The organism is Sphingopyxis lindanitolerans, assembly GCF_002993885.1.
Lineage (GTDB): Bacteria > Pseudomonadota > Alphaproteobacteria > Sphingomonadales > Sphingomonadaceae > Sphingopyxis > Sphingopyxis lindanitolerans.
This window is the reverse complement of the sequence record NZ_CM009578.1, coordinates 1,104,135-1,547,882: the sequence shown is the minus strand read 5'-3', so window position 1 is coordinate 1,547,882 and position 443,748 is coordinate 1,104,135. Positions and strand designations below refer to the sequence as shown.

438 protein-coding genes and 2 tRNA genes (2 of these 440 running past the window's edge) are annotated in these 443,748 nt (G+C 66.8%); 255 read left to right on the top strand and 185 right to left on the bottom strand.

The window, feature by feature from the left end:
* The 11 genes from CVO77_RS07470 to gp17 all read left to right on the top strand — a co-directional run.
* On the top strand, nucleotides 1–316 hold the 3' portion of the coding sequence (locus CVO77_RS07470) for a hypothetical protein (RefSeq protein WP_105998578.1). The gene continues 248 nt to the left of window position 1, outside the view; only the last 316 of its 564 coding nucleotides appear in the window; its start codon lies beyond the left edge, outside the window; its stop codon occupies nucleotides 314–316.
* A complete protein-coding gene (locus CVO77_RS07465; protein ID WP_105998577.1) occupies nucleotides 307–1,674 on the top strand; it encodes a DNA-packaging protein in 1,368 nt (455 codons plus the stop codon). The genes CVO77_RS07470 and CVO77_RS07465 overlap by 10 nt, the downstream gene beginning before the upstream one ends.
* A gap of 109 nt (nucleotides 1,675–1,783) precedes the next feature.
* Nucleotides 1,784–2,890: a phage portal protein gene (locus CVO77_RS07460; RefSeq protein ID WP_105998576.1), complete on the top strand. Its 1,107-nt coding sequence runs from the start codon at nucleotides 1,784–1,786 to the stop codon at nucleotides 2,888–2,890.
* A gap of 171 nt (nucleotides 2,891–3,061) precedes the next feature.
* Complete coding sequence (locus CVO77_RS07455) at nucleotides 3,062–3,388, top strand: DUF6127 family protein (protein WP_105998575.1); 327 nt, start codon at nucleotides 3,062–3,064, stop codon at nucleotides 3,386–3,388.
* Entirely contained in the window at nucleotides 3,385–3,831 is a 447-nt protein-coding gene (locus tag CVO77_RS07450) for an HK97 family phage prohead protease (RefSeq protein WP_105998574.1), read from the top strand. Before CVO77_RS07455 ends, CVO77_RS07450 begins: the two co-directional genes overlap by 4 nt.
* A 5-nt stretch (nucleotides 3,832–3,836) precedes the next feature.
* The gene (locus tag CVO77_RS07445) at nucleotides 3,837–4,976 is read left to right on the top strand and encodes a phage major capsid protein (protein WP_105998573.1); all 1,140 of its coding nucleotides are present in this window, start codon (nucleotides 3,837–3,839) and stop codon (nucleotides 4,974–4,976) included.
* A gap of 207 nt (nucleotides 4,977–5,183) precedes the next feature.
* Nucleotides 5,184–6,551, top strand: coding sequence for a tail fiber domain-containing protein (locus CVO77_RS07440; RefSeq protein WP_105998572.1), 1,368 nt, complete (start codon nucleotides 5,184–5,186; stop codon nucleotides 6,549–6,551).
* Entirely contained in the window at nucleotides 6,548–6,703 is a 156-nt protein-coding gene (locus tag CVO77_RS21250) for a hypothetical protein (RefSeq protein ID WP_158258020.1), read from the top strand. The genes CVO77_RS07440 and CVO77_RS21250 overlap by 4 nt, the downstream gene beginning before the upstream one ends.
* 17 nt (nucleotides 6,704–6,720) lie before the next feature.
* Complete coding sequence (locus tag CVO77_RS07435) at nucleotides 6,721–7,002, top strand: phage fiber-tail adaptor protein (protein WP_192878886.1); 282 nt, start codon at nucleotides 6,721–6,723, stop codon at nucleotides 7,000–7,002.
* A complete protein-coding gene (locus CVO77_RS07430; protein WP_158258019.1) occupies nucleotides 7,002–7,547 on the top strand; it encodes a head-tail connector protein in 546 nt (181 codons plus the stop codon). Before CVO77_RS07435 ends, CVO77_RS07430 begins: the two co-directional genes overlap by 1 nt.
* On the top strand, nucleotides 7,544–7,939 hold the full coding sequence (gene gp17 / locus CVO77_RS07425) for a tail completion protein gp17 (protein ID WP_105998570.1): 396 nt from the start codon (nucleotides 7,544–7,546) through the stop codon (nucleotides 7,937–7,939). The genes CVO77_RS07430 and gp17 overlap by 4 nt, the downstream gene beginning before the upstream one ends.
* A gap of 263 nt (nucleotides 7,940–8,202) precedes the next feature.
* On the opposite strand, the gene CVO77_RS07420 is transcribed toward gp17, so the two are convergent.
* Nucleotides 8,203–8,541: a hypothetical protein gene (locus CVO77_RS07420; RefSeq protein WP_105998569.1), complete on the bottom strand. Its 339-nt coding sequence runs from the start codon at nucleotides 8,539–8,541 to the stop codon at nucleotides 8,203–8,205.
* 46 nt (nucleotides 8,542–8,587) lie between these two features.
* Here CVO77_RS07420 and CVO77_RS07415 point away from each other — a divergent pair, with 46 nt between their 5' ends.
* The 11 genes from CVO77_RS07415 to CVO77_RS07365 all read left to right on the top strand — a co-directional run bounded on the left by CVO77_RS07415 (nucleotide 8,588) and on the right by CVO77_RS07365 (nucleotide 18,787).
* Nucleotides 8,588–8,995, top strand: coding sequence for a phage major tail protein, TP901-1 family (locus CVO77_RS07415; protein ID WP_105998568.1), 408 nt, complete (start codon nucleotides 8,588–8,590; stop codon nucleotides 8,993–8,995).
* Nucleotides 8,996–9,009: 14 nt separating this feature from the next.
* Nucleotides 9,010–9,318, top strand: a complete 309-nt coding sequence (locus CVO77_RS07410) for a gene transfer agent family protein (protein ID WP_105998567.1) — start codon at nucleotides 9,010–9,012, stop codon at nucleotides 9,316–9,318.
* On the top strand, nucleotides 9,315–9,515 hold the full coding sequence (locus CVO77_RS07405) for a phage tail assembly chaperone (RefSeq protein WP_420822534.1): 201 nt from the start codon (nucleotides 9,315–9,317) through the stop codon (nucleotides 9,513–9,515). The genes CVO77_RS07410 and CVO77_RS07405 overlap by 4 nt, the downstream gene beginning before the upstream one ends.
* Nucleotides 9,508–10,083, top strand: coding sequence for a tail tape measure protein (locus tag CVO77_RS07400; RefSeq protein ID WP_105998566.1), 576 nt, complete (start codon nucleotides 9,508–9,510; stop codon nucleotides 10,081–10,083). The genes CVO77_RS07405 and CVO77_RS07400 overlap by 8 nt, the downstream gene beginning before the upstream one ends.
* The gene (locus CVO77_RS07395) at nucleotides 10,083–12,404 is read left to right on the top strand and encodes a DUF2460 domain-containing protein (RefSeq protein ID WP_105998565.1); all 2,322 of its coding nucleotides are present in this window, start codon (nucleotides 10,083–10,085) and stop codon (nucleotides 12,402–12,404) included. Before CVO77_RS07400 ends, CVO77_RS07395 begins: the two co-directional genes overlap by 1 nt.
* Nucleotides 12,398–13,234: a DUF2163 domain-containing protein gene (locus CVO77_RS07390; protein WP_242446134.1), complete on the top strand. Its 837-nt coding sequence runs from the start codon at nucleotides 12,398–12,400 to the stop codon at nucleotides 13,232–13,234. The genes CVO77_RS07395 and CVO77_RS07390 overlap by 7 nt, the downstream gene beginning before the upstream one ends.
* A 115-nt stretch (nucleotides 13,235–13,349) precedes the next feature.
* A complete protein-coding gene (locus CVO77_RS07385; RefSeq protein WP_242446133.1) occupies nucleotides 13,350–13,724 on the top strand; it encodes an NlpC/P60 family protein in 375 nt (124 codons plus the stop codon).
* A gap of 64 nt (nucleotides 13,725–13,788) precedes the next feature.
* Nucleotides 13,789–15,966: a GTA baseplate fiber-binding domain-containing protein gene (locus CVO77_RS07380; RefSeq protein WP_106000713.1), complete on the top strand. Its 2,178-nt coding sequence runs from the start codon at nucleotides 13,789–13,791 to the stop codon at nucleotides 15,964–15,966.
* Nucleotides 15,967–15,974: 8 nt separating this feature from the next.
* Complete coding sequence (locus tag CVO77_RS07375; protein ID WP_105998564.1) at nucleotides 15,975–16,427, top strand: DUF2793 domain-containing protein; 453 nt, start codon at nucleotides 15,975–15,977, stop codon at nucleotides 16,425–16,427.
* Nucleotides 16,428–16,557: 130 nt separating this feature from the next.
* Nucleotides 16,558–17,670 (top strand): OmpA family protein, encoded by a 1,113-nt coding sequence (locus CVO77_RS07370; RefSeq protein ID WP_192878885.1) that lies wholly within the window; start codon nucleotides 16,558–16,560, stop codon nucleotides 17,668–17,670.
* A gap of 685 nt (nucleotides 17,671–18,355) precedes the next feature.
* A complete protein-coding gene (locus CVO77_RS07365; RefSeq protein ID WP_105998563.1) occupies nucleotides 18,356–18,787 on the top strand; it encodes an ExbD/TolR family protein in 432 nt (143 codons plus the stop codon).
* Nucleotides 18,788–19,343: 556 nt separating this feature from the next.
* Here CVO77_RS07365 and CVO77_RS07360 read toward each other — a convergent pair.
* Nucleotides 19,344–19,886: a DUF1993 domain-containing protein gene (locus CVO77_RS07360; protein WP_105998562.1), complete on the bottom strand. Its 543-nt coding sequence runs from the start codon at nucleotides 19,884–19,886 to the stop codon at nucleotides 19,344–19,346.
* A 26-nt stretch (nucleotides 19,887–19,912) separates the two neighbouring features.
* Nucleotides 19,913–21,697, bottom strand: coding sequence for an ABC transporter transmembrane domain-containing protein (locus CVO77_RS07355; RefSeq protein WP_105998561.1), 1,785 nt, complete (start codon nucleotides 21,695–21,697; stop codon nucleotides 19,913–19,915).
* A gap of 177 nt (nucleotides 21,698–21,874) precedes the next feature.
* On the opposite strand from CVO77_RS07355, the gene CVO77_RS07350 reads away from it, so the two are divergent.
* On the top strand, nucleotides 21,875–23,095 hold the full coding sequence (locus tag CVO77_RS07350) for a polyhydroxyalkanoate depolymerase (protein ID WP_105998560.1): 1,221 nt from the start codon (nucleotides 21,875–21,877) through the stop codon (nucleotides 23,093–23,095).
* Nucleotides 23,096–23,285: 190 nt separating this feature from the next.
* On the opposite strand, the gene CVO77_RS07345 is transcribed toward CVO77_RS07350, so the two are convergent.
* The 6 genes from CVO77_RS07345 to CVO77_RS07320 all read right to left on the bottom strand — a co-directional run bounded on the left by CVO77_RS07345 (nucleotide 23,286) and on the right by CVO77_RS07320 (nucleotide 28,213).
* Nucleotides 23,286–23,717, bottom strand: coding sequence for a PilZ domain-containing protein (locus tag CVO77_RS07345; protein WP_106000711.1), 432 nt, complete (start codon nucleotides 23,715–23,717; stop codon nucleotides 23,286–23,288).
* 103 nt (nucleotides 23,718–23,820) lie between these two features.
* Nucleotides 23,821–25,140, bottom strand: a complete 1,320-nt coding sequence (locus CVO77_RS07340) for a M28 family peptidase (RefSeq protein ID WP_105998559.1) — start codon at nucleotides 25,138–25,140, stop codon at nucleotides 23,821–23,823.
* Between the two features lie 69 nt (nucleotides 25,141–25,209).
* Complete coding sequence (locus CVO77_RS07335; protein ID WP_105998558.1) at nucleotides 25,210–25,764, bottom strand: hypothetical protein; 555 nt, start codon at nucleotides 25,762–25,764, stop codon at nucleotides 25,210–25,212.
* 208 nt (nucleotides 25,765–25,972) lie between these two features.
* On the bottom strand, nucleotides 25,973–26,527 hold the full coding sequence (locus CVO77_RS07330; protein WP_105998557.1) for a hypothetical protein: 555 nt from the start codon (nucleotides 26,525–26,527) through the stop codon (nucleotides 25,973–25,975).
* 183 nt (nucleotides 26,528–26,710) lie between these two features.
* Nucleotides 26,711–27,556, bottom strand: coding sequence for a glycine zipper 2TM domain-containing protein (locus CVO77_RS07325; RefSeq protein ID WP_105998556.1), 846 nt, complete (start codon nucleotides 27,554–27,556; stop codon nucleotides 26,711–26,713).
* A gap of 168 nt (nucleotides 27,557–27,724) precedes the next feature.
* Entirely contained in the window at nucleotides 27,725–28,213 is a 489-nt protein-coding gene (locus CVO77_RS07320) for a GAF domain-containing protein (RefSeq protein WP_105998555.1), read from the bottom strand.
* Nucleotides 28,214–28,372: 159 nt separating this feature from the next.
* Between CVO77_RS07320 and CVO77_RS21245 the strand changes: the two genes are divergently transcribed.
* Nucleotides 28,373–28,672: a DUF4282 domain-containing protein gene (locus tag CVO77_RS21245; RefSeq protein ID WP_158258018.1), complete on the top strand. Its 300-nt coding sequence runs from the start codon at nucleotides 28,373–28,375 to the stop codon at nucleotides 28,670–28,672.
* Nucleotides 28,673–28,831: 159 nt separating this feature from the next.
* Here CVO77_RS21245 and CVO77_RS07310 read toward each other — a convergent pair whose 3' ends face one another.
* The 8 genes from CVO77_RS07310 to CVO77_RS07275 all read right to left on the bottom strand — a co-directional run bounded on the left by CVO77_RS07310 (nucleotide 28,832) and on the right by CVO77_RS07275 (nucleotide 37,033).
* Nucleotides 28,832–30,994 carry a prolyl oligopeptidase family serine peptidase gene (locus tag CVO77_RS07310; RefSeq protein WP_192878884.1) on the bottom strand — a complete coding sequence of 721 codons (2,163 nt, stop codon included), beginning with the start codon at nucleotides 30,992–30,994 and terminating at the stop codon, nucleotides 28,832–28,834.
* Nucleotides 30,995–31,751: 757 nt separating this feature from the next.
* On the bottom strand, nucleotides 31,752–32,171 hold the full coding sequence (gene rplQ, locus CVO77_RS07305; protein ID WP_105998553.1) for a 50S ribosomal protein L17: 420 nt from the start codon (nucleotides 32,169–32,171) through the stop codon (nucleotides 31,752–31,754).
* 140 nt (nucleotides 32,172–32,311) lie between these two features.
* Complete coding sequence (locus CVO77_RS07300) at nucleotides 32,312–33,370, bottom strand: DNA-directed RNA polymerase subunit alpha (protein WP_105998552.1); 1,059 nt, start codon at nucleotides 33,368–33,370, stop codon at nucleotides 32,312–32,314.
* A gap of 100 nt (nucleotides 33,371–33,470) precedes the next feature.
* Nucleotides 33,471–33,860 (bottom strand): 30S ribosomal protein S11, encoded by a 390-nt coding sequence (gene rpsK / locus CVO77_RS07295; protein WP_003040416.1) that lies wholly within the window; start codon nucleotides 33,858–33,860, stop codon nucleotides 33,471–33,473.
* Between the two features lie 77 nt (nucleotides 33,861–33,937).
* Nucleotides 33,938–34,306 carry a 30S ribosomal protein S13 gene (gene rpsM / locus CVO77_RS07290; RefSeq protein ID WP_105998551.1) on the bottom strand — a complete coding sequence of 123 codons (369 nt, stop codon included), beginning with the start codon at nucleotides 34,304–34,306 and terminating at the stop codon, nucleotides 33,938–33,940.
* Between the two features lie 201 nt (nucleotides 34,307–34,507).
* Complete coding sequence (locus CVO77_RS07285; protein ID WP_105998550.1) at nucleotides 34,508–35,299, bottom strand: inositol monophosphatase family protein; 792 nt, start codon at nucleotides 35,297–35,299, stop codon at nucleotides 34,508–34,510.
* 17 nt (nucleotides 35,300–35,316) lie between these two features.
* The gene (locus CVO77_RS07280) at nucleotides 35,317–36,660 is read right to left on the bottom strand and encodes a TldD/PmbA family protein (RefSeq protein ID WP_105998549.1); all 1,344 of its coding nucleotides are present in this window, start codon (nucleotides 36,658–36,660) and stop codon (nucleotides 35,317–35,319) included.
* Between the two features lie 52 nt (nucleotides 36,661–36,712).
* On the bottom strand, nucleotides 36,713–37,033 hold the full coding sequence (locus tag CVO77_RS07275; RefSeq protein WP_242446132.1) for a hypothetical protein: 321 nt from the start codon (nucleotides 37,031–37,033) through the stop codon (nucleotides 36,713–36,715).
* Nucleotides 37,034–37,413: 380 nt separating this feature from the next.
* Between CVO77_RS07275 and CVO77_RS07270 the strand changes: the two genes are divergently transcribed.
* A complete protein-coding gene (locus tag CVO77_RS07270) occupies nucleotides 37,414–38,676 on the top strand; it encodes a SulP family inorganic anion transporter (protein ID WP_105998547.1) in 1,263 nt (420 codons plus the stop codon).
* Nucleotides 38,677–38,996: 320 nt separating this feature from the next.
* On the opposite strand, the gene CVO77_RS07265 is transcribed toward CVO77_RS07270, so the two are convergent.
* The 11 genes from CVO77_RS07265 to CVO77_RS07215 all read right to left on the bottom strand — a co-directional run bounded on the left by CVO77_RS07265 (nucleotide 38,997) and on the right by CVO77_RS07215 (nucleotide 46,829).
* The gene (locus CVO77_RS07265; RefSeq protein ID WP_105998546.1) at nucleotides 38,997–39,614 is read right to left on the bottom strand and encodes a hypothetical protein; all 618 of its coding nucleotides are present in this window, start codon (nucleotides 39,612–39,614) and stop codon (nucleotides 38,997–38,999) included.
* A 116-nt stretch (nucleotides 39,615–39,730) separates the two neighbouring features.
* The gene (locus CVO77_RS07260) at nucleotides 39,731–40,246 is read right to left on the bottom strand and encodes a demethoxyubiquinone hydroxylase family protein (RefSeq protein ID WP_105998545.1); all 516 of its coding nucleotides are present in this window, start codon (nucleotides 40,244–40,246) and stop codon (nucleotides 39,731–39,733) included.
* Nucleotides 40,243–40,725: a disulfide bond formation protein B gene (locus CVO77_RS07255; protein WP_192878883.1), complete on the bottom strand. Its 483-nt coding sequence runs from the start codon at nucleotides 40,723–40,725 to the stop codon at nucleotides 40,243–40,245. The genes CVO77_RS07260 and CVO77_RS07255 overlap by 4 nt, the downstream gene beginning before the upstream one ends.
* A 21-nt stretch (nucleotides 40,726–40,746) precedes the next feature.
* Entirely contained in the window at nucleotides 40,747–42,135 is a 1,389-nt protein-coding gene (locus CVO77_RS07250) for a S41 family peptidase (RefSeq protein WP_106000709.1), read from the bottom strand.
* Between the two features lie 111 nt (nucleotides 42,136–42,246).
* Nucleotides 42,247–43,461, bottom strand: a complete 1,215-nt coding sequence (locus tag CVO77_RS07245) for a murein hydrolase activator EnvC family protein (RefSeq protein ID WP_105998543.1) — start codon at nucleotides 43,459–43,461, stop codon at nucleotides 42,247–42,249.
* On the bottom strand, nucleotides 43,458–43,886 hold the full coding sequence (locus tag CVO77_RS07240) for a 23S rRNA (pseudouridine(1915)-N(3))-methyltransferase RlmH (protein ID WP_105998542.1): 429 nt from the start codon (nucleotides 43,884–43,886) through the stop codon (nucleotides 43,458–43,460). The genes CVO77_RS07245 and CVO77_RS07240 overlap by 4 nt, the downstream gene beginning before the upstream one ends.
* Nucleotides 43,887–43,918: 32 nt before the next feature.
* Nucleotides 43,919–44,329, bottom strand: a complete 411-nt coding sequence (gene rsfS, locus CVO77_RS07235; protein WP_192878882.1) for a ribosome silencing factor — start codon at nucleotides 44,327–44,329, stop codon at nucleotides 43,919–43,921.
* Entirely contained in the window at nucleotides 44,326–44,979 is a 654-nt protein-coding gene (locus CVO77_RS07230; RefSeq protein WP_105998541.1) for a nicotinate-nucleotide adenylyltransferase, read from the bottom strand. Before CVO77_RS07230 ends, rsfS begins: the two co-directional genes overlap by 4 nt.
* The gene (locus CVO77_RS21900; protein WP_105998540.1) at nucleotides 44,976–45,263 is read right to left on the bottom strand and encodes a type II toxin-antitoxin system RelE/ParE family toxin; all 288 of its coding nucleotides are present in this window, start codon (nucleotides 45,261–45,263) and stop codon (nucleotides 44,976–44,978) included. Before CVO77_RS21900 ends, CVO77_RS07230 begins: the two co-directional genes overlap by 4 nt.
* Nucleotides 45,251–45,514, bottom strand: a complete 264-nt coding sequence (locus tag CVO77_RS07220; protein WP_105998539.1) for a CopG family ribbon-helix-helix protein — start codon at nucleotides 45,512–45,514, stop codon at nucleotides 45,251–45,253. The genes CVO77_RS21900 and CVO77_RS07220 overlap by 13 nt, the downstream gene beginning before the upstream one ends.
* 31 nt (nucleotides 45,515–45,545) lie before the next feature.
* The gene (locus tag CVO77_RS07215; RefSeq protein ID WP_105998538.1) at nucleotides 45,546–46,829 is read right to left on the bottom strand and encodes a glutamate-5-semialdehyde dehydrogenase; all 1,284 of its coding nucleotides are present in this window, start codon (nucleotides 46,827–46,829) and stop codon (nucleotides 45,546–45,548) included.
* Nucleotides 46,830–46,907: 78 nt separating this feature from the next.
* On the opposite strand from CVO77_RS07215, the gene CVO77_RS07210 reads away from it, so the two are divergent.
* Nucleotides 46,908–48,041, top strand: coding sequence for a DUF3667 domain-containing protein (locus tag CVO77_RS07210; RefSeq protein WP_105998537.1), 1,134 nt, complete (start codon nucleotides 46,908–46,910; stop codon nucleotides 48,039–48,041).
* A 50-nt stretch (nucleotides 48,042–48,091) separates the two neighbouring features.
* Nucleotides 48,092–49,720: an alkaline phosphatase D family protein gene (locus tag CVO77_RS07205; RefSeq protein ID WP_192878881.1), complete on the top strand. Its 1,629-nt coding sequence runs from the start codon at nucleotides 48,092–48,094 to the stop codon at nucleotides 49,718–49,720.
* A gap of 18 nt (nucleotides 49,721–49,738) precedes the next feature.
* Here the strand turns inward: CVO77_RS07205 and CVO77_RS07200 are convergent, their stop codons facing one another.
* A complete protein-coding gene (locus tag CVO77_RS07200) occupies nucleotides 49,739–50,662 on the bottom strand; it encodes a crotonase/enoyl-CoA hydratase family protein (RefSeq protein ID WP_105998536.1) in 924 nt (307 codons plus the stop codon).
* A 200-nt stretch (nucleotides 50,663–50,862) separates the two neighbouring features.
* Here CVO77_RS07200 and purC point away from each other — a divergent pair, with 200 nt between their 5' ends.
* The 9 genes from purC to CVO77_RS07155 all read left to right on the top strand — a co-directional run bounded on the left by purC (nucleotide 50,863) and on the right by CVO77_RS07155 (nucleotide 60,934).
* A complete protein-coding gene (purC, locus tag CVO77_RS07195; RefSeq protein WP_105998535.1) occupies nucleotides 50,863–51,642 on the top strand; it encodes a phosphoribosylaminoimidazolesuccinocarboxamide synthase in 780 nt (259 codons plus the stop codon).
* Between the two features lie 88 nt (nucleotides 51,643–51,730).
* Nucleotides 51,731–52,372, top strand: a complete 642-nt coding sequence (locus CVO77_RS07190) for a methyltransferase family protein (protein WP_106000706.1) — start codon at nucleotides 51,731–51,733, stop codon at nucleotides 52,370–52,372.
* A gap of 14 nt (nucleotides 52,373–52,386) precedes the next feature.
* Nucleotides 52,387–53,211 carry a sterol desaturase family protein gene (locus tag CVO77_RS07185; RefSeq protein WP_146130833.1) on the top strand — a complete coding sequence of 275 codons (825 nt, stop codon included), beginning with the start codon at nucleotides 52,387–52,389 and terminating at the stop codon, nucleotides 53,209–53,211.
* 34 nt (nucleotides 53,212–53,245) lie between these two features.
* Entirely contained in the window at nucleotides 53,246–54,391 is a 1,146-nt protein-coding gene (locus tag CVO77_RS07180; RefSeq protein WP_105998533.1) for a GGDEF domain-containing protein, read from the top strand.
* A 42-nt stretch (nucleotides 54,392–54,433) separates the two neighbouring features.
* On the top strand, nucleotides 54,434–57,328 hold the full coding sequence (locus tag CVO77_RS07175; protein WP_105998532.1) for a M16 family metallopeptidase: 2,895 nt from the start codon (nucleotides 54,434–54,436) through the stop codon (nucleotides 57,326–57,328).
* Between the two features lie 173 nt (nucleotides 57,329–57,501).
* Nucleotides 57,502–58,698, top strand: coding sequence for a mechanosensitive ion channel family protein (locus CVO77_RS07170; RefSeq protein WP_242446131.1), 1,197 nt, complete (start codon nucleotides 57,502–57,504; stop codon nucleotides 58,696–58,698).
* 94 nt (nucleotides 58,699–58,792) lie between these two features.
* The gene (locus tag CVO77_RS07165) at nucleotides 58,793–59,242 is read left to right on the top strand and encodes a MaoC family dehydratase (protein ID WP_105998531.1); all 450 of its coding nucleotides are present in this window, start codon (nucleotides 58,793–58,795) and stop codon (nucleotides 59,240–59,242) included.
* A 160-nt stretch (nucleotides 59,243–59,402) separates the two neighbouring features.
* Nucleotides 59,403–60,584 carry an acetyl-CoA C-acyltransferase gene (locus CVO77_RS07160; RefSeq protein WP_105998530.1) on the top strand — a complete coding sequence of 394 codons (1,182 nt, stop codon included), beginning with the start codon at nucleotides 59,403–59,405 and terminating at the stop codon, nucleotides 60,582–60,584.
* Between the two features lie 59 nt (nucleotides 60,585–60,643).
* Nucleotides 60,644–60,934, top strand: a complete 291-nt coding sequence (locus tag CVO77_RS07155; RefSeq protein WP_105998529.1) for a putative quinol monooxygenase — start codon at nucleotides 60,644–60,646, stop codon at nucleotides 60,932–60,934.
* 138 nt (nucleotides 60,935–61,072) lie between these two features.
* Here the strand turns inward: CVO77_RS07155 and soxR are convergent, their stop codons facing one another.
* The gene (gene soxR, locus CVO77_RS07150; RefSeq protein ID WP_105998528.1) at nucleotides 61,073–61,573 is read right to left on the bottom strand and encodes a redox-sensitive transcriptional activator SoxR; all 501 of its coding nucleotides are present in this window, start codon (nucleotides 61,571–61,573) and stop codon (nucleotides 61,073–61,075) included.
* A 177-nt stretch (nucleotides 61,574–61,750) separates the two neighbouring features.
* Here soxR and CVO77_RS07145 point away from each other — a divergent pair, with 177 nt between their 5' ends.
* Entirely contained in the window at nucleotides 61,751–62,125 is a 375-nt protein-coding gene (locus CVO77_RS07145) for a VOC family protein (protein WP_105998527.1), read from the top strand.
* Here the strand turns inward: CVO77_RS07145 and CVO77_RS07140 are convergent.
* From CVO77_RS07140 to CVO77_RS21400, 3 genes are all read right to left on the bottom strand, one after another.
* Nucleotides 62,116–63,126, bottom strand: coding sequence for a dipeptide epimerase (locus CVO77_RS07140; RefSeq protein ID WP_105998526.1), 1,011 nt, complete (start codon nucleotides 63,124–63,126; stop codon nucleotides 62,116–62,118). The two genes, CVO77_RS07145 and CVO77_RS07140, sit on opposite strands and share 10 nt — an antisense overlap.
* Nucleotides 63,127–63,223: 97 nt before the next feature.
* Nucleotides 63,224–64,657, bottom strand: a complete 1,434-nt coding sequence (locus tag CVO77_RS07135; protein WP_105998525.1) for a putative O-glycosylation ligase, exosortase A system-associated — start codon at nucleotides 64,655–64,657, stop codon at nucleotides 63,224–63,226.
* Nucleotides 64,650–64,817 (bottom strand): hypothetical protein, encoded by a 168-nt coding sequence (locus tag CVO77_RS21400; protein WP_192878880.1) that lies wholly within the window; start codon nucleotides 64,815–64,817, stop codon nucleotides 64,650–64,652. Before CVO77_RS21400 ends, CVO77_RS07135 begins: the two co-directional genes overlap by 8 nt.
* Nucleotides 64,818–64,884: 67 nt before the next feature.
* Between CVO77_RS21400 and CVO77_RS07130 the strand changes: the two genes are divergently transcribed.
* Together CVO77_RS07130 and CVO77_RS07125 are read left to right on the top strand one after the other, a co-directional pair.
* Nucleotides 64,885–66,093, top strand: a complete 1,209-nt coding sequence (locus tag CVO77_RS07130; RefSeq protein WP_105998524.1) for a TIGR04063 family PEP-CTERM/XrtA system glycosyltransferase — start codon at nucleotides 64,885–64,887, stop codon at nucleotides 66,091–66,093.
* A 17-nt stretch (nucleotides 66,094–66,110) separates the two neighbouring features.
* Nucleotides 66,111–66,929 (top strand): hypothetical protein, encoded by an 819-nt coding sequence (locus CVO77_RS07125; RefSeq protein ID WP_105998523.1) that lies wholly within the window; start codon nucleotides 66,111–66,113, stop codon nucleotides 66,927–66,929.
* 2 nt (nucleotides 66,930–66,931) lie between these two features.
* Here CVO77_RS07125 and CVO77_RS07120 read toward each other — a convergent pair whose 3' ends face one another.
* Nucleotides 66,932–67,240, bottom strand: a complete 309-nt coding sequence (locus CVO77_RS07120) for a hypothetical protein (RefSeq protein ID WP_242446130.1) — start codon at nucleotides 67,238–67,240, stop codon at nucleotides 66,932–66,934.
* Complete coding sequence (locus CVO77_RS07115) at nucleotides 67,237–67,479, bottom strand: hypothetical protein (RefSeq protein WP_105998522.1); 243 nt, start codon at nucleotides 67,477–67,479, stop codon at nucleotides 67,237–67,239. The genes CVO77_RS07120 and CVO77_RS07115 overlap by 4 nt, the downstream gene beginning before the upstream one ends.
* A 125-nt stretch (nucleotides 67,480–67,604) precedes the next feature.
* Between CVO77_RS07115 and CVO77_RS07110 the strand changes: the two genes are divergently transcribed.
* Nucleotides 67,605–68,273, top strand: coding sequence for a LexA family transcriptional regulator (locus tag CVO77_RS07110; protein ID WP_242446129.1), 669 nt, complete (start codon nucleotides 67,605–67,607; stop codon nucleotides 68,271–68,273).
* Nucleotides 68,274–68,425: 152 nt separating this feature from the next.
* On the opposite strand, the gene CVO77_RS07105 is transcribed toward CVO77_RS07110, so the two are convergent.
* The gene (locus tag CVO77_RS07105; RefSeq protein ID WP_105998520.1) at nucleotides 68,426–68,731 is read right to left on the bottom strand and encodes a hypothetical protein; all 306 of its coding nucleotides are present in this window, start codon (nucleotides 68,729–68,731) and stop codon (nucleotides 68,426–68,428) included.
* A gap of 210 nt (nucleotides 68,732–68,941) precedes the next feature.
* Between CVO77_RS07105 and aqpZ the strand changes: the two genes are divergently transcribed.
* Nucleotides 68,942–69,664: an aquaporin Z gene (gene aqpZ / locus CVO77_RS07100; protein WP_105998519.1), complete on the top strand. Its 723-nt coding sequence runs from the start codon at nucleotides 68,942–68,944 to the stop codon at nucleotides 69,662–69,664.
* A 33-nt stretch (nucleotides 69,665–69,697) separates the two neighbouring features.
* Here aqpZ and galU read toward each other — a convergent pair whose 3' ends face one another.
* The 6 genes from galU to CVO77_RS07070 all read right to left on the bottom strand — a co-directional run bounded on the left by galU (nucleotide 69,698) and on the right by CVO77_RS07070 (nucleotide 74,613).
* A complete protein-coding gene (gene galU, locus CVO77_RS07095; protein ID WP_105998518.1) occupies nucleotides 69,698–70,561 on the bottom strand; it encodes a UTP--glucose-1-phosphate uridylyltransferase GalU in 864 nt (287 codons plus the stop codon).
* A gap of 49 nt (nucleotides 70,562–70,610) precedes the next feature.
* Nucleotides 70,611–71,114, bottom strand: a complete 504-nt coding sequence (gene yfiB / locus CVO77_RS07090; RefSeq protein WP_105998517.1) for an outer membrane lipoprotein YfiB — start codon at nucleotides 71,112–71,114, stop codon at nucleotides 70,611–70,613.
* A 14-nt stretch (nucleotides 71,115–71,128) separates the two neighbouring features.
* Nucleotides 71,129–72,358 carry a diguanylate cyclase DgcN/YfiN gene (gene dgcN / locus CVO77_RS07085; protein WP_105998516.1) on the bottom strand — a complete coding sequence of 410 codons (1,230 nt, stop codon included), beginning with the start codon at nucleotides 72,356–72,358 and terminating at the stop codon, nucleotides 71,129–71,131.
* A complete protein-coding gene (yfiR, locus tag CVO77_RS07080; RefSeq protein WP_242446128.1) occupies nucleotides 72,355–72,930 on the bottom strand; it encodes a regulatory sequestration protein YfiR in 576 nt (191 codons plus the stop codon). Before yfiR ends, dgcN begins: the two co-directional genes overlap by 4 nt.
* A gap of 103 nt (nucleotides 72,931–73,033) precedes the next feature.
* Nucleotides 73,034–73,570, bottom strand: coding sequence for a peptide-methionine (S)-S-oxide reductase MsrA (gene msrA, locus CVO77_RS07075; RefSeq protein WP_105998515.1), 537 nt, complete (start codon nucleotides 73,568–73,570; stop codon nucleotides 73,034–73,036).
* A gap of 53 nt (nucleotides 73,571–73,623) precedes the next feature.
* Nucleotides 73,624–74,613 carry a M48 family metallopeptidase gene (locus tag CVO77_RS07070; protein ID WP_105998514.1) on the bottom strand — a complete coding sequence of 330 codons (990 nt, stop codon included), beginning with the start codon at nucleotides 74,611–74,613 and terminating at the stop codon, nucleotides 73,624–73,626.
* 106 nt (nucleotides 74,614–74,719) lie between these two features.
* On the opposite strand from CVO77_RS07070, the gene CVO77_RS07065 reads away from it, so the two are divergent.
* From CVO77_RS07065 to rpsI, 4 genes are all read left to right on the top strand, one after another.
* Nucleotides 74,720–75,742 (top strand): COX15/CtaA family protein, encoded by a 1,023-nt coding sequence (locus CVO77_RS07065; RefSeq protein ID WP_105998513.1) that lies wholly within the window; start codon nucleotides 74,720–74,722, stop codon nucleotides 75,740–75,742.
* Nucleotides 75,739–76,521, top strand: a complete 783-nt coding sequence (locus tag CVO77_RS07060; RefSeq protein ID WP_105998512.1) for a hypothetical protein — start codon at nucleotides 75,739–75,741, stop codon at nucleotides 76,519–76,521. The genes CVO77_RS07065 and CVO77_RS07060 overlap by 4 nt, the downstream gene beginning before the upstream one ends.
* Before the next feature lie 178 nt (nucleotides 76,522–76,699).
* Nucleotides 76,700–77,179, top strand: a complete 480-nt coding sequence (rplM, locus tag CVO77_RS07055) for a 50S ribosomal protein L13 (RefSeq protein ID WP_106000702.1) — start codon at nucleotides 76,700–76,702, stop codon at nucleotides 77,177–77,179.
* Nucleotides 77,179–77,679 carry a 30S ribosomal protein S9 gene (rpsI, locus tag CVO77_RS07050; protein ID WP_105998511.1) on the top strand — a complete coding sequence of 167 codons (501 nt, stop codon included), beginning with the start codon at nucleotides 77,179–77,181 and terminating at the stop codon, nucleotides 77,677–77,679. The genes rplM and rpsI overlap by 1 nt, the downstream gene beginning before the upstream one ends.
* 273 nt (nucleotides 77,680–77,952) lie before the next feature.
* Here rpsI and CVO77_RS07045 read toward each other — a convergent pair whose 3' ends face one another.
* Both CVO77_RS07045 and CVO77_RS07040 read right to left on the bottom strand, forming a co-directional pair.
* Entirely contained in the window at nucleotides 77,953–79,008 is a 1,056-nt protein-coding gene (locus CVO77_RS07045; RefSeq protein WP_105998510.1) for a phosphotransferase family protein, read from the bottom strand.
* Nucleotides 79,005–80,108 carry an Rv3169 family protein gene (locus CVO77_RS07040; protein WP_105998509.1) on the bottom strand — a complete coding sequence of 368 codons (1,104 nt, stop codon included), beginning with the start codon at nucleotides 80,106–80,108 and terminating at the stop codon, nucleotides 79,005–79,007. The genes CVO77_RS07045 and CVO77_RS07040 overlap by 4 nt, the downstream gene beginning before the upstream one ends.
* A gap of 150 nt (nucleotides 80,109–80,258) precedes the next feature.
* Between CVO77_RS07040 and CVO77_RS07035 the strand changes: the two genes are divergently transcribed.
* Complete coding sequence (locus tag CVO77_RS07035; protein WP_105998508.1) at nucleotides 80,259–81,185, top strand: alpha/beta hydrolase; 927 nt, start codon at nucleotides 80,259–80,261, stop codon at nucleotides 81,183–81,185.
* Nucleotides 81,182–81,952: a nucleotidyltransferase family protein gene (locus tag CVO77_RS07030; RefSeq protein ID WP_105998507.1), complete on the top strand. Its 771-nt coding sequence runs from the start codon at nucleotides 81,182–81,184 to the stop codon at nucleotides 81,950–81,952. The genes CVO77_RS07035 and CVO77_RS07030 overlap by 4 nt, the downstream gene beginning before the upstream one ends.
* Before the next feature lie 95 nt (nucleotides 81,953–82,047).
* Here CVO77_RS07030 and CVO77_RS07025 read toward each other — a convergent pair whose 3' ends face one another.
* From CVO77_RS07025 to CVO77_RS07015, 3 genes are all read right to left on the bottom strand, one after another.
* On the bottom strand, nucleotides 82,048–82,737 hold the full coding sequence (locus CVO77_RS07025) for a nucleoside/nucleotide kinase family protein (RefSeq protein ID WP_105998506.1): 690 nt from the start codon (nucleotides 82,735–82,737) through the stop codon (nucleotides 82,048–82,050).
* A gap of 4 nt (nucleotides 82,738–82,741) precedes the next feature.
* The gene (locus CVO77_RS07020) at nucleotides 82,742–83,482 is read right to left on the bottom strand and encodes a methyltransferase family protein (protein ID WP_158258017.1); all 741 of its coding nucleotides are present in this window, start codon (nucleotides 83,480–83,482) and stop codon (nucleotides 82,742–82,744) included.
* An 83-nt stretch (nucleotides 83,483–83,565) separates the two neighbouring features.
* Nucleotides 83,566–85,095 (bottom strand): lipopolysaccharide biosynthesis protein, encoded by a 1,530-nt coding sequence (locus tag CVO77_RS07015; protein ID WP_105998504.1) that lies wholly within the window; start codon nucleotides 85,093–85,095, stop codon nucleotides 83,566–83,568.
* 165 nt (nucleotides 85,096–85,260) lie between these two features.
* Here CVO77_RS07015 and CVO77_RS07010 point away from each other — a divergent pair, with 165 nt between their 5' ends.
* From CVO77_RS07010 to CVO77_RS06955, 12 genes are all read left to right on the top strand, one after another.
* On the top strand, nucleotides 85,261–86,043 hold the full coding sequence (locus CVO77_RS07010) for a succinate dehydrogenase iron-sulfur subunit (protein ID WP_105998503.1): 783 nt from the start codon (nucleotides 85,261–85,263) through the stop codon (nucleotides 86,041–86,043).
* A 121-nt stretch (nucleotides 86,044–86,164) separates the two neighbouring features.
* Nucleotides 86,165–86,656: a PaaI family thioesterase gene (locus tag CVO77_RS07005; protein ID WP_105998502.1), complete on the top strand. Its 492-nt coding sequence runs from the start codon at nucleotides 86,165–86,167 to the stop codon at nucleotides 86,654–86,656.
* Nucleotides 86,653–87,777: a cell division protein ZapE gene (gene zapE / locus CVO77_RS07000; protein WP_105998501.1), complete on the top strand. Its 1,125-nt coding sequence runs from the start codon at nucleotides 86,653–86,655 to the stop codon at nucleotides 87,775–87,777. Before CVO77_RS07005 ends, zapE begins: the two co-directional genes overlap by 4 nt.
* Before the next feature lie 234 nt (nucleotides 87,778–88,011).
* Nucleotides 88,012–88,974 carry a malate dehydrogenase gene (gene mdh, locus CVO77_RS06995; RefSeq protein WP_105998500.1) on the top strand — a complete coding sequence of 321 codons (963 nt, stop codon included), beginning with the start codon at nucleotides 88,012–88,014 and terminating at the stop codon, nucleotides 88,972–88,974.
* A 126-nt stretch (nucleotides 88,975–89,100) separates the two neighbouring features.
* Nucleotides 89,101–89,991 carry a succinate--CoA ligase subunit alpha gene (gene sucD / locus CVO77_RS06990; protein ID WP_105998499.1) on the top strand — a complete coding sequence of 297 codons (891 nt, stop codon included), beginning with the start codon at nucleotides 89,101–89,103 and terminating at the stop codon, nucleotides 89,989–89,991.
* Between the two features lie 67 nt (nucleotides 89,992–90,058).
* Nucleotides 90,059–90,349, top strand: coding sequence for a GIY-YIG nuclease family protein (locus tag CVO77_RS06985; RefSeq protein WP_242446127.1), 291 nt, complete (start codon nucleotides 90,059–90,061; stop codon nucleotides 90,347–90,349).
* A gap of 103 nt (nucleotides 90,350–90,452) precedes the next feature.
* The gene (locus tag CVO77_RS06980) at nucleotides 90,453–93,275 is read left to right on the top strand and encodes a 2-oxoglutarate dehydrogenase E1 component (RefSeq protein WP_105998498.1); all 2,823 of its coding nucleotides are present in this window, start codon (nucleotides 90,453–90,455) and stop codon (nucleotides 93,273–93,275) included.
* 95 nt (nucleotides 93,276–93,370) lie between these two features.
* Nucleotides 93,371–94,609 (top strand): 2-oxoglutarate dehydrogenase complex dihydrolipoyllysine-residue succinyltransferase, encoded by a 1,239-nt coding sequence (gene odhB, locus CVO77_RS06975; RefSeq protein WP_105998497.1) that lies wholly within the window; start codon nucleotides 93,371–93,373, stop codon nucleotides 94,607–94,609.
* 100 nt (nucleotides 94,610–94,709) lie between these two features.
* On the top strand, nucleotides 94,710–95,003 hold the full coding sequence (locus CVO77_RS06970; RefSeq protein ID WP_105998496.1) for a GIY-YIG nuclease family protein: 294 nt from the start codon (nucleotides 94,710–94,712) through the stop codon (nucleotides 95,001–95,003).
* Between the two features lie 44 nt (nucleotides 95,004–95,047).
* Nucleotides 95,048–96,445, top strand: a complete 1,398-nt coding sequence (gene lpdA, locus CVO77_RS06965) for a dihydrolipoyl dehydrogenase (protein WP_105998495.1) — start codon at nucleotides 95,048–95,050, stop codon at nucleotides 96,443–96,445.
* A 7-nt stretch (nucleotides 96,446–96,452) separates the two neighbouring features.
* Complete coding sequence (locus CVO77_RS06960; protein WP_105998494.1) at nucleotides 96,453–97,085, top strand: trimeric intracellular cation channel family protein; 633 nt, start codon at nucleotides 96,453–96,455, stop codon at nucleotides 97,083–97,085.
* 84 nt (nucleotides 97,086–97,169) lie between these two features.
* Nucleotides 97,170–98,072, top strand: coding sequence for an alpha/beta fold hydrolase (locus tag CVO77_RS06955; protein ID WP_105998493.1), 903 nt, complete (start codon nucleotides 97,170–97,172; stop codon nucleotides 98,070–98,072).
* A gap of 100 nt (nucleotides 98,073–98,172) precedes the next feature.
* Here CVO77_RS06955 and sppA read toward each other — a convergent pair whose 3' ends face one another.
* From sppA to CVO77_RS06930, 5 genes are all read right to left on the bottom strand, one after another.
* Nucleotides 98,173–100,152 carry a signal peptide peptidase SppA gene (sppA, locus tag CVO77_RS06950; RefSeq protein WP_105998492.1) on the bottom strand — a complete coding sequence of 660 codons (1,980 nt, stop codon included), beginning with the start codon at nucleotides 100,150–100,152 and terminating at the stop codon, nucleotides 98,173–98,175.
* A gap of 218 nt (nucleotides 100,153–100,370) precedes the next feature.
* Nucleotides 100,371–101,267, bottom strand: coding sequence for an NAD-dependent epimerase/dehydratase family protein (locus CVO77_RS06945; RefSeq protein WP_106000700.1), 897 nt, complete (start codon nucleotides 101,265–101,267; stop codon nucleotides 100,371–100,373).
* 17 nt (nucleotides 101,268–101,284) lie between these two features.
* Nucleotides 101,285–102,391, bottom strand: a complete 1,107-nt coding sequence (gene proB, locus CVO77_RS06940) for a glutamate 5-kinase (RefSeq protein ID WP_105998491.1) — start codon at nucleotides 102,389–102,391, stop codon at nucleotides 101,285–101,287.
* 221 nt (nucleotides 102,392–102,612) lie between these two features.
* Nucleotides 102,613–103,656 carry a GTPase ObgE gene (obgE, locus tag CVO77_RS06935; protein WP_105998490.1) on the bottom strand — a complete coding sequence of 348 codons (1,044 nt, stop codon included), beginning with the start codon at nucleotides 103,654–103,656 and terminating at the stop codon, nucleotides 102,613–102,615.
* 189 nt (nucleotides 103,657–103,845) lie between these two features.
* The gene (locus CVO77_RS06930) at nucleotides 103,846–104,433 is read right to left on the bottom strand and encodes a TetR/AcrR family transcriptional regulator (RefSeq protein WP_106000699.1); all 588 of its coding nucleotides are present in this window, start codon (nucleotides 104,431–104,433) and stop codon (nucleotides 103,846–103,848) included.
* A 77-nt stretch (nucleotides 104,434–104,510) separates the two neighbouring features.
* On the opposite strand from CVO77_RS06930, the gene CVO77_RS06925 reads away from it, so the two are divergent.
* From CVO77_RS06925 to CVO77_RS06915, 3 genes are all read left to right on the top strand, one after another.
* The gene (locus CVO77_RS06925) at nucleotides 104,511–105,395 is read left to right on the top strand and encodes a metal-dependent hydrolase (RefSeq protein ID WP_105998489.1); all 885 of its coding nucleotides are present in this window, start codon (nucleotides 104,511–104,513) and stop codon (nucleotides 105,393–105,395) included.
* A gap of 92 nt (nucleotides 105,396–105,487) precedes the next feature.
* Nucleotides 105,488–106,048, top strand: coding sequence for a hypothetical protein (locus CVO77_RS06920; protein WP_105998488.1), 561 nt, complete (start codon nucleotides 105,488–105,490; stop codon nucleotides 106,046–106,048).
* A gap of 31 nt (nucleotides 106,049–106,079) precedes the next feature.
* Nucleotides 106,080–106,610, top strand: coding sequence for a GNAT family N-acetyltransferase (locus CVO77_RS06915; RefSeq protein WP_105998487.1), 531 nt, complete (start codon nucleotides 106,080–106,082; stop codon nucleotides 106,608–106,610).
* A 107-nt stretch (nucleotides 106,611–106,717) separates the two neighbouring features.
* Here the strand turns inward: CVO77_RS06915 and CVO77_RS06910 are convergent, their stop codons facing one another.
* Both CVO77_RS06910 and CVO77_RS06905 read right to left on the bottom strand, forming a co-directional pair.
* Nucleotides 106,718–107,173 carry an NfeD family protein gene (locus CVO77_RS06910; RefSeq protein WP_105998486.1) on the bottom strand — a complete coding sequence of 152 codons (456 nt, stop codon included), beginning with the start codon at nucleotides 107,171–107,173 and terminating at the stop codon, nucleotides 106,718–106,720.
* A gap of 1 nt (nucleotide 107,174) precedes the next feature.
* Complete coding sequence (locus CVO77_RS06905; protein ID WP_105998485.1) at nucleotides 107,175–108,086, bottom strand: SPFH domain-containing protein; 912 nt, start codon at nucleotides 108,084–108,086, stop codon at nucleotides 107,175–107,177.
* Nucleotides 108,087–108,168: 82 nt separating this feature from the next.
* On the opposite strand from CVO77_RS06905, the gene CVO77_RS06900 reads away from it, so the two are divergent.
* Nucleotides 108,169–108,975, top strand: coding sequence for an HpcH/HpaI aldolase/citrate lyase family protein (locus CVO77_RS06900; RefSeq protein WP_105998484.1), 807 nt, complete (start codon nucleotides 108,169–108,171; stop codon nucleotides 108,973–108,975).
* Nucleotides 108,976–109,177: 202 nt separating this feature from the next.
* Entirely contained in the window at nucleotides 109,178–110,680 is a 1,503-nt protein-coding gene (locus CVO77_RS06895; protein WP_242446126.1) for a M28 family peptidase, read from the top strand.
* 121 nt (nucleotides 110,681–110,801) lie between these two features.
* On the opposite strand, the gene CVO77_RS06890 is transcribed toward CVO77_RS06895, so the two are convergent.
* Nucleotides 110,802–112,175, bottom strand: coding sequence for a class II 3-deoxy-7-phosphoheptulonate synthase (locus tag CVO77_RS06890; protein ID WP_105998482.1), 1,374 nt, complete (start codon nucleotides 112,173–112,175; stop codon nucleotides 110,802–110,804).
* 544 nt (nucleotides 112,176–112,719) lie between these two features.
* Here CVO77_RS06890 and CVO77_RS06880 point away from each other — a divergent pair.
* From CVO77_RS06880 to CVO77_RS06865, 4 genes are read left to right on the top strand one after another with little or no spacing between them, the layout of a single operon-like run.
* Entirely contained in the window at nucleotides 112,720–113,397 is a 678-nt protein-coding gene (locus CVO77_RS06880; RefSeq protein ID WP_105998481.1) for a cyclic nucleotide-binding domain-containing protein, read from the top strand.
* 46 nt (nucleotides 113,398–113,443) lie between these two features.
* Nucleotides 113,444–113,794, top strand: a complete 351-nt coding sequence (locus tag CVO77_RS06875) for an ArsC family reductase (protein WP_105998480.1) — start codon at nucleotides 113,444–113,446, stop codon at nucleotides 113,792–113,794.
* Complete coding sequence (locus CVO77_RS06870) at nucleotides 113,791–114,864, top strand: glycerophosphodiester phosphodiesterase (protein WP_105998479.1); 1,074 nt, start codon at nucleotides 113,791–113,793, stop codon at nucleotides 114,862–114,864. Before CVO77_RS06875 ends, CVO77_RS06870 begins: the two co-directional genes overlap by 4 nt.
* The gene (locus tag CVO77_RS06865; RefSeq protein ID WP_105998478.1) at nucleotides 114,861–115,793 is read left to right on the top strand and encodes an aldo/keto reductase; all 933 of its coding nucleotides are present in this window, start codon (nucleotides 114,861–114,863) and stop codon (nucleotides 115,791–115,793) included. Before CVO77_RS06870 ends, CVO77_RS06865 begins: the two co-directional genes overlap by 4 nt.
* A 480-nt stretch (nucleotides 115,794–116,273) precedes the next feature.
* Here the strand turns inward: CVO77_RS06865 and CVO77_RS06860 are convergent, their stop codons facing one another.
* Nucleotides 116,274–116,504 carry a helix-turn-helix transcriptional regulator gene (locus CVO77_RS06860; RefSeq protein WP_105998477.1) on the bottom strand — a complete coding sequence of 77 codons (231 nt, stop codon included), beginning with the start codon at nucleotides 116,502–116,504 and terminating at the stop codon, nucleotides 116,274–116,276.
* Nucleotides 116,497–116,922, bottom strand: a complete 426-nt coding sequence (locus CVO77_RS06855; protein ID WP_105998476.1) for a hypothetical protein — start codon at nucleotides 116,920–116,922, stop codon at nucleotides 116,497–116,499. Before CVO77_RS06855 ends, CVO77_RS06860 begins: the two co-directional genes overlap by 8 nt.
* Before the next feature lie 140 nt (nucleotides 116,923–117,062).
* Here CVO77_RS06855 and panB point away from each other — a divergent pair, with 140 nt between their 5' ends.
* From panB to CVO77_RS06825, 6 genes are all read left to right on the top strand, one after another.
* Nucleotides 117,063–117,926, top strand: a complete 864-nt coding sequence (panB, locus tag CVO77_RS06850) for a 3-methyl-2-oxobutanoate hydroxymethyltransferase (RefSeq protein ID WP_105998475.1) — start codon at nucleotides 117,063–117,065, stop codon at nucleotides 117,924–117,926.
* Nucleotides 117,927–118,037: 111 nt separating this feature from the next.
* The gene (locus CVO77_RS06845; protein WP_192878879.1) at nucleotides 118,038–118,865 is read left to right on the top strand and encodes a tetratricopeptide repeat protein; all 828 of its coding nucleotides are present in this window, start codon (nucleotides 118,038–118,040) and stop codon (nucleotides 118,863–118,865) included.
* A 1-nt stretch (nucleotide 118,866) separates the two neighbouring features.
* Nucleotides 118,867–120,201 (top strand): outer membrane protein assembly factor BamB family protein, encoded by a 1,335-nt coding sequence (locus CVO77_RS06840; RefSeq protein ID WP_105998474.1) that lies wholly within the window; start codon nucleotides 118,867–118,869, stop codon nucleotides 120,199–120,201.
* A 47-nt stretch (nucleotides 120,202–120,248) separates the two neighbouring features.
* Complete coding sequence (gene der / locus CVO77_RS06835) at nucleotides 120,249–121,625, top strand: ribosome biogenesis GTPase Der (protein ID WP_105998473.1); 1,377 nt, start codon at nucleotides 120,249–120,251, stop codon at nucleotides 121,623–121,625.
* Entirely contained in the window at nucleotides 121,615–121,854 is a 240-nt protein-coding gene (locus CVO77_RS06830) for a sulfurtransferase TusA family protein (RefSeq protein ID WP_105998472.1), read from the top strand. Before der ends, CVO77_RS06830 begins: the two co-directional genes overlap by 11 nt.
* Before the next feature lie 115 nt (nucleotides 121,855–121,969).
* On the top strand, nucleotides 121,970–122,374 hold the full coding sequence (locus tag CVO77_RS06825) for an Hpt domain-containing protein (protein WP_192878878.1): 405 nt from the start codon (nucleotides 121,970–121,972) through the stop codon (nucleotides 122,372–122,374).
* A 113-nt stretch (nucleotides 122,375–122,487) separates the two neighbouring features.
* Here the strand turns inward: CVO77_RS06825 and CVO77_RS06820 are convergent, their stop codons facing one another.
* On the bottom strand, nucleotides 122,488–123,744 hold the full coding sequence (locus tag CVO77_RS06820) for a DUF418 domain-containing protein (RefSeq protein WP_105998471.1): 1,257 nt from the start codon (nucleotides 123,742–123,744) through the stop codon (nucleotides 122,488–122,490).
* Nucleotides 123,745–124,017: 273 nt separating this feature from the next.
* Here CVO77_RS06820 and CVO77_RS06815 point away from each other — a divergent pair, with 273 nt between their 5' ends.
* Nucleotides 124,018–124,794, top strand: a complete 777-nt coding sequence (locus tag CVO77_RS06815) for a Coq4 family protein (RefSeq protein WP_105998470.1) — start codon at nucleotides 124,018–124,020, stop codon at nucleotides 124,792–124,794.
* Between the two features lie 66 nt (nucleotides 124,795–124,860).
* Here CVO77_RS06815 and CVO77_RS06810 read toward each other — a convergent pair whose 3' ends face one another.
* The 5 genes from CVO77_RS06810 to CVO77_RS06790 form a co-directional block, all read right to left on the bottom strand.
* A complete protein-coding gene (locus CVO77_RS06810) occupies nucleotides 124,861–125,211 on the bottom strand; it encodes an endonuclease domain-containing protein (protein ID WP_338061535.1) in 351 nt (116 codons plus the stop codon).
* A gap of 107 nt (nucleotides 125,212–125,318) precedes the next feature.
* Complete coding sequence (locus CVO77_RS06805; protein WP_105998468.1) at nucleotides 125,319–126,053, bottom strand: DUF72 domain-containing protein; 735 nt, start codon at nucleotides 126,051–126,053, stop codon at nucleotides 125,319–125,321.
* Between the two features lie 7 nt (nucleotides 126,054–126,060).
* A complete protein-coding gene (locus CVO77_RS06800) occupies nucleotides 126,061–126,618 on the bottom strand; it encodes a nucleoside 2-deoxyribosyltransferase domain-containing protein (RefSeq protein ID WP_105998467.1) in 558 nt (185 codons plus the stop codon).
* A complete protein-coding gene (purL, locus tag CVO77_RS06795) occupies nucleotides 126,615–128,870 on the bottom strand; it encodes a phosphoribosylformylglycinamidine synthase subunit PurL (protein WP_105998466.1) in 2,256 nt (751 codons plus the stop codon). Before purL ends, CVO77_RS06800 begins: the two co-directional genes overlap by 4 nt.
* A gap of 141 nt (nucleotides 128,871–129,011) precedes the next feature.
* Entirely contained in the window at nucleotides 129,012–129,677 is a 666-nt protein-coding gene (locus CVO77_RS06790) for a hypothetical protein (protein ID WP_105998465.1), read from the bottom strand.
* 82 nt (nucleotides 129,678–129,759) lie between these two features.
* Here CVO77_RS06790 and CVO77_RS06785 point away from each other — a divergent pair, with 82 nt between their 5' ends.
* The 5 genes from CVO77_RS06785 (at nucleotide 129,760) to queA (ending at nucleotide 133,424) form a co-directional block, all read left to right on the top strand.
* A complete protein-coding gene (locus tag CVO77_RS06785; RefSeq protein WP_192878877.1) occupies nucleotides 129,760–130,023 on the top strand; it encodes an exodeoxyribonuclease VII small subunit in 264 nt (87 codons plus the stop codon).
* 26 nt (nucleotides 130,024–130,049) lie between these two features.
* The gene (locus CVO77_RS06780) at nucleotides 130,050–130,949 is read left to right on the top strand and encodes a polyprenyl synthetase family protein (RefSeq protein WP_106000695.1); all 900 of its coding nucleotides are present in this window, start codon (nucleotides 130,050–130,052) and stop codon (nucleotides 130,947–130,949) included.
* Nucleotides 130,949–131,455: a pantetheine-phosphate adenylyltransferase gene (coaD, locus tag CVO77_RS06775; protein WP_105998464.1), complete on the top strand. Its 507-nt coding sequence runs from the start codon at nucleotides 130,949–130,951 to the stop codon at nucleotides 131,453–131,455. Before CVO77_RS06780 ends, coaD begins: the two co-directional genes overlap by 1 nt.
* A 96-nt stretch (nucleotides 131,456–131,551) precedes the next feature.
* Nucleotides 131,552–132,358 (top strand): peptidylprolyl isomerase, encoded by an 807-nt coding sequence (locus CVO77_RS06770; protein WP_146130832.1) that lies wholly within the window; start codon nucleotides 131,552–131,554, stop codon nucleotides 132,356–132,358.
* A gap of 25 nt (nucleotides 132,359–132,383) precedes the next feature.
* A complete protein-coding gene (gene queA / locus CVO77_RS06765) occupies nucleotides 132,384–133,424 on the top strand; it encodes a tRNA preQ1(34) S-adenosylmethionine ribosyltransferase-isomerase QueA (protein WP_105998463.1) in 1,041 nt (346 codons plus the stop codon).
* Here the strand turns inward: queA and CVO77_RS06760 are convergent.
* Both CVO77_RS06760 and CVO77_RS06755 read right to left on the bottom strand, forming a co-directional pair.
* Nucleotides 133,421–134,071 carry an HAD-IA family hydrolase gene (locus tag CVO77_RS06760; protein WP_105998462.1) on the bottom strand — a complete coding sequence of 217 codons (651 nt, stop codon included), beginning with the start codon at nucleotides 134,069–134,071 and terminating at the stop codon, nucleotides 133,421–133,423. The genes queA and CVO77_RS06760 overlap by 4 nt on opposite strands.
* Nucleotides 134,072–134,115: 44 nt before the next feature.
* Entirely contained in the window at nucleotides 134,116–135,234 is a 1,119-nt protein-coding gene (locus tag CVO77_RS06755; RefSeq protein WP_105998461.1) for a DUF2855 family protein, read from the bottom strand.
* A gap of 54 nt (nucleotides 135,235–135,288) precedes the next feature.
* Between CVO77_RS06755 and CVO77_RS06750 the strand changes: the two genes are divergently transcribed.
* The gene (locus CVO77_RS06750; protein WP_105998460.1) at nucleotides 135,289–135,678 is read left to right on the top strand and encodes a DUF488 domain-containing protein; all 390 of its coding nucleotides are present in this window, start codon (nucleotides 135,289–135,291) and stop codon (nucleotides 135,676–135,678) included.
* A gap of 23 nt (nucleotides 135,679–135,701) precedes the next feature.
* On the opposite strand, the gene CVO77_RS06745 is transcribed toward CVO77_RS06750, so the two are convergent.
* From CVO77_RS06745 to pdxR, 3 genes are all read right to left on the bottom strand, one after another.
* Nucleotides 135,702–136,910, bottom strand: a complete 1,209-nt coding sequence (locus tag CVO77_RS06745; RefSeq protein ID WP_105998459.1) for a carbohydrate porin — start codon at nucleotides 136,908–136,910, stop codon at nucleotides 135,702–135,704.
* Nucleotides 136,910–138,136 carry a putative porin gene (locus CVO77_RS06740; protein WP_105998458.1) on the bottom strand — a complete coding sequence of 409 codons (1,227 nt, stop codon included), beginning with the start codon at nucleotides 138,134–138,136 and terminating at the stop codon, nucleotides 136,910–136,912. Before CVO77_RS06740 ends, CVO77_RS06745 begins: the two co-directional genes overlap by 1 nt.
* Before the next feature lie 70 nt (nucleotides 138,137–138,206).
* A complete protein-coding gene (pdxR, locus tag CVO77_RS06735) occupies nucleotides 138,207–139,673 on the bottom strand; it encodes a MocR-like pyridoxine biosynthesis transcription factor PdxR (RefSeq protein WP_105998457.1) in 1,467 nt (488 codons plus the stop codon).
* 205 nt (nucleotides 139,674–139,878) lie between these two features.
* Here pdxR and CVO77_RS06730 point away from each other — a divergent pair, with 205 nt between their 5' ends.
* Genes CVO77_RS06730 through CVO77_RS06720 form a run of 3 tightly spaced genes read left to right on the top strand, consistent with a single transcriptional unit; the run spans nucleotide 139,879 to nucleotide 143,179 of the window.
* The gene (locus CVO77_RS06730; RefSeq protein ID WP_105998456.1) at nucleotides 139,879–140,478 is read left to right on the top strand and encodes an FMN-binding negative transcriptional regulator; all 600 of its coding nucleotides are present in this window, start codon (nucleotides 139,879–139,881) and stop codon (nucleotides 140,476–140,478) included.
* A 35-nt stretch (nucleotides 140,479–140,513) separates the two neighbouring features.
* On the top strand, nucleotides 140,514–141,956 hold the full coding sequence (locus CVO77_RS06725) for an amidohydrolase (RefSeq protein WP_105998455.1): 1,443 nt from the start codon (nucleotides 140,514–140,516) through the stop codon (nucleotides 141,954–141,956).
* On the top strand, nucleotides 141,953–143,179 hold the full coding sequence (locus CVO77_RS06720) for an amidohydrolase family protein (RefSeq protein WP_105998454.1): 1,227 nt from the start codon (nucleotides 141,953–141,955) through the stop codon (nucleotides 143,177–143,179). The genes CVO77_RS06725 and CVO77_RS06720 overlap by 4 nt, the downstream gene beginning before the upstream one ends.
* Here CVO77_RS06720 and CVO77_RS06715 read toward each other — a convergent pair.
* Entirely contained in the window at nucleotides 143,149–144,417 is a 1,269-nt protein-coding gene (locus tag CVO77_RS06715; protein ID WP_105998453.1) for a peptide MFS transporter, read from the bottom strand. The two genes, CVO77_RS06720 and CVO77_RS06715, sit on opposite strands and share 31 nt — an antisense overlap.
* A gap of 120 nt (nucleotides 144,418–144,537) precedes the next feature.
* Between CVO77_RS06715 and CVO77_RS06710 the strand changes: the two genes are divergently transcribed.
* Complete coding sequence (locus CVO77_RS06710; RefSeq protein WP_158258016.1) at nucleotides 144,538–146,658, top strand: DUF2817 domain-containing protein; 2,121 nt, start codon at nucleotides 144,538–144,540, stop codon at nucleotides 146,656–146,658.
* Between the two features lie 4 nt (nucleotides 146,659–146,662).
* On the opposite strand, the gene CVO77_RS06705 is transcribed toward CVO77_RS06710, so the two are convergent.
* The 3 genes from CVO77_RS06705 to CVO77_RS21795 are packed head-to-tail and all read right to left on the bottom strand — an operon-like array spanning nucleotide 146,663 to nucleotide 151,384.
* Entirely contained in the window at nucleotides 146,663–148,354 is a 1,692-nt protein-coding gene (locus CVO77_RS06705; RefSeq protein WP_105998451.1) for an N-acyl-D-amino-acid deacylase family protein, read from the bottom strand.
* Entirely contained in the window at nucleotides 148,347–149,102 is a 756-nt protein-coding gene (locus CVO77_RS06700; RefSeq protein ID WP_105998450.1) for a helix-turn-helix domain-containing protein, read from the bottom strand. Before CVO77_RS06700 ends, CVO77_RS06705 begins: the two co-directional genes overlap by 8 nt.
* A gap of 35 nt (nucleotides 149,103–149,137) precedes the next feature.
* Complete coding sequence (locus CVO77_RS21795; protein WP_158258015.1) at nucleotides 149,138–151,384, bottom strand: TonB-dependent receptor; 2,247 nt, start codon at nucleotides 151,382–151,384, stop codon at nucleotides 149,138–149,140.
* A gap of 272 nt (nucleotides 151,385–151,656) precedes the next feature.
* Between CVO77_RS21795 and CVO77_RS06690 the strand changes: the two genes are divergently transcribed.
* From CVO77_RS06690 to CVO77_RS06680, 3 genes are read left to right on the top strand one after another with little or no spacing between them, the layout of a single operon-like run.
* Entirely contained in the window at nucleotides 151,657–153,186 is a 1,530-nt protein-coding gene (locus CVO77_RS06690) for an amino acid permease (RefSeq protein WP_105998448.1), read from the top strand.
* Nucleotides 153,183–154,199 (top strand): N-acetyl-D-Glu racemase DgcA, encoded by a 1,017-nt coding sequence (gene dgcA, locus CVO77_RS06685; protein ID WP_105998447.1) that lies wholly within the window; start codon nucleotides 153,183–153,185, stop codon nucleotides 154,197–154,199. The genes CVO77_RS06690 and dgcA overlap by 4 nt, the downstream gene beginning before the upstream one ends.
* A complete protein-coding gene (locus CVO77_RS06680; protein ID WP_105998446.1) occupies nucleotides 154,196–155,197 on the top strand; it encodes an N-acetyltransferase DgcN family protein in 1,002 nt (333 codons plus the stop codon). The genes dgcA and CVO77_RS06680 overlap by 4 nt, the downstream gene beginning before the upstream one ends.
* Here the strand turns inward: CVO77_RS06680 and CVO77_RS06675 are convergent.
* Nucleotides 155,184–156,578 carry a serine hydrolase domain-containing protein gene (locus CVO77_RS06675; RefSeq protein ID WP_105998445.1) on the bottom strand — a complete coding sequence of 465 codons (1,395 nt, stop codon included), beginning with the start codon at nucleotides 156,576–156,578 and terminating at the stop codon, nucleotides 155,184–155,186. The two genes, CVO77_RS06680 and CVO77_RS06675, sit on opposite strands and share 14 nt — an antisense overlap.
* On the bottom strand, nucleotides 156,575–158,920 hold the full coding sequence (locus CVO77_RS06670) for a penicillin acylase family protein (protein WP_105998444.1): 2,346 nt from the start codon (nucleotides 158,918–158,920) through the stop codon (nucleotides 156,575–156,577). Before CVO77_RS06670 ends, CVO77_RS06675 begins: the two co-directional genes overlap by 4 nt.
* A gap of 139 nt (nucleotides 158,921–159,059) precedes the next feature.
* Between CVO77_RS06670 and CVO77_RS06665 the strand changes: the two genes are divergently transcribed.
* From CVO77_RS06665 to CVO77_RS06655, 3 genes are read left to right on the top strand one after another with little or no spacing between them, the layout of a single operon-like run.
* The gene (locus CVO77_RS06665; RefSeq protein WP_105998443.1) at nucleotides 159,060–159,881 is read left to right on the top strand and encodes an acetoacetate decarboxylase family protein; all 822 of its coding nucleotides are present in this window, start codon (nucleotides 159,060–159,062) and stop codon (nucleotides 159,879–159,881) included.
* A complete protein-coding gene (locus tag CVO77_RS06660) occupies nucleotides 159,878–161,368 on the top strand; it encodes an aldehyde dehydrogenase family protein (RefSeq protein ID WP_158258014.1) in 1,491 nt (496 codons plus the stop codon). The genes CVO77_RS06665 and CVO77_RS06660 overlap by 4 nt, the downstream gene beginning before the upstream one ends.
* Complete coding sequence (locus CVO77_RS06655; RefSeq protein WP_105998441.1) at nucleotides 161,365–161,847, top strand: GNAT family N-acetyltransferase; 483 nt, start codon at nucleotides 161,365–161,367, stop codon at nucleotides 161,845–161,847. The genes CVO77_RS06660 and CVO77_RS06655 overlap by 4 nt, the downstream gene beginning before the upstream one ends.
* Before the next feature lie 3 nt (nucleotides 161,848–161,850).
* On the opposite strand, the gene CVO77_RS06650 is transcribed toward CVO77_RS06655, so the two are convergent.
* The 6 genes from CVO77_RS06650 to CVO77_RS06625 all read right to left on the bottom strand — a co-directional run bounded on the left by CVO77_RS06650 (nucleotide 161,851) and on the right by CVO77_RS06625 (nucleotide 168,184).
* Nucleotides 161,851–163,164 carry a type I glutamate--ammonia ligase gene (locus CVO77_RS06650; RefSeq protein ID WP_105998440.1) on the bottom strand — a complete coding sequence of 438 codons (1,314 nt, stop codon included), beginning with the start codon at nucleotides 163,162–163,164 and terminating at the stop codon, nucleotides 161,851–161,853.
* On the bottom strand, nucleotides 163,161–163,811 hold the full coding sequence (locus tag CVO77_RS06645) for a cysteine hydrolase family protein (protein ID WP_105998439.1): 651 nt from the start codon (nucleotides 163,809–163,811) through the stop codon (nucleotides 163,161–163,163). Before CVO77_RS06645 ends, CVO77_RS06650 begins: the two co-directional genes overlap by 4 nt.
* A complete protein-coding gene (locus CVO77_RS06640) occupies nucleotides 163,808–164,701 on the bottom strand; it encodes a MurR/RpiR family transcriptional regulator (protein ID WP_197709669.1) in 894 nt (297 codons plus the stop codon). Before CVO77_RS06640 ends, CVO77_RS06645 begins: the two co-directional genes overlap by 4 nt.
* A 138-nt stretch (nucleotides 164,702–164,839) precedes the next feature.
* Complete coding sequence (locus CVO77_RS06635) at nucleotides 164,840–165,643, bottom strand: N-formylglutamate amidohydrolase (RefSeq protein WP_197709668.1); 804 nt, start codon at nucleotides 165,641–165,643, stop codon at nucleotides 164,840–164,842.
* A gap of 76 nt (nucleotides 165,644–165,719) precedes the next feature.
* Nucleotides 165,720–167,054: an amino acid permease gene (locus CVO77_RS06630; RefSeq protein WP_105998438.1), complete on the bottom strand. Its 1,335-nt coding sequence runs from the start codon at nucleotides 167,052–167,054 to the stop codon at nucleotides 165,720–165,722.
* Nucleotides 167,051–168,184, bottom strand: a complete 1,134-nt coding sequence (locus CVO77_RS06625) for a PepSY-associated TM helix domain-containing protein (protein ID WP_105998437.1) — start codon at nucleotides 168,182–168,184, stop codon at nucleotides 167,051–167,053. Before CVO77_RS06625 ends, CVO77_RS06630 begins: the two co-directional genes overlap by 4 nt.
* A gap of 155 nt (nucleotides 168,185–168,339) precedes the next feature.
* Here CVO77_RS06625 and CVO77_RS06620 point away from each other — a divergent pair, with 155 nt between their 5' ends.
* Together CVO77_RS06620 and CVO77_RS06615 are read left to right on the top strand one after the other, a co-directional pair.
* Nucleotides 168,340–169,308: an alpha/beta hydrolase gene (locus CVO77_RS06620; protein ID WP_105998436.1), complete on the top strand. Its 969-nt coding sequence runs from the start codon at nucleotides 168,340–168,342 to the stop codon at nucleotides 169,306–169,308.
* Between the two features lie 95 nt (nucleotides 169,309–169,403).
* Complete coding sequence (locus tag CVO77_RS06615; RefSeq protein ID WP_105998435.1) at nucleotides 169,404–171,332, top strand: CocE/NonD family hydrolase; 1,929 nt, start codon at nucleotides 169,404–169,406, stop codon at nucleotides 171,330–171,332.
* Between the two features lie 6 nt (nucleotides 171,333–171,338).
* Here the strand turns inward: CVO77_RS06615 and CVO77_RS06610 are convergent, their stop codons facing one another.
* Together CVO77_RS06610 and CVO77_RS06605 are read right to left on the bottom strand one after the other, a co-directional pair.
* Nucleotides 171,339–172,025: a VIT1/CCC1 transporter family protein gene (locus CVO77_RS06610; RefSeq protein WP_105998434.1), complete on the bottom strand. Its 687-nt coding sequence runs from the start codon at nucleotides 172,023–172,025 to the stop codon at nucleotides 171,339–171,341.
* 19 nt (nucleotides 172,026–172,044) lie between these two features.
* Nucleotides 172,045–172,965: an SMP-30/gluconolactonase/LRE family protein gene (locus CVO77_RS06605; protein WP_105998433.1), complete on the bottom strand. Its 921-nt coding sequence runs from the start codon at nucleotides 172,963–172,965 to the stop codon at nucleotides 172,045–172,047.
* Between the two features lie 196 nt (nucleotides 172,966–173,161).
* Here CVO77_RS06605 and CVO77_RS06600 point away from each other — a divergent pair, with 196 nt between their 5' ends.
* Both CVO77_RS06600 and CVO77_RS06595 read left to right on the top strand, forming a co-directional pair.
* The gene (locus CVO77_RS06600) at nucleotides 173,162–173,761 is read left to right on the top strand and encodes a TIGR02466 family protein (RefSeq protein WP_105998432.1); all 600 of its coding nucleotides are present in this window, start codon (nucleotides 173,162–173,164) and stop codon (nucleotides 173,759–173,761) included.
* A 155-nt stretch (nucleotides 173,762–173,916) separates the two neighbouring features.
* Nucleotides 173,917–175,350, top strand: a complete 1,434-nt coding sequence (locus CVO77_RS06595; RefSeq protein WP_105998431.1) for an NAD-dependent succinate-semialdehyde dehydrogenase — start codon at nucleotides 173,917–173,919, stop codon at nucleotides 175,348–175,350.
* 115 nt (nucleotides 175,351–175,465) lie between these two features.
* On the opposite strand, the gene CVO77_RS06590 is transcribed toward CVO77_RS06595, so the two are convergent.
* Together CVO77_RS06590 and CVO77_RS06585 are read right to left on the bottom strand one after the other, a co-directional pair.
* Complete coding sequence (locus CVO77_RS06590; protein ID WP_105998430.1) at nucleotides 175,466–176,272, bottom strand: SDR family oxidoreductase; 807 nt, start codon at nucleotides 176,270–176,272, stop codon at nucleotides 175,466–175,468.
* Complete coding sequence (locus tag CVO77_RS06585; RefSeq protein WP_105998429.1) at nucleotides 176,269–176,652, bottom strand: dihydroneopterin aldolase; 384 nt, start codon at nucleotides 176,650–176,652, stop codon at nucleotides 176,269–176,271. Before CVO77_RS06585 ends, CVO77_RS06590 begins: the two co-directional genes overlap by 4 nt.
* Before the next feature lie 108 nt (nucleotides 176,653–176,760).
* On the opposite strand from CVO77_RS06585, the gene CVO77_RS06580 reads away from it, so the two are divergent.
* The 4 genes from CVO77_RS06580 to CVO77_RS06565 all read left to right on the top strand — a co-directional run bounded on the left by CVO77_RS06580 (nucleotide 176,761) and on the right by CVO77_RS06565 (nucleotide 179,700).
* On the top strand, nucleotides 176,761–177,246 hold the full coding sequence (locus tag CVO77_RS06580; RefSeq protein ID WP_242446125.1) for a GNAT family N-acetyltransferase: 486 nt from the start codon (nucleotides 176,761–176,763) through the stop codon (nucleotides 177,244–177,246).
* A gap of 75 nt (nucleotides 177,247–177,321) precedes the next feature.
* Nucleotides 177,322–177,906: a DUF1285 domain-containing protein gene (locus tag CVO77_RS06575; protein WP_105998427.1), complete on the top strand. Its 585-nt coding sequence runs from the start codon at nucleotides 177,322–177,324 to the stop codon at nucleotides 177,904–177,906.
* Nucleotides 177,906–178,493, top strand: coding sequence for a CoA pyrophosphatase (locus tag CVO77_RS06570; RefSeq protein ID WP_105998426.1), 588 nt, complete (start codon nucleotides 177,906–177,908; stop codon nucleotides 178,491–178,493). Before CVO77_RS06575 ends, CVO77_RS06570 begins: the two co-directional genes overlap by 1 nt.
* A 1-nt stretch (nucleotide 178,494) precedes the next feature.
* The gene (locus CVO77_RS06565; RefSeq protein ID WP_105998425.1) at nucleotides 178,495–179,700 is read left to right on the top strand and encodes a CCA tRNA nucleotidyltransferase; all 1,206 of its coding nucleotides are present in this window, start codon (nucleotides 178,495–178,497) and stop codon (nucleotides 179,698–179,700) included.
* Here CVO77_RS06565 and CVO77_RS06560 read toward each other — a convergent pair.
* Nucleotides 179,673–181,352, bottom strand: a complete 1,680-nt coding sequence (locus tag CVO77_RS06560) for a putative bifunctional diguanylate cyclase/phosphodiesterase (protein WP_242446124.1) — start codon at nucleotides 181,350–181,352, stop codon at nucleotides 179,673–179,675. The genes CVO77_RS06565 and CVO77_RS06560 overlap by 28 nt on opposite strands.
* A gap of 89 nt (nucleotides 181,353–181,441) precedes the next feature.
* Nucleotides 181,442–183,754: a DNA topoisomerase IV subunit A gene (gene parC, locus CVO77_RS06555; RefSeq protein WP_105998423.1), complete on the bottom strand. Its 2,313-nt coding sequence runs from the start codon at nucleotides 183,752–183,754 to the stop codon at nucleotides 181,442–181,444.
* Nucleotides 183,755–184,030: 276 nt separating this feature from the next.
* Here parC and CVO77_RS06545 point away from each other — a divergent pair, with 276 nt between their 5' ends.
* The 4 genes from CVO77_RS06545 (at nucleotide 184,031) to CVO77_RS06530 (ending at nucleotide 186,854) form a co-directional block, all read left to right on the top strand.
* Complete coding sequence (locus CVO77_RS06545; protein WP_105998421.1) at nucleotides 184,031–184,849, top strand: ferredoxin--NADP reductase; 819 nt, start codon at nucleotides 184,031–184,033, stop codon at nucleotides 184,847–184,849.
* 141 nt (nucleotides 184,850–184,990) lie between these two features.
* The gene (locus CVO77_RS06540; RefSeq protein WP_105998420.1) at nucleotides 184,991–185,617 is read left to right on the top strand and encodes a lysophospholipid acyltransferase family protein; all 627 of its coding nucleotides are present in this window, start codon (nucleotides 184,991–184,993) and stop codon (nucleotides 185,615–185,617) included.
* A complete protein-coding gene (locus CVO77_RS06535) occupies nucleotides 185,614–186,474 on the top strand; it encodes a DUF1295 domain-containing protein (protein ID WP_105998419.1) in 861 nt (286 codons plus the stop codon). The genes CVO77_RS06540 and CVO77_RS06535 overlap by 4 nt, the downstream gene beginning before the upstream one ends.
* Nucleotides 186,450–186,854, top strand: coding sequence for a ribose-phosphate pyrophosphokinase (locus CVO77_RS06530; protein ID WP_105998418.1), 405 nt, complete (start codon nucleotides 186,450–186,452; stop codon nucleotides 186,852–186,854). The genes CVO77_RS06535 and CVO77_RS06530 overlap by 25 nt, the downstream gene beginning before the upstream one ends.
* Nucleotides 186,855–186,879: 25 nt before the next feature.
* Here CVO77_RS06530 and CVO77_RS06525 read toward each other — a convergent pair whose 3' ends face one another.
* Nucleotides 186,880–187,950: an alpha/beta hydrolase family protein gene (locus CVO77_RS06525; RefSeq protein WP_105998417.1), complete on the bottom strand. Its 1,071-nt coding sequence runs from the start codon at nucleotides 187,948–187,950 to the stop codon at nucleotides 186,880–186,882.
* 81 nt (nucleotides 187,951–188,031) lie between these two features.
* Entirely contained in the window at nucleotides 188,032–188,961 is a 930-nt protein-coding gene (locus tag CVO77_RS06520; RefSeq protein WP_106000691.1) for an isopenicillin N synthase family dioxygenase, read from the bottom strand.
* Between the two features lie 124 nt (nucleotides 188,962–189,085).
* Here CVO77_RS06520 and CVO77_RS06515 point away from each other — a divergent pair, with 124 nt between their 5' ends.
* Nucleotides 189,086–189,511 carry an EVE domain-containing protein gene (locus CVO77_RS06515; RefSeq protein WP_105998416.1) on the top strand — a complete coding sequence of 142 codons (426 nt, stop codon included), beginning with the start codon at nucleotides 189,086–189,088 and terminating at the stop codon, nucleotides 189,509–189,511.
* A 115-nt stretch (nucleotides 189,512–189,626) separates the two neighbouring features.
* Here CVO77_RS06515 and CVO77_RS06510 read toward each other — a convergent pair whose 3' ends face one another.
* The 4 genes from CVO77_RS06510 to CVO77_RS06495 all read right to left on the bottom strand — a co-directional run bounded on the left by CVO77_RS06510 (nucleotide 189,627) and on the right by CVO77_RS06495 (nucleotide 191,705).
* The gene (locus CVO77_RS06510) at nucleotides 189,627–189,941 is read right to left on the bottom strand and encodes a PilZ domain-containing protein (protein ID WP_158258013.1); all 315 of its coding nucleotides are present in this window, start codon (nucleotides 189,939–189,941) and stop codon (nucleotides 189,627–189,629) included.
* Between the two features lie 83 nt (nucleotides 189,942–190,024).
* Nucleotides 190,025–190,615: an SOS response-associated peptidase family protein gene (locus CVO77_RS06505; protein WP_105998414.1), complete on the bottom strand. Its 591-nt coding sequence runs from the start codon at nucleotides 190,613–190,615 to the stop codon at nucleotides 190,025–190,027.
* A gap of 15 nt (nucleotides 190,616–190,630) precedes the next feature.
* Nucleotides 190,631–191,029 (bottom strand): alternative ribosome rescue aminoacyl-tRNA hydrolase ArfB, encoded by a 399-nt coding sequence (gene arfB / locus CVO77_RS06500; protein ID WP_105998413.1) that lies wholly within the window; start codon nucleotides 191,027–191,029, stop codon nucleotides 190,631–190,633.
* Nucleotides 191,022–191,705: an RluA family pseudouridine synthase gene (locus CVO77_RS06495; protein WP_105998412.1), complete on the bottom strand. Its 684-nt coding sequence runs from the start codon at nucleotides 191,703–191,705 to the stop codon at nucleotides 191,022–191,024. The genes arfB and CVO77_RS06495 overlap by 8 nt, the downstream gene beginning before the upstream one ends.
* Before the next feature lie 153 nt (nucleotides 191,706–191,858).
* Between CVO77_RS06495 and CVO77_RS06490 the strand changes: the two genes are divergently transcribed.
* Nucleotides 191,859–194,054 carry a putative bifunctional diguanylate cyclase/phosphodiesterase gene (locus tag CVO77_RS06490; protein ID WP_242446123.1) on the top strand — a complete coding sequence of 732 codons (2,196 nt, stop codon included), beginning with the start codon at nucleotides 191,859–191,861 and terminating at the stop codon, nucleotides 194,052–194,054.
* Nucleotides 194,055–194,110: 56 nt separating this feature from the next.
* The gene (gene tgt / locus CVO77_RS06485; protein ID WP_105998410.1) at nucleotides 194,111–195,235 is read left to right on the top strand and encodes a tRNA guanosine(34) transglycosylase Tgt; all 1,125 of its coding nucleotides are present in this window, start codon (nucleotides 194,111–194,113) and stop codon (nucleotides 195,233–195,235) included.
* Here the strand turns inward: tgt and CVO77_RS21240 are convergent, their stop codons facing one another.
* Nucleotides 195,236–195,406 carry a NepR family anti-sigma factor gene (locus CVO77_RS21240; protein WP_158258012.1) on the bottom strand — a complete coding sequence of 57 codons (171 nt, stop codon included), beginning with the start codon at nucleotides 195,404–195,406 and terminating at the stop codon, nucleotides 195,236–195,238.
* Nucleotides 195,407–195,605: 199 nt separating this feature from the next.
* Between CVO77_RS21240 and CVO77_RS06480 the strand changes: the two genes are divergently transcribed.
* From CVO77_RS06480 to CVO77_RS06440, 9 genes are all read left to right on the top strand, one after another.
* Nucleotides 195,606–196,400, top strand: a complete 795-nt coding sequence (locus tag CVO77_RS06480) for a response regulator (protein WP_105998409.1) — start codon at nucleotides 195,606–195,608, stop codon at nucleotides 196,398–196,400.
* Between the two features lie 141 nt (nucleotides 196,401–196,541).
* Nucleotides 196,542–199,232, top strand: a complete 2,691-nt coding sequence (locus CVO77_RS06475) for a bifunctional [glutamine synthetase] adenylyltransferase/[glutamine synthetase]-adenylyl-L-tyrosine phosphorylase (protein WP_105998408.1) — start codon at nucleotides 196,542–196,544, stop codon at nucleotides 199,230–199,232.
* Nucleotides 199,233–199,246: 14 nt separating this feature from the next.
* A complete protein-coding gene (locus tag CVO77_RS06470; protein ID WP_105998407.1) occupies nucleotides 199,247–199,711 on the top strand; it encodes a peroxiredoxin in 465 nt (154 codons plus the stop codon).
* Nucleotides 199,711–200,502: a ferritin-like domain-containing protein gene (locus CVO77_RS06465; RefSeq protein WP_106000690.1), complete on the top strand. Its 792-nt coding sequence runs from the start codon at nucleotides 199,711–199,713 to the stop codon at nucleotides 200,500–200,502. Before CVO77_RS06470 ends, CVO77_RS06465 begins: the two co-directional genes overlap by 1 nt.
* A gap of 114 nt (nucleotides 200,503–200,616) precedes the next feature.
* Nucleotides 200,617–201,324 (top strand): M23 family metallopeptidase, encoded by a 708-nt coding sequence (locus CVO77_RS06460; protein ID WP_242446122.1) that lies wholly within the window; start codon nucleotides 200,617–200,619, stop codon nucleotides 201,322–201,324.
* A 90-nt stretch (nucleotides 201,325–201,414) separates the two neighbouring features.
* Entirely contained in the window at nucleotides 201,415–201,756 is a 342-nt protein-coding gene (gene erpA, locus CVO77_RS06455; RefSeq protein ID WP_105998406.1) for an iron-sulfur cluster insertion protein ErpA, read from the top strand.
* Nucleotides 201,757–201,795: 39 nt separating this feature from the next.
* Nucleotides 201,796–202,569 (top strand): exodeoxyribonuclease III, encoded by a 774-nt coding sequence (xth, locus tag CVO77_RS06450; protein ID WP_105998405.1) that lies wholly within the window; start codon nucleotides 201,796–201,798, stop codon nucleotides 202,567–202,569.
* Nucleotides 202,566–203,558 carry a cyclic nucleotide-binding domain-containing protein gene (locus CVO77_RS06445; protein ID WP_158258011.1) on the top strand — a complete coding sequence of 331 codons (993 nt, stop codon included), beginning with the start codon at nucleotides 202,566–202,568 and terminating at the stop codon, nucleotides 203,556–203,558. Before xth ends, CVO77_RS06445 begins: the two co-directional genes overlap by 4 nt.
* A 23-nt stretch (nucleotides 203,559–203,581) precedes the next feature.
* Entirely contained in the window at nucleotides 203,582–204,445 is an 864-nt protein-coding gene (locus CVO77_RS06440) for a class I SAM-dependent methyltransferase (RefSeq protein ID WP_105998403.1), read from the top strand.
* Between the two features lie 7 nt (nucleotides 204,446–204,452).
* On the opposite strand, the gene CVO77_RS06435 is transcribed toward CVO77_RS06440, so the two are convergent.
* On the bottom strand, nucleotides 204,453–205,367 hold the full coding sequence (locus tag CVO77_RS06435; RefSeq protein ID WP_158258010.1) for a class II glutamine amidotransferase: 915 nt from the start codon (nucleotides 205,365–205,367) through the stop codon (nucleotides 204,453–204,455).
* A 79-nt stretch (nucleotides 205,368–205,446) separates the two neighbouring features.
* Nucleotides 205,447–206,613 carry an N-acetyltransferase gene (locus CVO77_RS06430; protein ID WP_105998401.1) on the bottom strand — a complete coding sequence of 389 codons (1,167 nt, stop codon included), beginning with the start codon at nucleotides 206,611–206,613 and terminating at the stop codon, nucleotides 205,447–205,449.
* A 148-nt stretch (nucleotides 206,614–206,761) separates the two neighbouring features.
* Here CVO77_RS06430 and CVO77_RS06425 point away from each other — a divergent pair, with 148 nt between their 5' ends.
* Both CVO77_RS06425 and CVO77_RS06420 read left to right on the top strand, forming a co-directional pair.
* Nucleotides 206,762–207,829 carry a fatty acid desaturase family protein gene (locus CVO77_RS06425; protein ID WP_242446121.1) on the top strand — a complete coding sequence of 356 codons (1,068 nt, stop codon included), beginning with the start codon at nucleotides 206,762–206,764 and terminating at the stop codon, nucleotides 207,827–207,829.
* Nucleotides 207,830–208,040: 211 nt separating this feature from the next.
* Nucleotides 208,041–208,559, top strand: a complete 519-nt coding sequence (locus CVO77_RS06420; protein ID WP_105998399.1) for a GNAT family N-acetyltransferase — start codon at nucleotides 208,041–208,043, stop codon at nucleotides 208,557–208,559.
* Nucleotides 208,560–208,569: 10 nt separating this feature from the next.
* On the opposite strand, the gene CVO77_RS06415 is transcribed toward CVO77_RS06420, so the two are convergent.
* The 4 genes from CVO77_RS06415 to CVO77_RS21235 all read right to left on the bottom strand — a co-directional run bounded on the left by CVO77_RS06415 (nucleotide 208,570) and on the right by CVO77_RS21235 (nucleotide 211,456).
* Entirely contained in the window at nucleotides 208,570–209,319 is a 750-nt protein-coding gene (locus CVO77_RS06415) for an esterase/lipase family protein (protein ID WP_105998398.1), read from the bottom strand.
* A gap of 7 nt (nucleotides 209,320–209,326) precedes the next feature.
* Nucleotides 209,327–210,499 carry a PQQ-dependent sugar dehydrogenase gene (locus CVO77_RS06410; protein WP_192878876.1) on the bottom strand — a complete coding sequence of 391 codons (1,173 nt, stop codon included), beginning with the start codon at nucleotides 210,497–210,499 and terminating at the stop codon, nucleotides 209,327–209,329.
* A 67-nt stretch (nucleotides 210,500–210,566) separates the two neighbouring features.
* A complete protein-coding gene (locus tag CVO77_RS06405; protein WP_105998397.1) occupies nucleotides 210,567–211,202 on the bottom strand; it encodes a sigma-70 family RNA polymerase sigma factor in 636 nt (211 codons plus the stop codon).
* Complete coding sequence (locus CVO77_RS21235; RefSeq protein WP_105998396.1) at nucleotides 211,202–211,456, bottom strand: NepR family anti-sigma factor; 255 nt, start codon at nucleotides 211,454–211,456, stop codon at nucleotides 211,202–211,204. The genes CVO77_RS06405 and CVO77_RS21235 overlap by 1 nt, the downstream gene beginning before the upstream one ends.
* A gap of 261 nt (nucleotides 211,457–211,717) precedes the next feature.
* Between CVO77_RS21235 and CVO77_RS06395 the strand changes: the two genes are divergently transcribed.
* On the top strand, nucleotides 211,718–212,272 hold the full coding sequence (locus tag CVO77_RS06395; RefSeq protein WP_105998395.1) for a sigma-70 family RNA polymerase sigma factor: 555 nt from the start codon (nucleotides 211,718–211,720) through the stop codon (nucleotides 212,270–212,272).
* Between the two features lie 14 nt (nucleotides 212,273–212,286).
* Here CVO77_RS06395 and CVO77_RS06390 read toward each other — a convergent pair whose 3' ends face one another.
* A complete protein-coding gene (locus tag CVO77_RS06390; RefSeq protein WP_105998394.1) occupies nucleotides 212,287–213,081 on the bottom strand; it encodes a response regulator in 795 nt (264 codons plus the stop codon).
* A 268-nt stretch (nucleotides 213,082–213,349) separates the two neighbouring features.
* Here CVO77_RS06390 and CVO77_RS06385 point away from each other — a divergent pair, with 268 nt between their 5' ends.
* From CVO77_RS06385 to fghA, 10 genes are all read left to right on the top strand, one after another.
* A complete protein-coding gene (locus CVO77_RS06385) occupies nucleotides 213,350–214,825 on the top strand; it encodes a GAF domain-containing protein (protein ID WP_242446120.1) in 1,476 nt (491 codons plus the stop codon).
* A gap of 49 nt (nucleotides 214,826–214,874) precedes the next feature.
* Nucleotides 214,875–215,891, top strand: coding sequence for a ligase-associated DNA damage response exonuclease (locus CVO77_RS06380; RefSeq protein ID WP_105998392.1), 1,017 nt, complete (start codon nucleotides 214,875–214,877; stop codon nucleotides 215,889–215,891).
* Nucleotides 215,888–217,549: a cisplatin damage response ATP-dependent DNA ligase gene (locus CVO77_RS06375; RefSeq protein ID WP_105998391.1), complete on the top strand. Its 1,662-nt coding sequence runs from the start codon at nucleotides 215,888–215,890 to the stop codon at nucleotides 217,547–217,549. Before CVO77_RS06380 ends, CVO77_RS06375 begins: the two co-directional genes overlap by 4 nt.
* A gap of 99 nt (nucleotides 217,550–217,648) precedes the next feature.
* Nucleotides 217,649–218,263: a superoxide dismutase gene (locus CVO77_RS06370; protein ID WP_105998390.1), complete on the top strand. Its 615-nt coding sequence runs from the start codon at nucleotides 217,649–217,651 to the stop codon at nucleotides 218,261–218,263.
* 118 nt (nucleotides 218,264–218,381) lie between these two features.
* Nucleotides 218,382–219,761, top strand: a complete 1,380-nt coding sequence (locus CVO77_RS06365; RefSeq protein ID WP_105998389.1) for an L-serine ammonia-lyase — start codon at nucleotides 218,382–218,384, stop codon at nucleotides 219,759–219,761.
* Between the two features lie 469 nt (nucleotides 219,762–220,230).
* Nucleotides 220,231–221,343, top strand: coding sequence for an S-(hydroxymethyl)glutathione dehydrogenase/class III alcohol dehydrogenase (locus tag CVO77_RS06360; protein ID WP_105998388.1), 1,113 nt, complete (start codon nucleotides 220,231–220,233; stop codon nucleotides 221,341–221,343).
* Between the two features lie 155 nt (nucleotides 221,344–221,498).
* The gene (purU, locus tag CVO77_RS06355) at nucleotides 221,499–222,359 is read left to right on the top strand and encodes a formyltetrahydrofolate deformylase (protein WP_105998387.1); all 861 of its coding nucleotides are present in this window, start codon (nucleotides 221,499–221,501) and stop codon (nucleotides 222,357–222,359) included.
* 49 nt (nucleotides 222,360–222,408) lie between these two features.
* The gene (locus CVO77_RS06350; RefSeq protein WP_105998386.1) at nucleotides 222,409–222,786 is read left to right on the top strand and encodes a VOC family protein; all 378 of its coding nucleotides are present in this window, start codon (nucleotides 222,409–222,411) and stop codon (nucleotides 222,784–222,786) included.
* 8 nt (nucleotides 222,787–222,794) lie between these two features.
* Nucleotides 222,795–223,298, top strand: a complete 504-nt coding sequence (locus CVO77_RS06345) for a prolyl-tRNA synthetase associated domain-containing protein (RefSeq protein WP_105998385.1) — start codon at nucleotides 222,795–222,797, stop codon at nucleotides 223,296–223,298.
* Nucleotides 223,295–224,158, top strand: coding sequence for an S-formylglutathione hydrolase (fghA, locus tag CVO77_RS06340; RefSeq protein WP_105998384.1), 864 nt, complete (start codon nucleotides 223,295–223,297; stop codon nucleotides 224,156–224,158). Before CVO77_RS06345 ends, fghA begins: the two co-directional genes overlap by 4 nt.
* A gap of 111 nt (nucleotides 224,159–224,269) precedes the next feature.
* On the opposite strand, the gene CVO77_RS06335 is transcribed toward fghA, so the two are convergent.
* From CVO77_RS06335 to CVO77_RS06315, 5 genes are all read right to left on the bottom strand, one after another.
* Nucleotides 224,270–225,271: a quinone oxidoreductase family protein gene (locus CVO77_RS06335; protein ID WP_105998383.1), complete on the bottom strand. Its 1,002-nt coding sequence runs from the start codon at nucleotides 225,269–225,271 to the stop codon at nucleotides 224,270–224,272.
* Nucleotides 225,272–225,369: 98 nt separating this feature from the next.
* Nucleotides 225,370–227,202: a DEAD/DEAH box helicase gene (locus tag CVO77_RS06330; RefSeq protein WP_105998382.1), complete on the bottom strand. Its 1,833-nt coding sequence runs from the start codon at nucleotides 227,200–227,202 to the stop codon at nucleotides 225,370–225,372.
* Nucleotides 227,203–227,267: 65 nt separating this feature from the next.
* A complete protein-coding gene (locus tag CVO77_RS06325) occupies nucleotides 227,268–228,440 on the bottom strand; it encodes a BaiN/RdsA family NAD(P)/FAD-dependent oxidoreductase (protein WP_105998381.1) in 1,173 nt (390 codons plus the stop codon).
* Nucleotides 228,441–228,447: 7 nt separating this feature from the next.
* Nucleotides 228,448–228,627, bottom strand: a complete 180-nt coding sequence (locus CVO77_RS06320; RefSeq protein WP_105998380.1) for a hypothetical protein — start codon at nucleotides 228,625–228,627, stop codon at nucleotides 228,448–228,450.
* Nucleotides 228,624–229,100: a GreA/GreB family elongation factor gene (locus tag CVO77_RS06315; protein ID WP_106000687.1), complete on the bottom strand. Its 477-nt coding sequence runs from the start codon at nucleotides 229,098–229,100 to the stop codon at nucleotides 228,624–228,626. The genes CVO77_RS06320 and CVO77_RS06315 overlap by 4 nt, the downstream gene beginning before the upstream one ends.
* 144 nt (nucleotides 229,101–229,244) lie before the next feature.
* Between CVO77_RS06315 and CVO77_RS06310 the strand changes: the two genes are divergently transcribed.
* Both CVO77_RS06310 and CVO77_RS06305 read left to right on the top strand, forming a co-directional pair.
* On the top strand, nucleotides 229,245–230,012 hold the full coding sequence (locus CVO77_RS06310) for a head GIN domain-containing protein (protein ID WP_105998379.1): 768 nt from the start codon (nucleotides 229,245–229,247) through the stop codon (nucleotides 230,010–230,012).
* Between the two features lie 191 nt (nucleotides 230,013–230,203).
* Nucleotides 230,204–230,914, top strand: a complete 711-nt coding sequence (locus CVO77_RS06305; protein WP_106000686.1) for a head GIN domain-containing protein — start codon at nucleotides 230,204–230,206, stop codon at nucleotides 230,912–230,914.
* Nucleotides 230,915–231,154: 240 nt separating this feature from the next.
* On the opposite strand, the gene CVO77_RS06300 is transcribed toward CVO77_RS06305, so the two are convergent.
* Nucleotides 231,155–231,958 carry an SDR family oxidoreductase gene (locus tag CVO77_RS06300; RefSeq protein ID WP_105998378.1) on the bottom strand — a complete coding sequence of 268 codons (804 nt, stop codon included), beginning with the start codon at nucleotides 231,956–231,958 and terminating at the stop codon, nucleotides 231,155–231,157.
* A 111-nt stretch (nucleotides 231,959–232,069) separates the two neighbouring features.
* Between CVO77_RS06300 and CVO77_RS06295 the strand changes: the two genes are divergently transcribed.
* From CVO77_RS06295 to CVO77_RS06260, 8 genes are all read left to right on the top strand, one after another.
* Nucleotides 232,070–232,582 (top strand): hypothetical protein, encoded by a 513-nt coding sequence (locus CVO77_RS06295; RefSeq protein WP_105998377.1) that lies wholly within the window; start codon nucleotides 232,070–232,072, stop codon nucleotides 232,580–232,582.
* A 275-nt stretch (nucleotides 232,583–232,857) separates the two neighbouring features.
* Nucleotides 232,858–233,121, top strand: coding sequence for a hypothetical protein (locus tag CVO77_RS06290; RefSeq protein ID WP_105998376.1), 264 nt, complete (start codon nucleotides 232,858–232,860; stop codon nucleotides 233,119–233,121).
* Nucleotides 233,122–233,238: 117 nt separating this feature from the next.
* A complete protein-coding gene (secA, locus tag CVO77_RS06285; RefSeq protein WP_105998375.1) occupies nucleotides 233,239–235,974 on the top strand; it encodes a preprotein translocase subunit SecA in 2,736 nt (911 codons plus the stop codon).
* 115 nt (nucleotides 235,975–236,089) lie between these two features.
* Entirely contained in the window at nucleotides 236,090–236,824 is a 735-nt protein-coding gene (locus CVO77_RS06280; RefSeq protein WP_105998374.1) for a sulfite exporter TauE/SafE family protein, read from the top strand.
* Between the two features lie 422 nt (nucleotides 236,825–237,246).
* Nucleotides 237,247–238,701, top strand: a complete 1,455-nt coding sequence (locus CVO77_RS06275) for a circularly permuted type 2 ATP-grasp protein (RefSeq protein WP_420822533.1) — start codon at nucleotides 237,247–237,249, stop codon at nucleotides 238,699–238,701.
* A gap of 199 nt (nucleotides 238,702–238,900) precedes the next feature.
* Nucleotides 238,901–239,845, top strand: coding sequence for an alpha-E domain-containing protein (locus tag CVO77_RS06270; RefSeq protein ID WP_105998373.1), 945 nt, complete (start codon nucleotides 238,901–238,903; stop codon nucleotides 239,843–239,845).
* Between the two features lie 152 nt (nucleotides 239,846–239,997).
* Nucleotides 239,998–240,801, top strand: coding sequence for a transglutaminase family protein (locus CVO77_RS06265; RefSeq protein WP_105998372.1), 804 nt, complete (start codon nucleotides 239,998–240,000; stop codon nucleotides 240,799–240,801).
* Nucleotides 240,802–240,848: 47 nt separating this feature from the next.
* Entirely contained in the window at nucleotides 240,849–241,580 is a 732-nt protein-coding gene (locus CVO77_RS06260; RefSeq protein ID WP_105998371.1) for a proteasome-type protease, read from the top strand.
* A gap of 33 nt (nucleotides 241,581–241,613) precedes the next feature.
* Here the strand turns inward: CVO77_RS06260 and acs are convergent, their stop codons facing one another.
* On the bottom strand, nucleotides 241,614–243,575 hold the full coding sequence (acs, locus tag CVO77_RS06255) for an acetate--CoA ligase (protein WP_105998370.1): 1,962 nt from the start codon (nucleotides 243,573–243,575) through the stop codon (nucleotides 241,614–241,616).
* A 97-nt stretch (nucleotides 243,576–243,672) separates the two neighbouring features.
* Here acs and amaB point away from each other — a divergent pair, with 97 nt between their 5' ends.
* Complete coding sequence (gene amaB / locus CVO77_RS06250) at nucleotides 243,673–245,172, top strand: L-piperidine-6-carboxylate dehydrogenase (RefSeq protein WP_105998369.1); 1,500 nt, start codon at nucleotides 243,673–243,675, stop codon at nucleotides 245,170–245,172.
* Nucleotides 245,173–245,281: 109 nt separating this feature from the next.
* Here the strand turns inward: amaB and CVO77_RS06245 are convergent, their stop codons facing one another.
* The 3 genes from CVO77_RS06245 to fsa form a co-directional block, all read right to left on the bottom strand.
* Nucleotides 245,282–246,784, bottom strand: a complete 1,503-nt coding sequence (locus tag CVO77_RS06245) for an acetyl-CoA acetyltransferase (protein WP_420822532.1) — start codon at nucleotides 246,782–246,784, stop codon at nucleotides 245,282–245,284.
* The gene (locus tag CVO77_RS06240) at nucleotides 246,785–247,588 is read right to left on the bottom strand and encodes an enoyl-CoA hydratase-related protein (RefSeq protein WP_105998368.1); all 804 of its coding nucleotides are present in this window, start codon (nucleotides 247,586–247,588) and stop codon (nucleotides 246,785–246,787) included.
* A 228-nt stretch (nucleotides 247,589–247,816) separates the two neighbouring features.
* A complete protein-coding gene (gene fsa, locus CVO77_RS06235) occupies nucleotides 247,817–248,467 on the bottom strand; it encodes a fructose-6-phosphate aldolase (protein WP_105998367.1) in 651 nt (216 codons plus the stop codon).
* Nucleotides 248,468–248,676: 209 nt separating this feature from the next.
* Here fsa and radA point away from each other — a divergent pair, with 209 nt between their 5' ends.
* The 4 genes from radA to CVO77_RS06215 all read left to right on the top strand — a co-directional run bounded on the left by radA (nucleotide 248,677) and on the right by CVO77_RS06215 (nucleotide 253,016).
* Nucleotides 248,677–250,047 (top strand): DNA repair protein RadA, encoded by a 1,371-nt coding sequence (gene radA / locus CVO77_RS06230; protein WP_105998366.1) that lies wholly within the window; start codon nucleotides 248,677–248,679, stop codon nucleotides 250,045–250,047.
* Between the two features lie 109 nt (nucleotides 250,048–250,156).
* The gene (locus CVO77_RS06225; protein WP_192878875.1) at nucleotides 250,157–250,717 is read left to right on the top strand and encodes a CvpA family protein; all 561 of its coding nucleotides are present in this window, start codon (nucleotides 250,157–250,159) and stop codon (nucleotides 250,715–250,717) included.
* Nucleotides 250,714–251,142: an iron-sulfur cluster assembly scaffold protein gene (locus CVO77_RS06220; RefSeq protein ID WP_105998365.1), complete on the top strand. Its 429-nt coding sequence runs from the start codon at nucleotides 250,714–250,716 to the stop codon at nucleotides 251,140–251,142. Before CVO77_RS06225 ends, CVO77_RS06220 begins: the two co-directional genes overlap by 4 nt.
* Entirely contained in the window at nucleotides 251,139–253,016 is a 1,878-nt protein-coding gene (locus CVO77_RS06215; protein WP_105998364.1) for a cation:proton antiporter domain-containing protein, read from the top strand. Before CVO77_RS06220 ends, CVO77_RS06215 begins: the two co-directional genes overlap by 4 nt.
* Nucleotides 253,017–253,065: 49 nt before the next feature.
* Here CVO77_RS06215 and aroB read toward each other — a convergent pair whose 3' ends face one another.
* Together aroB and CVO77_RS06205 are read right to left on the bottom strand one after the other, a co-directional pair.
* Nucleotides 253,066–254,172, bottom strand: a complete 1,107-nt coding sequence (gene aroB, locus CVO77_RS06210) for a 3-dehydroquinate synthase (protein WP_105998363.1) — start codon at nucleotides 254,170–254,172, stop codon at nucleotides 253,066–253,068.
* The gene (locus CVO77_RS06205; protein ID WP_106000682.1) at nucleotides 254,160–254,750 is read right to left on the bottom strand and encodes a shikimate kinase; all 591 of its coding nucleotides are present in this window, start codon (nucleotides 254,748–254,750) and stop codon (nucleotides 254,160–254,162) included. Before CVO77_RS06205 ends, aroB begins: the two co-directional genes overlap by 13 nt.
* On the opposite strand from CVO77_RS06205, the gene CVO77_RS20980 reads away from it, so the two are divergent.
* The 5 genes from CVO77_RS20980 (at nucleotide 254,749) to CVO77_RS06185 (ending at nucleotide 260,696) form a co-directional block, all read left to right on the top strand.
* Nucleotides 254,749–255,024, top strand: coding sequence for a hypothetical protein (locus tag CVO77_RS20980; protein WP_146130831.1), 276 nt, complete (start codon nucleotides 254,749–254,751; stop codon nucleotides 255,022–255,024). The two genes, CVO77_RS06205 and CVO77_RS20980, sit on opposite strands and share 2 nt — an antisense overlap.
* Nucleotides 255,024–256,847, top strand: coding sequence for a hypothetical protein (locus tag CVO77_RS06200; RefSeq protein ID WP_105998362.1), 1,824 nt, complete (start codon nucleotides 255,024–255,026; stop codon nucleotides 256,845–256,847). Before CVO77_RS20980 ends, CVO77_RS06200 begins: the two co-directional genes overlap by 1 nt.
* 167 nt (nucleotides 256,848–257,014) lie before the next feature.
* Entirely contained in the window at nucleotides 257,015–257,899 is an 885-nt protein-coding gene (locus CVO77_RS06195; protein WP_105998361.1) for a tyrosine recombinase, read from the top strand.
* 140 nt (nucleotides 257,900–258,039) lie between these two features.
* On the top strand, nucleotides 258,040–258,987 hold the full coding sequence (locus CVO77_RS06190; protein WP_105998360.1) for an acetyl-CoA carboxylase carboxyltransferase subunit alpha: 948 nt from the start codon (nucleotides 258,040–258,042) through the stop codon (nucleotides 258,985–258,987).
* 215 nt (nucleotides 258,988–259,202) lie between these two features.
* The gene (locus tag CVO77_RS06185) at nucleotides 259,203–260,696 is read left to right on the top strand and encodes a M48 family metalloprotease (protein ID WP_192878874.1); all 1,494 of its coding nucleotides are present in this window, start codon (nucleotides 259,203–259,205) and stop codon (nucleotides 260,694–260,696) included.
* Between the two features lie 90 nt (nucleotides 260,697–260,786).
* Here CVO77_RS06185 and CVO77_RS06180 read toward each other — a convergent pair whose 3' ends face one another.
* Entirely contained in the window at nucleotides 260,787–260,966 is a 180-nt protein-coding gene (locus CVO77_RS06180) for a Flp family type IVb pilin (protein WP_105998358.1), read from the bottom strand.
* Nucleotides 260,967–261,112: 146 nt separating this feature from the next.
* A complete protein-coding gene (locus CVO77_RS06175; protein ID WP_105998357.1) occupies nucleotides 261,113–261,283 on the bottom strand; it encodes a Flp family type IVb pilin in 171 nt (56 codons plus the stop codon).
* A 66-nt stretch (nucleotides 261,284–261,349) separates the two neighbouring features.
* Between CVO77_RS06175 and CVO77_RS06170 the strand changes: the two genes are divergently transcribed.
* Complete coding sequence (locus CVO77_RS06170; protein WP_242446119.1) at nucleotides 261,350–261,778, top strand: (deoxy)nucleoside triphosphate pyrophosphohydrolase; 429 nt, start codon at nucleotides 261,350–261,352, stop codon at nucleotides 261,776–261,778.
* 31 nt (nucleotides 261,779–261,809) lie between these two features.
* On the opposite strand, the gene CVO77_RS06165 is transcribed toward CVO77_RS06170, so the two are convergent.
* A complete protein-coding gene (locus tag CVO77_RS06165) occupies nucleotides 261,810–262,658 on the bottom strand; it encodes a methyltransferase domain-containing protein (RefSeq protein WP_158258009.1) in 849 nt (282 codons plus the stop codon).
* Between the two features lie 55 nt (nucleotides 262,659–262,713).
* Between CVO77_RS06165 and CVO77_RS06160 the strand changes: the two genes are divergently transcribed.
* The 6 genes from CVO77_RS06160 to CVO77_RS06135 all read left to right on the top strand — a co-directional run bounded on the left by CVO77_RS06160 (nucleotide 262,714) and on the right by CVO77_RS06135 (nucleotide 267,280).
* Entirely contained in the window at nucleotides 262,714–263,601 is an 888-nt protein-coding gene (locus CVO77_RS06160; RefSeq protein WP_146130830.1) for a double zinc ribbon domain-containing protein, read from the top strand.
* Between the two features lie 4 nt (nucleotides 263,602–263,605).
* Nucleotides 263,606–263,866, top strand: coding sequence for a glutaredoxin 3 (gene grxC, locus CVO77_RS06155; RefSeq protein WP_105998355.1), 261 nt, complete (start codon nucleotides 263,606–263,608; stop codon nucleotides 263,864–263,866).
* Nucleotide 263,867: 1 nt separating this feature from the next.
* Nucleotides 263,868–264,335 carry a DUF1178 family protein gene (locus CVO77_RS06150; protein ID WP_105998354.1) on the top strand — a complete coding sequence of 156 codons (468 nt, stop codon included), beginning with the start codon at nucleotides 263,868–263,870 and terminating at the stop codon, nucleotides 264,333–264,335.
* 45 nt (nucleotides 264,336–264,380) lie between these two features.
* Nucleotides 264,381–264,457 (top strand) — tRNA-Arg (locus CVO77_RS06145).
* 184 nt (nucleotides 264,458–264,641) lie between these two features.
* Nucleotides 264,642–265,973, top strand: coding sequence for a phosphotransferase family protein (locus tag CVO77_RS06140; protein WP_105998353.1), 1,332 nt, complete (start codon nucleotides 264,642–264,644; stop codon nucleotides 265,971–265,973).
* 17 nt (nucleotides 265,974–265,990) lie between these two features.
* Nucleotides 265,991–267,280: an acyl-CoA dehydrogenase family protein gene (locus CVO77_RS06135; protein WP_105998352.1), complete on the top strand. Its 1,290-nt coding sequence runs from the start codon at nucleotides 265,991–265,993 to the stop codon at nucleotides 267,278–267,280.
* 106 nt (nucleotides 267,281–267,386) lie between these two features.
* Here the strand turns inward: CVO77_RS06135 and CVO77_RS06130 are convergent, their stop codons facing one another.
* Together CVO77_RS06130 and CVO77_RS06125 are read right to left on the bottom strand one after the other, a co-directional pair.
* A complete protein-coding gene (locus tag CVO77_RS06130) occupies nucleotides 267,387–267,692 on the bottom strand; it encodes an alkylphosphonate utilization protein (RefSeq protein ID WP_105998351.1) in 306 nt (101 codons plus the stop codon).
* A gap of 8 nt (nucleotides 267,693–267,700) precedes the next feature.
* Nucleotides 267,701–268,450 carry a class I SAM-dependent methyltransferase gene (locus CVO77_RS06125; RefSeq protein ID WP_106000679.1) on the bottom strand — a complete coding sequence of 250 codons (750 nt, stop codon included), beginning with the start codon at nucleotides 268,448–268,450 and terminating at the stop codon, nucleotides 267,701–267,703.
* 125 nt (nucleotides 268,451–268,575) lie between these two features.
* On the opposite strand from CVO77_RS06125, the gene CVO77_RS06120 reads away from it, so the two are divergent.
* A complete protein-coding gene (locus CVO77_RS06120) occupies nucleotides 268,576–270,315 on the top strand; it encodes an N-acyl-D-amino-acid deacylase family protein (RefSeq protein ID WP_105998350.1) in 1,740 nt (579 codons plus the stop codon).
* Between the two features lie 19 nt (nucleotides 270,316–270,334).
* On the opposite strand, the gene CVO77_RS06115 is transcribed toward CVO77_RS06120, so the two are convergent.
* From CVO77_RS06115 to nhaA, 4 genes are all read right to left on the bottom strand, one after another.
* Entirely contained in the window at nucleotides 270,335–271,462 is a 1,128-nt protein-coding gene (locus CVO77_RS06115; protein WP_105998349.1) for an aminotransferase class V-fold PLP-dependent enzyme, read from the bottom strand.
* The gene (locus tag CVO77_RS06110; RefSeq protein WP_105998348.1) at nucleotides 271,459–272,226 is read right to left on the bottom strand and encodes a tryptophan 2,3-dioxygenase family protein; all 768 of its coding nucleotides are present in this window, start codon (nucleotides 272,224–272,226) and stop codon (nucleotides 271,459–271,461) included. Before CVO77_RS06110 ends, CVO77_RS06115 begins: the two co-directional genes overlap by 4 nt.
* Before the next feature lie 142 nt (nucleotides 272,227–272,368).
* Nucleotides 272,369–273,709, bottom strand: a complete 1,341-nt coding sequence (locus CVO77_RS06105) for a hypothetical protein (RefSeq protein WP_242446118.1) — start codon at nucleotides 273,707–273,709, stop codon at nucleotides 272,369–272,371.
* On the bottom strand, nucleotides 273,706–274,980 hold the full coding sequence (nhaA, locus tag CVO77_RS06100; RefSeq protein ID WP_105998347.1) for a Na+/H+ antiporter NhaA: 1,275 nt from the start codon (nucleotides 274,978–274,980) through the stop codon (nucleotides 273,706–273,708). The genes CVO77_RS06105 and nhaA overlap by 4 nt, the downstream gene beginning before the upstream one ends.
* Before the next feature lie 145 nt (nucleotides 274,981–275,125).
* Between nhaA and CVO77_RS06095 the strand changes: the two genes are divergently transcribed.
* From CVO77_RS06095 to CVO77_RS06075, 5 genes are all read left to right on the top strand, one after another.
* Nucleotides 275,126–276,544 carry a glycosyl transferase family protein gene (locus tag CVO77_RS06095; protein WP_105998346.1) on the top strand — a complete coding sequence of 473 codons (1,419 nt, stop codon included), beginning with the start codon at nucleotides 275,126–275,128 and terminating at the stop codon, nucleotides 276,542–276,544.
* Entirely contained in the window at nucleotides 276,541–277,668 is a 1,128-nt protein-coding gene (locus tag CVO77_RS06090; RefSeq protein ID WP_105998345.1) for a hypothetical protein, read from the top strand. The genes CVO77_RS06095 and CVO77_RS06090 overlap by 4 nt, the downstream gene beginning before the upstream one ends.
* A gap of 252 nt (nucleotides 277,669–277,920) precedes the next feature.
* Nucleotides 277,921–278,829, top strand: a complete 909-nt coding sequence (locus CVO77_RS06085) for a sulfite exporter TauE/SafE family protein (protein WP_105998344.1) — start codon at nucleotides 277,921–277,923, stop codon at nucleotides 278,827–278,829.
* Nucleotides 278,826–279,596 carry a TIGR02186 family protein gene (locus tag CVO77_RS06080; protein WP_105998343.1) on the top strand — a complete coding sequence of 257 codons (771 nt, stop codon included), beginning with the start codon at nucleotides 278,826–278,828 and terminating at the stop codon, nucleotides 279,594–279,596. The genes CVO77_RS06085 and CVO77_RS06080 overlap by 4 nt, the downstream gene beginning before the upstream one ends.
* Before the next feature lie 87 nt (nucleotides 279,597–279,683).
* Complete coding sequence (locus CVO77_RS06075; RefSeq protein ID WP_105998342.1) at nucleotides 279,684–281,396, top strand: ATP-binding protein; 1,713 nt, start codon at nucleotides 279,684–279,686, stop codon at nucleotides 281,394–281,396.
* A gap of 111 nt (nucleotides 281,397–281,507) precedes the next feature.
* Here the strand turns inward: CVO77_RS06075 and CVO77_RS06070 are convergent, their stop codons facing one another.
* The 4 genes from CVO77_RS06070 to CVO77_RS06055 all read right to left on the bottom strand — a co-directional run bounded on the left by CVO77_RS06070 (nucleotide 281,508) and on the right by CVO77_RS06055 (nucleotide 284,918).
* The gene (locus tag CVO77_RS06070; protein ID WP_105998341.1) at nucleotides 281,508–281,894 is read right to left on the bottom strand and encodes a VOC family protein; all 387 of its coding nucleotides are present in this window, start codon (nucleotides 281,892–281,894) and stop codon (nucleotides 281,508–281,510) included.
* A gap of 32 nt (nucleotides 281,895–281,926) precedes the next feature.
* Nucleotides 281,927–283,057 carry a cell wall hydrolase gene (locus CVO77_RS06065; protein ID WP_242446117.1) on the bottom strand — a complete coding sequence of 377 codons (1,131 nt, stop codon included), beginning with the start codon at nucleotides 283,055–283,057 and terminating at the stop codon, nucleotides 281,927–281,929.
* Nucleotides 283,058–283,176: 119 nt separating this feature from the next.
* On the bottom strand, nucleotides 283,177–284,085 hold the full coding sequence (gene dmeF, locus CVO77_RS06060) for a CDF family Co(II)/Ni(II) efflux transporter DmeF (RefSeq protein WP_105998340.1): 909 nt from the start codon (nucleotides 284,083–284,085) through the stop codon (nucleotides 283,177–283,179).
* A gap of 38 nt (nucleotides 284,086–284,123) precedes the next feature.
* Nucleotides 284,124–284,918 carry an ABC transporter ATP-binding protein gene (locus CVO77_RS06055; protein WP_105998339.1) on the bottom strand — a complete coding sequence of 265 codons (795 nt, stop codon included), beginning with the start codon at nucleotides 284,916–284,918 and terminating at the stop codon, nucleotides 284,124–284,126.
* A gap of 1,127 nt (nucleotides 284,919–286,045) precedes the next feature.
* On the opposite strand from CVO77_RS06055, the gene rimP reads away from it, so the two are divergent.
* From rimP to rbfA, 6 genes are read left to right on the top strand one after another with little or no spacing between them, the layout of a single operon-like run.
* Nucleotides 286,046–286,591, top strand: a complete 546-nt coding sequence (gene rimP / locus CVO77_RS06050; RefSeq protein WP_105998338.1) for a ribosome maturation protein RimP — start codon at nucleotides 286,046–286,048, stop codon at nucleotides 286,589–286,591.
* The gene (nusA, locus tag CVO77_RS06045; protein WP_105998337.1) at nucleotides 286,591–288,255 is read left to right on the top strand and encodes a transcription termination factor NusA; all 1,665 of its coding nucleotides are present in this window, start codon (nucleotides 286,591–286,593) and stop codon (nucleotides 288,253–288,255) included. The genes rimP and nusA overlap by 1 nt, the downstream gene beginning before the upstream one ends.
* The gene (locus CVO77_RS06040; RefSeq protein ID WP_105998336.1) at nucleotides 288,236–289,006 is read left to right on the top strand and encodes a DUF448 domain-containing protein; all 771 of its coding nucleotides are present in this window, start codon (nucleotides 288,236–288,238) and stop codon (nucleotides 289,004–289,006) included. The genes nusA and CVO77_RS06040 overlap by 20 nt, the downstream gene beginning before the upstream one ends.
* A gap of 17 nt (nucleotides 289,007–289,023) precedes the next feature.
* The gene (infB, locus tag CVO77_RS06035) at nucleotides 289,024–291,573 is read left to right on the top strand and encodes a translation initiation factor IF-2 (protein WP_105998335.1); all 2,550 of its coding nucleotides are present in this window, start codon (nucleotides 289,024–289,026) and stop codon (nucleotides 291,571–291,573) included.
* A gap of 36 nt (nucleotides 291,574–291,609) precedes the next feature.
* On the top strand, nucleotides 291,610–292,161 hold the full coding sequence (locus CVO77_RS06030) for a DUF1697 domain-containing protein (protein ID WP_105998334.1): 552 nt from the start codon (nucleotides 291,610–291,612) through the stop codon (nucleotides 292,159–292,161).
* A 3-nt stretch (nucleotides 292,162–292,164) separates the two neighbouring features.
* The gene (gene rbfA, locus CVO77_RS06025) at nucleotides 292,165–292,563 is read left to right on the top strand and encodes a 30S ribosome-binding factor RbfA (protein ID WP_105998333.1); all 399 of its coding nucleotides are present in this window, start codon (nucleotides 292,165–292,167) and stop codon (nucleotides 292,561–292,563) included.
* A gap of 96 nt (nucleotides 292,564–292,659) precedes the next feature.
* Here rbfA and CVO77_RS06020 read toward each other — a convergent pair whose 3' ends face one another.
* From CVO77_RS06020 to CVO77_RS06005, 4 genes are all read right to left on the bottom strand, one after another.
* Nucleotides 292,660–294,084 (bottom strand): WS/DGAT/MGAT family O-acyltransferase, encoded by a 1,425-nt coding sequence (locus CVO77_RS06020; RefSeq protein ID WP_105998332.1) that lies wholly within the window; start codon nucleotides 294,082–294,084, stop codon nucleotides 292,660–292,662.
* Nucleotides 294,085–294,159: 75 nt separating this feature from the next.
* On the bottom strand, nucleotides 294,160–294,459 hold the full coding sequence (locus tag CVO77_RS06015; RefSeq protein WP_158258008.1) for a TehB-like domain-containing protein: 300 nt from the start codon (nucleotides 294,457–294,459) through the stop codon (nucleotides 294,160–294,162).
* A gap of 2 nt (nucleotides 294,460–294,461) precedes the next feature.
* Nucleotides 294,462–294,887 carry a hypothetical protein gene (locus CVO77_RS06010; RefSeq protein WP_105998330.1) on the bottom strand — a complete coding sequence of 142 codons (426 nt, stop codon included), beginning with the start codon at nucleotides 294,885–294,887 and terminating at the stop codon, nucleotides 294,462–294,464.
* Nucleotides 294,880–295,359, bottom strand: a complete 480-nt coding sequence (locus CVO77_RS06005) for a group III truncated hemoglobin (RefSeq protein ID WP_105998329.1) — start codon at nucleotides 295,357–295,359, stop codon at nucleotides 294,880–294,882. Before CVO77_RS06005 ends, CVO77_RS06010 begins: the two co-directional genes overlap by 8 nt.
* A 79-nt stretch (nucleotides 295,360–295,438) precedes the next feature.
* Here CVO77_RS06005 and CVO77_RS06000 point away from each other — a divergent pair, with 79 nt between their 5' ends.
* The 7 genes from CVO77_RS06000 to pnp all read left to right on the top strand — a co-directional run bounded on the left by CVO77_RS06000 (nucleotide 295,439) and on the right by pnp (nucleotide 301,368).
* On the top strand, nucleotides 295,439–295,870 hold the full coding sequence (locus CVO77_RS06000) for an RrF2 family transcriptional regulator (RefSeq protein ID WP_105998328.1): 432 nt from the start codon (nucleotides 295,439–295,441) through the stop codon (nucleotides 295,868–295,870).
* Between the two features lie 54 nt (nucleotides 295,871–295,924).
* On the top strand, nucleotides 295,925–296,539 hold the full coding sequence (locus CVO77_RS05995) for a thymidine kinase (RefSeq protein ID WP_105998327.1): 615 nt from the start codon (nucleotides 295,925–295,927) through the stop codon (nucleotides 296,537–296,539).
* Nucleotides 296,532–297,068: a GNAT family N-acetyltransferase gene (locus tag CVO77_RS05990; protein ID WP_105998326.1), complete on the top strand. Its 537-nt coding sequence runs from the start codon at nucleotides 296,532–296,534 to the stop codon at nucleotides 297,066–297,068. The genes CVO77_RS05995 and CVO77_RS05990 overlap by 8 nt, the downstream gene beginning before the upstream one ends.
* 72 nt (nucleotides 297,069–297,140) lie before the next feature.
* Nucleotides 297,141–297,563: a DUF6491 family protein gene (locus CVO77_RS05985; protein ID WP_242446116.1), complete on the top strand. Its 423-nt coding sequence runs from the start codon at nucleotides 297,141–297,143 to the stop codon at nucleotides 297,561–297,563.
* Nucleotides 297,564–297,594: 31 nt separating this feature from the next.
* Nucleotides 297,595–298,554 carry a tRNA pseudouridine(55) synthase TruB gene (gene truB / locus CVO77_RS05980; RefSeq protein WP_105998325.1) on the top strand — a complete coding sequence of 320 codons (960 nt, stop codon included), beginning with the start codon at nucleotides 297,595–297,597 and terminating at the stop codon, nucleotides 298,552–298,554.
* Nucleotides 298,555–298,580: 26 nt separating this feature from the next.
* The gene (rpsO, locus tag CVO77_RS05975; RefSeq protein ID WP_105998324.1) at nucleotides 298,581–298,850 is read left to right on the top strand and encodes a 30S ribosomal protein S15; all 270 of its coding nucleotides are present in this window, start codon (nucleotides 298,581–298,583) and stop codon (nucleotides 298,848–298,850) included.
* Between the two features lie 193 nt (nucleotides 298,851–299,043).
* On the top strand, nucleotides 299,044–301,368 hold the full coding sequence (gene pnp, locus CVO77_RS05970) for a polyribonucleotide nucleotidyltransferase (protein WP_105998323.1): 2,325 nt from the start codon (nucleotides 299,044–299,046) through the stop codon (nucleotides 301,366–301,368).
* 422 nt (nucleotides 301,369–301,790) lie between these two features.
* Here pnp and CVO77_RS05965 read toward each other — a convergent pair whose 3' ends face one another.
* On the bottom strand, nucleotides 301,791–302,231 hold the full coding sequence (locus CVO77_RS05965; RefSeq protein WP_146130829.1) for a hypothetical protein: 441 nt from the start codon (nucleotides 302,229–302,231) through the stop codon (nucleotides 301,791–301,793).
* 188 nt (nucleotides 302,232–302,419) lie between these two features.
* Between CVO77_RS05965 and CVO77_RS05960 the strand changes: the two genes are divergently transcribed.
* From CVO77_RS05960 to phhA, 11 genes are all read left to right on the top strand, one after another.
* Nucleotides 302,420–303,115 (top strand): peptidylprolyl isomerase, encoded by a 696-nt coding sequence (locus tag CVO77_RS05960; RefSeq protein WP_106000676.1) that lies wholly within the window; start codon nucleotides 302,420–302,422, stop codon nucleotides 303,113–303,115.
* Nucleotides 303,116–303,200: 85 nt separating this feature from the next.
* Nucleotides 303,201–303,995 (top strand): outer membrane protein assembly factor BamD, encoded by a 795-nt coding sequence (locus tag CVO77_RS05955; protein WP_105998321.1) that lies wholly within the window; start codon nucleotides 303,201–303,203, stop codon nucleotides 303,993–303,995.
* Between the two features lie 137 nt (nucleotides 303,996–304,132).
* Nucleotides 304,133–305,800: a DNA repair protein RecN gene (gene recN / locus CVO77_RS05950; RefSeq protein WP_105998320.1), complete on the top strand. Its 1,668-nt coding sequence runs from the start codon at nucleotides 304,133–304,135 to the stop codon at nucleotides 305,798–305,800.
* 136 nt (nucleotides 305,801–305,936) lie between these two features.
* Complete coding sequence (locus tag CVO77_RS05945) at nucleotides 305,937–306,623, top strand: GNAT family N-acetyltransferase (RefSeq protein WP_242446115.1); 687 nt, start codon at nucleotides 305,937–305,939, stop codon at nucleotides 306,621–306,623.
* Nucleotides 306,624–306,662: 39 nt separating this feature from the next.
* Nucleotides 306,663–308,858 (top strand): NAD-dependent DNA ligase LigA, encoded by a 2,196-nt coding sequence (ligA, locus tag CVO77_RS05940; protein ID WP_105998319.1) that lies wholly within the window; start codon nucleotides 306,663–306,665, stop codon nucleotides 308,856–308,858.
* 85 nt (nucleotides 308,859–308,943) lie between these two features.
* Nucleotides 308,944–310,113 carry a sterol desaturase family protein gene (locus CVO77_RS05935; RefSeq protein ID WP_105998318.1) on the top strand — a complete coding sequence of 390 codons (1,170 nt, stop codon included), beginning with the start codon at nucleotides 308,944–308,946 and terminating at the stop codon, nucleotides 310,111–310,113.
* Between the two features lie 73 nt (nucleotides 310,114–310,186).
* Nucleotides 310,187–310,576 (top strand): DUF2946 family protein, encoded by a 390-nt coding sequence (locus tag CVO77_RS05930; protein WP_146130828.1) that lies wholly within the window; start codon nucleotides 310,187–310,189, stop codon nucleotides 310,574–310,576.
* A 71-nt stretch (nucleotides 310,577–310,647) separates the two neighbouring features.
* The gene (locus CVO77_RS05925) at nucleotides 310,648–312,657 is read left to right on the top strand and encodes a TonB-dependent receptor family protein (RefSeq protein WP_105998316.1); all 2,010 of its coding nucleotides are present in this window, start codon (nucleotides 310,648–310,650) and stop codon (nucleotides 312,655–312,657) included.
* Between the two features lie 110 nt (nucleotides 312,658–312,767).
* Nucleotides 312,768–312,908, top strand: coding sequence for a cyclic nucleotide-binding domain-containing protein (locus CVO77_RS21230; protein ID WP_158258007.1), 141 nt, complete (start codon nucleotides 312,768–312,770; stop codon nucleotides 312,906–312,908).
* Between the two features lie 6 nt (nucleotides 312,909–312,914).
* Nucleotides 312,915–313,382, top strand: coding sequence for a Crp/Fnr family transcriptional regulator (locus CVO77_RS05920; protein WP_105998315.1), 468 nt, complete (start codon nucleotides 312,915–312,917; stop codon nucleotides 313,380–313,382).
* A gap of 214 nt (nucleotides 313,383–313,596) precedes the next feature.
* Nucleotides 313,597–314,466, top strand: coding sequence for a phenylalanine 4-monooxygenase (gene phhA, locus CVO77_RS05915; protein WP_105998314.1), 870 nt, complete (start codon nucleotides 313,597–313,599; stop codon nucleotides 314,464–314,466).
* Nucleotides 314,467–314,501: 35 nt separating this feature from the next.
* Here the strand turns inward: phhA and CVO77_RS05910 are convergent, their stop codons facing one another.
* Both CVO77_RS05910 and CVO77_RS05905 read right to left on the bottom strand, forming a co-directional pair.
* Entirely contained in the window at nucleotides 314,502–315,473 is a 972-nt protein-coding gene (locus CVO77_RS05910) for a 50S ribosomal protein L11 methyltransferase (protein ID WP_105998313.1), read from the bottom strand.
* 167 nt (nucleotides 315,474–315,640) lie between these two features.
* Entirely contained in the window at nucleotides 315,641–316,993 is a 1,353-nt protein-coding gene (locus CVO77_RS05905) for a methyl-accepting chemotaxis protein (protein WP_105998312.1), read from the bottom strand.
* Nucleotides 316,994–317,416: 423 nt separating this feature from the next.
* Here CVO77_RS05905 and ald point away from each other — a divergent pair, with 423 nt between their 5' ends.
* Nucleotides 317,417–318,532 (top strand): alanine dehydrogenase, encoded by a 1,116-nt coding sequence (gene ald / locus CVO77_RS05900; protein ID WP_105998311.1) that lies wholly within the window; start codon nucleotides 317,417–317,419, stop codon nucleotides 318,530–318,532.
* Between the two features lie 18 nt (nucleotides 318,533–318,550).
* On the top strand, nucleotides 318,551–318,784 hold the full coding sequence (locus CVO77_RS05895) for a hypothetical protein (RefSeq protein WP_105998310.1): 234 nt from the start codon (nucleotides 318,551–318,553) through the stop codon (nucleotides 318,782–318,784).
* A 453-nt stretch (nucleotides 318,785–319,237) separates the two neighbouring features.
* Here CVO77_RS05895 and map read toward each other — a convergent pair whose 3' ends face one another.
* Nucleotides 319,238–320,044 (bottom strand): type I methionyl aminopeptidase, encoded by an 807-nt coding sequence (gene map, locus CVO77_RS05890; protein WP_105998309.1) that lies wholly within the window; start codon nucleotides 320,042–320,044, stop codon nucleotides 319,238–319,240.
* Nucleotide 320,045: 1 nt separating this feature from the next.
* Nucleotides 320,046–320,252: a ParD-like family protein gene (locus tag CVO77_RS05885; RefSeq protein WP_105998308.1), complete on the bottom strand. Its 207-nt coding sequence runs from the start codon at nucleotides 320,250–320,252 to the stop codon at nucleotides 320,046–320,048.
* A 196-nt stretch (nucleotides 320,253–320,448) separates the two neighbouring features.
* On the opposite strand from CVO77_RS05885, the gene sdhC reads away from it, so the two are divergent.
* Genes sdhC through CVO77_RS05865 form a run of 4 tightly spaced genes read left to right on the top strand, consistent with a single transcriptional unit; the run spans nucleotide 320,449 to nucleotide 323,731 of the window.
* A complete protein-coding gene (gene sdhC, locus CVO77_RS05880) occupies nucleotides 320,449–320,898 on the top strand; it encodes a succinate dehydrogenase, cytochrome b556 subunit (protein WP_105998307.1) in 450 nt (149 codons plus the stop codon).
* On the top strand, nucleotides 320,891–321,298 hold the full coding sequence (gene sdhD, locus CVO77_RS05875) for a succinate dehydrogenase, hydrophobic membrane anchor protein (protein ID WP_105998306.1): 408 nt from the start codon (nucleotides 320,891–320,893) through the stop codon (nucleotides 321,296–321,298). The genes sdhC and sdhD overlap by 8 nt, the downstream gene beginning before the upstream one ends.
* A gap of 1 nt (nucleotide 321,299) precedes the next feature.
* A complete protein-coding gene (gene sdhA, locus CVO77_RS05870) occupies nucleotides 321,300–323,102 on the top strand; it encodes a succinate dehydrogenase flavoprotein subunit (protein WP_105998305.1) in 1,803 nt (600 codons plus the stop codon).
* Nucleotides 323,099–323,731 (top strand): hypothetical protein, encoded by a 633-nt coding sequence (locus tag CVO77_RS05865; protein ID WP_105998304.1) that lies wholly within the window; start codon nucleotides 323,099–323,101, stop codon nucleotides 323,729–323,731. Before sdhA ends, CVO77_RS05865 begins: the two co-directional genes overlap by 4 nt.
* A gap of 2 nt (nucleotides 323,732–323,733) precedes the next feature.
* Here the strand turns inward: CVO77_RS05865 and CVO77_RS05860 are convergent, their stop codons facing one another.
* The 5 genes from CVO77_RS05860 to leuC all read right to left on the bottom strand — a co-directional run bounded on the left by CVO77_RS05860 (nucleotide 323,734) and on the right by leuC (nucleotide 327,427).
* Nucleotides 323,734–324,030, bottom strand: a complete 297-nt coding sequence (locus tag CVO77_RS05860) for a hypothetical protein (protein WP_105998303.1) — start codon at nucleotides 324,028–324,030, stop codon at nucleotides 323,734–323,736.
* Between the two features lie 86 nt (nucleotides 324,031–324,116).
* The gene (locus tag CVO77_RS05855; protein WP_420822531.1) at nucleotides 324,117–324,326 is read right to left on the bottom strand and encodes a DUF167 domain-containing protein; all 210 of its coding nucleotides are present in this window, start codon (nucleotides 324,324–324,326) and stop codon (nucleotides 324,117–324,119) included.
* Between the two features lie 65 nt (nucleotides 324,327–324,391).
* The gene (locus CVO77_RS05850; RefSeq protein ID WP_106000673.1) at nucleotides 324,392–325,387 is read right to left on the bottom strand and encodes an NADPH:quinone oxidoreductase family protein; all 996 of its coding nucleotides are present in this window, start codon (nucleotides 325,385–325,387) and stop codon (nucleotides 324,392–324,394) included.
* Between the two features lie 19 nt (nucleotides 325,388–325,406).
* Nucleotides 325,407–326,000 (bottom strand): 3-isopropylmalate dehydratase small subunit, encoded by a 594-nt coding sequence (leuD, locus tag CVO77_RS05845; RefSeq protein ID WP_105998302.1) that lies wholly within the window; start codon nucleotides 325,998–326,000, stop codon nucleotides 325,407–325,409.
* Nucleotides 325,997–327,427, bottom strand: a complete 1,431-nt coding sequence (gene leuC, locus CVO77_RS05840; protein ID WP_105998301.1) for a 3-isopropylmalate dehydratase large subunit — start codon at nucleotides 327,425–327,427, stop codon at nucleotides 325,997–325,999. The genes leuD and leuC overlap by 4 nt, the downstream gene beginning before the upstream one ends.
* Before the next feature lie 185 nt (nucleotides 327,428–327,612).
* Between leuC and CVO77_RS05835 the strand changes: the two genes are divergently transcribed.
* Nucleotides 327,613–328,131 (top strand): sterol desaturase family protein, encoded by a 519-nt coding sequence (locus CVO77_RS05835; protein WP_105998300.1) that lies wholly within the window; start codon nucleotides 327,613–327,615, stop codon nucleotides 328,129–328,131.
* Between the two features lie 40 nt (nucleotides 328,132–328,171).
* On the opposite strand, the gene CVO77_RS05830 is transcribed toward CVO77_RS05835, so the two are convergent.
* Nucleotides 328,172–329,839, bottom strand: a complete 1,668-nt coding sequence (locus CVO77_RS05830) for a long-chain-fatty-acid--CoA ligase (RefSeq protein ID WP_105998299.1) — start codon at nucleotides 329,837–329,839, stop codon at nucleotides 328,172–328,174.
* A gap of 142 nt (nucleotides 329,840–329,981) precedes the next feature.
* Between CVO77_RS05830 and CVO77_RS05825 the strand changes: the two genes are divergently transcribed.
* From CVO77_RS05825 to CVO77_RS05785, 9 genes are all read left to right on the top strand, one after another.
* Nucleotides 329,982–330,524, top strand: a complete 543-nt coding sequence (locus CVO77_RS05825) for a hypothetical protein (RefSeq protein WP_242446114.1) — start codon at nucleotides 329,982–329,984, stop codon at nucleotides 330,522–330,524.
* 37 nt (nucleotides 330,525–330,561) lie between these two features.
* On the top strand, nucleotides 330,562–332,433 hold the full coding sequence (gene pabB, locus CVO77_RS05820) for an aminodeoxychorismate synthase component I (RefSeq protein ID WP_192878873.1): 1,872 nt from the start codon (nucleotides 330,562–330,564) through the stop codon (nucleotides 332,431–332,433).
* Between the two features lie 115 nt (nucleotides 332,434–332,548).
* Nucleotides 332,549–333,760 (top strand): pyridoxal phosphate-dependent aminotransferase, encoded by a 1,212-nt coding sequence (locus CVO77_RS05815; protein ID WP_105998298.1) that lies wholly within the window; start codon nucleotides 332,549–332,551, stop codon nucleotides 333,758–333,760.
* Nucleotides 333,761–334,075: 315 nt separating this feature from the next.
* A complete protein-coding gene (msrA, locus tag CVO77_RS05810; protein ID WP_106000670.1) occupies nucleotides 334,076–334,741 on the top strand; it encodes a peptide-methionine (S)-S-oxide reductase MsrA in 666 nt (221 codons plus the stop codon).
* Between the two features lie 139 nt (nucleotides 334,742–334,880).
* Entirely contained in the window at nucleotides 334,881–336,020 is a 1,140-nt protein-coding gene (gene bla, locus CVO77_RS05805) for a class A beta-lactamase (RefSeq protein WP_105998297.1), read from the top strand.
* 2 nt (nucleotides 336,021–336,022) lie between these two features.
* Nucleotides 336,023–336,337 (top strand): hypothetical protein, encoded by a 315-nt coding sequence (locus tag CVO77_RS05800; protein ID WP_105998296.1) that lies wholly within the window; start codon nucleotides 336,023–336,025, stop codon nucleotides 336,335–336,337.
* A 148-nt stretch (nucleotides 336,338–336,485) separates the two neighbouring features.
* On the top strand, nucleotides 336,486–337,691 hold the full coding sequence (gene sucC / locus CVO77_RS05795) for an ADP-forming succinate--CoA ligase subunit beta (RefSeq protein WP_105998295.1): 1,206 nt from the start codon (nucleotides 336,486–336,488) through the stop codon (nucleotides 337,689–337,691).
* A 106-nt stretch (nucleotides 337,692–337,797) separates the two neighbouring features.
* A complete protein-coding gene (locus CVO77_RS05790; protein ID WP_105998294.1) occupies nucleotides 337,798–338,547 on the top strand; it encodes an electron transfer flavoprotein subunit beta/FixA family protein in 750 nt (249 codons plus the stop codon).
* Nucleotides 338,544–339,473: an electron transfer flavoprotein subunit alpha/FixB family protein gene (locus CVO77_RS05785; RefSeq protein WP_105998293.1), complete on the top strand. Its 930-nt coding sequence runs from the start codon at nucleotides 338,544–338,546 to the stop codon at nucleotides 339,471–339,473. The genes CVO77_RS05790 and CVO77_RS05785 overlap by 4 nt, the downstream gene beginning before the upstream one ends.
* A gap of 253 nt (nucleotides 339,474–339,726) precedes the next feature.
* Here CVO77_RS05785 and CVO77_RS05780 read toward each other — a convergent pair whose 3' ends face one another.
* The 12 genes from CVO77_RS05780 to CVO77_RS05725 form a co-directional block, all read right to left on the bottom strand.
* A complete protein-coding gene (locus CVO77_RS05780; RefSeq protein WP_105998292.1) occupies nucleotides 339,727–342,276 on the bottom strand; it encodes a TonB-dependent receptor in 2,550 nt (849 codons plus the stop codon).
* Nucleotides 342,277–342,578: 302 nt separating this feature from the next.
* Nucleotides 342,579–343,655 carry an aromatic ring-hydroxylating dioxygenase subunit alpha gene (locus CVO77_RS05775; protein ID WP_105998291.1) on the bottom strand — a complete coding sequence of 359 codons (1,077 nt, stop codon included), beginning with the start codon at nucleotides 343,653–343,655 and terminating at the stop codon, nucleotides 342,579–342,581.
* Between the two features lie 135 nt (nucleotides 343,656–343,790).
* Nucleotides 343,791–344,279 (bottom strand): Lrp/AsnC family transcriptional regulator, encoded by a 489-nt coding sequence (locus CVO77_RS05770; RefSeq protein WP_105998290.1) that lies wholly within the window; start codon nucleotides 344,277–344,279, stop codon nucleotides 343,791–343,793.
* Entirely contained in the window at nucleotides 344,279–344,755 is a 477-nt protein-coding gene (locus CVO77_RS05765; protein WP_105998289.1) for an Lrp/AsnC family transcriptional regulator, read from the bottom strand. Before CVO77_RS05765 ends, CVO77_RS05770 begins: the two co-directional genes overlap by 1 nt.
* 90 nt (nucleotides 344,756–344,845) lie before the next feature.
* Nucleotides 344,846–346,135 (bottom strand): spinster family MFS transporter, encoded by a 1,290-nt coding sequence (locus tag CVO77_RS05760; RefSeq protein ID WP_146130827.1) that lies wholly within the window; start codon nucleotides 346,133–346,135, stop codon nucleotides 344,846–344,848.
* Between the two features lie 48 nt (nucleotides 346,136–346,183).
* On the bottom strand, nucleotides 346,184–346,945 hold the full coding sequence (locus tag CVO77_RS05755; protein ID WP_242446113.1) for an SDR family NAD(P)-dependent oxidoreductase: 762 nt from the start codon (nucleotides 346,943–346,945) through the stop codon (nucleotides 346,184–346,186).
* 55 nt (nucleotides 346,946–347,000) lie between these two features.
* The gene (locus CVO77_RS05750; RefSeq protein WP_192878872.1) at nucleotides 347,001–348,563 is read right to left on the bottom strand and encodes an amidase; all 1,563 of its coding nucleotides are present in this window, start codon (nucleotides 348,561–348,563) and stop codon (nucleotides 347,001–347,003) included.
* A 29-nt stretch (nucleotides 348,564–348,592) separates the two neighbouring features.
* Nucleotides 348,593–349,693, bottom strand: a complete 1,101-nt coding sequence (locus tag CVO77_RS05745; RefSeq protein WP_242446112.1) for a Rieske 2Fe-2S domain-containing protein — start codon at nucleotides 349,691–349,693, stop codon at nucleotides 348,593–348,595.
* 3 nt (nucleotides 349,694–349,696) lie between these two features.
* On the bottom strand, nucleotides 349,697–350,569 hold the full coding sequence (locus CVO77_RS05740) for an amidohydrolase family protein (protein WP_105998287.1): 873 nt from the start codon (nucleotides 350,567–350,569) through the stop codon (nucleotides 349,697–349,699).
* A complete protein-coding gene (locus tag CVO77_RS05735) occupies nucleotides 350,569–352,209 on the bottom strand; it encodes a class I adenylate-forming enzyme family protein (RefSeq protein WP_105998286.1) in 1,641 nt (546 codons plus the stop codon). Before CVO77_RS05735 ends, CVO77_RS05740 begins: the two co-directional genes overlap by 1 nt.
* A gap of 132 nt (nucleotides 352,210–352,341) precedes the next feature.
* Nucleotides 352,342–353,214, bottom strand: coding sequence for an SDR family NAD(P)-dependent oxidoreductase (locus tag CVO77_RS05730; protein ID WP_106000666.1), 873 nt, complete (start codon nucleotides 353,212–353,214; stop codon nucleotides 352,342–352,344).
* Between the two features lie 25 nt (nucleotides 353,215–353,239).
* Nucleotides 353,240–353,995 carry an SDR family NAD(P)-dependent oxidoreductase gene (locus tag CVO77_RS05725; protein ID WP_105998285.1) on the bottom strand — a complete coding sequence of 252 codons (756 nt, stop codon included), beginning with the start codon at nucleotides 353,993–353,995 and terminating at the stop codon, nucleotides 353,240–353,242.
* Nucleotides 353,996–354,104: 109 nt separating this feature from the next.
* Here CVO77_RS05725 and CVO77_RS05720 point away from each other — a divergent pair, with 109 nt between their 5' ends.
* From CVO77_RS05720 to CVO77_RS05710, 3 genes are read left to right on the top strand one after another with little or no spacing between them, the layout of a single operon-like run.
* Entirely contained in the window at nucleotides 354,105–355,340 is a 1,236-nt protein-coding gene (locus CVO77_RS05720; RefSeq protein WP_105998284.1) for an NADH:flavin oxidoreductase, read from the top strand.
* The gene (locus CVO77_RS05715) at nucleotides 355,337–356,131 is read left to right on the top strand and encodes an SDR family NAD(P)-dependent oxidoreductase (protein ID WP_242446111.1); all 795 of its coding nucleotides are present in this window, start codon (nucleotides 355,337–355,339) and stop codon (nucleotides 356,129–356,131) included. Before CVO77_RS05720 ends, CVO77_RS05715 begins: the two co-directional genes overlap by 4 nt.
* A gap of 5 nt (nucleotides 356,132–356,136) precedes the next feature.
* Nucleotides 356,137–357,864 (top strand): FAD-binding protein, encoded by a 1,728-nt coding sequence (locus CVO77_RS05710; protein WP_242446110.1) that lies wholly within the window; start codon nucleotides 356,137–356,139, stop codon nucleotides 357,862–357,864.
* 57 nt (nucleotides 357,865–357,921) lie between these two features.
* Here CVO77_RS05710 and CVO77_RS05705 read toward each other — a convergent pair whose 3' ends face one another.
* On the bottom strand, nucleotides 357,922–358,578 hold the full coding sequence (locus CVO77_RS05705) for a nuclear transport factor 2 family protein (RefSeq protein WP_105998283.1): 657 nt from the start codon (nucleotides 358,576–358,578) through the stop codon (nucleotides 357,922–357,924).
* 158 nt (nucleotides 358,579–358,736) lie between these two features.
* On the opposite strand from CVO77_RS05705, the gene CVO77_RS05700 reads away from it, so the two are divergent.
* Nucleotides 358,737–359,195, top strand: coding sequence for a nuclear transport factor 2 family protein (locus tag CVO77_RS05700; RefSeq protein ID WP_105998282.1), 459 nt, complete (start codon nucleotides 358,737–358,739; stop codon nucleotides 359,193–359,195).
* 6 nt (nucleotides 359,196–359,201) lie between these two features.
* Here CVO77_RS05700 and CVO77_RS05695 read toward each other — a convergent pair whose 3' ends face one another.
* The 3 genes from CVO77_RS05695 to CVO77_RS05685 form a co-directional block, all read right to left on the bottom strand.
* Complete coding sequence (locus CVO77_RS05695) at nucleotides 359,202–360,887, bottom strand: N-acyl-D-amino-acid deacylase family protein (RefSeq protein WP_105998281.1); 1,686 nt, start codon at nucleotides 360,885–360,887, stop codon at nucleotides 359,202–359,204.
* A gap of 132 nt (nucleotides 360,888–361,019) precedes the next feature.
* A complete protein-coding gene (locus CVO77_RS05690) occupies nucleotides 361,020–361,262 on the bottom strand; it encodes a hypothetical protein (RefSeq protein WP_105998280.1) in 243 nt (80 codons plus the stop codon).
* Nucleotides 361,262–362,314, bottom strand: coding sequence for a Leu/Phe/Val dehydrogenase (locus tag CVO77_RS05685; RefSeq protein WP_105998279.1), 1,053 nt, complete (start codon nucleotides 362,312–362,314; stop codon nucleotides 361,262–361,264). Before CVO77_RS05685 ends, CVO77_RS05690 begins: the two co-directional genes overlap by 1 nt.
* A 123-nt stretch (nucleotides 362,315–362,437) precedes the next feature.
* On the opposite strand from CVO77_RS05685, the gene CVO77_RS05680 reads away from it, so the two are divergent.
* Nucleotides 362,438–362,899 carry an Lrp/AsnC family transcriptional regulator gene (locus CVO77_RS05680; protein ID WP_105998278.1) on the top strand — a complete coding sequence of 154 codons (462 nt, stop codon included), beginning with the start codon at nucleotides 362,438–362,440 and terminating at the stop codon, nucleotides 362,897–362,899.
* Between the two features lie 21 nt (nucleotides 362,900–362,920).
* On the opposite strand, the gene CVO77_RS05675 is transcribed toward CVO77_RS05680, so the two are convergent.
* The 5 genes from CVO77_RS05675 to CVO77_RS05655 are packed head-to-tail and all read right to left on the bottom strand — an operon-like array spanning nucleotide 362,921 to nucleotide 367,529.
* A complete protein-coding gene (locus CVO77_RS05675) occupies nucleotides 362,921–363,586 on the bottom strand; it encodes a spermidine synthase (protein ID WP_105998277.1) in 666 nt (221 codons plus the stop codon).
* 7 nt (nucleotides 363,587–363,593) lie between these two features.
* Entirely contained in the window at nucleotides 363,594–364,844 is a 1,251-nt protein-coding gene (locus CVO77_RS05670) for an N-succinylarginine dihydrolase (protein ID WP_105998276.1), read from the bottom strand.
* A gap of 1 nt (nucleotide 364,845) precedes the next feature.
* Nucleotides 364,846–365,859 carry an arginine N-succinyltransferase gene (locus CVO77_RS05665; protein ID WP_105998275.1) on the bottom strand — a complete coding sequence of 338 codons (1,014 nt, stop codon included), beginning with the start codon at nucleotides 365,857–365,859 and terminating at the stop codon, nucleotides 364,846–364,848.
* On the bottom strand, nucleotides 365,856–367,064 hold the full coding sequence (locus CVO77_RS05660; protein WP_105998274.1) for a hydrolase: 1,209 nt from the start codon (nucleotides 367,062–367,064) through the stop codon (nucleotides 365,856–365,858). Before CVO77_RS05660 ends, CVO77_RS05665 begins: the two co-directional genes overlap by 4 nt.
* A gap of 51 nt (nucleotides 367,065–367,115) precedes the next feature.
* Entirely contained in the window at nucleotides 367,116–367,529 is a 414-nt protein-coding gene (locus CVO77_RS05655) for a MarR family transcriptional regulator (protein WP_105998273.1), read from the bottom strand.
* 296 nt (nucleotides 367,530–367,825) lie between these two features.
* Between CVO77_RS05655 and CVO77_RS05650 the strand changes: the two genes are divergently transcribed.
* The 5 genes from CVO77_RS05650 to trhO all read left to right on the top strand — a co-directional run bounded on the left by CVO77_RS05650 (nucleotide 367,826) and on the right by trhO (nucleotide 375,740).
* Entirely contained in the window at nucleotides 367,826–369,568 is a 1,743-nt protein-coding gene (locus CVO77_RS05650; protein ID WP_105998272.1) for a chloride channel protein, read from the top strand.
* A gap of 147 nt (nucleotides 369,569–369,715) precedes the next feature.
* Entirely contained in the window at nucleotides 369,716–371,824 is a 2,109-nt protein-coding gene (locus CVO77_RS05645; RefSeq protein ID WP_105998271.1) for a malate synthase G, read from the top strand.
* Nucleotides 371,825–371,959: 135 nt separating this feature from the next.
* The gene (locus CVO77_RS05640) at nucleotides 371,960–372,583 is read left to right on the top strand and encodes a DJ-1/PfpI family protein (RefSeq protein ID WP_105998270.1); all 624 of its coding nucleotides are present in this window, start codon (nucleotides 371,960–371,962) and stop codon (nucleotides 372,581–372,583) included.
* Between the two features lie 94 nt (nucleotides 372,584–372,677).
* Nucleotides 372,678–374,690, top strand: coding sequence for a GMC family oxidoreductase N-terminal domain-containing protein (locus CVO77_RS05635; protein ID WP_105998269.1), 2,013 nt, complete (start codon nucleotides 372,678–372,680; stop codon nucleotides 374,688–374,690).
* A gap of 261 nt (nucleotides 374,691–374,951) precedes the next feature.
* Entirely contained in the window at nucleotides 374,952–375,740 is a 789-nt protein-coding gene (trhO, locus tag CVO77_RS05630) for an oxygen-dependent tRNA uridine(34) hydroxylase TrhO (RefSeq protein ID WP_105998268.1), read from the top strand.
* 64 nt (nucleotides 375,741–375,804) lie between these two features.
* On the opposite strand, the gene CVO77_RS05625 is transcribed toward trhO, so the two are convergent.
* Nucleotides 375,805–377,100 (bottom strand): caspase family protein, encoded by a 1,296-nt coding sequence (locus CVO77_RS05625; protein WP_105998267.1) that lies wholly within the window; start codon nucleotides 377,098–377,100, stop codon nucleotides 375,805–375,807.
* 15 nt (nucleotides 377,101–377,115) lie between these two features.
* Nucleotides 377,116–377,742, bottom strand: a complete 627-nt coding sequence (locus CVO77_RS05620; protein ID WP_105998266.1) for a class I SAM-dependent methyltransferase — start codon at nucleotides 377,740–377,742, stop codon at nucleotides 377,116–377,118.
* A 171-nt stretch (nucleotides 377,743–377,913) separates the two neighbouring features.
* Here CVO77_RS05620 and CVO77_RS05615 point away from each other — a divergent pair, with 171 nt between their 5' ends.
* Together CVO77_RS05615 and trxB are read left to right on the top strand one after the other, a co-directional pair.
* A complete protein-coding gene (locus tag CVO77_RS05615) occupies nucleotides 377,914–378,849 on the top strand; it encodes a hypothetical protein (protein WP_105998265.1) in 936 nt (311 codons plus the stop codon).
* A gap of 110 nt (nucleotides 378,850–378,959) precedes the next feature.
* Nucleotides 378,960–379,925, top strand: coding sequence for a thioredoxin-disulfide reductase (trxB, locus tag CVO77_RS05610; protein WP_105998264.1), 966 nt, complete (start codon nucleotides 378,960–378,962; stop codon nucleotides 379,923–379,925).
* Nucleotides 379,926–380,132: 207 nt separating this feature from the next.
* On the opposite strand, the gene CVO77_RS05605 is transcribed toward trxB, so the two are convergent.
* From CVO77_RS05605 to CVO77_RS05590, 4 genes are all read right to left on the bottom strand, one after another.
* Nucleotides 380,133–380,921, bottom strand: a complete 789-nt coding sequence (locus CVO77_RS05605; RefSeq protein ID WP_105998263.1) for a hydrolase 1, exosortase A system-associated — start codon at nucleotides 380,919–380,921, stop codon at nucleotides 380,133–380,135.
* Nucleotides 380,906–381,586 (bottom strand): alpha/beta hydrolase family protein, encoded by a 681-nt coding sequence (locus CVO77_RS05600; protein ID WP_105998262.1) that lies wholly within the window; start codon nucleotides 381,584–381,586, stop codon nucleotides 380,906–380,908. The genes CVO77_RS05605 and CVO77_RS05600 overlap by 16 nt, the downstream gene beginning before the upstream one ends.
* Nucleotides 381,587–381,707: 121 nt before the next feature.
* On the bottom strand, nucleotides 381,708–381,968 hold the full coding sequence (locus CVO77_RS05595) for an acyl carrier protein (RefSeq protein ID WP_105998261.1): 261 nt from the start codon (nucleotides 381,966–381,968) through the stop codon (nucleotides 381,708–381,710).
* The gene (locus CVO77_RS05590; protein ID WP_105998260.1) at nucleotides 381,965–382,981 is read right to left on the bottom strand and encodes a GNAT family N-acetyltransferase; all 1,017 of its coding nucleotides are present in this window, start codon (nucleotides 382,979–382,981) and stop codon (nucleotides 381,965–381,967) included. The genes CVO77_RS05595 and CVO77_RS05590 overlap by 4 nt, the downstream gene beginning before the upstream one ends.
* Before the next feature lie 35 nt (nucleotides 382,982–383,016).
* On the opposite strand from CVO77_RS05590, the gene CVO77_RS05585 reads away from it, so the two are divergent.
* The 19 genes from CVO77_RS05585 to CVO77_RS05495 all read left to right on the top strand — a co-directional run bounded on the left by CVO77_RS05585 (nucleotide 383,017) and on the right by CVO77_RS05495 (nucleotide 403,523).
* Complete coding sequence (locus CVO77_RS05585) at nucleotides 383,017–384,540, top strand: acyl-CoA ligase (AMP-forming), exosortase A system-associated (RefSeq protein ID WP_105998259.1); 1,524 nt, start codon at nucleotides 383,017–383,019, stop codon at nucleotides 384,538–384,540.
* The gene (locus CVO77_RS05580; RefSeq protein WP_105998258.1) at nucleotides 384,537–385,766 is read left to right on the top strand and encodes a pyridoxal-dependent decarboxylase, exosortase A system-associated; all 1,230 of its coding nucleotides are present in this window, start codon (nucleotides 384,537–384,539) and stop codon (nucleotides 385,764–385,766) included. The genes CVO77_RS05585 and CVO77_RS05580 overlap by 4 nt, the downstream gene beginning before the upstream one ends.
* 186 nt (nucleotides 385,767–385,952) lie before the next feature.
* Nucleotides 385,953–386,606, top strand: coding sequence for an XrtA/PEP-CTERM system exopolysaccharide export protein (locus CVO77_RS05575; protein ID WP_420822542.1), 654 nt, complete (start codon nucleotides 385,953–385,955; stop codon nucleotides 386,604–386,606).
* Nucleotides 386,607–386,658: 52 nt separating this feature from the next.
* The gene (locus tag CVO77_RS05570; RefSeq protein WP_105998257.1) at nucleotides 386,659–388,197 is read left to right on the top strand and encodes an XrtA system polysaccharide chain length determinant; all 1,539 of its coding nucleotides are present in this window, start codon (nucleotides 386,659–386,661) and stop codon (nucleotides 388,195–388,197) included.
* Between the two features lie 14 nt (nucleotides 388,198–388,211).
* On the top strand, nucleotides 388,212–389,228 hold the full coding sequence (locus CVO77_RS05565) for an AAA family ATPase (protein WP_105998256.1): 1,017 nt from the start codon (nucleotides 388,212–388,214) through the stop codon (nucleotides 389,226–389,228).
* Complete coding sequence (locus CVO77_RS05560; RefSeq protein ID WP_105998255.1) at nucleotides 389,225–390,949, top strand: hypothetical protein; 1,725 nt, start codon at nucleotides 389,225–389,227, stop codon at nucleotides 390,947–390,949. The genes CVO77_RS05565 and CVO77_RS05560 overlap by 4 nt, the downstream gene beginning before the upstream one ends.
* A gap of 13 nt (nucleotides 390,950–390,962) precedes the next feature.
* Nucleotides 390,963–392,144 (top strand): XrtA/PEP-CTERM system-associated ATPase, encoded by a 1,182-nt coding sequence (locus tag CVO77_RS05555; protein ID WP_105998254.1) that lies wholly within the window; start codon nucleotides 390,963–390,965, stop codon nucleotides 392,142–392,144.
* Between the two features lie 172 nt (nucleotides 392,145–392,316).
* On the top strand, nucleotides 392,317–393,177 hold the full coding sequence (locus tag CVO77_RS05550; protein WP_105998253.1) for an XrtA system polysaccharide deacetylase: 861 nt from the start codon (nucleotides 392,317–392,319) through the stop codon (nucleotides 393,175–393,177).
* A gap of 20 nt (nucleotides 393,178–393,197) precedes the next feature.
* Nucleotides 393,198–394,241, top strand: coding sequence for a FemAB family XrtA/PEP-CTERM system-associated protein (locus CVO77_RS05545; protein WP_106000662.1), 1,044 nt, complete (start codon nucleotides 393,198–393,200; stop codon nucleotides 394,239–394,241).
* Complete coding sequence (locus CVO77_RS05540) at nucleotides 394,241–395,446, top strand: TIGR03087 family PEP-CTERM/XrtA system glycosyltransferase (RefSeq protein WP_106000661.1); 1,206 nt, start codon at nucleotides 394,241–394,243, stop codon at nucleotides 395,444–395,446. Before CVO77_RS05545 ends, CVO77_RS05540 begins: the two co-directional genes overlap by 1 nt.
* Entirely contained in the window at nucleotides 395,443–396,921 is a 1,479-nt protein-coding gene (gene xrtA / locus CVO77_RS05535) for an exosortase A (RefSeq protein WP_105998252.1), read from the top strand. The genes CVO77_RS05540 and xrtA overlap by 4 nt, the downstream gene beginning before the upstream one ends.
* A gap of 13 nt (nucleotides 396,922–396,934) precedes the next feature.
* Nucleotides 396,935–398,830, top strand: coding sequence for an XrtA/PEP-CTERM system amidotransferase (locus CVO77_RS05530; protein ID WP_105998251.1), 1,896 nt, complete (start codon nucleotides 396,935–396,937; stop codon nucleotides 398,828–398,830).
* Between the two features lie 305 nt (nucleotides 398,831–399,135).
* Nucleotides 399,136–400,308, top strand: coding sequence for a GNAT family N-acetyltransferase (locus tag CVO77_RS05525; RefSeq protein ID WP_105998250.1), 1,173 nt, complete (start codon nucleotides 399,136–399,138; stop codon nucleotides 400,306–400,308).
* 8 nt (nucleotides 400,309–400,316) lie between these two features.
* Nucleotides 400,317–401,183 (top strand): cupin-like domain-containing protein, encoded by an 867-nt coding sequence (locus tag CVO77_RS05520; RefSeq protein ID WP_105998249.1) that lies wholly within the window; start codon nucleotides 400,317–400,319, stop codon nucleotides 401,181–401,183.
* A gap of 195 nt (nucleotides 401,184–401,378) precedes the next feature.
* Nucleotides 401,379–401,597, top strand: a complete 219-nt coding sequence (gene infA / locus CVO77_RS05515; protein ID WP_010162480.1) for a translation initiation factor IF-1 — start codon at nucleotides 401,379–401,381, stop codon at nucleotides 401,595–401,597.
* The gene (locus CVO77_RS05510; protein WP_105998248.1) at nucleotides 401,594–402,196 is read left to right on the top strand and encodes a Maf family protein; all 603 of its coding nucleotides are present in this window, start codon (nucleotides 401,594–401,596) and stop codon (nucleotides 402,194–402,196) included. Before infA ends, CVO77_RS05510 begins: the two co-directional genes overlap by 4 nt.
* The gene (locus tag CVO77_RS05505) at nucleotides 402,189–403,166 is read left to right on the top strand and encodes a ribonuclease E/G (RefSeq protein WP_105998247.1); all 978 of its coding nucleotides are present in this window, start codon (nucleotides 402,189–402,191) and stop codon (nucleotides 403,164–403,166) included. Before CVO77_RS05510 ends, CVO77_RS05505 begins: the two co-directional genes overlap by 8 nt.
* Nucleotides 403,156–403,350, top strand: a complete 195-nt coding sequence (locus CVO77_RS05500) for a DNA gyrase inhibitor YacG (RefSeq protein WP_105998246.1) — start codon at nucleotides 403,156–403,158, stop codon at nucleotides 403,348–403,350. The genes CVO77_RS05505 and CVO77_RS05500 overlap by 11 nt, the downstream gene beginning before the upstream one ends.
* 97 nt (nucleotides 403,351–403,447) lie before the next feature.
* Nucleotides 403,448–403,523 (top strand) — tRNA-Phe (locus tag CVO77_RS05495).
* Nucleotides 403,524–403,605: 82 nt separating this feature from the next.
* Here CVO77_RS05495 and CVO77_RS05490 read toward each other — a convergent pair.
* The gene (locus tag CVO77_RS05490) at nucleotides 403,606–404,100 is read right to left on the bottom strand and encodes an MAPEG family protein (protein ID WP_105998245.1); all 495 of its coding nucleotides are present in this window, start codon (nucleotides 404,098–404,100) and stop codon (nucleotides 403,606–403,608) included.
* A gap of 455 nt (nucleotides 404,101–404,555) precedes the next feature.
* Between CVO77_RS05490 and rpmF the strand changes: the two genes are divergently transcribed.
* The 5 genes from rpmF to CVO77_RS05465 all read left to right on the top strand — a co-directional run bounded on the left by rpmF (nucleotide 404,556) and on the right by CVO77_RS05465 (nucleotide 407,620).
* Nucleotides 404,556–404,732: a 50S ribosomal protein L32 gene (rpmF, locus tag CVO77_RS05485; RefSeq protein WP_053553947.1), complete on the top strand. Its 177-nt coding sequence runs from the start codon at nucleotides 404,556–404,558 to the stop codon at nucleotides 404,730–404,732.
* A 21-nt stretch (nucleotides 404,733–404,753) separates the two neighbouring features.
* Nucleotides 404,754–405,791 (top strand): phosphate acyltransferase PlsX, encoded by a 1,038-nt coding sequence (plsX, locus tag CVO77_RS05480; RefSeq protein WP_105998244.1) that lies wholly within the window; start codon nucleotides 404,754–404,756, stop codon nucleotides 405,789–405,791.
* Complete coding sequence (locus CVO77_RS05475) at nucleotides 405,788–406,753, top strand: beta-ketoacyl-ACP synthase III (RefSeq protein WP_105998243.1); 966 nt, start codon at nucleotides 405,788–405,790, stop codon at nucleotides 406,751–406,753. The genes plsX and CVO77_RS05475 overlap by 4 nt, the downstream gene beginning before the upstream one ends.
* Before the next feature lie 181 nt (nucleotides 406,754–406,934).
* A complete protein-coding gene (locus tag CVO77_RS05470) occupies nucleotides 406,935–407,228 on the top strand; it encodes an integration host factor subunit alpha (RefSeq protein ID WP_105998242.1) in 294 nt (97 codons plus the stop codon).
* A 14-nt stretch (nucleotides 407,229–407,242) separates the two neighbouring features.
* On the top strand, nucleotides 407,243–407,620 hold the full coding sequence (locus tag CVO77_RS05465) for a MerR family transcriptional regulator (RefSeq protein ID WP_105998241.1): 378 nt from the start codon (nucleotides 407,243–407,245) through the stop codon (nucleotides 407,618–407,620).
* A 134-nt stretch (nucleotides 407,621–407,754) separates the two neighbouring features.
* Here the strand turns inward: CVO77_RS05465 and CVO77_RS05460 are convergent, their stop codons facing one another.
* From CVO77_RS05460 to CVO77_RS05450, 3 genes are all read right to left on the bottom strand, one after another.
* Complete coding sequence (locus CVO77_RS05460) at nucleotides 407,755–408,306, bottom strand: SixA phosphatase family protein (RefSeq protein ID WP_105998240.1); 552 nt, start codon at nucleotides 408,304–408,306, stop codon at nucleotides 407,755–407,757.
* A 48-nt stretch (nucleotides 408,307–408,354) separates the two neighbouring features.
* Nucleotides 408,355–411,111, bottom strand: coding sequence for an ATP-dependent DNA helicase (locus CVO77_RS05455; protein WP_105998239.1), 2,757 nt, complete (start codon nucleotides 411,109–411,111; stop codon nucleotides 408,355–408,357).
* A 162-nt stretch (nucleotides 411,112–411,273) separates the two neighbouring features.
* Nucleotides 411,274–411,642: a PilZ domain-containing protein gene (locus tag CVO77_RS05450; protein WP_105998238.1), complete on the bottom strand. Its 369-nt coding sequence runs from the start codon at nucleotides 411,640–411,642 to the stop codon at nucleotides 411,274–411,276.
* 189 nt (nucleotides 411,643–411,831) lie between these two features.
* On the opposite strand from CVO77_RS05450, the gene CVO77_RS05445 reads away from it, so the two are divergent.
* Both CVO77_RS05445 and CVO77_RS05435 read left to right on the top strand, forming a co-directional pair.
* The gene (locus CVO77_RS05445) at nucleotides 411,832–413,433 is read left to right on the top strand and encodes a lysine--tRNA ligase (RefSeq protein WP_105998237.1); all 1,602 of its coding nucleotides are present in this window, start codon (nucleotides 411,832–411,834) and stop codon (nucleotides 413,431–413,433) included.
* A 110-nt stretch (nucleotides 413,434–413,543) separates the two neighbouring features.
* Nucleotides 413,544–414,023: an asparaginase domain-containing protein gene (locus CVO77_RS05435; RefSeq protein WP_105998236.1), complete on the top strand. Its 480-nt coding sequence runs from the start codon at nucleotides 413,544–413,546 to the stop codon at nucleotides 414,021–414,023.
* A 3-nt stretch (nucleotides 414,024–414,026) separates the two neighbouring features.
* On the opposite strand, the gene CVO77_RS05430 is transcribed toward CVO77_RS05435, so the two are convergent.
* A complete protein-coding gene (locus CVO77_RS05430; RefSeq protein WP_105998235.1) occupies nucleotides 414,027–415,058 on the bottom strand; it encodes a fatty acid desaturase family protein in 1,032 nt (343 codons plus the stop codon).
* 255 nt (nucleotides 415,059–415,313) lie between these two features.
* On the opposite strand from CVO77_RS05430, the gene CVO77_RS05425 reads away from it, so the two are divergent.
* Entirely contained in the window at nucleotides 415,314–417,956 is a 2,643-nt protein-coding gene (locus tag CVO77_RS05425) for an EAL domain-containing protein (RefSeq protein WP_105998234.1), read from the top strand.
* A gap of 9 nt (nucleotides 417,957–417,965) precedes the next feature.
* Here the strand turns inward: CVO77_RS05425 and CVO77_RS05420 are convergent, their stop codons facing one another.
* From CVO77_RS05420 to CVO77_RS05405, 4 genes are all read right to left on the bottom strand, one after another.
* On the bottom strand, nucleotides 417,966–419,237 hold the full coding sequence (locus tag CVO77_RS05420; protein WP_105998233.1) for a metal-dependent hydrolase family protein: 1,272 nt from the start codon (nucleotides 419,235–419,237) through the stop codon (nucleotides 417,966–417,968).
* Between the two features lie 117 nt (nucleotides 419,238–419,354).
* Nucleotides 419,355–420,254 carry an RcnB family protein gene (locus tag CVO77_RS05415; RefSeq protein ID WP_158258006.1) on the bottom strand — a complete coding sequence of 300 codons (900 nt, stop codon included), beginning with the start codon at nucleotides 420,252–420,254 and terminating at the stop codon, nucleotides 419,355–419,357.
* A 266-nt stretch (nucleotides 420,255–420,520) separates the two neighbouring features.
* Nucleotides 420,521–421,066, bottom strand: a complete 546-nt coding sequence (locus CVO77_RS05410) for a (2Fe-2S)-binding protein (RefSeq protein WP_105998231.1) — start codon at nucleotides 421,064–421,066, stop codon at nucleotides 420,521–420,523.
* Nucleotides 421,067–421,093: 27 nt separating this feature from the next.
* Complete coding sequence (locus CVO77_RS05405; RefSeq protein ID WP_088471523.1) at nucleotides 421,094–421,861, bottom strand: class II aldolase/adducin family protein; 768 nt, start codon at nucleotides 421,859–421,861, stop codon at nucleotides 421,094–421,096.
* 310 nt (nucleotides 421,862–422,171) lie between these two features.
* Between CVO77_RS05405 and rpsU the strand changes: the two genes are divergently transcribed.
* Together rpsU and CVO77_RS05395 are read left to right on the top strand one after the other, a co-directional pair.
* Complete coding sequence (rpsU, locus tag CVO77_RS05400; RefSeq protein ID WP_003047635.1) at nucleotides 422,172–422,378, top strand: 30S ribosomal protein S21; 207 nt, start codon at nucleotides 422,172–422,174, stop codon at nucleotides 422,376–422,378.
* Nucleotides 422,379–422,665: 287 nt separating this feature from the next.
* Entirely contained in the window at nucleotides 422,666–423,178 is a 513-nt protein-coding gene (locus CVO77_RS05395) for an FKBP-type peptidyl-prolyl cis-trans isomerase (RefSeq protein ID WP_105998230.1), read from the top strand.
* A gap of 33 nt (nucleotides 423,179–423,211) precedes the next feature.
* Here the strand turns inward: CVO77_RS05395 and CVO77_RS05390 are convergent, their stop codons facing one another.
* From CVO77_RS05390 to pyrE, 5 genes are all read right to left on the bottom strand, one after another.
* Complete coding sequence (locus CVO77_RS05390; RefSeq protein ID WP_105998229.1) at nucleotides 423,212–424,327, bottom strand: AI-2E family transporter; 1,116 nt, start codon at nucleotides 424,325–424,327, stop codon at nucleotides 423,212–423,214.
* Nucleotides 424,328–424,338: 11 nt separating this feature from the next.
* Nucleotides 424,339–425,181, bottom strand: a complete 843-nt coding sequence (lepB, locus tag CVO77_RS05385; RefSeq protein ID WP_105998228.1) for a signal peptidase I — start codon at nucleotides 425,179–425,181, stop codon at nucleotides 424,339–424,341.
* Nucleotides 425,181–425,585: a holo-ACP synthase gene (gene acpS / locus CVO77_RS05380; RefSeq protein WP_106000660.1), complete on the bottom strand. Its 405-nt coding sequence runs from the start codon at nucleotides 425,583–425,585 to the stop codon at nucleotides 425,181–425,183. The genes lepB and acpS overlap by 1 nt, the downstream gene beginning before the upstream one ends.
* 160 nt (nucleotides 425,586–425,745) lie before the next feature.
* Nucleotides 425,746–426,489 carry a pyridoxine 5'-phosphate synthase gene (locus tag CVO77_RS05375; protein ID WP_105998227.1) on the bottom strand — a complete coding sequence of 248 codons (744 nt, stop codon included), beginning with the start codon at nucleotides 426,487–426,489 and terminating at the stop codon, nucleotides 425,746–425,748.
* Nucleotides 426,486–427,070: an orotate phosphoribosyltransferase gene (pyrE, locus tag CVO77_RS05370; protein WP_105998226.1), complete on the bottom strand. Its 585-nt coding sequence runs from the start codon at nucleotides 427,068–427,070 to the stop codon at nucleotides 426,486–426,488. The genes CVO77_RS05375 and pyrE overlap by 4 nt, the downstream gene beginning before the upstream one ends.
* 233 nt (nucleotides 427,071–427,303) lie before the next feature.
* Between pyrE and coxB the strand changes: the two genes are divergently transcribed.
* The 10 genes from coxB (at nucleotide 427,304) to CVO77_RS05325 (ending at nucleotide 436,097) form a co-directional block, all read left to right on the top strand.
* A complete protein-coding gene (gene coxB / locus CVO77_RS05365; RefSeq protein WP_105998225.1) occupies nucleotides 427,304–428,428 on the top strand; it encodes a cytochrome c oxidase subunit II in 1,125 nt (374 codons plus the stop codon).
* A gap of 16 nt (nucleotides 428,429–428,444) precedes the next feature.
* Complete coding sequence (gene ctaD / locus CVO77_RS05360) at nucleotides 428,445–430,112, top strand: cytochrome c oxidase subunit I (RefSeq protein ID WP_105998224.1); 1,668 nt, start codon at nucleotides 428,445–428,447, stop codon at nucleotides 430,110–430,112.
* Nucleotides 430,113–430,186: 74 nt separating this feature from the next.
* Entirely contained in the window at nucleotides 430,187–431,098 is a 912-nt protein-coding gene (locus CVO77_RS05355; protein WP_105998223.1) for a heme o synthase, read from the top strand.
* Nucleotides 431,095–431,250, top strand: coding sequence for a hypothetical protein (locus tag CVO77_RS21395; RefSeq protein WP_192878871.1), 156 nt, complete (start codon nucleotides 431,095–431,097; stop codon nucleotides 431,248–431,250). The genes CVO77_RS05355 and CVO77_RS21395 overlap by 4 nt, the downstream gene beginning before the upstream one ends.
* Nucleotides 431,247–431,804: a cytochrome c oxidase assembly protein gene (locus CVO77_RS05350; protein WP_105998222.1), complete on the top strand. Its 558-nt coding sequence runs from the start codon at nucleotides 431,247–431,249 to the stop codon at nucleotides 431,802–431,804. Before CVO77_RS21395 ends, CVO77_RS05350 begins: the two co-directional genes overlap by 4 nt.
* An 83-nt stretch (nucleotides 431,805–431,887) precedes the next feature.
* Nucleotides 431,888–432,763, top strand: a complete 876-nt coding sequence (locus CVO77_RS05345) for a cytochrome c oxidase subunit 3 (RefSeq protein WP_105998221.1) — start codon at nucleotides 431,888–431,890, stop codon at nucleotides 432,761–432,763.
* 1 nt (nucleotide 432,764) lies between these two features.
* The gene (locus tag CVO77_RS05340; RefSeq protein WP_242446109.1) at nucleotides 432,765–433,160 is read left to right on the top strand and encodes a DUF983 domain-containing protein; all 396 of its coding nucleotides are present in this window, start codon (nucleotides 432,765–432,767) and stop codon (nucleotides 433,158–433,160) included.
* Nucleotides 433,144–433,785: an SURF1 family protein gene (locus CVO77_RS05335; RefSeq protein WP_242446108.1), complete on the top strand. Its 642-nt coding sequence runs from the start codon at nucleotides 433,144–433,146 to the stop codon at nucleotides 433,783–433,785. Before CVO77_RS05340 ends, CVO77_RS05335 begins: the two co-directional genes overlap by 17 nt.
* Nucleotides 433,786–433,813: 28 nt before the next feature.
* Complete coding sequence (gene thrC / locus CVO77_RS05330; protein WP_105998219.1) at nucleotides 433,814–435,211, top strand: threonine synthase; 1,398 nt, start codon at nucleotides 433,814–433,816, stop codon at nucleotides 435,209–435,211.
* Nucleotides 435,204–436,097 (top strand): class I SAM-dependent methyltransferase, encoded by an 894-nt coding sequence (locus CVO77_RS05325; protein WP_105998218.1) that lies wholly within the window; start codon nucleotides 435,204–435,206, stop codon nucleotides 436,095–436,097. Before thrC ends, CVO77_RS05325 begins: the two co-directional genes overlap by 8 nt.
* Nucleotides 436,098–436,156: 59 nt before the next feature.
* Here the strand turns inward: CVO77_RS05325 and CVO77_RS05320 are convergent, their stop codons facing one another.
* A complete protein-coding gene (locus CVO77_RS05320) occupies nucleotides 436,157–437,284 on the bottom strand; it encodes a GGDEF domain-containing protein (RefSeq protein ID WP_105998217.1) in 1,128 nt (375 codons plus the stop codon).
* A 54-nt stretch (nucleotides 437,285–437,338) separates the two neighbouring features.
* The gene (locus CVO77_RS05315) at nucleotides 437,339–438,580 is read right to left on the bottom strand and encodes an MFS transporter (RefSeq protein ID WP_105998216.1); all 1,242 of its coding nucleotides are present in this window, start codon (nucleotides 438,578–438,580) and stop codon (nucleotides 437,339–437,341) included.
* A 226-nt stretch (nucleotides 438,581–438,806) separates the two neighbouring features.
* Here CVO77_RS05315 and guaB point away from each other — a divergent pair, with 226 nt between their 5' ends.
* The 3 genes from guaB to CVO77_RS05300 all read left to right on the top strand — a co-directional run bounded on the left by guaB (nucleotide 438,807) and on the right by CVO77_RS05300 (nucleotide 442,194).
* Complete coding sequence (guaB, locus tag CVO77_RS05310; protein WP_105998215.1) at nucleotides 438,807–440,264, top strand: IMP dehydrogenase; 1,458 nt, start codon at nucleotides 438,807–438,809, stop codon at nucleotides 440,262–440,264.
* A 182-nt stretch (nucleotides 440,265–440,446) separates the two neighbouring features.
* Nucleotides 440,447–441,637 (top strand): RsmB/NOP family class I SAM-dependent RNA methyltransferase, encoded by a 1,191-nt coding sequence (locus tag CVO77_RS05305; RefSeq protein ID WP_105998214.1) that lies wholly within the window; start codon nucleotides 440,447–440,449, stop codon nucleotides 441,635–441,637.
* A 32-nt stretch (nucleotides 441,638–441,669) separates the two neighbouring features.
* Complete coding sequence (locus CVO77_RS05300) at nucleotides 441,670–442,194, top strand: tetratricopeptide repeat protein (protein WP_106000658.1); 525 nt, start codon at nucleotides 441,670–441,672, stop codon at nucleotides 442,192–442,194.
* Nucleotides 442,195–442,306: 112 nt separating this feature from the next.
* On the opposite strand, the gene rsmA is transcribed toward CVO77_RS05300, so the two are convergent.
* Both rsmA and pdxA read right to left on the bottom strand, forming a co-directional pair.
* Nucleotides 442,307–443,167, bottom strand: a complete 861-nt coding sequence (rsmA, locus tag CVO77_RS05295; RefSeq protein ID WP_242446107.1) for a 16S rRNA (adenine(1518)-N(6)/adenine(1519)-N(6))-dimethyltransferase RsmA — start codon at nucleotides 443,165–443,167, stop codon at nucleotides 442,307–442,309.
* Nucleotides 443,164–443,748, bottom strand: the 3' portion of a protein-coding gene (gene pdxA / locus CVO77_RS05290) for a 4-hydroxythreonine-4-phosphate dehydrogenase PdxA (RefSeq protein ID WP_105998213.1). The gene runs 435 nt beyond the window's last position; the window shows 585 of its 1,020 coding nt (coding positions 436–1,020); its start codon lies beyond the right edge, outside the window; the stop codon is at nucleotides 443,164–443,166. The genes rsmA and pdxA overlap by 4 nt, the downstream gene beginning before the upstream one ends.

Genomic DNA, 443,748 nt, shown 5'->3' with positions numbered 1-443,748 from the left:
GCTGGAAACCGCACTGGTGCGCCGCGCCCTGGAGACGGTGGGCGAGTTTCCGGTCGAGGCGCTCGACGAGCGCAGCGAGCCGGTCGAGAAGATGACGGTCGATCAGGCGATCCGCATCCTGACCTTTCATCGCGAGAGCATCCGGCAGGGACAGGCGCGCACGCGCAAGCCGCAGGCGCGGCATGTCGCGACGCAGGAGGAAACCGACGCGGCGTTGATCAAGCGCATTCGTATCGTCGAGCGGCAGCGCGCCGCCCCCGCGCCATCGCCCGAGGGCGATGCAGGCGCGGATGCGCGCGAACCCCGATGCGCATAAGCGATGCCGAGCTGGCCGCCACCGACCCGGAGACGCGAAGGTGGCGGTCGGACGGCGTGCTGGCGTGGCTGCGCCGCCTGACCCCCAAAGCGCTGCGGCGCGTGCTGCGCGAACTGACCGACGGGCAGAAAGCCGAGCTGGTGACGCGCTGGTATGGCTTTGAAAATGACGGCCAGCGCGAGCCGGCGGGCGACTGGCGCATCTGGCTGATCCAGGCGGGGCGCGGGTTCGGCAAGACGCGCGCGGGCGCCGAATGGGTGAGCCAGATCGCCCGCGACCGGCCCGGCGCGCGAATCGCGCTGGTCGCGGCGACGCAGGCCGATGGGGTGCGGGTGATGATCGAGGGACCGAGCGGGCTGGTCGCGGTGGCGCGCGCGAACGAGGAACCGCGCTGGGTCGCGGGACGGCGCGAATTCCTGTTCGACAGCGGGGCGGTGGCAACGCTTTATTCCGCCGAGGCGGGCGAGGAATTGCGCGGGCCCGAACATCATGCCGCCTGGTGCGACGAACTCGCCAAATGGCGGCGCGGGACGGTGGCGTGGGATAATCTGATGCTGGGGATGCGACTGGGCGAGACCCCGCGCGTGCTGGTGACGACGACGCCGCGCGTCAATGCGGCGATGCGGCGGGTCAAGGCGGCGCCGGGGCTGGTGGAAACGACGGGGCGGACCCGCGACAACCCGCATCTGCCGGGCAATTTCGTCGTCGCGATGCTCGAAAGCTATGGCGGGACGCGGCTGGGGCGGCAGGAACTTGACGGCGAGATGCTCGAGGATGTCGAGGGCGCGCTGTGGACGCGCGGGCTGGTCGAGCGGTGCCGGGTCGCGGCCGATGGCATCGGCAAGCCGGTGCGCGTGGTGATCGGGGTCGATCCGCCCGCGACCAGCACCGGCGATGCGTGCGGGATCGTCGTCGCCGCCCTGCTGCGCGACCGGCGGATCGCCGTCGTCGAGGATGCGAGCGTCGCGAATCCGCCGCCGGGCGTCTGGGCGCAGGCGGTGGCGGGCGCGGCGGCGCGCTGGGGCGCCGAGCGGGTGGTGGCCGAGAGCAATATGGGCGGCGAGATGGTGCTGGCGGTGCTGCGCCAGGCCGAGGTCACGCTGCCGGTGGTGCCGGTCCATGCGAGCGTCGGCAAGGCGCGCCGGGCCGAGCCGATCGCGCTCGCCTATGAGCGCGGGCAGGTGGTGCATGCGGGGGCCTTCGCCGAACTGGAGGACGAGCTTTGCGGGTTGCAGGTCGGCGGCGGCTATGCCGGGCCGGGCCGCTCGCCCGACCGGGCCGATGCGTGCGTGTGGGCGCTGGCGGCGTTGCTCGATGGGCTGCGGAGCGGGGCGGGGCCGGGGGTGCGGCGGGTTTAGACGCCGGGCATGGTCCTTCTCCCCTCCCGCTTGCGGGAGGGGAGCCGGTTTACGGCTTCACCATTTGCTCATCGGTCCATCTTCCTAATCGCGATTGCAGGAGAACATCATGAACTGGTTTGGCCGCAAGGCTGCGCAGGGTGCTGCGCGACCGGCTTTGTCGCGTGTGTATGGGACGTGGTCGGCGCCCGCGCCGCTGTCGTGGGAAGCGCAGGTGCGCGCGGGCTATCTGGGCAATGCGATCGTCCAGCGCGCGGTGCGGCTGGTCGCCGAGGCGGCGGGGTCGGCGCCGGTGGTGGCGAGCGATCCGGCGCTGGCGTCGCTCGTCGCGGCGACGTCGGGCGGGCAGGGGCTGGTCGAGACGCTGGCGTCGCAATTGCTGCTCCACGGCAATGGCTATGTGCAGATCCTGACCGACGCGGGCGGCGCGCCGGCGGAATTGTTCGCGCTGCGGCCCGAGCGGGTGACGGTCGAGGCCGACAGCCGGGGGTGGCCGGTCGCCTATCGCTACAAGGTGGGCGGCGGCGCGGCGGTGCTGGCCGCCGAGGATGGCGCGGGGCGCGTCGCGGTGGTGCATGTGAAGGCGCTGCATCCATTGGACGATCATTATGGCGCGGGGTGCCTGGGCGCGGCTTCGGGCGCGATCGCGGCGCATAATGCGGCGGCAAAATGGAATGCGGCGTTGCTGGGCAATGCCGCGCGGCCGTCGGGGGCGCTGGTCCACGATCCGGGCGACAAGGGGATGCCGCTGTCGGCCGAGCAGGTCGACCGGCTGCGCGAGGAACTGGCGGAGAGTTTTGCGGGCGGGGCGAATGCGGGGCGGCCGTTGCTGCTGGAGGGCGGGCTGAAATGGCAGGCGCTCTCGCTGTCGCCCGCCGAGATGGATTTTCTGGCGCTGAAGGATTCGAGCGCGCGCGAGATTGCGATGGCGTTCGGGGTGCCGCCGATGCTGCTCGGGCTGCCGGGGGATGCGACCTATGCCAATTATCGCGAGGCCAATCGCGCGCTGTGGCGGCTGACGGTGCTGCCTTTGTGCGCGAAGATATTGGGGGCGATTTCGCAGGGGCTGGCGGGGTGGTTCGCGGGGGCCACGCTGCGCGTCGACCTGGATCGGGTGCCGGCGCTGGTCGAGGACCGGATGGCGCTGTGGCGCGAAGTGTCGGGGGCCGACTGGCTGACGGCCGATGAGAAGAAGGCGCTGTTGGGAGTGGGGTAGCGGAGAAGAGGATTCGCGCAGAGACGCAGAGAGCGCAGAGATAGCGGCAATAGGCCGCCGACCCTGGATGACGCAGGTAGACGGAAGGAATGGGCGGCTTCGCCGCCGTTTTCTCTCTGCGTCCTCTGCGGCTCTGCGCGCATTGTTCCCAACGCATAGGGAGATTGCGACATGGATGAGGACGAAGCGCTGGCGCGTTTGATCGCGCTGGCGGGGACGAGTGCGGCCGGAGCGTCCGGTGCGCCGGACGCCGCGCTGCTGCGTGCGCTGGTCGAGGAGGCGAGCGAACTGGGGGCGCGGCGGGCGCTCGCGCGGCTGGGGCTCGCCGACGCGGCGGCGCGCGACGATGTTAGCGATCTGCGGCAACTGCTCGGCGCGTGGCGCGATGCCAAGAAGAGCGTGTGGGCGGCGGTGATCGACTGGGCGGTGCGCGGGATGCTGGCGCTGCTGGTCGTCGGGCTGGCGATGAAGCTGGGGCTGCCGGGGTTGCTCAAATGAGGGGCGCGGCGGAACATCCCCTCCCCCGACCCCTCCCGCACGCGGGAGGGGGGATCAGGTTCGCGGGCTATGCGTCGGTGTTCGACCGGGTGGACCGGGGCGGCGACGTGGTGCGGGCGGGGGCGTTCGCGGCGAGCCTGAAGGAGGGGCGCGGCGTGCCCTTGCTCTGGCAGCATCGGCCGGGGGCGGTCGTCGGCGTGATCGAGACATTGGCGGAGGATGCGCGCGGGCTGCGCGTGGTGGCGCGGGTGACGCATCCGACCGCGGCACGGCTCGTCGAGCAGGGCGCGCTGACGGGATTGAGCTTTGGCTATCGGGTGCGGGCTGCGCGTGGGCATGAACCGCGCGAGTTGCTGAGGCTCGACCTGGCGGAAGTGAGTTTGGTGGCGGCGCCGATGCAGGCGCTGGCGCGGGTGATTGCGGTCGATTTGGTGAAGGAGTGACAAGCATGGACGATATGGAAGTGAAAGCCGACGCGCTCGATGGCGCGTTCGATGCGGTGCTGGCGGCCGAAGCGGTCGACGAGTTGAAGGCCTCGGTCGCGGCGCTCAAGGCCCAGGTCGACGCGCAGGCGGTGGCGGCGTCGCGGTTGCCGCTCGACGGGGCGAAGGCGGCCGACCCGGCGCGCGATGCGTTCGTCGAGCGTTATCTGCGGCGCGGGATCGATGCGGGCGTCGAGATGAAGAGCCTGTCGGGGGCGTCGGGCGGCGAGGGTGGCTATGCCGTGCCGCGCGAGATCGACGGGGCGATCGCGGCGACGCTGAAGGGCCTGTCGCCGATCCGGTCGATCGCGACCGTCGTGCAGACGGGGACGAGCGGATACCGCAAGCTGATCGCGACCGGGGCGATGGGCGCGGGCTGGGTCGGCGAGACCGACGCGCGCCCGGCGACCGCGACGCGCGGCTTTGCCGAGATCGCGCCGCCGTCGGGCGAGCTTTACGCCAATCCGGCGGCGAGCCAGGCGATGCTCGACGACGCGATGTTCGACGTCGAGAACTGGCTGGCCGAGGAGCTGGGGCGCGAATTCGCGGTCGCCGAGGGCAGTGCGTTCGTCAACGGCAACGGGACGAATCGGCCGAAGGGCTTTCTGAGCTATACGGCGACGAACGAGGCCGATGGCGTGCGCGCGTTCGGCTCGCTGCAATATCTGGCGACGGGGACCGCGGGCGCCTTTCCGGCGGCGAGCCCGCAGGACAAGCTCGTCGAGCTGGTGCATGCGCTGAAGGCGCCCTATCGCCAGGGGGCGTGCTGGGTGATGAACAGCGACACGCTGGCGCGTATCCGCAAGTTCAAAACGACCGACGGCGCCTTTATCTGGCAGCCCGGCATGGTCGAGGGACAGGCGGCGAGCCTGCTCGGCTATCCGGTGGTCGAGGCCGAGGACATGCCCGATGTCGGCGCGAACAGCCTGTCGATCGCCTTCGGCAATTTCCGCGCCGGTTATCTGGTCGCCGACCGCGGCGAGACGCGCATCCTGCGCGATCCGTTCAGCAACAAGCCTTTCGTGCATTTCTATGCAACCAAAAGGGTGGGCGGTGCGATCATCGATTCGCAGGCCATCAAGCTGATGAAATTCGCCGCCAGCTAAACAGCACGGCGCGCGAGGGGCGTCCGGTTCCTTCCCTTTCGGAGCCGGGCGCCACCCCGACAGGTTTGCCGCGATGCGCGCCTTTGGCGCGCGGTCGCTGCGCGACCTCCACCCCCACCCAGCTTCGACTAGCGAACATGTTCGCAAGTCTTCGCAACCCTTCCCCTTTGAGGGGGAGAGGGATTTGTTGGAAAGGATGGCCCTGCCATGCCGAACCCCTTTTTCGCCGACCTGGTGCGCGAGCTTGCCCAGGACGGCGGGACCGGGCCGCTGACGCCGACCGGCGCGGTGCCCGGCCATCGCCGCTTTGCCGACATCGTACCGGCGGGCCGCTCGTTTCATTATGCCGTGTGCGGGATCGGACAGCCGGGCCAGTGGGAAACCGGCCTTGGCCATATCGACGAAAGCGGCCGGCTGGCCCGCGACACCGTCGCGGCGTCGTCCGCCGGGGGTGCGCGGACCGACTTCGCGGCCGGGCTGAAGACGATCGCGCTGACCGTGGGCGCCGACTGGTTCGCGGCGAGCGATGCGGCGGCGGCGACGGTCGCCGGAACGCCGGCGGCCAAGCAGCCGCTGTCGACGACGCATGCCGACGCCGAAAGCGCGGCGGAGGACGACCGGCTGACGGTGCGGCGCGGCGCGGGCTGGGTGAATCTGCCGCTCGCGGCGTTCGCCTGGCGCGATGGCGGTGGACGCTATCAGATCGGCGGCCCGATCGCGGCGAGCAGCGGCACCGCCGCGGCGCCCGCGATCGGCTTTGCCGCCGATGGCGACACCGGGCTGTTCCGTGTCGCGGCCAACTGCCTGGCGCTGGCGACCGGCGGAGCCGAGCGGCTGCGCATCGACGCGGCGGGCCATGTCGGGGTCGGCAAAAGCCCGGTGGCGCGACTGCATGTCGCGGCGCCGCCCGGCACGCCGCCGCTGATCGTCGAGGCGGCGAATGAATCGGACAATAGCGGCCGGGCGCTACAATTTCACCTGAACGGGCAGCGATGGTGCGACATGTATGTCGTTTCCAGCGGCGGCGGCGATTTCGCCATCGCCACCGGCGCCGTCACACCGACCGAGCGGCTGCGCATCCGTTTCGCCTCGATCCGACCGGGTGCCGACAATGGCATGTCGCTCGGCGAAGGCAGCACGCGCTGGTCGGTCGTCTACGCCGGCACCGGCGCGATCAACACGTCGGATGCGCGCGACAAGAGCTGGCGCGGCGCGGCGACTTCCGCCGAACTGATGGCGGCGCGGCGGATCGTCGGCGAGCTCGGCTTTTACCAGTGGGACGATGCCATCGCCGAAAAGGGGGCCGACGGCGCGCGGCTGCACTTTGGCGTGCGCGCGCAGGCGGTGTGGGCGATCATGGCCGACGAAGGGCTGATCGACCCGGTCGTCGAGGAGGCGGCGCCCGACAGCCGCTACGCCTTCCTCTGTTATGACGAATGGGGCGAAGAGCGCGACGGCGAGGGGGCGGTGATCGTCGCGGCGGGCAGTCGCTTCGGCATCCGTCCCGACCAGCTCGCGCTGTTTCTGATCGCGGCGCAGGACGCGCGGCTCGCGGCGCTGGAGTTGGCGGCATGACCGACGGGTCGGCGCTGTCGTCGCGCGCGCTGGGCGCCGCCACCCGGCGCGACCTGGCGAGCGAATGGAGCGGTCCCGAACCGGCGGCGACGCAGGTGCCGCTGCCGATCGTCCGCGAGGCGGTCCGCCGCGTGATCGTGCGCAAGCCATAAGCCATGAGGGAAGAGCGATGACGATGGTAGCAAAGGATCCGGGGACGCGGATCGATTTCGAATTCGACTGGGCGGCGGCCTATCCCGACGGGCAGGCGGTGCTGGCAAGCGACTGGAGCGCCGAACCCGACGAGGCGGGCGGGGTGACGGTCGCGGCGGCGGCGCACGACCTGACGCGCGCCACCGTCACGCTGGCGGGCGGAATAGCCGGGCGCGTCTATCGCGTGACCAACCGCGTGACGCTGAGTGACGGACAGATCGACGAGCGGTCGGCGATCGTGCGGGTGGAGGAAAGATGATGGCCGAAAATCCGGTGCCGGGGGCGAGCCCGGTCAGCCTGAACGAGGCGCGGGGCTGGCTGCGGATGGGCGCGACGATCGACGATGCCGTCGTCGCCGGGCTGATCCGCGCCGCGACCAATATCTGCGAAGCCTTCATCGGCCGCTGGCTGATCGTTCGCGCCGCCGAGGAGCTGGTGCCGCTGGACGGCGGCGCGGTCCGGCCGGGGGTGCGTCCCGTCGTCGCGGTCGATACGGTCGCGCTGCTGCTGCCCGGCGGCGGCGAGACATTGCTGGACGAAGCGGCCTATCGCGTGCGGATCGGGCGCGATGGCGACGCATCGATCCTGATTTTCGACCGTGGCGCCGCGGATCGCGCGCGCATCGCCTTTCGCGCCGGGATGGCGGCCGAAGCGAACGGCATTCCCGAGGCGATCCGGCAAGGCATCGTCCGCATGACGCAGCATCTGCACGAAGCGCGCGACGGCGGCGGCGGCGCGCCGCCGGCGGCGATCGCCGCCCTGTGGCAGCCGTGGCGGCGGCTGACGCTGGGGGGAAGGCCATGAGGACGGCCGAGCAGGCGCTGCGCGCGAAAGCGATCGCGCTGCTCGCCGGGGATGGCGAACTGGCGGGCGCGGTCTATGGGGTTTTCGACGGGATGCCGCCGCGCGCGAGCGCGCCCTGCGTATCGGTCGGTGCGGCCGAGGGGAGCGATTGGGGGACCAAGGATCGGGCGGGGCGCGAAATCCGGCTGACGGTGACGCTGCACGGCGTCGGCGACAGCCTGGACGACCGCGCCGCGGCGCGGGTCGAGGCGGTCGCGGCGGCGCTGCGCGGCCCGGCCGAGGATTGGACCGTGGTTGGCGCGCGGATCGTGCGGACGCGGTTCGGCCCGGCCCGCGAGGGCGGCTGGCGCCGCGAACTGGTGGTGCGGTGCCGGTGTTTGGCGCTGTCCTGAGGGGTGTCTCGACTTCGCTCGACACGAACGGGATGAGGGAGCGGGGATGCGGCCGGAAGCGACCGGAAGCCGACATCTCTTTCATGGTCACCCTGAACTTGTTTCAGGGTCCATGGCCGGACGTCTCATTCAGCGCGGCGCGGGACGCGAGCGCAGGCCATGGATGCTGAAACAAGTTCAGCATGACGACATTAAAAGGCCGCTTCCCACCCCACAGCGGACGCTCAGTTCCCTTTTATGAGGGATTCAAACCGGCTTGGCGATCAGTCGTCGGCGGGCATCGTGTTGCTGGAGGAATAATCGGCGAACTTGTCGGTGAAGCTCGCGTGATAATCCTCGATCTGCATTTCGGCATTGTCGGCGGCGTCGGCCGCGGAATAGCCGCTTGTGGCGTTGGCCGTGGTGACCGCGACGCGGAACGCCTCACGCTCGCTGTCGCAGGCGGCCTTGAGCGACATTTCATATTCGGCCTCGCCCACCTTGGCCTCGAGCGACTTTTTCAGATGGCCGCGCAGGCATTTGGTGAAGGCGGCGCGCGTCGTGTCGACGGTGCCGGTCCCCACCGGCGCCATGGTGGCCAAGAGCAAGCTGGTGATGAGCATCCTGCGACTCCCCGTTTGCAGCGATTTTTCAAAGGAGGTTTAGACTATGGCAATCGAAAATGGGAGCGCTTTTCTGTTGAAAATCGGGGATGGCGCGGCCCCGCCGGTCTTTGCGACGGTGGCCGGGCTGCGCACGACGCAGATGTCGGTGAATGGCGAGGCGGTCAATGTCACGACCAAGGATTCGGGCGGCTGGCGCGAACTGCTGTCGGGCGCCGGGGTGCGGTCGGTGTCGGTCAGCGCCGCCGGGATCTTTACCGGGTCGGACGCCGAGGTGCGATTGCGCGGTCATGCCCTGTCGGGCGCGATCGACGAGTATGAGCTGAGCTTTGAGAGCGGCGAGCGGCTGCGCGGGCGGTTCCTGGTCACGCGGCTCGACTATGCCGGCGATTATAATGGCGAGCGCAATTACACGCTGAGCCTCGAATCGAGCGGGCCGGTGGTGAGCCTGTGAGCGAGCCTGAGAAAATGGGGGCCAATCCCCTGCGCGGCGAGGCGGAATTGCGCGTCGGTGGCGATGCGCTGGTCCTGCGCCCGAGCTTTGCCGCGCTGGTCGCGGCGGAGAGCGAGTTGGGGCCGCTGTTCGCGCTCGTCGAGCGCGCGGCCGACGGGCGGCTCGCGCTGAGCGAGATGGCGGCATTGTTCTGGCATTGTGTGAAGGATCGGCCGGCGGCGCTGACGCGCGAGGCGGTCGGCGACGCGGTGGTGGCGGGGGGGCTGGCCGCGGTGACCCCGGCGCTGCGCGTGCTGCTGGGGCAGATATTGCAGGGGCGGTGAACGTGGGGCCTTTTGCCGATGTCGCGCTTGTTTTGCTGGGCCTGATGGCGCGGCTCGCGGGCTGGCGGCCCGATGATTTCTGGGCGGCGACGCCGGCCGATGCGGCGGCGGTGCTGGCGGGGTGGCGCGACGAGGAGGCGGGCGGGATGGGCCAGGCCGATCTTGCGGCGATGATGGAGCAATGTCCCGATGGATGAGATCGACGAGATGGTCGTCGCGGTGCGCGCCGATACCGGCGCGTTCCGGCGCGACGTGGCGATGATGCGCGCCGAACTGGAAGGGCCGCTCGCCAGCGGCGCCGACGCGGCGGGGCGGGCGATCGAGCGGTCGCTGACCCGCGCGATCATGACCGGCAAGCTGGGCTTTGAGGATTTGAAGCGGCTGGCGCTGACGGTGATGGCCGATATTGCGCGCGCCGCGATCCAGAACGGCATCGGCACGGCGATCGGTGGCGGCGCGGCGGGCGGCGGCGGCGGATTGCTGTCGCTGGGCGCGTCGATCGCCGGGGCGCTGTTCGGCGCGCCGGGGCGCGCGACGGGCGGGCCGGTGAGCGCCGGGCGCGCCTATCGCGTCGGCGAGCGCGGCCCCGAATGGTTCGTGCCGACCGCGAGCGGGCGGGTCGAGGCGGCGGGCGGCGCGGTGCGCAATATCGCGATCACGGTCAATGTCCGCGGCGACGGGGCGAGCGAGCCGCAGCGGCTGGCGCAGACCGGGCGGCAACTGGCGCGCGCGGTGCGGCGCGCGGTCGCGGCGGGAGAGGATTGATGGGCTGGGCGCTGGTCGCGGCCGAGCCGCATCACCGCAAGGGCTGGGTCAAGCGGTTCGATCCGCGGTTCTGGACGGTCGATTTCGCGCGGCCGATGATGGCGGCGGTCACGACGACCGCGCCCGATGCGCTGCGCGTCGAGGCGGTCTTTTATCAAAAGCAGGATCTGGCCGGGCTGATCTGGGAGGCCGAGGATCGCTGGGACCATCCGCTGCTCGCCTATGAGACGAAGCGCGATTTCCGGCATAGCCAGCTTCGCTTTCGCTGGCGGTCGGGCGGGGTGAAGCCGCTCGACGCGCTGCACGGGCCGACGCTGACGATCGAGGGGCGCGATGCGGCGGGAAACCCGCGCGCCTGGTATGTCCGGCTGTGGAATTATGCGGCGGGGACGCCGACCGACGCGGTCGTCACGCTCGATTTCGATGCGCTCGTCGGCGGCTTCCTGGTGCCGGGCGAGGCCGACCCGGTGTGGGCGGGCGATATCGACCGGATGTTCGTCTCGCTGGTGCCGCCGGGGTATGACGGCGGCGACGGCGCGCTCGCGGCGCCCGCCGAGGGCTGGGCCGAGATGCGCGATATCGCCTGTTCGGGGTCGGGATCGGTGCTGGCGATCGGCGATGCGGTGCTGCCCGAGCAGCGCCAGGGAATCGCGAACGGCTATGACGACGCCTATCATCTGACCCCGGCGCGGCTGGTGCGCCAGATCGTCCAGCTCGGCTATCGCGGCGATGTCGTCCATTATGTCGGGATGAGCCATTATATGCGGCTCGCGGTCGACGGGGAGGCGTTTCGGGCGAGCGTCGCGGGCGGGGCGGTCAACGCGCCCGCGGCGGCGTGGCACCGGGCGCTGGCGACCGAATGCGCGGGCGCGGGGCTGGGGCTGATCTGGTCGCTCTCCTATGAACTGTTCGACGCCTATTGCCCCGAGGACTGGAAACAGCGCGATGCCGAGGGTGCGCCCGCGCTGACCGGGTGGGAGCCGCCGTCGACCTTGCTCTCGCCCGCGAACGCCGAGGCGATGGGGTATCTGCAGCTCGTCGCGCGGGGTTTCATCGGCTTTGCGGTCGACGCGGGACTGGCGGTGCGATTCCAGGTCGGCGAGCCCTGGTGGTGGGTCGGCGGCGGCGGGCGGCTGTGCGCTTATGATGCGGCAACGACCGCCGCGCTGGGCGGGGCGAGCGTCGCGATCGCCGATGTGCGGGGGAGCCTGACGGCGGCGCAGCGCGCGATGCTCGATGCGCTCGGCGCGCTGCTCGCGACATCGACCGCGGCGCTGGTCGCGGCGGCGCGCGACGAGGCAGGGGTGGCGGGGCTGGTGAGCCATCTGCTCGTCTATCTGCCGACGGTGCTCGATCCCGATGCGCCCGAGCTTCGGCGCGCCAATGTGCCGATGGGGTGGGCGGCGCCGGCCTTCGGTGTGTTGCAGCTCGAGGATTATGACTGGGTGACCGGCGGGCGCGGCGCCGCGACGGCGGGGGCCCGAGGCGCGATGACGGTGCGGCTCGGTTATCCGGTCGGCGAACAGCATTATTTTGCGGGCTTCGTGCTGCGGGGCGAGGATCGGGCGCAATGGGCGGCGATCGCCGATGCGGCCGAGGCCGCGCGGCGCGCGGGGGTAGCGCGAACCTTTGTCTGGGCGCTGCCGCAGGTGGCACGCGATGGCTATGTGAGTTTTGACGGGGAGGATGAAGTGCAGGCTTTCGATGCGGTCGACTTTCCGCTGGCGATCGGGCGCGAAGCGATGGCCCTGACCGAATTTTCGACCCAGATCATCAGCTCGCCCTCGGGGCATGAGCAGCGCGCGAGCGAATGGGCCGAGGCGCGGATGCGCTATGACGCGGGGCCGGGAGTCCGGTCCGAGGCCGATGTGCGGACGCTTGCCGGCTTCTTTCGCGCGCGAAGGGGCGCGGCGCGGGCTTTCCGCTTTCGCGATCCGTTCGATCAGGGGTCGGCGGCGGATGGGGGCTTGCCGGGCGCGGCGGATCAGTTGCTGGGGGTCGGCGACGGAAGCCGGCGGCAGTTCGCGCTGGTCAAGCATTATGGCGCGGGCGACGCGGTGCAGGAGCGCCGGGTCCGCCTGCCGGTCGAAGGCAGCGTGCGCGTGTCGGTCGACGGGGTCGAGACGGCGGCGTTCGTGGTGACGAGCGACGGCGAGGTGCTGCTCGACGCGGCGCCCGCGACGGGAGTGGCGGTGCGCGCGGGCTTTGTGTTCGACGTGCCGGTGCGCTTTGCCGAGGATCGGCTCGAGGTCAGCCGCGCGACCTTTCTGGCGGGCGAGATGGCGCATGTGCCGCTGGTCGAGGTGCGCGCGCCATGGTGATGGAGACGACGACAGCGGCGCCCGATTGGCTGCGCGGCGAACTGGTGACGCTCGCCTGGTGCTGGCGGCTGGCACGGCGCGACGGGGTGGTGATCGGGCTGACCTCGCACGACCGCGACCTGATCGTCGGCGGCGTGCCCTATCGCGCCGCGCCGGGGATGAAGCCGTCGGCGATCGAAACCCGCGACGAGATCGACGCCGCGACGATGGACCTGGAGGGCGCGATCGCGAGCGATGCGATCGCGGCGGACGACCTCGACGCGGGACGCTGGGACGGGGCGGCGGTCGAGCTGTTCGTGACCGACTGGAACGCGCCCGAAGCGGCGCCGGTCACGGTGGCGCGCGGGGCGCTCGGCGCGGTCGAGCGGCGCGGCGCGGCGTTCACCGCCGAGTTGCAAGGGGTGACGCGCGCGCTCGACGGGCCGGCGTGCCCCGCAACCTCGCCCTCTTGCCGCGCGATGCTCGGCGACCCTGCGTGCCGCGTCGATCTGGCGCCGCGCACGCATATCCGGCGCGTGGTCGCGGTCGAGGGAAGGGCGGTGACGCTCGACGTCGCGGCGCCGCCGGGCGCGATGGCGTTCGGCGAACTGACCTGGATGGAGGGCGCGGTGTGCGGCCTGTCGAGCCCGGTGATCGATGCGGCGGGGGCGGTGCTGACGCTGGCCGAAATTCCGCCGGTGCTGCCCGTGCTGCCGCTGCGCGTGCGGCTGGTCGAGGGGTGCGACAAGCAGCTTGCGACGTGCCGGACGCGCTTTGCCAATGCGGTCAATTTTCGCGGCGAGGCGCATCTGCCGGGCAACGACCTGCTGACGCGCTATCCGGGTGGGTGAGGTGAGGCGGGTTGCCCACCCCGCTGCGCGTAGCGAGCAAGCTCGCAACTCTCGCTGCCCCTCCCGCTTGCGGGAGGGGGAATGGGGCGCGCGCGTTTTTGCGGCGGCGCGGGCGATGGTCGGGGCGCGGTTTCGGCGGCAGGGGCGCGATCCGGCGACGGGGCTCGATTGCGTCGGGCTGGTGTGGGCGGCCTATGTCGCCGCCGGACGAGAGCTGGTCGCGCCTGCGGGCTATCCTTTGCGAGGGTGGACGCGCGCGCGGATTGAAGCGGCCTTGGCGGCGGCCGGTTTCGAGCGGGTCGAGGATCGGCGCGTCGGCGACGTTGTGCTGATCGCGCTCGCGGCGGGGCAGATTCATCTGGGGGTGATGGGGCCGGCGAGTTTCGTTCACGCGCATGCGGGATTGCGGCGGGTGGTGGAGACGCCGGTGGATGCGGCGATGATTGCGGCGGCGCAGGGCTGGCGGCTTTGCCCACCCCGCTGCGACTAGGGCGCAAGCGCCCAAGTCTCGCTGCCCCTCCCGCATGCGGGAGGGGATTTTCTTGGAGGATGGCATGGCAACTCTGGTGCTGACGGTGGTCGGCGGGATCGTCGGTGGGCCGGTGGGGGCGGCGCTGGGCGCGGCGATCGGGCAGCAGGCCGACGCCGCGATCTTCAAGCCCAAGGGGCGCGAAGGGCCGCGCCTCGCCGACCTGAAGGTGCAGGCATCGACCTATGGCCAGCAGATTCCCAAGCTGTTCGGGACGATGCGGGTCGCGGGGAGCGTGATCTGGGCGACCGACCTGATCGAGCGGCGGAACAAGCGCGGCGGCGGCAAGGGGCGGCCATCGACGACCGAATATAGCTATGCGGTGTCGCTGGCGGTCGCGCTGTCGTCGCGGCCGGTCGGCGCGATCCGGCGGATCTGGGCGGACGGCAATTTGCTGCGCGGGTCGAGCGGGTCGTTCCAGGAACGCTGTATTTTTCGCTTTTATGGCGGAAGCGAGGACCAGCCGGTCGATCCGCTGATCGCCTCGGCGGTCGGCATGGCGTCTGCGAGCGCGTTTCGCGGCCTGTCCTATGCCGTGTTCGAGGAGCTGGAACTCGGCGCCTTCGGCAATCGCATTCCGTCGCTGACCTTCGAGGTCGAGGCCGATGCGGGCGCCGTCGATGCGGGCGTCGTCGGCGATGCGCTGCTCGGCGAGGCCGGGCGTTGCGGCGGGCGCTGGCCGATCGCGGGCTATGCGGCGTCGGGCGAGCGGGTGCGCGAGGCGCTGGGGCCGTTGTTCGAGATCGACGGCACCAGGCTGGTCAGCGATCCCGCCGGCTGGCGGCTCGCCCCGGCCGAAATCCTGCCGTTACCATCAGCATTCAGCGATTTCTGCGAAGCCGGGCGCGTGCTGGCGCCGTCCGATTGCACCGAACGGCGGCGCGCGCCGTTGTCGGCGCTCCCCGGCACGATCCGCCTGCGCCATTATGAGCCCGAGCGCGACTATCAGCTCGGCCAGCAGTCGGCGGCGGTCGCGGGCGGGGGGATGCGCGAGGAGCGGATCGACCTGCCCGCGGTGCTGCCCGCGGGGTCGGCGCGCGCGCTGGCGCGCAAACTGGCGGCGGCGGCCACCGACGGGCGCGAGACGCTGATCTGGGCGGGCGACCTTGCCGCGCTGGCGTTGCCCGTCGGCGGGCTCGTCGTGCTGGCCGACGGTGGGGCCTGGCGCGTTGCGGCGCGGACGATGCGCGACCGCGGCGTGACGATCGAACTGCGACGGTTTCAGCCGGCCTCGACCGAGGCGATCGCCGCCGATCCGGGGCTTCCCGTCGCCAGCCCCGACTGGCCCGACGCCGAAGCGAGCGTGCGGTTGTTCGACCTGCCGAATATCGGCGTAGCGGCGGCGACGGCGCCGCGGCTGGTCGTTGCGGCGGCGGCCAGCAACGACGGCTGGCGCGGCGCCGACCTGTGGTTTCAGCCCGAGGCGGGCGCCGAACCGATCGCGATCGGCGCCGCGCGCCCGGCGGCCGCGCTCGGCGTGCTCGATGCGGCGCTGGCGGTCGGCGGGACGCTGGTGTTCGATCGGTCGCGCGCGCTGACGGTCACGCTGGTCAATCCGTCGATGACGCTGGAGTCGGTCGATGATCGGGCGCTGCTCGCCGGGGCGAATCGCGCGATGATCGGCGACGAACTGCTGCAATTCGGCATCGCCGAGATGATCGGCCCGGCGACATGGCGGCTTTCGCACCTGCTGCGCGGCCGGGGCGGAACCGCGGCGGCGGCGCAGGCGGCGGGCGCGCCTTTCGTTCTGCTCGACGACCCGGCGCTGCTGCCGATCCCCGACGATCTCGCGCGGTTCGCCGAAGGAGGCGGCGCCATTCTGCAATGGGCGTCGCGGTCGGGGGCCGACGTCGATGACGTCGCGGTGCCCGCGGCGCGGCAGGCGCTGCGCCCGCTTGCTCCCGTCCATGGCGTCATCCGGCCGGACGGCGCGGGCGGGGCCGAGCTGCGCTGGGTCCGCCGCACCCGGACCGATGCGGGCTGGCGCGACCATGTCGATGTTCCGCTGGGCGAAAGCCGCGAGGCGTGGCGGATCGAGGCCGAGCCCGCGGCGGCGGGTGTCGGGCCGTGGGAGACCGCGTCGCCGTCGCTCGCGATCGACGCCGTCACCTGGGGCGCGCTTGCGCCGGACAGCGTGTTTTCCATCCGGCAGGTCGGCGACTTCGCGCTGTCCGAGCCGCTGCATTTGCCCCTGACAGGATAGGATGACCGATGACCGAGACGACCCAGACCGCGCGCTTTGCTCTTCCGCTGCTGGCGATGGCGCAGGCGCAAAAGGAGGTGACGCATAATGAGGCGCTCGTGCTGCTCGACGCGCTGGTCCATGCGGCGATCGAGGATGGTCCCCTTGAGGCCCCGCCGCCGTCGCCGGCGGTCGGCCAATGCTGGCTGGTCGGCGCGGGCGCCGGCGGCGACTGGGCCGGGCAGGCCGACGCGGTCGCCATCTGGTGCGAGGGCGGCTGGCGCTTTGCGGCGCCGCGCGCCGGGATGCGGATCGTGCGGTTGAGCGACGGCGTCTGGCTGCGCTATGGGTCGGGTGCGTGGGCGGCTCCGGACGCGCTTGCGAATCCGGGCGGCGGCACGACGATCGACGCCGAAGCGCGCTCGGCGATTGCCGCGCTGATTCAGCTTCTCGAGGCGCAAGGCCTTTTGATCTCGGCCTGATTTCGCTTATATTCTAGTGGCAAGTGCGACTTTTTGGCAACATATTGACGATTTGTTAGCTTGCGCGGAACCAAAGGCACGAGTAGGACGTCTGTCGAAACGTATATCTCAATTGAAAGGGGAAAATACTATGAGGAAGCTTGCCGTCGCTGTGGCGTTAGCCTCCACTGCCCTTGCGTCGCCTGCCCTGGCGCGCGACAACTCCTGGTATGTTGGCGTTGGTGGTGGTGTGATGCTGGTCGAAGACCTCGACCTGGACATCGGTACTGTCAATAACGCTGGTACGATCGATCATCGTAAGGGCTATGATGTCGAAGGCACTGTCGGTTACGACTTTGGCGGCTTCCGTGCGGAAGTCGAAGTCGGTTACCGCGAAGCCGACATCAAGTCTGGGTCGTTTTCGACCCCCGGTATCCCGAGCCTTGCCAATGGTGGTGGGAATTTCGTCGGTTCGACCCCGCTGAACGGCGACTCGAACGCCCTCAGCTTCATGGTCAACGGCCTGCTCGACTTCGGTGACGACGATGGCCTGCAAGGCTTCGTCGGCGGCGGTGCCGGTGTTGCGCGCGTCTCGGTCGAGCCGGTCTTTGCCGGTCCGTTCCTCGACGATTCGGACACGGGCTTTGCCTGGCAGGCGATTGCGGGCGTTCGCGCTCCGCTGACCAAGAATTGGGACGTCGGCCTGAAGTATCGTTTCTTCAACGCCAGCAACCTCGACCTCGTCGATCAGGCTGGCCGCGACGTTTCGACGCGCTTCCGGTCGCACTCGATCCTGGGCACGCTGACGTACAACTTCGGTGGCGCGGAAGCTCCCCCGCCGCCTCCGCCCCCGCCGCCCCCGCCGCCTCCCCCGCCGCCCCCGCCCCCGCCGCCGCCTCCGCCGGCCGTGTGTGAGCCTGGGCCGTACATCGTGTACTTCGACTGGGATCAGTCGGCGATCACGCCGGAAGCGGCCGCGACGCTCGACAATGCGATCAGCGCCTACAACCGCGGTTGTTCGGGTACGCAGGTCTGGCTCGCCGGTCACGCCGACCGTTCGGGTTCGGCCAAGTACAACGTCGGTCTGTCGCAGCGCCGCAACGATGCGGTTCGCAGCTACCTGACCGCGCGTGGTGTCTCGGATGGCTCGATCTCGGCCGAAGCGTTCGGCGAAAGCCGTCCGGCCGTGGCGACCGCCGATGGCGTCCGCAACGACCAGAACCGTCGCGTGGAAATCAAGTACGGTCCGGGTTCGGGCAACTAAGATTTCCAACCCGGTTCGGGTTTGAAGAAAAGGAGGGCGGTGCCGCAAGGCGCCGCCCTTTCTTTTTGGCGATTATGGAGCTTGCAAACACACCCTCGCCTCCGTCGTCATGCTGAACCCTTCAACAGGCTCAGGACAGGCTTGTTTCAGCATCCTTGGTCGGCGCTCTCGGGCAGAGCTGCGCCCAATTCGAGGGCAGGCCATGGACCCTGAAACAGGTTAAGGGTGACGAGAGAGCAAATGAGATCGGCTATCGACCGATCGCCTGTTCCGCCCGTCACCCTAGCCTTGCTTGGCGATTATTCCCTTTGCATCCGTAGACGCTCTATTCTCCGTCATTGCTTCGCTTCGCTCGCAGGAAACTTCCGGTCGTCTTCAGACGTGCGTCATCCCGGGCGGACCCGGGATCCCGCTTTTTTGCCCGCATCGACCCAAGCGGAACCCCGGATGAAATCCGCGGTGACGATGAAAGAAAGGTCGTCTTTCGCTCGATAGCAGGCCGGTGTCATCGTCTCCTGGCCCTTGTTTCGAATGCCGCTGCCGCGCTTTTTATTTGCAGCTTTCGTAAAATGTTATACCATAACAATTCCGATCGAGGCGGCTGGTTCGGTTGTGCCGATCCCGATCGGTAGCGCGGGGCGGACGCGGGAGGCGCGTTTCGTCCTGCCCGACAGGGAGCGACAGGATGCGTAGACGCAGTCGGTTTCACCGCAGTATTTTCCGCGCCGACCCCAATGGCGACCCCGATATCAACACGACGCCGCTGATCGACGTGATGCTGGTGATGCTGGTGATGTTCATCATCACCATCCCGCCGCCGACGCACAGCGTCGATGTCGAACTGCCCGTGGGATCGCATGCCGAGGTCCGCGATGAAAATCGCGTGACCATCGACACCAGCGACATCATCCGCTGGAACGGCGAGGCGGTGGACCTCGCGCAACTCGGCCAATTGGTGAAGGCAGCGGGCGAACGCCCCGTCGAGGCGACGCTGATGTTCGAACCTGCGGCGCAGGCGCGCTATCTGCGGGTCGATGAGGCGATCGGCGCGATCCGCCGCAACGGCGGCAGCAAGATCGCCTTTCCCGGCATTCGGCAATATGGCGGGCTGATCTGAATCGCGTGAGGGCATGACGACATAGGGGTGGGAACGGACCTTTCCGATCCTCCCCGGCACGGGGAGGGGGACCATGCGAAGCATGGTGGAGGGGCACAGCCGGCCTGCCTTGCCGTTGACATCATATGCGCGACCCAGCGTTGGAAATGCGCGGCTCTTTCGGCCGAGCGCGGCGCAAACCTCCTGTGCCCCTCCACCACCCTTCGGGTGGTCCCCCTCCCCCCGTGGGGGAGGATCGCTTTTGGCGGCTTTTGGTCGATTGCAGTCCTTAAACCTCGTCATGCTGAACTTGTTTCAGCATCCATGGCCTGCGCTCGCGTCCAGCGCCGCGCCGAAGGAGACGCTAGGCCATGGACCCTGAAACAAGTTCAGGGTGACGAAGAAGAGTAGGTCGGCTTTCCGGTCGGAAGCCGTCGATCTGTCAGCGAGGATGGCAATCCGTGCAGAGACGCAGGGATGTCCGACGGTCCCTCGTTGCGACTGCGGCGTCTTTGCGCGAAAATTTAATCGCCGGGCGAAAATCGGTCGAAGCGGGAAGAAGGATCGCGGTCGCTCGTCAAGCAGACGGCGCGGTTCCCGGGCGCAGATAGGGTATCATATAGTTGACATAATCGGCCTTGCCGAGCGGCACGCCCATGTGGCGCATCACCGCATAGGCGGCGACGAGGTGGAAGTAGAATTGCGGCTGCGCCCAGTCGCGCACGTAAGTGGTGGCGGTCATGTCGAAGGCCATGCCATTGGGCAGGTCGAAACCGACGGCGCGGTCCTCATCATCGTCGAACGTCGCCGGATCGATCGCGTCGAGCCAGGCCAGCGTCGCGGCGATCTGGGCCTGGAGCCCCGCGAAATCAGCGGCGTCCTCGCCGAGATCGGGCGCGTCGCTCGCGCCGAGGCGCACCGCGGTCTGGATCGCCTGAGCGCAGCTGAAACGGACCTGCGCCGCGAGCGGAAACATGTCGGGCGCGAGCCGCGCGGCGATGAACTGCAATTCGCCGACGCCATTCTGCTCGCCCCAGTCGAGCGCCTTGCCGAGCTGGCTCGACAGCGCGCGCAGCCCGTTGCGGTAGGCGGGGATGGTGAGGTCGTAGAGCGTGGGCATCGGGAGTTTCCTTTGGCGGAGGACGGTCAGGCGGCGGCGAGATTGTCCTGAAACTGGAGGCGCGCGAGGCGCGCGTAGAGGCCGTCGGCGGCGACGAGGTCGTCGTGGCGGCCCTCCTCGACGATCCGGCCTTCGTCCATGACGATGATGCGGTCGGCGGCGCGGACGGTGGCGAGGCGATGCGCGATGACGATCGTCGTGCGGTCGTGCATCAGTGCTTCGAGTGCATCCTGAACGAGCCGTTCGGATTCGGCGTCGAGCGCCGAGGTCGCTTCGTCGAGCAGCAACAAAGGCGAGCGGCGCAGTAGCGCGCGGGCGATCGCGACCCGCTGGCGCTGACCGCCCGAGAGGCGCGCGCCGCCTTCGCCCATGAAAGTGTCGAGACCGTCGGGCAGCTTGCGAAGAAATTCCTCGGCATTGGCGGCGCGTGCGGCCTCCCACAATTGCTCGTCGGTCGCGGCCCAATTGCCATAGCGCAGATTGTCGCGCGCCGAGGCCGCGAAGATCACCGTCTCCTGCGGCACCATCGCGATCCGGGCGCGGATGTCGGCGGGGTCTGCCTCGGTCAGCGGCACGCCGTCGAGCCGGATCTGTCCCGCGCGCGGGTCGTAGAAACGCTCGGCAAGCTGGAAGAGCGTCGATTTGCCGGCGCCCGAGGGGCCGACGATCGCGACGGTTTCGCGCGGGCGCACCGCGAGCGAGAAATCATGCAGCGCGGCAGTGTCGGGACGGGTCGGATAGCGAAATTCGACATGATCGAATTCGAGCGTGCCCACCGGCGGTTCGGGCAGCGGCCGCGGGTTGGCCGGTGCGGCGATCGTCGGTTCGGCGACGAGCAACTCGTGGAGCCGCTCGGCCGCGCCCGCCGCGCGCAGCAGGTCGCCATAGACTTCGGTAAGTGCCCCGAATGCGCCCGCGACCAGCCCGCCGGTGAGGACGAAGGCGGCGATCGTGCCGCCGGTGATCGTGCCCGCGGCGACCCCTGCGGCGCCATACCAGAGCAACGTCGTGATCGCGCCGAACAGCAGGCCGATGACGATCGCGGTCATGACCGCGCGCAGGCGGATGCGGCGCTTGGCGGTCGCGAAATTGGCCTCGACCGCGGCGGTGAAGCGCTCGGCTTCGCGCCCTTCCTGTCCAAAGGCCTGGACGATCTTCATCGCGCCCAATTGCTCGGCGGTCGTCGCGCCGATGTCGGCGACGCGATCCTGGCTCGACCGCGAGACATTCTGGAGGCGGCGGCCGAGAATGACGATCGGCATGATGATCACCGGGATGCCGATCAACATCCCCGCGGTCAGCCGGGGCGAGAGCGAGAAAAGATAGATGATCCCGCCGATTCCCATGACCGTGTTGCGGAGCGCGACCGAGACGGTGGTGCCGACCGTCTGTTCGATGATCGCGGTGTCGGCGGTCATCCGCGAGGCGATTTCGGACGGGCGGTTTTCCTCGAAGAAGCCGGGCGCGAGGCGCAGCAGGTTGCGCTGCACGCCTTCGCGGATATCGGCGACCGTCCGCTCGCCGAGCCAGCTCACGAAATAGAAGCGCGTCGCGGTCGCGGCGGCGAGCAGGAGCACGATGCCGTAGAAGAAGCGGAAATGCGGCGAGACGTCGCCGCCACCGGCGACGAAGCCCGAGTCGATCATCGCCTTGAACTGATAGGGAATCGCGAGCGTCGCGAGCGCGGCGACGCCGAGCGCCACCGCCGCGACCAGCAGGGGCAGCGGATATCGGCTGGCATAGTGCCAGACCATGCGCAGGCTGGACAGCTTGCGGCGGGGCGGGTCGGATTGGTCTGATTTGGTCGCCATCGCCCATGGCCCTAGCAGCCGCGCCCGCGCCGCTCAACGTCGCAAAATGCCGTCCCGCTTCAAGGCGTGTGAAGCCCGGCAAAATGATGCGTTGCACAATGACCGCGTTTCCCTAGACTGGCCGGCAACCAGCACACGCCGAAAAGAGCGCGGGCGGACGCAAGGGGCTCATCGAATATGTTGTATCACGCCTTTGACATGCAGAAGAGTTGGCTCGCGGGGGCGAGCGCGCTGGCGACCGCCGGGGCGCAGGTGATCCAGCATCCCGCCAACCCGCTCGGCTATTTCGGCGGCAGCCCGATGTTCGCCTCGGCGCTCGAAGTATTCGCGCACGCCGCCGCGCCGCGCGGCAAGCCGGGGTTCGCGCTGTACGAGACCGTCGTCGATGGTGCGACGGTGCGCGTTGCCGAAGCGATCGAAGCGCGCAAGCCCTTTGGCCAGCTCAAGCATTTCAAGCATCGGGCCAGCGCGGGAAAGCCCAAACTGCTGATCGTCGCGCCGATGTCGGGCCATTATGCGACGCTGCTGCGCGGCACCGTCGAGCGGATGCTGCCCGAGCATGACGTGTGGATCACCGACTGGCGCGACGCGCGCAACGTGCCGCTGGAGGCGGGCCAGTTCGACCTCGACGATTATGTCGATTATCTGATTTCATGGCTCGAGCATATCGGGCCGGGCGCGCATATGCTGGCGGTGTGCCAGCCATCGGTGCCGAGCCTCGCCGCCGCGGCGGTGATGGCTGCGAACAAGAATAAATGTCGGCCGCGGACGCTGACGATGATGGGCGGGCCGATCGACACGCGCAAGGCGCCGACCGCGGTCAACCAGCATGCGACGACGCGGCCCTATGCCTGGTTTCAGGAGAATGTCATCGCGACCGTCCCGGCCTGGTATCCGGGCGCTGCTCGCCGCGTCTATCCGGGCTTTCTCCAGCTTGCCGGCTTCATGTCGATGAACCTGGGCAATCACATGATGAGCCATTGGGAGATGTTCAAGCATCTGGTCGACGGCGATGGCGAGAGCGCCGACAAGACCAAGGAATTCTACGACGAATATCGCGCGGTGTGCGACATGACCGCCGAATTCTATCTCCAGACGGTCGATGTCGTGTTCCAGCGCCACCTGCTGCCCAAGGGCGAGATGCTCCATCGCGGCACGCCGGTCGACCTCACGAAGATCGAGGATATCGCGATCCTGGCGATCGAGGGCGAGCGCGACGATATTTCGGGGATCGGCCAGACCAAGGCGGCGCTGACGCTCGCCAAGGCGCTGCCTGCGGACAAGAAGAAATATCTGCTGGCGAAGAGCGTCGGCCATTATGGTATCTTCAACGGTCGCAAATGGCGCGAGGAGATCGCGCCGGTGGTCGAGACATGGATCCGCGCCAACGGGGGGTGAGGGGCGCGCGGCAGGCTTCGACCGGAAGCCGCCCTACTCTTCATCGTCACCCTGAACTTGTTTCAGGGTCCATGGCCCACCGTCTCCTTCGGCGCAGCGCAAGGCGCGAGCGCAGGCCATGGATGCTGAAACAAGTTCAGCATGACGACATTGAAAAGCCGCTGCCCACCCCAAAGCGGCGGTTATCGGTTCACCGCTTCCGCCCGTAATGCCCCGGCAATCGGGTGGCCTGCGTCAGCCCCGGACGCCAGGTGTCGAGCTTCGGCGGCGGGACGATCTGGAAGTCGGCCATGCTGTCGGCGGAGCGCAGTTCATCGCTGCGCGCCGCGCGCAGGTGGGCGATTTCGATCGGCCTGTCGGTTTCGAGACCAAAGCGCTTGCCGACGACCCAGCGCACCGTACCCGCCATCGGCTCGTGGCCGGGCAGCAGTACCGTCAAGCGCTCGCCGATCTGCAGGATGTGCGGCCCCTGGCCGCCGAGGCCGGTCTCGGACACGTTGCGGATGGTGACGTCGAACGAACCGAGCCGCTGACAGCCGAGTGTCGCCTTCACCAGCCGCGATTGGCGCGGCTGGCGCTTTCCGGCAGGGGTGGGTGAGGCGGTGGCCTCGGGACTAGGCATGGTGCGACCCATTGTTTCCGCCTGCTCCCACGCCAGGCGGTTATTTTGGCCCCCACCATGGCTTAACGCGCGAAGGTAAATTTTCGTATAGCGTGTTTGACAATTAGCGGACGAGCGGAAGCCCGCCGAAGGTCACGATGCTTTCGCGGCCATCGTCGGAAACGGCTGAAACGCCAAAGAAATTATCATCGACGACGACTCCGGGAAGAATCAGCTCGGTGCCCGACGTCGCTGGAACGAGCCGCGAATCGGACCAGTCGCTGCGATCGGCGCGGCGCCAATGGACGCGATAGGCGGCGGCGTCCTCGACCGGTGTCCAGCGCACCGTCGTGTTCGAACTGAGCGCGCCGTCGATCCCGACCTCCGTCGGCGCCGGCGGCGCATCGGCGAGTTCGGTGATCAGCGCGGCGTTGAGCGCGGTGACGCGCGCCAGATAGGGAAAGTCCATCGCATCGACGGTATCGCCATATCTGCGGCCGTTTTCGGTTCGCAGATCCTGGTGCTGCTGGTCGTAATTCTCGATCCCGACCGTGAAGCGGATCGCCGGATAGCCGAGTTCGAGCGATGGAATATGGTCGCCGCCGCGGCGGAAACGGTCGGGGCGGCGCACCGCGACCACCTCCAGCCCGATCGCGGGATTGCGCTCCCCGGCGCGCACCGCCGCCTTGGCGAGCGCGCGCGACGGGCCGTCGTCCTCGCCGCCGATGCCGCGCCGGGCAAGTTGCGCCGCCAGATCTTCCGACATGCGGATGCCTTCGCTGAACACGCGGACGCGATTGTCGACGATCGTGCCGTCGGTCCCGCGCGTGTTGCCGACGATATCATTGTTGAGCATCGCGACGACCTGCCAGCCCTTTTCCTTCGCATGGCGCGCGAGCAGCTTGCCGCCCCACAATCCCTGTTCCTCGCCCGACAGCAGCGCATAGACGATCGTCGCGCGATGCTGGTGCTGCGACAGCAGCCGCGCCGCCTCGAGCACCAGCGCGGTGCCCGATCCGTCGTCATTGGCGCCGGGGGCGTCGGCGGTGATGTTCATCACATCGGTCACCCGGCTGTCGATATGGCCGGCGATCATGATCACGCGGTCGGGGTCGCTACCCTTTTGGATCGCGAGCACATCTTCGACGATCACGCCGTCGGGCGCGCGCGGCCCCTCAAAGCGGTCGCTGATCCGCTCGACGGCCAGGCAGCCGCCGCACGCTTTCGACAGGCGGGCAAATTCGGCGGCGCCCCAGTTGCGCGCGGCGCCGATGCCGCGCTTGGGATCGGTCGTCGATGACAACGTATGGCGGGTGCCGAACGAGACGAGCTTTTCGACGAGCGCCTTCAGTCGCGCCGGATCGGCGGCGGGGGTTTCGTCGCTGGCGACGGCGATGGTCGGTGTGGCGAGGAGCAGCGCGGCTGCAAATATGTGGCGAAGCATGGGGCATAATGGCGTGCCGCGCCGTCAAAGAAAAGCCCCTCCTCTTTCGAGGAGGGGCTTTTTAGGTTCCTATCGCAGACCCGAATAGTCGACGTCGACGACGCGGCCATAGCGGATGTCGCAGCTGAACTTACCCTTGTCATAGGAGCCGCCACGACCCCAGCGACCGCCATAGCCGTCGCGGACGACGACGCGGCCCTTGACCTTGTAGCCGTCGCGCTTGCGGTCGATGCTCGTCACCTGGGTGACGTCGGTGCGGCCATAACGGCTGGAGCCGCGCTCGACCGCGTTCACGCACTGGCTGACGGCGCTGCGGCTGTTGCCATAGCGATTATAGTCATAGCCATAGCCGTAGCGCGGGTCATTGTCGTAGCGGCCGCGATAGCGGTCGTTGTAACGGCCATCATAACGATCGCCATAGCGATCGTTGTAGCGGTCATTGTCCGATGCCGACAGGATCGCGGCGAGGCCGCCGATAACGACGGCACCGGCGATGATCTCGCCCGCGCTGATTCCGTCGCGATCATGGCGGTCGCGCGCGTTGGCGGGGACGGCGCTCATCAACATTGCGCCGGCGGTGGCCGCACCAATCGCGGCCTTGGTGAAGCTAGCTTTCATAGCCATGGTTCGGTCTCCAAAGTGCGCAGGCGGCACCCGTTGCGGCCTGTTGATATCCTTCTACCGATTCGGCGGTGACGCGGCCCTGAACCCGCCGCTTATCTGGCGTTCAGCCTTGGTTTTGCTGGCGTTCATAAAGAAAAGGCCCCTCGCCGCGAAGCGAAGGGCCTTGCGCGGGACGCGCGCCTCATCAGTGCGCGGGACGCGCGCCTCGTCAGTTGAAATTGACGTCGACGACGCGCCCGTTCCGATAACTGCAACCAAAGCTCTTCACCTCGCCGCCGAGCCGGGAGGCGGTGCCGGTCACATACCAGCCGCCATTGTTGGGTTCGGTGCCGGTGATATTGTCGACGCGGGCGTCGTCGCCCATCTCGCCTTCGACTGCCCAGCTACAGGCATCGGAGGCGCGGGTTTCGGCATCGTCATTGCCATAGGGACGGACTTCGGTGGTGCCGCTGCCATAGGCTCCCCCATCATCATCGCCGCGCGGTTCATAGTTCGGCGCATCCTGGCGCGGCTCGCGATAGGGCGGCTCATAGGGATAGTCGCGGTCGCGGCGATCTGCCTTGTCCTTGCTCGCGGCGCCGATCACCGCGGCGATGGTGCCGAGGATCAGCAGCCCGCCGACGACTTCGCCGGCGCTGATATGATCGCGGTCGCGATAGCCCCAGCCGCCGTGGCCGTGGCGACTGCGTGCTTCGGCGGGAACGGCGGCCACCGAAGACAGAACGATCGCCGTGGCGGTCGCAAGACTGGTGAATTTACGCATCGAGGGGCACTCCCACCCGCAGGGCCAAGGATGATCCGGCCCGCAATGACGCCGTGCTAGGCGCATCATGCTTTCGCGGCGCTGAACCGGCTTCGGGGCGCGATGAAGCGAAAGGGCCCGCCACCCCGGAGATGACGAGCCCGTTCGGAACCAGATGAAGGCGACCAGACCTGTCCGGGACGATCAGCAGCCACAGCGCGGCTTGGGTTTCGGCTTCCATTTGCGCTTGGCGACGGTGCGTTTGCGCACCGGAACATTTTCATAATAGGTGCGGGTGCTGGTCACGACCCTTTCGGTCACGACCGGCGCGCCGGAGATGATCGTCGTGACGACGACGCCCGGAGTGTAATAGCCATAGCCGTAACCGTAGCCGCCATAGCTGTAGCTCTGGGCATAGCCGCCCTGATAAGGGCCACCCGGATAGCCGCCATGCCGATAGCGCTCGCGGCCGGCCCACCATTCGTCGCATGCCTTTCTGTCGGCCCCGTTGCCGACCGCGGCGCCGGCGAGAGCGCCGGCGCCGCCGCCGATCAGCGTCCCCGCGGTGCGGTCGCCGTGCCCGGCGACGCGGTTGCCGACGAGGCCCCCCACGACTCCGCCGACAACCGCTCCGGTCACCGTGCCCCCCCGGCCACAGCGCCGCGCCATCTGTGCGTCCTGCCCATCATATCCCCCGCGATAGGCGCCGTCATAATAAGGATCATATTCGGGCGGCGGCGGATAGTCCGCGCCCGGGCGGCCCTCGACCGTTCCTTCGTAGGTGCCGTCGTAGCGGCGGCCGTCGGGCGCTTCATAGGAGCCGTTCCAGGTGCCGGTCCAGCGACCCTCGGCATCATAGGTGCCGCCGACTTCGCGATAGTCGACCTCGCTCGGGATGCGGTCGGGATAGCCGGTATAGACGCGCGCGTCGGGCGCCGACGGGCTGCCGTAGTCGAGCGTCGTTGGGGGCGCGGCGGGTTCGGCGCTGTTCGCGTGGCTTGCCAGCAGGAGGGTTCCCGCCGCTATGCCCAGAAGCAAAATCGTCCGCATGCCAAGCTCCCTGCTACCCCGCCCAGTCGTCCGCGCCGCGCGGCGACAAGCGATTGGTTAACAGCTTGTTAGCAAATCAGGCCGATTTTCGCGAATCCGTTAACCGTGAGTTTAGCGTCCCAATTTGGGCCATCACTTCTTCCCCGCCAAGAGGGAAGGGCGTGGCGGTCAGGGCATCAGCGCCGCGGCGATCCGGGCGATCAGCGCCTCGGCGCCGGCTTGATCCTCGTCGGTGAAACGCGATGGGTGCGGGCTGTCGAGGTCGAGCACGCCGATCAGCCGGCCATCCGCGACGATCGGCACGACGAGTTCGCTGCGGCTGTCGGCGTCGCAGGCGATATGGCCGGGAAAGGCGAAGACGTCCGCCACCCGCTGGGTTTCGCGAAGCCGCGCCGCGGCGCCGCAAACGCCCTTGTCGAGCGCGATGCGGATGCACGCGGCCTTGCCCTGAAACGGACCGAGGACGAGTTCGGTGCCGTCGAAGCGATAGAAGCCCGCCCAGTTGAGGTCGGGGATCGCCTGCCAGATCAGCGCCGCGACATTCGCCATGTTCGCGATGCCATCGGGCTCGCCGTCGACGAGCGCGGCGGCGGCGTCGGCGGCCTCGGCCCAGAGGGCGGCGGGGTCGGTGGCGGTAAAGGAAAGGGCATGGGACATGATGCCGCCTATGTCGGTGTCGGGGCGGGTTTTTGCAACGCTCTTCCCCCGATTCGGGCCTGGGCTTCCTATTCGGCCGAAAACATGCAACCTTCCTCTACGGCGTCGGGGCAGGGGCCGCGATGCGAGTGTCGGAGTATCGCAACAAGGGGGAAGATAATGAACGGTTTTGAAATCGGTGATCTCTTCAAGTTCGACAAGATGGTCGCGCCGACCGTCCTCAGGGTCGTTTATTGGCTCGGGTTGATCGGCATCGTGCTCGCCTGCCTCATGTCGATCTTCGGCGCGATCCAGATGATGTCCTATTCGGCGACGACCGGTCTCGGCACGCTGCTGGTCGCGATCATCGCCCTTGCCTTCGGCACGCTGGTGTGGCGCATCATCATCGAAATCTACATGGTGATCTTCAGCATCAACGACCGGCTGGGCGAGATCCGCGACCGCCTGCCTCCCAAATAAGCGGAGCGACGCCACTCCTCGTGGGCGTAAAATAAAATAGCCGTGTGCTCCCGCGAAGGCGGGAGCCCATCTCCGGTGGGCGCAAGATGGAACCGGCAGGAGATGTGTCCCCGCCTTCGCGGGGACACAGCCTTTTCCAACCGAAGACTCTCCAGCGGCCTATTCGACGGTCAACCCGGTCCATTTCGCGGCAAAGGCGTATTTGTCGGCGGCTTCGGCAATGATCTTGTCGGTCGGCTTGCCCGACCCGTGTCCCGCGCGCGTCTCGATACGGATCAGGTGCGGCTTGGGGCCGATGTCCGCATGCTGTAACGCGGCGGTATATTTGAAGCTGTGGCCCGGCACGACGCGGTCGTCGGTGTCGGCCGTGGTGACGAGGATCGCCGGATAGGCCGTGCCGCCCTTGATATTATGATAGGGCGAATAGGCGAGCAGGGTCCGGAAATCGGCCTCCTTCGACGGATAGCCATAATCATCGACCCAATAGCGCCCGGCGGTGAAGCGGTCGAAGCGCAGCATGTCCATCACGCCGACCGCGGGCAGCGCGGCGGCGAACAGGTCGGGGCGCTGGTTGGTGACCGCGCCGATCAGCAGGCCGCCGTTCGAGCCGCCCTCGATCGCGAGCTGGCCCTTGCCGGTGATCCCCTGGCCGATCAGATATTCGCCCGCGGCGATGAAATCGTCGAAGACATTCTGTTTCTTGTCGAGCCGGCCGGCGTCGTGCCATGCCTTGCCATATTCGCCGCCGCCGCGCAGGTTCGCGACGACATAGACGCCGCCGGCATCCATCCACGCGAGCTTGGTCGGCGAAAAGCCGGGGGTCATCGACACGTTGAAGCCGCCATAGCCATAGAGCAGGGTCGGCGACCCCTTCGACCGGTCGAGGCCCTTTTTCATGACGACGAACATCGGCACTTCGGTGCCGTCCTTCGACTTGTAGAAGCGCTGCTCGACCGAGAATTGCCTGGGGTCGAAGGTCAGCTTGGGCGCCGCGAAAACCTCGCTCTTCCCGGTGACCGTATCGAGCCGGTAGATCGTCGTCGGGGTCGCGAAGCTGGAAAAGGCATAGAAGGTTTCGGGGTCTTTGGGATTGCCGCCAAAGCCCGATGCCGACCCGATATCGGCAAGGTGGATGGTCGAGATCGGCTTGCCGTCGAGCCCGACCATCTCGGCCTCCGACTTGGCGTCGCCGAGGTAGGAAAGGATGATGCGATTGCCGACACGCGATGCGCCGACCAGCGTCGCTTCATTCTCCGCGACCAGTTCGGTCAGCGCGCCGGGTTTGCGGATGTCGAGCGACACCAGCCGCTGGCGCGGCGCGTCCTTGTTGGTCAGGAAGGTGAAGCGCGGGCCCTCGTTGGCGACATATTCCCAGTTGTTCGCATAATCATCGACCAGATCGATCGGTTTGCCCGCGCCCTTGGCGCCGATTGGATAAAGGGTCAGCGCATAGCGTTCGTCGGTGCCTTCGGACCCGGTGACGATCAGATATTTGCCGTCGTCGGTCACTTGCGCGCTGTTGTTCAGCTTCGGCTTGTCGGGGGTCGCGTGGATCAGCGTGTCGGCGCTCTGCGGGGTGCCGAGCCGGTGGAAATAGACCGTGTGATTTTCGTTGAGCGATTGAAAGGCCTCGCCTTCCTTCGGCTCGGGGAAGCGCGAATAGTAAAAGCCGCTGCCGTCCTTTGCCCAGGACAGCCCCGAGAATTTCACCCAGCGAATCTCGTCGCCGGTGTCCTCGCCGGTCGCGACATCCTTGACGCGGACGATGCGCCAGTCGGTGCCGCCGTCCTGCACCGAATAGAGGAGATGCTTGCCGTCCTCCGACGGTTCCCATTCGGCGAGCGCGGTGGCGCCGTCCTTCGCCCAGCCATTGGGGTCGATCAGCACCCGGCCTTCACCCTTGATCCCGTCGCGCACGAACAGCACCGATTGCGGCTGCAACCCGTCGTTGCGGCTGTAGAAATAGCGGGCGCCCGCCTTGCGCGGCAGGCCAAAGCGCTCGTAATTATAAAGCTCGGTCATCCGCTTCTGAAAGCTCTCGCGCCCCGGCAGCGTCGCGAGATAGGCGTCGGTGACCTTGTTCTCGGCCGCGACCCACGCCGCGACCTTGGGGTCCACGCGGACATCATCCTCCAGCCAGCGATAGGGGTCGGCGACATCGACGCCGAACTGCGGGTCGACGACATCACCGCGTGTCGTCGCCGGATAGGCGAGGGTCGGAGCCGGTGCGGCGGTCGCCGCCGCGTCGGCCGCGTGCGCGGCGGTCGGCGCGGTCATCAGCAGGGCCAGCGCCAGCGGCGCGCGAAAATGGGTACGGGGCATGGCAAGGCGATCCTCATCGTCAGGGTAATATTCGTACGCCGCACTGTAAGGATAGAAAAGGGCGGGGCAAGGAGTTTGGCGCCGGTCCGGCGGCCGGTTTCGACTGATAGCTAACCCATCCATTCCTCGTCACCCCGGATTTGATCCTGAGTCCCGCTGCGGGGGAGAAAGCTGCCGACGCGCCAAAAAAGCGTCATCCCGGGTCAAGCCCGGGATGACGAAGGGAGGCCGCGATGACAAAGGTCGGGGATGGCCGGTTTCGACCGGAAGCTGGCGTTGCCAATTCCTCCCCGGAACGGGGAGGGGGACCGCCCGAAGGGTGGTGGAGGGGTCGCAGCGGTGCGTCCTGACGAGAGGTTTCGACCCCTCCGTCAGCCCTGCGGGCTGCCACCTCCCCGTTCCGGGGAGGAACTGGCAACGTCCGCTTCCCACCCCAATACAGACATCGGCTTCAAATGGGCCTTTCCTACATTATCCGGCTGTGCCAGCTTTGATCCGGCTCTTTCATTTGGTGGATAAAGGCGATGCCGGTCCAGCTTGCGGGTGCGGCCACGGCGAGGCGGGCTCGGCGCGTTCAGCACGCCGCGGGGCCCGGATCGGGGATGCAAGAGGCTGAACTTTCCTGAACTTTGGACATGGCCACGCGCTCCTTGTGCCGACCAGCCCCCCGATCCAGCCATTCGCGCCCGCTCAAAAAGAAAAGGGCGGCCATCCTAACGGACGCCGCCCTTGATCCTTTGTCGCTGAACGCCGCGGCTTACGCGTCTTCCAGTTCCTCGTCGGTCATCACCGGACCCGAATCCTGGCCCTTGGCATCGACGTCGCGATCGACGAATTCGATGATCGCGATCGGCGCGGCGTCGGAGGCGCGGATGCCGGCCTTGATGACGCGGGTGTAGCCGCCGTTGCGGTCCTTGTAGCGCTCGGCGAGGACGTCGAACAGCTTCACGAGCTGGGTGTCGTCCATCAGGCGGCTCATCGCGAGGCGGCGATTGGCAAGCCCGCCACGCTTCGCCAGCGTGATCAGCTTTTCGATATAGGGACGCAATTCCTTCGCCTTGGCGACGGTCGTCGTGATCTGCTCATGCTTGATGAGCGCCGCCGACATGTTGCGGAACAGGGCCGTGCGATGCGCGCTCGTGCGCTGCAGCTTCCGGCCACCCGATTTATGACGCATAATCCATTCCTTCGTTTGTCAGAGGGGCCGTTCGAGGTACCCCAAGCCAGGTCGATTTGCGGGCCGACCCATTTCCCGCCCCGTCGCCCCCGCCCTTCGACGCCGCCGCAGGCGGCGTCGAAGGGCGGGGGCGACGTGCTTTACCCAAGCAGCTCCTGTTCGAGCTTCTTGGCCATTTCCTCGATATTTTCCGGCGGCCAGCCGGGGATATCCATGCCGAGGCGCAGGCCCATCGACGACAGCACTTCCTTGATTTCGTTCAAGGACTTGCGGCCGAAGTTCGGGGTGCGGAGCATTTCGGCTTCGGTCTTCTGGACCAGATCGCCGATGTAGATGATGTTGTCGTTCTTGAGGCAGTTGGCGCTGCGAACCGACAGTTCGAGCTCGTCGACCTTCTTGAGCAGGAAGCGGTTGAGCTGGTTGACGTCCGACTCGTCGGCGGTGGTCGGCGAGGCCGCCATGCCAATGAGGCCGCTGTCGTTCATCGCTTCTTCGAAGTGGACGAACACCTGGAGTTGGTCCTGGAGGATGCGCGCGGCGTAAGCGACGGCGTCTTCCGGGGTCACCGTGCCGTCGGTCTCGACGGTCAGGCTCAACTTGTCGAAATCGAGCTCCTGGCCGATACGCGCATTGTCGACCTTGTAGGCGACCTGGCGGACGGGCGAGAAGAGCGAGTCGACCGGGATCAGGCCGATCGGCGCGTCGGCCGGGCGGTTGGCGGTCGCGGGGACATAGCCCTTGCCGCTGTCGGCGACGAGTTCCATGTTCAGCGTCGCGCCGTCGTCGAGGTGACAGATGACGTGGTTCGGGTTCATCACCTTGATGTCGCCCGACACCATGATGTCGCCGGCCTTGACGGTCGCGGGACCGGTAGCCGAAAGCTGGAGCCGCTTCGGACCTTCGCCTTCCATCTTGAGGGCGATCTGCTTGACGTTGAGGACGATGTCGGTGACATCTTCGCGCACACCGGCCAGGCTCGAGAATTCGTGCAGGACGTTCTCGATCTTGATCGACGTGATGGCCGCACCCTGGAGCGACGACAGCAGAACGCGGCGCAGCGCGTTGCCAAGCGTCAGGCCGAAACCACGCTCAAGCGGTTCGGCGACGAAGGTCGCCTTGCGCTTGCCGTCGCCGCCGGCCTTGATTTCCAGGTTGCTGGGCTTCTTCAATTCCTGCCAGTTCCGGATATTGACAGTCATGGACTTCCCTTTGCTAGTGGCGGGACAGGCAGGGGTCGGCGGCCGGTCCGGCGAGAGATTTGGTACGGGCGGGCCCCGACGGGGTGCGCCCGAAAAGGCGTCAGACGCGGCGGCGCTTGGCCGGGCGGACCCCATTATGCGGGATCGGCGTCACATCGCGGATCGAGGTGATGTGAAAACCGACCGCCTGCAGCGCACGGAGCGCCGATTCACGACCGGCGCCGGGGCCCTTGACCTCGACCTCGAGCGTGCGGACGCCATGTTCGGCGGCCTTTTTGCCCGCGTCCTCGGCGCAGACCTGCGCCGCATAGGGGGTCGACTTGCGGCTGCCCTTGAATCCCATCATGCCGGCGCTCGACCAGGCAATCGCATTGCCCTGCGCATCGGTGATGGTGATCATCGTGTTGTTGAAGGTCGCGTTGACGTGGGCCACACCCGACGAGATGTTCTTGCGTTCGCGCCGACGAAGACGCTGCGGTTCACGAGCCATTATGCTGTATCCTACCTAAATCCGTAAAGCGGGCCGGGGCGCAGCCGCGAGGGCGGCCGCCGGCGCGGAAAACCGGCTTACTTCTTCTTGCCGGCGATCGGCTTCGCCTTGCCCTTGCGGGTGCGCGCATTGGTGTGCGTGCGCTGGCCGCGAACGGGAAGGCCCTTGCGATGACGCAGGCCGCGATAGCAGGCAAGGTCCATCAGGCGCTTGATGTTCATCGCCGTGTTGCGGCGCAGGTCGCCCTCGACCGTGTGGTCGGCGTCCAGCGTTTCGCGGATCTGCAGGATTTCGGCGTCCGAAAGATCCTGGATGCGGCGCGCATGGTCGATGCCCAGCTTGTCGGCGATGCCGACGGCGGTCTTGCGGCCGATGCCGTGGATATAGGTGAGCGCGATGATAACGCGCTTGTTGGTGGGCAGGTTGACGCCCGCAATACGTGCCATACTGTTCTTTCTCCTGCTCCACAGGGCTCGCTGGCAGACGAGTCCTATCTCAAAGCGTCTGATTCCCAACGCAAAAAACGGACCACGAATACGCTTGCCGCGTTTCGCCGTCCGGTCAGGCTGTCGGAATGGAGGCGCAACTAAGGTGAGTCGGCCTGAAAGTCAAGCGAACTGCGGTGGTTCGCGCGGAGTGATCGGCGATCAGGACTGCGAGGTAAGCGCGACGGCGCGATCGTGCAAGCGGCCGACGACGGCCCGGTGGATTCCCGGGGCGCAGGCGATCACGCCAAAGGCCTGCGCGCGCGGGGTGTTGAACGCCAGCGCCTCGCCGAATGCGTCGGTCACGACCGCCCCCGCCTCGGTTGCGATCAGCGCCGCAGCGGCGACGTCCCACTCGAAACCCCAGCGCAGTGTCGCGACGAGGTCGGCGCGGTCGTCGGCGACGAGCGCCATGCGCAGCGCGATGCTGTTCGGCTTGGTGACCATGATCAGGTCGCGGTCTATTTTCGGCAGGCTGTCGGCGGGAACACGCGATCCGTCGAAGGTCATCCGCTGGCTCGCGCGCAAGGCTTCGCCGTTGAGCGTCGCGCCCCGGCCCTTCTGTGCGACCCACAGTTCGTCGAGTGCGGGGGCATAGAGGACGCCGAGTTCGGGGGTGCCATCGACGACGAGCGCGACCGATACGCACCAGCCGGGACGGCCGCGGATAAAGTCGCGCGTGCCGTCGATCGGATCGACGCACCACATCGCGCGGCACGACAGGCGATCGGCGTTGTCGGCGGTTTCTTCGGACAGCCAGCCCGCGCGCGGCTCGATCGCGCCGAGCACCGCCTTCAGCCGTGCATCGACGGCCAGGTCGACGTCGCTGACCGGATTGTCGTGCGACTTGTTCCAGACGCTCACCGCCTTGCCCTCACCGCGCCACCGCGCCATCGCCATGTCGCCGACCTCGCGGGTCGCGGCGATCACGGCTTCGAGGTTGCGGCCCGGCATCGGTGTCTGGCCCTGTTTTAGCTGCTCGCGACGGTCATGCCGTCGATACGGAGCGTCGGCGCGTTGACCGCGTGGCGGAATGCGAGGTCGTTCGCGGGAACGAGCGCGGCGAACATGTCGACGAGGTTGCTCGCGATCGTGAACTCGGCGATCGGACCGGCGATCCGGCCACCCTGGATAAGGAAGCCCGATGCGCCGCGGCTGTAATCGCCGGTGACGGGGTTGACCCCCTGGCCGATCAACTCGGTGACATAAACGCCGTCCTGAATGTCGGCCATCAGCGACTCGGGGCTGACCGTCCCCGCCGCGAGGTGAAGGTTGCTCGCGGTCACGCCCGCCGCGCCGCCGCCGCGGCTCGCGTGGCCGGTGGGGGCAAGGCCGAGTTGCTTCGCCGACGCCGTATCGAGCAGCCAGCCGGTGATCTTGCCGCCGGTCACGATGTCGCGCGCCGCGGTCGGCAGTCCCTCGCCGTCGAAGGCGCGGCTGCGCAGGCCGCGCGGGCGGTGCGGATCGTCGCGGATGACGATGCCGCTGTCGAACAATGGCTGCGTTTCCTTGCCGAGCAGGAAGCTGGTGCCGCGTGCGACGGCGGGCCCAGCGATCGCGGCGAGGAGATGGCCGATGATGCCGCCGCTGACCCGCGGATCGAACAGGATCGGCACCTTGCCGACGGGCGCCTTGCCGGGGTTCAGCCGCGCGACCGCGCGGGTGCCCGCGCGCGCTCCGATGGCTTCGATGCTTTCCAGGTCGGATAGGTGGTGCGCGCTGTGCCAGCCATAGTCGCGCTGCATCGCCGCGCCTTCGCCCGCGATGACGCTGGCCGAAACGCTGTGCCCGCTCGATCCATAGCCGCCGGCGAAGCCGTGGCTGGTCGCGAGCGCGAAGCGGGTGCGGCTGTGGCTGGCGCTGCCGCCTTCGCTGTTGGTCACGCCGGGAACCGCGCGCGCCGCTTCTTCGACGCCAAGCGCCGCTTCGCGCAGCGCCTGCGGGTCGGCTTCGCTGCCGTCGTCGAGGTCGAAATCGGGCGCCGGTCCCTTGAACAGCAGTTCCTCGGGGGCAAGGCCGGCGTAGCGATCCTCGGGTGCCTCACGCGCCATGGCGACGCAGCGTTCGACCAGCTTGGCGAGTTCACCCGCGTCCATGTCGGCGGTCGACACGCTCGCGCTGCGCTGGCCGACGAAGACGCGGAGCGAAATGTCCTGTCCTTCGGATCGTTCGACATCCTCGAGCGCGCCGAGGCGCATCGAGACCGACGTGGCGGCATTGCAGTAATAGAGCGCGTCTGCGGCGTCGGCGCCGGCTTTGGTCGCGGCGTCGCACAGCATCTGCGCGCGATCGAGGGCTTCGGCAACGGTCAGCATGTCCGCGCCCTATACGCCGCGCGGGCGAGCGTCAAAATCTAAAGTCGAAGGATCAGCGCGCGATCGCGGCGATGGCGTCGGTCGCGGCCATCGCGCCGCTGACCCAGAGGAAGGGTAGCGTCAGTGCGGCGACCCACAGGCGGCGGACATCGCGGCGGAAGCGGGCGTGCAGCCCCCAGCTTGCCAGCGCCTGGCGGCTGAGATGATACCAGTGGCGTTCGGTCATCCGCGCGATCGGGACGGCGAGCGCGAGCAGCATCACCAGCGCCACCGCGATCAGGCCCGAAGGTGCCCCGGCGGCGATCGCACTGGTCACGAGCCAGATCTGCAAAGCGGCAAAGGCGATGAGCGCTGCGGCAGCGTGGACGGTCATTCGGCGACCCAGGCTGCGTGCAGGTGGTACGCTTGCAGTCGATCGGCGCCAAAGGCGCGGTCCGAATGTCGATGCCATGTTTTCAGCCCCTCCGGCTGGCGATTCCCAGAAACGCCACGTTTTGCCCCAAAAATTCCCAAGTCAAGACACTCTGCCAGCGATTCGTTAATTTTTGCATTCGTTTCGTCCCGGATTCGCAACGAATCCGGGACGGGGCGTCAAAATCGCGGCCATATCGGCGCTATTCGACCGATTTTATGACCATTTGGCGATCAATCGCGGACCGGTGCTTCGGAAAGCCATATCTGCTCAGGTGATGCTTGACGGCGGCTCGGGCTGGCGATTAGCGCCTCTGGTGGATTGCAACCTAAGGAGATGCGATGCGCCGCCCCAAGCTTGCCGATACGATGCGCGATTATAGCTGGCCGCTGTTCCGGGCCGATGCGCTGGCCGGGGTCAGCGTCGCGCTCGTGGCGCTGCCTTTGTGCATCGCGATCGCCATCGCGTCGGGCAGCACGCCCTTCGTCGGCCTCGTCACCGCGATCATCGGCGGGCTGATCATCTCGGCGACGAGCGGCAGCCGGGTGCAGATCGGCGGGCCGACCGGTGCCTTCATCGTCGTCGTCTATGGCGTGATCCAGGATCACGGGATGGACGGTCTGATCGTTGCGACGATCATGGCGGGAATCATCCTGACGATCGCCGGCTTCTTTCGCGCCGGCCGGTTGATTGCGCTGGTCCCCGAACCGGTGATCAACGGCTTTACCATCGGGATTGCGACGATCATCGCCGCCAGCCAGCTCCAGGACGCGCTCGGCCTGTCGGTGGGCAAGGTTCCGGCCGACATGATCCCAAAGATCGATGCCCTATGGGCGGCACGCGCGACATTCAGCCCCGTGGCCTTGGGCGTCACTGCAGCGACCGTCGCCGCGATCCTGCTGCTGCGCCGCTGGCGCCCGCGCTGGCCCGTGCTGGTGATCGCGGTCGGCCTCGCCTCGCTGGCCGTCATCGCCTTCCACCTGCCGGTCGACACGGTGGGATCGCGCTTCGGCGCGCTGCCGTCGGGACTCCCCGCGCCGCACTGGCCGCAGGTAAGTGCGAGCCGCCTCGTCGAGCTGCTGCCCTCAGCCTTCACCATCGCTTTCCTCGCGGGGGTCGAATCCCTGCTCTCCGCGATCGTCGCCGACCGCATGTTCGACGGCCATCACCGGCCGAGCGCCGAACTGCTCGCGCAGGGCTATGCGAATATCGTGACGCCGCTGTTCGGTGGGCTCCCCGTCACGGGCGCGATCGCGCGCACCGCGACCAACGTCCGCGCGGGCGGGCGCACGCCGATCGCGGGGATTGTGCACGCACTGGCGATCCTCACGGTTCTGCTCGTCGCCGGCAAGCTGGCGGGTGCGCTCGCGCTGCCGGCGCTTGCGGCGGTGCTGCTCGTCACCGCGCTCAACATGGCGGAGCCCGAGAAATGGCGCGAGCATCTGGCGTTGCCGCGCGACGAATTGCTGCTGCTGGCGCTGACGCTGCTGCTGACAGTGTTCGCCGACCTCACGATCGCGATCGGGATCGGCGTTGCGCTCGGCCTGCTCCTGCGCTGGTGGAAAGGGCGCGGAGCCGCACCTTGGACGCCGCGCGGGGGGTGAGCGGCCCAGTTTGCTAAACTGACCCTGTCCCCGCGAAAATGAGGACCCATTTCCCGCCGGTTCAAGATCGGACCGACCGGAGATGGACCCCGCCTGCGCGGGGGAGCAGCTACGTTTTTTCGCCCCTAGAGCGGCGTGCGTTTAATCTGCACCGCCCTTTATCCGTTCGTGTCGAGCCCTTCGACTGCCTTGGCAGGCGCTCAGGATAAACTTCGGCCTTGGCCGAAGTCGAGACACCCATCGGCCTTGCTCCACGACGATGGGTGTCTCGACTTCGCTCGACACGAACAGGGTGTGAGTCAGATTTAAGGCTCGATGCTCTAATTCTTTGGCGGAACCGGCAGTTCGGCCGCGTCGGGTTCGGCTTCGGTTTCCGCCGAAGCGGGGGCAGGGCCGAGGCCGCTGGCCTGGCGTTCGAGCTCCTCGGCCGCCTTCTGCCGTTCGGCGAGCGCCTTTTCCTCGGCGACCACCGCGGCTTCGACCTCGTCCGACGCCGCGTCGATGCCGGCGATGCGCTTGGCGCGTTCGTCGGCGATCATCGTCTGCCAGTCGGTCTTGTCGGCCGCCTGGCGTTCGGCCTTGGCGCCCGCGAGCAGCGCCTGCGTGCAGCCGGTGAAGCCGCCGAGCCCGACCGGCGAGCAGCTATCGGTGCCGAACCGGCCGACGCGCTCCATCGAGGTCACGCGGTTGAGCCACGCCTGGTTGCGCGGGTCGAGCGGATCGCCGCCGCGAAAGATCTGCGGCACACGATACCGATCCTGTTCGGGCAGGCGGTTGCAGACGACGATCTCGTCGGGGCTCGACGCCTCGCATTTGTCGTCGCCATAGATGATCACCTGATTGACCTTGTCGGCGTTCACCGGGGCATCCTGCGCAGCGGCGGGCAGGGCGGCGAGGCTGCTGGCGAGAAACAGCGCGGCAAGCGGCAGGCGGGTCATCGGTATTTCCTTCGTTGCGTTTCAGCCGGAATGGCATGCGCTCTCTGCATAGGCAATGAACATCCCATCATCGTTCCATCATCGTTCGCACTGCGTGGCGATGAGAGACGTATCTATCAGATACGCTTCGACAGCGCGATGGCTGCGCGGCAGCCCGCGCGGATCGCGAGGCTGAGCAATGGATAGCCCGGGGCGCTTTCGGCCCCCGCGGCGAGCGCGGCTTCCTTGTGCTCAAGCTCTTCGGCTCGGAAATCCTCGACCGCGGCGCTGAGTTCGGGATCGCTGTCGCCCAGCGCGTCGATCTGGTGGCGATAATGGCGATCGATCTCGGTCTCGACCGCGGCGGTGCAGGCCATGGCGGCGCGGGGACCCATCGCGGCGGTCACCGCGCCCAGCGCGAAGCCCGCGACGTTCCAGACGGGCTGGAGCGCGGTCGGCCGCACCCCGCGTCGCGCGACCATCGCGTCGAAATATTTGCGGTGCCGCTCTTCCTGTTCGGCCATATGCGCGATCTCGCGCGCCATCGGGTGGCGGTCGCCCATCACCGCGAGTTGGCCGGCATAGATGCGCGTCGCGCCATATTCGCCGGCCTGGTCGACGCGGATCATCGAGGCGGTGCGATCCTTGCTCATGCCGATGATGTGCTCCGGCGGCGCAGCAAGGTCAAGACGAGCGCGGCCGCGGCGAGCGAGAAGATCGCGTTGAAACCGGCGAGCGAGATGCCGAACAGCCGCCATTGCGCGACGTCGCAGCGGATGATCGGCGCCGCCATGATCTCGTCGAGCGAAATCGGGCCGCTATGGCTCGTGCTGCACGTCGTCAGCCCTTCCCACAGCCCATATTCGACCCCGGCGTGGAAAATACCGATCGCGCCGCTGATCGCGATTCCGACGGCGGCGAGCCATGTCAGCGCGCGCATTGCCGTGTCGTTACGGTTCAGCAGCAGCGCGAGCAGCGCCAGCACGATCGCCGCCTGGTGCGGCCAGCGCTGCCAATAGCACATTTCGCACGGATGAAGGCCAAAGCCGAACTGCGACACGAGCGCGCCGCCGTACAGGAGCAGCGGGGCGGCGAGCGCGACGAGCGGCGCGGCGAGACGCGATTTCAGCATCAGGGACCCTCTCGACGTCTATCAGTTGCGCGCCGCCGGCTTGGCGGCCGGCTTGCCGCCCTGCGCCATGCGCGGCGTTGCCGGGCCGATCCGCCCGATCGTCTGCAAGGCATAATAAAGCTGGTAATCCTTGATCCCTTTGGCCTTCAGGTCGGCGGCGGTCGCGGTGAAGCGCGGATCGTCCTTCTCGTCCTTTTCGAGCAGGCTGTTGTCGACCTTCTTCTCGTTGATCAGGTGGCGGCGAAGGTCGCTTTCGCGGAAGCGCGGGCGGTCCTTGTAATCGGGATCCGAAAGTTGCGGGACACGGATATCGGGTTCGATCCCGCCTTCCTGCACGCTGCGGCCCGAGGGGGTGTAATAGCGCGCGGTGGTGAGGCGCAGCGCCGTGGTGTCGGTCAGCGGCAGCACTGTCTGCACCGACCCCTTGCCGAAGCTGCGCTCGCCCATGATCACCGCGCGATGCTGGTCCTGCAATGCGCCCGCGACGATTTCGGAGGCCGAGGCCGAACCGGCGTCGATCAGCACGATCATCGGCGCGCCGCCGGCGAGGTCGCCCGGCTCGGCGAAATAGCGCTCGATATCGTCCTTCTTGCGCCCGCGCTGCGAGACGATTTCGCCGCGATCGAGGAAGATGTCGCTGACCCCCACCGCCTCGTCGAGCAGGCCGCCGGGGTTCGAGCGCAGGTCGAGCACCCAGCCGCGCGGCTTGTGCCCCAGCGATTTTTCGACCGACAACATCGCGGCCCTGAGGTCGCGGGTCGCGTCGGCGGAGAAGCTGGCGATGGTCAGCACGCCGACGTCGCCTTGCACTTCCCATTTGACCGGCTTGACGTCGATGATCTCGCGGGTCAGCGTCATCTCGATCGGCTTGTCCTGGCCTTCGCGCACGACGGTGATCTCGATCTGGGTGCCCGGGCGCCCACGCATCTGCTCGACCGCTTCGTCGAGCGTCATGCCGAAGATCAATTCCTTGTTGATATGCGTGATATAATCGCCCGCCTTGACGCCGGCGCGGTCGGCGGGGGTGCCGGCGGTGGGCGTGATCACCTTGACCACCCCATCCTCCATCGTGACCGACAGGCCGAGGCCGCCATATTCGCCGTCGGTCTGGGTGCGCAGGTTCGAATAGTCGCGCGCGTCGAGATAGCCCGAATGCGGGTCGAGGCTGGCGAGCATGCCGTTGATCGCACCCTCGATCAGCTTGTCGTCGCTGACCGGCTCGACATAATTGGATTTGACCTCGAGGAAGACGTCCATGAAGCGCGCGATTTCCTGCTGCGTCGATGCGTCCACCGTCGCCATCGCCCCGGTCGCGAGCGGGACGAGCGCCAGCGTCGAGAGCGCGGCGGCGCCCTGCCACAGCGCGAAACGGCGCCGGGGGGAAGAAGCGGTCTGGGTCGATTCGGTCATGGTCATCTTTCAATCGCGCAGGCGTAAGCCTGCCTTATAATCCCCGGTGCGCCATCCTCCTACGCCTTTCTGGGGGCGTCAAGCGGGAGTTCTCGGTGCGGAACGGGGGGGTCACCCCAGCATCCGGGCGATGTCCACCGGCCGGCCTGCGCGGCGCAGTTCGACCGTGATCCGGCTGTCGTCGGACCCGGCGCGACCGATCGGCGCCCCGGCGTCCAGCGTGTCGCCGACCCCCGCCGACAGGGCGATCATGCCGGTGACCAGCGAGATCCAGCCGCCGCCATGATCGATGATGACGATCTTGCCATAACCGCGATAATGACCGGCAAAGCTGACCCGTCCCGGCGCCGGGGCGACGACCTGCCCGCCGGGCCGCGCCGCGATGGTGATGCCGCGCGACCGCACGCCGCTGTCATTGACCTCACCCAACCCCGCGACGATGCGTCCGACGACGGGCAGGCGATAGACGCCGCGCGTCAGTTCGGCCTCGGCCGGCACTGGCGGGGCGGTCTGCGTTACCGCGCGCGTCGGGTCGCGCGGGCGCGCGATCGGTCCCGCGAGCTGCGCCAGTTCGCCGCGCACCGCGCCATCGGTTTCGAGCGCGTCCATCAACTCGACGATATCGCGCGCCTTCTCGCCGAGACCGAGGGCGCGGTCGGCCTCGAGCTGGGCGCTGCTCATCAACTCGCGCGAGCGCAGCCGCCCTTCATTCTCAAGCCGGGTCAGCGCGTCGCGGCGTTCGGCCAGTTCGGTCCTGCTCGCGGCAAGCGCCTGCAACGCGATTCCCTGCTGCTGCCGCGCGGTGCGCAGTTCGGCGAGTTCGCGCCGCACGCCTGCGGTGCGCCGCTCGATCACCGGCATGGCGGCGTCGATGACAGCGCGCGCGTGGACCATGTCGGTCAGCGATCCGGGCTGGGCGAGCACGCTCACCGGCGGCTGACGGCTGAGCTGCTGCAGCGCCGCGGTGAGTTCGAGCAAGGGCTGCTGCTGTTCGGCGAGCCGGGCCTGCTGCGCCTTCAGCCGCCGCGTGACGAGCGCGACGCGCGCTTCGCCGGCATTGATGTCGGCTTCGGCCGACTGGATGCGCGCGGCGAGCGCGGCGCTGCGCTTTTTCAGCCGCTCGGCCTCGTCGTGCGCCGCGCTCGCCTGCGCCTCGGGCGCGGCGCTGCGTGCCATCGCGTCGGCCGATTGTCGCTTGGCGGTCAGGAGCTGCTGGCGCTCGCGCTCGGCGATCGCCTGGGGGTCGAAGACGTCGCTTTGGGCGAGCGCCAGCGTGCCGCCGACGACGGCGAGGCCCAGCGCCAGGGGCGCGGTCCACCGCCTCATTGCCGCCCCTCGCGGTGATAGGGGTGTCCTGCTATGATGCTCGTCGCGCGCCACAATTGCTCGGCGAGCATCGCGCGCGCCATCAAATGCGGCCAGGTCGCGCGGCCAAAGGCGATAACCTTGTCGGCGCCCTCGCGCTCGGCGGGCGTGAAACCATCGGCGGCGCCAAGGCAGAAGCGCGCCTCGCGCACCCCGCCGTCGCGCCATTTTTCCAGCAATCCGGCAAATTCGAGCGACGAAAGCTGCTCGCCGCCCTCGTCGAGCAGGATGGTGCGGCTGTTGTCGGCCGCGGCGGGCATGCGTCCGCCGGTGTCGGGAAGTTCCGAAATCTTCTGCGCCCAGGTCACGCGCTTCATATAGCGTTCGACCAGCTCGGCCTCGGGCCCCCGCCCGATGCGCCCGCGCGCGATGATGTGCAGCAACATGTCCGCCGCCTAACCTTCAGGCGGCGGTCGCGTCAATTCACTGCTGCGACCGGCGGCGCGTCGCCGAACGACCACATGCGTTCGAGGTTGTAGAAGCTGCGAACCTCGGGACGGAACAGATGGACGATCACGTCGCCGGCGTCGATTAGGACCCAGTCGGCGTTGGGGAGGCCTTCGACGCGGACGGTGCGGCCCGCTTCCTGTTTGATGCGCTGCGCCAGCTTGTCGGCGATCGCCGAGACGTGGCGCGTCGACCGGCCGCTCGCGATCACCATATGATCGGCGATGCTGCTTTTGCCGGCGAGCGGGATGGAGATGGTCTCCTGGGCCTGATCCTCGTCCAACTGGTGGAGAATCAGGGCGTGAAGGGCCTTCACGCTGTCGTCCGAAGACTTGGGTGCAGGGGCGGCGCCGGGCGCGGCATCCTTACTGGCGGCTATCAAGCGGTTTCATTCCTTTCATCCATGGCCAGGCGCAAATGCGTCAACGGGTCGCGCGGAGCGCGGCCTGCATAGCTTTCGAACCAGCGGGGGTTGGCCTGCCGTAGGGCTGTCGCGGATCGCACATCGGGCGAAAAACGCAGGAACACGAGGGCAGGCGGTCTCCAGTCCGTCCAGTGACGTTTCTGGTCCGCGGGCCGGACAAAGCGCCGCAGCCAACCCATCGCCTTTGCGCCATGAGCGCGGCCATTATAACCCGGACGCGCGATAACCGCAATCGGCATCAATCGCGCAATCCCCCGCCAGTCGCGCCATTGGGGCAATTGAGCCAGATTGTCCGCCCCCATGATCCAGATGAACTGATGATCGGGATAGCGGCGGACGAGCTTTTTGAGCGTATCGATCGTATAGCGCGTGCCAAGCTCGGCCTCGATTCCCGTCGCCCGGATCGGCGATCGCCGCGCCATGCGCTGCGCCGAGGCGAGCCGCGCGGCAAGCGGCGCCATGCCCTTTGCAGGCTTGAGCGGATTGCCCGGCGAGACGAGCCACCACAATTCGTCGAGCCCAAGCGCGTCGATCGCGTGAAGGCTGATCGCGCGATGCCCGCCATGCGCCGGATTGAAGCTGCCGCCAAGGAGGCCGGTGGGGATCATAGGAGCGACTGCCAGTCGCTGCGATTATGAACGAGGCGGAGGATCATGAGCCGTGTATCGACCACCTCATATAAGAGGACGAAGGGTTGGTCCTTGACCAACAGCTTGCGCGTGCCCGCATGAACCGGCGATCCAATGGCCGGGAATTGATCCAGATTTGCGACCTGATTCCGGATGGCCCGAATCGACTCGGCCGCTTCCCGCGGCTGCCGATATTCGGTCAGCCAATCGTTCAGCGCGACCAGATCGGCGATGGCCTTTTCCGACCATATTATTCGGTGCATCGGGCCTCGTGACCGGCGATCATATCATCCATCATCTTCAGGGCTTCGGCATGATCCACTACCCGGCCCGCCGCGATATCGTCACGGCCTTCCTGAAGAAAAGCGGCAAATCGCGCCTCTTGCTCCGCGGCATGGCGAACGGCCTGCGCGATGAACCAGGCTCGGCTGCGTCCCTGCTCGGCAACGATCCGATCCACCAGTTCGAGCGTCTCGGGATCGATGCGCGCGGAAATGACGGAATGCTTGGTCATGATGGCAATGTATCATTTGTATACAAATGATTCAAGGGCGCGTCTGGCCACTTCCCCGCACCAACCATTTATAGGTGGTCAGCCCTTCGAGCGCCACCGGCCCGCGCGCGTGCAGCCGCCCCGTCGCGATGCCGATTTCGGCGCCCAACCCGAATTCGCCGCCGTCGGCGAATTGGGTCGAGGCGTTGTGCATGACGATGGCGCTGTCGACCTCGGACAGGAAGCGGTCGGCGGCGGCCTTGTCCTCGGTCACGATCGCGTCGGTGTGGCGACTCGAATGCGCGTCGATATGCGCGAGCGCGCCGGAGAGGCCGTCGACCAGGGCGATCGAGACGATCGCGTCGAGATATTCGCAGTCCCAGTCGCCCGCCGAGGCGGGTTCGACATGCGGGCTGAGCGCCGCGACCGCTTTGTCGCCGCGCACCTCGCAGCCGGCCTTGACCAGCGCATCGACGATCGCGAGCGGGGCGGGGTAGGCGCGGTCGATCAAGATCGTCTCGGTCGCGCCGCAGATGCCGGTGCGGCGCATCTTGGCATTGACCGCCAGCGGCAGCGCCTTCGCCGGATCGGCGGCGCCGTCGATATAAAGATGGTTGATCCCGTCGAGATGCGCGAGCACCGGCACCCGCGCTTCGTCCTGCACGCGCGCGACCAGCCCCTTGCCGCCGCGCGGGATGATGATGTCGACCAGCCCCTGCGCGCGCAGCAGCGCGCCGACCGCGGCGCGGTCCTGCGTCGGCACGAGTTGGACGGCGTCGGCGGGCAGGCCGCTTGTCGCGAGCCCGGCGGCGAAGGCGGCGTGGATCGCGCGGTTGCTGTTCACCGCCTCGCTGCCGCCGCGCAGGATCACCGCATTACCCGACATCAGGCCGAGCGCCGCGGCATCGGCGGTCACATTGGGACGGCTTTCATAGATGATGCCGACGACGCCGAGCGGGACGCGGACGCGGCTCAGCTCGATGCCGTTCGGGCGCACCGCGCGGTCGATCTCGCGCCCCACCGGATCGGCGAGCGCCGCGACGGCGTCGACCGCGTCGGCGATCGCGCTCAGCCGGTCTTCGTCGAGCCGCAGCCGGTCGAGCATCGCCGCGGTCAGTCCGCCGGCATGGCCGGCCTCCATGTCGCGGGCATTGGCGCCCAATATCTTCGCCGCCTGCGTCCGCAATTGACCCGCCGCCGCCCGAAGCGCCGCCGCTTTCTCGGCCGTCGTCGCGATCGCGAGCCGCTTCGCCGCGCCGCGCGCGCGCCCGCCCAGGTCGGCGATCAGCGCGTCGGGGTCGGTCAGAGGCGGCGGCGTGAGGACTTCGGCGTTCATGGCGTGGCCACTATCACGTTTCGCCTCACTCTCGAAACCCCCGTTGCGCGGCGGCACGCGCCCCATTAGTCAGGGCGGATGAGCGGGGACATCGAAAGCATCGGGGCGGCGATCACGGCAGGGCTGGCGGGTTCGGCGGTCGAGCCGCGGCACGGCGATGGGAAGGGGCGCGGCGGCGGACGCTGCCTCAATTGCGGGGCGAGCCTCGTCGGATCGCATTGCCATCGCTGCGGGCAGAACGCCGATATCCACCGCAGCTTTGGCGCGATCGGGCACGACCTCGTCCACGCGATTTTTCATTTCGAGGGCAAGCTGTGGCGCACGCTGCCCTTGCTCGCATGGCGGCCGGGCGATCTGACGCGCCGTTATATCCATGGCGAGCGCGCACGCTTCATCTCGCCGCTGGCGCTGTTCCTGTTCGCCGTGTTCCTGACCTATGCGGTGCTCGCGATGGTCGGCGCGGGCGGCGGGCTCGGTGAGGAACTGAACAAGGCCGCCGCCGAACAGACGCGCGCGGCGGCGATCAAGGACAGTATGCAGGACGAGGTCGACCGGATCGACATCGAACTGGCGAAAAAGGACTTGCCCGCGGCGCGCCGCGCGGAATTGCAGGCCGAGCGCGACACGCTCCAGAAGAGCGCCGGCTATCTCGGCATCGCGCGCAGCCGGAGCCGGGAAGAGCGCGCCGCCGACCGCGCCGCGGGGCCGCCGGTGCTCGCCAATCCGGTCGAGCAGGTGAAGACGAGCGCCAATTTCGTCACGCGCAACAAGGTCGATACCGGCATCCCCTTCATCGATCACGGCATGGAAAAGGCGTTCGCGAATCCGGCGCTGATCCTCTACAAGGTGCAGGCCAACGCCTATAAATTCGCCTGGGCGCTGATCCCGTTGTCGCTGCCGTTCCTGTGGCTGCTCTATCCGTTCAGCCGACGCTTCCACACTTACGACCATTTCGTCTTCGTGACCTATTCGATCAGCTTCATGCTGCTGATGTTCGTGGCCGTGCGATTGCTCAATCTGACGATCTTCGGCGAGCTCGCGACCTTTGCCGCGCTGTTCTACGTGCCTTTCCACATGTATCGCCAACTTCGCGGCGCCTATCGATCGTCGCGGATCGGGGCGCTGGCGCGAACGAGCCTGCTGCTTCTCTTCAGCCTGTTCGCGGTGATCATGTTCATGCTGCTGTTGCTCGCGCTGGGCGCCGCCGGCTGACGAGGAGTTGTAACCGAATCGGGCAGGGACCCGGCAAAGGGAGACATGCGATGCACCCGATTTGGGGCGAAATCGACCGCCGCCTGCTCATCAAGCTCGGCACCGCCGGGCTGGCCGCGATGGCGCTTCCCGGCGCGGCGGAGGCGATGGCGGCGCAGGGCTTTACCCATGGCGTCGCGAGCGGCGAACCCGGCGCGAACTCCATCCTGCTGTGGACCCGCTATGCCGCGCCGTCGGATACGCGGCTGACGGCCGAGCTGTCCGAAACCTTTGATTTCGCGGTCCTCGCGGGCGGCGGCAGCGTCACCGCCGAGGGCGAGCGCGATCATATAGCCAAGATCGTCATCGGCGGACTCGATCCGGGGCGCTGGTATTATTATCGCTTTATCGCGCCCGACGGCAGTGCGTCGCCGACCGGCCGCACCCGTACCCTGCCGCAGGGGCCGACGAGCGCCTTCACTCTTGCGCTCTTTTCGTGCGCGAACATGCCGTTCGGCTGGTTCAATGCCTATGGTCACGCCGCGGCGCGCGGCGACATCGACCTTGTCGCGCATGTCGGCGACTATCTTTATGAATATAAGGCGGGCGAATATCCGTCGGCGAAGGAAGCGGTGCCCGGCCGCCTGGTCCAGCCGCCGCAGGAACTGGTCGCGCTGGCCGACTATCGCCTTCGCTATGCGGCCTATCGCGCCGATCCCGATTTGCAGCGCCTCCACCAGCTTTTCCCGATGATCGCCCAATGGGACGATCATGAATTCGCCAACGACACCTGGAAGGGCGGCGCCGAAAACCACAATGAGGGCGAGGGGAGCTGGACCGACCGCAAGGCGGCGGCCGAGCGCGCGCATAATGAATGGATGCCCGTCGCCGAGATGCGCTGGCGCGATTATCAGGTCGGCGACCTGGCGACGATCTTTCTTCCCGAAACGCGCGTCACCGCGCGCGACGAGCCTTTCGATCTCGACGCGCTGCTCAAGGGGAAGCGCGACGTCGCGGCGACGCTCAAGCAGTTCGCCGAAGGGGCGTATCGCGACCCCCAACGCCAACTCATGGGAGGGGATCAGGAAAAATGGCTGTTCGACGGTTTCGCCCGATCGGTGAAGGCGGGGACGCGCTGGCAGGTCTGCGCGCAGCAGATCGTGATGGGCGCGCTGTTCACGCCGCCCGAATCGCAGAACTGGTTCGGCCCCGACCAGCCCGATTTCGTGCAACGCCGCGTCGCGGTGGCGCAGCTGGCCGCGAAGGCGGGGCTGCCGCTGAACATGGACGGCTGGGACGGCTATCCCGCCGCGCGCGACCGCCTGCTCGCCGCCGCGCAACGCGCCGATGCCGATCTCGTCACCCTGTCGGGCGACAGCCACAACGCCTGGGCATTCGACCTGACGCACGACGGCCGTCCGGCGGGGATCGAGGTCGGCGGGCACAGCATCACCTCGCCGGGGTTCGAGGCCTATACCCCCGGCATCTCCGACGAAGCCCGCGTTTCGGCGCTGCGCGCCGCGTCGCCGCAGCTTCGCTGGGCGAACACGCGGGATCGCGGCTATGTCACCGTCGGCTTCACCCCCGACCGGGTGATCGCCGACTGGCACAGCGTCGCGTCGGTCCGCTCGCACGACCTTGCCCTCACCGGCACGCACCGCATGACCGCGGCACGCGGGCGGCGGACCTATGACGCCTGACCGTCGCCCCCGCGACGGTCAGGAATAGGGCGGGCTGTCCTCGAATTCGTCGAACCAGGGGTAGTCGTTCGCGACGCTGGCGGTGAAATTCGGCGGCCGCTTTTCGAGGAAGCTCGTCACGCCCTCGGCGGCATCGGGGCTGCGGCCGCGCGAGAAGATGACGCGGCTGTCCCAGCGATGCGCGCTCATCGGGTGCGGCGCGCCCATCATGCGCCAGAGCATGTGACGGGTCAGCGCGACCGAGACCGGGGCGCTGTCGGCGGTCATCTCGCGTGCCTTGGCGATCGCGGCGTCGATCAGCGCGCCCGGCGCGTGGACCGACTGGACGAGCCCCTTTTCCTGCGCTTCGGCGGCCGAAATCAGGCGGCCCGAATAGCAAAGGTCGACCGCGTTCGCGATGCCGACGAGGCGCGGCAGAAACCAGCTCGACGCCGCTTCGGGCACGATGCCGCGGCGCGCGAAGACGAAGCCGTAGCGCGCCGTCTCGCTCGCGAGGCGCGCGTCCATCGGCAGCGTCATCGTCGCGCCGATGCCGACCGCGGCGCCGTTGATCGCGCCGAGCACCGGCTTCTTCGCCGCGAAGATGCGCATCGACACGCGCCCGCCGCCGTCGCGGACCAGCGGGTGCGACCAGTCGATCGTGCCGTCCTCGGCGACCGGACTGGCGGAGGTGCCCTCGGGAAGCTGGCGCTGCTTGTCGCTGCGCGTGTCATAGTCGAAGGTCGCGGCCCCGGCGCTGAGGTCGGCGCCCGCGCAATAGGCCTTGTCGCCATGGCCGGTGAAGATCACCGCGCGCACCGCGTCGTCGGCGTCGCACTCGTCGAGCGCGGCGATGATCTCGGCCATCATGTCGGCGGTGAAGGCGTTCATCCGCTCGGGCCGGTACAGGGTCAAAAGGGCGATGCCGTCCTGCTTGTCGAGGCGAATCTGGTCGAAGCTCATGTCTTTCTCCTTGGGGATGGGGCATGGTTGCAAGCGGTGCGGGCGAAGGCAAGCTCTGGTTTACGTAAGCGTAAAGATCGCGGGGATGACGCGCGCATGCTTTGCCGCTATAGGCCCCCAACCGCCCCGGCGCCGCGCCTCTTTCATGAGTCGCTTGTTGCCGGGGCCATTCATTTGGTTCCGACAGAAAGTCCCTGCCCATGGCCCGTCGCCGCCAGATCTACGAAGGCAAAGCCAAGATCCTGTACGAAGGCCCCGAACCGGGCACGCTGATCCAGTATTTCAAGGATGACGCGACCGCGTTCAACGCGCAGAAGCGCGGGACGATCAACGGCAAGGGCGTGCTCAACAACCGCATTTCGGAGCATGTCTTCACCCTGCTCGGCAACATCGGCGTGCCGCACCATTTCATCCGCCGCCTCAACATGCGCGAGCAGCTCATCCGCCAGGTCGAGATCGTGCCGATCGAGGTGATCGTGCGCAACGTCGCCGCGGGCACGCTGTCGAAGCGGCTCGGGATCGAGGAGGGGACGCAGCTTCCCCGCACCCTGATCGAATATTGCTACAAGGACGACGCGCTCGGCGATCCGCTGGTCGCCGAGGAACATATCGCCTGCTTCAACTGGTGCAGCCAGGACGAGCTTCACGACATCCAGGACATGGCGATCCGCATCAACGATTTCATGTCGGGCCTGTTCGCGGGCGTCGGCATCCGCCTCGTCGACTTCAAGCTCGAATTCGGGCGGCTTTACGAGGGCGATTACAGCCGCATCATCCTCGCCGACGAGATCAGCCCCGACGGCTGCCGCCTGTGGGACATGGTGTCGGGCGAAAAGCTCGACAAGGACCGCTTCCGCCGCGACCTCGGCGGCGAAGTCGAGGCGTATCAGGAAGTCGCGCGCCGGCTCGGCCTGCTGCCCGAAGGCGGCGAAAATGCCGTGCTCGATCTCGACAGCCATCGCAAGAAACGCGACAAATAAGCCGCTGTCCGGCCGGAACGCCGCCGGGTTATCCAATTGGTAACCAAGATATTGCTATGCCGCTCGCCACATCATGTGGGGGGCGGTCATGCAGGCTTCGAGTAGCGACGTGAAATCGTCGGGCAGCGCAATCAATTGGGACGTGCTGGAAAAGGTCATCGTCGTTTTGCTGCTCGGGACGCTGGCGATGCGGCTCGTTCCGTCGGCGCTGGCGGCCGGCCATTACCAGAATTGGCTGCTGCTGCTGAGCGAAGCCTGCGTCGTCCTCTTTGTCCTGCTCCGCCGCGGAACAAGCCAGATTTCGTTGCGTCCGACTGATTGGGCGCTTGGCTTCGGCGGGACGCTGGCACCGCTGCTGGTCAATCCGTCGAGCGATTCTCCGCTGCTGCCCGTCGCCCTTTGCGGTTTCCTCATGCTGCTGGGCCTGGCGGTCCAGCTCTACGCCAAATTCACGCTGCGCCGCAGCTTCGGGATCATCGCGGCCAATCGCGGCGTCAAGGTGAACGGCCCTTATCGCATCGTGCGCCATCCGATGTATGCGGGCTATGTGATGACGCACGTCGGTTTCCTGCTCAGCGGGCCGACGCTCTGGAATCTGGCGGTCTATGCGGTCGCGCTCGGCCTCAACATCCGCCGGCTCATCGCCGAGGAGCGCGTGCTGATCGCCGATCCGGCCTATCAGGATATGTGCCGCAAGGTGCGCAGCCGGCTGTTGCCCTACGTCTTTTGACGGGGGCCGGCGGCGTGCAATTCTTCTGGCATCTGTTCGACCCCAGGGGGGCCCTGCTGATCGCGCTGATATTCCTGCCGCTCGAACGCCTGATGCCGACCGACGAGAACCAGCCTGTGCTGCGGAGCGGCTGGCGGACCGATGTCGCTTATTTCTTGCTGAACCGGTTGCCGGCAGGGCTTGGCCTGATCGTCCTCGTCGTGGCGGCGGTGCTGGCGGGCGATATCCTCGTTCCGCCGACGGTCAAGGCGTCGATCGCGGCCCTGCCGCTGTGGCTGCAAGTCCCACTGCTGCTTCTGCTCGCCGACTTCGTCTTCTATGCCGCGCATCGCATGTGTCACTTCGTGCCGGTGCTGTGGCGTTTTCACGCTATTCATCACAGCGCCGAAAATCTCGACTGGCTCGCCGCCTTTCGCATTCATCCGATCGATCAGATGATGACCAAGGGGATGTCGCTCATTCCCTGCTTCACGCTGGGATTTTCGGAGGCCGCCGTCGCCATTTATTTCGTCTTTTACCAATGGCATGCGATTCTGCTGCATTCCAATGTCCGCCTGCCCTTCGGCCCGCTTCGCTGGGTGCTCGCCTCGCCCGTTTTCCATCATTGGCATCACGCCGACGATCCGCGCGCCTGGAATCGCAATTTCGGGGCGCAACTGTCGATCTGGGACCTGATGTTCGGAACCGCGCAGATGCAGCATGACGCGCTGCCCCGCAGCTATGGTGTCGAGGGCGAGGTGCCGAAGGATTATCTCGCACAGCTCGCCCATCCATTGCGCCGCCAACGGGGTGTCGGCGACCGGATTGCCGCTTCGGAAGAAGCGCCGTTTCGTCCTTAAGCCTTGATTTACCAAGCGTTGCTATTCCCGGCGCATGACGGGGGTCTCTCATTGGCTTGGCATGCGGGTGTTCCCGCCGGTTCCGGACGATATCCGGGACGATCTGGCGCTTTTGCGCGCGCATCGCATCGAGACGCTGACCCCGATGCTGTTCCTGATGCTGGCGGCGACGACGCCGACCGCCATCTATGCCGGAATCGCCACTGTCCACCCGGTCATCCGCATCGGCTTTCCGGTCATTCTCGCGCTCGTCTGCCTGCTCGGTTTCGGGACGCTGATGCAGAATCGCGGCCGCCGCATGAGCCCGCGCCGGGCGCGCCGTATCCGGATCGAGGCGACGTGGCTGTCGGCGACGATGGGGGCGATGTGCAGCGTCTGGACGGTGGTCAATTGGCTCGCCGCGTCGCCTGAGAACCACAGCTATTATGCGATGATCATGGCGATGGGCTCGCTCGCGACCGCCTACTGCCTGTCGCCGATCCGTTTCGCCGCGCTGGTCAATATCGGCATCGGGCTGGTGCCCGTCGCGGGGTTGATGCTGACCTCGGGCCATCCTGCCGAAGTCGCGGCGGGGGCGAGCCTGATCGTCGCCACCGTCTTTCTGATCCGCATGATCGTCCAGCAGCACGGCCAGCTCGTCGACCTGCTGATGCTCCAGCGCCAGATGCGCGAGCTGGCGCACAGCGACCCGCTCACCGCGCTGCCCAATCGCCGCGCCTTCGACCTTCGCCTCGCCGAAGAGATTGCGCGGACCCGCGACGGCCGTCCCTTCGCGATCGCGCTGCTCGACCTCGATGGCTTCAAGCCGGTGAACGACCGGCACGGCCATGCGGTGGGCGACCAGCTTTTGTGCGAGATCGCGGTGCGGCTGCGGCGCGCGTGCGGCAAGGATGCCATGGTCGCGCGCCAGGGCGGCGACGAATTCGCGATCCTGGTGCCCGCGGGCTCGCCGCTGCTCGAAACCGCGCTCGCCGACCATATTCTCGCCGCGCTCGCCGCGCCTTGCCGGATCGAAGGGCATATGATCCGGGTGGGCGCCAGCATCGGCGTCGTCGCCTGGCCCGAACATGGGCCGACGAGCCGCGAGTTGTTCGAGGTTGCCGACCGCGCGCTCTATGCCGCCAAGGCGATTGATCGAAGCGGCAAGTCGTCTGTCGAAAGCCTGTCGCGCCGCGCCTAGGCGGCGCTTGACCCGCCGCGCGGCCGCGGTCACATCGGCGCCATGAAATCCCATTTGCTCCGGCGTGCGTCGTTCGCGCTGTCGCCCCTCGTCCTCCTCGCCGTCGGCACCGCGCCCGTCCTCGCCAGGCAGGCCGCCGCCCCCGCGCCCGCCGCCGCGACGGTCAATTCGCAGAGCGCCGCCGCCAAGGCCTGGAATTTCGCCGCGAGCGACATCCCCGTCGATCCGAACATCGTTTTCGGCGTGCTGCCGAACGGGATGAAATATGCGCTGCTCAAGAACAGCACGCCCAAGGACAGCGTCCTCGTCCGCCTGCGTTTCGACGTCGGCAGCTTTGCCGAGGCCGACGATCAGCGCGGCCTTGCCCATGTCCTCGAACATATGGTGTTCAACGGATCGACCCATGTGCCCGAGGGCGAGATGGTCAAGCTGCTCGAGCGCAAGGGGCTTGCTTTTGGCGCCGATACCAACGCGGTCACCGGCTTCGACCAGACCGTCTACCAGCTCGACCTGCCCAATGCGTCGGACGATCTGATCGATACCGGCCTGATGCTGATGCGCGAAACCGCGAGCGAAGTGACGATCGACCCCGCCGCGGTCGACCGCGAGCGCGGCATCATCCTGTCCGAACGCCGCGCGCGCGACAGCTATCAACTGCGCAGCCTGATCGACCAGCTCGATTTCCAGATGCAGGGGATGAAGGTCGCCAGCCGCATCCCGGTCGGCACCGAGGAGGTGATCAAGACCGCCCCGGCGTCGCGCATCCGCGACCTCTATGACCGCTATTACCGCCCCGAACGCGCGACGCTGGTGATGGTCGGCGATTTCGATCCCGCCGCGATCGAGGCGAAGATCAAGGCGCGCTTTTCGGACTGGAAAGGCCGCGGCCCGGCGGGCGCCGATCCCGATATCGGCGCCATCGATTTCGCGCGGCCCGAGGCGGCCGACGATTTCATCGATCCCGCGATCCAGGATTCGGTCACCATCTCGGCGTTCAAGCCCTGGGTGGACGAGGTCGACAGCAAGGCCAAGCGCGCGCGCAAGCTGGCCGAGGATGTCGGCGAATCGATTTTGAGCCGCCGGCTCGCCAAGATCGCGCTCGATGAACATTCGCCGATCCTCGCGGGCTATTTCAGCGACAATGACGGCTGGAAACATTTCGACCAGGTCAGCATCGCCGCGGTCGCCAGGGAGGGTGCGTGGAAGGACGCGCTCGCGCTCGTCGAGCAGGAATGGCGGCGCGCCGACCAATATGGCTTTACCCAGGCCGAAGTCGACGAGCAGCTCGCCAACCGCCGCACCGCGCTCAAAAATGCGGTCGCTGGGGTCGCGACGCGGCGCAGCGACACGATGGCCGACGTGCTGGTCAAGGCCGCCGACGGCAGCTTCGTCGTCGTCCGCCCCGAAACGACGCAGGCGATGTTCGACGCGGTCGCGCCGACGCTGACCGCCGACGCGGTGACTGCGGCGTTCCGCAAGCGGATGGCGGGGCTCAGCCCCCCGCTGGCGCGCGTCACCGCGAAGGCGCCGATCGACGGCGGGACCGGCGCGATCCTCGCCGCGCTCGATGCGTCGCAGCAGGTCGCGGTCACCGCGCCCGCCGCCGCGACCAGCGCGAAATTCGCCTATGACGATTTCGGCACGCCGGGGACGGTGGTCAGCGACACGCGGATCGGCGACCTCGGCATCCGCCGCATTCGCTTTGCCAATAATGTGATGCTCAACATCAAGAAGACCGATTTCCAGAAGGACCGCGTCTATCTGTCGCTGCGCGTCGACGGCGGCAATCTGCTCGCGACCCGCGACGACCCGACGAAGGTCGCGCTGGCCGGGTCGCTGATGCTCGGCGGGCTCGAGGCGCACAGCCTCGACGAACTGCGCACCATCCTGGCCGGCCGGACGGTGAATCCCGGCTTTGGCGCGAGCGTCGACGCCTTTGGCGGCAGCGCCCTGACCTCGTCCGAGGATTTCACCTTGCAGGCCGAGCTGATGGCGGCGTTCCTGACCCACCCCGGCTATCGCGCCGACGGGCTGGCGCTGATCCGCCGCTATCTGCCGCAGCAATATGCCGCGAACGACGCGACCCCCGCCGCGGTGATCGGCCGCGACGCGGGCGGCATCCTCGCCGACGACGATCCGCGCGCGCAGACCCCGCCGCTGGACCGGCTGATGGCGCTCGACTGGAGCCAGCTCAAGCCCGTCATCGCCGACAGCCTGGCGCATGGCGCGATCGAGGTCGGCGTCGTCGGCGATATCGACGAACAGGCGGCGATCGACGCGATCGCCAAGACCTTTGGCGCGCTGCCCGCCCGCCGCGCCGCCTTCGACCCGCACGATGCGGCGCGGGTGCGCCACTATGCGACCGACCGCAGCGATCGCACGCTGATCCACAAGGGGCCTGCCGAGCAGGCCGAAATTCGCGTCTATTGGCCCGCGCGCGACGACAGCGACCTGACCGAGGCGATGCGGCTCAACCTTCTGTCGCGGGTGATGCAGTTGATGCTGACCGAGGAATTGCGCGAAAAGCTCGGCGAAAGCTACAGCCCCGGCGCGGGGGTCAGCCTGTCGGACGAATATCCCGGCTATGGGCATCTCTTCGCGGCGAGCAATGTCGATTACAAGGATCTCGCGACGACGCGCGCGGCGATCTTCGCGATCGCGAAGGAATTGCGTGACGCGCCGGTCGATGCCGACCTGCTCGACCGCGCGCGGCGGCCGCTGCTCGAAAGCATGACCAAGGCGCGGCGCGAGAACAGCTATTGGCTGCCTTATGTCGCCGAGGCGACGAGCCACGCCGACCGCCTCGACCGCAGCCGCAACAGCCTGGCGATCGTCGAAGCCGCCACGCCCGCGGAATTGCAGGCGCTCGCACAGCGCTATCTGCTCGACGACAAGGCGCTGGTGATCAAGGCGGTGAGCGACAAGGCGGGGAAATAGGGCGGCGCAGGCGTTGCTTGCGAAGGGTAGCGACTTCTATCGACCGATTGCGGACGGCTGCTCTCCCCTCCCGCCTGCGGGAGGGGACATCAGCGCCATCCTTCAACGGCCGCTTCCCACCCCATAGCCGCCGCGGCGTTGCTTCGTTCCGCCCGATCCGCCAAAAGGAAGATGTGACCATTTCGCTTCTCGCCGCCGCCAAGGCCGCTGCCGCCCGCCCGGCCGCCGCACCGACCAGCCCGCTCGTCGATCTGCGCCACTATTGGGACACCAGCATCGCCTGGGTGAACAGCCACTGGCTACAGATCGGCATCGCGGTCGGCGTCGGGCTGGTCATCTATATCCTGCTGTCGCTGGCGCGGCGCTTCGCGCTCAAGCTCGCGCAGTCGGCCGATGGCGATATGAGCTTCACCCACATTGCCGGGCGCGTCCTTCACAAGACCAAGTCGACGGTACTCGCGATCGTCGCGATCCGCCTCGTCGCGGGCTATGCCCAGCCGCCCGCGGTGATCATGCAGTTCATCCAGTTCGTCTTCACGGTCGCGGTGGTGATGCAGGTCGCGATCTGGGCGCGCGAAATCGTGCTGGGCCTGATCCAGCGCCGCGCCGCCGAGGGACATAATGAAACCCTCAGCAATGCGATGGGCATCATCCGCCTGCTGATCAGCGTCGCGCTGTTCGCGATCGCCGCGATCGTCATCCTCGACAATATGGGGGTCAACGTCACCGGCCTGGTCGCCGGCCTCGGCATCGGCGGCATCGCGATCGGTTTGGCCGCGCAGGGCATCTTTTCCGACCTCTTCGCTTCGCTCTCGATCATCTTCGACCGGCCGTTCCGGGTCGGCGAGACGATCAAATATGACACCAGCACCGCGACGGTCGAGCGCATCGGCCTGAAAAGCACGCGGCTGCGTTCGGTGAACGGCGAGCTTCTGGTGATCTCCAACACCAATCTCCTCAGCAAGGAGATCACCAATTTCGCGCACCTCCATCGTCGACGCGTGGGCTTCGTCCTCAACATCATCTATCAGACAAGCCCCGACATGCTCCGCGCCCTCCCGGCGCTGCTCGAAGAACAGGTCAAGGCGGCGGGGCATGAATTCATCCGGTCGAGCTTCGTGACCTTCAGCCCGTCGAGCCTCGATTTCGAGCTGGTGTTCGACGTGTTCAGCGAGAATTACGACGAGGTCATCGCGGCGCGAAGCGACGTCGCGATCCGCATCGTCGCGGCGCTCGCCGCCGCGGGCTATGAATTCGCCTATCCGACGCAAACCACCTTCACCGCCGCCCCCGACGGTGCGATGATCATGCCCTATGCCGAGTCTCCAAGGTCCGGGGCGAGCGCCGGAAAGGCGGGCAAGGCGGGCTGACGCTACGGCGCCGTAGCCAAAGCCCTTCGCTCTTGTGCAATGCGGCAAGACCGGCCTAGAACCCGCGCCGAACCACCAATCGAGGGGATGACAAATGACGCCGCAGCAATTGCAGTCAAAGGTCGGTGAACATCTCGGCACGTCCGACTGGGTGCTCGTCGATCAGGAGATGATCAACAAATTCGCCGACGCGACGGGGGACCATCAGTTCATCCATGTCGATGTAGAGAAAGCCAAGCTGACGCCCTTCGGCGGCACGATCGCCCACGGTTTCCTGACGCTGTCGCTGATGCCGATGCTCAACGCCAAGATCGAGGGCCTGAAGATCGCCGACGTCAAGATGGGCGTCAACTATGGCTGCAACAAGGTCCGCTTCCTCTCCCCCGTCCGCTCGGGCAAGCGCGTGCGCAGCCATATCAAGCTGCTCGAACTCGACGAAAAACGCCCGGGCCAGTGGCAACAGACCAACGAAGTGACGGTCGAGATCGAAGGCGAGGAAAAGCCCGCGCTGATCGCCGAATGGATCAGCCAATTCTTCGTCTGAAAACATTCACCCCTCCCCTTCAGGGGAGGGGCAGTGAGACTTGCGAGCTTGCTCGCTAGTCGCAGCGGGGTGGGGCTCGCGGACCTAATACAAGGCTGATGGCCCCCACCCCAACCCCTCCCCTGAAGGGGAGGGGCTTTAGCAAAGAAGGAACACCAACATGCGCGACGCCGTTATCGTTTCCACCGCCCGCACCCCGCTGACCAAGGCCGGGCGCGGCTCGTTCAACAACACCACCTCGCCGACGCTCGGCGCCTATTCGGTCGCCGCCGCGGTCGAGCGCGCCGGGGTCGAGGGCGGCGCCGTCGACGACGTCCTGTTCGGCGCCGCGATGCAGCAGGGTTCGCAGACCTCGAACGTCGCACGGCTGATCGGCCTGCGCGCCGGCCTGCCCGTGACCGTCCCCGGCATGTCGATCGACCGTCAATGCTCGTCGGGCCTGATGACGATCGCGACCGCCGCGAAACAGATCATCGTCGACCGCCAGGACATCGTCGTCGCCGGCGGCGTCGAAAGCATCTCGAAGGTCAGCGGCAGCGGCAAGGTCTTCTTCGAGGCCGACCAGGAACTGCTGGCGATGCACAAGGACATCTACATGCCGATGATCGGCACCGCCGAGGTCGTCGCGAAACGCTACAACATCAGCCGCGAGGCGCAGGACGAATATTCGCTCCGCTCGCAGCAGCGCACCGCCGCCGCGCAGGCCGCGGGCAAGTTCGACGACGAGATCGTCCCGTGCAAGGCGACGATGGCGGTGGTCGACAAGGAGACCAAGGACGTCTCCTTCAAGGAGGTCGTCGCCGACAAGGACGAATGCAACCGCCCCGACACGACGCTCGAAGGGCTCGCCAGCCTCAAGCCGGTGATGGGTGAAGGCCACACGATCACCGCGGGCAACGCCAGCCAGCTTTCGGACGGCTCGTCGGCGTGCGTCGTGATGGAAGCCAGGCTTGCCGAAAAGCGCGGCCTGACTCCGCTCGGCCGCTATGTCGGCATGGCGGTCGCGGGCACCGAGCCCGACGAGATGGGCATCGGCCCGGTTTACGCGATCCCGAAGCTGCTCGAACGCTTCGAACTCAAGATGGACGACATCGGCCTGTGGGAACTCAACGAAGCCTTTGCGGTGCAGGTGCTCTATTGCCGCGACAAGCTCGGCATTCCCGATGAGCTGCTCAACGTCAACGGCGGCTCGATCTCGATCGGCCACCCCTTCGGCATGACCGGCGCGCGCTGCGTCGGCCACGCGCTGATCGAGGGCAAGCGCCGCGGCGTCAAATATGCCGTCATCACCATGTGCATCGGCGGCGGCCAGGGCGCGGCCGGCCTGTTCGAGGTCTTCTAAAAGCCATAGTATCGAGCCGGCCGTCGTGGCCGGCTCGATTCTCCAATAAGGAAAATCCCATGAGCGCCATCGGCATCATCGCCACCCTGCGCGTCCAGCCCGGCAAGGAAGCCGAGTTCGAAGCCGTCTTTGCCGAGCTTGCCCCCGCGGTCCATGCGAACGAGCCCGGCAACAGCTATTACCGCCTGTTCCGCACCGACGAGGCCGGCGTGTACAAGGTTCTCGAATGCTATGCCGACGACGCGGCGGTCGCGGCGCACCGCGCATCGGACCATTTCCGCACCCTCGGCGCAAAGCTCGGCCCATGCCTCGCCGGTGCGCCAGAGATCGAGCGGCTGAGCGCGGTCTGACCGAAGCAAGCCTCGCGGCCGACAGCCGCTTCCGCAAAAGCAAGGATATTGGTTAACGACCGAAAGCGGCGCCCCCTTATCGTCACCCCGAGCTTGACCCGGGGCCCGCCTGTCTTGAAGGAATAGGCGGATCCCGGGTCAGGCCCGGGATGACGAAGGTGGATTATGCAGTGTCACCTCCGCAATCTCCCCCGCCCGGTCGCCCAGCACATAGCGCGGTCCCGCGCCGCGCTGCGCCGCCTTGTCCTCGCGGTTGTAGAGCGCGCATTTCTTCAAGGACAGACAGCCGCAGCCGATACAATTGTCGAGCAGTTCGCGCGTCCGTGTCAGCCCCTCGATCCGCGCATCGATCCGCGCCCGCAATCCGGTGCTGATCCGCGTCCAGTCGGCGGCGTTGGGCGTGCGCTGCGCGGGCAGTCCGGCAAGTTCCGCCGCGATCTCCTCGAGGCTCAGCCCCATCTGCTGCGCAATCAGGATGAACGAGACGCGGCGGATGTCGGCGCGCAGAAAGCGCCGCTGCCCGCCGCCCGAGCGTAGCGCCGCGAGCAATCCCCTGGCTTCGTAGAAACGGATCGCCGACACCGCAACGCCGGTGCGCGCCGCGAGTTCGCCGATCGCGATCAGGTCGGTACGGTGCATCGTCTTTCTCCCGTCATGGCGAGTGGCAAAGCCGCGCGGCAATCTCCAGCTATCGGCGCGGCGCAAGGACGATGGCTGGAGATTGCTCCGCTCCGCTCGCAAGGTCAATTAACCCTTGATCTAAACCTCACTTGAGCTTTCATATTATGTGCGTCAACCCGAATCAGGAGCCATTGCGTGACGCATCCCTTCATCGAGCATGTGAACCTCACCGTCAGCGACCCCGATCGCACCGCCAGCCTTTTGTCGGCGATCTTCGGCTGGCACGAACGCTGGCGCGGGCCGGCACGCGATGGCGGCCGCACGATCCACCTCGGCAGCGACGCCGCCTATGTCGCGCTCTACACCGGCCCCGACGGCGGCCCGGCCCACTACCCAAAGGGCGAACCGCTCAACCATGTCGGGGTGCAGGTCGACGATCTCGATACGATCGAGATGCGGGTGAAGGCCGTCGGCCTCGTCCCCTTCAACCACGCCGATTACGAGCCCGGCCGCCGCTTCTATTTTCTCGATCCCGACGGCATCGAATATGAGGTCGTCAGCTATGGCTGAGGCGGCGGCGCCGCGACCCGCCCGTCGCGAAACTCGAACCCGTCCTCGCGATCGCGCGCGAGCAGCGCCGGGCCGTCGAGATCGACCCAGCGCGCACGCTGCGCGAGGACGAAGGCGGGCGCGATCGCCAGGCTGGTGCACAGCATGCAACCGACCATGATCGACAATCCCGCCGCGTCGGCGGCATCGGCAAGGCGCAGCGCCTCGGTCAGCCCGCCCGCCTTGTCGAGCTTGATGTTCACGCCGTCATAAAAGGGCCCGACGCGCGCGATATCGGCGGCGATGTGGCAGCTTTCGTCGGCGACGAAGGGGATTGGCGCATAGACCCCGTCGAGCAGCGCGTCGGCGCCGACCGGTACCGGCTGCTCGATCATCTCGACCCCCATGTCGGCCAGCGCCTCGGCCTCGCCGAGCAGGTCGACCTGCCCCCAGCTTTCATTGGCGTCGACGATCAGCCGCGCATTCGGCGCGCCCCGGCGCACCCCCGCGACGCGCGGCCGGTCGTCCTCGCCGGTCAGCTTGATCTTGAGCAGGCGATAGCCGTCGGCTTCGGCGGTCGCCGCCGCCTCGGCCATCGCGCCGGGGGTGCCGAGCGAGATGGTGAAGGCGGTGACGCGCGCGGTTGGCGCGCCGTCGCACCCGGCAAGCTGCCAGAGCCGAAGCCCGCGCTGTTTCGCCTCCAAATCCCACAGCGCGCAATCGAGCGCGTTGCGTGCCGCCCCCGGCGCCATGATGTCCTGAATCGCCGCGCGCGCCGCCGCCGCATCCAGCCCGGCAATATGCGAAGCCGCGTGCAATATCCGGTCGCGGCACCCCGCCGCATCCTCGCCCAGATAATAGACCGGCGTCCCCTCGCCCCGCCCGACCGCGCCCCCAAATCCTTCGGCACCCTCGACCTCGGCGACGACGACATCGACATGGCTCTTCGCGCCGCGGCTGATCACGAACTGCCCCGCCACCGGCCAACGCTCGACGCGCACGCTTTTCAGTTGGATGGCCATAGGCAAAGGCTAGTGTAGATCGCCATGACCGGCAAATCCCTTTCGGCCGAATCCCTGACGCCCCGGCATGGAGCGAAACGCTATGGCTGCTTTGGGGTCATAGCGCGCCGGGGCCGTCGATGGTTCCCCGCCCGGCCGGCTCCTGGAATGATCGGGTGCCGGGCAGGCTGGGCCGCGCCGGAACCTGTGCCGGACGCGCCATCAGCGGGCGCCATCCCGCTTCGTTCTCGCGACGGCGGACATAGGTCGACAGCCCCATCTCGAGCGCGAGCATCATGTAGATGAAGGGCTGGAAGGCGATGCCGACGAACAGCGAGCCGACCAGATAGACGATATGGCCGTGCTGGAGCGCGGTCGCGAGCGGGGCGATCCATTGTTCCTCGGCGCGGCGCGTTTTCCGATAGCGCCGCCGCAGCCGTTCGAGTTGCACGATGCCGACGCCGTGGAGCAGCAGCCAGAGCGCGAGGCCGGGATAACCCTGTTCGCCGAGCATCTCGAAATAGCTCGAATGATAGGCGCGCGCCTGATCCTCATAGACGATTGGCCTGTTGCTCTGCGGGGCGTCGGGGTCATAGGCGCCCGCCGCCATTTTCACCCGGACATGATTTTGCAGATAGGCGTTGAATCCGCCGCCGAACGGATGGTCCTTGGCATAGTCCCACGTCCATTGCCACACCGCGACGCGGGTCGAGGCGGACTCGTCGGACTTGTAGCCCTCGATCGTTTCCATGCGCTGGGTGAAGCTTTGCGGCAGCAGCGGAATCGCGGCGAGCGCGAGCAGCCCGGCGCCCGCCATATAGAGCAGGCGGTGCTGGACCGCGCGCAGCGACAGGATCGCCAGCACGACGAGGCAGACGAGCCCGGTGCGCGCCTGCGTCCCGACCGGCAGCAGCATGCAGGCGAAACATAGCGCAAAGCAGAAAAGCGACACGCGCCAGTCGGGCGGAAAGATGGTGCCGTGGCGGCGATACCAGAGGATCAGCGGGATGATCGCAATGCCGACCGTCGACATGATCGACCCTTCGTAAAGCCCGAAATTTTCGTTGAGCAGCAACTGCAACTCGCCATAGCCGCCGCCGCCAGCGGCGGTCTTGAGCCCGCCCGCGATCGCGATCGACGCGGCCGACAGCAGCATGATCAGCGCCAGCGCCTCGATGCGAAGCTTGGTGCGCAAGGTCAGCGGCAGGAAGATCGCCCAGATGAGGGCTTTCCAGACCCAACTCCATTTGTCCGCCGCCTCGACCGGGAAATCGGCGCCCACCGTCGTCATCCAGCAATAGAGAAGCAGCAGGACAAGCAGGGATTGGCGCCCCGACCATCGCGTGTCGCGCTTGTCGTCGAAGACGAGCCAGCCGACCATCGCGAGCCCAAAGACGATCAGCGAGATCGGGATCGAGTTGATCAGGAAATAGCTGAGGCGCTGCGGCGCGACGATGTCGATGTAGCAAAAGCAGAGGATGAACAGGAACGGCTTCCGGAATCCGAGTCCGATGAAGGCGAACAGAAAGGCGACGAAGGCCATGTCACGCATCGGACGGGACATCCTTTGCCGCCGCAACCTCGGCATCGCGGCGTTGCTGCCACAGCTTGCGCGGGCTCACCTCCTGATCGAGGTCGTCGCGATGGAGCAGCCGCCACAGCGCGATCGCCATCAGAACGTGAGTCAAGCCAATGGAAAGATTGTCGATCATCTGGAATATCGCTTAGGCTATTGGGGTTGACGCCGCGTTAAGGCTTCTCTGTCAAAGCACCGACCCGATGACCCGCATTCTTCACGTCCTGGACCATAGCCTGCCCGCGCACAGCGGCTACACTTTTCGCACGCGGGCGCTGATGAAGGCGCAGGTCGCGAAGGGTTGGGCGGTCGCGGGGGTCACCGGCGTGCGCCATCCCGACCCCGGACCCGCGGTCGAGACCGTCGACGGGCTGACCTTTCATCGCACTCCGCCGCTTGCCCCGGCGCGCTCGCCGATCCGCGAATGGCGCGAGATTGCGGCGCTCGCGGCGCGCACCGAGGCGCTCGCAAGAGAGTGGAAGCCCGACCTGCTCCACGCGCATTCGCCGGTGCTGGACGGGCTCGCGGCGCTGCGCGCGGGCAAGCGGCTCGGCATCCCGGTCCTTTATGAAATCCGCGCTTTCTGGGAGGATGCGGCGGTCGGCAACGGCACTGGGCGCGAGGGCAGCGCGCGCTATTGGCTGACGCGGCGGCTCGAAACCCATGCCGTCCGATCGGCCGATGCGGTCGCGGTGATCTGCGAGGGGCTGCGCGGCGACCTGATCGCGCGCGGCATCGATCCGGCGAAGATCATCGTGTCGCCCAATGGCGTCGACCTCGACCTGTTCGGTCGTCCGCTGCCGCGCGAGGACGCGCTGGCGGCGGAGCTTGGCATCGCCGCGAGCGACGCGGTGATCGGTTTCATCGGCAGCTTTTATGATTATGAGGGGATCGACGACCTGATCGCCGCGATGCCGGCGCTTGTCGCGGCGCAGCCGGGCGCGCGGCTCCTTCTCGTCGGCGGCGGCCCGATGGAAGCCGCGCTGAAGCGCCAGGCGGCGGCCTCGCCGGTGGCCGACCGGATCCATTTCGTCGGCCGCGTCGCGCACGAAGCGGTCGAGCTTTATTATTCGCTGATCGACATCCTCGCCTATCCGCGCAAGAAGATGCGGCTCACCGACCTCGTCACGCCGCTGAAACCGCTGGAGGCGATGGCGCAGGGCAAGCTGGTCGCCGCATCGGACGTCGGCGGCCACCGCGAACTGATCGACGATGGGGTGACCGGAACCTTGTTCGCGCCCGACGACCCGGCGGCGATCGCCGCGGCCTTATCGGGATTGCTCGAACGGCGCGGCATGTGGGACGAAAGGCGGCGGACGGCGCGTATCTTTGTCGAGACGCATCGTAACTGGTCGTCAAACATTTTGCGTTACGAGCCGGTTTACCAACGCCTGCTCCGTGCCGCCGCATGACAAGATTCGGGAACGATATGGACGACGAGAACGAAGCGCCGAAAGCCAGCCGGACCATCGCGGTGCTGCGCGCGCTGGGGCCTGCCGTGCCCGCGGTCATCGGCGCCGCGGCGCTGACCTTCCTGTTCGCCGCGGTGATCCCGATGGCGTGGGTCGCCGGGATCAGCTGGAATCTCTATCTCGACCGCCTGTCCGATGTCTTCGTACCGCCGGTCGGCAATGCCGCCCGGCTCGCGCTGGCGTTCGGCATGGCCGCCGTCGCCGCCTTGATCGCGGGATTCATCGCGCTGCTCATCGCCGAGCCCGAGCAATCGGGGCTTGCCGCGCTCGGGCGCCTGATGCGGCGGAACAAGGTCGTCGATGACGATGAGGATGGCGAGGCGCCGGTTCGCCGCCGCCGCGCCGACTTGCATCCCGACGATCCGCCGCGCCCGCCAATCCGCGCGGGGCGCGACCTTCCCGCGCTGGGATTGGGCCCGATCGCCGCGCCTGGCGTGGCCGTCCCGTCCGAACCGATCGGAGTGTTCGAGGAGGACGAGTTGATTCTCGCCGACCTTGCGCCGGTCGAGGCCGATGAGCCCGGCGCCGAACCGTGGCTGCAACCGGCCGACCGCGCCGGTCCCGTCCTGCCCGACCCCGCCGGCCATTCGCTCGGCGCGATGGTCGCGCGCTTCGAGGCGGGGCTCGCGCGCCGCCGCCCCGAATCGGCCGCGGCGCCGGCCATACCGGTGCCCGCCGTCGCGCCCGAAGGCGAAGGCGAGGGTGAAGGCGAAATCGACTTCGCGCTCGAGGCGGCGCTCAGCACGCTCCAGCGGATGAACCGCCAGGCGGGCTGACCCTAATCCTCGACGGTCAAAATTTCGATCGTAAAGCCCGCGCCATCGCCCGGCTCGATCGCGACATCGGCGACGATATGGCCGGGCAGCCGCCATTCGGTCGCGATCAGCCTTTCCTGAAGCGCTTTTGCCGCTTCGTTTCCCGCGCAGGCGAACAGGTGACGCGCGCCGACGAAATTGGCGCTGGCCCATGGGCGCAGCGTCGACGCGCCGATCGCGATGCCGCCGCCCAGTTCGGCGGCGAGCAATCGGGTCAGGCGGCGATGCGGGCAACCGGGCCGGGCCGGGGTGGCGGGGGACCAGCGGATCATCGGCGCTCTCCCGCATGGCGGCGGTCGCCGCACGGCGCGACGCGCCCCGCATGGCGATCGACACGCCATTTGTTCATGAAATGTTCCACTTGGCAGATCAGCCGACGACCCGGCTCGCGTCCGCCGCGCAGATCGCTCACCAGCCGCGGGTCGTGCGCCGCGGCGCGGCCGAAGACGCTTGGCGGCATATGCGATTCCCGCAGGAAACTCTCGATCCGTTGCAGCAGGCTGCGCTCCATTCCATCCTCCTTTGCCCCCGATATCGGACGACTCGTCCAATAGGATATTTCCTATTTGATAGGTGATTTCCTACTTGTCTAGGAAAATTCCTATCGCTATGGAGGAAATAGGAAGGACCACTCGCTTGACCATATTCGATCTCGATCCGCGCGCGGCGCTCGACCGGCTCCTGACCGAAAGGGGCGTCGACTATGCCCAGCTTTCGGCGCGCATCGGGCGCAACCCCGCCTATATCCAGCAATATATCAAGCGCGGCACGCCGCGGCGGCTGGCGGAGGAGGATCGCGCGCGCATCGCCGCCTATCTCGGCGTGTCCGAAGCGCTGCTCGGCGGGCCCGAGCCGCGCGTCGCCGCGTCGGCGCGGCCGCGCGGGGGCGACATGGTGCTGGTGCCCAAGCTGGCGATCGGCGCATCGGCGGGGGCGGGCGCCAGCATCGACGGCGAACCCGTCGAAGGGCGGGTCGCCTTCGATCCCAAATGGCTGCGCGACCTGGGTGCCGATCCGCGCGCGCTCAGCATCATCCGCGTCGAGGGCGATTCGATGGCGCCGACACTGAGCGACGGCGACGATATCATGGTCGATGGCGGCGACGCCGCGGCGCGGCTGCGCGACGGCATCTATGTCCTGCGCATGGACGATGCGCTGATGGTGAAGCGCGTGTCGCGCGCCCCAGGACAGGGGCGGATTTCGGTGATCAGCGACAATCCGCAATATCGAAGCTGGGACGATCTGCCGATGGCGGCGGTGCGGCTGGTCGGCCGCGTTGTCTGGACCGGGCGAAGGGTGCGGTGAGGATCAGGCCCGGACGCGATGTGCCGCCCCCTGTTCCCCCGCGAAGGCGGGGGTCCATCTCCTACGCTATCGTTCTCACGCGCCACGGGCTGCAATCGATAAGATGGGAGATGGACCCCCGCCTACGCGGGGGAGCACAGGGTTGGGGGCGGTTAGATCCGCTCGGCCATCACCGCTTCGATCTCGTGATCGAGCACTTCGGCGCGCTGGCATTGATCTTCCTGGCCGCTGCGGCATTTCTCGGCCGCCTTGTCGCGCTGGCGCGACAGCTTGCCCAGCCGCTCCTCGCGCGCGCGCATCGCGCGGCCGCGGTTGCGGTCGGATTCGTCCTGGCTCGTCGTCGACCAGTCGGCGACTTGCCCGACGGCCTTGACCGGCGCGGTGACGACCGATTTGACGGCGCCCACGCAGCCCGCGAGCATGGGGGCGGCCAGCGCCGCGATGATCAGGGCCCGCATCGTCTTTCTCCTCACCGGTGCTGCCTTGTCGCATAGGCGCGTCCGGCTGAACAGGATATTGCGACGGAAGGAGAGAGTGATCGGGGGAGCCCCATTCCTTCCTGAATCCCGCCACGGGACATATGGTTTACAAAGACTTGCCGCTCCTTTCGGCTGTGCTAGGGTTCGCTCGCGCCGGCGGCGTCATGACCATCGGCGGGAGGAGGTCATATGACGAACATCCAAAAGGGTCTGGCCGAGTTTATCGGCACATTCTGGCTTGTCTTCGGCGGCTGCGGCGCCGCGGTTCTGGCCGCGGGCTTTCCCGACCTGGGCATCGGTTTTCTCGGCGTCGCGCTGGCCTTCGGGCTCACCGTCGTCACCATGGCCTATGCGATCGGCCATATTTCGGGCTGCCACCTTAACCCGGCGGTGACCGTCGGCCTGTGGGCGGGCGGGCGCTTCGCGGCGCGCGATATCCCGCTCTATGTCGTCGCGCAGGTGCTGGGGGCGATCGTCGCGGCGTTCCTGCTCTATTATGTCGCGCAGGGCAGTCCGACCTACGATATCGCGAAGGGGCTGGCGGCGAACGGTTTTGGCGACGGGTCGCCGGGCCATTATGACGTCTGGTCGGCGCTGATCATCGAAATGGTGCTGACCGCATTCTTCGTATGGATCATCATGGGATCAACCGACGGGCGCGCTCCCGCGGGCTTCGCGCCGCTGGCGATCGGCCTGGCGCTGACCCTGATCCACCTGATCGCGATCCCGGTCACCAACACCTCGGTCAATCCGGCGCGCAGCACCGGCCCGGCGCTCGTCGTCGGCGGGCTCGCGCTCCAGCAGCTCTGGCTGTTCTGGCTTGCGCCGCTGGCCGGCGGGCTCGTCGGCGGCTGGCTCTACAAGACGCTGGGCGCCGACAGCTTTCCCAAGCCCAATATCGACGGCGATTGAGGATCGAACCGGCGGAGCGCTGCTCCGCCGGTTCTATTTGAGCAGATCGAGCGCGAAGGCGCGAACCTCGTCGGCGATGTCGGGCCGCTCGAGCGCGACCGCCAGATTGGCCTGGATATAGCCGGCCTTCGATCCGCAGTCGTAGCGCGCGCCGTCGAAGGTCACCGCGTGAAACGGCTGGTGGCCGATCATCGCCGCCATCGCGTCGGTCAGTTGAACCTCGCCGCCCGCGCCCTTTTCCTGATGTTCGAGCACGCGCATCACCTCGGGCTGGAGGATGTAGCGGCCGGAGATGATCAGGTTCGACGGTGCCTTGTCGACTGGCGGCTTTTCGACGAGGCCGGTGACTTCGGTCAGCGCGCCGTCGGCCTTGCCCGGCGCGATCACGCCATAGGCGGATACTTGCGCGCGCGGGACTTCGAGCACCGAGATCAGATTGCCGCCCACTTGGGCATAGGCGTCGACCATCTGCTTCATGCAGCCGGGCGATCCGTGCATGAACTCGTCGGGCAGGAAGATGGCGAAGGGCTCGTCGCCGACGATGGCGCGCGCGCACCAGATGGCATGGCCGAGCCCCATCGGTTCCTGCTGGCGGACATAGGCGCAATTGCCGGGGCCAAGCCGCGTCGGCGCGAGCACCGACAGATCCTTGCCGCGTTCCGACATCGTTTTTTCGAGCTCGAAAGCGATGTCGAAATGATCTTCGATCGCGCTCTTGCCGCGCCCGGTGACGAAGATCATCTGCTCGATCCCCGCCTCGCGCGCTTCGTCGACGGCATATTGGATCAGCGGCCGGTCGACGACGGGCAGCATTTCCTTGGGGATCGCCTTGGTCGCGGGAAGAAAGCGGGTGCCGAGGCCGGCGACGGGAAAGACGGCTTTGCGGATCGGTTTCATGCGCGCGGGCTTAGCGGGCTTTTATGAACAGGAAAAGACGCGGGGCTGGTCATTCGGCTGGCGAAACAATCAGCACGACGCGGCGATTGTCCTGCCGTCCCTCGGGCGTGCTGTTGGGCGAAAGCGGGATCGTTTCGCCGCGGCCGATGATCTGGTCGGCGGTAAAGCGCATGCCGTTCGCCTGCAGCGGCGCCGCGACGGTTTGCGCCCGCGCTTCCGACAAGGCCTGGTTATAGGCGCTCTTGCCTGTCGAATCGGTATGGCCCTCGACCCGCGCCGTGGTGATGCCGACCGCGATCAGGTGATGGGCAAGAGTCCCCAGCCGCTCGATCTGGTCGGGCTGCAGGCCGCTTTCGTTCGATGGGAAGAGCAGCCGCTCGTTGATGGTGAGCGTCCAGTCCTCGCCGGTTTCGACGAAACCTTCGGCCTGAAGCGCGGCAATCTGTTCGGGGCTGAACCCCTGCGGCGGTGGCAGGCTCTGGCAGGCTGCGAGCAGCGCCAGGACCGGGATCAGGAAAAGCTGCCGGAGGGAAAGGGGCAGGGGGTGGGTCACATTATCTCTCCGCTTCAATTCGGACGCTTGACGAGCTTGTCGGCATACATGGCGGCATCGGCGGCGGTCAGCAGGGTCCGCGCATCGGTGCCGTCGTCGGGATAGACCGCCGCGCCGACGCTGATGCCCAGCCGGTAATGCTGGCCGCCGGGCAGCGCGATCGGCTGCGAGACGCCGGTGCGGATGCGGTCGGCAAGGTCGCCGGGGTCGATCGCGCCGTCGAGCGGATCGATGATGACGATGAATTCGTCGCCGCCGATCCGCGCCGCGAAATCCTCGTTGCGCAGCGTGTCCTTGATCCGTTCCGACAGCGCGACAAGCACCGCGTCGCCTGCCGCGTGGCCATGATTGTCGTTCGCCGCCTTGAAATTATCGGCATCGATGAACAGCAAAGCGAAACGTCGGCCCTTTGCCTGCGCGGCCTGGATTCGCTGCCGCAACTGCTCGTCGAACGCGGCGCGATTGGGCATGGCGGTCAGCATGTCGTGCGAGGCGCGGTGGGCGAGCACCGCCTTTTCGCTTTCCATCGTGCCCTGCCAGCCCTGCAATTCGTCGAGCAGCGCGTTGATGTCGCCGCCCAGCCGGTCGAGTTCGACGATCCCCAGCGACTGGACGCGCTTGTCGAAGCGGCGGTGGAGGCGGACGTCGTGCGCGACGGTGGCGATCTCACCCAGCGGCTTCACCAACTCATATTCGAAACGGCGCGCGAGGATGATCGTGCCCAGGGCGGTGACGAGCAGGCAGCCGAGACCGGCGAGCGCGCCGATGCGGACATAGTCGATCAGCGTCGAACTGTCGCCCCACACCTCGATGCGCCCGATCACCGATCCGTTGCGCTGCACCGTCGCCGCGAAGGGGCGCGGAAAAAAGAGCCGGGTCAGAAATGGCGCCGGGTCGCCCTTAGGCGAGGCCCATTGGTAGAGCGGGCGCCCGCGATCGTCGACGAGCCGCAGTCGCGCGATGCCGGGAAGGCGCATCAGCGGCTCGAGCCCCTCGCGCGCCGCCTGCGGATCGTTGAACACCAGCGCGGGTTCGGCGCCATAGGCACCGAGCCGGGCCGCGAGTTCGATATTATGGTCGGCATAGCTGCGCAGCGTGGTGATCCCGGCGAGCAGGATCGTCAGCCCCGATAGCGCGACGGCGAAAAGCGTTATGCCGAAATGAAAGCGCGACAGCAGCTTTTGCAGCGTCGTCTTTTGCCGCGCCGTCCGGGCGCCTTCGCGGTCGGTCGGGCGGTCGGTCATCGCGCCTCTCCATCGTCGCTGCCGATTTTCAGCACGCGCGGATCGATGCGCAGCGGGCCGCGGCCGATGGCGTCGAGATTGACCGAAAAGCTGATCTTCCTCGGGCCGCTGCTCAGGCAGAACATGGCGCCAAAGCTGCAATCCGGATCGTCGTCGGTGATCGTCAGGACCGGGCGACCGCGCACCCAGGCGATCAGGCGCTGGCGGTCGGCGACGGGCATGCGGCCAAGGAAGATGATGTCGCAGTCGCCGCCGGTCGCCCCCGCCGCTGTGGCGCGGCGCACCGCGACCGTCCGTCCGCCCGGAAGCACCGGCCCGATCCGGTCGGTGAGGCGCGGCGCGCCGACGAGGCACAGGCCATGCGGCGCGGCGGGCGACGAAGCCGGCCAGCGCGCGTAGCTGATGATCCCGCCGATTATGCGATTAACGCCGTTGGTGATGCCTTCGGCGCTATTTTCGACGATCGTCTGGCTGGCGGCCTGAACAGCCATCTGCGGCGCCGTGAGCGACGATCCGATCAGAAGAAGCGAAACCAGCACCGTGCAGCGATCCCCAAAGGCGGTGGGGCTCATCCTGCCCCGGCGCGGGGGTGTCCGCTAGCCTAAAGTGCCGCAAAGTCAAGGAAACGTGACGTCATGCGGCCATCATGCAACAGTCGCCGAATCCTCCGCTCCGTCAGCTCGTGCGCAGCCGATCGGCAAAACCCTTGCGCAATTTGGCGAGCTTTGGGGGGATGGACGCCATGCAATAGGGATTGCGCTGGCCTTCACCCTCCCAATAGGCCTGGTGATAATCCTCGGCGGGATACCAGGCCGATGCGGGCTCGATCGTCGTGACGATCGGGGCAGGCCGATCGGCGCCCGCGCGCGCGATGCCGTCGTGCGCGGCGGCCTCCTGCTGCTCGTCGAGCGGAAAGATCGCGCTGCGATATTGGGTGCCGATATCATTGCCCTGGCGATTGAGCTGCGTCGGGTCGTGCGTGGCGAAAAACACGTCGAGCAGGTCGCCATAGGAAATCACCGCGGGATCATAGCTGATCCGGATCGCCTCGGCATGGCCGGTGTCGCCGCCGCATACCTGCTTGTAGGTCGGGTTGACGAGGGTGCCGCCGATATAGCCGCTTTCGACGCCGTCGACGCCGTCGAGCGACTGGAACACGGCCTCGGTGCACCAGAAGCAGCCGCCGGCCAGGATTGCGCTGTCACGGGTCATGGCATGTCCTTTGTTGGGGAAGGGGATGCGGTGTAGATAGGGCGGCGGCGGCGCTATTCCAAGGGTGGCGGGTCGGCGATCAGCGGCGGTTCGAGCGGTCGTCCGGCGGCGCGCGCGGCGTCGATCGCGCGCACTTCGGTGGCGATCGACGCGACCCGGTCGCGCCAGCGTGGATGGGTGCCGGCCTGGAACAACGGGCGCCCCTCGCGCTGGCCGAAGCGGGTCCAGAAGCGGATCGCCGCATGCGGGTCATAGCCCGCGCCCGCGAGCAGCCAGGCCGACAGCCGGTCGGCCTCGATCTCGGTCTGCTTGAACAGCCGCGCGTTGCGGCCGAATTGCTTGCCGAGCCCGCGATCGACCCCCGCGGCATCGAGCCGCGCGCGGTGGTGAAGGATATTGTGCGCCAGCTCGTGCGCGACCGCGGCGGCGAGTTCGTCGTCGCTGGCGGCGAAGCGGACGAGACCGCCGCTGACCACGACCAGCCGGCCATCGGCGGCACCCTCGGGACGGTCGCGCGCATCGACGCGAAAATCGCTCGCGCAGCCGGGGACGGGGGTGATCGCGACGGCCGGTCCCGCCGCGCCCGAAATCTTTGCGGCGGCGCGCGGTGGCAGCGCCGCGAACCGAGCTTCGACCGCGGCGATGCGCGCGAAGGGGTCGGCGTCTTCGCTGGCGGGAACGGCGGTGCCGTCGATCGTCAGCACCGGCGCCCCGACGTGCAGGCCGGCGCGGTCGGCGGGCGATCCCGGCGCGATCGCCGCGATGAAGGGCGCGTCGATATCGGCGGCGTGATAGGCGGCGAGGGCCTCGGCACGCCGCGCGCCGTCATAGAGGCGGGGGTCGCCCCAGATCCAGCCGAACTGCGGCTGCACCGCCGGGCACCAGGCGGCGTTGGCGGTGGTCAGGCGAAAGCCGATCGCCGCGACGCGCGCTTCGAGCGCCGCGAGTTCGGCATAGGGCGACGGCCCGGCGATCGATGCGATGGCCGCAGGCGGCAAAAGGAAGCCAAGCAGAATCGGGGCGAGGATGAGCAGCGGCCGCATCGCCGTCGCTTATCAAGCGCCGCCTGTCGCGGCCATGAATTTCGCTGCGTGCCCGGCTTTCGCCCCCTCTTGCCTATCGCCCGGCAAGCGCCGATAGGGCGGCCCCATGTCGCACGCCAATCCCCGCCCCGCAACGCTCGCCTGCTGGCTCTGGATCGTGGCCTTGCTCGTGATCGCCATCGTCGCCGTCGGCGGCATCACCCGCCTGACCGAATCGGGCCTGTCGATTACCGAATGGAAGCCGGTGTCGGGGATATTCCCGCCGTTCAGCGACGCGGCGTGGCAGGCCGCGTTCGAGAAATACAAGCAGATCCCCGAATATCGCGAGATCAACGCCGGCATGTCGCTCGCGGCGTTCAAGGGCATCTTCTTCTGGGAATGGCTGCACCGCGTCCTCGGCCGGCTGGTCGGGGTCGCGCTGCTCGTGCCGCTGGCCTATTATGCCTGGCGGCGCGCGATTCCGGCGGGCTATGGCTGGCGGCTCGTCGGGCTCGTGGCGCTCGTCGGACTGCAGGGCGCGATCGGCTGGTGGATGGTCGTCTCGGGTCTTGCCGACCGCACCGACGTCAGCCACTTCCGGCTCGCGACGCATCTGCTGACCGCGCTCTTCCTGCTCGTCGCGCTCGTCTGGACCGCGCGCGACTTTGCGGTGATGGCGCGCGATCCCGGCGCGCGCCGGGCGCGGCCGACCGGCGCGGCGATGCTGGTGATCGCGATCCTGTTCGTCCAGTTGATGCTCGGCGCCTGGGTCGCCGGGCTTAACGCCGGCTATGTCGCCAGCACCTGGCCGTCGATGAACGGCCGGTTCGTGCCCGAAGGCATCGACTGGTCGCACGGGGCCTGGTTTGCCTTCACCAACGACCCCTTCCTTGTCCATTTCCTCCATCGCTGGTGGTCGTGGGTCGCGGCCGTCGCGCTGCTGTTGCTGGCGCGGACGCTCGCGCGCCGCGGCGCGCGGATCGAGCCGAAGCTGCTGCTCGTCGTCGTCGCGGTGCAGATGACCCTCGGCATCCTGACCGTGGTGACCGGCGTGTCGATGGAGATCGCGGCGCTGCACCAGGTGACGGGCGCGATCCTCGTCGCGGTGACGGCGGCGGCGCTGCATCGACTGGGCCGCCCGGCCGCATGATCGGCACGGCGTTGCTGCTGCTCGCCGCGCAGCCCCTGCCGCCCGCGTCGCCGCCGGCGGCGCTCCTGACCGCCGCGCCGTCACGGTTTGCGCCGCCGACCGATCGGCCGATGGTCTATCGCGTCACCACGCGGCGGCTGGCGCGCGATGGAACGATGGCGAGCTATGCCTTGGTCTATGACCTCCAGTGGAGCCGGGCGGGCCGCGGCGTGCGGCTGGTCGCGATTCTGCGCGGGATCGAATCCGACGCGGCGCCCGACGTCGTGCGGGCGGTGACCGCAATGCTGCACCCACTGGTCGATCAGCCGATAAGCTATTTGATCGCCTCCGACGGTAGCGCCATCACGCTCGTCGATCCCGATGCCCTCTGGCAGCGCGTGCTCGGCCGGGCGCAGGACATGGGCGCGGCGGCGACGCGGGGCGAAGCGAAACAACTGGCGGGCCTGCTGGCCGCGCTGCCGCCGGCAGAGCGCGAAAAACTTGCCACGGCGGATGTTCGCGCGCTCGTCGCGGCGGCGAATCCGGCGATCGAGGAGGACGCTCCGGGTCTGTCCGTCGAGCAAAAGGGGGTCTTGCGCACCGTGACGAAATCCGAACGGGCCACGATCAAGGCCGGAGCGGGCGGGGCCGAACCGATCGGGATCGATACGACATGGACGATCGACACGACGACCGGACTGGTCATGAGCGAGCGCCGCCGGACCTGGATCGCCGCCGCTCATCCCGGCGAACGCAAGCTCGTCGAGGAGCGCATCCGGACGCTCGCCGCCGGCGAATAGGCGATAGGGTATTCTGATACCCGTCAGCAAAGCCGCTGCATAGTTGACTTTTTGTGCGTTCGGGGTCATTGGCCCGCTCCGAAGCGCCGCTTCGTTCCTTTTGGGGCGGCGGCGCGGTTTGTTTCGGGCGGCGGCTTTCCCATCGCCCTGGTCCCTATCTGTCAAGGAGGTCGCCATGATCAAGGCGCTGACCAAGACGACCGCATCGGCGAACGCCGCGACGGTCGAGAAGAAATGGGTGCTGATCGACGCCGACGGTCTGGTCGTGGGCCGCGTTGCGTCGATTATCGCCAACATCCTGCGCGGCAAGCACAAGCCGAGCTTTACCCCGCACGTCGATTGCGGTGACAATGTCATCGTCATCAATGCCGAGAAGGTGGCGTTCACCGGCAAGAAGATGGCCGACAAGCGCTATTACAAGCACACCGGCTATGCCGGCGGCATCAAGGAAACCAGCCCCCAGAAGATTTTGGAAGGCCGTTTCCCCGAGCGCGTGCTCGAAAAGGCCGTCGAGCGGATGATCCCGCGCGGCCCGCTCGGCCGTCAGCAGATGCGCAACCTGCGCATTTTCGCCGGCGCCGAACATCCGCATGAAGGGCAGAGTCCCGAAGTGATCGACGTCGCGTCGATGAACCGCAAGAACAAGGTGGGTGCATAATGGCTGACGAACAGACCATGACCGATCTCAAGGATCTCGCCGGTGCCGTTGAAGGCGCCGCCGTCGCTCCCCAGATCTCGACCGCGCCGCTGCGCGAAAAGATCGTCGACAAGCAGGGCCGCGCCTATGCGACCGGCCGCCGCAAGGACGCCGTCGCCCGCGTGTGGGTCAAGCCCGGCACGGGCAAGATCACCGTCAACGGCCGCGACCAGGAAGTCTATTTCGCGCGCCCGACGCTGCGCCTCGTCATCAACCAGCCGTTCGGCCTGACCGAACGCGTCGGCCAGTATGACGTGATCGCGACCGTCAAGGGCGGCGGCCTGTCGGGCCAGGCGGGCGCCGTTCTGCACGGCATCGCCCAGGCACTGACCCGCTTCGAGCCCGCGCTGCGCGGCGTCGTCAAGACGGCCGGCTTCCTGACCCGCGACAGCCGCGCGGTCGAGCGCAAGAAGTACGGCAAGGCGAAGGCCCGCCGCAGCTTCCAGTTCTCGAAGCGCTAACAGCTTTTTCCACCGACGGGTGGAGAAGGGGAAGGGCGGTCCGGCAACGGGCCGCCCTTTTTCCATGGGGAAACGGGGCGACTGGCGGTCCGCTTTGGGGTGGGGCGCGGCCATATAATGTCGTCATGCTGAACTTGTTTCAGCATCCATGGCCTGCGCTCACGTCCAGCGCCGCGCCGAAGGAGACGGCGGGCCATGGACCCTGAAACAAGTTCAGGGTGACGATGGTGGAGAGGTGGGCTTTTTGGTCGCTTCCGGCATTCCAACAGGGGGCTAGAGCAGGTCCAGGCTCCCCAGCATCAGCGCCTGCCGCGCCGGGCGTTCGGCCATGACCGCGAACATCTCGTCGCCGCGCGCCGTGCGCTCGACGCTCATCGATGCGAAGACCGCCATGAAATAGCCGCTGAGCGCGCCGGCGCGATAGTCGGACCAGAGGCCGGCTTCGTCGGGATCGATCCCGCGCGCGCGGAGCGCCGCGAGCCAATGGTCGAAGGCGGGGCGGTCGGCGGCGGCGCGCTCGACCGGGTCGGCGATGCTGGTGCCGACCAGATAGGCGAGATCGGCCGCGCCGCTGCCGCGCCCCAGCGTCTGCCAGTCGACGAGCCAGCAGCGCGCTCCGCCCGGCGCGAACAGGATATTGTCGATCCGAAGATCGCCGTGGACGATCGTCCGCGCCGCGGCCTGGCGCGCGAGATAGGCGTCGATCTTTTCGACGATCCCCGCACCCAGGTCGAGCACCTCGGGCGCGAGCCGGTCGGCATAGCGTTCGCGAAATCCGGTGTAGAATTGCGGGAAGAGCGCGCGGATCACATCGCCGTTGTCGCGCACGAGCCACGGCAGCGTATCGAGCCGCGGATCGTCCCAGAGCAGGGCGTGCAGCCCGGCGGCGGCATCGATGCACGGTGCAAGCCCGGCGAGACCGAGCCCGGCGAGTTGGTCGCCCTGCCGCGCGGGGGCGAGGTCGGACAGGATCAGCACGAAATCGACGTCGTCGTCGGCGATCTCGGCATGGTGGCAATGCGGCGCCGCGACTCCGCTTCCCGCCGCAAGCTCGCGATACCAGCTCACTTCCTTGACATAGGTGCCAGTGAGCTTGGCGATGCTGCGGCTCGCCTCGTCGTGGCTCGGGCATTTGGCGACGACCGTGGCGGGCACATCGACGTCGCCTGCCCAATTGCCCGCCCAATCGAGCGTCAGGCGGAAGCTGTCGCACATCTGGCCGGTGCCGACCTTGGCGACGCTGAATCCGCGCAGCGCATCGGGCGCCTGCCCCAGTTTTTCTGCCAGCCAGGCCGGACTCATCGCCGCGGGCGAGGTCGGGAAGCTCATGCGGCGGGGTCCATCAGGCCGGTCAGGCCGGTCGGGGCGTGCGGGCCGACGAACAATTGTTCGAGCACGCCGACGCCGCGATGCGTGCTGCCGCCGTCGGTAAGCTCGGCGGTGACGAGCGCCTGGATATGCATCGCGAGCGGATTGCCCCAGCCGCGTTCGGGTTCCGTCAGGCTGTCGTGCGCGACAGCCGGTTCGGGGCCATGGTCGAGGCCGTGGCTCCAGAGCGGATGGGTGTAGCCAAGTCCGCTCATCGCGAACACCGGGCCGGTCGGGTTCAGCACCAGCGAGCGGCCGCTGCCGAGGTCGGCGGTCATGCGCGCGATTCGCCGCGTTCCCGCCTGCCAATCGACCGCGAAGGTCGCGGCGTCGAAATGCTGCTCGTTCCCGCCCCCGGCTCCGCCGTCGCCGACGATCACCGCGCGGCGGTTCCACGGATGGCCCGCGCCATCGTCGTTGCTGTGGAAGAAAAGCGAGCGATCGCCGAAATTGCACGGCGTCCACAGCCAGAAGAATTGGTTGAAATTGCCTTGCGGAGGCGGTTGCGGCTCGCTCGCGCCGACCGGGCGGACGCCCCAGCTCCGGTCGCGCGTGCCCGCCCAGTCGCTCGCCGCGTCGATGCGCGCGCCGTCGACCGACAGCCAGCCCGACCAGCGCCCATTCTGGGTCATCCGCGTATAGTCCATGAACAGGCGCGTGCCGTTGCGGCGGATGAAGCGCGGCTCCTCGATCGGGAAATGGCGGCCGGTGAACATCAGTTCGGCGGCCAGCGGGCCATCATTGGCCGCGATGCGCAGCGTCACGACCTCCAACGGCATGTCGATGCTGAGCGCGATCGGGCCGACCGACAGGTCGAGCCGCTCGCCGCCCGAGCGGCGGCTGGCGCGCAGGTTATGCTGCACCCCGTCGACGATGACGCAAAAGCTTGCGTCGACGATGCCGAGCTGCGGATAGAATCCCATCGCCGCGGCAAAGAAGACCGACCCGTCGGGGCTGGTGCCGTTGAAGAAATAGCGGTCGTAGAAGTTGCGGTCGGTGCCCGCGAACGCAATCGGCTCGCTGGTCTGATGCAACGGAAAATCATCGCCTTTTGTCAGCATCGTCTCTCATCCCGTTTTTTATTGCAACGTAACGGGATAAGGCGCGGCGTCAATGCTCTGCCGGCGCGTTCCAAGCTTCATCTTGTTCGCTGCGGCGCAGCCCTGTAGGGCGCGGGGCCTGTGACGGGGCGCGAAGTCAAAGGACGGCGTTTGATCAAATTCATCATCGTGGCGGTGCTTCTGCTGCTGCTGTTCGGCGGCGGCACGAAAATGATCGTCGCGGGCGGCGCCAAATCGCTCGACATGGCCGACCGGCTGCTCGGCTCGGGCGGCGGGGCGCGGCTGCTGCTGGCCGGCCAGCTCTATGGCAACGGCCCGCGCCAGTCGCTCGACATCTGGGTGCCCGAACAGGCGCGCGAAGGCGACAGGTTGCCGGTGATCATCTTCTTCTATGGCGGCGGCTGGAGCAGCGGGGCGCGCGAAAGCTATGGCTTCGTCGGCCGCGCGCTCGCGCAAAAGGGCTTCGTCGTCGTCATCCCCGACTATCGCCTGACGCCCAAGGCGCATTGGCCCGATTTCCTGAAGGACAGCGCCGCCGCCGTCGCCTGGACGCATCGGCATATCGGCGGCCTTGCGGGCGATCCCGATCGGATCGCGCTGATGGGCCATTCGGCGGGCGCCTATAATGCGGTGATGCTGGCGCTCGATCCGCAATGGCTGCGCGCCGCGAACAGCGATCCGTCGATCCTTCGCGGGGTCGCGGGGCTGGCCGGTCCCTATGATTTCCTGCCGATGGAAAAGGGCGGGCTCGCCGAAAAGGCGATGGGCAAGGTGAAGCCGGCGGAAAAGACGCAGCCGATCGCTTATGCGCGCGGCGACGCGCCGCCGCTGTGGCTGGCGAGCGGCGAGGAGGATGCGACGGTGCGCCCGCGCAACAGCCAGAATCTGGCCGCCGCAATCGAAAAGGCGGGCGGTTCGGCCAGCTTGCGCCTCTATCCGGGCATCGGGCACAGCGGCATCGTCATGGCGCTGTCGGGGCCTTTTCGCTCGCGCGGGCCGGTGCTTGAGGAGGCGAGCGATTTCCTGCGCGGGGTGACCGGGCGGCGGGTCGCCGCGGTCCGCGAGGCTGCGCCATGACGATCGCCGCGATCGTGATGGCGGGCAGCCGCCCCGGCCCCGATCCACTGCTGACCGGCAGCGGGGCGTCGACCAAGGCGTTGTTGCCGGTCGCGGGGCAGCCGATGCTCGTCCATGTCGTGCGCGCGCTGCGTGCTTCGCCGCTTGTCGGGCCGATCACCCTGCTCGCGCAGAATAGCGCCGAGCTGGCGGCGGAGCCGGGCCTTGCGGGTCTCGCCGACCTGCATTTTTCGGATTCGGGGCAGGGGATCAGCAGTTCGCTCGCCGCCGCGCTGCCCGACGACGACGCGCCGGTGCTGGTGACGACCGCCGACAATGTCCTGCTCACGCCTTCGATAATCGCCGAGTTTCTGGTCGGGGCCGAGGATAGCGACGTCGCGGTGGCGATGGTCGAACGGCGGGTGCTGCTCGCGCGCTATCCCGAATCGCAGCGCACCTGGCTGAAATTTCGCGGCGGCTGGTGGTCGGGCGCGAACCTGTTCCGCCTGCGCGGGCGCCGGGTGCTGCCCTTGCTCGACTTCTGGGGGCGGATCGAGCGCGACCGCAAGAAGGGGCTGAAAATCATCGCCGCCTTCGGCCCATGGCTGCTGCTCGGCGCGGTGCTGCGGCTGTTCACCATCCAGCAGGGTATCGCGCGTGCCGGGCTGCGTTTCGGCCTGGAGGCGCGGGTGGTGCCGATGTCGGAGGGCGAAGCGTGCATCGACGCCGACAAGCCCGCCGATATCGTGCTGATCGAGAGGATCATGGCGGGGCGGAACGCAAGCTGATCGTCATTGCGAGCGCAGCGAAGCAATCTCCAGCTATCGATGCGGCGCGATGATAGCTGGAGATTGCTTCGCTGCGCTCGCAATGACGGCAGGCGTCAGGCCTCCGCCAACGCCGCATCCACTGCCGCGATTGCCAGCGCCAATTCCTCCTCATAGGGAATCGTCGCGTCGATATCGACGATCGGGGCGCCATGGAACGTCAGCAGCGGCACCGTATCGACCTTGCGCGTGATCAGCGCGCGGTCATGGTCGGGCTTGCGCGCCATCACCGTGTCGACATCGACGTGCAGCCGAATGACGAGCGTCGGGACATAGGTCGCCATGGCGGCATAAAGCGCGCGCTCCTCGGCCTGCATCGCCGCGAGGCGCGCATGGGTCGCGCGGCCGGCGAGGATCGGGCCGTCGTGGAGGCCAGGCACCTCGATCTGCGGATAGCGGTCGGTGACGATCGTCACGCCCGCGCGGCGGCGACCCAGCAGGTGCTCGAATTTTGCGCGGCGCTTCTTCGATTTGTTCAGCGCATAGCGCGCCGCGAGCCGGCCGGGGATCGGTTCATCGGGCTCGCGCAGCCGGTCGGCGATGCGGTCGAGGAAGCGGTGCAGCGGCGGGCCGATGATCGGCCAGCGCCCGATGCGCCGCCCCTGTTCGCCCGAGCCGAGGCCGAGATAGCCGCTCTCGGCCTGCCGCGTCTTTTGCACATGCGCGAGCAGATCCGCCGACAGGGTCGACTTGCCCGACCCGTCGCTGCCGACGACAGCAATAAGGGGAGCGAGCCCGCCCCCCATCAGTTCAGCTCAATTCCTTGAAAAAGCCGACCATCTTCAGCCCGCCGATGACGAAGCGGACGACGACGAGCGCGCCGAAGGCATAGACCCAGTTCCACTGCTGAGCGGTCAGCGCGTCGAAGTTGAAGTCCATTCGCGCGAACCAGGTCAGGAACACCGTCGTCGCGAGGAGGAACAGCTTGTTCTGCTCGCGCCAGATCATGCGCTTCCACCAGAAGGAATATTTGGGTTTCACCCAGCCCGACAGGCGCGGGAGGAGCGCGGGGACGTCCTTCGCCCATTCGGCGTGCGCCGCGCCGAACTTTTCGCGCAGATATTCTTCCTCATAGATCGAGATGCGCTCGTAGATCAGGACGCCAAGCAGGAAGACGATGGCGCCGAACACCCAGCTTCCCGACAGCATCGCGAGGCCGGTGAAATTGAGGATGCGGCCGACATAGAGCGGGTTGCGCACCAAGCTGTAGGGGCCGGTGGTGTTGAGCTCGCTCGCCTCGGCGGCGACCTTGGCGCGGCCCGAGGTGCCGAGCGCGGCCCAGCCGCTGGTAAAGACGCGGACGATCGCGCCCGCGCTGGCGACGCCGAGCGACAGCCAGAACCAGGCGCAGTCGGCGCTTGCGGTCTGGAACGGACCCCAGTCCTTGGCGCACCAGGCGATCAGCACCGAGATGGCGATGGTGATGTAGATATAGGTGCCGCGAATGAAAAAAAGGCGCTTGCCGCTGCGGGCGAGTTCTTGCTGATACATTGGATTTCCGCCTGTTGGCCGCATCGCGCGGCAATTACGTGGCGTCTCCTCTAACCGATTTTGCGGCCAAATTAAGACCGAAACTACACGAGACGCAGCTTGCGAGCCGTCTTGCCCAGCGAGGCGCGGTCGGCGTGGGGCAGCGCGAAGCGCAGCGACGACCAGATCGCGCCCGCGGCGATCAGCGCGATCAGCGGCAGGGCGGCGGCGTCGGGCAGGCCGCTGACGAGCAGCGCGAGCCCGCCCGCCGCGATCGTGATCGCGAGGCCGCGCAGCGCCACTTTCGGGAATCGATGGTCGAAAGGATGCAGCCGCTCGCCCGTCGCAAGCTGGAGCATCGGAATGCCCGCCATCACGACGAGCCCGATCGACATGGCAAGCGTAACCCCGGTCAGCGCGTCGAGATGGCCGAGGATCAGCCAGCCGGCGGCGATTGCGACGACCACCCCGACGATGCTGGCGGTAAGCTGGTGGCGGAAGGCCGCGACGACCTGGAGCACCGGCATCGAGATGCCGAGCACCGCCTCGAGCGCGCGCGCGAAGAGCAGGATGATCACCGCCGCCTGCGCGACATGCGCCTGCGCCCCGAACAGCCCGAGCAGCGACGAACTGCCCGCCGCGAGCACCGCCGCGAGCGGCAATGCGATCGCCGAAATGAGGCGCGTCGCATAAGCATAGATGTCGGCGACCTGCGCGCGGTCCTCGCGCTCGGCGCTGGCGGCCAGCGGCGCCATCACATAGACGAAGGCGATGCGAACGAGCTGGACGACGCTCGACAGCTTGCGCGCGATCGTGAACAGGCCTGCCGCCGCCGCGCCCGCCGCGCCGGGGAGCAGCAGGTTGAGGATCAGCGCCGGCGCGTCACCGAACAGCCGCGCGATGATGTTCGACGGCAGGATCGACAGCCCGGCCCAAAAGGTGTTGCGCTCGACATCGCTGCCGCGCCCGCCGCGGAACAGATCGGCGAAATGATAATAGCGGGCGAGCAGGCGGACGCAGAGGATGGCGGTGATGCCGAGCGAGCAGAGATGCGCGATGAACAGTCCCTTGAGCCCGAGCCCGCCGGCGAAGAACAGACCCGCGAACACCAGCCGCATGATCTGTTCCCAGACGATCCGCAGGCGGATTTCGGCGCCGAACACCATCCGCGCGCGCATCGCCGAGGTCGCGATCTCGACGAAGGCCCAGAGCGGCAGCGCCCAGGCGAAAAGCTGGATCGCGGGCACGACGAGCGGCCGGTCATGCTCGGCGACGTTGAGGAAGGGCGCAAGCTCGGCGGCGAAGGCCGCGACCAGCGCCGCGACGACCAGGCACGGTCCGATCCCGAACAGCATCGCGGTGCGCAGCGCCCCCGCGGCTTCGGCGTCGCTCGCCGATTGCGGCACGGTGCGCTGCATCGCGCTCGTCATGCCCATGTCGAAGATATTCTCGAGCAGGTTGATCGTCGCCCACAGCACCGCATAGAGGCCATAGCCCGCGAGCCCGAACATCAGGACATAGAGCGGCTGCGCGACGATCTCGACCACCGCGCCCAGCCGCGCGAGCACCGTCGTGCCGAGCCCCTTTGCGACGCTGCGGCTGGTAACGGTGGGTTGGGCGGTCTCTTCGTTCATCGGGTGCGGCCGTAGCACTATTCATGGCAAAAAAAAGCCATGTGCTCCCGCCTTTGCGGGGATACACGCCTTGAAAATGAGGCCCAAATGTGCGCCATCACCCCTTGCCGACTCTGCCCAATGGGTCTAGTCCGACCCGCGATTGCACATAGGGGAATCTGCGCCATGGCCGAATTTCGTCTGCCCAAGAACAGCCGTATCCAAAAGGGCGGCACGGTCCACAAGGCCGAGGGCGCGGCGAACGTCAAGACGTTCAAAGTCTATCGCTATAATCCCGACAGCGGCGAGAACCCGCGTTTCGACACATTCGAGATCGATACCGATACATGCGGCCCGATGGTGCTCGACGCGCTGATCAAGATGAAGGGCGAGCAGGACAGCAGCCTGACCTTCCGCCGCTCGTGCCGTGAGGGCATTTGCGGCAGTTGTTCGATGAACATGAACGGCAAGAACGGCCTCGCCTGCACCACCGCGATCGAGGATCTGAAGGGCGACATCCAGATCACCCCGCTGCCGCATATGGAAGTCATCAAGGATCTGGTCCCCGACTTCACCCATTTCTACGCGCAATATGCGTCGATCGAGCCGTGGCTGAAGACCAAGACGCCGACGCCGAGCGGCAAGGAACGCCTCCAGTCGCCCGCCGAGCGCGAAAAGCTCGACGGGCTTTACGAGTGCATCCTGTGCGCCTGCTGCTCGACGAGCTGCCCCAGCTATTGGTGGAACAGCGACAAGTTCCTTGGCCCGGCGATCCTGCTCCAGGCCTATCGCTGGCTCGCCGACAGCCGCGACGAATATACCGGCGAGCGCCTCGACGAGTTGGAAGACCCGTTCCGCCTCTATCGCTGCCACACGATCATGAACTGCGCCAATGCGTGTCCGAAGGGCCTGAACCCCGCGCGCGCGATCGCCGAGATCAAGAAGCTCGAGGCCGAACGCCAGGTCTGAGCGCCGGGTTTGATGGGGGCCTGACCCGCATCGACCGATATTTCCGCTTGCGTCGCCGGGCTGCACACGCTTGAGCCGATGTGCGCGCCAGGCGCGCGCGGCAGGACGGATAGTGCACAGCATGAACGACGGGATCGAGGAACCGAAGCGGCGCGAGAATTTCAGCGCCGAGGAATTGGCCGACGGCTGGGTCAGTTGGAATCTCAAGGATCCGAGCCGCTTCAACGCCTTCATCGAGCCGCTGTCGGTTCGTGTCGAGCGGCCGACCGAGGATGGCCGCCCGCGCGCCCGCGTCCGCATGTCGCCGGAACGCAAGCACAGCAACCTTGGCGATAATGTCCATGGCGCGGTGACGCTGGCGCTCGTCGATATCGCGCTGTTTGCCGCCTCGCACCAGTTTGGCGCGCTCGACGCGGGACATTCGGTGACGCTCGACCTGTCGACCCAGTTCGTCGGCGCGGGGCGCGTCGGCGAGCCGCTCGATGCCGTCGTCGAGCTGGTCCGCGAAACCGGTCGGCTGATCTTCCTGCGCGGACTTGTCGTGCAGGGGAAGGACGACAGTCATATCGTCCTGACCTTTGCCGGGACGATCCGCAAGGCGAGCCGGAAATGATCACTGTTCTCGCGGCCTATGACGCGCTTGTCGCGGGCGGCGAACTTCGGCCCGATCCCGAGCAGCGCGCCGCCGCCGAGCGGCTGAACGCCTTGCAGGAAGCGCTCGAAGCCGCGCCGCCGCGCGGCAGCCTGCTCTGGCGCATCGCGGGCCGCAAGCCGGAAGCGCCGCGCGGCGTCTATCTGTGGGGTGCGGTCGGGCGCGGCAAGTCGATGCTGATGGACCTGTTCTACGACCAGCTTCACATCCAGCGAAAGCGGCGGGTCCATTTCCACGCCTTCATGCAGGAGGTCCACGCGCAGATGCGCGAGGTGCGCAAGACCGAGAGCGGCGACCCGATCCCGCAGGTCGCATCGGCGCTCGTCGAAAATATCCGCTGCCTCGCCTTCGACGAGATGGTCGTGAACAACAGCGCCGACGCGATGATCCTCTCGCGCCTGTTCACCGCATTGATCGACCGCGGCGTCACCGTCGTCGCGACGTCGAACCGGCCGCCGAGCGACCTTTACAAGGACGGGCTCAACCGCGAACATTTCCTGCCCTTCATCGCGCTCGTCGAGGCAAAGCTCGACGTGATGGGGCTCAACGGGCCGACCGATTACCGCCGCCACCGGCTCGGCGACGGCCAGCGCTGGTTCGTCCCCGCCGACGATAGCGCGAGCGCGGCGCTGTCGGCCGCCTTCTTCCGCCTCACCGACTATCCGCCCGAGGATCGCGCGCATGTCCCGACGCTCGATCTCGACGTCGGCGGCGGGCGCCTGCTGCACGTTCCCAAGGCCTTGAAAGGCGTCGCGGTCTTTTCGTTCAAGCGATTGTGCGGCGAGGCGCGCGGGGCGGCCGACTATCTGGCCGTCGCGCGCCATTTCCACAGCGTGATCATCGTCGGTATCCCGCGCATGGGCCCCGAAAACCGCAACGAGGCGGCGCGCTTCGTGACGCTGATCGACGCGCTCTACGAATATAAGGTCAAGCTGCTCGCCAGCGCGGCGGCGGCGCCCGACGCGCTGTATGTCGCGGGCGACGGCGCGTTCGAGTTCGAGCGCACGGCAAGCCGGCTCGCCGAAATGCAGTCCGACGATTATCTGGCGCTCGGCCACGGCCAGGACGACGCGAACGGGTGACGCTGCTGTCGCAAGGCGATCGCGCGGCCCGGTGTGGAGCTTTGCATTTGGGTTTGTTGTTATTGCGAACTATTTGCAAAGAAAGGCGGTTTTTCGCCTTTTTGGCGGTTGTTTCCTTAGGGGAATCGGCGTAGGGGCGTCGCCAGTCTTGGGACCGGAACGGGGCGTAGAGCCCGTGCCCCCGTCGGTCCGTGAACCTTTGCCGGGCTTGCCAGGAAGGGAGTGCCGCGCGCCATGGGACGCAAGAAGATCGCATTGATCGGAGCCGGGAATATCGGCGGGACGCTGGCGCTGCTCGCCGCACAAAAGGAACTCGGCGACGTCGTCCTGTTCGACGTGGTCGAAGGCGTGCCGCAGGGCAAAGCGCTCGACCTGTCGCAGGTCGGCCCGGTCCAGGGCTTTGACGCAAAGATCACCGGCACCAACGATTATGCCGACATCGCCGGCGCCGACGTCATCATCGTCACCGCCGGGGTCGCCCGCAAGCCGGGGATGAGCCGCGACGATCTGCTCGGCATCAACCTCAAGGTCATGAAGGCCGTCGGCGAAGGCATCAAGGCCAACGCCCCCGACGCTTTCGTCATCTGTATCACCAATCCGCTCGACGCGATGGTGTGGGCGCTGCGCGAATTCTCGGGCCTGCCGCACAACAAGGTCGTCGGCATGGCCGGCGTGCTCGATTCGGCGCGCTTCAGCCACTTCATCGCCGACGAATTCGCGGTGTCGGTGAAGGACGTGAACACCTTCGTCCTCGGCGGTCATGGCGACACGATGGTCCCCGTCGTCCGTTACTCGACGATCAACGGCATCCCCGTTCCTGATCTGGTCAAGATGGGCCTGTCGACGCAGGACAAGATCGACGCGATCGTCAAGCGCACCCGTGGCGGCGGCGGCGAGATCGTTGCGCTGCTCGGCACCGGTTCGGCCTTCTATGCCCCCGCTGCGAGCGGCATCGCGATGGCCGAAGCCTATCTCGGCGACCAGAAGCGCGTCCTGCCCTGCGCCGCTTATGTCGATGGCCAATATGGCGTCGACGGCCTCTATGTCGGCGTGCCGGTGCAGATCGGCGCGGGCGGCGTCGAGAAGGTCGTCGAGATCGCGCTCGACGACGCCGACAAGGCGGGGCTTCAGGTCTCGGTCGATGCGGTCAAGGAACTGCTCGAGGCGTGCAAGGCGCTGGATTCCAGCCTCGCTTAAAAGAGTTTGTGCCCCCGCGAAGGCGGGGGTCCATCACCCGCGCTCGCGAAATGGGGCGGCGGGTGAACCAAATGTCTGGAGATGGGCCCCTACCTCCGCAGGGGCGCAGGAAATGGAACGAAACGCATGAGCATCCTCATCGACAAGAATACCAAGGTCATCACCCAGGGGATGACCGGCGCCACCGGCACCTTCCACACCGAACAGGCGCTCGCCTATGGCACGAAGATGGTTGGCGGCGTGACGCCGGGCAAGGGCGGCACGACGCATATCGGCCTGCCGAACTTCAACACCGTCGAAGAGGCGAAGGCCGCGACCGGTGCGACCGCGAGCTGCATCTATGTGCCGCCGCCGTTCGCCGCCGATTCGATCCTCGAGGCGATCGACGCCGAGATGGAATTGATCGTCTGCATCACCGAAGGCATTCCGGTGCTCGACATGGTCAAGGTGAAGCGCGCGCTGTCGGGCTCGAAATCGCGGCTGATCGGCCCGAACTGCCCCGGCGTGCTGACCCCCGACGAATGCAAGATCGGCATCATGCCGGGCAGCATCTTCAAGAAGGGCAGCGTCGGCGTCGTCTCGCGCTCGGGTACGCTGACCTATGAGGCGGTGTTCCAGACCACGAACGTCGGGCTGGGTCAGACCACCGCGGTCGGCATCGGCGGCGATCCCGTCAACGGCACCAATTTCATCGACGTCCTCGAACTCTTCCTGGCGGACGACGCCACCAAGTCGATCATCATGATCGGCGAAATCGGCGGCGACGCCGAGGAGCAGGCGGCGCAATTCCTGATCGACGAAGCCAAGCGCGGCCGTAAAAAGCCGATGGCCGGCTTCATCGCGGGCCGCACCGCGCCTCCGGGCCGCCGCATGGGCCATGCCGGTGCGATCGTTTCGGGTGGCAAGGGCGACGCCGAAAGCAAGATCGCGGCGATGGAAGCCGCGGGCATCGCCGTGTCGGCGAGCCCGTCGGAACTGGGGACGACGCTGGCCGAGGTGCTGAAGGAGCGCGTTTGATCTTAGCGACATCGCTCTTTCTCGCGCCCCTGCGAAGGCAGGGGCCCATCACCCGACCGGGCGATGAATGAAGAGCGGCGCAGTCTATATCATGGCGAACCGCAAGAACGGCGCCATCTATACCGGGTCGACATCGAAGTTGGTGCAGCGCGTTTATCAGCACCGCGAGATGTTGGTCGAGGGTTTTACGAAGACCCATGGCTGCGTGCTTCTGGTTTGGTTTGAAGCGCATGAGGATTTGCAGGAAGCGCGCAGGCGTGAGCTGCAAATCAAGCGATGGAAGCGAAGTTGGAAGGTACGGATGGTCGAGGAAACGAATCCCGATTGGCGAGATTTGTGGGTCGAGATTCAGGGATAATGAAGATCGGCCCGGTCGGCACCTTATCCGACCTTTGGATGATGGGCCCCTGCCTTCGCAGGGGCACGAGCGGTGTATTTTATAATGCGAGCGAGTTGAGACAATGAACCTCGAACGACAGAGCTTTGACATCGACGAGCCGCAGGCCGGCCCGAGCTGGGCGCCGAAGAACTGGCCGCCGATCGACAGCGACGACCTGACCGCCGCGCTTGACCCGCAGCAGATGCAGGTCGCGGTCAAGGCGGCCGCGGCCAAGGCGGGGGCGCCCTTGTCGGATGCCGAGGTCGAGCGCGCGGCCGATGATTCGATCCGCGCGATGATGCTGATCCGCACCTATCGCGTGCGCGGTCACCTTGCCGCCAAGCTCGATCCGCTGGGGCTCAGCACGCGCGAGCTGCCGGGGGACCTGACCCCCGAATATCATGGCTTTACCGGCGCCGCGCTCGACCGGCCGGTGTGGATCGGCGGCACGCTGGGGGTCGAGAAGGCGACGATTCGCGAGATTGTGGCGATCCTTCAGGCCAATTATTGCGGCCATGTCGGCCTCGAATATATGCACATCGCCGACATCGTCGAGCGCCAGTTCCTGCAGGAACGGATGGAAGGCGCCGACAAGATCATCGAATTTTCGGTCGAGGGCAAACGCGCCATCCTGAACAAGGTGATCCAGGCCGAGGAGTGGGAGAAATTTCTCGCGCGCAAATATGTCGGCACCAAGCGCTTTGGCCTTGATGGCGGCGAATCGATGATCCCGGCGATGGAATCGATCATCAAATATGGCGGCCAATATGGCGTGAAGGAAATCGTCTATGGCATGGCGCATCGCGGGCGCCTCAACATGCTCGCGAACGTCATGGCAAAGCCGTACAAGGTGATCTTCCACGAATTTTCGGGCGGCAGCGCCAACCCCGACGATGTCGGCGGCTCGGGCGACGTCAAATATCACCTCGGCACCTCGACCGACCGCGAGTTCGACGGCATTTCGGTCCATATGTCGCTCGTCCCCAACCCCTCGCACCTCGAGGCGGTCGACCCGGTCGTGCTCGGCAAGGTGCGCGCGCAGCAGGTGGTGCGCGACGACCTCGGCAAGCATGAGCAGGTGCTTCCCGTCCTGATCCACGGCGACGCGGCCTTCGCGGGGCAGGGGATTGTCTGGGAATGCCTGGGTTTCTCGGGGATTCGCGGATATAATACCGGCGGCTGTATTCATTTCATCGTCAACAACCAGATCGGCTTTACCACCAGCCCGCAATTCGCGCGCTCGTCGCCCTATCCGTCGGACGTCGCCAAGGGCGTGATGGCGCCGATCCTGCACGTCAACGGCGACGATCCCGAAGCGGTGACCTTTGCGTGCAAGCTCGCGATCGATTTCCGCCAGCGCTTCAAGCGCGACGTCGTCATCGACATGTGGTGCTATCGCCGCTTCGGTCACAATGAAGGCGACGAGCCGTCGTTCACCCAGCCGCTGATGTACGCCAGCATCCGCCAGCATCCGCCGGTGTCGCAGCTCTGCGCCGCGAAGCTCGAGGGCGAGGGGGTGATCGACGCCGGCTGGGCCGACATGCGCCGCGGCGAGTTCGTCGCGCACCTCGAGGAAGAATTCGAGGGCGCGAAAAGCTACAAGCCGAACAAGGCCGACTGGTTCGCGGGCCGCTGGTCGGGGCTGCACGCCCCCGCCGACCATGAAAATGCGCGCCGCAACATCGCGACGGGCGTTTCGGACAAATTGTTCGACGCGATCGGCCGTACGATGACGACGATTCCCGCGGACCTGGAGGTCCACAAGACGCTGCGCCGCGTCATCGATGCGCGCGCCGCGATGTTCGCCGACAAGGGCGATGGCGAGGTGTTCGACTGGGCGACCGCCGAACAACTCGCCTTCGGCACGTTGCTCAGCGAAGGCTATCAGGTGCGCCTGTCGGGCCAGGATTCGGGACGCGGCACCTTCAGCCAGCGCCACGCGGTCTGGGTCGACCAGAAAGACGAGCATAAATATGTCCCGCTGACGACCGTCCCGCACGGCCGGTTCGAGGTGCTCGACAGTCCCTTGAGCGAATATGGCGTGCTCGGTTTCGAATATGGCTATGCGATGGCCGACCCGAAAAGCCTCGTGCTCTGGGAAGCGCAGTTCGGCGATTTCGCCAACGGCGCGCAGATCATGATCGACCAGTTCATCGCCGCGGGCGAGGCCAAGTGGCTGCGCGCCAACGGCCTCGTGCTGCTGCTCCCGCACGGTTATGAGGGGCAGGGGCCCGAGCATAGCTCGGCGCGCCTCGAACGCTTCCTGCAGCTATGCGCGGGCGACAATATCCAGGTGTGCAATATCTCGACCCCGTCGAACTATTTCCACGTCCTGCGCCGGCAGATGCTGCGCCCGTTCCGCAAGCCGCTGATCATCATGACCCCCAAGTCGCTGCTCCGCCACAAGCTGGCGGTGTCGCAGCGTAGCGACTTCATCGGCGACGCGCATTTCCGCCGCATCATGTCGGACCGCACCCCGCCCGAGGACGCGAAGGTCAAGCGCGTCGTCCTCTGTTCGGGCAAGGTCGGCTATGACCTGATGGAAGCGCGCGATGCCGCGGGGCTGACCGACACGACGGTGATCCGCATCGAGCAAATCTATCCCTTCCCCGGCGAGGCGCTGGCCATCCGCCTGAAACGGATGAAGAATCTCGAGGAAATCGTCTGGGCGCAGGAAGAGCCGCGCAATAATGGTAGCTGGTTCTTTGTCGAGCCGTTGATCGAGGAATCGCTCGCGGAAACCGGCCACAAGGGCATGCGCGCCCGCTACGCCGGCCGCGCCGCCGCGGCGTCGCCCGCGACCGGGCTGATGAGCCGCCACCAGACCGAACAATCGGCGCTCGTCGCCGACGCGCTCGGCCTGTCGGTCAGGGCTGAAATACGCCGGGCGAAAAACAAGGCATAGGATATCGGGATGGTCGCCCGCGAAGGCGGAGGCTATCTTCCACCATTTGACGATGGACCCCCGCCTTCGCGGGGGAACAAAGAAGAGAAGAAGCGATGAGCACCGAAGTTAAAGTCCCCACGCTGGGCGAGAGCGTCACCGAAGCGACGATCGGCGAATGGCTGAAACAGCCGGGCGAGCCCGTCGCGATGGACGAACCGATCGCGAGCCTTGAAACCGACAAGGTCGCGGTCGAAGTCCCGTCGCCGGTCGCCGGCGTGATGGGCCAGCAGGTCGTCGCGGTCGGCGAAACGGTCAATGTCGGCGCGGTGATCGCGACGATCGAGGCGGGGGATGGCAAGGCCACGGCGCCGACGCCCGCGCCCGCCGCCAAGGAAGCCGCCGCCCCGACGCCCGCCGCCCCGACGGCTCCGGCTCCGGTCGAAGACAGCGGCGACGGCGTCACGACGCTGTCGCCCGCGGTCCGCCGCCTGGTGCTCGAACATGGCGTCGATCCGACCCGGATCAAGGGCAGCGGCAAGGACGGCCGCCTGACCAAGGAAGATGTGCTCGCCGCCGCCAACGCAGCGCCCGAAGCCGCGCCCGTTCCGGCGGCGGCCCCCGCGCCGACCCCCGCCGCGAATGGCGCACCGGGCCGCCGCGAGGAGCGGGTCAAGATGACGCGCATGCGCCAGACGATCGCCAAGCGGCTGAAATCGGCGCAGGAAACCGCGGCGATGCTGACGACGTTCAATGACGTCGATATGTCGGCGGTGATCGCGACACGCGACAAATATCGCGAGAGCTTCGAGAAGAAGCATGGCGTGCGGCTTGGCTTCATGAGCTTTTTCACCAAGGCGGTCGCGCTCGCGGCGCACGACATCCCGTCGGTCAACGGCCGGATCGACGGCGACGAGATCGTCTATTATGATTATCTCGACGTCTCGATCGCGGTCAGCGCGCCGAACGGCCTGGTCGTGCCGATCGTCCGCAACGCCGAAAGCCTGTCCTTCGCGGGGATCGAAAAAGCGATCGCCGACCTCGGCAAGCGCGCCAAGGAAGGCACGCTGACGATGGACGACATGACCGGCGGCACCTTCACCATCTCGAACGGCGGCGTCTTCGGCGGCCTGATGTCGACCCCGATCATCAACCCGCCGCAGTCGGCGGTGCTCGGCCTCCACCGCATCGAAGACCGCCCGGTCGTGCGCGACGGCGAGATCGTGATCCGTCCGATGATGTATCTGGCGCTCAGCTATGACCATCGGCTGGTCGACGGCCGCGAGGCGGTGACCTTCCTGAAGACGATCAAGGAAGCGATCGAGGACCCGACGCGGCTGCTGATCGATCTATGATATTATGTGCTCCTGCGAACGCAGGAGCCTAGGGTAGGAATGCAATGTTGGTGCAACCGAACCCTGGGTTCCTGCTCCCGCAGGAACGCGGGAGATTGAGGTGAACAAACCCGGCTATCTTTATTTGATGGCCAGTCGCCGGAACGGGACGACGTATCTGGGTGTGACCAGCGATCTTCTGAAACGGGTTTGGCAGCATCGCAACGAAGTGATCGATAGCTTCAGCAAGAAATATGGTTGTACGCTACTGGTCTGGTATGAAGCGTTTGATGACATCCAGCAGGCGCGTCAGCGCGAACTGCAGATGAAGAAATGGAAACGGGCGTGGAAGGTTGAACTGATCGAGCGGGATAATCCACAGTGGCTGGATTTGTTCGACAGGCTATCGCTTTGACACCCTGGGTTCCTGCTTTCGCAGGAACGCATATGGAGTGAGTTATGGCTGATTACGACTATGACGTCCTTGTCATCGGTGCCGGTCCCGGCGGTTATGTCGCGGCGATCCGCGCGGCGCAGCTCGGGCTCAAGACCGCGTGCGCCGAAGGGCGCGAGACGCTGGGCGGCACCTGCCTCAACGTCGGCTGCATCCCTTCGAAGGCGATGCTCCACGCGTCCGAATATTATGAGGCGGCGGCTGGCGGCGCGATGGCGGCGATGGGCATCAAGGTGAAGCCCGAACTAGACCTGCCCACCATGCACGGCCAGCGCAAGGATGCGGTCAAGGGTCTGACCGGCGGGATCGAATTCCTGTTCAAGAAGAACAAGATCGATTGGCTGAAAGGTTATGCCAAATTCACCGCCGCCGACACCGTCGAGGTCGCGGGCAAGGCGGTGCGCGCGAAGAATATCATCATCGCGACCGGATCGTCGGTGACTCCGCTTCCGGGTGTGGAAGTCGATAACGACAAGCAGATCATCGTCGATTCGACCGGCGCGCTCGAACTCGCCAAGGTGCCCGGCCATATGGTCGTCATCGGTGGCGGAGTGATCGGGCTCGAACTCGGCAGCGTCTGGCGCCGCCTCGGCGCCAAGGTCACCGTGGTCGAATTTCTCGATCAGATCCTGCCCGGCATGGACGGCGACGTCCGCAAGGAAGCGAACCGGATCTTCAAGAAGCAGGGCATGGAATTCAAGCTCAAGACCAAGGTCACCAAGGCCGAGGTGAAGGGCGAGAAGGCGGTGCTGACGCTCGAACCCGCGGCGGGCGGCGACGCGGAAACGCTCGACGCCGATGTCGTTCTCGTCTCGATCGGGCGGCGGCCCAACACCGATGGGCTTGCGCTCGACAAGGCGGGCCTCACGGTCAACAAGCGCGGCCAGATCGAAACCGACCATGATTTCCGCACGAGCGTTGCCGGCATCTGGGCGATCGGCGACGTCGTTCCCGGCCCGATGCTCGCGCACAAGGCCGAGGACGAAGGCATCGCCTGCGCCGAGAATATCGCGGGGCAGACCGGCATCGTGAACCACGACGTGATTCCGTCGGTCGTCTACACCTGGCCCGAAATCGCCGGTGTCGGCCTGACCGAGGAAGCGGCGAAGGAAAGGGGCGAAGTCAAGGTCGGCAAATTCCCGATGATGGCGAACAGCCGCGCCAAGACCAACCATGAGCCCGACGGCTTCGTGAAGGTGATCGCCGACGCGAAAAGCGACCGCGTGCTCGGCGTCTGGTGCATCGCCAGCGTCGCGGGCACGATGATTGCGCAGGCCGCGCAGGCGATGGAATTCGGCGCGACGTCCGAAGACATCGCCTATACCTGTCACGCCCACCCGACGCACAGCGAGGCGATCAAGGAAGCCGCGATGGCGGTGACGGGCAAGCCGATCCATATTTGACGCGGGGATGCCCGACATCGACAATGCGCTGATCATCCGCCTGCTCGACCTTGCGGGGATCGGCGTGTTCGCGCTGTCGGGTGCATTGATGGCGGTGCGGCTGCGGCAAACGCTGGTGACTGCCGCCTTTTTCGCACTCGTCACCGGGGTCGGCGGCGGCAGCGTGCGCGACCTGCTGATCGGCGCACCGGTGTTCTGGGTCCACGACAGCGCGATCGCCGCGATGTGCATTGCGATCGCGCTGATTGTCTGGATCACCCCCGAACGCTGGTGGCCGGGGCATCTGCTCGAATGGGCCGATGCCGTCGGCCTTGCCGGCTATGCCGTGTTCGGCACCGCGAAAGCGCTCGCCTGGGGCGTTCCGCCGGTGCCCGCGCTGATGATGGGGGTCATCACCGGCTGCGTCGGCGGTACGATTCGCGACATATTGGCGGGGGTGCCGTCGATCATCATGCGTCCCGAAATCTATGTCACCGCGGCGGCGCTCGCGTCGGGGCTTTATCTCGTACTGCTATGGCTCGGCCTGGGAACGGCGGTCGCGGCGATCATCGGCGCTTGCGCTGGATTCATCCTGCGCGGGGCGGCGATTCGCTGGTCGTTGGGACTCCCGGTCTACAAGGCTCCCCCCGAATCGGGCTGAACGGCTCGCTCGATCCTGCCGCCCCGGCTTGACCGCACCGCGCCTTGCGGCATGATGGGCGGATAACAGGGGAGACGGAACGGGATGACGACGGGACAGGCGACCGCAAACGGCATCGAGATCGCCTATGAGGACAGGGGGCCGAGCGACGCGCCCGCCATTCTGCTGGTGATGGGGCTGGGGGGACAGCTCACCCTCTGGCCCGACGAGTTCGTCGATGCGCTCGTCGCGCACGGCTTTCGCGTCATCCGCTACGACAATCGCGACGTCGGCCTGTCAACGCGCTTCGACGCCGCGGGCGTCCCGAACCTCAAATGGATGTTCGTCAAGGCGGCGCTGAAGCTGCCGGTGCGCAGCGCCTATGCGCTCGCCGACATGGCGGCCGACGGGATGGCGCTGCTCGATCATCTCGGCATCGACCGCGCACATATCGTCGGCGCGTCGATGGGCGGGATGATCGCGCAGCACATCGCCGCGCGCTATCCCGATCGCGTGCTGTCGCTGACCTCGATCATGTCGACCACCGGCAATCCGCGGCTGCCGCGCGCGCAGAAGGAGGCGATGCGGGTTCTCGCCAATCGTCCGATGGGCGGCGATGCCGAGGCGATGATCGCTTATTCGGTGAACGCCGCGCGCGTCATCGGCAGCCCCGGCTATCCCGCCGAGGAGGAGCGGCTGCAACGCCGGGTTCGCGGTGATTATGCGCGCGGCTGGTATCCGCAGGGCGTCGCGCGCCAGATGGCGGCGATCGTCGCCGACGGCGACCGGCGCGCGATGCTGAAGGCCATCACGGCGCCGACGCTGGTGATCCATGGCGAGGCCGACCCGCTCGTGCCGATCGCGGGCGGGCGCGATACCGCCGCGCATATCGCGGGCGCGCGGCTGCTGACGATCCCCGGCATGGGGCACGACCTGCCGCTCGCGCTCGTCGATACGCTGACCGGGGCGATCGCGGAGCATGCGAAGGATGGGGCGGTGGCAGCCTGATCTCTCCCCTCCCATTATGGGAGGGGTCGGGGGAGGGCATGTCGTACTGGAGCGGAGCCAACAGGCCCTCCCCTAACCCCTCCCGCAAGCGGGAGGGGAATTACTTCAGCAGCAGCGCCAGCGCGCCGAGCCACCCCTTCGCCTCCGGCGCGCGCGGCGCGGCGGGCAGGAAGGCGCGGCAGTCGAGGCAGCTTGCCTGCACCGATCCCGCGCGGGTGAGCATGGTCAGATCCTGCGCCAGCCGCCGCTCGGTGAGCTGGCGGTTCATCGCCGCGATACCGAACCAGCCGCGCGGCGCCATCGCCTGCTGGTCCTGCTCGGCGCCGGTGAGACTGGCGAGCATCTTGGACAATTCGCTCGGCTCTTCCTCATAATATTTGGCGTGATAAGCGCCGTCGATCTTCGCGAGCTTCGCCGCTGCGGCGAGCGCGTCGGGGAGGCCGCCGAACTGGTCGACAAGGCCGATCTGGCGCGCGGTGCCGCCCGCCCAGACGCGGCCTTCGGCGATCGTGCGGATTTTCTCGATCGGCTGCTTGCGGCTTTTGGCGACAAGGCCGGTGAAGCGCGCGTAAATATCCTCGACGCTCGCCTGCGCGAGCGCGTTGAACTCGTCGTTCACGCCGCCGAACACGTCGGGCTGACCCGACAGCGGCGTCGTCGCGATACCGTCGGCGTTGACCCCGATCTTGGCGAGCGCCTGGTCGAAGCTCGGGATGATGCCAAAGACGCCGATCGAGCCGGTGATCGTCTCGGGCTCGGCAAAGATGCGGTCGGCGGGGGTCGATATCCAATAACCGCCCGATGCCGCGACATTCGCCATCGACACGACGACGGGCAGCTTCTTCGCCTTGGCCTGGAGCAGCGCCTGGCGAATCTGCTCCGATGCGAGGACCGACCCGCCGGGCGAATCGACGCGCAGCACGATCGCCTTGGTGCTGCTGTCGGCGACGGCGTCGAGAATATGGTCCGCGATCGTGTCGCCGCCGGCCGAGCCGCCCCCCGCCTCGCCATCGACGATTTCGCCGACCACCGGCACGACGGCGATCGCCGCGCCCTTATCCTGCGGGGGATTGGCCGCGACCCAGTTTTCGAGCGGGATCGCATTATATTCCCACGGACGGCTGTCGTCATAGACGCCGCTGATTTCGGCGACGCGTTCGCTGAACGCCATGCGGCTGCCGACCTTGTCGATCAGCCCGGCATCGACGCCCGCCTTCGACAGATCATTGCCCGCGGCCTTCACCGCGCCCGCGGTGTCGGCGATGAAGGCGTCGATCTTGGCCGCCGGACGCGCTTTTTTGACGTCGGTCAGCCAATTTTCCCACAACACACCAGCATAGGCCAAATCGGCTTCTTTCGCCTCGGGCGACTGGTCGCTGCGCAGAAAGGGTTCGACCGCGCTCTTGAAGGTGCCGACGCGATAGATGTGCGCGGTGATGCCGAGCTTGTCCATCAGTCCCTTGTAATAGAGGCGCGAGCCGCCCGGTCCGGCGATGGCGACGCCGCCGACCGCATCCGACCAGATTTCGCTCGCATGCGCCGCGACCTGATAGCTGTCGGTCGTATAGGCGGTGGCGAAGGCGAGCACCGGCTTCTTCGCCGCGCGCACCTTGTCGACCGCCGCGCCGATCTCGGCGAGCGAGACCTGCCCGCCGCCCAGGAAGCGGTCGAGGTCGAGGACGACCGAGGTGACGCGCTTGTCGGTGGCCGCGGTTTCGAGTGCGTGGACGACGTCGCGGGTGCGCAGTTCCTTGAGTTGGTCGCCGCCCGACAGCGCGGCGAGCGGATCGACGTCGGAGGGCTGTTCGGAAACGATGCCGTCGAAATCGACGACGAGCGCGCCCGCGCTGACCGGCAGCGACGCATTGGGGCGTCCGGCGAGCAGCGCGAAGATCGCCACGAAGAACAAGAGCAGGAAGATCAGCGCCAGCCCGTCCTTGATCGCGACGAGCAAGTGCCAGACCTTGCGCGGAAAGCTGGTGCTCCCGCCGGGCTTGTCGCCCCCGGGGAGCGGCCGGCGGACGGGGATGGCCCAGGGGCCGGCGGGGTCGGTCGGAGGGGTCGCGGTGGTGTCGGTCATGGGCGCGAACCTAGGGCTGCGGCCCGCCCTTGGCAATGCACGCTTCGACGGGCGGGCGACGGGAAGGGGGCGAACGACGTTCCTTATCCCCTCCTCTTCAGAGGAGGGGCGGCGAGACTTACGAGCTTTTGCTCGTTAGTCGCAGCGGGGTGGTGCTTGGGCGCTACCGCGCGCCACCACCCCAAGCCCCTCCTCTAAAGAGGAGAGGCTTAGACAGGCTACAGCCACCCTTCTTGCCGATACCAGCGCACCGTTTCCGCCAGCGCATCGTTCGTGTCGATCGCCGGTTTCCACAGCATCGCGGGCGGCCGCGCGCTCTCGGCGACGACCCAGTCGGGATGCGCGATATAGCGCGCACGGTCGAGAGTCAGCTTTGCTGCCTTGCGGCGCACCAGCGTGTCGAGCCGCCCCGCCGCCTTGAGCAGCGTGCCCGGAACCGGCAGCGCCCGGACATGCGCGCGCCCGACCGCTTGGCCGATCGCGCGGGCGAAATCGCCATAGGTCCAGCCGCCGCGATGTCCGTCGTCGGGTTCATAAACCCGCCCGATGCTCGCTTCGCGGTCGGCGGCGAGCGCGACGAGCAGGCGCGCCAGTTCCTCGACATAAATCGCCGACATCCGCCCCGGCGGGACAAGCGCGACGCCGCGCCGCGCCATGCGGAACAGGTCGAGCATCTCGGTATCGCCGGGGCCGAACACCGCGGGCGGGCGCACGATCGTCCAATCGAGCCCGCTCGCCTCGACGATGGTCTCGGCGCGCGCCTTCGACCAGCCATAGTTGGAGATGCTCGGCTCGCGCGCCGCGAGCGACGAGACATGGATGAAGCGCCGCACCCCCGCGCCGCGCGCCGCGGCGACGACATGGGCGGTCGCGGTCGCATTGCCCGCCTCGAAAGCGGCGCGCGTCGGCACGTTCACTACCCCCGCGATATGGATCAGAACGGCGCTGCCCGCCGCCATTTCGGCGAGCGCTTCGGAATTGTCGAGCGCGCCCGCGATCCAGCTGACGCCGTCGCGCTTCGTCTGCGGGCGGCGGGTGAGGGCGCGGACGCGCCAGCCCGCGGCGATCGCCTGGCGCAGCACCGCCTTGCCCACGAAGCCGGTCGCCCCGGTCATCGCGAGCACCGGCGCCGTCACAGCAGCACCATATGGTCGCGGTGGACCATCGCGGCGCGCGGCGCATAGCCGAGCGCCGCTTCCTGCGCGTCGCGGCCAAGGCCGAGGATCGCGGCGGCGTCGCTGGTCGGATATTCGGACAGGCCGCGCGCGATGACGCGGCCGCCGGGGCCGATGATGTCGAGAATATCCCCGCGCACGAAAGCGCCGGTCGCGGCGGTGACTCCGGCGGCGAGCAGGCTGGCACCGCCGCGCAGCGCCTTTTCCGCGCCCGCGTCGATCGTGAGGCGGCCCTTCGCGGTCAGCCCGCCCGCGAGCCACGCCTTGCGCGCGCTCGCTCCCTTTTCGGCGACGAAGATCGTGTGGCGTGCGTCGGTCGAGAGCGGGCGCGGGGTCCTCCCCGACGCGATGGCGAGGTGCGCGCCGGCGGCATTGGCGATGCGCGCCGCCGCGATCTTCGACACCATGCCGCCTGACCCCATGCCCGATGCCGACTGGGTATCGGCCATCGCCTCGATCGCGGCGTCGATCCGCTCGACGCGCGCCACATGATGGGCATCGGGGAGCGCGGGGTTGCGATCGTAAAGCCCGTCGATGTCGGACAGCAGCACGACGCCGCCCGCGCCCGCCGCCTGCGCGACGCGCGCCGCGAGCCGGTCGTTGTCGCCAAAGCGGATTTCCTCGGTCGCGACGCTGTCATTCTCGTTGATCACCGGCACCACGCCCAGGCCGAGCAATCGGTCGAGCGTCGCGGCGGCGTTGAGGTAGCGGCGGCGATGTTCGAGGTCGCCGAGCGTCACCAGCATCTGCGCCGCGGTCAGCCCTTCGGCGCCGAGCACGTCGGCCCACACCCGGCTCAGCGCGATCTGGCCGGTCGCCGCCGCGGCCTGCGCATCCTCCAGCGTCGCACGGCCGCCCTTCGCCAGCCCCAGCCGCCGCGCCCCGAGCGCGATCGCCCCCGACGAAACGACCGCGATCTGCTGGCCCGCCTTCGTCCGTTCGGCGATGTCGGCGGCGATCCCCACCAGCCAGTCGCGCCGCACCGCACCGTCGGGATCGACGAGCAGGGCCGATCCGATCTTGACGATCAGGCGCGGGCAGGAGGTGGGAGGAAACAGGGTCATGGCGCTGCCGATAGCGCGGAGAGCGTCCCGCGCCAATGCGAATGTCCTGCGAGACGCAATGGCGGTTCAGGGATGGAAAGTTGTCATTCCCTCCACCTTCGTCATTCCCGCGAAAGCGGGAACCCAGCGTGGGGTCAGCCGACGCACGCTCTGGGTTCCCGCTTTCGCGGGAATGACGATGTTATGAGATATGGAACTTCGGCTTTCGACCGTTCCCGAACTCAGATCGGCGACCAGTCGCCGCCCGCGTCCTCGCCTTCATCAGCACCCGGTTCGGGGTGGCCGATCGCTTCGAGCAATGCGTCGAGCACCGCGCCGATCCCGGCGCCGCTGGCGCCCGACAGCGCCATCACCTTGTGGCCGCTCTCGGCTTCGAGTTCGGCCGACAGCGCCGCGATCAGTTCGTCGTCGAGCGTGTCGACCTTGTTGAGCGCGACGATGGCCGGCTTGTCGATCAGCTCGGCGCCATAAGCCTCGAGCTCGTCGCGGACGATGCGGTAGCTGGTCGCGACATCCTCGTCGTTCGCATCGACGAGGTGCAGCAGCACGCGGCAGCGCTCGATATGCCCGAGGAAGCGGTCGCCGACCCCGGCGCCGTCGGCGGCGCCCTCGATCAGGCCGGGGATATCGGCGACGACGAATTCCTGCCCCTTGTGGCTGACCACGCCGAGCTGCGGGCGCAGCGTCGTGAAGGCATAGGCGCCGACCTTCGCCTGCGCATTGGTCACCGCGTTGATGAAGGTCGACTTGCCGGCATTGGGCAGCCCGACGAGGCCCGCGTCGGCGAGCAGCTTCAATCGCAGCCACACCCACATTTCCTCGCCCGGCCAGCCGGGGCCGTGCTGGCGCGGCGCGCGGTTGGTCGATGTCTTATAGCTCGCATTGCCGCGCCCGCCGTCGCCGCCGCGCAGGAAAACCAGCCGTTCGCCCTCCTTTGTGAGGTCGGCGAGCAGGCTGCGCTCGTCGTCGTCGGCGAGGACCTGCGTGCCGATCGGCACCTGGACGACGAGGTCGGGACCGCCCGCGCCGGTGCGGTCGCGGCCGGCGCCGGGGGTGCCGCGCTTGGCCTTGAAATGCTGGGTATAGCGAAAGTCAATCAGCGTGTTGAGCCCGGCGACGGCCTCGAACACCACGTCGCCGCCCTTGCCGCCGTTGCCGCCGTCGGGGCCGCCATATTCGATATATTTCTCACGCCGGAACGACACGGCGCCGGGGCCGCCGTCGCCGGACTTGATGAAGATCTTGGCTTGGTCGAGGAAATGCATCGGGCGCCTTTAGGCGGAAAGCCGGGATTTGGCTAGTTTGCGATCGAACACCATAAACAGCCTGTGTCCCCGCGAAGGCGGGGATCCATCTCCGGTGGGTTCAAAATGGCACCGGCCGGTGATGCGCTCCCGCCTTCGCGGGAGCGCACTGCCTAATTATGGGTCGGGCGGTCTATAGGGGTGGGACGGTCAGTCCCGCCGCCCGATTCCGCGCAGCAGCATCGATTCGAGCGCAATCTCGCGCGCGCGGCTGCGCGGGACGCCAAGGGCGCGCGACAAGGGGCCGCCGAACAGCGCGTCGCCGAGCGCCATCAGCACAAGTTGCATCGTCTCGTCCTCGATCGGCGCTTCGTCCTCGCTATGATCCTCGCGCAGTTCCTCGACCAGGTCGTGGATCGCCTTCAATATCGGGTCGAGCGCATTTTCATTGCCCGACAGGATCATCCAGCTTGCCAGCGCCCCGGCGCCGCCGGTGTCGAAGGCGTCGAAAGCCAGGTCGACGACTTCGCGCGGATTCTGGTCGCCCGCGCGCTGGCGAAAGATCGTCTCGCGGATCGTCGTCGTGATGAACGCCGCCATCTTGCCGATCAGCGCCTGTTGCAGCCCCGCGGCGCTCCCGAAATGGTGGAGCAGATTCGCGTGGGTGCGGTCGACGCGCGCCGCGACGGCTTTCAACGTCACCGCTTGCGGGCCGCTTTCGATCAGGATCTGGCGGGCGGCTTCGAGCGCGGCTGCCCGGCTCTCCTCGGGACTCAGCCGCTTCCTTGCTATTGACACCACTGTAAGTAACCTTTAACGCTTGCCCCATGGGACGTCCCCACGTCCCGCAACCCCTTTTCGACGGTGCAGACCATATGTCCAGCCTTTCCCGCTCGCCGACCCCCGACGATCTGTCGATTACCCCGCGCGATCGGCGCTTTGGCCGCGACGACCGGCAGGGACGCTGGTGGCTGAATGGCGATCCGATCGCATCGGCCTTCCACACCGCGCTGTCGGTCACTTTCCCGCGCGGCGAGGCGATGTTCATCGAAGCGGTAAAGGCGCATCGCGGCGGCGTGTCCGACAAGCTCGCGAGGGAAATCCGCGCCTTTACCCAGCAGGAAGTGATCCACAGCCGCGAGCATGTCGTCTTCAACAAGAAGGCGACCGAGGCCGGATATGACCTGTCCGAACTCGACGCCGACGTCAGCCACGTCCTCGACCTCATCAAGACGCGCCCGGCGATCGTCAACCTGATGGCGACGATCGCGCTCGAACATTATACCGCGATGATGGCGTCGGTGATGCTGCGCGACCCGAAGATGTACCGGGGCGCCGAACCCGAATGGGGTGCTTTGTGGAAATGGCACGCGATCGAGGAAATCGAGCATAAGGGCGTCGCCTACGACACCTGGCTCCACGCGACGAAGGACTGGAGCCGCTGGCGGCGTTGGAAGGCCAAGTCGCTGATGATGCTGGTCGTCACCAGCCGCTTCTGGCCGCGCCGGGTCAAGGGGATGAAGGTGCTGCTCAAACAGGACGGGCTGACCGGCTGGCGCGTGTCGGCGCGCATCTGGTGGTATCTGCTCGGGTCGCCGGGCATCTTGCGCCGCAGCTTCGTGCCGTGGCTCGCCTATTTCATGCCGGGCTTTCACCCCTGGAACCACGACGACCGCGCGCTCATCCAGAAATATGAAAGCGATTATGCCGACGCGCTGATGCCCGCGCATTCGTCGGGCCCGGAATTGGCTGCGACCTAATTCGCCTATCCCCGCGAAGGCAGGGATATTCGTCCTGTCTGGACGCGCTCCGCGCTCTCCCATATTCCTTCGCTCGTGGGGAAGGGGACGTCATGCAGGCATCGATGACGGCGGCGGAGATCATGCAGCTCGAATTGCAGCTCGCGGGCCGCGTTTCGCTGCTCCAGTTCGGCTGCGGCAACAGCACGCTCGTCGCGGCGCGGCAGGCGCAGAAGATCGTCTGCGTCGACGGCGATGCGGGGCGGCTGGCCGAGGTCGGCGCCAATCTGGCGCGCGCGGCGATCGATTTCACGCCCTTTCACGCCGATATCGGGCCGACCGGCGCCTATGGCTATCCCGCGGGTAGCCGCCGTCTGCGCGACTGGCCGCGCTATCACGTCGCGGTATGGCGGCAGCTTTCGGGCAGCCCCGACGCGGTGCTGATCGACGGACGCTTTCGCGTCGCCTGCCTGTTGCAGGCGATCGTCCATGGCAAGCCTGACTGCCTGCTGCTGTTCCACGGCTTCACCGACCGGCCGGATTATCGCGTCGTGCTGAAGCACACCGACATGCTGGCGCGCGTCGATTCGCTCGCGGTGTTGCGCGCCAGGCAGCAGGTCGATGGCACGGCGGTGCTGCACGACCTGTTCGACCATTTCCTCGTGGCCGATTGACCGGCGACCGCGCGCTGGGCATGTCGAAGCAATGATCACCTCGCCCCCGCTCATCGAGACCGACCGCCTCCGCCTCCGCCCGACGCGCTTTTCGGACAAGGACGTCCATATCGCGATGTGGGCCGACCCGCGCGTCACCCGCTTCATCGGCGGCGAACCGCGCACCCCCGACGTCAGCTGGGGCAAGTTTCTGAGCTCGGCGGGGCTGTGGCCGGTGATGGGCTTTGGCTATTGGGTGTTCGCCGACCGGGCGAGCGACGCGCTGGTCGGCATGGGCGGGCTCAGCTATTTCTGCCGGGGTATCGCCGAGCTCGAGGATTGTCCCGAAGCGGGCTGGGCGTTCGACGCCGACCATTGGGGCGCGGGCTATGCGACCGAGGCGATGACCGCGGCGCTCGGCTGGGCCGACGCCACCCTCGACGCGAAGGAAGTGCGCTGCATCATCGACCCCGGCAATACCGCATCGGAGCGCGTGGCGGCGAAGCTCGGCTTTCGCCGCATCGGCGACAGCGACGCGCTGGGGCATGTGGTGGCGATCTATTCGCGGCCCAAGGGGGGATGAACCGTCATTGCGAGGAGCCGAAGGCGACGCGGCAATCTCCAGCTATCGACCTTGCGCAAGGTCGATAGCTGGAGATTGCTTCGCTTCGCTCGCAATGACGGGTTTTATCAGGCCGCTTCGACCACCAGCACGCCGCCGTCGGCGCTGACGACGCGGACCTTGGTGCCTTCGGCGGCGTCGGGACCATGCACCGGCCATTCGCCGTCGCCGACCTTGGCGCGGCCGCGGCCGTTCTCGATCGCCTGGGTCAAGGTCAGCACCTCGCCGATCAACCGACCCGCGCGCTGGTTGAGGTTCGGGTCGGTCGAGGTAATCGGGTTCGCTTTCAGCCAGCGGCGGGCGCTGTAGAGCGTGATGAACGACAGGATCGCGAAAATGCCGAGCTGCGTGGGGACGCTGTCGGCGATCCCCGGAATGAGCCACGCGAAGACGCCGGTGACGATCGCGGCGGCGCCGAGCCAGATGAGAAAGAAACCCGGCGCGACGATCTCGGCCGCGGCGAGCAGCACACCGAGCGAAAGCCACGCCCAATGCGGTTCCATATTCGCCAGCCAGTCCGCCATCTCAAGCGTCCTTGCGTTCGAGCGCGTCGCGCGCGAGTTCGCCGATCCCGCCGAGGGTGCCGATCAGCTGCGTCGCCTCGACCGGGAACAGGATCGTCTTGGCGTTCGGGCTGGTCGCGAACTGGCTGATCGCTTCGACATATTTCTGCGCGATGAAGTAATTGATCGCCTGGGCATTGCCGCCCGCGATCGCGTCCGACACCATCTGCGTCGCCTTGGCTTCGGCCTCGGCTTCGCGCTCGCGCGCTTCGGCGTCGCGGAAGGCGGCTTCGCGGCGGCCCTCGGCCTGCAGGATCTGACCCTGCTTTTCGCCCTCGGCGCGCAGGATTTCGGAGGCGCGCATGCCTTCGGCCTCGAGGATGTTGGCGCGCTTTTCGCGTTCGGCCTTCATCTGCCGCGCCATGGCGTTCGAGATGTCGGCGGGCGGGCGGATGTCCTTGATCTCGACGCGGGTGATCTTGACCCCCCACGGCGTCGTCGCATCGTCGACGACGTGCAGCAGGCGGGTGTTGATCTCGTCGCGCTTCGATAGCGTTTCGTCGAGGTCCATCGCCCCCATCACGGTGCGCAGGTTCGTCGTCGTCAGGTTCATGATCGCCAGATAAAGATCGCTGACCTCATAGGCGGCCTTGGCGGCATCGAGCACCTGGAAAAAGACGACGCCGTCGACCGCGACCATCGCATTATCCTTGGTGATGATCTCCTGCCCCGGAATGTCGAGCACCTGCTCCATCATGTTGACCTTGCGACCGACGCGGTCGAAGATCGGCATGATGAAGTTCAGCCCCGGCTGTGCGGTGTGCGTGTAGCGGCCGAAGCGTTCGATCGTATAAGCATAGCCCTGCCGGACCGGCGTCAGCGCCCAGACCAGGAACACCAGAGCCAGCACCACGAGTGCAAGCGCAAATTCCATCGATCATCCCCTCTTGCAAAATGAACATCTGCGACCGCCTTCCTTATTGCGGCAATGCGGCGGCTGCGCCACAGAAAAGCGCATGACCGACTTTGCCCCGCGCTCGCTGCTCTATGTCCCCGGCTCGAACGCCCGCGCGCTCGAAAAGGCGCGGGGGCTTGCCGCCGACCTGCTGATCATCGACCTTGAGGATGCGGTCCCCGCCGATCGCAAGGGCGAAGCGCGCGCGGCGATGCGCGCGGCGGTAGCGGCGGGCTTTGAGGGCAAGCGCGTCGCGGTGCGGATCAACGGCACCGGAAGCGAGCATCAGGCGGATGACCTCGCGGCGCTTGCCGGGCTGGCGCTCGATGCGGTGGTGCTGCCCAAGGTCGACGCGCCGTCCGACCTCGATCCGGCGCGTGCGCTCGGCCTGCCGCTGTTCGCGATGATCGAGACGCCGGCGGCGATCTATGCCGCGCGCGATATCGCCGCCGACCCCGCGACGCACGGGCTGATCGCGGGGCTCAACGACCTTGCGCACGAATTGAAGCTGCCCGATGGGATGGATCGCGGCGCGATGAGCCATGCGATCCAGGCGATCGTGCTCGCGGCGCGGGCCGGCGGGGTGTGGTGCTTCGACGGCGTCTATAATGCGATCGACGATGCGGCGGGTTTCGCGGTCGAGGCGGGCGAGGGGCGGCGGCTCGGCTTCGACGGCAAGACGTTGATCCATCCGTTGCAGGTCGATCCGTGCAACGCCGCCTTCGCGCCCTCGGCGCGCGAGATCGCCGCGGCCGAGGCGCTGGTCGCGGCGGCGACCGGCGGCGCGCAGCGGCACGAGGGGCGGATGATCGAGGACATGCACGTCGCCGCGGCGCGCGCGCTGCTAGAGCGGGCGGGAAGAAAATAGTAGGATTCGCGCAGAGGCGCAGAGAGCGCAGAGAAATTACATCATCCTGTTCCCCCGCCTTCGCGGGGACACGGTTGATTTTTCAATCTCTGCACTCTCTGCGCCTCTGCGCGAAACCCATCCGGCACCTGCTTCGCTCGCCGTCCGTTGTCCGACGAACGCGCCTTGCCTGCCCATCCCGGCCATGCCATGCGGCGAGCCCATGAAAATCCTCCCATTCCGGGCCGTCATCGCGGCCGCCACCCTGATCGCCATCGCGCCCGCAACCTATGCGAAGGATGCCGACGCGCCGGTCACCGAAGCTGAACTCGCGGACCATATCCGTATTCTGTCCAGCGACGCTTTCGAGGGGCGCGGTCCGGGGACCGAGGGCGAGGATCGCACCATCGCCTATGTCGTCGGCGAATGGGCAAAGGCAGGGCTCGAACCCGTTCCGGGCAGCGCCACCCCCTGGCTCCAGGGCGTGCCGCTGATCGAGACGCAGGCAACCGGCGGAACCGCGACGTTCAGGGTCGGCGGTGGCGAATTGGCGTTCGACGCCGACGGTATTGTCCTGACCGGCCGCGACGCATCGGTGTCGCTGGCGGGCGTGCCGGTCGTCTTCGTCGGCTATGGGGTCGACGGAGCGGGCAGGGTCAACGCCGACGTCAAGGGCAAGCTCGCGATCATGCTCTTCGACAGCGCGCCGTTCGGCGACACATTGCCGCGCTATCGCGAGCGGCGGCAGATGCTCGCCGATGCGGGGGCGGCGGGCGTGCTCGTCATCGCGACCGACGCGGTGCCCTGGCCGCAGCTTCGCGACGCGGCGGGCGGCAAGGTGACGCGGCTGGCGTCGGCGAAATCCGGCGCCCCGGTCACCGGCTTCCTGTCGCCCGCAGCGGCCGACACGCTTTTCCGGAAAGCCGGACAGAATGGCGCCGCGTTGCGCGAGGCGGCGCAGGCGGGCGATTATCGCGGGGCGGCGTTGTCTGCGACCGCCGATATCCGCGCCACCGCGACCGTGCGCTCCTATGAAAGCAACAATATCATCGCGAAGCTGCCCGGCGCGAAGCCCGACGGCAAGGCGGTGCTGTTCCTCGGCCACTGGGATCACCTCGGCATCTGCGCGCCCGACGATCCGAAAGACCGCATCTGTAACGGCGCGATCGACAATGCGAGCGGCATCGCGGTGCTGATCGAAGTCGCGAAGCGGCTCGCGGGCGGCGCACGGCCCGACCGCGACATATATTTCATGGCGACGACGTCGGAGGAAAAGGGGCTGCTCGGCGCGCGCTGGTTCGCCGACCATCCGGTGGTGCCGCTCGCCGACATCATCGTCGCGCTCAACATCGACACGATCGCCATTTCGCCGCGCGGCACCCCGGTCGCGACGATCGGTCGCGGCAAGCCCGCTTATGACGCGGTGGTGCGCGCGGTCGCGGAGACACTAGGCCGCAAGATCGACGATGATGGCGAGGCCGATTCCTTCCTCCAGCGCCAGGACGGCTGGGCGCTCGGCGCGAAGGGCGTGACGGCGTTGATGGTCGGCGGCAGTTTTTCGGACATGCCGTTGCTCGAAAAATTCCTCGGCAGCGACTATCACGAGCCGGCGGACGCGTTTTCGGACAAGATACCGCTCGGCGGCGCGGCCGAGGACGCCGACCTGCATGTCGCGCTGGGCCGGGCGTTCGCCGATACCAGGCGATGGGCGGGCGACGCAAAATAGCCACGAATAGCTAAAATGCTCCCCCGCGAAGGCGGGGGTCCATCTTCTACCGCGTCATTCCGCAAGGGCCGGTGATGGGCCCCCGCGTTCGCGGGGGAACATCAAATAATTGTCGGCGATATCAGGCCGCCTGCTTCGCCCGGTCCGACATTTCCTGATTGAGCATTTCCGCCAGCAGGAACGCGAGTTCGAGGCTTTGCCCCGCGTTGAGGCGCGGGTCGCAATGGGTGTGATAGCGGTCGGCAAGGTCCATCTGGGTCACGTCCATCGCGCCGCCGGTGCATTCGGTCACATTCTGGCCGGTCATCTCGATATGGATGCCGCCGCCGTGCGTGCCCTCGGCGCGGTGGACGGCGAAGAAGCCGCGCACTTCGGCGAGGATGCGTTCGAACGGGCGCGTCTTGTAGCCGTTGGGCGTCTTGATGACATTGCCGTGCATCGGGTCGCACGACCAGACGACGGGATGCCCCGATTGCTTCACCGCGCGCACCAGCGCCGGCAGATGCGCCTCGATCTTGTCATGGCCATAGCGGGTGATCAGCGTCATGCGGCCGGGCACATGGCCGGGGTTGAGCGTGTCGAGCAGGCGCAGCAGCACCTCGGGGTCGAGGCTCGGCCCGCATTTCATGCCGACCGGATTGCCGATGCCGCGCAGATATTCGATATGCGCCGACCCCTCGAACCGCGTGCGGTCGCCGACCCACAGCATATGGCCCGACGTGTCGTACCAGCCGCCGGTCAGGCTGTCCTGCCGCGTCAGCGCCTGCTCATAGGGTAGGAGCAGCGCCTCGTGGCTGGTGTAGAAGCTGGTGCCCTTGATCTGCGGCACCGTTTCGGGCGTGACCCCGCACGCTTCCATGAAGGCGAGCGCTTCGGAAATCCGCCCTGCGGTCTCCTGATATTTCTTCGCCCACGGGCTGCGGTCCATGAAATCGTGCGTCCAGGCGTTGACCTGGCGCAGGTTCGCATAACCGCCGTTCGCGAAGGCGCGCAGCAGGTTGAGCGTCGCCGCCGACTGATTATACGCCTTGATCATGCGCGCCGGATCGGGTTCGCGGCCTGCCGCCTCGAAGCCGATGTCGTTGATGATGTCGCCGCGATAGCTGGGCAGCGACACGCCGTCGATGTCTTCCATGTCGGCCGAACGCGGCTTGGCGAACTGGCCCGCCATGCGGCCGAGCTTCACCACCGGCATTTTCGACGCGAAGGTCAGCACGACCGCCATCTGGAGCAGGACGCGGAAGGTGTCGCGGATATTGTTCGGATGGAATTCGGCAAAGCTTTCGGCGCAGTCGCCGCCCTGGAGCAGGAACGCCTTGCCCTCCGCCACGCGGCCGAGCTCGGCCGTCAGGTCGCGCGCCTCGCCGGCAAAGACCAGCGGCGGATAGCTCGACAGCTCCTTTTCGGCGGCCGCGAGCGCGGCGTCGTCCTGATAGGTGGGAAGCTGCCGGGCCTCGTGTGCGCGCCAGCTCTGCGGTTGCCATGGTTGCGTCATATCTCTTGTCTTCATTTTCCGTTCGAATCGCGGGCCGCCATGGCGTGAATGCGCCGCCGAAGCAATGCGCGGGGGCCCATGGAAAGAGAAAATTAGCATTTTGATGGCTTTTACGCACCTATGCTTTTCTCGATCGATAAAAACTGATAAATTGTTGCAACGGCCGGGCTGCGCGGAACGTCGCGGCCAAGGCGTTGGACAATCGGTAACGTTGTGGGGGTGGCGGTTGCGCCATGCTGCTGGGGGTTCAGTAGGGTCAGGACCCATTGATTGCGCGATCGAGGTTTGAAGCGATTTTGCTCAGGGCGAGGAGGCAAGGCGACGGAATATGTCGATATTTCAAGACTTGCCGACGAAGCCATGGGCAAAATCGGTCAAATCCCGAAGGGACGCCGAAATGGCTTCGATCTTGGGCTCGTGCGGCCTTGCGGGTAGCGATGCTACCCGCGGCGGCCACCCAAACCCAATATCTTCGCCATTTCGACGCCTCGAACGTGCAATCAATGGATCCTGACCCTAGGGCCTCGACGCGAAAAGGCTGTCTATGACCGGTTTCGATCCGGCCTGGTTTGGATATGGCGCGCTCGTCGTGCTGCTCGCGGCAAGTCTGGTCGCGCGCGTCGACCATGTCCGGCTCGGCCTTGCGGTCGCGGCGCTGCTCGCGCTGCCCGTCGCCATCTTCGGCTGGCACGGGACGGGCTATACCCTGCTCATCCTCGCCATCCTGGTCGTCAATCTCGGCCTGATCGCGCGATTGTGGCTGCGTGCGAGCAAGGTCCGCTTCTCGGCCGAGGAGCAGGAACTGCGCGACCGGCATTTCGACGGGCTGGGCCCGGCGACGGCGCGCGCGCTGATCGACCATGGTCACTGGATATCGGCGCGGCGCGGCGAAGTGCTGATCCGCGAGAATGAGGCGGCGCCCTGCCTCTTCTATCTCGCCGAGGGCGCGGCGGCGGTTCGCCGCGACGGGCAGGATGTCGGCGCGGTCGCCGACGGCGCATTGATCGGCGAGGCGACGGTGCTCGACGGCGCGCACGCGACCGGCACCGTCGTGCTGACCCGCAATTCGCGGCTGTGGTTCATCCCGGCGGCGGGGCTGCGCGCCTATCTGGCCGCCCAGCCCGACGTCGCCGCCGCGCTGCACGAAGGCTTTGCGCGCGCGCTGCGCGGAAAATTGGCGAACGCCAACGCGCGCATTGCCGACCGGCCGCCCATATCCTAGGATCGCGGCCTTCCCCTGACCCACGGCAGCGATGGCCCGAGACCCTATGACCTTGATCCTCTATGGTATTCCCAACTGCGACACGGTGAAAAAGGCGCGCCGCTGGCTCGACGGGCATGGCGTCGCTTATCGGTTCCACGATTATCGCAAGGATGGGCTCGACGCCGGGCAGTTGCAGGGCTGGATCGATGCGCTCGGCTGGGAAAAGCTGCTCAACAAAAGCGGCACCACTTTTCGTAAATTGCCCGACGCGCAGAAGGACGGGCTCGATGCCGCATCGGCCAAGGCGCTGATGCTCGAACAGCCGGCGATGATCCGTCGGCCGCTGGTCGATGCCGATGGCGCGTTCAGCGTGGGGTTTTCGGCCGATGACTGGCAGCAGCGCTTTGCGGCATGAGGGGCTGGCGCGCCGCGCTGATGCTGCTGGCGCTCGGCGGCTGCGACGCTGAGCCGATGGCTGCGCAGCCCACTCTCGACGGCCAGCCGCCGATCGTCATCGCGCATCGCGGCGCGTCGGGCGAGCGGCCCGAGCATACGCTGGCGAGCTACAAGCTCGCGATCGAGCAGGGCGCCGATTTCATCGAACCCGATCTGGTGCTCACCAAGGACGGGGTGCTCGTCGCGCGGCACGAGAATGAGATTTCGGAGACGACCGACGTCGCCGACCATCCCGAATTCGCGGCCCGCAAGACGGTGAAGACGATCGACGGGCAGGCGGTGACCGGCTGGTTTACCGAGGATTTCACCCTCGCCGAACTCCAGATATTGCGCGCGAAGGAGCGGATCCCGCGGCTGCGCGGCACCGTCAACGACGGCAAATATGCGATCCCGACCTTCGCCGAAATCCTCGACCTGCTGGTCGAGGCGAACAAGGGCCGCGACCATCCGGTCGGCGTCTATCCCGAGACCAAGCATCCGGGCTATTTCGCGTCGATCGGCCTGCCGCACGAGGCGCCGCTGCTCGCGATCCTCGATCAATATGGCTATCGCGGCCGCACCGCGCCGGTCTTTATCCAGAGCTTCGAGGTCGGCAATCTCAAGGCGTTGCGCGCGAAAAGCGACCTGCCGTTGATCCAGCTCATGGATGTGAAGGGCGGTCCCGCCGACGATCCGCAATCATGCTATGCGATGATGGCGACCCCGGCGGGGCTGAAGGCGGTGGCCGCCTATGCCGACGGCATCGGGCCGAACAAGGCCATGGTCATCCCGCGCGGCGCGATCGGAACGCTCGGCGAGCCGACGTCGCTGGTTCGCGACGCCCATGCCGCGGGGCTCAAGGTTCATCCCTGGACCTTCCGCCGCGAGAATTATTTTCTGCCGCTCGCCGACAAGGGCGGGCTCAATCCGGCGGGGCACGGCGATCTTGGCGCCGAGATCAAAGCATATCTGAGGACCGGCATCGACGGGTTGTTCAGCGACAACCCGCGCGAAGCGGTGCCGGCGGTGAAAGAAGGAGCATCCCGATGACCGAACGCGCGCTCGGCAAAAGCGGCCTGTCGATCCGGCCTTTCGTGCTCGGCGGCAATGTTTTCGGCATGACCGCCGACCGCGCCGCGAGTTTCGCGATCCTCGACCGCTTCGTCGAACGCGGCGGCGGGATGATCGACACCGCCGACGTCTATTCGGCATGGGTGCCCGGGCACAAGGGCGGCGAGTCCGAAACCATGATGGGCCAGTGGCTGAAGGCGAGCGGCGCGCGCGACAAGGTGCTGGTCGCGACCAAGGTCGGGATGATGCCCGGCGGCCTGAAGCCCGACCGCATCCGCGAGGCGGTGCAGGGCTCGCTCGACCGCCTCGGCGTCGATGTCATCGACCTGTATTTCGCGCACAAGGACGACCCCGATGTGCCGCTGGACGAAATGCTCGGCGCGTTCGGCGAACTGATCGATGCGGGGACGGTGCGGGCGATCGGCGCCTCCAATTACAGCGCGGAGCGGCTGGGCGAAGCGCTGCGCGTCGCGGATGACAAGGGTTTGCCGCGTTTCACCGTGGTGCAGCCCGAACTCAACCTGCTCGACCGGGCGCAATATGAAGGCGCGCTCCAGCGATTGTGCATCGACGAGGGATTGGGGGTCATCACCTATTTCAGCCTCGCGTCGGGCTATTTGTCGGGCAAATATCGCGGCATCGACGATCTGGGCAAAAGCCCGCGCGGCGCGCGCGTCGGCCCCTATATGGAGGGCAATGGCCCCGCGGTGCTGGTGGTGATGGATGGCATCGCGGGCGAAACCGGCGCGACGCTGTCGCAGATCGCGCTCGCCTGGGTCGCGGCGCAGCCCGGCGTCAGTGCGCCGATCGCGAGCGCGACAAGCGTGGAGCAACTCGACGAGATCATGGCGAGCGAACGGCTGACGCTGACCGACGAGCAGCTTGAAGCGCTGACGAAGGCGGGATGAGCCCGATTGCGGACGGTTGCGACTGAGAGAGATGATTTTGGATTGACCCGCTCCGCTCGCAATGACGATTCGAGATAATGTCGTCCTGCTCTAAGTTTTAGGTAGCGGGCTGCGCCGTAAGTCCGCCTCTCTGCAAGCTTTGACATATGCGTTAAGTGTATCGCTGCCGAGTATTGCCCATATCGCGGGAACGTCGGGCGCTTGGAGCGCGGCGTCTATCTTCTCACTTGGCACGCTAGAGAGCGCTTTCACGCCGCACGAGATGTAACCTTTGCGATATTCCTGAGAGAGCCCCTCGCCGCCGTCATTTGCCAATCTCGTCGCAAGCTTCGCGACAGCGGGCTTGTCTGACGAACAAGCCGCCGTCAGGACGACAAACATTGCTATTGTGAACCATCTGATCATTGTGAAATCGCTCTCTATTTAGCCCAAATTTCCTGTAGAATATGGGACGTCCGCTTCCCACCCCACCGCTGCCATCTATCTGGATGCGTCCTGATTGCCATCCCACTGAAACACCGCCTCGAGCGGCTTGCCGAACAGGCGCGCGATGCGGAACGCGACTTCGAGCGACGGCGAATATTTGCCCTGTTCGATCGCCGCGATCGTCTGCCGCGTCACGCCGACGCGGTCGCCAAGCTCGGCCTGCGTCATCTCGCCGGCGAGGAAACGCAGGGTGCGGATGTCGTTGTTGAAGGGGGGCTTAGCCATGCCAGCCCCTCCGATAGCTGGTCAGGATCACCAGATGGTGGACCGCCTCGGCCGTCACCAGCGCGAACAGTCCGATGTTGGCGAGCCGCGCCCCGCTTTCGAGGAAGGGCATCACCACCGCGGCGACGATCGTCCCGATCAGCAGCACATAATAGCCCGCGGCGGCGCCGCGGCGACCGATCGCGCGGTCGCGCTCGTCGGGCCGCGCGCGTTCTTCCTTTGGCGTGCGCGCCGTCAGATAGAGCGAACCGGCGATCACGACGACGAGCTGGGTCAGCGAGATCGCGCCGAACAGCCACAGCATCGCAAACAGCTCGTATCCGGCGGGATGGCCCCCGACGATGAGCCCGAAATAGAGCGTATAGGCGACCAGCATGCTGATCAGCGTCAGCCAGGCGGTCTTTTCGCGAAAGGCCATGGTGCGAATCTCCTCATGTTCGTTATATATGACGTAATGTTAAAAATATCGAACATTGAGTCAAGAAAATTATACAATGATGCGGCCGCGGCGGAGTTCGACCTTTCGCTCGCGATCGGGACGGGCTAGACCCCCGCGCCATGTCCACGCTCCCCAAGACCCTCACCCTCGACACATCCACCAGCCGCGCCAACCCGATGCCGCAGCTGATGAAACGCCTGACGGTGCCGCGCATCCGCCAGCGCAAGGGCGGCGAACCGCTCGTGATGCTCACGGCCTATACCGTGCGCATGGCGCAGCTGCTCGACCCGCATTGCGACATGCTGCTCGTCGGCGATTCGCTCGCGCAGGTGATTTACGGCCTGCCGCACACGGTCGGGGTGACGATGGAGATGATGGCGCTGCACGGCGCCGCGGTGGTGCGCGGCAGCTATCACGCCGCGGTCATCGTCGACATGCCCTTCGGCAGCTATGAGGGCAGCCCGCAGCAGGCGTTCGACAACGCCGCGCGGCTGCTCAAGGAAACCGGCGCCGCGGCGGTGAAGGTCGAGGGCGGCAAGGTGCTGGCGCCGACGATCGAATTCCTGACCCAACGCGGCATTCCGGTGATGGGGCATGTCGGGCTGACGCCGCAGGCGGTGAACATCCTCGGCGGCTATGGCGTGCGCGGCAAGAGCGACGCCGAAGCGCGCTCGATCGTCGAGGATGCGGTCGCGGTCGCGCAGGCCGGCGCCTTTTCGATCGTGATCGAGGGCGTGCTCGAATCGATCGCGATCGAGATCACCGAAAAGGTCGCCTGCCCGACGATCGGCATCGGCGCATCGGCGCAGTGCGACGGCCAGGTGCTGGTGACCGACGACATGCTCGGCATGTTCGAACGGGTGCCCAAATTCGTGAAACGCTATCAGGACATGGCGGGCGTCGTCAGCGGCGCGGTCCAGGATTATGCCGACGAAGTCAGGGCCCGTTCATTCCCGACAAAGGATCAGATCTACGCCGGGTGACGGTCGGCGGTGCGCGCAAGTGAATCGCTTGGCGTTTTCCGGCGCCGTCGCTAAGGAAGCGGCCGGCCAGCCGATATCGTCCGGGGCCAATGGAATGTGATGGAGGTTTGATTGGCGCTGAGCCCGACGAACAGCAACGACGTGTTTTTGCAGGAAGTCGACGAAGCCGTCCGCAAGGACCGGCTGGACAGCATCATGCAGCGCTATGGGCTGTGGATCCTCGGCGGGGCCGTCGCCGCGCTGCTCGCTTTCGGCGGCTATCTCTATTGGGGACACCGGCAGGAAATCGCGCGCGGCGAAAAGGCCGAGGCGCTGATCGCCGCGTTCGACAAGGTGAAGGCGGGGCAGCCGACCGCGGCGACCGCCGACCTCAAGGCGCTCGAAGGCGGGGGCAGCCCCGCCTATCGCGCCGCGGCGCTGATCGAGCAGTCGAACCTCAAGGCGAAGACCGGCGACCTCAAGGCGGCGGCCGCGCTGATCGCGAAGGTCGCGGCCGATCCCAAGCTCGACCAGTCGCTGCGCGACATGGCGCTGATCCGCCAGACCGCGCTCGAATATGACACGCTGAAACCCGACGCCGTCATCGCGCGGCTGAAGCCGATCGTCGATGCCAAGGCTCCGGCGTCGAGCTGGTTCGCGAGCGCCGCCGAACTCAGCGCCGCCGCTTATTACAGCCAGGGAAAATATGATCAGGCCGGCCAGCTTTACGGCCGGATCGCGAAGCTGCCCGACGTCGCCAAGACGCTCCAGTCGCGCGCCGTTCAGATGGCGGGGATGCTGGGCGTCGATGCCGTCGACGATCGCGCGGCGGAAAGCCTGAAGGCGGAAGTGGAGGGTGCGCGCGCCGCCGCAAGCGCAGCCAACGCGGCTCCAGCCGCCGGGGACCAGAAAGGCACGCCGGGGACAGCGGCGGCCGCGAAAAATGAGGAAGCCAGGTAACATGCGGAAACGCCATTATGTGATTTGCGCGGCGCTGCTCGCATTGCCGCTGGCCGGCTGCGGCGTGTTCAAGGGCAACGGTGGGCCCAAGACGCCGACGGTCGGCCAGCGCGTGTCGATCCTGTCGAACGACAACAGCGTCAAGGTCGATCCGGCGATCGCGGCGGTCGCGGTCGTGCTGCCCGAACCGGCGGTCAACGCCGCCTGGGCGCAATCGGGCGGCAATGCGTCGAAATCGATGGGTCACCCCGCGCTCGGCGCGGCGCGAACGAAGCTGTGGGAAGCGCAGGTCGCGGGCAGCACCAAGAAACAGCGCCTCGCGTCGTCGCCGGTGATCGCCGACAACCGCCTGTTCGTCGTCGATACCGACGCGGTCGTCACCGCCTATGCGGCGGATACGGGCACGAAGCTGTGGAGCGTCCCGATCGGCAGCACGGCCAAGGATTATCGCGATTCGCTGTTCGGCGGCGGCGCCGGGGTCGATGGCGATGTCGTCTATGCGACGACCGGATCGGGCGACGTCGCGGCGCTCAACGTCGCCGACGGCAGCATCGTGTGGAAGGCGAAGCCCGCGGGGCCGCTGCGCGGCGCGCCGACGATCGCGTTCGGCGGCGTCTATGTGATCAGCCAGGACAATCAGATTTTCGCGCTCAACCAGGCGAGTGGCGCGGTGCAGTGGCAGGCGACCGCTTCGCTCGAGGCGGGCAGCGTCTTTGGCGCGGCGTCGCCGGCGGCGGGGCAGGGCACGATCGTCGCGGGCTTTTCGTCGGGCGAGGTCCAGGCCTATCGCTACGAGAACGGCCGCGACCTGTGGGAGGATGCGCTCGCGCGCACCTCGATGGCGCTGTCGGTCTCGACGCTGTCGGATGTCGACGCCGATCCGGTGATCGACCGCGGACGTGTCTTCGCGCTTGGCCAGGGCGGCCGCATGGCGAGCTACGAGCTTTTGACCGGCCAGCGTACTTGGGAAATCTCGATCGCGGGCATCTCGACCCCTTATGTGGTTGGCGAGTGGGTCTATGCGATGACCGACGACGGCAAGCTGCTGTGCGTCGCCCGCACCAGCGGCAAGGTGCGCTGGCTTCAGCAGCTCGCACGCTTCCGCGTCGAAACCGAAAAGAAGAAGAAGGATCCGATCCGCTGGACCGGGCCGATTCTGGCCGGCGGGCGGCTGATCGCGGTGAACAGCGAAGGCCATCTCGTCGAATTCTCGCCCACCGACGGCTCGACGCTCGCGACGACCGAGTTCAAGACGTCGCTGTCGCAGGCACCGGTGGTCGCGAACAATATTCTGTATATTTTGGCAGACGACGGAACCATCACGGCCTGGCGCTGACAAGCGTCCGGGCCGGGGCGGCCCGGATAGAAACAGGAAACCAAGCCATGGCGCGATCCGCGACGATCGCCATTGTCGGTCGGCCCAATGTCGGCAAATCGACGCTGTTCAACCGGCTGGTCGGCAAGCGCCTGGCGCTCGTCGACGATCAGCCGGGGGTGACGCGCGACCGGCGCGAGGGCGACGGCAAGCTGCTCGGCCTCGAATTCCTGATCGTCGATACCGCAGGGTTCGAGGATCAGGACGCCGCGACGCTGCCGGGCCGGATGCGCGTCCAGACCGAGAAGGCGGTGCGCGAGGCCGACGCCGCGCTGTTCATGATCGATGCGCGCGCGGGGGTGGTGCCGCTCGACGAGGAAATCGCGCGCTGGCTGCGCAGCGAGGATACGCCGGTCATCCTCTGCGCGAACAAGGCCGAGGGCAAGCAGGGCGAGGCGGGGCTGATGGAGGCCTATAGCCTGGGTTTCGACACGGTGTTCGCGTTCAGCGCCGAGCATGGCGAGGGGCTGGTCGACCTGTTCGACGCGCTGCGCCCGATCGTCGAGCCTTTCATGGAGGCCGCCGAAGACATTGTGGAGGCCGAAGCGGGCGAAGACGAACCGCTCGGCCCGCTCAAGCTCGCGATCGTCGGGCGTCCGAACGCCGGCAAGTCGACGCTCATCAACCGCATGATCGGCGAGGATCGGCTGATCACCGGGCCCGAGGCGGGGATCACGCGCGATTCGATCCGCGTCGATTGGCAATGGGAACAGGATGGCGAGGTCCATCCGATCCAGCTGTTCGACACCGCGGGGATGCGCAAGCGCGCCAAGGTGCAGGACAAGCTCGAGAAATTGTCGGTCGCCGATGCGATGCACGCGGTCGACTTCGCCGAGGTCGTCGTGCTGCTGCTCGACGCGACCAAGGGGCTGGAGGCACAGGATCTGCGCATCGCCGACCGGGTGCTCGACGAAGGGCGCGCGTTGATCGTCGCGCTCAACAAATGGGACGTCGCCGAAGATCCCTCTTCGCTGTTCAACGGCGTGCGCGCGGCGCTCGAGGACGGGCTGTCGCAGATCAAGGGCGTCCCGGTGCTCAGCATTTCGGGCGCGACGGGCAAGGGAATCGACACGCTGGTCCGCGTGGCCTTTGAACAGCGCGCGATCTGGACCAACCGCGTTTCGACCGCGAAGCTCAACCGCTGGTTCGAGCGCGCGGTCGAGGCCAATCCGCCGCCGGCGCCGGGGGGCAAGCGGATCAAGCTGCGCTATATGACGCAGGCGCGCACGCGGCCGCCGACCTTCGTCGTTTTCGGCAGCCGCACCGACGCGCTTCCGGCGAGCTATCAGCGCTATCTGATGAACGGCATGCGCAAGGAACTGGGGTTCCAGGGCGTGCCGATCCGCATCAATTTCCGCAATACGCGCAACCCCTATGACGAATGATCCGGGCGCGGCGTCGGCGGGGCTGGTCGTCGATGCGCGCGGCATGCGCTGCCCATGGCCGGCGCTGCGGCTGGCGCGCGCGATGCGCGGCGCGCGCGACGTCCTGCTGCTTGCCGACGATCCGCAGGCGGGCCGCGAAGTCGCCGCGCTGGCGAGCGAACAGGGCTGGCGACTGACGGGCGAGTCCGGGGCCGCGGGCGAAGGCCGCTGGCGCGTTCGCCGCGACTGACCCGAAATGGGGCGGCTTTCGTCGCGCCCCCCGGCCATCGTAACCTCTTTTTTACCGACTTCGGGCATGGCGGCATCGGGACCACCGACCGATTTGAACACCGAGGGACAGGGCATTGGACGAGATCCTGGTCGATTGGGATGAATTCCGCGCGACCCGCACCCAGTTGGGGGCGGCGTTCGTCCGGATATTGGGCTATTTTCGCGAGGACGGCACCAAGTCGGTCGCCGTGATCGAAGAGGCGATGCGCGCCCGCGATGCGCGCGGCCTTGTCATGCCCGCGCACACGCTGAAGAGCGAAGCGCGCCAATTCGGCGCCGAGCGGCTCGGCGCGCTCGCCGAGGATATCGAGATGTTCGCGCGGCATTGCGTCGAGGCGCAGCTAAGCCCCGAGGAATATCTGCCGCGCGTTGTCACCCTGCGTGCGCTGTTCGAGGAAACCCTCGCGGCGCTCGAGCGCGAGGCGAACCCGCTCGTCCAGCGCAAGCCCGCGAGTTTCGGCCGCGCGGCCGGTTATTAAGTCCTATCCGATTAAAGCCTCTGTTCCCCCGCGCAGGCGGGGGCCCATCTCCCGTCGGTTCAAGATAGCGCCGTCCGGTGATGGACCCCGCCTGCGCGGGGGAACAGGCTTTTCTAACCTGCCTCGTCTTTCCGCATCGGCTGCATCGCGCCGCGCGCGAGGCTGCGCCATAGCCATTCGAACGGCCCATAGCGGAACCGGTCGAGCCACGGTTTCGACCAGAGCAGCATGAGCGCCCACGCGCCGACGACGAACAGATAGAGCGGCGCGCGCCCGATCGCGCCGAACTGGCCCAGCCCATAGCCATAGAAGATCGTCGTCATCACGACGCTCGTGCCCAGATAGTTGGAAAAGGCGGCGCGGCCCGCCGCCGCGACGCGCCCGACCCAGGGCGCGGCGGCGTGGCGCTGGATGAGCAGGACGAGCAGCGCGGCATAGCCGATCGTCATCATCAGCCGTCCCGGCTGCGCCCACGCCAGAAAGACCGTAAGCGACAGCAGATAGTCGAATCCGGCATTTCCCATGAGCCAGCAGAGAAACAACGTCAGCAGCAACCCCGGCGGCAGCCAGCGCCAGGCGGTGCGGCGATAGGCGCGCGGCTCCCACGCCCCGGTCAGGAAGCCGTTGCGGAACAGCGCCATGCCGATCATCATCAGCGGCAGCGTTTCGAGCAGGTTGACGAGCACCATCGCGAAGGGGGCGGCGGCATCGTCGAGCCGATGGTCGAGGATCGGCAGATAGCCACCGCGATACAGCGCCAGTTCGTCCCGCACTTCGGTGTCGATCTTGGCATATTCATCGCGGATCGCTTCGCCCGCCGTGACCCGCGACGGTGCGGCGCCGGGATCGCCCGCCGACGATGCGAGGAAAAGCTGGCCGCCGAACAGCAAGGTCATCAGCAGGACGCCCAGCGTGAACAGCCCCGCCGCCCATCGGATCAGCCGCCGCGCCTCCCAGCCCCGGAACAGGAAGGCGATGCAGCCGACCGCGGCGTAGAGGAACAATATGTCGCCCCACCACAGGAAGAAGAAATGGCAAAGGCCGAAGATCGCGAGCCACGCCATGCGGCGATAATGCACCGATGCGGGGTTTTGCCCCGATTTTTCGGCGCGATCGACGATCAGCAGCAGGCTCGCCCCGAACAGGATCGAGAAGAGCCCGCGCATCTTGCCGTCGACCAACAGGAAGGACAGCGCCCACGCGGCCACATCGGCGGCCGAGTCGCCGCCATAGGCGCGCGGCGAGACATAGGCCATTTCGGGCATGGCAAAGGCGACGATGTTCATCGCCAATATGCCCATCACCGCAAAGCCGCGCAGCGCGTCGAGCGTGACCAGCCTTGCGTTTTCCGTTCTGCCGTCGTCGCCCATGGACCCTCGCTGTATGATGCGTCCGTTACGGTGGCGGGGAGGGGGCGTCCAGCCTGTTAGCGCGGGATCGACTTTGCGTAAAAAGCCGTGTGCTCCCGCGAAGGCGGGAGCCCATCTCCTGACGGTGCCAGTTTTAATCGGCGGGAGATGGGCCCCCGCCTTCGCGGGGACACGCTGGTGTTTCTCCCAAAGTCGGTCACATCCAACCCACTATTGACATATATGTCAGTAATGCTATCTCCTCCCTATCAAATGATTCGCGAGAGAGCCGCCATGACCCCGACCATCTTCTCCCACCCCGACCGCGTCCCCGCGAAGTTCCGCCCGCTGAAGGCGCTGTCGCACTTCCGCAAGCTGATCAAGGACAAGGAAGACACCGAACAGGTGTTTCACATCTTCGAGAATCTGCCGCGCAAGGGCTTCGTCGATGACGCGCGCGCGTTCGTGGAAAGCGAGCGCGGCAAGCGGTTGATGGAAAGCGAGCCCTATCTGCCCGACCTGCTCGACGATCATGACTGGATCGACCAGCTTCCCGAAGGCAGCGTCGGCCACGCCTATGTCACCTTCATGCGCCGCGAAGGCCTGTCGGCCGCGGGTCTGGTGGCCGAGGCCGACAAGATGGGCCGTCCGCAGTTCGACGACCAGGTGCAATGGTATTCGAACCGCCTGCGCGACACGCACGACCTGTTCCACATCCTGACCGGCTATGGCCGCGACGCGCTCGGCGAACAATGCGTGCTCGGCTTCACTTATGGCCAGACCGGCAATTACGGCAATTTCTTCATCGCCTATGCCGGCGGCTATGAACTGAAGCGCGGTGTCAAGGGCGATGCGCCGGTGATGGGCGCGATCCGCCAGGGCCAGCGCCACGGCAAGGTATCGCAGGCGATCATCGAACAGGATATCCGTTCGCTCCTCGCCGAACCGCTCGAAGCGGCGCGCGCGCGCCTCGGCATCGGCAAGCCGACGCTCTACGAAGAAGCGCACCGCACCTATCGCAGCCGCGGCATCGACCCGTACAACTTCCTGGCATCGCAGGCGGTGGCCTGACTTTTAAGATCCTCCCCGTGGCGAAGCCATGGGGAGGGGGACCGCCCGCAGGGTGGTGGAGGGGTTTTACCTCGCAGTGCAAAAGCGGACGATGCCGTCCGCGACGGCGGCGGGGTCGGCCAGAACCTCTCGGGCGGCGATTCGCAATGTTCGTATCCCTTGTGAGGCGAGCCATTGGTCCCGTGCGTCGTCGCGCTCGGGACGATCTCCCATGTCGTGAGCGATGCCGTCGATTTCGATCGCGAGCTTCCATTCCGGCACATAGAAGTCCAGCACATATCGATGGATCGGGTGCTGGCGCCTGAATTTGATATGGCCCGGTTGCTTCCTCAGAATCTGCCACAGCAGCACTTCGGGGAGCGACATCTTACGGCGCAGTCGCCGGGCATGTTTATAGGCGTGATCGCTTGCCGGCACGCTCTACCCCTCCACCACGCCCTTCGGGCGCGGTCCCCCTCCCCAACGCTTCGCGAAGGGGAGGATCTTTCATAACCCAACCGCTGCTGTTCCCGAATAGCCCATGGTCATAGCCGCGTGATCAACGCCTGCGCCGCCGCCGGATTGCGGACCTTCGCGCCCGCGATGAAGAAGAGATAGACGTCGCGGTCGCCCTTGGCCCAGTCGCGCGCGCGGTTGGCCCATCCATCGAGCGCCTTGTCGTCGTAGCCGGTTTCGACATCCTCTTGGGTACGCTGGAGGCGGGCATAGGTGAAATCGGCGGTCTGCTCGTCGATGCACGGAAATTCGTCGCTGTCGGCATAGACGATCGCCATATTCCGCGCGCGCACCATGTCGATGAACGCGGGATCGCGGAAGCTTTCGTCCCGCACCTCAATCGCGTGGCGCAGCGGGAGGCTGTCCTGCGTTTCGGGAAGCAAATCGAGGAAGCCCGCGAAATCGTCGCGGTCGAACTTTTTCGTCGCCATGAACTGCCACAGAATCGGACCGAGCCGGTCGCCGAGCCGCGTCAGCCCCTGCGTCAGGAATTTTTCGATCGACGCCGCGCCGTCGGCCAGTATCTTGCGGTTGGTGGCAAAACGCGACGCCTTGACGCTGAACCGGAAGCCGTCGGGAACCGCCTCCGCCCAATTGGCGAAGGTCTCGGGTTTCTGGCTGCCATAATAGGTGCCGTTGATCTCGATCCCGGTCAGATGCTGACCGGCATATTCGAGTTCGCGTTTTTGCGGATGCCCGGCCGGATAAAAGGGGCCGCGCCACGGCTCATAGGTCCAGCCGCCGATGCCGATATGGATGCTCATGGCCTCGTCACTCCTCGGAAGAGGGTTTCGGCATCGTCCAGTCCGCCACCCGTTGCCGCACCGCCGCGGCGAGTGCGTCCATCGTCGCGACCTGCTCGATGCCATAGCGCGCGGCGGTGATATCGACATTGCCCTTGCGCCAAAAGCCCTCGGGGCAGAGCAGGATCAGCTTTCCGCCGCGTGCATGCAACCCCGTTTCGAGCAGGCTGATCGGGCTTTGCGACCCCGGCGCCAGATACATGACGATGATATCGGCCGATTCGAGCGCCGCCAGTTCCCATTCGACCTGGCGGCGGAATTCGGGCTCTTCCGCGACCGGCTTCCAGTCCGGATTCCAGTCGGGCCGCCGCGGATTGAGGATCACGACGTCGAGATCGCCGAGCGCCTGGGTCAGATCGGCCTGCCAGTCGGCCGCGCGGCCCATGTCGATGCTGCCGCCGAGGAAGATGCGCGGCCGATCATGGTCGGCGGGCCATTGCTGCGGCGATGTCACGACCAGCGGCGCGGCCCACGCCGGCGCCCCGAGCGAGAGCAGGGCGAGGGCGGTCAGCGCACCGCGCATCATGCGAGCGCCGCGTCGGCCCCCATCAAGGTGGGGAAAAAGCCCTCATGCGCTTCGCGAAGTTCGGCGAGCGTCACCTGATGGTCGCTGCCCGGCAATTCGAAGACGATGCGGTCCCTGATCGTGCGGCCGATCGGATCGACCGGCACGTCGGCGCGGCCCGCGGCGTCGAGGAAATCGGCGAGGCAGGTGTCGCAGACGGTGACCAGATACAGCCCCTGATCCTCGCCGAAAAAGCTCTCGGCGATGCCGAAGGGCTGTTCTTCGCTGACCAGTACGCCGATGTTCGATTTGAGCGCCATTTCGGCGAGCGTCACCGCGACGCCGCCGTCCGACACGTCGTGGCACGCGGTGATCCATCCGGCATTGATCGCATGGCGGATGAAATCGCCGGTGCGCTTTTCGCAGCGCAGGTTAACCTCGGGCGGCGGCCCTTCCTCGCGACCGTGGATTTCGCGCAGCCAGATCGACTGGCCGAGATGCCCGGCGCGTTCGCCGACCGCGAGGACGATGTCGCCGGTCTGCTGGAAGCCGATGCCGACCGCCTTGTTCAGATCCTCGATCACGCCGACGCCGCCGATCGCGGGGGTCGGCAGGATCGCGCTGCCGCCGCCGGTTGCCTTCGATTCATTGTAGAGGCTGACGTTGCCCGACACGATCGGATAGTCGAGCGCGCGGCACGCCTGCGCCATGCCGTCGAGACAGCCGACGATCTGGCCCATGATTTCGGGACGTTGCGGGTTGGCGAAATTGAGGCAGTTGGTGATCGCGAGCGGCGTCGCGCCGACCGCGCTGATGTTGCGCCACGTCTCGGCGACCGCCTGCTTGCCGCCCTCGACCGGGTCGGCGTAGCAATAGCGCGGGGTGCAGTCGGTCGTCATCGCGAGCGCGCGGCTGGTGCCGTGGATGCGAACGAGCGCGGCGTCGCCGCCGGTCTGCACCGTGTCGGCGCCGACCTGGCTGTCATATTGTTCCCAGATCCAGCGGCGCGACGCGATGTCGGGGGTGCCCATCAAGGTCTTGAGGTCGGCGGCGACGTCCTTCGTCTCGGGGACGTTCGTCAGTTCGGGCTGCTTCGGGGTCGGGACGTGCGGGCGATCATAGAGCGGCGCGTCGTCGGCGAGCGGGGCGAGCGGGATGTCGCAGACGATCTCGCCATGATGTTCGAGGACCATGCGCCCGGTGTCGGTGACGGTGCCGATGACCGCGAAATCGAGCTCCCATTTGTGGAAAATCGCGGCGGCGAAATCTTCGCGGCCGGGTTTGAGCACCATCAACATGCGTTCCTGCGATTCGGACAGCATCATCTCATACGCCGTCATGCCGGTCTCGCGTTGCGGCACGTCGTCCATCTTGAGGTGGAGGCCGACGCCGCCCTTCGACGCCATTTCGACCGACGAGGAGGTGAGGCCCGCGGCGCCCATGTCCTGAATCGCGACGATCGCGTCCGACGCCATCAGTTCGAGGCACGCCTCGATCAGCAATTTCTCGGTAAAGGGATCGCCGACCTGCACCGTCGGGCGCTTTTCCTCGGCATCCTCGCCGAAGTCGGCCGATGCCATCGTCGCGCCGTGGATGCCGTCGCGGCCGGTTTTCGACCCGACATAGACGATCGGATTGCCGACGCCGCTCGCGGCCGAATAGAAGATCTTGTCCTGTTCGGCGACGCCGACGGTCATCGCATTGACGAGGATATTGCCGTCATAGGCGGTGTGGAAATTGACCTCGCCGCCGACGGTGGGGACGCCGACGCAATTGCCATATCCGCCGATCCCGTGGACGACGCCCGAGATGAGGTGCTTCATCTTCGGATGGTCGGGGCGGCCGAAGCGCAGCGCGTTGAGGTTCGCGACCGGGCGCGCGCCCATCGTGAAGACATCGCGCAAAATGCCGCCGACCCCGGTCGCCGCGCCCTGATAGGGTTCGATATACGACGGGTGGTTGTGGCTCTCCATCTTGAAGATCGCGGCGAGCTTCTTGCCGCCTTCGCCGGTGCCGATGTCGATGACGCCGGCATTCTCGCCGGGGCCGCAGATCACCCACGGCGCCTCGGTCGGCAGTTTCTTGAGGTGAAGGCGCGAGCTTTTATAGCTGCAATGCTCGGACCACATGACCGAGAAGATACCCAGCTCGACAAGGTTCGGCTCGCGACCGAGCGCGGCGAGGACGCGGTCATATTCTTCTGGCGAGAGGCCGTGTTCGGCGACGATCTCGTGGGTGATGACGGAGGCGGGCGCGGGTGCTGTCTGGGTCATGGCGCGCCTTTAGAGCCTCCCCTCCCGAATTGGAAGCACCACTCCTTGCCAGCGAACGCCCCGGCGCGATCACGGTGTTTCCAATTCGGGAGGGGAGGCTCTCTTGCCGCGCGCGCGTTAGGAACAGACCCTTGATGGCTTTTATGGCCGGTAAGGGAGGGTAATCGGCCGCCGGTTCGCGCCCGCCCAACCCGCGGCGGCGGTCAGCACCGCATAGGCGGCGAGCATCGTTGCCGGAATCGCGAGCGAATAGACCGGCTCCTTCGGCCCGAACCAGTCGATCGCCTGGACCAGCGCGAGCAGCCCGGCGAGCAGCCATAGCCGCAGATGGCCCGCGGACGCCCGCGTGCGCCGGGCATAATAGACGAGCGCGCCGCCGATCAGCGCGATTTCGAGCGGCATCGCGACGAGCGGGTGGTTCCACAGCGCTAGCCCGATCTTTGGCGGCGCGCCGAGCAGGGTGAGGTCGGGGATATGGACGATCAGGTCGAGGAACCAGTGCGACACGACGACGATCGCGGCGCCGATCGCCGCTTCGCGTCGCCCGGTGCCGAACCCGACGAGCAGGCCAAAGATCGCGGCCCAGAGCGCGGCGCCGAGCAGGCTGTGCGTATAGGGCATGTGGTAAAGGTCCATCGGGTTCATCGCGCTGATGCCGGGGACGATCCGCATCGCCTCGACCCCTGGGATCAGCAGCGCGGCGAAGCCGATGTCGACGAGTTGCGCCGCGACGAACAGCGTGCCCAGCCCGGCGGCCTGTGGCCGCGTCGCGGCGACCAATGCAGGAGCGAAGTGGCCGATGAACATAAGGCGATGCTATCGCTTTGGGAGAGGAGGTCAAGCTCGACCGCACTTGACCATGGGGGGGCGAAGGGGCCAAAGCAGGCGCATGACGGATACCCCCGCACCCCCGATTTCGGCCCCGATCGCCACCATGTCGTTCGAGGCCGCGATGGGCGAGCTCGAAACCATCGTCCGCCGGCTCGAAAGCGGCGACGTCAGCCTCGAGGAATCGGTCGCGCTCTACGAACGCGGCCATGCGCTCCGCGCCCATTGCGAGGCGCGGCTCGCCGCGGCGCAGGCGCGGATCGAGCAGGTCAGCCTGGGCGCCGACGGCCAGCCGGCGGGAACCACGCCCTTCGGCGAAAGCTGAGCCGGGTGGCCCTCGCCGACGGCGATATCGACCAGGCGGAGCATCTGCTGCACGCCGCGCAGGACGAGGTCGCCGCCGGGATCGACGCGCTGTTCGACCGCCTGCTCGCCGTCCCCGCCGATCCGCGCGCGCGGCTGTACGAGGCGATGCGCCACGCCGCGATCGCCGGCGGCAAGCGGCTGCGCCCGCTGCTGGTGCGCGCCGCGGGCGACCTGTTCCATGTCGACCGCACGATCGGCCTGCGCGTCGGCGCGGCGGTCGAGGCGATGCACGTCTATTCGCTGATCCACGACGATCTGCCGTGCATGGACGACGACGACATGCGCCGTGGCAAGCCGACGGTCCACCGCGCCTATGACGAATCGACCGCGGTGCTCGCGGGCGATTCGCTCCACGCGCTCGCTTTTGAATGGCTGTGCGATCCCGCGACGCACGGCGATCCGTTCGTGCGCGCCGAACTCTGCTGCGAACTGGCGCGCGCCGCGGGGCCGACGGGCATGGCGGGCGGGCAGATGATGGACCTGGTTGCCGAAACCGCCGATTTCGACCTGCCGACCGTCACCCGGCTCCAGCAACTCAAGACGGGCGCGCTGATCGGCTTTTCGGTCGAGGCGGGGGCGATCCTCGCGCGGATACCCGCCGAAGGGCGCCGCCCGCTGCGCGGCTATGCGCGCGACATCGGGCTCGCCTTCCAGATCGCCGACGACATATTGGACGTCGAAGGCGACGAAGCGCTCGCGGGCAAGGCGCTGCACAAGGACGATGCGGCGGGCAAGGCGACCTTCGTTACCTTGATGGGGCTCGACCGCGCGCGCGAACAGGCGCGACTGCTCGTCGATCAGGCGATTGCGCATCTCGCCGGTTTCGGCGATGAGGCGGCGCTGCTGCGCGCGATCGCGCGCTATGTGGTGGAAAGGGACCATTGATGCGGGTGGGGGTTTATCCGGGGACGTTCGATCCGATCACGCTCGGCCATATGGATATCATCCGGCGCGGCGCGAAGCTCGTCGACCGGCTGGTGATCGGCGTGACGACGAACATCACCAAATCGCCGCTGTTCGACGACGACGAACGCATCGCCATGGTAAAGGCCGAGGTCGCGTCGATCGACGGCGACATCCGCGTGGTCGGCTTCAACGCGCTGCTGATGGATTTCGCCGAGCGCGAAGGCGCCAGCGTTATCGTGCGCGGACTGCGCGCGGTCGCCGATTTCGAATATGAATATCAGATGGCGGGGATGAACCAGCAACTCAACGACCGGATCGAGACGGTCTTTCTGATGGCCGACGTCGGCTTGCAGCCGATCGCCTCGCGCCTCGTCAAGGAAATCGCGATCTTCGGCGGCGACATCCACAAGTTCGTGACCCCCGCGGTGCGCGATGCGGTGGTGTCGCGGATCGACGAACGCGGCCTTCGGCAGGGCGACAGCTGATCGCGCCCGTGATCGCAATCATTGAGCGTTCAGCTTTTTCCCGCTAGGTCGCCCCATCGGGGCGCATATTCAGATTCGACAAGAGGCCGATCCAGCATGAAACTTTCCTTCCGCCCCCTGATCCTGACGGCGATGGCGATCGGCCTCGCGGCATCGGCCGCCGCGCAGGACGTGCCCCCGGCGCCCGCGCCGCAGGGCAGCGAAGCGCCGCCGACCCCCGCCCCGGCCGAGCCCGCGCCGCCGGTCGAAACGCCCACGCCCGCGCCCGCCCCGGCATCGGACACTGCCGCGCCCGCGCCCGAAGCGGCTCCCGCCGCCCCCGCGATGACCCCCGACCAATATATCAATAATCCCGAATATATGCTCGACCTCGACCTTTCGACGGGCGGGCGGGTCGTCGTCCAGCTCTATCCCAATGTCGCGCCGAACCATGTCGAGCGGCTGAAGCAGTTGACGCGCGCGGGCTTCTATAACGGGATCAAGTTCCACCGCGTGATCGACGGCTTCATGGCGCAGACGGGCGATCCGACCGCGACCGGGCAGGGCGGCTCGCAGCTTCCGGACATCAAGGCCGAGTTCAACGACACGCCGCATCTGCGCGGCACGCTGTCGATGGCGCGCGCCGAAAGCCCCGACAGCGCCAACAGCCAGTTCTTCATCATGCTCCAGCCGCGCTTCAGCCTCGATCATCGCTACACCGCCTTCGGCCGCGTCGTGTCGGGGATGCAATATGTCGATGCGATCCATAAGGGCGAGCCGCCCGCGGTGATGTCGCGCATCGTCCAGATGTCGGTCGCTGCCGACAACAAGCCGATGCCGCCCGCCTCGGCGCTGGTCGAGGACCAGCCGGCGGCGGCGCCCGCGGTCTCGGTCGACGAGCTCAACGCCCCGATCAAGCAGTAAGCCCGAAAGGACGCGCGAACCCGTCATGCGCGTCGACGCCTTCGATTTCGATCTGCCGTCCGAGCGCATTGCGCTCCGCCCCGCGCGGCCGCGCGATGCGGCGCGGATGCTCGTGGTCGAGGGCGGCTCTATCAGCGACGCCAAAATGAGCGACCGGGGCGTGCGCGATCTCCCGGCGCTGCTGCGCGCGGGTGATTGCCTGGTGTTCAACGACACGCGCGTGATCCCGGCGCAGCTTGAGGGAAAGCGCGGAGACGCAAAAATCGGCGCGACGCTCCACAAGCGTGTCGACCTGCGCCGCTGGCAGGCTTTCGTCCGCAACGCCAAGCGGCTGCGCGTCGGCGAGACGGTCGATTTCGGTTCGGGGGTCGCGGCGCTGGCCGAGCAGCGGCTGGCCGACGGCAGTTTCATCCTCGCCTTTGGCGGCGACGAACCGGTCGAGATATTGCTCGAACGCGCGGGGACGATGCCGTTGCCGCCCTATATCGCGGGCAAGCGCGCGACCGACGACGAAGATCGCGCCGATTATCAGACGATGTTCGCCGACAAGGACGGCGCGGTCGCGGCGCCGACCGCGGCGCTGCATTTCACCCCCGACCTGCTCGCGGCGCTCACCGCGGCGGGCGTCGCCACCGAAATGCTGACCTTGCATGTCGGCGCCGGCACCTTCCTGCCGGTGAAGTCCGACGACACCGCGGACCATGTCATGCACGCCGAATGGGGCCGCATCGATGCCGCGACCGCCGGGCGGCTGAACGCGGTGCGCGCGCGCGGCGGCCGGGTGATCGCGGTCGGCACCACCAGCCTGCGCCTCCTCGAAAGCGCGGCACGCGAAGACGGCCGGATCGCGCCGTTCGAGGGCGACACCGCGATTTTCATCACGCCGGGCTATCGCTTCAGGGCGATCGACGGGCTGATGACCAATTTCCACCTGCCGCGATCGACCCTGTTCATGCTGGTCAGCGCGCTGATGGGGTTGGAAACCATGCAATCGGCCTATGGGCACGCCATAGGGGAAGGCTACCGCTTCTACAGTTACGGGGACGCCAGCCTGTTGCTGCCTTAGGGCAGCACGGTTCCCAGCACCGCCGACAGATCGGCGAGCGCCTGCTCGCCGCTCGTCACCTTGATCGCGTGCATGCCCAGCACGCTTGCGGGTTTGCAGTTGATGCCGAGATCGTCGAGATAGACGCAGTTTTCGGGCGCGACGTCCAGCGCCTCGCACATCATCCGATAGATGGCGGGATCGGGTTTGCGAACCCCGGCCTTGCTCGATTCGACGACATGGTCGAAGCGCGCCATGATCGCGGCGACCTCGGCCGCCATCGCTTCGCTGCGCGCCATGCCCGCGCCCTTTCCCGACGGCACATTGTTGGTGATGCAGCCGATCGTGAACCCCCTGGCCTTCAGCGTGTCGAGCGCGGCGACCATCGCCGGGCGCACCGCGCCCGCCAGCACCGCCAGCACCGCTTCGCCTTCGAGTTCATGCCCCAGCGCGCGGGCTTCGGCGGCGAACAGGCTGTCGAATGCCGCGGCGTCGATCTCGGCCCGCTCGAATTTCGCCCAGGCATTGCCGTCGGGGTCGGCGCTGTTGACGCGGCGGATGAAGTCGCGCGGCAGGCCGCGTTCCTGTTCGAGCCGGTTGAAGGCCTCGAACGGCGAAGCGGTGATGACGCCGCCGAAGTCGAAGATGACATGGGTATAGCGAGACATGGCGCGGCTAGAGCGCAGATTGACGTTAACGTCAACCGGTCTGGTCAGGGTTCGACGACGATCCCCGCCTTGGGATCGGCGCGGCCCGCGAGCATGTCGCGGTAGGCGCCAAGCGCGGCGTCGCCGCCGCGGCGCCGGTCGATGCGCGCGAGGCGCGGCGCGACCTCCATGAAGGCGAGCCAGGCCTCGGCGACCTTCTGCCCGAACGCCGCTCCGCCCCAGCCGGCGATGCGCTTCTGGCTGCGGCCGGGGGCGAAGAAGCCCTGCCGCTCGGGACCGGGAAGCGCCGCTGCACCGGCATCGGCATCCCAATGCGACTTGCCGACGATGATCGAGGCCTTGAGATGGTCCTTGAAATGGCTGTGCACCGCGTGCGTCACCGCGCCATTGCCCGCCATGTCGACGAACGCCGAGCGAACCCCGGCGTCGAGCGTCGCGATATCGTCATAGGCGATCACGCGGTCATAGATGGCCTGTGCGGCGAGCGCCTCGACATGGGCCTGGCTGGTCAGCCCGATCGTTTGCGGGCGCTGCCCTTGCCGCCGTGCGAGCGAAAAGCCGAGGCCGATCGCGGTCTTGCTCGACGCGCTCGCGATCAATATCTGTTCGGCGCCATAATCGCCCTCATCCTCGAACTGGTCGGCGATCAGCCAGCCGGTGAGGAAGAGCGGGCGAAAGACCGGCCAATAATCATGGTCGGCGGTGCGATAGCCCTCCAGCGTCTCGATCCGCTGATAGTGATTGTAGATCGGCGGCAGCGTGGTGCGTCGCGGCGTCGCATCGGTAAAGCCGCCGGGGCCGGCCTTGCCCGCGGTCAGCACCGCCGCGCTCGCCATCGGATAATAGCCATAGAAGCGGTCGCCGGCCGCGATGCCGTCGGCGGCGCTTTCGGTGACGGTCGCGAAACCCCAGACGGGGAGGCGACCCGGCTCGCCCCGCTCGGCGAAGAAATCCCAATAGCCTTGATCCCCCCCATCCTTATCTGCGCCGAACAGGCCCGACGGCTTGCCGAACACGGCATAGGTGATGTTGTTCGCGGTCATCGCATAGCTGTCGAGCGCGACGCGGAGCTGGCCGGGGGCGAGCGGCGGCGCGGGCGCGGCGACCAGCGCCGCCTTTGCGATATCGTCGCGGTCGACGTCGATCGCCCAGGCGTCGGTCATCTTCTTTCTCCTTGTGGCTTGCCGCGCGCGCGGTCTTGGCCGATAGTCTCGCAGATGACGAAGTCCCTGACAATCGCGGTCAAGCGCATCTATGACGCGCCCGAGGCCAAGGATGGCGCGCGCTTCCTCGTCGATCGGCTGTGGCCGCGCGGCGTGTCGAAGGAGAAGGCGGCGCTGACCGCGTGGCTGAAAATCCTGTCGCCGAGCGATGCGATGCGCGAGGAATTCCACCACGCGACCGCGCAGTCGGACGCGGCTTGGGCGGCCTTTCGCAACGAATATTTCGCCGCGCTCGACGCCGGGGGTGACGCCGTCGCGGCGGCGCTGGCCGAACTCGACGCGGCGGCGAAGACCGGGCCGGTGACCTTGCTCTATGCCGCGAAGGACGAAGCGCGAAACAACGCCGTCGCTTTGCGCGAGTGGCTGGAGCGGCGACCGAAATAGCCGCCATCCAGGGTCTCCACCCTCTAAAGGCCGAACAGGCTGTGGCTCGCCTCGAACCGCAGGCCGAGCAGCAGCGCATCGGCGATGGCGCGATCGGCGGAGGGATTGCGGACATAGTGAAGGCTCGGCTGGACCCATAGCCCGTCGCCCAATCGCGCGCGGTAGCTTGCCTCGATCGCCAGTTCCGACGGTCCGGCGCCCGTTGCGGAGCGATGGCTGTCGGCGGTGAAGGCTGCGGCCAGGGCAAAGCCGAATTCGTCCTTGTCGCGGCCGGGAACCCAGCCGCTGAATTTGAGCCCGATGCTGGCGAAACGGTCGAACATGTTGAAGCGGCCGCTTGCGGTGCCGAGCCGCAGAAAGCCATCCAGCCGGCGATCGTCGCGCGCGGCAAGCGGAAAGGCACCGCGTATGTAGGAACCGGCATTGCCCTTGCCCTTACTGTTGCCGATGCCGCCGTCGCCTAGGTCGAAGCGCGCCGTGTAGCGCCAATGGCCGAGCCATAATTTCCCTTCGCCCAGCGGCGCCTGAACCTCTCCGATCATCAGCGCGCCATCGCCGCCGCCGAGCCGGATGGCGGTGCGGCGGGGATGATCGGGGTCGCCGGGAACGCCGTCAAGCAGCGCGGCGCGCAGCACCCAGCCCGGAGCCGGTGCGACGTGCAGGCGCGCGGCGAGCGAGGTGGATGGAAAGATCGAGGGGCCATTGCGCCCGCTCTGCGCGATGTCGGTGCCCATCCCGTGCGCGCTGCCGACGAACAGGTCGGCCGCTTCGATCGAGTCGAACTCCGAATTAAGGTCATAGAGGCCGACGCGCAGCGAGACATGCTGGCCGATTTTCTGGTCGATCCACGCTTCGTAAAGGCGCAAGGCCGAAACGCCGGTCTCGATATTGCTGACCGCCTGGGTGTCCCCGGCGAGGCGGCTGATCGAGCGCCCGTTGTTGTAGAGGCCATAGACATGGATCTGGGCGCCGCCCCAGCCCGCGATACGCTCCATGTCGGCTTCAAACAATATGTCGAGATTGTCGAGATAGCGCGCGCCGCGCCGGATGCCGCCCGCCGCATTGCCCATGACCTCGCCGGTGTAGGTGAGCCGGAGCAGAAGCGGACCCTGGTCCTCGTCCATCTCCTCGGCCGCATGGATATGGCTGTGCGGCGCGGGACCGGCCCGTTCGGGGTGCGTGGCCGCCGCCGGCACGGCGGCAAGCGCGAGGAGCGCGGCCGGGGCGAGCATCAGAAGCTCACCATGAACGCGAGGCGGACGCGGTCGAGCCACCCGGTCGGGGAAGAGGCGCCCGCATAGAGCGGATCGAGCGGCCGGTAATGATACCAGAGCAGGTCGAGCTGTAAATGGCGCGCCGGGACGTGCGACAGGCCCAGTCCGTGCAGCCGGTAGTTGGTCGACAGGTCGATATTGTCGTGGCTGAACGCGGCCAGCACCGCGTCGACCTCGACCTTCGAATATTGATAGGCGATGCGCCAGTCGCCGGGCGTCGATGTCCGCCCCGCCGCCAGTTCGAGGTTGTAGGCCGTGTCGCCAGATACCGCCGCGCCGAGGTTGCGGACATAATCGGCGGTGACGCCGATCGGCCAGCGCGGCGAGAGGCCGCTCCAGCCGAGCGTCACGATGGTTTCGAGCAGATGGAAGTCGGAAAGATAGCGGCCGCCGGACCGAAGATTGCCGCGAAAATCGCCGGCGTCGGCGCCCGCCACCGCGCCGAGCCGATAGTGGTAATAGCTGCCGGTGAGGCCCGCCTTGATGTCCGGCGCAAGCGGTGCGGACAGAGCGATCTGACCGCCGAGCATGTCGCTGTCGCGCGCGACGGCGGCCTCGTCGATCACGAAATAAAGGCCGCGGCCGTCGATGCGCAGCCCGCCGAGGTCGGACCCATAGGCGACCGCGATACCTTGCGGCGACACATCGCCGTCCCAGACCATGTCGGTGCGCTGGACGATCTGCGGGAATTTGCCAGCATAGGCGGTCAAACCGCCGTTGGTGTAGCGGATCCAGGCCTGGTCGAGCGATACGGCCAGATCGTCGACGAAATTGCCGAGCGTCACATCGGCCGAATTGGGGTCGTCGGGATCGCCGGTGGCGATCTGCGTTCCGACCGCGAAATGGTCGCCGACCTTATAGTTTGCCCGCAGCCGCGCGCGAAGCGCGGTGCGCGATCGGTCGCGGCCCGGCACGCTGTTCCATTCCTGGCGAACGCGCACGTCGCCGCTGACTTTCAGGCCGGGGATGCGGGTGTCTTTTGACGGCGCATTGGCGGTCGGAGCGGGTGTGTCGGCCTGCCTGAGCCTTTGGCTTTGCGCGGCGACCATCGCTTCCAGCGCCTGAATCCGCGCCTGCTGGTCGGCGAGCTGGCGTTCGAGCACGCCGATCCTGTCGTCCTCGGCATGCGCCGCGAAGGACGAGCCGAGCGCGGGGACGGCGAGCAGCAGGGCGGATATTCGCATGGTCGCAGCTTTCCGCAGCCAGCTGGTTCGCAAAACATCCAATAATGGGACTGACTATGGGACCAAGGCGTCAGCCTCCCGCCGCTTCGCGAAGTCCCGCCAGCGCGATCCGCGCCTCATGGGCGTTGAGGCTGGCGAAGCCGATCCGCAGGCCGCGCGGGGCCTCGTCATGCGTCATGAACGAGCGCGACGAGGCAAAGCGCAGGCCCAGCGCCGCTGCGCGCGCCTCCATCGCGTCGAGGTCGCTGCCGGGAAAGCGCAACCAGAAGGCGAGCCCGCCATCGGGCATCTTGTAATCCGCGATATCGCCGAGCGCCTCGTCGAGTTCGGCGGCGAAATTCCGGCGCCGCTCGGCATAGACCTGCCAGGCCTTGCGCGCGTGACGACGCAGTTCGCCCGTTTCGATGAGCGCGGCGGCCGCATCCTCGGTCAGCGCATTGCCCATGCCGTCGGTCAGCGATACGCGGTGCGCGATCGCGTCGATGACCGCGGGCGGCGCGGCGATATAGCCGACGCGAAGCGCCGGTAGCAGCAGTTTCGACATCGATCCGACATAGATGGTCTGGCCCGGCCCATAGCTTGCGAGCGGCAGCAGCGGCTGCGACTGGAAATGAAACTCATGGTCATAATCATCCTCGATGATCGCAAAGCCGAAGAGGCGGGCCAGTTCGATGAGCCGGAGGCGCCGTCCGGGGCGCAGCGAGACGGTGGTCGGAAACTGATGGTGCGGGGTGACGAAGACCGCCCGCACGGCGTTGCGGCGGCAGGCATGTTCGACCGCGTCGATATCGATCCCGCCCTCGTCGAGGCCGACCGGGACGATCTGCGCGCCAAGCGCGCGAACGGCGGCAACGGCGGGCTCATAGGTCAGCGCCTCGACGACCACCGCGTCGCCGGGTTTCAGAAGGATCTGCGCGGCGAGGAAGAGGCCGTTCTGGCTGCCGCGCGTGATGCAGATATTGTCGGCCGTGACCAACAATCCGCGCTGTCCGCGCAGCATCGACGCGATGCCGTCGCGCAGCGCCGCCGATCCGCGCGGGTCGCGATATTGAAAGCCGTTGGTTTCCGCCGCCCGGTTCGTGGCGGCGCGATAGGCCCGGGCGAGAAGTTCGGCGGGGAAAAGCCGCCCGTCGGGCGCGCCCTCGTCGATCTTGAGCCCGCTTCCCCCCGGCAGCGCGATCGGGCGCGCGGGCGGCGCGGCATAGCGATAGTCGACCGCGACGCTGCTCATCGTGGGTTCGGGGTCGGCGTGCTGCCGCTTCACCGGATCGGGCAGCGCCGTCGCCACCATCGTCCCGCGCGTCGCGGCCGATTCGAGCCAGCCCTGCGCGATCAGATCCTCATAGGCGATGACCACGGTCTTTCGGTTGACGCCCAAAGTTTTCGCCAGTTCGCGGCTGCTCGGCAAATAGCTGCCCGCGGTCAGCCTGCCGCGCTCGATATCGCGAACGAGCGCTTCGATAATCTGCATATAGATCGGCGTGTCGCGCGTAGCGTCGATGCGGTCGCTGAGGCTGAGTTGCCAGGGGCGGAGCATTGGACCGGTCCTTCTCGCCAACAAACTTATAAGCCGGAACCAATCCTAATGGCCGCAATGCACCGCCACAACGCACAAGTGGTCCCTCCGATTTTCTTTTTTTGGCGCTTGTGGGAGGGCCAGAGAGGGTGGAAGAAAGCGACAGGCGCTCCGCCTTCGCCCGTTGGCGGCGGCGCGAGGCGCAACGGGATCTGAAGGGGGCGGTGTGACGCTTTTCGAGCGATTTGACGGAGCCGACGTGCGCAAGCTGATCGAGGATTATCCGCTCGCCTGGGTTTGCGGCGGCGGCGCGGCGGCGATGGAGGCGAGCCTCCTGCCGCTTATCGGCCGTTTCGACGAAGATGGGGCGCTGGTCGAACTGATCGGTCATCTGGCGCGGTCGAACCCGCTTCGCGCGGCGCTGACCGCCGATCCGCGCGCGACGATCCTGTTCGAGGGGCCCGACAGCTATATCAGCCCCGACCATGCCGGCATGCGCGACTGGGCTCCGACCTGGAATTATGCGCAGCTTCGGGTCCGCGCCGATGTGCGGTTCGACGCGGCGCTCACCGAATATGCGCTCGAAAGACTGGTCGAGGCGATGGAGAAGGGGAGGCTGAGGCCCTGGACGATCGCCGAGCTGGGCGATCGCTATCGGGACATGCTCGGCCACATCGTCGGATTCCGGGCGGTGGTGACGGGACTCACCGGCAAGTTCAAGCTGGGGCAGGACGAGCGCCAGCAAACGCGGGCGTCGATCATCGGCTCGCTGCCCGACGCCGACATGGTGGCCTGGATGCAGCGTTTCGACAGGGGGCGGACATGAGCGTAGAACGGGCGGGACGATCCGAAAGGATTAGGATGCGCCAGAGGATGATCGAGCAGGGCGCCGGGGGATTTTCGATCGGCCGCTGTGCCGGGGCGCTGGCGGCGGCTCTGCTGCTGGTCGGGGCGGCGTCCGATCGCGCGCCGTCGATCAAGGACCCCTATTCGTCGACCTATCGGCCCTTGCCGTCGCGCACCGTGATGATCACCGGCGCCACGCTGCTCGACGGGCGGGGACAGCAGATCGACGGCGGTTCGATCCTGCTGGCGGGCGGCAAGATCGTCGCGGTCGGGCGCGACATTATAGCTCCGGCCGATGCCGAGGTGATCGACGGCACCGGCAAATGGGTGACTCCGGGGATCATCGACGTCCACAGCCATGTCGGCAATGGCCCGATGCCCGAAGTGGTCGGCGCCGACAGCGTCAACGAGTTCGTGGGGCCGGTGACCGCCGAAGTGTGGGTCGAACATGGCGTGCTGGTCCAGGACCCGGCGTTCAGCCGCGCCGCCGCGGGGGGCGTCACCACCCAGCAGATATTGCCCGGATCGGGCAATTTGTTCGGCGGGCGGACGGCGGTGCTGAAAACGGTGCCGGCGCGCACCGCGCAGGCCATGAAATTTCCCGGTGCGCCCTATGGGCTCAAGATGGCGTGCGGCGAGATTCCGACCATGTCGTATAATGCGGCCAATCATCCCTATGGCACCAAGGGCGAGCGCCCGGCGACGCGGATGGGCAATTTCGCCATCTATCGCGCGACCTGGATCAAGGCGCAGAAATATCGCGCGGCTTGGGCCGCCTATGACAAGGCGAAGGCGGCGGGTGCGACGGGGCTGGTCGCCCCCGACCGCGACCTGACGCTCGAGACGCTGGCGGGCGTGCTCGATGGCGATATCCGCGTCCATATGCACTGCCACCGCGCCGACGAAATGGCGATGGTGCTAAGCATGGCGCGCGAATTCGGCTATCATGTCAGCGCCTTCCACCATGCGGTCGAGGCCTATAAAATCCCCGACCTGCTGAAGAAGGAAGGCACCTGCGCGGCGATGTGGTCCGACTGGTGGGGGTATAATATGGAATCCTATGACGGGGTGCAGCAGAATATCGGCCTCGTCCACCGCGCGGGCGGCTGCGCGATGATCCATTCGGATCACAGCGTCACCATCCAGCATCTGAACCAGGAAGGCGCCAAGGCGCGCGCCGCCGCGCATCGGCTGGGCATCGACATTTCCAAAGCCGACGCCTGGACATGGATGTCGTACAATCCGGCGACCGCGCTCGGCATCGCCGATCGCACCGGATCGCTCGAGCCGGGCAAGATGGCGGATGTGGTGCTGTGGAGCGGCGATCCCTTTTCCATCTATACCCACAGCGAAAAGGTCTTCGTCGATGGCGCAATCGTTTATGACCGCAGCAACCCGGCGTCGCGCTGGGTGAGCGATTTCGAGCTCGGCCAATCGGGCGCAGGAGACATGAAATGAGGGCGGGGCGGGCGATGGCGCTGATGCTCGCGCTGCTTCCCATGCCCGCCGCGGCCGAGACCGTGGCGATCGTCAACGGCCAGATTCACAGCCTGTCGGCGCGCGGGGTAATCGACAAGGGGACGGTGCTGATCCGGGGCGACCGCATCGTCGCGGTCGGCGATGCGGTCGCCGTCCCCGCCGATGCGCGCGTCATCGATGCCAAGGGGCAGCCGGTGACGCCCGGCCTGTTCAGCGCCTATAGCCAGCTTGGGCTGGTCGAGGTCGAAACCGTGCCCTCGACGCAGGACCAGTCGGCGCCGGGCGCGCCCTTCGCCGCCGGTTTCGACGTGCGTTACGGGATCAACCCGGCCTCGACCATCATCCCGACGGCGCGGGTCGAGGGGGTGACGCGCGGCGCGATCTTTCCGATGGCGAGCCGGTCGATCTTCGGCGGCATCGGCGCGCTGATCCAGACCGGCGACGCCGCCGCCCCGCTGTTCCAGCCTCGCGCGCTGGCGCTCGTCGAACTGGGGTCGGTGGGCGCCGCCGCCGCCGGCGGCGCGCGCGGCGCGGCGTGGATCACGCTGGAAGAAGCGCTGCGCACCGCGCCCGAGACCGAGGGGCCGGACGGCGAAGCGCTGCGGGCGATGCTCGCGGGCAAGTTGCCGATCGTGGCGCATGTCGAACGCGCGCCCGATATCGAGGAATTGATCGCCTTTGCCGCGCGCCACCCGACGATCCGCGTCATCATGATGGGGGCGACCGAAGGCTGGACGGTGGCGGACCGCATCGCGGCGGCGAAAATCCCGGTGATCGTCGACAGCTACGCCAATCTGCCCGTCGATTTCGAGACGATGGCGGCGACGCAGGAAAATGCGACGCGGCTGGCCAAGGCGGGGGTGATGATCGCGATCGCGCCGCTCAATCGGTTCAGCGCCGGGGCGCCGCACGATGCCCGGCTGGTCGCGCTTTATGCCGGCAATGCGGTCGGCAACGGTCTGCCATGGGCCGAGGCGCTGAAGGCGGTGACGCTGAACCCTGCGATCATTTTTGGCGTGGCGGACCGGCTCGGGTCGATCGAGCCAGGCAAGCTCGCCGATATCGTCGTCTGGCAGGGCGATCCGCTCGAGATCGGCGACGGACCGGCGGCGGTGTTCATCGCGGGTCGCCAGATGCCGATGGACACGCGCCAGACCCTGCTCGCCGAACGCTACAAGGCGCTGCTCTCCGGACGCGAGTGATCGGACCGGCCGAGCAGCCCCAATATCGCGGCCCCGGCCAGCGCGCATCCGGCGAGCAGCAGGAAAAAGGCCGGGGGGCTCATCGCCGACCAGGCGGTGCCGACCCAGCCCGAAAACAGGCTGCCGGTAAAGATGGTGCCATACCAGGCGGCGATTGCGAAGGCGCTCGATCCGGGCGGCGCGAGGCGATCGAACAGATAGAGGCCGGTGGGCAGGATATAAAGCTCGCCGAGCGTCAGCACCGCGAAGAAGGCGACCAGCCACGGCCACAGGATCGGCTGACCGTGGGCGATCGCGGCCAGCGCCGCCAGCATCGCGAAGGACAGCGCGACCAGCGCCGCGCCGAGCGCCATCCGGCCGATTGCCGGGCGCTCGCGTCCCGCCGCGGCGCGTCGCCGCCAATGGCCCAGCAGCAAGGGGGTCAGCGCGAAGACGAACAGCGGATTGAGTGCCTGGAACCAGGTCATCGGGATCGAAAGGTCGCCGATGCCGCGGTCGACCCCGCTTTCCAGCCAGATCGCCACCGTGTTGCCGACCTGTTGATAGGCGCCGCGAAACAGGGTGGTGGCAAAGCCGACCGCCAGCATCAGCAGGATGATCCGGCGCGAAAAGCGTGTCCGCGCGGTCTTGACGGCGGGCTGGCGGACAGGCTCGGCGGGCAGATATTTGCCGCCGAGGATATAGAGCAGCAGCCCGGCGAGCATACCGACCCCCGCCGCGCCGAACCCCCAGTGCCAGCCATAAAGCTCGCCCAAAGTGCCGCAGACGAAGGGCGCGAGGAAGCCGCCGATGTTGATGCCGACATAATAGATATTATAGGCGCCGGCGTGGCGCGGGTCGCCGGGTTGGTAGAGGTCGCCGATCTGCGCCGGGATCGCGGGCAGGAAGAATCCGTTGCCGACCACGATCACGGCGAGCCCGGCATAGAAAAAGGGTTCGAAGGTCAGCAGGAAATGGCCGAGCGCCATGATCGCCCCACCGAGGATGATCGCGCGCCGCCGCCCCAGCCAGCGATCGGTGATGACCCCGCCCAGCATCGGCGTCAGATAGAAGAAGGCGACATAGACCCCGAAGATCATCGAGCTTTTCGCCTGACTCATCATCAGGTCGGTCACCATGTAATAGACGACGATCGCGCGCATGCCGTAATAGGAAAACTGTTCCCACGTCTGCGTCAGGAACAGGATGGTCAGCCCCGCGGGGTGACCGAACCAGCTCTTTTCCGCCTCTGCCGTCATCGCGATCGCCCCCGTCGGCCAAATGCCGTGCGGCCGATGATCTAGAAATTACAAAAGTTGTCAATCCATGATTTTTTGATATAGTTATAACATTGACGAATGGAGCGGGCAGGGGCGGATATGCAAGAAGAAACGGTGGCCTGCATCGGCGCCGGGGTGATCGGCAACGCCTGGGCGGCGCTGTTCGCGGCGCGCGGATACCGGGTCCAGGTGCAGGATCCCGATCCGGCGGCGGCAGCGGCGCTCGACGCCATGGCGATCCGCGTCGCGATGGTGCTGGGCGTCGCGGTCGGCGACATCCGCGCCCGCCTGTCCTTTACCGATCGCCTCGAAACCGCGCTGGCCGACGCGATGTTCGTGCAGGAAAGCGCGCCCGAATCGCTCGAGCTCAAGCGGCGGCTGTTCCTCGACATCGACCGCATCGCGCCCGCCGATGTCGTCGTCGCGTCGAGCACCTCCGATTTCCCGATCTCGCTGTTCCAGCCGCAATGCCGCCATCCCGAACGGCTGTTGATCGGCCACCCCATCAACCCGCCCTATGCGATCCCGCTGGTCGAGGTGGTGGGCAGCCCGGCGACCAGCGAAGCGGCGATCGAGCGCGCCTGCGCTTTCTATCGGTCGGTGGGCAAGCATCCGCTGCGGCTTGACCGCGAAGTCACCGGCTTCCTCGCCAACCGGCTGCAGATGGCGGTCGCGCGCGAAGCGCTTCAGATGATCGCGCGGGGCGAGGCGACGGTGACGCAGGTCGACGAGGCGCTGATGCACGGCATCGGCCCACGCACCGCCGCGGTCGGGCTGTTCGGCGGCTATGCGCTCAACATCCGCGATGCCGATCCGGCGGCGTGGCTCGACCATATCGCCGCGTTCGATTTTGGCGAAGAACTGGTCCACCGCGATCCGTTTCCGGCGTGGACCCCCGAACTGCGCGATCGGGTCGCTGCCGAATGGCGCGCGCGCCTCGCCGATCCGGGCGCGGCCGCCTTGCGCGACCGGCGCGATCATATGGCGGTGCGGATCGCGGCGCTGCACGAGGATCGCCCCGCCGCTGCCGATCCGCATCCCGCCTTTGCCGAGGATTACAGCGCGGCGCGCGGCAAGTTTCGCGATGCCGCGCAGCGCGCCGGCGCCGAGGTCGAGGCGCATCGACTGCCCGGCCATGACGGACCCGGCGGCGAACCTTTGTTCATCGACGCCGCCTGGCTGGGGCCCGAGGATGCCGATGTCGTCGTCCTGTCGCTGTGCGGCACGCACGGCGCCGAAGGCTTCAACGGATCGGCGGCGCAGGTCCATTGGCTGACCGGGCACGCCGGGCAAGCGTTGCCCAAGGGGGTCGCGATACTGTTCGTGCATGCGGTCAATCCGTTCGGCTTTGCCCATATGCTGCGGGTCAACGAGAATAATGTCGATCTCAATCGCAATTTCATCGATTTCGGCGCGGCGCCGCCCGCCAATCCGGTCTATGCGGCGATCCGGGACGCTCTGCCACAGCGCACCGGGCTCGACGAGGCGCTGGTCGGCGAATGGGACGCGGCGGTCGCAGATGCGAACCGGGTCCACGGCGACTGGGCGGTCGCCAACGCGCTGAGCTGCGGCCAATATATCGACCCGCACGGGGTCGAATATGGCGGCGACGAATTGCAATGGTCGTCGCGGATCGTGACCGGCATCGTCACCCGGCGATGCGCGCGCGCGCGTCATGTCGCCTATATCGACTGGCACAGCCTGATCCCGATCGGCGATGGCCGCCTGATCTTCGTTGGCTTCGATACGGGCGGCGGCGCGCTGCACCGGCGGGCGGGATCATGGTGGGGCGAAAACGTGCTCGACCCCGCCACGGTCGATGCCCAATGGGCCAGCGGCACGTCGCAGCGCCGCCCGCACCATCATGGCGTCATCATGTGGGGCCTGCGCCGCGCGCTGGCGCCGACGACCGACCTCGCCGGTGCGCTGATCGAATTCTGCTGCGATCCCGACGCCTTCATCCACTCGCCCGAGCCCGACACGCGGACGACGATGTGGGAGCGCTGGCTGTTCGCGAACCGCGAACATCGCGGCGCGGCGGGGCAGATGGCGATGCGCTATCTGCGCGAGGCGGCGTCGCCCACGCGCCGATCCTATCAGGACGCGGCGATGGCGGCGGCGATGCCGGTCTATCGCCGCGCGATCGACGGGGCGGCGGCGTGGGCGGCGGACAATGTCGCCGCCGATTGCGGGGCGTTGATCCAGTCGGACGCCGATTGAGCGATCAACGCGCGGGGCATGCCTTCCACCCGCGCCCGCGCACCACGCGGCCCGACGCCGCGCCGGTGGGCTTTCCGTCCGCGAGCGCCGCGATGCCGTTGACGAACACGTCGGATACTCCGGTCGCATAATGATGCGGGTCGGCGAAGCTGGCATGATCGGCAATCGCCCGCGGATCGAACAGGACGATGTCGGCATGATAGCCGGTGCGCAGCAGGCCGCGATCGGCAAGTCCGAGGATCGACGCGGGCAGGCCGCTCATCCGCCGCACCACCTCGGCCAGCGACAGCCGTTTCTCGTCGCGGGTGTAGCGCCCCAGCACGCGCGCGAAGCTGCCATAGGTGCGCGGATGGACCCGGCTGCCCAGGAACGCGCCCTCGGTCGCGATCGCGGGTGCGTCGGATCCGATCGCGGTGAACGGCCAGGCGATCGCGGCGCGCAGATTGTCCTCGCTCATCGTCTCATAGATGGTGTCGACCCGGCCGTGGTCGGCGACGACGAGCTCGATCGCCGCTTCCTCGGGCGACACCCCGCGCTCGCGCGCGATATCGGCCAGGGTCCGGCCGACCAGCGGCTGGAGCGCGATGGTGCGGACGCCGGCGATAACCGCCTTGTCGGGGCCGGCCATGCGCAGCACATTTTCCCAGTCCCCCTTGCCCTGCATTTCGGCGATGACGCGGCGGCGCGTGGCGGGATCGTTCAGCCGCGCGATCGCGGCGTCGATGCCGCCGTCGAACAGCCAGGGCGGCATCGATGCGTCGAGCCCGGTTCCCGAGGCGATATAGGGATAGACATCGGCGCTCACCCGAAGCCCCGCAACGCGCGCCGCCTCGATCCGCGCGATCGCGGTCGCCATCTTCGGCCAATTGTCGCGCCCGCCGACCTTCAGATGATAGAAATGGACGGGAACATCGGCGGCGCGCCCGATCGCGATCGCTTCATCGACGCTTTCGAGGAAACGGTCGCCCTCGCTGCGCAGATGGGTTGCGTAGATACCGCCGCAACGTGCCGCCGCCTCGGCGAGCGCCGTCAGTTCGGGGGTCTTGGCAAAGGCGCCGGGGGGATAGATCAGCGCCGAGGCGACCCCCATCGCGCCTTCGTCCATCGCCTGCCGGACGACGCCGCGCATCGCGTCAAGCTGCGCCGGATCGGGATCGACGGCGGCTTCGCCCAGCACCATCTCGCGCGCCGTCGCGGCGCCGACGAAGGAGGCGATATTGGGCGCGATCCCCTTTGCCGCGACATGATCGAGATATCCGCCCAATGTGGTCCAGCGCACCGGGTAGCGGATGCCCTCCTCCTGCTGGGCGACCAGCGCCTTCGCCATCATCGGGGTCAGTGGTCCCATCGAGCTGCCTTCGCCCATCACCTCCAGCGTCACGCCCTGGCGCAGGTCGCTCAGGCCTCGCCCGTCGACCAGCAGCGATTCGGTTGCCCAGCTCAGCATGTTGATGAAGCCCGGCGCCACCGCCTTGCCCGTCGCGTCGATCGTCCGCCGCGCGGTGCCCGGCGCATGCGCGCCGACATAGGCGATGCGGCCGCCCCGAATGGCGACGTCGCCGACGACAGGCGCGGCGCCCGATCCGTCGTAGATCGTCCCGTGCCGGATCACCACATCGAAGGAAGGCCGCGTTACGCACCCGGCCAGCAACATCGCGACCAACGCCGGGATCAACCGGCGCGCGTGGCTAGCCATGCAGGCCGACCGCCGCGTCCGAACGGGCGTAGCGCGACGGCGACATGCCGAAATTCTGGCGAAAGATCATGCTGAAGGTCGCGATGCTTTCATAGCCGACCTCATAGGCGACGCGCGTCACCGATTCGCCCATCCGCAGCCGCGCCGTCGCTTCCTCGAGTCGCGCCTGCTGCCGCCAGACCGCCAGGCTCAGCCCGGTCTGCTGGCGGAAATTGCGCGTCAGCGCGCGCCGGCTCATGCCCACGGTGTGCGCCCATTCATCAATGGTGCGATTGTCCGAGGGGTCGGCGAGGATCGCCTGGCAGATGTTGAGCAGGCGGCTATCGCTGGGCGCGACCATCCGGCCCGCCGGATGCAGCTTCCCCTCGAATTCGCTGAGGATCAAGGACTTCAGGCAGGTGCTCCGTACCGTCTGCCCGGCCAGATCCTCGCTGCGCGACGCCTCGATCAGCAATTCGCGGAAAAATGGGGAAAGGTTCAGCAGGCGCACCGCGTCCGGCACCGCCATGGTATCGGTCCCGGCCAGCGCAAAGCTGCGCAGCGCGCCCGACTTGCGGGCGAAGCTGCTGTAATCGACGTCGGCGGGCACCCACAGCGCGCGCTGCGGCGGCAGCACCCAACTGCCATTGTCGACGCTGACCACGACGATCCCCGACAGGGTGAACAGGATTCGCCCTTCGCCCCCGCGCCGGTCGCTGCGCGGAAACAAATTGTCGGGGCCGGGCAGGCTGCAACGGCGCTGGAACATTCGACCTTCCTTCCCGCCTGGTCGGCGCCCGCTGGTCAGAAATTCTGGCTGAAGCTGATGCCGATCGTGCGCGGGGTGTTGATCCCCAATTTGGCGGGTGCGAAGAACATCGTGCTGTTGTCCGCGATGCCCGCATAGACATCGAAGATATTCTTCGCGAACAGCGTGATGTCGAACTTCTCCGACCGCAGGCCCAGATGGACATCGACCGTTTCATACGCCTCCAGCGGAACCGACAGGAACACGCCTTCGATGTTCGACCAGCGCTGCGACTGATATTGGATGTTGCCGCCGACAAAGGCGCGCCAGTCGCCGCCTACGCTCCATTCATATTCGGGGTTGGCGCTGAACGTCCATTTCGGCGCAAAGGGCAACGCGCCGCCCACCGTGCCGCCGAATGTCGGGTCCGAACGGGTCAGCGTCGCATCGGAATAGCCAACGCCGCCCGAAATCGACAGGCCGTCGATCGGCCGTGCGGTCACTTCGAGTTCGAACCCCTTGCTCTCGGCGTCACCGGCGTTGCCGAAGGCCCCGAACGCGCCAAAGGCGACGAAGCCCTGGATATTGGTCCAGTCGATATAATAAAGCGCGCCGCTGAGCGTCAGGCGCTTGTCCAGCAAGCTGGCGCGCGCGCCGACCTCGTAGTTCCATAGCGTTTCCGATCCGAACTGGTCGGTGAAGCCGGGAGGCGTCGGAACGCCCTCCGGCAAGGTCCGCGGGCCGCCCGGGCGATAGCCGCTGGCGGCGCGCGCATAGAACATCAGCTTGTCACTGGGTTGCCAGCGCAGGTTGGCGAGATAGCTGACGACGCCTTCGCTCGATGTCGGCAGCGCATAGGCGAGCGGCACCGTCGGATCGTCGGGATTGCCGATCAGACCCAGGTCGCGGCCGCGCAGGCTGGTCTTGTTGTGCGCGTAACGCAGCCCGACCGTCGCATCGAGCTTGGGGGTCAGATAGTAAGTGAGATTGCCGAAAAGGGCATATTCGCGATATTTGGTGAATTCATGCCCGTCATAGACGCGCACCGTCGAGGTATCGAAGGCGTCGCTGGGCAGGATCGGCTGAAAGATCGAAATGAAGTCCGATTTCTCCTTGGTGTAGAAACCACCCACCAGCCATTGCAGCGGCCCGTCCCCGGTCGACGAAAGGCGCAGTTCCTGCGTCAGTTTCTTGGTTTCGAGACCGTAGAGAAATTGCACGCGGTCCCCGGCGGGCACCAGGTCGACATAATCCGGCGTATAGTCCGCGCGCTTGCGGTTGCGCGCTTGCGAATAGCTGGTCGCCGAGACCAGCGAGATATCCGAGCCGAGATCATAGGTGATCGTCGCCGACGCGACGCGGGTGTTGGTGTGGTTCCATTCGGGCGTGGTGAATTCGCTGTCGTAGCGGCCATAGGTCGGGATGATGGCGCGCGGTTCATCGGGGATGAAACCAAAGAACGCCGCCTGGTCCACGGCAACGCCGTTGATGCCGTGGCTGTTCAGCTGTTGATAGATGGCGCCCAGCCGGATCGAGAGCGCGTCGGTGGGTGTCCACAGCAAGGATGCGTTGATACCCCTCGACACCACGCGGTTGACGTCCTTTTCGCCGTCGAACCCATTGTCCAGATAGCCCGGATCGCGGCGGTAGAAGCCGCTGACGCGAAGCGCGAGCCGATCCGCCGCGATCGGGAGGTTGACGTTGGCGCGCAGCGAAAAGCCGGCCTCGCCATGACGGACCGACGATAATTCCTGTTTCGCGCCGAACGAAAATTCGCGCGTGTCGGGTGCCTTGGTGACGAATTTCAGCACCCCGCCGGGGGCGCTGGCGCCATAGAGCGTGCCTTGCGGCCCCTTCAGCACCTCGACCCGCTCGAGGATGCTGGGATCGAGATCGGGGGTGAGCAGCGCGCCCCCGGCGAACAGCGTCGACGATCCGAACGGCACATCGTCGATATAGGTGCCGGTGGTGGCGTTGAAGGTGACGCTGTTGATGCCGCGAATAACGACCTTGGCCAGACCCGGCGAGCCGAAGGTCTGCATGGACACGTTCGGCATATTGCCCAGATAGTCCATCAGGCCGTTGGCGTTCTGGCGGTCGAGCTTTTCGCCGGTCTCGACGCTGATCGCCATCGCGACCGAGGTCAGCGCCTCGGCGCGTTTGTTGGCGGTGACGATGATGGTGTTGTCGTCACGGTCCGCGGCGGGTTTCGCCTCCTGCGCGAACGCGCCCTGCGGCAGCGCGAGGGCGAGCATGCCCACGCCGGCCATCGCGGCCAATCTGATCGTTGCGGTCCTGTTCATGTTGCCAGCCATCCTTTTGCCTCCCGAAACGCTCGGGGACATCGCCGCGCTTTATCCTGTGCGGTCGCTGCCCTCTCCCCGGCTTCACGCTGACTATATAATTTCTTCAAAATTCGTCAATGATGATATTTTGAAAGATTTCCATCATTTTTGAAAGGGCGGGAATTCGCCGGTTTTGGAACAAGTCTGGCCCGATCCCAGTCGGGTTTGATCCCGATAGGAAAGGCGCGCTTCCGTCCGCCCCGCCATAATCGGGACAAGGGAGCCGGACCATGACATGCGACAGAAAAAATGGCCTGTTCGTTCGCAAGAGCGTCGATCAGGTCCGCATCGAATCGGTCGATCATGGACTGAAACGATCGCTCGGCCCGATCGACCTGATGTTCCTCGGCGTCGGGTCGACGATCGGCGCGGGCATCTATGTGATGACCGGAACCGCGGCGGCCACCTTCGCAGGGCCGGCGGTGCTGATCTCCTTCGTCATCGCCGGCTTCGCCTGCGCTTTCGCCGCGCTCTGCTATGCCGAACTGGCGTCGACGATGCCGGTGTCGGGATCGTCCTACACCTATGCCTATGCAACGCTGGGCGAAGTGGCGGCGTGGACGATGGGGTGGCTGATCGTGCTTGAATATGGCGTTGCCGGGGCGACCGTCGCGGTCGGCTTTTCGGGCTATTTCACCAGCCTGTTCGGCGATTTCGGCATCCACATCCCCGCCGTGCTGACGACCCCGCTGATCCATGTCGCCGACGCCGGAACCGGCCATGTCTCGATCGACGGGTCGGTCAATCTGGTCGCCGCCGCGATCATCCTGCTGGTGACGGTCCCGCTGTTGTTCGGCGTGTCGCAATCGGCGGCGGTGAACAGCGTCATCGTGACGATCAAGGCGGGCATATTGGTCGCCTTCGTCGCGATCGGGGTCGGCGCGATCGACCCCGCCAACTGGGTGCCGTTCATCCCGGCCAATGAGGGCGGTTTCAGCTATGGCTGGCCCGGGGTGTTCCGCGCGGCGTCGGTGATCTTTTTCGCCTATATCGGATTCGAGACCGTCTCGACCGCCGGGGCCGAGGCGCGCAACCCGCAGCGCGACCTGCCGATCGGCATCCTCGGCGCGCTGACCATCTGCACCTTGCTTTACATCAGCGTCGCCGCGGTGCTGACCGGGGTGGTGCCGTTCCGCGAACTCGGCGTTCCCGATCCGCTGGGGGTCGCGGTCGAGGCGATGCACAAGCCCTGGTTCGCGCTGGTCATCAAGCTGGGCGCGGTGATCGGGCTGACCTCGGTGCTGCTCGTGCTGTCCTACGGCCAGTCGCGGGTGTTCTTTGCCATGTCGCGCGACGGGTTGATGCCGCCGCTGTTCGCGCGCCTGCATCCAAAATACTGCACGCCGTGGGGCGGGACGATCGCGCTGGGGCTGGGAATGGCGATCGCCGCCGCCTTCCTGCCAATCACCCTGCTCGGCGATCTGGTCAGCCTGGGCACTGCGATCTCCTTTGCGATCATCTGCTTCACGGTGATCTGGCTGCGCAATCTCCATCCCGAGATCGAACGGCCATTCCGTGTGCCGCTGGGCGGGTTCCGGGTGCGCGGCATCTGGATCGGCGTCACCCCGCTCGCCGGCATCCTCTTGTGCAGCGCGATGGCGGGGCCATTGCTGTTCGACGTCGTGCAAAAGATCGGGGCGGGCAACCCGGTTCCGGCGATGCTGCTGGGCGGTCATGCGCTGGCGGGGGCGGCGATCTATATGCTGTATGGCCGCAGGCATTCGCGGCTGGGCCAGGGCCTTGGGCCGGGCGCCCAATGACCGGCCTGCGCGCCAATGCGGTGATCGAGCGCTGGGCGCTGGCGACCCCGTTCACCATCTCGCGCGAGCGGTTCGACGATGTCGCGGTGGTGCTGGTGACGCTCGACGACGGCCGCCACCGGGGGCGGGGCGAATCGTGCCCGGTCGGCCATTATGGCGAGACCCCCGACGGCGTCCTGGCGCAGGTGGACACGATGCTTGGCGCCTTGCGCGCCGGGGCCGCCTGGGCTGACATCCACGACGCATTCCCGCCCGGCGCCGCACGCAACGCCGTCGACTGCGCGGTCTGGGATCTGCGCGCGCGGCAAGACGATACGCCGGTCTGGGCGCTGCTCGACCTGCCTCGGCCCGAGCGGGTGGAGACGGTGTTCACGATCAGCATAGACACGCCGCAAGCGATGGCGGCGGCGGCGCAGGCGGCGACTGATCACGCCCTGTTGAAGCTGAAGCTGGGCGGCGCCGACGACAGCGCCCGCATCGCCGCGATCCGCGCCGCGGTGCCCGACAAGCGACTGATCGCCGACATCAACGAAGGCTGGTCGCCCACCGATTTCGCCCGCCACATGCCCGCGATGGCGGCGGCCGGGATCGAGATGGTCGAGCAACCGTTCCGGGCCGGGATGGATGCCCTGCTCGCCGATTGCGATCGTCCGTTGCCGATCGGCGCCGACGAATCCTGCCACGTCGCGGCCGATATCGCCGAGCTCGCGAGCCTCTATGACGTGATCAACATCAAGCTCGACAAGACCGGGGGGCTGACCGAGGCCGTCCGCCTGCTCCATGCCGCGCAGGCGGCCGGGCTGGACACGATGGTCGGCTGCATGCTCGGCACCTCGCTGGCGATGGCGCCCGCGATGCTGATCGCCCCTGCCTGCCGCTTCGTCGATCTCGATGCGCCCTTGCTGATGGGCTGCGACCGCGTGCCGGCGCTGACCTATCGCGGCGGCTGGATCGATCCGCCCGCCCCCGGCCTCTGGGGCTGCCCCTTCACCACCGAAACGGATATGCTATGACCATTGCCCAGCCTTATCTGCTCTTCCTCGCCGACGCGCCGCACGCCAAGACCGCGTTCGGCGTGCGCCACTGGCGGCCCGACGCCTGCGCCGCGCAATTCCGCTATCCGGGCTCGACGCTCGACCTCGGCCTGCCCGAGATGACGCCCGATCAAGCGGCGGCGGCGGGGGTGAAGACGTTGCTGATCGGCGCCGCCCCGGCGGGCGGGATGTTGCCCGATCGCTGGGTCGGCGATCTGGTCGCGGCGATCCGCGCCGGGATGGACATCGCCAGCGGGCTCCACGCCCGACTGACCGACGTGCCCGAACTCGTCGCCGCCGCGAAGGCGGCGGGACGTCGGCTCCACGATGTTCGCCACCCGACCGAAAATTTCACCATCGGCGGCTTCGAGCGCCGCCCCGGCAAGCGTCTGCTGACCGTCGGCGCCGACTGCGCGGTGGGCAAGATGTACACCGCCCTCGCCATCGAACGCGAACTGCGCGCGCGCGGGGTCGCCGCCGATTTCCGCGCCACCGGCCAGACCGGCATCTTGATCGTCGGCAGCGGCGTGTCGGTCGATGCGGTGATCTCCGATTTCGTCGCTGCCGCCGCGGCCGCCCTGTCGCCCGCCGCCGCGGACGATCATTGGGACGTGGTCGAGGGGCAGGGGTCGCTGTTCCACCCCGCCTATGCCGGGGTCACGCTGGGACTGCTCCACGGCAGCCAGCCCGACGCGATGGTGCTGTGCGCCGATCCGTCGCGCACCGCGCTCGGCGATTTCGACGCCTATCCGCAGCCCGACCTGGCCGAGTGCATCGCCCTCTATACCGATTGCGCCCGGCTGACGAACCCGGATGCGCGGGTGGTCGGGATCAGCCTGAACAGCTCGTCGTTCGGCGAAGGGGAGGCGGCGGCGCTGATCGCGCGGACCGAGGATCGGCTCGGCCTGCCTTGCGTCGATCCGGTTCGCACCGGGGTCGCGGCGATCGTTGACCGGCTGGGGGTCAAAGGGCGCTGATCTCATAGATCAGGCCGCCCTGCGTATAGCCGACGGTGACGAAATCATGCCGCCCCGCGACGGTCAGGCGATAACGGCGGCGCAGGTCGCCGCCCGCGCGGCTTTCCTGCACCAGATCGACGGCGGTCAGCGGCGGCGTGTCCTGGCTGTAATCGTCGAGCGCGTCGTCGCCGAACCGATCGACCAGCACCTGCATTTCGGGCGCGAACAGCGCGGGATGGGCTGGGCGCTCGCGCCGCATCAGGGCGCGCAGCAGCGCCGTCAGCTCGGGCCTGCGGTCGGCGATGACCGGCAGCGATGCGGGCGTGCTGCCCGGCGCGACCTGTTCGACCAGATCGAGGCCGATCGCTCCGATCGCGTCGCTGTCGAGGTTCACGGCCATCATCATCGTCAGGCCGCTGGCGGGGTCGTGATAATGGCAGGCGCGAAACCCCGATACGCTGCCGGTGTGCCACAGATAGGGCGGGCGGCCGGGCAGGCGATCGATGACCCAGCCCATATTGTAATAGCAGGCCCGCCCGCTGCTCAGCCGGGTCGGCGTCTGCATTCGCCGCATCGACGCGGCCGACAGCAGGGTTCCGTTCCACAGCGCGGCGGACCAGCCGGGCACGTCGCGCGCCGACATCAGCACCCCGCCCGCGGCGACCGACGATATGGTCGACGACATCGGTGTCGCATGGCGGACCGCGCCATCGGTCCTCGTATAGGGTTCGGCGCGGCCCGCGATCACCGCTTCGCCGTCATCGACCCGCGCATCGCGCAGGCCCGCCGCGTGGAACATGGCATGGACCGCCGCGGCATAGGGTGCGCCGGTCACATCCTCGATCAGATAGCCGAGTAGAGTGAAGGCGGCGTTCGAATAGCACCACGCCGCCCCCGGCGCGAAATCGAGCGAGCGGCCCTTGGCCCACGCCAGCACGTCGCCGCGCGCCCACGGCCGGTCCCAGACGATGCTGTCCCAGTCGGGAATGCCGCTGCTGTGGTTCAGGATGGTCGCGACCGGCGCCCCCTGCCAGCCCTGCGGAAGCCCGGCGACATAGCGGCCGATCCCGGCATCCAGGTCCACCCGCCCGGCATCAACGAGGCGAAGGACGGCGGCGGCGGTGACATGCTTGCCGACCGATCCGATGTGGAACAAGGTTCCCGCACCGACCGCGACCCCGAACGGCAGGCTGGCCCGGCCCGCGGTCAGGAAGCGCGGCGGCTGGCCCGCCCGCACGATCGCCGCCGCCCCGCCCGGCAGGCCCTCGGCAGCCAGCCGCTCGCGAAACCAGCGATCGAGATCGGCGTCGGCGGCCGGGGCGGCGCCGGCATGGCTGGCGGCCAGCGATACGCCGACGCCCAGCGCCCCGCCGATCACCCCCCGGCGCGTGACCGTCATTGCGCGACCGTCATCGTGCGATAGGCGGGATCGGCCTTTATCTGCGCATCGGTGAATGGCTGCGGTTTCAGTTCGCCGACCGCGAAGCTTGCCGCCTGGTCGTCCGAATGCGGCGACGCCGGATCGGACGAATTCGAATAGGCGAGCAGCGCCTTCGCGACCGGGCCGTCGTCGTCGAAGCCGACGATCTGGATATAGCTGCTGCCCAGTGTCGGCACCATATGGCCGCCGCCCGGCGCCAGCACGCTGTACATGCTGTTATAGACGTCGCCCCCCGCGCCGCCGGGCACCGGCACGCGGCCGGCGCGGGTGTCGATATATTGGATGTCGCCCCACGGGCGGGTCCAGTCGATCCCGTTCTTGCGCTGCGCCACCACCGCCTTGCCGAGCCCTTCGCGAAGCTGCGTCCGTATCGCGGGATCGTCCAGCTTCAGCCCGTGCGGCGTCGTCACCGGATGGTGCGCATCGAACGGCACCGTCCAAAGCCCCGGCGTGCCCTCCAGCGGATTCCACCACGCCGCGAACAGCGGATAGCCGATGCTGGCCGGGCTGGCGGTGCCGTCCCACGCGGTCAAGGTCGCGCAAGGGGCGGCAAGGTCGATCGTCTCGCCCTCGACGACCACCGAACCGGGTTCGGCGCACAGCCGCTTGATATCGCCATGCAGCAGGCCGCCATAGAAAACCCGGTTGCTGAACGCGATATCGTGGAGCGACCGGGCGTCGAAACGCTTGCCCGGCCGTCCGTCGGTTCCGGCCAGCCGCGCGTCGATCTGTTCGATGCCCATGCGGGTGCGGCCGCCCTGCGCGACATCCTGCGCGCTGACGATCTCGGGATAGCCGGTCAGCGGCGTCCGGGCATTGGTCAGCCAGGCGCTGTCGTTGGAATTCTGGACATAATCGCTGCGCCACAGCAGCGGCAGCCGGTCGCCCGGAACGACGCCGGACTGGCGCAGGCCGGACACCTGATCCCACCCGCAGGCGGGATCGCTGCCGTCGAGTACCATCACCCCCGACGCGACCAGCGCGCGATAGGGTTCGGCGACGCAGCGCGCCTGTTTTTCGGCCGAGATGTTGGGGACGACGGTGACCCCCAGATAGAGCGCGCGGCCGTCGCGGTCGGCGGCGATCGTATTGACCCACGGCAGGCCGAGCACCGACTGGACCCGGCTGGCAAGGACCGCGAGCGTCGGCGCGCTGTCCATCGCGTGCCACATCTCGATCATCCGGTTGTTGTCGGCATTGGCGTCGCCCAGCGCATAGGCCGTGGTCGCGCTCCATTCGAACGCCCCCGGCTTTGCGACGACGGGGCCATAGATGGTCTGCCAGAAATCATGGCTTTCGGCCTTGTCGCCGACCGCGATCGAAACGGCCTTCTTCTCCATCGTCAACCAGCGGTCGCCGACGCGGTAACGGGTCGGGTCGGCCGGATCGAGCGTGAGCGCATGGAGGGTGAAATGCGCCGACGTGTTGACCGTGTGGCTCCACGCGATGTCGCGGGTAAAGCCGATATTGACCACCGGCAGCCCGGCAAGCGCCGCGCCCATCACGTCGAGCTGGCCCGGCATCGTCAGGTGGAACTGATAGAAGCGCAAGATGCCCTGCCACGGATAATGCGGATTGCCGAGCAGCAGCCCGCGCCCGTCGCTCGTCGCATCCTTGCCCAGCGCGACGGCATTGCTGCCGACGCCATAGGATGCGGTTCGCCGCGCGAGGGCGCTGAAATCGGCCGCGACCTCCGCGCCCGCCGCGCCGGGCGCGGGCGGCCTGGCGCCGATCAGTTCGTTGACGAATTGCAGCGAGCTGCCCTCCAGCGCATAGCGCCGCATCAACCGCATGATATCGTCGGTCGTCAGCGGCCGCACCCACGGCTTCGACCGGCAGGCGACGGGCAGCGCCGCGGCGCCGGTATCGGCGAGATAGCGGTTGATGCCCGCGACATAGCCCGTCACCCGCGCCTTCACCGGCGCCGGTTGCCCGTTCCATGCGGCCGCCACTTCGGCCGGTTCGTTGACCAGCCGGAAATAATAATCCGATGTCCGGTTGTCGGCGCGGACCGAGCCCGAATCGATGTCGGGTCCGCCGGTCGCCTCGGGCGCGAAATAGCGCGAGCGTTCGCCCGCCACGGTCACCATTTCCTCGGCGAACATGCAGAAATTATCCTGCGCATAGGCATAGCCGAGACCGAAACCCAGGCTCGCTTCATCGGCCGCCTTGATATGTGGGATGCCAAAGCTCGTGCGGCGGATTTCGGCGGTATAGTGCGGCGAACCGGCGGCAAGCGCCGATGTTTCGGCCACGGCCCACAGACCCAGCAACAGGCCAAGGCCGGTTCTTTTGCGCATCGAAGCTTCTCCCCATGGCGGGCCGTTCCGACCCTATGTTTTTCATCTTACATTATTTGAATAATAATAGTCTATGAATAATATTTGACATACCGGGTCACAACCCGGATGATAGCGTCCGATTCAGCCGGAGGCATCCATGTCCTACGCCTTCCTTCCCGCCATGCGCTATCGCATGCCCACCCATTTCGGCCCGATGCCCGGTCCGCGCCAGGGGCCGGCGGGCGAGCGCTACGAATGCCGGAACGATCCGCGCCAGCATATCGTCCACGCCGCCTTCGCCGCCCCGGCCGACCGGCTGGCGGCGTTCATGCCGCCGGGCTTCGCGGTGGCGCGCGGCGAACTGCACGTCAGTTTTTGCTACATGACCGAAATCGCCTGGCTGGCGGGGCGCGGTTACAACACTTTCGGCGTCACCATTCCCGCCACATATGCGGGCACGAGCGAGCGGATCGCCGGTGACCTGATGCTGATATTGTGGGAAAATATGGCTGACCCGATCATCAGCGGGCGCGAGGAACTGGGCTTCTCCAAACTCTATTGCGACTTGCCGCCGCCGATGGAAACGTCGCGGGGGATCACCTGCCGGGCAAGCTGGGACGGCTGCGGTTTCGCGGCGCTCAGGCTGGACGGGCTGGGCGATGGGGAGGGGCAGGGCGATCCGCCGCCGTCGCAGGGCCTGCTGCATTATAAATATATCCCACGCACCGGCGCGCCCGGCGTGGCCGACGCCGAATATGCGGTGCTGACCCCGGCGACGGGCGGGCATTTGCGGGTCGAAACCACGCAGGCGGCGGCGGGGGCGACGCTCGACTGGCAGCGGTCGAGTTGGGAGCAATTGCCGACGCTCCATCATATCGTCGAGGCGCTGGCCGATGTGCCGCTGGGGCCATGCCTTGCCGCCTCGGTCAGCGTGACGCGGGGCGCGAAGGACCTCAGCGACCAGCGCATCCTGTCATGACGACCGACTGGCACGCAGCGGCGCGGCGCATCGCGTTCGACGGCCGCCCGTTCATCGGCGGTGACGCCCGCGCGCCGCGATCGCGGGCCAGTTTTGCCACCGACTGTCCCTTCACAGAGCAGTCGCTGGCGATGATCGCCGACGGCAATGCCGAGGATATCGACCGCGCCGTCTCCGCGGCGCGGCACTGCTTCGCCGATGGCTGGCGGTCGATCGCCCCGGACCAGCGGCAGGCGCATCTTCACGCGCTGGCCGACGGCATCCATGCCGCACGCGACAGGCTGGCGCTGATGGACTGCCTCGAAATGGGGATGCCGATCAGCAACGCGCTCGGCGCGGTCGACGAGGCGGTGCGCTTCACCCGCTATTATGCCGCCGCGATCGACCAGCCGCGCGGCGAGGTCGTCCATGCCGACGCCGCGCATGTGCTGGCGATGAACTGGTATGAGCCGCGCGGCGTCGTCGGCATCATATCGTCGTGGAATTTCCCCTTGCTGGTCGCGGTCGCGGCGATCGCTCCCGCCATCGCGGCGGGCAATACGGTGGTCGCCAAGCCGTCGCCGGTCGCGCCGTCCTCGGTGCTGGCGCTGGCGCGGATCGCGGCCGAGGCGGGACTGCCGCCCGGCGTGATCAACGCGGTGGCGGGCGGCGGCGAAACCGGCGCGGCGCTGGCCGGCCATGATGATGTCGATCAGATCGGCTTTGTTGGATCGGCGGCGACCGGGCGGCGGATCATGGTCGCCGCGGGCCAGTCGAACGGCAAGCCGGTGATGCTGGAGGGCGGCGGCAAATCGCCGCAGATCGTCTTTGCCGATGCCGTGGGTCTGGACGGACTGGCCGATTCGATTGCCGCGTCGGCCTTCGCCAATTCGGGCCAGATCTGCGTCGCGCGCACCCGCCTGCTGGTCGAGCGCGGCATCGCCGACGCGCTGATCGATTGGGTGCGCGAAGCCACCGCGCGGCTGTTCACCGTCGGCGATCCGCTCGACCCCCTCGTCAGCTATGGCCCGCTCGCCAGCCGCGCGCAGCAGGGGCGGGTGCAATCCTATCTCGACATCGGCGCCGCCGAAAAGGCGGACCATCGGGTGATCGCGACGGGTGGGACGATGCCGGAGAAGGGCTATTTCGTGCCGCCCGGCATCTTCGCCGCCGCGTCGGGTGCGATGCGCGTCGCGCGCGAGGAAATTTTCGGCCCGCTGATCGCGCTGATCCCCTTTTCGGACGAGGCCGATGCGGTGCGGATCGCCAACGACACGCCGCACGGGCTGGCGGCGACGCTGTGGACCCGCGACATCGGCCGCGCGCGGCGGATGGCGCGCGATATCGACGCCGGGCGGATCGACATCCGCGCCAGCGCCGCCATGGGCGCGCCGCTGCACCTGATGCCCGCCGAACCTTTTGGCGGGTCGGGTCATGGCGTGCTGGGCGGGCAACAGGGGATGCGCGCCTATCAGCGGCTGAAATCCGTCCAGATCATCACCGGATGAGCGGCGTGGCGGCCCTGCGCATCATACCCCTGCTCGACCATCCGGCCGCGATCGATGCGGTGGTCCGATGGATCGACGCCGAATGGGGCGCGTTCAGCGGACGCACCCTCGCCGATACGCGCGCGCGCTTTACCGAGGACGAAGCCGCGCTCCTGCCGCGCTCCTATGTCGCGCTCGATGGGGCGATCCCGCTGGGCGTCGCCAGCCTGCGCGCGCGCGACAGCGTCGATTGGGATCCCGGTGTCGAGCCGTGGCTGTGCAACGTCTATGTTCCCGCCGAAGCCCGCGGCGCGGGCATCGCCGCCCGGCTGTGCGACCATGTCGCGGAGCGGGCGGCGGTGCTCGATTTCCCCGCGCTGTTCCTCGCCTCGACCGCGGGCGACGATTCGCTTTATTACCGGCTCGGCTATCGCACCTACCGGATCGTCGATCATGACGGCGAGCGGCTGCACCTGATGAAGCTGGCGCTGCGCCCCTGACGCTCAATAAAGATCGCGGTAGAGCCGGCACGCCTCGTCGGGGGTCAGGTCGGCGAGCCGCGCCAGTTCCGCCCGGCGGACACTGCGCCAGGTCTCGGCAAAGTCCGGCGCGAACCAACCAAGGGCGACGGCGTCGCCCTGCCACGCCGCCATTGCCTCCGCGAGCGTCTCGGGCAGGCGGCGCAGACCGAGCGCGGCGCAGGCCGCCGGGTCGAGCGTATCGGGATGCTCGACGACGACCGGCGGCGGCGGCAGGCCGTCGACCAGCCCGCCCAGCCCGGCACGGATCAGCGCGGCGATCGCGACATAGGGGTTGGCGGTGGCGTCGGCGGCGCGATATTCGACATTGTGCTGGCGCGCCGGATCGCGGCCGCCCACCGTCGTCGTCGGACAAATGCGGAGCGTCGCCTCGCGGTCGCGGTCGGCGAGCCAGGTCCACGACGCGCTCCATCCCTGCGGCCGCAGCCGGTAATAGGACGTGACGCTGGGGGCGCTGAACATCGTCAGCGCCGGCAGATGGCGCAAAACGCCTGCGCAAAAGCTCGCGCCCTGCGCCGACAGCCCGCCGGGCTGCGCACCGTCGTAACCGGCGGGGCGGCCCTCGGCGTCGGTCAGGCTGAAATGGATGTGGACGCCGTTGCCAACCGCGTCCGGCGCGGTCTTGGGCGCGAAACTCGCCTGCCAGCCGCGCACCCCGACGATCTCGCGCACGATCTCGCGGATCGCGATGGCGCGGTCGGCGGCGGTGATCGGATCGGCGGGCGAGCAGGTGACCTCGAACTGGTCGGTGCCGAATTCGGCGAGCACGACTTCGGGATCGACCCCGGCTTCGTCGAGCGCCGCCATCAGCAGCGGGGCAAAGGGATCGGCGCGGCGCAGCGCGGTGATCGACAGCGGGTGGGCGGCCGGAAAACCGGCGCCGAAGATCTGGAACTCCTGCTCGACCGCGATGCGCAGCGACAGGCCGGTCTCGGCGCGCAAGGCGGCCACCGCGTCGCGCAGCAGGGTGCGCGGGCAACAGCGCCACGGCGTGCCGTCCAGCTCGACGATGTCGCCCATGACGATGTCGAAGGTGGTCGCGGCGCCCGTGGCGGCGGTGCGATAGCGCGCGGCGCGGTCGGCGATGACGCGCAGGTCGCCGATCGATCCCCACGGATTGGGGGTGGCGATGCCGCCGAACGGGGTCAGCGCCAGATTGGCGGGAAGCCAGCCGATCCCGCCGTCATCCCCCGCTTCATAGCGTGCGGTCGATACCCAGCGCCCGCGCGTGATCGCCGCCAGGTCGGTGGTGACGATCCCGGTCAGCGCCATCGTCATGGCGCACGCATCGCCCGGAACCGCGCCTCCACCGTGTCGGTATCGGCGACCCAGCAATAGCCGCCGAAGGCGCCCAGCGCGTGGCTGTGGCGCTCGGCCGTCGCCGCGGCGCAGGCGTCGCCGACGCAGGTGACGACAAAGCCGCGGTCGGCCGCGTCGCGCACGGCCATATCGACGCACTGGTCGGTCATGATCCCGGCGACGACAAGGTGGGTGATGCCAAGGTTGCGCAGGACATAGTCGATGTTGGTCGAGTTGAAGACGCCCGACGAGGTCTTGGGCAGCAATATCTCGTCCGCGCCGACCGCCAGTTCGGGCACCGGCAACGCCAGCGGATCGTCGGGGCCGACGTGCAGCGGCGTCATCTTGTGGTCGAGCGAGCGGTCGCGCCCGTCGCGGGTGAGGCTGCGGATGATCGTGTGGATCACCTCGACCCCGCCGGCGCGCGCGGCGGCGAGCAGTCGCGCCTGGTTGGGGATGGCGCGCGCGGCGACATCGCGGTGAAAGGGATGGCCGGCGTCCCAGTCGGGGTGCCCCGGATTGCGCCCCGGTTCCAGCCAGATGCGCTGCATGTCGACCAGCAGCAAGGCGGTTGCCGCCGCCGGATAGGGGTCATCGCGGCGGATATCGGGACGCAAAATCGTCATGGGGCGGGTTCATCCACGGTTACGGCATTGGCGCTGCGCAGCTTTTCGAGATCGGCGACGCGCCGCTCCATCACGCGCTTTTCGCGCACGACGGCATGCGCGACGAGCGCCTCCATCTGCGCCACGGCGGGGGCCAGCGAATCATAGGGCGAATCGACCTCGACCGAGGCGATGATGACGACGTCGGCGACCTCGGCGACCGGCGACATCCACGGATCGGTGAACAGGATGACATGCGCGCCGCGCGCTTCGGCCTGGCGTGCGAATTCGACGACGTCGGTCTGGTAACGGCGATAGTCGAAGACGATCAGCGTATCGCGGCGGCCGATGTCGACCAGCCGGTCGAAACTTTCCAGCGTCAGCGGCGATATCGAATGCACGTCCGACCGCAATTGCAGCAGATAGCCCGCGAGCATCCCGGCGACGTGGCGGCTGAAGCGGCCGCCGACCAGCGTCACGCTGCCCTTTGCCCCCATGATCAGGTCGACCGCGCGGTCATAGGGTTCGGACACCGCCGCTTCGGTCGCGTCGCGCAATTTCTGGGTGACCGACGCCATATAGCGATTGACGGTCGCGTCATGCTCGCCCTCCGCCTGCTTGGTTTCGAGCATCATCAGCGGCGAGCGCAGCCGCGCCTCGACATCCTCAAGCAGGGCGGCCTGGAAGGCGGCGAAATTCTCGAACCCGAATTTGGTGACGAAGCGCGCCACGGTCGGATCGCTCACCCCCGCGCGCTTGGCGAGGCTCGACGCGCTGCCGAGGCCCGCGACCGGATAGTCGGCGAGCAACAATTGGACGATCCGCGATTCGGACCGGGTCAGGCTGACCGTGCTGCGGCCCAGCATGTCCCGGATCGGCATCCGTTCGGTCTTTTGCGTGTCGTTCGCCATAACCCTCTTGTCCCTAAAGCTCGTCCCGCCGCGACGCGACAGGCGCCACGGCCCTTTCGTCCGAAAGGCCACGCGGCGGACGATAAGGCATGTTGCGGGATGACGCGATAGGCGTCGGGGGTGGGCAGACGAGGGAGGTCATGGCGCGCTCGCTTCGGGTGCCAGGATTGCCGCCAGGCGCCGGGCCCACGCCTCGACCTGCGCGGCGTCCGCCAGCCCGTCGTTGCGGATTTCGATCAGCACGGCCGGAATGTCGCGATCGTCGCCATGGACCAATATGGCATAATCTTCCTGGCGGCTGACCGAATAGGGTTGGTTGACGCCGATGTGGAGCGCCGCATCCGCCGCCAATCGCCCGACCAGCCGTTCGCCCAGCATCGACGCGCGGCCGAACAGGATGCCGACGTGCCAGGGCCGCGCCTGATCGAGGAAGGTCGGGTTGAAACTGTGGATCGCGACCAGGATGACGGGCGATCCGTCGGCGATCCTCGCGTCGACCAGCGCGCCCACCGCATCCTGATAGGGCGCGAAGATCCGCGCCTGCCGCAACGCGCGTTCGGCCCCGTCCAGATCCTTGTTCGCCGCGATCGGCGTATCTTCGGACAGGACGACGATCGACCCGTCGCCGTCGGGCGGGCGATTGAGGTCGATCAGCAACCGCGAATACGTGCCCAGAACGGCCGGCGCGTCGAGCAGCGCCGACAGCCGCCGGGTCACCGCCGCCGCGCCGATGTCCCAGGCGATATGGCGGCCGCGGTCGGCCTCGCTCAGCCCCAGCCCGTCATAACAGGCGGGAATATGGTTCGACGCATGTTCGCACAACAGGATGATGGGGGACCGTCCGGACCGATTGACCCATTCCACCGGGTCGGGCCAGTCCGACAGGTTCGGCGCGGTCAGATTGTCCATATTGTCTCCGGCCGATCGGTCATGCTGATCCATTGCAACTATATTACACATATGACATAAATTCAGTCAATGGCAATATATGTAAAAAGACCAACATAATGGGCCTGGCTCAGGCCGGCGCGCGGCGGCGCGATAGGGCGCGATAGGCGAGCGCGAGCAGCGCGGTGCTGGCCAGCCCGGCCCAGGCCTGCGAGGCAAGGCCGGGGGTCGCCAGCATCGACGCGATCACCGCGACCATCGCCGCGATGACGATCGGGGCGGCCGCGCGCGGCAGGCGGCTTTCCCCGCCCCGGCGAACAAAGCCCATATGGGCGAGCACCAGCATCAGATAGACGATCAGCATCACCATGCCGGTCGCATTGACCAGCATCGCGAACAGCCGTTCGGCCGACAGGACCGACGCCAGCACCGCCAGCGCCGCCGCCCCCGATCCGGCGAGGATCGCGCGCACCGGAACGCCGCGCGCGTCGGCCTTGCCGAACCAGGCCGGCGCCTCGCCTTTCGCGGCCAGCGCCGTCAGCACCCGCGAACAGACATAGACGCCCGAATTCATGCACGACAGCACCGCGACGATGATCACCGCGTTCATCACCAGCGACGCGCCGGGCGCGCCGACGGCGGCGAGCGCCATGGCAAAGGGCGATGCGCCGGGACGGATCGTGGTCCACGGCACGATCGCGACGATCAGCAGCATCGACAGCAGATAGAAGAGCGCGACCCGGATGATCAGCGTCGTGGTCAGCCGCGCGATCACCGGCCCCGGCTCGTGCGCGTCGGCGGCGGCGATCGTGATGATCTCCGCCCCGACCAGCGCCAGGATCACCGCGGTCACGCCCGAAAAGACCGACGCCGCGCCAAAGGGCGCGAAGCCGCCAAAGGCATAGAGCGGCGCGGGGATGCCGCCGCCGCCGATCATGCCCTTGCCGACCGCGAAGGCCGCGACGCCGATGAACAGGAGGATCGCCGCCACCTTGATCCCCGACAGCCAGAATTCGGATTCGCCAAAGGCGCGGACCGACAACAGGTTGAGCGCGGTCATGCCGCCGACCAGCAGCAGCCCGACCTGCCACGGCTCCGTCCCCGGCAGCCAGGTGACGATGATGCTGGCCCCCGCCAGCCCCTCCAGCGCGATCGCCAGCGCCCAGAAAATCCAATAGAGCCAGCCGGCGACGAAGCCCGCGCCATTGCCCAGGCCGATGCGGATATGTTCGGTGAACGATCCCGCGCCGGGCGACGCCAACGCCATGTCGGCAAGCATCCGCATCACCAGCAGGATCAGCACGCCTGCGATGGCATAGCTGACGACGATCGCCGGGCCGGTCGCGGCGATCGCCGCGCTGCTGCCGACGAACAATCCCGACCCGATGATCCCGCCGATCGAGATCATGCTGACATGGCGGGCCTTGAGCGGGCGCGGGTTCGCGGTCGTGCCGTCCTGGGTCATCGCATTTCCGATCCGTTTTGATGGTGCATGGCGCGCTGTGTCCCCCGCGACGGGGCTTTCCGGCCGCTGCGCCGCGACTGCCAGAGCCAGAAGCCGAGCCCGATCATCAGCGTCAGCCACAGCCCGATCAGGAAGATCGTGATCCGCCCCGTCAGCCCGCCGATTTCGCCGGTGTGGATGGGATAGAGCAGATCCAGCGCCCGTTGGCGCAGCGGCATGGTGAACGGATCGACCCGGCCGGTGACGCGGCCGTCCGCCGCCGCGACATAGACGATGGTCGATCCAAAGATCAGCGCCGCCTCGCCCGGCTGGCGGAATTGCACGGCATAGGAGGGGGTATCGTTGGTGGGATAGTCGATCCGGGTCAGCGTCGCCCGGGGGTAGAGGCGGCGCGCGCGCGCCACCGCGTCGGGCATCGCGATCGCGGCCTGGCCGGCCTTCAGCGCGGGCGCGGCGGGTTCGTCCCGGCTGATCCCGGCCAGCCCCTCGATACCGACGATGAAGATCAGCGCGGTGCCGCAACTGATGGTCAGGAATGCCGGAATCGCCATCCACAGCCCGGCGGTGCGGTGCCAGCCATAGGGCCGCGCCGGGCCCGGCCGCGCCATGGTGGGGCGCAGCGCCATCCGCCAGCGCGCCCAGCGTCGTCCCGGCCATGCGAGGATCAGCCCCAGGATGATGTTGGACAGCAGCAACAGGCCGCTGATCCCGACGATCCACATTCCAGCGTCGCCCGCCAGCAGGCTTTCGTGAAGGTCATAGACGCTGTCAAACAGCGCGCCGTGGCGGACGCGGTCGTCCGGCCCCTGGCGGCGCAGCGGTCGGCCCGCGCCATCGATGCGCAACGTGACGCTTTCGCCGCCATCGTCCAGGCCGATGTCATAGCGATCCAGGCCGCTGCCGGTGGTGCTGAGCGACCGGATGCGGAGGCCCGGATCGGCTGCGACCAGTCCGGTCAGCCGGGCATCGATCGCCGCAATGTCGGTGGGCACGCGCGGCCCCGCGACCGTCGCGTCGTCGATCTCCCACTGGAACACCAGCAGCAGCCCGGTGAGCGCCTGGGCCAGCCAGAAGCCCAGCATCGCGATGCTCGCCCAGCGATGGATCGATCGAATGCGCGCGCGGATCATGCCCCCTCCCTTCTCCGCCCGGAATAGACGGCGAACGCGCGCGCGGCACAACCCGATATGTCGGGATGGCCCGGCGGCACAGATAAATGACCTGCCGGAGAGCGTCCGCCCCCTCCGCCCTCTCTAGGGTTGGGGCCATTCTTCAGGGAGGCGGCATGCAAAGGCCCGACGATCTCGATCCCGAGATTCGCCAGTTCATCGCGTCGGTGCAGGCGGGCTGGGCGCGGCATCCCTCGCTTGCGTCGGTCGGCATCGCACAGGCGCGGGCGATCGCCGAACAGGTGCGCGCGCCCTGGGCGGCCGGTGGCACGGTCATGGCGCGGGTCGACGATATCGCGGTGCCGCACGGTGCGGGCGCGGTGCGGGTGCGGCTCCATACCCCGGCGTCCGCGGCCGCGGCGGGGCCGGTGCTCGCCTATCTGCACGGCGGCGGCTGGACCCTGTTCAGCATCGCCACCCACGACCGGCTGATGCGCGAATATGCCCAGCGCACCGGGTTTCGCGTCGCCGGCATCGACTACAGCCTGTCGCCCGAAGCGCGCTTTCCCCGCGCGCTCGATGAAACGGCGACGGTGATCGGCTGGCTGCGCGACCATGGCGCCGCGGTCGGCATCGATCCCGGCAGGATCGCGGTCGGCGGCGATTCGGCGGGGGCGAATCTGGCGCTGTCGGCGGCGATCGATCGGCGCGACGCGGGCGAGGGGGGGCTGATCAAGGCGCTGCTGCTCAACTATGGCGCCTATGACGACCGCTGCGATCGGATGTCCCATCACCGCTACGACGGTGCGCCCTATATGCTGGGACGCGACGAGATGCGCGGTTTCTGGCGCAATTATCTGGGCGGCGACACCGCCGCGCCGCCGCGCGCGGCGCCGATCCGCGCGGCGCTCGGCGCGCTGCCACCCGCTTTCCTGTGCATCGCCGAATGCGACGTGCTGCGCGACGAGAATCTGGACATGGCCCAGCGACTGGAAGCGGCCGGAACGGTGGTGCGGCGCGAAGTCTATCCGGGCGCCTCGCACAGCTTTCTCGACGCGATATCGTCGTCGGCGCTCGCCGATCGCGCGTTCGACGACGCGGCGCGGTGGTTGAAGCACGCGCTTGGCAGGCCGCTCGCGCGATAGGCCCATGCCGGATAGTTAAAGGCCCGGCACCCACAGCCACTTGCCTCGCGGCGATGGATGTGTTGCGCTGGCGACGGGTAACAGGGGGCGTCCTTATGAAAATTCGCATCACGATCGCGGCCATGCTGGTGGCCGGGCTGGCGCTGACGGCCGGCGCGGCGACCGCGCAGAAGCGCGCGCCATCGGCGGGCGACACGCCGCGCGCCTTCGTCCAGCCGACCGAGGGTTTCGATCACGAGCGCCGCGAGGTGATGATCCCGATGCGCGACGGGGTGAAATTGCACACCGTCATCCTGGTGCCGAAGGGCGCGCATCATGCCGGAATATTGCTGACCCGAACCCCCTATGACGCGACCGGCATGACCAGCCTTGCGCCCAGCGGAACGTTGGCGGCGGTGCTCGACGGCTATGACAATGCGCCCGACGTCGTGGTCGGCGGCGGCTATATCCGCGTCGTCCAGGACGTGCGCGGCAAATATGGATCGGAGGGCGATTATGTGATGAACCGGCCGCTCGCCGGGACGCCGCTCAACCCCGGCAAGGTCGATCACAGCACCGACACCTATGACACGATCGACTGGCTGGTGAAGCATGTCCCCGAAAGCAACGGCCGCGTCGGCATCATCGGCATCAGCTATGACGGTTTCCTGCCGCTGATGGCGCTGATCAACCCCCATCCGGCGCTGAAGGTCGCGGTGCCGATGAACCCGATGGTCGACGGCTGGAACGGCGACGACTGGTTCCACAATGGCGCGTTTCGTCAGCAGAACCTGCCCTATATGCTGGAACAGGAGGCATCGCGCGACAACAGCGTCAAATGGTGGTCGAACTACCGCGACGAATATGACCTCTATCTGTCGGCCGGGTCGGCCGGCGCGCTGGCGAAAAGCCGCGGCCTCGACCAGACGGGTTTCTGGACCAAAGTGGCGCAGCACCCCGCCTATGACGATTATTGGCAGCAGCAGGCGATGGATCGAATCTTGGCCGAGCGACCGCTGACCGTCCCGACCCTGCTCGTCCACAGCCTGTTCGACCAGGAGGATATTCACGGCGCGGTCGCGGTCTGGCAGGCGCTGAAGGACACGGACGGTGCCGGCAATCTGAAACTCGCCATCGGCCCGTGGAACCACGGCCAGCAGATTCACGAGGCGAGCGCGCTCGGCCCGATCAAATGGGGGCAGGACACCGGCCTGTGGTTCCGCCGCCATGTGCTGGCGCCGTTCCTCGCGCAATATCTGGTCGACGGCGCGCCAAAGGCCGACCTTGCCCGCGTCACCGCGTTCGAGACCGGCACCAATGCGTGGCGGCGGCTGGCGGATTGGGGAGCCGCGCCCACGCAGCGCCTCTATCTGAAGCCTGGGGCCGCGCTGGGGTTCGCCCCCGCGACCGACCCGGCGCAAACGGTCGACTATGTCTCCGACCCGGCGAAACCCGTCCCCTTCCGCGCCCGCCCGATCCTGCCGGTGGGCTATGAGGGCGAACTGACCTGGCCGAACTGGCTCGTCGACGACCAGCGCGAGGCGTCGGGCCGCACCGATGTCGTCAGCTTCACCACCCCGGTGCTGACCGCGCCGGTGAAGATCAGCGGCAAGCCCATGGTCCACCTGACCGCCGCGACCAGCGGCACCGACGCCGACTGGGTGGTGAAACTGATCGACGTCTATCCCGACCAGGTCGCCGGCGACAAGGCGATGGGCGGCTATCAACTGGCGATCGCCATGGATATTTTTCGCGGCCGATATCGCGAATCGCCGAGCGTCGCGAAGCCGGTCGCCGCCGACACGCCGCTCCTCTATCGCTTTGCCTTGCCCGACGCGAACCATGTCTTCCTGCCGGGGCACCGCATCATGGTGCAGGTGCAGTCGAGCTGGTTCCCGCTCTATGACCGCAATCCCCAGCGCTTCGTGCCGAACATCATGTTCGCCAGGCCCGGCGATTATGTGAAGGCGACGCAGCGCATAACCGTGGCGGGGCCGGACGGCAGCTATATCGCGCTGCCGGTCGTCGGTGCCGCCGCCGATTGAGCGCTATCAGCCCACCACCTCGAACAGCGACCCGATGGCGATCGTCGCCGCCATCGCCATCGCGCCCCAGAAGGTCACGCGAACGACGGCGCGGCGCATCGGCGCGTTGCCCACCCAGGCGCCCAGCGCGCCGAGCAGCGCCAGAAAGACCAGCGACGCCGCCGATACCGTCCACGGCAGCGAAGCCCCGCGATCGAAGAACACAGCCGCGAGCGGCAGCGCCGCACCGACCGAAAAGCTCGCCGCCGAAGCCGCCGCCGCCTGGACCGGCCGCGCCCGCGCGTCGTGCGTCAGGCCCAGCTCGTCGCGCAAATGGCTGTCTAGCGCATCATGATCGGTGAGTTGCCGCGCAACCTCTTCGGCGAGCGCGCGGTCGAGCCCACGCTGCTGATAAATCTGCGTCAGCTCTTCCAGCTCATGGTCGGGGGCGTTCGCCAGTTCGTGCTTTTCGGTGGCGATATCGGCCTTTTCGGCGTCGCGCTGCGAGCTGACCGAAACATATTCGCCCGCCGCCATCGACATGGCGCCCGCGACCAGCCCCGCGGTGCCGGTGATGAGGATCGACCCCTGTGCCGCGCCCGCCGCCGCGACCCCCGCGATCAGGCTGGCGGTCGAGACGATCCCGTCATTGGCGCCAAGGATCGCGGCGCGCAGCCAGCCGACGCGCTGTGCGGCATGGGTTTCGTGGTGCATGATCCGCCGTTGCCCCTTCTCAATATTGCAGCTTCAATCCCGGCCGCGCCCAGCGCGTCTTCACCAGCCGTCCACTGCCCGACAGGGTCAGATAGGCGTCGCGCATATCTTCCCCCCCGAACGCGATGTTGGTGGTGAAGATATCGTCGGTCGCGACGAATTCGACCAGCTCGCCCTCTGGCGAGACGACGCTGATCCCGCATTCGCCGATCGTCGCGACGCAGATATTGCCGTTCGCCTCCATCGCCAGGCTGTCGAAGAATTTATAGCCCGCGGGGCGATAGAGCGGGATGCCGGGACCGCCTGGCCCTGCGGCGTCATCGACCTTGCCGGGGGCGATGATGTTGAACTTCATCAGGCGGCAGGTATAGGTTTCGGCGGCATAAAGACTGTTGCCGTCGGGCGACAGGCCGACGCCGTTCGGGTTGTTGCTTGGGAAGATCACTTCCTCGATGAAGCTGCCGTCGGCTTTGGCATAGAAGATGCCGACGATATCGTGGGCGCGCTTCGCATAATCGACCTTGCCATGATCGGTGAACCAGAAACCGCCATGCGTGTCGAACATGATGTCGTTCGGGCCGCGCAGGATCACGTCATTGTCGCCCGATTTGTAGAGGATTTCGACCGCGCCGGTGTCGATATCGATGCGCTCGATCCGCCCGCCCGAATAGTCGCTCGCGATGCCGTGCGGGGCGAGATAGCCGTTCGCCTCGACATAGTGAAAGCCGCCGTTGTTGCAGCAATACAGCTTGCCGTCGGGACCAATCGCCAGGCCGTTTGGGCCGCCGCCGGGGGTCGCGACGACCTCTTTGCGGCCGCCGGGCCAGCAGCGCGTGATCCGTCCCTGCTCGATCTCGACGACGATGACGCTGCCGTCGTCCATCACGACCGGCGCCTCGGGGAAGCGCAATCCGTCGGCGATCAGTTCAAACTCGGCCATTCTTCTCTCCCTGTCTCGATACTCTCTTTTCGTCATGCTGAACTTGTTTCAGCATCCATGGTCTGCCCTTTCGAGCCGCGCCGCGTTTGCCGCAAGTCCCGGCCGTGGATGCTGAAACAAGTTCAGCATGACGGTTTAGGAGACCTGTCAGGTTCAACGCCTTGCGCTTGCCCGCATCCTATGCTTTGCGCCCATCATGCCCGTTCGCACGCTCTTCGCCACCAATTTCTACGAAGCCGACATCGGCACCCCCGAATTGCTCGCGGAGCTGGAGGAAAGCTGCCGCCTGTTCGCCGAGGAGGATGGCGCGGGGCGGGGGTGGAGCCGCGAGCATGGTTACAAGGGCTATACGAGTTACGCGAGCCTCGGCGACCTGCCCGAGCGCGATCCCGCCTTCCACGACCTCAAGCGCCTGCTCGATAAGCAGGTGAAGGCCTTCGTCAGGGCGTGCCATTTCGACCTCGCCAAGCCATTGAAGCTCGACAGCCTGTGGGTCAATGTCCTGAAACCCGGCGGCACCCACAGCGGACATATCCACCCGCACAGCATCGTGTCGGGAACCTTCTACGTCGCGGTCCCGCCGGGATCGGGGGCCTTGAAGCTCGAGGATCCGCGCCTGCCGATGCTGATGGCGGCGCCGGGACACACCGACGATGCGCCCGAACATCTGCTGCCCTTCATCTACGCCGAACCCGCCGCCGGCCGGGTCTTTCTGTGGGAAAGCTGGCTCCGGCACGAGGTGATGCCGCACGCGGGCAAGGGCGAGCGGATTAGTATCAGCTTTAACTATCGCTGAGGCGTTCCTATATAGGCGCCACCGTTAGACCAAGCCCCTCTTCCCGTTCGCGTCGAGCGAAGTCGAGACGCCTCTCGACCTTGCGCTACATCGATGGGTGTCTCGACTTCGCTCGACACGAACGGGTTTCGGGGGGCGCATTGAAGGGCCCCGCCATGACCGCGACCTACGACGCCGACCTCCAGCTTTTCATCGACGGGGCATGGCGGAGCGGCGAGGGGCGCGAGGAACGGCCGGTGTTCAACCCCGCAACCGCCGCCACGGTCGCCGAACTGCCGGTGGCGACGGCCGCCGATCTCGACGAGGCGCTCGCTGCCGCCGCGCGCGGCTGGCCGGTGTGGCGCGCGAAGACGCCCGACGAGCGCGCGGCGCTGATGCACAAGGCCGCGGGGTTGATCCGCGAGCGCGCCGACCGGATCGCGATGCTGCTGACGCTCGAACAGGGCAAGCCGATCGCCGAGGCGCGCGGCGAAGTGCTGTCGGCGGCGGCGCTCTTCGCCTATTTCGCCGAGGAAGGGAAACGCATCACCGGCCGCGTCGTCCAGCGCCCCGCGGGCCAGCGTTCGATGGTGCTCAAACAGCCGGTCGGCCCGGTCGCGGCGTTCAGTCCGTGGAATTTCCCGGTCAACCTGATGGTCAAAAAGATCGCCCCGGCGCTCGCCGCGGGCTGCGTCGTGATCGCCAAGGCGCCCGAGGAGACGCCGGGCTGCACCAGCGCGATCATGCGCTGCATCGCCGACGCGGGCATTGCCGGCGACGTCGTCCAGCTCGTCTATGGCCATCCCGACATGATCAGCCGCCACCTGCTCGGCAGCGAAGTGATCCGCAAGGTCAGCTTCACCGGCTCGACCGCGGTCGGCAAGCATCTGATGAAGCTCGCCGCCGACCGGGTCCAGCGGATCACGATGGAACTTGGCGGCCACGCGCCGGTGCTGATCTTCGACGATTGCGACCTTCAGGCGACGCTCGACCGCGTCGTGGCGCAGAAATTCCGCAACGCGGGGCAGGTCTGCGTGTCGCCGACGCGCTTCTATGTCCAGCAGGGCATTTACGACGCTTTCGTCGCGGGTTTCGCCGAGCGCACGAAAAAGGTCCGTGTCGGCAGCGGGCTCGACCCCGATACCCAGATGGGACCGCTCGCCAACGCGCGCCGCGCGCCCGCATTACAGGCGATGATCGCCGATGCGAAAGCGAAGGGCGCGCGGGTGATCGCGGGCGGCGAGGCGACCGGGGAGGGGTATTTCTTCCAGCCGACCGCGCTCGCCGACGTGCCGCTCGACGCCGATGCGATGAACAATGAACCCTTTGGCCCGATGGCGCTGATCCGCCCCTTCGGCACCGAGGAGGAAGCGCTCGAACAGGCAAACCGGCTGCCCTATGGCCTCGCCGCCTTTGCCTTCACCGAAAATGGCCGCCGCATCAACCGCATCGCCGACGGCATCGAAAGCGGGATGGTCGGGATCAACAGCTTCGTCATCTCGGCAAGCGACATGCCGTTCGGCGGGATCAAGGAATCGGGTTTCGGCAGCGAGAGCGGTCCCGAGGGGCTGGATGGCTATCTGGTGACCAAGGCGGTGCATATTCACTGATGCTCAACCAACTCCGTTCGTGCTGAGCTTGTCGAAGCACCGTTCTTCTCTTTGGCGGCGCTGAAGGAAAGAACAGCCCTTCGACAAGCTCAGGGCAAACGGGTCTTGGGTGGGCTCAGTCTTTTTCCAGCGCCACGAAATCGCGTCCCATCGGCGCCAGATGTGCGCCGCCGTCGACGAAGATCGTCTGCCCGGTCACCGCCTCGGCGCGCGCGAGATAGACCACCGCGTCGGCGATCTGTGTGGGCGTCGGCAGCGCACCCAGCGGCATGCGGTCCGCCAGCCGCTCGACCTGCGCCGCCGAATAATCGTCGGTCGCCATCGTCAGCCCCGGCGCGACGGCGTTGACGCGCGCGCGGTTTCCGAACGCGACCGCCAGCGTCGCGGTCGCCTGCCACAGCGCCGCCTTCGACAGGCTGTAGGCAACCTGGTCGGGGACCGGGTGCAGGACGCGCTGGTCGACGATGTTGACGATCGCCGGGCGTGCGCGTTTATTCTGAGCGCCTGCCAAGGCAGCCGAGGCGCTCGCCGCGACGAGCGCCGTGGCAAGCATGACCGGCGCCGACAAATTGACCTGCATCATCGCCGCGAGTGCGGACGCCGACAGGTCGGGCCACTCGCCCTCGGCGAACAGCGCGGCATTGTTGACGAGCAGATCGGGCGCGCGGCCGAAGGTGGCGACAACTTCCGGGATCAGCGCGTCCACTTCGGCGGGGTCCGCCAGGTCGGCCTGAAAATGGCGGCTCACCGCCCCCGTCTCGGCGAGCGCGTCGGCCAGAATCGCGTCGGTTTCCGCGGCGCTCCGCCGGTGCAGCGCCAGCGCATAGCCCTCACGCACCAGCCGCGCCGCGATCGCCGCACCGACCCGGTGGAGCCCCCCGGTGACCAGCGCCAAAGGCACGCTGCGCGGCACTTTCGTCACTTTCGGCCCCCCAAACGATTCCGCCGCATCGTGATGCCGATCTCCTCGCCTTCCTCGGCGATGGCGAGCTTGACGATCTTGACCTCGACCTCCTCGACCTTTTCGTCCTGCAGGAGAAGCGTGTCGATGATATGGTCGGCGACGCTTTCGATCAGCACGAAATGGACGTCCTTGGGAATGCCTTCGGTCGCCGCGAATTTGAGGTGCATGTAATTCTTCGACCGGCTGAGCGGGGTGGTCGGATCATAATGATCGGCGATGACCAGCTTCGCGCGCACCGAAATGCGCAGCGGCTGCGGCAGGTGGGTTTCTTCGGAATAGATGCCGGTCAGCACCTGGGCGGTCAGGCCATCGACTTCGAGCCACAATGTATCGGTCACAAGAAATTCCTGTTCGGCGGGTGCGACATTCGGCTTTCCATCGCCGAGCCCGGACCCTAAAGCGCCGCCGCATTAGCGAAAGGGTGCGCGTTGGTCGAGTTACTTCCATTGTCCGATATCGAGCCGCAGGCGGTCGAGGATCTCCTCGACGCTGCTTTCGGGACGGATCGCTTTGGACGAACCGCCTATCGCATCCGCGTCGGCGTGGATGCGGTGCCCCGGCTGAGCTTCGCGGTTGTCGAGGCGCGCGCGCTGATCGGCACGATCCAATGCTGGCCGGTCGCGCATCGGGCGGCGAGCGGGGCCGCCACGCCGCTGGTGATGGTCGGTCCCGTCGCGGTGCGCCCCGGAGTCCAGCGCGGCGGGCATGGCCGTATGCTGATGGCGCATATGCTCGAAGCCGCCGAGACCGTCGCCGATGGCGCGCTGATGATGATCGGCGACCCCGAATATTATGGCCGCTTCTTCGATTTCACCGCCGACGCGACAGGGGCGTGGGACTTGCCGGGTCCGTTCGAGCGCCGCCGCCTGCTGGCGCGGGCGGTGAACGGCCATGGGCTGGTGGTGGGTGCCGGGATGATCGGGCCGCGCTGACATCCGTCGCCCCCGCCTGTGTGGGGGCGACGTCGATGGACTTGCACCGACCGCCCATCCCCCTATGTCGGAGACATGGTCACCCCCGCGCCTTCGCTTCCCAAGGATTTTTCCCAGCTCTCGCTCGCCGAAACCGCCGACCTGCTCGCGGCGCGCAAACTGCCGCCGGTCGACGAATGGCATCCGGCGCGCGCGGGCGACAGCGCGATGGAGATTCGCGCCGACGGAAGCTGGTTTCACGAAGGCGGCCGGATCAACCGCCCCGCGATGGTCAAGCTGTTCTCGACGATCCTGCGCCGCGAGCCCGACGGCGGCCATGTCCTCGTCACGCCTGTCGAAAAACTGGCGATCGCGGTCGAGGATATGCCCTTCCGCGCGGTCGAGATGAAGAGCGAGGGCGCGGGCAAGGCGCGCAAGCTGGTCTTTCGGCTCGATACCGACGACCTCGTGATGGCGGGCCCCGATCATCCGCTGCGCTTTGGCGCCGACGCCGACGATCCCGATCCGCGCCTGCACGTCCGCGGGACGATCGGGAACGGGCTCGAAGCGCGAATCGACCGCGCGCTCTATTATGAGATCGTCGAGATGGCGCTGGCGGAGAGCGAGACATCGCCCGCGATCTGGTCGAACGGCGCGCGCTTTGCGCTGGTCGACGCCTGATGCTGTCCGAAAAATTGCACGCGGCGCTGGGCAATCTGCTCCCCGATACGGGATCGGACGAAGCCTATCTGCTCCACGGCCGGACGCTGCGCGACGCGGCGGTGCTGATCGCCTTCACCGACCGGCCCGACCCCGGCGTGATCCTGACCCAAAGGCCGCAATGGCTGCGCAGCCATGCTGGACAGGTCGCCTTTCCGGGCGGCAAGGTCGACCCAGGCGACCGCGACGTGGTCGATGCCGCGCTGCGCGAGGCCGAGGAGGAGATCGGGCTCGACCGCCGCGACGTGATGGTGGCGGGCGCCACCACCGCCTATCGCTCGGGCAGCGGCTATCACATTACTCCGGTGCTCGGCGTGATTCCGCCCGATCTGCCGCTCGATCCCAATCCCGACGAGGTCGAGGCCTGGTTCGAAGTGCCGCTCGACATCTTGTTCGACCCCGGCAATTATCAGTTGCACCATGCGAACTGGCAGGGGCAGGACCGCCATTATTACGATATGGACTGGCAGGGACGGCGGATCTGGGGCGTGACGGCGGATATCATCATCAACCTTGCGCGGCGCCTGCCGCCGGGCTGGCATCGCTAGGATGACGACGCTGCCCGACACCGACTGGCTGCGCGCGCCCGGCCTGCGACGGATCGTCGCGGCGCTGCGTGCCGACGGCGGCGCGGTGAAGATCGTCGGCGGCGCGGTGCGCGACACATTGCTCGGGCTGGCCGTGACCGACATCGACCTCGCGACCCCGCTGGTGCCGCAGGACGTGACCCGGCGCCTCGAGGCGGCGGACATCAAGGTCATCCCGACCGGCATCGCCCACGGCACGGTCACCGCGATCGCGAGCGGCGAGCGTCACGAGATCACGACGCTGCGCCACGATGTCGCGACTGACGGGCGCCGCGCGACGATCGCCTTTGCGGACGATTGGCGCGCCGATGCGGCGCGGCGCGACTTTACGATCAACGCGCTCTACGCCGACCCGGACAGCGGCGCGGTGGCCGATTATTTCGGCGGTATCGCCGACCTGGAGGCCGGCTGCGTGCGCTTCATCGGCGACGCCGCGACGCGCATCGCCGAGGATCATCTGCGCATCCTGCGCTTCTATCGGTTCGCGGCGCGCTTTGGGCGGAGCGAACTCGAAGCCGAAAGCCATGCGGCGGTCATCGCCGCGCGCCAGTCGCTCAAGAGCCTGTCGCGCGAGCGGGTCGCCGACGAATTGCTCAAGATATTGTCCCTGCCCGACCCGCGCGAGATTGCGGCGCAGATGGCGGCCGACGGCATCTTCGCGGTGATCCTGCCCGAACTCGACGGAGGTTTTGCGGTGGCGCTCGACCGGCTGCTCATCAACGAGGCGGCGGCGGTAGTGGAGCCTGCTGCGCTGCGCCGTCTTGCCGCGCTGCTCCCCGCCGACGCCGCGACCGCCGAGCAGGTGGCGAGCCGGCTGCGGCTTTCGACGCGGCAGCGCAAGCATCTGGGGGCGGTCGCGGGGCATCGCGGCGCCCCGCGACCGGCGCGCCGCCTGGCGCGCGACATCGGGATCGAGGCGGCGCGCGATGCCTGGCTGTTTGCGGCGGCATCCGCCGAGGCAAGGGCGGCGGTCGAGGCGCTGCGCGGCTGGGACATCCCGATGCTGCCGATCAAGGGCGGCGACATCATCGCGCGCGGCGTGACCGCGGGGCCGGAGGTCGCGCGAATCCTGCGTGAGATCGAGGCGCAATGGGTGGCGGAGGATTATCCCGATGCCGCGCGGGTCGGCGAACTCGCCGATCAGATGATCGGGCGGTCGAGCGACTGACGCCAATAGGCGAGCGCCGCCTTCGTATCCAGCGGCCGCGCGAACAGGAAACCCTGCCCGAAATCGCAGCCGAGCGCCGACAGCAGCCGCGCCTGGTCGGCGGTCTCGACGCCTTCTGCGGTCGTGCGCATCCCCAGCACTTCGGCGAGGCTCTGGATCGTGCGGACGATCGCCGCCTTGTCGCGGTCCTCGACCATATGGTCGACGAAGCTGCGGTCGATCTTGAGCACGTCGAGCGGCAGGCGCTGGAGATAGGCGAGGTTGGAATAGCCGGTGCCGAAATCGTCCATCGCGACACGGGCTTCGAGCGCCTTCAATTCGTTCAGCACCGACAGGGCGAGGTCGGGGTCGCCGATGATCGCGCTTTCGGTCAGCTCGATCATCAGCCGCTCGCCGCCGATCGCATTGGCGGCGAGCGCGTCGCGCACCACCGCCGCGACATCGTCGCGCACCAGTTGGATCGCCGAGACATTGACCGAGATATAGCAATCGACCGGCACGCCGCCGTTCGCCCGGTCCCAGTCGGCAAGCGTCGCCGCCGCCTTGCCGATCGCCCATTGGCCGAGCGGGACGATGAGCCCCGAATCCTCGGCGATCGGGATGAATTCGGTCGGCGGGATCGAAAGCCCGTCGCTGGTGTTCCAACGCGCGAGCGCCTCGAACCCTGCAACGGTGCCGGTCGCAAGCTCGATCAGCGGCTGGAATTCGAGGTGGAGCCGATCCTCCTCGATCGCGCTCCTCAGTTCGGTCTCGAGGCCGAAGCGATTGTCCGACAGGATCGCCGCCTCGGGCTCATAGATCTCGATGCGGTCGGTGCGCTTGGCGCGTTTCAGCGCAATCTGCGCATGGCGGATCTGGTCGGCGATATCGGTGTCGATTCCGGGCTGGATCGCACAGCCGATCGCGCAATCGACGCTGACCTTCAATTCGCCGATGCGGAACGGATGGTCGAAACAGCCGCGGATGCGGCGCGCCATCTCGCGCACATCGGCCTTGCCGCCGGGGACGCGCGATGAGATGGCGAATTCATCGCCGCCGGTGCGCGCCAATATGTCGCCGCTGCGCAGGCTCGATTTCAGGCGGCGGGCGACGGTGATGATCAACTCGTCGCCCGCCATCGGACCGATATGTTCGTTGATGCGCGAAAAGCGCGCGAGGTCGAGCAGCAGGATCGCATGATCGCCGCTGGCTTGCGCATCGCTGCGCTGTTCGACCAGTTCCTCGAAACCGGCGCGGTTGGGCAGGCCGGTCAGGCTGTCGGATACGAGTTCGCGGCGCAGGTTGCGCTCGGTCATCATTTCCTGGGTGCGGTCGATGAGCGTCAGCAGGAAAAGCCCGGTCTCGCCGCCTTCGCCGGGCAGCGGACCGATCGAGCCGCGCAGGTCGCGCGCCGCGACCCCCTTGCCGAGGCGGCACGAAAATTCGCGCACGCCGCCGGCGTCTTGCGGTGCGCGCTCAATCGCACGGCGCAGTTCGATGGGAGCGTTCACGCCGGCCGGCGACAAGTCGAGCTTGTCGAAGGCGGCATTGCTCGCGTGCAGGCTGAAATTGCCGCGCGACAGCGGACGGATCAGCGCGGCTGGAACCGGAAGGGCGTCGATCCAGCCGACGAACAAGGATGGCCGGTCTTCGCCGGTTCTATCGATAGGCATGACAGTGGGTTTTATGCGACCTTTCCCCATTGGTCTTTGCCTAAAGGAACGGAAGTAAAGAAGGGATTTACGGCAACACGTAAATCCGATCAGTCGAAACGATTGCTGCGCGGAAAACCGGTGGGCGGCATCCGTCCCGACGCGCCGCGCGCGACGCGCCACGGGCCAAGGTCGGCTTCGGTGCGCGTGCGGCCGGTTTCGCCGCCCATCGCCCAGCTCAGCCCCTCGGCGAAAGCGAAGGTCAGGGCATCCGACAGGCCGCCGTCGCGGTAACGTTGCAGCATCACGCCCTGGCCGCGCGTCATCACCGGCACCTCGCTGACGGGAAAGACGACGAGCTTGCGGTTTTCGCCGACCACCGCGACGCTGTCGTCGTTCGTCGCGATCGGACGGACGACCAGAAGCTGCGCCTTGGGTTTCAGGTTGACGACGCCCCGGCCCTTGCGTGTCTCGGCGACCACTTCGGCCATTTCTGCGATGAAGCCGTGCCCACTCGTCGAGGCGAGGAGCAGGCGGCCTCCGGTGCTGGCGGGGATCAGTGCGACGATGCGCGCATCGGGGTCGATATCGACCATCAGGCGCAGCGGCTCGCCAAAGCCGCGCCCGCCGGGCAGCTTGTCGGCGCCGACGGTATAGAAGCGCCCGTCGCTCGCCGCGACCAGCAGCTTGTCGGTCGTCTGTGCGTGCGCGGCAAAGGCGATCTCGTCGCCTTCCTTAAACTTGAATTCGTGCCACTGGTCGGCGGCGACATGGCCGCGCTGGGCGCGGATCCAGCCGCGCTTCGAGAGGATGACCGTCACCGGCTCCTTCTCGATCATCGCGTCAAGCGGAATGTCGCGCGCGGGGGCCGCCTCGGCGAGCGTCGTGCGGCGGGCGCCGAGCGCGGTTTCGGGGCCATAGACGGCGCGCAGCGCGCCGAGGTCGCGTTTCAGCCGCGTGCGCTGGCGCGCCGGGCTTTCGACCAGCTTGAGCAAATCGTCGCGCTCGGCGGTCAGCGCGTCCTGCTCGCGCTTGAGCTCCATTTCCTCGAGCTTGCGCAAGCTGCGCAGCCGCATGTTGAGGATCGCTTCGGCCTGGCGGTCGGTGAGCAGGAACTCGGCCATCATCACCAGCTTGGGTTCGTCCTCGGTGCGGATGATCTCGATGATCCGGTCGAGGTTGAGGAACGCGATCAGATAGCCCGCGACCAGTTCGAGCCGGTCGTCGATCTTGTTGATGCGGTGCTGCGCGCGGCGGACCAGCACGATGATCTGATGGTCCAGCCATTCGGTGAGAAGCTGGTGCAGCCCCATCACCTTTGGCGTCCGCGTCGCGTCGAGGACGTTGAGATTGAGCGCGAAGCGGGTTTCGAGCTCGGTCAGCCGGTAAAGGCTTTCCTTCAATATATCGGGGTCGACATTGCGGCTCTTCGGCACGATGACGATGCGCAGATCCTCGGCGCTTTCGTCGCGGACGTCCTCGAGGATCGGCAGCTTCTTGTCGGCGATCAACTGCGCGATCTGTTCGATCAGCTTGCCCTTCGCCACCCCGTAAGGAATTTCGCTGATGACGAGTTGCCAGGTGCCGCCGGGCTGCTTTTCGATTCCCGTATCGTCCCACGCGCCATCGGCCGCCTTGCCGGTCGAGAAACGCGCGCGGACGCGAAAGCCGCCGCGGCCGGTCTCATAAGCGTGGGCGATCGTCTCGGGGCTGTCGACGACGATGCCGCCGGTCGGGAAATCGGGGCCCCTCACATGGGTGAGCAGTTCGGCGAGTTCGGCCCTCGGATTTTCGATCAGCAACAGCGCGGCGTCGATCACTTCGGCGGCATTGTGCGGCGGGATGTTCGTCGCCATGCCGACCGCGATCCCGCTCGCGCCGTTGGCGAGCAGGTTCGGGAACAGCCCCGGCATGATCTCGGGCTCTTCATCCTCGCCATTATAGGTCGGCTTGAAATCGACCGTGCCCTCGTCGAGCCCCTGCATCAGGTCGATCGCGACGCGCGTCAGCCGCGCCTCGGTGTAACGATAGGCCGCGGCATTATCGCCGTCGATATTGCCGAAATTGCCCTGGCCGTCGACGAGGGGATACCGAAGCGAGAAATCCTGCGCGAGGCGAACCATCGCGTCATAGACCGCGGTATCGCCGTGCGGGTGGAACTTGCCGATGACGTCGCCGACGACGCGCGCCGACTTCTTGTAGCCCTGGCTGGGGTCGAGCCGCAGCGCGCGCATCGCCCATAAAAGGCGGCGGTGAACCGGCTTCAGCCCGTCGCGCAGGTCGGGCAGCGAGCGCGCGGTGATCGTCGACAGCGCATAGACGAGATAGCGTTCGGACAACGCACTGTCGAACGGGGTGTCGATGCCCTCGCCCGGGGATCTTGGGGGCTCAGAAGGAGGAAGGTCGTCGGAATTACTCGCCATTGTCCCGCGCCGATAGCAAGCGCAGCGTCACATGGCAAAGGGCGATGCGCTCCCCGCCCGATGCCGGTGCCCGATGTCCAGATTTCAGGGCGTGAAGCAATTCTGCTTGGACTTTGGCGCGGCTTTTCGCTGGGAGGTTTGGCAGCCGCTCGTGCCGCCCCGGCCCAGCTGGACGGCCGCCTCGGCGCCGGACCGATCGCCGGCGCGGGTCGATGCGGCGATCGAAAGGCCGGCCTTCGCGACCGGCGCCATGACGCATCTGGAAAGTTCAAAGCGATGAGTGATCGTATTGCCGCCGCCGCCAAACTGGCCCCTTCCGCCTCGCTGACCGTCGAGGAGGTGCTGCGGGTGCGGCACTGGAGCGAGCATCTGTTCAGCTTCGCGATCACCCGTCCGCCCAGCTTTCGCTTTCGTTCGGGCGAATTCGTGATGATCGGGCTGCCGGGCGGCGAGGGGCGGCCGCTGCTGCGCGCTTATTCGATCGCGAGCCCCGCCTGGTCGGACGAGATCGAATTTCTGTCGATCAAGGTCCCCGACGGCCCGCTGACCGCGCGCTTGCAGTTGGTCCAGCCCGGCGATCCCATCTACCTCGGCCGCAAGCCGACCGGAACGCTCGTCGCCGATGCGCTGCTTCCCGGCAAGCGGCTGTTCCTGCTCTCGACCGGCACTGGCCTCGCCCCGTTCCTCAGCCTGGCCCGCGATCCCGATATCTACGAGCGCTTCAGCCAGGTCGTGATCGTCCATTGCGTCCGGCGGGTCGGCGACCTTGCGTTCCGCGAGGAGCTTGAAAGCCAGCTCGCCGGCGACCCGCTGGTACAGGATCAGGCGCTGCTGCAATTCCATTACCTGCCGACCGTGACGCGCGAGCCTTTCCGCACCGAAGGCCGGATCGACGCCTTGATCGACGGCGGCCGCCTGTTCGGCCATCCGTTGACCGGCGCCGAACATTTCGACCCCGCGACCGACCGCATCATGATGTGCGGCAGCATGGCGATGATCCGCGACCTGCAGGCCCGCTTCGCGGCGCTCGGTTTCCGCGAAGGATCGAACGCCGCCCCCGGCGATTTCGTGATCGAGCGCGCCTTCGTGGGATAGGATCCCGCGGCCTGATCGCGAACCCGCATCGGGCAAGATCGGGGACCGGCCTTCTTTCCGACGCCTTCGGCCGCACCGCGACCGCCAAGCCGCTTGCGCGGGTAAAATCTTTCGCGCAATTGCGGGGCTGGGGAGAGGATTTTGACCGCTATCGAAGACGATCCACCGGGACTGGTTGCGCGCGCCGTGCGACGGCTGCTGTTGCTGCTCTACCGGATGCGCGGCTGGAAAGCGGCGGGCGAAGTGCCCGAGCCGCGCCGTTTCATCATCATCGCCGCGCCGCACACGAGCAACTGGGATTTCGTCAACTATCTGGGGCTCACCGCCGACCTGGGCGTGCGGCCGCATTTCATGGGCAAGCTGTCGCTGTTCCGGTGGCCGATCGGTGGCTTCATGCGCCAGATGGGCGGCATTCCCGTCGACCGGACGAACGCGAGCAACGCGGTGCAGCAGATGGTCGACGAATTCGCGCGCCGCGCCGAATTCATGCTGACCGTCGCGCCCGAGGGAACGCGCGGCAAGGCGAAGAAATGGCGCACCGGATTCTACCAGATCGCCATGGCGGCGAAGGTGCCGATGGTCGTCGGGCTGATGGACTATGGGACCAAGACCGGCGGGCTCGGTCCGCTGATCTGGCCGACCGGCGACTTTCGCGCCGACATGACGCGGGTGTTCGACGTCTATAAAAACTGTATTCCCAAATTCCCCGAACGCGCGGTGCGTTCGATCGACGACATTTTGGGGACGGAGGAAGGGGCGCACGGATGAACGAGGCGCTGGCGATGCTCGGGCTCAATTTCGCCGCGCTGATCGCGGTCGTCCTGATCCTGTGGGGCATCGCCGTCCGAATCCGCGACGTATCGTTCATCGACGCTTTCTGGGCATTCGGCATGGTCTTGCTAACATGGGGCAGCGTTTGGCAGGCTGGGCTTGGAGGCCCGCATGGTCGGCTACTGCTCGGGTTGACAACTCTGTGGGGATTGCGCCTCGCGATCCATCTTTTCATCCGCTGGCGGGTGCATGGCGAAGACCCGCGCTATGCAAAGATTATCGCGCGGCAGATGGAGACGAAGAAATGGAGCTGGGCAAAGGTAGCGCTGCTCCTCGTCTTCCTGACGCAGGCACCGTTGCTTTTCATCACCTGCTTGCCGGCGCAGATCGGTATCTGGGCGAGCGCGGCTGGATGGGCTGACGCTACCTCGCTGATCCGCATGGCGGGGGCGTTCCCGCCGCCGGTCATTGGCCTTATCGGCTGGATCGGCGCCGCGGCGGCGCTGGTCGGGATCGCCTTCGAGACGATTGGCGATGCGCAACTCCATCGTTTCCGCAAGGATCCGGCGAACAAGGGCAAGGTGCTCGACGTGGGCCTGTGGCGTTACACCCGGCACCCCAATTATTTCGGCGACACGCTGACCTGGTGGGGTATCTGGCTGGTCGCCGCCGATCTGGGGTGGGGCGTGGCGTTGGCGAGCGTGATCGGCCCCGTCTTCCTGACCTTCACGCTGACCCGGTGGTCGGGCAAGGCGCTGCTCGAAAAGGGGCTGCACAAGACGCGCCCCGATTATGCCGATTATGTCCGGCGCACCTCGGGATTCCTGCCATGGCCGCCAAAGACCAGGGCCTAGGCGCCCTCGAAACCGCCGCTGATGTGTCGGCGCTCGGCGATGCGCCGCGCATCCGCGCGATCCTGACCGCCGCGGCGCGCGAGGGGCGGAGCGTCAGCTACTCCGAACTGCTCGGCGACCTCGGCTTTCGCTTCACCCGGCCCAAGATGCGCGCGGTGTGCCGCACCCTCGAAGAGGTCGACCGCCTCGCCGCGATGGATGGCGAACCCGACCTCGCGGTGCTGGTGGTGCGCGAGAGCGACCGCCTGCCGGGACAGGGCTGGTGGGTCGGCGGGACGGCCTTGCTGCTGGGCTATGACGGTCCGTGGGAAGGCGCCGCCGCAGCGCGCTTCATCCGCGAGCAGCAACAGGCGGTGTTCGATTATTGGGAGGGGCGGTAGGAATGTGGTAGGCCAGTCGGGCAGATTAGCGTCCAACCAATCCCTGCGCGGCAAGCCAACTCGACAGCAGGGCAAAATATTCGGGCGAATCGGGTCGCTCGGTGCCGTCATGCTTCGGATCGAGCGAGGTTTTGAGGTCGGCCGACATCTGCATCGCATGATCGGCGCCGGCGATCACATGGACCTGCATCTTCGGCATGCGGGGCGCGACGCTTTTCAGCCGCTCGGCCGAATCGGCGACCGGCACCACCGCGTCGTCGGTGCCGTACAGGACGAGTATCGGCACCGTCACCGCCTCGAGGTTTTTCAGCGGATCATTCTCGATCTCCTTGCGCCAGCCCGACACCTCACGGTCGCGGAAGGTTTCGCCCATGTAGAGATATTTGAACCACGGCTTGGTCTTGATCCCGTCGAGCTTTGCCTGCGCTTCGGCGCGGCTAACGGTGCCGCGCATATAATTGTCGACGGCTTTGCGCGCCGCGACCATCTGGTCGATGTCGGCCTTGGAATAACCATTGGCCTTCAGATGGTTCGTCGAGGAGAAGATCATCTGGACGTCGGCGGTGACGACAGGGGCCGACACCGCGATCACGAAGGCGATGTCGGGGCTGCGCGACGCGGCGAGCGGCGAAATCCAGCCGCCCTGGCTCAGCCCCCAGGTCCCGATACGCCGCGGATCGATGCGCGGATCGGTTTTCAGGCTCTTTGCGGCGGCGATCGCGTCGTCGGCGAGGATTGTAAAATTGCCCCCGGCATCTTTCGTACCCGACTGGCCCGATCCGCGCCGGTCATAGGCAAAGACCGCGATGCCGAGCGCGGGCAGCACCGTCTTCAGATGATCGTAGAGTGACGCGCCGCGTAGCGGCGATGACGCGCTGTGCGTCACGACGACCGCCGCTACCGGCTTGCCGCTGAGCGGCATATAGAGGGTTCCCGACAGCTCGGCATCGCCGCTTCTGAACTTGCGATCTTCGACAATGATCTGCGTCGTGGCGGGTGCGCTCCATGGCAGGCTGGACCGCTGCTCCGCCGCAGCGGCGGGTTGCAGCGCAGCAAGGACTGAAACGAGGACGAAAAGGCCAGTGGTTGTGCGCATCGATGGACTCCCAGGGAGAAGACGATGCGGCGCTATACCAGCCGTAAAGAGCCGGTCAAAATTTGCCGGACTCCGCTTTTCCTACTTCTTCAGCCCGATCTCGCGCAGCCGCTCCTGCAAATATTCATCCGCCGTAATCGGATCGGGATAGAGGTCCGGGTGCGATACATCGACGCAGCTTTCCAGCGTCTCGATCGGATAGTCCGACCGGAAATGCAGGAAGAAGGGCATCGAATAGCGCGCGATGCTCGCGCGGCCGGCGTCGGGGTTGCGGACGCGGTGGGTGGTCGACGGCAGTTTGTTGTTGGTCAGCCGCTGCAGCATGTCGCCGACATTGACCGCCATCGCGCCCGGCGGCGGACTGACAGGAAGCCACGACCCGTCCTTGTCGAGGATTTCGAGCCCGGCCTCTTCGGCGCCGAGCAGCAAGGTGATCGTGTTGATATCCTCATGCGCTTCGGCGCGGATGCCCTTTGCGGGCGCCGCGACCGGCGGATAATGGAGCAGGCGCATCACGCTGTTGCCGTCCTTCACCGTGCCATCGAAGAAATCGGGCGCGAGGCCGAGGTAGCGCGCGATGCCGGAGAGCAGACGGCCGCCGACGCGGTCGAACTCGGCGAACAGCTTGTCATAGACGGCGCGGAAACCATCGACCTCGGCGGGCCAGACATTGTTCGGCTGCTGCGCGGCGAGCCGGTGCCCCGCGGGCAGGTCGCGGCCGACGTGCCAGAATTCCTTGAGGTCGACTTCCTTCGCGCCCTTGGCGATTTCGGTGCCGAACGGGGTGTAGCCGCGCGCGCCGCCGCCGCCCGCAATGTGATAGGCGCGCTTCCGGTCCTCGGGCAGCGCGAAAAAGGCTTTTGCCTTGTCCCAGGCATCGGCGATCAATTTGGGGTCGATGCCGTGATCGGTGATCATCGCGAAACCGAAGCGCTCGAACGAGGCGCCGAAATCATGGGCGAACTGGTCGGCGGGAAGCGACATGGAAATGGTCGGAACAGCGGCGGTCATAAGGTCATCCATATTGAGCGGGGCCGGGGCCTTCCGCGACTCTGTTCCCGCATGTAGGAGTCTCGACGGTGCAGGGAAAGAGGCTCGCTCTTTTCAAACCGGCGATGCTTGCTAAGAGAGCGGCATGGCAAAGCAATATTGGTTGATGAAATCCGAACCCGACGCTTATGCGTGGGACCAACTCGTGCACGATGGAACCGGCATGTGGGACGGGGTGCGCAATCACACCGCCAAGCTCAACATGATGGCGATGAAGGTCGGCGACGAAGCCTTCTTCTATCACAGCAATATCGGCAAGGAATGCGTGGGGATCATGCGCGTAACCGAGGAAAGCTTTCCCGATCCGACCGCCGAACCGGGCTCGCCCTGGGTCGTGGTGCGCGTCGCGCCGGTGCGCGCGCTGACGCATCCGGTGACGCTGGCGGCGATCAAGGCCGACCCGAAGCTTGCCGACATGGACCTGATCCGCCAGTCGCGCCTGTCGGTCGGGCGCGTCACGCCCGATGAGTGGAAGCATATCCTGAAGAAGTCGGAAAAGGCGGAGGGCTGACGATCTCGTCATTGCGAGCGCAGCGAAGCAATCTCCAGCTTTCGAAATCGCGCAACATCGATGGCTGGAGATTGCTTCGTCGCTGCGCTCCTCGCAATGACGGGCGTGGCTGATCTCAGCGCAGCTTCACCTGAAGATGCTTCGCCACCGACGGGTGCAGCGGATGGACGAACTCGCAGCCGAAATTATTGCCGTCGCCGCGGCGGACGACCGCTTCGAGCTGTTGCAGGCCGGGCAGGTTGACCCAGATATGCTTGCCCACTTGCGGCCGCGCAAAGGTGACCATGCGAAAGCCGGTCGAGGACAGGTCGAACAGCTCGACGTCGAACGGGTTGAAGCCGGGTTCGCGAAAGCGCGCGCGGCCGCACACGGGCGCGCGCTCGGCGCGGCGCGCCTGCGAAGCCGGTTTGCTGTTGGTTCTCGTCTGCACGGTCCTGCGTCCCATTCTCTTTTCGATTCGGACCGAAACTAGCCGATCATTGGTTATCCCAAAGTGAAGAAAGATGGTGAATTTCAGGGGTGCGGAGGCGCGTCGCCGACCGCCATCAGATGGCCGGGATAGGGCGCGACGAGGTTGCGCGCGTCGCGCCACTCGGCGGTCAGCCAGCGCTCCTGATCCTCCGGGTGCAGGATCACCGGCATGGCATTCGGCTGGTGGCGCTCGACAAGGCTGTTGGGATCGGTGACGAGCACCGCGAAGCTCGGCCAGTCCCCGGTTTGGCGCTGGATGCCGGCAAAGGCGAAGAGGGGTCGGCCGGCGAGCGCGAACCAGTGCTGTCGCCGTGCGCCATCGGGCCCCGACCATTCGGCATAGCTCGTCGCGGGGATCAGGCAGCGAAGCTCGGGATGGCGCAGCGTGCCGATCCAGAACGGGCTCGCGAGATTGCGGACGCTGGTGATCGGCTGCGTCCCGCGCGGTGGCGGCGGCACGCCCCACAATCGGGGACGCAGGTAACGGCGCGATCCGCCGCGGCTGTCGGGGACGATCACCGGCGCCGGACGGCCCGGCGCGACATAGTCGCCCGCCCACGGATCATCGCCCGCCTCAACCCCGAAAGCGGCGGAAATCTGGGGCGCCGTGGCGTCGAGCCGATAGAGTTGCATCGCGGGGTCCTGGCCCTAGTCGAAGGACACGCGGCCGCGCCCCGCCTTCACCGAACTGCGCGCTTTCTTGCTGTCGATGCGGCGCGCTTTTGCCGCCTTGCTCGGCTTGGTCTTGATCCGCCTTTCGGGGCGGACGAGCGCGGCGTCGACCAGATCGTTCAGCCGCTGCCGCGCGTCGGCGCGGTTTGCCTCCTGGGTGCGGAAGCGGCGCGCGAGGATGACCAGTTCGCCTTCGCTCGTCATGCGACTGCCCGCGAGCGTCTTCAATCGCCGATAGGCGTCGGGGTCGAGACCGAGCGCATAGACATCGACGCGAAGCTGGCACGCGGTCGCGACCTTGTTGACATTCTGCCCGCCCGGTCCCGTGCCCGCCAGGAATTTCTCGCGGATCGCGCTTTCGGGAATCTCAGCCACGCGTCGGCGCCGCCCCTTCGGGAGCGGAAAAGCCGAGCGCGGCGAAGCGGTCGGGGAAGGCGGCCTCGGCGATGATCGACGGCTTGACGTCACGTTTCACGACGAGCCGTTCGGCGTGGAGCATCGTGCGGGTTTTCGTGCCGCCGCGCCCGTAGACGGGGTCGCCGACGATCGGAAAGCCGAGCCCTTCGAGCGCGTGGACGCGAAGCTGGTGGGTGCGGCCGGTTTCGGGCCGGAAGCGAAGCAGCGCGCGGTCGCCCTCGACCGCGATCATTTCCCAGTGCGATACCGACGGCTTGCCTTTTGGGTCGACGACCATGCGCCAGCCCGCTTCGGCGGTCGATGTCTTGCCGAGCGGCAGGTCGATGGTGCCGTGGTCGCTTGTCGGTACGCCTTCGAGGATCGCGAGATATTGCTTTTCGACCTCGCGTCCCTCGAACGCGCGGGTGAAGCGACCGTGCGCTTTCGGATTGCGCGCCAGCAACAGGCAGCCCGAGGTGTCGCGGTCGAGCCGATGGACCGCGAGCGGCCAGCGCTTGAAACCGAAGCGCAGGCTGTCGAGATGATTTTCGAGGCTGAGGCTGCCGTCGCGCGGCGGATCGACCGGCAGGCCTTCGGGCTTGTCGATGACGAGCGCCTCGCCGTCGAGGAAAAGGATGCGGTCGGAAAGGAGCATAGCGCGCCTATAGGCGAAGCGGAGCGCGACGCCAATGCCGCCGGCTCTTTCCCTATATGGGACAGAGTCGGGCGCCTGACGATCCGATATTTACATTATCGCAAGGCATTGCGGTCAATGCGGACCCCAGGCTTAAGGGGTGGGCAAGGCTTCGTGGCATCGAGCATCGACAAGAGCGACGGGGATGAAGGCGCAGCGGCTGACGGCGCGCGCGGATTTTTCGGCAAGATCGGCGCGCGCAAGGCGCGATCACGCGGCGATGCCTCCGAAGCGTCCGCCCCCCTCGATACCCGCGAAGCGCTGCTGCTCCTCCGCAATTTTGAGGAAAGCCGCCGGGGCTGGTTCTGGTCGACCGATGCGAACGGACGGTTGACCTATATCACCGAAGCGGTCGCGCGGCTGATGGGGCGGACGGGCGGCGCGCTGCTCGGCACCGGCTTCACCGATCTGTTCCTTCCTGTCGACAGCCACGGCGAGCGCCAGCGCACGCTGCCGTTCCTGATGACCCGGCAGTCGAAATTCGACGAGTTGCCGCTGCGCAGCGCGTTCGAGGGTGACGACCGCTGGTGGGCGGTGTCGGGACGTCCGCATTTCGACGGCGGCGGCCGGTTCGTGGGCTATCGCGGCAGCGGCGCCGACATCACCGCGCAGCGCCGCTCGGCCGAGGACGCCTCGCGGCTCGCGCTCTATGATTCGCTGACCGGGCTCGCGAACCGTTTCCATATCTCGAAGAAACTCGACACGACGCTCGCCGCCTTCACCCAGCAACAGCGCAGTTGCGCGATCATGCTGCTCGACCTCGATCGCTTCAAGCAGGTCAACGACACGCTCGGCCATCCGGCGGGCGACGCGCTGCTGAAACAGGTCGCGCAGCGGCTGCTCAAGATCGTCGGCGACAAGGAGATGGTCAGCCGCCTCGGCGGCGACGAGTTCCAGATCATCCTCCCCGACATCGATGATCGCGGCAAGCTGGGCGACATGGCGGCCGACATCATCGCCAGCCTGTCGCAGCCCTATTCGGTCGAGGGCAGCCGCTGCATCATCGGCGCCTCCGTCGGGGTCGCGATCGCGCCGTTCGACGGCCTGACCAGCGACGACCTCGTCCGCAACGCCGACCTTGCGCTCTATGCCGCGAAAGGCAACGGCCGCGGCCGTTTCGCTTTCTATTCGAGCGACCTTCACCAGGCGGCCGAGGATCGCCGCAAGCTCGAAGAGGATTTGCGCGACGCGCTGGCACGCGGCGAGATGGAACTGAGCTATCAGCCTGTGGTCAATGCCAAATCGAACATGGTGACCGGGGTTGAGGCGCTGATCCGCTGGACGCACCCTGATCGCGGGATCATCTCACCCTCGGTGTTCATCCCGATCGCCGAAGAGGCCAATCTCATCTGGTCGCTCGGCGAATGGGTGCTGCGCAAGGCCTGCGAGGAAGCCGCGCGCTGGCCCGGCGAGCTTCGCGTCGCGGTCAATGTCTCGCCGATCCAGTTCGCCAATGCCGACCTGCCCAAGGTCGTCGCGAGCGCACTCGCCGCCGCCGGGCTACCGCCCGACCGGCTCGAGCTTGAGATCACCGAAAGCGTATTCCTTGCCGATTCGAACGAGACGGCGCGGATGTTCAAGGCGCTGAAGGGGCTTGGCGTGCGCCTTGCGCTCGACGATTTCGGCACCGGCTATTCGTCGCTCGGCTATCTGCAATCGGCGCCGTTCGACAAGATCAAGATCGACCAGAGTTTCGTGCGCGGCGCGACGGTGAAGGGGTCGCGCAATGCCGCGATCATCGCCGCGATCGTCGCGCTCGCCGAGGCGCTCGACATGGAAACGACCGCCGAGGGCATCGAATCGCACGACCAGCTCGACCTGATCCGCAAACTCGCGGTCAGCCATGTGCAGGGCTATATCTACAGCGAACCGGTTTCGAGCGACGAACTGCTCGATCATGCCGCGGCCGGATCGTGGATGATCAAGCCATCGGGTCCGGCGCGCCAGCGCAACGACCGCTTCCAGATGTTCCGCAAGGTCGGCGCGGTGCATGGCAATCATCGCTACAATGTCGTCATCCGCAACCTGTCGGCGACGGGCGCCTTCATCGAGGGCATATTGGAGGTGCCGATGGGCACGCAGTTCGTGATCGATTTCGGCGAGGGTCAGCTCGCGACCTCGACGGTCCGTCGCTCGATGAAGCATCAGCAGGGAATCGAATTCGAACAGTCGCTGGTCAGCGACGGCAATGGCGGGCTGTGCACCCGGCACCGCGTCTCGCCCTATCTGATCGCGGCGGCGAGCCAGCAGTCGCAATCGGCCATGGCGCTGCCGGCCTTCACCACCGCGAACGACTGGCAGGCGGCCTGACCGCCGCTGCGGCGCAATCTCGACTTTTGGCGCGAGCGCGGCCATAGGCGCGCGCCATGACCGACAGATTCACCTTCCAGCTCGCCGCGACCGACGGCGCGGCGCGCACCGGCGTCATCCGGATGGCGCGCGGCGACATTCGCACCCCCGCCTTCATGCCCGTCGGCACCGCCGCAACCGTGAAGGCGATGCGCCCGGCCGACGTTCGCGCGACGGGGGCGGACATCATCCTCGGCAACACCTACCACCTGATGCTGCGCCCCGGCGCCGAGCGGATGGCGCGGCTTGGCGGTTTGCATGATTTCATGGGCTGGGACCGCCCGATCCTGACCGACAGCGGTGGCTATCAGGTGATGAGCCTGTCGGCGCTGACCAAGCAGAGCGAAGAGGGCGTGACCTTCAAAAGTCACCTCGACGGCTCGCGCCATGTGCTGACCCCCGAACGCTCGATGGAAATTCAGCGCCTGCTCGGCAGCGATATCGTGATGGCGTTCGACGAATGCCCGCCAAACGGCGTCGATGCCAAGCGCGCCGAGGCGAGCATGGAGCGTTCGATGCGCTGGGCCGCGCGCAGCCGCGCGGGGTTCGATGCGGGCGGCGAGCATGCGTCGCGCGCCGCGTTGTTCGGCATCCAGCAAGGCTCGCTCGACGAAAGGCTGCGCGCGCGGTCGGCGGCGGCGCTGACCGACATCGGTTTCGACGGCTATGCGATCGGCGGTCTCGCGGTGGGCGAGGGGCAGGAGGCGATGTTCGCCGTGCTCGACTATGCGCCCGGCCAGCTTCCCGCCGACCGCCCGCGCTATCTGATGGGGGTGGGCAAACCCGACGATCTGGTCGGCGCGGTCGCGCGCGGGGTCGATATGTTCGATTGCGTGCTGCCGACGCGATCGGGCCGCAACGGCCAGGCCTTCACCTGGGACGGGCCGGTCAACATCCGCAACGCCAAACATGCCGAGGATCTGGGGCCGCTCGATGCGGCGTGCGACTGCCCGGTCTGCACGATCTGGTCGCGCGCCTATCTCCACCATCTCGTTCGCGCGGGCGAGATGCTCGGCGCGATGCTGATGACACAGCATAATCTGCATTTCTATCAGGCGCTGATGCAGGCGATGCGCGACGCGATCACGACGGGGAGGTTCGCGGCGTTCCAAAAGGACTTCGCCGCGCGTTACCGGAAATGATCAGTTCAGCTTGTTGAGCAGGTCGATCATCGATTGGGGGATGGTCTCATCGACGGCAGAGTCATAGGCACGGCGCAGGGCGACGTTAATCTCCTGCACCTTCCCTGGGAGTTTTTTCTCGGCGTCCTTTCCGGCCGGCTTTTCGGGCGGCGTACCGGATTCAGACGACATCATATTGCCAGATGCTCGACATGGGCCCTTTTGCTAACCGCGCATAAACCAAAGCGCAATGCGCCTTTGTTGCTTCCCTATGAAACTAATTTACGGCTAAATCGTTCCCAAGGGGTGAAATTATGCCGGACGGCGCGGGTTTTTTCCTGCGATCCGGCCCCAAATCGGCGGTTTTCTCCGCCGTATCAGGAGGGTATCCATGTCATTAGGCAAGGCGATCGCGCCGCATCTTCCCTATCTGCGGCGCTACGGCCGCGCGATTTCGGGGAGCCAGCGGAGCGGCGATGCGCTGGTCGCGCGCCTGCTCGAAACGCTGGTGGCGCATCCGGACGCGATCGACACCGGCGGCGAGCTCAGGATTCAGCTCTATCGCATGGTCCATGACAATTTCGGGCTGATGACGAACCCCGCCGCGACCGGCGGCGAAACGGTGCCCGCCGAGATCGCGGTCGCCGACGCGCGGCTCAGCCGCATCCCGTCGCTGGCGCGCCAGGCGCTGCTGCTGACCGCGGTCGAAGGCTTCAGCGCCGAGGAGGCCGGGCGGATCGTCGGCCGCGACGCCGCCGCGGTCGAGGCGCTGATCGCCGATGCGATGGAAGAGATCGACCGCCAGACGCGCGCCCGCATCCTGATCATCGAGGACGAGCCGATCATCGCGATGGATATCGAGATGATCGTCCGCGAGCTTGGCCATGATGTCGTCGCGGTCGCGACCACGCACACCGAAGCGGTGGCCGACGCGCAGATGCACCAGCCCGGCCTCGTCCTTGCCGACATCCAGCTTGCCGACAACAGCTCGGGGATCGAGGCGGTGCAGGAGATACTGACCGACCTGACGGTGCCGGTCATCTTCATCACCGCTTTCCCCGAACGCCTGCTGACCGGCGATCGGCCCGAGCCGGCGTTCCTGCTCACCAAGCCTTACCAGCCGGCGACCCTGCGCGCGGCGATCTCGCAGGTGCTGTTCTTCGACGAAAGCACGGTTCCGGCGTAACGCTGACGTCCAAAACCTTCGTCATTGCGAGCGAAGCGAAGCAATCCAGGGCGTGACAAGCCGCCCTGGATTGCTTCGCTTCGCTCGCAATGACGAGCTTGGGGTTGCTCCATGGACAGGCGCGGGCGATAGCAGCGTCTGATGACCGCACTCGACGCATCCGCCCGCCAGTCGGCGCTCGACCGGCTGATCGCCAACGCGCCTTTCCTCGCGCGGCTGGCCGAGCTCAATCCCGATGACATATCGCGCTTCCTGGCCGATGGCACCGACGCCGCGCTCGCGCGGGTCGCGCCGCCGCCGGACGACGACGATATCATGCGCACGCTGCGCCAATGGCGCGGGCGCACGGCGTTGCTGCTCGCGCTCGGTGACCTGTCGGGCGAACATGATGTCGCCGCGACGACACGGCTGCTGTCGGCCTTCGCCGACCAGGCGTGCGACGCGGCGATCCGGGCGGCGTTTGCCGAACGCGTTCCGGGCGAGGAGGCGCGCGGGCTCGCGGTGGTCGCGCTCGGCAAGCTCGGCAGCCATGAACTCAACTATTCGTCGGACATCGACCCGATCCTGATCTTCGATCCCGCAACGCTGCCGCGGCGCCAGCGCGACGACCCCGACGAGGCGGCGGTGCGGATCGCGCGGCGGATGGTCGAAATCCTCTCGGCGCGCACCGGCGACGGCCATGTGCTGCGCGTCGACCTTCGCCTGCGCCCGCATCCCGAGGTGACGCCGATCGTGCTGCCCGAAAGCGCCGCAATCTCCTATTATGAATCCGAAGCGCTGGCGTGGGAGCAGGCGGCGTTCATCCGCTCGCGCGCCTCAGCGGGCGACCGCGCGCTCGGCGAAAATTTCCTCGCCGCGATCCAGCCCTTCATCTGGCGTCGCAGCCTCGATTTCCGCCAGCTCAAGGAAATCGGTGCGATGAGCGACCGGATCCGCGACCATTTCTCGCAAGGCCAGGCGTTCGGCCCCGGCTATGACCTCAAGCGCGGGCGCGGCGGCATCCGCGAGATCGAATTTTTCGCGCAGGTCCACCAGCTCATCTATGGCGGACGCGATCCGTCGCTGCGCGTTCCGGCGACGGTCGATGCGCTCGCGGCGCTGGCGAAGGCGGGGCGGATCGACGCGGATGTCGCCAATCGGCTGACGGGCCATTACGCGACGCTCCGCCGGATCGAGCATCGGCTACAGATGATCGAGGACCAGCAGACCCATTCGCTGCCGGTGCAGCCCGATGCGCTCGGTGCCGTGGCGCGGCTCGATGGCGAGACCGACGGCGCCGCCCTGCTCGCCGCGCTCCTGCCCGTCGTGACCGACGTCGGCGCCTGCTATGACAGCCTGGTCGTCGAGCGTGCCGTGACCGGCGGGCTTCCGCGCGAGGAAAGCGAACTGGCGGGCGCGCTGCTCGCCGCAGGCTTCGAGCCGCCCGCCGCCGCGCTGCGCACCATCGCCGAATGGCGCGGCGGCAAGCTGCGCGCGCTGCGCAGTCCGGCCGCGCTCGAAGCGCTCGAGGCGGTGCTTCCCGAACTGGTGAAGGCGATCGGCGCGGCGCCCGACCCGCAGGCGACGCTCATCCGCTTCGACAAGCTGGTCGGCGGGCTGCCGAGCGCGATCAATTTCTTCCACCTGCTCGCCGCCCAGCCCGAACTGGCGAAGATCGCGACCCGCATCCTTTCGCTCGCCCCGACTCTCGCCGATGCCCTCGGCGCGCGCGTGGAACTGATCGAGGGCCTCATCGACAAGCGTGCATTCGAGTCCCCCGCGACGAAAGCCGAACTGATGTCCGAATGGGCGCCGGGCCTGTCGGGGCTCGATTATGAACGCTTGCTCGACCGCGTCCGCGACCGCGTCGGCGAACGGCGCTTTGCCTATGGCGTGCAGCTCGTCGCGGGGGCGAGCGATCCGATGATGATCGCCTGCGGCTATTCCGAACTCGCCGAAGCGGCGTTGCAGGTGCTCGCCGATGCGACGGTTGCGGAATTCATCGAGGCGCACGGCCGCGTTCCGGGCAGCGAACTGGTCATCCTCGCGCTCGGCCGACTCGGCGGGCGGGCGCTGACCCATGCCTCGGACCTCGACCTCATCTATCTGTTCACCGGCGACCATCTTGCCGAATCCGACGGGCCGCGCCCGCTCGGCGCGACGACCTATTATAACCGCCTCGCGCAGCGCGTGACCGCGGCGATGTCGGTGCCGACTGCGGCGGGAAAGCTCTACGACGTCGATACGCGGTTGCGTCCGCAGGGCGCGCAGGGCCCCTTGGTGGTCACGCTCGACAGCTTCGAACGCTATCAGCGCGAGGAGGCTTGGACCTGGGAGCATATGGCGCTGCTCCGTGCCCGCCCGGTCTATGGCTCCGACGACGCGAAGGCGGAGGTTCAGCGGATCATCGACGATTTGCTCGCCGCGCCGCGCGAGCCGGTGAAACTGGCGCAGGATGCCGCCGAAATGCGCGACAGGATCGCCGCGCACAAGCCGCCAAAGGGTCCGCTCGACATCAAGGGCGGCCCCGGCGGGCTCGTCGACCTCGAATTCGCGATGCAGGTGACGCAGCTTGCTACGGCCAAGTGCCACGACCCCAATATCGGCTCGGCGCTCGCCTGCATGCGGGTCGATGGGTTTGCGCCCGCCGGGGTCTGCGACGCGCACGGCTTGCTGGGCCGGATGCTCGTCATGCTGCGCCTGACCGCGCCCGACGGGGAACCCGCGACCCCCGCCGCGCGTCAGCTTGTCGCGAGCGCCTGCGGCGAGCCCGGCTGGCCGCAGCTGCTTGCCGCGCATGACGCCGCGCGGCAGGAGATCGCAAACTGGTGGGCGTCGATTCGCCCATCGTAACAGGAGACACAGCCATGACCCTCGCTATCGGCGACGCCATTCCTGCGGTGAAGCTGCTCGACGCCGACGGCGCCGCGATCGACCTTGCGGCGATGAAGGGCGCGCCGCTCGTCGTCTATTTCTATCCCAAGGCCGACACGCCCGGCTGCACCGTCGAAGCACAGGATTTCACCCGCCTCGCGCCCGAATTCGCGCATCTGCACGCGCAGATACTCGCGGTGTCACGCGATGCACCGGCGAAACTCTGCAAGTTTCGCGACAAATATGGCCTGACCGTCCGCCTTGCGTCCGACGAGGAAGGCGCGGTGTGCGAGGCGTTCGGCACTTGGGTCGAAAAGCAGAATTACGGGCGCACCTATATGGGCATCGAACGCTCGACCTTCCTGTTCGGCGCCGACGGCAAGCTCGTGCGCGAATGGCGCAAGGTGCGCGTGAAGGGCCATGCCGAAGCCGCGCTGGAGGCCGTGAAGGCGCTTTGATGCGAACACTGGGCGAAGCCGCGCGCGCGGTCCTGCTGACGCCGGACCCGCACGACAAGCGCCGCGCGGCGCGGGCGCTGGCGCGGGCGTGGTGGCGCGGCGAACTCGATCATCGCTGCGACGTGGCGATGCCCGACCAGCCCGCATGGCCCGCCAGGCCCGAATTGCTGTCGCCCAGCCAGATGCCGCGGCGGCGCAAGGGCGGGTCGATACGCGGGCGGATCGCGATGCTCCACGCGCTCGCGCATATCGAGTTCGTCGCGATCGACCTCGCGGTCGATCTGGTCGGCCGCTTCGGCGGCGAATTTCCGCGTGGCTTCGTCGACGACTGGATCGGTGTCGCCGCCGATGAGGCGATGCATTTCGCGCTGCTCGATCGGCGATTGCGCCAGCTTGGCAGCTTTTATGGCGAATGGCCCGCGCACGGGGGTTTGTGGGAAGCCGCGGCGGCGACCAGCGACGACGCGCTGGCGCGGCTCGCGATCGTTCCGATGGTGCTGGAGGCGCGCGGCCTCGACGTCACGCCCGCGACCGTCACCCGCTTCCGCGCCGCCGGAGACGATGCGTCGGCGAAGATTTTATCGCGTATTTACAACGATGAAATTCGGCATGTGAGCGTCGGCACAGTCTGGTTTAACCAAAAGTGCGATGAAATGGGATTCAACGCCGTCGAAACGTGGCAAAGCCTCGTAAAATCGCGATTCCGTGGCTCGCTCAAGCCGCCGTTCAACGACTCGGCGCGTCGTGAAGCCGGTTTAACGCAAGACTATTACGCGGTTATTGCTTGGTAAGCTTCACACCGTCATCAACGCTCGCGGGCAGGGAATAATCCCATCCGAACGAAACATCCGGCACCAGCGGCCCTTAAAAAAGGGCACTGGCGACAAGGACTGCGGGGTCGATACGTGCGATACGCTTTTCTGGCGCAAAAGTTTCATGTTGGTCTTATCGTCTGCGCAGGCGCGCTGACGGGCCTTGCCGCTCCGGCGGCGCATGCGGTCGAGGCAGGCAGCAGCGATGCCAGCATCACCGTTCCCGACGAACCCGATCAGGACAGCTTTCCGGCGGGCATGACCGCGCCGACCGAAAATCAGGAAGCGCGCGCGATCTTCCAGGCGTGGAAGCGTCTCGACACCGGCCTTGCCGCGAACATCGGCGTTTCGGTGCCGTCGCGCCGCCCGATCGAGCAGATGTCGCTTTCTTCCTCCTATGGCATGCGCGTCCACCCGATCACCGGCAAGCTCGCGCGCCACAATGGCGTCGACATTCCGGCGCCCTATGGCACCCCCATTTATGCGACCGCCGACGGCATCGTCGGCCGCGCCCAGCGGCTTGGCGGCTATGGCAATTATGTCGAGATCGAGCATGGCAACGAGATCGAGACGCGCTACGGCCATATGTCGTCATTCATCGTCCGTTCGGGGCAGCAGGTGAAGAAGGGCGACGTGATCGGCTATGTCGGCTCGACCGGCCGTTCGACCGGCAATCATCTCCATTATGAAGTCCGCATCGAAGGCTCGCCGGTCAATCCGCTGCCCTTCTGCGCGTCGGATTCGATGACGATCGCCGCGATGACGGGCCACAAGAAACTCGCCATGGGCGGTCCCGAATAACGACTTCTCTGGGTCGGAGAGGAGGGGCGCCCCACGGTAAACGGCGGGGGCGCCCTTTTCATTTGGGTCCATCCCTCCTATCTTGCGATCATGGCCACGCAGCTTTCCGACATCACCCTTTCGCCCGCCGCCGCGGCGCGCGTCCGCTGGATCGCCGACCGTAAGGGCGAGACTGAAGCCGCGCTGCGCCTCGCGGTCGATGGCGGCGGCTGTTCGGGCTTCACCTATCGCTTCGGGCTCGCCGAAAGCATCGATGCCGATGATATCGTCACCCTGACGGACGGGGTGAAGCTGGTCGTCGATTCCGTGAGCATCGACCTGGTGCGTGGCTGCATCGTCGATTTCGTCGATTCGCTGGGCGGATCGTCGTTCAAGGTCGAAAATCCCAACGCCGCCTCGGGCTGCGGCTGCGGGTCGAGCTTCTCGATCTGATGCCTTTCTAAGCGGCCGCCTTCCTGCCATAGGAAGGGCATGAAAGTCGCGACCTTCAATATCAACGGGATCAAGGCCCGCCTGCCGCGCCTCGTCGAATGGCTCGAGGAAACCCAGCCCGACGTCGCCTGTTTGCAGGAACTCAAATCGAGCGACGAGACGATGCCGACCAAGGAGATCGAGGCGGCGGGCTATGGGTTTCTCTATCACGGGCAAAAGGGTTTCAACGGCGTCGCGATCCTCGCCAGGGGGACCGAGCCGGTCGAAATCCAGCGCGGCCTTGCGGGCGAGGCCGACGACGAACAGTCGCGCTATCTCGAGGCCGATGTCCATGGCGTGCGGGTCGGCTGCCTCTACCTCCCCAACGGCAACCCGCAGCCGGGGCCGAAGTTCGATTACAAGCTGCGCTGGATGGCGCGGCTCCGCGAACGCGCGAAGGCGCTGCTCGCCGCCGAAATTCCGGCCATTTTGACCGGCGATTACAACGTCATCCCACATGATGACGATGTGTGGGATCCGCGCGGCCCGATGGCGAACGACGCGCTGATGCAGCCCGAATCGCGCGATGCGTATTTCCGGATGCTCGGCGATGGCTGGACCGACGCGATCCGCAGCCGCCATCCGGCGGGTGGAGTCTGGACCTTCTGGGACTATCAGGCGGGCGGCTGGCAGCGCGACCATGGTTTCCGCATCGACCATCTGCTGCTCAGCCCGGCGATGGCCGACCGGCTGGTCGACGCCCAGGTCGACAAGGATCATCGCGGGCGCGAGAAGGCGAGCGATCACGCGCCGACCTGGGCAGTCTTTGCGTGACCATCCTGTCCGCCAGTCGCTTGGCGGACGTGCCGCTCTTCGCGGGATTGGGCGAGGCCGAACGCGCCGAGATCGCCGACGGTTTTGCCCCGCGCCATTTCGCCGACGGCGAGGCGATCCTGACCCAGAATGAGCGCGCCGAGGGGCTGTTCCTGATCGATGGCGGCCGCGTCGATATCGGGAAGCGGCTGCCCGGCGGCGGATTGGCTTTGCTTGCGACGGTCGGGCCGGGCGAGGTGATCGGCGACATGGCGCTGATCGGCCGCGATCTTCGGCGATCGGCGATGGGAATCGCGCGCGGCCCGGTCGCGACCTGGCATCTTCCCGCCGACCTGTTCCGCGCCGCGCTGTCACAGCTTCGCCCGGCGTCGCTCCAACTGCAGGCCGAACTCGGGCGGCTGATCGCCGGGCGCGTCGTTGCCAAGGCGGCCGATATCGCGGCGCTGCTGCTGGCCGAACCCGGCGCCTTCACGCCGCGGCCGCGGCGCGGCCTCGCGCCGCTGATCGAGGACGGTTTCACGCCCGAACCCTTTCTCGCGAAACTGCCGTGCTGCGCGGCGATGACCCCGGCGCAACGGTTCGCTTTCTGGAACGCGGGCGAGCGCATCGAAGCAGCGGCGGACACCGATCTTGCGCTGGTTGGCGGCGGTGCCGACACCGTCTGGCTGGTCGTGCGCGGCGCAGTGCGCAGTGCCTTGCCGCACCGTGAGGGCATCTATCAACTCACCGTCACCGGCCCCGGCCAGCTCGTCGGCATCGCCGCGATGCTGGCGGGCAGCACGCACGACCGGCTGCTCCGGACAAGCGAGCAGGCGACTCTGCTCGCTTTCGACCGGGCGACCTTTACCGAGATGATCGATACCGGCGATGCGCTCAGCCGCGAACTGGGGGCGTCGGTCAACGCCGATCTGGTCACCGCGCTCGATGCGCTCGACCAGGTCGAAGCGCGCATTCTCGCGATGCGCCGCGGTCACGCGGTGGCGGCCTGACGAATGATGCAGCAAGAGGGTATATGACCGAAAGCAAAGCCTATCAGGTCGCCGACTGGAACGGACGCAGCGGCGAACAATGGGTCGCCAATCAGGCGCGGCTCGACGCGATGCTCGCCGCGTTCGGCGACGCCGCGCGCGCGGCGGCGGCGGTGGGCGAGGGCGAGCAGGCGCTCGACGTCGGCTGCGGCGCGGGCGCCACCAGCCAGGCGCTCGCCGCTCGCGTCGGGCCGCGCGGACATGTGCTCGGCGTCGATATTTCGGCGCCGCTGATCGACCGCGCGCGTGCGGCGGCCCCGGCCGGAGCGCCGCTGGCGTTCGAGCTTGCCGATGCAGGCACCGCAGCGCTGCCCGAACAGGCCTTCGACCTCATATTCTCGCGCTTCGGCGTGATGTTCTTCGACGATCCTGCCGCGGCCTTCGCGCATATGCGCGGAGCGTTGAAGGCCGGGGGCCGGCTGGCGTTCGTCTGCTGGCGGAGCGGTGCGGAGAATGACTGGGTGCGCCTGCCGATGGGAGCGGTCGCAAACCTGATTTCCGTACCGCCGCCGCCCGACCCCGAAGCGCCCGGCCCCTTCTCGTTCGGCGACCGCGACCGTGTCGAGCGCATCCTGAACGCGGCGGGATTCGTGGACATCTCCATCACCCCCTTCGATCATCCCGTTCCCTTCGGGCATGGTGAGACGCGCGAGGCGGCGGTCGACAATGCCGTCGAAATGGCCTTTCAGGTCGGCCCGCTGGCGCGCCTGCTCGCCGAACAGTCGGATGCGATTCGCGCGCAGGCGGCGGAAGCCGTGCGGCGGGCGTTCGCGGCGAAGCCGGGCGACCGATCGGTGATGATCGACGGCGCCGCCTGGATCGTCACCGCGCGCAATCCGGCGCGATAGCCGCAGCTTATCGTGCCAGCGGTATCACCCTGAATTCGGGCCGATCCCCGTTCATTTCGGCGTGGATCATCGCATATTCGGGGACCGGCATCCACGTCGCGCTGTTCGACGACAGCGGCTCAGACGCGACGATCACCGCGCGCGGTTCCTCCTCGCCGCCGACCATCTGCCACTCGCCGTCGTGCAGGCCGTAATCGCGTCCGGTGGTGAACCACATCGACAGGAAATTCATGTTCGCCTCGTGGAGCTGGTCGGGCGATCCGGTGCGGTAATGGCCGAAGTCGAAACAATGGCGCAGCCCCAATATCTGGCGCCCCGTCGTGACGAACAGGTTGCAACTCGACGAGATGGCGATGCCATGATGCCGCCGCGCCGCCTCGATCAGATCGACGGTCTTCTGGACCGCGGCGACCAGCGCGTCGCGATCGGGCTCGACCCGCCAGTCGGGAAGCTGCGAGAGCAGCAGCGCATAGACCCATTCGCTGTCGGTCGATCCCGAAATCTCGGCGAGCAGCACCGGGTCGATGTCCGCCATCAGCGTCCCCTTCATCTCGCCGATGCGATAGATATCGCCATTATGCGCCATCGCGACCGCGGCGCCGGGGAAATGAAAGGGGTGGGTATTCTGTTCGCTGACCTTGACGCTCGTCGAATAGGCGACGCCGCGGACATGCGCGATCACGCATTCGGCGCGCGTCTTGATCGCCAGCGATTTGAGATTGCCGTCGAAAATGGGCAGCGAGGGCGAACGATAGCGGTGCGGCAGGTCGGGAACGAAGCTCGCGCTGTCCCACGCCATCATCCCGAACCCCGCGAGGTTCAGCATATGCAGCATCCGCGGCATATAGGCCTGGTTGACGAGGCTGGAGTCGGGCTTGAAGAGCAGGTCGTCGAGCTGCACCGGCTCGCCCAGATACATCATCGCCCGGCACATAGACTGTCCCCACCCGCTGGTTCTGCGCGAAACTTACACTGCCTGCACGGGCGAAGCGAGCGCCCGATCAGAGCGGTTTGTCGTAAATCTGATAGACGCGGTTCACCGTCGCGTTGATCGCCTCGGCGACCGCGTTCATCCCCTGATTGTCGTCGAGCACCCAGCCGATGTCGCCATATTGCGTCCCATAGTCGCGCACCGCATCGCGGCGGATGAACTCGATCATCATGAAGGCAAGCATGCTTGCCATGCGGCTGTGCTGCATCTTCTTGACGACGCCCATCAAGGGCACGCGCAGGGTACGGCTTCTCGGCTTGCGCAGCCACCAGAGCAGCTTCGCCCAGTTGAAGGGAAAGAGCGAGCCGTCCATGTCGATCAGCTTTTCGTTGATATTGGGCAACACGATCATGAAGGCGACCGGCTCGCCATCGACCTCGGCGACGCGGACCAGATCCTCGAAGACGATGTCCTTCAGCTTCTTGCCGACATAGGCGATCTCGCCGTCGGTCAGCGGGACGAAACCCCAATTGTCCGACCAGGCGTCGTTCAATATGCCCATGATCAGCTTGGCCTCGGCGTCGAATTTCGTCTTGTCGACGCGGCGGATGCGGATACGCGCATTCTTCTCGCCCGCTGCGACGATGCGGTTCACGAACGGCGGGAAGCCGTCGATGATCTCGACCCCATAATTATAGAGCGTCTTGACCGGGCGATAACCCTCGGCCTCGATCCACGGGCGATAGAGCGGGCTGTTGTGGCCGAGCATGATCGTCGGCGGGCGGTCGAATCCCTCGATCAGCAGGCCGGGTTCGTCCCAGATCGAAATCGACAGCGGTCCGAGCGCGCGGTTCATCCCCTGGCCGCGCAGCCAGTCCTCGGCCGACACGATCAGCGCGTGCGCGGTTTCGGCATCTTCGGCTTCGAGCAGTCCCCAATTGCCGGTGCCGGGCCCCATGCCCTGGGCCGCCGGCTGTTCAAGCGCGAGGAAGTCGATGTGCGCCGAAATGCGCCCGACCGTGCGGCCATCGCGGCGGGCAAGGAAAAGCTGCGCCTTGCCATGCTCGAACCAGGGATTCTTGCCCGGGGTCAGGAGGTCGAACACCTCGGCCTTCAGCGGCGGCACCCATGCCGGATCGCCGCGGTTGAGGCGATAGGCCAGCTCGACGAACTCGCGCTTTCCGGCCTTGTCCTTCACGGCATGGATGGTGATCGGGCCGTTGTGATGGGTCGTCATACTGGTTTCCGGGCTTGATGGTGCCTATATATGTGGCGACGCATTAGGGCATTGCGGTGGCGCTGGCGACCCGCATTCGGCCATTTTGCTGCCACGAAATCATGATGAAGAAGCAGCCATGTTAGCGATGAACACTCTTGTCGATCGGATGTCGGTGTCACCGGAGGCGAAGACGCCCAAATCAGCGATCGCCGACGATATGGCGATGATCCGCGCGGCATCGGAACTGACGCGCGATCTCGTCGCGCCGAGCGCGCGCATCTATTGGACCGATTTCCTCGCGTCGGCGGTTGTTGGCTATGCCGGCGTCGCCGCGGCGATCCTCGCGCCATCGGTGCCGTGGATGCTGCTCGCCGCTTTCGTCGCGGTGCTCGCGCTCTATCGCGCGGGCAGCTTCATCCACGAGTTGACCCATCTCCGCAAGAATGCGCTGCCCGGCTTTCGCCTCGGCTGGAACATCCTGGTCGGCGTACCGCTGCTCATCCCCTCTTTCATGTATGAGGGCATCCACAGCCTGCACCACAACCGCACCAAATATGGCACGGTCGAGGATCCCGAATATCTGCCGCTCGCGCTGATGAAGCCGTGGACGGTGCCGTTGTTCGTCGTCGCGGCGGCCTTCGCACCGCTCGCGCTCGTTTTCCGCTATGCGGTGCTGACGCCGCTGTCGTTTCTGATTCCGCCGCTGCGCCGGATCGTCGTCGAACGCTATTCGGGGATGATCATCAACCCGCTGTTCCGCCGCAAGCCGCCCGAGGGCGAGTTTCGCCGCCAATGGGCGTGGCAGGAAGGCGGGGCGTGGGCGTGGTCGACCTTGCTTGTCGTCGCGGCTGTGTTCGGCTGGGTGCCGCTGCGCGCGCTCGTCATTTTCGGCGCCATCGCGGCGGCGACGCTGGTCCTCAACCAGATCCGCACGCTGGTGGCGCATCTGTGGGAAAATGACGGCGCGGTGCTGACCGTGACCGGCCAGTTCCTCGACAGCGTCAACGTGCCGCCGCCCGGCCTGCTGCCCGAGCTGTGGGCGCCGGTGGGGCTGCGCTATCATGCGCTTCACCACCTACTGCCCGGTGTCCCCTATCACGCGCTGGCCGAGGCGCACCGCCGCCTGAAGGACGCGCTGCCCGCCGACTCGCAATATCATGGCGCGAACTATCGCAGCCTGCCGAAGCTGGTGATGACTCTCGTCGCCGGTTCGGCGAGGGGCGCCGCGGCCTGACTCTTTCCGTTGATCGGCGCCGGCAAAGCTGATAGGCGCAGCCACGATGACCAACGACCAATCCCTTCGATTCAAGGCGTATTGGCGCTCCTTTATCTAGGAGCGGCATGGCATCACCCTATGACCATCGCCGCCGTGTCCGGAAGGCGAATGGTCATTTTCCCATCATAGTCCCCCTGTCACGGCGTGCGCTTTTTGAAGAAGACGCGACATGACCGATACCTTGCTTGCCCTATCGACCGACCATATCCGCATCGCGCCGCTACACGCCGACGACGCATGCGCGCTCGCCGCGATCACCGACGAATCGGTGACCTCGCAAGTCCATTTTCTGCCAACGCCCTTCACCGAAAACGACGCGCGGGCGCTGATCGCGCGCTCGGGCGGCGGGGACGTCTTTCACGCGGTGCGCGGCGGCAGTGACGGCGAACTCAACGGGGTGATCGGCGTCCACCGCCGCGCGGCGCGCGAATATGAGATCGGCTATTGGTTCGCCGCCCACGCGCGCGGCCGCGGCCTCGCCACCGAAGCGGTGCGCGCGGTCGTCGATGCGCTCGCCGCGTCGCGGCCCGGCTGCGCGATCGTCGCCGAATGCCACCCCGAAAACACCCGTTCGCGCGCGCTGCTGCGGCGGGTCGGCTTCGTGTCGACGGGGCTCGTGGGACGGCGGCCGGGGCGGATGCTGCTGGCGTGGCGCGCGGCCCCCCTCGATCGCATCGATGTGTGCTGAGCGGCGCGGATCAGGCGGGCGGGGCGACCGCTTCGGTGAGCGCCTTGACGATCGCGGCGACCGACGTGGGGGCATAGGCAAAGCCCATATGGCCGCAGTCGACCTCGATCCGCCGGTCGCTTTCGTGCGCGAACCCGCGTGCGCTGTTCACCGCGACGACCCCGTCATGCTTCGACCAGAGCGCGAAGGTCGGCATCGCCGGGCGCGGCGCGGGGTGAAAGTCGAGCGGCGGGTTATCGACCGGGTGGCGCGCGATCAGGTGATAGAGGCGCCACGCGCGATTGGCGCGGCGGCTCCCCGAAAAGGGTGAGCCCAGCGTAACGACGCGCGCGACCTTGCCCGGATGATGCTTCGCATATTCGCGCGCATAAATGCCGCCGAGACTCCATCCGACGAGCGCCGGGGCGTGGCCGGTGCGGTCGATGATCCACTGCACGCGGGTGTCTATGCGGTCGATCATGTCGGGGGTCGCGCCGCGGTTGAAACCGAGGCCCCAGGCATAGCAGCGAAAGCCGGCGCGGCGGAGGTCGCGGCGCAGCGCCTTGGTCGCCCAGTCGCCCGACAGAAAGCCGGGGAGGACCATCACCGGCGGATGCTCGCTGTCGGGGTTGGGTTCGGGCGGTAGCGGGCGGACGCGCCCGCCAAGCGCGCGAAGCAGCGCCCCTGCCTCGCGCCACAAGAGCGGCCAAGGCGGCGGCGCGTCGGGGTCGGGAACGCGCGCGGGCCATGTGGTGCGGCGGGAGAGGAAGCTGCGGATCATGATCGGGCTATTGGCCTTTGGGAACCAGCCGCATCAGCTTGCCGTCCTTGCCGTCGCCGAGCAGCCAGACCGCGCCGTCCTCGCCGACCTCGACCTCGCGGATGCGCTGGCCGAAGTCCCAGCGGTCGGCCTTGTGGAGCGTGTCGCCGTCGATCGCCATCCGGATCAGCCCCTGGCCCGACAGCGCTCCCATCAAGAGGCTGTTCTTCCAGCCCGGATACAGGTCGCCGCCATACCAGGCGAGCCCGGCGGGCGAGATCGACGGGTTCCACCAGAGTTTCGGCGCCGCATATTCGGGGCGCGTCGGGTGATCGGGAATATCCTTGCCGTCATAATGGCTGCCGTTCGACACGATCGGATAGCCATAATTGGCGCCGCGCTCGACCAGATTGACCTCGTCGCCGCCCTTCGGCCCCATTTCCTGCTGCCACAGCTTGCCGCTGCCGTCGAAGGCGATGCCGAGCAGGTTGCGGTGGCCGAGTGACCAGATTTGCGCGGTGACGCCGCCCCTTTCGGCAAAGGGATTGTCGGCGGGGACGCTGCCGTCGGGTTTCAGGCGGACGATCTTGCCGAGATTCTTCCCCATATCCTGCGCGGGATCGAACTTCTGCCGCTCGCCCGAGGTGATGAACAGATATTGGCCGTCGGGGGAGAAGGCGAGGCGGTGCGAGAAATGGCCGCGGCCGGGAAGTTTCGGATCCTGCTTCCAGATGATTCGCAGGCCCTCGAGCCGCGGCGCCGCACCCTGCACGAGCGTCGCCTTGCCGACGACCGCACCGAAGCTGTCGCCGCTGCCCGCCTCGACCCAGCTCAGATAGATGGTGCCCGAGCGCGCGAAATCGGGCGCGAGGATCACGTCGCCAAGACCGCCCTGGCCGCCATAGGCGACCGCCGGCGCGCCCGCGACGTCGCGTGTCGGGCCGTTTTCCCGCCAGAGCTTGAGCTTGCCCGCGCGTTCGGTGACCAGTGCCTGCTGGCCGCCGGGAAGGAAGGTCATCGCCCAGGGCTCGTCGAAGCGCGCGATCTCGCGCACCGTGAAGGGCGCTTCGGCGAGCGGAGTCGCGGGCTGGTCGCCCGAAGCGTCGAGCGCCGCGGTGTCGGCGGCATTGCTCGCCGGACCCGACGAACAGGCCGCGACGATCATCGCGGCCGACAAGGCGAGGGTGGATAGTTTCTTCATCGGGAAAAGGCTCGCTTTGCTGGGATGGGCCAGTCTGGCGCGGCTCGACCCGGATGTCGAGAGGCGCTCAGCCGCCCGACGCCTCGCGCCGCGCGGTGATTTCCTCGACGCTGTCCATGATCGCGTCGATCGCCTCGCTCGCGGCGGGGGTGTCGGCGCGCTTTTGCGAGAATTGTCCGCGCACCATGATCTCCTCGAGCGCGGCCCGCGCGCGCGATACCCGGCTCTTCATCGTGCCGAGCGCGCAGTCGCAGATCGCCGCCGCTTCCTCGTAGGACAGGCCCCCGGCGCCGACGAGGATCAACGCCTCGCGCTGGTCCTGCGGCAATTCCATCAGCGCGCGCTGGAGGTCGGCCATCTCGCTGGCATCTTCCTGCCGCGCCGGGGTCGACAGTGTGCGCTCGACCGCGCTCTCGTCATATTCGCCGTGGAACTTGTTGCGGCGCATCTGCGACAGGAAAGTGTTGCGCAGGATGACGAAGGTCCACGCCTTGATCGACGTGCCCTTTTCGAACCGATCGCGCGAGGCCCAGGCCTTGACCATCGTGTCCTGCGTCAGGTCGTCGGCCAGATCGGGATTGCCCGACAGGCTGCGGCCATAAGCGCGAAGGTGCGGAATCACGCCCGCGAGCAACAGCTTGAATTCGCTGTCTGTATGCGAATTTTCGTCATGCGGCGGTGACGCCGTGTCGGTTCGGGTCATTATTGCTTCGGGCTTTTGCTATCGAGTCGCGACAGAAGATCGAGCATATGGTCGGGCAATTGTTCGGCGAGGATATTGCCATAGATCATCCGCAGCTTCGCCCCGACCGGCTCGGGCGACTGGCGCCCGGTGAGCGTACGATGCCACTGATCGCTGCCGTTGCCGGGAAAGCTTCCGTTCGCCCGGCGCGGCGCGTCGGACGCGGACGAATGCCGATCCGGGCCATCGATTCTGTTGTTGCCGTGCGTTGCCATGCCGAAGCAACGACAGACGGGACCGCGGGTTCCCGCAGCCCGTCGATTTTTATCGCCGACTGTGGCGCGAAAGGCACATCGCCGTCCTGTGACCAATATGAAATCTTATGAGTTACTTAGGGTTTTCAAGCCTTGCATCGGGCGCTAAGCTCGTGCTTCATTCCGCTACTGATACCGACGTCTTGTAACGAAAGCCCATTTATCAGCGACGAATCCGCCCGCCCCCTTGACGATGTCAGCTTCAAGAACGAACTGGCGGCGATGTTGCCTCATCTGCGCGCTTTCGGCCGCAGCCTGACCGGCAACGCGGACCTTGCCGACGATCTGGTCCAGGAAACGATGCTGAAGGCGTGGAAGGCCCGCGCATCCTATATTCCGGGCGGGTCGAGCATGAAGAGTTGGGCCTTCGTGATCCTGCGCAATTGTTTCCTGTCGCAGATGCGGCGCAAGAAATTCACCGCCGACTATGACGAACTTGCCGCCGAACGGCTGCTTGTCGCGCCCGACAACCAGGCCGACAGCCTGCACCTGGCCGACGTCCAGCGCGCGCTTCTGCTGCTGCCGGTCGACCAGCGCGAGGCGCTGGTGCTGATCGGCGCGGGCCAATTATCCTATGAAGAGGGGGCGGAGATCTGCGGCTGCGCGGTCGGCACGATGAAAAGCCGTGTCTCTCGCGCGCGCACCGCGCTGCACGCGATCCTCGAAAGTGGTGAGATGCCGCTGCGGAGCACGACGACCTTGGCGCCGAGCGAAGCCTTCGCCACGATCATGGGCGAGGTCGATCAATTGACCGGCGGTGGGCCTTCGCCGGACTGAAGCGTCCGGGTGCGTTACGCCGCAAGTTGCGGTGTGAAGAGCAGGCTCTGGCTGATCGCCGCGCGCACGGTATTCTCGCGGAACGGCTTGGAGATCAGGAAGGTCGGTTCGACGCAATGGCCGGTGAGCAGCCGCTCGGGAAAGGCGGTGATGAAGATCGCCGGCACCGGCGCGACCGCCAACATGTCCTGAACCGCGTCGATCCCGGACGAACCGTCGGCGAGTTGGATATCGGCGAGGATGAGGCCCGCGTCGCTGTGCCGGAAGGCGGCGACCGCGTCCGCGTGCGTCGTGGCAATGCCGGCGACGTCGTGGCCGAGGCGGCGGACGATCTGTTCGAGTTCCATCGCGATCAGCGGTTCGTCCTCGACGATCAGCACCGACGTGCGCGCCTCGCGGTCGATATCCCCCACCATCTCGCCGAGCAGCGCTTCGACCGTCGCGGCATTGGTGCCGGTGATCCGCGCGGTTTCGGTGATCGAAAAGCCCTCGAGAGCGGTGAGCAGCAGCATCTGCCGACCGAGCGGCGTGATGCGCGCGAGGTGGCGATTAGCAGCGCGGACCAGCGGATCCTCTTCGTCGTCGGCGCCTTCACCATCGCCCAGGAACGCGCTTTCCCAGATGCGGTGGAAATGACGGTAGAGATCGATGCGGATGTCGGCGTCGGCGCGGAATTCCTGCGGCGCCGCGACGATCACCTCCAGCGTCGTGTGAACGAAATTGTCGCCATGGTGCTGACTGCCGGTCAGCGCGCGCGCGTAGCGCCGCAGGAATGGCAGATGTCCGCGGATTTCTTCACCCAAGCTCATCCTGATGCTCCCTCTTGTCAAAGAGGATACGCGGCGCGCATGGTTCGGGTTCCCGCTGGCCGGGCGTGCCGTTTCGCTGCAACTTGTTGGCGTTCAAAGCGTAGACTCTGCCGGGACGCGACCGAATTGGTGCCTAAGGTAGCGGAATTATTCCACTTTTCCTCAGGTTCGCCACGATGCTTTTTTAGGAACCCGATTCATGGCAGAGCGGCCCGGCGCGGGTATCGGTGCACCGACACCGGTGGGGGCAGGAACAGGGGGAGCGGCCTTGGCGGATGGCGGAGACGGCGATGCCATGCAGCGCGAGGCGTGGCGACTCGAAACCCTTCGCGAATATCGGCTGCTGGGGAGCGGTCGTGAGGCGGCGTTCGACCGGGTGACCAAATTGGTCGCCGACCTGTTCGACGCACCGATCTCGCTCGTGACGCTCGTCGAGGACAACCGCCAGTGGTTCAAGTCGGCGCACGGGCTCGACATCGAGGAAACCTCCCGCGACATCAGTTTCTGTCAGCATGTGGTGACCGGCGATGCGCCGCTGATCGTGACCGACGCGCGCGCCGACGCGCGTTTCCGGGACAATATAATGGTGACCGGCGAACCCTTCATCCGCTTTTACGCGGGGGTGCCGCTGCGCGCCTACAATGGCGCGGTGCTCGGCACGCTCTGTATCATCGACCACCGCGAGCGCGCGTTTCCGGATGCGCGCGAGCTTGAGCGGCTCGAGGATTTCGCGGCGATCATCATGGCCGAGGCCGAACTGCGCCGCATCGTCGTCGAGCGCAACGAAGCGCGGCGGACGCTCGAGCGTGCGCTCGATTATTCGGGCATCGCGACCTGGCGCTATGATTCGCGCACCGGACTCGCGGCATGGCGCGGCGCGGTGGCGGACCTGTGGGGCGCCGACTGGGAAAGTGCGCTGCGCACCCGCGACGGGATTTTCGAGCGCATCCATCCCGATGATCGCGCGCGCGCGCAGGTGGCGATCGACGAGGCGGTCGCGGGCGGCACCCCCTATGCCATCGAACACCGGATCGTTCATCCCGAACGCGGCGTGCGCTGGCTCGGCGTTCGTGGCGACTGGGATGTGCACGACGATGACGCCGTTCTGACCGGGATCAGCATCGATATCACCGAACAGAAGAGTCGGCAGGAAAATGCCAATCTGCTGATGCGCGAACTGCACCATCGGATGCGCAACCTGTTCGCGACGGTCAGCGCGATCATTTCGCTGACGCGGCACGCGGCGCGCGACGTCGATGATTATGTCGAACGGATCAGCAGTCGGCTCGACGCGCTCAATCGTGCGCAGAATGTTCTGCTCAGTGCCAATTTCATGACGGGTTCGATGCACGCGCTGATGCGCGAGGTCGAGGCGAGTTTTCCGCGCATCCGCTGGTCGGGGCCCGACCTTTTGCTTCCCGAAAATGCGCTGGTCGCGATGGCGCTGCTGTTCAACGAACTGGCGACGAACGCGGTCAAGCATGGTGCGCTGACCGGCGCCAAGGGGCAGGTAGACGTAGCATGGACGCAGGATCCCGAAGCGAGCGAGCCGCGCCTGTTCCGGCTGACCTGGACCGAAAGCGGCGGCGCCACCGTCGTCGTCGCCCCCGATCGGACGAGTTTCGGCACGCTGCTGATGGAACGCAGCGTGCGCAACAATCTGGGCGGCACGATCGAACGGCATTGGAAGCCGGATGGGCTGATCGTCGAAATCGCCCTGCCGGCCCGGTGGCGCGAAGCCTGAACCATAAAGGAATTTGTTCCTTTTTTGTTCGTCATGCTATGTGGGCGAAATGACGACGCGCGGCAAATCCTGGCTCGAACCGCATCCGCACGGACTTTATGTAAAGCCCGCCGACCTGTGGATCGATCCGTCGCGCCCCGTCGCACACGCCGCGGTGACCCACGGCCACGCCGACCATGCGCGCAGCGGCCACGGATCGGTCTTCGCGACGCCGGAGACGCTGGCGATCATGGCCCTGCGTTATGGCGTCGATGCCGAGGCGAGTCATAATCAGGCATTCGCTTACGGTGATGGGTTCGAACGCGGTGGGGTGCGCTTTTCCTTTCATCCGGCGGGGCATGTGCTGGGCAGCGCGCAGATAGCGATGGAATATGCTGGTGAACGGATCGTCGTCACGGGCGATTACAAGCGGCGGCCCGATCCGACCTGCGCGCCGTTCGAGGTGGTGCCGTGCGACATCTTCATTACCGAGGCGACTTTCGGCTTGCCGGTGTTCCGCCACCCGCCGACCGAGGGCGAGATCGCCAAGCTGATCGGTGCGGTGCGCGCCGAGCCCGACCGGGCGGTGCTCGTCGGCGCCTATGCGCTGGGCAAGGCGCAGCGGGTGATCGCCGAATTGCGCGCCGCTGGGTGGGAAGCGCCCATCTATATCCACGGCGCGCTCGAACGCATGTGTGCGCTTTATGCCGCGCATGGCGTCGACCTTGGCGAATTGCGGCTCGTCAGCGAAACCGACAAGGCCGTGATGACGGGGCAGATCGTCCTCGCACCGCCTTCGGCGCTGAATGATCGCTGGTCACGGCGGCTGCCCGATCCGGTGACCGCGATGGCGTCGGGCTGGATGCGCGTGCGCCAGCGTGCGCGGCAGCGGATGGTCGAACTGCCGCTGGTGATCTCCGACCACGCCGACTGGGACGAACTCACGGCGACGATCGCCGAGGTAAACCCGCAGGAAAGCTGGATCACCCACGGTAGCGAGGACGGCCTGCTGCGCTGGTGCGAACTGACGCAGCGCAAGGCGCGCGCGCTCCATCTCGTCGGGCGCGATCTGGAGGAGGAGGCGTGAAGCGCTTCGCGGCCCTGATCGACCGGCTGATCTATACGCGGTCGCGCAACACGAAGCTCGCGCTGATCGTCGATTATCTGAAGCACACCCCCGATCCCGATCGCGGCTGGGCGATCGCCGCGCTGACCGAGAGCCTCGATTTTCCGGCGGTGAAATCGGCGATGGTGCGGGCGCTGCTGGCGACGCGGGTCGATGAGGAATTGTTCCGTCTGTCGCGGCATTTCGTGGGGGATACCGCCGAAACCGCGGCGCTGCTGTGGCCGGAGCCAAACAAGGGAACAGGGCCAACCCGATTCGCCGAGCGAAGCCGAGGGGCTCGCTCGGGAAATCGCATGGGTTCGGAAACCCCGCCATCTTCCCTCAGCGTCGGCCAAGCCGTCGATGCTCTCTCCGCCGCCACCCGCAGCGACGCCCCGGCCATCCTCGCCTCGCTCCTCGACCGGCTCGATGCCGATGGCCGCTATGCCCTGCTCAAGCTCGCGCTCGGGGGGATGCGCGTCGGGGTGTCGGCGCGGCTCGCGAAACAGGCGTTCGCGCAGGCCTTCGCCGTCCCCGTCGATGATGTCGAGGAACTGTGGCACGCGATCCCGCCGCCCTATGGCCCCCTCTTCGCGTGGGGTGAGGGCAGGGCGCCGCGACCCGACCTTGCCGACGTCGCCTTCTTCCGCCCCTTCATGCTCGCGCATCCTCTGGCAGAGGAGAGCGTCGATCTCGCCGACTATGCCGCCGAATGGAAATGGGACGGGATTCGCGTCCAGATCGTGCGTGGCGGTGGCGGCGGCGAGACGCGCATCTACAGCCGCGGCGGCGAGGAGATCAGCGCCGCCTTTCCCGAACTGCTCTCGGCCTTCGACCAGGAGGCGGTGATCGACGGCGAACTGCTCGTGCGCGGCGAAGTGCAGGGCGGCCCGGAAACACAGGGAGGGGCCGCGAGCTTCAACGCGCTCCAGCAAAGACTTGGGCGCAAGACGGTGTCGAAAAAGATGCTCGCCGATTATCCGGCGTTCGTGCGCGTCTACGACCTGCTTGGCATCGACGGCAACGATCTGCGCGGGCTGCCATGGACCGAGCGGCGGCGGCAGTTGGAGGCGTTCGTGCCGCGCCTCGCCGCCAGTCATTTCGACTTGTCAGAGCTGATCGATGCCAAGGATTTCGCCGACCTCGCCGAACGCCGCGCGGGCGCGCGCGATGCCGCGATCGAAGGGGTGATGCTCAAGCGGCGCGATGCGCCTTATGTGGCGGGCCGCCGCGCCGGGCTCTGGTATAAATGGAAACGCGACCCACTCGTCGCCGATTGCGTGATGATGTACGCGCAGCGCGGCAACGGGCGTCGCGCCAGCTTCTATTCGGACTATAGCTTCGGCTGCTGGTCCGACGAAGGCGAGTTGTTGCCCGTCGGCAAAGCCTATTCGGGTTTCACCGACGAGGAGCTCAAATGGCTCGACAAGTTCGTGCGCGACCACACGCTGAACCGCTTTGGCCCAGTACGCGAGGTCGAAAAGTCGCTCGTGCTCGAAGTCGCCTTCGACTCGATCCATACCTCGAAACGTCACAAGTCGGGGCTGGCGATGCGCTTCCCGCGCATATCGCGCATCCGCCGCGACAAGCCCGCCGAAGAGGCCGACCGGATCGCGACGCTGCGCGCGATGGTGACATGAGTTGAGGGCGGGGAAGGAAAAATTGCCCGCGTAGGGCTTGCAACCATCAGGCGGAGGGCCGAATTAGAGGCCTATCCAAACAGAAAAATGGAGACTGCCATGACGATCGCTTTCCCGCCGCTACCCTATGCCGAGGACGCGCTGGCGCCGCATATTTCGGCCGACACGCTTGCGACGCACCATGGCAAGCATCACAAGGCCTATATCGACAAGACGAATGCCGCGATCGAAGGCACCGAGCTTGCCGACAAGAGCCTCGAGGAAATCATCCACCACGCCGAGGGTGCGGGCAACAAGGGCCTGTTCAACAATAGCGCCCAGTCGTGGAACCACGCTTTCTACTGGAACAGCCTGTCGCCCAGGAAGACCGCGCCGTCGGGCGATCTCGCGGCGGCGATCGACCGCGACTTCGGTTCGCTCGACGATCTCAAGAAGAAGCTCAAGGAAACCGCGGTCAATCATTTCGCGTCGGGTTGGGCCTGGCTCGTCGCCAAGGACGGCAAGCTGTCGGTGACCGACACGCACGACGCCGGCACCGAAGTCACCGCGGGCATCAAGCCGCTGCTGGTGATCGACGTGTGGGAACATGCCTATTACATCGACCGCAAGAATCTGCGCCCGGCCTATGTCGATGCGGTGGTCGACGAACTGCTGAACTGGGATTTCGCCGCCGAGAATCTGTCGCGCGACGGCGCCTGGGCCTATCCGGGCTGATCTTCCGTCGTCGGAAAGAGTGTGTCCCCGCGAAGGCGGGGACACACGGCTTTTCAATCGGCGATAATCTCTTGCCAATGTCCTATCGCCCCGGCGGTGCGTCTTATATAGCGCCGCCATGACGATCAGCCTTTTCGAACTCTTCAAAATCGGTGTCGGCCCCTCCAGCTCGCACACCGTCGGCCCAATGGTGGCGGCGCGGCGTTTCACGACCTGGCTCGATGAAATCGGCCTGCTGGGCAAGACCGTGCACGTCGAGGCCGACCTCTACGGCTCGCTCGCGCTGACCGGCAAGGGGCACGCCGCCGACACCGCGATTGTCGCCGGGCTAGCCGGTGAAATCCCCGCCTCGACCAGTCTCGCCGCGATCAAGGCGCATTGGGACCGCGCGGTGGGCGAGGGTTTTCTCTACCTGCTCGGCCGTCAGCGCGTGCGCTTCCAGCCGACAAGCGACCTGCACTTCCAGATGAAGCAGCGCCAGCCCTTCCACAGCAATGCGCTCAGCTTCACCGCGCGCGATGGCGACGGCGAAATCCTCGTCAAGCGGATGTATTTCTCGATCGGCGGCGGCTTCGTCGTCGATGAGGATGAGGCGGGGCGCAACAGTCGCGGCGCCGAGGATGAGGTGGAACTGCCCTTTTCCTTCACCTCGGGCGCCGACCTGCTGAGCATGGGCGCGGCGTCGGGAAAGAGTTTCGCCGAGATGATGCTCGACAATGAACTCGTCCACCGCGGCCTTGCGGAGGTCGAGGCCGGGATTGACGCGATCGCCGCCGCGATGGACGGGTCGATCGACGCGGGCTGCGCGAGCACCGGCGTCCTGCCCGGCGGACTCAAGGTCAAGCGCCGCGCGCCGCAGATCGCCGCCGACATTCGCGAACGACACGAAGCGAATCTGTCCGATCCGATGGCGATGATGGACTGGATCAACCTGTGGGCGATGGCGGTGAACGAGGAAAATGCCGCGGGCGGCAAGGTCGTCACCGCGCCGACCAACGGCGCCGCGGGGATCATCCCGGCGGTGATTCGCTATTACCGCCGCAGCTATCGCGGCGATGCGAAGGGCGTGCGAACCTTCCTCCTCGCCGCTGGCGCGGTCGGCGCGCTCTACAAGCGCAACGCCAGCATCTCGGGCGCCGAGGTCGGCTGCCAGGGCGAGGTCGGCGTCGCCTGTTCGATGGCCGCGGCGGGGCTGACCGCCGCGCTCGGCGGCACCAACGCGCAGGTCGAGAACGCCGCCGAGATCGGCATGGAGCATAACCTCGGCCTCACCTGCGACCCGATCGGCGGGCTGGTGCAGATCCCGTGCATCGAGCGCAACGCGATGGGCGCAATCAAGGCGATCGACGCCAGCCGCATCGCGATGATCGGCGACGGCACGCACGTCGTCAGCCTCGACACGGTGATCGCGACGATGCTGCAAACGGGCCGCGACATGCGCGACAAATATAAGGAAACGTCGAAGGGCGGGCTGGCGGTGAGCGTGGTGGAGTGTTGAGGGGGTTCTTCACTCGTCACCCCGAATTTGATCCGGGGTGACGATGGAGGGACATGGCCGACAAATGCTGCTTTCCTACATTGTTTCGCTGTGCCAGCCTGCGTTCCGGCTCTTTGACCTCGTCGATATTCGCGCCTGTGCTTAAGGCGGGTCTTGCGAGCCGTTAAAGCCACAAAAGACACAAATTGCATGGTCGCGTGCGGGGCTTTTGTGGCTTTAAGATCGGTCAGAAACAACATTTCCATCGTCACTCTGAACTTGTTTCAGGGTCCATGGCCTGACCTGTCACTCCGGCGCGGCGCTCGACGTAAGGTCCGGCCATGGATGCTGAAACAAGTTCAGCATGACGAAGTTTTGGGCGAAGTTTGGAGACCGACCCTTCCCATCGACTTGCGATGAGGAGGGTCAACAGCATCTTGCATTGACGCCGCGTTTGTCTGATTGGGAGCGCCGAGAAGGAGACCTCCCCATGAAGACCCGCGCCGCCGTAGCATTCGAAGCGAAGAAGCCGCTCGAAATCGTCGAACTCGACCTGGAAGGGCCGAAGGCGGGCGAGGTGCTGGTCGAGATCATGGCGACGGGCATCTGCCACACCGACGCTTACACGCTCGACGGCTTCGACAGCGAGGGCATCTTCCCGAGTGTGCTCGGACACGAGGGCGCAGGGATCGTGCGCGAGGTCGGCGCGGGCGTGACGTCGGTGAAGCCCGGTGACCATGTGATCCCGCTCTACACCCCCGAATGCCGCCAGTGCAAAAGCTGCCTCAGCGGCAAGACCAATCTCTGCACCGCGATCCGCGCGACGCAGGGCAAGGGGCTGATGCCCGACGGCACCTCGCGCTTCAGCTACAAGGGGCAGACGATCTTCCATTATATGGGCTGCTCGACCTTCTCGAACTTCACCGTATTGCCCGAAATCGCGGTCGCCAAGATCCGCGAGGACGCGCCGTTCCAGACGAGCTGCTACGTCGGTTGCGGCGTCACCACCGGGGTCGGCGCGGTGGTCAACACCGCAAAGGTTCAGGCGGGCGAGAATGTCGTCGTCTTCGGCCTCGGCGGCATCGGCCTCAACGTCATCCAGGGTGCGAAGATGGTCGGCGCCGACAAGATCATCGGCATCGACATCAACCCCGACCGCGAAGAATGGGGCCGCAAATTCGGCATGACCCACTTCATCAACTCGAAGGGCCTGTCGCGCGACGAGACCGTGGCGAAGATCGTCGAGGTCACCGACGGCGGCGCCGACTACAGCTTCGACGCCACGGGCAACACCGAAGTGATGCGCACCGCGCTCGAATGCTGTCACCGCGGCTGGGGCGAAAGCATCATCATCGGCGTCGCCGAAGCGGGCAAGGAAGTCGCGACCCGCCCGTTCCAGCTCGTCACCGGCCGCGTGTGGAAGGGCACCGCGTTCGGCGGGGCCAAGGGCCGCACCGACGTGCCCAAGATCATCGACTGGTATATGAACGGCAAGATCGCGATCGACCCGATGATCACCCATGTGCTGACGCTCGAAGAGATCAACAAAGGCTTCGACCTGATGCACGCGGGCGAAAGCATCCGCAGCGTCGTGGTTTACTAGACCTTGCTTTTTTTGCCGAGTGGTGACTTGAAATCTGGTGTGTCCCCGCGAAGGCGGGGACCCATCTCCGGTGGTTTCGGTCCGATCCGGCAGGTGATGGGTCCCCGCCTTCGCGGGGACACGCGGCATTTTGACGTGGCGGGCGGAGCGACGAATTGACCGGACCCTATGTCCTGACCTTCAGCTGCGTCGACGCGGTGGGCATCGTGGCCGCGGTGACGGGGCTGCTCGCACAGCGCGACGGCTTCATTCTCGACAGCCAGCAATATGCCAATCTCGATTCGGGGCGTTTCTTCATGCGCGTCGAGTTTCGCGGCGAGGGACCGCGCTTTCCCGAGGGACTGACGGCGGTGCAGGACGCTTTCGCGCCGGTCGTCCAACGCTTTGCCATGGACGCGCGGATCAGCGATCGCGCCACGAAGCCGCGCTTTGTCATCGCGGTGTCGCAGGCCAGCCATTGCCTCAACGACCTGCTCCACCGCTGGTCGACCGGCAATCTTGCGATCGACATCGCTGGCATCGTCTCGAACCACGAGGCGCAGCGGCGCTTGGCGGAATGGCATGGCGTGCCCTTCCACTATCTGCCGGTGAATGACGCGAACCGGGCCGAGCAGGAAGCCGCGATCCTCGCCCTGATGGCGCGCGGGCAGGCCGACTATCTGGTGCTCGCGCGCTATATGCAGATATTGTCGGGTGATTTTTCGGCGAAGCTCGCGGGGCGCTGCATCAACATCCACCACAGCTTCCTGCCCGGTTTCAAGGGCGCCAAGCCTTATCACCGCGCGCACGAGCGTGGGGTGAAGCTGATCGGTGCGACCGCGCATTTCGTTACCGGCGACCTTGATGAGGGGCCGATCATCGAGCAATCGGTCGAACGCGTCGACCATCGCCAATCGGTCGACGACCTGATCCGCACCGGCCGCGATATCGAGGCGCAGGTGCTGGCGCGCGCGGTGCGCTGGGTCGCCGAACAGCGCGTGCTGATCGACGGGCGCAAGACGGTGGTCTTCCGCTAGGCAACGCGATACGTATCAATTCGCAACCAGAATCAGGAGGAGCCAAAACATGTATAGTCACAATATGGTCGGGTCGAACGACCTCGACGCCTCGAAGAAATTCTACGACGCAACCTTTCAGGCGGTCGGCGGCAAGCCGGGGATTCAGGACGAGAAGGGCCGCCTCATCTATGTGCACAATGGTGGCCTGTTCCTGGTGACCGCACCGATCGACGGCCAGCCGGCGACCGCGGGCAATGGCTGCACCATCGGCATCGCGATGGCGAATCCCGAACAGGCCGACGCCTGGCACGCGGCGGGCGTCGAAGCCGGCGGCACCGCGATCGAAGACCCGCCGGGGGTGCGCGAAGGCAATGGCATGAAAATGTATCTCGCCTATCTGCGCGATCCGTCGGGCAACAAACTCTGCGCCCTGCACCGGATGTAAGGACGATCATGCGCGGCGAAGCGGGCCTGATGGCGGACCTTGATGCGCTTGCCATCCGCTTTGCCGTGCATGAGCATGTCGCGGTGTTCACCGTCGCCGAGAGCGACGAAGTGAACGCCGCGATTCCCGGCGCCCACACCAAGAATCTGTTCCTCAAGGACAACGGCGGGGCGTATTGGCTGGTTACCGTGCCCGGCGAGGCGCGCGTTGACCTGAAAGCGCTGCCCGCCGCGATCGGCAGCAAGCGCGTGAGCTTCGGCAAGGCGGAGGATATGGACCGGCTGCTCGGTATCGCGCCCGGATCGGTCACGCCGCTCGCCGCGATCAACGCGCCGCCCGGCAGCATCACCGTGGTGCTCGACGCGGGCCTAGCGGCCGCCGACCGGGTGAATGTCCACCCGCTTCGCAACACCGCGACCCTCGGGCTTGGCGGTGCGACGATACTCGACCTGCTGCGTCATTGGGGGCATCAGCCCCTTGTCGCTCCCATTCCGGTTCAGGACCCCGCATGACCATCGAAACCCTCTCCACCAATCGCAGCCATGGCGGGACGCAGGGCGTCTATAAGCACGCCAGCGCGGCCACCGGCACCGACATGAGCTTTGCAGTCTTCGTCCCCGACCATGCGCCGGGGGCCAAGCTGCCCATACTCTGGTATCTATCGGGGCTGACCTGCACCCACGCCAATGTGATGGAAAAGGGCGAATATCGCGCCGCCTGCGCCGAGCATGGTATCATCTTCGTCGCGCCCGACACCAGCCCGCGCGGCCCCGATTCAAATGGAGACGAGGTTCCCGATGATCCCGATGGCGCGTGGGATTTCGGGCTCGGCGCGGGTTTCTATGTCGATGCGACCACCCAGCCGTGGGCGAAACATTATCGCATGCGTTCGTACATCGAGGACGAACTGCCGTCGCTGCTGCTTCGCCATTTCGCGAGCGCCGACCTGACACGGCAGGCGATCACCGGCCATTCGATGGGCGGGCACGGCGCGCTGACCATTGGGTTGCGGGGTCTGGGCCGCTTTCGCTCGGTCTCGGCCTTCTCACCGATCGTCGCGCCGTCGAGGTGTCCGTGGGGCGAGAAGGCACTGACCGGCTACCTCGGTGACGACCGCGAGGATTGGCAGGCCTATGACGCCTGCGCGCTGCTCGACCAGGGATTGCGGGTGCCCGACCTGCTCGTCGATCAGGGCGAGGCCGATGCTTTCCTTGCCGAGCAGCTCAAGACCGAGCTGCTGGTCGAGGCGTGCGAACGCGCCGGGCAGAAAGCCGAAATCCGCCTGCAACCGGGCTATGATCACAGCTATTATTTCATCTCGACCTTCCTGGCCGAACATGTCGCGTGGCATGCGGAGCGATTGAAGGCTTAGGCTGCCGCGGAAAAACTATCGTGTCCCCGCGAAGGCGGGGACCCATCTCCTACCAGTTCCATCTTGCGCCGACCGGCGATGGACCCCCGCCTTCGCGGGGGAACATGCTTGTTATTGACGATTTTGTGTAGGCTTTTCCGGAATCAGCAATGTCGACCCCGTCGTGCGCCCCGCTTCGAGGTCGGCATGCGCCCGCGCCGCATCTTCGAGCGAATAGCGCTGGCCGATGGTGATCTTGACCGCGCCGCTTTCGATCATCTCGAACACCCGCGCGGCGCCGGCGGCGCGCTCGCCCGAATGGAGATAATAGTCGAACAGCGTCGGCCGCGACACGAACTGCGACCCATGCTGCGCAAGGATGCCGAGGTTGACTCCGGTCACCGGCCCACCGGCATTGCCATAGCTGACGATCAGCCCTCGCCGCGCGGTGGCCTTGAGCGATGTCGCCCAGGTCGCCATGCCGATACCGTCGAAGGTCACCGGAACGCCCTGACCGTCGGTGATCTCGCGGACATGCGCCGCAACATCGTCGGCCTTGTATCGGACGACATGATCGGCGCCCGCGTCGCGCGCCGCCTGTTCCTTTGCCTCGGTACTGACGGTGCCGATCACGGTCGCGCCGATCGCTTTCAACCACTGGACGAGGATCAGTCCGACCCCGCCTGCCGCGGCGTGAACGAGCACGGGCCAGCCCGCCTCGACCTTCGCGCAGCGCTCGACGAGCGCTTCGACGGTGCAGGCCTTGAGCAGCGCAGCGGCGGCGGTTTCGTCGTCGATCGATGCCGGGAGCTTGAACAGCGAGGCGGCGGGGACGATGCGCGCGCTCGCATAGGCGCCCCGCTGCGGCCCGAAGGTCGCGACGCGGTCGCCGGGCTGGAGGCCGTGAACGTCGGCACCGATCGCGACCACCTCCCCCGCCGCCTCGACGCCGAGCCCGCCGGGAAGCTCGATCGGATAGGTGCCGTCGCGGTGATAGGTGTCGATATAGTTGAGCCCGACCGCGGTCTGGCGCACCAGCACCTGGCCCGCGCCGGGATCGCCGAGCTTGATTTCGCGCCAGTCGATGACCTCGGGCGCGCCCTGGCTTTCGATAAAGGCTTCGATGGCTTTCATAGCGCGCTCCTGCTGTCCGATCCATCTGGGGCGGCAGGGGCAATGGTGCAAGGTCGGTGCGATAAAAGCCCCTCCCCTTCGGGGGAGGGGTTGTCGTGTTACTTGCTCGGGCGACGCGGGCTGCGCTGACCGAAGGGCTTGGGCTTATAGCGTTCGGGCTTGCCGCCCGGACCGCCGGGACCGCGTGGGCTGCGGTCGCCGCCCGGCGCCCGGCCGAGCGTGGCGCGCGGGGCCGCGTCGCGCGGCGATTTGTCGCGGCGCGGCGGATAGGTCGGGCCGTCAGGCGCCGGGGTGATCGACACGCCGCTGTCGTCCTCGCCATCGGCATTGGCGCTGCGCACCACCGCTTCGGCAAAGCGATCGGCGATCGCGCGCGGGATGTTGAACATCGTTTCCTTCGGCCCGATGCGGATCGCGCCAATCTCGCCCTTGGTCACATGGCCACGGCGGCAGAGCAAAGGCAGAATCCAGCGCGGGTCGGCGTTCTGGTGGCGGCCGATATTGAGACGGAACCAGACGCTGTCCTCGAACCCTTCGCGGCGGTCGCCACTGCCGCGCTCGGGGCGTTCGCGCTCGAAGCGCTCGCCGCGTTCGGGGCGACCGGCGCCGTCACGGCCGCGCGGGCCATTGTCGAGCAGATCCTCGGGCGGTGGCATCAGGGCGCGATGGGCGCGGACGAGCGAGGCGGCGATGTCTTCGGGCGTCCGCTCGGCCATCAGGCGCTGCGCGAGTTCCAGATCCTCGGGCTCATGCTCGACGGGGGCGAGCAGCTTTTCGATCAGTCGTTCCTGGTCGCGCGCGCGGACGTCGGCGGCGGTCGGCGCGTCCATCCACTCGGCGTTGATTCGCGCGCCGCGCAGCATGCCGTCGACGCGGCGGCGGCGCGGATAGGGGACGATGATGACCGCGGTGCCCTTTTTGCCCGCGCGGCCGGTGCGGCCCGAACGATGCTGGAGCGCTTCGGCATCGCGCGGGATTTCGACATGGATGACGAGGCTGAGCGTCGGCAGGTCGATGCCGCGTGCGGCGACGTCGGTCGCGACGCAAACTTTTGCACGGCGATCGCGCAGCGCTTGAAGCGCCTGGTTGCGTTCGTTCTGGCTATGCTCGCCCGACAGCGCGACCGCGGCGAAACCGCGTTCGACGAGGCTGGCATGGAGGCGGCGGACATTGTCGCGCGTCGCGCAGAACAGCATCGCGGTCTCGGCGTCGTGAAGGCGGAGCAGGTTGACGACCGCGCCCTCGATATCGGCGGGGGCGACGGTCACCGCCTGATAGGCGATGTCGCCATGGCCGCGATCTTCGCCGACGGTCGAGATGCGCAGCGCGTCCTGCTGATAGCGCTTGGCGAGCTGGACGATCGGTTTGGGGATCGTCGCCGAGAAAAGGAGCGTGCGGCGCGTCGCGGGGGTGCCGTCGAGAATTTCCTCAAGGTCGTCGCGAAAGCCCATGTCGAGCATTTCGTCGGCTTCGTCGAGGATGGCGACTCGCAGCGCCGAAAGGTCGAGTGCGCCGCGTTCGAGGTGGTCGCGCAGGCGCCCCGGGGTGCCGACGACGATCTGCACGCCCTGGTTCAACGCGCGGCGTTCCTTGCTGGCGTCCATGCCGCCGACGCAGGTCGCGATGCGCGCGCCGGCCTTGGCGTAAAGCCAGCCGAGTTCGCGGCTGACCTGAAGCGCGAGTTCGCGCGTCGGCGCGACGATCAGCGCGAGCGGCGAGGTTGCGAAGGGGAGGCGATCACCCTCGATCAGCTCGTCGGCCATCGCCAGGCCGAACGCGACGGTCTTGCCCGATCCGGTCTGCGCCGAGACGAGCAGGTCGCGGCCCTTGGCCTCGGCCTCGGTGACCTGCGTCTGGACGGGGGTGAGCGCTTCATAGCCGCGCGCGGTGAGAGCGTCCGAAAGGACGGGAGAAAGATTTTCGAAAGGCATTTATATCTCAATAGATTGGCGGTCACCGGTGCGGTGACGGGCCGACGGAAAGGGGCTCAATGGGGTCAAATCACCTGGCCCGCGGCGTAACCGCTGGCCCACGCCCATTGAAAATTATAGCCGCCTAACCACCCTGTGACATCTACGGCTTCGCCGATCGCATAGAGGTTTGGGACGGTTTTGACCATCATTGTTTGCGACGACAGCCCGGCGGTCGATATTCCGCCCACCGTGACCTCTGCCTTGGCGAAGCCTTCGGTGCCATTGGGGTGGAAAAGCCAGCGCGCAAGCCGCGCCTCGGCCTCGGCGAGCTTGCGGTCGGTTTGTGCGCCGAGTTCGCCCGCGAGTCCGAGGCGATCGGCGAGGGTTTGTGCAAGCCGGTCGGGGAGAGGGAGGGCCGAGGCGAGCGTGGCGCGTGGCCGGGCGCGCTTCGCCTCGACGAGCCAGCCGGGGGCCGCATCGGGCAGGAAGTCGATCGTCACCGGCTCGCCGTGCCGCCAATAGCTGCTGATCTGGAGGATCGCCGGCCCCGAAAGCCCCTTGTGGGTGAAGAGCGCGGCTTCGCGGAAGGCCGCCTTGCCCGCGCGCGCCTCGACCGGCGTCGCGACGCCCGACAGGTCGCGGAACAGCACGTCGTCGCCGCCGAGCGTCAGCGGGACGAGCGCCGGACGCGGCTCGACCACTTTCAGCCCGAACCGGCGCGCGAGGTCGTAGGCAAAGCCGGTCGCGCCCATCTTTGGGATCGAGGGGCCGCCGGTGGCGATGACGAGATTGGGGGCGGTGAAGTGGAAGTTGCCGAAAGTGCCACGGAACATATTGTCGGAATGGTCAATTTGGTTGACGGTTTGGCCGCAGCGGATGTCGACATGGCCCTTTGCGGCCTCCTCGAGCAGCATGGCGACGATCTGCTTCGCCGAGCCGTCGCAGAAGAGCTGGCCCAGCGTTTTCTCGTGCCAGGCGATCCCGTGGCGATCGACGAGCGCGATGAAATCGGCGGGAGTATAGCGCGCGAGCGCCGACTTGGCGAAATGCGGGTTCGCCGAGATATAAGTTGCGGGCGATGTGTGGATGTTGGTGAAGTTGCAACGCCCGCCGCCCGAAATGAGGATTTTTTTGCCCACCGCATCGGCATGATCGAGCAGCAGGACGCGCCGACCGCGCTGTCCCGCGACCGCCGCGCACATCAGCCCGGCCGCGCCGGCGCCCAGCACGACGGCATCATAATCGGAAACGGTCATCGAACGATCAGCGCAGCTTGGCGATCGCCAGCCCGTCGGCCTTGGCGCGGATTTTCACCGATTCCTCGCTGCGCGTCAGCGCCTTGGCGATCGCTTTCAGCGCCATGCCCTTTTTCGCGAGCATGTGGAGCTTGTCGATCTCGGCCGCGGTCCACGGCTGCTTGTGGCGCTCGAACTTGTCTTTCATGCCATCACCTCCGGATCGGCGGCCGCGGCGACGATTTCGATCGCATCCTCGCGGCCCTGAAATGCGACGAGATCGCCGACCTCGGCGCCCATCAAGGCCCGGCCGAGCGGCGCGGTGAAGGCGATCAGCCCGGCGCCCGGATCGGCCTCGTCATGCCCGACGATCGTGATCGCGCGCGTCGCACCGTTCAGCGTATAGCGGACGCGACTGCCGATGCCCGCAACATCGGGCGCGGGCGCGGCCTGCACCTCGGCGGTCGCGTGGCGGGTGCCCAGGTAGCGCAGGCGGCGCTGGAGCTTCTTCTTCGCCTCTTCGTCGCTTTCGGCGGCGACGGCGGCTTCGAGGCGCGCGACCTCCTCGCCGAGCAGGCGCGCGCCGCGCGGCGTGACGAGGTTCGGCCCCACCGGGATCGGCCATTCGAAGGCCGGCTCCCTATGTTCATCGTCGCTCTCGCGGCGGAAGGCTACGCTCATCATCTCTCTCGTCGGGACAGGAAAGCGCGTCTGTTGCACGGCGAAGGTGGCGACAAGATGGCGCGGAATTTTGTCCGCCCGGCGCTGGATGCTGGACAGGCCTCTTCACCTGTGTTAGCAAGATAACACACAAGGAGATGGACAATGCGAAACTGGACCCTGGGAAAGCGGATGGCGGCGGCTCTGCCGCTGGCGCTTGCCATGACGGTATCGGCGTGCAGCGCCGAGGTGACGGAGGGCAGCAAGGACGCCAGGCGAACGGTCGCGTCCGGGCCGACGACGACGCAGAGCTTTGACCTGAAAGGCTTCACCGGGGTCAAGGTCACCGGCCCCGACGATGTCACCATCCGTCAGGGCGATGCTTTTGCGATCAGCGCCAAGGGCCCGCAGGCGGAACTCGACGAGCTGGAAATCACGCTCGACGGATCGACGCTGTCGATCGGCCGCAAGCGCGAAGGCTTCAGCTTCACTCGCCACGACGGCGACGGGGTCGAGATCAGCATCACGATGCCGAAGCTGGTTGCGCTGCGGCTGACCGGATCGGGATCGATCGACGCCGACACGCTCGACGCCGACGCGGCAACGCTTGACGTGACCGGATCGGGCGACCTCAAGGTCGCGAAACTGACCGCGAAAAGCGCCGACCTGGATATTTCGGGGTCGGGCAATATCGAGGTCAAGGGCGGCACGATCGGCGCGGGCGATTTCGGCGTCACCGGATCGGGCGATATCGATGCCGAGGGGCTCGTCGCGCAGACGCTCGCGGTGTCGATCACCGGCTCGGGCGACGTCGATGCGCAGGCGACCGCGAGCGCCGACATCAAGATTCTCGGTTCGGGCGACGCGACGATCGGCGGTGGCGGCAAATGCTCGACGCATGCGTTGGGATCGGGAACCGCGACCTGCAAATAATGCGGGTCGCGCCTGTGGCTCGTCCTTCCTGGAAGAGCCTGTTCCCCCGCGAAGGCGGGGGTCCATCTCCCGCCGGTTCAAAATAGCACCGGCTGGAGATGGGTCCCCGCCTTCGCGGGGACACACGACAGGTTATCCTCCCTCCCGAACATCCTGTGGCGCTGCCGCTGCGAACGCGGTATGGCGGCGCCATGACCAGCATTTTGCGCCTGGCCGCCGTCGCGGCCGCCGCCCTGCTGCTTTCCGGACCCGCCGCCGCGGCCGAGAAGCGCTATGGCCTCACCAGTTTCGAGACGATCGAGGTCAGCGCCGACGTCGATGTCGAAGTGGTGTCGCGCGCGCCGGTCAGCGCGGTGGCGACCGGCTCGACCGACGCGCTCGACCGGCTGACGCTCGGAACCCGCGACGGACGGCTGGTGATCGGCGAAAAGAAATATGCGGGCGACGAAAATCGCCGCACGCCGCCCGGCGCGGTGACGATCCGCATCAACGCCGCGAACCTGCGCTCGGCGACGCTCGCGGGGGCGGGATCGCTGCACATCGACCGGCTGCGGGGCGCGCGCGTGACGATCGGGCTGCGCGGGCCGGGGCGGGTGAGCGTCGACGCCATCGATGCCGACCGGCTGAACGTCGCGATGATCGGCAACGGCACGATGACGCTGGCGGGCAAGGCCAAGCAGGGGCAGATGACGCTGTCGGGCGCGGGGGTGGTCGATGCCGGCAAGCTCGCGGTCGACGATCTGGTCAGCGACAGCGAAGGCGCCGGCGATCATATCTTCAATGCGGTCAAGACCGCGGCGGTGACGACGCGCGGGGTGGGCAAGACCGTCGTCCTCGGAAAGCCCGCCTGCACCGTGCGCAACCTCGGCAGCGGGGCGGTGAGTTGCGGGTCGGGGAAATAGCGGCGGAGGGTTTCGACCGGTTGTTGCCGCAATCAGCGTGGCGAGCCGTCATGGAAGCCGCATCCCCGAGCGAAGACGAGGGGCTCTGCCGAGCGAAGTCGAGGCAGCGGAGGCGCGCGGTTCTCGCTCCGCTCGAACGTGCCCCTCGTCTTCGCTCGGGGATGCGGTCTATTGGGTTTCCCCTAGGAGAGCCACGGCCGCTTTTCACCCCAATGCAGGCATTGGTGCGTCAGACCGGCGTCAGTGCGCCGCCGCGCCCAGCCCGTCGATCTTCTTCGATTGCCGGACGATCAGCCCGGGGAAGAAGCGCGCGAGGCGTGACAGGCGTTTGGCCATCTTGCCGACGGGGACATGCACCCTGGCGCCGTGCACCGCCTCCCACGCCGCCTCGGCGACGCGCTCGACGGGGACGATCTCGAACCCGCTGGCCGACAGGCGATTGCGCGCGGGTTCGTTGCTGTCGGCGCTGACCTGGTCGAGCAGCGGGGTGTCGATGAAGCCGGGCATCAGCGAGCGGACCTTGATGCCATGCTTGGCGAATTCGATCTCGAGCGCTTCGGTCAGCCCGCGCACCGCGAATTTGGTCGCCGAATAGACCGCGAGCCCGGCGACGCCGTAAAAGCCCGACGCCGATCCGGTGTTGAGGATCGTCGACCCCGGCGTTGCGCGCAGCAGGGGCAGCGCGGCATAGGTGCCGTTGACGACGCCGCCGAAGTTGATCGCGATGATGCGGTCGGCCTCCTCCGGCGCCATGTCGATATATTGGCCGCCGGTCCCGATGCCGGCGTTGTTGAACAGCACGTCGAGGCGTCCGCCGCTCGCCACTGCAAAAGCGTCGAGCGCGGCCTTCCACTGGTCGCGGTCGCGCACGTCCATGACGTGGCGCGACGAAGCCCCCTCGGGCAGCAGCGCGGCGGTTTCGTCGATCCCCTGCGCGTTGACGTCGGCGATGCCGACGAACCAGCCCTGCTTCGCGAAATGGCGCGCCGTCGCGCGGCCGATGCCCGAACCGCCGCCGGTGATGAAGATCGCCTGTCGTGCCACGCCCGCTCTCCCTTACATTCGTGTCAATGCGAGAAGAGGACAGGTTGACGTGAACGTCAAGCCGCAATCGCGGCTTGGCAAGGCGGCGGCGGGGTCGCTATCAGGGGGCCGATGTTTCGCCTGCGCCTGATGCTCCTGACCTTGCTGGCCTTTTGCCTGGGCGTCGCGCTTCCCGCCGAGGCCGCGGTCACGGTCAGTTTCTACAGCCATGATTTCGGCGACCGCTTTCCGCACGCCTTCATCACGGTCCAGGGCACGCTCGACGGCAGCGGGCAGGCGGTCGACGATAATTTCGGCTTCACCGCAAAGAACGTCAGCCCGGCGATCCTGTTCGGGTCGGTGAAGGGCTATGTCCAGACGTCGAAGGCCGATTATATCGCTAAGAGCGACCGCCAGTTCAGCGTCGCGATCGACGACGCGACCTATGCCCGGCTGATCGCCAAGATCCGCGAATGGCAGGACCGCGAGCAGCCGAGCTATAGCCTGAACAAGGCCAACTGCGTCCATTTCGTGATGGAACTGGCCGAGGTCGTCGGGCTGAAGGTCAACCGCAAGAGCAAGTTTTTCAAGAAGCCCAAGAGTTTCCTTCAGGAAGTGAAGGGGCTGAATCCGGGGTTGGAGTGAAGGCGGCCTGCAAACCAAAGCCGACCCCCTATCTTTCGTCGCCCTGACCTTGTTTCAGGGTTCATGGCCTGCCCATTCCCCAGACGAGTGCCGGATGCGCGTTCGGGCCATGGATGCTGAAACAAGGTCAGCATGACGAATTGGAAAGACGGCGGGCTATTCCCACGCCCGCCCGCGCGCTTGCTCTGGACGCCGCGCGCATTTCACCCTATGTTCAGGGAACGGGGCGCAATAATCCGGGCTCCGGACGTGTGGAGGGGCGATTTTTGCGGTTATTGCTGACTCTTTTGGCGCTGCTCACCGGTTTTGCCACGGCGGACCGGGCCGTTGCCGCGCCCGCCGTTCCGATGGCGATGGGGTCGCTCGTCCTGCTGGCCGAAAGCGCGAGCAAGGCCGACACCGGCGATAGCGAACACCGCCCGGTCGCCACCCCGCCCACTCGCCGTTCGAGCAGCGGCGTCAGCAGCGGCAAACCGCGCAAGGCGGCGCCGCCGCATCTTCCCGGCCTGTTGCCTGGCGTCGACCGCGCGCTCGAATAGCGGCACCGGCTTGCCCTGAAATAGGGCCGTTCCCCCTGCGCCTCGCGGGGGGTTTTCTTTATAGTCCATGCGGCGCCCATGCCGCCCACATCGCATCGAAATCCAAGGAAATTCCCTATGTTCGGCAGTCTTGCCAAGAGCCTGTTCGGCTCGTCCAACGAGCGTTATGTCACTTCGATCCGCAAGATCGTCGCAAAAATCAATGCTTTCGAGCCGCAGTTCGAAGCGCTGAGCGACGATGACCTGAAGGCGCAGACGCAGACGTTCCGCGACCGGCTGGCGGCCGGCGAGACGCTCGACGACCTGCTTCCCGAGGCGTTCGCGACGGTGCGCGAAGCGTCGAAGCGCACGCTCGGCATGCGCCATTTCGACGTGCAGATGATCGGCGGCATCGTCCTGCATCGCGGCGAGATCGCCGAGATGGCGACGGGCGAGGGCAAGACGCTGATGGCGACGCTGCCCTGCTATCTCAACGCGCTCGAGGGCAAGGGCGTCCATGTCGTCACCGTCAACGACTATCTCGCCAAGCGCGACGCCGAATGGATGAGCGCGGTCTATGGCTTTCTGGGCCTGACCACCGGCATCATCATCCCCAACCTCAACGAGATGCAGCGGCGCGAGGCCTATAACAGCGACATCACCTATGCGACGAACAACGAGCTGGGGTTCGATTATCTGCGCGACAATATGAAGTTCGACCGCTCGCAGATGGTCCACCGCGAATTCAGCTTCGGCATCGTCGACGAAGTCGATTCGATCCTGATCGACGAAGCGCGCACCCCGCTGATCATCTCGGGCCCGACCGACGACAAGTCGGAGCTGTACATCCGCGTCAACGAGGTCGTGAACCAGCTCGTCGAAGATGATTATGAAAAGGACGAGAAGGCGAAGTCGATCAGCCTGACCGAGGACGGCACCGAGCATGTCGAGCGATTGCTCGAAGACGCGGGCCTGCTCCAGGGCAGCAACCTTTATGATATCGAGAACACGCAGGTCGTCCATCACGTCAACCAGGCGCTCAAGGCGATCGTGATGTTCAAGCTCGACACCGACTATATCGTCAAGGACGGCAAGGTCGTCATCATCGACGAATTCACCGGCCGCATGATGGACGGCCGCCGCTGGTCCGACGGCCTGCACCAGGCGGTCGAGGCCAAGGAGGGCGTCCAGATCGAGCCCGAGAACCAGACCCTCGCCTCGATCACCTTCCAGAATTATTTCCGCATGTATCCCAAGCTTTCCGGAATGACCGGCACCGCGGCGACCGAAGCGGCCGAATTCTTTGAAATCTACAAGATGAACGTCGTCACCATCCCGACCAACCGCCCGATCGCGCGGCAGGACAATGAGGATGAATTCTACAAGAATATCACCGACAAGTTCGGCGCGATCGCGCGCACGATCCGCGAGGCGCAGGAAAGCGGCCAGCCCGTTCTCGTCGGCACCGTGTCGATCGAAAAGTCGGAGCTGCTCTCCTCCTTCCTCGAAAAGGAAGGCGTCGCGCACAGCGTCCTCAACGCGCGCTTCCACGAGAGCGAGGCGCATATCGTCGCGCAGGCGGGGCGCCGCGGCGCGGTCACCATCGCGACGAACATGGCGGGCCGCGGCACCGACATCAAACTCGGCGGCAGCGAAGAATTCCGCATCGACGACGAGCTGAAGGACGTGCCCGAAGGCCCCGAACGCGACGCCGCGATCGCGCGCATCAACGCAGAAGTCGCCGCCGACCGCGAAGCCGTGAAGGCGGCGGGCGGGCTGTTCGTGCTCGCGACCGAACGCCACGAAAGCCGCCGCATCGACAATCAGCTGCGCGGCCGTTCGGGGCGTCAGGGCGACCCCGGCCTGTCGAAATTCTACCTCTGCCTCGACGATGATTTGCTCCGCATCTTTGGCCCCGACACGCTGTTTTCCAAGATGATGAACAAGAATCTGGAGGATGGCGAGGCGATCGGGTCGAAATGGCTGTCGAAGGCGATCGAGACCGCGCAGAAGAAGGTCGAGGCGCGCAACTACGACATCCGCAAGCAGGTCGTCGAATATGACAACGTCATGAACGACCAGCGCAAGGTCATCTATGAACAGCGCGGCGAGATCATCGACAGCGAAACCGTCGACGATGTGATGGCGGAGATGCGGGCGGAAACGGTGAACGCGATCATCGCCGACGCCTGCCCGCCGGGAAGCTATCCCGAACAATGGGATGTCGAGGCGATGAAGGAGCGCGTCGCGAACATCCTCGACCTGTCGCCGCCGATCGACGACTGGATGCAGGAGGATGAGGTCGATCCCGAAATGTTCGAGACGCGCCTCCAGGACCTGGCCGACGCCGCGGCCGCGGGCAAGGCGGCACAGGTCGACGAGGATACGTGGCATAATGTCGAGAAGTCGGTCCTGATCCAGACGCTCGACCATCATTGGAAGGACCATCTGTCGACGCTCGACGCGCTGCGCCAGGCGATCTTTCTGCGCGCCTATGCGCAAAAGCAGCCGATCAACGAATATAAGCAGGAAGCCTTTGCGCTGTTCGAGCGCATGCTCCAGAATATCCGCGAGGATGTGACGCGCACGGTGGCGCGGATCGATTTCCAGTTCCAGGAACCCGAAGCGGCGGCGCTGCCCGACCTGCCCGATTTCCTGACCACCCACATCGACCCCTTCACCGGCGAGGACAACAGCGCCGACCTCGACGCGGGCGGACTGGGCGTGATCGCGAACACCCTGCCGCCGATGCAGGCGCCGCGGCCCGACCTGCCCGAGGGGGACAATCCCTATGCGGCGCTGGAGATCAGCCGCAACGCGCCATGCCCGTGCGGGTCGGGGCGCAAATACAAGCATTGCCACGGGGTGCTTTGACGTCTGCTGGTCCTTATCCTAATCGTCATCCCGGCGAAGGCCGGGATCTCTCCGTCTCATCCATACGCACCGGCGAGATCCCGGCCTTCGCCGGGATGACGACAGGGGGTAGAATATGACCAGCCTTGCCGCCCTCTTCGGTCTTACCGCGCTGCTCTATGCCGCGGTCGGGTTCGGCGGCGGGTCGACCTATACCGCACTGCTGCTGCTCGGCGGCGTCGCGGTCGGGCTGGTGCCGGCGATCAGCCTCGCGTGCAACGTCATCGTCGTCACCGGCGGCACGATCCGCTTCGCGCGCGCCGGGGCGATGCCGTGGGCGAAAGCGCTGCCGCTGATCGCGGTCGCGGCGCCGCTCGCCTTTCTGGGCGGGCTGACCCCGGTCAAGCAGGGCCTGCTCATCCTCCTGCTCGGCCTGTCGCTGCTCGCTTCGTCGCTGGCGCTGATGTTCCAGCCGCAGGCGGCGAAGCCGGTCGCGCTTTCCGCAAAGCTGTTGCTGGCGATCGCGGCGGCGCTCGGCTATCTTGCCGGTGTCGTCGGCATCGGTGGCGGCATCTTCCTGGCGCCGATCCTTCACCTCGTGCGCTGGGCGGAGGCACGTTCGGTCGCCGCGACCGCGAGCCTGTTCATCCTCGTCAACAGCCTGTTCGGGCTGACCGGCCAGCTCATCAAGGGCAAGGGCGAGGCGATGATCCACGCGATCGCGGGGCATTGGCCGCTGCTGATCGCGGTGCTGATCGGCGGTGCGATCGGGACGCAGCTTGCGGTCCGCGCCGGCGGCGCGACCCTGATCCGGCGGCTGACCGCGCTGCTGGTCGGGTTCGTCGGGGTGCGGCTGCTTTTCGGGTTTTAGAGCAAACGGCACGAAATCTGAATCACCCCGTTTCCCCGAGCGAAGACGAGGGGCCCGTTCGAGCGGAGCGAGAACTCCAGCGTTGCAGCCTCGACTTCGCTCGGCAGAGCCCCTCGTCTCGCTCGGGGAAGCGGGGCAGATTTAACGCACGATGCTCTAACCAATAGCTGCGTGCTCCGGCGAAGGCGGGAGCCCATCGCCGGTCAGTGCAAGACGGAACCGGCAGGAGATGGGTCCCCGCCTTCGCGGGGACACGAAAGCATTTTCAATTGGTTGGAATGTTTTGACCCATCTTGCCTTCCCGTGCGGCGGTGCTAGCATCCCCTCCATAAGCTTGGCGGCCGCGTAGCCCCAAAGCGACGCAGCAGGCAGGAACTTGAGGGGCCGCACGCCCGACCAGCGCGCGCGGCCGGATCGGCGGCATGATGCGTGGAAAGGGCTGGGGCATTTCCTTTTTCGACGAAATGACGGGCCATGGGGATTCCGGGCAGGCGGGCGAGATCCGTCCGCCCTATCGCGATTATCACCACTGGTTCGAGCGCGAGGATGCGGCGCGCATCCAGCGCAAGACGCAGCAGGCCGAGGCGCTTTTCCGCACCACCGGCATCACCTTCAACGTCTATGGCGACGACGATGGCGACGAGCGGCTGATCCCTTTCGACGTCGTCCCGCGCATCATTTCAGCAGGCGAATGGCGGCGGCTGTCGCGCGGCATCGAGCAGCGGGTGCGGGCGCTGAACGCCTTTCTCCACGACATCTATCACCGGCAGGAGATTCTCCGCGCCGGCCGCGTGCCGACCGACCTGATTTCACGCAACGAGGCGTTCCTGCCGATGATGATGGGCATGGACCCGCCGGGCGGCGTCTATACGCATATCAGCGGCATCGACATCGTGCGCACCGGCGCGGATGAATTTCATGTGCTCGAGGATAATGCGCGCACCCCGTCGGGCGTCTCCTACATGCTCGAAAATCGCGAGACGATGCTCCAGATGTTTCCCGAGCTGTTCGCGAAGATTTCGGTGCGCGAGGTCGGCGATTACCCGCTCAACCTGCTCAAATCGCTGGCGGCCTGCGCGCCGCCGCGATGCGGCGGCACGCCGACGGTCGCGGTGCTGACGCCGGGCATCCACAACAGCGCCTATTTCGAGCATAGTTTCCTTGCCGACCAGATGGGCGCCGAACTGGTCGAGGGGCACGACCTGCGCGTCGTCGCGGGGCGCGTCCAGATGCGCACGACACAGGGCTATCGCCCGATCGACGTACTCTATCGCCGCGTCGACGATGATTTCCTCGACCCGCTCAATTTCCGGCCCGACTCGCTGCTCGGCGTCCCCGGCATCTGGGACGTCTATCGCGCCGGCGGCATCACCATCGCCAATGCGCCGGGGACGGGGATCGCCGACGACAAGGCGCTCTATAGCTATATGCCCGACATCATCCAATTCTATACGGGCGAAAAGGCGCTGCTGCCCAATGTGCCGACCTGGCGCTGTTCGGAGCCGGGGCATCTGAAGGAAGTGCTCGACCGGCTTCCCGAACTGGTGGTCAAGGAAGTGCATGGATCGGGCGGCTATGGCATGCTTGTCGGTCCAGCCGCGAGCCGCAAGGAGATCGCCGCGTTTCGCAGGAAGCTGGAGGCGAACCCGGCCAATTATATCGCGCAGCCGACGCTGTCGCTGTCGACCGTGCCGATCTTCACCAAGGCGGGGCTCGCGCCGCGCCACGTCGATTTGCGCCCCTTCGTGCTGATGTCGCCGCAGGGCGTCACCATCACCCCCGGCGGCCTGACGCGCGTCGCGATGAGCAAGGGGTCGCTGGTGGTCAATTCGAGCCAGGGCGGCGGGACCAAGGACACCTGGGTGCTGGAGGATTGATGGCGGTGGCACTCATCTCTCGCGCGTCCTCCAACCCCCTCCCACAAGCGGGAGGGGCAGCGAGGCTTGGCGGCTTGCCGCCTGGCCGCAGCGGGGTGGGCAGGCGACGGCGCAAAAATGCCCACCCCGCTGCGACTAGCGAGCAAGCTCGCAAGTCTCGCTGCCCCTCCCGCTTGCGGGAGGGGATGGAGGGGCGCCCATGCTAGGCAAGACCGCCGGCTCGCTTTACTGGATGGCGCGCTATCTGGAGCGGAGCGAGAATAATGCCCGGCTGATCGATGCGGGTTTCCGCATCGCGCTGACGCGGTCGAACACCGCCGAGGCCGAATGGCGGTCGGTGCTGGTGACCGCGGGGCAGGATGGCCGGTTCCGGCAGGCGCATGACGAGGATTACAGCTCGCAGCGCGTCGTCGACTTCATGCTGCGCGATCCCGCCAATCCGTCGAGCATCCTGTCGGTGGTCAAGCAGGCGCGCGACAATGCGCGCACCGCGCGCACCTATTTGACGCGCGAGGTGTGGGAGGCGGTCAATACGAGCTGGATGACGCTCGGCACGCTGTTGAAGCGGCAGGTGCGCGAGGACGATTTGCCCGACGTGCTCGCGGCGATCCGGCGCCAGAACGGCCAGGTGCGCGGGGCGCTGACCGGGACGATGCTGCGCAACGACGGCTTTCATTTCGCGCAGTTCGGCACCTTCCTCGAACGCGCCGACAACACCGCGCGCATCCTCGACGTCAAATATTATCTGCTGCTGCCGTCGGTCGCGCATATCGGCGGCTCGATCGATAATGTGCAGTGGGAGACGATCCTGCGCTCGGTGTCGGCGCACCGCGCCTATCGCTGGCTTTACGGGGCGGAGATCAGTGCGCTGAAGATCGCCGAATTCCTGATCCTCTATCGCCAGATGCCGCGCAGCCTGGCGTTCTGCTGCGAGCGGATGGAGGAGCATCTGGCGCATATCCAGCGCGGCTATGACGACGAGACCGAGGCGGGACGGATGGCCGCGGCGCTGTGCCGCGACCGGCTGTCGGCGCCGATCCAGGCGATCTTCGACGGCGGTCTGCACGAATATCTGCGCAGCTTCCTCGCCGCCACCGCCGCCCTCGCGCGCCAGGCCGAGCGCGATTATCGGTTCGTGGAGTAGGGGGGATGGTTTTGGATGTATTCCCTTCCTGTTTCCCCGCGAAGGCGGGGGCCATCTCCTGCCGTTCCGTTACCGGGCAGCGTCTGTCGAGAGCGAAAGGCCGGATGATGGACCCCCGCCTTTGCGGGGGAACATAGAATAATGAGGATTCCATGCGGCTGCGCGTAGATCACACCACCCATTATCATTTCGACGGGCATGTCGCCTATGCGCTCCAGCAGCTGCGCCTGACGCCGAAGGAGCGACCGGGGCAGCAATTGATCCACGACTGGACGATCGCGGTCGAGGGGGGCGAGCATCAGCTTCATTATACCGACCATCAGGGCAATGGCGTCGATCTGGTGGCGGTGCACGGCGGCGCGCGCGAACTGATCCTTCGCTGCACCGGCGATATCGAACTGGTGACGTGGGACGGGGTGATCGGGGCGCATCGCGGCGTGATGCCGCTGTGGACCTTCCTCCGCCCGACGCCGCTGACCCGCGCGGGGCGCGGGGTGCGCGCGCTGACGGCGGGGCTGGGGCGCGATTTTGCGTCGGATATCGAACGCGCGCACGCGCTGTCGGTGCTGATCCTCGACAAATTGCCCTATCGCATCGGCGTCACCGATGCCGAGACGACCGCCGAGCAGGCGCTCGCGGGCGAAGGCGGGGTCTGCCAGGACCATAGCCATATCTTCATCGCCGCGATGCGCCACCTCGGGCATCCGGCGCGCTATGTCTCGGGCTATCTGATGATGAACGACCGCACCCAGCAGGATGCAACCCACGCCTGGGCCGAGGCGTATTTCGACCACATCGGCTGGATCGGCTTCGACGTCAGCAACGGCCATTCGCCCGACCAGCGCTATATTCGCGTCGCGACCGGCCTCGACTATCAGGGCGCTGCCCCGGTTCGCGGAATGCGCTATGGCGGCGCGCAGGAAAATCTGGTTGTCCAATTGCAGGTCCAGCAATAAGCGGGCCGGTGCGACGGTAAGCCATCCGGGCGGGGAAGCGGGATTCGATGACCTATTGCGTTGGTATGCGACTCAACAAGGGACTGGTGTTCATGTCGGACACCCGCACCAACGCGGGCGTCGACGACATCTCACAGGTCCGCAAGATGCGGAGCTGGCACGTGCCGGGCGAGCGCGTCATCACGCTGATGTCGGCGGGGAATCTCGCGACGACGCAGGCGGTCGTCAGCCTGCTCGACGAGCGCAGCAAGGCGCCCGAGGACCGGCATCCGTCGATCCTCGCCGCGCCGTCGATGTTCCAGATCGCGACGACCATCGGCGAGACGCTGCGCGGTATCGTGATGCGCCACAATGATGAAGGGCCCGCCGCCGAATCGCTGTTCCGCGCCTCGTTGATCGTCGGCGGTCAGATCAAGGGCGCCGAACCGCGCCTGTTCATGATCTATCCCGAGGGGAATTTCATCGAGGCGGGCGAGGACAATCCCTTTTTCCAGATCGGCGAAACCAAATATGGGCGCCCGATGATCGTCCGCTCCTACGATCCGGCGATGTCGTTCGAGGATGCGGTGAAATTGCTGTGCGTGTCGTTCGATTCGACGATCCAGGCGAACGCCGGGGTCGACCTGCCGATCGACCTCAAGGTCCATGAGCGCGACGATTTCGTCAGCGTGCGCGAACGGCGGTTCGAGCGCGACGACGCCTATTACCAGAGCGTCGCTGACGGCTGGGCCGAGGCGCTGGGGATCGCGCTGGCCGAATTGCCCGACTTTCATTTCTGAAATCCCCCTCCCGCCAGCGGGAGGGGAGAAGATTTACCTGTTCTTCCGTCCCTCGATCAGCCCGTCGACCAGACTCGGGTCCGCCAGCGTCGAGGTGTCGCCGAGCGATCCGAAGTCATTTTCGGCGATCTTCCTGAGGATACGGCGCATGATCTTGCCGCTGCGCGTCTTGGGGAGCGCGGGGGTCAGGTGGATATGGTCGGGGGTGGCGATCGGGCCGATTTCGGTGCGGACCTGCTGCTTGAGCGCCGCGACGATGGTGTCGGTCGGCTCGACCCCGGCGTTGAGCGTGACATAGGCGTAGATACCCTGGCCCTTGATGTCGTGCGGGAAGCCGACGACCGCGGCCTCGGCGACGAGGTCGTGGAGGACGAGCGCGCTTTCGACCTCGGCGGTGCCCATGCGGTGGCCCGATACGTTGATGACATCGTCGACCCGCCCGGTGATCCGCCAGTAACCGTCACCGTCGCGGCGGCAGCCGTCGCCGGTAAAATATTTGCCCTTGTAGGTCGCGAAATAGGTCGCCGCGAACCGCTCATGATCGCCATAGAGCGTGCGCGCCTGCCCCGGCCAGCTGTGGGTGAGGCAGAGATTGCCCTCGGCGACGCCGCCCTGTTCGTCGGCGAGCACCGCGCCCTCGGCATCGACGAGTTGCGGGCGGACGCCGAAGAAGGGACGCCCGGCGCTTCCCGGCTGCATCGCGTGCGCGCCGGGCAGGGTGGTGATCATGATCCCGCCGGTCTCGGTCTGCCACCAGGTATCGACGACGGGGACGCGGCCTTTGCCGACCACCTGGTGATACCAGCGCCACGCCTCGGGATTGATCGGCTCGCCGACGCTGCCGAGCAGGCGCAGCGACGACAGGTTGTGGCGCGTCACATAATCGTCGCCCTCGCGCATCAGCGCGCGGATCGCGGTCGGCGCGGTGTAGAGGATGTTGACCTTGTGCTTGTCGACGACCTGCCAGAAACGGTCGTGGTCGGGGTGGTTGGGCACGCCTTCGAACATCAGGCTCGTCGCGCCATTCTGAAGCGGGCCATAGACGACGTAGCTGTGGCCGGTGACCCAGCCGATATCGGCGCTGCACCAGAAAATCTCGCCGGGGCGGTAATCGAAGCCATAGAAGAAGGTCGAGGCGACCCACACCGCATAGCCGCCGACGGTGTGGAGCACGCCCTTGGGCTTGCCGGTCGAGCCCGAGGTGTAGAGGATGAACAGCGGGTCTTCTGCCCCCATCGGCTCGCACGGGCAGGTGTCGCCGACGTCGGCCGACACCGCGTCATACCAATGGTCGCGGCCTTCCTTCATCGCGACGTCGCCGCCGGTGTGGGCGATGACGAGCACCGCCTGCACGTCCACCCGTTCGAGCGCCTTGTCGACGTTGGCTTTCAGCGGGACGGTCTTGCCGCCGCGCAGCCCTTCGTCGGCGCAGATCACCCAGTCGCTGGCGCAATCCTCGATCCGGCCGTGGATCGCCTCGGGCGAGAAGCCGCCGAAGATGACGCTGTGGACCGCGCCGATGCGCGCGCAGGCGAGCATCGCGGCGGCGCCCTCGGGGATCATCGGCATATAGATGGTGACACGGTCGCCCTTTTGGACGCCCATTTTCTTGAGCGTGTTCGCAAAGCGGATGACGTCGGCGAGCAGCGCGGCATAGCTGATGTGGCGGGTTTCGCCGTCGGGGGCGTCGGGTTCGAAGATGATCGCGGTGCGGTCGCCATGGCCCGCGGCGACATGACGGTCGAGCGCGTTGTGGCAAAGGTTGAGGACGCCGTCCTCATACCATTTGATCTCGACCGGGTCGAAGGACCAGCCGGCGATTTTCGTCGGCGGCGTCACCCAGTCGAGCCGCTTCGCCTGGTCGGCCCAGAAGGCATCGGGGTCGGCGATGCTCTGGGTATAGAGGCGCTCGTAATCGGCGGCGGTGCAATGCGTGATCGCGGCGGCGTCGGCGGGAACGGGAACGAAGGGTTCGGAGGGGGGTAGGTCGGACACGTCTGCTTCTCCCGCTTTCGATTTGACTCGGTTGCGGGCTGCGATAACCCGCGAAACATAAACTGCAAGCGCGCTCTAGCGTCAGAAAGGATAGAAGATGGCCGGAATCGGCGAAGAGGTTGGGCGATTGCTCGACGCATTGGGCGTCACCCGCGCGGCGTGGAGCGACGGGTCGATGCCGTCGCTGTCGCCGCTGACCGGCGAGCAGGTTGCGACCGTACAGCTTGTCGATGCGGCCGATATCGACGCGGCGCTCGATCAGGCAACCGCCGCGTTCCGCGCGTGGCGCCATGTCCCGGCGCCGCGCCGCGGCGAACTGGTGCGGCTGTTCGGTGACGAACTGCGCGCGGCGAAGGACGATCTGGCCCGGCTGGTGACGATCGAAGCCGGGAAAATCGCGTCCGAGGGCGCGGGCGAGGTGCAGGAGATGATCGACATCTGCGACTTCGCGGTCGGGCTGTCGCGCCAGCTTTACGGCCTGACGATCGCGACCGAGCGGCCGGGGCACCGGATGATGGAGGTGTGGCACCCGCTGGGCGTCGTCGGGGTGATTTCGGCGTTCAATTTTCCGGTCGCGGTCTGGGCGTGGAATGCCGCGCTCGCGCTCGTCTGCGGCAACAGCGTGGTGTGGAAGCCGTCTGAAAAGACGCCGCTCACCGCGCTCGCCGTCCAGGCGATCTTCGCGCGCGCGGCGGCGCGGTTCGGCGATGCGCCCGCGGGGTTGTCCGCGCTGCTGATCGGCGGACGCGAGGCGGGCGAGGCGCTGGTCGACGATGCGCGCGTCGCGCTGGTTTCGGCAACCGGATCGACGCGGATGGGCCGCGCGGTCGCGCCGCGTCTGGCGCAGCGTTTCGCGCGCGCGATTCTCGAGCTTGGCGGCAATAATGGGGTGATCGTCGCGCCATCGGCCGACCTCGATCTCGCGCTGCGCGGCGTGGCGTTCGGCGCGATGGGAACGGCGGGGCAGCGCTGCACGACGACGCGGCGCTTGTTCGTCCACGACAGCATCTACGATAATTTCGTCGCGCGGCTGAAGGCCGCCTATGCCAGCGTCGCGGTCGGCAATCCGCTGGAGGGCGAGGTGCTGGTCGGGCCGCTGATCGACCGCGCGGCCTTTGAGGCGATGCAGGAGGCGCTCGCGGCCGCCAGCGCGGCGGGCGGCGTCGTTCACGGCGGCGAGCGCGTCGGCGAAGGGGCGAGCTTTTATGTCCGCCCCGCGCTGGTCCTGATGCCGGGGCAGATCGGGCCGGTGCTGGAGGAGACCTTCGCGCCGATCCTCTATGTCATGCGCTATGACGATCTGGACGCGGCGATCGCGCAGCATAATGATGTCGCGGCGGGGCTGTCGTCGGCGATCTTCACCACCGACCTGCGCGAGGCCGAACGCTTCCTGGCGGCAAGCGACTGCGGCATCGCCAACGTCAACCTGGGAACGAGCGGGGCCGAGATCGGCGGCGCGTTCGGCGGCGAAAAGGAAACCGGCGGCGGGCGCGAAAGCGGGTCGGACGCGTGGCGCCAATATATGCGCCGCGCGACGAACACGGTGAATTACTCCGACGCGCTGCCGCTGGCGCAGGGGGTGTCGTTCGAACTTTAAAGATTCCCCTCCCGCAAGCGGGAGGGGTTAGGGGAGGGCATGTCGCTCTCCCGCACCTCGGCTTGAAACAGACCCTCCCCCGACCCCTCCCATAAATGGGAGGGGAGGATCAGGTCGCTCGCCAGCCGTAGCCTTCGTCGAGCGCGACGATCTGTCCCGCCGTGCCGACCGGCTCCCTCGTCCCATCGGTCAGGAAAGCCAGCATCGCGGCGTCGCTCACATCGACATGCGCCAATGTCCGCTCGCCCCCGGGCGTTCGCGCTACCACCACGCCGGCTTTCGGCGCGCCGTCGCGGCCATAGAACACCGTATAGCTTTCGATCGTCGCCGGCCCGGCATAATCTTCGACCAGTTCGGGCACCGTCCCGCGCTTTTCCTCGGCTTCGGCCTGATAATCGAAATCCTGCGGGAAGCTGGCGGCGGCGATCGGCGCGTTCCCCAGCACGATGCAATGATTGTCGGTCGCAAAGCCGCCATTGGCGAACAGGAAGCCATAACGGCCTTCGCTCCGCAGTTTTTGGACCATCGAGACGACCGCGTGGCTCATATAATTGGCGATCGGGCCGCCGCCGAAGGTCAGGCCGCCGAACAGGCTCACGGGGCGATCCCACGGCCAGCCGAGGATGCGCCGCGCCATTTTCGGCACGCACGGAAAGCAGCTGTAAAGTTCGACGCAGTCGAAATCGTCGACGGTCATCGCGTTGAGCGCGAGCGTGCGCGTGATCGACGTCTCCATGCTGACGCTGCCGTCGTAGCGGTCGCGGGCAAGGATGCTGGGTGGTTCCTTGGCCGCCGCGCCCATGCCGACATAGATCAGCCGATCCTCGGCGATGCCGCGGCGGCGCGCTTCGGCAAGGCTGGCGACGATAAAGCCCGCGCCCTGGTTCACCGACGAATTGGCGACCATCAGCTTCGAATAGGGAAAGGCGATCGGGCGGTTGCGCTCATCGACGCGCAGCATGTCGGCGGGGGAGACGGGTTTGCGGATCCATGCGCCGTCGTTCGCGGCCGCGACCTGGGAAAAGCGCGACCAGATTTCGGCGCTTTCGGCCTGCGCTTCCTCAAGGCTTTGTCCCCACGCGGCGCGGGTCGCGTTTTCATAGAGCGGATAGACGTCGACCGGCGCGGCGAGGCCGTGCTTCTGCGCATAATTGGGTTCGCGCCGCGTCGCGACCTGGCGCACCGCATTATAGCTCTTGTCCTCGCCGCTTGCGGCCTTGGCGGCGCGGCCGGCGGCGGTGCGCAGTGCCTCAGCCCCGACGATCGCGGCGAGTTTGACCTCGCCCGAACCGATACGGTTCGCGGCTTCGTTGAGCAGGCGCACCGGCGTGTCGCCGTGCGGCGCGGCCGACTGATAATTGATCGCCGGATTGGCGCCAATCGCGGCGGCGAGCGGTTCGCAGAGCTTGCCGAGATGGTGGAAGCTGATCTGATCGACGATCGCGAGGCTGTCGAGGTCGGCCAGCGACACGCCCGCGTCTTCCCCGGCAAGCTTCAGCGCCGCGACCATCAGGCCGAGCGAGTCGAGCCCCTGGTCGGGGTCTTCGGGCCGGTCGTTGACCTGCCCGACGCCGATGATGACGGGAATACGCTCGGGGTCGGTCATCGCCATCTAGCGCGCTTTCCATTCGGGCTTGCGTTTCTGTGCGAAGGCCAGCGGTCCTTCGCGGGCATCTTCGCTGCGCATCAGCGCGTTGCGCTCGATGCTGTTATGCTCCCAATAGGGCGCGTCCGCCGCGATGCGCCCGTCCTGAATGCCGAGCGCGACGCGCTTCGACGCCTGCACCGACAGCGGCGCGTTGGCGGCGATCTTTTCGGCGAGGGCGATCGCGGTCGGCAGCAGGTCGGCGAGCGGGACGACATGGTTGACCAGCCCGAATTCGGCGGCGCGCGCGGCGGGGATCGGGTCGCCGGTGAGCATATATTCCATCGCCAGCTTGCGCGGCAGTTGCTGCGCGAGGCGAAAGGCGCCGCCCGCCGCCGCGAACAGCCCGACCTTGACCTCGGGCAGGCCGAATTGTGCGTGGGTTGCGGCGACGATGATGTCGCTCATCAGCGCGATCTCGCAGCCGCCGCCAAAGGCGAAGCCGTTGACCGCGGCGATGATCGGCTTCGAGATCGGGTGTGCGACCATGCCGGCGAAACCCCAGGCGAGCTGGGCCGGGTCGCTGGGCTGGAGGCTTTCGCCGCGCGACAAGGCGACGAGGTCGGCGCCCGCGCAAAAGCTTCGGTCGCCCGCGCCGGTGATGACGACCGCGCGGATGTCGGAGTCGGCTTCCGCTGTTTCGAGCGCGGTGCCGATGCCGACATGGACCGCGGCGTTGACCGCGTTGCGCGCTTCGGGGCGGTTGATCGTAACGATCAGGACGTGCCCGCGGCGTTCGGTGAGGATGGCGGGGGCGGCGGTGTCGGTCATGCGAATCTCTCCCTTTGGGGGGAGTATCGGCGGGAGTTGACGTTTACGTCAATTGGAAAGCCCGAGAAGCGACGCCGCCAGCCTCCATTTCCCCCGTCATGCTGAACTTGTTTCAGCATCCATGGCCAGCACTCTCCTTCGACACCGCGTCGGAGGAAGCGACCGGCCATGGACCCTGAAACAAGTTCAGTGTGACGAGATTTGGAAGCAGTTTGCCTAAATGACGGCTCAGATCGACTGTCCGGTTTTGGCCCAATCGGCGAGGAAGCCTTCGATGCCCTTTTCGGTGAGGATATGCTTGAACAGTCCCTTGATGACCGAGGGGGGCGCGGTCATCACGTCGGCGCCGATCTTGGCGGCTTCGAGGACGTGGATGCCGTGGCGGACGCTCGCGACGAGGATTTGGGTGTCATAGGCATAATTGTCGTAGATCAGGCGGATGTCGGCGATCAGCTGCATGCCGTCGAAGCCATTGTCGTCGTGGCGCCCGACGAAGGGCGAAACGAAGGTCGCGCCGGCCTTCGCGGCGAGCAGCGCCTGCGCCGCCGAGAAGCAGAGCGTGACATTGACCATCGTGCCGTCGCTGGTCAGCGCCTTGCAGGTCTTGAGCCCGTCGATCGTCAGCGGCACCTTGATGCAGACATTGTCGGCGATCTTGCGGAGGATCTCGGCCTCCTTCATCATCGTTTCATGGTCGAGCGCGACGACCTCGGCCGACACCGGGCCGGTGGTGAGCGCGCAGATTTCGCGGGTCACCTCCTTGAAGTCGCGCCCCGACCTGGCGATCAGCGACGGGTTGGTCGTCACCCCGTCGAGCAGGCCCGTCGCGGCGAGGTCCCGGATGTCGGCGATGTCGGCGGTGTCGGCAAAGAATTTCATGGCGCGGGCTTTCTTGTGCGAGGCGATTCGGGATTGCGACCGCCCTATAACCCTTTCGTCGTCATTGCGAGCGGAGCGAAGCAATCTCCAGCCATCGGCCTTTGCGCAAGGTCGATGGCTGGAGATTGCTTCGTCGCCCGCGGCTCCTCGCAATGACGGAGAGAGCAAAAGCACTGGCGTTCCATCTTTGTTCCGATTATGCGAACCGCATGGCCAAAGCGAAACGCCAATATGTCTGCCAGAATTGCGGTTCGGTCAGCTATCGCTGGCAGGGGCAATGCGCCGATTGCAGCGAGTGGAACACGCTGGTCGAGGAGGCGGGGGAAACCGTCTTTTCGGCCAAGCACGACCTCAGCCGCGGCGGGCGCACGCTGGCGCTCGAAACGCTGGGCGCCGACAGCAAGATGCCCGACCGGATGCTCTGCGGCATCGCCGAGTTCGATCGCGCGATGGGCGGCGGCTTCGTCGCGGGGTCGGCAACGCTGATCGGCGGCGATCCAGGGATCGGCAAATCGACACTGTTGTTGCAGGCGGCGGGACGGCTCGCCAAGGCGGGCCGGTCGGTCGTCTATATCAGCGGCGAGGAAGCGGCGGCGCAGGTGCGACTGCGCGCGCAGCGGCTGGGGCTCGGCGATGCGCCGGTCGCGCTCGCCAGCGCGACCTCGGTGCGCGACATCCTCGCAACGCTTGACCGGCAGACCGCCGATTTCGTCGTCATCGATTCGATCCAGACGATGCACAGCGACCTGATCGACAGCGCGCCGGGCACCGTGAGCCAGGTCCGCGCGAGCGCGCAGGAACTGATCCGCTATGCCAAGGACAGCGGCGCGGCGATCGTGCTCGTCGGTCATGTGACCAAGGACGGGACGATCGCGGGGCCGCGCGTCCTCGAACATATGGTCGACACCGTGCTGGCGTTCGAGGGCGAGCGCAGCCACCAATATCGCATCCTGCGCGCGGTCAAGAACCGCTTTGGCGGCACCGACGAGATCGGGGTGTTCGCGATGGGCGAAGAGGGGCTGGGCGAAGTCAGCAACCCGTCGAGCCTGTTCCTGACCGACCGCAGCCGCGACGTGCCGGGATCGGTGGTGTTTCCCGCGCTCGAAGGCACGCGGCCGGTGCTGGTCGAGGTGCAGGCGCTGACCGTCCGCCTCGCGAGCGGGGCGACGCCGCGGCGCGCGGTCGTCGGCTGGGACAGTGGGCGGCTGGCGATGGTGCTCGCGGTGCTGGAGGCGCGCTGCGGGCTCCAGATGGGCGCCGCCGAAGTCTATCTCAATATCGCCGGCGGCTATCGCCTGACCGATCCCGCCGCCGATCTTGCGGTCGCGGCGGCGCTGATTTCGGCGTTCAGCGAGCGGCCGGTGCCCGCCGACGCGATCGTCTTTGGCGAATTGTCGCTCTCGGGCGAAATCCGTCCCGTCGCGCATGATGCGCTGCGTCTGCGCGAAGCGGCGAAGCTGGGTTTTTCAAGGGGCTGGGGGCCGAAGGGGATGAAGCCCGTGAACGGGATCGGCGTTACGGGCTTTTCCCGGCTCGGCGAACTCGTCGACCTGATGCTTGGCCGTGCCGGGGGCGATTGATCCATTGCTCGACTATGTGCCTGCCGATCACCTATTGCAAAATCCGTGTCTCCCCGCGAAGGCGGGGACACGCTAGGCTTACTCTTTTTATTCAAGGACGACCGCGCAATTGTCCAATCTGACGGCCCTCGATATCCTTGTGCTGACCTTGGTCGGCGGCGGTGCCGTGCTCGGTTTTGTGCGTGGGCTGGTGCAGGAGGTGACGAGCCTTCTCGCCTGGGTGCTGGCGATCGCCGCGGTGCGCTTTTTTCATCCGCTGGTCACCGACTTCGTCTCGCGCTGGATCGCGGCGCCCGGCGGCGCGGCGATGCTCGCTTTCGTGATCCTGTTCGGCGGGGTTTTCGCGCTCGCCAAATGGGGATCGCGGACGATGGGCCAGCGCAGCCGGGCGTCGCTAGTCGGCGGGTTCGATCGCGGGCTTGGCGCCGGGTTCGGTGCAGTCAAAGGGCTGATCGTCGCGACTCTGCTCTTCATGGCCGCGACGCTGCTCTATGATATCGGCTACGGCAATGCGCAGCGCCCGGCGTGGATAACCGACAGCCGCAGCTATCCCGCGCTGAGCGCGACGAGCGCGGCGCTGAGCAAGGTGATCGCCGAGCGGCGCGCCGAGGCGCGATCGGCACGCGACGAGGCCGACAAGCCGGCCGCCGACGGGGCGAGCGGGCGATGAGCGGCGCGCTCTATAATCGCGACATATTGGCGCTCGCAGTGGGATCGGCCGACTTTCCGCCACGCGAAGCGGGGCGGCACCGCATCTCGGCGCGCGCGCCGCTGTGCGGCAGCGCGATCATCCTCGATGTCGATACCGGCGACGATGGCCGGGTGAGCGGCATCGGCATGCATGTCGAGGCGTGCGCGCTGGGCCAGGCGTCGGCGACGTTGCTCGCGCGCCACGCAGCCGGAAAAAACCTGTCCGACATCCGCGCCGCGCGCGCCGCGATCGCGGACTGGTTCGCGGGCGAAGCCGGTCTGCCCGACTGGCCGGGTTTCGATCTGCTCGCCGCCGCGCAGGACTATCCCGCGCGGCATGGCGCGATCCTGCTGCCGTTCGACGCCGCGGTCGCGGCGCTCGAGGAAGAGGCCGCACCGGCATGACGCTTGCCGCCCTCGCCGCCGGAGCGGCCGGGGCTGTCGGCGAAACCGCGACCGACGCCGCGCTGCTCGAAGGCGCGATCCTGCTCGGGGTCGCGACCTTTTTCGTGCTCATCTTTCGCCGCCTCGGCCTGGGTGCGGTCCTCGGCTATCTGATCGCCGGGGCGCTCGTTGGGCCGCATGGGCTGGGGCTTGTCGGCGGCGGCGAATCGAAGCTGGCCTTTGCCGAGATCGGCATCGCCTTCCTGCTGTTCCTCGTCGGCCTCGAATTGCACCCGCGGCGCTTGTGGAATCTGCGGCGCGCGGTCTTCGGGCTCGGGTTCGCGCAGGTTGTCGTCACGGGGGCGGCGCTTGCCGGGCTGATCTTCGCGACGCTCGGTTTCAGCTGGCAGGCGGCGCTGGCGCTCGGCCTGCCGCTGGCGCTTTCGTCGACCGCGCAGGTGCTGCCGAGCCTCAAAAGTTCGGGGCGGATCAATTCGCCCTTCGGCGAAAAAGCGTTTTCGATCCTGTTGTTCCAGGATTTGGCGATCGTGCCGATGATCACGATCATCGCGGCGCTGTCGCGCGCGCCCGCCAACCCGTCGGCGCCGCCGGGGTGGCAGATGGCGCTTACCACCGTCGGCGCGATCCTGATCCTCGTGCTGGTCGGCCGCTTCGTCGTCAATCCGCTGCTTCGCCTCGTCGGCCGCTATGGCGAGCGCGAGCTGTTCGTCGTCGTCGGACTGCTCGCGGTGCTGGCGAGCGCGGCCTTCATGCACAGCCTCCACCTGTCGACCGCGCTCGGCGCGTTCGTGGCGGGAATGATGCTCGCCGACTCGCCTTATCGGCACGAGATCGAGGCCGATGTCGAACCGTTCCGCCTCGTGCTGCTCGGCCTGTTCTTCCTCGCGGTCGGCATGGTGCTCGACGTCGGGGTCGTCGTGCAACGACCGCTGCTCGTCCTCTCGCTTGCCGCCGGGCTGGTCGTGGTCAAGGCTGCGGTGCTGACCATCCTCGTCCGCCTGTCCGGCAAGCCCTGGAGCACGGCGTTCGGCCTTGGCCTGCTGCTCAGCCAGGGCGGCGAATTCGGCTTTCTGCTGTTTACCCAGGCCGCCGATGCGCTGCTCGTCGCCCCCGCGGCGGCAAGCCTGTTCAGCGCCGTCGTCACGCTGTCGATGATGACGACGCCGTTCCTGATGCTGTTCGCGCGCGGCCTCGAGTTTTCGCCGGGCAGCGATGCCGATCTCGACGACCCCGAAAACGCGCCGCGCGGATCGTCGATCGTCATCGGATACGGCCGCTTTGGGCAGATCGTCGCGCAGATGCTCCACGCGGTCGATTGTTCGGTGACGCTGATCGACAAGAAGCCGAGCCAGATCGAGCTGTCGGGGCGCTTCGATACCAAAGTCTATTTCGGCGACGGGCTGCGCATCGACGTGCTGCGCCGCGCGGGGGCGGAGGAAGCGCGGCTGATCATCTTTTGCACCGACGACCGCGGCATCGACGCCGCCGCGCTCGCGCCGATCGTCGCCGCCTTCCCCAATGCCCGCGTGCTGACGCGCGTGTTCGACCGGCGGCAATTGCTCGCGATCGACGGGGCGGGAGCGGTCGGCGCGGTGCGCGAAGTCTTTGAAAGCTCGATCGCGCTCGGCATGCTCGCGCTCCAGCAGATCGAGGTCGAACCGCGCGAGATCGAGGATGTCGAAATGGCGCTGCGCCAGCTCGATGCCGAACGGCTCGGCATGCAGATCAGCGAAGGCGACCTCGGTGCGGGGCGCGATTACCGCTTCGTCGCGGGCGGCGGGAGGCAGGCGACCAGCGTCCTCGAAGCGCTGCGTGAGCGGCGGCAGGCCGCGAAACGGGCGCGCGAGGAAGAGGAAAGCGATCAGGCGGCCTGACTTTGATAACCTCGCCCTTGCTTCGCTTCGCTCGCCATAACGGAGTGTTTTAGCCGGTTTGCTGCCCGTCCAGAAACACCGCCACGGCATCCAACCCATAATCCTCGGTGACGAAACTCTGCCCGATGCCGCGGGTCAGGATCAGCGGCAGCTTGCCGCCGCGCATCTTCTTGTCGTGCGTCATATGCGCGGCAAGGTCCGCGCCGCCGGTGTTGATGCCCGCGCTGGCCAGGCTGTGCGGCAGATCGACGCTGGCGAGATGGTCGCGCACACGCGCGGCATCCTCGGCCGGGCAAAGTCCGTTGGCGGCTGAAAATTGATGCGCGAGCACCATCCCGGCGGCGACCGCCTCGCCATGGAGCAGCCGGTCCGAATAGCCGGTTTCGGCCTCGAGCGCGTGGCCGAAGCTGTGGCCGAGGTTGAGCAATGCGCGAATATCCTGCGTCTCGCGCTCGTCGGCGGCGACGATCCGCGCCTTGGCGGCGACGCTGTGCGCGATCGCGTGCGCCCGCGCCGCGGCGTCGCCCGCCAGCAAGGCCGCGCCGTTCGCTTCGCACCAGGCGAAGAAATCGCCGTCGTCGATCAGGCCATATTTGACCACCTCGGCATAGCCCGCACCGAGTTCGCGGCGCGGCAGGGTGGCGAGCGTCGCCGGGTCGATCACCACCAGCGCGGGCTGGTGAAAGGCGCCGATCAGATTCTTGCCCGCCGCGACGTTGATCGCGGTCTTGCCGCCGACGCTGCTGTCGACCTGCGCGAGCAAAGTCGTGGGAAGCTGGATGAAGGCGCAGCCGCGCTTGACGATGCTGCACGCGAAGCCGACGAGATCGCCGATCACCCCGCCGCCGAGCGCGACGACATGGTCGCTGCGCTCGACCCCTTCGCCGATCAGCCATTCGGTCAGGCGCGCGAGCCCCGTCCAGCTTTTGGAGCTTTCACCCGCGGGCAGGACGAGCGACGAGACCGTAATTCCTTCCGCCGCCAGCGCGGCGCTCACCCTGTCCAGATAATGCGGCGCGACATGCGCGTCGGTGACGATCATCGTGCGCGGGCGCTTCAGCAGCGGGGCGACGTGGCGGCCGACCTCGCCGAGCAGCCCGTCGCCGATCAATATCGGGTAGCTGCGGTTGCCAAGCTCGACGGTCAGGCGTTCCATGTCGGATCTTCCCACTGTGACAGGGCCTCCAATATCGCGCGCACCGTATGTTCGTGCGGGCTGGACGCCGAGCTGACGCGGATATGCGCCTCGGCATAGATGGGGTTGCGGGTCGCGGCGAGTTCGCGGAGCACCTGCCCCGGATCGCGGTCCTTGAGCAGCGGGCGGTGGCTGCGCCGCGCGACGCGCTCGACCAGTGTCGGAACATCGGCGTCGAGCCAGATCGACAGGCTGCCCTTCAGGATCAGCGCGCGCGTCTCGTCATTGATGAAGGCGCCGCCGCCGGTGGCGAGGACATGCGGCCGCCCGGCGAGCAGCCGCGCGATCACGCGGCGTTCGCCGTCGCGAAAATGCGCTTCGCCGAATTTGGCGAACATCTCCGAAATCGTCATGCCCGCGGCGCGCTCGATCTCGTCGTCGGCGTCGGCGAAAGCCATGCCGAGGCGCTGTGCGAGGCGGCGGCCGATCGTCGATTTTCCCGATCCCATCAGCCCGACGAGCACGATCGACCGCGCGCGGATCGACGCGGGCAGGGCACCGGATGCGGCCGGGCCGGGGCTTTTCGGGTTTCGCGACATGGTGCGCGGGGCTATACCGCCGACGCCGCGCGGAACAATCACTTTCGCCGCGGGCACTTATGGGACGAACGGCGGGCATTGGATATTGCGCGGGACGGGCAGATCGGGAAAAGGCCGGTGGAGAGCGCGGCTTGCCGCCCCGGCGCTGCTGGTGCTGGGCTTCCTGCTGTTGCTCTTCTATCTGGGGCGGCCGATCGCGCCCCGAACGACCGAGGTGGACGTGACCGGCACAATCGCCCAAAGCGCCCAGAACGCGACCTCCAAGGATAGGTGATGACGAAAAAGCTGCTGACGCTGACTTTGGCCCTGTCGGGCACCGCGATGGCGGCGGCGCTGGTGCTGCCCGCGCTCGCGCAGGAATCGCTCCTGCCCGAAGGATTCGGCAATCCGTCGGATACGCCCGCGCCGAAACCGTCGCCGACTCCATCGTCAAGCCCGACCGCGACGCCCAAATCGCCGACCCCTTCGTCCACCTCTCCCGTGCCGGGCGTCGTCCCGCCCGCCGTCACCGCGACCGTCGCCGACGTGACGAGCGAGGAAGGGAGTGAAACCGGCGACGAGGAAGAGGTCGCGTCGGGCGGCCTGAAATACGACCTGCCGCCCGGCGCGCGGCGGCTGCTGTCGCGGATCGGGCCGCTGACCCCCGAAACCGGCGGCCTCGCCCCCGACGCCTTTGGCGTGCGCGGCCAATATGCGGCGGCGATCATGCGCAAGACCAATGGCGCGCTCGCCTCGCGCTGGGGGCAGATATTGCTGCGCCGCGCGCTGTCGTCGGCGATCGACACCCCCGACACGATCAACGGCGCCGACCTGGCCGCCGACCGCGCGGGGTTGCTGCTGCGCATGGGCGAATCGACCGCCGCGCGCTGGATCGTCCAGTCGGTGGATTATGACCGCGCCAGCCCGCGGCTCGTCCAGGTCGCGCAGCAGACGTTTCTTGCCAACGCCGATCCGGCGGGGCTCTGCCCCTATGTTCCCGCCGGCCTCGCGCATGGCGAGGAGCAATCGTGGCGGCTGGCGTCGGCGATCTGCGCCGGGCTGTCGGGCGAAGCGGGCCCGGCAGGCTGGGCGATCGGGCGCGTCCGGTCGAGCGGCAAGATCAGCAATTTCGACATATTGCTTGCCGAGCGCGTGCTCGGCGCGACCGGCGCGGGCCGCCGCTCGACGACGATCGAATGGGACAAGGTCGACCGGCTGACGAGCTGGCGCTTTGGAATGGCGACCGCGACCGCGATCGACATCCCCGCCGCGCTGCGCGCCGGCGAACCCGCCTATATGCGCGGCTGGACCGTGCTGGCGCCGATGACCGACATGGCCAACCGCATCGCCGCGGCGCCCGACGCGGCGGCGCGCGGGGTGCTGTCGAGCGAGGCCTATGTCTCGCTGCTCAGCGCGGCGTCGAGCGAGGAAGAGCCGCCCGAGGCGATCGCGGCCCAGCTTGGCGAGTTGCGCGATGCTTTCGGCTCGGCGACCGGGACCGAACGCTATGCCGCGATGCAGGGATTGTGGGCCGCGGGATCGACCCCGGCGCAGCGCTATGCCGCGCTGGTCGCGACCGCGCGCGCCGCGGCGGGACTGCCGACCGGCACCGACGTCGGCAGCGATCCGTGGCAGCTCATGGGATCGATGCTCGCCGCCGGTTACGACGCCAACGCACTGGCGTGGGTGCAGAAACTCGACGTCGGCAGCCGCGCCTGGGGCGTGATGGCGGTCGGGTCGCCGCGCGCGCTGAACGGCGTGAGCGCGGGCAGCATCAGCAATTTTTCCGGGAACGACGACAGCGCCGACTATCTGCGCTCGAAATTCCTCGTCGCCGGGCTGGCGGGTCTTGGCCGTCTCGACGCCGGGCAGGCCGCATCGGCGGCGGGCGACCTCGACATGACCCTCGGCAAACAGACGCGCTGGTCGCGGGCGATCATGGCGGCGGCCGAGCGGCGCGAACCGGGCATGGTCGCGCTGATCGCGGCGGCGGGGATGCAGGGCGACTGGTCGAAGATCCCGCCCTATCACCTCTATTACATCACCCGCGCGCTCCGCGACGTCGGGCTCGAAGCCGAAGCGCGGATGATCGCCGCCGAAGCGCTGGTGCGTGTCTGAATTAACGGCCGGAGCGGCGCACGCTCGTTGCGTTCCCCATCATCCATTCGCCCTGAGCTTGTCGAAGGGCCGTTCTTTCTTTCGGGCGTCGAAGAGAAGAACGGCCCTTCGACAAGCTCAGGGCGAATGGAAAACTTGGGGAGCGTATTTGTTGCGCGGGCCGTGCCATGTCTGACGGCGTTCTGATCGACCGCTTTCTGGAGATGATGGCGGCCGAGCGCGGGGCGTCGCGCAACACGCTTGCCGCCTACAAGCGCGATCTGGAGCAGGCGGCGGAGAGGATAAGCGGCTCGTTGGGCGATGCCGACGCCGATGCGCTACGCGGGCTGATGGCGGGCTATGCTCCGCTCGCGGCGAGCAGCGCGGCGCGCAAATTATCGGCGTTACGGCAATTTTTTTCCTTTCTGCTCGACGAGGGCGATCGGGCCGACAATCCGGCGCTCGACATCGCGCGTCCGGCGACGCGGCGACCGCTGCCGCGCATCCTGACCCACGACGATGTCGAACGGCTGTTCGCGCAGGCGAGCGAGGAGGCGGGGGGCGAGGCGCCGCCCGTCCATGCGGTGCGCATGCTGTTGCTGCTTGAACTGTTATACGGATCGGGCCTGCGCGCGAGCGAGCTTGTGTCGCTGCCGCGCCGCGCGGTCGCGGGCGGGCGCGAGTTTCTGATCATTCGGGGAAAGGGCGACAAGGAACGGCTGGTGCCGCTGTCGGCGCGCGCGCGCGAGGGCCTCGACCGCTGGCTGCCCCTGCTCACCGGCGCCGCACCGTGGCTTTTTCCGTCGGGAAAGGCACATCTGTCGCGCGTTCGGCTGTTCCAGATGCTGCGCGAACTGGCGGCGCGCGCCGGGATCGATCCGACCGCGATCAGCCCGCATGTGCTGCGCCACGCCTTTGCCACGCATCTGCTCGAAGGCGGGGCGGATTTGCGCGCGCTGCAACTGATGCTCGGCCACGCCGACATCGCGACGACCGAGATTTACACCCATGTCGACAGTCGCCGGCTGGTCGAGCTGGTGAACAACCGGCATCCGCTGGCGCGGATGAAATGATCGATTCTCCAATAGAGACCCGATTCCCCGAGCGAAGCCGAGGGGCTCGTTCGAGCGAAGCGAGAACCCGCCGGGGAATCGGGTTCATTCAGATTTGCTCCGGCGTTGACCTCGCCCGGCCTTCGCACTAGCGCTCGCCTATGACAGCCTTTCTGGATTTCGAGAAACAGGTCGCGGCGCTCGATCGGCAGATCGCCGAACTGCGCGAAATGGGGGATGATCCCTCGCTCAATATCGACGGTGACATCGCGCGGCTGGAGGACAAATCCTCGAAATTGCTGCGCGACATCTATTCCAAGCTGACGCCGTGGCAAAAGACGCAGGTCGCGCGCCACCCCGACCGGCCGCATTTCAAACATTATGTCGCGGATATGTTCGACGACTGGATGCCGCTGGCGGGCGACCGCAATTTCGGCGACGACCAGGCGATCCTCGGCGGACTCGCGCGCTTCCGCGGCCGCCGCGTGATGGTGATCGGGCACGAAAAGGGCGACGATATCCCGTCGCGGATGAAGCATAATTTCGGCATGGCGAAGCCCGAGGGCTATCGCAAGGCGATCCGCCTGATGCAGCTTGCCGACCGTTTCGGCCTGCCGGTGGTGACGCTGGTTGACACCTCGGGCGCCTTTCCCGGCATCCAGGCCGAGGAGCGCGGGCAGGCCGAGGCGATCGCGCGCTCGACCGAGCAATGCCTTGCCCTTGGCGTGCCGATGATCGCCGCGATCGTCGGCGAGGGCGGTTCGGGCGGCGCGATCGCGCTGGCGGCGGCCAACCGCGTGCTGATGTTCGAACATGCCGTCTATTCGGTGATCTCGCCCGAAGGTTGCGCGTCGATCCTGTGGCGCACGTCGGACAAGGCGGCCGACGCCGCGACCGCGATGAAGATGTCGGCGCAGGATCTGCTCGGCCTCAAGATCATCGACCGCATTGTTCCCGAACCCGTCGGCGGCGCGCACCGCGCGCCCGAGGCGGCGATCCAGTCGCTCGGCGACGCGATCGCGCAGGAACTCGATTCGCTTGCCGGACTGCCGCGCGAGACGATATTGAGCGCGCGCGAGGAGAAATTTCTGGCGATGGGGCGGGGTTGAAGAGGCCCGACGGAACCGGATCATGTGTGTTTGCGTTCGCACATAGACCCGCTTGGTCAGGGGAGCTCGGTTGCTTAGAAATATCCTGTGCTCCCGCGAAGGCGGGAGCCCATCACCGGATGGTGCTATTTTGAACCCGTCGGAGATGGGTCCCCGCCTTCGCGGGGGCACACTGAAGGACGTAACGGATCGGCAAGGCATAGGGAGGCGCCCAAATGAAGCGGGGGATTAGACAGGGGCTTGCGGCGGCGCTGGCTGTCACCATGTTCGGAAGCGCTGCTGCCGACGCGCAGCTCAAGGCGATCCGTACCCAGACGAACATCACCCCCGCCGAACGCAAACAGGGCGATGAGGCGCATCCGCAACTGCTCGCCGAATTCGGCGGCGCCTATAATGGCCCGCAGGCGGCCTATGTGAACCGGATCGGGCAGAATATTGCGGTCCAGTCGGGGCTGTCGCGCTCGCCCCGGGACTTTACCGTCACCTTGCTCAACTCGCCGGTGAACAACGCCTTCGCGATCCCCGGCGGCTATGTCTATGTCACCCGCCAGCTGATGGCGCTGATGAACGATGAGGCCGAGCTGGCCGGCGTGCTGGGGCACGAAGTCGGCCATGTCGCTGCGCAGCACAGCAAGAAGCGCCAGTCGGCGGCGACGCGAAACACCATCCTTGGCGTCCTTGGCGCGGTGATCGGCGGCGCGATCGGCGACAATGGCGGGCTGCTGGGCGGGCTGGGCGGGCTGCTCCAGAACAATGCGATGCAGGTCGCGCAGATGGCGACGCTCGGCTATTCGCGCGGGCAGGAGCTTGAGGCCGATCAGCTCGGCGTCCAATATCTGAAGCGGGCGGGCTATGACCCGCTCGCGCTGTCGACGATGCTCGCCAGCCTCGCCAACCAGACCAATCTCGAGGCGCGATTGTCGGGCGGTGATGCGCGCTCGCTCCCCGAATGGGCGAGCACCCACCCCGATCCCGCCTCGCGCGTTCGCAATGCCGAGAGCCTTGCCGCGAAGGTCGGGCGCGGCGGCGTGCGCAACGCCGCTGCCTTTCTGGCATCGGTCGACGGGGTGCTTTATGGCGACGATCCCGCGCAGGGCGTGGTCGAGGGGCGCGATTTCCTGCATCCCGATCTTCGGCTCAAATTCACCGTGCCGAACGGCTATGGCATGCAGAATGGCGCCACCGCCGTTTCGGTCAGCGGCAATGGCGGCCAGGCGCAATTCACGACCGCGGCCTATAATGGCGACATGAACGCCTATATCGCGGCGGCATTCAAGGCGGTGGCCGGTGAGGCCTCGCTGAGCCCGGGCAGCATCCAGCGCACGACGGTGAACGGGATTCCCGCTTATTATTCGGTCGCCCGCGCCAACACCCAGTCGGGGCAGGTCGATGTCACCGTCTTCGCCTATGAATTTTCGCGCAGCAGCGCCTTTCACTTCGTGACGCTCACGAAAGCGGGCGGCGCCAGCGTCTTCAATCCGATGTTCAACAGCGTCCGCCGCCTGAGCGCGAGCGAAGTGGCGGCGATCCGGCCGCGAAGGGTCGATGTCGTCACCGTCGGCCGCGGCGATACCGTCGCGACGCTGGCGCGGCGCATGGCCTATAAGGACTATCAGACCGAACGGTTTCAGGTGCTCAATCGCCTGACCGCATCGAGCCGGCTGACGCCGGGGCAGAAGGTCAAGATCGTCGTTTATGCCAGCCGATAGAATCGGCGGTGCACGAAAAAGGGGCGGTGGCCTGAGCCACCGCCCCCTTTTTGACGCTCGCGCGATGAGGCGCGAGAAGCCTTTCGGCTATTAGGACGCCGGTGCCGTCTCGCCAAGGTTGGTCGCGACGTCCGTGAAGGTGTTCTTCACGCCGTTGCCGACGGCGCCCATCGCGGTGATGCCGGCGACGGCGATCAGAGCGGCGATCAGGCCGTATTCGATGGCGGTCGCGGCCTTGGTGTCGCGAACGAATTTCTTGATGAATTTCATGACTGGTCTCCTGATGCTTCACTTACCCTGTTGACGGTCTGGTCTGGGTCAACGGTCCGGGTTTATGAGAAATAGGTTTTGAAAATCTTAATGGCCGGGGGCCGCAATAGGGTGCGGCCGAGTCCCGTTGCTGGACAGTCAGTCGCTTACATCGCCTGGTCTGTGTTGGAAGAAATCTTGTTCCACATGGTGATGGTTGAGCTTCCGACGGCGCTCATCGCGCCCATCGCAGCAATAAATATCAGGGCCAGTATCAGCCCATATTCGACGGCTGTCGCGGCTCTGGTCGACCGCAGCAGCCCATGAATCCTGTTCATTGTTCCGCCCCTGATAACAGTTATAGTTCCCGAGGCTTTCGAGGGTCGCATAGGAGGGTTAATAATTTGTCCGTGTCCAACGGCGAAAAGGCCGCAGTTTCCATCCTCACCGTCGTCGCCGCGGCGCTCGTCGATCGCGATGGACGGCTGCTCGTCCAGCAGCGCCCCGAAGGCAAGCCGATGGCGGGTCTGTGGGAATTTCCCGGCGGCAAGATCGAACCCGGCGAGACGCCCGAACGCGCGCTGATCCGTGAACTGGCCGAGGAGCTGGCGATCGATGTCGACCATAGCTGCCTAGCCCCCGCCTGCTTCGCGAGCGATACGCTGGGCGAACGACATCTGCTGCTCTTGCTCTATGTCTGCCGCAAATGGCGCGGGACGCCGCAGCCGGTGCATGCAAGCGCGCTGCGCTGGGTGCGGCCGGTCGAACTGCACGGCCTTGCCATGCCGCCCGCCGATCTGCCGCTGATCGGGCTGATCGAGGCGCTGGTTTAGAGCGTTGCCCCCGCCTCCGCGGGGGCGACGGTCACTTTTTCGGTTTCAGCGCCTCCGCAAGCGAGGCCGAGCCGCTGCCGCGGCGCGCGGGTTGCGGTTGGTCGGGGTGCGGCGCCCAGCCGCTGAAATGGATCAGGCGAAAAATTTCGGCGATGCGCCCGTCGGGGTCGGCCTGCGCCGCGAAGGCGGCGGCGATCCGCGCCGCTTCGTCGCGCGTCAGCGGTGGCGGGGCGGGAGAGAGGCGGCTCGACAGACCCGCAGCGCGCAGGTCGCGGACCAGCGCGAACCAGTCGCCATAGCGCACGGTCAGCGTATCGACATCGACCACCGGCAGCGCAAAGCCGGTGCGCTGGAGCAGATTGCCCATCGACGACAGGTCGATCTGCGGGTGAAGCCGCGCGATCGATCGAACGCCGTCGCTCATCACCGCGCGGCGCTGGCGCGGCAGGCTGCCGTCGCCGACGAACGCGCCGAGGAGCAGGCCGTCGGGCGCGAGCAGCGCGCGCAGGCGGACGAGCGCGTCCGGCACGTCGTTCACCGCCTCGAACCCGCCCGGCCAGACGATCAGGTCAAAGCTGGCGAGCGGCAGGTCGATCGCATCGACTTCACCGACAAGCGCGCCCGTCGCTTCGGCCAGCCGCGGTCCGGCCTCGAACAGGGTGAGACCGGTCCCGGTCGCGCGCAGCTGGTCCGCCAGCGCCGCATCATGCGCCCCGATCAGCAGCGTGCGCGAAAACGTCCGCGTCACCATCGACAATCGGTCGAGCAATGTGTCGGCGACGATCGGCGCGATGAAATTGGCGGCGGCGGGCAGCCGCGCCATGCGATCGCGCTGCGCGGCATGGCGGGCGGTGGAGAAAAGCGGGGGAGGCTGCGACATACGCGCGCTTGTGCCGCCCCCGGCGATGCTTCACAAGGGTGACATGACGACGGCCATGCGTGATGTCGAAATCGACACGCCCGCTGTGGCGGAAACCGGGTCGGAAACCGGGGCGGGGCAGGCGCTGCGCCGTATCTTGCGGACGGCCGGACGCGCCGCGCTCGATTATGCGCTGCCGCCGCGCTGTCCCGGGTGCGGGGTGATCGTCGGCGAAGACCGGCAATTCTGCCTGACCTGCTGGTCGTCGTTGCATTTTCTCGACGGTCCCGCCTGCGCGCGCTGCTCGATTCCGCTGCCGACGGCGTTGCCCGGCGTCGTGGTCGAATGCGGTGCGTGCATGGCCGATGCGCCGCCGTTCGACGGCGCTCCTGCGGCGGTCGCCTATGGCCCGGTCGCGCGCACCGTCGCGCTGCGCCTCAAATATGGGCGGCGGACCGGGCATGCGCGGCTGATGGCGCAATTGATGGCGCGCCCGCTGGCGGGGCTCGGTGAGGGCGGCGCGGGCGAAGCGATGCTGCTGGTGCCGGTGCCGCTCCATCGCTGGCGGCTCTGGTCGCGCGGCTTCAACCAGGCGGCGCTGGTCGCCGACGCGCTGGCGCGGCTGACCGGCGCCGCGCACGATCCGCACCTGCTCGTCCGCGCGAGGGCGACGGCGATGCTGCGCGGCAAAGGGCGGCGCGAGCGCGAGCGGATCGTCGCGGGCGCCTTTGCGCTGGCGCCCGACGCGCGGGCGCGGGCGGCGGGGCGGCATCTGGTGCTGATCGACGATGTCCATGCGAGCGGCGCGACGCTGCGCGCGGCGGCGCGGGCGCTCCGGCGCAGCGGCGCGGCGCGCATCTCGGCGCTCAGCTGGGCGCGCGTCGTTCCCGATGCGCTGATGACCAGCAACATATTTGACTTTGCGTCGTTGGATTCCGATATCGATGCCGAAAGGATTGGATAGCCGCATGGCGAAGATCGAAATCTATACGAAGGCCTTTTGTGGATATTGCGCGCGCGCCAAGGCGCTGCTCGACCGCAAGGGCGCCGCTTATCGCGAAATCGACGTGACGATGGATCGCGCCGGGTTCGATGCGATGGTCGCGCGCGCGGGCGGCGGGCGCACCGTGCCGCAGATTTTCATCGACGATCGTCCCATCGGCGGTAGCGACGCCCTCGCGGCGATCGAGGCGAAGGGCGAACTCGACGCGCTGTTGAAAGCTGACTGAGATGATCGTTTTCGACCTTAGCTGCGCCATCGGCGAACATCGGTTCGAGGCCTGGTTCGCAAGCAGCGACAGTTTCGCCGACCAGCAGGCGCGCGGGTTGATCGCCTGCCCGATCTGCGGCGACGCCGATGTCCGCAAGGCGGCGATGGCGCCGCGCGTCGGCGCGAAGTCGAACCAGGCGGTCGCGGCGCCCGCCGCCGCTCCGCCGGCCAATGCCGCCGAGCCCACGCCCGAACTGGTGCGCAAGGTGCTCGCCGAGATCGCGGCCAAACAGGCCGAGATGTTGCCGCAGTCGCGCTGGGTCGGCCGCGATTTCGCCGACGCGGCGCGCGCGATGCACGAAGGGCGCGCGGCGGAGGATCTGATCCACGGTCAGGCCTCGCCCGACGAAGCGCAGGCGCTGCGCGATGACGGTATCGCGGCGATGCCGCTGCTCGTCCCGATCATTCCCCCCGACGCGGTCAATTGATCGCGATTGACGCTGCGCGCGCCACGCCGCTAAACGAGCCGCGGCGCGCCCGTAGCTCAGCAGGATAGAGCACCAGATTCCTAATCTGGGGGCCATGGGTTCGAATCCCGTCGGGCGCACCATTTTTCAGCGGCTTAGCGTTTTTCGGCGCCGGTGCTGTGTTCCGTTTCTTGCGTTGCTCGCTGTTTTCGGTCCGACCCCACGCGTCGAGCTCAGCGAATCTCCATACGCCATGGACGCCGCGCGGCGGGTCGCCATATGCGATTGCAGCTTGCGGCCCCCGAAAATACTTAGCAAGGGGAAGCAATGACCGACCTCTCCGAACCGCTTTTTGCCTTCATGACGCGCACTGCCGGACCCGGCGCGCTTTCGGGGCTGTCCCGCCTGTCGGGCGGGGCCAACATGGAAAGCTGGGCCTTCGATTGGGCCGATCGGTCTTATGTGCTCCGCCGCGCACCGTCGGCCGAATATATGGAGGGGCGGCCTTATGGTCACCCGGTCGAGGCGGCGCTGGTCCAGGCGGCGCATGCCGGCGGGGTCAAGGCGCCCGAGGTCGTCGGCGTGCTGGGCGATGCCGACGCCATGGGCACCGGCTATGTGATGCGCCGCGTCATCGCCGAGGTCAGCCCGGCGAAGATATTGCCGTCGCCGCCGCCGTCGCTCGTCGCCGATCTGGGCCGCGAACTCGCGCATATCCACGCCTTGCCGCGCGCGGTGGTTCCGGCCGGAATCCCGGTGATGGATACCGCCGCCGCGCTCGCCGAACTGAAGGCGCGCTTCCTGTCCTATGGCGGCGACCGCCCGGCGATCGCGCTCGCGGTCAAATGGTGCGAGGATCATCTGCCCGAACCCGTCGATCCGGTGCTCGTCCATGGCGATTACCGGATGGGCAATGTGATGGTCGACGCCGACGGCCTGGCGGCGGTGCTCGACTGGGAACTCGCGCATCTTGGCGATGCGCACGAGGATCTGGCGTTCGGCTGCATGACGGTGTGGCGCTTCGGCCGGCTCGACCGGCCCGCGTTCGGGGTCGGCAGCCTCGCCGATTATTTCGCTGCCTATGAGGCCGCGGGGGGCGGCCAGGTCGATCCGGCGCGGTTCAAATATTGGCTCGTCTACCGGACGCTCTGGTGGGCGCTCGGTTGCCTTCAGATGGGGCAGGCGTGGCGCAGCGGCGCCGACACGACGGTCGAGCGCGTGGTGATCGGCCGCCGCACCGCCGAACAGGAACTCGACCTGATCCGGCTTCTCGAAGAAGAGGCGCCCGCGGCGGAACGGCAGCGCGCCCTGCCGCCGTCGCCCGATGCCGCGTCTGCCCCGACGGGCGAGCCGACCAACCGCGAGATGGTGCAGGCGGTGCGCGACTGGATCGAGGGGGCGATCAAGCCGACGTCGCAAGGCCATGGCAAGTTCGAAGCGGTCGTCGCGATGAACGCGCTCGGTATCGTCATGCGCGACCTCGACGCCGATATTCGCGCCGAGGATGCGGCGCTCGCGGGGGCCCTGCTGTCGGGTGGGGCGACGCTGGCCGAGCCCGGCTTGCTTGCGAAGCTGCGCCGCGCGGCGCTCGACAAATGCGCGGTCGACAGCCCGAAATATGCCGCGCTCGCGGCGGCGCGCGGCGAATGGCGCGGATAGATCATAGGAGAGTGACGATGGATTTTGCGATGCCCGCCGACTTGCAGGCCTATCTCGATGAGCTGGATGCGTTCATCGAGGCCGAGATCAGGCCGCTCGAACTGGCCGACGACAATATCCGCTTCTTCGACCACCGCCGCGAACATGCGCGCACCGACTGGGACAATCAGGGGCTGCCGCGCCACGAGTGGGAACAGCTTTTGAAGCAGGCGACACGAAAGGCCGACGCCGCGGGGCACTGGCGTTTCTCGGCGCCGAAGCAATATGGCGGCAAGGACGGGTCGAACCTGTGGATGGCGGTGATCCGCGAGCATTTCGCGGCGAAAGGCCTCGGCCTCCACAATGATCTTCAGAACGAGCATAGCATCGTCGGCAATTTCCCCTTCGTCGCGATGTTCGAACAATTCGCGACGAGCGACGAGCAGAAACAGGAATTCATCCTCGGCGGGTTCGAGGGGCGCCGCCGCACCGCCTTCGGCCTGACCGAACCCGACCATGGCAGCGACGCGACCCACATGGAAACGCGTGCGGTGCGCGAGACCCGCGACGGCGTCGACGGCTGGCGGATCGACGGCCGCAAGATGTGGATCACCGGCATGCACGTCGCGACCCACTGCGCGACCTTCTGCCGCACGAGCGGCGAGGATGGCGATGCAAAGGGCATCACCTGCCTGCTCGTGCCGACGGGAACCGAGGGCATGACAGTCGACGAATATATGTGGACCTTCAACATGCCGACCGACCATCCGCGCATGACCTTCACCGACGTCTGGGTGCCCGACAGCGCGCGGCTCGGGCCGGTCGATGGCGGGCTGGCGATCGCGCAAAGCTTCGTCCACCAGAACCGCATCCGCCAGGCGGCGTCATCGCTGGGCGCGGCGGTGTTCTGCATCGAGGAAAGCGTCAAATATGCGCGCGAGCGCAAGCCGTTCGGCGAAGCGCTGGCAAAGAATCAGGCGATCCAGTTCCCGCTCGTCGAGCTGGCGACGCAGGCCGAAATGCTCCGCCTCCTCATCCGCAAGACCGCGTGGGACATGGACAATACTCCGCACAAGGAGATCGAGCGCACGCTGTCGGACAAGGTCAGCATGTGCAATTACTGGGCGAACCGGCTCGTCTGCGAAGCCGCCGACCGCGCGATGCAGGTCCATGGCGGAATCGGCTATTCGCGCCACAAACCCTTCGAGCATATCTATCGCCACCACCGCCGTTATCGGATCACCGAAGGGGCCGAGGAGATTCAGATGCGCAAGGTCGGGGCCTATCTGTTCGGCTATTTGGGGCCGCGTAAGGGGACGCTGGGGTAGGCAAAGCCGTCGCCTCCGCGAAGGCGGAGGCCGCCGGCGGGATGGGACCGCGCCATCGTGACAAGCCGACAGCGGCCCCCCGCCTTCGCGGGGGGCGACGGTTGTTTTACCGCTTCCGCACGAACTCCGCGCGCAGCACCAGCCCCTTGATGCCTTCGTGGCGGCAGTCGATTTCCTGCGCGTCGCCGGTCAGGCGGATCGATTTGATCACCGTGCCGACCTTCAGCGTCTGCCCCGCGCCCTTGACGGTCAGATCCTTGACCAGCACGACCGAATCGCCGTCGGCGAGCAGATTGCCGACCGCGTCGCGCACTTCGGGGCCTGCCGCCGCGGCGGCGTCGCGCGCGGCGATATCGCTCGCGGACAGCCATTCGCCGCTCGCTTCGTCATAGACATAATCATCGTTACTCATGTTGGTCCTTATTTCGGTTTACGGAATCGAAGGGTGAACTGGTCGGTCTTACCCCGGATCGCGGGGTCGAAAACATTCGCGGTGCGCGGGTCGTCGGGGCGCTTGTAGAGATCGCTCTCCGCCTCGAGCGCAAAGCCTGCCTTGGTCAGCGCCGCGACTACCGCCGCCTTGTCGATGCGGTGAAGGCTGTCGGACAGCGTCGTGCCGCTGCCATCCGCCGCGCTATGATCGACGACGACGAGCGTTCCGCCGGGCTTCAGCGCCGCGAACAGCGCCGCGCTTGCCTTGGCGCCGGTGCCTTCGGGGAAGGGTTTCAGATAGAGATCGTGGAAATTCTGCACGGTGATGATCGTGTCGAGCGGCACCGGAAAGGCGGGCGCCGCGAACGGCCCGGCGACCGCGTCGACATTGGCATAAGCGGCGTCGATCGCCGCCTGGTCGTCGCCATATTGCTTCTTGAAGCCGATGAACTCGGCGGGCTGGAAGGCATAGACTTTGCCCGAAGAGCCGACCGCGCCGGCGAGGATGCGGGTCAGATAGCCGCCGCCCATGACGAAATCACCGACCTTTTGCCCCGGCGTCACGCCCGCGAAGGCGAGCAATTCGGCGGGTTTGCGCGCGGCATCGCGCTCGCGGTCGGCGGCGGGGCGCGCCGGATCGGCGAGCGCGGCGCTGTAATCGGGGGTAGCGGTCTGCTGTGCGGCGAGCGGCGGCGCGGCGGTCGCGAGGAGGAGGGCGAGGGTAAGCGAGCGGATCATGGCGGCGACTCCCGTTGGTTTCGGCGCGCCATCATAGCGTTTCATCGCTCCCGCCGGGCGATTATTTGCACATCGCGATTTTGATGATAGGTTTCGTCCTGAAACCAAAAATCGGGAGAGCTGGGATGTATGATCTGGTGATTCGCGGCGGCACGGTCGTCGACGGTTCGGGTGGAACACCCTTTGTCGCGGATGTCGCGGTCGAGGGCGATCGCATCGTCGCGGTGGGCGAAAGCCTGGGCGCAGGCCGCGAGGAGGTTGATGCCAGCGGCAAGATCGTCACCCCCGGCTTCGTCGATGTTCACACCCATTATGACGGGCAGGCGACGTGGGACGCCGAAATGGCGCCGTCGAGCTGGCACGGCGTCACCACCGTCGTCATGGGCAATTGCGGCGTCGGCTTCGCGCCCGCCAAGCCCGACCGCCACGACTGGCTGATCAGCCTGATGGAAGGCGTCGAGGATATTCCTGGCACCGCGCTCGCCGAGGGCATGTCGTGGGACTGGGAAACCTTCCCCGAATATATGGACGCGCTTGAAAAGCTGCCGCGCACCGTCGATGTCGCCTGCCACGTCCCGCACGGCGCGGTGCGCGCCTATGTGCTGGGCGACCGCGAAAAGCCGGGCGCGATCCCGACCGATGCCGACATCGCCGAAATGTCGCGCATCGTCGAGGAAGGCGTGCGCGCGGGCGCGCTCGGTTTCTCGACCAGCCGCACCGTGCTGCACAAGTCGATCGACGGCGAACTGGTCCCCGGCACCACCGCGACCGCGGAGGAGCTGATCGCGATCGGCCGCGCGATGGGCCGCGTCGGGTACGGCGTGTTCGAAATGGCGAGCGATCTGAAGCGCGAGTGGAACGAGTTTCAGTGGATGGGCGATTTGAGCCGCGAAACCGGGTTGCCGGTGACCTTCGCCGCGCTCCAGTCGATCGCCAAGGAATTGCCGCTCGAGGAACAGATCGAGGAAATGCGGCGCCAGAATGCGACCGGCGCCAACATCGTCGCGCAGATCGCGCTGCGCGGCAACGGCATCATCATGGCGTGGCAGGGCACGGTCCACCCGTTCCGCTTCAAGCCCGCATGGAACGAGATCATCGACCTGCCGTGGGACCAGCAGCTCGCGAAGCTCCGCGACCCGGCGTTCAAGGCGCGGATGATCGAAGAGGATAATGTCTGGCCCGAAAGCGACATCATCGATTTTCTGAAAATCGTCGCGCTCGGCTGGCCGGTGCAGTTCGAAATGGACCCCGATTTCAACTATGAGCCGAAGATGGACGAAAGCATCATGGCGCGCGCCACGGCGGCGGGGGTCAGCCCGTCCGAATATGCCTATGACCTGCTGATGAAGGACGAGGGCAAGGGATTCATCTATTTCCCGATCCTCAATTATCGCGACGGCAACCTCGATTTCCTCGAGGATTTGCAGGCCGCCGACGATACGGTGAACAGCCTGTCCGACGGCGGCGCGCATTGCGGGACGATCTGCGACGCCGCCTCGCCGACCTTCATGCTCCAGCATTGGGTCCGCGACCGTAAGGGGAACCGCGTCGCGCTTGAACAGGCGATCAAGCGCCAGTGCCGCGACACCGCGATGCTCTATGGGCTGGAGGATCGCGGGGTGCTGGCGCCGGGCTACCTTGCCGATCTCAACGTCATCGATATGGATGCGATCAAGCTCGGCAAGCCCTGGCTCGCTTTCGACCTGCCCGCGGGCGGCAAGCGCCTGCTGCAAAAGGCCGACGGCTATGTCGCGACGATCAAGTCGGGCGTCGTGACCTTCCGCGACGGCGCGATGCAGGGCCCGACCCCCGGCGGCGTGATCCGCGGCCCGCAGCGCGTCGAACTGGCGATCGCGGCGGAGTAATCCCACCTCGCCATCACGATCAACTGAAAGCCATCGCCACCTTCTCCACATCGTCCGCGCTATTATAGGCATGGAACGATAGCCTCAGGATCGTGCCCCTGAAATCGGCGCTTATCGTATGTTCAGCGAGCGCCGCCGCGACGCGCGGCTGGTCGATGCCGGTGTCGATGCAGAGTGTCCCGCCGATGTCGCCAGTCGGCCAGCGCCATTGGGGTGTCCGGGCTTCGAGCGCGTCGCGCAGCATCGTCTGCAACGCCAGATTATGCGCGCGGACCCGCTCGATGCCAATGCTTGCAATCTCCGCGATGCCCGCCGCCGACAGGATGAGCGGCGCGACGTCGGGTGTGCCGCCCCACCAGCGCCGCGCGTCGGGGGCATAGCGGAAGTCGCTTATGTCCATCTCGAACGGATTTTCATGGCTCCACCAGCCGCGCTCCATGGGCGAGAGCATAGTGCGGTCGTGCGGAGCGACCCACAGCCACCCCGCGCCGGGGCCGCCACACAGCCATTTGACGCTGGTGCCGAGCGTCGCGTCGACGCCCCACGCCGCCGGCGTCACCGGCACCACCCCGACCGACTGCGCGCAGTCGGCGACGCAGCGCGCCCCGGCCGCCCTCGCGGCGGCGGCAACGGCGGCGATGTCGGTGAGCGCGCCGCTGTTCGAGCTGACGTGCATCGCGATCATCAGCGCGACATCGTCGCCCAGCATCGCCGTCCAGTTCGCGACGTCGCGAACGTCGGCACCGCCCGGCAGGTAGCGCGTCGTCCAACCCGCCGCTTCGAGCCCGCTCGCGACATAGCCGATCGTCGGAAAGGCGCTCGGCGCGAGCAGGATCGTGCGGCGGCTGGTCGCTGTCCCAAGCGCCGAGATATAGCGCGACAGGCCCGCGCTGACGTTGGTCGCGGGGCAGAGGTCGCGCGCCTCGACCCCGATCAGCGCGGCCAGCGCCGCGCGCCATGTATCGATCGCGCCGAGCCAGTCGGGCCACGCCTCGCCCGTCTCGCGCCACGGCGCCAGCAGCCCGTCGCGGAGCGCCGCCTCCGCCGCGCGCGGCTGGCAACCGACGCTGTGGCTCTTGAGATAGGTCGCGCCCGGCGGCAGGTGGAAGCGGCCGCGGACCGCTTCCGGCAGCAGCGAACCCGTCACAGCCCGCTGCCGTGCCCGGCCGCCGACGCGCCGCTGATGCTGTCGCGCTTGACGCCATATTGGGCGCCCCAGCGGTCGGTCATCGCGGCGCGAACGTCCCACAGTTCGGGAAAGAAACGATGGCGCATCCCGGCGTCGAGCAATTCGACCGGCCGCCCCTTGAGCGATTTCGACCCCATGCCGATCGAGCGGTGGATGAGCTGGATATGGTGGGCGCGGAAAAGCTGGAACTGCTCGTCATATTCGACCATCGCCTCGGCGACCATATAGGCCTCGTCATGCCGGTAGCCGGTGTCATAGACGTCGGCGACACTACGCCCGGCGACATCGAGATAGGCGGCCTTGTAACGCGCCCAAAGCGGCTGGGGCAGGGTGAGGAGAAGCTGGAAACCCGGACTTTCCTGCCCTGACCCGTTGCCGAGCAACAGGCGGATCGACTGATAGTCGAAGGGGCTCATCGTCTCGAGCAGCGAAAGCTGATCGGTCATCAGCCGCATGATGCGGTTGACCCGATCGAACAGCGACAGGACGCGCATCGTCTCGCCCGCCGCCATATGGCCGTCGATCTCGGTGAGAGTGAAGGCGATGAGCTTCATCCACAATTCCTCGACCTGGTGGACGATCTGGAACTGCAATTCGTCGGGGGTGCACAGGTCGGCGAGCGGCTTTTGGCATTCGAGCAAGCGGTCGACCGCGAGGTAAACGCCATAATCCTTCATGTCGGGCGTCTCGATACGGCGATGGATATTGTCTTTGTCGAGCATGATCTGCTCCTTTCGGCTTGGGCACGGAGATTGACGGAAGGCGCGCGAGGAGGCGCGCCGGATCGTCAGCCGCGCGGTGTCACGCCCGCCGGCGGGCGGCGGGGCGAACCCGCCTGGCCGAGCCACAAAAGGGGCGCCGCCTTCATCGGCGGAGCAGGTCCGCCGGCAGCGTCGGTTCACCGATGATCTTCGCCATGCGCCGCCACATTTCGTCCCGGTCCGGATTGCCGCGTTCGACATAGCCGCGAACCATTGCTTCGCCGAGTCCGTAATTGATTACATAGCTGCGATATTGTTCGGTGAAGCGAACCGACCGGTCGGCGCGCCCGGGCGACATCAGCAGATATTTCTGGGTGAGCGCGACCGCCGCCGCGCGGTCGATCGCGCCGTCGAGATATTGCTGGGCGATCGTCAGGCGCGCGCCGGACAGCGCGTCGATTGCCTTCAGGAGCTGCCAATAGCGGTCATCGGACGGGGTCGTGATTTCGGCGATCGGCATCAATATGTCGCGCTCGGTATCGGCCCTGCTCGCGCCGGGAAAGGCGAGATCGACGCCGTAACTGGCGCTGCCCTCGGCGATCAGGCTTTGCGGGCTGTAAAGCGGATAGATGCTGTATTCGGCCCAGCCGCGCCCATTTACCAGTTGTTCTTCAAGCTTCATGTTGAGGAGGTGGTGGCCGGGATACCCTTCGTGACAGCCGAGAGTGAGCGCGTGTGACAGGGGGATCGGCAAGTCGGTGTTCGCCTGGATCAGGCTGTGATAGCCGCCCTGATAATAATTATAGCCGCTCCAGCTTTTTCCCGTGACGAATTCCAGCCGGAAACTCTCGCCCTCGGGCATCGGGATATGCGCCATGCTGCGGCCCCGGCAGCGCGCTATGGCGGCGTCGAGCGTCTGTCGCAGCCGGTCCTTGGGGATAATGAAATGGTCGAGATAGGCCTCGACCCGCGCCGCGAGCGGGCCGTCACCGGGGGCCAGTGCCTCGACTTGGATGAGGTCGCCGTCATAGCTGGCGAGCGGTTTCAGCACCGGCCGCACCCCGAACAGCCGTTCGGCCTCGTCGGCGAAGGCGAAATGGGTTCCCTGCATCATCAGCAGGCGCGTTTCGGCAGCGCGAAGCTGCGCGCGCAGAAAGGCTGCGCGGCGGCGCTCCATGGGATCGGACCGGCGGCGCACGGCGAGTTCGAGCCGCGCCGCCAGCGCGCGCGTCGCGGCGAGCAGCGCGGCCTTGTCGCGCGGCGCGGCTTCGGCGGCGGCCTTGACGTCCGCCGGGCCGTAATAGGCGTCGATATAGCCATCCTCATGCGTGCCGATTTCGAGGCTCAATGTCACATAGGCGGCGGCGATGTCGTTCATCGCCTGCGAAGAGACCGGCGCGCGGCGGACGTCGATCGACGCGACGCCGGTGGCGGGCCGCTCGGCCTTGGTGGCCGCGCAGCCGGTGAGCATCAGCACGAGGAAAAGGGCCAAAGCGCGCTTCACGCGACCACCTCGGACGTGTCGCGCACGTCGCCGTCGGCGACGATCTCGTCCTCGCTTGCGGCTTCGACCCCGTCATGATCGGGATGCGGGGGAGCGAAACGGAGCAGGGCGTAGCCGATCAGCGCGGCGGCGAACGATCCCGCCAGCACGCCGATCTTGGCCTCGTCGACCAATTCGGGCGCGCCCGGAAAGGCGAGGCCGCCGATGAACAGGCTCATCGTGAAGCCGATGCCGCAGAGCACCGCGACCGCATGGATTTGCCGCCAGGTCGCGCCGCGCAGCTTGCCCGCGATGCCGAGCCTCACCGACAGCCAGACGCTGCCGAAAATGCCGACCTGCTTGCCGAGGAACAGCCCGGCGGCGATGCCGAGCGGCAGCGGCGAGAGCAACTGGTCGCTGCCCAGCCCGCGAATATCGACCCCGGCGTTGACGAAACCGAAGACGGGCACGATTGCGAAGGCGACCCACGGGTGCAGCGCATGTTCGAGCCGGTGGAGCGGCGACGCCTGGCTGTCGGGCGCGCCGGGGGTGCGGTCGAGCGGGATCGTCATCGCCGCGAGCACGCCCGCGATCGTCGCGTGGACCCCCGACAGCAGCATCGCATACCAGAGGCAGGCGAAGAGCAGCAGATAGACGAGGAGGTGCCGGACCCCGCCGCGATTGCAGGCGAACATCACGCCGAGCAGCGCCGCCGCGGCGCCGAGCGCGACGAGGTTGATCTGGGCGGTATAGAAAAGCGCGATGATCGCCACCGCGCCCATGTCATCGACGATCGCAACGGTGACGAGGAACAGCTTGAGCGACGTCGGCGCGCGCTTGCCGAGCAGTGCGAGCACCCCCATCGCAAAGGCGATGTCGGTCGCGGCAGGGATCGCCCAGCCCTGCGCGAGGCCCGGCGTGCTCCCTGCGAAGAGCAGGTAGAGCAGCGCGGGCACCGCCATTCCCGCGGCGGCGGCGATGAACGGAAGCCGCCGCCGGTCCCAGCTAGCGAGGCGGCCATCGACGAACTCGCGCTTGATCTCGAGCCCGACGAGCAGGAAAAAGACCGCCATCAGCCCGTCATTGACCCACAGATGGACCGTCATCGGCCCCAGCTTGTCGCTGAGCGTGGGGCCGGTCACCGCGTGAACCAGATGGTGATAGGCCTCCCCCAGCGTCGAATTCGCGACAATCATCGCCAATATGGCTGCGAAAATCAGCAGTATTCCGCCCGCGCTTTCACTCGCGAGAAAGTCGCGCAGGACCGAGCGAGGGGCTGAATTGCTGGACATAGGCGACGCGGTGACCCTCTTGATCCGAAAGAGAGCCGCTTTACTAGCGCCACGGTGGCCGGGCGTCACCCTTTACAAAAATTAACAGTCAGTTACCCAAGGAGCGATCGCGGCAAACGCCGCGCGGGGGAGCGGGGCAAGCGGGGTGGAGCCGGCGTCCGCATGGTTGCAATGGCTGGTCGAGGGGGCCGGTCACGAGCTGATGCTGTTCGCATCGGTCGGCATTTTGCTGATCGGAATCGACGATCTGCTGTTCGACCTGCTGTGGCTCGCGAGACCGCAGCCCGTGGCCGCGAGGCCGGATGCCGAAAACGGGCCGCTGGAAGGACGGATCGCTATCTTTATCCCGGCGTGGGAAGAAGCGCCCGTGCTGTCGGCGACGCTCGCCCGCATGCTGACGGCGTGGGCGGGCGAAGATGTCCGCCTTTATGTCGGCTGTTATCCCAACGATATCGCGACGCTCTTTTCGGTCTCGCGGCTCGTCGCGCGCGATCCGCGGCTGCGCCTCGTCGTCGGCGACGCCGAGGGGCCGACGACCAAGGGCGACAATCTCAACCGCATGTGGGCCGCGCTCGGCGAGGATGAGCGGATCGAGGGAAGGCGCTTTGCGGCGGTGGTGCTGCACGATGCCGAGGATCATGTCCACGCCGCCGAAATCGCGCTCTATCGTCATCACCTTGGCGATCATGCGATGGTCCAGATACCCGTCGTGCCGATGGTGACTGGCGGGTCGCGGTGGATCGGCGGCCATTATGGCGACGAGTTTGCCGAGGCGCACGGCAAGGAACTGGCGCTGCGCTCGCGCCTGGGGGTGCCGATCCCGTCGGCCGGGGTCGGCTGCGCCCTGACGCGCAACGCCCTGGCCCTTCTCGCGATCGAACGCGGCGGGCAGCCCTTCCGCGCCGACAGCCTGACCGAGGATTATGAGGTCGGGATGCTGATCGGCGCCTATGGGCTTCGCGCTTGTTTCGTCGACAGCCTGACTGCGGCGGGCGACAGAATCGTCTCGCGCGGCGGCTTTCCGGGATCGGTCGAGCATGCGGTGCGGCAGAAATCGCGCTGGATCGCGGGCATCGCGCTCGCGGGCTGGGATCATCTCGGCTGGCTCGGCGCGCGTTTTGCGGGCGGCCAGGCATCGCCCTGGCGGATATGGCTCGCGCGCTGGATGCTGTGGCGCGACCGCCGTTCGCCGCTCGCGGCGCTCGTCCTGCTCGCTGCTTATCTGGGGCTGCTCGCCACCGGCCTGACGCTTGCGGGTGAAGCGCTTCTGGGCTGGCAAAGCAGGCCGATCGGGGCGGCGATGCGGTCGCTGCTCGCGCTCAACGGCGCCCTGCTTTTGTGGCGCCTCGCGATGCGGGTCCATTTCACCGCGCGCTGGTATGGCGCGCGCCAGGCGCTGCTGGCGGTGCCGCGCGCCTTTGTCGCCAATGTCATCGCCATGCTGGCCGCGCGGCGGGCGGTCGGCCTCTATTGGCGGATGCTGCGGTCGGGCCAGATTCTGTGGGACAAGACCGACCATCGCGATAGCGAGGCCGTGCCGGGACGTCGGGCGATCCGGTCATGATGATCTCCGCGACCGGTCCCCGGCCGGGGCGCGATGCCGCCTCGCTGCGTTTTCTGGCGCTCTGCCTCGGCGGCTGGGTGCTGCTGCGCGCGGCGATGCTGTGGAGCCCGGCGCTACCGCCGCCGCCCGCCGGTGTTCGGCCGTCATGGGATATCCCTTCGCGCTTTATCCTGCCTGTCCCCCGCAACCCGGCGGATGCGCGCCTTTCGTCCGCCGCGCCGCTTCGTCCCGAACCGATTGCCGCGCGCCGCGCAATCCCCTCGCTATCCGCGAACGCGCCTTCGATCCCGAACGTGGCCGGGGGCGACGTCTTTGGTGGCGATCGGCATGGCTTGCGGCTGGCGCTGATCGCTCGGCTCCTGCCCGCCGCTGCAGCGAATGGAGCGCTTCGTGGCAGTCCGCCGCCGTGGCTCGCCGCGAACCCGCGCGCCGCCGCCGATCCCGGGCGGGGCGAGCCTTTCTGGATGCAGCGTTCGCTCGCCGGATGGTCGCTCGGCGGCTGGCTCTATCTGCGTGCGGGATCGGCCGACGGCGCCAAAGCGATCGCCGCCGGCGGCCAACTCGGCGGTTCGCAGGCGGGCATTCGCCTCGCTTATGGTTTCGGCGACGATGGGCGGCTGCGCGCCTATGGCCGCGCGACGATGGCGGCGCGGCGGCCCGCGCAACGCGAACTGGCCTTTGGAGCAGCGTTTGCGCCCGTGCCGCATCTGCCGGTCGACGTCGCGATCGAGCAGCGCGTCGCAATCGGCAGCGAAGGGCGCACCGCGCTTGCCGCCATGGTGACCGGCGGCGTCGGCGACATCCCGCTCCCGGCCGGGTTCCGGCTCGACGCTTATGCGCAGGCGGGCATCGTCGGGACGCGGCGGCGCGACGGTTTTGCCGATGGCGCGGTGATTATCGACCGCCGGCTCGGTGGCGACAAGCGGTCGCCGCTGCGGCTCGGCGCGCTCGCCGCGGGCGCGGTCCAGCCGGGCGCGGCGCGGATCGACATCGGCCCGCGGCTAACCGTGCGGCTGCCCGCCGTGGGCAAGGGAAGCCGGATCGCGCTCGACTGGCGACAACGCATCGCGGGCGACGCGCGGCCCGCAAGCGGCGTCGCGCTGACGCTCGCCACCGATTTCTAGAGTCAGATTCCGCTGCGCGGAATCGCGGCACCGGCCCGCGCTCCCACCCGGCCTCCCCGACGATAGCAAACTATGGGAGGCCGGGTGGGGGAGCGGGCCGGTGTCCCTTCCACGGGAGTGGATCAAATTTCAGGTGGCGACGAAATTTAGGTGCCGCACCCGATTCCCCGGCTCCGAAAAATACTCTAGGGTCGCTGGACTCGGGGCGTTTCCTGCGCCGCGAACGTCCCTCAATGCAGAGGTTTTGACCCTGTGGATCTTTACCTTCCCGTCGCCAACCTGTCGGTCAACGCGCTCGTCATCATCCTGCTCGGCGGCGGGGTCGGTTTCCTGTCGGGCATGTTCGGGGTCGGCGGCGGCTTTCTGACGACGCCGCTGCTGATCTTCTATGGCATCCCGCCGACGGTCGCCGCGGCCTCCGCGGCAACGCAGGTGACGGGGGCGAGCGTGTCTGGTGCGTTGGCGCATTTCGAGCGCGACGGTGTGGACGTGCGCATGGGCGGCGTGCTGATCGTCGGCGGCCTGGTCGGGTCGCTGATCGGCGCGGGACTGTTCGAACTGCTGACCGCGTGGGGTCAGATCGATACGACGATCAACATCCTTTATGTCGTGCTGCTCGGCTCGGTCGGCGCGATCATGGCGCGCGAGGCGTGGGGCGCGCTGCGGCGGATGCGCGCGGGCCTTCCCGCAGCGGCGCGCAAGCGACGGCACCATCCGATGGTCGCCAACCTGCCGCTGCGCTGGCGCTTCTATCGCTCGGGGCTTTATATTTCGCCGCTCGCGCCGTTGCTGCTCGGCATGATCGTCGGCGTGCTGACGATGCTGCTCGGCGTCGGCGGCGGCTTCATCATGGTGCCCGCGATGATCTATCTGCTCGGCATGGGGACGCAGGTCGTCGTCGGCACCTCGCTGTTCCAGATATTGTTCGTGACGATCGCGGCGACGATGGTTCACGCGATGACCACCGGCGCGGTCGATTTGGTGCTCGCGGCGCTGCTGCTGCTCGGCAGCGTCACCGGCGCGCAGATCGGCGCCCGTTTCGCGCAGAGCGTGAAGCCCGAATATCTGCGCATGGCGCTGGCGACGATCGTGCTGATCGTCGCGCTGCGCATGGCGGTCGACCTGTTCATCCGCCCCGAAGAGATTTACACGGTGCAATGAGGGGGTTTGGCGCCCTGGCCTGCGCAGCGGCGCTGATACTGACCGCGACGGCGGCGCGCGCCGATGATCCGCGCCTCGTGCCCGACGTGTCGAGCCGCGCGATCGATATCCAGTACAGCTTCACCGGCGAGGAATTGCTGCTGTTCGGCGCGATCCTCTATCCGGGGCAGCGGCTTCCCGACGATCGCACCGACATCGTCGTCGTGCTGAAGGGGCCGGTGCGGCCGATCATCCTGCGCGAAAAGCAGCGCGTGGCGGGAATCTGGGTCAATGCGAGCAGCATTCGGCTGCGCACCTCGCCCGGTTTTTACGCGATCGGATCGTCGCGGCCGATCGACAAGCTGGTCGACGAGCGCACCGCCGCGATCTTCGAACTCGGCCTCGACAATCTGTCGATGTCGCCCGCGGGCTTTTCGGAAGCGAAGAAGCTCGCGCGCTTCGAGGGGGGCCTGATCGACCTCTATCGCCGCGCAGGGCTGTTCTATGAAAATCCAAGCGCGGTCGAGATCAGCGAGGGCGTGCTCTATCGCGCCCGCATCCCGGTGCCCGCGCGCGTGCCCGTCGGCACCTATCGCGCCGAAACCTATCTGATCAGCCGGGGCCGCGTGATCGCGGTCGCCTCGCGCGACGTCCAGATCCGCAAGGCCGGGTTCGAACGGTTCGTGGCGCTCGCCGCCGAGCGTCACGGCTTTCTTTATGGGCTGACCGCGGTCGCGCTTTCGCTGCTCCTCGGCTATGGCGCATCGGCCGCTTTCCGCCGCCGCTGAGCGGTTCGCCGCGCGTTCAGCATAAGCGCTTTGTTTACCCTCGCCTGCGATAAGCGACGCCGGAACGATATAAGGCGGGGGCTTGATATGGATATGCAGGGCGGCGGGTTCGGCGCCGGGGACTTGACGGCGGCGCAGCACGTCCGGCTTGCCGGCGGCGGAACCGCCGCGGCCGTCGCGCCGGTCGCCACTCATCATCGCGACGATCTGCTGATCGGCGAAGTGATCGATATTTCGGGCTCGGCCTCGCGGATCCTGCTCGATGCCGCGACGATCGGCCAATTGACGTCGTCGAGCGACGGGGCGGTCGCGATGGCCGGGCAGGTCGGCGCGCAGGTCAAGATCCGCGTCGGCAATATCTGGCTCGTCGCCAGCATCCGCGACCAGCAGATGCACGAGCGCGGCGAAGGGCTGATCGTCGCGACGATCGACTTCCTCGGCGAGGGCGACGAAGAAAAAATCACCGGCCGTATCCACAATTTCCGCCGCGGCGTGACGCGCTATCCGATTCCGGGCGGTCAGGTCTATGCGGCGACCAGCCACGACCTCAAGCAAATCTATGCCGCCGACGAACGCGCGCATGTCGAGATCGGGACGATCTATCCGACGCGCGACATTCGCGGTTCGCTTTATGTCGATGCGATGCTCGGCAAGCATTTCGCGCTGCTCGGGTCGACCGGCACCGGCAAGTCGACGAGCGCGGCGCTGATCCTCCACAAGATCTGCGAGCTTTCGCCGCAGGGCCATATCGTGATGATCGACCCGCACGGCGAATATTCGGCGGCCTTCAAGGGCACCGGCGCGCTGTTCGACGTCGACAATCTCGCCATGCCCTATTGGCTGATGAACTTCGAGGAGCATTGCGAGGTTTTCGTCACCAGCGAGGGCCGCGACCGCCAGAGCGATTGCGACGTGCTCGCCAAATGCCTGCTCCAGGCGCGGCAGAAGAACCGCATGGCCGAGGGGATGACCAAGCTGACGGTCGATTCGCCGATTCCCTATCTGCTCTCCGACCTGCTCAACATCCTCACGAACGAGATGGGCAAGCTCGACAAGGCGACCTCGTCGGCCCCCTTCATGCGGATCAAGGGCAAGATCGAGGAAATGCGCGCCGACCCGCGCTATAATTTCATGTTCTCGGGCATGCTCGTCGCCGACACGATGGCGAATTTCATCGGCAAGATCTTCCGCCTGCCGTCGGACGGCCGGCCGATCTCGATCATCGACGTGTCGGGGGTTCCCTCGGACATTACGTCGGTCGTCGTCGCGGTGCTCGCGCGCCTGACCTTCGACTATGCGATCTGGTCGCGCGGCGAGCCGCAGCGCCCGATCCTGCTCGTCTGCGAGGAAGCCCACCGCTATATCCCGGCCAAGGACATCGGCCAGGGCCAGTCGGTTCGCAAGATCCTCGAACGGATCGCCAAGGAAGGCCGTAAATATGGCGTGTCGCTGGGCCTGATCACCCAGCGCCCGTCCGATCTGGCCGAAGGCGTGCTGTCGCAGTGCGGCACGATCATCTCGATGCGCCTCAACAACGAGCGCGACCAGCATTTCGTCAAGGCCGCGATGCCCGAGGGGGCGCGCGGCTTCATCGATTCGATCCCGGCGCTGCGCAACCGCGAATGTATTATTTGCGGCGAGGGCGTGTCGATCCCGATCCGCGTCCATCTCGACACGCTCGACGAGGATAAAAGGCCCGCGTCGAGCGATCCGATGTTCTCGAAACTGTGGCGCGAGACTGGCGGCGAGGCCGAAATCCTCGAGCGCGTCGTCAAGCGCTGGCGCAGCCAGGGGCGGTAACAGCCCCCGTCATTGCGAGCGCAGCGAAGCAATCTCCAGCTATCGGCCCGGCGCAAGGCCGATAGCTGGAGATTGCCGCGTCGCCTTCGGCTCCTCGCAATGACTATGGCTCTATTTCGCCGGCGGCTCCCAAAGCTCGATCGGATTCCCCTCCGGGTCGTGGACGCGCGCGAAGCGGCCGACGCTCGGATCGTCCCACTCCGTCTTGGTGATCACCTCTTCCCCCGCCGCGCGAAACGGCGCGAGGACGGCGTCGAGGTCGTCGACGCGCAGGTTGATCATATATTGCCGGTCGGCGGGGAAATAATCGGTGTCGGCCTTGAACGGCGAAAAGACGAGCGGCCCGCCGGTGACGGTCCATACCCATTGGTTGACCGGCGCGCTGTCGTCGGCGCTGATCCCGCCGCCCACGCCGAGCCGGTCACGATACCAGGCGTTCAGCGCCTCTGGATCGCGGGCGCGAAAGAACAGTCCGCCGATGCCTTTTACATGTCCCATGCCCTGTCTCCCTGACGCTGTAGGGGGCAAGACTAGGCGGCTTCGGTCAGCGAATCCACTCCCCGCTCTTGCTGAATTCTTCCCTGATCTGACCCGATTGGTTGAGCCGCGGATCGGTATAGGTCGGCGGCGGCGCCGCGGTCGGCGCGGCTGGCGGGGCGGCGGACGGCGCGGCGCCCATCGTGCCGGGCAGCGGCGCGGGGGCGACATTGGGCAGCGGCGCCGCGGCGCCGGTCAGCGCCGGCACCGGCCCGGCCCTTGCCCTTGAGGATCGCGAGTTGCTGCGCGATCGGCAGATAGGGGCCGGGAACCGGCTCGCGGCCCATATAGGGGGTGCGGAAGGCGTCGGGCATGCCCCAGCGGCCGCGCCAGCGGTGAAAGATATGCGCGCCGACGATATTGGTCATCACCAGGCTCTTGCCCCAGCGCGGCCAGATCGCGGTCGTGTGATAATGGGTCGCGAGCCCGACCGCCGGAAAGACAGTGCCGCTCAGCGCGGCCGCGGCGATGCGGCTCGCGCGCAGCCAGTTTCGCTGCTCGGGCGCGCGCGCCATCGCGCCGTCGCAGGCGAAGGTGAACTGGCACACGCCGGCGCGTTCGGACCCCTGAAAGACGACGCCGCAGATGGTGTTGGGAAAGCTGGGATGGCGGGCGCGATTGACGATGACCTGCGCGACGCCGCGCATGCCGTCGTCGCTTTCGGACGCCGCTTCGTAATAGATCGCCGAGGTCAGGCAATAATGGGCGCGCTCGCGGTCGAGCGCGGTCAGGCCGCGAAAAGCATAGGGTTTGGCGGGCGGGCCGACAAAGGCTTCCTGCTGCAACTCGGCCGGGGTGGCGGGCGCCAGCGCGCTCGCATCGGCATAGCCGACGCTGGCGGGGTCCGGCAGCGTCGGATCGATCTTGAGCGCATCCTCATAGGTGTCGGCGTTCATCACCGCCCAGCGCGCCGGATCATAGGGCTTGAAGGTCAACGGCACGCTGACGCTATAGGGGCCGAAACCGCGCGGCCGATATTGCCCCGTCGACAGCATGAGCGCGAGGCAGGCGACGATCGTGATCGCGGCCAGCATCCCCCAATATTCACGCCCCGGCCCCGCCGGTTTCTCCGGCGCCGGATCGCGCCACGCGGAGCGGGCGGCAAGATGGAGTTCGGGCTTCATGGGTCGCGTCAAAATCTCCACGGCCGATTCGCGCGGCGGCTCTCACCCTGTCTTATGCCCCGAAACGCCAATAAAGTGTTTCGCCGCCGATGGCCTGTGCCGCAGGGGGACAGGTGATCCTAGCGTATCTCGATCGTCAGATGCTCGATTTCATGCACCGGCCGCAACCGCTCGCCGATCGTCGCGCGCGCGGCGCCGGTGACGCTGACGATCGCCGAATGCGCGGCGGGGCCGACACGCCAGACGTGGAGGTCGAGGATTTTCGCATCGCCCGGTCCTTCGACGAGCGTGCGAATCTCGGCCTCCAGTTCGGTATCGGTCGCGTCGAGCAAGACCGAGGCGGTGTCGCGCATCAGCGACCAGGACCAGAGCGCGATGACGATCGCCCCCGCGACGCCCATCGCCGGATCGAGCCACGTCCAGCCGAGATAGCGGCCGCCGAGCAGCGCGGCGATCGCGAGGACCGAGGTCAGCGCGTCGGCGATCACATGCAGATAGGCCGAGCGCATATTATTGTCGCGCTCGTGATGGTGATGATCGTGGCCGGCGTGATCATGCCCGTGATCATGCCCGTGTCCCAGCAGCAGCGCGCTGACGATATTGACTGCCAGCCCGACGACCGCGACGATCGTCGCCTCGCCGAATTCGACCGGGCTCGGATCGAGCAGGCGCGCGACCGATTCCCACGCGATGCCGATCGCGACGATCCCCAGCACCAGCGCCGAGGCGAAGCCCGCGAGGTCGCCGACCTTGCCGGTGCCGAAGCTGTAGCGGCCGCTCGTCGCGTGCCGCTTGGCATAGCGATAGGCGAGCGCCGCGATGCCGAGCGCGCCGGCGTGCGTCGCCATGTGAAAGCCATCGGCCAGTAGGGCCATCGAGTTGAAGGCGATTCCCGCGGCGATCTCCGCGACCATCATCACCGCGGTCAGCAGCACGACCCACAGGGTGCGGCGCGCATTCTCATCGTGCCGCTTGCCCAGATAGACATGATTGTGCGTCAGCGCGTCGATTTCGCTGTCGAGCGACATGCCCGCTGCCTAACCTATGGAAAAATTATCGCAAGTGGTCAGTGGACGATGGCGGCGTCGTACCAGTCGCCGCGCCGCGACACCGTAATGGGCAGGCCGAAGAGGGCGGTCAGTGCATCGCTGGCGAGCAGGTCCGTCTTGGCGCCGTCGTGCAGCACGCGCCCGTCCTGCAACATCACGATGCGGCCGATCTCGGGCAATATTTCCTCGATATGGTGGGTGACGAGGATCAGCGTCGTGCCGCCGCGCGCGACGCCGCGCAGCATGTCGAGAAAATGGTGCCGCGCCGCAGGGTCGAGCCCGGCGCACGGTTCGTCGAGCAGCAGCGCGCGCGGCCGGTGCGCGAGCGCGCGGGCGATCAGGACGCGGCGCGCCTCGCCGGTCGACAGGCTCGCCATGCTGCGCCCGATCAGATGGGTCGCGCCGACCTCCTCGAGCGCGGTGCGCGACACGTCGACCATCTCTTGCGTGTAGTGCTGATGCGCCCACAGCCCGCGCGAGGCGAAGAAGCCCGAGACGACGCAGTCGAGCGCTTCGAGCGGCGGATCGGCGTCGAAATCGAGCTGCATCGTCGTCGAGACGATCCCGAGCAGCGTGCGCAGTTCGAAGACGTTCCAGCTATCCTGCCCGAAAATGCGAACGTCGGCGCCATAAGCCGGATAAAGGTCCCGCGCGATCAGCTTGACCAGCGTCGACTTGCCCGACCCGTTGGCGCCGAGGATCGCGGTGCTCTCGCCGTCGGCGATGGTCAGCGCGGGCAGATCGAGGATGCACGTCTCGTCGGCCATGACGCGGACATTGGCGAGGGCGAGCAGGGGAGAGTCGTCGGTCATGGCGGCGCCATGAGCATGGTGCGGAGCGTGAGGGAAGGGGGAATCGGCGATTGGCGGCATTGGGGTGGGAAGCGGTCGCTCAGAGTATATTGGGCGTCGGAGGACCGTTCTTGTAACTTCTCAGCTCATTGCCATAAAAGAGACGGCAATGACCGGCGAGTGAAAGCCATCCGCCCTCTGAAAAGCGTAAGGCAGTCTCCTCGTCCTCTGAATAAGGGCGAGTCAGATATACAACAGACGCAGATGCAAAGTCATGCTGCGTAAAAGTGATGCGAAGGAATCGATCGCCCACGCGTTTGGAAAGCATTCCTTCTTGACCGTCCCATTTCCAAACGATCCCGCCCCTGCGATCACTCTCACTCAATGACGCCGACAGGTCTTCAAGCCAGTTGCCCGGTTTCAGAAGTCCAGTCGAATCCTCCATCACGAAGATTACTGCCCGACCCTCATCGGGAACCCACCGGGATTCGAGTACCAGCGTCTGAGGATGATCACTTCTGTCCACTCCCGTGCATCTTGCAGTCTGCGTTTTCCGCCGGATGGAGGGCGGAGGCACTGCCGGTGCTGACTTTGGTGATGGGCCCCGGGTTTCCAATTGGGCGTCTTGCTTTTCGTCGTTGTCGGTGCCGGGCGCGCATGAGACGAGCACCAACAAGGCTACAGCCGCTTTCAGGATGGCAGCATTCATCAAACAAAACTCTCACAATTATCCAATGTCCGCAATTGGTCGATTCCGGTCATTCCGTCCAAATTGGCACGAATGGCAGCAAGCGATTGGAAGCCGCCCTACTCTTCTTCGTCACCCTGAACTTGTTTCAGGGTCCATGGCCTAGCTCTCCTTCGGCGCGGCGCTGAACGCGAACGCAGGCCATGGATGCTGAAACGAGTTCAGCATGACGACATTGAAAGGCAGTTTCCCACCCCAATACAGACATCCCTTTCGTGACGTCGGAAGGCGGCAATTGGTCGCAGGCCGTCATCCTCTCCATTCTCCCCTTGCCGACTCTCCGCAACACGCCTATATGCCGCCTACTTCTTGACATGGTTAGCCAGTTGGGACGTCGGGGCCGCGGGCCGCGGCGGCAATTCCCGCGTGCTTTTCCGGTCAACCGAATTGGGAACTTAAGTTGGTCGATCTCGACACCCTCAACGCGATCATCGCGCCCGAAGCCGAGGCGATGGGCCTGGCGCTCGTGCGCGTCGCCTTTTTCGGCGGCGAGAGCGACCCGACGTTGCAGGTGATGGCCGAGCGGCCCGAAACGCGCCAGCTGACGATCGACGATTGCGCCGACCTGTCGCGCCGCATCTCGGCCCAGCTCGACGCGCTTGAGGAAGCGGGCAAGGATCCGATCGACGTCGCCTATCGGCTCGAGGTATCGTCGCCCGGCATCGACCGGCCGCTGACGAGGCCCGCCGACTTCGCCGACTGGGCGGGGCACGAGGCGAAGATCGCGCTGAAGGAAAAGCTGGACGGGCGCCAGCGTTTCAACGGCACGCTGGTCGGCATCGACGGCGATGTCGTCCGCATCACGGATAAGGAAGAGGTGGAGCACAAGCTGCCGTTCGACGCGATCGACACGGCGAAGCTGGTGCTCACCGACAAATTGATTGCCGCAACCGTCCCGCTTTCGACCGAAGGCGCCGACGACATGGAAGAAGAAGGACAGGACTGATGGCCACTGCCATTTCCGCCAACCGCGCCGAACTGCTGGCGATCGCCAACAGCGTCGCCAGCGAGAAGATGATCGACAAGGGCATCGTCATCGAGGCCATTGAAGAAGCGATCCAGCGCGCCGCGCGCGCGCGCTATGGCGCCGAGAACGACATTCGCGCCAAGCTCGACGTCCAGACCGGCGACCTGCGCCTGTGGCGCGTCGTCGAGGTGGTCGAAACGGTCGAGGATTATTTCAAGCAGGTCGACCTTGCCGCCGGCCAGAAGCTGCAGAAGGACGCCAAGCTCGGCGACTTCATCGTCGATCCGCTGCCCGCGGTCGATCTTGGCCGCATCGACGCCCAGTCGGCGAAGCAGGTCATCTTCCAGAAGGTCCGCGAAGCCGATCGCGAGCGCCAGTATGAAGAGTTCAAGGATCGCGGCAACGAGATCATCACCGGCGTCGTGAAATCGGTCGAATTCGGCCATATCGTCGTCAATCTCGGCCGCGCCGAGGGCGTGATCCGCCGCGACCAGCAGATCCCGCGCGAACTGATGCGCGTCGGCGACCGCGTCCGCGCGATCATCCTGTCGGTGCGCCGCGAAAATCGCGGTCCGCAGATTTTCCTGTCCCGCGCGCACCCCGACTTCATGAAGAAGCTGTTCGCGCAGGAAGTGCCCGAAATCTATGACGGCATCATCGAGATCAAGGCCGCCGCCCGCGACCCCGGCTCGCGCGCCAAGATCGGCGTGATCAGCTATGACGGCTCGATCGACCCCGTCGGCGCTTGCGTCGGCATGAAGGGCAGCCGCGTCCAGGCGGTCGTTCAGGAAATGCAGGGCGAAAAGATCGACATCATCCCCTGGTCCGAAGATACCGCGACCTTCGTCGTCAACGCGCTTCAGCCCGCGACGGTGCAGCGCGTCGTCATCGACGAGGATGACGGCCGCATCGAAGTCGTCGTCCCCGACGACCAGCTCAGCCTCGCCATCGGCCGCCGCGGCCAGAATGTCCGTCTCGCCAGCCAGCTTACCGGCAGCCAGATCGACATCATGACCGAGGCCGACGCGAGCGAGAAGCGCCAGCGCGAATTCGTCGAACGCTCGACGATGTTCCAGGAAGAACTCGACGTCGACGAGACGCTCGCGCAGCTTCTGGTCGCCGAGGGCTTCGGCGAGCTTGAGGAGGTGGCCTATGTGCCGCTCGACGAACTCGCGGGCATCGAAGGCTTTGACGAGGAACTGGCGCAGGAACTGCAAAGCCGCGCGACCGAAGCGCTCGACCGCCGCGAGGAAGCCGCGCGCCAGGAACGTCGCGAACTCGGCGTCGAGGACGATCTCGCCGAAATCCCGCACCTCACCGAAGCGATGCTCGTCGTTCTCGGCAAGGCGGGGATCAAGACGCTCGACGATCTCGCCGACCTTGCGACCGACGAACTGATCGCCAAGAAGCGCCAGGACAACCGTCGCGGCCCATCGCGCGAACGCGCCGAGCGGGCCGAGCGCGCAGAAGATCGGGGCGGCGTTCTCGGCGAATATGGCCTCAGCGAAGAGCAGGGCAACGAGATCATCATGGCGGCGCGCGCGCACTGGTTCGATGACGAACCGGCCGTGGAAGCGGAAGCTGCACCCGCCGCGGCGGAGCCGCAAACCGGGGAGGCCGCCGATGCGGACCCCGCACAATGATCAGCTGAGCGAACCCGACCGCGCTGGACGGCGCGGCCAGCATGTGCCCGAACGGCGCTGCGTCATCACCGGCGAGGTCCAGCCGGCGCAGCAACTCGTGCGCCTGGCGCTTGGGCCCGACGGCGGCATCGCGCCCGACGTTCTGGCGAAGGCGCCGGGGCGCGGGGCGTGGATCGGCGTACCGCGCGCGGATCTTGAAGCAGCGCAAGCGAAGGGCAAGCTGAAGGGCGGGCTCGCGCGGGCGCTGCACGACAGCAACTTCACCATTCCCGACGACCTGGGCGCCCGGATCGAGGCGCAATTGCAGCGCGCGACGCTCGACCGGCTGGGGCTTGAGGCGCGGTCGGGCACGTTGATTTCGGGCAATGAAAAGATCGAGCAGGCGGCGCGCAAGGGGCAGGTTCGCCTGCTGCTCCACGCTCTTGATGCGGGCGAGGATGGGCGCAAGAAACTGGCGCAGGCCTGGCGTGTCGGCGAGGATGACGAAGGGTCGGGCCGCGAAGGGCTGGTCTTGCCGGTGGACCGAAACACCCTATCTATGGCATTGGGCCGCGAAAATGCGGTGCATCTGGCGATTGTCGACGCCCGCGCAGCCGATCGGGTGCTCGCGCATTTGAGCCGCTGGCAGTTTTTCACAGGATGGAGTAGGGACGCGGCCAACCGCGATTCCGATCCGCATGCCCCGTCGCCCGTCGGCGAGGAAAAAACAGGGACGGCGCCTGCCGGCCCCGCCGCTTCGGACGCGTTTTGAAGGAATGATGGTTTTCGATGAGTGACGAACAGGACAAGCCGACCCTTACCCGCAAGCCGCTCGGGCTGAAGCGGACGGTCGAGGCCGGCCAGGTGCAGCAGCAATTCAGCCACGGCCGCCGCAACACGGTGGTGGTCGAGGTCAAGCGCCGCCGCGTGCTCGGCCGCCCCGGCGAAGCCGCTCCGGCGCCCGAAGCCGAAGAGGTCAAGGCCGCGCCCGCCGCTCCGGCCCCCGCGCCCGCCCCGGCTCCGAAGCCCGCAGCGCCCAAGCCCGCCGCCGACAGCCTGATGTCGCGGCAGGAGCGCCAGGTGCAATTGCTGCGCGAGGCTGAGGAAGCGCGCATGAACGCGCTCGAGGAAAATCGCCGCCGCGAAGAGGCCGCGCGTGCCCGCGCCGCCGAGGAAGAAAAGGCGCGCGCCGAAGCGCGTAACGAACAGGCCGCGGTAAAGACCGCCGAGCCCGCGCCCGCCGCGCCTGCCGCCGCGGAACCGGTCGCCGAAGCGCCCGTCGCCGCGGCCGAGCCGCAAAGCGAAGCCGCGCCCGCGCCGGCATCGCGCGGCACGACCGCCAGCGCCGCGCCCGCGCCGCGCCGCTTCACGCCGGTCGAAGCCCCGAAGCGCCCCGAACCGAAGCGCCCCGAGCCCAAGGCCAACCGCGGCGCCGACAATCGCCGCCAGTCGGGCAAGCTGACCGTCACGCGCGCGCTCAACGACGACGAGGGCGCGCGCGCGCGCAGCCTCGCGGCGCTGAAGCGTGCCCGCGAAAAGGAAAAGCGCTCGCATATGGTGTCGAGCGGCCCACGCGAGAAGCAGGTCCGCGAAGTCGTCGTGCCCGACGTGATCACGGTCCAGGATCTTGCCAACCGCATGGCGGAAAAGGGCGCCGACCTGGTCAAGGCCTTGTTCAAGATGGGCATGCCGGTCACCGTCAACCAGACGATCGACCAGGACACCGCCGAACTGCTCGTCACCGAATTCGGGCACGAGATCAAGCGCGTCAGCGACGCCGACATCGACATCCGCCACGACGAGGATGTCGATGACGCCGCGAACCTGAAGGCCCGCGCCCCGGTCGTCACGATCATGGGCCATGTCGATCATGGCAAGACCAGCCTGCTCGACGCGCTGCGCGGCGCGAATGTGCAGGCGGGCGAGGCCGGCGGCATCACCCAGCATATCGGCGCCTATCAGGTGAAGACTCCCGACGGGAGCCAAGTCACCTTCCTCGATACGCCGGGCCACGAAGCCTTTACCGAGATGCGCCAGCGCGGGGCGAACGTCACCGACATCGTCATTCTGGTGGTCGCGGCCGACGACGGGCTCAAGCCGCAGTCGATCGAGGCGATCAACCATGCGAAGGCGGCCGGTGTGCCGATCATCGTCGCGATCAACAAGGTCGACAAGGAAGGCGCCAATCCGCAGCGCGTCCGCGAACGCCTGCTCGAACATGAGCTGGTGGTCGAGGAAATGGGCGGCGACGTCCAGAATGTCGAAGTGTCGGCGCTCAAGAAGACCGGCCTCGACAAGCTGCTCGGCGCGATCGCGGTGCAGGCCGAGATCATGGAGCTGAAAGCGAACCCCGACCGCGCCGCTGAAGGCACGGTGGTCGAGGCGAAACTCGACAAGGGCCGCGGCCCGGTGGCGACGATCCTCGTCCGCCGCGGCACGCTCAAGGTCGGCGACATCTTCGTCTGCGGCGCCGAAAGCGGCCGCGTGCGCGCGCTGATCGACGACCAGGGCAAGCAGGTCAAGACCGCCGGCCCGTCGATGCCGGTCGAGGTTCTCGGCCTCGGCGGCGTGCCGATGGCGGGCGATACGCTGACCGTCGTCGAAAATGAAGCGCGGGCCCGCGAAGTCGCGGCCTATCGCCAGAGCGAAGCGCTCAAGAGGCGCACGGTGCAGGCGCCGGTCAGCCTCGAGGGCATGTTCGAGGCGCTCGCCGACAAGGCGAAGGTCATCGAATATCCGGTGGTCATCAAGGGCGATGTGCAGGGGTCGGTCGAAGCGATCGTCAACGCGCTCAATCGCCTGTCGACCGACGAGATCCGCGTCCGCGTGCTTCAGTCGGGCGCCGGGGCGATCACCGAAAGCGACGTGACGCTGGCGGCCGCGACGGGCGCGCCGATCATCGGCTTCAACGTTCGTCCGAACGCCAAGGCGCGCGAAATCGCGAACCGCGAAAAAGTGCGCTTCATGTACTATGACGTCATCTATCACCTGACCGAGGCGGTCGCGAAGGAGATGGCGGGCGAGTTGGGTCCGGAGCGGATCGAGAATGTCGTCGGCCGCGCCGAGGTCAAGGATGTCTTCCCGGCCGGCAAGCGCGACAAGGCCGCGGGGCTGCTGGTGCTCGAAGGGTCGATCCGCAAGGGGCTCCACGCGCGTCTCACCCGCGAGGACGTCATCGTTTCGGCAACGACGATCGCGTCGCTCCGCCGCTTCAAGGACGATGTCGCGGAAGTGCGCGCCGGACTGGAGTGCGGTGTCGTGCTGGCGGACACCAACGACATCAAGCCGGGCGATCATCTGGAGGTGTTCGAGGTCGAACTGCGCGAACGGACGCTGTAACAGGCGTCCGCTCGGCGCGGATCGGGAGGTGTCGGCATGGCTCGCTACGTCGCCCTATTCGGCAGCATCAACGTCGGCGGCAACCGGCTGAAGATGGCCGACCTGCGTTCGGCGTTCGAGGCCGAGGGCTTTACCGATGTCGAGACGGTCGTTGCCAGCGGCAATGTCATCTTTTCGCACCCCGCGCGGCCGACGCGCGGGCTGGAGGAAAAGCTGACGCTGATGGTCGACGATCGCTTCGACATGCGCTGTGCCGCGCTCGTGCGCAGCCGCGACGAGCTTGCCGCGGCGATCGCCGACAATCCTTTCGCGGGCACCAACGAGGACAAGTTCGTCCATACGATGTTCCTCGACGGGCAACCGACCGCGGCCCAGTTCGACGCGCTGGCGACCGACAAATGGATCAAGCCGAACGAGCGTCTCGCGCTTGGCGACCGGGCGCTTTATATCGATTATGGCGACGGCGTCGCCGACAGCAAATTGACCGCGCGGCTGATCGAACGGCGGTTGGACCATAAGGGCACGGCGCGCAACATGCGCTCGATCGCCCGGATCATCGACAAGCTCGACCAGTTGGAGAAAGCGTAAGCCATGAAAGCGGCAGAAACCAAAGGCCCCTCGGTCCGCGTGCTGCGCGTCGGCGAACAGGTGCGCCACATCCTCTCCGAAATCCTCGCGCGCGGCGATGCCCATGACGAGCTGCTGACCAAGCATCCGGTGAGCATCACCGAAGTGCGCATGTCGCCCGACCTGCGCCACGCGACGGTGTTCGTGAAGCCCCTGCTCGGCAAGAATGAGGAAGCGGTGCTCAAGGCGCTGCGCACCAACACCGCCTGGCTGCAAAAGAGCGTCGCCGAAAAGATGAGCATGAAATATGCCGCGAAACTGAAATTCCTGTCGGACGAAAGCTTCGACGAGGCGAGCCACATCGAAAAGCTGCTGCGCGATCCGAAGGTCGCGCGCGATTTGGGCGGGGCCGAGGCCGAATAACCACCGTCGTCCCCGCGAAGGCGGAGGCCGCTGTCGGCGTTGTGCTGCGGTGCCGGGGAAGGCTGCCAACGGCCCCCGCCTTCGCGGGGGCGACGATTATTTCTTCGCCGTCTTGATCCCTGCCGCCTGCTCCAGCTCGATCAGCGCTTCTTCCAGATAGTCGATCATCCGCTGCGCATGCGGGACGCTGCGGCGGCAGGCGGTGATGCCGAAGTCGATGTTCTGGAAATTCGACACTTGGGTGATGTTCATCGCCATGCCGTCGACCGGGATGCTCGCGGGATACATGCCGTCCAGCCGCGCGCCGTTCCAATACATCTGCTCGCGCGGGCCGGGGACGTTGGAGATCGTCACCGAATAGGCGGGGAATTTGTCGGCGGTGCGGGTCAGCGCGGTCAGCATCATCGGGAAGCTGGTGATCGCGGTATAGAGCTGGATCTGCGACGCGGTCATCGCGCGAAGCTGCGCCTTGGCCGAATTCATCGATTCCTGGATCGCCGCCATCCGTTCGGCCGGGTCGTCGATATGCGTCGCGAGATTGGCGGTCACCGACGCGACCGAATTGCCCGAATCGATGTCGTCCTTGGGCCGGATCGACACTGGCGCCATCGCTTTCAAGGGCTTGTCGGGCAGTTCGTTCAGCGACTGGAGATATTTGCGCATCGCCCCCGCGCACATGCCGAGCACCGCGTCGTTGATCGTCCCACCATAGGCCTTGCCCACCGCGCGCACGCGCTCCAGCGACCAGCTTTGCGCGACGAAGCGGCGCGCGCCGGTGATATTGCGGTTGAAGCTGGTGCGCGGCACCCCGGCGAAGGGCGTGACCAGCCCGTCGCCGCCAAGGCCGAACATCGCTGCCAGATACTGGTTCATCGCCTTGGTCACGCCGACGCTGGTGCCCCATTGGGCCTTCAGGAAATCGCCGATCGCCTTGATATCCATCAGGCTGGGGCGTGGGGGCTTCTTCGGTGTCGGGAACTGGCGCTTATAGGCCTCATAGGCCTCGACCGAGAGCGGCGAATAGGCGCGGCGTTCCTTGGGGTCCGCCGACAGCATCGAATTATAGAAATGGATGCTCGCGGCGCCGTCCATCAGCGCGTGGTGGACTTTCTTGAAGGTCGCGATCTGCCGGTTCGGTAACCCTGAGATCAACGTGATTTCCCACAAGGGCCGGGTGCGGTCGAGCAGCCCCGAATGGAGGCGCGAGGCCAGCTCGAACATCTCGCGATAGCGCCCCGGCTTCGGCAGCGCGGCGGCGCGGACGTGATAGTGCATGTCGATGTCGCGGTCGGGTTCGAGCCGGATCGGGCCATATTGGCCGAGCGGGGTCAGCTTGAGCACCTCGCTGAACGGGCGGCGCAGCCCCTCCGACTGGCGGAGCAGCGCGAGCTGTTCGTTCAGCCACTCGGTCTCGTCGACATCGTCGGGAAGGGTGTAGAGGTTGATGCCGCCGATGTGCATCGGCATCTCGCGGCTTTCCCCCACCAGGAACATCGCATCGGTCACCGGCATCAGCCGCATCGGTCGCTCCCCCACTGTTTTGTTGCGACTTTCGCTGCGCAGCATGACAGCGGCGACGGGCGAGTCAAGCGGTGGTCAGGGCGCGCAAAAGGCGATTTCGATCGTCACCGATCCCTGCCGCTCCAGATGATGCGGAACGCCCGGCGGGATCAGCATCGTGTCGCCGGTCTTGAGCAGGCGGCCGCCCCCGGCCTCGTCGTCCCAGTGGAAGTGGATCGACCCGGCGGTGACCGACAGCAGGCCCCACGCGCCTGGCTTGAGATCGTGGCGGCGCAGCAGGCCGGCGGGAATCGTGTCGGCGCCGAACGGGCCGATGCGCCGGTAAGCGCGGGCGCCGGAGGGAAGCGGCGGCCCGCGCTCGGCGATCGGCGCCACGGTCAGAAGCCGCCGGTGGCGCGAACGACGAGGACGGTGAGGCCGAGGAAGACCATGCCGATCGGCACCGCGAGAATCTGGGCCCCGACGGCGCGCAGGTTCATCGGTCCCGTCCGGGTTTCGAGGACGCCGCCCATGCGGTCGAGCGGCGAATCATATTCAGGGCCCTTCTGGGCGTTGAGGATGCCGGTCGTGCCAAAGACCATCACCACATAGAAGACCGATATGACGATCATCATGAGGGTCGCGGTATCGCGCCCGGTCGCCGCGGCGATGGTGACGAAGAAGATCGCATAACAGCCGAACATCACCCGCCATATCCAGCGCGGCAACTGGAATCCGGCCTGGATACCGCTGGTTTCATAGGGGTCGTTGGGGCGATAGACGGGGGGGCGATAGGCAGGGGGCGGGCGCAGGGGATCAGACATCGGGAAGCTCCACTTTCCTGGTTAGAGGATCGTCACGGTCGCGGTGAACCCAGATGCCTGTGAGCAGGCTCTCGGCAATCATCCGCGCCTTGGCGCCGATATGGCTGATCGCCTCCGGGGTGGGGGCGATATCGTGCAGCGTTTGATAGAAGAGCCGCAGCCATTGCTGGAAATGCGCCTGGCCGATCGTCGGGATCGCCAGATGCTTCATCATCGGATTGCCGGTGAAATTGCCGGCGCTGAGCAGGATCGACTGCCAGAAACGGTTCATCTGGCCCAGATGCTTCGGCCAGTCGTCGATGCGCGCGTCGAAGATCGGGCCGAGCGACGCATCCTCGCGCACCGCGCCATAGAAGCGGTCGACCAGCGCGGCGATGAAGGCCTCGTCGATGCCCATGGCGATTGCCTCGGCACGCCGCTCTTCGCGGGCGGCGATGGCGTGGGGATGGGCCTGGACCGTTCTTGCCGTCATGGTTCCGACTCTATTCTAGTATCTGAGATACCTATTTAAGTGGGTTGCCGCAAAAAGCAATATCTAATATACCACTTTAATGCGATTAAGCCTGCACAGCGATTATGCCCTGCGCATTCTGATGGCGCTATCCGCCAGCGGCCGCCAGATGTCGGTCGACGAGATCGCGGGCCAATATGGCATTTCGCGCAACCACCTCGCCAAGGTCGCGCAGCGGCTTCAGGCCCTGGGCTATGTCAGCGCGCAGCGCGGGCGCGGCGGCGGATTGACGCTGGCGCGCGATGCCGACGCGGTGATCGTCGGCACGGTGGTGCGCGAGTTCGAGAATCTGGAGGGGCTGGTCGAATGTATGGCCCCCGCGACCTCGACCTGCCCGGTGTGCGGCGTCTGCGGCTTGCAGGGCGCGCTCGGCGGGGCGCTCGCGGCCTTTCTGACGCATCTCGACGGCTATACGCTCATCGATCTGGTGCCGCAGCCCGCGCGCTTTCGGGCGCGGCTCGGGGTTCCCTGATCTTCGCCCGATTCCGATTGCGCACCGCGCCGCCATGGCGGTATCGCTCCCGCCATGGCCAAGCTCTATTTCTATTATGCCAGCATGAACGCGGGCAAGTCGACGACGCTGCTGCAGGCGGATTTCAACTATCGCGAGCGTGGGATGGAGACGATGCTGTGGACCGCGTCGCTCGACGATCGCTATGGCGCCGGACAGATCACCAGCCGTATCGGCCTGCTTGCCGAAGCGCATAAATTCGATCCCGACAGCGATCTGTGGGCGGCGGTGGAGGCCGAGAACGCCGAGCGTCCGCTCGCCTGCGTCCTCGTCGACGAGGCGCAATTCCTGTCGCGCGATCAGGTGCTCGATCTCGCGCGGCTCGCCGACGAGGCGAATATCCCGGTGCTCTGCTATGGCCTCCGCACCGATTTCGCGGCGAACCTGTTTCCCGGCTCGGCGGCGCTGCTCGGGCTCGCCGACGCGCTCGTCGAACTGAAGGCGGTGTGCGAATGCGGGCGCAAGGCGACGATGAACCTGCGCGTCGACGAACGCGGCCGCGCGGTGGTCGAGGGCGCGCAGACCGAGATCGGCGGCAACGACCGCTATGTCGCGATGTGCCGGCGCCATTTCATGGAAAAGCGGCGCGTGGCGGCGGAGGCGCCAAGGGAGGTGGGCGCCGATGCGTGACACGCTCTATGTCGAACGCGCCGACGGCGACCTGCGGCTCGTCAAACTCGCCGAGGTGCATCACGAGGCGCTGCGCGCCGCCTGCGCGGCCGATGCCGACATCTGGCCGATCTATTCGTCGAGCTTCGACCCCGCGCATTTCGACACCAGTTTCGCGGCGCTGCTCGTCAATCCGGTCCGCATGCCCTATGCGGTGTTCGCGGGCGACCGGCTCGTCGGCATGACCGCTTATCTGCGCCCCGACTGGTCGGCGCAGACGATCGAGATCGGGGGCAGCTATCTCCACCCCGACGTTCGCGGCACCGGGCTCAATGGGAAGCTCAAGCGGCTGATGATCGACCATGCCTTTGCCGTCGGCATCCGCCGCATCGAATTTCGTATCGACGAACGCAACGCGCGCAGCCAGGCGGCGGTGGCCAAGCTCGGCTGCGTCAAGGAGGGCGTGCTGCGGGCCGAACGGATCACCTGGACCGGCTTCGTGCGCGACACCGGGCTCTGGTCGTTGCTTGCCGAGGAATGGAAGGGATAGGTCAGCGCGGGTTCAGACTCGATCGGCTATTGCGGGCCTCAGGTCGGGGATATCCTGTCCGAAGGACTCGACATGAAACAGAAACTCGCACTCTCCCTGGCCGCTGCCTTGCTTTCCCTTTCGGCAAATGCGGCGGCCGCCGAGCCCGCGGCGCCGCGGGCGCTCGGCGTCGAAACCGGAATCACCTTCCCGAGCAACGCGACGATTCGCACCTTCCAGGCCGACGGTGACGACGGCGTCTGGATTCAGGACAGTCGCCGCAACTGGTATTATGCCACATTTTTCAGCCCTTGCCGCAACATCGATTTCGCGCAGGCGATCGGGGTTGATACGCGCGGCCTGTCGCGGCTCGACAAATATGCGACGATCCTTGTGCGCGGCGACCGCTGCGCGCTGTCCTCCTTCGTGACCTCGGCGCCGCCGCCGACCAAGAAGGAACGCAAGGCGGCCGAGCAAGCCGCCAAGGCCGCGGCCGAGGCCGACAAGCCGAATTGACAAGCGCCCCGCGCGCCAGCAGGGGCGCGGGATGAACGGTTGGATCATCCTCGACAAGCCCCAAGGGCTCGGCTCGACCCAGGCGGTCGGCGCGGTGAAGCGCGTCTGCCGCGAGGCGGGGCTGGGCAAGGTCAAGGTCGGCCATGGCGGCACGCTCGACCCGCTCGCTTGCGGGGTGCTGCCGATCGCGCTCGGCGAGGCGACCAAGCTGTGCGGGCGGATGCTCGATGCGAGCAAAATCTATGATTTCACGGTCAGCTTCGGCACCGAGACCGCGGGCCTCGACGCCGAGGGCGAGGTGGTGGCGACGAGCGATGTGCGGCCGACGCTTGCCGAGATCAAGGCCGTCCTGCCGCGCTTCACCGGGCCGATCGAACAGGTGCCGCCGGCTTATTCGGCGATCAAGATCGACGGCCAGCGCGCTTATGATCGCGCGCGTGCGGGCGAAAATGTGGAGATGAAGGCGCGAGGGGTGACCATCCACGCTCTTCGTCACCCCGGACTTGATCCGGAGTCCCGCTCAGCAACGTCGATAAGCGGGACTCCGGATCAAGTCCGGGGTAAGGAGGTGGAAGGGGAGGGGCTTCAAGAGATCACCCTCACCGCCCATGTCTCGAAAGGGACCTATATCCGCAGCCTCGCGCGCGACATTGCGCGCGCGGTCGGCAGCGTCGGCCATGTCACGATGCTCCGCCGCACCAGGGCGGGGCCGTTCGATCTCAGCCAGGCGATTTCGCTGGACAAATTGAACGCTTTCGGTCAAGGCGCCGCCCAATCAGAAATCATTCTGCCGCTCGAGGCAGGGCTGGTCGACATCCCGGCTCTGAACCTTTCCCCGGAAGCGGCAGGGGCGATCCGTCAGGGTCGTGTCTGGACCGGGGTAAGCGCGGATGACGGGCTCTATTGGGGAAGGGACAGCGAAATGCGTCCTGTCGCCCTGATCGAGGCTTTGGCGGGAACGCTGAAAGTCGTGCGTGGCTTCAATCTGTAAACTAAGGATGTTCGAGGAAAAAGACTATGTCGATTACCGCTGAGCGCAAAGCCGAAGTCATCAAGGACAATGCCCGTGACAAGGGCGATACCGGTTCGCCGGAAGTCCAGGTCGCGATCCTGACCGACCGCATCAACACGCTGACCGCGCACTTCAAGGCGCACCACAAGGACAACCACAGCCGCCGCGGGCTGCTGATGATGGTCAACAAGCGCCGCAGCCTCCTCGACTATCTTCGCAAGAAGGACGAGGGCCGCTATCAGGCGCTCATCGCGAAGCTGGGTCTTCGTAAATAAGAATTTCTGGCGGCCCCGGACTTCCGGGGCCGCTGTCATATTGGTCGCCCGCATATGTGCGCGACCACAGGGCCGCTCCCGCATCCGGCGGGACCGCCACAGGGGCATCAAAGCGCCCCGCACCGCCCCGGGCCGGATTGCCCGGAACTAGAGGCCCCGCCCGGCATAGGGCTCGGCGGGCGAAGGAAATCTCATGTTTGACGTGAAAAAAGTATCGATCGAGTGGGGCGGTGAAACGCTGACCCTCGAAACGGGCAAGGTTGCCCGCCAAGCCGACGGCGCGGTTGTCGCGACGCTGGGCGAAACGATGGTGTTGGCTGCCGTGACCGCCGCAAAGACGGTCAAGGAAGGGCAGGATTTCTTCCCGCTCACCGTCCACTATCAGGAAAAATATTCGGGCGCGGGCCGCATCCCCGGCGGTTTCTTCAAGCGCGAACGCGGCGCGACCGAAAAGGAAACCCTAGTTTCGCGTTTGACTGATCGTCCGATCCGTCCGCTGTTCCCCGAAGGTTTCTACAACGAAATCAATGTCATTGCTCAGGTTCTGAGCTATGACGGCCATAACGAGCCCGACATTTTGGCGATGATCGCCGCGTCGGCCGCGCTCACCATCTCGGGCGTGCCCTTCATGGGTCCGATCGGCGCCGCGCGCGTCGGTTACCTCGATGGCGAATATATCCTCAACCCGACCGACGAGCAGGTTGCCGAAGGCGACCTCGACCTGGTCGTCGCCGCCACCTACGACGCGGTGATGATGGTCGAATCCGAAGCGAACGAGCTGTCGGAAGAGGTCATGCTCGGCGCCGTGCTGTTCGCGCACGATGCGTGCAAGGACATCGTCAAGGCGATCGTCAAGCTCGCCGAACAGGCCGCCAAGGATCCCTGGGACATGGCCGAGCAGGCCGACCTGTCGGCCGCGAAGGACAAGCTGAAGAAGCTGATCGGCAAGGACATCACCGCCGCTTACAAGCTGACCGACAAATCGGCCCGCTCGAACGCGCTGAACGCGGCGCGCGCTGCCGCCAAGGCGGCGTTCGCCGACGCCGCGCCGCAGGATCAGATGGCTGCCGGCAAGCTGGTCAAGAAGCTCGAAGCCGAAATCGTTCGCGGTGCTATCCTCAAGGACGGCAAGCGCATCGACGGCCGCACGACGACGCAGATTCGTCCGATCGTCGCCGAAACGCACTTCCTGCCCCGCGCCCACGGCTCGGCGCTGTTCACCCGCGGTGAAACGCAGACGATCGCGACCTGCACCCTGGGCACCAAGGAAAGCGAACAGATGATCGACGGCCTCAATGGCCTGTCCTACTCGAACTTCATGCTGCACTATAACTTCCCGCCCTATTCGGTCGGCGAAGTCGGTCGCTTCGGGGCGCCCAGCCGCCGCGACATCGGCCATGGCAAGCTCGCCTGGCGCGCGCTGCACGCGGTGCTGCCGACGAAGGACGAGTTTCCCTACACGATCCGCATCACCAGCGACATCACCGAGTCGAACGGCTCGTCGTCGATGGCGTCGGTTTGCGGCGGCAGCCTCGCGATGATGGACGCCGGCGTGCCGATCAAGCGCCCGGTTTCGGGCATCGCGATGGGTCTGATCCTCGAAGGCAAGGATTTCGCGATCCTGTCGGACATCCTGGGCGATGAAGATCATCTCGGCGACATGGACTTCAAGGTCGCGGGCACGTCTGAGGGCATCACCACGATGCAGATGGACATCAAGATCGCGGGCATCACGCGCGAGATCTTCGAGGCCGCGCTGAACCAGGCGAAGGAAGGCCGCGCGCACATCCTCGGCGAAATGGCGAAGGCGCTGGGCGAAGCCCGCACCGAGCTGTCGGACTATGCTCCGCGCATCGAAACGATGCAGATCGACAAGTCGAAGATCCGCGACATCATCGGCACCGGCGGCAAGGTGATCCGCGAGATCGTCGCGACCACCGGCGCCAAGGTCGACATCGACGACGAAGGCCTGATCAAGATTTCGTCGAGCGATCCGGCGCAGATCGAAGCCGCCCGCAAGTGGATTTCGGGCATCGTCGAGGAAGCTGAAGTCGGCAAGATTTATGACGGCAAGGTCGTCAATCTCGTCGATTTCGGGGCGTTCGTGAATTTCATGGGCGGCAAGGACGGTCTCGTCCACGTCAGCGAAATCGCCAACGAGCGCGTCGAGAAGGTCTCGGACGTCCTGAGCGAAGGCCAGGAAGTCAAGGTCAAGGTGCTCGAGATCGACCCGCGCGGCAAGGTCCGCCTGTCGATGCGCGTTGTCGATCAGGAAACAGGCGAGGAACTCGAAGACACCCGCCCGCCGCGCGAACCGCGCAGCGATCGCGGTCCGCGCCGTGACGGCGGTGACCGCGGCGACCGCGGTGATCGTGGTCCGCGTGGCGGCGGCGGCGGTCGTGACCGTGGCCCGCGCCGTGACGGCGGCGGCGAAGCGCGCGGCGATCGTGGCCCGCGCCGCGAACGCAACGAAGGTCCGGAAGACCAGGGCCATGTGCCCGACTTCCTGAAGGACTAAGCTTCTTCACCGATCGGAATAAGAAAGGGGCCGCGAAAGCGGCCCCTTTTTTTGGCGATCATGCGTCTGCAAACGCATGGTCGATTTCGAGATTTGCGCCAGTTTCCCACAACCTCGTCGTGCTGAACTCGTTTCAGCATCCATGGCCGGACCTTCCGCTTGGCGCCTAGGGCGGATCGACATTCAGCCCTGACGGCCTGCAAATGCTGGTTTTCCGTGCTTCCGGTGCTCACGTACTTTTAGTACGCTGCGCTCCGGGTCACGGAAAACCACCATTTTCGTCTCGTCATCATCTGAATGTCGATCGGCCCTAGTTTCCTTCGAGGGCGGGCCATGGCCCGGAAACAAGTTCAGGGTGACGAAGAATGGGAAGAATGGAAGGACGGTCAAAGCCGTTTGCAAACGCTCGGTACGCCCGCTCCTTACGGGCAATAGACGTCGCGCATCGCGTCCATCAATACGACCAGCGTCTGCGCGACGGGCAGCGCGCGCGGCTCCTCGGCGACGTCGGTCGCCTTGGCCAGATTGCCGCGGACCTGCTTCAGCTCCTTGCATTCGCTCTTTTTCGCGGCGAGGGTGGTGTTGCCGTCCGCCAGATGAGCGAACAGACGGCCATAGACGCGGCACACGCCGATCAATTGCTGCCCCCAATAGGGGAATTGGAACCCCTGACCGATCACCGTGCCCGTCACCCCGTTGCACGCGCTTTCGAGCTGGTCGGGGTTCACCGCCCTGACCGCCAGGACGATTCGTTCGCCGCGGTCGGCCCAATTGTGCCACCCCGCCGCCTTGTCGGCCGCCGCCGCCGGCATGGCCGCCCCTGCCAGCATCAGCATCGCCGCCGCCCGCAAGGCCATAGGCATGATTCGAACCACCATCATCATCTCCCCGAAAGAAGGATCGCCTTGCCACGCCTGCGCCCGGCGGCCTTGTCGATTCCCGACAGCAGGGTTGGCCGCGCCGGGAGAGGCCCGATCAAGCGGCGGCTTGGCGCGGCCGCCGCCAGCGTCTAGCCTTGCCCCGACCATAGTCCGCGCAGAGGAATGCCATGATGTTCGAGATGCTGCTTCTGTCCCTCGCCGCCGCGGCGCAGGTGGTTCCGCCGCAGGCGACGCAATTGCCGCCGCCGCCGCCCGCGGTGCCCGCGCCCGTCACCGCGCCGGTCGAGGTCGACGCGCGGCCCTATGTCGAGATCGTCACCGACGCGGGCAAGATGGTGGTGCGGCTCGAAACCGCGCGCGCGCCGGTGACCGCCGCCAATTTCCTGCGCTATGTCGATAGCAAGCGGATGAACGGGTTCAAATTCTATCGCACGACGCGAAGCTGGGGCGCGGGCAATGCGCTGGTTCAGGGCGGCAATCGCGGCGACGCGCGGCTGAACTTTCCGCCGATCGCGCACGAAGCGACCAATGTCACCGGCCTCACCCACTGCAAGGGGGCGCTGTCGATGGCGCGGCTCGCGCCGGGCGATGCGACGAGCGATTTCTTCATCCTGCTTTCCGACATCCCCGGCTTCGACGCCGATCCGTCGGCGAGCGGCGATCGGGCCGGTTTCGCGGTGTTCGGCGAGCTTGTGTCGGGATTCGACGTCGCGGAGAATATCTATGCCGCGCCGGTCTCGCCGACCAAGGGTGAGGGGGTGATGGTCGGCCAGATGCTCGACCCCGAGGTTCGGATCGTCTCGGCGCGCCGCATCCCCGCGCCCGCCGACGCGCCGCAGGGGTGCGTGGTGAAGGCCGCGAACTGATCGGCATCGCCCCCGCCCGCGCGAAGGCGACGAAACGCATGATCATTTATTTTGCGTTCATCCGCGCTGTGGCTATACCGCGCGCATGACTCAGCGCATCTCCCCTCGTGCCGCCGCGCGCCTGCTCGCCGCCGCTCTCGTGATTTCGCCGATGCTGGCGGCCTGTGCCGGGGGTTCGGGCGTCAAGAAGGACACGCGCTACGTCGCGCGCGACGTGAACACGCTCTATCGCGCGGCGCAGGACCGGCTCGACCGCAAGCAGTACAAGCTCGCCGCGGCGCTGTTCGACGAGGTCGAGCGCCAGCATCCCTATTCGCCCTGGGCGCGCCGGGCGCAGCTCATGAGCAGCTTTTCCTATTATATGGACCGCGAATATACCCCCGCGATCGAGGCGGCGCAGCGCTTTCTCTCGATCCATCCGGGCAACAAGGACGCGCCCTATGCCTATTATCTGATCGCTCTTTCCTATTATGAGCAGATCAGCGACGTCACCCGCGACCAGAAGATCACGCAGCAGGCGCAGAATGCGCTGGGCGAAGTGATCCGCCGCTATCCCGACAGCCGCTATGCCGCCGATGCGCGCTTGAAGATCGACCTGGTGCAGGACCATCTCGCGGGCAAGGAGATGGAGATCGGCCGTTTCTATGAGCGTAGCTCGAACTGGCTCGCCGCCTCGATCCGCTTTCGCGAAGTGACCCAGAAATTCCAGACGACGAGCCACACGCCCGAGGCGCTCTATCGCCTGACCGAATGCTACCTCGCGCTCGGCATTCCCGAAGAGGCAAAGAAATCGGCCGCGGTGCTGGGCGCCAACTATCCGGGCAGCAAATGGTACGAGCGCGCCTTCAAGCTGATGCAGAAGAACGCGCCGAGCGCCTGATTCGGACAAAGCGTCGCCCCCGCGCAGACGGGGGCCGCTGGCAGTATGGCGCAAGGCCGATAGCGGCCTCTGCTTTCGCGGGGGACGACGCATATTCCCGAATAGATTCGCATTTTGTTCTGGGTTAAGAGCGGCCCATGCTGACGGCGCTGTCCATCGCCAATATCGTTCTGATCGAACGGCTCGACCTTGATTTCGAGGCCGGGCTGGGCGTGCTGACCGGAGAGACGGGGGCGGGCAAGTCGATCCTGCTCGACGCGCTGGGGCTGGCGCTCGGGATGCGCGCCGACAGCGCGCTGGTGCGGCAAGGCGCCGACAAGGCGCAGGTGACCGCCAGCTTCACCCCGCCCGCACCCGGCACCTCGCTCGCCGCGCTGCTCGCCGACAATGAGATCGCGCTGGAGGCAGGCGAACCGCTGCTGATCCGCCGCGCGCTCAAAACCGACGGCGGCAGCCGCGCCTTCCTGAACGACCAACCCTGCTCGGCGGCGCTGCTGCGCGAGGTTGGCGGATATCTGGTCGAAATCCACGGCCAGCACGACGATCGCGGCCTGCTCGTGCCCGCCGGGCATCGCGCGCTGCTCGACGCCTATGCGCGCGCCGACACCGCGGCGGTTGCGGCCGCCCACGGCGCGTGGCGCGGCGCCGAGGCGAGATTGGAAGCGGCGAAGGCGGCGATTTCGGAGGCGGAGCGCGACCGCGAATGGCTCGAACATTGCGTCGCCGAACTTCGCGTGCTCGATCCGCGGCCGGGCGAGGACGCCGAACTCGCCGAGGCGCGCGCGACGATGCAGAAGGGGGAGAGGATCGCCGGCGATCTCGGCACGATCCTCGAAGCGTTCGAGGGTAGCGACGGCGGCCCGGCGCGGCTGCGCGGTGCGGCGCGGCGGCTCGACCGGCTCGCGGGCGACCATGCCTTGCTCGCCGAGGCGCTGGCGAGCCTCGATCGCGCGATCATCGACGCCGACGAGGCCGAGACGAAATTGCACGAGGCGGCGCGCGCGCTCGAATATGATCCCGACCGGCTGGAGGCGGCCGAGACGCGGCTGTTCGAACTGCGCGCGATGGCGCGCAAGCACGGGGTTCAGCCCGACGCGCTCGCCGAACTGACCGGTGACCTTGCCGCGCGGCTCGACGCGATCGAGGGCGGCAGCGCGGGGCTGGCAAAGCTCGAAGCGGCGGTTGCGGAGACGGCGGCCGCCTACACCCATGCCGCGACGGCGCTATCCGACCAGCGCCGCAAGGCCGCGGCGCGGCTCGACGCGGCGGTGGCGGGCGAACTGGCGCCGCTGAGGCTCGACGCGGCGCGCTTCCAGACGCTCGTCGAACGCCTTCCCGCCGAGCGCTGGGGCGCCGAGGGGATGGACCGCGTCGAATATCTGATCGCCACCAACCCCGGCGCGCCCTTCGCGCCGCTGGCGAAGATCGCGAGCGGCGGCGAATTGTCGCGCTTCATCCTCGCGCTCAAGGTCGCGTTGGCCGAAGAGGGCGGGGCCGAAACGATCATCTTCGACGAGATCGATCGCGGCGTCGGCGGCGCGGTCGCCTCGGCGATCGGCGAGCGGCTCGCAAGGCTCGCGGGCGCGGGCAAGCAACTCCTCGCGGTCACCCACTCGCCGCAGGTCGCGGCCAAGGGTGCGTCGCACTTCGTCATCGCCAAATCGAGCGAAGGAATCGTCACCCGCACCGGCGTCCGCGCTCTCGACCCCCCCGGCCGCCGCGAGGAAATCGCACGCATGCTCTCGGGTGCCGAAGTAACCGAGGAGGCCAGGGCGCAGGCGGAACGATTGCTGGAGGTGGTGTGAAAACGGTTGCGGATGAAACCCCTTCCTCTTCAGAGGAGGGGCAGCGAGACTTAGGCGCTTGCGCCTTAGTCGCAGCGGGGTGGTGTTCCGCACCGGCGTCCACCACCCCCAACCCCTGCCCTGAAGGGGAGGGGCCTTGATCGGACACCCCCTCGATCGTCCCGTCTGGTCGATGCTCACCGGACGGCAGGCGCATCTGGCCGAGGGCGACAGGCAGGCGGTACGGATCGATCGCGGCTATGGGCCGTTCGCCGCCGCCGCCGACCGGAGCGCCGCGGCGCAGGCGGGGCTCGCGGCGCTGGTTCCGGCGGAGGGCGAATTATGGATCGTCGAGGGCGAGGCCTGGCCGGTGCCGCCGGGCGCGCGCGAAGTGAAGCGGGCGGTGCTCGCGCAGATGGTCGCCGAAGGGCCGCCGCCTGAGGCACGGCCGGGCGAACCCGCGATCGTCGCGCTCGGCGATGCCGACGCCGCCGATATGGCGGCACTGGCCAACCATGCCCGGCCCGGCCCGTGGGGGCCGAAAACCCATCGTTATGGTCCGTTCTTTGGGGTGCGCGAGGACGGCCGCCTGCTCGCGATGGCGGGGCAGCGCATGCTGATGCCTGGCATGGCCGAACTGAGCGGCGTCGCCACGTGGGAAGATTGCCGCGGGCGCGGGCTGGCGCGCGCGCTGATCGGCCATGTCATGCGCGCGATGGCGGCACACGGCGAAACGCCCTTCCTCCACAGCTATGCCGACAATGCGGGGGCGATCGCGCTCTACGAATCGCTCGGCTTCCACATCCGGCGCGAGGTGCAGGTGCTGGCGATCGCCGCGATTTGAGGCTCGCGCAGAACGCAAGCCGGTGGCAAAAGCGCGCGCATGACCGAGATTGAATCGCTCTCCGAAGCCCAGGCCGCCAACGAACTGATGCGGCTCGCGAAGCAGATCGCCCACCACAACCGGCGCTATCATGCCGAGGACGCGCCCGAGATTTCGGACGCCGATTACGACGCGCTCGTCCGCCGCAACACTGCGATCGAAGCGGCCTTCCCGAATCTGGTCCGCGCCGACAGCCCGAACCGCCTGGTCGGCGCGGCGGTCGAGGCGTCGCCGCTCGCCAAGGTCGCCCACGCGCAGCGGATGATGAGCCTCGACAATGCGTTCGCTGCCGAGGATGTCGAGGAATTCGTCGCGCGCGTGCGGCGCTTCCTGAACCTTCCGGGCGATGCCGCGGTCGCGATGACCGCCGAGGACAAGATCGACGGCTTGTCCTGCTCGCTGCGCTACGAAAAGGGCAGGCTGGTGCAGGCCGCGACGCGCGGCGACGGGACGGTGGGCGAGGACGTCACTGCCAATGTGCGGCATATCGCGGATATCCCGCAGACTCTCGTCGCCCCCGCGAAGGCGGGGGCGGCGGGGATTCCCGACGTCTTCGAGATTCGCGGCGAAGTCTATATGTCGAAATCGGATTTTTCGGCGCTCAACGAACGGTTAATGGAGGAGGGGCGGGCGCTCGCCGACCAGCGCGAACAGCCGTTCGATCCCGCCACCGTCCGCCAGTTCGCCAACCCGCGCAACGCCGCCGCGGGATCGCTGCGCCAGAAGGACGCGAGCGTCACCGCGTCGCGCCCGTTGCGCTTCCTCGCGCACGGCTGGGGCGAGGTGAGCGCGCTTCCCGCCGACACCCAGTTCGGCGTGATGAAGGCGATCGAAGGCTGGGGTGTTCCGGTATCGCCGCGGCTCGCGCGCTGCGACAGCGTCGCCGATCTGCTCGCCCATTATGCCGCGATCGAGGCCGGCCGCGCCGACATGACCTATGACATCGACGGCGTCGTCTACAAGGTCGACCGGCTCGACTGGCAGGCGCGGCTGGGCTTCGTCGCCAAGGCGCCGCGCTGGGCGATTGCGCATAAATTCCCCGCCGAACGCGCGCAGACGACGCTCGAGGCGATCGACATCCAGGTTGGCCGCACCGGCAAGCTGACCCCGGTCGGGCGGCTTGTCCCCGTCACCGTCGGCGGCGTCGTCGTCTCGAACGTCACGCTTCATAACCGCGACGAGATCGGCCGCCTCGGTGTCCGGCCCGGCGATCGCGTCGTCATCCAGCGCGCCGGCGACGTGATCCCGCAGGTCGTCGACAATCTGACCCGCGACGAGGATCGCCCTGCCTTTGCCTTTCCCGACCATTGCCCGGTGTGCGGCAGCGAGGCGGTCGCCGAGGAGGGTGAGGTCGATGTGCGCTGCACCGGCGGCCTCATCTGCAACGCCCAGAAATTCGAGCGCCTGCGCCATTTCGTCAGCCGCGGCGCGCTCGATATCGAGGGGCTGGGCGAAAAGAGCATCGCGGAGTTTCTTGAGCTGGGCTGGCTCGACAGGGGCCCGGCCGACATCTTCCGCCTGCAGAATCACCGCGAAGAACTGCTCGGGCGCGAGGGGTGGAAGGAAAAGTCCGTCGACAATCTCTTCGCCGCGATCGAGGCCAAGCGCGCGCCCGATGCCGCGCGGCTGCTGTTCGGGCTTGGTATCCGCCATATCGGCGCGGTGACCGCGCGCGACCTGCTCAAGGGGCTCGGCGACATCGCGCGGCTTCCGGACAAGGCGGCCGAGATGCAGGCCTGGCTCGACGCGAACCCGCAAGGGGAGGGCGAGTCCGACGGCAAATATATGGCGCGCAAGATGGAGGCGATCAAAGCGATCCTGGAGGTTCGCGCCGACGGCATCGGCCCCGCGGTCGCCGAGGCGCTTGGCGACTTTTTCCACGAACCGCACAATCGCGCGCTGTGGGATGATCTTCTCTCCGAAGTGTCGCCACCGCCTTATGTCGTCGAAACCCGCGCCAGCGAGGTGTCGGGGATGACCGTGGTGTTCACCGGCAAGCTCGAGACGATGAGCCGCGACGAGGCGAAGGCGCAGGCCGAGGCGCTGGGCGCCAAGGCCGCGGGGTCGGTGAGCGCCAAGACCGACCTGGTGGTCGCCGGCCCCGGCGCGGGATCGAAACTCAAGCAGGCGAGTGCGCTCGACATCCGCGTGATCGACGAGGCGGAGTGGGCGGCGATCGTGGCGGCGGCGGGCTGATCCTCGCCGTTCGGGGAGGATCATTTGGGATCGGGCCGTGCGCGGCGTCACAGACGGCGCACCCGAAATGCGGTGAGGGAAGACCATGGCTAAACGCGATTATCTGCAAAATCTGATGCGCGATCTCGAATCGCATACCGAGGTGCGGCGGTTCGGCAGCGGCTGGCTGTCGGGCTTTTTCGGTCTGCTGTTCGCGATCGCGGGTTTCTTCATGGTGATCGCGCTGCGCTTTCCCGATTGGTTCGCGACCCCCGAACTCGACATCATCAAGCATTGGGGCGGGTTTCGCGGCGCCGTCCACGCGGTCCTGCTCGTCAGCTATGGCCTGTCGCTGCTCAGCCTGCTGCTTCGTCCGCGCAAGATACTCGGGCTGACCGCGCTGATGATCGGGCTCGCCGCCGCGCTCCTCGGCGGGGCGAGCGTCCAGCCGCAGGAAACCCATGATTGGGGTGTCTTTTTCGGGCTCGATTTCTTCGTCGTGAACCTGCTCGTGACCGGCTTCATGTTCGCGCCGCTCGAACGCGCTTTCCCGCGTCGCCGCGCGCAGCGATTGTTCCGCACCGAATGGCGCGAGGATCTTTTCTATTATCTCGTCAGCACGATGTTCGTGCAGGTGCTGGGCTTTCTCGCGCTCGCGCCACAGCAGTTCGTCAACGAGCATACGAATAATTGGGACGCCTTCCGCGCCGCGGTCGCCGCGCTGCCGTGGATCGTGCAGTTCCTGATCGTGCTCGTCGCGTCGGATCTGGTGCAATATTGGTTCCACCGCAGCTTCCACCGCTACCCCTTCCTCTGGGGCTTTCACGCGGTCCACCACAGCGCCAGGTCGATGGACTGGCTCGCGGGGTCGCGGATGCATTTCATCGAAATCATTCTCTTGCGCGCGATCACCTCGCTGCCGCTGTTCACACTCGGGTTCAGCCCGTCGGTGATGCAGGCCTATATCGGCTTCGTCTATGTCTGGTCGTCGCTGCTCCACGCCAATGTCGGCGGCAGCTTCAACCGGCTCGGCCATTGGGTCGCGACCCCGCGCTTTCATCACTGGCATCATGGGCTCGAGCGCGAGGCGTTCGACGTCAATTTCGCGATTCACTTTCCGTGGATCGACAAATTGTTCGGCACCTTTCACTTGCCGAAGGACCGCTGGCCCGAAAATTACGGCATCCCCGAGGATGTGCCGAAAGCCTATTGGGGCCAGTTCCTCTATCCGTGGACGCGCACCGGCAAGAAGACCGACGAAGCGGCGGCGGAATAGCGGCTCGCAAGGACGGAGGGGTGGGCAATCTGTCCGCTTGCTACCGCAATCGGCGCGGCATAAGGCGGCCGCCGTGGGCATTCTCGCCGCCTTTCGCCGTCCCGGCATCCTGCTGCTTTTGCCGCTGCTGCTCGCGCTCGCCGCGCGGGCGTTCGTCGCGCCGGGCTGGATGATCGACGGCGCCGGCGGCACGATCAGCGTGCGCGTCTGTTCGGACCCCGCCAACCCCGGCGGGACGATGAACATAAAGATCGAGAAGAGCGGCGATCATCAGGCCGATGAAGGCCAGCAGCATTGCCCGTGGGGCGCGCTCGCCGTCGCGCCGGTCACGCCCGCCGCTCCGGTGCTTCCCGCCATGCTCGCCGCCGCCGAACCCGCGCCGGTCGCCCTTCCTTCGCTCGGCTTCGCGCCGGGCATCGCCTCGCCGCTGCCGCCGAGCACCGGACCTCCTTCCTTCGCCTGATTCAGCCTGACCTGCCACCCGCGATGGACGCGGTGCGGCCCCATGCCTGCTTTTTCGGGGAAGATTTTCCAATGACCTATATTACCCATCGCGCGGCGCCCTTGCTGGCGCTCGCCTTCTGTCTTGCCGCTTCGCCTGCCCATGCCGACGAGGCCGATTCGACCATCATCGTCACCGCACCCGCCGCGACCGACGCCGCCGAGGACCGCGCCGCGCGCACCCCGGGCGGCGCCGACGTCGTCTCCCATCGCGATTATGCCGACAAAAGCATCGTCTCGCTGCGCGACACGCTCGCTTTCTCGCCCGGCGTCTATCTCCAGCCGCGCTATGGGCAGGAGGTGCGAATTTCGATCCGCGGCTCGGGGCTGTCGCGCGGCTATCATATGCGCGGGCTGACGCTGCTTCAGGACGGGGTGCCGATCAACCTCGCAGACGATAATGGCGATTTCCAGGAGCTGGAGCCGATCTTCTTCGATCATCTCGAGGTCTATCGCGGCGCCAACGCGCTGCGCTTCGGATCGGGCACGCTCGGCGGTGCGATCAACGGCGTGACCCCGACCGGCCGGACGGCACAGGGGCTTTACCTGCGCGGCGATGTCGGCAGCTTCGCGATGGCGCGCGGGCTGGTGTCGGCGGGCGTCGCGGGCGATGCGGTCGATGCGTGGGGCGCGATCAGCGCCGACACGTCGGACGGCGACCGCGATCATGCAAAGCGGCGCAGTCTGCGCTTTCACGCCAATGCCGGGCTGACGCTCGGCGACCGGGTGTCGACGCGCTTCTACGCCAGTTTCAACAGCATCGATCAGCAGCTTCCCGGCGCGCTCACCTATGATCAGGCGCTTTCGACGCCCAAGATGGCGAATGCGGCAAGCGTGACGGGCGACCAGCAGCGTGACATCGATTCGCTGCGGCTCCAGAACCGGACGGTGGTCGATCTCGGTGCCGCGAAGCTGGAGGTCGGCGGCTTCGTCAACGCAAAATCGCTGGTCCATCCGATCTTCCAGCTCATCGACCAAAAATCGACCGACGTCGGCGGCTTCGCGCGGCTCGACTATGCGGCGGGTCCGGTCGAGGTGACGCTCGGCGGCGAAATCCGCCATGGCGACATGCGCGCGCGGCAGTTCGTCAACGCCGGGGGCCGGCGCGGCGCGCTGACGTTCGACGCCGATCAGCAAGCCCGGACCGCGAGCCTCTATGGCGAGCTTCGGGTGCGGCCGGTGGCGCGGCTCTCGTTGATCGCGGGCGGCGTCTATGCCGACGGCTGGCGCCAGCGGCGCGTGAATTTCAGCGCGACCCCGGCGACCGACGGACGGATCGGCTTTGACGCCTTCTCGCCCAAATTCGGGCTGCTTTACGAGCCGTCGGAAAATATCCAGATCTTCGCCAACTACAGCCGCTCGGCCGAGTTCCCCGGCTTTGGCGAGGTCTTTCAGACGATCGGCGTCCCGCCGACCAGCGCGCTCGTCGCCGACATTCGGCCGCAACGGGCGTGGACGGCGGAGGTCGGAACGCGCGGCGCAATCGGCATCGCGCACTGGGATCTCGCGCTCTATCGATCGACGCTGACGGGCGAGATGCTGCAATATACGGTGAACAGCAGCGTTCCCGCGGCGACCTTCAACGCCGACCGCACGCGGCACCAGGGGGTCGAGGCCGGGCTCGACCTCGACCTCGCGCCGTGGCTGCGCCTGCGCCAGACCTATATCTACAGCGACTTTCGCTTTCGGGGCGACCGCCAGTTCGGCGACAACCGCCTGCCGGTCGTGCCGCGCCACGTCTATCGCGCCGAGGCGCGCATCGGCACCGATGCGCTGCACATCGCGCCGAACCTCGAATGGGTGCCGCAGGGACCGTTCGCCGATTATGGCAACCAGCGGCGCACCCCCGGCTATGCGTTGATCGGCGTGACCGGCGGCGCGCGCATCGCCGACGGCATCGACGCTTTCGTCGATGTCCGCAACATCACCGGCAAAAAAGCGATCGGCGACATCAGCGCGGTGACCGCGGCGACCGACGCATCGGCGATCTATTATCCCGTCGAACGCCGCGCCGTGTCGGCAGGCCTGCGCGCGCGATTCTAAGGTCCGATAGCATTAGAGTAGGCGATCATGGCGTTTGCAAACGCCATGATCGCCTTGTCTTTCGCGCGGCTCCGCCCCATGAACCGGCAGAAATGCAAAGATCTTATCATTTGGAGCTGGTCGAGCGGACGCGGCTGTCGCCCGCCGAGCGCGACCGGCTGGTCGCGATGGCCCCGGCGCGGCGCTTTTCCGACGGCCAGTTCGTGCAGCAGCAGGGCGACCCCGGCGACGCTTTCTGGGCGGTGGTCTAGGGTCATGTGCTCGTCGGCCGCTATGCCGAGGACGGCGGCTTCACCGCCTTTGCGGTGCTGGGGCCGGGCGATTTGTTCGGCGAGCTTGCCTTCTTCACCGGCGTGCCGCGCCAGGTCGACGCGCTCGCGAGCGGCGCGGCGCGGCTCGTCGCGATCGACCGCCCGCTGCTCCGCCGGTTGATGGCCGCCGATATCGGCTGGGCCGAATTGCTGTTGCGCAGCCTTGGCCGCCAGCTTGCCGGCGCGCTCGACATCATCGACGCCGAGCGGCGGCTGGGCAGCGCCGACCGGCTGCTGCGGCTGCTGCGCATGATGGCGGCCGACGGCCCCGACGGGGCCAGCGTGCGCGCGACGCAGCAGCAGCTTGCCGACCTGCTCGGCGTGTCGCGCGTGACGCTGGGCGCGGCGCTTCGCGAGCTGGCGGCGCGCGGGCTGATCGAAACCGGCTATGGGCGGATCCGGCTGCGCGAATAGGCTGGCAGAGAAAAAGCGCGCAATCCCCTCCGATTCCCCGAGCGAAGACGAGGGGCTTGTTCGAGCGGAGCGAGAACTCATGTGTCCGAGCCTCGACTTCGCTCGGCATGGCCCCTCGGCTCCGCTCGGGGAATCGGTTCCTGTTTTTGGTGGCTATGCTCCGAAACGGACAGTAAAGTTTCACCTGAAACCATTTCATGCTAGGCAGGATCGCATGAAGAACCCCGATACCCATGTCCACGACACGCCGCCGCCGGGCGCTGCGGCCGACTGGACGATAGCGCAGGACTGGGACGCCTTTACCGCCGACGAGCATGCGATGTGGGACCGGCTGTTCGCGCGCCAGTCAGCGATGCTGCCCGGCCGCGCGTCGGAGGCTTTTCTGCGCGGGATCGACGTGCTGCGCCTCGAAAAGCCGGGGATTCCCGACTATCGCGAACTCAATGCGCGGCTGATGGACGCGACCGGGTGGCGGGTCGTCGCGGTGCCGGGGCTGGTCCCCGACGATGTCTTTTTCGACCATCTTGCGAACCGGCGCTTCCCGGCGGGCAATTTCATCCGTACCCCCGAGCAGCTCGACTATCTGCAGGAACCCGACGTCTTCCACGATGTGTTCGGCCATGTCCCGATGCTCGCCGACCCGGTGTTCGCCGACTATATGGTCGCCTATGGCGAAGGGGGCTCGCGCAGCCTCAAATTCGACGCGCTCCAGCAGCTTGCGCGCCTCTATTGGTATACGGTCGAATTCGGCCTGATCCGCGAGGGTGGGGGGCTGCGAATCTATGGCGCGGGGATCGTTTCTTCCTTTGCCGAAAGCGTCTTCGCGCTCGATTCGGACAGCCCGAACCGCATCGGCTTCGACCTCGCGCGGGTGATGCGCACCGATTACCGGATCGACGATTTCCAGCAGAATTATTTCGTCATCGACAGCCTCGACCAGTTGCTCGACACGACAGTGAACACCGATTTCGCGCCGCTTTATGCCGCCAACGCGGCGCGGCCGCCGATCCCGATCGCCGACATATTGGCCGATGATGTGGTGATCACGCGCGGCACGCAGGATTATGCGGCGGCAAAGGCCTAAACCGCCCCCTCCCGCTTGCGGGAGGGGAGCCAGCGTCACCAGCTCCCGAAACTCGCGTCCGACGGGCTCGCGCGATGGAAGGCGCGCTCCTTGCGGCGCCAGCCGTGGCGCCGCCGCTTGACGAGCAGCAGGCACGGCCATTCGGTGCTGCCGCCGCGCGCGGCGAGGCGAAAGCCCTGGGCGCGATAGGCCGCGAGCACAGGCTCCATCTGCCGCGCGATCAGACCCGCGAGGATCGCATGGCCGCCGGGCGCGGTGGCGCTCGCGATATCGGGGGCGAGGGTGATCAGAGGCCCCGCGAGGATGTTCGCGATGACGAGGTCATAGGGCGCACGGTGGCGGATCGCCGGATGGTCGGTTCCCGGCGCGACCGCGAGCGTCAGTCGCCCGCCACCGCGCCCCAAAGCCACGCCGTTGATCGCCGCATTGCCCTGCGTGACGAAGATGCTCGCGGGGTCGATGTCCGATGCGATTATCTTCGCACGCGGCCACAGCGCGAGTCCGGCAAAGGCGAGCAACCCGGTGCCGGTGCCGATGTCGGCGATGTTGCGCGGGCTCGCCCCCGCCCGCGCCAGCCGGTCGAGCATCGCGAGGCACCCGGCGGTGGTGTCGTGCCCGCCGGTGCCGAACGCCTGGCTCGCGTCGATCAGAAAGGGGGTGCTGCCCGCCGGCACCCGGTCGGCATAGCTGCTGGTGTGGACGAAGAAACGCCCGGCCTGCACGGGCTCCAACCCCTGCTGCGACAGCGTGACCCAATCCTGCTCGGCAAGCTGTTCGACGTGGGGCTTTTCGCCTTTGGCGCTTGGAACAAGCGCCTGCAGCAGCTTGAGCAGCGCCGGGCCGGGCTTTGCGTCCAGATAGGCGTCGAGTTGCCAGCGTCCGCTGGCTTCGTCGATCTCGCGCGTGACGACGACCGGCGCGTCGGCCAGTGCGTCGAGTTCGGGAATATCGCCCGCCAGGGCCTCCGCCTCATCGCGGGTGCAGGGGAGGGATATGATCCAGCTCATGTCCACCGCCTTAGGCAGCGGGCTGGGGCTTGCCAAGGCTGGACGGAATGCGCCGTGCTCCCCTTCCTCGTCATCCCGGCGAAGGCCGGGATCTCACCCTTGCGTTCTACTCACCGTCGAGATTCCGGCCTTCGCCGGGATGACGATTAAAGAGAGGGTATCGGGGTCTATGCTACCCGGCGGCTGAACTCGCTCGCGGCTTTTTCGAGCGACTGGAGTCGGTCGCCCATCTTGGCGAATTCGCTGCTCAGCGTGCTGATCTCGCCCGCGACCATCCCTGAATCGTTGCGGATGCTGGCGATCGTCGACGACATCGAGTCGGCGGCGAGCGCGGTTTCGTCGACCGCGGCGGTGATCGAGGTGACCGTCTGCGCCTGCGCGTCCATCGCGTCGCGGATGCGCTGCGCCGAGGTCTGGACCTCGACGATCGTCGCCTGGATCGACTGGTTCGCCGACACCGATCCGCGCGTCGCCTGCTGGATCGCGGTGATCTTGCCCGCGATGTCGTCGGTCGCGCGCGCGGTCTCGTTGGCGAGGCTCTTCACTTCCTGCGCGACGACGGCAAAGCCGCGGCCCGATTCGCCGGCGCGCGCCGCCTCGATGGTGGCGTTGAGCGCGAGGAGGTTGGTTTGCCCCGCGATCTCGCGGATCAGGCCCAAAATGGATTCGATCGATTCGGCGTGACGCGACAGCGCTTCGGACATGGCGACGGCTTCGCCCGCCTGTTCGGAAGCGCGCGTCGCGACGCTGGCCGAGGCTTCGACCTCGCTGCGCGCATCCTCGATCGCGCGGATCAGCCCGGCGGCGGTCGAGGCGGCTTCGCGCATCGCCATCGCCGATTGCTCGGACGCCGCGGCGACTTCGCTCGTCTTGGCGATCATGCCCTTCGCCGCCTGGTCGGCCGAGGCGGCCTGCTTGGCGAGTTGCTGGCGCGCGGTGTCGGTGTCCTGCACCAGCGACGCGATCGAGCGGTCGAAATCGCCCGCGAGCGTCTGGCGCTCGCCCGAGATCACCGCGCCGTCGAGCTTTTCGGCATAGCGCTGCATGATGTCGAATTCGAGCAGGCCGAGCCGGTTGACCGCGCCGGCCAGCCGCACGATGCGGTCCGCGTCGCCCTTGCACGCCGCGACGACATATTCGATCGTCAGCCGCTGGCTTTCGGCCATGCACGACATCACCGACGCGAGCGGCAGTTTGACGCGCCGCGCCATATGCGTGTTCTGGCAGGCGATCGTCGCGACCTCCTGCCCCACGGGATCGCTGTATTTGAGCGCGGTGTGCCGCGCGCTGCCGCGGACATAGGATTCGTAAAGCTCGCCCTCGATCGGGCGGTCGACCGAGGGGAGCGCGTTGAACGCCTCCCAATAAGCGCGCGCGATCGCCTCCTCATGCCCGGCGATGATCGCCTGGATTTCGGCCGAATGCGCGGCCAGATGGCCGTCGAGGTCGTAATAGGGAAAGCGATCCGCCATCAGAACGGGATCGATCTGCTGCTTATGAATGGGATTTTCCTTTACCATGATCCGTTTCCCCGATCCCTAAAACCCGCAATCTTTCGGGCACGCAGGTCTGCGCCCGCCTGTGCCGACAAAATTTACCGACCGGATATGGAAGGATATTGGTAAAGGTGCCGTTAACCAGGCTTGCCAATTCTGCGCGAAACGCCGGTACCTCGACTTTCGTCCCCCTGAACCTGTTTCAGGGTCCATGGCCGGACCTTTCGGTTGGCGCCGCGCTTCCTTCGAGGGCAGGCCATGGATGCTGAAACAAGTTCAGCATGACGAAGCTGTGCGCTGTCGGTGTGATGTGAAAACGGATTCCATCGGTCACCCATTGTTTCTCTTCTTTGTCGCTTCGTGTCTTTGTGCGAAAACAAAAGGATCGCACGGAGTCACAAGGAAAGCCGGACCCCGCATCCCCGACGTCCGCTATGGAGAGCGACGATGATCATCGGCACCCCCAGGGAAATCAAGAATCACGAATATCGCGTCGGCCTGACTCCCGAAAGCGCGCGCGAACTCGTCGTGCACGGGCATCGCGTGCTCGTCGAGACGGGGGCGGGCGAGGGGATCGGCGCGCACGACCGCCATTATGTCGAGGCGGGGGCCGAGATCGTCCAGGATGCGGCGGAAATCTTCGCGGCGGCCGAGATGGTGGTGAAGGTCAAGGAACCGCAGGCGGCCGAACGCGCGATGCTGCGCCCCGGCCAGATTCTCTACACCTATCTCCACCTCGCCCCCGATCCCGACCAGACGCGCGATCTGATGGCATCGGGTGCGATCTGCATCGCCTATGAAACCGTGACCAGCCCGCACGGCGGCCTGCCGCTGCTCAAGCCGATGAGCCAGGTCGCGGGGCGCATGTCGATCCAGGCCGGGGCGACCGCGCTCGAAAAGGCGCACGGCGGGCGCGGCGTCCTGCTCGGCGGCGTGCCGGGCGTCGCGCCGGGCAAGATCTGCATCATCGGCGGCGGTGTCGTCGGCTTCAACGCGGCGCAGATGGCGGCGGGGCTCGGCGCCGACGTCACCATCCTCGACCGCGATCCCGAAGTGCTCGAGCGCGTCGGCACCTTCTTCGAGGCGCGCGCCAAGACGCGCTTCTCGAACCGCGCCAACCTTGCCGAATGCGTGGCGGAGGCCGACCTCGTCATCGGCGCGGTGCTGATCCCCGGCGCCGAGGCACCGAAGCTGGTGACGCGCGACATGCTGAAGACGATGCGCCCCGGCTCGGTGCTCGTCGACGTCGCGATCGATCAGGGCGGCTGTTTCGAGACGAGCCACGCGACGACCCACGCCGACCCGACCTATGTCGTCGATGGCATCGTCCATTATGCGGTCGCCAACATGCCCGGCGCGGTCGCGCGCACCAGCACCTATGCGCTCAACAACGTCACCCTGCCGCACGCGCTCCGCATCGCCGATCTCGGCTGGAAAGAGGCTTTGCGACGCGACATGCATCTTGCGCGGGGTTTGAACGTTTGGAATGGCAAGGTGACGTTCGAGGCCGTAGCCGAAGCGCTCGGAACCGACTATGTGCCTGTCGAGCAGGCGCTCGCCTGAGGAACAAGAAGAGAGACGATGACCGACCAAGCCCCGACGCCGCAAGAGCCGCAAGATGAGGAAGAGAATGAAGTGCTGCGCGCCGCGCGCGAGCTTCAGGCCCAGAAGGAAGCCGCCGACGCGACCGAGGCGGCCGACCGGGAAGCCGGGAAAGGCAAGCGCGCTGGCTGGAAGACCGCAGCGGCGGCCGGCCTCGGCTCGGCCGCGGTCATCGCCGCGCTGCTCTACGCGAACCGCGACAAGATCAAATAGGCAGCTTCCCGCGCGCCCAACGCGCGGGAGAATGCGATAACCCGGATTCGGTCCGGAAGGGCGGCCGCGTGCCGCCCTTTTTCGTGCGCAACGACGGCTGTGGGGTGGGAAGCGGACGTGGGTCTCCTAGGGGAAACCCAATAGACCGCATCCCCGAGCGAAGACGAGGGGCTCGTTCGAGCGGAGCGAGAACCGCGTGCCTCCGCTGCCTCGACTTCGCTCGGCAGAGCCCCTCGTCTTCGCTCGGGGATGCGGCTTCTATGACGGCTCGCCACGCTGATTGCGGCAACAACTGGTCGATTGCAGTCTTTAACCCTCGTCATGCTGAACTTGTTTCAGCATCCATGGCCTGAGTTCTCGTCCAACGCCGCGCTGAATGAGGCGTCCGGCCATGGACCCTGAAACAAGTTCAGGGTGACGAAGAAGAGTAGGTCGGCATCCAGTCGAAAGCCGTCATGGAAACCCCTCACCCACTTCCTCTCCGCTCATCACGCCGCGCCGCCCCCTTTCGTCGCGGCGCAGGGTCAGGATTTCGACGCCGTCGCCAGTGACCGCGACCGTATGCTCGAACTGGGCCGACAGCTTGCGGTCGTCGGTCACCACCGTCCAGCCGTCGTCTTCGGTCGAAACCTTGCGGCTGCCCTGATTGAGCATCGGTTCGATCGTGAACACCATGCCTTCGCGCAGCCGCATCCCGGTCCCGCGCCGCCCGAAATGGAGCACCGAGGGCTCCTCGTGCATCTCGCGGCCGATGCCGTGTCCGCAATAATCGCGCACGACCGAATAGCCGTTTCGTTTCGCGTGGCGCTCGATCGCGAAGCCGATGTCGCCGAGATGCGCGCCCGGCCGCACCTGCCCGATGCCCTGCCACATCGCCTCCTCGGTCACCTTGACGAGCCGCCGCGCGGCGGGCGCGACCGCGCCGACGAGATAGGTCTTGCTCGAATCGGCGATGAAGCCGTTCTTTTCGAGCGTGATGTCGAGGTTGATGATGTCGCCCCCCCGGATGATCGCGCCCGCGTCGGGAACGCCGTGGCAGACGACATGGTTGATCGAGCAGTTGAGGACATAGGCAAAGCCGTACTGCCCCTTGCTCGCCGGTCGCGCGGCAAGGTCGACGGTGATGAAACGCTCGACCAGATCGTTGACCTCCATCGTCGAGCGACCCGAAAGATCGAGCCCGTCGAGCATCTCGAACACCGACGCCAACAGGCGGCCCGACTGGCGCATCAGCGCGATTTCGTCGGGAGTCTTCACCATCTCAGGCAGCGGCCCGATGCGCGAGGCGGACGTTCGCGGCGGCAAGCTGCATCTGGACGATCTCGTTGAACGACAGCGCCGGATTGGCTTCGGCGAGCATGCCGATCTTCATCCAATATTCGGCCTGTGCATTGATCGACCGGCACATCACCGCGCTCGCGCGCCGCGCTTCCTCGTGGAGTTCGTCGTCGATTTTCACGATACCCATGATCGGTCCTGGCAGATGGTTGATATATGAATCATATATGATTCGTATGTTGACGAGTCAATCACCGGCCGCTTACAGGGTTCGCGCCCCCTCCACCGCGCTAAACCGACATCATCATGCGCTAAGCAATTGCATATCGCGGCGGGAAGGCTTAACCGGCGGCCATCGACCGACAGAGTCATGAAACGGGGCTGATATGGCTGGCAAGGAAACGAGCGGGCGACCGCTTTCACCGCATCTGCAGGTGTATAAATGGGCGCCTTCGATGGCGGTTTCGATTTTCCACCGCGTCACGGGCGACGGCCTCGCGATCGTCGGCGCGCTGATGTTCCTCTGGTGGCTCGGCGCGATCGCCGCGGGGCCTGACGCCTATGCGGCGTTCGTCGCCTGCGTCTGGAAGGATCCGGGCGCCGAGGTCGGCACGCTGCATCAGGTCACCAACATCCTCGGCAAGGTGGTGCTGGTCGGGCTGAGCTGGGCGTTCTTCCAGCATCTCTTTTCGGGGCTTCGTCATTTCGTGCTCGATATCGGCGCGGGTTACGAGCTCAAGACGAACCGGCTCTGGTCGATCCTCGTCTTCGTCGGCGCGATCCTCGCGACCGCCGCGACCTGGCTTTACATCATGAAGGAGGCGCTCAATGGGTAATGGAACGCGTCTCGGCCGCGTGCGCGGGCTCGGTTCGTCGCATCACGGCTCGCAGCATTGGTTGCAGCAGCGTCTGACCGCGCTCGCCAACATCCTGCTCGTCACCTGGTTCTTCGTCTCGCTCGTCCGCCTGCCGCTCGGCGATCAGGCCGCGATCCACCGCTGGGCATCGAACCCGACGGTCGCGCTCGCGCTGATCCTGCTCGTGGTCAGCGTCTTCTGGCATTTCCGCCTCGGGCTCCAGGTGATGATCGAGGATTATGTCCATGGCGAAGCGACGAAGCTGCTGTCGCTCGTCATCCTGAATTTCTACGCGATCGGCGGCGCCGCTTTCGGCATCTTCGCCATTGTCCGCATCGCGCTTGCGCCCGCCGCCGGGCTCGCTCCGGGGGGCATGTGACATGACCGAAGCCTATAAGATCATCGACCATATCTACGACGCCGTCGTCGTCGGCGCCGGCGGATCGGGCTTGCGCGCCACCATGGGCAGCGCCGAAGCGGGGCTCAAGACCGCCTGCATCACCAAGGTGTTCCCGACCCGCAGCCACACCGTCGCGGCGCAGGGCGGCATCGCCGCCAGCCTCGGCAACAACACCCCCGACCATTGGCAGTGGCACATGTACGACACCGTCAAGGGGTCGGACTGGCTCGGCGACCAGGACGCGATCGAATATATGGTGCGCGAGGCGCCCGCCGCGGTCTATGAACTCGAACATGCCGGGGTGCCGTTCAGCCGCAACCAGGACGGCACCATCTATCAGCGTCCGTTCGGCGGCCATATGCAGAATATGGGTGCAGGCCCGCCGGTGCAGCGCACCTGCGCCGCGGCCGACCGCACCGGCCACGCGATGCTCCACGCGCTGTATCAGCAATCGCTGAAATATGACGCTGACTTCTTCGTCGAATATTTCGCGCTTGATCTGATCATGGAAGACGGGGCCTGCCGCGGCGTGATCGCCATGTGCCTCGAGGATGGCAGCATCCATCGCTTCCGCAGCCAGGCGGTCGTGCTCGCGACCGGCGGTTATGGTCGCAGCTATTTCACCGCGACCTCGGCGCACACCTGCACCGGCGACGGCGGCGGCATGGTGCTGCGCGCCGGTCTGCCCTTGCAGGACATGGAATTCGTCCAGTTCCACCCGACCGGCATTTACGGCGCCGGCGTGCTGATCACCGAAGGCGCGCGCGGCGAGGGTGGCTATCTGACCAACTCCGAGGGCGAGCGCTTCATGGAACGCTATGCCCCCTCGGCCAAGGATCTGGCGTCGCGCGACGTCGTGTCGCGCTCGATGGCGCTCGAAATCCGCGAAGGCCGCGGCGTCGGCCCGCACAAGGACCATATCTACCTGCATCTCGATCATATCGATCCGGCGGTGCTGCACGAGCGGCTGCCCGGCATCACCGAAAGCGGCAAGATTTTCGCGGGCGTCGACCTGACGCGCCAGCCGCTGCCGGTCGTGCCGACGGTCCATTATAATATGGGCGGCATTCCCTGTAATTATCATGGCGAAGTCGTCACGCTCGGCAAGGATGGCCCCGACACCGTGGTCCCCGGTCTGTTCGCGGTCGGCGAGGCCGCGTGCGTGTCGGTCCATGGCGCGAACCGCCTCGGCTCGAACAGCCTGATCGACCTCGTGGTGTTCGGCCGCGCGACCGGTCATCGCCTCAAGGAAATCGTGACCCCCGGCGCCGCGCAGCCCGCGCTGCCGAAGGACAGCGCCGACCTTGCGCTCGGCCGCCTCGACCATTTCCGTAACGCGAACGGCGGCTCGCCGACCGCCGAGGTTCGCCTCGAAATGCAGCGCGCGATGTCGCAGCACGCGGCGGTGTTCCGCACCGACGAGTTGATGGCCGAAGGCAAGGAAAAGCTCGCCAAGACCTACGAGCGGATGAACGACATCCACGTCACCGACCGCAGCCTGATCTGGAACACCGACCTCATCGAAACGCTCGAACTCGACAATCTGATCGCGCAGGCGACGGTGACGATGCACTCGGCGTTCAACCGCAAGGAAAGCCGCGGCGCCCACGCGCATGAGGATTTCCCGAACCGCGACGACAAGAATTGGATGAAGCACACGATCAGTTGGTTCGACGGCTGGGGCGGTAAGGGCGGCGGCGTGAAGCTCGATTACCGCCCGGTCCACGAATATACGCTGTCGGACGATGCCGACTATATCGAGCCGAAGGCCCGCGTTTATTGATTCGGTTCGTCCACTTCGGGTTGGGCATATTGGCTCTGGTCGGGGTGGGGACCGCATTCGCGGAAACGGAGAGTGCGGCTGATCGGCTGATAGCTCTGACGCGCGAAACCCACGCGACCTATACGCTCATTCTGCGAAATCGCATTCTGCGACCCGATGGGAGCGTCTACGAGGAGTGGTCGGCAGAATTCCACGATGGGACGCTGCACCGGGTCGAAACGCCCCGCGATCGCGTCATTGCCGATTGCGAGGCTGGCACTGGGAGTTATGCCGATTTCAGGAACGGCAAATTGATCGATGGCCCATCGGTTGCCGGAATGGCCTGCGGCATCAATGCCAATTCGCCGATCATTTCAGCGAAGATCGAAGGAATGCGCGAGAGCCGCTTCGGACGGGCTACGCATCTCGTTGTTCATGATCCAAATTATATTCGAACTTATGATGTCGCTGAAAATGGAGCGTTGGTGGGCGCTACGATTTCGGATCGTAGCGGAAAACGATTGCTCACCAACTGGGCGGTCTATTTAAGTTCCGACGTGCCGCCGGGCATTTTCTCCAGAGATTCCCTCGGGCATAGTGCCGTATCGGAGCGTTTCAGGCGGCTAACCAAAGATGAAGCCGCCAATTGACGTCACTCGCCGCCGAAGATGCTGCGCACCGGATCGAGATCGGTGAAGGGCTTGTCGACGGCCTGGCCCATCAGCCACAGCTTGTGGCAGGCGATGGCGAAGAACATGATGGCGATCGTCCAGACGATGATCGTCTTGATGATCTTCCAGCGCTTGGCTTCATAAACCGCCAGCGCGCGGGCCTTGTGATCGATGCCGAGCTCGCCCTCGAACTCGGCGACGAGTTGCGCGCGGCGGGTGCGCGAAATGTTCGCGAGGCTCGCGGCTTGCCCATCACTGCTCGAACGGCGATTTGCCATCGTTGATACCTGCGGTCCCTATTATCCTGCATCCCGCCATAGGGAATAGCCCCTGATAAAGGGTTAACCGGGCGGTCGCGTTGCGATCAGTCGAGGGAGATGCCGATCAGTTTGATCCGCGCCGCGCCGCCGCGCAGCAGCGTCAGGTCGCGGCGCGGCCGACGGAGCGCGGCGGCGAGCAAGGCCAGCACCGCGTCGTTCGCCGCGCCGTCGGTAGGCGGCGCGGTGACGCGGAGCTGCACGCTGCCGTCCGCGATCTTCACCTCGTCGCGGCTGGCGCCCGGCGTCACGCGCACCTCGATCCGGCCCGATGCCGCGAGGTCGCGCAGCGCCGCGGTCAGCGCGGGATCGGGGCGATATTTCAGGGCGTGACGACGAGCTTGCCGACGGCGGTGCGGTCGCCGAGGCTGGCGATGGCCTTGCCGCCGTCGGCGAGAGCATAGATGCCGGTGACGCGCGGCTTGATCTTGCCCTGCTCCCAAAGCTGGAACAGCCGGGCGATATTGGCGCGGTTGCGCTCGGGCTCGCGGGCGACGAACGCGCCCCAGAACACGCCGGCGACATCGCAGCTCTTGAGCAAGGTCAGATTGAGCGGCAGGCGCGGGATGCCCGCGGGGAAGCCGACCACCAGATAGCGGCCCTCCCACGCGATCGAGCGCAGCGCCGGCTCGGCATAATCGCCGCCGACCGCGTCATAGACGAGGTTCGCGCCATTGGGGCCGACCGCTTCCTTGAACTTGTTCGCCAGCGCCTTCGACGTATCCTTGTCGAACGGCTGGCGGCCATAGACGACGACCTCGTCGGCGCCCGCCGACCGCGCGATCGCGGCCTTCTCCTCGCTCGACACCCCCGCGACGACGCGCGCGCCGAACGCCTTGCCCAGCTCGACCGCCGCGATCCCGACCCCGCCCGAGGCGCCGAGGACGAGCAACGTGTCGCCTTCGGCGATATGCCCGCGATCGACCAGCGCATGGATGCTCGTGCCATAGGTCATGAGCAAGGAGGCCCCTTCGGCGAAGTCATGCGCCTCGGGAAGATGATAGACATTATGCACCGAAACCGCGACGGCCTCGGCCATGCCGCCGTTGCCGCAGCCCGCGATCACCCGGTCGCCGATCTTGAACTGCGTGACACTTTCGCCAACTTCGGCGACGAAGCCCGCGACTTCGCCGCCGGGGGCGAAGGGGCGTTCGGGGCGGAACTGATATTTGTCTTCGATGATCAGCACGTCGGGGAAGTTCACGGCGCACGCCTTCACGTCGATCACGATCTGGCCCTTGCCCGCACTCGGGCGCGGCAGTTCACCGAGGGTGAGCGTTTCGGGGCCGCCGGTTGCGGTCGACAAGAGAGCCTTCATCATCATCTCCTTTGGGTTGTTATGCCGCTGCCGGTCGCATCCACGGACGCTCGGCGTCGAGCTTATTCTCATACGCGCCGATCGCGGCGTCGCTTTTCTCGGTCAGCGAAATTTCGTCGAGCCCCGCGAGCAGGCACATCTTGCGGAACGGATCGATCTCGAAGGCGAAACGATCCTGAAAGGGCGTCGTCACCGTTTGGGTGTCGAGATCGACATGCACCGGATCGGTCGCCGCGACCTCCATCAATCGGTCGATCGCCGCCTGCGGCAACACCACCGGCAGGATGCCGTTCTTGACCGCATTGCCCGAGAAAATATCGGAGTAGGAGGGGGCAATGACGACGCGGATGCCAAGGTCGCCGAGCGCCCAGGCCGCATGTTCACGGCTCGACCCGCAGCCGAAATTGTCGCCCGCGATCAGGATCGGCGCGCCTTTGAACTCCGCGCTGTCGAACAGATTGGCGGGATCGGCGCGCAGCGTCTCGAACGCACCCTTGCCCATGCCCTCGCGCGTCGTGGTCTTGAGCCAATGCGCCGGGATGATGACGTCGGTATCGACATTCTTGAGCCCCAGCGGAATCGCGCGGCCTTCGACTTTCTCGATCGGGGTCATCGCATCAACTCCCGCACGTCGGTGAGCTTGCCGGTCACCGCCGCCGCCGCGGCCATCGCGGGCGAAACGAGGTGGGTGCGGCTGCCGGGGCCCTGACGGCCGACGAAATTGCGGTTGCTGGTCGAGGCGCAGCGTTCGCCGGCGGGCACCTTGTCGGGGTTCATCGCGAGGCAGGCCGAGCAGCCCGGCTCGCGCCATTCGAGCCCGGCGTCGAGGAAGATGCGGTCGAGCCCTTCGGCCTCGGCCTGCGCCTTTACCAGGCCCGATCCGGGAACGACGATGGCCCACCGGACATTGGCGGCCTTCTTGCGGCCTTTGACGATCGCGGCGGCGGCGCGCATGTCCTCGATGCGGCTGTTGGTGCAGCTGCCGATGAAGATATTCTCGACCGGCACATCCTGCATCCGGGTGCCGGGGGTGAGCCCCATATAGGCGAGCGATTTCGCGGCGGCGGCCTGTTTCGACGGGTCGGCGAAGCTGGCCGGGTCGGGAACGATGCCGGTGATCGGCACGACATCCTCGGGGCTGGTGCCCCAGGTCACGCTCGGCGCGATGTCGGCGGCGTCGATGACCACGACCTTGTCGTAGGTTGCGCCCGCGTCGGTCGCGAGGCTCTCCCAATATTCGACCGCCGCGTCCCAGTCGGCGCCCTTCGGCGCATAGGGGCGGCCCTTCAGATAGGCGAAGGTCGTCTGGTCGGGCGCGATCAGGCCGGCGCGTGCGCCGCCCTCGATCGCCATGTTGCTGACGGTCAGGCGGCCCTCGACACTGAGCGCGCGGATCGCGCTGCCGGTATATTCGATGACATGGCCGGTGCCGCCCGCGGCGCCGATGGTGCCGGTGATGTGGAGGATGATGTCCTTCGCGGTGACGCCGGGGCCAGCCTCGCCCTCGACCCGCACTTCCATCGTCTTCGACGGCTGGAGCAGTAAGGTCTGCGTCGCGAGCACATGCTCGACCTCGCTCGTCCCGATGCCGAAGGCGAGCGCGCCGATGCCGCCGTGGCAGGCGGTGTGGCTGTCGCCGCAGACGATCGTCGTGCCGGGCAGCGAAAAGCCCTGTTCGGGTCCGACGACATGGACGATGCCCTGCTCGGGCGCGACCGCGTCGATATAGCGGATGCCGAATTCGGGGGCATTTTTTTCGAGCGCCGCCAGTTGCGCCGCGCTTTCGGTATCGGCGATCGGCAGCTTGCGCCCCGCTGCATCGAGCCGCGCCGTGGTTGGCACATTATGGTCGGGCACCGCGAGCGTCAGGTCGGGGCGGCGCACCGTGCGACCGCTCGCGCGAAGCCCGGCGAAAGCCTGCGGGCTGGTGACTTCATGGACGAGATGGCGGTCGATGAAGATCAGAGCTGTACCGTCGGAGCGCTGTTCGACAACATGCGCGTCCCAGATTTTCTCATAAAGGGTGCGGGGCTGAGTCATGCGGACCACTTAAGCCTGTGCGATAACAATGCAAGCGAGTGGCGATCAAAAGCGCAATTTTCGGTCGTGGCAACGCGTCGCCTCCGCGAAGGCGGGGGCCGTAATCGGCCTTGCACAGCGTCGCGGAGTAAAACGACAGCGGCCCCTGCCTTCGCAGGGGCGACGAACTCGTCTATAATCTCGCCATGCCCACGCCTGCCATCATAGCGCTTGTCCTTGCGACCGTCGCGGCAATGGAATTTGTCGCCTGGGCGAGTCACAAATATATCATGCACGGTTTCGGCTGGGCGTGGCATCGCGACCATCACGAGCCGCACGATAAACGGGTCGAAAAGAACGATCTGTTCGGGCTTGTCGGCGCGGCGATGAGCATTTCGATGTTCGTCATCGGCAGCCCGATGATCATGGGCGCGTCGGCATGGGAGCCGGGAACGTGGATCGGGCTCGGCATCCTCTTTTACGGGATCGTCTACACGCTGGTCCACGACGGGCTCGTGCATCAGCGCTGGTTCCGCTGGGTGCCGCGGCGCGGCTATGCCAAGCGGCTGGTACAGGCGCACAAGCTCCACCATGCGACGCTCGGCAAGGAGGGTGGGGTCAGCTTCGGCTTCGTCTTCGCGCGCAATCCGGCGAAGCTGAAGGCCGAACTCAAGACGCAGCGCGCGGCGGGGATCGCGGTGGTGCGGGAGGCCCTCGCCGACTAATTCGCCGTCCTTGCGAGCCGAGGAGGCAATAGGGAAGGGGTCAAGAGCTTGTCTCCGCCCTCAAGGCCTTCCGGTCGAGCTTGCCAATCATCGTCTTGGGCAGGCTCGCCCGCACCTCGACCGCGCTCACCCGCTCATGCTTGCCAAGCTGCGGATTGAGCCAGGCGGCGAGCGCTTCGCCCGAGACCTCAAAACCCTCTTCCAGCGTCACGAACGCTTTCGGCACCTCGCCGCGATAGCTGTCGGGGACGCCGAGGACGATCGCTTCCTTGACCGCGGGATGTTCGTGGAGATGCGCTTCGATCACGCTGGGATAGACTTTGAAACCGCCGACCGCGATCATGTCCTTCAGCCGGTCGACGATGCGGATATAGCCTTCGTCGTCGATTGCCGCGACATCGCCGGTGCGTAGCCAGCCGTCGGCGGTGAAGCTGTCCTTGTCGGCCTCGGCCCGGTTCCAATAGCCTTGCATGATCTGCGGGCCCTTGACCGCGAGTTCACCCGCTTCGCCGGGCGCCGCGTCCTGCGTGGGATCGTCGCGGCCCAGCAGGCGGATGCGCGTCGCCGGGATCGGCTGGCCGATCGTCCCGGGCTTGACCGGGCCGTCATAAGGGTTGGTCGCGACGACTCCGGAGCTTTCGGTCAGGCCATAGCCTTCGACGAGCGAGGCGCCGGTCGCGGCGATGAACTTCTCGCGCAGCTCGGCGGGCATCGGCGCCCCGCCGGAGATGCAGACGCGCAAGGAAGAAAAGTCGGTTTTGGCAAGGTCGGGATGGTCGAGCAGCGCCTGATACATCGTCGGGACGCCGGGCAGCGCGGTCGTTTTCGTCCGGGTGATCGCCCGCAAGGCCGCCTTGGCATCGAAGCGCGGCAGCATCGCGATCATCCCGCCGTTGAGGATGGTGCGATTAAGGACGCAGGTGTTGGCGAAGACGTGGAAGAAGGGCAGCACGCCCAGGATGCGATCGCCCGCGTCATGGTCGGGGTCGATCGCGTTCACCTGTCGCGCATTGGCGGTCAGATTCTGATGCGTCAGCTTCGCGCCCTTCGGCGTCCCGGTGGTGCCGCCGGTATATTGGATCAGCGCGACGTCGCTTTCGGCATCGATGACCACCGGATCGGGCCGCCCGTCGTTGGCGGCGAGCGCCGAAAAGCGGATGACGCGCGGATCGTCGGGCAGCGCGGCGACCTCGCTCTTCTTGAACAGGCGATAGAGCATCGATTTGGCCGCGGGCAGTCCGCCCGCGATCGAGCCGACGACAAGATGCTTGAGACTCGATCCGTCGAGCACCGCGAGCGCGGTCGGCAGAAGCGCCGCGGCGCTGATCGTCACCAACAGATCGGTGCCTGAATCCTCGACCTGCGCTTCAAGCTCGCGGGCGGTATAGAGCGGTGAGAAATTGACCACCGTCGCCCCCGCGGCAAGTGCGCCATAATAGGCGGCGACATAGTGGGGGACATTGGGCAGGAAGAGTCCGACGCGGCTCCCCCTGCCGATGCCACGCTGCTGGAGTCCGCGCGCCACGCGCGCCACGCCGTCGGCGACCTCTGCATAGGAAAAGCGCCGCCCCATGAAGTCGAGCATCGGCGCGTCGCCTTTTCGCCGGGCGCTCGCCGCGAGCATGTCGGGGAGCGTGAGCGGAGCGAACGGCTGATCCCATGGGGTCGGATGGCGATAATCGTGCGACCAGTCATGGGGGCTGCTCATTGCCGGGATTCGTCCTTTCCGCGCTCGTTACTGACATCACTTTAAGCAGCGTCGCGGCATATCGCAATCCGGGGGGCGACGCTTGCGGCGCGGCGGCGCGGCGGCTAGGCAAGAGCATCCGAATATTGTCTGGGGGATCTCCATGCCGCACCTGTCCATGCGCCTGATCGCGCCGCTTGCTTTTCTTGCCGTCGCCCTGCCCGTCGCTGCACCCGCCGCCGCCAGGGACAAGGAAGCGCCGCCGCGCCCGGCCCAGATTCAGCAACTCTACAACTGTCGCGACATTGCCGATCCGACGGCGCGCCTCGCCTGTTTCGACCGCGAGGTCGGCGAATTGTCTGCTGCCGACCAGGCGCGTGAGATCACTTTCACCGACCGTGAGACCGCGAAAAAGGCGCGGCGCGGATTGTTCGGATTCTCCTTTCCCAAGCTCGGCGGGATTTTCGGTGGCGACGAGGACGAGATCAAGGAGGTCGAAACCACGATCCGCTCGGTCAGTATCGACCGGTCGGGCAAATATACGCTCGTCATGGACGACGATGCCGTGTGGGTTCAGATCGACACGACCATGCTGCCGCGCCAACCCAAGCCCGGACAAAAGGTCAAGATCAAGGTCGCGACGATGGGCAGCTACTTCGCGACCATCGACGGCGGCCGCACGATCCGTATGAAGCGCGACCGCTGACCGGAGCGGACAGCCCCGCCGGCCTGTCGCGATTGCCATGACCGAAGCTGCCCCCCTGCCGCTGCCCGGCCCGGGATGCGCCCCCTTCGTGCTGCTCGACGATGCGCGCGCCGACGGTGCGGTGCCCGCGCGACTGTTCCGCGAGCCGGTCGAGATATTGCGCGCCGACGACGCGGCGGACATTCCCGCGCTGTTGGTGGCGGTCGAGGCGGCGTCGGCGCGCGGCCTCCATGCCGCGGGCTATCTCGCTTATGAGGGCGGCAAGGGGCTCGCGCCCGCCTGGCGCGGTGCGCCGCCGCCGACCGGCGCGGGCGGGGCGCCGCTCGGCTGGTTCGGGCTGTTCGAGCGGGTGGAGCGCTTCGACGCCGATACGGTGCCGTCGCTCTTGCCCGACCCGGCGGCAAGCTGGATCGGCGCGGTTGCGCCCCGAATGGCGCGCGCCGAATATGAGGCTGCGGTCGGGGTGGTGCTGGGCCTGATCCACGCCGGGGACATCTATCAGGCGAATCTGACCTTCCGTGCCGACGTGCCGTGGCTGGGCAATCCGCTCGCCGTCTATGCCCGGCTGCGGCGCACCGCGCGCGCGGGCTATGGCGGTTTCCTGTGGACGGGCGAGCAGGCGATCGCTTCGCTGTCGCCCGAGCTGTTCTTTGCGCTGCGCGGACGCGAGGTGATCGCACGGCCGATGAAGGGGACCGCCGAACGTGTCGCCGATCCCGGCGCCGATGCCGCGGCCGCGCGCGAACTCGCGGATGATCCCAAACAGCGCGCCGAAAATCTGATGATCGTCGATCTGATCCGTAACGACCTGTCGCGAATTGCGGTGCCGGGAACGGTCGCGGTGCCGGACCTCTTCCGCGTCGAAAGCTTTCCGACGATCCACCAGCTCGTCTCCGACGTGTCGGCGACGCTGCCCGAAGGGGTGGGCGCGGCCGATGTGCTGCGCGCGGCCTTTCCCTGCGGATCGATCACCGGCGCGCCCAAGGTGCGCGCGATGGAGATCATCGACGAACTGGAACGCGAACCGCGCGGGCTCTACACGGGCTCGATCGGTTTCATCGAAGCGGATGGCGATGCGGCGTTCAATGTCGCGATCCGCACGCTTGTCTTTCCATCGCAGGGCGACTTGCCGGACGGCGCGGTCTGCGCCACGCGCCCCTTGCAGGAAGACGTGGGTTACGCCACGCTGGGACTGGGGTCCGGAATCGTCGCCGACAGCCGACCGGCCGAGGAATGGCGCGAATGTCTGGCCAAGGGGGAATTTGTGAGCGCAGCGGGCGAAAGCTTCGACCTGATCGAAACGATGTTTTTCGATCCGGTCGATGGCGTCCAGCGGCTCGAAGGCCATCTGGCGCGGATGAAGGCGAGCGCCGCCGCGCTCGGTTTCGCCTTCGACCGACACGGTGCGCGCAACAGCCTGCAATCGGCGACCTTTCGCCTGCGCAGCGCGGCGCGGGTGCGGATGCGGCTCGCGCGGTCGGGGGCGCTCGCGGTCGAGGTGTCGCCGCTGCCGCGGCTCGCCGAACTGCCGGTGCCGGTCGCGATCTGTCCGGCGCCGATGGCGGCCGACGATTTCCGCGTCGCGCACAAGACGAGCCTGCGCGCGCCCTATGACGCCGCGCGTGCGGACAGCGCCGCAGCCGAGGTCCTGTTCGTTGACGAGCCGGGCTTTGTCACCGAGGGAAGCTGGAGCAATATCTTCGTCGAGCGCGGCGGGCTGCTGCTGACGCCGCCGCTCGCGCTGGGCCTGCTTCCCGGCGTGTTGCGCGCCGAGCTGATCGACAAGGGACGCGCAGTCGAATCGCATCTGCGCCTCGCCGACCTGGGCGCCGGCTTTTTCCTTGGCAATTCGCTGCGCGGCCTGATTCCGGCGCGGCTGGTGGACGGTTCGGCCGCTGCAATCGGCTGATCTTCGTCCCGCATAGGTAAATTATCCCATGCCGCGCTTGCGAATTGCGGACGGAAGCTCTAGGCGCGGCCCCGCGCAATTTCCTGTCAATTCGCCCGCGAAGGACCGCCTTTCCATGTCGCTGAAGCCGCATATATCCGCTGCCCTGGGCCGCATCCAGCCCTCGGCAACGCTCGCGATGACCGCGCGCGTGACCAAGCTGAAGGCCGAAGGGGTCGATGTGATCGGCCTTTCGGCGGGCGAACCCGACTTCGATACCCCCGATTTCGTCAAGGAAGCGGCGATCGAGGCGATCCGGAACGGCCAGACCAAATATACGCTCGTCGATGGCACGATCGCGCTCAAGGAAGCGATCCGCGGCAAGTTTCGCCGCGACAACGGCCTCGACTACGGCCTCGATCAGATCACGGTCAACGTCGGCGGCAAGCACACGCTCTTCAACGCGCTCGTCGCGACGGTCGATCCGGGCGACGAGGTGATCATCCCCGCGCCCTATTGGGTGAGCTATCCCGACATCGTCGCCTTCTGCGGCGGGACGCCGGTGATTGTCGAAGGCACCGCGGCGCAAAACTACAAGATCACTCCCGCGCAGCTCGACCAGGCGATCACGAAGAAGACCCGCTGGGTGATGTTCAACTCGCCGTCGAATCCGTCGGGCGCCGCCTATTCTCCGCAAGAACTCGACGCGATCGGCGACGTGATCCGCCGCCATCCGCATGTGATGGTGATGACCGACGACATGTATGAGCATGTCTGGTACGCCGATTTCGCCTTTTCGACACTCGCGCAGCGCTGCCCCGATCTGATCGACCGCATTCTGACGGTCAACGGCTGTTCGAAGGCTTATGCGATGACCGGCTGGCGCATCGGCTTTGCCGGCGGCCCCGCCTGGATCATCAAGGCGATGGGCAAGCTCCAGTCGCAGTCGACCTCGAACCCCTGCTCGATCGCCCAGGCGGCGGCGGCGGCGGCGCTCGGTGGGCCGCAGCAATTTCTCGACGACCGCAACGCCGCGTTCCGCAAGCGCCGCGACATGGTCGTCGCGATGCTCAACGACGCGCCCGGCCTGTCGTGCCCGGTTCCCGACGGTGCCTTCTACGTCTACCCCGATGCGAGCGGCTGCATGGGCAAGAAGACCCCCGATGGAAAGCGGATCGAGAGCGACGAAGCGCTGATCGACTATTTCCTCGATTCGGCGCGCGTCGCGGCGGTGCACGGCGGCGCGTTCGGCCTGTCGCCGGCGTTCCGTGTGTCTTACGCGACGTCGGAGGCGGCGCTCAAGGAAGCGTGCGTCCGCATCCAGCAGGCGTGCGCGGCGCTGAGCTGATACCGTTAACGCCCCTCCTCGGAAGAGGAGGGGATGGCTCTCGCCTTCCTGAACCTCGCACAACCATCCGGTTCACCCTTCGGTAAGCCCTCGTCCCTATAGGTGATCGGCATCACTGCACGGCGGCAAGGGGCGCGCCATATCGTTCGGTGTAACCGGGGCGGCATCGCCCGCAAAACGATCAATATGACAAGAGGCTCCCATGCTGACCATGCTTCGCTCCGACTGGTTTCCGACCATGCTCGCCGGCTTCGCTATCGGTGGACTGATCGTGATGCTCCAGCATTCGGGGCTTGCGCTTTCCTTGTGATGCGTATCCGGCGCGCGTTCGCCGTGCTGATCGCGGCGCCGCTCCTCGCTCAGTGTGCGCCCGCGCAGGCCGAGAACATCGTCAAATTGCCCGCCGCGGCCTATGATCCCGCGGTGAGTGCGAAGCGCGCGACGGCGGTGCTCGCGGGTGGCTGCTTCTGGGGGGTCGAGGGCGTCTTTTCGCAGGTGAAGGGCGTGATCTCGGTCGAAGCGGGCTATCATGGCGGCAGCAGGGCGACCGCGAAATATGATCTGACGCACGACGGCACCTCGGGCCATGCCGAGGCGGTGCGGATCGTCTATGATCCGGGCCAGGTCAGCTATGGTACTTTGCTACGCGTGCTGTTTTCGGTCGTTGCCGACCCGACGCTCAAGAATCGCCAGGGCCCCGACGCTGGAACCCAATATCGCGCCGCGATCGTGCCGATGGACGCCGCGCAGCGGCAGGTCGCGACCGCCTATCTCGCGCAGATCGGCAAGGGCGGATATTTCAGAAAGCCGGTCATCGTTCCGGTCGAACGCTACAAGACTTTCTATCCGGCCGAATCCTACCACCAGAATTTCATGCGGCTCCATCCGGCGAATCCCTATATCGTCCGCTGGGACGCGCCGAAGCTTACGGCGCTGAAGCGGCTGTTTCCCGGCCTTGTTCGCGGCGCCCCGGCGCCCTAGACGGGCCTTGTTCCGCTGCTCACCGCGCGTGCGGAATCATTCGTCGCAAATCGCTGGTTCGCCCGCCGCGCCTGCGGGACGAATGAGCCCGGCCACAAGGGGTCGGGAAAACAACAGACGGTCGCACCGCGGGGTTATAATGAGGCGCAAATTTTCGGGCAGGTCGCTGTTCGGCACGATGATCGGGGCCGCCCTGCTCGCGGGATGCGTCAGCAGCGCGGCGCTGGTGCCGGCACCGCGCCAGGCACAGACTGCCCATAATGGCTCGGGCGCCGTCACCGTTCCGATCGGAGCGCCCGTCCGTTCGTCGGCCCCGCCGCCGCGCGGCACGCTCGATCCCGGCTTTCGCCGCCCCGCTCCCGGGCTGGGCGACCGCATCGCCTCGCTGTGGCGTGCCTTCCCCGGCAAGACGGGCATCGCGGTCCAGCGCATCGATGGCGAGTGGGCGATCACGCAGCGCGGCGCCGATCTGTTCCCGCAGCAGAGCGTGTCGAAGCTTTGGGTGGCGATGAGTGTCCTTGACGCCGTCGATGACGGCCGCATCAGTCTGGACCAGAAAGTCCGCATCGGTCCTGAAGATCTGGTGGTTTTTCACCAGCCGCTCGCCGCGCGCGTGCGATCGGAAGGCGTCGTGACAATGAGTGTTCGCGACCTGATCGAGACCGCGATCACGCACAGCGACAATCTGGCGAACGACAGCCTGCTGCGCACCGTCGGCGGCCCCAATGCGGTGCGCGCCTTCATCACGAAAAAGGATCTGGGGTCGATCCGCTTCGGCCCCGGCGAGCGGCTGTTGCAGAGTGCGACCGCGGGCTTGACCTGGCAGCAGAGCTATTCGGCCGGCCGCAATTTCCAGACCGCGCGCGCCGCGCTGCCGATGGCGACGCGCCAGGCGGCGATGAACAAATATCTGGCCGATCCGATCGACGGCGCGAGCCCGGCGGCGATCGCGAGCGCGCTGACCCGGCTTGCGCGCGGCACCTTGCTGTCGCCCGCATCGACCGACTATCTGCTCGGCGTGATGACCCGCACCCACAGCGGCCCGAAACGGCTGAAGGCCGGGTTGCCGCCGGGCTGGCAATTCCTTCACAAGACCGGCACCGGCCAGGATCTGAACGGCATGACCGCGGGCTATAACGACATCGGCATCGCCACCGCCCCCGATGGCACGCGCTATGCGATTGTCGTCATGATGGGCACCACGACCTCGTCGATCCCGGCGCGCATGGCGCTGATGCAGGCGGTATCGGGCGCGGTCGCCGAATTTCACGGACAATAGGCATGATACGGCTGGCTCTGTTCCCCCTGATCGCCGCCTCGCTGGCGCTTGCGAGCTGCGCGACGCCCGAGACGCGGCTGCGCAACGGGTTGCACAATGCCGGCCTGTCGCAGGCGATGTCGGCGTGCATGGCCGAACGGATGGTCGACCGGCTGTCGCTCGTCCAGCTCCGCCGCCTGTCGGCGCTCGGCAGCCTCGAGGGCAAAAGGATCACCGACCTGTCGCTCGGCACATTCCTGCACAAGGTGCGCGCGCTGGGGGATCCCGAAATATTGACGGTGTCGACGAGTTCGGCGGCGCTTTGCGCGCTGCGCTGATCGGTTTTCCCTGACCGAATGAAAAGGCGGGCGGCGCCCGTCCGATAGAATCTCTTGTCGCCGCAGGGGTAGCCTTGCCGCGCAACTTGTGCTTATGCGGCGCCGATCTTCTCTCCCTTATACAGAGTCGAAAGGCCCGGCAGACCTCATGAACATCCACGAATATCAGGCGAAAGAACTGCTCGCGAAATTTGGCGTTGCGGTGCCCAAGGGCATCGCTGCGATGAGCGTCGAGGAAGCCGTCGCCGCGGCGAAGCAGCTTCCCGGGCCGCTCTATGTCGTGAAGGCGCAGATTCATGCCGGCGGTCGCGGCAAGGGCAAGTTCAAGGAACTCGGTCCCGACGCGAAGGGCGGCGTCCGCCTCGCCAAGACGATCGAGGAGGTCGAAGCCGCGGCGAAGGACATGCTCGGCAACACGCTGGTGACGATCCAGACCGGCGAGCATGGCAAGCAGGTCAACCGCCTCTACATCACCGATGGTGCCGACATTAAGCAGGAATTCTACCTCGCGCTGCTCGTCGACCGCGGCTCGAGCCGGATCGCGGTCGTCGCCTCGACCGAAGGCGGCATGGACATCGAAACCGTCGCGCACAATACGCCGGAAAAGATCCACACGATCACCATCGACCCCGCCACGGGGCTGCAGCCGCACCATGGCCGCAGCGTATCAGCAGCGCTGGGGCTGTCGGGCGATCTCGCCAAGCAGGCGGCCAAGGTTCTGGCCGGCCTCTATGCCGCGTTCCTTGGCACCGATGCCGAGCAGATCGAAATCAACCCGCTCGCGGTTTGCGAAGGCAAGGATGGCGACGAGCTGCTCGTGCTCGACGCCAAGGTGGCGTTCGACGGCAATGCGATGTTCCGCCACAAGGATATCGCGACCCTGCGCGACCTGACCGAGGAAGACCCGGCCGAGGTCGAGGCGTCGGAATATGACCTCGCCTACATCAAGCTCGACGGCAACATCGGTTGCATGGTCAATGGTGCCGGTCTGGCGATGTCGACGATGGACATCATCAAGCTCAACGGCGAATTCCCGGCGAACTTCCTCGACGTCGGCGGCGGCGCGAGCAAGGAAAAGGTGACCGCGGCGTTCAAGATCATCCTCAAGGACCCCGCGGTAAAGGGCATCCTCGTCAACATCTTCGGCGGCATCATGAAGTGCGACATCATCGCCGACGGCATCGTCGCCGCGGCGAAGGAAGTGAATCTGTCGGTGCCGCTCGTCGTTCGCCTGGAGGGCACGAACGTCCAGCAGGGCAAGGATATCCTCGCCAATTCGGGCCTGCCGATCGTTGCCGCCAATGACCTTGGCGATGCGGCGAAAAAGATCGTCGCGGAAGTCCGCGCGGCCTGAAGCAGCCACCCTCCCCAAAAGGGGGAGGGTGCGCGACTGCTGGTTGACGTTTACGTAAAGCGCAATTATGGCGCAGTGCACAATTTTTGAGAGGAGCTTTGAGCCCATGAAAATCCTCGTCCCCGTCAAGCGGGTGCTCGATTATAACGTGAAGCCGCGGGTCAAGTCCGACGGCACGGGCGTCGACCTTGCCAATGTCAAAATGTCGATGAACCCGTTCGACGAGATCGGCATCGAGGAAGCGATCCGCCTGAAGGAAAAGGGCGTCGCGACCGAGGTCATCGCGGTCAGCGTCGGCCCGGCGAAGGCGACCGAAACGCTGCGCACCGCGCTGGCGATGGGCGCCGACCGTGCGATCCTGGTGCAGACCGACGATGCCGTCGAGCCGCTGGCGCTTGCGAAAATCTTCAAGGCTATCGCTGACGCCGAACAGCCCGGCCTTGTCATCCTCGGCAAGCAGGCGATCGACGACGACAACAACCAGACCGGACAGATGCTTGGCGCGCTGACCGGCTGGGCGCAGGGCACCTTTGCCAGTGCGGTCAATGTCGATGGCGATCATGTCAACGTGACGCGCGAAGTCGATGGCGGCCTCGAGACGGTGAAGCTCAAGCTTCCCGCGATCGTCACCACCGACCTTCGTTTGAACGAGCCGCGCTATGCGAGCTTGCCCAACATCATGAAGGCGAAGTCGAAGCCGCTCGATACCAAGTCGCCCGCCGATTACGGCGTCGATACGGCGCCGCGGGTCAAGACGATCAAGGTGTCGGAACCGCCCGTACGCTCGGCGGGCGTCAAGGTCGCCGATGTCGATGAACTGGTTGCCAAGTTGAAAGCCATGGGAGTGCACTCATGAAAACGCTCGTTTGGGTCGAACATGACGGCAAGGCCGTCAAGGACGCGACGCTCGCGGTGGTCACCGCCGCGTCGAAGCTCGGCGAAGTCCATCTGCTCGTCGCCGGTTCGGACGTCGATGCGGTGGCCAAGGAAGCCGCCGGCATCGCCGGGGTCGGCAAGGTGCATGTCGCCGACAACGCCGCCTTTGGTCACAACCTGCCCGAAAATATCGCGCCGCTGGTGGCCGAATTGATGGCGTCGCACGACGCCTTCCTCGCCCCCGCAACAACGACCGGCAAGAATATCGCGCCGCGCGTCGCCGCGCTGCTCGATGTCATGCAGATTTCGGAAATCCTGTCGGTCGAGGGTCCGAAGACCTTCACCCGCCCGATCTACGCCGGCAACGCGATCGCGACTGTCGAATCGTCGGATGCCAAGCTGGTTCTCACCGTGCGTGGCACGGCCTTTGAAAAGGCCGCCACGACGGGTGGCTCGGGAACGATCGAAGCCGTCTCGGCGGGCGGCGACGCCGGTCTGTCGAGCTTCGTCGGCGCCGAAATCGCCAAGCAGGATCGTCCCGAGCTGACCTCGGCCAAGATCATCGTGTCGGGTGGCCGCGCGCTGGGTTCGAGCGAGAAATATCAGGAAGTGATCGTCCCGCTCGCCGACAAGCTGAACGCCGCGCTCGGCGCCAGCCGCGCCGCGGTCGATGCGGGCTATGTCCCCAACGATTATCAGGTCGGCCAGACCGGCAAGATCGTCGCCCCCGAAGTCTATTTCGCGATCGGCATCTCGGGCGCGATCCAGCATCTGGCGGGCATGAAGGATTCGAAGACGATCGTCGCGATCAACAAGGACGAGGACGCGCCGATCTTCCAGGTCGCGGACTTTGGCCTCGTCGCCGACCTGTTCAATGCGGTTCCCGAACTGACCGGCAAGATCTGATCTTCGGACGGAATGGCAAGGCAAAGGGCGGTCCCGGTGGGGCCGCCCTTTTCCGTTTCCGAGGCAAGGCCGCCGTCGATCTCCGCAATGGCGATTCAAACCAATGTCATCACGCTCAGCACGAGCGGACTTTGCGAGCGCTCAGCGTTCACAGGCGGTCAAAAGGATCAGGCCGCCCCGGGGAGAATCCCGGGACGGCCTGACCTGTTTCGAATGGAGAGGGCGGCGCGACGACCGCCCCCGATGATGCGGATCAGAACTTCATGCCCAGCGTCACGCCATAGGTGCGCGGATCGGCATAATAGCCACCGGCATAGCCGAGCGGCCCGAAGTCGATGCCGCGGACGAAGTCGTGCGCGTTGGTCAGATTCTTGACCCACAGCATGACGCGCGCCTCGCCGCCGCCCAGCGGCAGCTTTTCGATCGCGAGCTGGGCATCGACCACGTCGCGCGGATCGGATTTCAGCAGGTCGTTGAACGGCGAGGCGATCGCGCTGGCAAAGCTGTAACGGCCATCCTCGTGCGTATAGCCGACGCGCCCGACCAGCTCGGCGCCGCCCGCCCCGACGGGAAAGCGCGCATTGAGTGCCACGTTGGCGGTCAACGGAGCGGTATAGGTCGGGCGAACCACCGACGCGATGTTGACCGGCGGGTCGCCCGCGGTCGTCGATTGACCGGCCATGAAGGTCTTGGTCTTGATGTCGATATAGCCGATCGTTCCGTCGATCGAGAAATTGTCGGTGAGCGCGGCCTGCAAATCAGCCTCGATCCCCGCATAGGTGACCTTGCCGGCGTTGCCGATCCGCGATGCGAAGGTTCCGGGAGGCCCGTCGGTGACCGGGACGATGACCGCCAGATCGTCGTAGATATTATAATATCCGGCGATGTTCAGGCGGACGCGGCGATCGAACAGTTCGGATTTCACGCCGACTTCATAGGAGGTCACCGTTTCGGGTTTGAAGTTGGGCAGCGTCGTCGTCCCCGGCAGCACCGGATCCTGCGCATTGAAGCCGCCGGAGCGATAGCCGGTCGCCGCGCGGGCATAGACGCTCGCCTCGGGGGTGAATTCATAGCGTGCCATCAGGTTCCAGGTCAATTTGCGGAAGCTGTCCTGGCCCGATTCGATCTGCGTCAGCGGCACCGCGCCATTCTGCACGCGCACCATCTTCTTACTGTCCCACGTATAGCGCGCGCCGACGGTCAGGCTGAGCGGGCTGTCGCGTCCGCCGGGATAGATGGTCGTCTGACCATAGATCGCCTTCGATTCGTTGGTCGCGGTATAATCGAGGATCGCCGGCGTCACGACCGCGCGGTAGCGGGCCGGGTTTGCGGCGGCGAAGCCTGGCCCCAGTGGTCCGAAATTGGCAAGGAAGATGCTGTTTGTGTCGAGGATGAAGGCGCTGGTCTGCGGATTATACTCCGATCCCTTTTCCCAGAAATAGAAGCCGCCGACCACCCAGTCGAGCAGGTCGCTGTCGCCCGAGACTTCGAGCTCGGTGCTGAACTGCTTGTGCTTCTTGACGTGGGTGATGTCGAACAGATCCTGCGTCGTGGTCGGAACCGCCGCCGCCGCGATGAAGGGGCGCGCCGCCGCAGGGATCGTCGGGATGAACTGCAGCAGCGATTCGGGCATGCCGTTGAACAGCGTCGCGTTGGTGAAGGCCGGTCCCTGGATCGTGCCCAGCCCGTCGAGGTCGTTGCCCTCGTTCACACTCTGATACTGGCGATAGCCGCCGGTCAGCTTGACGGCGAAGCCTCCGAAATCGTTGCGGATCTGAAGATTGTGGCCCCACGACTTGTCGGTCAGCGGCCCGTTGGAATTCAGGCAGATCTTGTCGCGATAGACGCGCGTCGGCACGCCGAGCGCGGCGCAACCTGGCTCGAGGAAGGTCGCTGCGGCCAGATATTGCTCCACCGGCGCCTGCTGGGTGGCGACGACGGGCTGGCCGTTGATGACGATCGGCGGATTGATCGTTCCGTCGGCGGTGTTGGTGAGCTGGAACGCGGGGGGAGCACCATGGATACGAGCCCAGTCGAAAATATATTGGATGCTGCCCGTGCCGCCGAGGTCGGCGAGAAAGGCGGCACGGAAAGCGTCGCTTTTCCGCGCGCCCGGATCAAGCGAATCGCGGGGTTCGAGGATATTGTCGACCGTGCCGTCGCGCTGGCTGTGCGCATAGCTGAAGCTGGTCTTGAGACCGCCGAACAATTCGCCGGTGTCGAGCGTGAGCTTGCCGTTCCAAGCGTTGAAATTGCCATAGCCGGCCTCGGCGCGGAGCTGGAAATCCTGGCTTGGCTTGCGCGAGATGAAGCTGATCGCGCCCCCGGTCGTGTTGCGGCCGAACAAGGTGCCTTGCGGCCCGCGCAGCACTTCGGCGCGTTCGAGATCGAGCACGCCCATGCCGGCGACGCTCGACCGCGCGATGTAGATGCCATCGACATAGACCGCGTTCGCAAGATCGAGGCCAAAGGTTTCCTGCGCGCCCGAGGGAATGCCGCGGATCGAGATCACCGCCGCGCTGAAGTTCGTCGTCGGGGGCGAGATGGTGAGATTGGGCGCGAGGCCGGAGAGGTCGCGCGCATCCTCGATCTGAAGCTGTTCGAGCTTCGCGCGGCCGATCGCGCTGATCGCGATCGGAACATCCTGCAAATTCTGTTCGCGCTTCTGCGCGGTGACGACGATCTCGTCGAGTTTGGACGCCTCTTCGGCGGGCGCTTGCTGTGCGAGCGCGGGCGTTGACATCGCCAGGATGCTGACACTTGCGGCCAGCGCCGCGCCGGCAGTTCGAAATTGGGTCTGCATATCATCCCTCCCTTGATGGCGAACTCTGCGAGCTGGCCTTGGCCTGCATTTGGACAAAATTCGTATAAAATGTCAATATCTATTACGCAAATCGCGATATACAGCCTCTTTATATCGATAATCACAACGATTTTAGGCATTTTCACCGCCGATTGCCCATCGAGGGCGCACGAGTGCGAGGGTGCGCGGCGGCTATGCTGGCGGGATAGGGGCGGCCACCCGCAAGCGCGGGGATCGCGGTGCGGCGGGCCGACAATATGGTTCAGATGCCGGGGCCGACCGGCCCGGCTGTCCGCGTTCGGCTAGGCCGCGTCGCCCCACGGGTCGCGGAGCGTGCCGCGCGCGACATAGGTGCCGTTGACGCGCGCCTGATATTGATGCGCATCGGCACGCGGGTTGAAAAACTGCTTGTACCAGATCCGCACCTTGTCGAAGGGGCCGTCGCCGCGGACCATCATCGGGTGGATGCACGGGCGCTTGTTCGCCCAGATTTCGAAATCCTGGGCAAAGGCCTTGACGCCCGCGTCGCAATAGGCGGTGGCGATGGCGGCATCTTCTTCGGTCGGAACGGGGTTCGGCGCCTTGACGAACAGGCCATACCAGACCTTGACGACGCCATCATCGACCGGCGTGTGCGCGATCAGCATGTGCGACGGATAGTCGCCGACCATCGCCGACTGAAGGATGCCGGGGCCGGTGTACCAGGTGTCGTTGGTCATGCCTTCGTCGCCGCTGTTGAGCGTGCGGTGTCCCGCCTTCAATATCTGCTTGCAGACATGGCCGTCGAAGATATTTTCGAACAATTCCATGTCTTGACTGCCGTGGACGGGGACCAAATGACCCTTGTCGGCCATATTGTCGACGATTTCCTGCGGATGGCTGTTCAGCGTGCCGAGGAACTCGATGTCCCAATTGATCCATTGCGGATCGTCCCATTGCGCGAAGTCGGGCAGGGGATAGTCGGCGGCCACGCTCTCCGGGTCGTGCCAGACCCACAGGCATCCGGCGCGTTCGGTGACCGGCCAGCTCTTGAGGCATGCCTTCTTGGGTGGCGGCGCGGGCGAATAGGGGATTTCATTGCAGCGGCCGTCAGGACCGAAGCGCCAGGCGTGATAGGGGCAGCGGATATTGTCGCCCTCGACCTGGGTGCCATCGACCACGACATAGGATGTCGTGTTGAGCGCGAGGTGGGTTCCCATGTGCGGGCAATAGGCCTCCATCAGGAACACGCGCCCGCTCTCGCCGCGATAGAGCACCAGATCCTCGCCGAAATAGCGCACCGCTTCGGGTTTGGTCGTGGCGTCGGCCGACCGGCCGACCATGAACCAGCCGCGCGGATAGGCATATTCGCCGAGCCGATAGTCCTTGCTGGTCGCCATTGCCGTCTCTCCCTGCGATTCTTCGTTCAAGAATATCACAGGTCGTAGATTATGCAACCATGAATGCCAAGATGATCGGCTATCTTAGCCTATATACTATCGAAATGCGTAGATTGACCGATAAATGACTACGCATTAATCGGCGCCATTCGGCTGTTGCCGGTCGGTGATGCGAACGATCCGGCTGTTGTATTTCACCGTCTTCACCGCGACCGACGTTTCGACATGGTGCACGCCGGCGAGCGCCAGTATCTGGTCCGACGCCACCGCGTGCAGATCGGCGAGTTCGTCGAACAGGCAGATGGCGAGGATGTTGAACCGCCCCATAGTGATCAGCACGCTCGTCACCTCGGGAATGGTCGCAATCGTGTCGGCGATCTGGCGCAGACTGCCGATGTCGGCCTGGACGCCGACGAAGGCCAGCTTGTTGGCGGTGCCGAGATCGAAGCTGGTGATCGCGGTGAAGGACAACAGCCCGTCCTGCTGCAACCGCTTGATCCGGCCGCGCACCGTTCCCTCGGTGACGTTGAGCGCGAGCGCGATCTTGCGGTTCGAGATGCGCGCGTCGCGCGACAGCATGTCGATGAGCTGGCGATCCATGTCGTCGATTGGAGTGTCGGCCATCAATCTTCTCGCGCTTCGATCGGGGCGACGTCGAATTGATATTTGACGACGTCGACGGCAATGGCGGGGATCATCGAGCGGATGCCCTTGATCCGGCCGAACTTGTTCATCAGCAGGTCGGGAAGCTCGTCGATCGATTGCAGGACGACGAGCAGGTCGATGTCGTACCGGCCCGTGGTCAGGTGCGCCGCGAAAACCTCGGGAAGCTCGGCCAGTTCCTCCGCGACATCGGTGGCAGGCCGATTGTCGACTTCGATTGCGACTTCGAGCAGCACATTATAGCCGTGCGCGCGAAAATCGGAGACCGCGACGACGCGCAGCTTGTTGGCCGCCTCCATCCGCCGGATGCGGCTCGACACCGTCGCCGCCGTCAGGCTGAGCCCTTCGGCGATCTGCTGATTGGTCGCGCGGCCGTTCTGCCGCAGCGCGCTGATGATCGCGCGATCTATATCGTCGATTTCAAAGCCGTTTCTCATGCTGCCGTTTCTATGTTTTTTCACACGCCAGTCCAGCCTTTCATCATCCGGTCGAAACGTCGGGTCGGTTCGTTGCGACCGTGCCGTGTTTCAGCGCGCGGCCGGGTCCGCCGCGATCCCGGCCAATCGTTCGCGATCGGCTTCGAGATGGCGCACCGCTAACCCCATCGATGCGGCGCCGATCAGGCCGGTCGGGATGATGATGCTGAGCGCGAAGCGCAGCGACAGCGCGTCGTCGCCGAACATCTGGCTGAGCGCGCCGGTCAGCCACGGGCCGAGGACGAAACCCAGGAAGGTCGTGACCATGATGAACAGCGCCGTGCCGGTGGCGCGGAAGCGATCGGGGAGCAGATATTGCAGCGAGGCCATGATCCCGATCGACCAGCCGCCGCCGAGCAGCCCCGCCGGGATCGCGAACAGTTTCGCCATCGCGATGTGATCGCTCCAGGTCACGAGCAGGATCGACACCGATGCCGCGAACAGCGCGCCCGCCGCCATGCGCAGCGGCCATTCGAGGCCGCGTTTCGCCGCCCGGTCGGCGACGACACCGAACAAGAGCATGCCCGACAGGCCCGCACCGCCGAAATAGAGCCCGAAGGTGGAACTCGCGCTCGCCAGCGGCAGGTCATAAAGGCGACTGAACAGCGTCGGCCCCCAGAATCCGAAACCGACCCCCGACAAGGTGCCAAGGCCCATGCCGATCATCATGAGGGTAAAGGCGCGCGCGCGCGCCAGCTTGTGGACCAGCGGCGCCAACGCCATCTGCGCGGCGGTCGTCGCGGCGTGGCGGCGTTCGGGTTCGCGGACGAGGAACCAGGCGGCGGCGGACAGGATGACCCCCGGCACCGCCATGGCGATGAAGGCCATGCGCCAGCTATGAACCTCGGCGATTGCCGGACCCGCGGTATAGCCGGTGATCTGTCCGAAATAGACCGCGAGACCCAGGATGGCGAAAGCGAAGCTGCGCCGTTCGGGGCGGAAATAATCCGACAGGATCGAATAGGCGGGCGCGACGAAGGCCGCTTCGCCGATACCGACGCCGACGCGCGCGAGCGCCAGCATCCAGGGCGAGGTCGCGAGCCCCGACAGGCCGGTGAACAGGCTCCAGATCAGGCAACCGGCGCAGATGATCGCGATCCGCGACGAGCGATCGGCAAACCGTGCGATCGGGATGCCCGCGGTCGTATAGAGGACCGCGAAGGCCGGGCCCATCAGCAGGCCCATGAACTGGTCGCCGACGCCGAATTCGGCCTTGATCGGATCGACCAGCCCCGAAATCAGATAGCGGTCGGCATAGTTGAAAATATAGATAAGGAGGAAGACGAACAACACCGTCCACGGGTTCGACCGGCGCGTCGGGGTCGCCGGGATTGCAGCCATATTGTTCAAATCATTCTCTCCAATCGCTGTCCGGCCCGATCGCTGATCCTAGTCACGCATCTGCGTCCCGCCGTTGACGTGCCAGACCTGGCCGTTGACATAGGCGCCGTCGTCGGATGCCAGAAAGGCGACCGCGGCGGCGATGTCGCCCGGCTCGCCCAGCCGCGCCGAGGGGGTGCGCCTGCGCATGTCGCGCACCTGATCGTCCGAAAGATGCTGCGCCACCGCTTCGGTCATGATGAGGCCGGGGCAGATGACATTGGCGCGCACGCCCTCCTTGCCCCATTTGCTCGCGACGTGGCGTGCCAGCGCATGGATGCCGTTCTTGGTCATCGGATAGGCGACCTGCCACGGCGAAGCCCCCGACGCCGCGCCGCTGCTGGTATAGATCATCGCGCCGCCACCGCGTTCGATCAGCGCCGGAAGCGCCGCCTGCGTCGCGAGGAAATGGCTTTTGAGATTGATCGCGACCGAACGATCGAACACCTCTTCGGGACAGTTCAGCGCATCGACATCGCCTTCGGTCCCGCCGGCGAGGTTCGAATGGAAGATGTCGAGGCCGCCGAAGCGGCCCTGCGCCGCCGCGACGATCGCCGCCTGCGAGGCCGCGCTGGTACCGTCGAGATGGACGCCGACCGCGCGGCCGCCCCTGTCGACGATCGCCTGCGCACTGTCGGCGGCCCATTGTTCGTTGATGTCGCCGATGACGACGATCGCGCCTTCATCGGCCAGCCGCATCGCCGTCGCCGCGCCGATCCCGCGTCCGCCGCCGGCGACGATCGCCACCTTGTCCTTCAATCCGCGCATCATCTGCCTCTTTCTTTCGTCATCGATCGGATCGGCCGGTTCAGCGGCCGGGCGGCGGTCAGGCCGGGCGCCGGTCGAACCAGGGCGCGGCGCGTTCGACCTGGCCCGCGAGGCGCAGCAAGGTCGCTTCGTCGCCATAGCGCCCCGTCATCATCACGCCGATCGGCAGCCCGTCCTTCGACATGGCAAGCGGCAGCGACATGCTGGGCTGACCGGTCGCGTTCGACAGGCCGGTCCACGGCGTGAACGCGGCAATGTCGCGGCCCCAGGTGGCGAAATCGTCGGGCATCAGGCCGAGCCGGCCCAATTCGATCGGCGGCGCCGCGACCGTCGGCGACAGGATGATGTCGAAATCGACCATGAACCGGGCGATCGCGATCGCCGTTTCCTGAAAGACATTGTTCGCGCGCGCCACGTCGATGCCGCGGAACTGCTTGCTATATTCGAGGAAGGTCAGCGTCACCTTTTCGAGCACATCGGGTGAGGGGGCGATGCCGGTCAGCTTGGCGCGATCCTCGACATCGACGGCGAGTGCGGTCGAGATCGCCGCGAAATTGGCGGTGCCGAGCGCGGCGACATCGACCTTGGGCGCCGCTTCCTCGATATGATGGCCCAGGCTTTCGAGCAGCTTTGCCGCGGCGCGCGCGGCGGCGACGCATTCGGGGTCGACGGGGGTGCCCGCCGGGGTTTGCAGCATCAGCGCGACGCGCAGCTTGCCGGGGTCGCGCCCGACCTGCGACAGGAAACTGCCCTCGGGCGTCGGCGCGCCATAGCGCGAGCCGACCTCGATGCCATGGGTTGCGTCGAGCATCGCGGCCGAATCGCGGACGCTGCGGCTGATTGCGTGCTGGGTCGACAGGCCGCCCCAGCCTTCGGTGCGCGCGGGCCCCATCGGGACGCGGCCGCGGCTCGGCTTCAACCCGAACAGGCCGCAGCAGGAGGCGGGGATGCGGATCGACCCGCCGCCGTCGGAGGCGTGCGCGATCGGCACGACCCCGGCGGCGACCGCCGCCGCGCTGCCGCCGCTCGACCCGCCCGCGATGCGCGCCGGATTCCAGGGATTGCGGGTCTGTCCGCAGGCGAGCGATTCGGTCGTCGCGGTCAGGCCGAATTCGGGGGTCGTGGTCTTGCCGAAGATGACGAAGCCCGCCGCCTGGTGGCGCCGCACCAGTTCCGAAGTGAAGTCGGGGCGATAATCAGCATAAAAGCGGCTACCCTGGCCGGTGCGTTCGCCCGCGATATTGGTGTGCAGATCCTTCAGCAGCAACGGCACGCCGCGAAACGGCCCGTCGGGCAAGCCGTCGGCAATCGCCTTGCGCCCGAAATCATAGAGTTTCTGCGCCATGAAATTGAAGCGCGCATCGCCCGCCTCGGCGCGCGCGATCGCTTGGTCCAAAAGCTCGCCGGGCGATACCGCCTTGTCGCGCACCAGGCGGGCGAGGCCGAGGGCGTCGTGGCGGTCGAGCAGGTCATCGGCGGGGCTGGGCATGGCGGTCTTTCTGGTCCGGGCGATGGCGGGAAGGGCGAGGGGGGAAGCGAAAGAGGCGCCCCCCGCGATCAGGTCGCGGCGCGTGACCGGCGCGCGCGCGCCGCCGCTTGCCTTGATATCCTTGTCGGTCATTCCAGCCTCTCCCGCAGACAGCGCATCGATCAGCCGTTCGCCGGCGCCGCTTCGGCGTCCTTGGCGTAATAGCGCGAATAAAATTGGCGAAAGCGCGGGATCGGCCCGTCGCCGTCGCAGATGATCGGATTGGGTTCGTAGCGCATCCGGTCCCAGACCACCTTGTCCTGGTCGAGTTGCTTGTTCACATCGGCGATGATCGCGCGCGCCACCCCGGCGGCGGGGCCGTCGGCCTGCGCCTTGGGCTGGGTGTAAAGATAGCGCACGGCCAGGCGATCGGGCTCGATCGGGGTGATGAGCGCCAGCAGCAGCGTTTCGCAGATGCCGGTGAAGCGCACCCAATTCTGCCCCGGTCCCTGTGACGTGGTGGTGATCTGGCCGTCGATGACGCCGCGCGGGGTGCCCATCCGGGTCTTGAGGACGCTGTGGCGGTCATAACCCTCGCCCCAGTGCAATTCGCCGCTCGGCAGGTCGGCGGTGCCATGGATGAATTTGAAATGGGCGAAGTCGACGCCGTTTTCGGCCATGTTCTGAATGCTGCCAAAGACCGCCCATTCATAGACCTGAAAGTCGCTCCACGCGGGATCGGTTGCCTCGGGGATGTCGACGACATCGAACAGCGGCGCCGCGTCCTGCGGGTGATACCACATCCAGATCATGCGATTGGCTTCGCGGATGTGCCAGGTGCGGGTGCATTTGCGCTTGACCTGCGGCGGGATGGCACGGGCGTAAGGGATCTCCTTCACCACGCCTTCCTCACCGTCATAGCGCCAGCTGTGGAACGGACATTCGAGCAAATTGCCGCTGACCTTGCCGCCATAGCCCATATGCGCGCCGAGGTGGCGGCAATAGGCATCGACCATCCGCACGGCGCCGTCCTCGCCGCGCCAGATCGCAAGCTCGGTGGAAAAATAACGCAGCGGCTTGACCTCGCCGACCGCGAGTTCGTCCGACAACAGCACCGGATACCAGCCAAAGGGAAAGCCGGTGTTGAGGTTGCGATCGGCGGCCGAAGGGGCGTTGTCGATCGGCGCGACGCGCCAGGCGATGCGTTCCTCCTTCGACATATTTTCGAGCACGCGCCACACCGCGACGGGGGCGGTGCGGGCGTCGGTGACGCTGTCGTTCATCGTTCAGGCTCCCAATCCAAAGACCTTGATCGCGTTTTCGCGCAGGAATTTCGGCCACACTTCGTCCTTGAAGGGGACGTGCGGCATGTCGGCGAAGATGCGGTCGAGGCTCAGCCCCATCGGGAAATAGCCGGCGTAGAGGATCTTGTCGGCGCCGCGGGTGTTGGCATAGTCGATGATCGCCTGCGGATAATATTTCGGCGCGAAGGCGCTCGTCGAATAATAGAGGTTCGGCCATTTGAGCATCAGCTTGACCGCCAGGTCCTGCCACGGCTCGGCGCCGTGGCGCATGACGATCTTGAGGTCGGGGAAGAACCAGCAAATCTCGTCGAGATGCTCGACCTTCTGGTTTTCCATCGGGATGCGCGGGCCGGGGATGCCGACATTGAGGCAGATCGGCAGGCCGAGTTCGGCCGCCGCGGTATAGAGGGGGAACATATATTTATGGTTGATCGGCACCTGCGGCATGGTGCCGGCTGGAAAGACGCTGATCGCCGACAGCCCGACCTCGGCATGGATGCGTTTGATCCGGCGCACTTCGTCCACTCCCTTGTTGGGGTCGCACGGCAGGTCGAAGAAGAAGCGGTCGGGGAACATCTCCTTCGCGCGGCGCGAGGTGGCATTGTCGTTCCAGCCGACCATCGCGCGCGCGATGTTGAAACGGTCCATCTGATCGACCGTCCATTGGACGAAATCGTCGACCGCGCCGGTCTCGGGTATGTCCTTGAACATATATTGCGCGGGCATGGTGAATTGCTTCAGCGTTTCGGCATCCTTGATGAGCGGCCGAAAGCTGTCGAACCAGTCGGAGCGCGTTTCGCTTTCGGGAATCCCCAGCATGCAGTCGATGATGCCGATGTCGGTGGGCATGGCCATTATGCGTCAATCCCTTCTGCCTGGGTCCAGTCGGCGCGCAGCCGCCGTTTGTCGATCTTGCCGACGTCGTTGCGGGGCAGGGGGGCAAGGTCCACCCGCACCATCGCCGGCGCCTTGTAGCGCGCCAGCTTTTCGGCAACCTCGGCGATCACCGCCGCGCCGTCCAGCGTTTCGCTGACCACGCGCGCGACGAGCAGCTCGCCCAGCCGGTCGTCGGGGATGCCGAACGCCGCGCATTCGGCGACGCCGGGCATGGCGTTGATGATGCGCTCGACCTCGGCGCAATAGATATTCTCGCCGCCCGAAATCACCATATCCTTGGCGCGGTCGACGATGAACAAATAGCCTTCGTCGTCGAGATAGCCGATGTCGCCGGTCTTGAGCCAGCCGTCGGGCGACAGCACGTCGGCGGTCGCTTCGGGTTGCTGCCAATAGCCTTGCATCACCATCGGCCCGCGCACGACGATCTCACCAACCGCGCCCGCCGGAAGGTCGGTGCCGTCGGCCCCCGCGATCCGCATTTCGACCAGCGACAGCGCGCGGCCGGCGGAGGCGCTCTTGCGGATGAAATCGGCGCCGACCCCCATGGCGACGCTGCCCGCCGTTTCGGTCATGCCATAGCCGGTGCCCATGACGACGTCGGGGCAGGCGGCGCGAAATTCGTCGAGCAGGCCGACCGGCAACGCCTGGCCGCCCATGCCGACGTTGCGCAGGCTCGACAGGTTGGCGCCGCGATGCTTGCCCGCGTTGACGATGTCCCACATCATCGTCGGGACGCCCGAGAACATCGTCACCTGTTCGCGCTCGATCAGGTCGACCGCGCTCTCCGCCGACCAGCGGCGAACCATCACGACCTTCGATCCCGCGAGCAGGGGGGCGAGGAAGCCCGCGCCGAGCCCCGAAATATGGAACAAAGGCGCGGCGAGCATCACCGATTGCTGCGGCAGGTTGGCGAGGATCGTCGCGACCGGAATGCCGAGCTGTTTCGCGGTGTTGTGGAGGACCATCGTGCCCGACAATTGCATGCCGAGGATGCCCGTCATCAGATTTTCATGCGTCAGCACCGCGCCCTTGACCCGTCCGGTGGTGCCCGAGGTGAACAGGATGGCGGCGGGGTCGCCGGGATTTGCGGGAGCGACGGCGGGAGGCAGCGCGTCGCCCGGCGCGGGAAAATCGGCGGCCGCGATCAGGCGTCCGGCAAAGCCGCCTTCGCGCAGACGCGCCGCGCGGTCGCGGTCGGCGAGAACCACCGCGGGCGCGACATCGTCGATCGCGGCGCATAGTTCGGCGGGCGAGCCGCGGCTGTTGAGCAGCGCCGCGACGCCGCCGCACCGGATCGCGGCGAGGAAAGCGACCATCCATTCGCTGCGATTGCGCATGCAGATGGCGACCCGGTCGCCGCGCCGGATATCGAGCACCGCCGCCAGCGCATCGCGGCGCGCGAAAAGGTCGGAAAAGCTCAGGCGGATGTCGCCATCGACGAGTGCGATGCGGTTGCCATGTCCGCGCGCGGTCTCGAGCATCTGGCCGATGTCGGAGGGGATGTTGACGAAGCGGCGCATGCCGTCCCGCAGCCCCAGCTCAAAGGGTGTGCCGGGCGCGGTGACCGTTTCGAAGATCGGATCGCTTTGCGTCGCCATGCCTCTGCCTGTTCCTTCGTCCCGTCTATCCCGGCGCCGATTGCTTATCGGTCGCGATATGCGTAGTATATTATGCAAATAAATACGAACTCATGCAAGATCAAGCCAAAAATATCGTGTTTTTGCGTAAGATCAATAGACGGCGGCGGGATTGGGCTCGTTCGGGCTGCCCAGCATCTCGCGATAGGAGGGGCGCTCGTGGCCGCGGTCGGTGATGCCAAGGTCGCGGGCGATCTCGGCGCCGACCAGCGTCCGGCCCGACAGCGCCGCGCCCTCGGGGCGGCTGGCGAGCGCGTGCAGGATATGGCCGGTGAATTCGGGATTTTCCGCCGTCTCGATAAAGCCTTCATATTGTTCGGGATTGACCTCGCGCGCGATCGTCGAGCGTTCGGTGATCAGCGGCCCCATCCAGATCGAGGCGGTTCGCACCCCGGTTCCGCGCAGGTCATGCTCCATGTCGTGCGCGAATTTGTCGATTCCCGCCTTTTGCGCGCCATAGGCAGGGCCGTGCATATAGCAGCTGGCACCAAAGGAGGAGCCGAAGGCGATCAGCCCCGACCCCTGCGGCACCATCATCCGCGCCGCGTGCCAGCTGGCGACATAGGCCGAGCGCAGCCCGACATCGAGGATGTTCGCGGCGGCAATCTCCTTTTCCCAGAAGGGTTTCTTCTCGATCAGCTGATGGTGGATATAGGTTGCGTTGTTGACCAATATGTCGAGCCGTTCCGCCTCGCGTTCGATCTGCGCGAACAGCGCCGCGACCTGTTCGTCGTCGCTGTGGTCGCAGACGACGGCGATGCCCTGGCCGCCCGCCTTCGTCACCGCCGCGGCGGTTTCGGCGACGGTGCCGGGCAGGACGGTGCCGTCCCAGCCTTTGGCGTCGCCCGGCGCCAGCGTGCGCCCGGTAACATAGACGGTCATCCCCTTTTCGCCGAGGCCGCGGGCGATGCCTGCCCCGGCGCCGCGGCTGGCGCCGGTGACGAGCGCAATTTTCGGTTCGGTCATCTTCGTCTCCATGATGGTGCGTGGCTCAGCCGAAATTGGCCTGGCCGCCGTCGAGCGGCACCGTCGCGCCGGTCAGATAGGCCATTTCGGGCGCGCAAAGCGCGACCACCGCGCGGCCGATGTCTGCCTCGCAGGCACCGATGCGGCCCAGGGGAATCGTGCGAAAAAAGGCTGCGGCCTCGTCCGGGTTGTTGTCGGCCCAGCGCTTCAATCCGGGCGATTCGGCGTGCGGCGCGATGTTGAGGACGCGGATATGGTCCTTGCCCCATTCGGCCGCGGCGGCGCGGGTCAGCGATCGGATCGCCGCTTTGGTTGCGGCATAGGCGCCATAGCCGGTCATGTCCCAGCGTTCGATGACCGACGACACCAGATTGAGGATCACCCCGCCGCCGCGCGCCGCCATCATCGGCTGGGCCAGCTTCATCAGCCGCAGCGCCGCGAGCGGTCCCGATTCGAAACCGGCGACGAAGGCCGCGTCCTCGACCGTCAGCAGTTCGCCGTTGGGGACTTCCTGCGCATTGTTGACCAATATGTCGAGGCCGCCGAAACGATGAGCGACATCGGCCATCATCCGGTTCAGCGATTCGGCGGATTTGACGTCGCATTCGATCGCCGCGGCGGTACCCTGGCCGCGGGCTTCGATCAGCCGTTCGGTATCGGCCAGCTTCGCGGCGGTCCGGCCGGCGAGGAGGACGGTATCGCCCTGCGCGGCAAAGGCGAGGGCGATGCCCTGACCCACTCCCTGGCCGGCCCCGGTGACAAGGACGATTCGCGCCGCCATGACTTTCCTTTCAAGTGATTCGTAAAAATATTATCATTAAATTACGCATGATCTTGACATATAACTCATATCACCGTCAATTGCGTGAAACACCTGCGGGAGAATATTCATGTCCGGCGCATCTGGCGAGGCTTTCCGCCCGTTGACCATCGGGCCGCTGCGGCTGCGCAATCGCTTCATCAAGGCCGCCACCAACGAGGGTATGGCCAAGAAAGGGCTGGTTTCAAAGGGGCTGGCGCTGTTCCACGAGCGGACGGCCGAAGGCGGGGCGGCGATGTCGACCGTCGCTTATTGCGCGACCAGCCGCGACGGACGCACCTTTGTCGATCAGGTGACGCTCGACCGCGACTCGGTCGCCGACTTTCGGGCGCTGACCGACGGCGTCCACCGTCATGGCGCGGCGGCCTGCGCGCAGATCACCCATGCCGGCTCCTTCACCTTTCTCGATCAGGCGCAATTGCAAGCGCGGCGGCCGCTGTCGTCGAGCGGCGGCTTCAACAAGGTCGGCATGCTATCGGGGCGCTGGTTCAAGAAGCGCATGACCCGCGACGAGATCGCCGCGATGACCGACGAATTCGTCGCCGCGGCCCGGACGGCGCGCGAGGGCGGGTTCGACGCGGTCGAGCTGCACATGGGGCATGGCTATCTGCTCAGTCAGTTCGTCTCGCCGGTCTATAACAAGCGGCGCGACGATTATGGCGGCACGATCGCGAAGCGGATGCGCTTTCCGGTCGAAACGCTGGCGCGCGTGCTTGACGCGGTCGGCAAGGATATGGCGGTCGTCGTCAAATACAGCATGACCGACGGCGTCGGCCGCGGCAACCGGATCGAGGACGGGGTCGAGATCGCGCGGATCCTCGAACGCGCCGGCGCGCATATGGCGGTGCTGTCGAACGGCCTCAACGTCGAATCGATCACCGCGATGTTCGGTTCCTCCTTCCCAAAGGCAAACCGCGCCTCGAACCCCAATCCAATCATCCGTCTCGGCATGTGGCTGCAATCGCTGACCGAGCCGCGACATGTCGAATTTCATGAAAATTACCTGCGCGACCTGGCGCTTCGGGTGCGCGGTGCGACGGCGATGCCGCTTGCCTATCTGGGCGGCATCCAGTCGATCGAGGGCGTCGACCAGGCGATGGCCGACGGCTTCGACGCGGTGGCGATGGGGCGGATATTGATCCACGATCCGGGGATCATCAACCAATGGACGGCGGGCGGCGCGCACAAGTCGGGCTGCACCGCGTGCAATCGGTGCGTGTCGATGATGTATCTGCCAAGCGGCACGCATTGTATCCTGACCGGACCACAGGACGCCGCCCTCAACCAGACGGCAGCGGGAGCATGAACCAGATGAGCGGAGCATTGAACGGCCGGGTGGCGATCGTCACCGGCGGCAGCGACGGTATCGGGCTGGCGACCGCGCAGATGCTGGCGCAGCGGGGGGCGACGGTGGCGGTCTGTGCGCGGCGCGCCGAGCGGCTGGCGGCCGCGAAGACGGCGATCGAGGCGGCCGGGGGCGTGTGCGAAATCCACACCCTCGACGTCACCGATTTCGACGCGCTGGCGGCGCTGATCGACGATGTCGCGGCGCGGCACGGGCGGCTCGACATGCTGGTCAACAACGCGATGTCGACCCACTATGCGCCGCTCGCCAAGCTCGGCCTCGATCATTGGCGTAAGGATTTCGCGGTCAACGCCGACGCGGTGTTCGTCGCGACCAAGGCGGCGATGGCGATCATGGTGAAGCAGGGCGGTGGGGCGATCGTCAACGTCTCCTCCTCGTGCGGCATCCGCGCGGCGACGAACATGGCGAGCTATTCGGCGTCGAAGGCGGCGCTGACCCATTTCACCGCCTGCGCGGCGATGGAGGGCGCGCGGCACGGGGTTCGCATCAATGCGATCGTTCCCGGACAGGTGCAGACCGCTGGAACCGAGGAATTCGCTCGCAAGGCGCCCGAGGTCGCGGCGCTGACCGCCGACGCCATTCCGATGGGACGCGGCGGCCGTCCCGAGGAGCTGGCCGAGGCGATCTGTTTCCTGCTGTCCGACGCGGCGAGCTACATCAGCGGGGTCGCACTGCCGGTCGATGGGGGCAAGGCGGCGCAGCTTTACATGCCCTATTCCTATCAGGGTTGACGCGCATGGCACGGATGGACGCGGCGGCGGGCGAACAGGGGGACGACATGGGCTGGGACAAGGAGGTCGATCTGCTGGTCGTTGGGTCGGGCGCGGGCGGGCTGCTGTCGGGGCTGGTCGGCGCGGCGGGTCACGCCGATGTGCTGATCGTCGAAAAGGAAAGCCTGTGGGGCGGCACGTCGGCGACTTCGGGCGCGGGAATATGGATTCCGGCAAGCGACCAGGCCGCCGCCGAGGGGTTTAACGACAAGATCGATGACGCCTTCCGCTATGTCCGCGCGCTGTCGGCCGACAATGTCCCCGACGCCAATATCCGCGCCTATGTCTCGACCGCCGCCGCCATGCTGCGCTGGATGGGACAGAACAGCGACATTCAATATTGCGCCTTTCCCTACCCCGACTATCACGCCGAAAATCCGGGCGGCAGCCCCAGCGGCTATCGCACTCACATGCCGCTGCCGATCGACGGGCGGCAGTTGGGCAGGGAGGTCGAAACTTTGCGCTTCGCGTCGCCCGCGGCCAGCCTGTTCGGCTATCTGAACTGGCATTTCGACGAAACCTATATGCTGCTGTTCCGGCAAAAGGGCTGGCAGCTTCACCTCGCCAAAAGCCTCGCGCGCTATTGGCTCGACCTGCCGTTCCGCCTCCGGTCGCGCAAGGATCGGCGCCTGACGCTCGGCAATGCGCTGGTCGGCGGGCTGCGCATGGCGCTCAACCGGCGCGGGGTGCCGCTGTGGCTCGCCAGCCCGATGCAGGATCTCGTCGTCGAGGACGGCAAGGTGACCGGCGCGATCGTCCGCCACCGGGGACGCATGCTACGGATTCGCGCGCGCAAGGGCGTGATTCTCGCCGCGGGTGGCTTCGACAAGAATGCCGCGATGCGCAGCGACCATGCGCCGCTTTATCCCAATGCCCTTTATTCGGGCGGCACGTCGGGCAACACCGGCGACAGCATCCGCGCGGGCGTTGCGGCGGGCGCCGATACGATGAACATGCAGTCGGCCTGGGCGGCGCCGGTCTTTTACGTGCCGGGCGAGGATCGCGGGCGATTGTCGACGATCGAGCGCGCGCTGCCCGGCAGCCTGATCGTAAACCAGCGCGGCGCGCGCTATCTGAACGAGGCCGCCTCCTATCATATCGTCGGGCAGCAGATGGCGCGGCGCGAGGCCGAGCATGGCGACGCCTCGCCGAGCTGGTTCGTCTTCGACCATCGCTATCGCCACAATTATCCCGTCGGTCCGCTGCTGCCGCTGATGCCCGACTGGTTTCAGCGCGGCGACGTGCGCGCGATCCTGAAAAAGGGTGCGACGATCGCGGCGCTCGCCGCCGACATGGGGGTCGATGTGGCAACGCTGGCGGCGACCGTGTCGCGCTTCAACGAGCATGCCGCCGTCGGCCGGGACCCCGATTTCCAGCGCGGCGAGGCGACCTATGACCAGATGTACGGCGATCCGCGCGTCGCGCCGAACCCGTGCCTGCGGCCGCTGACCGAGGGCCCCTTTTACGCCATGCCGATCTATCCGGGCGACATCGGCACCAACGGCGGCCTGCGCACCGATGACAAGGCGCGCGTCGTCGATGGCGGGGGCAAGCCGATCGCCGGGCTCTACGCGATCGGCAACAATGCCGCATCGGCGATGGGCGAGAGCTATCCGGGCGCGGGGGTGACGATCGGCCCGGCACTGACCTTTGGCTATATCGCGGCGCGCGATGCCCTGGGCGTGAATGATTGAGGGCAGGGCAGGCGGCGTTTCATCGCGCCAGCGACGGCGCGTTCGCCGACCGGACCATCAGTCGGCGCGGACCTTGACCTTTGGCGCCGCCTGGCCGCGGCGCATCTGGTTCAGGAACTGGTCGAAAGGGGCGGGCGGCGGCAGCGGCGTGTCGGGCGCCCCCGCGCGCTCCCAAAATTCGGCATAGCTCGGGAACAGCTTATGGAAATTGCCCTCGGTCGCGTCCGATCCGGGCCAGCGCATCTTGTCCGGCCCGACCGGCGGCTTGTTGAGGTCGGTCGCGTACCAATAGAGCGGCAGGCGGCGGGCGAAATACCAGCGCGGGCCGTCGGGGCCTGCGGCGCGGACATAATCGTCGACATACATCATCTGCATGATGACCCATTCGCCGCCGCCGTTCGCGACCGGGGTTTCATGCTCATTCTTTGAATAGACCACGCCATGGGCATGATCGGCATCGTCGAATTCGATGATATGGCCGCCGATATGGTGCGAGGTGCCGGTGAAGGGCGAACGCAGCGTCGCGTCCATATAAGCGCGCAGCGCCTCGCGCCCGCTCGCCCCCTTGCCGACGCGGACATCGGCGGGGAACAGCGACACCATGGCGTCCATGTCGCGCATGTCGAGCGCGAGCGCATATTTGGCGGGAAGCTGACGGATGGCGTCGAGCGCTTCGAGACGCGCGATACGATCCTCGATCGTCAGATGTGTCATAGGGCCTCTCGATCACGGAACAGGAGAATCCATGTCATTATCATTCCGCAAATGCAATTATATATTGCTATAATGGCATGATTTGCGTAAAATATACCGGCATGGGATCGCGATTGGGAGGCTGCAATGCGTTATGAGCTGGCGCCTGGGTTCGTTCTTTGACCGCCGACGATTATTTCGCAATCCAGCGGCTCATCAACCTCTATTTCCTCCTTGTGGATGAAGCGGGGTTCGATGCCGCGGGGGCGCTGTTCGACCGGGCGGAAATCCTCTATACCGCGACCGGCCGGCGCATCATTAACGACGGGGCGGCGGTTGCGGCGCTGATGCGCGGGTTCGTGCGGCTGCACGGGCCAGAAGCCCGCCCGCTCACCCGCCACCATAGCGGCAATCTGATCATCGAATCCGATGGCGACGATCGCGCGGCCGCACGGTGCAGCGCGATCATCTTTCAGGCCGCCGACGACTTCCCGCTCCAGCCGATCGCCGAGGCAAGCTATGCCGACCGCTTCGCGAAGGGCACGGGCGGTTGGTATTTCACGCACCGCGAAATGGCGCTGACGCTGACCGGCGACCTCAGTCGGCATTTGCTGCGCGGGGTTAATACGCCCGCCTGATTGCGATCAGGGGCAGTGGTTCCACGCCGGGCCGCGCACCGCGCGTCCAGGCGTCGCGCCGCTATGCTCGCCATCCTTGAGCACCGCGACGCCGTTCACATAGACGTCGCGCATCCCGACCGAATATTGCTGCGGCTGCTCGAAGGTCGCGCGGTCGACGATCGTCGCGGGGTCGAACACCACGACATCGGCATAATAGCCGGGTTTCAGCGCCCCGCGTCCGGCAAGACCGAGGTTCGTCGCGGGAAGCGAGGTGAGGCGGCGCACCGCTTCTGCCAGCGGGATCAGCTTTTCGTCGCGGACATAGCGGCCGAGCAGGCGCGCGACATTGCCGTAAGCGCGCGGATGCGTGCTCGATTTCAGGAACACGCCTTCGGGCGCCTGCGATTCGGCGTCCGAACCAAAGCTCATCCACGGCAGTCGGATCTGCTTACGGACATTGTCCTCGGACATCAGGAAATAGATGGTGCCGACGCGCGAGCCATCCTCGACGACGAGGTCCATCGCGGTTTCCTCGGGACTTTTGCCGCGTATCGCCGCGACCTCGGCGAGCGTCTTGCCGGTCAGCGACTTGAGCGCGTCATTCTTGAAGCCCGAAAGGATCATCTTGTCGGCGCCCGCGCCAAGATAGAGATTTTCCCAATCGCTGCCGGGCTTCTGCATTTCGGCGGCGACGCGCGCGCGGATCGCGGGGTCTTTCAGCCGTTCGATCCAGGCCTCCAGCCCGCCGGCCTGCACCCAGGTCGGCATCGCGGCGTCGAGCCCGGTTGCGCCGGCGGTATAGGTGTACATATCGGCGGTGATCCGCAGACCTTGCGCGCGCGCGTCCTCGATCTTCTTCACAATGGCATCGAGCTTGCTCCAATTATCGCGCCCCGCCATCTTGAGGTGATAGATTTCGGCGGGCGCGCCCGATTTGCGCGCAATCTCGATCAGTTCGTCAACGGCTTGCCCGATCCGGTCGCCCTCCGATCGCATATGGCTGATATACATGCCGCCGCATTTCCCCGCTTCGCTCATCAGCGCGACCAGCTCGGGGGTTTCGGCATAGGAGCCGGGGGCATAGATGAGCGAACTGCCGATGCCGAGCGCGCCCTCGTTCATCGTCTGCCGGACGAGCAGTTTCATGCGGCCGAGCTGCTCGGGGTTCGGATCGACGTCGCCTTCGCCGAGTTCGTGGACGCGCACCGTCGCGGCGCCGACGAAGCTCGCGATGTTGGTCGAGATGCCGCGCTTTTCCAGATAGGTGAAATAGTCGCCGAGGCTGGTCCATGCGATCGGGTATTTGATGTCACCCTGACGCTCGGTTTCCTGGCGCTTCATCGTCGCGTTCAGCGGTCCCATCGACCAGCCTTCGCCCATCACCTCCAGCGTCACGCCCTGACGGATGTCGCTCTGGCTGCGCGGGTCGGCGATCAGCGATTCGGTCGCCCAGCTCAGCATGTTGATAAAGCCCGGCGCGACCGCCAGGCCCTTGGCCGCGACTTCGGTCCGCCCCTTGCCGACGACCTTGCCGACCGCGACAATGCGGTCGCCCCGAATCGCGACGTCGCCGACGATGGGCGCCTTGCCCGAGCCATCGTAAACCGTGCCCCCGCGGATCACGACATCATAGGCGGGCTCGGCCGCGGAAGCGGGAGCCGCGCCGGCGAGCAGCATCAGGGCGAGAGGGAAAGTCCGACCGAATGCCATGCGCTTCTCCCGTTCTTCCCGCAAAAGTCCAGCTGCGCAGGCTCATCAGCGAATCCAACAGCCCGTCATCGGCGCGCGTGGATTCCCGCGCCAGCGCTTCTTCATAGCCTTTGGCGACGGTATAGGCATGGCCTATCGACGAATCGATAGGCTTCTCTCACCGACCTCGATCACCGCGAACATCTCGCCGAGCTTGGCGGCAAGAATAGCCGCGTGCGCCGGGTCGAGACCGGCGACCGCCACCTCGATGTGCATATGCTGGCGCAGATGGCGCATCCGCATCGTCGACGGGATGATCGCGCGCTGCGCGAAGAAGCCGAGGATGCGGGGAAGCGATTGCGGATCGGGAATCGCGGCGATCCGGAAACAGTGCATCAGGCGGCAACCCGCTCGCCGCCGGCGATGACCGCTTCGGCCATGTCGTCGGCGACCAGAGCGGGCGAGCGCCCCTCGCGCGCGGCGCGGTCGAGCAGCGCGGTGACGCGCGGCGCGATCTGTGCAACGCGGGCTTCGACGTCGCTTTCATTCTCGCCCAGATATTCGGCCGAGACGCTGATGATTCCGCCCGCGTTGACGACATAGTCGGGCGCATAGGCGATGCCGCGGTCGCGCAGCATGTCGGCGACCTCGGGCGAGGCGAGCTGGTTGTTCGCCGCGCCGCAGACGAGCTTTGCCTTCATCGCGCGGACGCTGTCGCGGTTCAGCGCGCCGCCGAGCGCGCAGGGGGCAAAGATTTCCGCCCGCGCCGACGCAATCTCGCCAACATCGACGACTTCGGCGCCGAGGATGGCGCGAAGCCGGTCGCGGCGTGCCGGGTTCGGGTCGGCGATCACCAGCCGCGCCCCGGCGTCGGCGAGGTGGCGGCAGAGGTCAGCGCCGACATTCCCCGTTCCCTGCACCGCGACGGTCAGGCCGGCGAGATCGGTGTCGAGCGCGAAGCGCGCCGCCGCCCGCATCGATTCGAAAACGCCGCGCGCGGTCCATGGCGACGGGTCGCCCCCGGCGCGGCCTGCGGCGGGCGGAAGTCCCGCGACATGGCGCGTCGTGCGCGCCACCTCCTGCATGTCGGCGACCGACGTCCCGACATCCTCGGCGGTCACATAAGCGCCGCCAAGCTGCTCGACCGCGCGGCCGAAGGCGCGGAACAGTTTCGCGCGATCGAAAGCGCCCTCGGGCTTTCGCAGCACCGCCTTGGCGCCGCCTAGCGGCAGGCCGGCGAGCGCATTCTTGTAGCTCATCCCTTCCGCCAGCCGCAGCGCGTCGGCGAGCGCTTCGTCGATGCCGGGATAGGCCCAGAACCGGCAGCCTCCCGCGCCCGGGCCGAGCGTCGTCGAGTGAATCGCGATCACGCCGTCGAGACCGCTTTCGGGGTCGTGAAGGCGGACGCATTCGACCGGCGGGGCCAGGCGGGTGGGGCGGGCAACCATCAATCTCTCCTCTGATGAGGGGGCAATATGGCATGGTTGCTGCGGGCAATCTCGGTCGTGTTTCGAGGAGGAATGGCGAAATTTGGGATATTTATTCCTGTATATTTGCCATATGGAGAACAAATGACCGACCTTGATCCATTCGAGATAAAAATCCTCCGCGAGATGCAGCGCGACGCGAGCCAGACGACCGCCGAGATCGCCGAGCGCGTCGGCCTGTCGGTGTCGCCCTGCTGGCGCCGCATCGACCGGCTCGAGCGTGACGGCTTCATCCGCAAGCGTGTCGCGCTGATCGACCGGCGCCGGGTGGGGCTCAACGCGCATGTCTTCGCGCAGGTGAAGCTCAACGCGCACGGCCGCGCCAATCTCGACGAATTCAGCGCCGCGATCCGTGGCTTTCCCGAGGTGCTCGACGCCTATGTGCTGATGGGCACGACCGACTTCATGCTACGTATCGTGGCGAAGGACATCGACGCCTATGAGCGCTTCTTCTTCGACCAGCTCAGCAAATTGCCGGGGGTTCAGGAAATCAACTCGACCGTTGCCTTGTCCGAAATCAAGGCGACCACCGAATTGCCGCTTTAGCGGGTACCCAAGCGCGCGGCCTTATCGTGCGAACCAGATGACGTGGCGTGCGCCCTTGCCGCCCGCGCGGGCGCGCACGCCGACCTCTTCCACCCGAAAGCCCGCTGCCGCGAGCCGCCGCGCGAAGCGGGCATCGGGCGCGGCCGACCAGATCGCCAATATCCCGCCGGGCCGCAGCGCCGCCTTGGCCACCGCCAGGCCGGCGGGCGAATAGAGGCGGTCGTTCGCCGGGTGGGTCAGCCCGTCGGGGCCATTGTCGACGTCGAGCAGGATCGCGTCATAGCGGCCGGGCGCCGCCGCGATCGCCGCGCCGACGTCGCCCATGACCAGATCGACGCGCGGGTCGTCGAGGCAGCCTGCCGCAAGCTGGGCCATCGGGCCGCGCGCCCAATCGACGATCGCCGGAACCAGTTCGGCGACGGTGATTTTCGCTTCCGGCCCCAGCATCGCCAGCGCCGCGCGCAGCGTAAAGCCCATGCCATAGCCGCCGATCAGTAAATGCGCGGCATTGGGGCTGCGCAGCCGGTCGCAGCTCATCACCGCGAGCGCTTCCTCGGACCCGCTCATCCGGCTGTTCATCAGCTCATTGCCGCCGATCGCGATGATATAGTCGTCGCCGCGCCGGAACAGGCGCAGCGTCTCGCCACCCGGAACCGCGGCGGTGTCGATCAGTTCGCGGATTTTCACCCGACGATCAGGCCAGTTCGGCGAGGTCGAGCGCGCCCAGCAACGCCGCGCGCGCGCTGCGCACCTCGGCGGTGAGCGCCGACGAAGCCAGGTCGCCGGGCGCAATCGCCTCGGGCCAGTGCCGCGTCACGACCTCGGCGATGCGGTCGAGCTTCGCCGCGTCGGCGAGGAAACGCGAATCGATGCGCGCCGGATCGGCGACCACGCGCAGGCGCAGGCAGGCGGGGCCGCCGCCGTTCGCCATCGACTGGCGGACGTCGACGGGCAGCAGGCGGCGGATCGGCCCGTTGCCCGCGACATGCGCCTCGAGCCAGTCCCAGACCGGCCTCGTGTCGCGCGCCTCGGTCGGCAGCACCAGCCCCATGCCATCGCCATCGGGCAGGCTGACGAGCTGGGCGTTGAACAGATAGGATTTGATCGCTTCGGGCAGGCTGACCGCGCTCGCGGGCACTTCGACGATCTCGACTTCGGGGAAGGCGGCGCGGATTTGCGCGTGGGCGCCTTCGCGATCCTCGAACGCGGTTTCGTGCGTGAACAACACCCGCTCGTTCGCCACCGCGACGACATCATTGTGGAAAGCGCCGCCCTGAATCGCGGTGTCCGACTGGCGGATGAAGAGGGTGCGGGCGGGGTCGAGCCGATGCTTGCGCGCGATCGCCTTCGATGCGTCGAGATGCTGGCGCGCCGGGAAGCGGCCGCCGCCCAATCCATAGACGAAGATCTCGACCCCCGGCGAGCCGTGCCCGTCGCACAGGCGCATATGGTTCGCCGCGCCCTCGTCGCCAAAGGGGGCGGGGACCGGGCCGTGGACGGCAAAGGCGGGATCGGCGAAGGCAAGGCGAAGCTGCGCAAGCGTCCCCGGCCATTCATGGCTGCGATGCGGCATGGTGACGAGGTTGGCGACGGTCAGGTGGCATTTGCCGTCGTCGCTGTCGGGTGCGGGCGACACGGTCGCGGCGTTCGCGGCCCACATCGACGACGCCGACCAGGCCTGTGCGCGCAGATGCGGCTCGGCGCCTTCGAGCGAGGTGCCAAGCGTTTCGAGCCACGGCGCGTCGGGGCGATCCAGCGGCATGAACAGACCTTGGGGCAGGCCGAGCGCGATCGTGTGGCACATCTTTTCGATGCCCTGCAACGCCGCGGCGCGCGGCTGCGATACGCCGCCGGCATTGCTTGCCGATGCGATATTGCCGCGGCTGAGCCCGGCATAATTATGCGTCGGTCCGATGATGCCGTCGAAATTGATTTCGGTGAGCATGTCAGCGCCCGATCCAGCTTATTTCGTCGCCGACACCGACGCCCAATATCCGCGCCGCCTCGGCATCGATCGCGCCGCCTTCGCCCATGCGGCCGAAACAGCAGCGGAAATCGGCAAGCCGCCCGGTCGCGATCAGCGCGTCCGCGCCGCCCCCGTCTCCACCATCGCCGATCGCCGTCACCTCGACCTGCCTGGCGTCGCGGATGCTTGCGACCTGGTCGGTGCGTGCGGTCATCGTCGGGCCGCCATCGAAGATGTCGACATAATTTTCGAAGGCGAAGCCCTCATTTTCGAGCATCCGCATCGCGGCGCGTCCGGTGGGATGCGGGATGCCGATCACCGCGCGCGCGGTGTCGGGCAGCATCGCGATATAGACGGGGTGCTTGGGCATCAGGTCGGCGATGAACTGGTTGCCGTGGACCGCGTTGAACTGGTCGGCCTCCTGGAAATTCATCCCGAAGAATTTGCCCGCTACCCCGTCCCAGAAGGGCGAGCCCCCGGCTTCGTCGATCACCCCGCGCAGTTCGGCGAGGATGCGGTCGCCGAAGCGTGCGCGGTGGCGCGCGATGAACAGGTAGCGCGATCGCGCGAGCAGCAGCCCGAGCCCGCCGGCGCGCGCCGCGGGGTGCAGGAACAATCCGCCGACCTCGCTCGCGCCGTTGAGGTCGTTGCTGAGCATCAGCACCTGCGCGTGGAAGGTGCGGTCCAATTGCTCGCTATGCTTGCTGTCGGTGCCGATGCGATAGCTGTAGAAGGGCCAGCGCTGGCCGACCTGCCCGAAAATCTGGCAGGTGCCGCGCACCTCACCGCTGTCCAGATCCTCCAGCACCATCAGATACAGATCGTCGCCCGGATATTCCCTGTCCGATGCGAAACCGGCTTCGGCGCGTTCGAGCTTGGCGCGCAGTGCCTGCCGGTCGGGGGGCAGGTTGGTGAAGCCGCCGCCGGTCAGCTTCGCCATTTCATAGATGCTTTGCAGATCGCCCGGTGTGGCCGCCCGGATCACATAGTTCACACAGTCCCCCGTTCCGCTATTCTCGCGATGGTAAGCGCCGACAGCCGCGCGCGCTCGGCGAGGCTGTCGGTGATCAGAAATTCGTCCGATGAATGGATGGCGCCGCCGCGCGGGCCCATCGTGTCGACGACGGGCACGCCGCACGCCGCGATATTATTGCCGTCGCAGACGCCGCCGGTGGCGTTCCAGCCGATGCTGAGGCCCAGCGCCGCGCCGCAGTCGCGCACCAGCTCGAACAGGCGCGTCGCCGCCGGGTCGAGCGGCTTGGGCGGGCGGTTGAAGCCGCCGTGGAGGTGGCAGTGAACGTCGTGGTCGCGCTGGATGTTGGCGATAGTGCCGCGTAGCGCCACTTCGGCGGCGGTCATCGCGGCGGGAGTCATCGGGCGCATATTGACGCGCAGGATCGCCTGATCGGGGACGACATTATTGGGGCCTCCACCATCGATTTTGGCAGGATTAACCTTTAATTCCAGGGATTTAAGTGCATTCAAGCGCAGCGCGAGATCGGCGGCGGCGACGAGGGCGTTGCGACCCTCCTCGGGGTTGCGACCGGCGTGCGCCGAACGGCCGTGAATCAGCACCGAAAAGTTGCCGCTGCCAGGTCTTGCGCCCGCGAGCGTGCCGTCGGGAAGCGCAGGTTCGTAGGTCAAAGCCGCGATTTTGCCCCTGGCAAGTTCGGCGATCAGCGCCGCCGAAGCGTGGCTGCCCGTCTCCTCGTCGCTGTTGATCATCACGTCATAGCCGACGCGCGGTGCGAGCGGCGAGGCCTCGATCGCTTTCAGCGCCGCGAGGATCACCGCGATGCCGCCCTTCATGTCGGCGGTGCCGGGGCCGTTGAGCACGCCGGGCTCCCGCCATTGGAGCGACTGGAACGGGTGGTCGGCGGCGAACACCGTGTCCATATGGCCGGTCAGCAGCAGTTGCACCGGCGCGTCGGGGCGGACGCGAAGATGCAGGTGGTCGCCGCGCTGCGTCGTCCTGACGGTCCCGGCGGCATCGACGCTTTCGACCGGGTCGGGCGCGACGAGCCGCACCGTGCCGGGCAGCGCGGCGAAAGCGTCGGCGAGCAGCCCCGCGACGGTTTTCAGCCCCGCCAGATTGCCGGTGCCGCTGTTCACCTTCGCCCATTGCTCGACCTGGGTCAGCATCGGGGCGTCGGCGGCGCGGTCGAGGATGGCCTGTTCGGTTGCCGTAGGGGTCTGCATGTCCAGCGTATAGCCAGAGCGAGGGGGTTTTGGCGACCCCCGGCGCGCATCCTATCCGATGGCCGCGAGCATCGCCTCGAGCGTCGGCCGCATCCGGCGGATTTCGTCGCGGTGCGCGGCCGACAGCGCGGCCAGCGCGGCGCGCGCCTTGGCGGTCAGGTGCAGTTCGGCGCGGCGGCGGTCGGCGGTCGCGGCGATCCGCTCGATCCACCCCTGCTCGGCCAGCCGGCCCAACAGCCCGGTCGTGCTGTGCGGTTTCAGCATCAGCCGCCGCGCGACATCGCCGATCGTCGGCGGGCCGGACCCGGCGGCGCGAATCGCCAGCAGCGCCTGATGCTGCTGCGGGGTCAGCCCCTGCTGCGCGGCGCTTGCTTCGCTGAAGGCGTGGAACAGGCGCAGCGCGTGGCGAAAATCGGCGAGCGCGGCATAATCGGGATCGGTCAGCGGGGATGTCGGATCGGCCATCGGCAAAACTCCATAGGGTAGTGAGCCCGTTTGAATATGGGCCGGCGTTCGGCTCGCGAACCTCTCCTTTCTCGTCACCCTGAACTTGGTTCAGGGTCCGTGGCCCGAGCCTTCGACAAATGCAGCGCCGGATGAGAGCGCAGGCCATGGATGCTGAAACAAGTTCAGCATGACGAAGGATGAGAAGTAGGTTCCTTGCAAAAGCCCATATTCGAACGGACCCACTACCTTCCATTGAATTATATCGTATTGCGATATATTGGCGCGGCCTTCCGTTCAATCCTGCTGGAACCATCATGACCGTCCCACCCGCCGCCGCCTATAAGCTCGCGGACCATAGCGCCGACCGGCGGATGCTGCTGCTCGCCGGGCTGGCGCTGGCGATCGGGGCGGGCGCCGCGGTCGGCGCCTGGGTGTTGCTGAAAGCGATCGCGCTGGCGACGAACCTGTTCTGGTTCGGCCGCTTTTCCTTTGCCCCCGCCGCGATCACCGATGCGTCGGTCGGGCTGTTCGTAGTCGCCATCCCGGTGATCGGGGCGCTGATGATCGGCGTGATGGCGCGTTTCGGGTCGGACAAGATTCGCGGTCATGGCATCCCCGAGGCGATCGAGGCGATCCTGTACGGCCAGAGCCGCCTGTCGCCGAAGGTCGCGGTGCTGAAACCGATTTCGGCGGCGATCTCGATCGGCAGCGGCGGGCCGTTCGGGGCCGAGGGGCCGATCATCATGACCGGCGGCGCGATCGGTTCGCTGTTCGCGCAGCGCTTTCGCCTCAGCGCCGCCGAACGCAAGACCTTGCTGGTCGCGGGCGCCGGGGCGGGGATGACCGCGATCTTCGGCACCCCGCTCGCCGCCGTGCTGCTGGCGCTGGAAGTGCTGTTGTTCGAGTGGAAGCCGCGCAGTTTCGTCCCTGTCGTCGTCGCGGTGCTCGTCGCGATGGGCGTCCGGCCGCTCTTGATCGGCAGCGAACCGATGTTCCCGCTGGCGGCGGCGTTGCCACCCGCCGCGACGGCGCTGCCGATCGCTGGTCTGCTCGGCGTCGTCGTCGGGCTCGAGGCGACGCTGCTGTCGGCGCTTCTGTATCGGATCGAGGATGGCTTTCACCGCCTGCCGGTCCATTGGATGTGGTGGCCCGCGATCGGCGCGGTGGTCGTCGGGCTGGGCGGGCTGATCGACGCGCATGTCCTTGGCGCCGGCTATGGCAGCATCCAGGCGCTGCTCGACGGAACGCTCGCGACGCGGGTCGTCGTCGCGCTGCTCGTCGTCAAGGCGGTGGTCTGGCTCTTTGCCCTGGGGTCGGGGACGTCGGGCGGGATATTGGCGCCGCTGCTCATCCTCGGCGGTGCGGCGGGGGCGCTGGCCGGGCATCTGTGGCTCGGCCATCCGGGGGTCTGGGCGCTCGTCGGCATGGCGGGGATATTGAGCGGCGCGATGCGCGCGCCGCTGACCGGCGCGCTGTTCGCGGTCGAGGTGACGGGCATGTATGGCGCGCTGCCGCTGACGATCGCCAGCGCGTGCAGCGCTTATGCGGTCAGCGTGCTGCTGATGAAGCGTTCGATCCTCACCGAAAAGATCGCGCGGCGCGGGCGGCATATCCGGCAGGAATATGTCGTCGATCCGATGGACCTGGTGCAGGCGCGCGACCTGATGACCCCCGAACCCGCGACGCTTCCCGCGACGATGCTCGCGGGCGACGTTCTCGATTTCTTTGCGGGAAGCGCCGAGCATCGCAGCTATCCCGTGGTCGACGAGGAAGGCCGACTGGTCGGCCTGGTATCGCGCAGCGACGTGCTCGGCTGGCGGGTCACCGACGTGCCCCCCGACTGCACCCTTGCCGACCTCGTCTCCGACGCCGCGCAGCCGGTCGCCCATGCCGATGCGCCGATCGGGCAGATCGCCGATATGATCGTCGAAACCGGGGTCGGGCGCATTCCGATCGTCGATCCGGCGACGCGCAAGGTGCTGGGCATATTGTCGCGCCACGATCTGCTCAAGGCGCGGCGCGACCATCGCCGGGCGGAGACGGCGCGGTCGCGGTAGTTCTGTTCCATCATTGCTTCGTCGCTGCGCTCCTCGCAATGACGAGCAAGCCACCCCATTGCCAAGCCTTGTCATTCGCGGCATAGGGCGGCGGCCCTTTCCTCCCCGGGTCCACGAGCGCGAACGCGCTGACCAAAGGGTGCTTGCATGACTGATTTCCTCGACCGCCACGGCCTGTCCGTCGATTCGCGTCTGGCGTCCTTCATCGAGAAGAAGGCGTTGCCCGGAACGGGGCTTGAGGCCGATCGCTTCTGGGCCGATTTCGCGGGGCTGCTCGGCAAATTCTCGCCCGAAAACGCCGCCTTGCTGGCGAAGCGTGAGGATTTGCAGGCGAAGATCGACGCCTGGCACCAGGCGCGCGCCAAAGAATCTGGTGTGGGCGGGGCGCACGACGCGCAAGCCTATCAGGCGTATCTGCGCGAGATCGGCTATCTGGTGCCTGAACCCGCGCCCTTCGCGGTCGGCACCGCGAACGTCGATCCCGAGATCGCGACGATGGCGGGGCCGCAGCTTGTCGTCCCTGCGCTCAACGCGCGCTTTGCCTTGAACGCCGCCAATGCGCGCTGGGGCAGCCTTTACGATGCTTTTTACGGCACCGACGCGCTCGACGCGCCGGCGGCGAAACCCGGCGGCTATGACGCGGCGCGCGGCGCGGCGGTGATCGCGCGCGCCAAGGCCTTCCTCGACGAAGCGGTGCCGCTGGCCAGTGGCAAATGGGCCGACTGGCAGGGCGGAGAGCTGGTGCTCGCCGACCCGGCGCAGCTTGTCGGCACCCGCCCCGGCGGCTTCCTGCTGCGCCACAACGGCCTCCACATCGAACTGCTGATCGACCCCGTCAGCGCGATCGGCCAGATCGACCCGGCGGGAATCGCCGACGTGCTGCTCGAAGCGGCGCTGACCACGATCATCGACCTGGAGGACAGCGTCGCCGCGGTCGATGGCGAGGACAAGGTGGTCGGCTATGCCAATTGGCTGGGGCTGATGCGCGGCGACCTGACCGAAAGTTTCGAGAAGGGCGGCCGCACCGTGACTCGCGCGATGGAGCCCGATCGTGACTGGACCACGCCCGACGGCACGCCCTTTACGCTGCACGGGCGCAGCGTGCTGTTCGTGCGCAATGTCGGCCATTTGATGACGACGCCGATGATCAAGCTGCCGAACGGCGCCGAAGCGCCCGAGGGCATCTGCGACGCGGTCATCACCAGCCTGTGCGCGGTCCACGATCTCAAGGGGCTCGGCACCCTTCGCAACAGCCGGGCGGGCAGCGTCTATATCGTCAAGCCCAAGCAGCACGGGTCCGAGGAATGTGGTTTCACCGACCGATTGTTCGACGCGGTCGAGGATATGCTCGGCCTCGCGCGCCACACGGTCAAGGTCGGGGTGATGGACGAGGAGCGCCGCACCAGCGCCAACCTTGCTGCCTGTATCGCAGCGGTGAAGGACCGCATCGTCTTCATCAACACCGGCTTCCTCGACCGCACCGGCGACGAGATCCACACCTCGATGCACGCCGGGCCGATGATCCCCAAGGGCGAGATGAAGGCGTCGGACTGGATCGCGAGCTACGAGGACCGCAACGTCCGCATCGGCCTGGCCTGCGGCCTGTCGGGCAAGGCGCAGATCGGCAAGGGCATGTGGGCGATGCCCGACCTGATGCGCGGCATGATCGAGGCGAAGATCGGCCATCCGAAGTCGGGCGCGAACACCGCCTGGGTGCCGTCGCCGACCGCCGCGACGCTCCATGCGCTCCACTATCATCAGGTCGATGTGTTTGCGTGCCAGCGCGAGATCGCGGGCGAGGCGGTTCCGGCGCTCGACCGGCTGCTCGCCATCCCCGTCGCCACCGGGCGCAACTGGAGCGAGGTTGAGGTCACACGCGAGCTCGATAACAATTGCCAGGGCATATTGGGTTATGTCGTGCGCTGGATCGACCAGGGCGTCGGCTGCTCGAAGGTCCCCGACATCGACGACGTCGGCCTGATGGAGGATCGCGCGACGTTGCGCATTTCGTCGCAGGCGCTGGCGAACTGGCTGCTCCACGGCGTCTGCACCGCCGATCAGGTCGATGCCGCGCTGGCGCGGATGGCGGCCAAGGTCGATGCGCAGAACGCGGGCGATGCGCTTTATGAGAAGCTGACGCCGGACGGCATCGCCTGGCAGGCGGCGCGGGCGCTGATCTTCGAAGGCGCGGCGCAGCCGTCGGGTTACACCGAGCCGCTGCTGCACAAGTTCCGGCAGGCGAAGAAGGCGGCGTAGCGGCCAAAGCCAGACCGTCGCCTGCACGGGGGCGACGAAAATTGGGGTGTCCGCTCGCTATCCCAAAACAAGCATTCTCCCGTCGCTGCCGTTCCTCTATGGTCCCCGTCCCTTTCATTCGACGGAGTCCTTCGCATGCAGATCGCGGTCCTGACCTTTGATGGTTTCAACGAGCTCGACAGCTTCGTTGCCGCCGCGATCCTCAACCGGCTGCGCGGGCGGGGCTGGGAGGCGCATATCACGGCGCCGACGCCGCAGGTGACTTCGATGAACGGCGTGACGGTCGAGCGCCAGCAACCGCTCGACTTCGCCGCCAAGGCCGACGCCGTGATCGTCGGCAGCGGCATCCGCACGCGCGAGATCGCGGCCGATCCGTTGCTGCTCGACCGCATCAGGCTCGACCCGTCGCGCCAGCTCGTCGGCGCGCAATGTTCGGGGACACTGCTGCTCGCGAAGCTGGGGCTGATCGGCAGCCTGCCCGCCTGCACCGACCTGACCACCAAGCCCTGGGTGATCGAGGCGGGGGTGGAGGTGCTCGACGCACCCTTCGTCGCGCATGGCAATATCGCGACGGCGGGCGGCTGCCTCGCCTCGCAATATCTCGCAGCGTGGATCATCACGCGGCTCGCTGGCGTCGAGGCGGCCGAGGAAGCGCTCCATTATGTCGCGCCGGTCGGCGAGAAAGCCGACTATGTCGACCGCGCGCTGGCGGCGGTGCGGCCGTTTCTGCCGGTGGCAGCAATGGCGCGCACCGCATAGATTCTGTCCGCGCTGGCGATCCCGTACAATACAGCTTGCACGCCCGGCCTATAACCCGGCATTTGCGAACAGGTGGCAGGCAGGGGGTAGAGCAATGGCGGCGCCGTTCAATTTCGGGCAGCTCAAATTCCTGAAGGCGCTGACCGAGGCGCTGTTCCACGAGGCTGAGATGGCGATCAGCGCCGATCAGGTCGTCGCCAACATCACCGATCTGTTCGCAAAGGTCGGCGGGACGAAGCTCGACGAGATTCGCCTGTCGCTGACCGCGACCGAAATCGTGCTCGGGCCGCTGTTCGCGCTGGCCGATGTCGAGGAGCGCGCGCGGCGCATCGGGAACCGGCTTCAGAACAGCCAGATCGACCTTTTTCAGGACATGGCGCGGCTGCGCGGTATCGTCTACGCCTGCTATTACGGCCATTGGCAGGCAGGGGTTGAGCCCGGCGACCAGGATGCCAACGCCGCGAATCCGGTGCATCGCCAGATCGGCTTTACCCTGCCGAAATTCCGCGCGCGCGGCGCGGGCGAGATGCCGATCGAGCGCGTCGACGGGCGCGAGATCGACCCCGCGCATATCCTGGGTGCCGCGACGCTGGGCGACGAATATGACGTGATCGTCATCGGCTCGGGCGCGGGCGGCGCGGTCGCGGCGCACGGCGTCGCGGCGCAGGGATATAAGGTGCTGATCGTCGAGGCAGGGCCTTTCTATCCGTCGCCGCGGATCAATCATCACGAACTCGACATGGTCGCGAACCTGTTCAAGCATGGCGCGCTGCAAACCTCGACCAACCGCGATTTCGTGGTGTTCCAGGGGCGCTGCGTCGGCGGGTCGTCGACGATCAACAACGGCATCTGTCTGCGCGTGAACGAGGCGGGGCGGACGCACCCCGACGCGGTCGATGTGTTCGCCAAATGGGCGAGCGTCGGCGCGCCGATCGACGCCGCCGCCTTTCACCAAAGCTATGACGTGATTCAGGGCCGGCTCGGCATCGCGCCGATCGAGCCGCGCAGCGGGCGGCACAACGGCCCGCATCTGCTGAACGGCTGGCACGCCTATGCCGCGACATCGCCAGACCCCAAGGACCAGCGCGCCGTCGCCGACTGGTTCGCAAAGAATTTCGGGCCGCCGAACACGCCGACCGCCTGCGCCTATTGCGGCTTTTGCAATACCGGCTGCGCTTATGGGCGGCGGATGGGGATGGCGCAGACCTATCTGCCCGATGCCTGCCGCGACCATGGCGCCCGCATCCTGCCCGGCACCAAGGCCGACCGCATCGTCTGGCAGACCGCGATCGACGGCCGGCGCGAGGCCGAAGCGGTAAAGCTGATCCTGCCCGATGGCTCGCGCGTGCTCGTCCGCGCCCGCGTCGGGGTGATCGTCGCGGGCGGCACGATCGCCTCGTCGAAGCTGCTCAGCCGCAGCGACATCGACGGCACCGGCCAGCGGGTGTCGCTCAACATCGCCTCGCCGGTCGTCGCGCTGATGCCGCCGGGGATCGGCGGCGATGCGTGGGACGAGGACCAGATGGCGACCTATGTCGACTGCGGCGATTTCCTGCTCGAAAGCCATTTCCAGCCGCCGATGGCGATGGCGTCGCTGATGCCCGGCTGGTTCGCCGACCATGCGGCGCGGATGCAGAACTTCGGCCGCGTCCATTCGGCCGGCATATTGTTTCCCGCCGACCGGCGCGGGCGGGTCAAGGACGGCAAGCTCAAGTTCCAGCTCGACAAGGCCGAGGATCTGCCGCTGCTCCGCCGCGCGATGGCGACGCTGACCAAGGTGCATTTCGCCGCGGGCGCGCTCGAATGCTATCCGGCGCTGACCAAGGGGCAGGTGGTGACGCCCGGCATGGACGTCGACGCCTTTTTCGAGGGTGCGATCGAGGAGGCCGACGACGTCACCTTGTCGAGCAGCCATCCGCACGGCGGCAATGCGATCAACGAAGACCCGCGCCACGGCGTCGTCGACCCCGAATGCCGCGTCCATGGCACGACCAATGTGCTGGTGACCGATGCCAGCGTCTTTCCCACCTGCATTCGCGTCAACGCGCAATGGACGACGATGGCGATGGCGCATTATGCGACGGCGCGGGGCGATCCGTTCCGGTAATATTGGGATTCGCGCAGAGGCTGCGGAAATCGCAGAAGGGATAATGTTCACGCGGAGACGCGGAGACGCGGAGGGAGAAAGTCCTTGCCGCGAAGCGGCCTTTTCCTGCGACCTCACGCTGCAAACTGACGACGCAGTAAGAAGGGGCCTTTCGGCCCATCATCTCCGCGCCTCCGCGTCTCCGCGTGAACCAACTCCTTCCCCTCTGCGGCCTCTGCGCGAATCTTCTCTTTTTTCGCCGCCGCCGCTATGGGCTGCGCCATGAGTTTCACCGTCGTCGCCCTCTATCGTTTCGCGCCGTTCGACGATCCCGCCGCGCTGCGCCAGCCCTTGCTCGACCTGTGCGCCGCGCAGGGGGTCAAGGGCACGCTGCTGCTGGCGCGCGAGGGGATCAACGGGACGATCGCGGGCAGCGCGGAAGCGATCGCCGCCGTCCTCGCTTATATCCGCGCGCTCCCCGATTGCGCGGACCTCGACGTCAAATATTCGGCCGCCGCCGCGATGCCGTTCCAGCGGCTGAAGGTGCGATTGAAGAAGGAAATCGTGACGATGAAGGTGCCGGGGCTCGACCCGGCGCGGGAGGCCGCGCCCTATGTCGATCCCGCCGACTGGAACGCGATCGTCGACGATCCGGACACGGTGCTGATCGACACGCGCAACGGCTTCGAGGTCGGTTATGGCAGCTTTGCCGGCGCAATCGATCCGCAGACGAAGAGTTTCGGCGACTTCCCCGGCTGGTGGCGCGACCATGCCGCCGAGTTTGCGGGCAAGCGGATCGCGATGTTCTGCACCGGCGGCATCCGCTGCGAAAAATCGACTGCTTTCCTGCGCAGCGAGGGGGTCGAGGATGTGGTGCATCTGAAGGGCGGCATTCTCGCCTATCTGGAGCAGGTGCCCGCCGTGGACAGCCGCTGGCACGGAAGCTGCTTCGTCTTCGACGAGCGGGTGAGCGTTGGGCATGGGCTGGTCGAGGTGGGGGAGGATATGAGCGATAAGGAAGCTGTGTTCCCCCGCGAAGGCGGGGGCCCATCTCCCGCCGGTTCCGGATAGCCGCGGCCGGAGATGGACCCCCGCCTTCGCGGGGGAACACCACTCATTGACTCAGCCTATGGGTCTATCCCACCGTCAGCGTATAGGTCACCCGATAGTCGCTCGCGTCCCCCGTCAGCGTCTTGGTGAACGTCCCCGGTTCGCTGCCCAGGTCGACGGTGCCGATATGGTCGCTGCCGCCGATGTCGTCGAATTCGCGGAGCTGGAAACTCACCGGCTGGTCGAAGGAGAAGGCCTTGTCGACGACCCAGCTTTCGCCCTTCCTGATCGAGAAAATCTCGCTCTTACCCTCGGGGAAACGCTCGCCGGTGTTGAAGCGCAGGAAAAGCTGGTCGGGCAGGCCGAGCCCCAGCCGGCCGGTCAGCTTGACGCAATCGACGCGGACGTTCGAGAGGATATATTGGGGGCCCGCGGGCCGGACCGGCGCGGCGGCCATCGTGGGCGCGGGGGCCTTGGGATCGCGGGTCAGCCGTGCGATGCCGCCGTTTGCCAGCGCCGCATATTTGCCCGAAGGAAATTCGGTGAGATAGGATTTGAAGGCGCTGATGCTGTTATCGGCGACCGCGCCCTTCCACATCAGTTCTTCCATCGCCGAGCGGTTGGCGGCGCCCGGCCGCGGGACGAGATAGACCGGCGTTCCGGTGATGCTCGCGCTGACGAACGGTCGCTGCTGGCCGCCGGTCGCGGCCAGCACATCGTCGCGGATCGCGCCGCCGAGCAACTGCACCGGCAGGTCGGGCTGCGGCAGGCGTTTGGCGAGCGAGGTCGCAAAGGGCGAGTTGGCGCCGGTGCCGTCGGCGGCGGTCTGCCCCGGCCCGGCGGCGAAGATGACGAGGACATCGTCGGCCTCGACCCCCGCGAGCCCGGTCTGCACCGCGCGCGTCCCCGACCGCCAGGTGTGGCCGAAAGGATTGTTGCGGCACGAATCGAGAATCACCATGCGGATCTGCGCCCCCGATACCGACTCCATCAATCGGTCGAGATTGATCGCTTCATAGGGCAGGTCGAGGTCGGATTTGAGCTGCGCGTCGGTCGGGATCAGCCAATTCTTCCCCTGCGCCTCGATCCCGTGTCCGGCGTAATAGACCATCGCGACCTCGGCGCCTTCGGCCTTGAGGCGAAAATCGCGCATCGCCTTCTGGAACTCGTTGACCGCAAGGTCGGGCGCGACGGTGACATCGTCGAACCCCGCGGCCCGCGCCGATGCGGCGACGAGCTTGATGTCGTTCGCCGGGTTCACGAGGTGGCTGGTGTTCGCATAATCGCTGTTGCCGATGATCAGCGCGACCTTGCGCGCCTCGGCGTCCGTCGGGGCCAATAGAAAGCAGGCGGTGAGTATGACAAGCCAGATACGAACCATCTCGCTATCCCCCCCTTATGAAGCCGCGCGCGCCGCGCCATATTCGACCCAGCCGAAGGGGCGGGGCGTTTTGGGCATATAGGCCGCGCCCTGCCGATCGACCGAAAATCCCGCCCGTTCGTAAGCATCGCCGATCGGCCGGGTCAGGTGGCAATTGCCGCCGATGCGTTTCCAGATCGGCTCGATCCGCCGCTGCCATTTCGCGACCCCCGCATCGGGGGCGCCGCCATGTTCGAGGAACAGCGCGGTGCCGCCGGGTTTCAGCACGCGGCGAATCTCGGCGAGCACCGCCGCCTGGTCGGCGACCGAGCAGAGGGTGAAGGTGGTGACGACGGTGTCGAAGCGTCCGCTGTCGAACGGCATCGCTTCGCCGACCCCGCCCTGGATATCGGCCGCCATCCCGCGCGCCGCCGCCGCCGCGCGGCTCATCGCGAGCAGTTCGGGCGAGGGGTCGAGCCCGGTGAAGCTGTTGATCCGCGCCGGATCATAGAATTCCATGTTGATGCCGCCGCCGCAGCCAAGTTCCAGAACGTCGCCCGCGGCGTGCGGCACGACCTTGCTGCGCGCTTTCATGATCTGCCCCTGCGAACAGGCGCATTTGATCAGTCGCGGCACTCCATGACGTTCCCACCAGCTCGCCATCGGCCCATCTCCCCACCGATGTTTGGCACGAATGGTGCGGGCTGACCATTCGTAAATGGGAGCGATGCGGGATCCCGATATTCATCACCGGCTCACCCGCGCGATGCTATTCGCGCCGTATCGAATGATGGAGTGAAAATGGTCATGACACGCCCCGTTTCGCGATTCCGCATGGCGCTGGCCCTCGTTGCGGCCTTGATCGCTCCCGGCCTGATCGGCGAGGCGCGCGCCGCCGACTGGCAGATGCCTGGAATTTATGCGTATGAAGTGAAGGATTGGGACCCCGACGTGGGAAAGCATTTTCCGCGGCTCATCGTTCGCTACTATACGGTAGGGGCCATCGACCCGCAGGTCGCGCTCATTCGCAAGCTGGCCGAGAACGGCAATCCGATCCTCATCGATTTCGAATTCATTCGTAATTACGATCAGCGCAGGGGTGCCGAAGATCTGCCGCCTTATGAGGAGGTTGAGGCAGAGTTGTTGTCCGTTCTCGACAAACTCGAAGGCACGCCGATCGAGGCCATCTCTTTTGACGAAGAAAATGGCCTGAGCGCCAACAAGATCACCTATCTCAATAGATTATATCGCGCGGCCAAACAGAGTTTCCCCAAACGTCAATTCTTGCAATGGATCGCGATGCAGTCGAAGGCCGGGCACGTCGATTTGGGGTGGGTTGGATCGATCGCGACTGATGGTTGGGTGATCGATCCCTATCTGTCGTCCGAAGAGGATTATGGGGAGATCGTTCAGCGTCTGACCGAAACGTCCAAACCGATCTATTCGGTCATTTGGGCTACGCCGGGCAGGCCCATTGGGAAGCGCCCACACCCTGGCACCGACGCTGGATGGTGGAATGATTCGCAATGGAAGACCTTCTATAACCGGCTCGCGATCAACCAGGCCAACAAGGTCGCCACGATTTTCTACCTTTATGGGACGGAGGGAAAGACGATCAAAAGAACGTGGGCCGGAAATCCGTGCGACCGGCAATTTTATTCGGATCTGGTGAACGTCACTCTGCCTTATTACCGGTCGCACAGGCTTTCGCCGGTGACCCCGGCGTCGCGGCCCAAATGGATTCCAGGCTATTGCGAAGGGACGAGATAAGTCGCTTCGCCATAGCTGAGTGGCTCGCACCCCTTGGTTTGCCTTCGCACCCTTGCTAGCGCGTGCGGTGATCCCCAGATCATGTGCAGATTCGAACCCGAAGGACTCCCATGCCCGCCACGCACCACAGCAAAATGCTCATCCTCGGCTCCGGCCCGGCCGGCTTGTCGGCCGCCATCTATGCCGCGCGCGCGGGGATGCAGCCGATCGTCGTGCAGGGGCTTCAGCCGGGCGGGCAGCTCACCATCACCACCGATGTCGAAAATTATCCCGGCTTCGCCGAGGTGATCCAGGGCCCGTGGCTGATGGAACAGATGACCGCGCAGGCGACGCATGTCGGGACGTCCATGATCTGGGACATGATCGTCGACGTCGATCTGTCGGAGCGCCCGTTCAGGCTGACCAGCGACGGCGGCGACGTCTATCTCGCCGAAACATTGGTGATCGCGACCGGGGCGCAGGCGAAATGGCTGGGGGTTCCGGGCGAGCAGGAACTCGGCGGCAAGGGCGTGTCGGCGTGCGCGACGTGCGACGGCTTCTTCTATCGCGGCAAGAAGGTGGTGGTGATCGGCGGCGGCAACACCGCGGTCGAGGAAGCGCTCTACCTCACCAACCACAGCGACGATGTGACCCTGATCCACCGCCGCGACCATCTGCGCGCCGAAAAAATCCTGCAGGACCGGCTGCACGCGAACCCCAAGATCAAGGTTCTGTGGAACAAGCGCGTCGATCGCTTCGTCGCGGGGGAGGGCGTTTCGGGGCTGGTCGGGGTCGACCTGATCGACACCGTCACCGGCGCGGCGAGCCACGAGCCGACCGACGGCGGCTTCGTCGCGATCGGCCACAGCCCCTCGACCGAATTGTTCAAGGGCAAGCTGCCGCTCGACAGCGACGGCTATCTGGAGGTGACGCCGGGCACGTCGCTGACGTCGATCCCCGGCGTGTTCGCGGCGGGCGACGTCACCGATAAAGTCTATCGCCAGGCGGTGACCGCCGCGGGCATGGGCTGCATGGCCGCGCTCGACGCCGAGCGGTTTTTGGCCGAGGCCGAGTATAAGGCGCTGGTGGAGGCGTAGAGGGGCGCGGAAGGGCGGTTAGCGACCGGAAGCAGGCGTTGCCAATTCCTCCCCGGAACGGGGAGGGGGACCGCCCGAAGGGTGGTGGAGGGGTCGCAGCGGTGCGTCCTGACGAGAGGTTTCGACCCCTCCGTCAGCCCTGCGGGCTGCCACCTCCCCGTTCCGGGGAGGAACTGGCAACGTCCGCTCCCCACCCCAAAGCGGACGTCAGCCCAGCCTTTCCAATATCCGCGCCGCCAGCCAGTCCGCATCCGCGCCCGCAAAGCTGTGCGACGCGCTGGCGAGGCGTTCGACCGGAATATCGGCCCACCGGCAATTCTCCGCAAACGCCTGTGCGGTGCGGTCGCCGGTCGCGAGCAAGATCGTTGCGGGGCAGGCGAGCGCCGCCATCGCCGCATCGAGGCGGGCGGGCAGGCTGTCGGGCGCGGCGGGCGGCTTCACCTTGCCGAGCGCGGCGAGACCGCGCCGCAATTTGCGGACATCGACTTCGCCCTTGAGCAGCCGCAGCAGGCTTTTCGGATCGCGAAGCCGGGCGAGATAGCGCGCCCGGATCGCACTCGCCGGGGGCAGCGCGGGTTCATCCGTTTCCGCTTCGCTCTCCTCATAGGTCCAGGGGTTGGCGAGGATCAGCGCGCCCAGCGGTAGCGGCTGGTGGAGCAGCAGCGCGCTCGCTGCGTCGCAATTGCCGAAGCCGACGATGCGGTTGACGTGCGGCGCGGCCGCGCGAAAGGCCGCGATCGCGGCGGCGATGTCGGGTCCGCTGCTCGCATAGCCAGCGTTTTCGCCCTCGCTGTCGCCGATGCCGCGGCGATCGAAGCGGAAGACCGGGTGCCCGGCTTCGGCGATGCGTTGGGACAGCGTCGCCATGCCGCGGTGCGCGCCGCTGCGGATTTCGTTACCGCCCGAGACGATGAGAAGGCCGGTCGCGCCCGGCGCGTCGTCGAGGCTCGCGGCGAGGGTGGCGCCTTCGCAGGCGAAGCTTAGCTGATGCCGCATGTCTGGCTCCACGCGGCGATGTCGGCGGCGATCGCGGCGGCCATGGCGGCGTCCTCGCCCGGCTCGGCGCGCAGCCAGAGCGGCGTTCCGGTGATGCCCTCGGCGCCGAGGCCGACGCTGCGCAGCGGCGCGACGTCCTGGGCTTCGGCGCGGCCAAGCTGCGCGACCATCGCGGGCGACAGCGCGTTGCCGGCGAGCAGCAGCGGCGCGGCCCCGGCGGCTTCCTGCAGGCTGTCGAGTGACGATTCGACCCCGGCCTCGCGATCGGCGGCGACGCGCGCGCGCATCATCGTGCGCAGCAGCGAAGCGCCGCCGACGGGCGCGAGGCGCCACCAGGCGGCGGCCTTGGCGCGATGATCGATCAGTGCGCCGCCGCGGATCGAGGCGACGATGACGGGACCGGCGAGGCCCGCCGAAACATCGGCGAGCGCCGCCTGCCAGCGGTCCAGATCGACATCCGCGAGCGCGACGAGGCTTTCATTCTGGCCCGGCAGGTCGGGCAGGATCGCCGCGAACCCCTTTTCGGCGAGTGCGCGCATCGCGAGCACCAGCGTGCGGCGCAGCCGGTTCGCTTCGTCGAATAGCGGCGGGACGATCAGGACGGTGGCGCGGGGCGCGCCGGAGGGGGCGATGCGGAGATGATGTTCGAGAACATCCGCCGCCATGATAAGCACCCTCTCTTCTGCCGTCATCCCGGCGAAGGCCGGGATCTCGCCGTGGCGTTTCCAGCGACGGCGAGATCCCGGCCTTCGCCGGGATGACGGGATGGAAGGAAGGCGATGGCTGTCAACCGGCGACCTTGCGCTGAGAGAAGGCCAGAAGATGCCCGTAGGTCTCGAAAATTTCGCCGTCGATCTCGTCATCGTCGATAAGGATGCCGAGCCGGTCTTCCATCTCGGTCAGCACCGTCGCGACCGCCATGGAATCGAATTCGGGCAGTTCGCCGAACAGGCCGCTGTCGTCGGTCAGCGCGGCGGCGCGGTCGGCGCCGAGGCCGAGCACGTCGGCGAGCAGGGCGCGGAGGGTGGCGTCGACGGTATCGGTCATATGTCTTTCCTGAGCAGCGAGCGGGCAAAGGCTTTTGATGCCGGTCCCCATGCCGCGAGCCGCGCCGGATTGAAAGCCTCGATGCGCCATAGCCGGTCGTGCCGGTTCATCCAGTCGCGCTTATAGGCGTCGTTGCCGGTGCCGAAATCGGCGCGCGTCACGCCGTCGACCTCGATGACATGGCGGAACAGCGCCGCCGACAGCAGGGTGCCGGGCGAGGCCTTGAGGCTGTCCTCGACATGCGCGAGTTTGTGGATGAAGGCGGTGCCGTCCTCGACCGTCCAATATTGCGCGGCGACGGGGGTTCCGTCGATGCGGGCGAGCCCCATGCGGAAGGTACCGCGCGCCGATTCGGCCTCGGCAAAGGCGCGCAGCAGCGCGGGGTCGCCTTCCTCGGGCTTCCAACTCGCGGCATAAATGGTTTCATAAGCGGCCCAGGCGTCGGCGTCGAAGCGGGTGAAGAGTGCGATATCGACGACGCCCTTCTTCGCCTTGCGCTTCACCGTGTTGCGCAGCGCGCCGGGGCGGCCGTCCCACCATAGATCGTGCGTCAGGCCCGCCAGGTCGAGCCAGTGGCGGTCGCCCGCGGGGGCCGCCTTGACCCACCAGCCCGCCGCGCGGAGCGCGATTGCGAGGTCGCCGGGCAGGCCGTCGATGGCGGGCACCGGATAGAGCGTCAGGCGTGCGGCGCGTCCCCGCAGCCGCGCGAACAGGTCGCGCAAGGCCTCGCCGCGCTCGCCGGGATGCGCCGGGCCGTCGTAGAGCGGCCGGATCGCGAAACTATACCAGCAGGTCAGCCCCGAAACATGCCCCGGCTTTTCAAGGCGCAGCGGCAGCCATGCCGATACCGCCCCGCAGTCGCCGCGCGCGTCGTGCCGTCCCTGTTCCGCAAAGCCATGCGCGGCGAGCAGGTCGAACCACTCGGCGCGGTCGAAGGGCGAGGCAAAGCCTACCGCGCGCGCCGTGGCGGGCAGCGTGTCGTCATTAGCGTGATCTTCACCGTTCCCTTGCATGGTCGCGCGCTCTATCACCAAGCTCCTAACAGCCCATGACCATGTTACAAAATCCGCCGTCGCATCCGATCGACCATCTCGTCCATTCTGGCGCCGCCGATGCGGCTGCGCTGTTGATCGGCGACCGGGTCACGACCTTTGCCGATCTCGATGCCGGGGTCGGCCGTCTCGCGTCCTGGCTGCTCGATCAGGCCGGCGGACCCGGTGAGCGCGTCGCGAGTTGGGGCGCCAAGACCCGCGCCACCTGCCTGATGCCGCTCGCCGCGGCGCGCGCGGGATTGATCCACGTGCCGGTCAATCCGCTGCTGAAAGGACCACAGGTCGCGCATATCCTGGCCGACAGCGGCGCGGCGCTGCTCGTCACCAATGCGCCCCGCGCCGAAATGCTCGGCGACGACCGACCCGATGCCTGCGCGGTGCGCGATTTGAAGGTCGCCGAGGAGGCGATCGATTCGGGCGGCGAAGGGTTGCCGCCGTCGATCGCCGAACCCGACGATCTGGCCGCGATCCTCTATACCAGCGGATCGACCGGCCGCCCCAAGGGCGTGATGCTCAGCCACGCGAACCTGTGGCTCGGCGCCGAAAGCGTCGCGTCCTATCTGAAGATCGCGCCCGGCGACCGCGTGCTCGGCGTGCTGCCGCTGAGCTTCGATTATGGGCAGAACCAGCTTTTTTCGACCTGGCACGCGGGCGCGGCGGTCGCGCCGCTCGATTATCTGACCCCGCGCGATGTGGTGAAGGCGGTCGCGCGCCACCGGATCACGACGATTGCGGGGGTGCCGCCTTTGTGGGTGCAACTGGTCGAAAGCGACTGGCCGGCCGAGACCGCGGCGCTGCTCGAACGGCTGACCAACAGCGGCGGCGCGCTGACGCCGTCGCTGATCGACGCGATGCGCGCCACCTTTCCGAACGCCGCCATCTATCCGATGTACGGGCTGACCGAGGCATTCCGTTCGACCTGGCTGTCGCCGGACCTGGTGGCCGCCCATCCGACCTCGATGGGCCGCGCGATCCCGCACGCCGAAATCCTCGTCTGCCGCGCCGACGGCAGCGTCGCGGGCGATGACGAACCGGGCGAGCTTGTCCATGCCGGGCCGCTGGTCGCCAAGGGCTATTGGCGCGACGCGGCGCGCACCGCCGAACGCTTCAAGCCCGCGCCCGCCGCCTCGCGCTATGGCGGGATCGCGGTCTGGTCGGGCGACACGGTGCGCCGCGACAGCGAGGGGCTGCTCACCTTCGTCGGCCGCGACGACGCGATGATCAAGACCGCGGGCAACCGCGTCAGCCCGACCGAGGTCGAGGATGCCGCCGTCGCCTCCGGGCTGATCTATGAAGCCGTCGCGTTCGGCATTCCCGACCCGCGCCTCGGCGCGGCGATCATCCTGATCGTCCGAGGGAAGGGCGCGCGCGACGAAGAGGGGCTGGCGGCCTACCTCCGCCAGAATCTCCCCAATTTCATGCAGCCGCAGGCGGTCGAGTGGCGGGGCGAACTGCCGCGCAACCCCAATGGCAAGCTCGACCGGGTGGCGATCGCCGCCGATTGGAAGGTGACGGCATGAAGCCGCACGGTCCGATCCCGCCCGGCTTTCGCGCCGATGCGAGCGGCATGTTGCTGATCGGCGGCGACCGCGCCGAGGCGCTGGCCGATGCAGCGGGGGATACGCCGCTGTTCGTCTATGACAGCGCGATGCTGATCGCGCGTGCGGCCCAATGGCGCGCCGCGATGCCGAAGGGCGTCCAGCTTCATTATGCGATGAAGGCGAACCCCTATGCGCCGCTGCTCGTCCATATGGCGACGCTGGTCGACGGGTTCGACGTCGCGTCGGGTGGCGAGCTGAAGATGGCGCTGGCCGGCGGCATGGCGGCCGAACATATCAGTTTCGCGGGGCCGGGAAAACGCGACCGCGAACTCGAAGCCGCGATCATGGCGGGCGTGACGCTCAACATCGAATCGGCGGGGGAGGCCGAACGGGCGCTGTCGATCGCCGGGCGGCAGGGCGTGACTCCGCGCCTTGCGGTGCGGGTCAATCCCGATTTCGACCTCAAGGGGTCGGGGATGAAGATGGGCGGCGGCGCCAAGCCTTTCGGGGTCGATGCCGTCGCGGTCCCGGCGCTGGTGCGCCGCCTGATCGATGCTGGCGCCGATTGGCGCGGCTTTCATATTTTCGCGGGATCGCAGGCACTTGACGCCGCCGCGATTGCCGACACCCAGGCGCAGACGGTGGCGCTGGCGGCGCGGCTGGCGAAGGAAATCGGCACCGCGCCGCCGCTCGTCAATCTGGGCGGCGGCATGGGCGTGCCCTATTTTCCCGGCGACAAGGCGGTCGACGTCGCGGCGGTCGGCGCGGCGCTGGCGCAGACGCTTGGCGGGCGCGACCCGATTTTGGCGACCAGCGGCTTTGCGATGGAACTCGGGCGCTGGCTCGTCGCCGAAGTGGGCGTCTATCTGACCCGAATCGTCGACCGCAAGACCAGCCATGGCGAGACCTTCCTCGTCACCGACGGCGGGCTCCACCACCAGCTTGCCGCGAGCGGCAATTTCGGCACCGTGATCCGGCGCAATTATCCGATCGCGATCGCGAACCGCTTTGGCGACGAACCGGCGGAGACGGTGTCGGTGGTCGGCTGCCTGTGCACCCCGCTCGACCGGCTCGGCGACCAGGTCGCGCTGCCGCATGCCGATGTCGGTGATCTTGTTGCGATTTTTCAAGCGGGGGCTTATGGCGCGAGCGCGAGTCCGTCCGCCTTTCTCGGGCAGGGTCCGGCCGGGGAAATGCTCGTCTGAACGGCGGACAGGGTTAATTTTTGTGTCAGACCGGCACAAGGTTCGACAAGCGTGGTGCGAACTTATCCCAAGACTAACGGTATGTTCACCCTTTCCGAGCAATGGCTGACCCTGACGCAAAGGCTTTGCCGCGGGATTTTCGGATCTGCGCAGGGCTGCGGCCGCTCGAAAGGTGATTTGAATATGATGTCCTTCCCCTTGCTTCGTGTCGCCAAGGCGGCGCTCGTTTCGGGAATCGCCGCGACCGCGCTGACCGGCTGCATGGGTGCGAACAGCCACGCGCCGCAATTGCCGAGCGCGAATTTCGTGCAGAATCAGGAAGGGCCGGGCGAGGAATATATCATCGGCCCGCTCGACGAATTGCAGATCTTCGTGTGGCGCAATCCCGAACTGGGCGGCAAGGTGCAGGTTCGCCCCGACGGCCGCATCACCACCCCGCTGATCACCGACATGCCCGCGGTCGGCAAGACGCCGACGATGCTGCAGCAGGACATCAAGCTGCAACTCAGCCAATATATCACCGATCCGATCGTCAGCGTGATCGTGACGACCTTCAACAGCACCTTCTCGCAGCAGGTGCGCGTCGTCGGCGCGACCGAAAAGCCCGCCTCGATCCCGTTCCGCGCCAATATGACCGTGCTCGACGCGATGATCGCGGTCGGCGGCCTCGGCGAATATGCCGCGGGCAACAAGGCGCGGCTCGTCCGGTTCGACAAGGGCACGGGCAAGCAGCATGAATATGCGCTACGTCTCAACGACCTGATCAAGCGCGGCGACATCAAGGCGAATGTCCGGTTGCAGCCGGGCGACGTCATCATCATCCCCGAAAGCATGTTCTGACGCGCGCCCGCGACGCCGCACGATGCCGATTGCCAAGGATTGAAAGCAGACGATGAACGGCCTTTACGACGAAATCCGGGTGGCGGTGCACAGCGTCTGGACGCGGCGCTGGCTGGTGCTTGGCGTCGCCTGGGGCATCTGCATCCTCGGCTGGCTGGCGGTCGCGTCGATCCCGAACCGCTATGACAGCCGTGCGCGCCTGCTCGTCGAGGTCAATCAGATCCTGCCCGACGACGCCGGTGTCGGCCCCTATTCGGGCGGCCAGCAGATCGACCAGATCCGCGGCACGCTGACCAGCGCGCGCAACCTCGAAAAGGTTGCGGTGACGACGGGACTGATCGGCGCCGATGCCGGTGAGCGCGATAAGGCGGGCGCGGTCGCGATGCTGCAAAAGAATATCAAGATCGTCCCGCAGCAGCAGAATATCTTTGAGATCACCTCGTCGGTCGGGGTCGGCAGCCTGTCCGACGCCGACAATGCGAAGCTGGCGTCGGGGGTGCTCGACAGCCTGATCACCGTGTTCCGCGACGACCAGCTGCGCGGCGGCCGGATGGATGCGCGCGAGGGGCTGAAATTCCTCGACGCGCAGATCGCCGACCGCGAAAAGGGGCTGCGCGAGGTCGAGGCGCGCCGCGCCACGTTCGAGGCGCAGAATATCGGGCTGATCCCCGGCGGCAGCGGCTCGCCCGCGCAGCGCGTCGACGCCGCGCGCGCCGAACTCAGCCAGATCGATTCGCAGCTCGTTTCGGCGCAGGCGCAGCTTGCGGCGGCGAACGGCCAACTCGCCGCGACCCCCGCGACGGTGGCCGGCGGCGGCGGGGTCGGCGGCGGCGTCGCGCGCCAGCAGCTTGCCGGGGCGCAGAACGAACTGTCGTCGATGCGCGCGCGCGGCCTGACCGACGCGCACCCCGACGTGATCGCGCTCAAGAGCCAGATCGCGTCGCTGAAGGCGCAGGCCGACCGCGAAGGCACCGGCGGCGGGGTCGGCGGCGTGCAGAACCCGGCCTATGCCTCGCTTGCCGCGATGCGCGGCGAGCGCCAGGCGACGGTCAGCGCGCTGTCGGCGCGCAAGGCGCAGCTGATGGGCGATATTGCGAAGATCACCTCGCAGCAGATCGCGAACCCCGGCATCGCTGCCGAATATGACCGGATCAATGGCGAATATACCGCGCTGAAAGCGCAATATGACAAGCTGCTCGGCCAGCGCGAGCAGGTGCGGCTGCGCGGCGAGGTGCAGACCGAAACCGACGCGATCAAGATCGAGCTGCTCGACCCGCCGTCGAAGCCGACGAGCCCGGCGGCGCCGAACCGCCCGCTGTTCCTGACCCTCGTCCTTTTGGCCGGGATCGGCGGCGGTATCGGCGCGGCCTTTGCCCTGTCGCAGGTGCGCGCGAGCTATTCAACCGCGGCGAAGCTCGAGCGCGCGAGCGGGCTGCCGGTGATCGGATCGATTACCGAAGTGGTGACGCCCGACCGCCATGTCGAGCGCCGCAAGCGGCTCGTCTGGCTCGGCGGCGGCGCGGCGGCGCTCGTCGGCCTCTATGCGCTGCTGCTGATCGTCGAATTTGTTCAACGCGGCATGGTCGCGTGAACGGGGAGGATGACATGAACGATCAACGCCCCGTCAAGCGCCCGCCCTCGCTGCTCGAACGCGCCGCCGATATGTTCGGCCTCGACCCCGCCAAGAATGCGGCGACGATCGACGTTTCGAAACTGCCGCCCGAGCCCGAGAAAAAGACGAAGAAGGCTGGGGCGAAAGACGCGCCCGCCGCCGAGCTGCTGCCGCCCGAACCGCTGGTCGAGGCCGCGCCGGTTGTCGAGCCCGCGCCGCAGCCGTCGCCGCGCAAGGATGTCGCCAAGGCCGCGCCCGCGATCGTTCCGGGTCGCCAGGGCACGATCGACCGCGACGGCCTCGCCGCGCGCGGCATGGTCGTTCCCGGCGCGCCGGTCACCGGCATCGCCGAGGAATATCGCATCGTGAAGCGCGAGATCATCCGCAATTTCGCCGGAACCGCCAATCGCCCGGTGGTGCCGCGCGGGCACCGCGTGCTGATCGCGTCGGCCAATCCGGGTGAGGGCAAGACCTTCACCGCGGTCAACCTGGCGCTCAGCCTCGCGGTCGAGGCCGATTATGACGTGCTGCTGATCGACGCCGATATCGCCAAGCCGAGCGTGCTTGAGACGCTGGGGCTGGAAAACGGTCCGGGGCTGATGGACGCGCTCGCCGATCCGCACCTGCCGCTCGGTGACTGCCTGATCCAGACCGACATCGCGGGGCTGAAGGTCATGCCCGCCGGCACCCAGCATATGCACGACACCGAACTGCTCGCCTCGGCGCGCACCGAGGCGTTGCTCGCGCAGCTCGAAGCGGGGGCGCCGGGCCGGATCGTCATTTTCGATTCGCCGCCGGTGCTCGCGGCGTCGCCCGCGGCGGTGCTCGCGGGGCATGTCGGCCAGCTCATCATGGTCGTGCGCGCCGATCAGACGATGGAAAGCGCGCTGCGCGACGCGATCGGTCTGATGGGCGCGTGCCCGCATATCCAGCTGCTGCTCAACGGCGTCAAATTCTCGCCGGGCGGCCGCCGCTTCGGCACTTATTATGGACAAGGAGGCGCGTCATGATGCGCCCCGGTCATACGCTGCGCCGCGGGACGGCGCTCGCCGCCGTGCTGCTCGCCGGAATGGCGACAAGCGCGCAGGCGCAATTTTCGGGCGACCCCGGTTCGGGAGCAGGCGGCGCGCCGACCGCCGGAAGCGCGCCCGCTTCGGATGCGGGCGCCGATCGCCAGGCCAAGCGCGGCGAGCGCCAGCAGAAAAAGCGCCAGGTCCGCGTCGATCCCTATCTGGAGGTCGGGCAGATCCTGTCCGCCGACCTCAAGAACGGCGGCGACGTGCTGACCTATACGACCGTCGCGGTGGGGGTCGATGCGTCGATCGTCACGCGCCGCGCCGAACTGGCGGGGACGCTGCGTTATGAACATCGCTTCGGCGAGTCGGGCGGGCTCGGCGATGCCGACATCGTCAGCGGCCTCGCGCGCGGACGCATCGAAGTGTCGCGCGGTTTCAACCTCGAAGCCGGGGCGCTCGCGACGCGGACCAGCGCCGACGGGCGGGGCGCCGACGGATTGTTCCTTGGCAGTGCGAGCAATGCCGCCGATCTTTATTCCTTCTATGCCGGCCCGACGCTGGTCCAGCGCATCGGCGATCTCGACCTCGGCGCCGGCTATCGCTTCGGCTATACCAAGGTCGATGTCGGCAGCGTGCCGGCGCTTGCGCCGGGGGCGGCGGCGCAGGATGTTTTCGACAGTTCGACCAACCATGTCGCCTGGGCGAGCGTCGGCCAGCGGCCCGGCGACCTGCCGTTCGGCTGGCAGGTTTCGGGCGGTTACGAGCGCGAGGATGCCAGCCAGCTCGACCAGCGGTTCGAGGGCAAATATGCCCGCGCCGACGTGACCGTGCCGATCGGCCCGACCGTCGCGCTGCTCGGCGGCGTCGGATATGAGGATATCGAGATCGGCCAGCGCGATCCGGTGCTGGGCGCGGGCGGCGTCCCCGTCCGCGATGCGGCGGGCCGCTTCGTCGCCGACACGTCCAAGCCGCGTCAGCTCTCGTTCGACACCGAGGGGCTGATCTGGGATGCGGGCGTGATGTGGCAGCCGAGCCGCCGCACCTCGCTGACCGCGAAAATCGGCCGCCGCTATGGCGACACCATCTATACCGGCAGTTTTTCCTATCGCCCCGACCATGCGACCTCGTTCCAGGTCGGCGTCTATGACGGGCTGTCGAGCCTCGGCCGCGGCATGTCGAGCGGGCTGTCGGCGCTGCCGACCCAGTTCGACCCGACGCGCAACCCGCTGAGCGGCGACGTCGATACCTGCGTCTTTGGCGAAGCGAGCAGCGGTTGCCTCAACAACCAGCTCGGCAACGTCAACGCCTTCCAATATCGCAACCGCGGCGTGCAGGCGGTGATGAGTTCGCGCTATGGCCGCTGGAGCTATGGCGTCGGGCTCGGCTATGATCGCCGCCGCCTGCTGGTGCCCGCGGGATCGGTGATCGCGAACCTCGACGGCGTGACCGACCAAAGCTATTATCTGTTCCTGAGCGCGGGACGTCCGCTCGATTCCGCGTCCGACATCAGCATCACCGGCTATCTCAACTATTTCGACAATGGCGCGCCGGGAGCGAGCGACGTCCAGTCGGCGGGGCTTTCGGCTGCCTATTCGCGGCGTTTCTGGCGCGGGTTGACGGGGACCGCCGCCGCCTCGCTCAACGCCTTCGACCAGGATGGCTTCAACAGCGAGTTGATCGGTTCGGCCCTGGTGGGACTGCGTTACAACTTCTGATCGGGGAATTTCGATGTACGATCAATATTATGGTTTCACCGGCCGTCCGTTCCAGCTGACGCCCGATCCGGCTTTCTATTTCGAGAGCGGCACCCACCGCAAGGCGATGTCCTATCTGGGCTATGGCCTGGCGCAGGGCGAGGGCTTCATCGTCATCACCGGCGATGTCGGCGCGGGCAAGACGACGCTCGTCGGCCATCTGATGAACACGATCGACCCCAATCGCCTGACCGCGGTCAAGCTGGTGTCGACGCAGGTCGAGGGCGACGATCTGCTCCGCCTCGTCGCCGAACAATTCGGGATCGAGTGGGAAGGGCAGAGCAAGGCCGAGCTGCTGCGCGCCATCGAGCAATATCTGCGCGAACAGGCGCGCGCCGGCCGCCGCACCCTGTTGATCGTCGACGAGGGGCAGAATCTCGCCATTTCGGCGCTCGAAGAGCTGCGGATGCTGTCGAACTTTCAGCTCGGCGACCATTCGCTGCTCCAGATTTTCCTGCTCGGCCAGCCCGAATTCCGCCAGACCTTGTTCCATTCGCCGACGCTCGAGCAGCTGCGCCAGCGCGTGATCGCGACGCACCACCTCGACCCGATGGAGCCCGAGGAGGTCGAACCCTATATCCTCCACCGCCTGAAAAAGGTCGGCTGGACCGGGAACCCCAGCTTCGCGCCCGAGGCGTTCGAGCTGATCTTCGACTATAGCGACGGCGTGCCGCGCAAATTGAACGTGCTGGTCAGCCGCCTGCTGCTGTTCGGCGCGGTCGAGGAACTGCACCGTATTTCGGCGCAGCATGTCCGTAACGTCATCGCCGAGGTCGAGGCCGATCGCGGCGTCGACGAGGCGAACCTCGCGCCGCTGGCGGTCGAGGATGTCGTCGCGCACGCCGCCGCCGCGACCGCGCCGCTCGAATGGCCGGCGCCCGCCGCGACCGCAGACGATCGCCCGCCGTTCGCCGCGCCGGTCGAGCCGTTTGCCGCCCCGGCCGCGACCGAGGATGCGCCTGAACCTGTTTCGTCGCCGCCCGCGGTCGACGAAGCGCAGATCGACGCGCTGAAGGAACAGATCGCCAGCCTCGAGACGCGGCTTGTCGAACAGGATGCGGCGCTGCGCCGCGTGCTCGATCTGTTGATCGAATGGGTCGAGCGCGACCCCGAAAATTCGCCCAATCCCGCGCGGTCGGACGTCTGGGCTGCGTGACGCATAGGGAAAATGTGGCGTCTTTAAGCGACGTCCCGTGTCCGTTCGTGTCGAGCGAAGTCGAGACACCCATCGGCACGGCGCTATCTCGATGGGTGTCTCGACTTCGCTCGACACGAACGGGTTCAATTGAAGTCATCATCGGCTAGGATGCTGATGAAGGTGAGGGAAAATGCAGAACGGCCTGTCGGTCGATGTCGAGGACTGGTTCCAGGTCGGCGCCTTTGAGCGCACGATCGACCGTGCCGACTGGCCGGCGCTCGAAGGCCGGGTCGAGGCGAATTGCGACGCGGTGCTGCAACTCTTCGCCGATGCGGGGGCCAAAGGCACTTTCTTCACGCTGGGCTGGGTCGCCGAACGCTATCCGGCGCTGATCCGGCGGATCGTCGATGCCGGGCACGAACTGGCGAGCCATGGCTATGATCACCAGCGCGTCTTCGCCATGACCGCCGACGGGTTCGCGGCGGACCTCAAGAAGACGCGGGCGATCCTCGAAGACCTCGGCGGCGTCGCGATCCGCGGTTATCGCGCGCCGAGCTTCTCGATCGATACGCGCACGCCATGGGCGCATCCGGTGCTCGCCGAACAGGGCTATGCCTATTCGTCGAGCGTCGCGCCGGTCGTCCACGATCATTATGGCTGGCCGCAAAGCCCGCGCCACGCCTGGCGGCCGGTGGCGGGCAGCGACCTTGTCGAATGGCCGGTGACCACCGCGCGTTTCGCGGGACGCACGCTCGCGGCGGGCGGCGGGGGCTTCATGCGCCTGCTGCCCTATCGCTTCACGCGCTGGGCGATCGCGCGGATGAACGAAGAGGGGCACCCGGCGATCCTCTATTTCCATCCGTGGGAGATCGACCCCGGCCAGCCGCGTGTCGCCGATGCGCCGATCCGCTCGAAACTTCGCCATTACAGCGGCCTGTCGGCGATGGCGGGCAAGCTGAGGAAACTGCTCGCCGATTTCGAGTGGACCCGCGCCGACGCGCTGCTTCCCGCGCAGCAGGACCGCGCCCGGCCGTGGCGCGCCGCGGCGTGAACACGCCGCTGCATCGGGTGATGGACGGGCTGTCGGTCGCGCCGCTGGTCGATGCGGCGGCATGGGACGCCTATGTCGCGGGCCATCCCGACGCCACGCCGTTTCACAGCCGTGCCTGGTGCGAGGCGATCACCAAGGCGACCGGGCATAAAGGCCATGCGTTCGCGGCCTATGACACGGCGGGGGCGATCGTCGGCCTGCTGCCGCTCCACCATATTCGCTCGCCCTTGTTCGGGCAGGCGTTGGTCGCGACCGGCTTTGCCGTCGATGGCGGGCTGCTCGCCGACAGCGATGCGGCGGCGGCCGCGCTTGCCGCTGCCGCGTCGGCGTTGGCGAAGTCGCTTGGCGTGCCGTCGATCGAACTGCGCGGCGGGCCGCTACCCGAAGGCGAGGGCTGGCGCCGCGAGGACGGTGTCTATGCGGGCTTCGCGCGCGACCTGGCCGCCGATGACGGCGCCGAATTGCTCGCCATCCCGCGCAAGCAGCGCGCCGAGGTGCGCAAGGCGCTCGAAAGCGACCTGACCGTCACCACCGGCCGCGATGCCGCCGAGCGCCGCGACCATTATCGCATCTATGCGACCAGCGTCCGCAATCTGGGGACGCCGGTGTTTCCGAGGGCGCTGTTCGATGCGGTGCTCGATGGCTTCGGCGACGATGCCGACATATTGACCGTGCGCGACGGCGGGCGGCCGGTCGCAAGCGTGCTGAGCCTGTATTGGCGCGGCACGGTGATGCCCTATTGGGGCGGCGGCACCGCCGATGCGCGGCGGCTGCGCGCCAATGAGCGGATGTATTTCGCGCTGATGTGCCATGCCCGTGCGAAAGGCTGCACGCGCTTCGACTTCGGCCGCTCGAAACTCGGCACCGGGCCTTTCGCCTATAAGAAGAATTGGGGTTTCGATCCGCACCCGCTGACCTATGCGCGCTGGCTCGCGCCGGGCGAGATGCCGCGCGACACCAATCCGAACAGCGCCAGATACCGGTTGCAGGTCGATCTGTGGAAGAAACTGCCGCTGTGGGCGGCGAACCGCATCGGCCCGCTGATCGCGCGCGGGCTGGGGTAATGGCCGAAATATTGTTTCTGGTGCACCGCGCGCCATGGCCGCCCGACCGCGGCGACCGCATCCGCAGCTGGCATATGTTCGAGGCGCTGGCGAAGCTGGCGCCGGTGCATGTCGTCGCGCTCGCCGACAATGAAGCCGATGCGGCGGCAGCGCGCGCGAAAATGGCGCCGCTTTGCAAGAGTCTGTGTATCGAGGTTCGCGGGCGTTCGCGCCCCGCCGCGTTGGCGCAGGCGGTGCTGCGCGGCGAGCCGGTGTCGAACCGGCTGTTCCGCCATGCCGCGCTCATCGAGCATGTCGGCGCGCTGCTGGCGCTTGGCACGGTCACCCATATCGTCGCCTTCTCGGGCCAGATGGCGCAATATCTGCCCGCGCGGTTCGATGGGCCGGTCATCATGGATTTCGTCGATGTCGATTCGGCGAAATTCGCGACGTACGCCGCACAGGACAAGCGCCAGCCGCTGAACTGGGTGCACAGGCGCGAGGCGAAAACGCTCGCGGCCTATGAGGCGAAGGTCGCGCGTGCGGTCGACGCCAGCCTGTTCGTCAGCGAGGCCGAGGCGGCGCTGTTCCGCGAGCGGAGTGGGCTGGGCGGCGACATCGTCGTCGCGGTCGGAAACGGCATCGACACCGATCGCTTCGATCCCGCGCTGTCGCTGGACAAAGTGGGCGAGGGCGCGGGGCCGCTCGCGGTGTTCACCGGCCAGATGGACTATCGCCCGAACATCGACGCGGTGCACTGGTTCGTCGCCGACATCCTGCCGCTGGTCCGCAAGGCGCATCCGGGCGCGCGCTTCGCGATCGTCGGCCGCGCCCCGACCGACGAGGTGCGAGCGCTGGGCGCTTTGCCCGGCGTCACCGTCACCGGCGAAGTGCCCGACGTCCGCCCCTGGCTCGCCGCCGCCGACGTGGTCGTCGCGCCGCTGCTGCTGGCGCGCGGGGTCCAGAACAAGCTGCTCGAAGCGATGGCGATGGCGCGGCCGGTGGTCGCCAGCATCGCCGCCGCGACCGGCATCGATGCGGCAGATGGCGAGCATCTGCTCGTCGCCGAGGACGCCGAAGCGATGGCGGCGGCGGTCGTCCGCCTGTTCGGCGATCCCGCCGCCGCCGCGGCGATGGGCCGGGCGGCGCGCGCGCGGATGATCGCGCGCTATGGCTGGGACGCGCGCCTCGCGCCGGTCGCCGGCCTGCTGGGGTTGGAGGCATGACGCGCTGGCGGCGGCACCTCGTGGCGCTGGCGGCGCTTTCGGCGGCAATTCTTACAATCTTCCACTGCGACGCTGCCGACATGGCGGGGCTCTGGTGGCACAGTTCGACCTTTACCCACTGCCTGTTGATGGTGCCGATGATCGGCTGGCTGGTGTCGCAGCGCGCCGCGCTGCTGAAACCGCTGACCCCCGCTTATTGGGGACCGGCGCTGATCTGGATGGCGGGGGCGGGGCTGGTCTGGCTCGTCGGCGAGGCGGCGGGGGTCGGATTGTTCCGCCAGCTTGGGCTGGTGCTGATGCTCCAGGGCGCGGTCGCCGCGACGCTCGGCGAGAAACTGGTGCGCGGGCTGCTCTTCCCGCTCGGCTATGCGCTGCTGCTCGTGCCGTTCGGCGAGGAACTGGTGCCTTTGCTCCAGACGCTCACCGCGCGGATCAGCATCGTCCTGCTCCACCTGTCGGGGCTTTCGGCCGAGATAGAAGGCGTGTTCATCACCACCCGCGCGGGCTTTTTCGAGGTGGCCGAGGCCTGTTCGGGGGTCAATTTCCTGATCGCGATGCTCGCTTATGCGGTGTTCGCGGCGCATCTCTGTTTCAAAAGCTGGACGCGGCGGATCGTCTTCGTCGCGCTCGCGCTCGCGACGACGGTGCTCGCCAATGCGCTGCGCGCCTATGGCACGATGGTCGCCGCCGAAATCTGGGGGATCGAGCGCGCGGGCGGGATCGACCATGTCTTTTACGGCTGGATCTTCTTCGGGCTGGTCATTCTGCTCGTGATGCTCGTCGCGCGGCGCTGGTTCGACCGGCCGGCGAATGATGTCGCGGTCGATGTCGCGGGGCTGGGCGGGCCGCCGCGCCATGATGGATTCGCGAAGGTCGTGCTGCCCGCCGCGCTCGCCATTCCGCTGCTTTTCGCGGCCTGGGGGTGGCTGGTCGGCGGGCGTTCGGCGCCGCTGCCCGAAACGATGGCGATCGCGAGCCCCGCCGGATGGAGTGCCGCCTCTTCGGAGCAGGTGGCGTGGATGCCGCGCTTCGATGGCGCCGACCAGCGGCTCGTCCGCACCTTCGCCGATGCCAAGGGACGCCGCGTCACGATCGCGATCGGCGGCTATGAGCGCCAGGCCGAGGGGCGCGAGGTCGTCGCGTTCGGGCAGGGCGCGGTCGATCCCGACAGCCAATGGGCGTGGAGCGCCGCGCTGCCGCCGGTCGATGGCGGCAAGACCGAACGGCTGCTCCATCCTGGCCCGGTGCTGCGCGACGCCGCGACCTGGTATGTCGTCGACGGCCGCGCCACGGGCAGCCCGCGCGGCGCGAAATTCGCCGGCCTGAAGGCGCGCCTGTTCGGCGGCGACCCGCGCGCGCTGTCGCTGATCGTGTCGAGCGAGGAGGGGCAGGGCGGCCGCGATGCGATCGTCGCTTTCCTTTCCGCGTCGGGCGGAGCGCAGGCGATGGCTGACCGCGCGCTGAAACTACGCTAGGACCACTTCCTATATGTGTGGGATCGCGGGCATTTATCATATCGAGACGGCCAAGCCGGTCGATCCGTCGCGCGTCCGCGCGATGCTCCATCCCATGAGCCATCGCGGCCCCGACGGCGCGGGCGACTGGACCGCGCCCGGCGTCGGGCTCGGCCATCTCCGTCTGTCGATCATCGACATCGCGGGCAGCCCGCAGCCGATGGCGAGCGACGACGAGATGGTGACGCTCACCTATAATGGCGAAATCTATAATTTCCGCGAGTTGCGCGCCGAGCTTGAGGATCGCGGCCACCGCTTTCGCACCAGCGGCGATACCGAAGTCATCATCGCGGCGTGGCGGCAATGGGGCGTAGAATGCCTGTCGCGCTTCAACGGCATGTTCGCTTTCGCGATCCACGACCATGCGCGCGGCTGTCTGTTCCTCGCGCGTGACCGGCTGGGGGTGAAGCCGCTTCACCATGTCCGTCTGTCGGACGGCTCGATCGCCTTTGCCTCCGAACTCAAGGGGCTGCTCCGCCACCCGTTGTTGCGGCAGGAAGCCAATCTGTCGGCGGTCGAGGATTTCCTCGCGCTCGGTTATGTCCCCGACGATAATTGCATCGTCGCCGGGGTCGAGAAACTGCCCGCGGGCCATTTTCTCCTGCTCGAACGCGGCAAGCCCGTTCCCGCCCCGACGCGCTGGTGGGCGCCCGATTTCTCGAAGCGCATCCGCGCGAGCGAGGGCGAGGCGGCCGAGCATCTCGCCCATCTGATGCGCGCCGCGGTGACCGACCGCATGGTCGCCGACGTGCCGCTCGGCGCCTTCCTGTCGGGCGGGGTCGATAGCAGCGCGGTCGTGGCCTTGATGGCCGAGGCGAGCGCCAAGGCGGTCAAGACCTGCACGATCGGCTTTGACCAGGCGGCGCTCGACGAAACCGCCTATGCGCAGCAAATCGCCGAGCGTTTCGCGACCGACCACCGCACCCGCACCGTCGCCGCGGGCGATTTCGCGCTGATCGACAAGATCGCCGACATGTTCGACGAACCCTTCGCCGACGCGAGCGCGCTGCCGACCTATCGCGTCTGCGAACTCGCGCGCGAGGAGGTGACGGTGGCGCTGTCGGGCGACGGCGCCGACGAAGCGTTCGCGGGATACCGCCGCCTGGTCTTTCAGCATCAGGAGGAAAGGCTGCGCGGGATGATCCCGCGCGTCCTGCGCAAAGGCCTGTTCGGCCCGCTGTCGCGCGTCTGGCCGCAGATGGACTGGGCGCCGCGCCCCTTGCGCGCCCGCGCGACGCTGGCCAGCCTGTCGAAGAGCGGGGCGGAAGGCTATGCCGAGGCGGTCGGCGTGACCGGCCCGGCACAGCGCGCGCGCCTGTTCAACGATGCCGCGCTCCATGGCCTCGGCGACCATGTCGGCGAAGCGCGCTATTGGAAGGCGATGGCGGAGGCGCCCGCGTGCGAACCGCTCGACCGCGCGCAATATGCCGACCTCCAGATCTGGTTGCCCGGCGACATTTTGACCAAGACCGACCGCATGAGCATGGCGGTCAGCCTCGAGGCGCGCGAGCCTTTGCTCGACTACCGATTGATCGAATTCGCCGCGACGTTGCCCGCATCGATGCGCGTGCAGCGCGGCACCGGCAAGGCGATCCTCAAGAAGGCGATGGAACGCTATCTGCCGCACGACATCCTCTATCGCCCCAAAATGGGGTTCGTGACGCCGGTGTCGCACTGGTTTCGCGGGCCGCTGGTCGAGCAGGCGAAAGCGCTCGCGACCTCATCGACCCTCGCGCGCTCGGGCTGGTTCGACATGGCCGAGATCGAGCGCATCGTCGCCGCGCACCAGTCAGGCCGCCGCGATCATGGACGGCTGATCTGGCAATTCTTCATGCTGGAGAAATCGCTGGCGAAGCTGTTCGGGATTTGACGCTTGATGACGGTTTTGGGGTGGGAAGCGGCGGTGGGTCTCGTAGGGGAAACCCAATAGACCGCATCCCCGAGCGAAGACGAGGGGCACGTTCGAGCGGAGCGAGAACCGCGCGCCTCCGCTGCCTCGACTTCGCTCGGCAGAGCCCCTCGTCTTCGCTCGGGGATGCGGCTTCTATGACGGCTCGCCACGCTGATTGCGGCAACAATCGGTCGTTAGCGGTCATCTCGATCCGTGGAGGGTGATGGAAGGGTTTGGATGAATCGCCACGCCCTCTTAACGCTTCGCTGCTAGGCTCGCTGCCGATGACGGTCCATCCAGCCTTTCCGACCAGCGCCGCCGACGCTGCGCCGCTGGTCGTGCGTGTCGCCGATCCGCTGTCGCTGTCGGACGAGATGGCGGCGGCGTGGGACCGGCTGGCGGACGACGCGAGCGAGCCGAATCCCTTTGCCGAACGCTGGTGCCTGCAACCCGCGCTGCACCTGCTCGATCCCGAACGGCGGGCGCGGCTGGTGATGGTGCGCGCCGACGGCGCCGGGCCGCTGATCGGCGTGATGCCGCTCGCGCCCGTGATGAAATATGGCCGCCTGCCGCTGCGCCACGTGACCGGATGGGCGCATCCCAATCACTTCCATGGCGCGCCGCTGGTTCGCGCCGGGATGGAACGGATTTTCTGGTCGATCCTGCTCGGCTGGTGCGACGCCGCGCCCTGGGCGCGAACGTTGCTCCATGTGCCGCGATTGACCGAGGACGGGCCGCTGCACCGCGCGCTGGTCGATGTCGCGCGCGGGCGGGATGGCGGGGTGGAGACCGTCCACAACGAGGAGCGCGCGCTGCTCGCCAGCGAGCTGTCGCCCGAAGCCTATTGGGACGAGGCGGTGCGCGCGAAGAAGCGCAAGGAACTGCGCCGCCAGGCGAATCGGCTCGCCGACCAGGGGGCCCTATCCTTCCGCCGCTGGCAATCCGACGAGGCGGCCGCGCCGTGGATCGACGCTTTCCTCGATCTCGAAGCGCGCGGCTGGAAGGGGCAGGCCGGATCGGCGCTCGCCAGCCATGGCGATACCGAGGCGTGGTTCCGCGCGGTCGTCGCGGCCGCCGCCGCCGCCGGCAAGCTCGACATGCGGCTGCTCGCGCTCGACGAGCGGCCGCTCGCGATGCTGGTCAATTTCCTCTGCCCGCCGGGCGGATTTTCCTTCAAGACCGCGTTCGACGAGGAATTCGCCCGCTTTTCGCCCGGCGTGCTGCTGCAACAGGCGAACCTCGACCTGCTGGGCGACGATCGCATCGACTGGGTCGATAGCTGCGCCGCGCCGGACCACCCGATGATCGACAGCGTCTGGCACGAGCGCCGCCGCCTCGTCTGGGTCAACGCCCCGCTCGCGGGCGGTGCCGACCGGCTGCGCTTCACGGCGCTGGTCGGGGCGGAAAAGCTCTGGCGGCGCTGGAAACGCGCCGCGTCCGCTGAAAATAATCTATAGGAAGCGCCATGACGGCCCAACAGACCATCGATCAGCCCGTATTTCCCGCCGAAACGCTCGCGCGGATGACGGCGCTTTACCCGGCGGAGGCGGGGCTTTTGCACCATCGCCTGCGCGATCATCCCCTGCTGTCGCTCGAAGCGCTGGCGGCGCTCGGCGAAAGCCTGCCCGAGGAACGGGTCGAATATAATCCGGGCGAACTGCCGATCGGGATCAAGCCCGAGGATATTCCCGCCAACGGCCTGACGATCGGCGAGACGATCCGCACGATCGACACCAATCGCAGCTGGGCGGTGCTCAAGAATATCGAGACGATGCCCGACTATCGCGCGCTGCTGATGGACCTGCTCGGCGAGATCGAGCCCGTCGTCGCGCCGCGCACCGGCGCGATGCTGACGCCGCAGGGGTTCGTCTTCATTTCCTCGCCCGGCTCGATCACGCCTTTCCATTTCGACCCCGAGCATAATATCCTGCTGCAACTGCGCGGCCACAAGATGATGAACGTCTGGCCCGCGGGCGACGAGCGCTTCGCGCACCGGCGCGAGCATGAGCGCTATCATATGGGCGGACATCGCAATCTGCCGTGGGAGGATAGTTTTCGCGAGCGCGCGCAACAGGTGCCGCTCGGCCCCGGCGACGCGGTGCTGATGCCGGTGATGGCGCCGCATTTCGTCACCAACGGCGATGCCCCCTCGATCTCGCTGTCGATCACCTGGCGCAGCGAATGGAGTTATCGCGAGTCCGAGGCGCACGCCGCCAACGCCGCCCTCCGCCGCATCGGCCTCGACCCCGCGATGCCGCCGCGCTGGCCAAGCTATGCCTGGGCCAAGACCGTGGGCTGGCGGGTGGCGCGGAAGCTGAAACTCGTGTCCTGACCTCCATTGTCGTCGCCCCGGACTTGATCCGGGGCCCCGCTCTGCAATGCTCGAAAAGCGGGACCCCGGATCAAGTCCGGGGTGACGAAAGAGGGCGGAACGCGCGAACCTGGCCCCCCATGACAGATTGCTTTCAATTGCCCACAATTGGCGTTATGGGCGCCCATCCCGATATTTCGAGCCCCCAGAGGATAGATGGCGAAAGAAGAACTTCTGGAAATGCGCGGCCAAGTGGTCGAACTGCTTCCCAACGCGATGTTCCGCGTAAAACTCGAAAACGACCACGAAATTCTGGGGCACACCGCCGGCAAGATGCGCAAGAACCGCATCCGCGTTCTGGTGGGCGACGAGGTGCTTGTCGAACTCACGCCCTATGACCTGACCAAGGGTCGGATCACCTATCGCTTCAAGTGAGCGGCGCAGCGGCCTCTCGCGCGCCTGGGCGGACGTTGGTTCTCGCCTCGACGTCGCCGCGTCGGCGCGAATTGCTGGCGCGGATCGGCCTGACGCCGACGCGCGTCGCGGCCCCCGAAATCGATGAAACGCCGCTGAAGGGCGAACTGCCGCGCGCCTATGTCGCACGGCTGGCAACCGGTAAGGCGCTCGCGGTCGACCGCGCGGCGGACGAAGTCGTGCTCGCGGGCGACACGACCGTCGCGGTCGGGCGCCGCATTCTCGAAAAACCGGCTGACGAAGCCGATTTGCGCCGCATGCTCGGCCTGCTCTCCGGGCGGCGGCACCATGTCTGGTCGGGCGTCTGCGTCGTCGGCATCGACGGACGCCCGCGCGTCCGCGTCGTCGACACGGTCGTCGCCTTCAAGGCATTGAGCCCGGCCGAAATCGACTGGTATGTCGCGAGCGGCGAGGGGATGGGCAAGGCGGGCGGCTATGCGATCCAGGGCAAGGCCGAGATGTTCGTCCGCTTCCTGTCGGGCAGCCATTCGAACGTCGTCGGCCTGCCGCTGTTCGAAACGCGCGCGCTGTTGAGCGCGGCCGGGGTGCCGCTTGGCTGAATGGCTCTATGAGGCCGGCATCGGCGAGGCGCGCGCGGCGCTGGTCGCCGACGGCGCGATCGTCGAAGCCCGCATCGAACGCGACGGCGAAGGGCCGCGCGTCGGCGCCGTCGTTTCCGCGCGGCTGGTCGAGGCCGGGCGGCGGGCGCTGGTCGCGCTCGACCTGCCCGGCGCGCCGGTGGCGACGCTGGCCTCGGCCCCGTCCGGCGTGTCGACCGGCGCGAAGCTGACCGTCGAGATCACCCGCATGGCGCTGCGCGAACGCGGCCGCGACAAGCCGCCGCGGGCGCGCCTGTCCGACCTTGCGATCGGCGACGGCCCCGATCTGCGCGCGCGCATCGCGGCGACGGGGCTGCCCGTCGTCGAACCGGCCGCGATCGGCCCCGATCGCCTGGAGGAAGTGGGCTGGTCCGAACTGATCGAGCAGGTCCGCGCAGGACATTGGCCGTTCGCGGGCGGCGCGCTGTGGATCGATACGACGCCCGCGATGACGCTGATCGATATCGACGGCGACGGCCATGGCCTGGCGCTGGCGCGGGCGGGGGGTGAAGCGGCGGTCCATGCCATCCGCTGCTGCGATATCGGCGGGTCGATCGGAATCGATTTTCCGACCCTCGCCGGCCGCGCCGAGCGGCAGGAGATCGACGCGCTGATCGACGAACATCTGCCGCAGCCGTTCGAGCGCACCGCGATCAACGGCTTTGGCCTGATGCAGATCATCCGCCGCCGCGAACGGCCGTCGCTGGTCGAGCAACTGCGGTTCGACCCCGTCGCCACCGATGCCGCGCTATTGCTGCGCCAGGCCGAACGGGCGAGAGGGGTTGGCGCGTTGCACCTGACCGCGCGTCCGGCGGTCGCCGATCATATCGCGGCGCGCGCCGGCTGGATCGCCGAGTTGAGCAAGCGCACCGGCCGACCGGTCGAGATCCTCCGCGACGCGCATTTGAAAGGAGTGGGCCATGCCCAGTGAAACCCCCGCCGGACCCGGCAAATGTCCGCTTTGCGGCAAGCCGCGCGTCCAGCAATATCGACCCTTCTGCAGCCGCGGCTGCCGCGACCGCGACCTCAATCATTGGTTCGGCGAAACCTATCGCGCCCCCGCGCACGAAGGGCCCGACGGGGGCACCGACGACGACCGGTTCGAGGGCGATTGACCCCGCGAATTTAGCGCAACAAAGGCTCTGGACAGGATGAAATGCCCTGCCTATAGCCGCCGCTCGCCAGCAGGCCGACCGGTCTCGCGAAGCCCGTGCCCGGGTAGCTCAGTTGGTAGAGCATGCGACTGAAAATCGCAGTGTCGGCGGTTCGAATCCGTCCCCGGGCACCATCTGGTCTTTTCAGAATTTGCCGTGGAAACCGGCTCAACCAAAGCAAATCAAAGGCTTATAGGCCCCGGGTGCCTCAGGGTGTCAATGGACGTCCCAGCTCTCGCCGCGATACCCCGCTGCCCTCCTATTGCGGCGCCACCACCCTATTGCGGCGCTACCACCTCGGTGTGAACCGCCGGCGAAGCTCACCGGGGTCGTATAGACGAGCGCGACCGCGGTGATCGCGAGGCCGAGCTGGGTCAGCATGGTGATGATCGTGCCGACCATGCGGCCCCACCGCATCCCGTCCATGCCGAGCGCGTGCAGGATGCGGCCGACGAGGTAGAGCGCGCCCGCCGCCCACAGCCAGATCGACGGGCCGATGCCCAGTTCGACGAGCGCGAGCAGGATCAGCACGAAGGCGGTGTTCTCGACGAAATTGCTGTGCGCGCGCATCCGCCGCGTGACGGCTTCATTGCCGCCGTCGCCGACGAAAACCTTTTCCCGCGTCCGCACCCGCCCGACGCGCACGCTGAGCCAGAGATTGAGCAGCGCCGCGCCCGCGGCGATCGTCAGGCTGATCGGCAAGATGATCATGTGGTTCCCCCCTTCGCCGGGATTCCGGCAGTGAGGGAGGTGTGGCATTGGTAAAGGGGCAGGGCAAGGGGCGGCATGGCGCCTGTTGCCGGTGATGGGATTGGCTTGACCGATCCGCGTCCTTGCGAGGAGCGCAGCGACAAAGCAATCTCCCGCCATCGTCCGGAAAGAATGCGGGTTGGAGATTGCTTCGCTCCGCTGGCAAAGACGATTCCTGCCATGTCGCCCCAGTCCGTGTCTCGGGGGTTGCCTTTGCGGGCAAAAACGCTATAGCCGCGCCCGATCCGGCACCCGACACCAACAGGCGTTGAGGCACCCTCCGGCGGACGATTTCCGGTCGTTTTTCAAACGGTAACGGTTTTCATCCTGGTGGGCGGGCCAGTCATTTCCGGCGACGGGAAAGACAAGTTCGGGTTCGCTGATTCGATTAAACATTTAGGAATGCAGGAAATAACATGGCCGTCCCCAAGCGAAAAACCTCGCCCTCGAAGCGCGGCATGCGTCGCAGCCACGACAGCCTGAAGGTCGAGGCCTTTCAGGAATGCCCCAATTGTGGCGAGTTGAAGCGCCCGCACAACCTGTGCAACGCCTGCGGCCATTATAACGGCCGCGAAGTGGTGGCTGGCGCCTAAGTCAAGCCGGAGAGCGCCAGGATGAGCCTTACACCGCGAATCGCGATCGATGCGATGGGCGGTGACGTCGGCGTGCGCATGATGCTCGCCGGCGCCGCGATGGCGCGCCACCAGCATGACGGCCTGCGTTTCCTCCTCGTCGGCGACGAGGGGCAGATCAAGGCCGCGCTCGAAAACCACCCGAACCTGCGCGCCGCGTCGGACATCATCCACACCGAAGAGGTGGTCAGCGGCGCCGACAAGCCCAGCCAGGCGCTGCGCAAGGCGCGGGGCAGCTCGATGGGGCTGGCGATCGACGCGGTGAAGCGCGGCGCCGCCGGCGGCGCCGTGTCGGCGGGCAACACCGGCGCGCTGATGGCGATGGCGAAGGTCGCGCTGCGCACCATGCCGGGGATCGACCGGCCGGCGCTCGCGGCGCTGCTCCCGACGCTCGGCGACAATGATGTCGTCATGCTCGACCTTGGCGCCAACACCGATTGCGACGCCAACAACCTCGTCCAGTTCGCCGTCATGGGTGCCGCTTATGCGCGCACCGCGATGGGGCTCGAACGGCCGCGCGTCGCGCTGCTCAACATCGGCACCGAAGAGTTGAAGGGCACCGACGAGATTCGCGACGCCGCGGCGCTGCTGCGCGACCGCGCCGAAGGGCTGCCGATGCGGTTCGCCGGCTTTATCGAGGGCGACAAGCTGTCGCGCGGCGATGTCGACGTGATCGTCCACGACGGCTTTGCGGGCAATATCGCGCTCAAGACGATCGAGGGGACGGCGCGCTTCGTCACCGACCTCCTGCGCCGCGCCTTCACCAGTTCGACGCGCTCGAAGATCGGTTTCCTGATCTCGCGCCCCGCGACCGAATTGCTGCGCCACCATCTCGACCCCAACAACCATAATGGCGCGGTGTTCCTGGGTCTCAACGGCGTCGTGCTGAAAAGCCATGGCAGCGCCGATGCGAAGGGGGTCGCGAATTGCGTCCACCTCTGCGCCGAACTGATCGAAAAGGATATCACGCGCCAGGTGACCGAGGATCTCGCCAATTTCCGCGGAGGAACCGCGGCATGACCCTGCGCGCGATCCTGTCGGGCACCGGCTCGGCGCTGCCGCGCACGCGGGTTTCCAACGCCGAACTCGCAACGCGCGTCGATACCAGCGACGAGTGGATCGTCGAGCGCACCGGCATCCGCTTTCGCCACATCGCCGAGCCTGACGAGACGACCGCGACGCTCGGCGCGGCGGCGGCAAAGGAAGCGCTGGCGGCCGCGGGGCTCCAGCCCGCCGACATCGGCCTGATCATCGTCGCGACCGCGACCCCCGACAACACCTTCCCGGCCAGCGCGACCAAGGTGCAGGCGCTGCTCGGCGCCCCCGATTGCATCGCCTTCGATGTCGCCGCGGTCTGCTCGGGCTTTCTCTATGCGGTGTCGGTCGCCGATTCGATGCTGCGCACCGGCGCGGCGCGGCACGCGCTGGTCATCGGTTCGGAGACCTTCAGTCGCATCCTCGACTGGGAAGACCGCGCGACCTGCGTTCTGTTCGGCGACGGCGCGGGCGCGATCATCCTGTCGGCCGAGGACGTGACCGACGATCGCGGCATTCTCGCGACGCGGCTCCACGCCGAGGGCAAATATGGCGATATGCTCTATGTCGATGGCGGCCCGTCAACGACGGGCACCGTCGGCCATGTCCGCATGCAGGGCCGCGAAGTGTTCCGCCACGCCGTCACCAACCTGGCGTCGGTGCTCGGCGAGGTGATGGAAGAGGTCGGGCTGGCCGCCAGCGACATCGACTGGGTCGTGCCGCACCAGGCGAACAAGCGGATCATCGACGCCACCGCGAAAAAGCTGGGTCTTTCGCCCGATCGCGTCGTGCTGACGGTCGATCAGCACGCGAACACGTCCGCGGCATCTGTTCCGTTGGCGCTCGACCTTGCGATCCGCGACGGCCGCATCCGGCGCGGCGACCTTGTCGTGCTCGAGGCGATGGGCGGCGGCTTCACCTGGGGCGCGGCGGTCTTGCGCGTCTGATTCGGGCGATCCCCCTCCCGCTTGCAGGAGGGGATGCACTCACCGCATCAACTCCTCGCTCCATCCGTTTCAGTTTGGCGGATTAATTAGCTTTTGTTACAGAGGGGGCGGGACTCGTGATGGTGGGGGCCTTCCCGGGAACCTTTGGGTTGCATCGGCTTCAGGAGGGGAAGGGAACAAGATGACCGCAGGGACGCTTACGCGCGCCGACATCGCCGCAAGGATCAACCAGCAGATCGGCCTGTCGCGCAATGAATCGGCGACGATCGTCGAATCGATTTTGGACCATATGTCCGACGCGCTCGCCAATGGGCAGAATGTGAAGATTTCGGGCTTCGGCACCTTTGTGCTGCGTGACAAGGCGCAGCGGATCGGCCGTAATCCGAAGACCGGGATCGAAGTGCCGATCCTGCCGCGCCGGGTGATGACCTTTCGCGCCAGCCAGTCGATGCGTGCTCGCGTCGCGGGTACATAGTCCGGGCATGGCGCATGGCTGATTTCGACCATGGCGCGGGCGACGGCAAGGCGGCGAACGCGATGCTCGCGATCGGCGAGCTGGCGGATCGCATCGGCGTCCCGACGCATGTCCTGCGCTATTGGGAAACGCGCTTTCCGCAGCTCCGCCCGCTCCAACGGTCGGGGCGGCGGCGCTATTACCGCGCCGAAGATGTCGCGCTCGCCGAACGCATCCACCATCTGCTGCATGTGAAGGGTTTCACGGTCGAGGGCGCCCGCAAGGCCTTGTCGGAGCCCAATGGCGCGGCGCGGCCGGAACCCGCTGTGGTAACGTCGCCCGCCGCATCGCCCGGCATTCCGATTGAAGCGCTGGTCGCCCTGCGTCGGCGGCTCGCGGCGGCATTGCGTTAGACATTCCCGTCGCCCCCGCGAAGGCCGGGGGCCGCAGGCCATCTTACGCTACCGATCCAGCGGCCCCCGCCGTAGCGGGGGCGACGGGCTTAAAGTTAAGCCCGCTTCTTCACTCTCAACGCTGACAGTCTGCCTCAGTCGTCGTCCATCGCCGGCGCCAGCGCCGGGTCGAGGTCGCGCGGGCGGACGAAGGCGGTGATCCGCGCCATATTGACATCGAGGCCCCGCCAGTCGGCGATGTCGAGTTCGAGCCGGACGAGCGCCGAGGTCGGCAGCTTTTCCTCGACCGCTGCGCGCAGATCGCCGCCGTCTGCTTCGGGGACGAGCATCAGCGCCAGATCCTCGAGCCCCGGATTATGCCCCGAGATCAGCAGATGGGCCGCGTCCTTGCCGGTATCGCGGATGACGTCGATCAGGGTCGCCGCCGACGCGAGATAGATGCGCCGGTCCCAGACCGGTTCGACGCTGTCGAGGTTCGCGGCGGGCTGGAAGATGTCGAGCGTTTCGGTGACGCGCACCGCGGGCGAAGCGACGATGCGGTCGACCGGCATCGCCTGCCGCTTGACATATTGGCCGATCAGTTCGGCCCCGCGCCGCCCGCGGGCGTTGATCGGGCGGTCGAAATCACGCTCGACCTGCACGTCCCAACCCGATTTCGCATGGCGCAGGATGGTCAAAGTCTTCAAGATCGCTCCCCGCGCTATCCCCTCGTCAAGGGGTCTTGTGCCGCAAACTCATGGCGGTGGAAAGGCAGGATATGCGCTTTGCCTTCGTTCGACATTCGCCGCCGCGACATGGTTCACCGCTTCGTCGAGCGGCAGGCGGCGGATCGGCGTGCCTTCGGGAAAGGCGCTGAGCAGTCGCGAGGGAAAACTCGGCGACAGCATCACGAACTGGCCGAAATCATCGGCGCGGCGGATCAGGCGGCCGAACGCCTGGCCGATGCGCGCGCGGATGACGCCGTCGTCATAGGCGCTGCCGCCCTGCGCCGCGCGCCGCGCCGCATGCAGGATCGTCGGGCGCGGCCACGGCACCCCCTCCATGATCGCGAGCCGCAGCGAATCGCCGGGCACGTCGACCCCGTCGCGCAGCGCGTCGGTGCCGAGCAAGGAAGCGTGCGGTTCGGCGCGGAAGATGTCGACGAGCGTTCCGGTGTCGAGCGGATCGACATGCTGGGCATAGAGCGGCAGGCCCGCGCGCGCGAGCCGGTCGGCGATCCGCGCATGGACGATACGCAGCCGCCGGATCGCGCTGAACAGCCCCAGCGCGCCGCCCCCCGACGCCTCGATCAGGCGGCTGTAGGCGCCGGCGAGCGCGGGAAGGTCGCCGCGCGCGATGTCGGTGACGATCAGCACCTCCGACTGGCGGGCATAGTCGAACGGACTGGGCACCGCGAAATGCTGCACCCCGCCGTCGATATGGCGCGCGCCGGTGCGGATATCGGCGTCGGCCCATCCCACCTGACCATGGCTGCCGCCGCGCAGCGTGGCCGAGGTCACCAGCACGCCCTGCGCCTGCGCATAGACGATCTCGGCGACCGGCCGCGCCGGGTCGAGCCAGTGACGGTGCAGCCCGAGGTCGAATTCGCGCCCGTCGTAGCGATCGACCGCCAGCCAGTCGACGAAATCGGGGTCGGCGGGACCGCCGACGCGCCCGAGCAGCGACAGCCAGCCGCCGAGCGTGTCGATCCGTGTGCCGAGGCTGCCGCGCGCGCCGTCGATGCGCGCGCGCGCCTGGCCGTCGAGCCAGTCGGGCGGGTCCTCGACCAGCGCGTCAAGCCGCTTGCCGAGCGCCATCAGCGGCCGCAGCAGCGCCTCGATCGCGTCGCTCGCCCCCGCTGCCGCCGCGACCAGTTCGGGGTCGGGGTCGGCGAGTTCGGTTTCGAGGCCATAGCCCGCGTCGGCGGTGCGCGTGTCGATGCTGCGCGCATAGACCATGGCGCGCACCGCGACGAGCAGCCCCTCGATCGCGCCCCACGGCGCATTTTCGGCGATCCGGCCGAGCCAGCCTTCGCCGGGCAGTTCGCCCGCCGCTGCGATCGCCGCCTGGATCGCGCGCTCGCCCGCCTCGTCATAGCTCGCGACGTCGGCGAGCCTGGCGGCTAGCCCGCGCCGCCGCCCGCGCGACTTGCCCTCTGGCCCCAGCACCCAGCGGCGGATCTCGACCGCCTCCTGGCCGGTCAACGCCGCCGCGAACATGCTGTCGGCGGCGTCCCACAGATGATGGCCTTCGTCGAAGATCAGCCGCGTCGCGGGCGCGCCGCCGCCTTCCTGCGAATTGGGGCGCGGGCGCGCCGCCTGCACCATCACCAGCGCATGATTGGCGATGATGATGTCGGCCTGCGTCGCGGCGCGCGCCGACCGCTCGATGAAGCATTTGCGGAAATGCGGGCAACCGGCATAGATGCACTCGCCGCGCCGATCGGTCAGCGCCGTGGTGCCGTTGCGGCGGAACAGCGCGGGGAGCCAGCCGGGCAGGTCGCCGCCGACCATGTCGCCGTCGCGGCTATAGGCCGCCCAGCGCGCGACGAGCTGCGCGAGGATCGCGGCGCGCCCCGAAAAGCCGCCCTGCAAGGCATCCTCCAGATTGAGCAGGCAGAGATAATTTTCGCGCCCCTTGCGCACCACCACCTTCTCGCGGTGCGTCACGGCGTCGGAGTAGAGTTTCTCGGTCTCGCGCGCCAATTGGCGTTGCAGCGCCTTGGTGAAGGTCGAGATGCAGACCGCGCCCGCCGCCTGGTCGATCCATTGCTTCGCGGGGGCGAGATAACCGAGGGTCTTGCCGATCCCGGTGCCCGCCTCGGCGACCAGCATCTGCGGCGCGTCCTTGCGCGCGCGCGGGGCGAAGATCGCGGCGGCGGCGCGGGCATAATCCTGCTGCCCCACGCGCCGCTCGGCGCCGTCGCCGGTCAGCCGGTCGAGCCGAGCGGTGACATCGTCGGGGTTCACCGTCACCTGGCGCGGCTGTGGACGCGGCGGCTGTTCCTCCCATTCGGGAAGCCGCGCGAAGAGCCAGCGATCGGCCTGGCCGGGCGGATCGAGCCGCGGCTGGAGCAGCGAGGCCCACGGCCAGCGCTGACGCCCCAGCGCCTGCAAGCCATGCCACGCCCCCTCGCGCTCGGCCCAATCGGGGTCGTCGAGGCGGCCGAGCATCGCGGCGGCGACGTGCGGCAGGAAAGCGGCGACGTCATCCTCGCGCGCGGGCGGCGTTAGGTTCAGCGTGGCGGCGATTCCGGTCGGCGTCGGCACCGCGAAATGCGCGGGATGAAGGAAAGCGAAGAGTTCGAGCAGGTCGAGCCCCGACAATTCGGGATAGCCCAATCGGTCGCCGGTCAGCGGGGCGTTCAGCAGCAGGTGCGGCGTCGCCGCGACCGCCGCAATGGCTTCGCCGCGCCCGACCCGCTGCACGCGGCCGCTCGCATCGGCGATCCAGATGCCGACATGACTCGCGTGGAGCGCGGGCAGGGCAAGGGGATCGACGCGGGGGAGCATCGAACCACGCTAGGGACAAAAGAGGAACGCGGCAAGCGTGCGGACGACCACCTCATTTTCGTCATCCCCGCGAACGCGGGGACCCAGAGCGTGCATCGGCTTACCCCACACTGGGTTCCCGCTTTCGCGGGAATGACGATGGTTGGGCTTCGATGGTCGGGTTTAATTCAGTCCCCGCCGCCCGAACACCGGCGCGCGGCTCGTCAGGAACACCGGCGGCGGATCCGTCGCGACGCTCCGCCGCGCCGCCTCGAGTGCCTTGTAGAGCGCGCCATGCGTCAGTTCATAGGGAAAGCGCACGCCCATGCGATCATATTCGGACCACATCACGACCGCATAGGTGACTTCGCCCGCATAATGGATTTCGCAGCGCGACCGCGCCGGCATGCTCGCGCCGTCGATCCGCGCGCCGCCTTCGGACAGGTCGCAGATGCGGCCGCCGACGAAGTTGAGGACGCCATTGACCATGATTTCGATCGAGATCGGAGTCCGTTTGTGGCCGCGGGCCGTCGGGGAGCGAAAGTTCGTCATGGGGTGATGCTAAACCCTTCATGGTAAATTTTCCGGTAACGATGATCGGCCGCCGTCGCCCCCGCGCAGGCGGGGGCCGCTGGAGGCCTGCTCCGGCATCGCCGTGTAAACCGATGGCGGCCCCCGCCTGCGCGGGGGCGACGAGGGGCCTTCTTTCCTTCCGCCGACCTTCCCGCTATGGGCGCAGCCATGACTGACCTGCACCTTCATCCGTCGCTGCGCACCCCGGCGCAAACGTCCAAGGCCTGGCCGTTCGAGGAAGCGCGCAAGCTGGTCAAACGCTATCCCGATGGCAAGCCCGGTGGCGAGCCGATGCTGTTCGAGACCGGCTATGGCCCGTCGGGCCTGCCGCATATCGGCACCTTCAACGAAGTGCTGCGCACGACGATGGTCCGCCGCGCCTATGAGGCCATCACCGGCGGCGCGGCGACGCGGCTCGTCGCGTTCAGCGACGACATGGACGGGCTGCGTAAGGTTCCCGACAATGTGCCGAACGGCGCCATGCTGCGCGACCATCTCGGCAAGCCGCTCACCGATATTCCCGATCCGTTCGGCAAGTTCGACAGCTTCGCGCACCATAATAATGCGATGCTGCGCGAATTTCTCGACCGCTTCGGCTTCGAATATGAATTCGTCAGCTCGACCGAGCGCTACAAGTCGGGGGCGTTCGACGAGGCGCTGAAGAATGTCCTGCGCCACAATCAGGACATTCTCGACATCATGCTGCCGACGCTGCGTGCCGAGCGCGCCGCGACCTACTCGCCGATCCTGCCGGTCAGCCCGAAATCGGGGATCGTGCTCCAGGTGCCGGTGGCCGTGGTCGACGCCGACAAGGGGCTGGTCTCGTTCGACGACGAGGGCGAGACGATCACCCACAGCATCCTGTCGGGCGGCGCGAAGCTGCAGTGGAAGGTCGACTGGGCAATGCGCTGGGTCGCGCTGGGCGTCGATTATGAAATGTACGGCAAGGACCTGACCGACAGCGGCGTCCAGTCGGGCAAGATCGCCAAGGCGCTCGGCGGCCGCAAGCCCGAGGGACTGATCTATGAAATGTTCCTCGACGAAAAGGGCGAGAAGATTTCCAAGTCGAAGGGCAACGGCCTCAGCCTCGAGCAATGGCTCGACTATGGCAGCGAAGAAAGCCTCGCCTTCTTCGCCTATCGCGAGCCGAAGGCGGCGAAGCAGCTCCACATCGGCGTGATCCCCAAGGCGGTCGACGAATATCTCCAGATGCGCGGCAATTATCCGGCGCAGGACGGCGACAAGAAGCTCGGCAATCCGGTACACCATGTCCATGTCGCGCGCGGCGAGGATGTGCCGGGGACCGCCCTGCCGGTGACCTATGGCCTGCTGCTCAACCTGGTCGGGGTGATGGGCGCCGATGCGTCGAAGGATCAGATCTGGCGCTATCTCGGCCAATATGTCGCGGGGGCGAATGCCCAAACCTATCCCGAGCTTGACCGGCTGATCGACAATGCGATGGCCTATAACCGCGATTTCGTCGCGCCGACCTTGCAGCGCCGCAAGCCGCAGGGCGGCGAAGTCGCGGCGCTGAAGGCGCTCGACGGCCAACTCGCCGCGCTCCCCGCCGACGCGCCCGCCGACGATATCCAGAATATCGTCTATGCGATCGGCAAGGACGAAACCTATGGCTTCGCGACGCTGCGCGACTGGTTCAAGGCGCTTTACGAGACGCTGCTTGGGTCGAGCGCGGGGCCGCGCATGGGCAGCTTCATCGCGCTGTTCGGCATCGCCAACACGCGGCGGCTGATTGCCGAGGCGCTGGCGTAACGGCGCGCCAAATTCCGTTCGTGTCGAGCGAAGTCGAGACACCGGGAAGGCGTGCGCAACTGATGGGCATCTCGACTTCGCTCGATGCGAACGGGTTCAGGATGGAAGACATGATCGACATCTTCACCACCGGCGGAACGATCGACAAGGTCTATTTCGACGCCCTCAGCGAGTTCCAGATCGGCCCGACCGCGATCCCCGACCTGCTGCGCGAAAATAATGTCCATGTCCCGCACCGCGTCACCCCGTTGATGCGCAAGGACAGCCTCGACCTGACCGACACCGACCGCGAGGCGATCCGTGCCGCGGTGGCGGCGAGCGATGCGACGCGCATCCTCGTCACCCACGGCACCGACACGATGGTCGTCACCGGCCGCGTCCTCGCCGGGGTCGCGGGCAAGACGATTGTGCTGACCGGCGCGATGCAACCGGCGTCGGTGCGCGCGAGCGACGCCGAATTCAATGTCGGCTTCGCGCTCGCCGCGGTGCAGACGCTGCCGCCCGGCGTTTATGTCGCGATGAACGGGATGATCTTCGACCCCGAAACGACGGTGAAGGATCGCGCGGGTCAGCGTTTCGTGCAGGAATAGGGTTCAGCCCGCCGCCGTCACCTGGCGCAGCACCGCGCGGTAATGCGGCGCGATCGTCATCGCCTCATGCTGGCCCTGCTGGCCGAGCATCGCGTGGACCGCGGGCAGGCGATAGCAGGGGACGCCCATGAACAGATGATGCTCGGCGTGATAATTCACCCAATAGGGCGCGACCGTCGCGCGCGCGATCCAGCCGGCATGGGTGGTGCGTGCATGGGTGAAGGGATCGTCGCTGCCGGTCGTCGTGCAGGCATGTTCGGCGATGTTGCGGATGCGCAGGAAAAGCTGGAAAGTCGTCGCGAGCCCGGCGATCCACAGCAGCCACGGCGTCCAGCCATAAAGCAGCAGCGAGGCGGCGAGCAGCACCGCCTGCACGATCAGGAAGCGCCCGACCGCGCGGGTCACCGCCATCGCGCCCGCGACATCGACCGTCGGTGACGTCATGCCGTCTTCCGACTGCTTGTTGAACGGCGTGCCCGCCTTGGTGCTCGCGCCCTTCTTGTCGGCCCGCTCGCCGCGCAGCATCGCGCCCAGGCCTTTGCAGGCGAATCCGAACTGCGCCACGCGCTGCTTGAAAAAGGTCTGCCCGGTCAGGTCGCGCAATATCTTGCGCCCCAGGCTGGCGCGGGTGGTGGGGAAGGGTTTCGACAGCGACAGGTCGGGGTCTTCGGGCTGCTGCGTATATTTATGGTGCTGGAGGTGATAGGTGCGATAGGCGATCAGGTCCGACCCGGCGGCCGCCCCGGTCAGCCATTGGCCGAGGAAATTATTCACTTTCCGGTTCGGATGCAGCAGGCCGTGCGCGGCCTCGTGCATCAGGATCGCGAGGCCGAGCTGGCGCCCGCCGACGATGACGATCGCGAGCAGCCAGGCGAGCGGATGGCCGCTCCAGGCCGCGAGACCGACCGCCACGATGCTGACGATCCACGCATGCGCGACCAGCCACACGCCGCGCCAGCGCGAAGGGGCGGTGATCGCCGCCCATGCGGCGCGGTCGAAGAAGCGGTTGGGCGGGAGGAGGCGGACAGCGGACATGAGATCATTCTAACAAGTTGCGAACCGAAACCAAACCCCTTCCGTTTTGGGGGCTTTGAAAGGTTCGATTCCCGTATTCGTCCCCTGGGATCAAGTCCGGGGGGCAAGGAATGCAAAATCATGCCGCGTCGTTCCAATCCCGTCGTCACCCATATTGGCACAGGAACGGAGGCAATCGGCGGCGGCTGGTAAGGATTTGGTAACCCGCCGGCGGACAGAGGGATGGCTGGACCAGACGAGCGGGATAGGCGGGAATTGGGGGTTCGATTCAACATCGTACGGCCGGCGGTCAGCGAAGGGTCCGAGGGGGAATCGCTGCTCGCGACACCCGAGTTCGTGACGCGGCTGACGCGCGTTGCGCAGCTTTGGCATTATGTCCTCATCGCCCGCGTGCTGACCTTTTTTGCCTTTGCCTTTTTTCCCGGTGCCGCAGGCTTTCTCGCGCGTCCATCGCTGTGGCTGGTCATGGCCGCCGGCCTTGGCTGCGATCTGGTCCTGACCGTCTTCGGCCAGATGTCACGGGTCAGGCGACCGCTTTCGGGTCGCTGGCTGCGGCGCGGGGTCGGGATGTGCTTCGCGCTTCTCGTCATCGGGACGATGCTGCATTCGGCGGTGATGTTCGCCGCGACCGCGTCGCACGACGGCCGCCTCTATTTCGATGCCTTTTCGGCGGTCAAGCTCGGCTCGATCCTCGTCGCCGCCGCCGCTGCCGCGATCATCCGCCCGGCCTTTTTCGCCTTTGCCGGGGCGATGGCGCTCGGCGGCGCGATCGGGATCGCGTCATGGCCTTTCGGGATCGCGGGGCTCGTCTTCCTCGGGCTGCTCATCGTGATGCTGCGCGAGGACGTCCGGCACCAGCGCCGCGCGAAACAGGCCAGCCGGCTCGCGATCAGCGAACAGCAGCGCGCGCTCGGCCTAATGCGCGATTTCGAGCGCGCCGGGCGCGGCTGGTTCTGGGAGACCGATCGCTACGGCCATCTCGTCTATATCTCGCCGCCCGTCGCGGCCAAGCTGGGTATCGCGGCATCGGACCTTTTTGGCCGTCCGTTCACCGACCTCATCCGCAAGCGCGTCGGCAATGACGAGAGCGAAGAGCGGACGCTGGGTTTCAGCCTGTCGTCGCGGACGCCGTTCAACGAGTTGACCGTCCAGGCGGCGGTGCCCGGCGAAGAGCGCTGGTGGTCGATCTCGGGCCACCCGATCAGCAATGAGCTCGGTAATTTCCAGGGTTTTCGCGGCAGCGGCACCGACCTTACCGAGAAGAAGAGGTCGGAGCGCGAAATCAACCAGCTGGCGCGCTACGACACGCTCACCGGCCTTGCCAACCGGCTCCACATCACCGACCTGCTCGAACGCGCGCTTCGCAACCATATGGGGCAGGCGCAGCCGTGCGCGCTGCTGCTGATGGACCTCGACCGCTTCAAGGCGGTCAACGACACGCTCGGCCATCCGGTCGGCGACCAGTTGCTCCAGCAGGTCGCGGGGCGCCTCTCCCAGATCGTCGGCGACAAGGGGCAGGTGGGGCGGCTCGGCGGCGACGAGTTCCAGATCGTGCTGCCGCAGATCATCCAGCCCGACAAGCTGGCGGGCATCGCCAATGCGATCATCCTGAGCCTCGCCAAGCCCTTTGCGATCGAGGGGGAACAGGTGCGGGTCGGTTCGTCGATCGGCATCGCGGTGTCCGAAGGACAGGGGGTGAACGCCTCGGCGCTCGTCCGCAACGCCGACCTTGCGCTCTACGCCGCCAAGGATGCGGGGCGGGGGGTTTATCGTTTCTACGCCGACGCTATGCACAATCAGGCGAGCGAGCGGAAGGCGATCGAGGATGCGCTGCGCGACGCGCTCGCCAGGGACGAGCTGACTTTGCTCTATCAGCCGATCGTCGATGTGAAGCGCGAGCATGTCACCGGCTTCGAGGCGCTGATCCGCTGGCGGCGCGAGGGCGGCGAGATGATCAGCCCGTCGAAATTCATCCCCATCGCCGAGGAATCGAACCTGATCATCCCGATCGGCGAATGGATCATCCGCACCGCCTGCGCGACGATCGCGCGGCTTGGCCCCGGCTACCGCGTCGCGGTCAACGTCTCGCCGCGCCAGTTCGCCAATGAAAAGCTGCCCGCGACGATCCTGAACGCGGTCGCGGCGGCGGGGATCGCACCCGGCCAGCTTGAGCTTGAGATCACCGAAGGCGTCTTCCTCGACGAAAGCCCCGAAACGCTGGAGATGTTCCAGAAGCTGAAGCGCACCGGGGTGCGGCTGGCGCTCGACGATTTCGGCACCGGCTATTCGGCGCTCGGCTATCTGAAGAAGGCGCCGTTCGACAAGATCAAGATCGACCAGAGCTTCGTGCTCGGCGCCGCCGACAAGAGCAGCATGAATGCGGCGATCATCTCGTCGATCGTCGGCCTCGCGAGCGCGCTCGACATGGAGACGACGGCGGAGGGGGTGGAGACGCACGACGACCTCGCGCTTGTCCGCGCGCTCGGTTGCAGCCATGTCCAGGGCTATATCTATGGGCGTCCGATGGCGATCGAGGCGGTGCTGGCGCTGCTTCGCGAAGGCGGCGGGCGCGTCGTCGCGCGCGGCTTCAAGAGCGCCCGCGAACCGCGGGCGCGAACCTTCCGCAGGATTCAGGTGGAAAGCGGCGGCTATCACTACGAAGCGATCATCCGCAACCTGTCGCCGCACGGCGCGCTGGTCGAGGGATTGTGGAACGTGCCGAGCGGCACGCCGCTGACGCTGGAACTGACCCCCGATGTCCGCCTGGATGCCGAGGCGCGCTGGTCGACGGGCAATCGCGTCGGGGTGCGCTTTGGCAAGGCGATCGACATGGCGATCTTTGCCGGGCCGCCGGTTCAGCCCAGAGCCTTTCGGCAGCGCGCCTACCGCGCGGCCTGACGTTGCACCTCAGTCGGCGATCCGGCCGCGCGCCATCACCCAATCGACCGTTTCGAGGGTGCGGACGTCGGTCAGCGGGTCGCCGTCGACCGCGATCATGTCGGCCGACATTCCCGGTGCGATACGGCCGATCTCGTTCTCCATCGACAGCAGCCGCGCGGCGACGGTGGTGGCGCTCGCCAGCGCTTCGCGCGGGGTCAGCCCATATTTGACGAGCAGCGCGAATTCGCCGGCGTTGCGGCCATGTTCGAATACGCCGGCGTCGGTGCCGAAGGCGATCGGCACACCCAATTCCCTGGCGCGCGCCATCGCCTTGCCGACGTCGTTCAGCGTCATGCGGACCTTTTCCTCGACCGTCGGCGTGTAGATGCCCTTGCCGAGCCGCTCGCGAATGCCCTCGAACGCCATCAGCGTCGGGACCATATAGGTGCCCTTCGCCCTCATGACCTTGAGCGCGGCTTCGTCGGCGAACGTGCCATGCTCGATGCTGTCGATCCCCGCCGCGGCGGCCGATTCGATCCCGCGTGCGCCATGGGCGTGCGCCATGACCTTGAGGCCCAGCGAATGGGCGGTGGTGGCGATGCTCTCCATCTCGGCGTTCGAGAAATGCGCGCCGAGCCCGCGGCCCTGCTGCGACAGCACGCCGCCGGTCGCGGTGATCTTGATGATGTCGGCGCCCGCGCGCGACGCCTTGCGGACCTTTTCGGCGCATTCGACGGCGCCGGTGCAGGTATAGCCCTGATCGAGCACCGCGTGGATATCCTCGCGAAAGCCCGTCGTGTCGCCGTGCCCGCCGATGATCGCCAGTGGCGGCCCGGCGGCGATGATGCGCGGCCCCTCGATATAGCCCTCGGCGGTGCCGCGGCGGAGCGAGAAGGCGGTATATTGCGCTGACCCTGCTTCGCGCACCGTGGTGAAGCCGGCGCGCAGCGTGACGCGCGCATTCTTGGCGCCGACGACGACGCCCCATTCGTCGGGATCGACCGCTTCGCTGCGATAGTCGCCGCCGGGATCGCCGGTCAGGTGGACGTGGAGATCGATCAGGCCGGGAAGCAGCGTCTTGCCGCCCAGATCGACGATCTCGGCGCCTTCGGGCGCAGCGGCGCGGCCGGGCGCGATCGAGACGATGCGGCCGTCGGTGACGGTGACGGTCGACGGTCCTTCGGCGGGCTTGTTTGCGTCGGTGATGACGTGGCCGGCATAGATGATGGTGGTTTTCGCGATGGCGCTGCTACCCATCAGCGCGAGCGTCGCCGCGGCGACGAACCCAAGTTTGCGCATGATCTCTCCCCTGTTCTGCCGGCATCGTGGCGCGTGGAACGGAGGAGGGCAAGCGCATAAAAAGAGGGAGCCGGAAGCCCGACCCCCTCAGTTTCTCTTCTGACAACCGAAAGGATATTACCAGAAGAAGTCGTAGATCACGTCGACCACCTGGCCGCTGTAGACATCGACGAGCAGCGCATCGTCATAATAGCGGACCCAGCGATAGTCGCCATAGGCCGGCGGCAGGCGGTAATAGCCGGGATCGTTGATCCAGTAGCGCTGGCTGTAAAAGAGCGACCCCAGCGAGAAGCCGATACCGAACCTTGTATAGCTGCGCCCCCGATACGGGTTGTAATAGCGCGACATCCGGTAATGGCTGCGGTTGTGGTTGCGATAGCTGCGCCAGTCATAGCGGTGGTCGTTGCGCCACTGACGGTTCCAGTTGTTGTTATCCCGGCGTCCGTCGCGGTAGCGGCGGTCGACCCGGTTGTTGTTGTTGCGGTCATAGCGACGATCGACCTGCCCGTTCCGGTTCCGGTCATAGCGGCGGTCGACCTGGCCGTTGCGATTGCGATCGTAGCGGCGATCAACCTGGCTATTGCGGCTCCGGTCCCGCTGACGATCGACCTGACCGTTGCGATTGCGGTCATAGGTGCCGCGCTGCCCCTGCCATTGCTGATTTGCCGGGCGCTGAGTCTGGCGCTGCTGCGGACGTTGGCGCTGACGGTCGTCGCGTTGGACCTGCGACGGGCGCTGGGCACTGCCGCGCTGGCCCTGCCACTGACGCTGGGCGTTGCCGCGCTGCGCCTGCGGTTGCTGGGCCCGCTGTGTCTGCGGCTGCGATTGCGGGCGCTGGCGTTCGGTCCGCTGGCGCTCGCCGTTGCCGCCGCGACGGCTTTCGGAACCGCGCTGGCCGTGATTGCCGCGCTCGCGCTGGGCGATCTGGATGCGCTCGCCGTTCGCCTGGGCGGCGGCGGGCGCAATGGGGGTCAGGATCGTCGCGGCGATCAGCAACCCTCCGAACATCTTCTTCATCTCGGATACTCCAATGTCCCATCCGGCACCCAGCCGATCGGGAAGATGAATCGATAGGTAGCGGAGGCAAGATGGATCATCGCTGAACCCGGTTGTTGCCTGCGGTTCAGCTAGGACCGATCGACATTCAGCTCTGGCGGCCTGCAAATGGCGGCTTTCCGCACTTCCGGTGCTCACGTGCAGAAAGCACGCTGCGCTCCGGGTCGCGAAAAACCGCCATTTTCGACTCGCCATCTTCTGAATGTCGATTGGCCCTAGATGAACGATCAGCGCTCGTGCGGGGCCTTGAGCGCCGGGACCGCGCGCGCCGCGTCGGCGGGCCGGATGCCCGGCGGCGGCGCGGCGGCGATCCGTTCCTCGCCGCGCAGCACCCGGCCCGCGCGGCGGATCGCGCCGCGAATCCGGGGGTAGGTGCCGCAGCGGCAGATGTTGGTCATCGCCGCGTCGATCTCCGCATCGCTGGGGTTGCTGTTCTTTCTCAGCAGTGCGGCGGCCGCCATGATCATCCCCGACTGGCAGAAACCGCATTGCGGCACCTGATCGGCGACCCACGCCTGCTGGACCGGATGGCTGCGGTCGCGCGTCAGCCCCTCGATCGTCGTGACGAATCGCCCCTCGCATTCGGCGATGGTGACCATGCAGCTGCGAATCGCCTCGCCGTCGATATCGACGGTGCAGGCGCCGCATTCGCCGGTGCCGCAGCCATATTTGGTGCCGGTCAGGTTCGACGCATCGCGCAGCGCCCACAGCAGGGGCGTTTCGGGGTCCATGCGATATTCGACCGGGCGGTCGTTGACCGAGAATTTCGTCATGTCGGCCGGTTTAGCCGCCTGACCGGATTAGTCACGCCAGCTTGTGTCGATTTTGTCCACCTTGCGCACCATTGCGTCGAATTCGGCCTTGCCCGACTGGCGGCCGGGGATTTGCGCCATATAAAGGTCGCGCTGGTGGACCTTGACGACATCGTCGCTGATCAGGATCGGCTTGCCCATGCTCATCGTCGCGAGCTGAATTTCGCACGCGCGCTGCAACGCCCAATATTTGATGAAGGCGTCGGACAGCGACTTGCCCATCACGACGGGGCCGTGATTGCGCAGCATCAGGATGCGCTTGTCGCCGAGATGCTCGACGAGTCGCGTGCCTTCTTCCTCGCGCACCGTAATGCCTTCGAAATCATGGTAAGCGAGCTGGCCCATGAAGTTGCAGGCGTAGAAGTTCGTCGGCTGCAACCCGCCCTCAAGCCCGCACACCGCCATCGTCGCGGTGGTGTGGGTGTGGATGATCGCATGCGCGTCGGGCAGCACGCGGTGGAACAGGCTGTGCTGGACGAAGCCCGCCTTGTTGACGTGCCAGGGATTGTCCTCGTCCAGCTTGTTGCCGTCGATGTCGATCTTGATCAGGCTGGAGGCCGTCACTTCGCTGAAATGCATCCCATAGGGGTTGATCAGAAAGGCACCTTCCTGATCGTCGAGCTTCACCGTGATATGGTTGAAGATCATCTCGTCCCAGCCCATCATCGCGAAGATGCGGTAGCAGGCGGCAAGCTCCTGCCGCGCGGTCCATTCGGCTTCGCTATATTTGCTGTTGCGCTTGAGCTGGGTCGCCATGGCCTGTCCCTCGATTGATGTTCGTTTCGTCCTGCTACCTATGCCATAAGGCAAGGGGCGCGCACAATCCCGAGAAGGGGTGGGCCCGAGAAGGGGTGGGCCCGAGAAGGGGTGAGGCGATCCCGTGGCGCGGCAGGCGCGGTTCGCCGCGCGGGGACTTGCATTTCGGCGCGAATCTCTCTAGTTGGCGCTTCATCGGAACGTCGCGTGATCGCGGCGCTCTTTTTATTGCCCGAATATCGGCGGTTTACGGCAAACCGGAGCACCCGGTGACCGAGATCGTTTGGACGAACAGGAGACGACACGGCGTATGCAGATCATCGTTCGCGACAATAATGTCGACCAGGCCCTTCGCGCGCTCAAGAAGAAGCTGCAGCGTGAGGGCGTGTATCGCGAAATGAAGCTGCGCCGTCACTATGAGAAGCCCAGCGAGAAGCGCGCGCGCGAACGCGCCGCCGCCGTCCGCCGCGCCCGCAAGATGGAGCGCAAGCGGATGGAGCGCGACGGGATCAAGTAGGACCGTCTCCCGTTCGGGATCCTGATTCGAGAAAAGGGCGCCGCGGCAACGCGGCGCCCTTTTTCGTTTGGGCGCGGGCGGGAAGGGGCTCGACTGGAAGACGACCTCCATTTCTTCGTCATGCTGAAACAGGTTCAGCATGACGAATTTAAAGGCGACGACCACCCCAAGGCCGACATTCGGACTCGCAACGCGCTCGCGCAATTGCCTCTGGACCGCTCCACGCCCCTCCGCCTATAGGCGTGCCCGACATTCAGCCCCGGCCGGGGCAGGGGAAGGACAATGAAATGAGCGTCACGACGGTTCCGCTGCGCCCGGTGAGCAAGGGCGGCCTCTGGCTGATGTGGATCGGCCTGATCGCGCTGCTCGTCGCGGGCGCCGCTTTCGCTTTTACCGGCACGTCGAAGATCGGGTTCGAGACCGTCAAGGCGGGCACCGGCGCCAGCCCGACGATGGGCGACGTCGTGCTCGTCAAGTATGAAGGCAAGCTCGACGACGGCACCGTCTTCGACGCCAACGAGCAGGCGCCGATGCAGGTGTCGCAGGTCGTTCCCGGCTTCGCCGAGGCGCTGACCCGTATGCAGAAGGGCGGCAAGTACAAGATCGTCATCCCGCCCGCGCTCGGCTATGGCGCGCACGCGAACGGCCCGATCCCGGCGAACAGCACGCTGCACTTCACCGTCGAATTGATCGATTTCAAGACCGAAGCCGAAATTCGCGCGATGCAGCAGATGATGCAGCAGCAGCAAATGCAGCAGCAGGGCGCGCCCGGCGCTCCGGCTCCCGCACCGCGGCAGTAAAAACCGTCGCCCCCGCCTTTCGCGGGGGCGACGTTATGCTTTCTGCGGCGCCTGCGTTCCCGCGTTGCGTTCGGCTTCGCGTTCGAGCGCGACCTTGATCATCGCGACGATCGGGTCGGCGAGAAACAGCCCCATGATGCCGAGCAGCGTGCCGAACAATATCTGCGCGCCGAGGACGAGCGCGGGGGCCAGGTCGACGGTCTGCTTCGCGACCATCGGGACGATCAGATAGCCGTCGACCGTCTGGACGATGAAATAGATGGCGATCGCCCAGAGACCGGCGTCGGTCCCGGCCGAAAAGCCGACGAGCACGAGCAGCACCCCCGACACGATCGCGCCGATATTGGGGATGAAGGCGAGCAGGCCGGTGAGCAGCCCCATCAGCGCCGCCATCGGAATGCCGACGGCAAGGCAGGCGAGCCAGGTGCCGATTCCCTCGACGATCATGCCGAGCAGGCGCCCCGCCATCAGCCGGCGCAGCGTGAAGCCCATGCGCGCGGTGGTGATATAGAAATTCTCGCGCGATTTCATCGGCAGCATCCACGCGACGCCGCGTTCATAAAGCCGCGGCTCGATCGCGATGAAGATGCCGAGAACGACGACCATCACCAGGCTGGTCAGCGCGCCGAGCACTGTGCCGACCGCGGCGGTGACGCGCCCCACGGTGCCCGCCAGATTTTCGGTGAGCGCCTTGGTATCGAACTGGAGATCGCCGACGCCGTGCGCGCTCGCCCACGCCGCGATGCGTTCGACCTGGGCCATGACGACCGTCTGCAGGGTCGCGGCCTGGTCGGCGATCTGCGAGCCCGCGAACATCACGGTCCAGGCCAGGAAGGCGACGAGCGACAGGCAGACGATCAGCAATCGCCAGCCGCGCCCGATCGGCAGGATGCGGCCGAGCAGGCGCGCGCCGCCGTCGAGTATCGCGGCGACGACGATCGCGGCGAAGATCAGGAGGATCGGCTGGACCAGCACGATGCAGAGGCCGATGGCCAGCGCGAGCCCCAGCCAGACGCCGGCCTTCAAAAGCTCGCTGCGGACGAGTTGACTGCGAATTTCGGTGGGGCCGGGGGCTTCCCTGTGATCGTCCACCGGCGGCGGCGCGGACGCCTTGGCGCGCGTCGCGCCCGTCTTCCTCGTCGTCGCCATGCCGTCGCTCCCTATTTCGCGTTTGGATCATGCGCGGGGCGCAAATTGGTTCCGGCCCGGTCCGATCGCAGCGCGGTGAACCAGCTTAGCGGATTATACCATATCGCGGTGCCATTGGTTGAAAAGCTGATGATTTCGGCGCGCCCCGCGATCGCGTCGAACGGCACCGGGCCGCCGAGCCCCTTCTGGCTGACGGCCACGCGGCTGTCGGCGCTGCCGTCGCGGTTGTCGCCCATCAGGAACAGATGATCGGCGGGCACTTTGACCGGCCCATAATCGTCGGTCATGTAGCCGGGGCCCATGTCGATCGTGTCGAAGGTCGCGCCGCCGGGCAGCGTTTCGCGGACGATCGGCAGTTCGAGCACTTCCTTGCCGCTCGCGTCGCGGGAAAGGAAACGGCCGAGGCTGCTGTCGGGGCCGGGCATGTTGGCATCGACCGGGACCGAGAGCATCGGTTCGACCTCGCGCTTGATCGGCTTGCCGTTGATGATCAGCGCGCCGCCGCGCAGTTCGATCGTATCGCCGGGCAGGCCGATTACGCGCTTGATATAATCGACGCGCGACACCGGATGTTCGAGCACGACGATATCGCCGCGTTCGGGCAGCTTGCCGAACCAGCGGCCGGGCTTTTTGGGCGCGAGGTGGAAGCTCGCCGAGGCATAGGACCAGCCATAGGGATATTTGCTGACGATCAGCCGGTCGCCATTGCGCAGGATCGGCATCATCGAATCGGACGGGATATAGAAGGGCTTGGCGACGCAGCTATGGATGCCGAGCACGAGGATGAGGATCACCACGATATCGCGGACCAGCTTGCCCCAGCTTCCCTCGTCGGCCTTTTTCTTCTTCGCCATTACTCGTCCTTGATTGCTTCGATGATGACGAAGGCCTGCGCCCAGGGGTGATCGTCGGTCAATGTCAGGTGGATATGTGCTTTATGCCCCGCCGGGACCATCTGCGCGAGGCGGTCGGCGGCGCCGCCGGTCAGCGCCAGCGTCGGTGCGCCCGACGGGGCGTTGACGACGCCGATGTCCTTCATGAACACCCCGCGCCTGAACCCGGTGCCGACGGCTTTCGAGAAGGCCTCCTTGGCGGCGAAGCGCTTGGCATAGGTCCCCGCGCGGGTGAACGGCCGCCGCGCCGCCTTGGCGCGCTCGATGTCGGTGAAGACGCGCTGCTCGAACCGCTCGCCGAAACGGTCGAGCGACGCCTGGATGCGCTCGATATTGCAGAGGTCGGAGCCGAGGCCGATGATCAAAATGATCCTCCCCGGCACGGGGAGGGGGACCATGCGAAGCATGGTGGAGGGGCAGATGCGTCCTGTCCCCCGCTTGCGATAACGCGATTGGACGAGGATGCCCCTCCGCCACCTTCGGTGGCCCCCCTCCCCGTGCCGGGGAGGATCTGGCGAGACATGTTCATCCCCGCGCCTCGTCCATCAGGTCGCGCATCCGGCGCACTGCGGGTTCGAGCCCGGTGAAAATCGCCTCGCCGATCAGATAATGACCGATGTTGAGTTCGGCGAGCTGCGGGATCGCGGCGACGGGGACGACATTGTCATAGGTCAGGCCGTGGCCCGCGTGCGGCTCGATGCCGTTTTTCCATGCGAGCGCCGCGGCGTCGGCGAGACGGCGGAGTTCGGCGGCGCGGTCCTCGCCCTCGCTATGGGCGTAGCGACCGGTGTGGAATTCGACGACGGGGGCCTTCAGCCGCATCGCCGCCTCGATCTGGCGCGGGTCGGGCTCGATGAACAGGCTGACGCGAATGCCCGCGTCGCCCAGCCGCGACACGATCGGCGCGAGGTGATTGTGCTGCCCCGCCGCGTCGAGCCCGCCCTCGGTCGTGCGCTCCTCGCGCTTTTCGGGGACGATGCACGCGGCGTGCGGCGCGTGGCGCAGCGCGATGGCGAGCATCTCCTCGGTCGCCGCCATCTCTAGGTTCAGGGGCAGGCTGGTCGCCGCCTGAATCCGCGCGAGGTCGTCGTCGCGGATATGGCGCCGGTCCTCGCGCAGGTGCGCGGTGATGCCGTCGCCGCCGACCGCCGCGACGATCTCGGCCGCGCGCACGGGGTCGGGATGATCGCCGCCGCGCGCGTTACGGATCGTCGCGACATGGTCGATATTGACGCCGAGGCGCAGGCGGCTGGAGCCAGGCACGCTCAATTCGCGCGGCTCCCCGGCTTGATCGCCTGCGTGCCCGCGAGTTCGGGCGGCAGGTCGTCCGCGGCATAGGTCGGGAAATTGATCGCGACGAGCGGATAGAAGGGGACGCCGAGATCGATGGTGCTGCCCGCCGAGCGGTCGACGAGTGCCGCCTCGGCAAGAACTTCGCCGCCTGCGGCGCGCACCGCCGCCATCGCTTCGCGCGACGACAGGCCGGTGGTGACGACGTCCTCGACCATCAAAACCTTCGTGCCGGGGGTGATCGCGAAGCCGCGGCGCAGTTCGAAGGTGCCGGTCGGACGCTCGACGAAAATCGCCGGCTTGCCGAGCGCGCGGCCCATTTCATGCCCGATGATCACGCCCCCCATCGCCGGCGAGACGATCATGTCGACAGTCTGTCGCAGCTCGCGCGGCAGCTTGGCGGCGAGGGCGACGGCGAGCCGTCCGGCGCGCTCGGTGTCCATCAGCACGCGCGCGCATTGGAGGTAATATTCGCTGTGACGCCCGGAGGAGAGCAGGAAATGCCCCTGCAACAGGGCGTCGGCGGCGCGAAACTCGGCCAGGATTTCATCATCGGTCATGGGAGATTTTATCTTTTGTTCCTGTTGCCGCCCGGATCGGACGGCCATGTTTCGGCGGCGGAGAATTGCCAGCCGTAAAATAGTGTTAGAGATGCTTGAGACAAGCGGCAAGCGGGTCTATAGCGCCCGCGAGATTCAGCCTTTGGGGCGGCTGCCGCGACATATGTCCGGCGATCCGAACAATGGGGCTGGGGTATCAAGAAGAACAACAGGCAACGGGCGGCACTATCCTTATGAAGAGCTTGAAAACCAGCTTGCAAACCATTGTAATGGCGGCGGCTTTGTCGCTCGGCGCGGCGGGCGTCGCGCAGGCTGCGGCACCCGCGACGGCGCCGGTGGCCGCGACCATGGCGACTCCGGCTCCGGCAGCGCCCGATGCGGCGGCGGCGACGCCCGTGAATCCGGCGCCCGCCGACGCCGCGAAGGCGACCGCCCCGGCCGGCGACGCGACCTATGTGCCGATGAAGCCGACTCCCGGTATCGGCCAGCCGGTCGATGGCGGGATCAATTTCCAGCCGCAGGTCACTCCGGTCGGCCAACAGGCCTATAGCTTCAATCACTATATCCTGCTGCCGGTGATCACGGCCATCACGCTGCTCGTTCTCGGCCTCATGCTCTGGGCGATCGCGCGGTTCCGCGCCAAGGCGAACCCGGTGCCGTCGAAAACCACGCACAACACGTTCATCGAAGTGATCTGGACCGCGATCCCGGTCCTCATCCTCGCGGTGATCGCGGTGCCGTCGATCCGCCTGCTCGCGGCGCAATATGAACCGCCGAAGAAGGACGCGCTGACGATCAAGGTCACCGGCTATCAATGGTATTGGGGCTATGCCTATCCCGACCAGGGCATCGGCGAATATGTCTCGAAGATCCTGCCCGAGGACAAGGCGAAGGCCGCCGGCGAGCCCTATCACCTCGCGGTCGACAACCGCATGGTCGTCCCCGTCGGGCGCCAGGTGAAGCTGATCATCACCGGCTCCGACGTGATCCACAGCTTCGCGGTTCCGGCCTTCTGGACCAAGATGGACGCGGTCCCGGGCCGTGCCAACGAAACCACCTTCACCGCGACCAAGGTCGGCGTCTATTACGGCCAGTGTTCGGAGCTTTGCGGCGTCGATCACGGCTATATGCCGATCGCGGTCGAGGTTCTGCCGGTCGACAAATGGAAGGCCTGGGTCCGCTCGAAGGGCGGCAATCCCGATGGTCCGGCGCCCGCCGCCGCGGCGGCGGTGGCGCCCGCGCCCACCGGCCCGGTCCCCGCGACCACGATCAACGCCCCGGCCCCCGCGCCGGTTGCCGTCCCGACCGAAGCAGCGCCGGCTGCGGCTCCCGCCGCCGCGCCTGCCGCCAAGAATTAATCAGGGGGTCCGACAGATGACCGATATCGCAGCGACTGCACCCGGCCACGATCATGCGCATGATCACGGCCATGATCACGACACGCCGGGCTTTTTCGTCCGCTGGTTCATGTCGACGAACCACAAGGACATCGGCACGCTCTACCTGATCTTCGCGATCATCGCCGGCATCGTCGGCGGCGTGATGTCGGGGATGATGCGCCTCGAACTCGCCGAGCCGGGCATTCAGTATCTCCACGGCTGGGCGCAATTCTTCGACCCCACCGCGGGCGAGGTACAGGCGAAGCATTTCTGGAACGTGCTGATCACCGCGCACGGCCTGATCATGATCTTCTTCATGGTCATGCCGGCAATGATCGGCGGCTTCGGCAACTGGTTCGTACCGCTGATGATCGGCGCGCCCGATATGGCCTTTCCGCGCATGAACAACGTCAGCTACTGGCTGACCACCGTGGCGTTCGTCATGCTGATCGGGTCGATGTTCTTCCCCGGCGGCAGCGGCCTGGGCGCCGGCACCGGCTGGACGCTTTATGCTCCGCTGTCGACCAGCGGTTCGGTCGGCCCGGCGGTCGACATGGCGATCTTCTCGGTCCACCTCGCGGGCGCGGCGTCGATTCTCGGCGCGATCAACTTCATCACCACCATCTTCAACATGCGCGCGCCGGGCATGACCCTGCACAAGATGCCGCTGTTCGTGTGGTCGGTGCTGGTCACCGCCTTCCTGCTGCTGCTCGCGCTGCCGGTTCTGGCCGCCGCGATCACCATGCTGCTGACCGACCGCAACTTCGGCACCACCTTCTATGATGCGACGGGCGGCGGCGATCCGGTGCTTTATCAGCATCTCTTCTGGTTCTTTGGCCACCCCGAAGTCTACATCATGATCCTGCCGGGCTTCGGCATCGTCAGCCAGGTCATCTCGACCTTCAGCAAGAAGCCGGTGTTCGGCTATCTCGGCATGGCCTATGCGATGGTCGCGATCGGTGTCGTCGGCTTCATCGTGTGGGCGCACCACATGTTCACCGTCGGCATGAACGTGAACCTCAAGATGTATTTCACCGCGGCGACGATGGTCATCGCGGTCCCGACCGGCATCAAGATCTTCAGCTGGATCGCCACCATGTGGGGCGGTTCGCTGAGCTTCAAGACGCCGATGGTCTGGGCCCTGGGCTTCATCTTCATGTTCACCGTCGGCGGCGTGACTGGCGTCGTCCTTGCCAACGGCGGCGTCGACACCAACCTGCACGACACCTATTATGTCGTCGCGCACTTCCACTATGTGCTGTCGCTGGGCGCGGTCTTCTCGCTCTTCGCCGGCTTCTATTACTGGTTCCCGAAGATGTCGGGCCGGATGTACAACGAGACCCTGGGCCAGTTGCACTTCTGGATCTTCTTCATCGGCGTGAACGTCCTGTTCTTCCCCCAGCACTTCCTGGGCCAGCAGGGCATGCCGCGTCGCTATCCCGACTATGCGGAAGGCTTCGCCTACTGGCATTATGTCTCGTCGGTCGGCTATGCGATCATGGCGGTCGGGATGATCTTCTTCTTCGTGAACCTCGTCTATTCGCTGTTCGCGGGCAAGAAGGCCGCCGACAATCCGTGGGGCGAAGGCGCGACGACGCTCGAATGGACGCTGTCGAGCCCGCCACCGTTCCACCAGTTCAACGAACTGCCCCGGATCGCGTGACCTATATCGCCTGATTGGTTCCGCCCCCTGCCGAATGGCGGCGGGGGGCGTTTTTCCGAAGGGCCGGAGTTGAGATGGCGCAGAGCCTGACCCATGGCGAAATGGCGCTGCCCGCCGATTGGCGCGATCTGTTCGCGCTGACCAAGCCGCGCGTGATGTCGCTTGTCGTGTTTACCGCGCTGTGCGGCCTGCTCGCGGCGCCGGGCAGCCTTCATCCGGTGCTCGCTTTCTCCTCGATCCTCGCGATCGCGCTGGGGGCGGGGGCGTCGGGCGCGCTCAACCAATGGTATGAGGCGGGGCTCGACGCGAAGATGAAGCGCACCGCCGGGCGGCCGCTGCCCGCCGGGCGGCTCGACCCGCAGACCGCGCTCCACTTCGGGGTCGGGCTCGCCGCCTTCTCGGTCTTCCTGATGCTGTTCGCCGCCAATTGGCAGGCGGCGGTGCTGCTGGCGGTCTCGATCCTCTTCTACGTTTTCGTCTACACGATGTGGCTGAAGCCGCGGACGCCGCAGAATATCGTCATCGGCGGCGCGGCGGGCGCCTTTCCGCCGCTGATCGGCTGGGTCGCCGCGACCGGCACGGTCGCGCCGTTGCCGGTGCTGCTCTTCCTGCTGATCTTTCTGTGGACGCCGCCGCATTTCTGGGCGCTCGCGCTGTTCGTGCGCTCCGACTATGCCGCCGCCGGCATTCCGATGATGCCGGTCGTCGCGGGCGAAACCTCGACCCGCCGCCAGATCCTCTTCTATGCGCTGATCATGGCGGCCGCCGCGATCGCGCCATGGCCGCTCGGCTATACCGGCGCGCTCTATGGCTGGACCGCGATCGTCCTGTCGGCGCTCTTTGTATTGCTTTCGATCCAGGTCGGTACCCGCAAGACCGGTGAGGGCGACTTGATGCAGCCCGAGAAGCGCCTTTTTGCCTATTCGATCGCTTATCTTTTCATATTGTTCGGCGCGATCGTCGCCGACCATTGGTGGCCCTTATGACCGACGAAACACCCCCTGAGCAGCCGCCGTTCGACGAGGCCGAATATCGCCGCCGCCAGCGCAGCCGCGCCAATTTGATGGCGTGGATCCTGGGCGGGCTCGCTTTCCTGTTCTTCTTCATCACCATGGCGCGGATGGTGGTGCCGAAATGAAGACGATGTCGGCCAATGCCAAGACCGCCTCGCTCGCCGCGCTGCTCGTTGTCGCGATGGTGGGGCTCGGTTTTGCGTCGGTGCCGCTCTACAATCTCTTCTGCCGGGTGACCGGCTTCGGCGGCACGACGCAGCGCTATGATCCCGTTGCGGCGGCCGCAACGCCGAAGGTGCTGAGCGACACGATCTCGGTGCGCTTCGACACCAATGTCGCGCCGGGCCTGCCGTGGAAATTCTATCCCGAGCATCCCACCGATACGGTCAGCATCGGCGCGCGCGACATGGCGATCTTCATCGCCCAGAATAATTCGCCGCACGATCTGACGGGCACCGCGAGCTTCAACGTCACCCCCGATGCCGCGGGCAAATATTTCACCAAGATCCAGTGCTTCTGCTTCACCCAGCAGACGCTGAAGGCGGGGGAGCAGATTCGCATGCCGGTGCTGTTCTTCGTCGATCCCAAGATCAAGGACGACCCCGACGCCGACGACATCGAAGAGATCACGCTCAGCTACACCTTCCACCCTGTAGACGGGGACAAAAAGGCGAGCTAAGGCCGCGATCGAAGAGTCTTAATCCAAAGACCGGCGGGTGATGGGGAATCATCGGGCTGGGGCAAAATAACGGGAACTGCGACATGGCTGGTGCCAAACATCATGACTATCACCTCGTAAACCCCAGCGTCTGGCCGATGATCGGTTCGATCGCGGCGCTCGTCATGTTCTTTGGCGGGGTGATGTGGATGCACGCCGATTATTTCGGCGGCGCCGGAAAATGGGTGTTCGGCCTGGGTGTCGCGGGCGTGATCGCCACCTTCTTCAGTTGGTGGTCGGACGTCATCGCCGAAGCTCATGCCGGCGACCATACCCCGGTCGTCCAGCTCCACATGCGCTATGGCATGATCCTGTTCATCGCGTCCGAAGTGATGTTCTTCGTCGGCTGGTTCTGGGCGTGGTTCGATTTCTCGCTGTTTCCGGTGCCGGTCGAGATCGTCGACGGTGCGGTCAGCTCGCTTTTCGGGCAGGACGGCGCCAATGCGATCACCATGTGGCCGCCCAAGGGCATCCACGTCATCGACGCCTTCTCGCTGCCGTTGCTCAACACGCTGATCTTGCTCTGTTCGGGCACGACGGTCACCTGGGCGCATCATTCGCTGATCCACGGCGATCGCGAGGGGCTGAAGAAAGGCCTGTGGCTGACGATCCTGCTCGGCCTCGCCTTCAGCTCGATCCAGGCCTATGAATATGCCGAAGCGCCGTTCCCCTTCGGCACGATCAACTATACCTCGGCCTTCTTCATGGCGACCGGCTTCCATGGTTTCCATGTCCTCGTCGGCACGATCTTCCTGATCGTCTGCCTCGTGCGCACCTATAAGGGGCATTTCACGCCGCAGCAGCATTTCGGGTTCGAGGCCGCCGCCTGGTATTGGCACTTTGTCGATGTGGTGTGGCTGTTCCTCTTCATCATCGTCTATGTCTGGGGCGGCTGGGGCGCGCCGGTCGCCGCGCACTAAATTGCCGGACGAGAGCCAAGCACAAAAGGGGCAGCCGCCGATCTGGCGCGCTGCCCTTTTTGCGACCTGCCCCGAATGCGGGGCGCCGGGCCTGTTCGAGGGTCCGGCCCGGTTTCGCGAGCGCTGTTCGGCGTGCGGGCTCGATTTCGGTCGCTATAATGTCGGCGACGGTCCCGCGGCCTTTCTGACCCTGATCGTCGGTGCGCTGCTGATCATGCTGGCCTTGCTGCTCGACGCCGCGGTGCGGCCGCCGCTCTGGGTGCATGTGATCCTGTGGGTGCCGCTGACGCTCGTCGCGGTGCTCTATGGCCTGCGTGTCGGCAAGGCGGCGCTGCTCGCCAGCGAACATCAGCGGCAGGCCGCCGAAGGAAAGCTCAGCGATGACGGAAAACCCTGACGTCCCGCGCCGCTGGCCGGTGATTTCGACGATCCTCGTGCTGTGCGCCGCCGCCGCGATGGTCGCGCTCGGCGTCTGGCAGCTCCAGCGCAAGGGCGAGAAGGAAGCGCTGATCGCCCTGCTCGAACGCAACGGGTCGATGTCGGCGCTCGTGACCTATCCGAAATTGCCGCCGGTTCCCGACGCGATGCTCTTTCGCAAGAGCAGCCTGGTGTGCCTCGAAGTGGTTCGGTGGGATCCGCGCGGCGGGACCGATCGCAAGGGTCAGACGGGCATCCGCATGATCGCCGACTGCCGCACCGGCGCCGAGGGGCCGGGCGTCCTTGTCGATGTCGGGATCGCCGACGATTTCACGCCGCCCCAGTGGAAGGGCGGGACGGTGCAGGGAACGATCGTCCCCGGCCCGGAACAGCCGACGCTGATCCAGCGGCTGACCGGGAAGGCGGTTCCGGCGCGCGCGATGCTCGTCGCCGACGCGCCGGTTCCGGGGCTGCGCGCCAGTCAGGTGCCTTCGGGCGCCGATCTGCCGAACAACCACCTCGCCTATGCCATCCAATGGTTCTTTTTCGCCGCGATCGCGCTGATTATCTATGCGCTTGCGGTGCGCCGCCGCTTGCAGCGGTGACGGCGCGCCGTTAGGGCGCATTCCCGTGATGGATTATATCAGCACCCGCGGCTCCGCGCCGACCCTCGACTTTCGCGCCGCCACGCTTGCCGGCCTCGCCAGCGACGGGGGGCTCTATGTCCCCGCCGAATGGCCGCGGATGTCGGTCGACGAGATTCGCGCTCTCGCCGGGCTCGACTACGCCGAGACCGCGGTGCGGGTGATGATGCCCTTCGTCGCGGGCGTCCTGTCCGAGGACGAACTGCGCGCCCTGTGCAAGGCCGCCTATGGCCGGTTCAGCCATGGCGCGGTGACGCCGCTGGTGCAGCTCGACCATCGGCACTGGCTGCTCGAACTGTTCCATGGTCCGACGCTGGCGTTCAAGGACGTCGCGCTGCAACTGCTCGGCCAGCTCTTTGAAAAATTCCTCGCGGGCGGCGAGACCGAGATCACCATCGTCGGCGCGACCTCGGGCGACACCGGCTCGGCGGCGATCGAGGCGGTCGCGGGGCGCGAGCATATCCGCATCTTCATGCTCCACCCCGAAGGCCGGGTCAGCGACGTCCAGCGCCGCCAGATGACGACGGTCCTTGCCCCTAATGTCCACAATATCGCGATCGACGGCAGCTTCGACGACGCGCAGGCAATGGTGAAGCGGCTGTTCGGCGACGCCGAGGCGCGCGGGGCGCTGACCCTGTCGGCGGTCAACAGCATCAACTGGGCGCGGCTGATGGCGCAGATCGTCTATTATTTCTACGCTGCCGTCCGCCTTGGCGCGCCCGACCGTCCGGTGGCGTTCAGCGTGCCGACGGGCAATTTCGGCGATGTCTTCGCGGGCTATGCCGCGGCGCGCATGGGGCTGCCGGTGGCGCGGCTCGTCGTGGCGACCAACGTCAACGATATCCTCCACCGCGCGCTGGCGAACGGCGACTATAGCGCGGGCACCGTCACCGCGACCGCGACGCCGAGCATGGATATCCAGGTCAGCAGCAATTTCGAGCGGCTGCTGTTCGACCTGTCGGGCCGTGACGGTGCCGCGATCACCGGCATGATGGACGAATTCGACGCGAACCGCGCGATGTCGATCCCCGAGGATATGCTGCGCGGCGCGCGCGACCTTTTTTCGAGCGCGCGGATCGACGGCGACGCGATGACGCTCGCGCTGCGCTGGGCGCAGGAACATGGCGGGCAGATCATCGACCCGCACAGCGCGGTCGGGCTGGCCGCCGCGCGGGCGCTCGCCATCGATGCCGGCATTCCCGTCGTCACCCTCGCCACCGCGCATCCGGCGAAGTTCCGCGAAGCGGTCGAGCGCGCGACCGGCGTGCGTCCGCCGCTCCCCGCGCGGCTCGGCAACCTCTTCGAGCGCGAGGAGCGCTATGTGAAGCTTGCGGGCGACTATGACACGGTGAAGGCCCATATCCTTGCCGAGGCGGCCCGTGGCTGATCTGCGGCCCCTGGTGACGCTTGTCGGCGAAGCCTGGGACGATTACGGGCTGATCGACAGCGGCGGCGGGCGCAAGCTCGAACGCTATGGTCCCTACCGCTTCATCCGCCCCGAGCCGCAGGCGATGTGGCAACCCGCGCTTTCGCCGAGCGAATGGGAGGCGGCCGACGGCGAGTTCATTCCCGCGTCGGACGAGGATGGCGGCGGCCGCTGGTATTATAACAAGCCGGTGCCCACCGACGGCTGGCCGCTCGGCTGGCGCGAGGCGCGCTTTACCGCGAGTTGCACGCCGTTTCGCCACCTGGGTTTCTTCCCCGACATGGCGCCGGTGTGGGACTGGCTGCGCGGTAGGCTCGCGGACAAACCCGACCCCGATTTCCTGAACCTCTTTGGCTATACCGGGGTCGGCAGCCAGGCGCTTGCCGCCGCGGGCGCGTCGGTGACGCATGTCGATGCCTCGAAGAAATCGGTCGCCCAGGCGCGCGAGAATGCCGCGCTCGCGGGGATGGGCGAAAAGCCGATCCGCTGGATCGTCGACGATGCCGGGAAATTCACCGCGCGCGAGTTGCGGCGCGAGCGGCGCTATGACGCGATCCTGCTCGACCCGCCGAAATTCGGGCGCGGCCCGAATAACGAGCGCTGGCAGTTGGAAGAGGGGCTGGCGCCCCTGCTCGCCGATTGCCGGCAATTGCTCGACGCCGACAGCCGCGCGCTGTTCCTGACCGTCTATGCCGTCCGCATGTCGGCGCTCGCCATCGGCGAACTGCTCGGCCAGCTTTTCGCCGACCTGCCGGGCACGGTCGAATGCGGCGAACTCGCGGTGCGCGAAGAGGCGCGGGGGCTGCTGCTGCCGACAGCGATCTTCGCGCGGTGGAGCCGGTCCTAAAGCCAGCCATAAACCGTCGCCCCCGCCTGCGCGGGGGCGACGGTTAACGTTTGGGCGCTTTATGACTCCGGCGTCGCCAGTTCGATCCGGTTACGCCCGCCTTCCTTGGCGCGATAGAGCGCTTCGTCGGCGGCTTTCAGCGCCGCGCGCACCTCGGCATAGCCGAAGACGTCGGCGACCCCGCCCGAAAAGGTGATCTGGCCGAAGGGCTGGTCGGTCTTGCGGTTGATCAGCCGCCGTTCGGACAGCCCCGCGCGCGCTTCGTCGAGCCGCTTCGCTGCCTCGCTCGGTGGCAGGCCTCGGAACAGCATCACGAATTCCTCGCCGCCGTGGCGCGCGACATGACAATGATCGTTGGAGATACGCGCCAGCGTATCGGCGATCAGCTTGATCACGCGATCGCCCGCTTCATGGCCGTGGACGTCGTTGACCTTCTTGAACTCGTCGATATCGCAAAACGCGACCGACAGCGGTTCGCACGCCGCGCGCGCTTCTTCATGATGGCGTTCGAGCAGTATCTCGAAGGCGCGGCGGTTGGGCAGGCCGGTCAGATAGTCGATCTCGGCATCGCGCTTGGCGCGGGCGAGGCTGCGGCGCAGCGCCTTCGTTTCGTCCTCGCTCTTGCGCATCTCGTCCTCGGCGTGGCGCGTGCGTTCGAGCATCACCTTGGCGATGTCGGCGAGGTGCGAGACAAGCTCGCCGGTCTTTTGCACCTGTTCGAGGTCGCTGACATGCGCCTCCAGCTTCGATCCATATTCGCTCGTCGCGCTGCGCGCCGCTTTGGTGTTGGTGTGGAAGGTTTCGAGGTTTGATTCGAGCCGCGCGACCATGCGGTCGAGGTCGGCGCGATCGGCCACGGCGGGCTCATTCTCCATCAATTCGTCGAGCCACTGCTGGGTGATGCCCGCGGGCGTCTGCGAGCGCGCCGCGATCTGGCGCGCGAGCCGCGGGTTGATCCCCGAAAAGGCGCTGTGCGCGACCAGCAGGTTGGCGGCCGAAATGTCGAGATCATGGTTGAGCAGGAAGGAGGTCATGGCGCCGAGCAGTTGCTCGCGCGCCTCGTGGACAAGGCTGCGCGATCCGGGCGGAGCCTCGCCCTCGTCATAGGCCCCGCTTCGCGCGCGGAGTCCCAGCCAGCCCAGGAGCCGCCCTACCGGCTCGTTCGATGGTGTCGCATGTGTGGTCATGCGCCATTTAACGGGCGCGCGCGGCCCGATTTTAAGCCTCGACGCGAAATTTGCTCAGCGGTCGATGCGGCCTTCGTCGCGCCCGGGCATCGGCGCCAGAAACGGCAGGAGCAGCGCGGTCAGCACCAGCCAGCCGCTCGACGCCAACAGCGCGCTGGACAGCGACCCCAGGTCGGCGAGCAGGCCGAACAGCCAGGCGCCGAGCGCCATCGCGCCAAAGGTCACCGCCTGATAGATCGACAGGCAGCGGCCGAGGATCGCTTCGGGCGAGCGAAGCTGCATCGCGACGTTGAGCGTGGTCAGCGTCGACACCCAGGCGAAGCCCGCGACAAAGGTCGATGCCATCACCCCCGCGACCGACGTAACGAGCGCCATCGGCGCCAGTGCCGCAGCGAAGATCAGCGCCGATACGGCGACGATCCGGTCGCTGCCCCAGCGGCGGCGCAGATAGCCGACGCACAGCGCGGCGAGGATCGATCCGGCGCCGAAGGCCGCGAGGCAGAGGCCATAGACCGTCTCGGTCCCGTGCAGCCGATCGCGGACGAGCGCGGGGAGCAATGCCTGAAAGCCGATCGCCGCGATGCCGAAGGCAAAGCCGCGGGTCAGGATGCGCCGCACCGGGTTCGACTGGACGCAGAAACGGATGCCGGTCGCGATCGCGGCGAGCATCGGCGTGCGCTGCGGCGGGGCGACCTCGGGATGCCAGCGCAGCAGCACGACGATCAGCGCGAGATAGCTGACCGAGTTGATCGCAAAGGCCGGGGCGGGGCCGGTCAGCGAAATGAGCAGGCCGCCGAGCGCCGGACCGACGCTGCGCGCGAGGTTGAAAGCGATGCTGTTGAGCGCGATCGCCTGCGGCAGATCCTTCGGGCCGACCTGCAACCGCACCGAAGCCTGCCACGCCGGACCGTTGAGCGCAGTGCCGCACCCGACCGCGAGCGTGAAGAACAGCAGCAGCAGCGGCGAGATCGCGCCGATCCAGGTCGTCACCGTCAGCGCGGCCGAGACGAGCAGCATCGCGGACTGCGCCGCGAGCATGACGCGGCGCCGGTCGAAATTGTCGGCGATCGCCCCGGCGAACACGCCGAGCAGCAGGATCGGGATCGTCGCGCCCGCCTGGACCAGCGCGATGAGCTGGTGCGACGGGGTAAGCTCGGTCATCAGCCAGGCGGCGCCCACCGACTGAATCATCGACCCCATGTTCGACGCGAGATTGGCGATCCAGATCGCGCGGAAGGCGGGATAGCGAAAGGGCGCGAGAGAAGAAGGCGGGGAAGGGGTTTGCGTCGCGCTCACAAATCAAGCGCCTAGCTTTTGAAGGGGGGAATCGCAATCGGGTGCGGCATGTTTTTGTCCGCGCGCTCGCGGGCCGGACAGCGAAGCGTGGCCGACGGCGAAATAATCGGGTTCCCCCCTCTGGCGCGCACGCGCCCGACTGGTTACATGGGCCGCCACCAAACGAGTCGCGTGCGCCGCCCCGCAACCATGGGCAGGCGCCGCCCCGCACCAGAAAGTGGCACCTATGGAAATCTTCACCGGACTGACCTTCGACGACGTGCTGCTGGTGCCCGGCGCGTCGGACATCCTGCCGTCAGACGCCATATTGTCGACCCAGCTCACGAGCGAGATCAGCCTCAATATCCCGATCCTGTCGTCGGCGATGGACACGGTGACCGAGGCCGACATGGCGATCCTGATGGCACAGATCGGCGGCATCGGCGTCCTCCACCGCAACCTCACGATCGAGGAGCAGGCGGCGGCGGTGCGGCAGGTCAAGCGTTTCGAGAGCGGAATGATCGTCAACCCGATCACGATCGCGCCCGACGCCTCGCTTGCCGAGGCGACCGCGCTGATGGCGCAGCACAGGATTTCGGGGATTCCGGTGGTCGAAGCCAGCGGCAAGCTCGCCGGCATCCTGACCCACCGCGACGTGCGTTTCGCCGAAAATCCGAAGCAGCCGGTCCGCGAGCTGATGACCGCCGACAATCTCGCCACCGTGCGCCCCGGCGTCGGCCAGGACGAGGCGCGCAAGCTGCTTCATCAGCGGCGCATCGAAAAATTGCTCGTCGTCGACGGCGATTATCGCTGCATCGGGCTGATCACCGTCAAGGATATGGAGAAAGCGGTCAACTTCCCCGACGCGACCAAGGACGGGAATGGCCGCCTGCGCGTCGCCGCGGCGACCAACACCGGCGACAGCGGGATCGAACGCGCCGAGGCCTTGCTCGATGCCGAATGCGACCTGATCGTCGTCGATACCGCGCACGGCCACAGCAAGGGCGTCGGCGAAACGGTCGCGAAGATCAAGAAGCTTTCGAACCGGGTTCAGGTGCTCGCGGGCAATGTCGCGACCGGCGAAGCGACCCGGGCGCTGATCGACTGCGGCGCCGACGGGGTGAAGGTCGGCATCGGTCCGGGATCGATCTGCACCACCCGCGTCGTCGCGGGGGTCGGCGTGCCGCAACTCACCGCGATTCTCGACAGCGTCGAGGCGGCGTCGAAGCTGGGCGTGCCGGTGATCGCCGACGGCGGCCTGCGCACCTCGGGCGATATCGCCAAGGCGCTTGCGGCGGGCGCGTCGAGCGTCATGGTCGGCTCGCTGCTGGCGGGCACCGCCGAGGCGCCGGGCGAAACCTTCCTGTTCCAGGGCCGCACCTATAAAAGCTATCGCGGCATGGGCAGCGTCGGCGCGATGGCGCGCGGTTCGGCCGACCGCTATTTCCAGCAGGACATCAAGGATCAGATGAAGCTGGTCCCCGAAGGGATCGAGGGCCAGGTGCCGTTCAAGGGCGCGGCGAAGGATGTGATTCACCAGCTTGTCGGCGGCGTGAAGGCGGCGATGGGTTATACCGGCAGCCGCACGCTCCAGGATCTGCGCGAGCGCGCGAAATTCGTCCGCATCACCAATGCGGGGCTGCGCGAAAGCCATGTCCACGACGTGGCGATCACGCGCGAAGCGCCGAATTACCCGGTTGGGTGATTCGTGACGCAGCGACACATCCATCCCCTCCCGCAGGCGGGAGGGGCAGCGAGACTTGGCAGCTTGCTGCCTAGTCGCAGCGGGGTGGGTGGGTCTGTCGCGTCACGGCCCACCCCGTTGCGACTAGCGAGCAAGCTCGCAAGTCTCACTGCCCCTCCCGCAGGCGGGAGGGGAGGGGGCTCATGACCCCCGCCGCCCGCCTTCAGGCCGCGATCGAAATTCTCGATACCATCGCCGCGGCGGCACGCGGGGGTGGGGCGCCTGCCGATGCGATCCTGGCCGAGGCGATGCGCGCGCGCCGCTATGCGGGGTCGAAGGACCGGCGCGCGATCCGCGGCCATGTCTATGACGCGATCCGCGCCGTGCGTTCGGCCCCCGAATCGGGGCGCGCCGCGATGCTCGCTCTCGTCGATGGCGATCCTGCGCTGACCGCGCTGTTCGACGGCTCGTCCTATGGTCCCGCGCCGATCGCGCCCGGCGAACCGCGCGCCGACACGGGCCTTGCCGCGCAGGCGCTGGTCGACCTGTTCGACCCGCTCGTCGAGGACGGCGAGGGCGAAGCGATGCTGGCCCGCGCCCCGCTCGACCTGCGCGCGAACCGCCTCAAGGCCGACCGTGACGCGCTGGCGGCGCTGTTCCCCGATGGTGAGCCGATCGCCGGCGCGGCCGACGGCTGGCGCTTGCCGCCCGAGACCGCGGCGGTCCAGCATCCCGCCTATACCGATGGTTTTTTCGAGGTGCAGGATGCCGCGAGCCAATATGCCGCCGCGGCGATCGAGGCGGCGCCGGGGCAGGCGGTCGTCGACCTGTGCGCGGGCGGCGGCGGCAAGACGCTCGCCATCGCCTCGCTCACCGGCAATGATGCCGATATCCTGGCCTGCGACACCAATCGCGCGCGCCTCCAGCAATTGCCGCCGCGCGCCGACCGCGCGGGCGCGACGCGGATCGAGACGCGCCTGCTCAATCCGGGGCAGGAGCAGGCGATGCTGGCCGACTGGCAGGGCCGGGCAGCCCGCGTCTTCGTCGATGCGCCCTGTTCGGGAAGCGGCACCTGGCGGCGCAGTCCCGAACTGCGCTGGCGCCTGACGCCCGCGCGGCTCGACCGCCATCTCGCCGATCAGGCGAAGCTGCTCGACATCGGCGCCGATCTTGTGGCGCCGGGGGGCAAAATCCTCTATGCCGTCTGCTCGATCATCGCGCGCGAGGGGCGGGCCCAGGTGGACGAATTTCTGAACCGGCATCCAGGCTGGACGACCGATACATCCTGTCTGCCGGCGGGTATCGGACGCGCGGCGGGCGGCGGTTTTCTGCTGACTCCGGCGCATGACGGCTGCGACGGATTTTTTCTCGCACGGCTGACGGCGCCATGTTAGCATCGCCCGGAATGAAGACATGGGAGAATGCGATGCGCGTCAGTTTCCTGGCTCTGGGTGCCGGCTTTATCCTCGCCAGCATGCCGGTCGCCTCCGACGCACAGCGCGCCGACAGCGATATTCTACCGACCTCGGTCGCGCTGCAAAAGCAGGGCGAAGCGGCGCAGAATAAGGGCGACCTCGACGGTGCGGTCGATTATTATGAATCGGCGCTCGCCGCCGATCCGCGCAACCGATCGGCGGTCATCGCGATGGCGCAGGTCGCGCGGGCGCAGGGTCTGCCGGGCAAGGCGATCGCCCTCTATCGCGAGGCGCTGCTGCTCGAACCCAATGACCTTATCGCGCTGACCGGCCAGGGCGAAGCGCTCGCCGACAAGGGGGCGCTCGAACTCGCACGCGAAAAACTCGCCGCGGCGCAGCGCCTCTGCAAGGACAAATGTCCGCAGGTCACGGCGCTCGAAAAGGCGATCGCGGGAAGTGATACGAAGCGCGTCGTCGCCGCCGAAACGATCGTGCCCAAACCTGTCGCGACGGTCGGGGCGACCGGGCAGAATTGATCTTTTTTGGATCGGAAGCCTACCTTAGGCATCTCCTAATTTCGTCATTCCCGCGAAAGATGGGGGACATCCGCTCGCCCCCAAAAGCCAACATCGCGCCTGGCGATCGTTTTCAGGCCGGGGATCGGCCGGTCATCGGTTCACCCAGTGCCCGCGCCAGCGCGACCCATTCGGCGACGCTCACCGTCTCGGCGCGGCGGGTCGGGTCGATGCCGAGCGTTTCGAGCGCCTCGACCGCGCCAGCCATGCCTTTCAGGCTTTGCCGCAGCATCTTGCGCCGCTGACCGAAGCCCTTTTCGGCGAGTTTCGACAGCACCCGGGGATTCACGCCTTCGGGCTCCGCGGCGGGCGTCACATGGACGATCGCCGACATCACTTTCGGCGGCGGGGTGAAGGCCGAGCGGTGGACCTTCATCGCGATCTTCGGGGTCGACCGCCACTGCGCCAACACCGCGAGCCGTCCGTAAGCACTCGTTCCCACCGGCGCGACGATGCGCTCGGCGACTTCCTGCTGGAACATCAAGGTCAGCGATTTCCAGAGCGGCGGCCAGCTTTTCGGTTCGAGCCAGCGCGTGAACAGCGCGGTTCCGACATTGTAGGGCAGGTTGGCGACGATATGATACGGCCCGCCGACCAGGGCGTCGGCGTCGATCGCCATCGCGTCGTCGGGGATCACCGTCAGCCGCCCGTCGAACGCTTCGCCGAGTTCGCCGAGCAGCGGCAGGCAGCGGTCGTCGCGTTCGACCGCGATCACGTTCGCGCCTGCTCGCAGCAGCGCGCGTGTGAGGCCGCCCGGTCCGGGTCCGACCTCGAACACGGTCTGCCCGTCGAGATCGCCTGGCAGCGCGGCGATGCGATCCAGCAATTGCTCGTCGAACAGGAAATTCTGCCCCAGCGCCTTGCTTGCCGACAGGCCATGCGCGCGCACCGTCTCGCGCAGCGGCGGCAGCGGGCGATTGGGCGCGGCGGTCACTTCGCCGGAGCGCTGCTGCGCTCGCGCGCCGTCGCCATCTGCGCCGCCATCGCGATTGCGGCGATCGTCGGTCCCGGGTCGGCTTTGCCCGTGCCCGCGATGTCGAATGCCGTGCCATGGTCGGGCGAGGTGCGGATGATCGGCAGCCCGAGCGTCAGATTGACCCCGTCGTGAAAATGCAGCGCCTTGAACGGCGCGAGCGCCTGATCGTGATAGCAGCACAGAATCGCGTGATACTGGTCGCGGATGCCCGGGGCGAACAGCGCGTCGGCGGCGAGCGGCCCGTCGATGGCGATCCCCTCTCCGGCCAGTTGAGCGACCGCGGGCGCGATGATGCGGATTTCCTCGTCGCCGAGCTGACCGCTCTCGCCGGCATGCGGATTGAGCCCCGCGATCGCGAGCCGCGGGGCGGCAATGCCGAAGTCGCGCGACAAGCCGCGCGCGACGATGCGCGCCTTGGCGGCGATCAGGTCGGCGGTCAGCCGCTCGGGCACTTCGGAAAGCGGGATGTGGACGGTCAGCGGCACGACGCGCAACGCCGGCCCCGCGAGCATCATCACCGCATTGGTCGCGGTGACGCC

What these genes read in the sequence shown, in the direction of transcription:
- CVO77_RS05420 (WP_105998233.1), bottom strand. Translation starts at nt 419,237, where the DNA reads ATGCGCAAACTTGGGTTCGTCGCCGCGGCGACGCTCGCGCTGATGGGT.
- CVO77_RS07200 (WP_105998536.1), bottom strand. Translation starts at nt 50,662, where the DNA reads ATGAGCTTCGACCAGATTCGCCTCGACAAGCAGGACGGCATCGCCCTT.
- gp17 (WP_105998570.1), top strand. Translation starts at nt 7,544, where the DNA reads ATGAGGACGGCCGAGCAGGCGCTGCGCGCGAAAGCGATCGCGCTGCTC.
- CVO77_RS07240 (WP_105998542.1), bottom strand. Translation starts at nt 43,886, where the DNA reads ATGTTGCTGCACATCATCGCGCGCGGGCGCATCGGGCGGGGGCCCGAG.
- grxC (WP_105998355.1), top strand. Translation starts at nt 263,606, where the DNA reads ATGGCGAAGATCGAAATCTATACGAAGGCCTTTTGTGGATATTGCGCG.
- CVO77_RS07190 (WP_106000706.1), top strand. Translation starts at nt 51,731, where the DNA reads ATGCAGGCTTCGAGTAGCGACGTGAAATCGTCGGGCAGCGCAATCAAT.
- CVO77_RS06815 (WP_105998470.1), top strand. Translation starts at nt 124,018, where the DNA reads ATGACCCCGACCATCTTCTCCCACCCCGACCGCGTCCCCGCGAAGTTC.
- CVO77_RS06955 (WP_105998493.1), top strand. Translation starts at nt 97,170, where the DNA reads ATGACGACGGGACAGGCGACCGCAAACGGCATCGAGATCGCCTATGAG.
- CVO77_RS06465 (WP_106000690.1), top strand. Translation starts at nt 199,711, where the DNA reads ATGCGAACACTGGGCGAAGCCGCGCGCGCGGTCCTGCTGACGCCGGAC.
- CVO77_RS06395 (WP_105998395.1), top strand. Translation starts at nt 211,718, where the DNA reads ATGTTGCCTCATCTGCGCGCTTTCGGCCGCAGCCTGACCGGCAACGCG.
- queA (WP_105998463.1), top strand. Translation starts at nt 132,384, where the DNA reads ATGCGCGTCGACGCCTTCGATTTCGATCTGCCGTCCGAGCGCATTGCG.
- CVO77_RS06980 (WP_105998498.1), top strand. Translation starts at nt 90,453, where the DNA reads ATGAACCTCGAACGACAGAGCTTTGACATCGACGAGCCGCAGGCCGGC.
- CVO77_RS06350 (WP_105998386.1), top strand. Translation starts at nt 222,409, where the DNA reads ATGTATAGTCACAATATGGTCGGGTCGAACGACCTCGACGCCTCGAAG.
- CVO77_RS06405 (WP_105998397.1), bottom strand. Translation starts at nt 211,202, where the DNA reads ATGACCCGAACCGACACGGCGTCACCGCCGCATGACGAAAATTCGCAT.
- CVO77_RS06830 (WP_105998472.1), top strand. Translation starts at nt 121,615, where the DNA reads ATGACGAATGATCCGGGCGCGGCGTCGGCGGGGCTGGTCGTCGATGCG.
- CVO77_RS07445 (WP_105998573.1), top strand. Translation starts at nt 3,837, where the DNA reads ATGGACGATATGGAAGTGAAAGCCGACGCGCTCGATGGCGCGTTCGAT.
- CVO77_RS06315 (WP_106000687.1), bottom strand. Translation starts at nt 229,100, where the DNA reads ATGAGCGTAGCCTTCCGCCGCGAGAGCGACGATGAACATAGGGAGCCG.
- CVO77_RS06760 (WP_105998462.1), bottom strand. Translation starts at nt 134,071, where the DNA reads ATGTCTCGCTATACCCATGTCATCTTCGACTTCGGCGGCGTCATCACC.
- CVO77_RS05530 (WP_105998251.1), top strand. Translation starts at nt 396,935, where the DNA reads ATGTGTGGGATCGCGGGCATTTATCATATCGAGACGGCCAAGCCGGTC.
- CVO77_RS05540 (WP_106000661.1), top strand. Translation starts at nt 394,241, where the DNA reads ATGGCCGAAATATTGTTTCTGGTGCACCGCGCGCCATGGCCGCCCGAC.
- CVO77_RS07105 (WP_105998520.1), bottom strand. Translation starts at nt 68,731, where the DNA reads ATGCGGGCCCTGATCATCGCGGCGCTGGCCGCCCCCATGCTCGCGGGC.
- galU (WP_105998518.1), bottom strand. Translation starts at nt 70,561, where the DNA reads ATGAAACCGATCCGCAAAGCCGTCTTTCCCGTCGCCGGCCTCGGCACC.
- CVO77_RS06750 (WP_105998460.1), top strand. Translation starts at nt 135,289, where the DNA reads ATGACGAAGTCCCTGACAATCGCGGTCAAGCGCATCTATGACGCGCCC.
- rpmF (WP_053553947.1), top strand. Translation starts at nt 404,556, where the DNA reads ATGGCCGTCCCCAAGCGAAAAACCTCGCCCTCGAAGCGCGGCATGCGT.
- CVO77_RS05660 (WP_105998274.1), bottom strand. Translation starts at nt 367,064, where the DNA reads ATGCAGACCCCTACGGCAACCGAACAGGCCATCCTCGACCGCGCCGCC.
- CVO77_RS06030 (WP_105998334.1), top strand. Translation starts at nt 291,610, where the DNA reads ATGGCTCGCTACGTCGCCCTATTCGGCAGCATCAACGTCGGCGGCAAC.
- CVO77_RS05650 (WP_105998272.1), top strand. Translation starts at nt 367,826, where the DNA reads ATGACCGTCCCACCCGCCGCCGCCTATAAGCTCGCGGACCATAGCGCC.
- CVO77_RS07245 (WP_105998543.1), bottom strand. Translation starts at nt 43,461, where the DNA reads ATGAGGCGGTGGACCGCGCCCCTGGCGCTGGGCCTCGCCGTCGTCGGC.
- CVO77_RS06620 (WP_105998436.1), top strand. Translation starts at nt 168,340, where the DNA reads ATGCAAAGGCCCGACGATCTCGATCCCGAGATTCGCCAGTTCATCGCG.
- CVO77_RS07280 (WP_105998549.1), bottom strand. Translation starts at nt 36,660, where the DNA reads ATGCTGACCGTTGCCGAAGCCCTCGATCGCGCGCAGATGCTGTGCGAC.
- CVO77_RS06005 (WP_105998329.1), bottom strand. Translation starts at nt 295,359, where the DNA reads ATGACGGCAAGAACGGTCCAGGCCCATCCCCACGCCATCGCCGCCCGC.
- CVO77_RS05575 (WP_420822542.1), top strand. Translation starts at nt 385,953, where the DNA reads ATGTCCTTCCCCTTGCTTCGTGTCGCCAAGGCGGCGCTCGTTTCGGGA.
- CVO77_RS06345 (WP_105998385.1), top strand. Translation starts at nt 222,795, where the DNA reads ATGCGCGGCGAAGCGGGCCTGATGGCGGACCTTGATGCGCTTGCCATC.
- CVO77_RS06660 (WP_158258014.1), top strand. Translation starts at nt 159,878, where the DNA reads ATGACGACCGACTGGCACGCAGCGGCGCGGCGCATCGCGTTCGACGGC.
- CVO77_RS05560 (WP_105998255.1), top strand. Translation starts at nt 389,225, where the DNA reads ATGATGCGCCCCGGTCATACGCTGCGCCGCGGGACGGCGCTCGCCGCC.
- CVO77_RS07025 (WP_105998506.1), bottom strand. Translation starts at nt 82,737, where the DNA reads ATGGGGGGCGGGCTCGCTCCCCTTATTGCTGTCGTCGGCAGCGACGGG.
- CVO77_RS07215 (WP_105998538.1), bottom strand. Translation starts at nt 46,829, where the DNA reads ATGAACGCCGAAGTCCTCACGCCGCCGCCTCTGACCGACCCCGACGCG.
- CVO77_RS07255 (WP_192878883.1), bottom strand. Translation starts at nt 40,725, where the DNA reads ATGCTGAAATCGCGTCTCGCCGCGCCGCTCGTCGCGCTCGCCGCCCCG.
- CVO77_RS07130 (WP_105998524.1), top strand. Translation starts at nt 64,885, where the DNA reads ATGACCCGCATTCTTCACGTCCTGGACCATAGCCTGCCCGCGCACAGC.
- CVO77_RS07400 (WP_105998566.1), top strand. Translation starts at nt 9,508, where the DNA reads ATGGATGAGATCGACGAGATGGTCGTCGCGGTGCGCGCCGATACCGGC.
- CVO77_RS06525 (WP_105998417.1), bottom strand. Translation starts at nt 187,950, where the DNA reads ATGCGCACAACCACTGGCCTTTTCGTCCTCGTTTCAGTCCTTGCTGCG.
- CVO77_RS05695 (WP_105998281.1), bottom strand. Translation starts at nt 360,887, where the DNA reads ATGGCATTCGGTCGGACTTTCCCTCTCGCCCTGATGCTGCTCGCCGGC.
- CVO77_RS06595 (WP_105998431.1), top strand. Translation starts at nt 173,917, where the DNA reads ATGACCGCGACCTACGACGCCGACCTCCAGCTTTTCATCGACGGGGCA.
- CVO77_RS05760 (WP_146130827.1), bottom strand. Translation starts at nt 346,135, where the DNA reads ATGGCTGCAATCCCGGCGACCCCGACGCGCCGGTCGAACCCGTGGACG.
- CVO77_RS07355 (WP_105998561.1), bottom strand. Translation starts at nt 21,697, where the DNA reads ATGGCGACCAAATCAGACCAATCCGACCCGCCCCGCCGCAAGCTGTCC.
- CVO77_RS21250 (WP_158258020.1), top strand. Translation starts at nt 6,548, where the DNA reads ATGACCGACGGGTCGGCGCTGTCGTCGCGCGCGCTGGGCGCCGCCACC.
- CVO77_RS07120 (WP_242446130.1), bottom strand. Translation starts at nt 67,240, where the DNA reads ATGATCCGCTGGTCCCCCGCCACCCCGGCCCGGCCCGGTTGCCCGCAT.
- leuD (WP_105998302.1), bottom strand. Translation starts at nt 326,000, where the DNA reads ATGACCCCGATCGAGAAAGTCGAAGGCCGCGCGATTCCGCTGGGGCTC.
- CVO77_RS06625 (WP_105998437.1), bottom strand. Translation starts at nt 168,184, where the DNA reads ATGATCCGCGCGCGCATTCGATCGATCCATCGCTGGGCGAGCATCGCG.
- CVO77_RS05520 (WP_105998249.1), top strand. Translation starts at nt 400,317, where the DNA reads ATGACGGCCCAACAGACCATCGATCAGCCCGTATTTCCCGCCGAAACG.
- CVO77_RS05645 (WP_105998271.1), top strand. Translation starts at nt 369,716, where the DNA reads ATGACTGATTTCCTCGACCGCCACGGCCTGTCCGTCGATTCGCGTCTG.
- CVO77_RS06960 (WP_105998494.1), top strand. Translation starts at nt 96,453, where the DNA reads ATGCCCGACATCGACAATGCGCTGATCATCCGCCTGCTCGACCTTGCG.
- CVO77_RS07310 (WP_192878884.1), bottom strand. Translation starts at nt 30,994, where the DNA reads ATGCCCCGTACCCATTTTCGCGCGCCGCTGGCGCTGGCCCTGCTGATG.
- CVO77_RS07345 (WP_106000711.1), bottom strand. Translation starts at nt 23,717, where the DNA reads ATGCCTAGTCCCGAGGCCACCGCCTCACCCACCCCTGCCGGAAAGCGC.
- CVO77_RS06610 (WP_105998434.1), bottom strand. Translation starts at nt 172,025, where the DNA reads ATGCACCACGAAACCCATGCCGCACAGCGCGTCGGCTGGCTGCGCGCC.
- tgt (WP_105998410.1), top strand. Translation starts at nt 194,111, where the DNA reads ATGACCGACAGATTCACCTTCCAGCTCGCCGCGACCGACGGCGCGGCG.
- CVO77_RS05395 (WP_105998230.1), top strand. Translation starts at nt 422,666, where the DNA reads ATGAGCGTCACGACGGTTCCGCTGCGCCCGGTGAGCAAGGGCGGCCTC.
- CVO77_RS06120 (WP_105998350.1), top strand. Translation starts at nt 268,576, where the DNA reads ATGTATGATCTGGTGATTCGCGGCGGCACGGTCGTCGACGGTTCGGGT.
- CVO77_RS07390 (WP_242446134.1), top strand. Translation starts at nt 12,398, where the DNA reads ATGGTGATGGAGACGACGACAGCGGCGCCCGATTGGCTGCGCGGCGAA.
- CVO77_RS06320 (WP_105998380.1), bottom strand. Translation starts at nt 228,627, where the DNA reads ATGAAAGACAAGTTCGAGCGCCACAAGCAGCCGTGGACCGCGGCCGAG.
- CVO77_RS07300 (WP_105998552.1), bottom strand. Translation starts at nt 33,370, where the DNA reads ATGACTGTCAATATCCGGAACTGGCAGGAATTGAAGAAGCCCAGCAAC.
- purC (WP_105998535.1), top strand. Translation starts at nt 50,863, where the DNA reads ATGGCCCGTCGCCGCCAGATCTACGAAGGCAAAGCCAAGATCCTGTAC.
- CVO77_RS06515 (WP_105998416.1), top strand. Translation starts at nt 189,086, where the DNA reads ATGGCAAAGCAATATTGGTTGATGAAATCCGAACCCGACGCTTATGCG.
- ligA (WP_105998319.1), top strand. Translation starts at nt 306,663, where the DNA reads ATGACCGAGATTGAATCGCTCTCCGAAGCCCAGGCCGCCAACGAACTG.
- CVO77_RS05625 (WP_105998267.1), bottom strand. Translation starts at nt 377,100, where the DNA reads ATGGTTCGTATCTGGCTTGTCATACTCACCGCCTGCTTTCTATTGGCC.
- CVO77_RS07270 (WP_105998547.1), top strand. Translation starts at nt 37,414, where the DNA reads ATGCGCCGCCCCAAGCTTGCCGATACGATGCGCGATTATAGCTGGCCG.
- CVO77_RS05960 (WP_106000676.1), top strand. Translation starts at nt 302,420, where the DNA reads ATGTTCGAGATGCTGCTTCTGTCCCTCGCCGCCGCGGCGCAGGTGGTT.
- pdxR (WP_105998457.1), bottom strand. Translation starts at nt 139,673, where the DNA reads ATGCTCCGCCCCTGGCAACTCAGCCTCAGCGACCGCATCGACGCTACG.
- CVO77_RS05435 (WP_105998236.1), top strand. Translation starts at nt 413,544, where the DNA reads ATGATCGACATCTTCACCACCGGCGGAACGATCGACAAGGTCTATTTC.
- pnp (WP_105998323.1), top strand. Translation starts at nt 299,044, where the DNA reads ATGTTTGACGTGAAAAAAGTATCGATCGAGTGGGGCGGTGAAACGCTG.
- infA (WP_010162480.1), top strand. Translation starts at nt 401,379, where the DNA reads ATGGCGAAAGAAGAACTTCTGGAAATGCGCGGCCAAGTGGTCGAACTG.
- CVO77_RS05965 (WP_146130829.1), bottom strand. Translation starts at nt 302,231, where the DNA reads ATGCCTATGGCCTTGCGGGCGGCGGCGATGCTGATGCTGGCAGGGGCG.
- CVO77_RS06615 (WP_105998435.1), top strand. Translation starts at nt 169,404, where the DNA reads ATGAAAATTCGCATCACGATCGCGGCCATGCTGGTGGCCGGGCTGGCG.
- guaB (WP_105998215.1), top strand. Translation starts at nt 438,807, where the DNA reads ATGGAAATCTTCACCGGACTGACCTTCGACGACGTGCTGCTGGTGCCC.
- CVO77_RS06040 (WP_105998336.1), top strand. Translation starts at nt 288,236, where the DNA reads ATGCGGACCCCGCACAATGATCAGCTGAGCGAACCCGACCGCGCTGGA.
- rplQ (WP_105998553.1), bottom strand. Translation starts at nt 32,171, where the DNA reads ATGCGTCATAAATCGGGTGGCCGGAAGCTGCAGCGCACGAGCGCGCAT.
- CVO77_RS05815 (WP_105998298.1), top strand. Translation starts at nt 332,549, where the DNA reads ATGTCGCTGAAGCCGCATATATCCGCTGCCCTGGGCCGCATCCAGCCC.
- CVO77_RS07210 (WP_105998537.1), top strand. Translation starts at nt 46,908, where the DNA reads ATGAGCGGGGACATCGAAAGCATCGGGGCGGCGATCACGGCAGGGCTG.
- CVO77_RS07155 (WP_105998529.1), top strand. Translation starts at nt 60,644, where the DNA reads ATGAGCGCCATCGGCATCATCGCCACCCTGCGCGTCCAGCCCGGCAAG.
- CVO77_RS07005 (WP_105998502.1), top strand. Translation starts at nt 86,165, where the DNA reads ATGAACGACGGGATCGAGGAACCGAAGCGGCGCGAGAATTTCAGCGCC.
- CVO77_RS21900 (WP_105998540.1), bottom strand. Translation starts at nt 45,263, where the DNA reads ATGCACCGAATAATATGGTCGGAAAAGGCCATCGCCGATCTGGTCGCG.
- CVO77_RS06055 (WP_105998339.1), bottom strand. Translation starts at nt 284,918, where the DNA reads ATGACCGACGACTCTCCCCTGCTCGCCCTCGCCAATGTCCGCGTCATG.
- CVO77_RS07440 (WP_105998572.1), top strand. Translation starts at nt 5,184, where the DNA reads ATGCCGAACCCCTTTTTCGCCGACCTGGTGCGCGAGCTTGCCCAGGAC.
- CVO77_RS05750 (WP_192878872.1), bottom strand. Translation starts at nt 348,563, where the DNA reads ATGACCGACAAGGATATCAAGGCAAGCGGCGGCGCGCGCGCGCCGGTC.
- CVO77_RS06220 (WP_105998365.1), top strand. Translation starts at nt 250,714, where the DNA reads ATGAGCGGCGCGCTCTATAATCGCGACATATTGGCGCTCGCAGTGGGA.
- CVO77_RS06140 (WP_105998353.1), top strand. Translation starts at nt 264,642, where the DNA reads ATGACCGACCTCTCCGAACCGCTTTTTGCCTTCATGACGCGCACTGCC.
- CVO77_RS07160 (WP_105998530.1), top strand. Translation starts at nt 59,403, where the DNA reads ATGCGCGACGCCGTTATCGTTTCCACCGCCCGCACCCCGCTGACCAAG.
- purL (WP_105998466.1), bottom strand. Translation starts at nt 128,870, where the DNA reads ATGACCCAGACAGCACCCGCGCCCGCCTCCGTCATCACCCACGAGATC.
- CVO77_RS06565 (WP_105998425.1), top strand. Translation starts at nt 178,495, where the DNA reads ATGACGACGCTGCCCGACACCGACTGGCTGCGCGCGCCCGGCCTGCGA.
- CVO77_RS05765 (WP_105998289.1), bottom strand. Translation starts at nt 344,755, where the DNA reads ATGAGAAACGGCTTTGAAATCGACGATATAGATCGCGCGATCATCAGC.
- CVO77_RS05320 (WP_105998217.1), bottom strand. Translation starts at nt 437,284, where the DNA reads ATGACCACACATGCGACACCATCGAACGAGCCGGTAGGGCGGCTCCTG.
- CVO77_RS06865 (WP_105998478.1), top strand. Translation starts at nt 114,861, where the DNA reads ATGACCGAACGCGCGCTCGGCAAAAGCGGCCTGTCGATCCGGCCTTTC.
- CVO77_RS06175 (WP_105998357.1), bottom strand. Translation starts at nt 261,283, where the DNA reads ATGAACAGGATTCATGGGCTGCTGCGGTCGACCAGAGCCGCGACAGCC.
- soxR (WP_105998528.1), bottom strand. Translation starts at nt 61,573, where the DNA reads ATGCACCGTACCGACCTGATCGCGATCGGCGAACTCGCGGCGCGCACC.
- CVO77_RS06700 (WP_105998450.1), bottom strand. Translation starts at nt 149,102, where the DNA reads ATGTTCCAGCGCCGTTGCAGCCTGCCCGGCCCCGACAATTTGTTTCCG.
- rpsI (WP_105998511.1), top strand. Translation starts at nt 77,179, where the DNA reads ATGGCTGACGAACAGACCATGACCGATCTCAAGGATCTCGCCGGTGCC.
- CVO77_RS05345 (WP_105998221.1), top strand. Translation starts at nt 431,888, where the DNA reads ATGGCTGGTGCCAAACATCATGACTATCACCTCGTAAACCCCAGCGTC.
- CVO77_RS07135 (WP_105998525.1), bottom strand. Translation starts at nt 64,657, where the DNA reads ATGCGTGACATGGCCTTCGTCGCCTTTCTGTTCGCCTTCATCGGACTC.
- CVO77_RS05775 (WP_105998291.1), bottom strand. Translation starts at nt 343,655, where the DNA reads ATGGCGACCAGCAAGGACTATCGGCTCGGCGAATATGCCTATCCGCGC.
- rpsK (WP_003040416.1), bottom strand. Translation starts at nt 33,860, where the DNA reads ATGGCTCGTGAACCGCAGCGTCTTCGTCGGCGCGAACGCAAGAACATC.
- CVO77_RS06800 (WP_105998467.1), bottom strand. Translation starts at nt 126,618, where the DNA reads ATGATGCGCGGTGCGCTGACCGCCCTCGCCCTGCTCTCGCTCGGGGCG.
- trxB (WP_105998264.1), top strand. Translation starts at nt 378,960, where the DNA reads ATGCCCGCCACGCACCACAGCAAAATGCTCATCCTCGGCTCCGGCCCG.
- xth (WP_105998405.1), top strand. Translation starts at nt 201,796, where the DNA reads ATGAAAGTCGCGACCTTCAATATCAACGGGATCAAGGCCCGCCTGCCG.
- CVO77_RS05525 (WP_105998250.1), top strand. Translation starts at nt 399,136, where the DNA reads ATGACGGTCCATCCAGCCTTTCCGACCAGCGCCGCCGACGCTGCGCCG.
- rpsU (WP_003047635.1), top strand. Translation starts at nt 422,172, where the DNA reads ATGCAGATCATCGTTCGCGACAATAATGTCGACCAGGCCCTTCGCGCG.
- CVO77_RS07370 (WP_192878885.1), top strand. Translation starts at nt 16,558, where the DNA reads ATGAGGAAGCTTGCCGTCGCTGTGGCGTTAGCCTCCACTGCCCTTGCG.
- CVO77_RS06110 (WP_105998348.1), bottom strand. Translation starts at nt 272,226, where the DNA reads ATGCTCGACAAAGACAATATCCATCGCCGTATCGAGACGCCCGACATG.
- CVO77_RS06740 (WP_105998458.1), bottom strand. Translation starts at nt 138,136, where the DNA reads ATGCGAATATCCGCCCTGCTGCTCGCCGTCCCCGCGCTCGGCTCGTCC.
- CVO77_RS06480 (WP_105998409.1), top strand. Translation starts at nt 195,606, where the DNA reads ATGTCATTAGGCAAGGCGATCGCGCCGCATCTTCCCTATCTGCGGCGC.
- CVO77_RS06670 (WP_105998444.1), bottom strand. Translation starts at nt 158,920, where the DNA reads ATGCGCAAAAGAACCGGCCTTGGCCTGTTGCTGGGTCTGTGGGCCGTG.
- CVO77_RS06630 (WP_105998438.1), bottom strand. Translation starts at nt 167,054, where the DNA reads ATGACCCAGGACGGCACGACCGCGAACCCGCGCCCGCTCAAGGCCCGC.
- CVO77_RS05905 (WP_105998312.1), bottom strand. Translation starts at nt 316,993, where the DNA reads ATGGTAAAGGAAAATCCCATTCATAAGCAGCAGATCGATCCCGTTCTG.
- CVO77_RS05500 (WP_105998246.1), top strand. Translation starts at nt 403,156, where the DNA reads ATGCCCAGTGAAACCCCCGCCGGACCCGGCAAATGTCCGCTTTGCGGC.
- dgcA (WP_105998447.1), top strand. Translation starts at nt 153,183, where the DNA reads ATGACCGGCCTGCGCGCCAATGCGGTGATCGAGCGCTGGGCGCTGGCG.
- CVO77_RS06575 (WP_105998427.1), top strand. Translation starts at nt 177,322, where the DNA reads ATGGTCACCCCCGCGCCTTCGCTTCCCAAGGATTTTTCCCAGCTCTCG.
- CVO77_RS05580 (WP_105998258.1), top strand. Translation starts at nt 384,537, where the DNA reads ATGAAGCCGCACGGTCCGATCCCGCCCGGCTTTCGCGCCGATGCGAGC.
- CVO77_RS06000 (WP_105998328.1), top strand. Translation starts at nt 295,439, where the DNA reads ATGCGATTAAGCCTGCACAGCGATTATGCCCTGCGCATTCTGATGGCG.
- CVO77_RS07115 (WP_105998522.1), bottom strand. Translation starts at nt 67,479, where the DNA reads ATGGAGCGCAGCCTGCTGCAACGGATCGAGAGTTTCCTGCGGGAATCG.
- CVO77_RS06390 (WP_105998394.1), bottom strand. Translation starts at nt 213,081, where the DNA reads ATGAGCTTGGGTGAAGAAATCCGCGGACATCTGCCATTCCTGCGGCGC.
- CVO77_RS07360 (WP_105998562.1), bottom strand. Translation starts at nt 19,886, where the DNA reads ATGCCCACGCTCTACGACCTCACCATCCCCGCCTACCGCAACGGGCTG.
- CVO77_RS06190 (WP_105998360.1), top strand. Translation starts at nt 258,040, where the DNA reads ATGACAGCCTTTCTGGATTTCGAGAAACAGGTCGCGGCGCTCGATCGG.
- fsa (WP_105998367.1), bottom strand. Translation starts at nt 248,467, where the DNA reads ATGAAATTCTTTGCCGACACCGCCGACATCGCCGACATCCGGGACCTC.
- CVO77_RS06195 (WP_105998361.1), top strand. Translation starts at nt 257,015, where the DNA reads ATGTCTGACGGCGTTCTGATCGACCGCTTTCTGGAGATGATGGCGGCC.
- CVO77_RS06430 (WP_105998401.1), bottom strand. Translation starts at nt 206,613, where the DNA reads ATGACGACCCATCACAACGGCCCGATCACCATCCATGCCGTGAAGGAC.
- CVO77_RS06365 (WP_105998389.1), top strand. Translation starts at nt 218,382, where the DNA reads ATGACGATCAGCCTTTTCGAACTCTTCAAAATCGGTGTCGGCCCCTCC.
- CVO77_RS07045 (WP_105998510.1), bottom strand. Translation starts at nt 79,008, where the DNA reads ATGAGCTTCCCGACCTCGCCCGCGGCGATGAGTCCGGCCTGGCTGGCA.
- CVO77_RS07395 (WP_105998565.1), top strand. Translation starts at nt 10,083, where the DNA reads ATGGGCTGGGCGCTGGTCGCGGCCGAGCCGCATCACCGCAAGGGCTGG.
- CVO77_RS07030 (WP_105998507.1), top strand. Translation starts at nt 81,182, where the DNA reads ATGACGATCGCCGCGATCGTGATGGCGGGCAGCCGCCCCGGCCCCGAT.
- CVO77_RS06690 (WP_105998448.1), top strand. Translation starts at nt 151,657, where the DNA reads ATGACATGCGACAGAAAAAATGGCCTGTTCGTTCGCAAGAGCGTCGAT.
- sucD (WP_105998499.1), top strand. Translation starts at nt 89,101, where the DNA reads ATGAGCATCCTCATCGACAAGAATACCAAGGTCATCACCCAGGGGATG.
- CVO77_RS05430 (WP_105998235.1), bottom strand. Translation starts at nt 415,058, where the DNA reads ATGTCCGCTGTCCGCCTCCTCCCGCCCAACCGCTTCTTCGACCGCGCC.
- CVO77_RS05490 (WP_105998245.1), bottom strand. Translation starts at nt 404,100, where the DNA reads ATGATCATCTTGCCGATCAGCCTGACGATCGCCGCGGGCGCGGCGCTG.
- CVO77_RS06245 (WP_420822532.1), bottom strand. Translation starts at nt 246,784, where the DNA reads ATGGCGATGACCGACCCCGAGCGTATTCCCGTCATCATCGGCGTCGGG.
- CVO77_RS06265 (WP_105998372.1), top strand. Translation starts at nt 239,998, where the DNA reads ATGCGGCTGCGCGTAGATCACACCACCCATTATCATTTCGACGGGCAT.
- CVO77_RS06165 (WP_158258009.1), bottom strand. Translation starts at nt 262,658, where the DNA reads ATGTCGCAGCCTCCCCCGCTTTTCTCCACCGCCCGCCATGCCGCGCAG.
- CVO77_RS06905 (WP_105998485.1), bottom strand. Translation starts at nt 108,086, where the DNA reads ATGGAATTTGCGCTTGCACTCGTGGTGCTGGCTCTGGTGTTCCTGGTC.
- CVO77_RS05680 (WP_105998278.1), top strand. Translation starts at nt 362,438, where the DNA reads ATGACCGACCTTGATCCATTCGAGATAAAAATCCTCCGCGAGATGCAG.
- CVO77_RS21240 (WP_158258012.1), bottom strand. Translation starts at nt 195,406, where the DNA reads ATGTCGTCTGAATCCGGTACGCCGCCCGAAAAGCCGGCCGGAAAGGAC.
- mdh (WP_105998500.1), top strand. Translation starts at nt 88,012, where the DNA reads ATGGGACGCAAGAAGATCGCATTGATCGGAGCCGGGAATATCGGCGGG.
- thrC (WP_105998219.1), top strand. Translation starts at nt 433,814, where the DNA reads ATGGATTATATCAGCACCCGCGGCTCCGCGCCGACCCTCGACTTTCGC.
- CVO77_RS06665 (WP_105998443.1), top strand. Translation starts at nt 159,060, where the DNA reads ATGTCCTACGCCTTCCTTCCCGCCATGCGCTATCGCATGCCCACCCAT.
- CVO77_RS05690 (WP_105998280.1), bottom strand. Translation starts at nt 361,262, where the DNA reads ATGCACTGTTTCCGGATCGCCGCGATTCCCGATCCGCAATCGCTTCCC.
- CVO77_RS05725 (WP_105998285.1), bottom strand. Translation starts at nt 353,995, where the DNA reads ATGGCGGCGCGAATCGTCCTTGTCACCGGGGCCGGCCAGGGAGTGGGT.
- CVO77_RS05305 (WP_105998214.1), top strand. Translation starts at nt 440,447, where the DNA reads ATGACCCCCGCCGCCCGCCTTCAGGCCGCGATCGAAATTCTCGATACC.
- CVO77_RS06080 (WP_105998343.1), top strand. Translation starts at nt 278,826, where the DNA reads ATGAGGGGGTTTGGCGCCCTGGCCTGCGCAGCGGCGCTGATACTGACC.
- rpsM (WP_105998551.1), bottom strand. Translation starts at nt 34,306, where the DNA reads ATGGCACGTATTGCGGGCGTCAACCTGCCCACCAACAAGCGCGTTATC.
- CVO77_RS05935 (WP_105998318.1), top strand. Translation starts at nt 308,944, where the DNA reads ATGGCTAAACGCGATTATCTGCAAAATCTGATGCGCGATCTCGAATCG.
- bla (WP_105998297.1), top strand. Translation starts at nt 334,881, where the DNA reads ATGAGGCGCAAATTTTCGGGCAGGTCGCTGTTCGGCACGATGATCGGG.
- CVO77_RS06240 (WP_105998368.1), bottom strand. Translation starts at nt 247,588, where the DNA reads ATGACCGACACCGCCGCCCCCGCCATCCTCACCGAACGCCGCGGGCAC.
- CVO77_RS06325 (WP_105998381.1), bottom strand. Translation starts at nt 228,440, where the DNA reads ATGACCGTTTCCGATTATGATGCCGTCGTGCTGGGCGCCGGCGCGGCC.
- CVO77_RS06370 (WP_105998390.1), top strand. Translation starts at nt 217,649, where the DNA reads ATGACGATCGCTTTCCCGCCGCTACCCTATGCCGAGGACGCGCTGGCG.
- dgcN (WP_105998516.1), bottom strand. Translation starts at nt 72,358, where the DNA reads ATGACCGACCGCCCGACCGACCGCGAAGGCGCCCGGACGGCGCGGCAA.
- CVO77_RS05670 (WP_105998276.1), bottom strand. Translation starts at nt 364,844, where the DNA reads ATGCTCACCGAAATCAATTTCGACGGCATCATCGGACCGACGCATAAT.
- CVO77_RS07165 (WP_105998531.1), top strand. Translation starts at nt 58,793, where the DNA reads ATGACGCCGCAGCAATTGCAGTCAAAGGTCGGTGAACATCTCGGCACG.
- CVO77_RS21245 (WP_158258018.1), top strand. Translation starts at nt 28,373, where the DNA reads ATGAACGGTTTTGAAATCGGTGATCTCTTCAAGTTCGACAAGATGGTC.
- CVO77_RS07010 (WP_105998503.1), top strand. Translation starts at nt 85,261, where the DNA reads ATGGCCGAATTTCGTCTGCCCAAGAACAGCCGTATCCAAAAGGGCGGC.
- panB (WP_105998475.1), top strand. Translation starts at nt 117,063, where the DNA reads ATGTCCACGCTCCCCAAGACCCTCACCCTCGACACATCCACCAGCCGC.
- CVO77_RS06545 (WP_105998421.1), top strand. Translation starts at nt 184,031, where the DNA reads ATGAGTGATCGTATTGCCGCCGCCGCCAAACTGGCCCCTTCCGCCTCG.
- CVO77_RS06305 (WP_106000686.1), top strand. Translation starts at nt 230,204, where the DNA reads ATGACCAGCATTTTGCGCCTGGCCGCCGTCGCGGCCGCCGCCCTGCTG.
- parC (WP_105998423.1), bottom strand. Translation starts at nt 183,754, where the DNA reads ATGGCGAGTAATTCCGACGACCTTCCTCCTTCTGAGCCCCCAAGATCC.
- CVO77_RS06915 (WP_105998487.1), top strand. Translation starts at nt 106,080, where the DNA reads ATGATCACCTCGCCCCCGCTCATCGAGACCGACCGCCTCCGCCTCCGC.
- CVO77_RS05555 (WP_105998254.1), top strand. Translation starts at nt 390,963, where the DNA reads ATGTACGATCAATATTATGGTTTCACCGGCCGTCCGTTCCAGCTGACG.
- sdhC (WP_105998307.1), top strand. Translation starts at nt 320,449, where the DNA reads ATGGCTGGCAAGGAAACGAGCGGGCGACCGCTTTCACCGCATCTGCAG.
- CVO77_RS07180 (WP_105998533.1), top strand. Translation starts at nt 53,246, where the DNA reads ATGACGGGGGTCTCTCATTGGCTTGGCATGCGGGTGTTCCCGCCGGTT.
- CVO77_RS05735 (WP_105998286.1), bottom strand. Translation starts at nt 352,209, where the DNA reads ATGGCGACGCAAAGCGATCCGATCTTCGAAACGGTCACCGCGCCCGGC.
- CVO77_RS07410 (WP_105998567.1), top strand. Translation starts at nt 9,010, where the DNA reads ATGGGGGCCAATCCCCTGCGCGGCGAGGCGGAATTGCGCGTCGGTGGC.
- CVO77_RS07420 (WP_105998569.1), bottom strand. Translation starts at nt 8,541, where the DNA reads ATGCTCATCACCAGCTTGCTCTTGGCCACCATGGCGCCGGTGGGGACC.
- CVO77_RS05405 (WP_088471523.1), bottom strand. Translation starts at nt 421,861, where the DNA reads ATGGCGACCCAGCTCAAGCGCAACAGCAAATATAGCGAAGCCGAATGG.
- CVO77_RS05615 (WP_105998265.1), top strand. Translation starts at nt 377,914, where the DNA reads ATGGCGCTGGCCCTCGTTGCGGCCTTGATCGCTCCCGGCCTGATCGGC.
- CVO77_RS05785 (WP_105998293.1), top strand. Translation starts at nt 338,544, where the DNA reads ATGAAAACGCTCGTTTGGGTCGAACATGACGGCAAGGCCGTCAAGGAC.
- CVO77_RS05470 (WP_105998242.1), top strand. Translation starts at nt 406,935, where the DNA reads ATGACCGCAGGGACGCTTACGCGCGCCGACATCGCCGCAAGGATCAAC.
- secA (WP_105998375.1), top strand. Translation starts at nt 233,239, where the DNA reads ATGTTCGGCAGTCTTGCCAAGAGCCTGTTCGGCTCGTCCAACGAGCGT.
- CVO77_RS05640 (WP_105998270.1), top strand. Translation starts at nt 371,960, where the DNA reads ATGCAGATCGCGGTCCTGACCTTTGATGGTTTCAACGAGCTCGACAGC.
- CVO77_RS06890 (WP_105998482.1), bottom strand. Translation starts at nt 112,175, where the DNA reads ATGACGCAACCATGGCAACCGCAGAGCTGGCGCGCACACGAGGCCCGG.
- amaB (WP_105998369.1), top strand. Translation starts at nt 243,673, where the DNA reads ATGGCCGGAATCGGCGAAGAGGTTGGGCGATTGCTCGACGCATTGGGC.
- CVO77_RS05715 (WP_242446111.1), top strand. Translation starts at nt 355,337, where the DNA reads ATGAACCAGATGAGCGGAGCATTGAACGGCCGGGTGGCGATCGTCACC.
- CVO77_RS06160 (WP_146130830.1), top strand. Translation starts at nt 262,714, where the DNA reads ATGCGTGATGTCGAAATCGACACGCCCGCTGTGGCGGAAACCGGGTCG.
- radA (WP_105998366.1), top strand. Translation starts at nt 248,677, where the DNA reads ATGGCCAAAGCGAAACGCCAATATGTCTGCCAGAATTGCGGTTCGGTC.
- CVO77_RS06275 (WP_420822533.1), top strand. Translation starts at nt 237,247, where the DNA reads ATGATGCGTGGAAAGGGCTGGGGCATTTCCTTTTTCGACGAAATGACG.
- plsX (WP_105998244.1), top strand. Translation starts at nt 404,754, where the DNA reads ATGAGCCTTACACCGCGAATCGCGATCGATGCGATGGGCGGTGACGTC.
- CVO77_RS06415 (WP_105998398.1), bottom strand. Translation starts at nt 209,319, where the DNA reads ATGATCCGCAGCTTCCTCTCCCGCCGCACCACATGGCCCGCGCGCGTT.
- CVO77_RS06900 (WP_105998484.1), top strand. Translation starts at nt 108,169, where the DNA reads ATGACCGACTTTGCCCCGCGCTCGCTGCTCTATGTCCCCGGCTCGAAC.
- CVO77_RS05565 (WP_105998256.1), top strand. Translation starts at nt 388,212, where the DNA reads ATGAACGATCAACGCCCCGTCAAGCGCCCGCCCTCGCTGCTCGAACGC.
- lepB (WP_105998228.1), bottom strand. Translation starts at nt 425,181, where the DNA reads ATGGCGAAGAAGAAAAAGGCCGACGAGGGAAGCTGGGGCAAGCTGGTC.
- CVO77_RS06010 (WP_105998330.1), bottom strand. Translation starts at nt 294,887, where the DNA reads ATGTCTGATCCCCTGCGCCCGCCCCCTGCCTATCGCCCCCCCGTCTAT.
- CVO77_RS06880 (WP_105998481.1), top strand. Translation starts at nt 112,720, where the DNA reads ATGACCGGTTTCGATCCGGCCTGGTTTGGATATGGCGCGCTCGTCGTG.
- CVO77_RS05605 (WP_105998263.1), bottom strand. Translation starts at nt 380,921, where the DNA reads ATGCGGCATCAGCTAAGCTTCGCCTGCGAAGGCGCCACCCTCGCCGCG.
- CVO77_RS05955 (WP_105998321.1), top strand. Translation starts at nt 303,201, where the DNA reads ATGACTCAGCGCATCTCCCCTCGTGCCGCCGCGCGCCTGCTCGCCGCC.
- CVO77_RS07365 (WP_105998563.1), top strand. Translation starts at nt 18,356, where the DNA reads ATGCGTAGACGCAGTCGGTTTCACCGCAGTATTTTCCGCGCCGACCCC.
- CVO77_RS05585 (WP_105998259.1), top strand. Translation starts at nt 383,017, where the DNA reads ATGACCATGTTACAAAATCCGCCGTCGCATCCGATCGACCATCTCGTC.
- CVO77_RS05655 (WP_105998273.1), bottom strand. Translation starts at nt 367,529, where the DNA reads ATGGCCGATCCGACATCCCCGCTGACCGATCCCGATTATGCCGCGCTC.
- CVO77_RS06520 (WP_106000691.1), bottom strand. Translation starts at nt 188,961, where the DNA reads ATGACCGCCGCTGTTCCGACCATTTCCATGTCGCTTCCCGCCGACCAG.
- nhaA (WP_105998347.1), bottom strand. Translation starts at nt 274,980, where the DNA reads ATGTCCAGCAATTCAGCCCCTCGCTCGGTCCTGCGCGACTTTCTCGCG.
- erpA (WP_105998406.1), top strand. Translation starts at nt 201,415, where the DNA reads ATGGCCACGCAGCTTTCCGACATCACCCTTTCGCCCGCCGCCGCGGCG.
- CVO77_RS05850 (WP_106000673.1), bottom strand. Translation starts at nt 325,387, where the DNA reads ATGAAGGCTCTCTTGTCGACCGCAACCGGCGGCCCCGAAACGCTCACC.
- CVO77_RS07460 (WP_105998576.1), top strand. Translation starts at nt 1,784, where the DNA reads ATGAACTGGTTTGGCCGCAAGGCTGCGCAGGGTGCTGCGCGACCGGCT.
- CVO77_RS05475 (WP_105998243.1), top strand. Translation starts at nt 405,788, where the DNA reads ATGACCCTGCGCGCGATCCTGTCGGGCACCGGCTCGGCGCTGCCGCGC.
- CVO77_RS07320 (WP_105998555.1), bottom strand. Translation starts at nt 28,213, where the DNA reads ATGTCCCATGCCCTTTCCTTTACCGCCACCGACCCCGCCGCCCTCTGG.
- CVO77_RS06790 (WP_105998465.1), bottom strand. Translation starts at nt 129,677, where the DNA reads ATGTTCATCGGCCACTTCGCTCCTGCATTGGTCGCCGCGACGCGGCCA.
- CVO77_RS07205 (WP_192878881.1), top strand. Translation starts at nt 48,092, where the DNA reads ATGCACCCGATTTGGGGCGAAATCGACCGCCGCCTGCTCATCAAGCTC.
- xrtA (WP_105998252.1), top strand. Translation starts at nt 395,443, where the DNA reads ATGACGCGCTGGCGGCGGCACCTCGTGGCGCTGGCGGCGCTTTCGGCG.
- CVO77_RS05355 (WP_105998223.1), top strand. Translation starts at nt 430,187, where the DNA reads ATGGCGCAGAGCCTGACCCATGGCGAAATGGCGCTGCCCGCCGATTGG.
- CVO77_RS05730 (WP_106000666.1), bottom strand. Translation starts at nt 353,214, where the DNA reads ATGACCGAACCGAAAATTGCGCTCGTCACCGGCGCCAGCCGCGGCGCC.
- yfiR (WP_242446128.1), bottom strand. Translation starts at nt 72,930, where the DNA reads ATGAGCCCCACCGCCTTTGGGGATCGCTGCACGGTGCTGGTTTCGCTT.
- CVO77_RS06820 (WP_105998471.1), bottom strand. Translation starts at nt 123,744, where the DNA reads ATGGGCGACGACGGCAGAACGGAAAACGCAAGGCTGGTCACGCTCGAC.
- CVO77_RS06475 (WP_105998408.1), top strand. Translation starts at nt 196,542, where the DNA reads ATGACCGCACTCGACGCATCCGCCCGCCAGTCGGCGCTCGACCGGCTG.
- CVO77_RS06020 (WP_105998332.1), bottom strand. Translation starts at nt 294,084, where the DNA reads ATGCGGCTGATGCCGGTGACCGATGCGATGTTCCTGGTGGGGGAAAGC.
- CVO77_RS06410 (WP_192878876.1), bottom strand. Translation starts at nt 210,499, where the DNA reads ATGAAGAAACTATCCACCCTCGCCTTGTCGGCCGCGATGATCGTCGCG.
- CVO77_RS05620 (WP_105998266.1), bottom strand. Translation starts at nt 377,742, where the DNA reads ATGGCGAGCTGGTGGGAACGTCATGGAGTGCCGCGACTGATCAAATGC.
- CVO77_RS06310 (WP_105998379.1), top strand. Translation starts at nt 229,245, where the DNA reads ATGCGAAACTGGACCCTGGGAAAGCGGATGGCGGCGGCTCTGCCGCTG.
- CVO77_RS06425 (WP_242446121.1), top strand. Translation starts at nt 206,762, where the DNA reads ATGTCGGTGTCACCGGAGGCGAAGACGCCCAAATCAGCGATCGCCGAC.
- msrA (WP_105998515.1), bottom strand. Translation starts at nt 73,570, where the DNA reads ATGACCCGTGACAGCGCAATCCTGGCCGGCGGCTGCTTCTGGTGCACC.
- CVO77_RS06910 (WP_105998486.1), bottom strand. Translation starts at nt 107,173, where the DNA reads ATGGCGGACTGGCTGGCGAATATGGAACCGCATTGGGCGTGGCTTTCG.
- CVO77_RS05410 (WP_105998231.1), bottom strand. Translation starts at nt 421,066, where the DNA reads ATGACGAAATTCTCGGTCAACGACCGCCCGGTCGAATATCGCATGGAC.
- CVO77_RS05860 (WP_105998303.1), bottom strand. Translation starts at nt 324,030, where the DNA reads ATGGCAAATCGCCGTTCGAGCAGTGATGGGCAAGCCGCGAGCCTCGCG.
- CVO77_RS07285 (WP_105998550.1), bottom strand. Translation starts at nt 35,299, where the DNA reads ATGCCGGGCCGCAACCTCGAAGCCGTGATCGCCGCGACCCGCGAGGTC.
- CVO77_RS06130 (WP_105998351.1), bottom strand. Translation starts at nt 267,692, where the DNA reads ATGAGTAACGATGATTATGTCTATGACGAAGCGAGCGGCGAATGGCTG.
- CVO77_RS05350 (WP_105998222.1), top strand. Translation starts at nt 431,247, where the DNA reads ATGAAGACGATGTCGGCCAATGCCAAGACCGCCTCGCTCGCCGCGCTG.
- pyrE (WP_105998226.1), bottom strand. Translation starts at nt 427,070, where the DNA reads ATGACCGATGATGAAATCCTGGCCGAGTTTCGCGCCGCCGACGCCCTG.
- CVO77_RS05685 (WP_105998279.1), bottom strand. Translation starts at nt 362,314, where the DNA reads ATGGTTGCCCGCCCCACCCGCCTGGCCCCGCCGGTCGAATGCGTCCGC.
- CVO77_RS07415 (WP_105998568.1), top strand. Translation starts at nt 8,588, where the DNA reads ATGGCAATCGAAAATGGGAGCGCTTTTCTGTTGAAAATCGGGGATGGC.
- CVO77_RS07450 (WP_105998574.1), top strand. Translation starts at nt 3,385, where the DNA reads ATGAGGGGCGCGGCGGAACATCCCCTCCCCCGACCCCTCCCGCACGCG.
- obgE (WP_105998490.1), bottom strand. Translation starts at nt 103,656, where the DNA reads ATGCATTTCCTCGACCAAGCCAAGATCTTCATCAAGTCCGGCGACGGC.
- CVO77_RS06725 (WP_105998455.1), top strand. Translation starts at nt 140,514, where the DNA reads ATGCGCCAGAGGATGATCGAGCAGGGCGCCGGGGGATTTTCGATCGGC.
- CVO77_RS06720 (WP_105998454.1), top strand. Translation starts at nt 141,953, where the DNA reads ATGAGGGCGGGGCGGGCGATGGCGCTGATGCTCGCGCTGCTTCCCATG.
- CVO77_RS05415 (WP_158258006.1), bottom strand. Translation starts at nt 420,254, where the DNA reads ATGAAGAAGATGTTCGGAGGGTTGCTGATCGCCGCGACGATCCTGACC.
- coaD (WP_105998464.1), top strand. Translation starts at nt 130,949, where the DNA reads ATGCGGGTGGGGGTTTATCCGGGGACGTTCGATCCGATCACGCTCGGC.
- CVO77_RS05545 (WP_106000662.1), top strand. Translation starts at nt 393,198, where the DNA reads ATGGACGGGCTGTCGGTCGCGCCGCTGGTCGATGCGGCGGCATGGGAC.
- CVO77_RS06860 (WP_105998477.1), bottom strand. Translation starts at nt 116,504, where the DNA reads ATGGCTAAGCCCCCCTTCAACAACGACATCCGCACCCTGCGTTTCCTC.
- CVO77_RS05825 (WP_242446114.1), top strand. Translation starts at nt 329,982, where the DNA reads ATGCCGCACCTGTCCATGCGCCTGATCGCGCCGCTTGCTTTTCTTGCC.
- CVO77_RS05720 (WP_105998284.1), top strand. Translation starts at nt 354,105, where the DNA reads ATGTCCGGCGCATCTGGCGAGGCTTTCCGCCCGTTGACCATCGGGCCG.
- ctaD (WP_105998224.1), top strand. Translation starts at nt 428,445, where the DNA reads ATGACCGATATCGCAGCGACTGCACCCGGCCACGATCATGCGCATGAT.
- CVO77_RS05590 (WP_105998260.1), bottom strand. Translation starts at nt 382,981, where the DNA reads ATGCAAGGGAACGGTGAAGATCACGCTAATGACGACACGCTGCCCGCC.
- CVO77_RS06805 (WP_105998468.1), bottom strand. Translation starts at nt 126,053, where the DNA reads ATGAGCATCCATATCGGCATCGGCGGCTGGACCTATGAGCCGTGGCGC.
- CVO77_RS05995 (WP_105998327.1), top strand. Translation starts at nt 295,925, where the DNA reads ATGGCCAAGCTCTATTTCTATTATGCCAGCATGAACGCGGGCAAGTCG.
- zapE (WP_105998501.1), top strand. Translation starts at nt 86,653, where the DNA reads ATGATCACTGTTCTCGCGGCCTATGACGCGCTTGTCGCGGGCGGCGAA.
- CVO77_RS05300 (WP_106000658.1), top strand. Translation starts at nt 441,670, where the DNA reads ATGCGCGTCAGTTTCCTGGCTCTGGGTGCCGGCTTTATCCTCGCCAGC.
- CVO77_RS05335 (WP_242446108.1), top strand. Translation starts at nt 433,144, where the DNA reads ATGACGGAAAACCCTGACGTCCCGCGCCGCTGGCCGGTGATTTCGACG.
- CVO77_RS07435 (WP_192878886.1), top strand. Translation starts at nt 6,721, where the DNA reads ATGACGATGGTAGCAAAGGATCCGGGGACGCGGATCGATTTCGAATTC.
- CVO77_RS06855 (WP_105998476.1), bottom strand. Translation starts at nt 116,922, where the DNA reads ATGGCCTTTCGCGAAAAGACCGCCTGGCTGACGCTGATCAGCATGCTG.
- CVO77_RS06215 (WP_105998364.1), top strand. Translation starts at nt 251,139, where the DNA reads ATGACGCTTGCCGCCCTCGCCGCCGGAGCGGCCGGGGCTGTCGGCGAA.
- CVO77_RS05390 (WP_105998229.1), bottom strand. Translation starts at nt 424,327, where the DNA reads ATGGCGACGACGAGGAAGACGGGCGCGACGCGCGCCAAGGCGTCCGCG.
- CVO77_RS07325 (WP_105998556.1), bottom strand. Translation starts at nt 27,556, where the DNA reads ATGCGGACGATTTTGCTTCTGGGCATAGCGGCGGGAACCCTCCTGCTG.
- CVO77_RS06710 (WP_158258016.1), top strand. Translation starts at nt 144,538, where the DNA reads ATGCAAGAAGAAACGGTGGCCTGCATCGGCGCCGGGGTGATCGGCAAC.
- CVO77_RS07385 (WP_242446133.1), top strand. Translation starts at nt 13,350, where the DNA reads ATGGTCGGGGCGCGGTTTCGGCGGCAGGGGCGCGATCCGGCGACGGGG.
- CVO77_RS21395 (WP_192878871.1), top strand. Translation starts at nt 431,095, where the DNA reads ATGACCGACGAAACACCCCCTGAGCAGCCGCCGTTCGACGAGGCCGAA.
- CVO77_RS06065 (WP_242446117.1), bottom strand. Translation starts at nt 283,057, where the DNA reads ATGAAGCCCGAACTCCATCTTGCCGCCCGCTCCGCGTGGCGCGATCCG.
- CVO77_RS06295 (WP_105998377.1), top strand. Translation starts at nt 232,070, where the DNA reads ATGTTTCGCCTGCGCCTGATGCTCCTGACCTTGCTGGCCTTTTGCCTG.
- map (WP_105998309.1), bottom strand. Translation starts at nt 320,044, where the DNA reads ATGGTGAAGACTCCCGACGAAATCGCGCTGATGCGCCAGTCGGGCCGC.
- CVO77_RS06075 (WP_105998342.1), top strand. Translation starts at nt 279,684, where the DNA reads ATGGATATGCAGGGCGGCGGGTTCGGCGCCGGGGACTTGACGGCGGCG.
- sppA (WP_105998492.1), bottom strand. Translation starts at nt 100,152, where the DNA reads ATGACCGACACCACCGCGACCCCTCCGACCGACCCCGCCGGCCCCTGG.
- CVO77_RS05835 (WP_105998300.1), top strand. Translation starts at nt 327,613, where the DNA reads ATGCCCACGCCTGCCATCATAGCGCTTGTCCTTGCGACCGTCGCGGCA.
- CVO77_RS07230 (WP_105998541.1), bottom strand. Translation starts at nt 44,979, where the DNA reads ATGATCCCCACCGGCCTCCTTGGCGGCAGCTTCAATCCGGCGCATGGC.
- CVO77_RS21795 (WP_158258015.1), bottom strand. Translation starts at nt 151,384, where the DNA reads ATGAACAGGACCGCAACGATCAGATTGGCCGCGATGGCCGGCGTGGGC.
- CVO77_RS07020 (WP_158258017.1), bottom strand. Translation starts at nt 83,482, where the DNA reads ATGTATCAGCAAGAACTCGCCCGCAGCGGCAAGCGCCTTTTTTTCATT.
- CVO77_RS06440 (WP_105998403.1), top strand. Translation starts at nt 203,582, where the DNA reads ATGACCGAAAGCAAAGCCTATCAGGTCGCCGACTGGAACGGACGCAGC.
- CVO77_RS06605 (WP_105998433.1), bottom strand. Translation starts at nt 172,965, where the DNA reads ATGGCCGAGTTTGAACTGATCGCCGACGGATTGCGCTTCCCCGAGGCG.
- CVO77_RS05635 (WP_105998269.1), top strand. Translation starts at nt 372,678, where the DNA reads ATGGCGGCGCCGTTCAATTTCGGGCAGCTCAAATTCCTGAAGGCGCTG.
- CVO77_RS06335 (WP_105998383.1), bottom strand. Translation starts at nt 225,271, where the DNA reads ATGAAAGCCATCGAAGCCTTTATCGAAAGCCAGGGCGCGCCCGAGGTC.
- CVO77_RS06125 (WP_106000679.1), bottom strand. Translation starts at nt 268,450, where the DNA reads ATGATCCGCTCGCTTACCCTCGCCCTCCTCCTCGCGACCGCCGCGCCG.
- CVO77_RS05885 (WP_105998308.1), bottom strand. Translation starts at nt 320,252, where the DNA reads ATGGGTATCGTGAAAATCGACGACGAACTCCACGAGGAAGCGCGGCGC.
- CVO77_RS21235 (WP_105998396.1), bottom strand. Translation starts at nt 211,456, where the DNA reads ATGGCAACGCACGGCAACAACAGAATCGATGGCCCGGATCGGCATTCG.
- pabB (WP_192878873.1), top strand. Translation starts at nt 330,562, where the DNA reads ATGACCGAAGCTGCCCCCCTGCCGCTGCCCGGCCCGGGATGCGCCCCC.
- CVO77_RS05465 (WP_105998241.1), top strand. Translation starts at nt 407,243, where the DNA reads ATGGCTGATTTCGACCATGGCGCGGGCGACGGCAAGGCGGCGAACGCG.
- CVO77_RS05445 (WP_105998237.1), top strand. Translation starts at nt 411,832, where the DNA reads ATGACTGACCTGCACCTTCATCCGTCGCTGCGCACCCCGGCGCAAACG.
- CVO77_RS06280 (WP_105998374.1), top strand. Translation starts at nt 236,090, where the DNA reads ATGACCAGCCTTGCCGCCCTCTTCGGTCTTACCGCGCTGCTCTATGCC.
- CVO77_RS07455 (WP_105998575.1), top strand. Translation starts at nt 3,062, where the DNA reads ATGGATGAGGACGAAGCGCTGGCGCGTTTGATCGCGCTGGCGGGGACG.
- CVO77_RS07065 (WP_105998513.1), top strand. Translation starts at nt 74,720, where the DNA reads ATGTCGCACGCCAATCCCCGCCCCGCAACGCTCGCCTGCTGGCTCTGG.
- CVO77_RS05990 (WP_105998326.1), top strand. Translation starts at nt 296,532, where the DNA reads ATGCGTGACACGCTCTATGTCGAACGCGCCGACGGCGACCTGCGGCTC.
- CVO77_RS06570 (WP_105998426.1), top strand. Translation starts at nt 177,906, where the DNA reads ATGCTGTCCGAAAAATTGCACGCGGCGCTGGGCAATCTGCTCCCCGAT.
- CVO77_RS05895 (WP_105998310.1), top strand. Translation starts at nt 318,551, where the DNA reads ATGACCGACCAAGCCCCGACGCCGCAAGAGCCGCAAGATGAGGAAGAG.
- CVO77_RS06505 (WP_105998414.1), bottom strand. Translation starts at nt 190,615, where the DNA reads ATGCAACTCTATCGGCTCGACGCCACGGCGCCCCAGATTTCCGCCGCT.
- CVO77_RS06535 (WP_105998419.1), top strand. Translation starts at nt 185,614, where the DNA reads ATGAACGAGGCGCTGGCGATGCTCGGGCTCAATTTCGCCGCGCTGATC.
- CVO77_RS06560 (WP_242446124.1), bottom strand. Translation starts at nt 181,352, where the DNA reads ATGCCTATCGATAGAACCGGCGAAGACCGGCCATCCTTGTTCGTCGGC.
- CVO77_RS05910 (WP_105998313.1), bottom strand. Translation starts at nt 315,473, where the DNA reads ATGAGCTGGATCATATCCCTCCCCTGCACCCGCGATGAGGCGGAGGCC.
- CVO77_RS07220 (WP_105998539.1), bottom strand. Translation starts at nt 45,514, where the DNA reads ATGACCAAGCATTCCGTCATTTCCGCGCGCATCGATCCCGAGACGCTC.
- CVO77_RS07265 (WP_105998546.1), bottom strand. Translation starts at nt 39,614, where the DNA reads ATGACCCGCCTGCCGCTTGCCGCGCTGTTTCTCGCCAGCAGCCTCGCC.
- dmeF (WP_105998340.1), bottom strand. Translation starts at nt 284,085, where the DNA reads ATGTCGCTCGACAGCGAAATCGACGCGCTGACGCACAATCATGTCTAT.
- CVO77_RS06770 (WP_146130832.1), top strand. Translation starts at nt 131,552, where the DNA reads ATGAAACTTTCCTTCCGCCCCCTGATCCTGACGGCGATGGCGATCGGC.
- CVO77_RS06530 (WP_105998418.1), top strand. Translation starts at nt 186,450, where the DNA reads ATGGCCGCCAAAGACCAGGGCCTAGGCGCCCTCGAAACCGCCGCTGAT.
- CVO77_RS07350 (WP_105998560.1), top strand. Translation starts at nt 21,875, where the DNA reads ATGTTGTATCACGCCTTTGACATGCAGAAGAGTTGGCTCGCGGGGGCG.
- sucC (WP_105998295.1), top strand. Translation starts at nt 336,486, where the DNA reads ATGAACATCCACGAATATCAGGCGAAAGAACTGCTCGCGAAATTTGGC.
- CVO77_RS21400 (WP_192878880.1), bottom strand. Translation starts at nt 64,817, where the DNA reads ATGATCGACAATCTTTCCATTGGCTTGACTCACGTTCTGATGGCGATC.
- CVO77_RS06200 (WP_105998362.1), top strand. Translation starts at nt 255,024, where the DNA reads ATGACGAAAAAGCTGCTGACGCTGACTTTGGCCCTGTCGGGCACCGCG.
- CVO77_RS06705 (WP_105998451.1), bottom strand. Translation starts at nt 148,354, where the DNA reads ATGGCTAGCCACGCGCGCCGGTTGATCCCGGCGTTGGTCGCGATGTTG.
- CVO77_RS07175 (WP_105998532.1), top strand. Translation starts at nt 54,434, where the DNA reads ATGAAATCCCATTTGCTCCGGCGTGCGTCGTTCGCGCTGTCGCCCCTC.
- CVO77_RS05455 (WP_105998239.1), bottom strand. Translation starts at nt 411,111, where the DNA reads ATGCTCCCCCGCGTCGATCCCCTTGCCCTGCCCGCGCTCCACGCGAGT.
- CVO77_RS06645 (WP_105998439.1), bottom strand. Translation starts at nt 163,811, where the DNA reads ATGACGATTTTGCGTCCCGATATCCGCCGCGATGACCCCTATCCGGCG.
- CVO77_RS06380 (WP_105998392.1), top strand. Translation starts at nt 214,875, where the DNA reads ATGACGACGCGCGGCAAATCCTGGCTCGAACCGCATCCGCACGGACTT.
- CVO77_RS07070 (WP_105998514.1), bottom strand. Translation starts at nt 74,613, where the DNA reads ATGCGGCCGCTGCTCATCCTCGCCCCGATTCTGCTTGGCTTCCTTTTG.
- CVO77_RS07125 (WP_105998523.1), top strand. Translation starts at nt 66,111, where the DNA reads ATGGACGACGAGAACGAAGCGCCGAAAGCCAGCCGGACCATCGCGGTG.
- phhA (WP_105998314.1), top strand. Translation starts at nt 313,597, where the DNA reads ATGAAGAACCCCGATACCCATGTCCACGACACGCCGCCGCCGGGCGCT.
- CVO77_RS06495 (WP_105998412.1), bottom strand. Translation starts at nt 191,705, where the DNA reads ATGCTCCTTTCCGACCGCATCCTTTTCCTCGACGGCGAGGCGCTCGTC.
- fghA (WP_105998384.1), top strand. Translation starts at nt 223,295, where the DNA reads ATGACCATCGAAACCCTCTCCACCAATCGCAGCCATGGCGGGACGCAG.
- CVO77_RS06640 (WP_197709669.1), bottom strand. Translation starts at nt 164,701, where the DNA reads ATGGCGAACGACACGCAAAAGACCGAACGGATGCCGATCCGGGACATG.
- CVO77_RS06785 (WP_192878877.1), top strand. Translation starts at nt 129,760, where the DNA reads ATGACGGATACCCCCGCACCCCCGATTTCGGCCCCGATCGCCACCATG.
- CVO77_RS05745 (WP_242446112.1), bottom strand. Translation starts at nt 349,693, where the DNA reads ATGAACGACAGCGTCACCGACGCCCGCACCGCCCCCGTCGCGGTGTGG.
- CVO77_RS07375 (WP_105998564.1), top strand. Translation starts at nt 15,975, where the DNA reads ATGACCGAGACGACCCAGACCGCGCGCTTTGCTCTTCCGCTGCTGGCG.
- rbfA (WP_105998333.1), top strand. Translation starts at nt 292,165, where the DNA reads ATGAAAGCGGCAGAAACCAAAGGCCCCTCGGTCCGCGTGCTGCGCGTC.
- CVO77_RS06875 (WP_105998480.1), top strand. Translation starts at nt 113,444, where the DNA reads ATGACCTTGATCCTCTATGGTATTCCCAACTGCGACACGGTGAAAAAG.
- aqpZ (WP_105998519.1), top strand. Translation starts at nt 68,942, where the DNA reads ATGACGAACATCCAAAAGGGTCTGGCCGAGTTTATCGGCACATTCTGG.
- CVO77_RS06840 (WP_105998474.1), top strand. Translation starts at nt 118,867, where the DNA reads ATGCGGAAACGCCATTATGTGATTTGCGCGGCGCTGCTCGCATTGCCG.
- coxB (WP_105998225.1), top strand. Translation starts at nt 427,304, where the DNA reads ATGAAGAGCTTGAAAACCAGCTTGCAAACCATTGTAATGGCGGCGGCT.
- CVO77_RS05800 (WP_105998296.1), top strand. Translation starts at nt 336,023, where the DNA reads ATGATACGGCTGGCTCTGTTCCCCCTGATCGCCGCCTCGCTGGCGCTT.
- CVO77_RS06330 (WP_105998382.1), bottom strand. Translation starts at nt 227,202, where the DNA reads ATGCCTTTCGAAAATCTTTCTCCCGTCCTTTCGGACGCTCTCACCGCG.
- CVO77_RS07275 (WP_242446132.1), bottom strand. Translation starts at nt 37,033, where the DNA reads ATGACCGTCCACGCTGCCGCAGCGCTCATCGCCTTTGCCGCTTTGCAG.
- CVO77_RS06945 (WP_106000700.1), bottom strand. Translation starts at nt 101,267, where the DNA reads ATGACCGGGGCGACCGGCTTCGTGGGCAAGGCGGTGCTGCGCCAGGCG.
- CVO77_RS05710 (WP_242446110.1), top strand. Translation starts at nt 356,137, where the DNA reads ATGGCACGGATGGACGCGGCGGCGGGCGAACAGGGGGACGACATGGGC.
- CVO77_RS07430 (WP_158258019.1), top strand. Translation starts at nt 7,002, where the DNA reads ATGGCCGAAAATCCGGTGCCGGGGGCGAGCCCGGTCAGCCTGAACGAG.
- CVO77_RS06260 (WP_105998371.1), top strand. Translation starts at nt 240,849, where the DNA reads ATGACCTATTGCGTTGGTATGCGACTCAACAAGGGACTGGTGTTCATG.
- CVO77_RS06360 (WP_105998388.1), top strand. Translation starts at nt 220,231, where the DNA reads ATGAAGACCCGCGCCGCCGTAGCATTCGAAGCGAAGAAGCCGCTCGAA.
- sdhD (WP_105998306.1), top strand. Translation starts at nt 320,891, where the DNA reads ATGGGTAATGGAACGCGTCTCGGCCGCGTGCGCGGGCTCGGTTCGTCG.
- CVO77_RS05830 (WP_105998299.1), bottom strand. Translation starts at nt 329,839, where the DNA reads ATGAGCAGCCCCCATGACTGGTCGCACGATTATCGCCATCCGACCCCA.
- truB (WP_105998325.1), top strand. Translation starts at nt 297,595, where the DNA reads ATGAACGGTTGGATCATCCTCGACAAGCCCCAAGGGCTCGGCTCGACC.
- nusA (WP_105998337.1), top strand. Translation starts at nt 286,591, where the DNA reads ATGGCCACTGCCATTTCCGCCAACCGCGCCGAACTGCTGGCGATCGCC.
- CVO77_RS07465 (WP_105998577.1), top strand. Translation starts at nt 307, where the DNA reads ATGCGCATAAGCGATGCCGAGCTGGCCGCCACCGACCCGGAGACGCGA.
- lpdA (WP_105998495.1), top strand. Translation starts at nt 95,048, where the DNA reads ATGGCTGATTACGACTATGACGTCCTTGTCATCGGTGCCGGTCCCGGC.
- CVO77_RS06870 (WP_105998479.1), top strand. Translation starts at nt 113,791, where the DNA reads ATGAGGGGCTGGCGCGCCGCGCTGATGCTGCTGGCGCTCGGCGGCTGC.
- CVO77_RS06600 (WP_105998432.1), top strand. Translation starts at nt 173,162, where the DNA reads ATGCCCGTTCGCACGCTCTTCGCCACCAATTTCTACGAAGCCGACATC.
- sdhA (WP_105998305.1), top strand. Translation starts at nt 321,300, where the DNA reads ATGACCGAAGCCTATAAGATCATCGACCATATCTACGACGCCGTCGTC.
- odhB (WP_105998497.1), top strand. Translation starts at nt 93,371, where the DNA reads ATGAGCACCGAAGTTAAAGTCCCCACGCTGGGCGAGAGCGTCACCGAA.
- CVO77_RS06150 (WP_105998354.1), top strand. Translation starts at nt 263,868, where the DNA reads ATGATCGTTTTCGACCTTAGCTGCGCCATCGGCGAACATCGGTTCGAG.
- CVO77_RS05550 (WP_105998253.1), top strand. Translation starts at nt 392,317, where the DNA reads ATGCAGAACGGCCTGTCGGTCGATGTCGAGGACTGGTTCCAGGTCGGC.
- CVO77_RS05755 (WP_242446113.1), bottom strand. Translation starts at nt 346,945, where the DNA reads ATGATGCGCGGATTGAAGGACAAGGTGGCGATCGTCGCCGGCGGCGGA.
- CVO77_RS07335 (WP_105998558.1), bottom strand. Translation starts at nt 25,764, where the DNA reads ATGGCTATGAAAGCTAGCTTCACCAAGGCCGCGATTGGTGCGGCCACC.
- CVO77_RS06470 (WP_105998407.1), top strand. Translation starts at nt 199,247, where the DNA reads ATGACCCTCGCTATCGGCGACGCCATTCCTGCGGTGAAGCTGCTCGAC.
- CVO77_RS05740 (WP_105998287.1), bottom strand. Translation starts at nt 350,569, where the DNA reads ATGGCCATGCCCACCGACATCGGCATCATCGACTGCATGCTGGGGATT.
- CVO77_RS05925 (WP_105998316.1), top strand. Translation starts at nt 310,648, where the DNA reads ATGACCTATATTACCCATCGCGCGGCGCCCTTGCTGGCGCTCGCCTTC.
- CVO77_RS05780 (WP_105998292.1), bottom strand. Translation starts at nt 342,276, where the DNA reads ATGCAGACCCAATTTCGAACTGCCGGCGCGGCGCTGGCCGCAAGTGTC.
- CVO77_RS06135 (WP_105998352.1), top strand. Translation starts at nt 265,991, where the DNA reads ATGGATTTTGCGATGCCCGCCGACTTGCAGGCCTATCTCGATGAGCTG.
- CVO77_RS06205 (WP_106000682.1), bottom strand. Translation starts at nt 254,750, where the DNA reads ATGTCGCGAAACCCGAAAAGCCCCGGCCCGGCCGCATCCGGTGCCCTG.
- CVO77_RS07380 (WP_106000713.1), top strand. Translation starts at nt 13,789, where the DNA reads ATGGCAACTCTGGTGCTGACGGTGGTCGGCGGGATCGTCGGTGGGCCG.
- CVO77_RS06675 (WP_105998445.1), bottom strand. Translation starts at nt 156,578, where the DNA reads ATGACGGTCACGCGCCGGGGGGTGATCGGCGGGGCGCTGGGCGTCGGC.
- CVO77_RS06180 (WP_105998358.1), bottom strand. Translation starts at nt 260,966, where the DNA reads ATGAAATTCATCAAGAAATTCGTTCGCGACACCAAGGCCGCGACCGCC.
- CVO77_RS06680 (WP_105998446.1), top strand. Translation starts at nt 154,196, where the DNA reads ATGACCATTGCCCAGCCTTATCTGCTCTTCCTCGCCGACGCGCCGCAC.
- CVO77_RS05985 (WP_242446116.1), top strand. Translation starts at nt 297,141, where the DNA reads ATGAAACAGAAACTCGCACTCTCCCTGGCCGCTGCCTTGCTTTCCCTT.
- CVO77_RS05600 (WP_105998262.1), bottom strand. Translation starts at nt 381,586, where the DNA reads ATGGCGGCGGATGTTCTCGAACATCATCTCCGCATCGCCCCCTCCGGC.
- CVO77_RS06755 (WP_105998461.1), bottom strand. Translation starts at nt 135,234, where the DNA reads ATGACCGACGCCTGGGCGATCGACGTCGACCGCGACGATATCGCAAAG.
- CVO77_RS07140 (WP_105998526.1), bottom strand. Translation starts at nt 63,126, where the DNA reads ATGGCCATCCAACTGAAAAGCGTGCGCGTCGAGCGTTGGCCGGTGGCG.
- CVO77_RS06090 (WP_105998345.1), top strand. Translation starts at nt 276,541, where the DNA reads ATGATGATCTCCGCGACCGGTCCCCGGCCGGGGCGCGATGCCGCCTCG.
- CVO77_RS06650 (WP_105998440.1), bottom strand. Translation starts at nt 163,164, where the DNA reads ATGACGATGGCGCTGACCGGGATCGTCACCACCGACCTGGCGGCGATC.
- CVO77_RS06920 (WP_105998488.1), top strand. Translation starts at nt 105,488, where the DNA reads ATGCAGGCATCGATGACGGCGGCGGAGATCATGCAGCTCGAATTGCAG.
- proB (WP_105998491.1), bottom strand. Translation starts at nt 102,391, where the DNA reads ATGACCCTGTTTCCTCCCACCTCCTGCCCGCGCCTGATCGTCAAGATC.
- CVO77_RS05570 (WP_105998257.1), top strand. Translation starts at nt 386,659, where the DNA reads ATGAACGGCCTTTACGACGAAATCCGGGTGGCGGTGCACAGCGTCTGG.
- CVO77_RS06185 (WP_192878874.1), top strand. Translation starts at nt 259,203, where the DNA reads ATGAAGCGGGGGATTAGACAGGGGCTTGCGGCGGCGCTGGCTGTCACC.
- CVO77_RS07330 (WP_105998557.1), bottom strand. Translation starts at nt 26,527, where the DNA reads ATGCGTAAATTCACCAGTCTTGCGACCGCCACGGCGATCGTTCTGTCT.
- CVO77_RS07250 (WP_106000709.1), bottom strand. Translation starts at nt 42,135, where the DNA reads ATGACCGAATCGACCCAGACCGCTTCTTCCCCCCGGCGCCGTTTCGCG.
- CVO77_RS06895 (WP_242446126.1), top strand. Translation starts at nt 109,178, where the DNA reads ATGAAAATCCTCCCATTCCGGGCCGTCATCGCGGCCGCCACCCTGATC.
- CVO77_RS07260 (WP_105998545.1), bottom strand. Translation starts at nt 40,246, where the DNA reads ATGAGCAAGGATCGCACCGCCTCGATGATCCGCGTCGACCAGGCCGGC.
- rpsO (WP_105998324.1), top strand. Translation starts at nt 298,581, where the DNA reads ATGTCGATTACCGCTGAGCGCAAAGCCGAAGTCATCAAGGACAATGCC.
- CVO77_RS06985 (WP_242446127.1), top strand. Translation starts at nt 90,059, where the DNA reads ATGAAGAGCGGCGCAGTCTATATCATGGCGAACCGCAAGAACGGCGCC.
- CVO77_RS06635 (WP_197709668.1), bottom strand. Translation starts at nt 165,643, where the DNA reads ATGGATCAGCATGACCGATCGGCCGGAGACAATATGGACAATCTGACC.
- CVO77_RS06270 (WP_105998373.1), top strand. Translation starts at nt 238,901, where the DNA reads ATGCTAGGCAAGACCGCCGGCTCGCTTTACTGGATGGCGCGCTATCTG.
- CVO77_RS06435 (WP_158258010.1), bottom strand. Translation starts at nt 205,367, where the DNA reads ATGATGTATCTGGGCGAGCCGGTGCAGCTCGACGACCTGCTCTTCAAG.
- CVO77_RS07340 (WP_105998559.1), bottom strand. Translation starts at nt 25,140, where the DNA reads ATGCTTCGCCACATATTTGCAGCCGCGCTGCTCCTCGCCACACCGACC.
- CVO77_RS05705 (WP_105998283.1), bottom strand. Translation starts at nt 358,578, where the DNA reads ATGACACATCTGACGATCGAGGATCGTATCGCGCGTCTCGAAGCGCTC.
- CVO77_RS06715 (WP_105998453.1), bottom strand. Translation starts at nt 144,417, where the DNA reads ATGACGGCAGAGGCGGAAAAGAGCTGGTTCGGTCACCCCGCGGGGCTG.
- leuC (WP_105998301.1), bottom strand. Translation starts at nt 327,427, where the DNA reads ATGACTCAGCCCCGCACCCTTTATGAGAAAATCTGGGACGCGCATGTT.
- CVO77_RS07040 (WP_105998509.1), bottom strand. Translation starts at nt 80,108, where the DNA reads ATGCTGACAAAAGGCGATGATTTTCCGTTGCATCAGACCAGCGAGCCG.
- recN (WP_105998320.1), top strand. Translation starts at nt 304,133, where the DNA reads ATGCTGACGGCGCTGTCCATCGCCAATATCGTTCTGATCGAACGGCTC.
- trhO (WP_105998268.1), top strand. Translation starts at nt 374,952, where the DNA reads ATGAGTTTCACCGTCGTCGCCCTCTATCGTTTCGCGCCGTTCGACGAT.
- CVO77_RS20980 (WP_146130831.1), top strand. Translation starts at nt 254,749, where the DNA reads ATGGTGCGCGGGGCTATACCGCCGACGCCGCGCGGAACAATCACTTTC.
- CVO77_RS06070 (WP_105998341.1), bottom strand. Translation starts at nt 281,894, where the DNA reads ATGGGACATGTAAAAGGCATCGGCGGACTGTTCTTTCGCGCCCGCGAT.
- der (WP_105998473.1), top strand. Translation starts at nt 120,249, where the DNA reads ATGGCGCGATCCGCGACGATCGCCATTGTCGGTCGGCCCAATGTCGGC.
- ald (WP_105998311.1), top strand. Translation starts at nt 317,417, where the DNA reads ATGATCATCGGCACCCCCAGGGAAATCAAGAATCACGAATATCGCGTC.
- CVO77_RS06745 (WP_105998459.1), bottom strand. Translation starts at nt 136,910, where the DNA reads ATGCTCGCCCCGGCCGCGCTCCTCGCGCTTGCCGCCGTGCCGGCGGCG.
- CVO77_RS06925 (WP_105998489.1), top strand. Translation starts at nt 104,511, where the DNA reads ATGTCCAGCCTTTCCCGCTCGCCGACCCCCGACGATCTGTCGATTACC.
- CVO77_RS06420 (WP_105998399.1), top strand. Translation starts at nt 208,041, where the DNA reads ATGACCGATACCTTGCTTGCCCTATCGACCGACCATATCCGCATCGCG.
- CVO77_RS05450 (WP_105998238.1), bottom strand. Translation starts at nt 411,642, where the DNA reads ATGACGAACTTTCGCTCCCCGACGGCCCGCGGCCACAAACGGACTCCG.
- CVO77_RS07015 (WP_105998504.1), bottom strand. Translation starts at nt 85,095, where the DNA reads ATGAACGAAGAGACCGCCCAACCCACCGTTACCAGCCGCAGCGTCGCA.
- infB (WP_105998335.1), top strand. Translation starts at nt 289,024, where the DNA reads ATGAGTGACGAACAGGACAAGCCGACCCTTACCCGCAAGCCGCTCGGG.
- aroB (WP_105998363.1), bottom strand. Translation starts at nt 254,172, where the DNA reads ATGGAACGCCTGACCGTCGAGCTTGGCAACCGCAGCTACCCGATATTG.
- CVO77_RS05595 (WP_105998261.1), bottom strand. Translation starts at nt 381,968, where the DNA reads ATGACCGATACCGTCGACGCCACCCTCCGCGCCCTGCTCGCCGACGTG.
- CVO77_RS05770 (WP_105998290.1), bottom strand. Translation starts at nt 344,279, where the DNA reads ATGGCCGACACTCCAATCGACGACATGGATCGCCAGCTCATCGACATG.
- CVO77_RS05790 (WP_105998294.1), top strand. Translation starts at nt 337,798, where the DNA reads ATGAAAATCCTCGTCCCCGTCAAGCGGGTGCTCGATTATAACGTGAAG.
- CVO77_RS07060 (WP_105998512.1), top strand. Translation starts at nt 75,739, where the DNA reads ATGATCGGCACGGCGTTGCTGCTGCTCGCCGCGCAGCCCCTGCCGCCC.
- CVO77_RS06655 (WP_105998441.1), top strand. Translation starts at nt 161,365, where the DNA reads ATGAGCGGCGTGGCGGCCCTGCGCATCATACCCCTGCTCGACCATCCG.